Here is a 417,863-nt window from a genome sequence, read left to right as displayed (position 1 = left end):
ATGGCAAAGGAAAAGTTTGAGCGTAATAAGCCGCACGTTAACATCGGCACGATTGGCCACGTTGATCACGGCAAGACCACGCTGACCGCAGCAATCACCAAGTATTTCGGTGACTTCAAAGCGTATGACCAGATTGACGGCGCGCCTGAAGAAAAAGCACGTGGCATCACCATCTCGACCGCCCACGTGGAATACGAGACCGACAACCGCCACTACGCGCACGTCGACTGCCCCGGCCACGCCGACTACGTCAAGAACATGATCACCGGTGCCGCTCAGATGGACGGCGCGATCCTGGTTGTGAACGCAGCTGACGGCCCGATGCCGCAGACCCGCGAGCACATCCTGCTGGGCCGCCAGGTTGGCATCCCGAAGATGGTCGTGTTCATGAACAAAGTTGACCAGGTTGACGACGAAGAGCTGCTGGAACTGGTTGAGATGGAAGTTCGCGAACTGCTGTCCAGCTACGAATACCCCGGCGACGATATTCCGATCATCGCAGGTTCGGCTCTGGCCGCAATGGAAGGCAACAACCCTGAAATCGGCGAAGAGAAGATCAAAGAGCTGATGGCGGCTGTTGATGACTACATCGACACTCCTGAGCGTGAAGTTGACAAGCCGTTCCTGATGCCGGTCGAAGACGTGTTCTCGATCTCGGGTCGTGGTACAGTTGTTACAGGTCGTGTTGAGCGTGGCGTGATCAACGTTGGCGACGAGATTGAAATCGTCGGCATCCGTGACACTCAGAAAACCACCTGTACCGGTGTTGAAATGTTCCGCAAGCTGCTGGATCGCGGTGAAGCTGGCGACAACATCGGCGCCCTGCTGCGCGGCATCGACCGTGACGGCGTTGAGCGTGGCCAGGTTCTGTGTAAGCCAGGTTCGGTTACACCGCACACCAAGTTCGAAGCCGAAGCCTACATCCTGACCAAGGAAGAAGGCGGTCGTCACACTCCGTTCTTCGCGAACTACCGTCCGCAGTTCTACTTCCGTACAACTGACGTGACCGGCACCGTGACCCTGGCAGCTGGCACCGAGATGGTTATGCCTGGTGACAACGTTGGCTTCACCGTCGAGCTGATCGCCCCGATCGCGATGGAAGACGGTCTGCGTTTCGCGATCCGCGAAGGCGGCCGCACCGTGGGCGCCGGCGTCGTCTCGAAAATCATCGAGTAAGTCGCGCAAGCGAATATCCAAAGAAAGGGCGTCCCTCGGGACGCCCTTTTTCGTTTTTGCCTAAGCCAACAGTAATGCTAACTTCTTTCATATTGAGACATTGCTATTAGAAAGAGGTCAAAAGATGCACTTTTCAGCGCGTTCAGTTTGTCTTGTTGCAGCACTCACTTTCTCATCTACCTCAGCGTCCTCACAACAGATTGCGGATCGGATCTATTTGGGCGGGCCAATTGTAACGATGGACGAGACGGCTCCGTCAGCCGAAGCTGTTGCAGTCAAAGACGGGCGCATTCTTGCGGTTGGTCTGCTGTCTGACTTGTCGGCGCATCAGGGTGAAGAAACTGAAACCTATGATCTGGAAGGGCGCGCGATGCTTCCGGGGTTCGTTGATAGCCACGGGCATGTCGTCATGGGAGGTTTGCAGGCACTGTCAGCTAACCTTCTTGCGCCACCGGACGGAGATGTCATTGATATCGCCAGTCTGCAATCCACACTGACTGACTGGGCCGAAGAGAATGCGCAGGCCGTTGAACAGGTCCAAATGATCATCGGCTTCGGCTACGACAATGCTCAATTAAAGGAACTCCGTCACCCAACACGACAAGAGCTGGACATGGTGTCCGAGGACTTGCCCGTTGTCATTATTCATCAGTCCGGGCACCTAGGCGTGGCAAACTCGAAAGCGCTGGAGTTGGCAGGCATCACGGCTGCTTCGGAGGCCCCTCCGGGTGGGGTCATTCAACGCGATGAAGCCGGTGAACCAAATGGAGTTCTGGAAGAATACGCGTTCTTTTCGGTTCTCGTGCCGATGTTGGGGAATTTGGGTGAGGAAGGTCTCGCAGCATTTGCCCGAGCCGGGACCGAACTTTGGGCAAAGTTTGGATATACGACCGGACAAGAAGGCAGATCTTCAGGTGAAATCGTAGAAGTTCTTAAGAAAGTTGCCGCAGAAGAAGGGCTTCCTATCGACGTTGTAGCGTTTCCGGATGTTCTCGAGTCGAGGGAGTATATTGGAGCAAACACCTCGGCGGATTATGACAACCGGGTTCGGGTAGGGGGCTGCAAGCTGACAATTGATGGATCGCCGCAGGGCTTCACGGCTTTGCGGGATCGACCCTACTATGATCCGGTTGGAAACTATGCCGCGGGGTACGCAGGTTATGCCGCCATAACCATGGAACAACTCCAGGACGCCGTGAACTGGTGTTACGAGAATGATTTCCAGATCCTTGTGCATTCCAACGGCGAAGGAGCATCTGACATGCTGATTGCTGCGCTCGAAGAGGCGCAGATCAAGTATGGCGATCCTGGCAACCGCCCGGTTTTGGTTCACGGCCAGTTTCTGCGAGAGGATCAAGTTGCCAGTTTTAAGCGCCTTGGTGTGTTTCCGTCGCTATTCCCGATGCATACGTTCTATTGGGGCGATTGGCACCGAGATCATACTGTTGGGCCGGTCAATGCAGACAATATCTCACCCACAGGATGGTTGCGCGAACGTGACATGATGTTCGGCACGCATCACGATGCGCCGGTGGCCTTCCCAGATAGCATGCGTGTTCTTGCAGCTACGGTAACCCGCCGTACGCGCTCCGGTGATATCTTGGGACCGCATCAGCGGGTAGATGTCATGACCGCACTAAAGGCAATGACGATCTGGCCTGCATGGCAGCATTTTGAGGAAGATGAGAAGGGCTCGATTGAGGTCGGCAAAGTGGCGGATTTTGTGATCCTGTCGGATGATCCTACAGCAGTCGACCCAGAGACTTTGGCTGAACTTGAGGTGCTGGTGACCGTCAAGGGGGATGAAGTTATCTATGAAGCTGAGGAGGGCGTTAGAGAGGGCAGTTTGCAATTCTCCCCATTTTCAAATGACCCAGTGATTGCTCATCTTTTTCTGCACGCGATTTACCAAGGCATGAGGGTTGAAGACCCGTGGCTTGCTAGAAACTAGCCTATCGATTTTGGGAAACTGAGATAACACCGAGATGGTCATACCCGGCGACAACGTTGGCTTCACTGTTCAGCTGATCGCACCGATCGCGATGGAAGACGGCCTGCGTTTCGCCATCCGCGAAGGCGGCCGCACCGTCGTCGGCGTTGTGTCGAAGATCATCGAGTAAGTCGCGCGTGTCGCGACGGGTGGATGCCAGTTGCTCTGAAAGAGCAACGAGAGCACGCTCAGTTGAATTTATGAAGGCCGTCTCGCATGAGGCGGCCTTTGTGCTTTGAGGTAGACGAATCCCAGGCGGGCTTAAATGTGTTCGAACCGAGAAACCTCTTCGAAAGTTCGCCGTCGGTTAGGGGCAAAAAAAACTGGGTTGAGCTTTCTTAACCTAACGTCCACCTCACCCAAAGACAGGAAACCCACATGTGACCTGAAACAGAAAAGCGGGGCGTGCGTCGGGCGAACCGCTGACGTAAGCGGGAGGAAATCATGTTTGGTTTTGAATTCTTGAACTATGGAGCGCAAATCCTTCACAGCAAGGATCTGGATGACATGCGTGCCGCCATACTTAGTGACGACGACCAGGAAATCGACTGTGATATCAGTGATTTTTGCCGTGAGCGCAAGCGATTCAAAATCAGAGTTTCTGAGCAGCCCAACAGAACCTGAGGCGTTAACGCGCGCTCAAAACGACTGTCGTCAATCAGCGTAGTCTTCATCGCGTGGGGTGAAAACCTTCAAGCTCCATTTCGACTTTCTCTTACTGCGAAGTTGTGGCGCGCAGACTGTTTGCGATTTCCCGTTGTGCAGGTGGATCTCCAGACCGGTTTTTGGTAGCCGGATCGAGTGGGTCCTTAAGGCCGAGCAAAGCCAACAAACCCCTTGCCAAACCCCACCAACCCCACTAATACGCGCGAGTTCTCAGTAAGAACATCAAGGCGGGGTGATTCCCGCCTTTTGGGTTCGAAGAGGGTTGGCGATGCGCGTCTGTCCTCCTCTCAACCTCAACGCCTGATAAAAGGCTGTTAATATGCAAAGCCAAAACATCCGTATTCGGCTGAAGGCATTTGACTATCGCGTTCTGGATGCCAGCACGCAAGAGATCGTCAACACTGCCAAGCGGACCGGCGCGAACGTGCGCGGCCCGATCCCGCTGCCGAACAAGATTGAGAAGTTCACGGTTCTCCGTGGCCCTCACGTTGACAAGAAATCCCGCGACCAGTTCGAGATCCGTACGCACAAGCGTCTGCTCGACATCGTTGATCCGACCCCCCAGACCGTTGACGCGCTGATGAAGCTCGACCTCGCTGCTGGTGTGGACGTCGAGATCAAGCTGCAGTCGTAAGATCGGAGGGTATAGATTATGCGCTCTGGTATTATCGCAAAAAAAGTTGGCATGACCCGCCTGTTCATGGAAGACGGCAAGCAGATTCCTGTGACCGTTCTTCACCTGGATGGCCTGCAGGTCGTTGCGCAGCGTACCGCTGACAAAGACGGCTACACCGCCGTTCAGCTGGGCGCTGGTGCGGCCAAGGCAAAACGCACGTCGAAAGCCATGCGCGGTCACTATGCCGCTGCAAAGGTTGAGCCCAAGCGTAAGCTGGCCGAGTTCCGCGTCTCCGAAGATGGCCTGATCGATGTGGGCGCCGAGATTTCGGCAGAACACTTCCTGGAAGGTCAGAAAGTTGACGTTTCGGGTACCTCGATCGGTAAAGGCTTTGCCGGTGCAATGAAGCGCCACAACTTCGGTGGTCTTCGCGCCTCGCACGGTGTTTCGATCAGCCACCGTTCGCACGGTTCGACCGGTCAGTGTCAGGACCCGGGCAAGGTTTTCAAAGGCAAGAAGATGGCCGGTCACATGGGTGCTGCTCGTGTTACCACCCAGAACCTGGAAGTCGTCAAAACTGACGCCGACCGTGGTCTGGTCTTCATCAAAGGCGCCGTTCCCGGACCGAAGTCGGGCTGGGTCACCGTCAAGGACGCCGTCAAGAAGAAAGCACCGGAAGGCCTGCCTTTCCCGGCTGCTGTGAAATCGGCTGCAACCGAAGCACCTGCGGAAGAAGCTCCCGCGGAAGGTGGTGAAGCATGAAACTTGATGTAATCAAACTGGACGGCGGCAAAGCCGGCAACATCGAGCTGGATGCGGACCTGTTCGGCCTCGAGCCGCGCGCAGACATCCTGCACCGTGTGGTCCGTTGGCAGCGCAACAACGCGCAAGCCGGCACCCACAAGGTCAAAACCCGCTCGGAAACCAGCTATTCGACCAAGAAGATCTATCGCCAGAAGGGCACCGGTGGCGCACGCCATGGTGACCGTAACGCGCCGATCTTCCGTGGTGGTGGTATCTACAAAGGCCCCGTCGTGCGTTCGCACGGTCACGACCTGCCCAAAAAGTTCCGCAAGCTTGGCCTGCGCCACGCTCTGTCGGCAAAAGCCAAGGCAGGTGAACTGGTCGTAATCGAGAACGCCGAAGCCGAAGGCAAGACCGCCGCTCTGGCCAAACAGGTTGCAAACCTGGGCTGGAAACGCGCTCTGGTCATCGACGGCGCGACCGTGAACGAAGGGTTCCTGAAAGCGTCCAAGAACATCGAAGGTCTGGATATCCTGCCGTCGATGGGCGCAAACGTCTATGACATCCTCAAGCGTGACACTCTGGTGCTCACCAAAGCGGCTGTCGAAGCACTGGAGGCTCGTCTGAAATGAGCGCGAAGGCAGAACACTACGACGTGATCCGCAAGCCGATCATCACCGAAAAGTCGACCATGGCGTCCGAAAACGGCGCGGTTGTCTTTGAAGTGGCGATCGACAGCAACAAGCCGCAGATCAAAGAGGCCGTTGAGGCGCTGTTTGGTGTGAAGGTCAAAGCGGTGAACACCACTGTGACCAAGGGTAAAGTCAAGCGGTTCCGTGGCCAGCTGGGCCGCCGGAAAGACGTCAAAAAAGCATATGTAACCCTGGAAGAGGGTAACACCATCGACGTAAGCACCGGTCTCTGATCGAACCCGTCTTTGGAAAGAACAAAAGGCCTCCGCAATAGCGGGGGCCTTTTTTGTCGGGCGCGGCCTGTCCGGCCATGTCGAGCTTGGTCCGAACCTGTGCACAGTGACGTTCAGGCAGCGAGGCGGATGATATGCATGCTGAACGGCAGGTTCGCGACTTCGAGACAACCCGCGACGGTCAGGTTATCAAAAGCATCGACATCGGGTAGGGCGCGCTTTCTGCACGTATCCTGACCTATGGCGCGACGTAGCAGGACCTGCGTCTGCAGCCACGAACTGACGGTGCACGCTGATCGCTACACTCCTGTTGACGCGGACCTTATTCCAGCGGGCAAAACACTAGACGTCGCGGGCACGTCGCTGGATCTGTTGTCACCGAAACTCTTGGGCAACCGGGCTTATATCCAATTGCTGGCATTCCCAGCAGCGTATGCTCTGCCGCCCTGTGGCGGCGTTGAGCAGCTCGTCTTCGAGTCTTGCGATGAAGTTGGAAACGACCGAGCCAGATTTGCAGGTCTACTCAGGCGCGTCTTTGGATGAAGGTCCGCGAAGTGGTCTGGGCGGCCAGCCATACGGACCTTTTCCCGGCGTCGCGTTGGAACCACAAGTCTGGCCCGATTCAATCAATCAGCAAGGTTTCCCCAAGGCGGTATTGCGGAGTGGTGAAACCTATCGCCATTTTTCACGATATGTGTTCCAGAGCGAGGTTTGAGACCAAGCTGATCCGCTGCCAACTGGGTCACCTGGTAGACGTCAATAACGCAAATTTAACCAAGGTTGAGGGTTACACCATCAGCCAGAGCACCTATCTCTGATCGGGTCCGTAGATGGGTCATTATGAGGATCCCTGCAAAAGCTAAGGTTTTCCTGAGCAACGGCACTAAAGAAAATGAGCGTGAGGCCATCGCCTCTTCCAGAATTCGCTTGCTATGCCACGGCGGTAGGCTATGCGGTTTCTACAAACAAAAAGACATGGCAGGCGCATGACCACACCCAATCCTTTGACCCGGGGCAACCCAAATATGACCGCTGCGCGGGATTGGGTTACGACACTTGCCAAATACCGCGAGCCGAACGAGTGGCGCAGCTCCTTTGAGCTGGGCGTCAGCATTATCCCCTTCTTCATGCTATGGGCGCTGTCCTGGGTGTCGCTGTCGATCAGCTATTGGTTGGCTTTTGCAATTGCCGTTCTAAATGCGGCCTTCCTGCTGCGGCTGTTTGCGATCCAGCATGACTGCGGGCACGGGGCATTCTTCAAGAATCGGGCGGTCAGTGACTGGGTTGGTCGCGTGATCGGAGTGCTGACCCTGACGCCCTATGACGTCTGGCGCCGCACGCATTCCAACCATCACAACAGCTCGGGCAATTTGGATAAACGAGGGATGGGCGATATCCACACCCTGACAGTTGCCGAGTACCAATCCAAGACGCCCATGAACCGGTTCTGGTATCGCGTTTACCGCAACCCCATCACCTTGTTCGTCCTTGGCCCCGGTTATCTGTTCCTGTTCCAGAACCGCCTTCCGCTGGGTCTGACGGGCAGCGTCAGGTTCTGGGTTAGCGCGATGGGCACCAACGTCGCCATTTTGGCCGCACTTCTGGCGGTCTACTACTTTGGTGGGCTGATGCCGGTGCTGCTGATTTTCCTGCCCTCAACTCTGATTGCAGCAACCGCCGGAGTGTGGCTGTTCTATGTGCAGCATCAGTTCGAGGACACGCACTGGGATGCTGATGAGGACTGGCAGCTGCATGAGGCTGCCTTGTACGGAAGCTCGCATTATATCCTGCCGTCCGTGTTGCAGTGGTTTAGCGCCAATATTGGCATCCACCACGTACACCACCTGTACAGCCGCATTCCGTTCTATCGCCTGACCGAGGTGCTGCGCGATCATGATGAGCTGGCCAACAGTAACCAGATGACGATCCGAGAAAGCCTCGCCAACGCACGGCTACATCTGTGGGATGAGCAAAGCCGTCGTCTGTTGTCCTTCGCCGAGGCCCGCGCCCTTTACGAGTGAAGGTTCGGCTCTGCGGCCAGCTGGGCTGTTGGACAAACCACAAAAAGCATATGTGATTGTGGAAGAGGGGAACACCATCATCGTGTCCGTCGGTCTCTGATCCAGTCTGTCTTTGGTGAGCGACAAAGGCCGCCGCGATGGCGGTTTTTTGTGCCCCAATGTGCGGTGCTAGCCTTTGCAGGCTATCTGGAACCTTTCAGTCTGGACTAGCCTGATCCTGTTCCGCTTCGATGAATGCCTGCCATCCGTCGACCTTGCCAAAGGCGCGCAGTCTTTCGTGCAGCATAGGGCCATAGATGGACCACATGCGTTTTCGCAAGTCCCGGCCCTTTTCCGTAACTTTCAGAACTTTTCCACGTCTGTCACTATCAAATTCAACGAACTCCACCAGACCCTCTGCCGCGAGCCGCTTGCTCAAATGAGAGAGGTTCGACTGCTCGAATATGGTGTCCTGTGCCAGCTCATACGGACGCAACTGGCCGCCGTGCCGTTCGAGAGACCAAAGTAGATCGTACCATTTCAGCGGCGGAAGGCCTGCTTTTTTCAATGCCACGCCGATGTCAGACTGGATACGTCGGGTGGCCCGGTTCATTGCGACCCAGATTTCTGTCTCAAATTTTGTTGGCAGATCGTTCTTCACAACTTCGTGTTCCCCTTGTTTCTGATTGCGGTCTTGGTTCAATTTAATTAGATGAAAATTCATCTACATTCCAGCACCTTTCGGATAAAAGGAATATCACCATGACCTTAAAGTCTATGATTGCCGCCGCTGCTTTGACCGTTGCAGTGACACCTGCATTCGCGCAGACCTATAAGACCGATCAGGGACATACCGAAGTTCGGTTCGGTTGGAGCCACGCAGGTGTCTCGAACCAGCATGGCGAGTTTACTAAAGTAGACGGCACGTTGGATCTTAATGCCGACGATGTGGAAGCTTCGGCGTTGAGCGTGACGATTGACACCAACAGTTTGGCTTCGGGATTTGGCCCTCTGGATGACCACCTCAAATCCGCTGACTTCTTCGAGGTCGAAACCTATCCCGAGATCACCTTCGTCAGCACCGAAATCAAACGGACCGGCGATACGACGGCGGATGTGACCGGAGATCTGACCATCCATGGCGTGACCAAGCCCGTAACGCTGCAGGCCACGCTGACCCATCAGGGCGAGCATCCTTTGGGTGGCGCCATCGAGTATTATAAAGGCGATTGGGTTGCTTTCTCGGCGACCGGAGAGATTGATCACACAGAGTTTGGTGTCGGCCCGTTCTCGACCGGACCGATATCCATCATGATTGATACCGAGATGAAGGCGGACGGGTGAAATCTTAGCTGGGCCATTGGAAAGACGTCGATCCAGCATAGTTTACTGTGGAAGAGCGTAACTCAATCGACGTGAGGACAGGCCTTTGATCCGGCGCTTGCTGCAACTATTCACGGCCTCGGAGGTTCAACCCGCCGGGGCCGACTTCGTTTCTGACCCTGCAACTGCGCGTGTGCAGGTGCTGGAACAGATGCGGGCGTTCAGCGCCGAGCCGTATTTTCAGATCGCTGATGAACGGCTTGGACTGTTATCGGTGTTCGATGACCTGAAGTACGACCGGGCGGATGTGGACATGATCTCGCCGGCGATGCGCAAGCATGTGATCGGAAAGCTTGGGCCGCTTGGGTTTCGTCAGACCTCCGGCACAGTGTTGGAGCACGCAGAGGCCGATATGCGCGTGCACATCCCCAAATTCCACGCTCTCGGCGCGTCGCCCTTCGACATTGTGCGCTATACCGAGAAACGCCCGCAGGACTACTGTCTTCTGACGCCAACACAGGCGGCCTGTCAGTTCGTGGATCACTATGAGCTGGACGAGGCTGTGCAGCGGATCGAGGCGCTGATTGCGAAGCACCCGATCAATCTGCTCAAACTGGCGGATTATCTGGAAGGCAAACCCAAACATCGCGCTTTTCGCAAGGTGCTGGGCCATATCAAGCTCAAGCAGCGGATCGCGGTGGAGTCCGAGCCGCTCTGCCGTAGGAGGTCTTTGGGCTGAAGGTCCACCGTCGAAAAGACGTCAAAAAAGCAAATGTGAACCTGGAAGAAGGTAACTCGATCGACGTGAGCGCTCGCCTTTGGAAAGAGACAAAGGCCCCGCGAAAGCGGTTTTTTTGTTTGCCGCTATTCCGCGACCGCTGATCTAAACCTGTCTGCAAATTCCCCGAAATGAGCTTCTCGATGACAATTGGCGCAAAGAGCCATCGTGTTGCCGATAGTATCTTCCCCCCCTTCGGACAGAGGCGTCCGGTGATGCACTTCTAGGTATGGAGAACCGTCTTTTCGGTTGAACGGCGCAGGCTCATAACACTGATCACAAACCCCGTTTGCTTGGAATAAGCGTTCAGCAACTACATCAGCGTTGCGCTTATATATTGCAGTTCGAACCCAAACTTTCTGAGTTTTTCCACCTGCCTTCTTGAGCCTCTTTTGACGTTCCTCGGAGGAGTCTTGTTGCGCTTGAGAAATGCGCGCTTGGAAATTGGCTTGCAGTTTGTCAGTGGTGGGTGACAACTCACCGCTCTTATGTGCAGTCAGTTTGTCCGCATAGTCATCACATAGTCTTGTCAGGCTTGGCAACCTTCCACCCGTTGGGAGGGCCTTGTAGTACGAAATGTGAGCTCTTGTGGCAGCTAAAGCATTTCGCAGCCCGTTGGTGCCAAACTCATCCAAGATGCGATCAAAGTAGAGCTCGGTTACCAGCAAGCTCAGAGTTCGATGATATACTTTGCCCTTTAGCATTTGGCCAAAATTGCGCACCATATCACTCGCTGAAGCGTTGTTTACACCATATTCCGAAACGAGAATTCTCCGGGCTTCAGCTTCAGAGATTTCACCATTTTCTATTCGCATAGCCTGCAGATATGCGGCTTCGGCTTCCATTAGTCCGATTTGGTTGGACAATACTATTTCCTTTTCTTGCGGCTTAGCTGACGGGTTTTAGTACAAATTCCTTGGACGAGTAGTCTGTGAATACTAGCGAATTTGCTAGACCAGAATATTTGGGTGTAATGGAAGTTCTTTTAAGAGTATGATCCGTCCCCTATAGACACCCACCCCCAACACTGCTAAACGCACCCAATCTTACGGCCTCGGATTCGTTCCGGGGCCTCTGATATTTGTAACCGGGGACCTTCGGGGCCCTATACCCTTGGCACCTACGGGGGCCTATCACATAGCGGGGAAACTCCCTGTACTTGCTAAACGGAAGACAGAAAGCATGGCACTCAAGTCGTACAAGCCGACGACGCCGGGCCAGCGCGGGCTGGTGCTGATCGACCGTTCGGAGCTTTGGAAAGGACGTCCGGTCAAGTCTCTCACAGAGGGTTTGACCAAATCGGGCGGCCGGAACAACACCGGACGGATCACTTCACGCCGCCGCGGCGGTGGCGCAAAGCGTCTCTACCGGATCGTTGACTTCAAACGGAATAAATTTGATGTCGCGGCAACCGTCGAACGGATCGAATATGACCCGAACCGGACCGCATTCATCGCACTGGTAAAATACGAAGACGGCGAGCAGGCATATATCCTGGCTCCGCAGCGCCTGGCTGTTGGTGACAAAGTCATCGCGTCGGCAAAAGCTGACATCAAGCCGGGCAACGCAATGCCGTTCTCGGGCATGCCTATCGGTACCATCGTACACAACATCGAGATGAAGCCTGGTAAAGGCGGTCAGATCGCACGTGCGGCCGGCACTTACGCTCAGTTCGTTGGTCGTGATGGCGGCTACGCTCAGATCCGTCTGAGCTCGGGCGAGCTGCGCATGGTCCGTCAGGAATGCATGGCCACCGTTGGTGCCGTGTCCAACCCCGACAACTCGAACCAAAACCTCGGTAAAGCCGGTCGTATGCGCCACAAGGGCGTTCGTCCGTCGGTTCGTGGTGTTGCAATGAACCCGATCGATCACCCGCACGGTGGTGGTGAAGGTCGTACCTCGGGTGGCCGTACTCCGGTTACACCGTGGGGTAAGGACACCAAGGGTAAGCGTACCCGCAACAAGAACAAAGCGTCCCAGAAGCTGATCATCCGCTCGCGGCACGCCAAGAAGAAGGGACGTTAATCTATGTCTCGCTCTGTTTGGAAGGGTCCTTTCGTCGATGCTTACGTGCTGAAAAAAGCCGAAGCAGCGCGCGAGTCGGGCCGCAACGAAGTCATCAAAATCTGGTCGCGTCGTTCCACCATTCTGCCCCAGTTCGTGGGTCTGACCTTTGGTGTTTACAACGGCCAGAAGCACATTCCCGTCAACGTCTCGGAAGACATGATCGGTCAGAAGTTTGGTGAATACTCGCCAACTCGTACCTATTACGGTCACGCCGCTGACAAAAAAGCGAAGCGGAAGTAAGTCATGGGCAAGGAAAAGAACCCCCGCCGCGTGGCTGAAAACGAAGCAATGGCGAAAACGCGCATGCTCCGTACCAGCCCGCAGAAACTGAACCTGGTTGCGCAAATGATCCGCGGCAAGAAAGTTGAGAAGGCTCTGACCGACCTGACTTTCTCGAACAAGCGTGTCGCGCAGGACGTCAAGAAGTGCCTGCAGTCCGCAATCGCGAATGCCGAAAACAACCACAACCTGGACGTTGACGAGCTGATCGTCGCCGAAGCATGGGTTGGCAAGAACCTGGTCATGAAGCGCGGTCGCCCGCGTGCCCGTGGCCGTTTCGGCAAGATCATGAAGCCGTTCTCGGAGATCACCATCAAGGTGCGTCAAGTTGAGGAGCAAGCCTAATGGGTCATAAAGTAAATCCGATCGGCATGCGCCTGCAGGTCAACCGCACCTGGGACAGCCGCTGGTACGCCGACACCAAGGACTACGGTGATCTTCTGCTGGAAGACCTCAAAATCCGTGAGTTCATCAACAAAGAGTGCAAGCAGGCCGGTGTTGCCCGTGTGATCATCGAACGTCCGCACAAGAAGTGCCGCGTTACGATCCACACTGCACGTCCCGGTGTCATCATCGGCAAGAAAGGTGCAGACATCGAAGTTCTGCGCAAAAAGCTTGCTCGCATGACCGACAGCGAATTGCACCTGAACATCGTCGAAGTGCGCAAGCCCGAGCTTGACGCGCAGCTGGTTGCCGAGTCCATCGCTCAGCAGCTGGAACGTCGTGTTTCGTTCCGTCGCGCAATGAAGCGCTCGGTTCAGAACGCCATGCGTATGGGCGCCCTGGGTATCCGGGTGAACGTCGCTGGTCGTCTGGGCGGCGCAGAAATCGCACGGACCGAGTGGTACCGCGAAGGCCGCGTGCCTCTGCACACCCTGCGTGCCGACATCGATTACGCACATGCCGAAGCGATGACCCCCTACGGGATCATCGGGATCAAGGTCTGGATCTTCAAAGGTGAGATCATGGAGCACGATCCGCAGGCACGTGACCGTAAAGCACAGGAACTCCAGGACGGCCCTGCACCTCGTGGTGCTGGTGGCGGTCGTCGCTAAGGAGGGAAAGATATGCTTCAACCAAAGCGTACTAAATTCCGCAAGATGCACAAAGGCCGGATCAAGGGTCTCGCCAAAGGCGGCTCTGATCTGAACTTTGGCACCTACGGCCTGAAAGCTCTTGAGCCTGAGCGTGTAACTGCACGCCAGATCGAAGCTGCACGTCGTGCCATGACGCGTCACATGAAGCGTCAGGGTCGTGTCTGGATCCGCATCTTCCCCGACACTCCGGTCACTGCAAAGCCGATCGAAGTTCGTATGGGTAAAGGTAAGGGTTCGGTCGACCGCTGGGCATGCAAAGTTAAGCCTGGCCGCGTGATGTTCGAGATCGACGGCGTCAATGACGACATCGCCCGCGAGGCCCTGCGCCTTGCTGCGATGAAGCTGCCGATCAAGACTCGCGTCGTGGTTCGCGAAGACTGGTAAGCGATTGGGGGAAACCCCGTTCGTGACAAGAATGACCCCCGTCGGGAAACCGGCGGGGGTTTTCTTGTTGGCGATCATCAGGCTTCAGGCGCGCCACCGCGTGCTTCAGTCGAGACGCGACAAATTCGGGGTAAGCTCTCGTAGTAATTTCCGCTTCATTGCTTGGTCGTAGTCATCATAGCTATGCGTTACTTCCACAAAAGACAGAGGCCCACGGACAACTTCGGACAGGTAGTAAACCACCGGATCAGGGCGGGCCCCGGCGACGACCAAACCATTTATGGTGATCCCCCGCGTGGCAATCGTGTCCGAGATCGGTTTGGCCTCGGGCCCGGCGTTCGAGATCCCGTCGCCTGACACATCAATCACCTGACGGCGACAGGGATTTTCAAGCTGATGAAACATAAGATCGGCATGAAGTAGGGCCTCGGAAACAGATGTTTCAGCCATCCAGAAACCACGATTGATCGTGATCAAATCTTCGACAAATTCGATGACGCTTTCCCGGTTGGACAGTCGACGCCAGGCGATGGGCTGGCGCTGCTGACCAGAGCCACCCCACTGCGTTACGGTGACCTGCATGCCGCCGGGCATCCAGGAAATCAAGCGAATGATATCGTCATCCAGAAACGCATGGCCGATGCCATTTCGCATCAGAACATATTCGAACTTGTCGACCGAGCGCGATACGTCGAGCGCAACAACCAGCGCAACTTCACACGCACGGGACCCCAGCGGCACCAGCGTGGTAAAAAGTGATAGAACCAAAGCTTTCACAGGAAAAACGCTAGCAGTGGCCGCTGTGATCGGCAATTCAATTCATCGAGACCGGTTTCGGTCGCGCCGGTATGGCGAAGAGCAAACAGAAGCCATTCACCTCATATTTGGCCAGGTTGAAAGGGTCCCGATTTATTTGGACGGCCTCCTCGGGATCATGGCCCAGAAGGCCAAGTAGCACATCGGGTTCGTCACGTTCGCAATCCTGTGCCTGACGATCGCAAACCACTAGACTAGGCTGCACTTCTTCTGAATCACACCCGACCACGCGATTTTCTAAGTCGGCTAGTCTCGCCCTCCTGTCCCGGCTGAGCTATAGCCGGGGCATGGCACAGATTGAATCGCTCTTCGTTACCCGTCTTTATCGCGCAGCTTTGTCTGAGTTCGATCCCAAGATCGACCCGGAGGAATTGGAAAGCTCCTGTCTTGTCATCGCCGAGGATGATGAGGCCGGGCAGGAATGGTGCGAGGAAAACGGCTATCCCGGCTACACTAGCTATGCTTCACTGACCGATCTGCCATGGCGGTTCCCGATCTTCGCCGACCTTGTCACGGCGCTGGACCAGCACGTCGCGGCCTTTGCTAAAGATCTGGAGTTTGATCTGGGGGAGGGTGAGCTGAAGCTGGAGGACCTGTGGATCAACATCCTGCCCGAAGGCGGCATGCACTCCAGCCACTTGCACCCGCACAGCGTAATCTCGGGCACAACCTATGTGGCGATGCCCGAAGGGGCGAGCGCGCTGAAACTGGAAGACCCTCGCTCGGGCCGTATGATGGCTGCACCAACGCGTCTAAAGGGCGGGCGACGGGACTTGCAGCCGTTCATCTATATGAAGCCTCAGGTCGGCGATGTCCTGTTGTGGGAAAGCTGGCTGCGCCATGAGGTGCCGATGAACATGGCCGAGGACGAGCGGATTTCGGTGAGTTTTAATTACAAATGGGAGTGACGCGAAGGCGTCATATTTATCGGTCCGCAGCACGTCATTTTGCTTACTTTCTAAAGGCGACAACCGTAGTTTCCCGGCGAAACGAAATCGACGCATGGCCATATGCCCCATTGCGTAGTCTTTTTCGTGCTCCGACCGGTTCAAGGTGCCGATACCTCCCGTTCGAAAAGAATGGCAGATCTAGGGCTAGCCCTCTTTTTACAAGTTCAGCGCCTATGTCTTGTCCGTTTGGAAGATACCCAATACCAACAAGCCGATCATAGGAAGTCTCTCCGTTCAGCTTGATTGTAATCTCTTGGCCTTTGCAGATTTCAACCATCGCCCATTTAGCCTTTTGGCCCCAAGGCATGTTCAATTCGGGCGCGTCAATACCGGCAAGACGAATTTTTGACTTGCGGACAACAATTGTGTCGCCGTCGATCACGTAAGCGCGCCCTTTGAGGACGCGATTTGCGGGGACTGACGGTGGCGATTTCCGCCAATCGGCGCGAACATTTCTTGAGGGCGCCGAAATGCGTGCTTCACCTCTCCGACTGTGGGTACGTCGTGGTGTTCTCGAAACGCCAATCACTAGAAGTGCCGCGAAACCAACAAGGATAACTACTTCCATTGTTTTCACCCGTTTTAAATCTAACCGGAGCAAAATATTCAGAAATGGCGATCTGTCTTTTGAGTTTCGGTCAAATTCGTTCGGCGGTAAGACAATATGTTACTTGTTCAGGTTTGGCGCGGCTTGGTCTTGTCACTGATAAGCTGTGAAACTTCCTCTTGCCACCCACCCTCCAAACCCTTATACGGCGGCATCCTGCGATCTCCCGGCGTTGTCGGGCGATTCGTATGTCTATCATTCATCCACCAGGTCCAAGGTGACCCTGTCAGGGGGCCTTCTGGTGTTTTGAGCAAAGGAAAAAGGCGATGAACGCCCAAGAACTGCGTGACAAGACCCCGGACCAGCTCCGCGAGGAACTGGCTAACCTGAAGAAAGAAAGCTTTAACCTGCGCTTTCAACAGGCAACCGGTCAGCTGGAAAGCACCGCTGGCATCAAAGCGGCCCGCCGCAACGCTGCCCGCGTCAAAACCATTCTGAACGAAAAGGCCGCTGCTGCGGCATCCGAGGAGTAATCAGATGCCCAAGCGTATCCTGTCCGGAATCGTAACCAGCGACGCCAACGAGCAGACCGTGACCGTTTCGGTTGAACGCCGCTTCAAGCACCCGCTGCTGCACAAAACCGTTCGTAAGTCCAAGAAGTACCGGGCTCACGACGAAAAGAACGCCTTCAAGGTCGGTGACACCGTACGCATCATCGAATGCGCACCGAAATCGAAGACGAAACGTTGGGAAGTTCTGGAAGCGTAAGTTTCCGGGATTTTCCCATTTGTCGAAACCCTGGGGGATCTAACGAGACCAGCCCCCACAGGTCGGGAGAAACCACATGATCCAGATGCAGACCAATCTGGATGTCGCTGACAACTCCGGCGCTCGCCGAGTTCAGTGCATCAAGGTCCTGGGTGGTTCCAAGCGTAAATACGCCTCCGTCGGCGACATCATTGTCGTCTCGGTGAAGGAAGCCATCCCACGCGGCCGCGTAAAGAAAGGTGACGTCCGCAAGGCCGTCGTCGTGCGCACCGCCAAGGAAGTCCGTCGCGAAGACGGCACCGCGATCCGTTTCGATCGCAACGCCGCCGTCATCCTGAACAACAACAACGAGCCCGTAGGTACCCGTATCTTTGGCCCCGTTGTTCGTGAACTGCGCGGCAAGAACTTCATGAAAATCATCTCGCTGGCTCCGGAGGTGCTGTAATCATGGCTGCTAAACTCCGCAAAGGCGACAAGGTCGTCGTGCTGGCCGGCAAGGACAAGGGCAAAGAGGGTACTATCACCTCGGTTGACCCGAAAGCCGGTAAAGCTGTTGTCGATGGTATCAACATCGCCATCCGTCACACCCGCCAGACCCAGAACAGTCAGGGCGGCCGTTTGCCTCAGGCAAACCCGGTTGAACTGTCGAACCTGGCTCTGCTGGACAAAAACGGTAAAGCAACCCGCGTTGGCTTCCGCATGGAAGGTGACAAGAAAGTGCGCTTCGCCAAGACCACGGGGGACGTGATCGATGCTTGATAACGCAACCTACACCCCGCGTCTGAAAGCTCAGTACGCTGAAACCATCCGTGCCGCTCTGAAAGAAGAGTTCGGCTACAAGAACGACATGCAGCTGCCCAAGCTGGACAAAATCGTTCTGAACATCGGTTGTGGTGCCGAAGCGGTCAAAGATTCGAAGAAAGCAAAAGCTGCTGTCGAGGATCTGACTGCGATTGCCGGTCAAAAGGCCGTCGCAACAAAGGCGAAAAAGTCGATCGCGGGTTTCCGCGTCCGTGAAGACATGCCGCTGGGTGCGAAAGTAACCCTGCGCGGTGACCGGATGTACGAATTCCTGGATCGTCTGATCACCATCGCGATGCCGCGTGTTCGTGACTTCCGCGGTGTGAAGCCGTCTTTCGATGGTCAGGGCAACTTTGCCATGGGCATGAAAGAGCACATCGTGTTCCCGGAAATCGATTTCGACAAAGTCGACGAAGTCTGGGGTATGGACATCGTAATTGCCACCACAGCGAAAACCGACGCTGAAGCAAAGGCACTGTTGAAAGCTTTCAACATGCCGTTCAACGCGTAAGCGCCGGGAGGATTGAGACATGGCTAAAAAAGCAATGATCGAACGCGAGAAGAAGCGCGAACGCCTGGTGGCCAAATATGCCGCAAAGCGTGCCGAGCTGAAAGAAATCGCGAATGACGAGAGCAAGCCGATGGAAGAGCGTTTCAAAGCGCGTCTGAAACTGGCGAAACTGCCGCGCAACAGCTCGGCTACCCGTCTGCACAACCGCTGTCAGCTGACCGGTCGTCCCCACGCTTACTACCGTAAGCTGAAGGTCAGCCGTATCGCGCTGCGCGAGCTGGGTTCTGCTGGTCAGATCCCCGGCATGGTGAAATCGAGCTGGTAAGGGAGACATAGATATGAACGATCCTATCGGCGATATGCTCACCCGTATCCGCAACGCGCAAATGCGCGGCAAGTCCACCGTTTCCACCCCGGCTTCCAAGCTGCGCGGCTGGGTTCTGGACGTGCTGGCGGACGAAGGTTACATCCGTGGCTACGAAGCGACGACCGGTGAAAACGGTCATCCGGCCATCGAAATCAGCCTGAAATACTACGAAGGCACCCCTGTTATTCGCGAACTGAAGCGGGTCTCGAAGCCCGGCCGCCGCGTATACATGGGCGTCAATGACATCCCGCAGGTCCGTCAGGGTCTGGGTGTGTCGATTGTCAGCACTCCGAAAGGTGTGATGTCGGACGCAAACGCTCGCTCCAACAATGTTGGTGGCGAAGTGCTCTGCACCGTCTTCTAAGGAGGTCTGCAATGTCTCGTATTGGTAAAAAACCGGTCGAGCTGCCCAGCGGCGTTTCCGCCTCTGTGTCGGGTCAGACCATCGAAGTCAAAGGTCCGAAAGGCACCCGCAGCTTCACCGCGACTGATGACGTAACGCTGTCGGTCGAAGACAACGTTGTGCAGATCAACCCTCGTGGGATGTCCAAGCGCGCGCGCCAGCAGTGGGGCATGAGCCGCACTATGGTTGCCAATCTGGTTGAAGGCGTCACCAACGGCTTCAAAAAAGAGCTGGAGATCCAGGGTGTTGGTTACCGGGCTCAGATGCAGGGCAACACCCTGAAGCTGAACCTGGGCTACAGCCACGATGTTGATTTCACTGCTCCGGAAGGTGTCACCATCACCGCGCCGAAGCAAACCGAGATCGTTGTGGAAGGTATCGACCAGCAGCAGGTGGGCGAAGTCGCGGCCAAAATCCGCGAATGGCGCCGTCCCGAGCCGTACAAAGGCAAGGGCATCCGCTATAAGGGCGAGTTCATCTTCCGCAAGGAAGGCAAGAAGAAGTAAGGACGCAAACAATGGCAAACAGCAAAAGAACCCTGTTTCTGAAGCGCCGCCTGCGCGTTCGGAACAAACTTCGCAAAGTCAACGCGGGCCGTGTACGCCTGTCGGTTCACCGTTCGAACAAGAACATCAGCGTTCAGCTGATCGACGACGTTCGTGGCGTGACCCTGGCTGCAGCCTCGACCCTGGAAAAAGATCTGGGTGTTGTTGGCAAAAACAACGTCGAAGCGGCCACCAAAGTGGGCGCGGCCATCGCCGAGCGTGCCAAGAAGGCAGGCGTCGAAGAGGCCTATTTCGATCGTGGTGGCTTCCTGTTCCACGGCAAGGTGAAGGCAGTTGCCGACGCCGCGCGTGAAGGTGGTCTGAAGATCTAAGACTTGCGGGCGGGTTTCGATCCGCCCCGATGATCCGGGGGCCTCGGCACTAGTCGGGGCTCACTTGGATTGAACAAACGGCGCCGAGAGCGCCTCTAGAGAAAAGGGATGCCAAGATGGCAGAACGTGAAAACCGTCGGGGCCGTGGCCGCGACCGTGACGAAGCACCGGAATTTGCAGATCGCCTGGTTGCAATCAACCGTGTGTCGAAAACCGTAAAAGGTGGTAAGCGCTTTGGCTTCGCCGCTCTGGTGGTTGTCGGCGATCAGAAAGGCCGCGTCGGCTTTGGTAAAGGTAAAGCGAAAGAAGTACCTGAAGCCATCCGTAAGGCGACCGAACAAGCCAAGCGTCAGATGATCCGCGTGCAACTGCGCGAAGGTCGTACCCTGCACCACGATATCGAAGGCCGTCACGGCGCTGGTAAAGTGGTTATGCGTACCGCACCTGAAGGTACTGGTATCATCGCCGGTGGTCCGATGCGTGCCGTGTTCGAAATGCTGGGCGTAAAGGACGTTGTGTCCAAGTCGCTGGGCTCGCAGAACCCGTACAACATGATCCGTGCCACCATCAACGGCCTGCAGAAAGAGCAGAGCCCGCGTTCGGTTGCACAGCGTCGTGGCAAAAAGGTTGCCGACATCCTGCCCAAGCGGGAAGAAGCACCAGCTGCTGCTGAAGCAGAAGCATAAGGAGAGCGACCCATGGCAAAAACCATCGTCGTCAAGCAAATCGGTTCCCCGATCCGTCGCCCCGCTGAACAGCGCGCCACCTTGATCGGTCTGGGCCTGAACAAGATGCACAAAACCCGTGAACTGGAAGACACTCCTTCGGTCCGCGGCATGGTCAACAAGATCCCGCATCTGGTTGAGATCATCGAAGAACGCGGCTAATCGCGAAAGCTTCGAGAAAATTGGAAACGCCTCTGACCTCGGTCGGGGGCGTTTTTTCTTGTTTTTAGGTATTGCTAGGATACCGTTGAGGTCTGTTTTTTTAGAGTGAGTTAAAATGAAGCTATTCCTATCCGCGCTATGCGCGACATTAATCGGTGTAGGTGCACATGCCGCATGCCCGACCAAAGCCCCCAAAGCAAGCAAGTCCCAATTCTCGGCTGGAGATCAAAAGGTGAATGCGGCGTGGCTGCAAAAGAACCTTGCCGGTAGTAAAGTAGTATATCCCGGAAATGAGGTTGAAACCTATTCTTCAGACGGATCGTACTCTTACAAAGCCAACGGCCAGACCTGGACCGCTAACGATTACAGATTTTATGACAACGGAATGCGTTGCATCGGATACAGCAACCCAAGGTTCGACCTGTACGTGGTAAACAACGGACAATTGGTTCTGGTGAACACCCAAAAGCAGCGATACGTCGGCCAGATACGCAAATAGACATTTCGAAGTTGAGAGGCGCGGTGAAACAACGGGTCTCGCGCGTCAGAGTGTGCTCTCATGCAATTGAAGGGTGCAGCAGATCTTGTCGGGGATTTGCTGACTGCACGTATTAGTATTCTAGCGGCTTTGGGTCGTCCTAATCTGAACGCATACTGTTTATTACCAGGCGCATAGAATTGATGAATTGCGTGCGCTCAGATTCGTTCAGAACCTGCAGGGCCTCGGTATTCACTTTCTGGGCGGACTCATAAGCGCCTTCCCGAAGCGCCCTGGCCCTTTCAGTCAACCAAATCAACTGAGCTCTGGCATCTGCGGGGTTCTTTGTTCTTTTTATCAACCCGTCACGCTCCATACGGTTAAGCGTGTTAGCCAGTGTCGCTTGCTCGACGTCAATTTTGCCCAGCAGGTCTTTTTGCGTCACGCCGTCTTTAAGCCAAAGCTCCAGCAAAATCGGGAACTGGCCGACAACGATGCCCAAGGGTGCAATTTGGTGCTGCAACTCTCTCGCAAACAAACGCGCCATGTGATTGATCAGATATCCGGCCGAGTCATCTTTTTTGAAATCCATAACCCGGAATATCACTTGAATAGCATGCTATGCAATAATATATAGCAAGCTATTCAAAAGAATCGAAAGGAACCAAAATGGCTAGAATTGAAGAGTTGGACAAGGTCGTTACCTTGGCAGATCAAATGCAGGCCGATGAAGGCCCGGTGGTTTTGATCAACCTGTTTACGGTGGACGCGAACGACGAAGATGCGCTGCTGAAGGCCTGGTCGCACGATGCAGACTTTATGAAGTCTCAGAAGGGGTACATTTCGACCCAGCTCCATCAGGGCATCGCCGGAAGCTCAACTTTTGTCAATTACGCGATCTGGCAGGACGTCAAGAGCTTCCGCGCGGCATTCACCCATCCAGAGTTCCAGCGTCGGATTGCAGACTACCCGGCAAGCGCTGTGGCCCGCCCGCATCTTCTAAAAAAGCTGACAGTCGAAAACCACTGCGTCGCCTAATGCCAAAATCGGAGCAGCCACATGTTAAGAGCAATCCACCCTATTGCCGGAGTTGTCGGCTTTCTTACTATTCTCGTGTTCTGGACTTCCACGTTGTACAGCGAGTTGTTTGCGACCCATGCGACTGTTGCAGCCGTGAAGTCGACGATCGTTAGCGGGCTCTTTGTCCTTGTGCCTGCGATGGTGATTGTGGGTGCGTCTGGAATGGCTTTAGGGCGTCGCCGCAAGGATGCGCCGGCGCTGGCCAAGAAGAAACGGATGCCATTCATTGCAATAAATGGTCTGTTGATCCTAGTTCCCGCCGCCATCTACCTCAGCTCAAAAGCAAACTCAGGGGACTTTGATGCTAGTTTCTATGTTGTCCAGGTTTTCGAACTGCTCGCGGGTGCTACCAACCTGACACTGATGGGGCTGAGTATCCGCGACGGTCGGGCGATGACCGCCCGCAAGCGGAATGCGCGAAAGAAATAATAACAGCGATTGACGGCAACAATCGTATGACTCGAGGCGGTTCATTGCATTTCAAAGCATATGCTCTCAGCCATTCCCCGGTTGCATATCGGCTAGACCGAAACTTCGGTTGTTAGCGTTATCGCCTGCACCTATCTCAGCCCTGTCCAAACAAGGAACACAAACAGTTACAGGGGAATTCGCCCCGGTCAGAGAAAGGAAGTAAACCATGGCTCACACAGCAACATATTCCCGCGAAGGTTTTGGCCTGAGCGCCCGCATCGCAAACTTTTTCGAGCGCGTCAAAGAGGCCAACGCCTTGCGCGTGCAGTACAATCAGACTTACTCGGAACTGCAGGGTCTGTCAGATCGTGAATTAAATGATATCGGCGTACGCCGTTGCGATATCAAGGACATAGCTCGGGATCACGTTTACTGTTCGTGAACGTATCGATGACCTAAACAAGAGACGCCTTAGGGCGTCTCTTTTGATTCTGGCGTGCGCTTGGCACAGTGATCGGGAATTTTGACCCGAAACGTTGCAGCGAAACTGGAAATCGGCCAAACACGCGACAGGGCACCCATCGGTGCCACAACCAAGAACAAAACGAAGGGCCAGATCCGGTGAAAGAGTATCAGGTTGGCATGCTTTGGATTGAAGGCCCTCTCAGCTTTCTCGAGCAGTTGTGCATCAAGTCGTTTTTGGACGTCGGACAGCATGTGCGCCTCTATACTTACGGTCCGGTCACAAACATTCCGGAAGGTGTCGAAGTGTGCGACGCGCGCGAAGTACTGCCGGATGAAGAGGTGATCCTGCACAAACGCACAGGCAGTCCCGCGCTGCATTCTGACAAGTTTCGCGTGCAAATGCTGGCGAAAGTGCCGGACATCATTTGGGCCGATACCGACGCGTATTGTGTCAAGCCATTTACAACTGAAAATGGTCACTTGCATGGTTGGCTAGCTGCGCATGAAATCAACGGTGGCGTGTTGGCTTTGCCGCGTGACAGCGCGACGCTGTATGACTTGATCGACTACACCAATCACCCGTATCGCATTCCGCATTGGCTGTCGCCCAAACAACGCCGGCCGCTTATTGACATGGCATTGAACGGCGATGCGCCGCACGCAAGCGATATGCCGTGGGGCATTTGGGGACCGCGCGCCTTGACCTGGCTCTTGCGACAAAACAAAGAAGATCGGTTTTCCCGGCCGCAAGAGGTTTTATACCCTGTAACGTTCAGGGATCGGCGGGCAATGGTACGGTCCAACGGAAATGCCGAGAGGTTCCTGACCGAGAACACCATGTCGATCCACTTTTACGGCCGCCGTATGCGTTCATTCATCCACAATCGGTTCAATGGCATTCCGCATCCCGAAAGCATGGTTGGCCGGTTGGTCGAAAAGCATGGTATCGACCCACATGCAGCGCCCTTGCGGGTAAAAGCCACATCAGACGACCGCATCGATGCACCCGACGAATGACATGTAGGGGCTGCGGGCTTGCCAACTTGCCCCAACAGTCCTATACGCCTGCGGTGGCTTTGCGCCATACGAATCAAAACCAAGAAATGCCGTGTCTGACCCATCACGCTTCGGGGGTCATTTCCGGCTTAGGAGAAGCGAAATGAAACTGCACGAATTGCGCGACAATCCTGGCGCCACACCGAAACGCACTCGCGTTGGCCGTGGTCCCGGTTCCGGCAAAGGTAAAATGGGTGGCCGTGGTATCAAAGGCCAGAAATCCCGTTCTGGTGTGGCCATCAACGGCTACGAAGGCGGCCAGATGCCGCTGTACCAACGCTTGCCCAAGCGCGGCTTCAACAAGCCGAACCGCAAGGAATTTGCCGTTGTCAACCTGGGCCTGATCCAGAAATTCGTCGACGCCGGCAAACTGGATGCAAAGGCTGCGATCACCGAAGATGCACTGATTGCATCCGGTCTGGTCCGTCGCAAACTGGACGGTATCCGCGTTCTTGCCAAAGGCGAAATCAGCGCGAAAGTGAACCTGGAAGTAACCGGTGCTTCGAAATCTGCTGTTGAAGCAGTTGAGAAAGCGGGCGGCTCACTTAAGGTCACAAAAGCTGCTGCGGCAGAGTAAGCGCTTGTGAGCGGGCCAAGACCCGCTTACATAGACCTCAGAGTTTTCCAAGACGCCGCCCGAGCCGGAAAACGGTTCCGGGCGGTGTTTTCATAAGAGAGACCGATTTATGGTATCAGCAGCAGAACAAATGGCAGCCAACACAAGCTGGTCTGCCCTTGGTAAAGCCACCGATCTGCGCAACCGCATCCTGTTCACGCTTGCATTGCTGATCGTCTATCGTTTGGGCACCTTCATTCCGGTGCCGGGGATCGACGGACAAGCACTGCGCGAGTTCATGGAACAGGCGGGGCAGGGCATCGGCGGCATGGTTTCGATGTTCACTGGCGGGGCGCTGGGGCGGATGGGTATTTTTGCCCTCGGCATCATGCCTTACATTTCAGCCTCGATCATCGTGCAACTGCTGACATCCATGGTTCCCGCGCTCGAGCAACTCAAGAAAGAGGGCGAGCAGGGACGCAAGAAGATCAACCAGTATACCCGTTTCGGCACTGTGGCCCTGGCCACCGTTCAGGCCTATGGTCTGGCCGTTTCGCTGGAATCGGGCGATCTGGCAACTGATCCGGGCCTGTTCTTCCGCATGTCGACCATGATCACTCTGGTCGGTGGTACGATGTTCCTGATGTGGTTGGGTGAACAGATCACCGCGCGCGGCATTGGCAATGGTATCTCTCTGATCATCTTTGTCGGTATTATTGCCGAGGTTCCGGCCGCACTGGCGCAGTTCTTTGCCTCTGGCCGTTCGGGCGCAATTAGCCCTGCCGTGATCATCGGTGTGATCGTCATGGTCATCGCGGTCATCACTTTCGTGGTGTTTATGGAACGGGCTCTGCGCAAGATCCACATTCAGTACCCGCGTCGCCAGGCCGGTATGAAGGTGTATGAAGGCGGCTCCAGCCACCTGCCGGTCAAAGTTAACCCGGCGGGCGTTATCCCGGCGATCTTTGCCAGCTCGCTGCTGCTGCTGCCGGTCACGATCTCGACCTTCTCTTCGGGTGCCACCAACGGTCCGATCATGTCGTGGCTGTTGGCCAACTTTGGCCCCGGACAGCCGTTGTACCTGCTGTTCTTCGCGTCGATGATCGTGTTCTTTGCCTATTTCTATACGTTCAACGTGTCATTCAAACCGGATGATGTTGCGGACAACCTGAAAAAGCAGAACGGTTTTGTGCCCGGTATTCGCCCCGGCAAGAAAACCGCCGAGTATCTGGAATACGTGGTCAACCGCGTGCTGGTTCTGGGCTCGGCTTATCTGGCGGCTGTCTGCCTGCTGCCTGAAATTCTGCGGAACCAGTTCGCTATCCCGTTCTACTTTGGCGGCACGTCGGTTCTGATTATCGTCTCTGTGACTATGGACACCATCCAGCAAGTCCAGAGCCATCTGCTGGCGCATCAATACGAAGGGCTTATCGAAAAGTCCCAGCTGCGCGGTAAAAGCAAGAAACGCAGCAGGAAGGGACCCGCTCGTCGATGAACATCATTTTGTTGGGCCCGCCGGGTGCGGGCAAAGGGACGCAAGCGCGTCACCTGGTGGAAACGCGCGGCATGGTACAGCTGAGCACTGGGGACATGCTACGAGAAGCCAAGGACAGCGGCACCGAAATGGGCAACCGCGTGGCCGAGGTGATGGCCAAGGGTGAACTGGTCACCGATGAGATCGTCATCGGCCTGATCCGCGAAAAGCTGGAACAGGGTGCCAAAGGCGGGTTTATCTTTGACGGCTTCCCACGCACATTGGCACAGGCCGATGCCTTGGGGGACCTCCTGAACAGCACTGGCGAAACGCTGGACGCGGTTATCGCGATGGAAGTCAACGACGACGCGCTGGTTGAACGGATCACAGCCCGGTCGACCTGTGGCGGTTGCGGCGAGGTCTACAACGACATCACCAAACCGATCCCGGCAGATGGAAAGTGCACCAACTGCGGCAAGGAAAACGACTTCAAGCGCCGCGCAGATGATAATGAGGAAAGCCTCAAGACTCGTCTGATGGAATACTACAAAAAGACCTCGATGCTGATCGGCTATTACTATGCCAAGGGCAACCTGTCCTGGGTTGACGGTCTGGGTGAGATTGACGCTGTTCAGGCGGAAATTTCGCAAGTCCTGGACGGTGGTGTCGACGTCGGAAACGGCTGATCCAATTCTGCTCTTGACCTGAGCGGGAAAAGCCCATATCGACCCACATCCCTATGGGAATCACAATCGCGTGCGGGATTCGTCTGGCGCGCACTGACCACCTCGTACAAATGCTGGATCCTCTGGCGTCACTGCCAAGATCAAGTGTTGTGAAAAAAGGTTCCGGAGCTACGGAACCGCAACAAAAAAGGAAAGTGACACGTGGCACGTATTGCCGGCGTAAACATCCCGACTGCAAAGCGGGTACCAATCGCCCTTACATATATCACCGGTATCGGAAACACCTCGGCCAAAGCAATCTGCGAAGCCGTTGGCATCGAAGCGACCCGTCGCGTCAATGAACTGTCCGACGCCGAAGTTCTGGCTATCCGCGAACATATCGACGCAAACTTCACCGTCGAAGGTGACCTGCGCCGTGAAGTCCAGATGAACGTCAAACGCCTGATGGACCTGGGCTGCTACCGCGGTCTGCGTCACCGCCGCAACCTGCCGGTTCGCGGTCAGCGTACCCACACCAATGCTCGTACCCGCAAAGGCCCCGCAAAGGCCATTGCTGGTAAGAAGAAATAAGGGAGGGTCTGACTGATGGCACGTGATAAGACTCGCGTTAAGCGCAAAGAGCGTAAGAACATCGCATCGGGCGTTGCCCATGTGAACTCGACCTTCAACAACACCAAGATCCTGATCTCGGACGTACAGGGCAACGCCATTTCGTGGTCGTCTGCCGGTACCATGGGCTTCAAGGGATCGCGGAAATCGACCCCCTACGCCGCTCAGATGGCTGCAGAAGATGCAGGCAAAAAGGCGCAGGAGCATGGCGTCAAGACGCTGGAAGTCGAAGTTCAGGGCCCCGGTTCGGGTCGTGAATCGGCTCTGCGCGCGCTGGCTGCAGTGGGCTTCAACATCACGTCGATCCGTGACGTGACTCCGATTGCTCACAATGGCTGCCGCCCACCGAAGCGTCGCCGCGTCTAAGCGATTTTGAATTGAGCTGGGGCTGTGTTTTCGCACGGCCCCAGCACGTCATTTTGAACCTCGGGCGTCTGCACCTTGTTGGTCATGGGGCGCGGACAGGAATGGAGGGATTACATGATCCATAAGAATTGGGCTGAATTGATCAAGCCGACCCAGCTTGACGGCAAGCCGGGCAACGATCCCGCACGTCAGGCAACTCTGGTTGCCGAGCCGCTGGAGCGTGGCTTTGGTCTGACTCTGGGCAACGCGCTGCGTCGCGTTCTGATGAGCTCGCTGCAAGGCGCGGCCATCACCAGCGTCCAGATCGACAACGTATTGCACGAATTCTCGAGCGTCGCAGGCGTTCGTGAAGATGTGACCGACATCATCCTGAACCTCAAGCAAGTTGCCCTGCGCATGGAAGTCGAAGGGCCCAAGCGCCTGTCGATCAATGCGAAAGGCCCCGCAGTTGTCACCGCCGGTGACATCAGCGAAAGCGCGGGTATCGAGGTTCTGAACCGCGATCACGTCATCTGCCACCTGGACGATGGCGCCGACCTGTTCATGGAACTGACCGTCAACACCGGTAAAGGTTACGTCTCGGCTGAAAAGAACAAGCCAGAAGACGCGCCTATCGGCCTTATCCCGATCGACGCGATCTATTCGCCGGTCAAAAAGGTTGCCTATGACGTTCAGCCGACTCGTGAAGGTCAGGTTCTGGACTATGACAAGCTGACCCTGAAGATCGAAACTGATGGTTCGATCACTCCGGAAGACGCGCTGGCCTTTGCCGCACGTATCCTGCAGGATCAGCTGTCGATCTTCGTCAACTTCGACGAGCCCGAAGCGGCTGGTCGTCAGGACGAAGATGATGGTCTGGAGTTCAACCCGCTGCTGCTGAAGAAAGTGGACGAGCTGGAACTGTCGGTCCGTTCGGCAAACTGCCTGAAGAACGACAACATCGTTTACATCGGCGACCTGATCCAGAAGACCGAAGCCGAGATGCTGCGCACTCCGAACTTCGGCCGCAAGTCGCTGAACGAGATCAAGGAAGTGCTGTCCGGCATGGGGCTGCACCTCGGCATGGATGTCGAGGACTGGCCGCCCGACAACATCGAAGATCTGGCCAAGAAATTCGAAGACGCGTTCTAAACGCGTCTTTCCCAATGCCCGGGCTGCCGGGGACCATATGGGCACGTCGCCCCAAGGAGAGCCGGTGACACGCATCGCCGGCCAGACAAAGCAAAACGCGAAAGAAGGAACTAGAAAATGCGTCACGCACGTGGTTACCGCCGCCTGAACCGTACTCATGAGCACCGCAAGGCGCTCTTTGCGAACATGGCTGGCTCGCTCATCGAGCATGAGCAGATCAAAACAACTCTGCCCAAGGCAAAAGAACTGCGCCCGATCATCGAAAAGCTGGTCACTCTGGGCAAGCGCGGCGACCTGCACGCCCGCCGTCAGGCCGCGGCACAGCTGAAAGAAGACAAAGATGTCGCGAAGCTGTTCGAAGTTCTGGGCCCCCGCTACGCCGAGCGTCAGGGCGGTTATGTCCGCATCCTGAAAGCTGGCTTCCGCTATGGCGACATGGCTCCGATGGCGATCATCGAATTAGTTGACCGTGATCTGGACGCCAAAGGCGCGGCTGACAAAGCCCGCGTTGCCGCCGAAGAGGCAGCAGACGAAGAATAAGAAAGCCCGGCTTTCTGACCTGAACCCCTGCGTCCCGGACGCGGGGGTTTTTCTTTTTTGGCCCCTTGGTGTCGTATTCGATACATTTGGGGGGATATCCGTTGATGAAACCCTGAACCTCACAGATCATGCTGAGAGATGAGTGTGGAGGACGTATGATGGCAATTCCAAAGGAACTACCAGGCGAACTCACCGGCCCGTCTGTCTGGGCCGGTCAGGACATGCGCACGCGTCAGAGTGAATGGATCATTGATCTAACGGCGGACGACATTGAAGACCTTGAACAAGCCGCCAGTCATTATTTGAGCCTGGGAAGAGATATCGGTGAGATCACAAAATCCGCTTTTCCCCTAAAACGGTTTGACCGGCATCTTGCAAGCCTACGAGAGAAGCTGATCAACGGGATCGGTTTCGAAGTGATCCGTGGCCTTCCGGTGCAGACTTATACGCAACAGGTCGCGGCCACGATTTTCTGCGGTGTCGGTGCTCATCTGGGCTCGGCCCGGTCGCAGAACGCGCAGGGGCACATTCTGGGGCATGTGCGCGACATCGGTGCAGATGCGAACGATCCGAATACCCGGATCTATCAAACGCATGAGCGCCAGACATTTCACACCGACAGCGCCGATATCGTCGGCCTGCTGTGCCTGCGCGAGGCTAAAGAGGGCGGAGACTCGCTGCTGGTCAGTGCCGAGACGATCTATAATAGGATGCGGTCAGAATGCCCGGAATTGTTGGAACTGTTGTTTGACCCAATAGCAACCGACCGGCGCGGGGAAGTGCCGGACGGCATGGAACCTTTCATGTCGATCCCACCGTTTTCCTGGCACGATGGTAAGCTGACGGTGTTTTACCAAAGACAGTATATCGACAGTGCGCAACGATTTCCTGAAGCGATGCGGCTGACACCGGATCACATTGAGGCGCTGGACCGGTTTGATGCGCTGGCGAATGATCCCGACCTCTGTCTTTCCATGCGGCTGCAACCGGGCGACATGCAGTTCGTGTACAACCATTCGCAACTGCACGATCGGACCGGGTTCGTGGACTGGCCTGACCCGGCAGAGCGCCGCCATTTGCTGAGGCTTTGGCTATCGCCGGAAGGAGATCGCGAATTGCCCGAAGTTTTCAGGCAACGTTACGGCACCATCGAGGTGGGCCAGCGCGGCGGGATTATCACAGAAGGCACGCGGCTGCACGCTCCGTTGGATTGACGGCTCCGACGCGCTGAACCGATGCTTGCATTACGGCCCGTGTAGACGCATATCCGATAGGCGATTAACCAACGGATGGATCATGCGGAAAGTTCTCTGTTCTCTGATGCTGGCGACGCTTGCAATGTCAGCAAATGCTGAAACAAAGGTACCAACATCGCAGGCCGAAATCAGCCTCGGTTTCGCCCCGGTGGTGAAACAGGCCTCACCCGCAGTCGTCAATATTTATGCCAAGATCGTAAGACAGGGCGGGGCCAATCCGTTTTTCTCGGACCCGTTTTTTGAAGAGTTCTTTGGCGGGGGATTTGCCGAACCGCGCCCGCGAGTTCAGAACTCGCTGGGCTCGGGCGTCATTTTGTCTGCGGACGGCTATGTGGTGTCGAACTACCACGTTGTTGGAACTGCCACAGAAATCCGCGTCGTGACAACTGATCGGCGTGAGTATTCGGCACACGTGGTGCTGGGGGACCAGGAAAGCGATATTGCGATACTGCGGTTGGACGAGGCCAAAGACCTGCCGCATCTGAACTTTCGCGACTCCGACCACGTCGAGGTGGGAGAGCTGGCACTGGCGATTGGCAACCCGTTTGGTGTCGGCCAAACCGTGTCTTCTGGCATCATCTCAGGTCTGGCGCGGACTGGGACAGCGACGGGTAATGCACGTGGGTACTTCATTCAGACCGACGCCGCGATTAATCCGGGCAATTCCGGCGGGGCGCTGATCGACGTGAATGGTGATCTGATCGGGATCAACACCTCGATCCTGACGCGTTCTGGTGGTTCCAACGGCATTGGGTTTGCAATCCCGGCCAACTTGGTGGCCGAGTTTCTGCGCCAGGCCAAGGCAGGGAATGACAGCTTTGTCAGCCCGTGGGCGGGTGTGACTGGACAACACATGAGTGCGGATATTGCCGAATCTCTGGGGCTGGTTATTCCGATGGGTGTTGTCATCACCAATCTGCATGATCTGAGCCCGCTGGCTGACGCTGGCCTGCGCATCGGCGATGTGGTGACCCATGTTGATGGTGATGAGGTGAACTCACCCGCCGAGATGAAGTTTCGCATGTCCGTGGCAGGGGTCGGCGGCACATCGATCCTAACCCGGTTGCGAGGCGACGATCGCGCAGACGTTGAGGTTGCCCTGATCAAAGTCCCGGAAACCCCACCGGCTGACGAAACCGTTCTGAATGACGACACAGTGATGCCGGGTCTGAAGGTTTCGCGCGTCAACCCGGCCGTGATCATACGGATGGGATTGAAGCTGACGCAAACCGGCGTGGTCGTGGTGGATGCTGACCGGTTTGGCGGGCGTTCCGGTTTGCGCGCGGGTGACGTGCTTCAACATATTAACGGTGCTGATATCAAGCACCCGCAGGACGTTGTACGCGCCCTGACGGATCCTGGACGTCGCGTGAACCTGGATGTTCTGCGTGGCGGACAGCAAGTATCCCTGCGTTTCCGGTTGTGATCTGGTGAGTGATCTATTCGATACCGGGGCGACCGCGCCCGCGCCAAACCCGAACCGCCCGTTGGCGGATCGGTTACGCCCGCAGTCGTTGGCTGACGTCATCGGACAACAGCAGGTTCTTGGCCCGGACGCTCCACTGGGGGTTATGTTGGCCTCGGGTAGCCTGTCCAGTTTGGTTTTCTGGGGTCCGCCGGGCGTCGGGAAAACCACCATTGCACGCTTGCTGGCAAAGGAAACTGACCTGCAATTTGTTCAGATCAGTGCGATATTCACTGGCGTTCCAGATCTGAAGAAAGTGTTCGAAGCGGCCAAGTTCCGTCGGCAGAACGGGCAGGGCACGTTGCTGTTCGTTGACGAAATCCATCGCTTCAACAAAGCGCAGCAGGACGGGTTCCTGCCGCATATGGAGGATGGGACGATCCTGCTGGTCGGGGCCACGACCGAGAACCCGTCCTTTGAGCTTAACGCCGCTGTGCTTAGCCGAGCACAGGTACTTGTCCTTGAACGGCTCAGCCTCGCCGACCTTGAACGTCTGACACAGCGCGCAGAGAAAGAGCTGGACCGCGCCCTGCCGTTGACGGGCAATGCCCGCGAAGCTCTGCAAGAGATGGCGGATGGCGACGGGCGCGCGCTGTTGAATCTGATCGAACAAGTTGCGGCTTGGAAGGTGGATGCACCGCTGGACCCTGATGCGTTGTCCACACGGCTAATGCGCCGCGCGGCCAAATACGACAAATCCGGGGACGAGCACTACAATCTGATTTCGGCCCTGCATAAGTCCGTGCGCGGATCTGACCCGGATGCGGCGCTCTATTGGTTCGCGCGGATGCTGACGGGTGGAGAAGATCCGCGATATCTTGCACGGCGGATTACGCGGATGGCGGTCGAAGACATCGGTCTCGCCGATCCGCAGGCGCAGTCGATCTGCTTGCACGCGTGGGAAACTTACGAACGCCTGGGCAGCCCCGAGGGTGAACTGGCCATCGCGCAGGCGCTGGTCTATCTGGCTTTGGCTCCCAAATCGAACGGCGCTTATGTAGGCTACAAAGCCGCCATGAGGCTGGCCAAGCAATCGGGTAGCGAACCGCCGCCAAAGCATATCCTGAACGCACCGACGTCGATGATGAAAGATCAGGGCTATGGCGCGGGCTATGCTTATGATCATGATGCAGAGGATGGGTTTTCGGGTCAGAACTATTTTCCCGATGGAATGGACCGACCCGAGCTGTATCAGCCCGTGGAGCGTGGTTTTGAGCGGGAACTGAAAAAGCGGCTGGATTACTTTGCTAAGCTTCGGTCGCAGCGGAACAGGTCCTAGCGCTGGCTTGACTCTTGCCGTGCGGCACGCCACAGACGCGCATGTTTTCTAAGGCACCTGAGGGCACACAATCCGCGCGGAACCGCCGCGTGAAGGGGATATCGGTATGAGTGGCGTACAATTGATCACCGTGGCAGAGGGGGATGGCGATCAGCGGATTGACCGGTGGTTGCGCCGACTGTTCCCGCATGTCAGCCAGGGTCGAATCGAAAAGATGTGCCGCAAAGGCGAACTGCGCGTTGAAGGAGGGCGGGTCAAAGCCTCGACCCGGCTTGAAGTCGGGCAGGTTGTACGTGTGCCGCCGCTGCCGGATGCCGATCACAAACCGGCCGAGGTCAGACGACGTATATCGGACGCGGATGCCAAGATGATCCAGTCCTGCGTGATCTACCGTGACGATCATGTTCTGGCGCTGAACAAGCCCCAGGGTCTTCCGGTGCAGGGCGGCAGTGGCCAAACCCGCCATGTAGATGGTTTGTCCGAGGCTCTGCGCTTTGGCTATGATGAAAATCCCCGCCTTGTGCACCGCTTGGACAAGGACACGTCGGGTGTTCTGCTGTTGGCCCGCACCCGCGAGGCGGCCAAAGGGCTGACGGCTGCTTTTCGTCATCGCGACACCCGCAAGATTTACTGGGCGTTGGTGGCAGGCGTGCCGACGCCATATCTGGGTGAAATCAAGACCGGGTTGGTGAAGGCCCCCGGTCACGGCAAGCACGGCGAAGGCGAAAAGATGATACCCGTGCATCTGAATGAAATTGACGAAACCCCCGGTGCGAAACGAGCGCATACGCTCTATTCAACGCTTTATCGGGTCGCGGGCCGCGCCTCGTGGGTGGCGATGGAGCCGATTACCGGGCGCACACACCAGTTACGGGCGCATATGGCGGCAATTGGCCATCCAATTGTCGGGGATGGCAAATACGGTGGCTCGGGGCAAGAAAACCTGGGCGATGGCTGGGGCGCCCAATTGGGTGGGATTATTAGCAAAAAACTGCATTTGCACGCGCGGCAGGCTTCTTTCCAGCATCCGGTCACACGCAAGACCATTACCGTTAAGGCGCCCTTGCCTGAGCATATGAAACACAGTTGGGACACTTTCGGCTGGACCGAAGATCTGGCCGCGGATGATCCGTTCGAGGAACTGCAATGAGCGCACCCTTGCGTCTGGTGCTGTTCGATGTGGACGGAACGCTTGTTGACAGTCAAGGCAGCATTGTCGCAGCGATGACCGCCAGTTTCGACGCCCAGTCCCTGCCGGTCCCCGCCCGCAAGGCGATTTTGTCTATTGTCGGTCTGTCCTTGCCTAATGCCATGGCCCAGCTTGCGCCCGAGCAGGGCGAAACGGTTCAGCATAAATTGGTTGAGGGTTACAAACAGGCTTATCACGCACACCGTCTGGAACAGGGGGCCGCAAGCTCTCCGCTTTATCCCGGTGCGCGGGAGGTTATCCAAGCACTGCATTCCATCCCTGAGATGTTGTTGGGTGTGGCAACCGGTAAATCTCAACGCGGCCTGGACGCCTTGATCGAAGCGCATAATCTGGAGCGCTTTTTCGTGACCCGACAGGTTGCTGACCATCATCCTTCGAAACCTCATCCGTCGATGATCGATACAGCCCGTTCCGAAACCGGCGTTGATGCGGTGGATACGGTGATGATTGGCGACACCCGGTTCGATATGGATATGGCACAGGCCGCCGGGGTGGCGGGAATTGGCGTATCCTGGGGATATCATGACCGTTCCGCCCTAACCGGTGCGGCTCGCATTATTGAAACCTTTGATCAGCTGCCCCGTGCGCTGGATGACATCTGGACCTGAAGACATGAGCGACTGGAAGCCCAAGCGATTTTGGACCGCAAGTGCGGTTGTCCAAGCGGACGACGGATACACGGTTGAACTGGATGGCCGCCGGGTCAAAACACCGGCCAAGGCAGCGTTGATACTGCCGACCCAGGCGATGGCCGAAGCGGTTGCGGCTGAATGGGATGCTCAGGAAAAAGAGGTCGATCCGACCCTCATGCCGTTCACGCGTTCGGCAAACGCGGCCATCGACAAGGTACGTCATCAGCACGCCGAGGTTGCAGACATGCTGGCCGACTACGGCGATTCGGATCTGCTGTGTTACCGGGCGACCCACCCGCAAACGTTGCAACAACGGCAAGCCGATCAATGGGACCCGGCCCTGGATTGGGCGGCTGAAACTCTGGCCGCGCGATTGATTCCCGTGGCTGGTGTGCTGCATCAGCCACAGTCTGCGGAAGTGCTAAACGCACTTCGAGGTCGCGTTCACGATTTCAACGACTTCCAGCTTGCTGCTTTCCACGATCTGGTCAGCCTCTCCGGCTCGCTGGTCCTTGGATTTGCTGCCGCCATGGGTTGGCGCCCGGCCGGGGATATCTGGGAAATCTCAAGGCTCGACGAGGCCTGGCAAATCGAACAATGGGGCCACGACGACGAGGCGCACGCGGCGGCCGAGATCAAAAAGGCTGCGTTCCTACACGCAAAACGGTTCTTTGAAATCTCTATCTGAGCCTACCGGGCATTAAATTGTGATACAGATGCGGTCATCGCTGAGTTGACTCATCGTTTTCCCTGATCCGACCCTTGACGTTTGTTTATGAATGCGAGCAAACTCATGCCCACTAAAGGGGAGACACCTTTGGAGTAACCTTTCTGGTGCCAGAGGTGCCGGACAGAGCCGCCTCGGACAGGGGCGGATAATCAGGAAGAGGTAAAAATGAAAAAATCCGTAATTTTGGGCGTGGCCACAGTTGCCGGTCTGGCTGCTGCAGCAGCCACTGCGGGCACTGTTGACGACGTCAAGGCCCGTGGCAAATTGAACTGTGGCGTGACCACCGGTCTGGTTGGCTTTGCCGCACCGGATGCCAACGGCGAATGGAAAGGCTTTGACGTGGCAGTATGCCGTGCCGTTGCCGCCGCCGTACTGGGTGACGCAAGCGCAGTTGAATTCGTTCCGACCACCGGTAAGACACGCTTTACCGCGCTGGCTTCGGGTGAGATCGACATGCTGGCCCGTAACACCACCTGGACGTTCAGCCGCGATGTGGACCTGAAGTTCGAATTTGTGGGCGTCAACTACTATGACGGTCAGGGTTTCATGGTTCCAAAAGCGCTGGGTGTAACCTCGGCTAAGGAACTGGACGGCGCGACCGTCTGCATCCAGACCGGCACCACCACCGAGCTGAACCTGGCGGACTTCTTCCGCTCGAACAACATCAGCTACGAGCCGGTTCCGATCGAAACCAACGCCGAAGCGCAGCAGCAGTATCTGGCTGGTGCATGTGACGTTTACACCACCGACGCTTCGGGCCTGGCCGCTACCCGCGCCACGTTCGAAAACCCCGGTGATCACGTCCTGCTGCCCGAAATCATCTCGAAAGAGCCGCTGGGCCCGCTGGTCCGTCATGGCGACCACGAGTGGGGCGATGTTGTCCGCTGGACCCTGAACGCGCTTATTTCGGCTGAAGAGCTGGGTGTTACCTCGGCCAATATCGACGAACTGAGCTCGGGTGCTGGTGACAACCCCGAAGTAAACCGTCTGCTGGGTACCGAAGGAACTCTGGGCGAGATGCTGGGTCTGGACGCTGACTGGGCTGCACGCGCAATCAAGGCGGGTGGCAACTACGGTGAAGTGTTTGCCCAGAACATCGGCGAAGAAACTCCGATTGGTCTGGCACGCGGTCTGAACGCACAGTGGACCGATGGTGGTCTGCTGTACTCGCCGCCGTTCCGCTAAAATCCACGGGAAAGGGCGCAGGGCAACCTGCGCCCTTTTTCCATGAATAAGAAACACTCCCGAATAGATTGAGCGAAGACCAACTTCGCCGACAAAAATCGGGATGCACGGGGATAAACATAGGTCATGACGACTCTCACTGACCCGCCGAAGGAGCAGTTCCGGCTGTCCATGCTCCTTTATGATACGCGGTACCGATCAGCGACCATTCAGGTCATTGCATTGATCGGTTTCATGCTTCTGGCAGCCTGGATTATTTCTAACACTATTCAAAACCTCGAGGCTCTGGGCAAACCGGTCGAGTTTGGCTTTTTCGGGGAATCGGCAAGCTATGATATCAATCAGCGTTTGTTGGAATACAGCTCACAAGACAGCCACCTGAGAGCAGCCTTTATAGGTCTGCTAAACACGCTGGTCGTAGCTGTTTTGGGTTGTATCACAGCGACAATCGTCGGCGTTCTGGTTGGTGTCCTGCGCCTGTCCAACAACTGGTTGGTCGCGCGGATCATGACCGTCTATGTCGAGATGTTCCGCAATGTGCCTGTTTTGTTGTGGATCGTTCTGGCAATGGCCATTCTGATCGAGGGTCTACCAGCACCAAACGCATTCCGGGGCGATAACCCGACAGCTACGATGGATTTGTTCAATTCCGTCGCTGTCACTAATCGCGGCGTGTATATCCCCGAGTTCCTGTTTTCGCGCAGCTTGGGTGACATCCACCTGTTCGGAACATCAAGCATTCGGTTCGATGTTTCGTTGGACCTGATTGCTTTTCTGATCGTTCTGGGTGGTAGTATCTTTACCATGCGCAAGGTTTCGGCCTGGGCCGCAGCCAAACAAGAGGCGACCGGTGACCGCCCGAAAATCTGGCATATCCAGTTGGGCATCCTGTTCGTTCCGATGATCATCCTGCTTGCAGCACTGGGCTTCCACCTCGGCTACCCTGAACTAAAGGGTTTCAACTTCAAGGGCGGCACCCATATGCGCAACTCATTGATCGCGTTGTGGCTGGCCTTGTCGCTGTACACAGCAGCCTTCATCGCCGAGATCGTGCGCGCTGGTATCCTAGCCATCTCAAAGGGTCAGAGCGAGGCAGCCGCTGCTTTAGGACTGCGTCCGGGCCGGATCATGCGTTTGGTGATCCTGCCGCAGGCGCTGCGGGTGATTATTCCGCCGATGATCTCGAACTATCTGAACCTGACCAAGAACTCGTCACTGGCGATTGCGGTCGGATACATGGACATCACGGGTACATTGGGTGGCATCACCATGAACCAGACCGGCCGCGAACTGGAATGTGTTCTGCTGCTGATGCTGGTCTATCTGTGCATCTCGCTGAGCATTTCGGCGGTGATGAACTGGTACAATAACCGTGTCAAACTGGTGGAGCGGTAATATGAGTGATGTTTCATTTGTCCGCACAGAGATGTTGCCGGAACAAGCTCCGCCAGCGTCTGAAGTCGGTGCGATTGGCTGGATCAGGCACAACCTGTTTTCCGGCTGGTTCAACTCGATCCTGACGTTGATTTCGCTTTATGCGATCTACTACGTTCTATCGGGTGTTCTGCCGTGGGTCTTCCAGTCCGTCTGGAACGCGAACTCGCTGAACGAATGCCGCGAGATCATGATGGCAACTTGGGGTTCAACCCATGGCCATGCCTGTTGGGCGGTGATCAACGATCGCTGGCTGCAGTTGCTGTTTGGGTTCTACCCAAGCCATCTGTACTGGCGTCCGATCGTTGCACTGCTACTGTTGCTAGTGGCACTAGCTCCGGTTCTATATTCGGACCGTGTGCCAACCAAGATGCTGATCTTTTCGGCGATCTACCCCTTCCTGATGGTCTGGCTTATGTGGGGCGGTACGATTTGGGGCCCGATCTCGGCAGCGCTGGGTTTTGTTGTTGGTTGGGGTGTCTACACACTGGTCAGCAAGCAACTGAGCGGCCTGTTTGGCATAATTCTTGGGGTTTTGGCCTCCGTGGTTTGGTGGCTGGTCATCTCCAGCTATTTCGCCAGTGCAATGGCATCGATCATCCCAATCGGCATTGAAGCGGTCCAAAGTCGTCAGTTCGGTGGGTTCATGCTCGCGATCTTGCTGGGTGTTGTGGCCATCGGTGTTTCGTTGCCGATTGGAATCGTGTTGGCGCTGGGCCGTCAGTCCGACCTGTTGATCGTTAAGTACCTGTGCGTGGGCTTTATCGAGTTCATCCGCGGCGTGCCTCTAATCACCCTTTTGTTTGTGGCCTCGCTGCTGCTGAACCTGTTCCTGCCACCGGGCACCAACTTTGACATCATCCTGCGGGTGATGATCATGATGACCCTGTTCTCGGCTGCCTATATGGCCGAGGTGATCCGGGGTGGTCTGGCTGCTCTGCCACGGGGTCAGTATGAAGGTGCCGACAGTCTCGGCCTGAACTACTGGCAAGCACAGCGACTGATCATCATGCCGCAAGCCCTGAAAATCTCAATTCCGGGCATCGTGAGCACATTCATCGGGATCTTCAAGGATACGACACTGGTGTCGATCATCGGACTATTCGACGTGATCGGACTGGCATCCGCCATCCGTGCCGACACCGCCTGGAACGGCATCTACTGGGAACTGTTCGCGTTCATCGCGGCGCTGTTCTTCGTCGTCTGCTTCTCCATGTCCCGTTATTCCATGTATCTGGAGCGCAAGCTTCAGACTGGCCACCGTTAAGGAGTTCAACACATGTCTGAACTTGCAATTGAACGCGAAATCGACCGCTCGAAGATGCAGGTGAGCGACGAGGTCGCCATCGAAATCACCAACATGAACAAGTGGTACGGGTCCTTCCATGTGCTGCGCGACATCAATCTGACCGTCAATCAAGGCGAGCGGATCGTTATCGCGGGGCCGTCGGGGTCGGGTAAGTCCACGTTGATCCGCTGCCTGAACGCGCTGGAAGAACACCAGCAGGGCAAGATCGTCGTGGACGGAACCGAGTTGTCGAATGACCTCAAGAACATCGACAAGATCCGGTCTGAGGTTGGCATGGTGTTCCAGCACTTCAACCTGTTCCCGCATCTGAGCATTCTGGAAAACTGCACGTTGGCCCCGATCTGGGTGCGCAAGACGCCCAAGAAAGAGGCCGAAGAGCGTGCGATGCACTTCCTGGAAAAGGTGAAAATCCCCGAACAGGCGGATAAGTACCCCGGTCAGCTTTCGGGTGGTCAGCAGCAGCGTGTGGCGATTGCCCGCTCGCTCTGCATGATGCCTCGGATCATGTTGTTCGATGAACCGACATCGGCGTTGGACCCCGAGATGATCAAAGAGGTGCTCGACACCATGATCGAACTGGCCGAGGAAGGCATGACCATGCTGTGCGTGACGCACGAGATGGGTTTTGCCCGTCAGGTCGCAAACCGCGTGATCTTCATGGATGCCGGTCAGATCGTTGAGCAGAACGAACCGGAAGAGTTCTTCAACAACCCCAAAAGCGAGCGGACGAAACTGTTCCTCAGCCAGATTTTGGGGCACTGAACCCGATTGCCAAATCAGGAAAAGGCGGGGCTATGGCCTCGCCTTTTCCTATTCCAGCAACGCGCGTGGAATGACAAACCCCTGAACATTGCCGCTGTGCCACCGAACGTTTGACCAATTCCTGATGTCAAAGTGGATCACCGTTGTTGCGCATGTCGGATAGTCGAAGAACCGGGCGTGATCCGGCGGGGTCTTGACGATCTGGTTTGCAAAAGAGGCGATGCCGGGATTGTGGCCCAACATCAAAACAGTCTGACCTGTCGCGCCCGATAATTCGCGCAGCATATCTGCGGAGTCCGCATGATAAAGGGTTCGGTGAAAGCGAACTTTGTCCGCGTGCAAACCCATCTTCTCCCAGGTCTCGCGCGTTCTGACCGAGCTTGAGCTAAGAACTTCTTGCGGCAGCCAATCGTTACTACGCAGCCATGCACCAATTGCCGAAGCTGACCTGCGCCCGCGCTTATTCAGCGGGCGATCATGATCGGCAAGGGCGGGACTGTCCCAACTGGATTTCGCGTGGCGTGTCAGGATCAGAGTGCGGGTCATGACGGGTGAAACGCCTTCATGTGGTGTGCGGACTGTTCCGGATCGCGCTCGGCACCGGCGCTGAGAGGGCAAGACAGCCTTACAAGGCAGCCGCCTGTCATGCATGTTTGTCCTTCGGCGGTGGACAAGTGGGCATGGCAGGCTTTCACATCATAAAACTCGCGGCTGTTTAATGCGCCAACAGGGCATGTTTGGGTGCAGGGGGCCTCGCATGTGTCGCAGGGGGCCGCGCCGGGCGGTGCGGGTATGGGAAACTCACTGCTGAAGTGCAGGGCACCTCGGAATGAGATCATCATGCCGACCTGATCATGTACCAAAGCCCCTACCGGGCTGCTGAAGGTCCGCCCCGACTTTAATGCCCAGTCGATAAAGGGCGCATAGGGCGGGCCGCCAAACGGAAAATAGGCTTTGGCGGATAAGTCTTGCGCCATCTGCCCCACCACACGCGACGACCAGCGGTCAACCGGGTCTTTGCCGTGCCATTCCGGTGAGGATTTCAAGGCGGGCCAGAACGCTGCCCCCGCGCCCAACAGGATCAGCGTTCCGCCATCCAATTGCTTTGCATCCGTAAGACGGGGGTGTAGCGCTCCCATGACGATCAGGCCGACGTCCTGTGCCGCCTGTTCGATTTGAGCATAGGTAAACGCCGCTGCGGTCGAGGAGGGTGGATGGCCTTTGTTCATGTCTCCTCCGCCGATAATTCAGTCCGGCCGGATCAGCGACCCGGCACCGTGTTCCGTATAAAGTTCAAGCAGGACGGCATTGGGCGCACGCCCATCGAGGATAACTACGGCACGGACCCCGCTGTGCAACGCATCCAGCGCAGTTTCGGTCTTTGGGATCATCCCGCCGGCAATTGTTCCGTCCAGCGTCATCTCGCGGATCTGACCGGCCTTCAGCTCGGTCACGACATCCCCCGCTGCGTTTTTCACGCCAGAGACATCGGTCAATAACAGCAGGCGATCGGCCTTCAGCGCCGATGCAATGGCCCCGGCAGCGGTGTCGCCATTAACATTGAAGGTCTCACCATTTCGACCAGCACCCAGAGGGGCAATCACCGGTATTACGTCATGTGCAAACAGGTCATGCAGGATTTTCGGGTTCATTTCTGCCGGACTTCCGACAAAACCCAGGGACTCATCGGTCTGATCACAGGTCATCAACTGCGCATCCTTGCCCGACAGGCCCACAGCCGAGCCACCCTGACCGTTGATGGCCTGCACGATGCGCTTGTTCACCAGGCCGGACAGAACCATCTCGACCACTTCAACGGTGGCTTTATCGGTGACACGCTTGCCATTCACAAACTCGGATTGGATATCCAGCTTGTCCAGCATTGCGTTGATCATCGGACCGCCACCATGCACGACGACCGGGTTTACCCCAACCTGACGCATCAGAACGACGTCGCGGGCAAAGCTTTCCATCGCCTCGTCGCTGCCCATGGCGTGGCCGCCAAGTTTGATGACGACAATCGCGCCGTCATAGCGTTGCAGGTAAGGCAGTGCGCTGTTCAGCGTTGCGGCGGTTGCGATCCAGTCCCGGTTCATGTCTCTTGTCTTCATGGCTGCAGTCCCTCTGGGAACCCGTGTTAGGACCTTTGCGCAGCTCTGCCAAGACCGGATCGCTTATAGCGCCGCACCGGGTTGTCCGATGCGGCCTGATTGCATGTCAGCTCACCGCGCGTTTTATCGCCGGGACGTTGCTGATCAACAGCAAGTCAATGGCCAGCACGACCAGCAAAGTCAGGCCCACAAGCGGGAAAGCCATCGCGGTGAACAAGCCGATCAGGACGGCCCCTTTCCACAATGGCAGTTCCGCAGGCATCGGCGGTGCGGCTAGACGTCGGGCCCGCTGAGGGCGACGTTTTACCCACATCACAACGCCAGAGACGCAGACGAAGATGACAGACAGGCAGAACACAACATTCAAAACAAAATTCCACATACCCATCAGGCCCATGTGAAACGGGATGCCCAGCGCCATGGATTTCCCCATCACCGAGTAATCCTGATACCGGACATCCGCTAAAATTTTGCCGGTATACTGGTCCACATGAACGGTACGGTCATTCACTGGATCGGTCGAGTCGCTGCTCATGCTGTCGCGGTTCAGGGTCCAGACACCATCCTCGCCGTTGGGATAGGCCACGCGGAACCGCCCGGTCATATCCAATGCGGAGCCAAGAGCAACAAGCGCGTCGATATCTACCAACGCGCCGTCTGCTACTCCGTCGACCCCGGCATCGGACCCTGAGGCAGGCATCGGGGTTTGTTCCAACGCCCATGGAACGTCATTTCGGTGCCCGTGGTTCATGCTGGCGTGGATATCATCGGACAGGGGCACGTTGTCCCATTTTTCAGCTGGAAAGCTGCTCCAGGGTTGGACGATCATGCCGCCCCAGACGCCGGCCCAAGACAAGCCCGAGATCAGAAAAACGACCAGCAACCCGGACATCCAGAATCCGATCACGGCGTGCAGCGATTTCCAAAAGGCGCGACCGCGAGCGCGCAGATTGGGCACAAAAGCAGCCCAGGCATTTCCACGCGGCCACCACAAATAAAGACCGGTAAAGACCAAAAGCAGGCTCAGCCCCGCAGCGACTTCTAACATGCGGTCTCCGGTTGTGCCGATCAGCAGAGTCGAGTGGATGTTGTCAGCCAGATCATACCACCCGGCGCGGCGATCCCAGACCTGCAGGACTTTTCCAGCATAGGGATCGATGGCCACAAGTCGCTGACCTTCTTCGGTTTTGATGCGGAACACGGTCGCCAAATCATCAGCTTTGGGACCGATCCATTCGACGACTGTGCCAGGCACCTCTTCGAGCGCAATGACGGCCTGTTGGGATGCGGGTAGCGCTTGCCCCTGGACCTCTACGGCGATCTTTTCGCCATCGCGACCATCGAACTGGGTGATGAACATCATCATCAGGCCTGTGACAGCCAAAATTATCAGGAAAGGGATGACGAAGATCCCCGCATAGAAATGCCACCGCCAGGCGGCGAAATAGAATTTTTGCGCAGCAGTGCTCTGCGCCGGGGTGTCCCCCAGGTTTTGGCTGTTTAGTGCCATTTTTATTCTCCGGATTCGAGTATTGCCCCGCGCAGCGAGTGCACGGGTTCAAAAGTGTTGAAGTGAATCAGGAGAAGATGGGTGGCCCTCGCGCATCATAGCGGGCATAGAACCCGGCACTGCGATGGGTAAAATCACGATGGTTCCAGCGTGGCTGGATCGTAACCGCAAAAGGGACGGTCGCGCCGACTGACTGCAAGTGAATATCAGCCGTAAAGCCTGCGAATGGGCACATTGCGCGCAAGTCCGTGTCGTCGTGCACAGGACCGTCGGGGTCCAGATCGACCCATTGTTCCACAGTGCCCTCGCCGGTACAGATCACCAGCAGAACTTTCCCATCCCCGCCCATCGCGGGCATCCAACCCTGTGGGATCGCACTGGTCAGTATTAGCGCCAGCAGCGTCAGAAACGGGAAAATACGACCGATCAGGATCATTCCAGATGCGCGATAATCGAGCGCAGTGTGGGGATCCCGTCGCCTTTTTCCGATGAGGTCAGAACGATCTCGGGGAAGGCGGCCGGGTGTTTGGACAACGCGCCGCGCACCTGATCCAGCACCTTCTGTCTCTCGTTGGCTTTGACCTTGTCTGCCTTGGTCATCACGCATTGAAATGTGACAGCGCTGGTATCCAGCAGTTTCATGATCTCGGCATCGACCGGCTTCACCCCGTGGCGCGAGTCAATCAGGACAAAGGCCCGGCGGAGGGTCTGGCGACCGCTCAGGTATTGCTTCAGCAGCCGCTGCCATTTTTCAACGACCTTCACCGGGGCGTTGGCGTATCCGTACCCGGGCAGATCGACCAGATAGAGTTCAGGACCTTGGGTGAAAAAGTTGATCTCTTGCGTGCGGCCAGGCGTATTGGACGCGCGTGCCAATCCCTTGGTGCCGGTCAGCGCGTTGATCAGGCTGGACTTGCCTACGTTTGAGCGCCCGGCAAAGCAGACCTCAAGACGGTCCGGTGCAGGCAGGCCATCCATGGCGACCACGCCTTTGACAAACTCGGACTCGCCTGCAAACAGTTTGCGGCCGCGTTCCAGCGCGAACTCGTCCGGGTCTTCAGCCAGTGGGAAGGGAAGGGTGGTCATAACGGGTGAACCTTATCGCCAACTGAAATTGTGCCGCCCCGGACGACCTCGGTGTAAACGCCGAAATCCTGATGGCCCCAGCTTTTCAATGTGCCCAGCGTATCTGCGTCGCGTACGCCGGTTTCGGGATTTGCCGTTGTGGCCAAACAACGTTGAATGCGCTCTTTGACACTGAACACGGCCTCGCCAATCTGCACCTCGCGACCCAGCCAGTCGAACTCTTCCCACAGGGGCAGGCCGTCGAACCAGATGTTACCACGCCAGCGCTGGATCGACAGATTGCTGCCAAGCTTTTGCTCGACCGCGCGGTGCGATGCCACGTTGCACAGGCTGATCGAAGGATAGTCGCTGTCTGTCATACCTCGACCCGGCACACGGATGATCCGGGCCGACGCTGCCCGATCCGCAGGCATTAGCGGTTGGACCCAGTCCAGAAAAACCTGCTGCTGCTCGTCCGGATCAAAAGTCAGATCGGGACGATTTGGATGTGTCAACGTTACCGTGTCGCCGTTCAGCCGGGCCGAGATGGCCATAAGCTGCGGTGCCTTTGATCCACGGCTGAAATTGGCGCAGGGCACCCATTGCGAGCCATCGGCCTTTGACACTTCATGCGCGACCGCCCAAACGCGATCCCCGGGCATTGTCTGCCCGGGGGTCACTGTAACGGACTGAACGGCTTCACGACCATGACTTTTGATCGGATGCCGCCAGATATGAGTTACTTCAGCATTCATTTGTCGTCCGTTTTGGGCGTACGTTTGAAGCCGGATTTGATGTTGCCAAACACATCGGGCTTATAGCCCTGACTGCGCATGATCAGGTACTGCTGCGTGAAGGTGATCGTGTTGTTCGCGATCCAGTAAACGACCAGCCCGCTGGCAAAGCTGCCCAGCATGAACATGAATACCCAAGGCATCCAGGCAAAGATCATCGCCTGAGTTGGATCTGTTGGTGCCGGGTTCAGTTTTTGCTGCAACCACATCGAGATCCCCAACAGCAAAGGCAGGATACCAATGAAGATCAGCGCCATGAAAGTATCTGGCTGAGGACCTGCGAAGGGCAGCAAACCAAACAGGTTCATGATCGACGTCGGATCGGGCGCGCTCAGATCCCGGAACGGACCAAACCATGGGGCTTGACGCAGTTCGATGGTAACAAAGATCACCTTATACAGTGAGAAGAAGATCGGGATCTGCATCAGGATCGGCAAACAGCCCGCGGCCGGGTTCACCTTTTCCTTCTTGTACAGCTCCATCATGCCCTGCTGCATCTTCTGGCGGTCATCGCCGGCGGCTTCTTTCAAGGCCTCCATCTGCGGCTGAAGTTCTTTCATCTTCGCCATCGAGACGTAGGATTTGAACGCCAGCGGGAACAGGATCGCCTTGATGATCAGCGTCAGGCCGATGATCGACCAGCCCATGTTGCCGATCAGTGCGTTGATGTTGTGCAGCAGCCAGAAAATCGGCTTGGTCAGGAAGTAGAACCAGCCCCAGTCGATGCTGTCGACGAACTTCTGCACACCGGCAGCCTGATACTCGCGAATGGTCTCCCATTCTTTCGCACCTGCGAACAGCTGGGTGGTGACTTCTTCAGTTGCGCCGGGCGCAACAGTCAGCGTCGGCAGAACTGTTTCGGTCTGGTAGATCTTGCGGCGAGCGTCATACTTTGCCGCCGCTTTGAATGCCGACCCCTCAGCAGGGATCAGAGTCGTCATCCAATAGTGATCGGTAAAGCCGACCCAGCCGCCTTCCTTAATCTGGAAGACTTCGGCCTGCGCACGTTCGTTCGGGTCAATGTCAAAGTCGCGCACATCGCCATAGTCGATCTCGTCCAGAACGCCATCGGCCATGACCATCACGCCTTCATGCAAAATGAAGAAGTTCTTCAGGTCGGGCAGATCGCCGTCTTCACCCATGCCGTGACGGGCCAGGATGCCGTATGGGGCCATGCCGACCTCGGCCTGGGTGTTGTTTTCAACCGACTGGGTGACAGTGAACATATAATCCTGATCCACTGCAATGTTGCGACGGAAGGTCAAGCCATTGCCGTTGTCCCATTTCAGAGTGACCGGAGTATCGACGCCAAGGGTTTCGCCGTCTTCAACGGTCCACAGCGTGTTCGGGCCGGGGACGTCCGCACCTGCGACACCTGCGCCTGGTGCCCATCCGTACAAGGCATAATACGCCGAGTCCGACCCGACGGGCGACAGCAGCTCAACAATGGGTGCGCCTTCTTCTATCGAAACCTTGTAGTCTTTCAGGAACAACTCATCGATGCGACCGCCTGACAGAGACAGGCTGCCTTTCAGGCGGGGTGTTTCGATTTCGATCCGCGGTGCTTGGGCGTCGGGTTCAATCTCAGTTGCGTCTGCGGTTGCTTCACCAACTGTATTGGTGCCCGCGGCGCTTGGGGTCTGAACCTCGGTGCCATCAGTCGCGCTGATTTCGGTGGTTTCCGGTGCGGTTGTCTGTTCCGGAGGAGGAAACAGCACGAACCAAACCAGGATCACGAGAAAACTGAGCGCGGTTGCGAGGATGAGGTTCTTGTTCTGATCGTCCATCGGGGACAGCCACCTTGAGCAGTGAAAGACACCCGCTGGGTTCAACAGAGTGCGGGCCCAAAGGTCAAGCGGAATCGCCCTATAATTCATCACGGATTGAGGTTCTGTGGCGTTAATTCGCGCCTACGGACCTGCCTGGCGGCCGATTTTTGGCATTCCGTTGAGTTTGTTCTGATGCGCGGCCATCCATTCCAGCGTCTTTTCAAAAGGCATGGGCTTGCCAATTCCAAACCCCTGCACATGATCGCAACCCAGCTGCGCCATCAGGGCATGTTCACCGGGCGTCTCGACTCCTTCGGCCAAGGTTTCGACATTCAGCCGTTCTGCCATGGTTAAAATGGCACTGACCAACTGCTGTTGGTTTGCGTCCCGATCCGCTTTCGTCACGAAGGACCGGTCAATTTTAATGCGCGAAACGTCAAAGCGCTTGATCGACGCAATGGACGCGTGACCGGTGCCAAAATCATCAAGATCAATGCAGCAGCCAAGATTAGACATGCTTGTAACGTTGCGGGTGATCACGTCATCGGGACGTCGGGAAAACACGGTTTCAAGAATCTCGACGGACAACCTGTCGGGGGTCAGGTCATTTTGATCCAGCTCCCATTTAAGCCGGTCGATTAGTGCCGGATCACGCAGTTCTTCGGAGGAGAAGTTCACGCCAATCCGGGGTACAGCCATGCCAGCTCCGTCCCATTCGCGCATAGCGGTGAACGCGTGGTGTCGCATTACCTGTCCCAGGCGTTCCATCAAGTCAGCTTGTTCGGCAAAGGGCAGAAAAACCTGCGGTCCCAATACGCCTTTTTGTGGGTGTTCCCAACGGGCTAACGCTTCGAAACCGGTGACCTGCCCGGTGTCTGTGGAAATTTGCGGCTGAAACCAAGGCCGGATTTCGCTGCTATCCAAGGCTGCAATAAATTCATTTCGGAGGTTGGCGCGCACGCGAGCCCGCCGCTGCGTTTCCGACGAAAAGGCGCGGATCGTTGCTGGACCGTTTCTTTGCGCTTCCGCCAGTGCTGCACCGGCGGCATCAATCCATCCAGCAAACGCAACATCCGGCAACGCGGATTGCAGACAAAACCCGATTGAACATGACATATAAACGCTGGTGCCATTCAGCGTGATTGGCTCATCGACGGCGGCCTGAATGCGCCCCGACATCTGAATGCAGGCCTCCAGATCCAGATTCTGCGCGGCGTGCAGGCCGATTGCGATCTTGCCCTGGTCCAACCCAGTGGCAATGTCATGTGAGCGTATGACCGAAAGAACCCGGCTGCGGAACTGGTCAGCCATTACGTTCCCGGCCGAATTTCCATGCAGATCAAGACATTCAGAAAACCCGTCCAATTCAACAATCATACAGGAGGCTTCGTGACCAGTGCGCTGATTTTTCGCAAACAGCGTTTCCATCTGGGCCGCAAACCTGTCGAGAGACAGGAGGCCGTTGCTGTCTTTTTCCCGAATGCTGGCCTTGTGCGCGGTTGATACCGCGGCGAACACAAGCGGCAGTGCAAGCGCCGCGACAACCAAGACCCGCTCGCCGCCGATCCAATACGCGGCCAGACTGATCGCGGGCGCGAAGGCCAAGGCGGGCGGGCCGCTTAGCGCTGCGGCAAGAGATTCAAGAATTCTGCTGAATGAAATATGTTTCCACATCGAATCTTCGGGCCTCTACCTTGCGTTTGAAACGCTCAGGTCGACCCTAGGAAACCATTCTGAGTCACTCGTTAACGGAGCTGTGGAATTTCGTTGGAATTTTCGTCTTTTTCACTCGGGTTGAGTGCAAGATTTTGAAAATCAAACAATTTGGGGTCCAAAAGATGCGATGGGCGCGCGTTTGTCAGGGCTCGAAACATCACCTGACGGCGTCCGGGGCTGTTCTTTTCCCATTGATCCAGAATCTGTTTGACCTGTTGGCGCTGCAAACCATCCTGGCTACCGCACAGATCGCAAGGGATAATCGGATAGCTCATCGAGGTGGCGAATTTTTCGCAATCTGCTTCGGCAACATGGGCGAGGGGGCGGAAGACGAACAGGTCGCCTTCTTCATTTACCAGCTTTGGCGGCATGGTAGCCAAACGTCCGCCGTGGAACAGGTTCATGAAGAACGTCTCAAGGATATCGTCACGGTGATGACCCAATACGACGGCACTGCAGCCTTCTTCTCGGGCAATTCTGTACAGATTGCCGCGGCGCAGACGTGAACACAGAGCACAATAGGTACGGCCCTGTGGAACTTTGTCCATCACGATGGAATAGGTGTCCTGATATTCAATCCGATGCGGAACGCCCATTCGTTCCAGGAACTCGGGCAGGACAGTGGCCGGAAATCCGGGCTGGCCCTGGTCGAGGTTGCAGGCCAGTAAATCAACGGGCAGCAGGCCACGCCATTTCAGTTCGTACAGAACGGCCAGCAGGGTATAACTGTCCTTACCGCCGGACAGGCAAACCAGCCAGCGGGGCGGTTTCCCGTCCTTGTCATGCGCGGACGGGTCCACCATCCCATAGTGCTCGATGGCCTCACGGGTCTGGCGCACAATGCGTTTGCGCAGCTTTTTGAACTCGGTGGTCGAGGGCGCGCCTGCAAAGAGCGGGTGGATATCGTCAGCTTCGTCAAACATGCGCAGCCCCTACAGCAGTTGAGCCAACCGGGCAAGTGGCCGGGTCAGCCCAGTCGGGCAAGCAGGGCGCCCGTGTCCAGCCCGGACACCGATCCGTGAATGCGACCGCTGTTGCCCAAAAGCCTTGTGGCGATGAACCCGTCTGCAACGGCCGCGGGTGCGCGACGCAATAGCTGAGCTGCTGTCAGCAGCAATGCAGTACGTTCGGCAAACCAACGGGCTTCACTCTCGGGCGGCAGCCCGGGCCACCGATCACGATGCGCTTTGAGCGCGGCTTCATAGCCTTGGTCGACACCCGTTGCGGTATCCAGTTCGGCCTGCAGGACCTCAGCGGCCAGCGGGTCGCGAGACAGGCTGCGCAGAATGTCGAGACAGATCACATTGCCCGACCCCTCCCAAATACCGTTCAGCGGGGCTTCGCGATACAGCAGGGGCATGGGCGTGTCTTCGACATAGCCCATGCCACCCAGCACCTCCATCGCCTCAACCACTACGGCCGGGCACCGCTTGTTATTCAGGAACTTGGCCAGGGCGACACCGATACGGGCAAAGGCCTTGTCTTCGGGTGACTGGCCGTCGAAGGCCTGCGCGACGCGCATCCCCAGCGTCAATGCGCCCTCCCAGTCCAACACGAGATCCGCCAGAACAGCGCGCATCAGAGGTCGGTCGATCAACCGGCGCTGAAAAGCGCTGCGGTGGGTGACCCAATGATGCGCTTCGCTGAGGGCTGCGCGCATCACGCCCGCTGGGGCCACGGCTGTATCCAGCCGGGTGTGATGGACCATCTCGATAATTGTTCGAACGCCCGCGCCTTGCTCCCCCAATTGGTAAGCCAGTGCGTCGTGATATTCGACTTCGGACGAGGCGTTGGATTTGTTCCCCAGCTTGTCTTTAAGTCGCATCAGGTGGATGGCGTTGCGTTCACCGTCCAGCCACCGGGGGACGAGGAAACAGGTCAGCCCACCGGGCGCTTGTGCCAGCGTCAGAAAACCGTCCGACATGGGGGCCGAGCAGAACCACTTATGCCCGCGCAGGCGCCAATGCTCTCCGTCCTGGCTGGCAACTGTGGTATTGGCGCGCACGTCCGAGCCGCCCTGCTTTTCGGTCATTGCCATGCCCAAAGTGGCGCTGGCCTTTTGTTCGATCGGTTTCGTCGCCGGATCATAGCTGCGCGCCATGAGCTTGGGCCGCCACACGGAGGCGATCTGTTCATTGGCACCAAGGGCCGGGATCGCCGCATATGTCATGGTCAATGGGCAGCAATGGCCCGGCTCAACCTGGCTTGCCAGATACATCATCGCCGCGTGTGTCGTGTGACCACCGGGCTGCCCATCCCAAGCCAGAGCAGCATACCCGGCGGATTGGCTGATCTGCATCATTTGATGATAGGCGGGATGAAACCGGACCTCGTCCAAACGCCTGCCGCCCTGATCGAACAGTCGCAGCTCCGGGAGGTGCCGATTGGCCTCACGCCCCAGCTCGCGGGTCGCTGTCTGTCCCAAGGTTTCCCCATAAGCCGCCAACGGTGCAGCGCGGCCGCCTGAGAAATGCACTGCGTTTTGCAGCACAGGGTCCGAGGACCAGAGGTCAAAATCCCCACGCGCTGGGGGTTGGTTCAAAACGTCATGAGTGGGCAGGGTCTGGCGGGCGTCGGATGTCATCTGAACCTCGGGCTGAACGCACTCAAGTGTTCAGCGAGGGTTTGAACGGGTCAAGCCTGACGGAAGGTCACAAGGGTTAGCTGTCATCTTCCCTGGGATTGGGGACGGGATCGTATCCGTCACCACCCCAGGGATGGCATCGGCCAATTCGCCGCGCTGCAAGCCAGCTTCCCTTGATCGCACCATGCTTTTCCAATGCTTCCAGAGCATAGGCCGAGCAGGTGGGTTGATACCGGCAATTGAACCCGACCCAAGGACTGAAGACCAGTCGGTAAATCCTGACGGGCAGGGCTACGATATGAGACAACAGGGTCATTTTCCCCCGCCGTGCAGTTTGCGCAGCGCGTAGCGTAGATCGTCCAGAAGCGCCTCAAAGGGCCGCGCGGCTGTGGTTTCGGCTCGTCCAATCAGAACGTAGTCCCACCCGTATTGGCCGTTCACGGGCAGAACGGCCCGGGCGGCTTCGCGTAGCCTGCGTTTAGCCCGATTTCGGGCGACGGCGTTACCGACTTTTTTGGAGCAGGTAAAACCAACCCGGATTCCCGACGCCTCGTTAGGCGCGCGTTTGCGGGCCTGCACCATCATCGAAGAAGTGCCCTGCCTGCGCGCGCGGGCGGCTTGCAGGAAATCGGATCGTTTTCTGAGAACTGTCAGAGATTCGGGCGCGCAAACGGACGCCGCCGGGGGCATATCCCCGGGGTGGTTCTTACCATCCTCAGGGGCCTCCGGCGGCGTCATGTTCATAACCTGATCGGTGAGCGGTTTACGCGCTCAGCGACTTGCGGCCTTTTGCGCGGCGCGCGTTCAGGATCTTGCGACCGGCCTTGGTGGCCATGCGCGAGCGGAAACCGTGGCGGCGTTTGCGAACCAGGTTCGAAGGCTGATAGGTGCGTTTCATCGCTCCGTCTCCATTAAATGCGGTCGGGTGCGGCGCGGATTCGCCTGCCCGTAGTGTTCGAAGCCCGTCCTCTACTGGGTAGCGGAGGGTAAGTCAAACCCCTAGGTGGGGGTTTTCGCCCCTTTTGCAACAATTCTGTAATCGGGGCGGGCGAAAGGTTTCAAAATGGCAGGTTTATCGCCCCAAACCCTCACATTCCCTACCAAAAACATCAAGGCCGCGTGAGGCCCCTGTTGCCCGACGTTCAAGCAGCGCATGTTGGGTGCAGAATGAAACGCAACAAACCGGACAGCCTCATGAGCGATACGACTCAGGCGCCGCGCAGCGGTCTTGCGCGGCACATTCCATTGCTGGTGATTCTCACCGTAGCTGCGGTGGGGTTTTTCACGTTGGGTGATTATCTGACTTTTGAAACACTGCGGGACAATCGCGAAGCGCTGTTGGCTTGGCGTGATGCCAACTACTGGGCAATGGCCGGGGCATTTGTCGGCATATACATCGTCATCGTCGCGTTTTCGCTGCCAGGTGCGGCAGTGGCGTCTATGACCGGTGGGTTTCTCTTTGGCCTGTTCGCCGGAACCGTGTTCAACGTATTTGCGGCCACCATCGGTGCGTCGGCGATCTTCTTGGCGGCGCGCTGGGGGTTGGGTGAATCCCTGACCAGACGGCTTGAATCCTCGGAAGGGGCGATCAAGAAACTGAAAGACGGGCTGCGCGAGAATGAGATCTCGGTGCTGTTTCTGTTGCGCCTAGTCCCCGTTGTGCCGTTCTTTGTGGCCAATCTGGTTCCTGCACTGGTCGGTGTGAAGTTCCGCAACTTCCTGATCACCACTGCGCTGGGCATCATTCCTGGAGGTATAGTCTATACATGGATAGGCGTTGGGCTGGGTGGCGTGTTCGACCGGGGCGAAACACCGGATGTCTCGCTATTGTGGGAACCATTTGTGATTGGCCCGATCATAGGCTTGTGTGTGCTGGCCGCACTGCCAATTGTGATAAAATCCCTGCGTGGCCGAAAGGACGGCTGAAATCATGCAAGAAATGAAAACCGATATCCTGGTGATTGGAGCCGGGTCCGGGGGGCTGTCAGTCGCTGCTGGCGCTAGCCAGATGGGAGCCGATGTCATCCTTTTGGAAGGCCACAAGATGGGCGGCGATTGCCTCAATTTCGGCTGCGTCCCGTCGAAGGCCCTGATTGCCAGCGGCAAGGCGGCCTATGGTCAGGCACATTCTGCCGCGCTGGGCGTGGCTGATGTAGCGCCTCAGGTAGATTATGCCGCCGCCAAGGACCACGTACATGATGTGATCGCTCAGATCGAGCCGATGGACAGCCAGGAGCGGTTCGAAGGCTTTGGCGTCAAGGTAATCCGGGAATTCGGCAGCTTTGTTTCTCCGACACAGGTGCAAGCGGGCGAGCATTTGATCACCGCGCGGCGGGTGGTGATCGCAACGGGTTCGTCACCTTTGGTGCCTCCGATTCCGGGGCTGGAACAGGTGCCGTTCTACACCAACGAGACGATCTTTGATCTGCGAGACAAGCCGGAACATCTTTTGATAATTGGCGGCGGGCCGATCGGAATGGAGATGGCGCAAGCGCATATCCGATTGGGTTGCAAGGTCACGGTGATCGAAGGTCTGCAGGCGCTGGGCAAGGACGATCCCGAGGCGGCCGCGATCGTTCTGGACAGCTTGCGCGCCGAAGGCGTGGCGATTCACGAAAACGCGATGGTTGCCCAGATCCGCGGCAACAAAGAGGCCGTCGAGGTTGTGACCGAGACGGGTGAGATCTACTCGGGGTCTCATCTGTTGCTGGCAGCAGGGCGAAAAGCCAACACAGAGCGCCTGAACCTACAGGCCGCCGGGATTGAGCCGACCCGCACCGGGATCAAGGTCGACGACGCGCTGCGCACAACGAACCGTAAGGTTTACGCCATTGGCGACGTCGCAGGTGGCCTGCAATTCACTCATGTGGCCGGGTATCACGCGGGCATCATCATCCGTTCCGCTTTGTTTGGTTTGCCGTCAAAGGCAAAAACCGCACATATCCCCTGGGCAACCTATACCGATCCGGAATTGGCGCAGGTTGGTCTGACCGAAGACCAGGCGCGCGAACGGCATGGTGAAAATGTGGAAATCGCGCGCTTTGACTATCACCACAACGACCGCGCGATCTCTGAACGCAAGACAAAAGGGTTCATTAAGGTCATGGTTGTAAAAGGCCGGCCTGTGGGCGCTACAATCGTGGGTCATCAGGCCGGTGAGTTGATCAACTTGTGGTCGCTGGCCTTGGCCAATAACCTGAAGATGGGACAGATCGCCGCGATGGTTTCACCCTATCCGACGATCGGAGAGCTTAACAAACGGGTGGCGGGTGCCTATTTCTCGCCAAGGCTGTTTGAGAATCAAACGGTTAAACGTGTCGTCAGGTTCGTCCAGCGTTGGATGCCCTGACCAGGAAGGGAGAGCAGATTGAATTCGCTGTCGGGCCGATTTCTGATCCTGACGACGGTCTTCGTGATGTTGGCCGAGATTTTGATCTTTGTTCCTTCGATTGCGCGCTTTCGCGAAGATTTCCTGCTGAACAGGCTTGAACGGGCTCAGATCGCGTCTTTGGCTCTGCTGGCCGACGACATGCTGGCCGAAGACCTTGAGGCCGAACTACTGGCTAATGCGGGTGTCTATAACGTCGTGCTGCGCCGGGATGAGGTGCGTCAGCTGATGCTGTCTTCGCCGATTCCGGAACAGATTACCAAGACCTACGATCTGCGCGACGCAGGGCCTTGGGTATTGATCCGCGACGCGCTGGCGCGTCTGTTCACGACTGAGAATGAAGTCATCCGCGTGATCGGAGAGCCCGTCAAAGGGGCAGGCCTGTTGATTGAGGTTACCATAGACAGCATGCCCCTGCGCATGGCGATGACCGATTATGGCCTGCGAATTCTGGGGCTGTCTTTTGTCATCTCCATTATCACCGCGTTCTTTTTGTTTTTGGCTGTGCGCGTGGTTCTGGTCAAACCGATCAAAGGTGTCGTGGGGTACATGCAGCGCTATGCCGGAGCGCCGGAAGACGCGCGTGGGATCATTTCGCCTAACTCCAAAGTAAGCGAACTGCGCGAGGCTGAGGAGGCGTTGCAGCAATTGCAGACTGAGCTAACTCAGGCCCTGAAGCAACGTGAACGGCTGGCCCAACTTGGTGGCGCGGTAGCCAAGGTGAGCCACGATCTTCGGAACATACTGACCTCGGCACAGCTGTTCACCGACCGGATAGAGACCAGCGATGATCCATTGGTGCGGCGTATGGCGCCCAAGCTGGTAAACTCGATCACGCGGGCGGTGTCGCTGTGCGAAAGTACGCTGGCTTTCGGACGCGCGGAAGAGCCTGCACCGACGCTGACCATGGTGCCCTTGCACGATGTTGCCGCAGACGTGGTTGCCAGCGAACAACTGGCCGTTGCGGATGCCTGCATCGAGATTGTGAACGACGTGCCCAAGGACTTAGTGGCCCGTGCAGACCCGGAACAGATATTCCGTGTCATGATGAACCTTGTACGTAACGCGCGTCAGGCCTTGGTTGCGTCTGGGAAGCCGGGAAAAATCTCGATTGCCGGCTGTGTGCATGAAGATGACTGGTGCGTCGAGATCAGGGATAATGGCCCCGGATTGCCGCCCAAGGCGCGCGAAAACCTGTTCACTCCTTTTCAGGGCGGAGTGCGTAAAGGAGGCTCTGGCCTGGGGCTTGCCATCTCTCAGGAACTGGTGCGCGGGCATGGCGGTGACCTGATACTGGCGCATACCGGTCCCGAGGGCACGACCTTTGAAATCAGACTCCCGCGGGGCGACGGGACTTTTTGAAAATTTTTTGAAGAATCGACTTGCGTGTCCCAGAACCTGGGTCTACATAGCGCCTCACCAACGCGGACCGATAGCTCAGCTGGATAGAGTACTTGACTACGAATCAAGGGGTCGGGGGTTCGAATCCTCCTCGGTCCGCCAGAAATTCCAAAAGCCCGATGTGTCAAGCATCGGGTTTTTTCTTTTTTGTGCTTTAAAGTCAATGATTTAAGGGGTTTGGCGAATTTTGGGGCTTGTTTGCCCTTCGTAAATCCCGCAACATTTCCCGCAACAAAACCCGCAACAAATCCCGCAACATTCGGGCTGATTTAGGGGAATGGATTTTGAAAGTTCTGGTTGCTTGTGAATACTCTGGAATCGTTCGTGACGCCTTCTTGGACCGTGGGCACGACGCCTGGTCCTGCGATTTGCTACCCAGCGAAACGCCCTCTAACCGCCATATCCAGGGCGACGTCCGGGACGTGCTGAATGACGGTTGGGACTTGCTCATGGTCGCCCACCCGCCTTGCACCAGGCTTTGCAATAGCGGCGTTAGGTGGTTGCACAACCCGCCGAAAGGCAAAACCGTTTCCCAGATGTGGGGCGAGTTGCGCGAGGGTGCCGGGTTCTTTTCCGAAATGTGGAACGCAGATATTCCGAGGATTTGCGTTGAAAATCCCGTCATGCACAAACACGCTAAGGCGCTGATCACGAATTACCAAGAGTTCGCGCAATCCGTGCAACCTTGGCAGTTTGGACACGGTGAGGTAAAACGCACCTGCTTTTGGTTGAAAAACCTTCCTAAGCTGTTGCCGACTAATGTTGTAGACGGCCGCGTGGCGCGGGTTCACACCCAGCCCCCAGGCCCGAACCGATGGAAAGAGCGGTCCAGGTTCTTTACCGGAATCGCCGCCGCAATGGCGGATCAATGGGGCGCGTTGGATGAAATCAGGGAGGCCGCTTAATGGACGATAGAGACCTAAGACCACGCCACCACCGGAACCCAGGTCCAGGGGAGCGCGTCCTGGACGCCGCCTTGACCGGGTTTTGTTTGGTTGTCGGTGGGTTCCAGATTTTGGGAATGGGTAAAGCAATTCACGACCTGGCCGCCGCCTGGTTCTAATGGGGGCCACGGGTGGGCATTACGAAAGACCGGGGGCGGTATTATTGGGTTAAGCGTATCCCCAAGCGATACGCGGGGCATGTCCTGGGGGAGGACGGAAAGCCCGTTACCCAGGTGCGCCAGGCCCTCCACACCGATAGCGAGGCAGACGCAAAGGTGAAGGCCGCCCAGGTTGAGGCGGCCCGCCTTGCTGAATGGGAGGCGTTACTGGTTGGCGACGGCCAGAGCGCGCGCCAGTATTACGAGTCCGCGCGCAAGCTGGCCCAGGCCCGAGGCTATCAATATCGCCCATTCCCCGCCCTCCTGGAGGGTGACCCGCGCGAATTGATTGAACGCACAATTTCCGTCACTGGCGAAAACTTCACAAGCAAGGCGGCCGTCCAGGCCGTTCTCGGGACGGTTCCCGAGGTGTTGCCGTCTCTGATTGAGGTTCGGAACGAATATTACGAACTAACCAAAACCAGGCATGTGAAGAAAACCCCCCAGCAATTGACACGGTGGAAGAACGCCAAGAGCCGCGCCGTTGACAACTTCCTAAAGGTGGTTGCGGCCAAGGATGCGCGCGGCAAGCCCGTGCCTATGGCGGTCAACCTGATCACGCGGGACGACGCCTTGAAGTTCCGCGACTGGTGGGCCGAGCGTGTGGCGGATGGTATGGACCCGGCCACGGCAAACAAGGATTTCGGCCACCTATCGGAAATCTGGAAAACCTGGACCGAGTTAAAAAAGGTGGACCTGGAAAACCCGTTCTCGAAATTGCGGTTTGAGGTGAAGGGTAAAAACAAGACGAAAACGCCAGGATTTTCTCGGGACTGGATTGTCGAAAAGATACTGGCCGAGGGTGCGCTGGACGGCATGAACGAGGAGGCGCGCGATATATTCCTAATGACGATCAACACGGGACTGCGCCCCAGCGAAATCACGGACGCGCCCCTCGAGGATTTCGAGGTGAAACACAATGTCCCATTCTTGCGCGTCACCGAAAACGGCCGGGAAATCAAAATCGAGCATACGGAAAGGGATATTCCCCTCCTGGGCGTATCCCTCGAGGCCGCCCGCCGGATCGTCAAACGGGGCGGAATAACCCGTTACAAGTACAAGGCGAATTCCTGGTCTGCGGCGGTCAATAAGTTTCTGACCGAAAACGACTTGAAGGAAACACCCAAACACACCGCATATTCCATGCGTCATTGGGTGGAAAACGCCCTCCTGGCGGCCAAGGTGGACGACCGGGTTAGGGCTGACATTCTGGGGCATAAGTACAAGCGGCCGAGTTACGGCGACGGCGGGGCCTTGGTTGGGCGGCGCGAGGCTTTGGAGTTGATAGCCCTTTAAGCGGCCCGGCCGCCCTTCCTGGCGAGTGCCAGGGCGCGGTCAACGGCGGTGCGCTGACCCAGGGTCTTTTCCAGTTCCTCCTCGAGGCGCAAGAACAGGGGCAAGAATTCCTCACCGTAGAGTTCTACAAGCTGGGCGGCCCCTTCAAGCGCGCGTCTGCAAAGCTGTTCGTCACTCTGCATGGTAAGTCACCTTCAAGTCCAAGGACGTCAGTTTCCGGGTAAATGTTTGGTAGGTGATACCCGCCAGGCGCGCGGCTTCGGCCTTGTTGCCGTTCGCCTTGTTCAAGGCCCAGCAAAAATATTGTCTCTCAATGTCACGGACGACGTGGCTTAACGGCTTGCCCTCAAACTCTTGGTTTGTGCCTGTTACATCCATGCTGCGCTGCTCGCTCTTAGAGTTTTTTGACGATTCGCCGTTTACTCTTTAGGTTGTGTAATTACAAAATACAGTGATTTACACAAAACGCAATGATGTATCTCCCCTTTTTGGTAGCTTCTCAATGTTTTGGATTTCCGCTAAGGTTGTGCGGTATCAGTTCACACGATGTTAGACCGATGAAAGACCCAGAGCATAACAAGCCCGCAACCGAGAATGACGAGATTTGGCAGCGCCGCCGCCGCAATCTAAACCTTCTCATTCACTACAAGGGGACCAATGCGTCCGCGTTGTCCCGTCAGATTGCGGAGTCCAACAACATTAAGTTTGGGGTCAACACCGTCAACGCCGTGTTGAATGGGCCGTCCAAACCGAAATTTGAAACCCTGGAAATGATTTGCGAGGCTTTGGGCCTGCATAACGTGTCGATCCTGGACGCGGAAAACCCAATCTCAGAAATCCGAAACGACCTGTTCGGGATGGTCCAGGCTATCAGCGAGGACCAGGCAAAAGAGGCTTTGGAGTTTCTGTCCCAGCGGTTCCCGGATGTTCGGGCCGCGATTGCAGAAAAAGAAAAAGGCTGACGGCCTCTGCATCGCCAAGAATTGGCAATAGCGCCAGGAGTTCGGTTTTTGTCATTTGTTGTATTCCGTACAATCCGCCAGCGGCGGAACTAACTTCCCTCAATCGCCCGGAGGTTGCAAGATCACGCCGAAATGTGAAACCCCCCAAAAATAGTGAGTTTCACTGTTCTAAGTGATTGGTGCAGTCTGGTTGCCGATTACGAGGGGAAAATTATGCAGATTTTTGACGAACAAGAGTTCGCGCCGCTGATCGGTATTGCCGACCAGCTTTGCACCGTTGGTTTTGGCAACTTCGCAAAGGGTGAGGTGGGGTGTTTCTCCAACTATGCGCCAGAGTTCCAGGAGCTTTACCACAAAAACAACTGGGTTCGCCTGGACCCGGTGGTCCAGAACTGCGGGCCAAAGGCCATTGTGTTTGATTGGGGCGAACACGCGGACACGAAAAACCCGGTCATGGATGCGGCCCGCGAATTCGGGATGCGCCACGGCGTTTCCCTGTCCAGTCAGATTGCGGGTAGCGGGCTTATTGTCAGTTACACCGGGGCGAATGCTTTGAACGGTACGGCCCGCGAGGAGGCCGCCAGGCTCTTGCACAAAACCCACATGGAAAAGCTGGTCCAGAACACGGGCCTGTTAAGTGGTGAACAGTGTGAATTGGTGTCTTTGTTCGCCCACGGAATGCGCGCGGGCCGGGTGGCCGAGTATTTCGAGATTTCGGAGGACGCTATCAAGCTGCGCAAGCGGCGCATTGAAACGCTATTGGGTGTCAACAACTTCATTGCGGCGGTGCATATTTGTGCCGTTGCGGGCGTAACGGTGGCTTCGTAAATTATTCGCTAATCGCTTCCAGGTTGTGCTTAACAACTATGAATGGAGGCAAATATGGAAACTATCGTTTGTGATTGGGGGTCGATGCATCAGCACGGCCCCCTTTGGTATGATCACTTGCGGGTTAGAAAATCTGTCTTTGTTGATGATGCGGGATGGAACGTCCCCCACACCCAGGATGTGGAATGGGACCAGTACGACACCCCTTTGACAAAATACGTGATCACCCACGCCCTGGGGCGGGTTTTGGCCGCGTCCCGCCTCATGCCCTGCGACTATGACGGCCCCGCCTATAGCTACATGATACGGGACGCCACCCTGGGCCGCTTGCCCAGCATTCCCGCAACCATTGCCCAGGAACCTTGCACGGCCCCCGGTTCTTTTGAGGCTACCCGCTTCACCGTCGATCCTTCTTTGCCTCGCAAAGTCCGAAATGAGGCTTTGCGCCGTAACGCAATCGCATTGATGGAACATTGCGACCAGATCGGCGCGCAAAAGGTCTTTGCGCTCATGCCGCCGGGCTTTGTCGCTTGGTTGCGGCGCGCGGGCCTCGAGGCGCGACCAGGTGGCCCGGTTACCACCAATGACGCGGGCGAGGTCTTTTGCGTGATTGAGTGTCACCGGCCATTCTTCAAGGTGACCACGGCCAGGCGGCCCGCCTAACGATCCGAAATAGATTTCCCGAGGGGCCAGGTTCGATTCCTGGCCCCTTTTTCATGTGGTGAATTGTGAGAATAAATATCAGATTTGGTTATTTTTCTCAGGGCTGAATAAACCCGGTGACGGGATGATATATTTTTGAAAATAAAGAGAATTTTTCGCCTCTTTTGAGCATCACGGCCCCCGGACAATAAGTTGCATCAAGGGTTCACACCAAAACATGGAGTGACCCGAAAATGTTGTCCGAGATTGAGAAAACCCCATACCCCCACGGCGCGCATGTGCCGTTGCGGGACCCGGCAAAGGTTCGCGGGTATGCGCGCTACACCATTCGGACCGTCCACAAAACCAACCTGGTTTTGCAGCGCATGGTTGATCGTGAACGGCTGACCTTTTGGGGCGAGGCAATCCGCCTCCTGATGGATTACTTGGCCCACCACCGGGACGTCGCGGACCTGGAAAACCTCCTGAATGCGCCGCGTTCAATTTCGGCCGTGGATTTCCGGGTGGACACAACCCTCCTGGCGGCAAATGAGGTGGAATCCCGAGGCGTCAACGTCGAATTCACCGGCCCAGGCCGCGCCCTGGTCGAGGATACGGCGGTCGCATACGGCATCCCGTTTACTCGCATGGCGGCCTTGATCCTGCACCGCAACGCGGCGGCCGCATTCGCTGCGATCTATGCCGACGGCCGGGGGGTTGAGTGATGGCCGTTGACCTTTCGACCCTCAAGAATGACCGCCTTTTGGATTTCCTCCTGGCCGTTGCAATCACCCAGGAATTCCCAGGGACACCGTTGCACAAGGCCGCCGGGTACGACCTGCCGGAAACCAATATCGCCACCGCCACCGCCCGCCAGTTTGGCCTGGTCAACCAGTCACGAACCGGCCGCGTAACCCTGACCCAGGACGGTCTGGATTGGGCCATGTCGAAACTTACCAACCACCGCGTTGCCGCCCTGTTGGCGATCAATTCGCGCCGTTTGGCCGGATGAGTGGAGGACACCCCATGCAATGGAAAGTCTTTGAACCTGCTGTCACGCCCGAAATGGTCCGCCTGATCCGGCTTGCCGAGGAGGAAAACCGCCCCCACCCGGTCCTGGAAGCTGGCCGCAACGGAAACCCCAAAATCCGCGCCTACCTGGGCGAGGAGGCATTCCGCGCCGCGTCACAGTTTAGCGCCGATTGCTCAATCAACCCGGAACAGTCCGCCGTCCTGCATCGCGCGGCCGAGGTTTTGCCGTCGGGCCTATTCACCGCCCTGGTTGCAATCTGCGGGATGCGGATGGGCTTTGAAACCGCTGAGAAGGAATTGGGCTGGCCCACCAGGTCGGCAAAGCTGGTCCTGGCAATGGCCCTGGCCGAATTGAACCGGCGCGAGGTGGTCTAATCATGTCCGCGCTTGTCTCTCTGCATCCTGGCGATTGCCTAAAGGTCCTGGACACCTTCCCGGACGATCACTTTGACGGCGTGGTCACTGATCCGCCTTACCACCTTCAGTCTATCGTTGACCGCTTCGGGAACCCGGACGCCGCACCCGCGCGCGTCGGCCGAGACGGCGGCAACGCCCGCGCCTCGCAAAAATTCCAGGGCCAGACCTGGGACGGCGGCGACATTTCATTCCGGCCCGAAACCTGGGCCAAAGTGTTGCGTGTTTTGAAGCCTGGCGGATACCTGGCCGCCTTCAATCATTCGCGCAAATTCCACCGGATGGCCGTGGCCCTCGAGGACGCGGGCCTGGAATTCCGCGAAATGCTGGCCTGGGTCTATGGATCGGGCTTGCCGCAAAATCACCCCGTCTGGCGCTACCTGGAAAAGCTGGGTTGTTCCCAGGAGGAAATCCAGACCTGGGAAGGTTGGGGGACGGTGTTGCGCCCCTGTCTCGAGCCTATCGCCCTGGTGCGCAAACCGCTGTCGGAATCGTCCATTGCGCGGCAATGCCTGGCAACGGGGACCGGCGCAATCAACCTGGCGGCAACGGCAATCCCGAACCTGGACAAGCCGCGCAAGTCTGACCTGGACCCGATCCCGACCAGGTATCCCGGCAACCTCCTGCATGATGGTTCGCCCGAGGTCCTGGCCCGCTTCCCCGTCGCGGACAATGGCCTGTCTGCGTCCCGGTTCTTCTATTGCGCCAAGGCGTCCAAGGCGGACCGCCGTGGATCGGAACACCCGACGGTCAAACCCCAGGCCCTTATGGAGTGGCTTATCAAGCTGATTGTCCCGGCCGGGGCGCGCATCCTGGACCCGTTCGGCGGGTCAGGTTCGACCGGATGGGCGGCCGCAAACCTGGGTGTTCATTGCGATCTGATTGAGCAGAAACCCGAATACCAAGCCGACATTTTGCGCGGAATTTCTGACCTCCAAAACCAGGAGGACGTCCCGGACGTTTCCGACCCCGCGCCCCATGCCCTGCTGGGCCAAGCCTCCCTCTTTCCACCTGAAAACTAGGAGAATTCCATGCGTTATTGCGAAACTAAAGACGGTGATTTTTTGATCCGCCCCCACAACAACGGCGGTTTCACCCTGTCGTCCGTGTCCCACCGGGGCGATGAGCCGGTCCGCCTGGGGGCATTCACCGGCCACCGGGACCTCTTGGACCACCTCGAGGCCACCCTGGCCCCCGAGCCGACGGACCAGGCCGAGACGTCCCTGGACGACCTCAAGAAAGAGCGCGCGATTATCGAGGAGCAAATCGCCGCCAAACTCAACCAGGCGCGCAATGGATAGCGTTGCGCTTTGCTTTGCGGCCGCCCTGGCGGTGGCCGCAATGGCCGTCCCGTTCGTCCTCGAGGAACCGGAACCCGTTTCCCTGGACGTCTATATCGCCAAATCCGAGGAGCATTTTTCCCGATGAAAGCCGAACCCGCCCAGCCGCGCGGCCGCGTTTCGCCTGCCGCCCTCGAGTCCTACCTGGCGCACACCATTGACCAGGTGACAATGCGCGAACTGGCCCGCGAGGAGGAAATCCACCCGTCAACCATTCTGCGCCGCATTCGTCGGGTGGAGGACGCGCGGGACAATCGGGCCTTTGACGCCTTCCTGACTGGACTCGAGTCCAAGCGCCAGGCGGGCCTCGAGGCGGACCTGGACGCCCGGTTTATTCGCATTCCGCGCAACCGTCGCCCTGCGGTTCCGTTGCCCCCTTTGCCGTGCATGGTCGGCCGGTTTCAGGATTTTGTGTCCGGTCATGCTGTCGGGGGTGCGCGATGATCCAGCACACCCCGGCCAGGCAAATCTCCATAGATGGCGCGCGCCGTATCCTGCGCATGTTTGCCGAAACCGACCAGGGCGGCGGCGAATTGGACGCGGCGTTGGTGACCCGCCAGGAGGTCAATTGCCGGTTAGCTGCAATCCAGGCTTTCCACCGCGCACAACGGCCGGTCACGTCCGGTTTTGAGCGCGGCCGCATGATCCAGGAGGGCCTGGACTTTGTGGCGGTGGCTAACGATCTGGACCGCCTGGTGTCGCTGTTCTGATGGCTGGCCCCTGCAAAAACTGTGGCGCGCCTGTCGCCCCGTTTGGCTACCGCCGCAAGGGGCAAATGTCCCGACTGCCCGAGGACAAGCGGACAATGATTTTTGTCTGTGAAATCCCAGAGTGTCGCGCCAGGGCCGAGGAGTGGAAACGCAAGGCCGATGGCGAGGATCTTTTTTCCCGCCGGTCCGATCCTCCACCGGCCCCCGCACCCCCCAAGAAAAAACCCGATCCCGCCCAGGGGTCCCTGTTCTGAGATTGCGCGCCAGCGCCACCCAAAAATGGAGATTATCATGGACCCACGTTTCAATGGCATCGTTTGGACCGGAACCCACCTCCTGGACGTCCGCAAACCCGACCCCGCGTTGATCGTCACAAAAGACCTGGCGCGCGGCCTGTCCCGCAAATACCGTTTTGGCGGGCATACGCGCGACGATCTTCCCCCGTACCCCGTGACCTGGCATTCGCTGTTTTGCGAGGCTGTCGCGGACCAGATGGGTTTGCCGATCTGGGCGCGACTGCAGGCGCTTTTGCACGATGCGCCGGAATACGTCCTGGCCGACATGATCACGCCGGTTAAGGTTCTGCTGCGCGACTATGGCCCCCTTGAATTGGGCCTTTGGAATGCGGTTGCCCGGCGGTTCCAAATCCCGGCCGAATTCCACCCGGCAATCAAGCAAATCGACTATCTGGCGTTTGAGGTTGAACGCCTCCACCTGGTCACGCCCGACGCCTGGGAACCTGCGCCCCAGGTTCCGGCCGAGTGGGCCGACGTTGGGTCCGCCTGGATCGAATTTGCCCACCGCCACGCCGCCCAAAATGGCCCATTCTCCGCCGCCTTGTTCCATTCGCGGGTCCAGGCCCTCGAGGAGGCCCGCGCCCAGGAGGAATGCCGTTGAACAATCAACCGCAAACCGTCGTGGGGTGGGCCGCCCAAAAGGCCGACGAACGCGCCGCCCGTGAAAAGCTGATCCAGGATTGCGTGGGGGACGACCAGGAGGCGCGCCACTGTCTGCTGTGCGGTGAACACGTCACGGCCGACAACCTGGCGCGCGCTGATGAGGACGGCAACCTGTATTGCGACGCGCACCACGAACCGCGCCCCCAGACCTGGCGAGACGCTGACACCGCCTTTTGGCGGGAAGCGGCCCGCCGCCTGGACCAGGCGATCCTGGATCACCTCACCCGCGTAACCTTCAAGGGTAGAAAATGAACAAATCCGACCGCATCAAATCCGAGGTTTCGCTAAGGGAAGTTGCCGAGGCGGCCGGGGTTGCCTGGGACCTCAAAAAATCCAGTCCGAACAAGGGCGACTGGTGGGGGCCTTGCCCCCTGCACGGTGAAAACACGGCATCCTTTCACGTTGTCGAAAAGGGCGGGACCGGCGGTTTCTTCAAGTGCTTTGGCTGTCATGAAGGCGGGACCGTGATTGACTTCACAATGAAGTTGCACGGCCTGGATTTCGTGTCGGCCGTCCGCCGCCTGGCCGAGGAGGCCGGAATCGCGGGCGAGTTGTCCGAGGAGAAAAAGCGCGAGATTGAAACCAAGCGCGCCCAGGCGAAAGAGCGGTCCGAACGCGAGGCCGCCCGCCAGGCCGAAAACGGCCACCGAATGGCCCTGCGCCTTTGGCAGGGTTCGGACATTCCAAATCCTAACGCGATCAAGGCGCGCGGCCGTCACCTGGGCGGCGCGATCCTGCCCCAATACTTGACGGCGCGCGGTGTCCGTCTGTCTGTCATTGGTGGCGTTCCAGGAACCTTGCGCGTTGCCCCGTGCCTGGATCATTGGGACGGCGGTTATGACCGCAACAGACCGGCCGATTATTCCGGCGCGGCCATGATTGGGGCAATCGGCCGCGAGAAAATCCTGGGTGTGCATAGAACCTGGATCACACCCACCGCCCGCGCACGTCACCAGGACGGCCGCAAGGTCGAAAAACAGTGGATCGGCCGAACGGGTGAGCTGATGGGCCAACCCTGCGTCCTTTCCCCGCCTTCCCAGGCTGTTGTCCTGGGCGAGGGTATCGAAACGACCCTGGTTGCCTATTCGGACCTGGTTTCCCAGGGCGGCGTCCAGTGGTCGGCCGAGGCCGCCCTGTCGCGCGGCGCAATTACCGGACCCGCCCAGGATAAAACGCAACTCTGGACCCCGCGCCCCGGTGTCCAGGAGGTGCTTATCCTGGGGGAAGGTTCCAGCAAGAACCCGCGCGAGGCGCGCGAACTATACGAAGGCGCGGCCGCCCGTCTGCGGGGCCTGGGCCTGTCTGTTCTCCTAACCGTACCGCATGACCGCTGGGACCTGGACCAGGATTTCGCGGACGTGTCGGTGGTTGAAAGTTTGAAAGGCTAACGAATGGGTATGATTGACCAATTGCCAGGGCAAGAACAGGCCACCGCCCGCGCGGAACGGTTCAAAATGCCTGTAGAGGAGCGCGCGCAACTCGAATTGAACGATCGGGGCAACGCCCGCCGCCTCCTGGCCGCCTACGGCCAGGACCTCCTGTTCGTCCTGGGTAAAGGCTGGGGTGTTTGGGACGGAAACCGCTTTTCGTTTCAATCCGGTTCTTTGACGTCGGCCGAGATTGCCGCGCGCCTTCCTGATCTGATCGAGGAGGAAATCGAGGCGGTCAAAAAGCTGGAATTTGACGACCTCGAGGTGGAGCGTTTCCGCCGCCGCGAGTCGGAAAAGACCAAGAACCCCCGCAAGTTCTTGAACGCAGACGACGCAATTTTCGCCATGCGTGGGGACCGAATTGCATTGCTGCGCAAGCACCAAACGACGGTCGGCAACGTGGACAAGCAAAACAAAGCCTTGAAGGCTTGCGAGTGGCAAGTCCGCGCCGAAATCCAGGACCTGGACGCGGACCCCTGGGTGTTTGTTGTTCAAAACGGCGCGGTTGATCTGCGCCAGGTGAAGGATTGCCCACCGATGGACACGGACGGCGACGTGACGGCCTCAGACCTGGCCGCCTGGCGCAAGGATTGGCTGATCCCGATTGACCGCGCCCAGCGTCCGACCAAATGCGCGGGGACGCCGTTTATCCCTGGCGCAAGCTGTCCAGAATGGGAGGATTTTATGGAATTGATCCTGCCTGACCCTGCAATCCGTCGCTGCGCACAACGCGCGTTTGGGGCGCTGCTATTCGGCCAGAACGTCGCCCAGGTTGCCCTCCTGCTGCGTGGATCGGGCGGCAACGGCAAGTCCACCCTAACAGCCATGATTGGCGAGGTCCTGGGGACTTTCGGCGGCTACGCTTCACCGGCAAAGGTGGAAATGTTCCTGCAAACCCAGAACCAAAGCGCGGGCCAGGCCACGCCCGAGGAGGTCGATTTGCCAGGCGCGCGGATGATCCTGGCGTCCGAACCGGCCGTCACGGACGTTTTCAGCGCAAAGAAACTCAAATCCTTGACCGGCGGCGATCTGAGGCCCGCCCGCGCCCTGGGTATGCCTCAATTCGTCTACCGGCCGACCGGGGTTCCCGTGATTTCGTTCAACCGGACCCCAAAAATCAAAGATGAGGACGAAGGCACCCGGCGGCGTCTGGTGTTCATTCCCTTGGAGGTCAATTTGCGGGAATTGCCGCCCGAGTTGCGGCGAAACACCCTCGAGGTTGAGGCCGCAATGCGCGCCGAATTGCCGGGCATTCTTAACTGGATGCTGGACGGGTTCCGCGAGTTTTATATCCGCCTCGAGCGTGGCACCGGCACCCCGCCGGGCATTGATCCGCCCGAGTCTATGCTGGCCCTTAAAGAGCGGATCATGGAAGCGGCCGACCCGGTGGGTTCGTTCCTGCGCGATTGCGCGGACCTGGACCCGAATTCCAGGACCAGGACGTCGGAATTCTTCCGGGTGTTCAAAGCCTGGGCCAGGGACAACGGCGCGCGGATTTATTCAGACGCGGCGTTGCGCGACAACCTGTCAGAAAAGGGGTTCGAGAAAGGCAAATCTAACGGCCTGATGGTGTTTCGCGGCTTCAAGTTCAAGGACGACGCCCTGGTCCAGAAGTACCTCGAGGAACCGCCCCCGGCATATGACCACGGCGACCGATAACCCCCAAATCACAAAGGACAATCCTATGATTTCACACACCGCGTATATGGCGGCGCAAGCCGAGGCCGAGGCAACCGACAAGCTGTCCCTTTTGATCCGGGACGCAATCCACGAGGCGGGCAAGGCGTCTATCAAATACCCCCAGCCCAATTACCTGATTTCCAAAGTGGCCGAGGAGGCGGGCGAGGTGGTCAAAGCCGCGATCCATTGCGCCGAGGGCCGCGAGACAACCGCCCATGTCCGGGACGAAATCAAGCAAGCAATCGCCATGTTAATCCGCCTCTATCTTGAAGGTGATGAGGTCCACGGATTGCCGCCTATCGCCCTGACTGACTGACCCCGCGCCCCTTCACCGTCCCCGCGCCCCCACACATGGCGCAAGGCTCAACTGTCCCCGCAAAAGGAACCCAAAGCATGAAACCCAATCCCATTGCGTCAATCGGTGGCGTTCGTGTGTTCGTCTCGGATCAAGCCTATAGGATGGTCCCAATATTCCCGGACAAGCCACGCACAAAGCGACGGTTGCGCCGAACGCGCGGCAAGTATGGTCGCACGGATCGAATTGAACACCTGGCCTATATGATCCCTGGCGGCGTGATTGCGCACCCCAGCATTCACGCCAAGCTGACCCGCGCCGTTAAGCTGACCCGCACCGCCTGACCTTTCCACCCCGCGCCCCCTTATAACTCTTATTGCAATGTCAAATCCTCCCCCCGAGGTCGGGGAGTTAGGGAAGGGCGAGAGATTAAAAGGACAAGCCGCAAGCGGCTTGACGGTGAATTGTAGGGGGCGCGGGCATTTCCCAGGGACCGAAAGGGACGGGCAGGGGAGCGATTTTCCGGGGTTTGGGGAGCCGCGAATTTTGGAGAAATGCAGTAAAAACAGTGTGTTATATAGTATATATCCCTTAATATATATAATTGGGGAGTATAGGGAATGTATCTAACACACATAAGAAAACACAAATAACGACCAAAACTATAGGACCTATAAGGCGCGCGTCCCTGGTCCCCCTGGTCACCCTGGCACACCGAACGACAAAAGGAACCGACCGAATGAACGAACCCACCAACCCGGCCAGCATGGAAAACTTTGAGGCCGCCGCAATCCGTGACGGCAAGCGCCTGGACTTTGTGTTCCGTCGCCGTGGGCCGGTGATCCTGGACCGCCTGGAACCCGCATCCCGCCACGCCGTCGAAATCTACACCGCCACGGCCGAGGCCGTCCTGGCCGGTGGCGCGACAATGCCCCGTGATAGCCTGGCCGGGTCTGGTTGCCAGGGCGGCGCGCCGTCGAAAGAGGGCCGCCAGGCAACCGTGGTGGACCAGGTGGAATTCCTGCGGAAAATGGAGGCGGCCGTGGTTGCCCCGCCTATCGTGTTGAGCCATAAGCCCCTGGTTGCCGCCGATCCCACGCACCTATGGCGGCGCGTGTGCCTGGCGGATGTGTCTATGCAGGCTTACCTCAAGGGACACCTGGGCCTGGCCCGATCCGCAAAGCGAATGGAGGCTTTGCAATCGGCCTTTATCGCCGCCGCCAATCGCGTATCGGTTGCAATCGGTCAAACAAAATCGCCTTGGAGTTGAAAAAAGTTCTTGACTTTCAGAACGCCCTCCGTAGCGTTCAAGTCAAGGTGGCGGAATCGGTCCCATACTTCCCCCTAGTTGTCTGGTTGACCGTCCGCCGCCGCATCCCCCCACGTCCGATAGGTGCGAACCGCCATGCGAATGAGCCTCCAATCTAATTTGCGTGACGTTGAGCGCGACCTGTCGGACGTGGGCCGTCGGCAACTTCCTTTCGCGGCATCTGTCGCCCTCAACAACACGGCCGGGGATGTTCACAAGAACGAAACCCGCCGCCTGTCCAAGGTCTTTGACCGCCCCACACCATTCACCCGCAAGGCGTATGCGATCCGCCGGTCCACTAAACGACGCCTCGAGGCGCGCGTTTTCGTCAAACCGATCCAAGCCCGCTACCTCAAGAAACAGGAGGAGGGCGGCACACGCCAGGCACCCCGCCGGGCTATCGTTGTTCCCCAGAAAGTCCGCGTGAACAAATACGGCAACCTGCCGAAAGGTGCGGTTAAGCGCAACCTGGCGAACCCCAAGGTGTTCTCGGGTAAGCCCAACGGATCGGCGCGGGGCGCGGGCATCTACAAACGCCAGGGCAAAAAGCTGGTCAAGCTAATGTCCTACATTCCGCGCGCCCGATATGAGGCGCGCCTTTCGTTTAGACGGTCGGCCGCAAAGACTGCGGGCCACCGCTTCCCCGTCCACCTCGAGCGCGCCCTAATCAAAGCCTTTGCCACCCGTCGGCGTTAGGGCCTCGAGAAAATCTTGGGTCCTTCCCCGGCAACGTTACGTGGGTTTATTCGCGCCGCGTTGTTTTGGTCAATTTTGAAAATCTGACGGGTGGGCTTTTGGATTGGGGTTGTTGATATGCAGGACGAAACCGAAACGCCGCGCCAGGAATTGCCGCCGATGCTGGGGGCAGAACGGGACCTGGTTGCAAAGTATCCGTTGCCCGAGGGTGTCCCGGACGCCCTGGTGAACAAAAATCTTTTGGCCGCCGCCCTGGATGTGTCCACCACCACCATAGACAAGTGGTTGGTTCTGCCCGAGGACGACCGAATCCCATTTGTTGAGCGCGGCACCAACGGCCGGTCTTACGTGTTCCGTTTGTCGGTCGCGTTCGCCTGGCGACAAGCCCGCGAGGCGGCCGAGGCGGTCCAACGCCAGGCGTCCGAGGATGCAAGCGCACAACTCAGAATGGCTTTGACGGGCGGGTCCATCCAGGACCAGGCCCGCATGGCTCTGTCCCCCAAGGAACAGGCCGAGGCTTTGAAGGTTGAACAGGCGTGGATTTTGGCGGCACACGCCCGCCGCGAATTTATCCGCGCCGATGAGGCCGCCCAGCAATTCGAGGCGGTCCTGGCCGCGATCCGCGACACGATGGACGCCGCGCCCGACAAGTTGGCCCGCGAGTTGGGCCTGGGTGGGGCCGAGGTGGAGGCAATGCAAAAGATCATTGACGCCACAATGTTAGACGCGGTTGCCCGCGTTGAGGAGATAGTTTCCGGGGAGACTTAACCCGCCGCCAAGCGCGCGTCTCCTCACAATCCAAGAGGAGAAAGCAATGCACGATCCGTTTAAGAGCGGTCTAATTCCGGCGGGCGGCCCTATGTATGATCTGGTCCCGGTCACGCCCTCCGACGATAGCGATTTGGGTTTCGTCGGTGTTGGCCTTTACGTCCAGGGTGGCGGCGACGTGACGTTTAAGACGGCGGCCGGTGAAACCCGGACAATCCATTCCGCGACGGACAATCTTTATCTGCCGGTTGGCGTGACGCAGGTTCTTGAAACCGGGACACTGAGCCGCCCGGATCGAACCTGGATTTGGGTAGGCAAGCCCTACGGCGCGTAAGGTCAAGACATGCTGCAAAACGACGCCCCGGAATACCGCGAGGGCGCGCCCCTTCCCGGTTTCCGGCCGGTGTCGGACGCGATCCGCGCGGCCCTTCCTGCCCTTTCCCCGCCTGCCAGGATAACGGTTTCCGAGGCCGTCAAGCGTCGGAAAATCAATGCCGGTGGGTCCTGGGAATTCTGGGACAATGACGTGGCCCCCTACATGGTGGAGCCTATGAACGTCACGCAATCCCGCCGGTTTGAGTCGGCGGTGTTCGTGGGTCCTGCGCGATCCTCCAAAACCGAGGGAATGATTATCAATCCCTGGGCGCATTCGGTCATTGCCTCGCCTCGCATGGTGTCCATTTTCTATATGTCCCAGGCGGCGGCGCGCGAGTGGTCGGTCCAGGAATTGGGGCCGATCATCAAGAATTCGCCGGAACTAAAAGACGCCCTGCGGATCGACAACACCCACGAAAAGACGTTCAAGGGTGGTGGTCGATTGACGGTTGATTGGCCGGTGGACAACAAACTGTCGGGCCGGTCTATCCCCCTGGTTCTGATGGCCGACTATGACCAAAAGGCTTACCAGGATGTAGAAGGCCAGGGACCCGCATTTGCTCTGGGCCGGAAACGTCACACCCAGGCCGGAACCCGAGGAATGAACGTGGCGGAATCGTCGCCGCGATTTCCGATCCTGGATGAAAGCTGGCAACCCAAAACGCCACATGAGGCCCCGCCCTGCGAGGGAATTTTGGGCCTCTACAACACCGGCACCCGTGCCAGGCTTTATTGGACATGCCCCGAGTGTAAGGGCGAGTTTGAGCCGACATTTGACCGGATGAGTTACCCCGATGAGGGGACACCGGCCGAGCGCGGCGCGGCCGCTTATATGTCCTGCCTTCACTGTGGCGGGGTGATTGAGCCGCACCAAAAGGCCGAGTTAAACAGGACGGCCCGGTGGCTACATGAGGGCAAGGACGGCAACCTGGTTCCGCTGGGTCCTGACGTTCGCGCAACGTCCGTCGTCTCCTATTGGCTTCACGGCCCCGCCGCTGCCCTGGCAACCTGGGCGCAAATCGTCGCGCGCTACCTCGAGGGCGTGGAGGAATTCGAGCGAACGGGCGACGAAACACCCTTGAAGGCCGCAACAAACCTGGACCTTGGGTTGCCCTACCGACCCCAGGCAATGGGCGAGGGTTCGGCCGTTACGGAAAGCGGTTTGCGAAATTCGGCAACGGATCACGCCTGGCAAACGGCCCCGGCCGAAACCCGGTTCCTCCTGGCGGCGGTTGACGTCCAGAAAGGCCGGTTTGTTGTCCAGGTCATGGCCCACCTAGCCGACGGCGAACGGGTGGTCATTGATCGGTTTGACATTCACACACCGCCGCCTGGCGCGCCTCGAGCCGAGGACCGGCAATTGGACCCGGCAAAGTATGGCGAGGATTGGGACGTCCTCCTGGACCTGGCGGAATTGTCCTATCCGGTGGCGAATGCCGATCACCGCCTAAAGCTGCTGTCCATCGTCTGCGATGCGGGCGGCGAACCTGGCGTCACGCCAAACGCATATGCGTTCTGGCGCAAGGTCAAGAAATCTCACCCGCGCCGGTTCCACTTGATCCGGGGTAATTCTCGCAAAAGCGAGGACGTCAAGCGGGCCGAGGTCAAGGCCCCCGAGACGTCACGCCAGGGCCGCAAGAATGCGGCGCGGGATGTTCTCATAATTCGAGCCGGAACCGACCGACTGAAGGACGAAATTGCGGCCAGCCTGACCAGGACGGAAAGCGGGTCGCGGACTATTCACATTCCGCGCGGCGCGCCGCCTGACATTTTCGCTGAATTCGCGGCCGAACGGCGCGGGGCGAAAGGTTGGGAAAAGCGCCCAGGCGTCAAACGAAACGAGGCCCTGGACCTGGCGGTCTATGACCTCGCCCTGGTGATCGTCCTGGGGTGTGAAAAAATCAACTGGTCCAAGCCGCCCGCCTGGGCGGTGATCGGTCCCAACAACTCATTTGCGGTTGTGGACCTGGAAACGGACCAGGACCTCGAGGCCGAGGTTTCCGAACCCGCCAAGAAACCAAAGAAACGCCCCCGCCGCCGGGGGCGTCGTTCGTTCTCGGGCTGGGATTAACACCCAGCCCATTCCCCGCCAATTCAAACCAGGAGGCCGCGCCATGCAGTCGCCCCGCGAAATCGCGCTTGGAATTGTCCGCCGTGAAGGTGGATTCGTAAACGATCCTGACGACCCCGGCGGGGCCACGAAACACGGGGTCACAATCCACACAATGCGCCGCCTGGGCCTGGACCTGAACGGCGACGGCAAAGTGGATGTGGCCGACGTGAAAGCGGTCACCGTTGACGTGGCCGTGGACCTGTATTTGCGCCATTACTTCCGCCGCCCGAAAATCTCGAGTTTGCCGGAACCGATCCAGGCAACCGTGTTTGATATGTACGTGAACGCGGGTTCCCAGGCGGTCAAGCTGCTGCAACGGGTGGTCAATACCACGGGCCAGGGCGACGTCCTGTTGGCGGTGGACGGCCAGATCGGCCCGAACACACTTGCCGCTGTCACCCGCACCCACGACGCAATGGGCCGTTACCTGGTGGACGCCTACGGGGTGGCCCGCCGGAACTATTATTATAGCCTGGCGAACCGTCGTCCCGCATCCCGCAAATACGCGCGCCGCCGCGACGGTGGCAAGGGTGGCTGGATCACGCGGGCCGAGGAATTCCTGTCCCCGGAATTCCACCTCACCCGCGCGCAACACGACGCAAAGGTGGCGGCATGGCGCTAGGCGTTGACGATCCTTGCGACGATTGGACGGCCAACCTTGGCCGACTCCCCCGACCCAAACCCAAAGCATAGGAGGGCGCAATTTGCTGCGGCTCTTGAAACTGATTTTCGGCGGTGGAGGCGTTAGCCAAATCGCCCAGGGCGCGGCCGATGTGGGCCGCGTTTTTGTTGGCGACAAGGCCGCCCGCGAGGAGGCCGAGGCCGCCGCATACCAGGCCGCCCTGGCGCAATTCGGGGCCGAGTTTGGCCGCCCCGCGCGATCCTGGTTTGACGTGTTCGTGGACGGCCTAAACCGATTGCCGCGTCCGGTCCTGGCATTTTCGACGCTGGGCCTTTTCGTCTACGCGATGAATGACCCGGTTTCCTTCACCGTCCGAATGCAGGGCCTTGCCCATGTGCCGGAACCGCTTTGGTGGATCATGGCCGCCGTGGTGACGTTCTATTTCGGCGCGCGCGAAACCCACAAATTCCGCCAGTTTCGGGCGAGTAGCCGGGCCGAGGTCCAGGCCACTGTGGACACGATCCGCGCAATTGAAGCGATCCCCGATCCAGCCCCGCCCGACGATCCGGCCGAGGAGGACGAAAACCCGGCCATTGCCGCCTGGCGGGCCAGCCGCGCGCAATCCTGACGCGCCCCACCTTTCGGAGGTTCTGACATGACGGACAACGCATTCACGCCAGGCCAGGGCATTCCGGCCCGCCTGGTGGCGGGTGACCTGTGGACCTGGCGCGCGGATGGTTTCGCGGCGGCCTATCCTTCGGCCGCCTTTTCCCTTTCCTACACCCTGGCCCCCAAAGCTGGCGGCACCGCCACCCAGGCCCCCGCGACGTCGGACGCCGACGGGTGGGTGGTTTCGGTGGTTCCATCGGTCACCGCCCAGGTGACGGCCGGGACCCACGCCTGGACGCTGTTTGCGACCAGGACGTCCGACGGCGCGCGCCAGACGGTATGCGCCGGGGTCCTCGAGGTCGCGCCCGATCCGGCCCAGGCGGGTGATACGCGATCCACGGCGCAAAAGCTGTTGGACGCTATCAACGCGGTTCTGGAAAACCGGATCACTAAGGACGTGGAGTCCTACACAATCGAGGGCCGGTCACTGACCCGCGTTCCCCTCGAGGTCCTACGCAGCACCCGCGCGCGCCTTATGCGCGAGGTCCAAGAGGAACAGGCCGCCGCCCGAGGGCGTCACCCTGGAATGCGCGTCAAAAAAATGAGGTTCAACAATGGCTGACATAGAAAAGCGCCCCGGCCTCCTGGGTCGGTGGTTTGGCCGCGCGCCGGATGCTGACCCGGCCCGAGTTGAACCGAAAGTCCGCCACCAGGTCCGCCGCTTCAAGGCCGCCCGAGGTGGACGCCTGGTCGGTGGGTTCGGGAATATCCTGGGCGACTCGTCGCGTAGTCAAACGCGAATGGATTTGCGGGGCCTGGTCAACCACGCCCGCGTGGCCGCCCAGAACGTCGATTACCTGAAATCCTATGAAATGATGGTCCGCCGCCATGTGGTCGGTTGGAACGGGATTTCGCTGCAAATGAACGGGCTGAACCCCAACGGGGAACCCGACCGCCTGGCGAATACAGCGATTGAAAACGCTTGGAAAGATTGGGGCAAGCGGGGCAACTGCACCCCTTGCGGCCGTCTCTCCTGGTGGAAAGTTGAAAAGGTCGCCGCAACCATGCTGGCCCGCGAGGGCAATTTCCTGTTGCGGGAATTGCGCGGCCGCGCCTTTGGAAAATACGGCTACCAGGTGCAACCCATTTCAATTGATCTGCTGGACCTAAACCTGGTGCAAACCTTGTCCGACGGCCGGTATATTGACGGGGGTGTGGAGTTCAACAAATACGGCCGCCCCCTAGCGTTCCATATGTTCGACGGTCACCCAATGGAGGCCCACACCGGCCGCACCCGTCACCGTCTGCGCATTCCTGCGGATCAGGTAATTCATGTGATCCGGGAAACAGAAACGGGCCAAGCCCTGGGCGTCCCGGAGTCTCACACGGCTTTGCGCCGCTTCAACATGCTTGCCAAGTATGAGGAAAGCGCGCAGACCGCCGCACACTACGGCGCGTCCGCAATGGTGTTCCTGGAAAAGACCGACCCGGACGGCGCGCCCATGCCCGCGATGGGTGACGATGAGGAGGAAATCCCCGAGGAAATGGAGGCCGGTTCCATTGTGGACCTGCCGCCAGGATACACCGTCAAGGGCAATCCCTCGAATTACCCGGACGCCAATATGCCGGGTTTCATGAAATCCATGATACGCGGCGGCGCTGCTGGCCTGGGCGTGTCTTATGCCGGTTTGTCCTCCGATATGGAGGGGGCCAACTTTTCCAGCCTGAAAGACGGACGGGGCGAGGAGCGCGACGAATGGCGCGTGTTTCAGCGCGACCTTTCCGAGGGCCTACATGATCCGGTTTTCCAGTCGTTCTTGCCGATGGCTTTGTTAGCGGGTCGGGTTCGGTTGCCAAACGGCACACCGTTGCCCGTTTCCAGGTCGGACAAGTTCGAGGGGGCCGCCACCTGGCGGGGGCGCGGTTGGGCGTCCGTCAACCCCAAGGACGACGCGGTGGCAAATGACAAAGACCTGGCAAACGGGTTGCGCGCGCCGTCCGACATTGTGGCCGAACGTGGCGAGGATTTCGAGCAACTGGCCCAACGCCTCGCCCGTGATCTGCGCGTGATGGAGGACGCGGGGTTGCCCTTGCCCTCCTGGCATCCGGCCAACTCTGCCACTTCCCCGCCCATTTCCGAGGAGCCGGGGGACGGCAAAACCGATCCCGAAAACGGATAACCAAGAGGTTCCCACATGACCGAAAAAATCAAGGTCCCCGCGCGCCTGGTGCGCGCCGGGGTCCTCGAGGCGCGCGCGCCTACTGAGGGCGACGGCGAGGACCGCCGCGTGACCCTCACATTTTCGAGCGAGGCCCCCGTGGTCCGCCAATACATCCTCGAGTCCGGTGAAGAATTCGCCGGTCAAGAGGTTCTGGGACATGCCGAGGGGGAGGTGGACCTGTCGCGTTTGGCGTCAGGCCGCGCCGCCCTCGTGACGGATCATTCCCAGACAATCGACTCCCAGGTCGGGGTTGTCGAAAAAGCCTGGATTGAGGAGGGGCGCGGCCGCGCAATTTGCCGGATCGGCAAAGGGGCGCGCGCTTCTGAAATCCTTGAGCGCATCCGTGACGGCGAAATCACGGGTGTTTCCGTCGGTTATGAGGTGACTCGCCTTTCCCATGTCGGGAACGACGACGAATCCGGCCGCCGGATCATCCGGGCGCAATGGCGTCCCTATGAAATCACCCTTTGCCCCGTACCAGCCGACCCCACCGTGGGGATTGGCCGCGCGGCTGACGGTGAAACGCAAATCACAATTTCCCTGAAAGATGAAAAGGAAGGGTCAGACATGCCCAAAGACACCCAGACCCCGGCGGACAACCAGGAAACCCGCAACCAGCCTGCCGCCGTCGCGGCCGCGCCGAAATCGAACGGCGACGACCTGCGCGCCGAACGCGCCCGGACCAAAGAAATCCGCGCCCTGGGCCGCAAGTTCAACGTGGACGACGAAAAGGTGGACGCCGCGATTGACGGTGAAACCACGGTTGCCGCGTTCCAACGCTCTATCCTGGACGACATGGGGAGCGAGACGGCCGAGGTCACCCGTTCGCGGGACGCCCAGATCGGTCTGACGGACAAGGAAATCAAGCAATTCTCGCTGATGCGGGCCGTTCGCTTCTTGGCCGATCCGACCAACACCCGCGCCCGTGAGGCGGCCGCGTTTGAAATCGAGGTTTCGGACGCCGCGCAAACCCACCTGGGCCGCGATGCAAAGGGCCTCCTGGTTCCTGCTGATATTCTGTCCGCCCAGGACTTCACCCGCGCCCAGAACGTCGGCACCGCGACTGCAGGCGGTAACCTGGTTGCAACCGATCACCAGGACGGATCGTTCATTGGCCTGTTGCGCAAGCGCGCCGCTCTGACCCGCTTGGGTGTGCGGACCCTGACCGGCCTTAAAGGTAACGTGGCGATCCCGCGCCAGACCGGCGGCGGCACCGCCTACTGGATCGGTGAAGGTGGCAACCCGACGGAGTCGGAAAGCACGTTCAACACTCTGAACCTGCAACCGCACACCCTGGCGGCGGCCGTTCCGATCACCCGCCGCGCGATGCTGCAAACCTCGCCCGACATTGAGGCCCTGGTCCGTGACGACCTTATCCGTATCATGGCCCTGGAAATCGACCGCGTGGGTATCAACGGCGATGCGGATACGGACGCACCGGACGGCCTGCTGGATGCTGGCATTTCGGATGTTGATTTTGCAACCGCCGGTCAACCGACCTGGGCCGAGGTTGTGGCGCTGGAATCGAAAATCGGCGCGGACGACGCGGACGTGGAATCCATGCGCTACCTGTTCAACGCCATGATGCGGGGCCACCTGAAATCCACCCCGAAAGTTGCCGGGACCGCCGAATTCATGATGAACGGCCAGGAGGTCAACGGTTACGGTTCGGTTGTGTCCAACAACTCGCCCGCTAACGGGATGATCCTGGGCAACTGGATGGACTTCATTATCGCCATGTGGTCGGGCCTGGACCTGACCGTGGACACCGCCACCCTGGCGGCGTCGGGCGGTGTCCACCTCCGGGCATTCCAGGACGTGGATTTCGGCGTCCGCCACGTCAAGTCCTTCGCCTACGGCCGCGACTACCAGCCCTAAGCCCTGGCCCTCCTGAACACCGCGCGTCCCGATCCTGGGGCGCGCTTTTCATTTGAGCGCAAAGGACGCTGACATGAGCAAGAAAAACACCGCTGACACCCCCGAAAAGGACGTCAAAATCAAGCTGGCAACCGGCCTGACCTATAACGGCAAGAAACACGTTGCTGGTGAAGTCGTGGAGGTCGGGGAAACCTTGGCAAAACGCCTCGAGGATCGGGAACAGGCTGTCCCGCATTCCCGCGACGTCGCGCGCCAGAAAAAGAAACAGGCGGGTAAGGTGGAAACCGTTGAGCCGCAAAAGCCTGTTGAGCCGCAAAAGCCCGCTGAACCCACAAAGGCCGCTGAACCCACAAAGGCCGCACCGGACCCCAAGGAACCGGCCGCGTCCGGTGACAACGGTGGCGGGAACAAACCGGCCGAATAATGGACGATTGGGACGTCTTTTTCGACCCGGCCGACTTTGGACAATCCGCCGCCTGGGACACCCAGGCCGGTGATTTTGTGAACCTGGACGGAATTTTCGAGGAGGCGCGCGAGGTCGCGCTTTCCGGGGACACCGTTGGGGCGTCGGCCGTCCTTCCTGTCCTGACCGTGGCAACCTCGCAAGTCCCGGCGACGGCGGCCCAGGGCGATGATCTGGAAATCAACAGTGTGAATTACCGGGTCACAGACATTCAACCCGACGGGTCGGGACTGACCCGCGTAGTTCTCGAAAGGACTTGAGAATGGCAAAAATTCACGGCCACGGCGGCGTGATCAAGGTGGGGGGTGCATCGGGTCAATCCGTGGGCAACCTGCAATCCTGGAACCTGGACGAACAAGGGGCCGCAACCGAGGGTTACAGCATGGGCGAAAGCTGGGCTGATAACGAGGTCACGGTCAAAAAGTGGTCCGGTTCGGCCGAGGCGTATTTCGACCCGTCGGACGCTGGGCAAATCGGCCTGGATGTGGGCGACGTTGTGGACCTGCATTTCTACCCAGGCGGTGACGCATCGGGCGGCCATTTCCGTTCCGGCCAGGCTGTCGTCACCGGGACCCCGCTGTCCGCGAACAAGGACGGCTGGGTGGCGATCACGTTCAACTTTGCCGGTAAGGGTGCGCTGACCAAAGGCACGGTAGCCTAAACCCTTCCCCGCCAGGCCCTCGAGTGGGGCCTGGTTGCCTGTTTCATCCTCACAATTCGACGCTTTTTTGGAGGCTCAAATGTCCAATTCTGATGCAATCCTAACGGCCGCCCGCGCGCATTTCGACAAGATGCGGGGCCAGACAATCCAAATCCCCGAGTGGGGCGAGGAGGGCAAACCCCTGGTTGCCTATTATGACCCGCCCACGCTGCGAAAGCGCCAGGAAATCAACCAGCGTTGCGGAAAGTCCGAGTCGCTGCAAATGGCCCTGACCTGCATTCTTTGCCTGAACGACAAAGACGGCAAGCCGTTGCTTCCTGACGATGCGGAAACCCTGGCGGTTTTCCTGGGTGGGTCTGACCCGAAAGTGGTTTCCCGCGTGGCGCTGAAAATCCTGGGCCTGACGCCCGCCGCCAAGCTGGGAAACTGATCGAGGAGGACGCGGAAACCCGGAATATTTACCGGGTCGCCTTCCACCTCAAAAAGACGGTTGGGGAGGTCCTGGACCTTCCCGCCGAGGAATTACGGGGCTGGGTGGCCTTTCTCTCCTCCACACAATCAACCAACTAAGAAAGGGGCGGCCTAATGGGCGTTCGTGATCTGTTTTTTGCAATCAAGGCCCGCGACGAAACCGGGGCCGCCTTTGACGCAGTTCGCGCAAATCTGCGCGGCATTGATGGCCTGACGGCCACCACGTCGGACAGGCTTATGCGGATGGGTCGCGGCCTGGTCGGGTTTGGAGCGGCCGCCACGGCGGCAACTGCGCCGATCTTTTTAGCGTTCCGTGACTCGCTGTCCCTTTACGACCAACAAGAACAGGCCGAGGCCAAGGTGGCCCAGGCGATCAAGGCCACGGGCGGCGCGGCGCAACTCAGCACTGAGGCGCTATTGCGCCAGGCAACGGCGTTGCAGGGAATAACCCGGTTCGGGGACGAGGAAATCCTAAACGGGGTCACCGCGCAGCTTTTGACCTTCACGAACATTGCGGGTGATCAATTCTTGATGGCCCAGGAGCGCGCCCTGGACCTGGCAACCACCCTGGACGGTGACTTGCAATCGGCCTCTATCATGCTGGGCAAGGCGTTGAATGATCCGGTCAAGGGTCTGTCCGCCATGTCCCGCGCCGGGATTACGTTTTCCCAGGATCAAGCCAAGGTCATTAAGGCCCTGGCCGAAACGGGCGAAATCGCCGCCGCGCAAAACCTGATCCTCGAGGAGTTGGAAAAGCAATATGGGGGCCAGGCCCAGGCGGCGGCCGAGGCTGGCCTGGGCGCAATGGCGCAACTGTCCAACGCTTGGGGCGATCTGAAAGAGGAGGTGGGCGCGGTGGTCGCTGAATTGCTGCCACCGATCACCGGATTTTTCCGCGAAATGGTAAGCGGTTTTCAATCGCTGCCGGAACCGATGCAAAAAACGGTTGTCGTCATGGGCCTGGTGACCGCTGCGGCCGGTCCCCTGGCCTTGGCGCTGGGTGGTTTGTCGATTGCCTTAACAGCCCTGACCGGCCCCGTTGGCCTGGTGATTGCGGGGGTTGGCGCTGCAATCGGCGTCATGGCGGCCCTGTGGCCTGAGACGGACAACGCGGCCGCGTCCACGGACGTCCTGACCCAGGCGTTAGGCGATGAAATCACGCAATCCCAATTGTTGGCCCAGGCATTGGGAACAAACACCACAATGTCGGTTGACGCCGCCCGGAAAAAACTGGCCGAGGCCCGCGCCCGCCACGAAAACGTGGCCGCGATCATTGCGGAACACCGCGCCCTGGCGCTGGGTTCGGATGAATACGCGAACCTAACGGAACAGATTGAGCGCACCCAAGCGGGTCTGAATTCCTTGGGCTTCCCCGCCATTGACGTTGCGGTCCCGATAAATGCCGAGCGGTTCGAGGAGGAACAGCAAGCCCTGGCGGACCTCCTGGTGGAGCGGCAACGGTTGCTTGAAGCTGATGAGGATATGACGGAACAGCTAAAGCTGACCGAGGAGAATATCCGCACACTCGAGGAGGCCCTGGAATCGGCCGAGGGTGGAACGGTTTCATTTGGTGATGGCCTGCTAACGCCGATTGTCCCGGCCGAACGTCTCAAGGGTAGCCTGGGCGGCCTCAAAAAAGAGGTGTCCGAGGTTAAAGACGAATTCGAGGAGGACAGTAAGGCCATTACGCAAGCCCTGGTTGGCATGTTTGACGATGGCCGTTTGACCCTGGACGATTTCAGGGGGTTCATTCTTGATTGGGGTGATCGTGTCCTTGACGACGTTTTGACCCAGGTTTTTGACCCTATCGGGTCCGCCCTGGCGGATTTGGCTGGGAACCTCCTGGGCGGTTTCGGCGGCGGCGGTGGCGGCGGCTTCCTGTCCAGTATTGGCGGTTTCGCCAAGGGTCTTTTGGGCATGGATACCGGCGGCGAAATGGAGGTCACCGGACGATCCGGCATTGACCGCAACGTCGCCGCGTTTCGCGTATCTGCGGACGAAAATATCAAGGTTGTGAAGCGCGGAAACCCCGACGGCGGGCGGCCGGTAAATGTCTACATCCAGACACCCGACCCGGCGGCCTTCAAGGCATCCAAAGGCCAGATTGCGGCGCAAATGTCCCGCGCCGTCGGCCGAGGCGCGCGCAACACTTGATCCCAAACCCGGCGGGCCTGGTCCGCCGGTATTCCCCAACAATTGCGACGAATGGAGGCGGCCAGACATGGCTTTCCTGGATATGACATTTCCACGCAGCATTGCGGCCGGTGTCGTGGGCGGCCCCGAGCGCCGCGTGGACATTGTGGCCCTTTCAAGCGGCGACGAAGAACGCAACGCCAGGTGGAAACATTCGCGGCGATCCTATGACGCCGCCCTGGGCATTCGGTCGGTTGACGACCTGGCAAAGGTCATTGCCCTTTTTGAGGAGGCGGGCGGGCAATTGCATTCGTTCCGGTTCCGCGATTGGTCGGACTATTGGAGCGGTGAAACCGTCAACCTGGCACCCTCCGAAACCGACCAGGTTTTGGGGCTTGGCGATGGGACGGAAACCGATTTTCAATTGGTCAAAACCTACGGGACCCTTGCGCCCTATGCGCGGCCGATCACAAAGCCCATTGCCGGAACCGTAAAGGTTGCCCTGGACGATGTGGTCCAAGCGTCGGGGTGGAGCGTCAACAACCTAACTGGCGTCGTCTCATTCGTTTCCCCGCCTGGTCCATCTGTGAAGGTGACCGCCGGTTTCTTGTTTGACGTGCCGGTCCGGTTCGACACGCCCAGGATTGCAACGGACATGGCGTTTTTCTCCGAGGAGGAGGAACGCGGCGTCGGCACGATCCCCGAAATTCCACTTATCGAGGTGAGAGAATGAGCAACACAACCACGATTGTTCGAGGCTGGAAATTGACTCGAGTCGACGCCCAGGTCCTCGCCTTCACCGATTGCGACGTGGATTTGACGGTGGACGGGGTGACCTATCTTGCGTCGTCTGCCCTGACACCTTCCGAGGCGGTGTCCTCGCTGGGCCTGGCCGTGGATGAACAGGAGGTCCAGGGCGGCCTTAGTTCGGATGCGATCACCGAAAAGGACCTGGCGTCGGGCCTGTATGACGGGGCCGCCGTCCAGGTTATCGAAATCGACTGGAACACCGAAACGCTACACGCCGTAGTCGGCAACTACTACCTGGGCGAGGTGTCCAGGTCCGAGGTTGCGTTTTCGGCCGAATTGCGATCCCAGGCCGGTATCCTGGCCCAGAAACGCGGCCGGTATGTGACCCCGATTTGTGACGCCGATTTGGGGGACGCCCGTTGCAAGGTCAATGTGGCGGCCTTGAAGAAAACCGGCGCTGTCACCCACAAGAGCGGCGAGGCGGATTTCCAGGTTAGCGGTTTGAGCGTTGGCGTTGACGAAAGTTTCGCGGGCGGGACCCTGGTTTGGACCTCTGGCGCAAACCTGGGGCAAACCCAGGAGGTCCGCGCGCACCGTGGATCAACTGTCGGCCTATGGCGCGCGCCCCTGTTTGACGCCCAGGTGGGCGACACGTTTGACATTCTGCCGGGGTGTGACAAGTCATTCGGCACCTGTCGCGCCAGGTTCAACAACGGAAACAATTTCCGGGGCTTCCCGGCCGTGGTGGGTGAGGAGGCGTTTTCCTACGCAAACCAGGGCGAGGCCGGTTTGGACGGGGGGTCGCGCAATGTGTTCTGATCCTGCCGCCCTGGTTTATGCCCGCGCCTGGATCGGGACGCCCTATATCCTGGGCGCGGCGGTTCGCGGCGCTGGGTGCGATTGCGTCGGCCTGGTTCGTGGCGTCTGGTCCGATCTGACCGGCAAGCCTGCACCAACCCCGCCGCCCTGGCGCGCCGATTGGGCCAATTCATCGGCCCGCCTGTTGGTGGACGCGGCCCGCCGTTACCTCGAGCCTATCGACATTGACGCGGCCAAGCCTGGCGACGTCGTGGTCCTGCGGGTCCATGACACCCGCGAGGCGCATTGCGGCATCCTCGAGAATGACGGGCAATTCATACACGCAATGGAGGGCGTGGGCGTCGTCTGCGTCCCCTTCGACGCCTACCGGCCGGGGGTTTCCTACGCGGCCAGGTTCCCAGACGTGGCGGCCGGGTGAGCTGGCCCCGCGTTTCTCTTTTGGAGGTCTGAAACATGGCAACTCTGGTCCTGGCCGCCGCTGGCGCGGCCATTGGTGGCTCTATTGGTGGAACACTGTTCGGCGTATCCGCTGCGGTGATTGGCCGGGCGGCCGGTGGCTTGATCGGCAACTACATTGATCAATCCCTATTTGGTGGCGGCGGTTCTCAAACCATTAGCCGCACGGTGTCAGGTCCTCGCCTCGAGGGCTTGGACGTCCAGAAATCATCCGAGGGCGGCGGGTTGCCGGTTGTTGAGGGTCGCGGCCGGGTGGCCGGGCAAATCATCTGGGCAACGCGCCTCGAGGAGGAAACCATAACGACCACCACGACCAGCGAGTCAGGCGGCGGCGGTGGCAAGGGTGGCGGCGGTGGCGGTGGTAGTACCACGGTCAAAACGACCACAACGGAATATAGGTATTACGCCAACTTTGCGGTTGCCTTGACCGATTGCACCGTGGGCCGCATTCGCCATTTTGGCCGGGTCTGGGCCGACGGGAAACTGTTGGACACCTCGAAACATAAGATCCGCTATTACTACGGCACGGAAACCCAGAACCCGGACCCGCTGATCGTTGCCAAGGACGGCGCGGCCCCAGCATATCGCGGGGTTGCCTATGTTGTGTTTGAACGGATGCGGGTGGATGAATTCGGCCGCCGCATTCCAAACTTTGCCTTTGAGGTAATCGGGCAATCCGGGACAATGGAAACGCTGATTAAAGGCGTGGACATAATCCCAGGCGCAACCGAATTCGGATATTCGCCTGGTATCATCACAAAGAACGGCCCCGCCGGGTCCAAGGTCCCGGACAACGCGATCCGCAACCGCAAAACGTCGGACTGGAATCAGTCAACTAAGATGCTGGGTCATATCCTGCCCAATTGCGACACGGTGGCCCTGGTTGTGTCCTGGTTCGGTGATGATTTGCGGGTGGGGAATTGCGACATTGCCCCGCGTGTTGAGCGACGGCAAAAGAATTCGAGCCGCCCCTGGCGATCCGGTGGGCGTACCAGGTCAAGCGCGATCCTGGTTTCCCACATTGACGGCCGCCCCGCCTTCGGTTCCTCGCCCGATGATCAATCAATCATTGATGCAATCCGGGACCTGAAATCCAAGGGTAAGCGGGTTGTGCTATATCCGTTTATCATGCTGGACATTCCGGCCGGGAATACGAAAACGGACCGCGACGGAAACACCGGGCAATCGGTCTATCCCTGGCGCGGTCGGATCGGCCCGGCGGTGGGTGGCGGTTCAGTGGCGTCCCAGGTGTCAAGTTTCATGGGGAGCGCCCAACCTGGTCACTTCTCCGGTGGCTCTGGTGTGCCGAGTTATTCGGGGCCGAATGAATGGTCATACCGGCGGTTTATCCTTCATCTGGCCGCCCTGGCGCGTAACGCGGGCGGTGTGGACGCCTTCCTGATCGGTTCGGAAATGGTGGACCTGACCACCGCGACGGACCAGGCGGGCGTTTACCCGTTCGTCAATGCCCTGGTCACGCTTGCGGGACACGTCAACAGCATGTTGCCGAGTGCCAAAATATCTTATGCGGCCGACTGGTCGGAATATCACTCGCACCGCAACGGTGGCGAGGTCTATTTCCACCTTGATCCGCTTTGGTCCTCTAGCCATGTCGATTTCGTCGGAATTGACAATTACCTGCCGATTTCCGATTGGCGGGCCGGTACGGATCACGCGGACTATGACCCGGAAAACGGCGTTACGTCGGTTTATTCCCTAGACTACCTGAAAAGCCAAATCGAGGGCGGGGAATATTGGGACTACTACTATGCGAGTGAAGCCGACCGCGCGACCCAGACCAGGACGCCCATTTTTGACGGCGCGCATGGTGAGGACTGGATTTTCCGTCAAAAGGCGATCCGGGATTGGCAAAGCAACGCGCACCACAACCGCCCCGGCGGTGTGCGCAATGCGTCGTCAACCTCCTGGGTTCCAGGTTCCAAGCCTGTCTGGTTTACCGAATTCGGTTGCCCTGCAATCGACTTGGGAACCAACCAGCCAAACGTGTTCTATGACCCGAAATCGTCGGAATCGTTCCTGCCGCACTTCTCGAGCGGCAACCGGGACGATTTTATCCAGCGCCAATATATCCGCGCCACGATTGAGTGGTGGCGGGACAATGGCGGGTCCATCGTGTCGGACGACAATATGTTGGTTTGGGCCTGGGACTCGCGGCCCTGGCCCGAGTTCCCGCAAAGGTCGGACGCCTGGACAGACGGCCCCAATTGGCGGCGCGGTCACTGGTTGAACGGCCGGGCAGGTAGCGCCCCCGCCCAGGAGGTCCTGGCGCGGCGGTTAAAACACTACTACGGCATAGAGGGCGCGGACGTGGACCTGGTGACCTGTTACGGCCAGGCTGACGGTATGATGTTGTCCGGGCCGTTGTCGTTTCGGGAAATGCTGGCAACCTGGGAAACCGGGTTGCGCCTGGATGCGTCGGAACATGATGGGGTCCTAAAGATCGGGTCCAGATCGGCCGCGCGCCTGGTTGCAGACTACACCCCGGACGACCTGGTGGAGTCTGGTTCCGCCCTCTACAACATCACGCGGACGTCCCAGGAGGAAACACCCAGGGTTGCCGTTGTGAAGTTTGCGGACACGGACCGGGATTATCAACCAGGTGCGGCGCGCGCCTCAATCCGGGAACGTCCAGGCCAGGCCGAGGCATCGGCGGAATTGGCGATTGTGTCGGACCTGGACCGCATGTCGGGCGTTGCTGAAATGATCCTGCGATCCGCTGCGGACGACCGGGAAAGCGTGGAATTGGCTTTGCCCCCTTCTTCGCCCTTGAAGCCTGGCGAGGTGTTCACGTTGACGCCCAGGAGTGGCGCGACGGTCCGCTTTATCGCTAACCAGGTGACCAGGGGCGAGGACCGAAAGGTCAAGGCGTCCCTGTTCTCGGGAACCGTGTTCGGCGCGGCTGGTGGCCCTGGCCGCCCCGATCCTGGCACGGTCACGCCTGCGTCCGAAAGTGCGGCGGCGTATCTGATGGACTTGCCGGTCCTGCCTGGCGTCACGATGGCCGACCACCAGGGTTTGGCGTCGTTCGTTTCGACACCCTGGCCCGGTGGCGTTGACCTCTATAGGTCCTCGAGCCAAGAAACCGGGTACGCGCTCAATCTGCGAACCGGATTGCCTGGCACCGCTGGCGTAACCGTCGGGTTCCTTCCTCCTGGTCGGGCCAACACCTGGTCCGGTGAAACCCTCGAGGTGGAACTGTACGCGGGTTCGTTCATTTCGAGGCCCGCCCAGGACATTCTAAACGGCGCAAACGCCCTGGCGGTGGAGCATTCGCCCGGCAATTGGGAAGTGCTGCAATATCGGGACGCAAACCTGGTCGCGGAAAACACCTGGCACCTGACCGGCCTTTTGCGGGGCCAGATGGGAACCGAATGGGTCCGCGATCCTGGCGGCCTGGCAATCGGGGCGCGTATCGTTGCCCTGGACGCGGCGGTCCAGCCTGTGGCGATGCGGGCCGAGGAAATCGGCCGGCCTTTCTACTGGCGGGCCACCCCGTCCACCGTAGACCAGGCCGAGGCCGAGGAGGTTTCCCACACCTTCCGAGGTGTCGGCCGTCGGCCGCTTTCCCCTGTGCGCCTCAAGGCCACCGTTTCAGGTGGGCAACTGTCGTTGTCCTGGATACGGCGGACGCGCGTGGAGGGGGACGCCTGGCCCGACACTGGCGACGTTCCATTGGGTGAGGCTTTCGAGCGTTACCGCGTGGAGGTTGGCCCCGAGGGCGCGCCCCTGGTGTCCCTCGAGGTGTCAGACGCGACCACCGTTTCCGGTGTGGACGTCGCGGCCGTGTCCGGTGTCCAGGAGGTGCGCGTGTCGCAAATCTCGGAAACCTACGGACCAGGCGTTCCTGGTCGGCTGTCGGTGACCTTCTAACCAGGCGCGCGCGCTGCGCGCCTGGCATTCCCTGAAATTCAAGTTGTGGAGGCGTGTATGTCAACCGCCCGCTATGGCCTGCCTTATATCGAGGCGCAACAGGCCCAAAAGCATGTGACCCATAACGAGGCCCTGGACCTCCTGGACGGCCTTTTACCTGGTGTTGTGGCATCCGCCACCGTGGCCGCTGCGCCCGCTTCCCCGTCTGATGGCGAGGCGTATATCGTCCCGACTGGCGGGACCTTTGGCGAGGTAGCCGAGGGCCACCTGGCCGTCTATTCCGGCGGGTCCTGGGTGGACGTCACGGCCACATTCGGCCACCGCGTCCTGGTCCTGGATGAGGCCCGCCACCGGATCAACGCGGGGTCGCGCGGCTGGGTTCCCGGCCAGGTGATCGGCACCCAGGGCGGGACCCTGGGGCTTAGGGCAATTGACTTTGAGGCCGACCTTTCGAGCGGAACCCAGGTCACAATTGCAAACGCGATCCCGCAACGGGTTATCGTCCTGGGCGTCACAACCTGGGTTGCCTCGAATATCACCGGACCCGATCAAATCAAGGTCGGCATTTCCGGCGAACTGGAAAAATTCGGCGGGTTCATTTGGCGGGACGCCCCGTCCTCGAATATCGGCGTTCTGGGGCCATTCGCCACCTACGCGGACACGGATATTCTGATCACCGCGCAAGACGACACAACCGAATTCACGGGCGGAACCGTTCGCCTGTCGGTCCTGGTTATCGAGCCAGGCGCGGCCCCGACATAAGGACACCACCACATGAGCGAATCCGCCATTTTATCGGCCGCGCGCGCTGTCGCGGCCGCCACCTTTCCGACGGCCAAAGATTGGTCCGACGATCCCGCAAACATCAAACCGGAATCCATGCCCGCCTTTGTCGTCACCGTCACACGCGACGGGGCCACCCAGGAGGCTATGGGGTCCGACCTCGAGGAGGTCCAACTAACAATCGAGGTTGAGGTTTTCGACGCATACGAAACCAACCAGGACGGCCGCGAGGTGATCGGGGCAAAAGGCGAGGCGGTACGTGACGCCTTGAAGGCTGACGCCGCCCTGGACGCCCTCCTGGATCGTGTCACGGGGTCAACCTTTGAGGTTGATATTGCATCGGGCCGGAAACGCCTGGCGCGCGCCACCGTCGGCCTTTTGGCCGAGGCGACGTTTTGAGGGGCGGGGCATGAAACCAGAACACATAAACGAATTCTCGGGGTCGATTTTGGGCGTCATATCGTCCGCCGTTGTGGCCGCCGGTTATTGGGTGGTGCGTCGGGTCCTGACCGACACCAAACGCCTAAGCCTCCTGGAACAACGCCAGGACATGCAACACCAGGAAATCGTCAACGCAATCAAGGCCACCCGTGAACAGGTGGCCCAGATCGAAACGTCAAACAACCAGACCACCCAAACCCAGGCGCAAATTGCCGAGGTATTGGAGCGCCTGGAAAAGAGGGGCAGCGAATGACCGGAATAAATCACCGCCCGGCCGAAATCACACCGGCCGAGGCCCGCGCCGCCGTGGTTGCCCTCGAGGCCCACGGCGGAAATGTTTCTGCCACCGCCCGCGCCCTGGAAATCACCCGCGCCAAGCTGCAACGCCGATTGCGCAAGGCCGATATGTGGGGGATTTCAGCACATGGCGAGGTCCTGGCAACCCCAGCCCGCCGCCTCGAGGGTAAGGCGGGCCAGGTCCGCCGGTATCTGCTGACCTGTGCGCAAAGTAACACGGGCATTCACCCCGAGTTTTGGCGCAACCTGGCGGCCCTGTCGGATCACTACCGCGCCCAGATCATGGTGGCGCGGGTTCGCTACAATCACAGCGAGTCCCAGGTGGCCCAGGAAAAGACCAACCGCGCGGCGGACAATGACCTTTGGTATGCGCCCGAGGTGGAGCCATACCTGGCCGACGAACGGGTGGAGATTTGCCCCGGTCTGACCTGGGCGGGTGACATGAACATTATTCCGACGGCCGTTAATCCGCTGTCGGGCCTGGATAGCTTCACGGGCGCGGCCTCCTGCGTGTTTCCCCACCCGCAAATCGCAATGAAATCCGTTGCGACCGCGCCAGGCACGGACGCAAAGTTCAATTTCACCACCGGGGCCGTGACCCTTAAAAACTACATCAAGCGCAAGGCCGGACTGAAGGCGGAATTTCACCACGCATTCGGCGCGCTTTTGGTGGAGGTTGACCCGTCCGGGTTCTGGTTCGCGCGCCAGATCAACGCGACCGATGAGGGCGAAATTTACGACCTGGACGTCCGGGTGGATGGTGGCGAGGTCACCACCGGCAACCGGGTTGAGGTGTTCACGCCTGGCGACATTCACGGCACCAAGGCGGACCCCGAGGTCCTGGCCGCCGTCTGGGGCAAGGACGGCCTGGTCGATACCCTGCGCCCGCGCCACCAGGTCCTCCACGACGTCCTGAATTTCGGGTCCAGGTCGCACCATAATACATTCTTTGACCTGGTGGCCGCCCACTATGACCAGGCCGACACGGTGGAGGGTGAAGTCCGCGACACGGCCGCAATTCTAAATGGCCTGGTTCGTCCCTGGATGGAAACCGTAGTCGCCAAGGCCAACCATGACGAACACCTGGAAAAGTGGATCGAGACGGCCGATTTTCGCCGCGATCCTATCAACGCCGGTTTCTATCTGACCGCCGCCGCCGCCAAGGTGGCCGCGATCAAGGCCAAGGACGCGGCGTTCGACCTGGTGGCCTGGGTCCTGCGCAACGCTGGGCTTGATCCGTCAATCCGGTTCCTGTCCAGGTTTGAAAAGCTGAAAATCGCGGGTATCCGTCACGACCAACACGGGGACCTGGGGCCGAACGGTTCGCGGGGCAATGCGACCAACATTGCCAGGACTGGCGAAAAGGCCAACATCGGCCATTCACATTCCGCCGCGATCTTTCACGGCTGTTACCAGGCCGGGACGTTCTCGCTTTTGGAAATGGGCTATAATCGCGGCCCGTCCTCCTGGTCACATTCTGCAATCCTGACCTACGGCAACGGCAAACGCGCCATTGTCACCCTACGCGCCGGTAAATGGCGCGCCTGACCTCCTGACAAGGAAATCCCATGTATTACGAAAACAAGGTCCACCTGGTGGGCTGTCTCGGGCGTGATCCCGAGGTCCGAACCTTTGGCAATGGCGGCAAGGTCGCAAACCTGCGCCTGGCGACCACCCGTTCCTGGAAAGACCAGGGGACGGGCGAGTGGCGCGAGAAAACGGAATGGCATTCCGTCGCCGTCTCAAATCCCAACCTGGTCCGCCGTGTTGAGGAGAAAACCCGGAAAGGGTCTTACCTGCGGATTGTCGGCCGCCTCGAGACGCGCAAGTGGCAGGACCAAAGCGGCCAGGACCGTTATTCAACCGAGGTTGTGGTGGCTGGATACGACGGCGAATTGGGCGTCCTGGACCGCCCAGGAGGCCAGGAAGGCGGTTCCGGGTATCACGGCGACCAGGGCGGCGGTTACAGCCCCCAGGGCGGCGTGGGTGACGATCATATCCCCTATTGAGAGGTCAGGACATGAACCACGGAGTCCCCGAGGATTGCGGTTGCGCGCCCTGCGAACATGAACGCCTGGGCCACCACGGCCTCCTCGCCCGCTTCCCCGCCAATTCGTCCCGCCGGTTGCGGGTCCTGATCATTGGTCACGGCCGCCACGGTAAGGACACGGCGGCCGAATTTCTGGCCCAGGCCACCGGATACAAATTCGCCTCGAGTTCCGAGTTTGCCGCCCAAAAGGCGGTGTTTCCCCTGGTGTCTGATCTATACCCGGACTGGCGCGCCGCCTATGACGACCGGATCAACCACCGCGAATTGTGGTATCACGCAATTAGGGCCTACAACCTGCGCCCTGGTCCGATGCTGGCCGAGCAATTGCTGGTGGATCATGACGTCTATGTGGGGATGCGATCCCGCGCCGAATTCGAGCGGTCCCGCGATCTGTTTGACCTGGTGATCTGGGTTGACCGATCCGAGGTTTTGCCGCCCGAACCTGGCAACAGTATGGAGTTGACGGCCGAGGACGCGGACTGGTTCCTGGATAACAACCGGGACCTGGAACACCTCGAGGCCCAGGTCCTCGAGTATGTCCTGGGGTGATCCCCGACCACGTTTCCCCCAGGTTTCGGCCTGGGGGTTTATTCTCGTTTTTGGATGGCCGTTCGGTGGGGTGCGCAACACCCCAAGTTTTGCGCATAGGGTGTTGGAACAGGAATTGATTCGCCGGGCAAATCCCGCAACATTTCCCGCAACATTTTTGAAACGGTGGAAAAGAAAAAATGATCTAACTAACTGAAAAACAACGCAAAATAGGGACCTCAAAAATCCGGTTTTAATCCTCCTCGGTCCGCCACTGGTTTCCTGTTGAACGTCACACGAACCTGACCCAACCGTCATAGTTGGACCAGAAAAGCAGTGAATGTTCGACATCAGAAGGCGCCCCCAAAGTTGGACATCAGTTGAATTTGATCTGACTTCCCTTTCGGAAAATCAGAGCTGATTTGCAGATCAGACAGCGAAGCTGCCTGTTCCTGCTAATCTGCCACGTGGCGAACGCGGATGGGGGCGAGGCAACGCTTGTCGACAATAGTGGTGCGGCCCGCAGGCTCTGCCGAGGACACGGTTTTGTCTAATAGGGTTGCCCGAGGGGGAAAGCAGTGTCTTACCCCTGATGGCCAGAGGCGTTTGGCTTGTCCAAATCCCGCTGGCCCTAAAACAAGTGCGGCGGAGCAGGCCGCGCCGTTACTTTTTGCGCCAGAACACGTTGCTTTTCTAAAGAATGCAGTACTGTGCCAAAGGAACGGCGGCTACACACAATACGCGGACTTTATGATGTGCGGTATTGTGCCCAAAACCGACATCCAGCAGAACTCGCTAATGGTACGACCGCAGCACCTAATTTCCAGCATTCGGAACTATGCTCCAAAAGTTTCATATTTGATCTGATCGTTCGGGACGCCGGCGGCCTCCAAGCCGTTTTTCAAACCGGTCATGAAATCCAGAGGACCGCAAATCATATAGAGCGCGTCCGTTCCCGCCTTTAGCGCCAACAGGTCGGCAGCAGTGATCCGGCCTTCGACATCAAACGTTTGGCCCAGATGGTCGGTGCTGCCTGGTGCGCTTAAGAATATCTGTCGGGAGAAACTTGGATTTGCTGCAATCAGTTGACTAACCTCTCTGCCAAAAGCATGGGTGCGTCCATTTCGAGCCCCGTGGACATACCACAATGGCCGATCGTTTTCGCCCGCCAAGGCTTCGTGCAGCATGGCAAGCATCGGTGTCTGGCCGACACCAGCGCTGACGAGAACCAATGGTTTGTCATCGTCGGGGAGTACAAAGTCACCTGCGGGCAGTTTGGCCTCAATCACGTCACCCGCATGCACCTCGTTGTGCAGGAAATTTGATCCGACACCGCCTGCCTCACGTTTGACACTGATCCGGTAGTGAGGATTTGCGATCGAGCCAGACAACGAGTATGTCCGCCGCACCCTCGCGTTATGGCCCGGTATGTCGAGAGCAAGCGGCAAATGCTGCCCCGCAAGGAAAGGTGTCGCCGTCTCGCCGTTTGCGGGCGCGAGATGGAAAGAGGTAATGTCTTCAGCTTCTACAACCTTGTCGATTACAGTCAGTTTTGTCATCGCTGCTGGTTCTGCAGACCACCTCAGGGAAAGCGCGGCTGGCCTGTCGATGACCGTATCAACCTCGATTTCAATGACACGCAGGATGCTTGGGTCACACGCCTCCTCCGGGTCCCACTCGACCGTAGCCCGTCCCGTCATATGTAACATCCCGCCAGTTGTGAAATCGACAAAGAGCAACCCAACACGCGGGTCTTCGAGCAGGTTCCCAATCGTGTTGAAAAAGTTATTGCCTGTATAATCGGGGATGCGCAGGCGCTTCGGCCCAACTACACGGACGAATCCAGGCTCGCCACCACGATGGGAAGCGTCATAGCCGTTGGAAGGCGCTCCGTTAGCGTCCTGTCGCCCCGATCCGATGAACAGGGTGTCTGCGGCGCTTATGTGTTTGATTTGTTGGGAGCTAAGCTGAGCAGATACGACCGCTTCATTCGTCATCGTCGTATCAGTGCGCCACCATTCCCGCTCATTAATATACTTCGGACAGTTTCCAAAGGTCTGATGGATGTCGATTGCGATGCCATCTTTGGTTGGACGCGTCTTGCCGCTAAAGCGATTGCGGCGGCGCGTGGCCAGCTCAATGCCAACCACGCCAATATCTGTGCCCGCCAGAATAGCCTCGCTCAGCGGGTCTTTTGGGTCGATCATTGTTGCTAACGTCAGCGTTCGGGAGTCTGGTGAGTCAATAAATCCATCTGCGCCTTCGATGATAGTCGCCCAGACACGTCCGTGCTCGTCGCCAGAGGCCGCTACCAGAAACGGTTGAGCTTGAAAAAAAGTGCGGTGTTGGTCCGGCATGTGATCCCGGATGAAGGGTGCCACACGTTTGGCAAGCCCCCTGACACCTGCGCGTTCCTGTGCCGCCAGTTCACCTGAATGAAATGGTGTGTCTTCGTCCAACATCGTTCTTTCCTTTTTGCTCAACCCTATCGTCTCAGACCCAGAACATTCAGGCTCGGGTAATCGTCGGGAAGAAACCCCAGAGCCAATAGGATTTGCGACCTTTAGGTGGCTCGGAATGGTTGCGCCACTTACCAATCGGCTTAACGATGGCAGTGGATGCGGTGGGGCTTCGTTCACCATTGGGAATGTCCGTTGAATTACTCAGCTGCAAGACCAACGGCGGTAGCGGGCATTGCTTCAAATCCGGCCAACGCTTCGAACCGTGTAATCCAAGCGCGGACATTCGGGTATGGCTCGAGAGAAACATTTCCCTCTGGCGCATGGGCTGTGTAGGAATAAGCCGCAACATCAGCGATCGTCGGCCGATCACCAACAAGCCAGTCACGACCATCCAGTCCATGTTCCATTTTTTGCATTGCTTTTGCAGCAGTCGCTGCAGCAAAGTCCACGTCAAGAGGCGCGCCAAACACCGTAATCAGCCGTGCAGCACATGAACCAAAGGCTATCTCACCGGCAGCGAGCGTGAGCCACTGCTGAACGTTTGCTTCTCCCACTGCATCATTCGGCATCCATCCGGGTGCGTACTTGCGAGCGAGATACACCAAAATAGCGTTTGAATCAGAAACAACGGTTTCGCCATCTTCCAGCACGGGCACCTGCCCATTCGGGTTCATAGCAAGGAAATCAGGCGATTTGTGCTCACCAGCAGCAAGATCAACAAAGACAGCTTCATGGTCAATTTCTGCGAGCTTAGCAAAAACCAAAGCGCGATGCGCGTGGCCTGATTTGGGGAAGTGATGAATACGAACGAGGTTTGACATTTAAGAGCTCCTGCTTGGGCGTGTCATTTCCCGAAACAGATACGACTTGCGCATTCGTGCGATAATCGTCAATTTTGGGAAAAGTTTAAGCCCTGAAAGGGCGCAATGAGCCATGGATAAGATCGACCGCATGCGGGCCTTTGCGCTTGTCGCAAAGAACGCCTCCTTCACAGTTGCCGCACAGCGTGTGGGACGATCTGCGCGGCTGGTCAGCAAATACGTCGCGGATCTGGAAGAGGCGCTTGGCGTTCAGCTTTTGAACAGAACCACACGCAGTGTGTCTCTGACGGACGCCGGCGCAACGTATCTGGCGATGTGTGAACCGCTTCTCGACGGCTTCGACGAGTTGGAAGAAACCGTTAGAAACCAACAAGGGGCTTTGCGCGGTATCATCCATATCTCAGCTCCGACGGGATTTGGATCGGTGCGGCTCGCGCCCTCTCTTGCGGATTTCGCTGCAAAGCATCCGGAAGTAGAGATCGACCTTCGTCTTTCGGACAGAAGGGTGTCAATCATTGACGAAGGCCTGGATCTTGCGATCCGCATCGGACCGATGCGGGACAGCTCACTCAAAGTGCGTCAGCTTGGTCCGATGCCTTTGGTCGTCTGCGCATCTCCAGCATATTTGAAACGCACTGGAATGCCGGCGCATCCGCGTGCGTTGGAGGCCCATGAATGCATTCTGGACGGCAATATGTCGGAACCTACGATCTGGCGTTTCAATTTGGACGATCAGGAATTGGCGGTCCATGTCGACGGCCGGCTTCGCGCTAATGCACCGGCAGCATCAGCAAGGCTGGCCGCCACTGGCATTGGGATTGCCCGCTGTCCGGCCTACACTGTTTCAGAAGCTCTCAAGACGGGAGAATTGGTCGAGCTATTTCCTGAGAGACGCGTGAAACCCTATGTAGTCGCTGCGCTGTTTCCGCAGAACCGCCGATTGACGACCCGCGTGCGTGCGCTTATCGATCATCTTGCAAGCGACGCGTCGCTTTGCTCCGAATTAAAGGAGTGATCCAGCAAAAAAACAGTCATGAGAAGCCTTTAATGGTGTACGGCCTACTGTGAGTTCCTGTTTTGAGTGCCTCTTGAACGACCTCCGCTTTGGCCTGAACCTGCCGACTGCTTCCGTAGCATCTTGGGAAAGAGGCAAGGGCAGCGGGGGGGCTGCAAACCGTCTAATTCACATGCACCAGCCAAGTCATGCTGCAATGTCTGGTAAGGGCTCAAAGCAAGCATTCTCCGCAATTCTGCCCAAGGCCCACTTTCGCGAGGGCCACTGAAAGTGGAAGACCTATGAGTCGCAAAAGGTAAAGCTGGTGCGCTACTTGAATACCCGATGTCGCAAAATCAAAGGTTTGGAGAACTCGGAATGGCAACGTTATGTGTCGCTCCACATTCCTGTTGAACGTCACACGAACCTGACCCAACGGTCATAGTTGGACCAAAAAAGCAGTGAACGTTCGACATCAGAAGGCGCCCCCGACGTTGAACATAGGTTGAATTTGGTCATTGCGTCACAAACTAACACGCCACCTCCATTTCATACTCCCGCAGACAGTTTGGTTTGATCTGACTTCCCTTTCGGAAAATCAGAGCTGATTTGCAGGCCAGACAGCGAAGCTGCCTGTTCCTGCTAATCTGCCACGTAGCGAACGCGGGAGGGGGCGAGGCAACGCTTTTCGGCAGGGGTGGTGCGGCCCGCAGGCAAAGCCGAGGACACGGCCCTGTCTAATGGCGTTGCCCCAGGGGAAGGACCGCGCCCTCACCCTGACGGCCAGGGGCGTTTGGCTTATCCAAATCCCGCTGGCCCACAAAAGGAAAGTGATGAGGTAGCGGGCTTGCCGCCATTTGCGATTGAACCCTTCTGCCAAACTGACAAGATCACTGACCTGCACATCTGGAAGGTTGGCCCGAGGTATTATTCAGTCATCGTCTCGGTCGCTTCAACAGCTCCAAGATCACCAGACGAATACAAGAGCCTGATAGGTTGAATTGACCACGTGGCGAACACTACGGTAGAAGTGAACAAAATCATGGCAGCCGCACAAAGGCTGCACTCACCGGGCAGACAGATGTGATGAAACAGGCTTACGAGCACATTCAGAGAGTTGGCCTAGCTGCCCTCTGTCTATCGTTGGTGGTTTGGTCCGTAACGCCATCATTCTCGCACGCACCAGCGGTTTTTGAGACGATCCAAGATCATCTGGAAGTGGCCGACGATCATGGCCATTCGCACGGGTTCGAAGAAGACCTCTTTTGGGCGGTGCACGGCCACAGTCACGATGTAGCTGATCACGATCACAACCAAGCGTTTCTCTCCAGTGGTCCCGGTACCGCTCCTGAATTACACATAGGCGAGGCTTGGCGAGGGCTGGTCGCAACCCGCGGTCCCACTCGCCAGTTTAGGATAGATCGACCTCCGCGCGCTTGATCGGCACTGCGCGGCTCTCGCGCTCGACTGATCAATCCAACTATTAAGCGGAGTTAATCCATGAAAACCCTTAATGAGGGCGTCAGGCGCAGTTCTAAGCGTCTCGCGTTCTTCATCCTATCCATGTTGTTGCTATCTACACGCGCAGCATTGGCGCATGATGTTACGCCCGGCGATGCTGGCTACATCCAAGAAATCTGGGGTGTGCACATCATCCCCTTCATGTACCTCGGGGCCAAACACATGGTCACGGGCTACGACCACATCCTGTTCCTCCTCGGCGTCGTCTTCTTCCTCTATCGGTCTAAAGACGTTGCAGTCTACGTGAGCCTATTTGCATTGGGGCATTCCATCACGATGCTTGCGGGCGTCTGGTTTGGCTGGGGCATCAGTTCCTACATTGTGGATGCCATCATCGGTCTGTCCGTTGTCTACAAAGCGCTCGACAACCTTGGGGCCTATCAGCGGTGGTTCGGCTTCCAACCCAACACAAAGGCGGCGACTTTCATCTTCGGCCTGTTTCACGGCACTGGCTTGGCAACGAAGATACTGGATTACCAGATCGCACCAGACGGGCTGCTGCCCAACCTGCTGGCGTTCAATGTTGGCGTCGAGATCGGTCAACTTCTGGCACTCGCTGCCATCCTCATCGTCATGGGGTATTGGCGGAAGAGCGCCAAGTTTTTCGAACAAGCCTACACCGTCAATGTCGTCATGATGACCATCGGCTTTGTGCTGATGGGCTACCAATTCACCGGCTACATCGTGGCCGCATAAGGAACTGCACAGATGTTTAACGCAAAGAAACCGAGCCTCGAAGAATTGCCCAGCTCGGCCCAGCTTCTTCGATCCACCGTCATCGCGGCTGTCAGCGCCGTAGCGATACTGGTCGCTGTCGTGCTGCCTGCGGAGTACGGGATCGATCCAACGGGTGCAGGCCGCATGCTTGGCCTGACTGAGATGGGTGAAATCAAGCAGGAACTGGCGGATGAAGCCGAACAAGACCAACAGCTTCACGGGGCTGATCAGTCGTCCAGCCTATGGGATAACGTGTTCGGTCTGTTAGTTGGCACAGCACACGCTAAGGAGGCGTGGCAGGATACAATCACGTTCACGCTCGAACCGGGTGAGTTCACCGAGATCAAGGCAGCCATGGAAGAGGGAGCGACCCTATTCTACGCGTGGGTGGCCGAAGGTGGCCGGGTCAATTTCGACCTTCATGCACACGCGGGCGACCAAAACGTGACCTATGAGAAAGGGCGCGGACAGACCGAAGGCGAAGGTAGTTTTGAAACCCCTTTCGCAGGTGATCATGGTTGGTTCTGGCGCAACAGGGACGATGAGCCAGTCACTGTTACGCTCAACCTAAATGGCGCTTACTCGGGCATTGTTAGAAGCAAGTAAATGCGAAAGCCGCGCATCCGGGAACCGGGTGCGCGGCATCGAAGCGGCTGTTCGATATTGCGACTTCAATGGCGGCAAAGCCCGCCTTGTGGCGACTGATCGTCAAACCCTTGAACGTCCATCACTCAACCAGAGATCGCTTCACATAACACCCATTCGGCGACGTTGATGGCGAGTAGCGACGAATTGAAAAACCAAATAGTTTTGTTTCTCCGAGGCCATAACGAGATGCCCGCTCGGAACTCTTCAGTCGGATCGCAAAAGTCCGTACCTGAATGTCCATAACCTTCCATTTGCTCCGCCTCACTTCACGAGCCTGGATGCGCAATATTGTCAATTTTACCGCTATGCTTTTCCTTTGCAATTGCACCTGCCATGGTCCGTACAGTTGCTCCGCGGAGTGGACCTGATGCGCAAATTGACCAAAGCTCGCGATCCCTGCAAAAACGGTTCTGAGCCTTGATTGTACGTGAAGTCATCATCCCATCGATCCGACCTTGATAATACCCGAATGCGCGAAGTTCTTTCTGTAACACGCGAACCCACGCATTCTTGTTGATCCAAAAGGCCGTGCTTGCTGCCTTGGCGTAGTTTTCTGGTTGAGTGACTTCAAGGATATCTTCGACTTCCGACCAGAACTGAGTGGGATTTATTTCTGCGGCAAGCTTAATCAGCTCTGGCGACAACACCCGATCAGAAATGCCTGGAACTTCGGCGAGCATTGAACGTGTTTGAATAGCCTCTTCGCTTCTATCAGGCTGCGAAGACAGATAGACCAGTGCAACTGCGGCGTACCTCGCGTCACCCCCAAGGCCTGCACGCACAACTTGCTCTACGGCTGTATCCGGCGCCGGTCCTCTTAAACGTTTCCAATTTATGCGCACCACTAAATCGCGCGCCGCATTTTGATCACCGCTCTCCGCAATACGCTCCAAGATCGCTCGTCCCTGTTTGACGTCTGAAGCAGCGCCCAACTTTCGATCGATGTGTGCCGTTGCCAAAAGCCGTTCTGCGCCGGGTAGGTTGTCGCGGGCGCCAGCCCGGAGGAGCTCCAATGCAACGTCACCCCGTCCCATCTCCATTTCAACTCGTGCCAGAGATGCAGTGGACCAAGGGTGACCAGCATCGACGGCGCTCGCATACCATTGACGCGCTGCTTTTAGATCTTTTTGCGAGCCGATCCCATTTCGGAAATAGTATCCGACCCGATCTATTGCTGGAGCGTACCCACTTTTTGCCAATGACGTCATTGCGGCATGTGCCGCAACTGGATCGGCCTGCTCCTGCTTGATAAGAGCCTTGAATTGTAAGCGTTGTTCCTGTGCAGCGCCCACACTTGCCAAAGTCAAAGCTAAGCTAGCGGCCAAAGCTATTTGTCTCATTTTACGCTCCTCTACTGAGTCTCGTGTTTGGTGTCGGCCAATCTTCTGTGGCAGAGATTGAAATGTTGTCATCATGCAACGCGTATGGGCTTGTCGGGAACGATGTCGCGTCGGATCGCGAGCTCAAGGTTTTCGGCGCGGATATCGATCAAAATGCTGAGCATGGATTCGAGTGTGAAATAGGCCCGCAAGACCCGAAATATCAGGTATTCTGGTAGCGCAAGGATGCCGCGCGGCACACCGTTTAGCAGCGAAGCAACCACTGCCACGATCGCAGGCGCACCTGTGGTCACGGCCACGATGGATTGCCATACGATAGGGGTATTTTCGTTAAACGCGACGCCCCACTCTAAGGTCCCAAAAATTATCAGAGGGACAAGCATCGCGCGGCGTGCGGAGTTTACCAGCATGTAGGGCAGGATAACCTTCCCCCTTAACGTCACGTTTGGTCCATAGATCAGGTCCCGACAGCGTGACGAGATGTGATAGATTGAGCGGAACCATCGCATGCGTTGCTCACGCATATGGCTGTAGGATGACGGCACTTCAGAGATGTAGCGGATTTTGGGATCAACAACCGAGTGGAAGCCCAACTCACCAATACGGAGCGAGATGTCGGTGTCTTCACCATTCATCCCTTCAACAAAACCGCCCAGTTGGCGTGGGTGTTGCGTGCGGTAGACAACGAACATGCCCGGGATACCCACAACTCCGTTCACTGCTCCCATGGCAACTGAGTAAAAGCCGTGCTTCACAAGAACTTCCAACAGGCGAGCCCGGTCAAAAAGGGCTCCACCTGGTGGTACAGGCACGCCGCCTACAACACCTACGGAGGGATCTGTGAAGTATGGCATAGCTCGGGAAAAGTTATCTTCGCCCACAAGAGTGTCGGCATCGACACGCACAAGAAACTCGGTCTCGCAAGCATCAAGACCTGCGTTGAGAGCGTTAGATTTGCCGGGCTTCGGAACATTGATCACGCGCCCCTTTGCGGCCTTGCATGACAAGAGTGTTTCGCGCGCGATTTCTTCTGTGTCGTCGGTCGAATTGTTGTTCATGATTAGAACGTTAACTTCGCCACCATAGTGTTGTGCGGCGCGATCCATCGCGTTGATTGTGTCTTTTATGATGTAAGACTCATTATGCGCGGGCACGATGACCGAGACGGGTGGATTAAAATTGGGTTTCTTGGCGGTCGCCACATCGTAGATAGCAAGCACATAAAGCTGCCCAAAAAGCACGGGCAGGAACAGAAATACGCCCGGCCCAATGCCTCCCAACAGCGTCAGACTGCGCATCACTTCGACCACATGCAGACCCAAACCGCCAACCCACATCGCGACTCCTGCCGCGATGGCAATTGTGACACCAAGGCGCAACAAGGCACGCATTTGACTAACCGGAATATGTTGGACACGTATGCGGGCCGGCATGAAACCACGCTCCAACAGTTTGAACGAATATACCGCAAAGCCGAACAAACCAGACGCAATGGCACTGAAATGCAGGGAGAAGGATGATCCGAGGATGTCTTCTGCCATGACATTTGCCAGATCGAATACTGCGCAGCCTGCCAGGAAGGTCAGGACCAGATCCAGGCCAAACATCGAACGCCCACGGAAATCGCCGGAGCCGAATGCAGCAAAAGCGACAAAGAACGAGATCAGGAAGATCCGGATCGCAATGGCGTGCCGCCCCGAATGGGCCGAAAACACATAGTCACGGTTTGGAAATACCTGTGCGACAAAGTCAGTGTTCACGATCCAAAGTTGTGTTGTGGCAAGCAGCGCAAACACCGCCAGCATCTTGGGTGCCTGCCATTCTGAAACCGATCCGGCAAAACGTTTGGGTGCGCTGTCGACCGAGACAAAGTTGATCTGTTCGCGCTTGTCATCAAGGTCACTCATCCTTTTGCCTCCGGTAATACCGGGGCGGCGGGCGTCACCAGTAGTGCAAGGCCGACATGCGACATTGGTTCGTTCGGCAATAGTTTTTTAATGGACAAGCCTTGGGTGGCACTGACTTGCGTGACTAACCAGGTGGCGCCAGCATGAGGTAATAGCGGGGCAGGGTGACCTGGGCCCAGGACATGGATGTGAACCTTTCTTCCAGCCGGTTTGAGTTCAACGCCAGCCGGTATCACTAGGTCCAACATGCGGCTTGCCGCGGCAGCGTCCAGCGGGGTTAGTTCTGAAGTCATGGCAATGTTGACCGGCCCAACATTATCCAAGGCGGTGTGTAGTTCGGACATTGCGTTGGCAAAGGGCATGTCACTAATGATCAAACGGGAATGAGGTAGTAACTCCGCCACCAGTTCAGGGCCCTGATCACACACGCCGTCTTTCGGAGCGGTCGTTGTCGCCACTACTTCGAGCGTATTTTTGGCGACCTGAATATCAACCGGGAGGTCAACTAACGTTTGGTACTCGGTTTTAGACCCCTTGGTATGCTCTTGAAAAACAAGTCGGTTGTTCAGCGTTACGGTGAGCGACCAATTCTGACCATGCATGAGGTGCCCAAGCTGCATGCGCAGGTCCAACTGGCTGGGTATGTACTGGCCGCTGCGCCCTCCCAAATCGAAACGCTCACGCCATACAGCTTGTCTGTAAAAACGGCGCAAACCGCCATTCGTTCCTTTTTGCGCCAACGCGCCCACCGTTCGCCCATGTACATCGGTTTCAGGAGAGGCTGGAAGTGCCGCGCGTAGCTCGAGTGTATTTAAGGCTGGTTCTTGTGAGGCCGGAGCAAAGACGGTTGCAAGGCCCCGTCGCTGGAAGTGGGTTGCCAACACCAAGCGGCGAAGCTGTTCGTCCTTTTTCAGCCAATCGGGCCAAGCAACACGCACGACATGACCCCAGGCACGCACCTGATCGCGTACACTGTGCAGTGGCCGATCCAGCGTCAAAAAAACGGCACTGGTCGTTTCAATCTCAACAACGGCTTCGAAACCGTCCTGCGAACCACACTGGATTTGAGGGCCAGTGCCCTGCAGCGAGAAAGAAACGACCAGTTGGTTCCCTGCAAAGTCCAGCTGTGAAAGAGGAATTTGCAGGGAACGTCCCACCTCGCCTGAACGCAGCAGCATCTCGCCTCGGCGGGTATTATTGATTGAGATGCGCAGCACCCCTTCAACCCCATCCAGAACCTGAGACGTTGCATCGATTTGGAGGTATCCAGACGTCGGGCGTGCATCCACTGGCATCATGAATGTGACGCTCTGGTAGGCGGGAAAACCGGATAAAATGACCGGATGGTCCGGATCGGCGCGCATAACCACGGCTTCGTACACATCCTGCGCTTGGGCGGGTGTGCGGTGCTCAAACACCAGTTGCGGGCCGGACGTTACTTCATGGAGGTAGCGTTTTCCTTGTTCCAGAATGTTCATTGTCGATAGCAGGAGGGCTACGCCTGCCAAAAGAAATCCCATGAGCCCAATGCCAATCATGCGCATGTTTTTCACTGTAATTTTATGGTTTTAAGTAACCGTTCGCGTTGGCCCCACCTCCAAGCGGGACCAACACGGGCGGTGCAGAGGGGTCAGGCCACCTTGTGTGGCTTTGGAAAGACAACGCCGGGCCGTTGTTTGTGGGTCCAGGTTGAAACACATGGGATCATCTTGTGAATGCACCGGCCGGCGTATTTTGCAGCTATCTTTTGTGTTTCGTCGATCAACCCTTCGGCCAGTGTGATCGGCTTCAGCCCTAATGAGAGAAAGGTTTTGTTCGAAACTCGCAGATCATTTTCAGCGGCTTCGTTGCGTGGGTTGTCCACGTTGGCGATCCGCGCGTCAGAAATATCTGCAACCAGTTTGGCTAGTTCGCGCACGGTATGCGTTTCAGTCATCTGGTTGAGGATTGCAACTTTGCCGTCCTTTTCAGGCGGATTTTCAACGGCCAGGGCAAGGCACTTCACGGTGTCCTGAATGTGGATGAACGCCCGTGTCTGGCCACCTGTTCCGTGCACTGTCAGCGGGTGACCAACGACGGCCTGCATCAAAAATCGGTTCAATACGGTTCCGTAATCTCCGTCATAGTCGAAGCGATTTATCAGGCGCTCGTCCAGTTTAGTCTCGTCCGTTTGAGTTCCCCAAACGATGCCTTGGTGCAGGTCAGTAATGCGCAACCGGTCGTTTTTTGCGTAGAATTGGAACAGAAGTTGATCCATGGATTTGGTCAGATGGTACACGCTGCCGGGGTTGGTCGGGTACAAGATATCACGCTTCGTGATCTGCTTATCGTCACCAGGGACATAGACCGGCAAGTAGCCTTCAGGAATTTCCAACCCGTCATCATCGTATCCATAGACGCCCATAGTCCCGAGGTGGACAAAGTGTGGGTCTAAACCCAGAGCGACCGATGCCGCCAGTAAGTTGTGAGTGCCCGAAATGTTGTTGTCGACGGTGTAGCGTTTCTCACCGACACCCTTCATCGAATATGGTGCGGCGCGTTGCTCGCCAAAGTGCACAATGGTGTCTGGTTTGATCGTGTCCAGCAAAGTGGTGACGGCGTCAAAATCCTGTGCAATGTCGATGTTTTCAAATGCAATGGTATTGCCTGAATGCTCTTTCCATGCGGCAAGTCGATCATCCATGGAGGCAATTGGCGTCAGGCTGTCAGAGCCCAACGCCGCATCAATTTCACGGCGCGACAAGTTGTCGACGATAGTAATGCTATGACCCAGCTTTGATAAGTGGAGCGCCGTTGGCCAGCCACAGAATCCGTCGCCACCGACCACTATGATTTTTTTTGAATCTTTCATTTTGATGTTCCTCTGCACGGGCCCCTCCAGGCGACCCTTTTCAAGATGAACTCAGGTGTAGAGACCCGGAGCGAAACGTGCCGGGGTGCGAGAGTATAGATTGGGGGGATTAAGGCTGGGGCAGCTATCCCGACGGGTAGGGTGGATAGGCCTATGGGGTGTTGGTTTGGCGGTTGATGGCCCCATCAAGTACCGATTTGGACTTTGCTGCCTCGGCTTCCAGTGATTCGGCCCAGATCTGCGTTGCCGTAAGATTTCCATCGCGCGCGTCAAGTTCCAGCTTTTCCAAAGCATCGTGTAGTTCAATCTGCCCCAATAGAGACGCCGCGCCCTTGACCCTATGGGCTGCTTCCGCAAAAGCCAGCGTATCGAGAGGGTCGCTCGCTACGCGAAGGTCCGCCGTAAATTCAGCTATCTCGGACAGAAATTTCTCCGCGATATTTGCGACCTTAGCGCTGCCTAACAAGTCGATCATCTCGGAAAGCGCTTCGGGAAAGTGTGCCGTATCCGGTTTGGACAAATGCTTGGAGGTCACTTCCGCAACAATATTTTGCAGAGCCTCTAGCCTGATGGGCTTGGTATGAAAGCGATCCATGCCTGCAGCTACAGATCTTTCACGGTATTCTTCGCGCCCATGGGCTGTTAATCCGACAATATGTGTCCCGGCGTTTATCCCGTTACTGCGGCGTAAGCGTTCGGTCGCTTCAATCCCGTCCATGACTGGCATGCTGATGTCCATCAAGATGATATCGAACACCTCGTCCTTGGCCTTTTGTAGGCAGTCTTCGCCGTTAACAGCTTCGCGTACAGTGTGTCCCATCGTCGTTAGCATGTCGCAAAGGACACTGCGGTTGATGCTGTTATCTTCGACGATAAGGATATTGCAGGAGGGCGCTTGCTTGGCGTTTTGGGCCAGATTGTCACTGTCGTCTCGCGTCTCAGGTTCTGTGCGTCTTAAAGGCAAAGTTAAGATGAACACCGATCCCGCACCTTCGACACTTTTTAGGGACACATCCCCGCCCATCGCCCGCGCGATGCGACGAGAGATGGACAAACCCAAACCATCTCCACGAGCCTGGCGACCTTCGCTATTCGCGAGGGCAATAAAATCCTCAAACACCTGTTCGTGCTGTTCGGCGGGAATTCCGATGCCAGTATCGATCACTTCAAAACGAAGTGAAGAGGTTTCGGGGCCATGAATGCCGCTGACGCGTAAAGTGACTTCTCCATCTTCAGTGAACTTAATTGCATTTCCGATCAAATTGGTAAGTACCTGGCGAATTCTCCCGGAATCACCGTGATATGGCCCTTGCATTGTGGGGTTTATGTCGAGTTTCACAGTCAAATTTTTCTCATTGGCGAGCGGTTCAAACAATTCGACCAACGCTTGCATTAGCTCTGTTAGATCAAAGGCTTCGGAGTTCAGTTGAAGATTACCCGTTTCAATTCGAGTGATATCGAGTGCTTCGTTCACATGTTCCAGCAAAACCTCGCTGGAAGATGTTGCAATGCGGGTATAGCGAGCCTGTTGATCGTTTAGGGGGGTAGTCTTAAGCAGATCAAGCACACCCAGAATACCGTTCAGGGGGGTGCGCATTTCGTGGCTCATCACTGTCATGAATTGTGATTTGGCCTTGTCCGTCCTCTCGGCTCGGTCGCGGGCATCAATCAGCTTCTGCTCGTTGATCTTACGCTCGCTGATGTCACGAATGTAGGCAATGAACTTGGTGTCATCACCATCATGAGTGGTTGTAACGTTTAGTTCGACTGGGAACTCTTCGCCACTTTTGCGCAAAGCGGCAAGCTCGATACGGCCGGCATCAACGACACGAGGCGCGCCCGTTTCTAGGTAACGCTTCATGCCATTGTGGTGCGCATCGCGCATACGCTGTGGGATGAAGGTGTCCTCCATCGTCAACCCAACAATTTCGTCTCGGGTCCAACCAAAAACACGCTCGGCCGAAGCGTTGAATTCGATAATGCGTCCGGAGCTATCTGAAGTTACAATCGCATCTAGTGATGCAGCGACGGTCGATGCAAGTTGCTTTGACGATGCAGATAGAGCCGCGTCCCTGCGAACGGAGCGCTGCAAAAGTCGATCCATGAAGAGTAACAGGAGTGCCATAAGGATCAGTAAACCGACTGCAATTCCCCCGGTTCGAGACAACTGACCGGCCAATTCAGCACGCCGGTCTTCGGAGCGCTCGGCGACTATCCGGACGCCCAGCAATGCAAGCTCTCGAACAACAGGGCGAACGTCACGCACCAAGCGTTTCAGCTCAAGTAGATCAGTTTCGTCCAGTGGCTCGGACGAATCCAAAATTGCAACGGCATCGTCTCCAAAGACCTCGATTTGCTCAATCAATTCAGCCGCTTCGCTACTGTCACCATAAATTTCGCGGGCCCGTCCAGAATTGACAACGTTCAAACGACTTAAGGCAATGTCTGCACGCAACTGTAATTGGTCAGAGAAGCCTGTCTGTGCAGCAATTTGCTCGGTTAGAACGGCGTCGAGGTTCGCAAACTCGATGTCAAGCTGCGAAATGCTCCACTGAATGTTGTCTTCATCAGCGCTCGACAAGTCGCGTACCTGTGTTAACAAGTTCGAGACCATTGTTGCGAACAAGATGATCAACAGGCAGATGCCTGCCAATACCAAGAGACGGTATCGGTTCAACTCTGGCTTCAATTGCAACCTCCTGCTTGAGGTCACCGTAAGCACACTCAGCGTGTTAATCTACGACTTTCAAATGCTTAAGCTGCCATATGCTGAACGTGTAGATCGTTTCAGCCCGGTATTTGGGATCCTGATCGTATGGGAAAACAACCCAATACGGCCCCTTGTCCCTAACAGACATCGTCTCGCCATCCATGCGAGTGGCGATGATCGGAGCGTCGTTTTCAAGTTCCGCAAGTGGCATCGTGACCTTGTAATCATTTAAGGCCACCATCTCGATACTGGTGCCGTCTGTGTTCAATTCGGTAAGCAGGGCTTTTAGCGGCACCCCCGAGAAAGTAACTTTATCATCTGTCCAGATCGTTGAGGTGCTGAATGTCACCTGGTCCATTGCGTCAAGATCTTGAAGGCTGAATTCGACGGTTTCGGAGTTAGAGCCTGATGTTGTTACTTCCAACGTCATCTCTGCCCGAGCTGTGGCCTGAGTGACTAAACTCAGCAATAGCATGAACAGCACGACGTAAATCCGCGAGTAGTGTTTTTGTGCCATTGAATAGACTCCGGGTCAGGTAAACTGGGTTATAACTATTGATCCCCCACGGTCATCAGATCATTGGCATAGGCAACTATACCAAAGTATAGTTCTGTCATGTTTTGGCCTGATTTTTGGTTGTGAATGCGTTCAGCGTAAGGACACTGTGGACATGCCTAATATCCTCTTAGCTGACGACCATGATCTGGTCCGCGACACAATCGCGGCCTATCTGGAAACCGTAGACGACTTCAAAGTCCAAACCGCTGCCAATTTGGAAGAAGCGTTGGAATTGATGCGCGGTCTGGATTCCATCGATCTGCTGATCCTCGACTATCACATGCCGGGAATGGACGGCCTGAATGGCCTCAGTCGCGCCCGTCAAGCCTTTCCTGCGACTAAGGTTGCACTGATGTCAGGTGTCGCTAACCGGGAGGTTGCCAACAAGGCAATGGAGAACGGTGCAAACGGGTTTATTCCCAAGTCTTTGAAAGCCGTGTCGCTGGTCAACGCCATCAAGTTTGTACTGTCAGGCGAACGGTATTTTCCCTTTGATTTCGGACAGGCAGATGAGCCAGTGGAGTCATCTGGCTTTTTTGCCACCCTGTCCAGCCGGGAGATGCAGACGCTGGAACAGCTCTGCATCGGCCTTTCCAACAAGGAAATTGCCCGAAATCTGGGAATTCAAGAGGTTACGGTAAAGCTGCATGTAAAAAACGTGCTGGCAAAACTGGGCGTTTCCAATCGAACGCAAGCCGCGCTACTGGCGAAAGAAAAGCAGTTGTTCTAAACGGCGGAACAAATGTCACAACAGGTTTTATCGTTTCTGTTTCAAGCCTTCGTTTAGACGCGTGGCAAAATCCTCATCCTGCCAGAATAGTCCTGTGTCGTGCGCTAAGTCTAAATAACTTTCGAGCTTTGACTCGACGATCACTGAAGCGGTCAGCAGCGTCAGTTAAGAGGGACGCTCGGATTGAATGGCAGACCTTTGAGTAGCAAATGGTAAAGTTTGTGCGAAAGAGAAAACCAGATTCGGCGCAATCAATGATTTAGCTGCCGCCAAATGGAAAAGTTATGTGTCGCCCGACATTTCCTGTAAGGCGACACATAGTTCTGCCACCAGCGACAGAACCTTGCCATTTTCGCCTCATTTCCTTCATCCAGTACCTAGACCGATTTCATTGATTCTGACTTCCTTTTGGGAAAATCAGGGCTGATTTGCAGATCAGACGCCGAAGGCGCCTTTTCCTGCTGATCGCGTCACATAACACCCGTTCAACGAAGTTCGCGGTTTGTTTTGGCGCTGCAATTCGTGTGTTGGTTGCGAAATTCGGTCAAACTGGGAACTCTGCTGGTTTCAGCGCCAAGCTTTGTCGCGACTATATTCATTGAGATGTCTGGCGCTCTTTTTCCGGCCAGAATTCATCCACCACGACATATGCGATGATTACAAAGAAGGCGGCGCTGGCAACTTGCAAAACTCGAGTGATGCTTTTGACGTCAGCCTCGTCTGAAAACGGTGCAACCGATCCGCCGTATACAATCAGTGCCGTTGTAATAGCGGAGCCGGCGGCGGCGGCGAGCGGAACTTGAGATTTCCCAAGTGCTCCGAGTGTTAGGCAAAAGAAAAAACACAGCAGAATGGGAGTGAGAATAACCGGAGCTATTACGTTTATCTCATAACAAATGATGGATACTGCCGCCCCGAGAAGGTTTGCCGTCAGCATTGCTTTTGCCACAGCTTTGCCCGCGGCAGGCATCGCCGCGAGTTGCTGGCTCAGCAGGGCGACAAAAAACAGAACCAATAATGCGGATGCGCCGGAAATAAAGAACGCCATGGCAAACGGAACTGTGACAAGCGACATCCTGACTATGCGGCGATGTGGGTCGAAGTCTGGCGACGTTGCTGCTTTCTGCTGAGCGGCCGTCTGAGGTTCAGCGGGTATCAACACGAACATCAGCGTCGATACGAAGCCTGCAAACAGCAGGTTCAACGGTATCCAGTACACAAGCACCAAGGCCAGATCCTGTGATTGCAGAACCAAGTTAGGGATCATCAGTGCACCCATCAGGGCAATGACACCGGGTAAAACCCCGGCGCCTGAAACCGACCACATGAATGACAGGATTATTCCAATGGCCACCAGAATAAGGAAAACAAGAGGATATGGTGAGAAGATTGACGACACCAGGAACGAAATGAACATCAATCCAATCGAGAAAACAAACAGCTTAGCAAATGCTGCCAGAGGCAACGCGGCGGGCGCCTGCAAAAACAGTGCGGTGAACACCGCCCCAACAACGGCGAGTGGCCAGCCAAGAAACAAGCCCAAGGAAAAGACGCCGGTAACACCCACTGCAAGCCGGGCGACAGAGCGTTGGTCCTCAGTACGCATAGGACAGTATTGAAACCACGCGGATGTAGGTGCGGCCTACCAGGTTCAGCAACGAGTTATCACTTAGATACATGATCACATCGGCCTGCCCGTTCAACTGAAAGCGAAGATCATCTTCGGCACTTCCAGCTTCATAGCCTGGTAGTACGATCCTGACTGGGAACCTTTCCGGCTCTCGCAAGAAACCTTTGGTACTGGGCGGACTCGCCAGTTGCCCGGGCTCGTCACCGCCACTTAGGGAAACGGCCGCGCTAAAGCTCTCAATGACGCCAGGAACAATCTGACCGGGATGCATATCCAACACCACATCAACCGGAGACCCTACCGAAGCTCTTCCTAGGTTGTTCTCTGTAAAATACGCCTCGATCCATACGTCAGTTGCATCCAGAAACGTCAAAAGATCCTGGCCGGATCGCGCATACGTTCCGGGGGCAATCAGCAGATTAGAGATCACACCTGTCGCCGGAGCACGTAGTTCAGTCCATTCAAGGTTCAGTTCCGCATCTGCCAAAGCTGCCAACGCGCGTTGGATTTTCGGGTTTTCAATCCCATCTTCGCCAAGCCTCTGCTTTGCTTTTTCCAGATCCGCTTTTGCATTCTCATAGTTTGCCTCGGACTCTGCCAATTGCCCTCGTGCGTCATCAGCCTTTGAGACGGCAATCAGCCCTTTCTTTTCGAGCGCAAATACCCGTTCCGTCTGAATGCGCATCGTATCCAGATCGCTTTGCGCCCTTGCGAGTTTGGCTTGTGCCGCTCTCACCTCTGCTGAAGATGCACCCACTTCTTGAGTGGCTGCTTCGAGATCAGCTTCCGCCTTGTCGCGCTGAATCTCGTAGGGTCGGGCGTCGATCCGGACAAGGACATCTCCTGCCGAGACAACCTCACCGTTTTCGACCAAAACTTCAGTCACAGTGCCAGTCACCTGCGGGACGATCTGGGTCGCCACGGCTTTTACTCTGGCGTTCCCGGTAAATGGCGTTTTCCGATCAGCGACCAGGTACCAGACAAGGAAAATCAGAATGACAGCCAAGGTTGTCCATATTGTCTTCCTCATTTCGCCGCACCTTCAGCAGTGCCCTCGGCTTCGGGCGAGCTATCAATCCAAACTTTGAATAGCTCATAGAAAACAGCGAAGAGAACCGGCCCCATAAAGACGCCGATCAAACCGTATGCCATCATACCTCCGAGAACACCGATGAGGATGACCAACATGGGAGTCTCAAGGCCTTTTGAAATGAACACGGGTCTTAGGAAACTGTCCATTATCATGACGGGAACGGCCAATATGGTGAAGATCAAAGCAGTTCCACCGGACATGGAACTCCAAGCGTAGATAATTACCGGAATTAGAACCAATCCGGGCCCGATTTGGATAATTGAGAGTATCAGGCAGATAAATGCCAGAGTGGCGGCCGAAGAAATCCCAAACAAAGCCAACAGTATCCAAACGAAGACCGCCTGAATGGCTGCTACGCCGATCACGCCTTTTGTCACGTTCCGGATCGTTGCGCCTGCCAGTGTTACGAATTCACCGCCGCGTGGTGCGAAGACACGGTTAGCAAAGCGCTGAAGACCCTGAACCAAACTTGGCCCGGGGCTGAACAAAGCCCCCATAATCAGTACGGACAGAGCTAAGCCAAGCAACCCTATTCCGATGCCCAGCACCTTTCCGAAGAGCGATTTGGTGATCTCAAGGATTTGCGTGCCGTATTTTGCAAGCGCGCCGTCAAGATTGCGCTCGAACATTCCCCAGACATCGGCAATTTTGTCTCCCACCAAGGGCAATTCCTTGAGGCCCTCGGGCGCAGGTGGGACTTTCAACTCACCCTTGTCCGCTTGTTCCGCGAATTCAGACCCAAGTTCTGCGGCACCAGATACCGCGGTAGCGACTGGCCCGAGGGTCAGAACAAGGCCCAGCAAAACCAAGATCGTCGTGGCGAGTTTTTTCCGCCCTCCCAGCTTGGACTGAAGCCAATCAAATGCCGGGTAAAGCGCCACACAGAGGATCGTTGCCCAGATAACCACGCTCGCAAGCGGGGCCACCATGACTAGGGCGCTGTAGAGGAATAGTCCGAGAAAGAGCAATCGTATTGCCAGATCGACAATCTTCGCGTCTTGTGTCTTTTCCATTCCATCCCTCCGTGTTTTTTTGAATGTTACACTCAAAAAACCTAATATGTATATTTTTTTAAATTTAGTGGTCATCTATCAGCTTGAAGACACAAATGAATCCGGGCCATGGCTTGAGATGCCCAGTCAAATCAATGCCTGGGCATGAATTCGGTTTGGCCAAATTGGGATAATCTATTTGTCGGTTTTTTTGTCGTCTTGGGACAAGATTGTATCTGCAACTGTGGTCGCCGCGGTCACAAAGACACCGAGACCTACAATGATGTATACCATTGTGAAAATCTTTCCTGCTGCGGTTTCAGGTGAGAAGTCACCAAACCCCACGGTCGAAATTGTCACGACAGAAAAGTAGATTGAGTCGAGCCAACTCCAACCTTCGACAAAGTGGTAAAAGACCGAGGCCCATAAAATCATTCCAACTGTGAAGGCAAGAATGCCTTTCACTCTACCGTCCTTGAAAGCGACGCCAATCCCACGTGTTATTCTGGTTAGTGAATTCATCATGCCCTCATCGTTTGATGAATTCACACATAGCAGTAATTAAATAAATATGGAAAATCGGAGGAACTTGGCAGCCTGTCAATTGAAGCTCACGTCGTGCCGCCATGTTCAAAGCTCATGCAGCGTATCCATTTTGGCTAGTAAAACTCTCTTCGCGCCAACTGTTAGAAATCAGGGCGTGCAACACTAGCCGAACGTTTGTCATTTACCCGCTTCTTAGCGGTTCGACTAAACAGGCGAGAATATCAGCTATATGGTCAAGATCATTCAGACTTCAGATCATTTGCCGACCATATATTCCATTAACTTAATGATTAAATGGTCTAGGCTGCCCATTGGATGAATCGGAATTTTAGGAGAAGACGGTGCGATACGTTGCAAAAGGTATTTTGATTTGTTGCGCTGTCGCGTTTGTCGCTGTGTTTGCAGCTTGGCTTTTCCTGTCTTCTGCGTTGTTTTCCTCGGTCAGGACTGCTTTCGTCGAAAACCTGATCTCCAAGAAACTTGGCCAGGAGGTTAGAATTGAAGATGAAGTGCGTCTGGGTATTGGCCGGCAATTGCAGGTGTCAGCGGCAGGGCTGGAATTACCCGGTTCTCCGAATGCTGATGTGAAACTTGCAGTAATCGATGAGATCGAGTTTGAAGTTTCCGCGCGCGACCTTTGGAACAGTAAACTGTCACTGAGTGGTCTTTCACTCTCAGGTGTTCATCTGAACCTAATCACAGACAAAGACGGCTTCGGTAACTGGCAGTCCATTGCCCAAACGGAAGCCGAAGCCGGGAAACCTGCAAATTCCCCGACGTCGCTGTTAGCCGGAATTCTAACGGACCGCAAAATTGATCTGACTGATATCGCCATTCTTTATCAGAACGATTTAAACGGGCTTGAGTTGGACCTTCAGCTTCCTGAACTGCTCTTAAAGCGTGATACGGAAACCGATGTTGCGACGGCAGTCGGGGCCGGTTCGCTGAACGGAGAGAGGTTTGATCTGAACGCGACATTCCCCACCGAGGACCCGTTTCGGTTGGCGGTGAACTTCGAACAGATTTCGATTATCGCCGAGGAAGTCCCTCAAGAGAACGGTCTGCAAGTGGCAACGACCGTAGAGATTGCCGAACTTGGCCAGCTTCTCGATATCCTGAAGCTGCGCCGCGTTTTGGAAGGTACAGGGATTATTGGCGCAACATTCACATCAGTCGACGGCGTAGCACGGATTGATGACCTATCTGTATTGGCGAAATTAGATGGCGGGCAAAGCCTTTCGTTGACGGGGCAGATCGGGGAACTGGGAAATCCGGAAGACGTATCGTTGACAACCCGCATTCAGTTGTACCCTGAAGATGCTGAACCAGCCCCTGCTGCATCGCGTTATGATCTTAAACTTATCGCGGTCGACATGGTTATCGACAGCGTGCCTGGGCAGGTGCCGCAGCGACAAATGGTCATAAAGACCAACGGTTTCACGTTGGACACGTCCGGCGAAGGCCCGCCCCCGATTAAGTTCTCCGAGCTTTCCAGAACGCCAGAAGGCGCCTTAAAAGTCGGAAACATCAACCTTAGAATTGGGAACCCAGCCGATCCGTTTATCATTTTGAACGGTTCGGTCGATGACGCGCTTCAGTTGCAAGGCATATCAGCAGAAGGCCTAATGGATATACCGGCAAGCAGTTTGATCTCGCCAGAATTGTTGGGACCAGACGACCAGCTTGGCAGGTTTTCCGGTGACTTCCATTTGAACGGCGACATCAATCAGCTTTCGCTGACAAATTTGGATGGAAAGACAAGCGATACGGAGGTCTGGAACCTTGAGGTGCATGGCACTGTTGAGAATGTACTCAAATTCGAGGACCTGGATTTGGCAATTGATGTCGCAGTCCCATCCGGGGCGGACCTTTTGGAGGCACTATCGCTTGAACGTGTGGAAACCGGGCAGGCTCGTCTTGAAATCAACCTTGTTAGCGAAGGCACTGATTGGAACGCGAGTGCCAATGTTGAGGTCGCTGACTCTATCTTGCAGATTATGGCCGATCTTGATGATGCAACAAGCGACCCGGTGCTGAAGGGTTCCATTGAGAGTGACCTGATTAAGATAGATCAGATCCGAACTATCGTTCAGGCTGCCGCACAATTGCGGAAAATAGGCGGCCTAGAGCCGGAAGAGAAAGAAACTAAACAAGAAGACGAGAGCGGCCAAGGTGCATTAAGAGATGTAACGCTCAAACCTATCGGGCGCTCAATTCTCTTGTCCGGTATGGATATGGATGTCGACGTTGACCTTCGGCACATCGAAGGAGCCCAGGGCATCAGCAGTTTGCAGAGCGAACTGACGCTCAACGAAAATGAGCTTAAGGCCGGGCCTTTGAAGTTTGAATATGGAGGTGCTCATTTCGACGTCAGCGGGCAGTTGGATCTTTCGAACGACGCGCATCTACTCACGTTGACCGGCAACGCGGGCGGTTGGCAGCTGGATGATATTCTTCACAACCTGAACTTCAAAAAGGGTGCGAGCGGTACGATCTATGCAGATTTTTCGGTGACCGGCGGAACCGATTCACCGAAGCATTTTGCAAACAGCATGAACGGCAATGCTACTGTTTCAATGCGTGATGGCTCGATCGAGACGCAGCTTTTGGATCTGGCAGGGCTAGGGGTGCTACCTTGGGTGTTTACCAAAGAGAAGCAAAAGGTTGCTCCAATCGTATGTTTGCGTGCGCCGATTAGTATCTCAAATGGAAGTATTTCGACGAAACAAACCACATTGGAGACAGACCATGTCCAAGTTGTCGTCTTTGGCGGTGTTGATGTGGCGGGCAAGGTTTTGGACCTAAATCTGCAGCCCCGTAAGATTGGCGAACCTCTCTCGAAGAGCCCCTGGCCCGTGACCTTGAAGGGCCCACTAGCAAAGCCGAAGATCAAGGTTAAAGACGGTCCAAAACGACTGAAACGATCGGATGGTGCGGACAAAATGCCAGCAAAAAGAAAACTTTGCGTTCCGGACATTTTACAACTGCAATAGTGGCAGAGGCAGTCGAAAAAAGAACAGTATTAATGTTCAAAAAGAATGACATCGTTTTGTGGAAGCGATTTTTGCCTTGGATTTTCTCTCGATACATTCCGCACTTTAGACGAATGGAAACTCTCGTGGAGTTCAGCCGACACGATGGAAAACCTTTGCGACTCAAATGGAAAAACGTGTGCACTATTGAAATGGCAGTCAAAGCGAAATCAATGGCTTAGTTGTGCGTGAGAGGCAAAATCATTTAACGCCCAACATTCCTGTTGAACGTCACACGAACCTGACCCAACCGTCATAGTTGGACCATATAGCGAAGCCGCCTGTTCCTGGGGATTTGCCACATGGCGAATGCGGGAGAGGGGCAAGGCAATGGTATTCGACAGGGGGGGCGCCCAGGCACAGCCGAGGACACGGCCCTGTCCAATAAGGTTGTCCGGGGGGGAAGGCAGCGCCTTCGCCCTGACGGCCAGTGGTGATTGGCTTTTCCAACTGCCGCTGGCTCACAACTGGGTCGATGGCCGATAGCCTCACCACATCCAGTAAGTACAGCCCAAAACCGCCATGCTGTCACGCCGCCGCTTACAGCCGCATCGAGATCTTAGTGACGAATGCTGCAAGTTTTACAAACGGCAGGTTCAATTTGACATGCAACATTATTGTTGCATAAAGAGACATGAGCGTTCAATTCGACCCCCAACTAAGTATTCTCTTCAGCGCCCTTGGTGACACAACGCGGTTGTTAATTCTTGATGAGCTGAGAAAGCGTGACGACCAGACGCTTTTCGAGCTCTGCGCAAGGTTATTCGAAGAGCATTCAATCACACTATCCCGACAAGGCATCACTAGGCACCTGATTACGCTAGAGCAGGCCGGTTTAATCACCACTGCTTGGCGCGGCCGCACCAAGATCCACTCGCTGGCAGCAGCGCCAATTGTGAATGCGATCAATCCCTGGGTGGAACTATTTTCTCAAGGAGATATGAAATGAAAATGTACATGAAGAGCATAGCAGTTGACGATCAGTCTAAGGCTCTCGATTTCTATACCAGTAAACTCGGGTTCGTTGTGAAGCACGATATCCCTTTGGGCGAACATCGTTGGCTGACCTTGGTTTCGAAGGAGGAAACCGAAGGCGTGGAATTGGGGTTAGAGCCTAACGCACATCCAGCAACGCGCGCCTATCAGGAAGCGCTCATGGCCGACGGTATTCCTGTTTCGGCATTCAGAGTCGATGATATTGAGGCTGAGTTTACCAAACTTGAAGCAGTAGGCGTTGAATTCACACAACCTCCTGTTAAAGCCGGGGGCGCGACGATGGCTGTTTTTGACGACACCTGTGGAAATCTCATTCAGCTGGTCCAGTTGCATGTTTGATCGCCGAAACAGAAATTTTGCCAAATTCATGAGGTCTGGATTCATCGAGACGAATAATTGGCTGCTAACTTCGCAAGACCGCAATTGCAAAGTCTAGGTTTGAATGGCTGGTTCGGGCTGCGGCCCGCTGCTGACGCGATTTGTAATGAATGTCGCCACCGAACCCCAATTCAGACACGCAAACTCGAGCCAACTTTCGGGCAAATAGCGAAGCATGGGACACTAAGGATTCGTTGAGAGTTGACCGGATTATCTGTGTGCGCCTGCGCTTCTAAGTCTCAAGCAAGCCGCGGACAACATTGGCGATTTCTTTGGCTATAGGCTTTAGCGCCTCGGGGTCGAAATGTATGCCATCAATCGCTCCTGGACCGACTACCTGATTGATGTCAAAGCACTCCGCACCGAACGCGTTAGCAACTGTCGGATAGGTCTCGCGAATTCGTTTAAGGGCAGCTCGGCTGTGAACCGGGTCAAACATAGGTTCCAACCACGTGCCACCAACCTCGCCCATTTCTGGCGGTATGAGGACAAGAGTAGATGGGGCTTTGCCATTGGGGCCAAAACTCGATTTAGAAACAACTTCCAAAAGGCGGCTCAGACCGCGCGCGATCTCGTCGCCATTAACGTTAAAGCGGGTCTTCGCGTCATTCGATCCCAGGAGGATTATGACAAGATCAAGCGCCATGTTTGATTTGAGCGCTACAGGCAGTTGAGCCAGGCCACTCATGTCGCCTAAAACAGGGTCGTCGAATACTGTTGTTCGCCCATTCAATCCGTTTTCGACAACATGGTACGATGAACCAAGCTCAGCTTGCATTTGCCGGGTCCATCGCTCTGCGAAGCCGTAACGGATCAGGTTTGCACCGCCACGCGGATCGAACCCCCAGGTCAATGAGTCTCCGAAACACAAAACCGTCTTCGGGTCGGTTGTAGGCTGACCCTGCGTCTCCTTTAATACCATCATTCGCCCCAGATTGGATTGAACAACTATAGCCGATAGGACGATGAGGCCTCAATCATTGCAAAAAGCGTAGGTGGGCACGGAGCACTTTCGCTTCGGGGCACTTTTCGGCCCCACCCTTCAAAATCACACATTACTTTGTGCCCTCTACTCTGGATATTTGAAATCTGTGTGTGAACGTCCAATTCGGGCAATGCCGCCAGCATTGCCAGTTAGGGTACGGCAGAAGCTTGAACGCAAAACAACCTATTTGCAGGCTGACGAACTTTTAGCACGTTCGTTAGCTAGGAACGTCCGCTGGTGCCAAGATTGTAATTCCTACTCGACCCGCCACTGCCATGATCGCCGGAATGTCTGGTGGTCCATCTGGCGCCGAAATATCGGCCGTGCCGTCAGGCATCGCTTGAGGGTGGACACGTAAAAACGCGTGGCGCGAGAAGAGTGGCGGCTTTATCCTTAAACTGCTGGCAAAAATGCTCCAGCTTAACGTCCGCTTGGGGCTGCGATCAGCTGCTTGTGTAAGACGCAACCAGCAGGGTCACGGCGTGCAAAACTACATTCTACCACTGAGTAAATCCGACACCGACTGACTGTCATTGGTCATCCATAAATCTGCCAACCATCCTGTTGCTCTTTTCGTTGTGCATTTCCCAATAACTCTTTGTGATCTGGCCGGGCGCTCCGGAACTAATTTTTTGGCCATCGATGACTTGGCCACTTCGTCTCCGGGATTAACTCGCTTTCGAAACCTCTAAACCTCCCCCTCTCACAAGCAGATCCACAATTGCGTCGACCCCGCTTCTGTGACGAAGTGACGAGAACAAGAAGGGTCGTCCTTTGCGCATTTTTTTCGCATCACGTTCCATAACCTCCAACGAAGCGCCAACATGCGGCGCAAGGTCGGTCTTGTTGATTACAAGGATGTCCGATTTCGTAATCGCGGGTCCGCCTTTCCTGGGGATTTCCTCGCCTGCGGCGACATCGATCACGTAGATGGTCATATCCGCCAATTCCGGGCTGAATGTGGCCGATAGATTGTCGCCACCGCTTTCAATCAACACCACGTCGAGGTCGGGATGACGTGTCTGCATTTCGGCGACAGCCGCCAAATTGATTGAGGCGTCTTCGCGAATTGCTGTATGCGGGCAGCCACCGGTTTCGACGCCGATGATCCTATCCTGCGGCAGTATCTGCATGCGCATCAGCGCTTCGGCATCCTCCTGTGTATAAATGTCATTGGTAATAACACCCACTGAGCAGACATCGCGCAGCGCTTCGGACAAAGCGGCTGTCAAAGTGGTTTTTCCGGCTCCTACAGGACCTCCGATACCCACGCGAAGCGGTCCGTTCATATTCGTCATGTGCGGAAGATCCTTGAATATTGTGTTTCGTGCTTCATCGATGCGATGTCCGACAGAAACGCGGTTAAACTCAGCTGATCCAAATCAGCCTCTTGGGCGCTCAGGGCAATCCGCTCGCACAATGGCGTTAGGTTACGGATTAGCCTTTGCGCATCAGTCTGGCCCAAGGGTACAAGGCGCGTTGCGCAGGCAACAAGATTACTGGCGAACGCCTGAAGAAACATCTTAGTCGTCAACAAAATGGGAAGGTTCTGCAAGCTGGCTGCTTGGCCTATGCTGACAGGGTAGGAGAATTGGCTCAGATCCAATTCCCAGACATCTCCCGTGACGGTTCCAAAGGCCTGACCCAGCAACTTGGTTTCCATGAGCCTTTCGGATGACGCACAAAAAGCCCGAGCGATAACATCGACGTTGGTCAGTTCATCTTTACCCTGCGCACTGTATGCCGCCACAACGAACACAGCATCATTCCATCCGGATCCGTGTTCCAGCACGTCCGAAATCCATGCTTCGGTGTCTTGTGAACTTGTGACAGCTCCCTCGTCAATTGCAGCCTCCAACCCGTGAGAATAGGCGAACCCCCCTACAGGATATGCAGGGGACAACCATTGGGTCAGCGTCAGGATATCGGCGTCAGTGGGTATGGCCATGGGTCCTGCCGTGGCCATAGGCTCCGCCTTCTGGGGTGAACGGTTCGCGCACCTCTCGCACCGTGGCGCCAATCTTGAGCAGCATGTCTCGGATAACGTGATCGACTTGGATCAACAGGCGATCCTTTTCGATCTGACAAGGCGTATGGCGATTGCCGATATGCCATGCAATGCGCGTCAGGTCTGGGGCGGTGACCTCCAGCAACGCCTCGGGTGCAGCTTGTATTTCCACTTCGCGACCATCGTCCAAAACCAAGGCGCCGCCGTGGTTCAACGAAGTCGTTTGCGCCAGATCGATGAGAATCTGTTCGCCACTTTCGCAGGTCAGAACCTTGCGACGCAAAAAACGGTCATCATAGGTTAGCGACAGGCAGTCTGCCGGATCGCTGTGTGTGTGATCCGAGTACTTACGTGCAGTACAGAGCAGGGCGGTCATACCGTCACCTCCTCTGCAGCGGGAATGGTCAGAGCCAGATTGAGTCCGAAAATACCCGATGCACGATCCGTTCGCGTGTCAGGCCGCGCTTTTTCAACTCTTCGTCGCTGAGCGATTGCAGGAATTCGACTTGCCGGACGCGTGATTGAGCTTCGGCCACGCTGATCAGGGCCGAGTAAACTGATGACCCGATTGATGCGATCAAACCGGACAACGAAAAGCGTGCGTGTGTTTGTGCTGTTGAGTGTGCCATTTGGACCCTCGTAAATGTTGGTCCTCCCATTGGATTTAATATTTGTCATAGTGGCCTCACTTAGAAGAGCGTGTTTGGTCATTCCTGCCTTGCACGAGTCGCAACGCAGCACATTTTTTGATCAGAACAAAAAGTATCGTTGCGCCATTGGCAGCGTTTCGGCAGGTTGGCAGCTTAGCAGTTCGCCATCTGCCCGAACCTCGTAGGTTTCCGGGTCAACCTCGACTTGCGGCGTCGCGTTGTTCAGCAGAAGATCCTGCTTGCCGATCTCTCGCGTGTTCTGGACGGCGACGGTCTGTTTTGCCAATCCCAGTGTATCACCGATCCCATCCGCATAGGCGGCCTGCGAGACAAATGTGATCGCCGAGTTTTCCACCGACCGTCCGTAAGCGCCAAACATGGGGCGACTATAAACGGGCTGCGGTGTAGGGATCGAAGCGTTGGGGTCGCCCATCTGTGCACAAGCAATCGTACCGCCCAGCAACACCATCTCGGGCTTCACTCCGAAAAAGGCTGGGTTCCACAAGACTAAGTCGGCGCGCTTACCTTCTTCGATGCTACCGATTTCATGGCTGAGGCCGTGGGCAATGGCTGGGTTAATGGTGTATTTCGCGATGTAGCGGCGGACGCGGAAGTTGTCGTTCTCACCGGTTTCCTCGGGCAGGCGACCGCGTTGTGTTTTCATTTTGTCAGCGGTTTGCCAGGCGCGGATCAGAACTTCTCCTACGCGCCCCATGGCCTGGCTGTCAGACGCGATGATGCTGAAGGCGCCCATGTCATGCAAGATGTCCTCGGCTGCGATGGTCTCGCGCCGGATGCGGCTTTCGGCAAAGGCCACATCCTCGGGGATGGACTTGTCGAGGTGATGACAGACCATCAGCATGTCCAGATGCTCTTCGACCGTGTTCACAGTGAAAGGCCGCGTCGGGTTGGTCGAGGACGGCAATACATGGTTCTCGCCGCAGATCTTGATGATATCTGGGGCGTGGCCACCACCTGCACCCTCGGTGTGGAAGGCGTGGATTGTACGGCCTTTCATGGCCGCCACAGTGTTTTCGACAAAGCCGGATTCGTTCAGCGTGTCCGTGTGAATCATCACCTGCACATCCATCGCGTCGGCCACCGACAGGCAGCAATCGATGGCGGCAGGAGTTGTGCCCCAATCCTCGTGCAGCTTCAGCGCGCAGGCACCGGCTTTGACCTGCTCTTCGAGCGCGGCAGGCAGCGAAGCGTTGCCCTTACCCGCAAAGGCCAGATTCATCGGGAAAGCATCCGCCGCCTGCAACATCCGCCCGATATGCCACGGACCGGGGGTGCAAGTGGTCGCCAGAGTGCCATGTGCCGGCCCGGTGCCACCGCCAAGCATGGTCGTAAGGCCAGAATGCAGCGCATCTTCAATCTGTTGCGGGCAGATGAAATGAATATGACTGTCGAACCCACCTGCCGTCAGGATACGACCCTCGCCAGCAATGGCCTCGGTTCCGGGTCCGATGATGATGTCGACACCGGGTTGTGTATCGGGGTTTCCCGCCTTGCCGATCTTTGCGATCCGCCCGTCTTTCAGGCCAACGTCAGCCTTGTAGATGCCCGAGTGATCAACGATCAGAGCATTGGTGATGACTGTATCCACAGCGCCTTCGGCACGCGTGGTCTGAGATTGCCCCATCCCGTCGCGGATTACCTTTCCACCACCAAACTTGACCTCTTCGCCATAACTGGTCAGATCACGTTCGACCTCGATCACAAGATCGGTATCGGCCAACCGCAGCTTATCCCCGGTGGTAGGGCCGAACATCGCCGCATAGTCTGAGCGCTTGATTGTTGCTGGCATCAGAGTGACCCCATGACCTTTTGATTGAAGCCGTAGACCCTGCGCGCACCGCTGATCGGGATCAGCGAAACTTCGCGGGCCTGCCCTGGTTCGAACCGCACAGCGGTGCCTGGCGCAATGTCCAGACGCAGGCCATGCGCAGCAGCGCGGTCGAAGTCGAGCGCGGGGTTGGTTTCGGCGAAATGGTAGTGTGAGCCGACCTGAACCGGGCGGTCGCCGGTATTGGCGACCATCAAAGTGATCGCATCAGTGTCGGCGTTCAGGGTGATTTCACCATCAGCTGGGAACAGCTCCCCGGGGATCATTTGTTCAGCTTTGTGATCAGCGCGAGAGCAGCCAGCGCAACAACCGCCAGCCCAACGCCCATCGCGGCGTAATCTGTGCCGTGCGCGTGGATATGCGTTCCGTTGTGGGCTGCTGCGGGGCCAGCGAAGATCAGGGCGGGGAAAAGCATGCGGGTCATTTTGGTTTCCTTTTCAGCGAATGGGATTGTGGACGGTCACCAGCTTGGTGCCATCTGGAAAGGTGGCTTCGACCTGAACCTCGTGGATCATTTCAGGCACACCCTCCATACATTGGTCGCGGGTGATCACTTCAGCCCCGGCCTGCATCATGTCAGCAACTGAACGTCCATCGCGCGCACCCTCGACCACGGCGTCGGTGATCAGGGCGATCGCCTCTGGGTGGTTCAGCTTGACTCCGCGTGATAGCCGCTTTCGGGCGACCTCGGCGGCCATGGCGACCAGAAGTTTGTCTTTTTCACGAGGTGTCAGATTCATGTCAGAGCATCCAGCATCGGGGTAATGTGTCTTTGTTCAACCGGCGCAAAATCGGCATCAATGTGCGGCGAAGAGCCAAGCTGTTGTCGGCCAGAATACGGATAGCCAGAAGGCCGTCTTGGATTAGTGTCGCCCCTGCGTCCTCGGGCAGCATTTTGCGAATGGAATCCAGATGACCTTCGGCCGACTCCGAAGCAAAGACGATCAGCGCCATCGCTCCTGCGCCGTTTGCAATATGCGGCTTGGACAGATGCTTGTGCCAATCACCAGAAAACCGGATCGCGTCAAGGAACACCGTCTTTCCTTGGCGTTGTATCTCGATCCGATCGTTTAGGCGGATATCAGTAAGCGTCTCGCCCATAGCGATGCGCCCGAATATGAGAGGCTCTACCATCAGCATCTCGGCATCCTGCGCGATCTCGATTTTCAGGCGTCGGTTCAGCGCACTGCCATTGAACAGAATGGTCTCTTGCGGCAACCAGTTCAGCCGGGCTTCAGTCTCAACAGTCAGATGATTGGTAACCTGGCCACATTCTTGCGGCTTGGCCTTGTAGGCACGCTCGCAGGCTTGTGTTGTCAAAGTCAGCGCGGTTCCTTTCGCCGCCTTGCCGGAAAATCGAAATGAATCGCCCCCGGTTATGCCGCCGGCCGTGTTTAGGAGAACCGCGTCAAGATCAGGTGTATTGGTTCTGGGGAACAGGCACTTAAAAGACCCGGACTGGCGAAACTTGTTCAGCACCGTCCTGGAGCCCAATTGCTTGGTGCTCAAGCTGACGGCGCCTGCAGCACGCGGTGGAACAGCACTGTGCGTGGGCAATATGGCTGTAACTTGGGTAATAGGGCACCTTTAGAGCTTGGTTCGGTGGCACCTGTTTCTCTGTTGAAGGGGCGGAACACTAATCTACAGTGTCGAAATCTGCTTATTTCGACATCGCGCGTCTAAATTTTAGACAGCGACCCCGGTCTTGGATGAAAAAATAGGCGCATCTCGCCGATTTCCCAAATTGGGTTAATGGTAAGTTGCCAAGCTTGCTGCGATGCAGAAACCGTATGGGTGCCACCGCGGAAACGACCCGGGGGTGTGTGACGGCTGCGCGAATTGGACCTCGAACACAACCGCCACACGGAACGCAACAACAGTTGCGGGGATCAGGTAGAAGAAGAGTGTGCCTTTGCGCAAGCCCTCTCTCCCGGCCCCGCCAGGAGGATTACATGAAATCGCTCAAATCCACGCTCGCCGGATCACTTGTATTTGCTGCCGTGGCCACCGCCGCACTGTCGGCTGAAGACACGATCAAGGTTGGCGTGCTGCATTCGCTGTCCGGCACGATGGCGATCTCGGAAACCACGCTGAAAGACACGATGCTGATGCTGATCGATCAGCAAAACGCGAAGGGCGGCCTGCTGGGTAAGCAGCTTGAGGCGGTTGTGGTCGACCCCGCATCCGACTGGCCGCTATTTGCTGAAAAAGCGCGCGAGTTGCTGACCGTGCATGAGGTGGACGTGATCTTTGGCAACTGGACCTCGGTTAGCCGGAAATCGGTGCTGCCGGTCATCGAAGAGCTGAACGGCCTGCTGTTCTACCCGGTTCAGTATGAGGGCGAGGAGTCCTCGAAAAACGTATTCTACACCGGCGCCGCGCCGAACCAACAGGCAATCCCTGCGACAGACTATTTTCTGGAGGAACTGGGGGTCGAGAAATTTGCTCTGCTCGGCACGGACTATGTCTACCCCAGAACCACCAACAACATTCTGGAAAGCTATCTGGAGCAGAACGGCATCGCGGATGACGATATCTTCGTCAATTACACGCCTTTCGGCCATTCCGACTGGTCCAAGATCGTGGCTGACGTAGTCGCGCTGGGCGCGGATGGCAAGAAAGTCGGTGTGATCTCGACCATTAACGGTGACGCCAATATCGGTTTCTACAAGGAACTGGCCGCCGCTGGCGTTTCGGCGGACGATATTCCGGTCGTAGCCTTCTCGGTCGGCGAGGAAGAACTGTCCGGTTTGGACACCACCAACCTCGTCGGTCACCTTGCCGCTTGGAACTACTTCCAGTCGGCGGATACCGAAGCCAACGCGGAATTCGTGGACACCTGGAAAGCCACCATGGGCGACGAGCGCGTGACAAATGACCCGATGGAGGCGCATTACATCGGCTTCAATATGTGGGTGAACGCCGCGACTGAGGCCGGTTCGACCGAGGTCGACGATGTGCGCGCTGCGATGTACGGGCAGGAATTCCCGAACCTGACCGGTGGGACTGCGGTCATGCTGCCGAACCACCATCTGGCCAAGCCGGTTCTGATCGGTGAGATTCAGGAAGACGGTCAGTTCGATATCATCAGCGAAACTGATGTTGTGCCGGGCGATGCCTGGACTGACTTCCTGCCGGAATCGGCGGTTCTGAAATCGGATTGGAAAGATCTGGGTTGCGGTATGTACAACACCGAGACCGAGACCTGTGTTCAGACCCTGTCGAACTACTAAAATCCTTTGGCACGGCGGGAACACTGCCCGCCTTGCCCCAAGACACTCGGGTTTCGCCAAATGTTACGACTACTCCTCGCGGGTCTCGCAATCCTGTGCGCCTGCCTGACTGCCAACGCGCAAGAGACTGGCCTGCAGCCGATCCTGCAAGAGCATCAGGAGATCATCGCCAAAAGCTCGCGCAAGACAATCGGGCCTGCGATTGATGCGATCGCAAGCAGCGGGTTGCCACAGGCACAGGTGATGCTTGAGACATGGGCCGCCAAGAATGTGTGGATGCGCAAATCCGATGGCCTGTTCTTTGCGGGTCAGAAGGCCGAGGGGCGGTCATACGAGCTGACCGATTTCGATACTGGCGAGGTCGTCGGCACGTTTGAAAAATCCGACCTGAAACAGTTGAAACCCAATAGCGGTGTACGCGCGATGATCGGCACCGCTCTGGTACAGTTCCAACTGACCGACCCCAGCCGCGCGAAACGGCTGGCGGCGCTGCGGTCAATTCAGCGCGACCCCGAGGGCGCTTTGCTGGACCCGTTGCGCGCCTCGATCCCGGATGAACCCGATGCTGATCTGAAGGCACAGAAACAGCGGTTGGAGAGGCTGCTGACCATCGGCCATGACGCCGACACGGCGGCCCGTGTGGCTGCGATTGAAGAAATGTCCGGTGATCTGGGTGTGGACATGCGTGCAGCCCTGAACCCGCTGGTCGTGACGAAACGGCAGGCGGCTGAGGTGCTGCCTGACGATGCGAACGTGGCTGTGGTTCTGGAACCCGGATCGGACGCGCTGCCAAAGGATGTAGCCTATGACCTGCTGGTGGCGCGTGACTTTGCTGCGCCCCAAGTGTCGCCCGAGGATATCCGCGCTGCACTGGCCGAGAATATCGAAGGAGGCCGCGTCGGCGGCATCCCCGTTGCGCAACTGAACACCGACACCGCCCGCGCGCAGGCTTATGCCGCGCTGGCGGCCGCCGGTACTGTTCCGGCGCTGGTGACGCAGGCGGATGTCGACGCCGCGCTGGATGCGCATGTGTTCTTTGAAACCTATGCTGAGCCTTCCCCCGAAGTCACCGCCGCCGCTGCAAAGGCTCTGGAGGCCATCGAACTGAAGGTGGGATTGAACCAGACGCTTGACCTGACGCTGGACGCGATCTCTCTGGCGTCGATCTATTTCCTGGCGGCTATTGGCCTCGCCATCACCTTCGGCGTCATGGGGGTGATCAACATGGCACATGGCGAGTTCATCATGATGGGCGCCTATACCGGCTACGTGGTGCAGCAGTTCATCCCCGACCATACGCTGTCGATCATCGTCGCCATCCCGATGGCTTTTGCGGTCACCTTCGCCATGGGCGTCGCGATGGAGCGGCTAGTAATCCGCTGGCTCTATGCCCGGCCGCTTGAAACGCTGCTTGCGACGTTTGGTATCTCAATTGCCCTGCAGCAACTGGCCAAAAACGTCTTTGGTACGCAGGCTCGTCCGCTGACCGCGCCCGGCTGGCTGGACGGGGCTTGGGTGCTGAACGATGTGGTCTCGATCAGTTATATCCGCATCGCGATCTTTGTGCTGGCGATGATCTTTCTGGGGCTGTTCCTTTACATTATGAAACGCACACGGCTGGGGCTTGAAATGCGCGCGGTCACGCAGAACCCGCGCATGGCCGGGTCGATGGGGATCAATCCGGGGCGGGTGAACATGCTGACCTTCGGGCTGGGCTCGGGCATCGCCGGGATTGCGGGTGTCGCCATCGGCCTCTTTGCCAAGGTCACATCAGATTTGGGCAACGATTATATCGTACAAAGCTTCATGACCGTCGTTGTCGGCGGTGTTGGCAACATCTGGGGCGCGCTGGCAGGTGCCGGAATGATCGGCTTCCTGCAGAAAGGGATCGAGTGGATGAACCCATCGAACACCCTCGCGGCGCAAACCTACATGATCATCTTCATCATCATTTTCATCCAGTTCCGGCCAAGGGGCATCATCGCCCTCAAGGGCCGCGCGGCAGGGGATTGAGCCATGGAACGCAGCTTTATCTCCAAGAACCCATCCGTGCTGGTCTTTCTTGCCATCCTGTCCCTTTTCACCCTGAGCGTGACGATCCTGTCCGAGGGATTCGGGGTCGGTGTGATCTCGACCAGCTTCGTCAAAACGCTAGGCAAAACCCTGTGCCTGTGCCTGATCGCAGTGGCGATGGATCTGGTCTGGGGCTTCACTGGCATCCTGTCGTTGGGTCACTTCGCCTTCTTCGGGCTGGGGGGCTACATGATCGGCATGTGGCTGATGTACGAACGCACCCGTCTGATCGTGGTCGACTCGCTGGCACAGGCCGAAATTCCACCGACTTCAGCCGAGGTAGTGGACGCCATCGCAACACAAGTCTTTGGCGTTGTCGGATCGTCGGAATTTCCGTTGATCTGGGCGTTTTCCCACAGCCTGACCCTGCAGCTTGTTCTGGTTGTGTTGGTCCCCGGTTTGCTGGCGCTGATCTTTGGATGGTTGGCTTTCCGGAGCCGTGTAACCGGTGTGTATCTGTCGATCCTGACGCAGGCCATGACTCTGGCGCTGGCCCTGTACCTGTTCCAGAACGACAGTGGCTTGCGTGGCAATAACGGGCTGTCCGGCTTGCAGAACCTGCCAGGTGTCACCACCTCACAGGACGTCGTGTCGATCTGGTTCCTATGGGCTTCGGCACTGGCGCTGGGTCTGGGCTATATGCTGGCCGCATGGATTGTTTCAGGCAAGTTCGGCTCGGTCATCCGCGGCATTCGCGATAACGAGGCACGAGTGCGCTTCCTTGGCTACTCGGTCGAGGTCTACAAGCTTGCCGTCTTCACCCTGACTGCTTGCATCGCGGCCATTGCCGGCGCGCTTTACTATCCGCAAGCCGGCATCATCAACCCCGAGGAGATGGCTCCAATCGCTTCGATTTATTTGGCCGTCTGGGTCGCAATCGGTGGACGAGGTCGCTTGTACGGCGCGGTAATTGGTGCAGCTTTTGTCAGCCTTCTGAGCACGTGGTTCACGGGCGGGCAGGCCCCGGATATTTCGCTTGGGTTTTACACGATCAAATGGGTCGACTGGTGGCAGGTGCTACTGGGCGTAACTTTCGTGTTGGTTACGCTGTTCGCCCCGCAGGGCATCGGAGGATTGTTCGACTTGTGGACCGACCGCCGCCACCCGGACAGGCATGGGGCAAATCTGGGACCAGATGACGGCGCCCTGCGAGAGAAGGAGGCCATGGAATGAACACGTTGCTTGAGGTTAGCGGTGTTTCGGTCACTTTCGACGGTTTCCGAGCTATCAACAACTTATCGTTCCAGATCGGCGAGGTCGAACTTCGTGCAGTGATCGGCCCGAACGGGGCAGGGAAAACCACGTTCATGGACATCATCACAGGTAAAACCCGGCCCGATGAAGGGCGTGTCATCTGGGGAGAGAAATCCCTATCTTTGTTGGGACTTTCCGAAGCAAAAATTGCGCAGGCTGGGATCGGGCGGAAGTTTCAGAAACCAACGGTTTTCGAAGACCAGACCGTGCACGAAAATCTGCTGATGGCACTTCAGAACAAACGTGGCTGGCTTCACGTGCTTTTCTATCGAACCTCCACTGACGATTTGCAGAAAGTTGAAGAACTGGCCGTCGAAATCGGTCTGCATCAAGACCTAAGCCGCAAGGCTGGTGAACTGAGCCACGGTCAAAAACAATGGCTGGAAATTGGCATGCTGCTGGCCCAGGAACCACGACTCTTGCTGGTGGACGAACCTGCCGCCGGCATGACACCGCAGGAGCGCGAACACACCACCGACTTGCTGTTACAAGCCGCCAGAACCCGCGCCGTTGTCGTGGTGGAACACGATATGGAATTTGTTCGGCGCCTGAATTGCAAAGTCACGGTTTTACACGAAGGGTCCGTCTTGGCTGAAGGGAGCCTTGATCACGTGACATCTAACCAGGACGTCATCGACGTATACTTAGGGCGCTAAACAATGCTGAAGCTGACTGATCTGACTCTACATTATGGGCATTCGCAAATCCTCAACGGGATTTCCATGGAAGCCAGACAAGGCGAAGTGACTTGCGTCATGGGGACCAATGGTGTCGGGAAAACCAGCCTGATGAAGGCAATATCAGGTACGCATCCGCGTTCGGCTGGCAATCTGGAACTGGACGGGGAATCTTTGGGTGTCTTGCCTGCTCATCAAATGGCGTGGAAAGGCGTGGCTTATGTTCCACAAGGTCGTGAAATATTTCCTTTGCTCACAGTTCGCGAAAACCTTGAAACGGGGTACGCCTGTCTGCCAGCCAGCGAGCATTTCATTCCAAATGAAATTTTTGACATGTTCCCGGTTCTCAAGCAGATGCAAAACCGTCGCGGAGGTGACCTTTCTGGAGGTCAGCAGCAACAGCTGGCGATCGCGCGGGCACTGATAACGCGGCCACGCCTTCTTCTGTTGGACGAGCCGACCGAGGGTATTCAGCCCAACATCATCCAACAGATAGGCGAAGTCATCCGGCACCTTAGAGCCACGAGCGGAATGGCAATCATCTTAGTGGAGCAATACTTTGACTTTGCCTATGATCTTGCCGACAGATTTATCGCGTTGCGACGTGGCGAAGTCTTAATCAACAGCACCAGGGAAGACGTGACACGCGATAAGTTATTACAGGCCGTAACAGTCTAGCGCTGATACTTGAAATTGGTTTCGGGATTGAAGAATGAGGCGCAAAATTTGGCTTAATTTAAGCTAGGGGCATGGTTTGAACCTCTGAACACGTTCAATTGAAACCGTAATTTTTTTTGAAATCTCATCGTTCGGCGTTTCCTGCCTTGAAGGGCAAGTACTTTTGATCAGGTGAAGGACTTCATTTCGCGCTGAAGTTCGACATGGAAGCCGTCCCAACTTGCACCGCAATTCGAGTAATATCGGCTTTCTAGACGTATGCATGTTGTGGAAGGCTTTTGAGGCACAAATGGCAAAACCTGTGCACCGAAGACTTTCCGCATGATTGAAAATCAATGCTTTAAGTGTCTTTAAATGGTAACTCTATGTAACGCCTGACATTCCTTGAAGGACGACACACAGTTCCGCACCCAGCGACAGAACCTTACCATTTTCGCCTCACTTCCTTCGTCCAGCACCTAGACTGACCTCATTGCCCCCGATGTCATATTGGCAAAATCAGGGCTGATTTGCAGACCAGACGGAGAAGCTGTCTGTTCCTGCGGAACTGTCACGTAGTGAGCGCGGATGGGGTCGAGGCAACGCTATTCGACAGGGGTGGCGCGGCCTGCAGGCGCAGCCGAGGACACGGTATCGTCTAATCGACTCGCCCGAGGGTGAGCGCAGCGTCTTACCCCTGAAGGCCAGGTGCGATTGGCTTGCCCAAATCCCGCTGTCCCCAAAACAAGCGCGGCGGTGCAGGCTACGCGATTACTCTTTGCACCAGAACACGTTGTTTTCCTAGAAAAAGGGCTGAGAGCGGACGTTCGCGGCTGTTTCTAGCGAATATCAGATTCGAAGCTACGGCAGAAGACAATCATACCGCTGCGAAGTCATTGAATGTAGAATGAAAATTTGCGCTGCCTGGAGAAGGTTAAATTTTCGATGCGCCGAAGATGGCAATTGTTGTTCAAGTGTATAAGGCGGTAGAGTTCTGCCCATACCGCCTAATGCCCGTCAATGACCTCAGTCCACCGCAAGTTCCGTTATTTCCCGGCGGAAGGGTAAATCGTCACCGATATCCTTGCCATCAAGTTCACGCGCATAACGGTGGCCGGCATAAGTGGCCCAGGCAATCGGGCCGGGCGCGTTGGCGTCGCCGATCAGTTTAACCGACTTGATGCCAGCATCCGCCCATTCGGCTTCGCGCGCTTTCAGGTCGTTGAATACGGCGTTGTTTTCCAGGCGTGACGCTACCATCACAACCGCGTCCGCGTCGATCTTCCAGGTCCGGTCCGTGTAGACGCAGTTCGAAACCACATGATCCGGATGGATTTCGGCAATGCCTTGGTTCAGGACGATCTCGACACCAGCCTCGACCAAACGTGGGTGGATAGCGATCTGTTCAAGCGTGTTATTCGTCCAGTCGCTGACATAAGCCGATGGTGTGACCAGCGTCACCTGCGCATCGTTCCTGCTTAACAATTCGGCCAGCACACCCCCCATATAGTAGTGGTCGTCGTCATAGACCACGACGCGTCCCGAGGGGATGGTTCCATTCATCAGATCGTCGGGGGTATAGACCCTGGCCCCCTCTGCGATCGGCATCGGCACGACGTGCTGACGGGAAACGCCGTCGCGACGCCAGGTTGCACCGGTGGCGATACAGACGTTTTCGAACCCGAATTCCAGAATGCTCTCGGCATCCAGCTCGCTTTCACGGTATATTTCTACGTTCGGACGCTGGCTTAGTTGATAGTCACGGTAATCAACCACGCGACCCCAGGCCGACAGGCCAGGCAGCAAGCGTTCACGGGCCACGCGACCGCCGATCACGTCGCGGGCCTCGGCTACAGCTACGTCATAGCCCCGGCGGCACAATGCCCATGCAGCCTCAAGTCCCGCCGGGCCCGAGCCGACGATTAACACGTTGTCGCTGTCGCCTTTGTCGTTCATCTTTTCGGGATGCCAGCCCTTGCGCCATTCCTCCATGAATGTTGGGTTCTGAGTGCAGCGGCTGATCGACATGGTCATGTCGCCAGTGATGCAGATATTGCAGCCGATACATTCGCGGATGTCCTCGATCCGGCCTTCCTCGATTTTTTTTGGCAGGAAAGGGTCGGCAATCGATGGGCGGGCGCAGCCTATGAAATCCAGCGTGCCGGACTTGACCATTTTGGCCATCACATCCGGTGACGTGAATCGTCCGACGCCGACGATGGGTCTATCGGTTAATTCATGAATGCCACGCACCAGCTCTTCCTGCGCGGCCTCTTCTTTGAACCGTGAGGGGCCGGAGCAATCTTCCCATGTCCCCTGCGCTAGATCCCACAGGTCGGGCAGGTCTTTGTTCATCTCGATATAGTCACGCACCTCGGCGTTCGAGAAACCGAGTTCTCCAATGGTTTCATCCAGGGAGACCCGCAGCGTAATCGCCATCGTGTCGCCCACCGCGTCGCGCATTTCGGCGATGACCTCCTGGCTGAATCGGGCGCGATTTTCCAAGGATCCACCGTATTCGTCGCTGCGCTGGTTAGTAGCGCGGCTGAGGAAGTGCTGGAAGATGCCAAACCCATGCGCGCCATACAAGCAGATCAGGTCAAAACCTGCATTTTTCGAACGTTTTGCGGCGTTCACGAACCATCTGCGTAGGTCTTTGATGTCCTGCTTGTCCAGCGCGCGTGCCTGTACCGGGTCATTGGTAAAGGTGCGGATGGGCAGAGCCGAGGGGGCCAGTGGCACCTCCTTGGTATACAAATTCGGCCCGTTGATCCCGGAATAGGCCAGCTGGATACCCGCCAGTGCACCATGCGTCTTCATCCGCTCGGACATCTTGCGCAGTTGCGGGATATCCTTGTCCTCCCACAGGCGCAGTTCGATGAAGGGGGTGATTTCCGAGGTGTGGTGCATCTCGCACTGTTCAGTGAAAATCACACCCCAGCCGCCTTCAGCCTTGATCCCACGCATCGCTGCAGCAGCAGAAGGATCGCGGTATCCGCCGCCGTTACAATGGGGCACCTGATAGAAGCGGTTCTTTGCGGTCAAAGGGCCGATCTGCATCGGTTCAAACAGAATGTCATAGCGTGGGTCGCGCATAGCTGGCTCCTTCAGGCTGGCTGATATGTTTGGGTCCCTCGGACCCCGGGTAGTGCGGTGTTTACAAACCGGCGGCGACTTCGGTGATGGCGTCGCGCAGGATATCTTCGATGCGGTCGATCATGGGCTCGTCCATAATCAGGGTTGGGGACAGGATCAGCACATTGCCCAGGGGCCGCGCGATCAGGCCGCGTTTTTGACAGGCGCGGGCCACCGTTAACCCAACTTGGGCATCTTCCGGATAGCTTTCTTTGGTGTCGCGGTCTTTGACAAACTCGATCCCGATCATGAAATGGCTGCCGCGCACCTCGCCGACAAGCTCGATGTCGGTCAGGCCGCGCAGGTTGTTTTCGAACCGCTTGCCGGTTGTGCGAACCCTCTCGGGAATGCCCTCACGCTCCATGATGGCAATGTTGGTCAGGCCCGCAGCCGCGGCGGCAGGGTGGCCCGAATAGGTCATGCCATGTAAGAACATGCTGTCCGGCCCCGAGATCACGTCGTGAATATCGTCCGAGACAATGGTCGCCGACAGCGGCTGATAGCCAGATGTCAGACCCTTGGCGGTTGTGATGATGTCGGGCACCATGCCAAATACGTCTTCCGAGGCAAAGAAATGTCCAAGTCGGCCAAAGGCGGTGACGACTTCATCGGCGACGTATTTGATATCGTTTGCTTTGCAGACCTCCCAGGCGCGTTTGTGGTATCCTTCGGGCGCCGTGACCACGCCGCCTGCGCCCTGAATGGGCTCGGCGATAAAGGCACAGATGTTTTCCGCGCCGATCCGTTCGATGCTTTCGATCAAATCGTCGATCAGGGCGTCCAGGAACTCGGCCTCAGTCATCTCGCCACCTTCGCGCCAATAGTGCGGCGAGCGCAGGTGTCGCACCAGATCGTTGGCTGCGTGCCAACCTTCGGAATAGCCGGGTGTCGTCATCGCCATGGCAAGGTGGGTCGAGCCGTGATAGGCCCCGTGCCGCGACAAAACCATTTTCTTTTCAGATTTGCCTTTGCGGATATTGTAGTGGTGTAGCATTCGAATGGCACTGTCATTGGCGACTGAGCCGGAATTGGCAAAATACACGGCGTTCAGATGCCCCGGTGCCAGCTGCGCGACCTTCTCAGCCAGGGCTGCTGCGGAGGGATGGGTAAAGTTGTAAAAGGTCGAGTAGTAGTCCAGCGTTTTCAGCTGATCGGTGATCGCGTTTATCATCTCGGCATTGCCGTGGCCGATATTGACGCACCACAGACCCCCGATCCCGTCGATCAATTCGGCTCCGTCACTGTCATAGACATAAGCACCCTTCGCGCGTGAAATCACGGTGCGCGCGCCTTGCTGCTTCAACGCGTTCAGATCGGCGAACGACTGAATCAAGTGATCGTCCTGCGCAAGAATGTCGAGCGTATCTTTGGCCATGCTCAATCCCTCTGGTTTTCGATGTAAACTCGCGATTTCGGCATGGCTCGACGGGGGTGAAATCGCAAAGGCATACCACTTAATTTCAACAAAAATACTACTTTGCTCACTTTAGGGGGTATATACCCCCAAAGGGGTACCTGAAGATGTCACCAATTCCAGCACCAGACTTGTTGTCGGATGCCATTCTGGCCACCGGATCGGAACGTTTCAGCGATGCGCTGCACCAATGGCTGAATGCGACATGTTCTTTCGACAATTTCGCGATCATCGCCTTTTTTCAGAATGGCAACCCGCAGGTTCTGGCGACTCGTGCCCGAGACAGTCGCGTTTTCGAACGTATAGATAGCCACTATGTCAAAGGGGCTTATCTGCTGGACCCTTTTTTTAGTCTGCATCAAAAAGGCGCGGCGGATGGACTGTATCGTTTGACCGACGTGGCCCCTGACCAGTTCCAGCGCAACGAATACTTCAAATCCTATTACGCCAATACAACCCTGACGGATGAGCTTGCTTTCTTTTCAGGCCTCGCGCAGGGCGCTTCGATCACGGTCTGTATCGGCAGGGATGCCACCACCGCTTCGCGATTCTCGATTAGGGATCACAACGTGGCCACACAGGTTGCCCCGGTGGTCAATGCGCTGGTCAGGCAGAACTGGTCCGGCATCAGACCGCCACACGAGGATGAGCCGGGCGATGTCGTCGATCAATTGCGCCATCGCGTGTCCGCCGAACAAGACATCAACCTTAGCCCAAGACAGGCCGAGGTGGCTTTGTTGATCCTGCAGGGGCATTCGTCGATTTCCATCGGCCTTACGCTTGGCATCAGCTCCCAGACCGTCAAGGTCCTACGCAAGCAGCTCTACCGAAAATGCGGGATCTCATCCCAAGGCGAATTGTACTACCTGCTTGCGCCATACCTGTCGGAAAGCAGGCAAATGGCCGGAAAAACAAGATAATTTCCGTCAGGTTAGCCAAAGCCTAATTAAGAGATAGCCAGACAATAATTTCGCCCCTGTCGAACTTGTGAAACCTTGTCGATGAAACGCGCAAAAATTGCTTGAACAGTGCAGAACGTCAGGTCGTTCGGGTGGCTCTGGTCCTCTCAGATGTCCGCATCTGGAACGGAAAAGACAGTCGGTAACTGCGGCACTGGAGCCAGCAGGGTATGCGCGATTGCAACGACCCGCTCTGGTCAATGAAAGATGCAAAAATAGGGAACCGACACATGTCCATCGAGAAAACGGATACACTGGTTGTTGGCGGCGGACAGGCAGGCATCGCGCTGAGCGAGCACCTGGGCAACAACGATGTCCCGCACATAATCCTGGAAAAGAACCGTACCGCCGAGGCCTGGCGCACCGGCCGTTGGGATGCTTTGGTCGCCAATGGCCCGGCTTGGCATGACCGGTTTCCCAGCCTGCTGTTCAAGGGCGACGATCCTGACGCGTTCGTGCCCAAGGATCGGGTTGCCGATTATCTGGTTGAATACGCCGAAATGGTCAAAGCCCCGATCCGCGAAGGGGTTGAGGCACTCAAGGCTGAGCGTCTGCCGGGTGAAGGTGGTTTCAAGGTCGAAACCTCAGCCGGTGAGATTCATGCCAAACGTATCGTGGCCGCGACAGGCGCATTCCAGCATCCGGTGATTCCGCCGATCGTGCCGGAAACGGTCGACGTCAAGCAGCTGCATTCCTTCTATTACAAGAACCCCGAACAACTGCCCGAAGGGGCCGTTATGGTTGTGGGCGCGGGCTCGTCCGGCGCGCAGATCGCAGATGAGCTGAACCGGGCGGGCCGCAAGGTCTTTCTGTCGGTTGGCCCGCATGACCGACCTCCGCGCCGCTATCGCAGCCGTGACAATGTCTGGTGGCTGGGCGTGTTGGGTCTGTGGGACATGGCCGCGCAGAAACCTGGCACCGAACATGTCACCATCTCGGTCAGCGGGGCTCACGGCGGCCATACGATGGATTTCCGGCGCCTGGGGAATGAGGGAGTGACGCTCACCGGTATGACCAAAAGCTTCGAAAACGGCGTGCTGAGTTTCGCCAATGATTTGCAAGCAAACGTAGCCGCGGGCGACGCCAATTACCTTGAGATGCTAGACATGGCCGACGCATACGTGGAACGCACGGGCATCGACTTGCCGGAAGAGCCCGAGGCGCGCAAAACCTTTGCCGACCCTGACAGCCTGACCAATCCGCTCACATTGGTGGATTTCGCCAAGGAAGGCATCAACACGATCATCTGGGCGACGGGTTTCCGGCAGGATTTCAGCTGGATCAAGGCCGACGCTTTTGACGCCAAAGGCGCGCCGATCCATCAGCGTGGCGTATCCATCGCGCCTGATATCTATTTCCTTGGTCTGCCCTGGCAATCGCGCCGCGGATCGACCTTTATCTGGGGCGTCTGGCATGACGCGAAATACATCGCCGATCAGATCGCGATCCAACGCGCCTATGCCAACTATGAAGGCGAGGCGGCCATCATCGCCCCCGCAGCTGCGGAATAAAACAACAGGACAACGAAATGGCGCATACTCGCATTCGCAAATTCAACACCAAAGAAACCTATCCCGAACAGAACCTCGACAACGATCTGTGTCAGGCCGTAGTCACGCAGGGCGGTAAGACCGTCTACCTGCGCGGCCAGTGCCCGCAAAATCTGGACGATGCGGCCAATATCGACAGTCACGATCCGGTCGAGCAGACCCACAAGGTGATGCAGAACATCAAACAGTTGATCGAAGAGGCAGGCGGTTCGATGGAGCATCTGGTCAAGGTAGTCGTCTATATCACCGATGTGCGTCACCGCGAGGCCGTGTATCGGACCATGGGTTCGTATATCAAAGGTGTTCATCCCGTTTCGACAGGCCTGGTCGTTCAGGCGCTGGCGCGCCCGGAATGGCTGGTCGAAATCGACGGCACAGCTGTCATTCCCGATTGATCAATCGACAGAGCCGGATCGCGCTTCCTTTTCTTCCCCCTCAAGGCGCGATCCGGCTCTTGATTTACAGGAGATCCGAATGACTTTTTCACTGGTTGCCCGCTGCGCTGAAACCGGAATGTTCGGCTTGGCGATTTCGTCGTCCTCACCTGCTGTGGCCGCCCGCTGTTCATTTGCTCGCGCGGGGGTTGGGGCCGTTGCCTCTCAAAACGTGACAGACCCCAATCTTGGCCCGCTGACACTGGATCTGATGGAACAGGGAAAAACCGCGCCCGAGGCCATTGCTGAAATGACTGCCCGCGCGAAATTTATCGAATACCGGCAGGTTCTGGCCGTGGACAGCGCCGGACGCACTGCGATCCATTCCGGCCCCAACAGTCTTGGTATCTGGACGCAGGCGCAGGCCGAAAACGTTGCCTCGGGTGGCAACCTTCTGGCCAATGACCGAATCCCGCAGGCTATTGTTGATGGCTTCCTGTCAACCAAAGGCCACATCGGAGACCGCCTGATCGCCGCCATGCGTGCCGGATTAGCCGCGGGGGGTGAGGCCGGCCCTGTGCGTTCCGCGGGCATTAAGATCGTCGACACCGTCAGCTGGCCTGTGGCTGATCTGCGATGCGACTGGACCGAGGATTGCCCGATCGAAGCGATCGCAACTGCCTGGGGCGTCTATAAACCGCAGCTCGACGCCTATATCCAGCGCGCGCTCGATCCGCGCGAGGCACCGTCCTACGGCGTGCCTGGCGACGAATAATCACGGAGATACAGGATGTTGGACTATACACACGACGACTGGAAAAGCCGCGCCGCCGGTCTGTCCTTTCGCGGACAGGCGTTCATTGATGGCAAATTTGTTGATGCCGCCTCGGGCAAGACTTTTGACAGCATCAACCCTGCCTCCGGAGCAGTGCTGGCCCCGGTTGCCGAATGCGACGAAGTGGATGTGAACCGCGCTGTTACCGCCGCCCGCGCCGCGTTCGAGGATGGTCGCTGGTCACGCATGGCACCGGGCGACCGCAAGGCGGTGATGTTGAAACTGGCCGATCTGATCCGCAACAATCTCGAAGAAATGGCGCTGCTGGACAGTCTGGATATGGGCAAGCTAGTGACAGACGCCGCCACCATAGACGCGCCAGGGTCAGCGCATTTCTTCCAGTGGTACGCTGAGGCGATCGACAAAATTTATGACGAGGTCGCCCCAACCGGTCCCGGCGATCTGGCGTTGGTGAGCCGTGTGCCACTGGGCGTAGTTGGTGCGGTGACGCCGTGGAACTTCCCACTGGACATGGCCACCTGGAAAGCCGCGGCTGCGCTGGCGGCGGGCAACTCGGTGGTGCTGAAACCGGCTGAACAATCGCCCCTGTCGGCGCTGCGCCTGGCCGAATTAGCGGCCGAGGCCGGTGTTCCCGATGGTGTCTTCAACGTGGTTCCAGGTTTTGGCGCAACTGCGGGTCAGGCGCTGGGCAAGCATATGGATGTGGATTGTCTGGCCTTCACCGGCTCAACTGCCACAGGCAAGATGTTCATGCAGTATTCGGGCCAGTCGAATTTGAAACAGGTCTGGCCGGAAACCGGGGGCAAAAGCCCCAATCTTATCTTTGCCGATTGCGAGGATCTGGACACCGCAGCCGACATGGCGGCCTTTGGTATCTTCTTCAATCAGGGCGAGGTCTGCTCGGCCAATTCGCGGCTTTATGTTGAGCGTTCGATCAAGGACGTTTTTGTCGAAAAACTGATTGTCCGCGCGCAAGCGATGCAACCCGGCGATCCGCTTGACCCGGCCTCAAAAATGGGCGCCATCGTCGACGAAAAGCAGACGCAGGGCATCATGCGTTTCGTCGAAGATGGTAAAAAGACTGCCAATCTAGTGACGGGCGGCGATCGAGTGACCGTCGACGGCAAGGGTTGTTTTGTCCAGCCGACCATCTTTGATGACGTGGCCCACGACAATCCGCTGGCGCGGGACGAGATTTTCGGCCCTGTTCTGTCGGTTATTCCGTTTGATACCGAGGATCAGGCTGTGACTATGGCCAATGACTCCGTCTATGGGCTGGCGGCGTCGGTCTGGACCGACAACCTTTCCCGCGCCTGCCGGGTGTCTGACAAGCTGATGGCAGGGACCGTTTCGGTGAATACAGTGGATGCGCTGTCGGCAATGACACCATTTGGCGGAATGAAACAGTCAGGCTTTGGGCGCGATTTGTCATTGCACTCGCTTGAAAAATATACTGCCTTGAAAACAACGTGGATCAAGTACAAGGCTTGATCTGCGATACCGCGGGGATGCGCCTTTGCCTTTCAGATACACGCTGCGACAGCTTGAATATTTTGTAGCCGTCGGGAAGGCAGGCAGCATCGCCGCCGCCAGCGACAAACTAAACGTCTCGTCGCCGTCGATCTCGGCGGCGATTACCCAGCTTGAGGTCGAATTCGGCGTCACCCTCTTCGTGCGCGAACATGCGCGCGGCCTGTCGCTGACCAAGGCCGGACACAAATTCATGGAGCGTACCGAATTTGTTCTGCGCGAGGCTGAATTGCTGGCCACATTGGCCGGAGAGATCACCGGCAAGGTACAGGGTATTCTGTCGGTCGGTTGTCTGGTGACATTCGCGCAGATCATCCTGCCGGGATTGCGGCGGGAATTTGAGACCACGTATCCGGACGTCCGGATTGAGCAACGTGAATTGAACCAGGCCGATATCTTCAGCCAGTTACGCCGCGCCGAGCTGGACATCGCTCTGACCTATGATCTGGACATTCCCGCTGATCTTGAATTCCAGCCCCTGCACGATCTGCCACCCTATGTCGTATTGGGCGAAGGGCACCCTTTGGCCAATCGCGCCGAGCTGACGATCAAAGACCTGCAGGACAGCCCCATGGTTCTTCTGGATTTGCCATTCAGCGGCGAATATTTCCTGTCCTTCTTCCGGGACGCCAATATCAAACCCAATATCGCGGAACGCACCGCCGATATGTCGGTCATGCGGTCCCTGGTCGCCAATGGGTTCGGTTTCTCGATTGCCAATATCCGACCGATGAATGCTCTGTCACCGGACGGCAAGACCCTGATCTTTGTCCCATTGGCCGGAGAGCTGCGCCCTATGCGACTGGGGTTGCTGCGTGCGCGTGCCGAGAATGAGACGAACACGTCAAAAGCGTTTATCGAACACTGCGCTCAGGCCGTCCGGTCCGGTACGCTGCCGGGGCTCTGCGTGCGCGGGCAAGAATGACCTCGGGTCTTAGAAATCTCCTAACCCCTGCTTCGCCATTCCCGGATTTATGTTTCTTGCGGTTGGTATAGGTTTGAATTGAACGCCCCCTAGCAGCCAGAACTGCGCTGGCCGTCAAAGCGAAAGCAGACCAAAACCGATGATCTCGACACTGGATATTCTCGACCGGCTTGTTGGCTTTGATACGGTCAGCAAGAACTCGAACCTCGATCTAGCCGCCTATGTCGAAGAATTCCTTGAAGCGCGCGGATTTGCCGTGCATCGCATCACTGATCCCGGCGGCGACAAGACCGGGCTGTACGCCGAGAAAGGCCCGGAAGGCGACGGCGTGTTGTTGTCGGCGCACACGGATGTCGTGCCAGTCGAAGGTCAAAGCTGGACAAAAGACCCGTTTCGCCTGACCCGGGAAGGCAATCGTGTCTATGGGCGTGGCACTACGGATATGAAGGGTTATGTGGCCTCGGTCATGGCGCTGGCGGATCGTACGGCCGGGACAGACCTGCGTGAGCCGCTCAAGATCGCGCTGTCTTATGATGAGGAGGTGGGCTGTGTCGGTATCCAGCACATGTTGGACCGTCTCGCCCCGATGCTGGGCCAGCCCCGAGCCTGTTTCGTGGGCGAACCGACGGAAATGCAGGTGGCCGTGGGGCACAAGGGCAAGGCAGCGCTACGTGCAGTGTGCCACGGTCAAAGCGGCCATTCGGCGTTGGCACCGAAGTTTGTCAACGCGCTGCACCTGGCCACGGATTTTATCGGAGAGTTGCGCGCCCTACAGGAAAACTATGCTAAAAGCGGCCATAGCGACCCGGCCTATTCGGTGCCCTATACCACCTTTCACGTGGGCATGATGTCCGGTGGCAGGGCGCTGAATATCGTGCCGGATCGCGCGGAACTAACCTTTGAATATCGCCATCTGGCCGCAGATTTGGGCAAGGATATCCTAGCCCAGATTCAGGACGCCGCCCTCAGGGTTGGCGCGCGATACCAGTCCCTTTGCCCCGAGGCACGGATCGAGGTTGAACAGTATAACGCCTATCCTGGATTAGACGTCGCCGAGACCGAAGGTATTATCGCCTACGCCCAGAAACTGGCGCAAAGCAATGCCACAACCAAGGTCGCCTTTGGCACCGAGGCCGGGTTTTTCAGCGAGCTGGGTATTCCTACCGTCGTTTGCGGCCCCGGATCGATGGAACGTCAGGGGCACAAACCGGATGAGTATCTAGAGATCGACCAGTTAAGCGCCTGCGACGCGATGATGGATCGCATTCTGGAAGATATCAGCCGGTAACTTATCCAGCCTTTACCATAGGCAAAAAGCCCCCGGACGGAACCGGGGGCTTTCGTGTCGAATAATTGATCCGATTTACTTCTTCAAATTGGTCCAGATTTGGTCATAGACCGCCTGAGTTTCCTCGTCACAGACCTCGATAAATACGCCCGGTCCAGCGTTGGCATGGGGGTTCTTTTCGGGTTGTTCCGCAAGGGCCGGATCGAGGAAGTCTCCCACACCGTTCACGCCGGAATTGTACTGGGCAAAGTTGGAAACGGCTGCGATGTTTTCAGGCTCCAACAGGAAGTCCATGAATTTTAACGCGTTTTCGCGGTTGGGGGCATCTTTCAGCAGAACGACGTTGTCCATCCAAGCGATATACCCTTGCGTCGGGAAGGCATATTCCACATTGGCGCCTTCCTCGCGCGCCTTGGCCGAGAACCCGTCATAGATCTGACCCACGGCGGCGTCGCCCGAAACCAGAACCTCCTTCGCGGTGTCCGAGTTGAACGACGCCCAGTGCGCCTTAGCCTCTTGCAGCATGGCGTTTAGCGCCTTCAGCTGCTCGCGGTCGGTTGAACATTGCGGGATACCCATATGCAGTGCTGCCATGGCCATCACTTCGCCCTGACTGTCCAGCATGTTGATGCGGCCCTGCAACTCGGCGGGCGGGTTGAACAGGATATCAGTGGTCTGAATATCGCCGTCATAGGCATCGCGGCTGACCGCAAAACTGGTCGAACCCCACTGATACGGGATCGAGGATTGGCGACCGGGATCAAAGCCGGGATCGGCCCATTCCGGGGCGATGTTGCCTTTGTTCTTCAACTCACCATCGGCGATGGTGTCCAGCATGCCTTCACTTGCCATGATGGACACCATGTAGTCACCAGGCACCGACACGTCGTAAGTGCCAATTCCACCGGCCTTGAGCGAGGCCAGCATCGACTCGTTGCTGTCGTAAGTGTCCATGGTAACGGTGATGTCGGTTTCTTCGGTGAATTTGTCCAGAAGCTCCTGCGGGATGTATTCGAACCAGTGGTACAGAACCAACTCGCCCTCGGCCGCAGCTGCATTTGCACCCAAAGTCAAAGCAAGGGCTGCGACGCCGCTTTTCATCATATGTTTCATGTGTCTCTCCATCTGTTGGTTATTTTGTGTTGTCAGACTTGCTGACGAAATAACTGATCGTGACCATGATGATGGACACACTCAGCAACATGGTCGAAATCGCCATGATATTCGGTTTGATCCCTTGCTTGACCGAGCCGAAGATTGCCGTTGGCAGGGTTTCGACACCCGCACCTTTGACAAAGTTGGTGATGATGAAGTCATCCAGGCTGACGATAAAAGCCAAAAGAAAGCCCGAGATGATGCCCGGCATCATCAGCGGAAGCAGGATCTTGGTAAAGGCCTGTCGCTTGGTGGCATAGAGGTCCAGCGCAGCCTGTTCATAGCTGTCTTCGATCCCCTGCATCCGGGCGGAGATCGGCAGATAGGCAAAGGGAATACAGAATGCGATATGGGCAAGCAGGATGGTGAGCAGCCCGCGCTCAAACCCGATCGAATTGAAGAAGATCAGCGTCGCAACGGCCAGAACAATTTCGGGCACCATCAGCGGTAGGCTGATCAGTCCAAACGACACGGTCCGAAAGCGAAACTTGCCGCCACGCACCATGCCCGTTGCCGCCAGCGTCGCAATGGTTGTCGCTGTGGTCGCGGCGATGATTGCAATGATAAAGCTGTTTTTTGCTGCCGTCTTGAACTTGGCACTTTCCGGCCCTGTGAACACATCCACGTACCAGCGCAGCGAGATGCCTTCCCAGTTGGTCAGCGATTGTGAGGCGTTGAAGCTGTAGATCGTAACCACGACCAGTGGGGCATAGAGGATGACCAGACACAGCAGTGTGATCCCCTTAAAGCCGGTATAGGACTTGATGTCGAATTGCTTGCTTGCCATCGGTCAGCCCCCCACCTTGTCCGCTTTGGCCTGTTGCCGGGCCGAGAACATCAGGATGATCAGAACCATGGTCAGCAGGATCATCGAAGCCGCCGCACCAAACGGCCAGTTGCCGGCATTGCCCTTGAACTGTTCTTCAATCAGCGAACCGATCATGAAATTCTTGGCGCCGCCCAACAGGTCGGGCGCAAGGAACGAGCCCATCGATGGCACAAAGACCAGAATACAACCCGCAAAAACGCCCGGTTTCACTGCCGGAAGCAGAACCCGCCGCAGCGTGGTCCATTTCGACGCATAAAGGTCCGCTGCCGCCTCGGAGAGGGCGAAGTTATAACGCTCCACCGCCGCATAGATCGGCAGGACCATGAAGGGCAGGTAGGAATAGAAGAGTCCCAACTGCACCGCAAAGTTTGTGTTAACGATATGCAGAGGGCTGTCGATCAGGCCGATACTCATCAGAAAATCGTTCAGCGGCCCCTGATCGCGCAGCAGGAACTTCATCGACACGGTCCGGATCAGCAAGTTCACCCAATAAGGGATGGTGATCAGGAACACCCAAACCGGGCGCATATTCTCGGACCGGGTTGCGATGAAATAGGCGGTTGGGAACCCGATCACCAGGCTCAGCAGCGTCGCTGCTCCCGCCTGCCAGATCGAACGCCAGAAGATCGTGATATAGGTCCATTCGATCTTCGGAGGGTCATCCCCGAACAACCCACGATCAAAGAAGAACTGGTCGTAGGCGGCCAGAGAGAACTCCCAGATCACGCCGCCGCGGAACTCTTTCGTCAGGAAAGAGTAGATCAGCATCATGATTACCGGGGCCAGCACCAGGATTGCCAGCGTCACCCATGCGGGTAGCAACAGCCATGTACGGGCCTCTTTATAGGTGTCTGTGGTTGCGCTGCCGCCGCTTGCTGCACCCGCCGCCATCAGTCCACCAGGAGGCGCCCGGCCCCCAACTCCATGTTGACATACATCTCGCTGCCCGGCTCGAATATGCGCTTGTTTCCGCGATCCGAGTTCGACGTGCGCACGATGAAATCAGGGCCATCCTGCAAATCGACGATGGTGGTGATGTCGGTGCCGACAAAGATGTTTTCCTTGATCCGCCCCTTCAGGCTTTCGGATTCCGCGGGCGTTTCGGACATATAAAGCCGCTCCGGTCGGATCGACATGTGAACCCGAGAGCCGACATCAATCCCGTCAACCGAGTTGCAGGTCAACTCATGCCCGCCGCCGAGATGGCAGGTTGCGCGGCCATTTGCGACGTCGTCGACAGAAACCTCTAAAAGGTTGGTCTCTCCGATAAAATCCGCCACGAACATGTTGTGCGGACGCTCATAGATATCCGTCGGTGCACCCAATTGCTGCAGTTCACCCGCCGACATGACCGCGATGCGGTCGGACATAGTCAGTGCTTCTTCCTGATCGTGGGTCACGAAGATGAAGGTGATCCCAGTTTCACGCTGCAGATGCTTCAGTTCTAACTGCATCGCCTTGCGTAGCTTCAGGTCCAACGCTGAAAGAGGTTCGTCCAACAACAGAACCTTGGGCTGCGGAGCTAACGCGCGGGCCAGCGCAACACGCTGTTGCTGACCGCCAGACAACTGGCTGGGTTTGCGCGCCGAGAACTGGCTAAGCTGCACCAGTTCAAGCATCTCACCCGCTTTCTTGCGGGCCTCGGATTTCGAGGCGCCGCGCATTTCCAGCCCGAAGGCCACATTGTCAAGAATGGTCAAATGCGGAAACAGCGCATAATTCTGGAAAACCGTGTTTACCGGGCGTTTGTTGGGCGGCAGGTCCTCGATCTCATCGCCGTAAAGGTAAATGGCACCTTCGGTCACGGCCTCGAACCCGGCTATCATCCGAAGCAGAGTGGTTTTGCCACAGCCTGACGGGCCGAGAAGAGTGAAAAACTCGTTGTCCATGATCGACAGCGAGATCTTTTTGAGCGCGGTAAAATCGCCATAGCGCTTCACCGCGTCCCGCACGTCAATCGCGATTTTTTCTGTGTCAGACAATTGCGCCTCCCTGAGCATCGCGAGTTTGCACTCGGGTATATACGGGGTGCGCGATCCGCCTAAGAACTGACTTCCTCACTAAACATTAGGATTAGCCTAATCATTTCGATTTTTAATTAAATATCAGTATATTATCAAGACTCTGAAGGTTTTTCGTAAAATAGAAAAGCCCAGAGTGCACACTGGAAGTGCAACCTTCTCTCGTGTGGTGGGTGCAATGGAGCAGGGATCATTCAAGGCTTACGGCAAGGGTTTCAGTTGGAGTGTGCAAACCCTGAGCTTTTGTTCTCGGCCGCCTGACCTGCATAAGGGGATCGCGAGAAGCTCATCAGGGTGGTTTGACGGTGAGGTCGGACGAAGAGCGGGCACTTTAGTGCGGTTCATCCTCGCTGTCCGTGCCTCGAACGGGCGCAAACCCGCATCCATATTCCATTGCCCAGCAGGGCATTACACCAGCGATGGCACGAGGTTAGCCGACCGCACTCACCGCAGTGTAAAGCCGGCGAAACAGCGCCAATCTGCCGTGCAGCGCGTTGGGATCGACGGGTTCGAACCTATCGGTTGTTTCGGGCTGAATCGCCAGATCGGCAACATCAAAATCACCTACGCCGCAGGCCGCCAGCCGGGCCGCGCCATATGCTGGGCCAGAATCCGATCCTTCTGAGCGTACTACTGGTTTCCCTGTAACCGACGCTATCAGGCCCAATAAGAGGTCTGATTGGCTGCCACCTCCAATGGCCGCCAGTTCCGGCAAATCGTCGATCGTGTCTCCGAAACTCTGCGTAGCATCGGCAAAGCAAAAAGCGATTGCCTCCACCACGGAGCGGCAGATGTCCGCGCGTGTTGTTGAATCCTCAAGACCAAAGAAACAGGCCCGAATATGTGGATCGCCGAGGGGGCTGCGCTCGCCGGTCAAATACGGCAGGAAAACCGGCACGCGATCACCGTTAACCGTTTCCGCAAGCGCAACAACTTCAGCAGCGGATAACCCCAGTTGACCACCTATCCATGAAATCGGCCTTGCACCGTTCAGCATCGCCGCCATTTGATACCATCGGTCGGGAAGAGTGTGGGCGAAAGCATGCACATAGCGTTCCGGATTGGGCTTGTACCTGCGATCTGCCACAAACAGCTGACCGGATGTGCCCAGGGAAATGAAACCGCGCCCCGGTTCTGTTGCACCCAATGACACCGCCCCAGTTGCCGCATCTCCTCCGCCCGCCACGACAGGAACACCTTGTTTCAACCCGGTTGCTTCAGCAGCCTGCGTTGTCACCGTCCCAACAACACTTTGGCCATCAAAAATCTGTGGCAACCAGCCAGGCGACACTTCAGTGGCTTTGGCAATACCGTTATGCCAGCTGCGTGAAGCCTGATCGAGCCACATCGTACCTGCGGCATCTGATGTGTCGGTTGCCAACTCTCCATGCAGACATAGGCCGATGTAGTCTTTGGGCAGCAGGATGTGGGCCAGCCGGGTACAAATTGCCGGTTCATGTTTCTTGAGCCATGAAATCTTGGGCGCTGTAAAACCCGGTAACGGTAGGACGCCCGCGATCTGTCCGATCTGAGGCTGGGCGATGTGCAATTCGTCACACTCTTGTACCGACCTGCTGTCGTTCCATAGGATTGCCGGGCGGATCGGGTGCAGATCGTGATCCAGCAACACGGCCCCATGCATTTGGCCCGACAACCCAACGGCCTTGACTTCCGACAGCGTGATTTGCCGAGCAAGCTGGTTCAGTGCATCGCGCGTTGCCTGCCACCACAAATCCGGGTGCTGCTCTGACCAACCGGGCTGTGGAGAAGACGTCTTGATCCCTACCGAAGAAGTCGCGAAAATTCGATCGGCATCCGCACAAACAAGTTTGACGGCGGACGTTCCGATATCGATCCCGAGATACATTCAAACCCCTTGCTTGCAAAAACGTCCGGAACTTGTCTGGCTATTGATTTTTTAGCGCGCGCAAAGAATATGTAAAAGTAAGATAAGATCAAGGCGGCTAAGTTCCGCAGGCAGACTGGCATGACCAAAATAAAGAATATGGAAGAGTTCGCAGCCCTCAGCGGGATCTCGCGGCCCACGGTGTCAAAGTACTTTCACGACCCGGACAGTGTTCGCCCGACGACAAGGGCTCGCATCGAAGAGGCGCTAGAACGATTTGACTACCGCCCGAACATCTATGCTGTGAATCAGAACCGAAAGTTGACCAAGAATATCGGTATTGTCGTACCCTATTTGGCTGACCCATTCTTTGCCGAGATCGCACGGTATCTCGAGCAAAGCTGTATAGCAGCCGGTTATCGGCCTTCGTTGTTCAGTTCGCATGGCGAGCAAAAGCTGGAAAACGAAATTCTGGACGGGCTGCAATCCATGAAGCCGGCCGGAGTTTTGTTGGCTCCGTTGGGGCGTGTTTCAGATCGGTCAGCGATTGAAAAATTTTGCGCAACTGTACCGACGGTTTTATTCGACAGTAACCTTGACGGTCTGGGCGCCGCGTTTATCGGATCAGACAATTTCAGCTTCGTGTCACAAACCGTGGAATATATGATCCGGACGGGCGAACCCCCATCTTTTTTCGAAATGCGTACGCCTGCGAACCCGAACGCGAACAAACGCCGAAAAGCCTATGTTGAAGTCATGGAGCGTCTCGGGTTCGAGCCTCATATCATCAAAGTTGACGGCAAGGGTTGGGCGTTTGAAGAGATCGGTCACAAGGGTGCTCTGAAAGTTCTGGCGGAAAACGGACTGCGAACAGACTCGGTCCTGTGCAGTAATGACCGGCTTGCAATCGGATTTCTTGCAGCCTGCTACGAGCAGGGGATTCGGGTTGGTCGCCGGGATGATTGCGCGCTGCGCCTGGCCTCAAATGACGATCATCCTTTCGCAAAGTTCACGTGCCCCTCTTTGACTACAGCCGCCCATGATTATGACAATGTGGCTGCACGCAGTGTGGAGACGCTGTTTGAACTTATTGAAAATGGGGGGAAATTTGATACCCGGACCGAAACGCTTTTCCCTGCTCGGCTTATTTTAAGAGACTCCGCATAGCTAATAAATTTTAACGCGCGTAAAGTTTTTATTGACGCCGCGACAATTTAGAAACTACTCTCCTTGCATGGCATCCAAGCTCAGGGAGGACAGGGATGTATTTAAAGAACGCACTTCGTGCGGCGACTGCATTGACTTTCGTCGCTACGGCAGCAGCCCATGCGCAATCCATCACCATCGCAACCGTGAACAACGGCGATATGATCCGGATGCAGGGCTATACCGACAAATTCACCGAGGCGACCGGTATTGACGTTGAGTGGGTGACGCTGGAGGAAAACGTGCTGCGCCAGCGCGTAACCACCGACATTACCACCAAGGGCGGTACGTTCGACATCATGACCATCGGCATGTACGAAACGCCGATCTGGGGCGCGAATGGCTGGCTGGTGCCACTGGATGGTCTGTCCGAAGAATACGACGTTGGCGACATTCTGCCTGCGATGGCAGGTGGCTTGAGCCATGACGGAACGCTATTCGCAGCGCCGTTCTATGGTGAAAGCTCGATGATCATGTACCGCACCGACCTTATGGAAAAGGCGGGCATGGAAATGCCTGAGGCCCCGTCTTGGCAATTCATTAAAGAGGCCGCCGCTGCGATGACTGACCGCGACGCCGACATCAACGGCATTTGCCTTCGCGGCAAAGCTGGTTGGGGTGAAGGTGGGGCGTTCATAACGGCGATGTCGAATTCATTCGGCGCCCGCTGGTTCGACGAAGAATGGAAGCCCCAGTTCGATCAGCCCGAATGGGCAGATACGCTGAATTTCTATGTTGAAATGATGACCGAATCTGGTCCTGCCGGCTACGCCACCAATGGGTTCAACGAAAACCTGTCGCTGTTCCAGCAAGGCAAGTGTGGAATGTGGATCGACGCTACTGTTGCAGCTTCGTTCGTTACTAACCCAGACGACTCCACGGTCGCAGATCACGTAGGGTTTGCGCTTGCACCTGACACTGGACTGGGCAAAAGGTCCAACTGGCTTTGGGCGTGGGCACTGGCTATTCCTGCCGGTACACAGCAAGAAGACGCAGCCAAGCAATTCATCGAATGGGCGACTTCAAAGGACTACATTGAGCTGGTCGCAGAAAGCGAAGGATGGGCAAACGTACCTCCGGGCGCACGTACGTCTCTGTACGAGAATCCAGAGTACCAAAAGGTTCCGTTCGCCAAGATGACGCTGGATTCGATCCTGTCAGCTGATCCTAACAACCCGACGGTGAAACCGGTCCCTTATGTTGGCATCCAGTTTGCAGCAATTCCGGAATTTGCAGGCATTGCCACGCAGGTAAGCCAGGAATTCTCGGCGGTCTACGCCGGACAACAAACGGTTGAGGAAGCGTTAGAGAAAGCGCAGGCCCTAACAGCCGAAGAAATGGAAGCCGCAGGGTACTGACGCCTTCCTACTACGGGCGGGCATTGATCTGCCCCCCCGTTCACCCTTCCACAATTCGCGTTTTTCTCGCAGGCTGGCTTGTGCCTGAACAGAGAGGGTTTGCGTCATGGCAACTCAACATTCCCGATCCGTCGCGCGCCTGATGATGGCACCCGCAGTGGTCCTGCTACTTGGCTGGATGCTCGTGCCGCTGACGATGACGCTGTATTTTTCCTTCAAAAAATATCTTCCGCTACGCGGCGGTGATCTGGGCTGGGTCGGGTTCGACAACTATGTCCGATTTGTCTCATCAAGTTCGTTCTGGCCAGCTGTTCAGGCAACCCTGATGATCGTGGGTGGCGTGTTGGTCATCACGGTAGTGTTGGGAATTCTGTTGGCGATGCTGCTGGACCAACCGATGTGGGGGCAAGGCGTTGTTCGTATCCTTGTGATCGCGCCGTTCTTTGTCATGCCTACCGTGTCAGCGCTGGTCTGGAAGAACATGTTCATGGACCCGGTCAATGGCTTGCTTGCCCATCTGTGGCGCTTTTTCGGGGCCGAGCCGATCTCGTGGCTGTCAGAGGCGTCCATGACATCGATTATCATGATCGTCTCTTGGCAGTGGCTTCCGTTCGCGACGCTGATCCTGCTAACCGCAATCCAGTCTCTGGACAGTGAACAGTTGGAGGCTGCTGAAATGGACGGCGCGCCGGTGCTGAAACGTTTCTATCACATCGTCCTGCCGCATCTGAGCCGCGCGATCACCATTGTGATCCTCATCCAGACGATCTTTCTGCTGTCGATCTTCGCCGAAATCTTCGTGACCACCGGCGGCGCATTCGGCACCCGTACACTCACCTACCTGATCTTCCAGCGTGTGTTGGAAAGCCAGAACGTTGGCCTCGGATCAGCCGGAGGTGTCTACGCCATCATCCTTGCCAATATCGTTGCGATCTTCCTGATGCGCATCGTTGGCAAAAATCTGGACGCGTGAGGAGGTAAGAATATGGCCCGCACCGTCACAACCCGCCGAAAATCACTCAATACTGTCCTGGCATGGGCCGTTGGTTTGTTGATCTTCTTCCCGATCCTCTGGACGATCCTGACCAGTTTCAAGACTGAAGCGCAGGCAATCGCCAGCCCACCTTTGTTTCTGAACTTCAATTGGACGCTTGAGAATTATGCCATCGTGCAGGAACGCTCGGACTACATGCGGTTCTTGTGGAACTCGGTCATCATCGCGGGCGGCTCGACCATACTGGGTGTGATCATCGCAGTGCCCGCCGCTTGGGCGATGGCGTTTGTGCCATCCAAACGCACCAAGGACATCCTGCTTTGGATGCTGTCCACTAAGATGCTGCCAGCGGTTGGTGTTCTCTATCCGATCTACCTGCTGTTCATCCGTCTGGGTCTGCTGGATACGCGTGGAGGGCTGGTCGTCGTGCTAATGCTGATCAACCTGCCGATCATCGTCTGGATGCTTTACACCTATTTCCGCGAAATCCCCGGGGAAATCCTGGAAGCCGCACGTATGGATGGCGCGACGCTGAAAGAGGAAATCCTATATGTCCTGACGCCCATGGCCATCCCTGGGATTGCTTCGACTGTGCTGCTGAACTTCATCCTGGCGTGGAACGAGGCGTTCTGGACCCTCAACCTAACCGCCGTCGACGCCGCTCCTCTCACGGCCTTCATCGCCAGCTACTCCAGCCCCGAGGGCCTGTTCTTTGCCAAGCTCAGCGCAGCCTCGACCATGGCAATCGCACCAATCCTGATCCTTGGCTGGTTCAGCCAGAAACAACTTGTCCGCGGCCTGACCTTCGGCGCTGTGAAATAAGGAACACGACACATGGGACGTATACAACTCAAGTCCGTGACCAAAAGCTTCGGCGACGTTGAGGTCATTCCCCCGCTGGACCTGACCATCGAGGATGGTGAGTTCACCGTTTTCGTCGGCCCCTCGGGTTGCGGTAAATCCACCCTTCTGCGTCTGATCGCGGGGTTGGAAGACATCACCTCGGGCCACATTGAAATTGACGGAACGGACGCGACCGACGTGCCACCCGCCAAACGTGGGTTGGCGATGGTTTTCCAGTCATACGCGCTTTACCCGCACATGACCGTACGCAAGAACATCGCTTTTCCCCTGCGTATGGCGAAACTGGATCAGGCCGAGATCGACAAGCGTGTCGAAGGGGCGGCAAGTGTGCTAAACCTGACCGACTACCTGGATCGACGTCCGGGTCAGCTGTCCGGCGGGCAGCGTCAGCGAGTTGCCATTGGCCGGGCGATCGTCCGCGAACCCGCTGCATTCCTTTTCGATGAACCTCTTTCGAATCTGGATGCAGCGTTGCGCGTTGGCATGCGGCTGGAAATCAGCGAATTGCACGAACGTTTGGCGACCACGATGATTTATGTCACCCACGATCAGGTCGAAGCCATGACCATGGCAGACAAGATCGTGGTGCTTCAGGCAGGCGTAATCGAGCAGGTCGGCAGTCCGCTGGAGCTGTACCGAACGCCCCGCAACTTGTTTGTCGCGGGGTTCATCGGCTCACCCAAGATGAACTTCATCGAAGGACCCGAGGCCGCGAAACACGGTGCCCAAACCATCGGAATCCGACCTGAACACATTGCGGTTTCGGAAACCGAAGGTGAGTGGTCCGGGGTTGTCAGTGTCTCGGAACACCTCGGCTCGGACACCTTTTTCCATGTTCATGAAACGGGTCTGGCTGAGACAATCACCGTTCGTGCAGACGGCGAGGTTGGCTTCCGCCACGGTGACCGAATCCATCTGACACCACGCCAGGATGTCATCCACCGGTTTGACGCGAAAGGCTTGAGGATCGAATGACACGCCTGGCAGGCAAAACCGCCCTGATCACCGGGGCCGCGAGAGGCATCGGACTGGCTTTTGCGAAAGCTTACGTGGCAGAGGGTGCGCGTGTCGCCATCGCCGACATCGACATCCAACGCGCTCAGGATGCAGCGGCCGAGATTGGCGAGGCAGCACTCGCCGTCAAGATGGATGTCACCAACCAGCAGAGTATAGATGATGCCGTCGCGAAAACAGCTGCGCGTCTCGGCCCCATCGACATTCTGATCAACAACGCTGCCATCTTCACTGCAGCACCAATTGTTGAGATCGAGCGCGCGGACTTCAACCGAGTATTTGACATCAACGTTGCCGGCGCACTGTTCACGATGCAAGCCGTAGCGCGCCACATGATTGAAAACGGAATCAAGGGCCGGATCATAAACATGGCGTCGCAGGCCGGGCGCAGGGGCGAACCTCTGGTCGCCGTGTACTGTGCCAGCAAGGCCGCAATCATATCCCTGACGCAATCGGCGGGGCTGAATTTGATCTCATACGGGATCAACGTGAACGCAATTGCTCCGGGCGTTGTTGACGGCGAGCACTGGGATGGGGTTGATGCGTTTTTCGCAAAGCATGAAGGCAAACCGCTGGGCCAGAAGAAACGCGAAGTGGCTGCAGCCGTGCCCTATGGCCGGATGGGCAGCGCCGAAGATTTGACCGGAATGGCAGTATTCCTCGCTTCTGACGAAGCCAAATACATCGTCGCACAAACCTACAATGTCGACGGCGGAAACTGGATGAGCTGATGGACCCTGTGGCGAATGCAAAACTTCCGATGCGGTTGACCCAAGATAGCCTTTCAGAGCTGCCAGAGACCGTGAAAATCCCGGTGTATGATCGATCGAAACTAACGCCGGGCATAATCCACATTGGTTTGGGCAATTTTCATCGCGCGCATCAGGCCTGGTATCTTCATCAACTGATGCAGCGGGGTCAGGCCAATGACTGGGCGATCATCGGGGCCGGTGTGCGAAGCTATGACGCTGACATGCGAGAACGTTTGCTGGCGCAGGATTGCCTTACAACGCTGATTGAGCTGGACCCAAAAGGAATGTCCGCCAAGGTGATTGGTCCGATGATTGACTATCTGCCGATCGAGGAAGACAACGCCGCGCTTATCGAGGCTATGGCCGATCCTGCTATTCGCATTGTGTCTCTGACTGTAACTGAAGGTGGATACTATCTTGATGCCAACACTGGCGCATTTAACGCGGATCACGCGGATATTCGGCACGATGCCGAAAACCCGAACTGGCCGCGCACAGCTTTCGGTGCATTGGTGGCAGCATTAAAACAACGGCGCCAGAATGGTTTGAAACCCTTTACCGCGCTCAGCTGCGATAATCTTCAGGGTAACGGTGCAATTCTGAAAACCTGCATTGTTGGACTGGCGCACTTGTCCGATCCGGAGCTGGCGGACTGGATTGATCAAAACGGCGCATTCCCGAACTCGATGGTGGATTGCATTGTGCCCGCAACGACCGAGCAGGTCATATCGCAATGCCGAGAACTTGGTATCGATGATCGCGCGCCGGTCTCGCACGAAAATTTCCGCCAATGGGTGATCGAGGATGACTTCTGCGCAGGCCGGCCGCCACTCGAACAGGTCGGGGCTACGCTGACGCACGATGTTCACAGTTATGAAGCGATGAAACTGCGCATTTTGAATGGAGGCCACCAACTTCTGGCAAATGTCGGGGAAATTCTGAACGTGCCAACAATCGCAGACTGCATGCAAGACCCAGAAATCGTGGCGTTCTTCAGAAAAGTTCAGACAGAAGAAATTCTGCCTCATGTCGAGGCTGTCCCCGGCACCACGGCATCTGAATATCTTGAAATGGTTGAGAGGCGCTTTGCGAACACCGCTATCCGCGACACAACACGACGCGTAGCCTTTGACGGATCTTCACGACACCCGGGTTTCTTGCTGCCGTCACTGCGCGATGCGCTTGCATCGGGATCTTCGCTGACTGGGTTGGCTCTGGCCGAGGCGTTCTGGTGCCGGATGTGCGCAGGCGTTCGTGAAGACGGCTCAGAAATTGCTCCAAACGACCCCCATTGGGCGAACTTGCAAAAAACCGCTCTGGCTTCCAGGGGCGAACCAAGGTTGTGGATCGAACAAAGCCAGTTTTTTGGTGACTCAGGCCGCGATCCGCGGTTCGTAAACGTGTTTACTGCCTGGTTGAGCGCGATTTGGCAACGTGGGTGCCGGGTGGCGATGGCTGACTATCTCGCCCTGGAGGCAAAACCATTCTAGTGTCGCTGAGCCATGCGCAATAGAATCCAGAAAAAACTTAGGTTTTGCCAACAGCAAATTTAGCGAAGCCCACCAAAAGTCTTGAAATTCGCAAGCAATGCAATTTGTGCAAATGCGCCTTTCCACGTCCTATGAATTCGTGGTTCCAGATTTGTAAAATAGTGCGTGGGCGGCTGGCATTTGCGCCGTGCGGTAGCGCCGAGATTAATACGGGACCGACGGATTTTCGTGCGCACCTGCGCGCACCGAAAAGCTCCGGGTCTCCCTGAACTCACATTGAAGGGCTCTTGCGGGTTGCATCTGTTTGGGCGGTGACTGGCGTCGGACCTCAGAGGTCCGCTTAGGTTTTCGTAAGCCGGTTCAGATACTGAAAAAACGCTGCAAACTACTTCGTTGCGCCAAGCAACTCACTTGCTTTTTCGCCTATCATGATCGCCGGGGCATTGGTGTTGCCGCTGACGATTTCCGGCATGATTGAACAATCGGCGACACGAAGACCCTCGATACCCCGGACCTTTAAGTTTGGATCGACAACAGAGCTTTCCGAGGTGCCCATCGCGCAGGTTCCTGTCGGGTGATAGATTGAGACGGAATTTGAGCGCGCCCAGTCCAGAGTGCCATTGTAGTCATCGCGAGATAGATCGGCGGTTGGCCGGAACTCTTCCGAGATCTTTGACGCCAAAGGATTATGCCGGGCAATGTCGCGTGCGATGTTCACGCCGTCTACAATCGTTCGGCAATCTGTTTCAGTGGACAGGTAGTTGGGAATGATTTTGACGTAACTGGCGGGATCAGGGCCGTCCAGTTGCAGCTCTCCGCGGCTTTCCGGCCGCAGCTGACAGACTGACATTGTGAAGGCAGAAAACGGGTGTACGCCCTCACCGGGACTGTCGGCAGACCAAGGCTGAACGTGAAATTGAATGTCAGGTGTTTGAACCTCAGGGCGGGTTTTCAGAAACCCGGTGGCCAGGCTGGCCGCCATGGTCATCGGCCCTGCACGAAACAGTGCATATTTCAGCGCGATGCGCGCCTGATTGAACAGGCTGCGCACTTCGTCATTCAGCGTCGGTTCGTTGCACTTGAAGACAAGGCGTGCCTGCAAGTGATCTTGAAGCCCTTTGCCGACGCCGGGCAGCGAATGAACGGGTTCAACCCCGTTGGCCTTCAGATGATCCGGGTCCCCGATCCCTGACAACATCATTATCTGAGGTGAGTTGATGGCGCCTCCGGACAAGATGATTTCGCGCCGCACCTTTATGGACTTAACCTCACCGGAGCGGTCGCGATAAAGAAGTCCGGTTGCCTTTTTGCCGTCAAGTTCGACCTTGGTCACCAACGCATGGGTGATGATGTTCAGGTTCGGCCTTTTTTTGACTGGCTTTAGGTAGGCAACGGCGGCACTGCAGCGACGCCCGTTCCGAGTGGTCAACTGGAAATAGCCAACGCCTTCCTGATCGGCCCCGTTGTAATCCGGATTAAACGGGTAACCCGCTTCTTGGGCGGCAGCGACCCATGCATCGCAGATTGGTCGTTGAATACGCATGTTGGATACTGACAGCGGGCCGCCTGTACCGTGAAACGCGTCCTCGCCGCGCTCCTGATCCTCGCTGCGCTTAAAAAGGGGTAAGACGTCGTCCCATCCCCAACCAACGTTGCCCATCTGACGCCAGCGGTCGTAGTCCTCTTTCTGACCGCGAACATACAGAAGCCCGTTCAACGAGGATGATCCCCCAAGAACCTTTCCGCGCGGCCAGTCAATCGAGCGCCCGTTCAAACCTGGATCTGGTTCCGTGCGGTAACACCAGTCCAACGACGGGTTGTGCATAGTTTTGAAGTATCCAACCGGTATGTGAATCCACGGGTTGGTATCGGGTCCGCCGGCTTCCAACAATGCAACGGTCGTGCCTGGGTCAGCGCTCAGGCGGTTGGCAATGACACAGCCCGAAGATCCTGCCCCGACAACTGCATAATCCACCTCCATGACGGTCTCCTCCCAAGGTCACTGAAAAAAAGTCTATGCAAATTGCCGGAACTATACTAGCATTTTTTGATACAAAACGTCTCAATAATTGCGATCAGGGAGGTAAGCAATGGAGATCGGTAAGAAACTAAGTGGCATTTCACGGCGGGATTTTTTCCGCGTAGCCGGGCGTTATGGCATGAGTTCAACGCTGCTGGCGGCAGGTGGATTTGGCGGTGCGATGAGTTTAGCCAATTTGGCGCAAGCGGCTGAATCAACTTATGAAAAACGGTTTTCGAAAGAACCCAAACATACGCTGAAATTCGGTGCTTCGGGTTTCAACACGCGCAACCTGCTGATCGAACGGGCAGGGGCCATCGAGTTCGCGAGGGATCTGGAAGAACGTACAGATGGTGAGATTCGGATCGAGTTCATCGGCGATAACCAGATCTGCGGACAGTTAAGTTGCGTTGAGAAGACTCAGCAGGGGATTGTCGACATCTATGCGGCGTCGACACAGAACTCTGCGGGCGGCGCGCCTTATCTGAATGTGCTGGATTATGCCTATATGTTCCCCAGCCGGGCTGCGCAGTATCATTTCTTTTATAGCCCCGACAGCCAGCGCATCTTGCGTGAACCGCTTGAAAAACGTCACGGGTTGAAGTTCCTGTTCACACACTGCGAACTACGCGGCTTGCAGATGGGTTCGACCTTCGCTGACAAGCCGACAGTCACCAAGCTGGAAGAACTGTTCGGGACAAAGAACCGTGTGACGGGGACGCAGCTTGGCCGGATCGCCATGCAGCTGCTGAACCTGAATCCCGTGCCGGTGGCATGGGAAGAAACACTGGACGCACTGAAGACCGGCCTGATCGACGGAGCGGAAACCTGGGCATCAGCCGTTGCCTACGCAAACATGGCTCCGGTCGTCTCGCAATCCGTCAATCTCAAATTCTTCTGCGGCACAGAGCATACGTCAATGTCGGCCAAAGTGTTTGACGGTCTTGGCGGTGAACTTCAGGACGCAGTAATGGAATCGTCCTATTTCACGCAGGCCCTTATTCAGGGTGCAAACGAAGCTGCATTGCTGAACACGGTTGGTTTCTCGGAACCACAGCTGCCCAACACCATCTTTGCGGAAAACGGTGTACGTGCAGCATTCTTGCCGGACGATCAAATCAAACTGGCCGAGGAAATGTGTGCGCCGAACTTTAATCCTGAACCCTGGGCGCAGTGGCGCGAGCGGCTGAACAAATGGGCTGGTGGCATCGACACCTATCAGGAAATCTACGACATCGCGCGGCAGATCCCGGCAGACACACTGCCCGAAAACGTTGAGCCCCGCCGTTGGTGGAAAGGCGCGGCCTGATCTAACATTTCGAACCGGCCCCTCGCGGGCCGGTTTCTCTAAGCACCGACTGGGAGGACGGGGTTCATGTCACTATGGGCAGATATCGGGGCGATATTCAGCGCCTTGCTCACTCGCGATTCATTCGAAATCCAATCCGCATTGGAATCTGACGCCGCCTGGGTTGTGGGCACTGTTGCCGCCGCGCTCGGCGGTTTTCTTGTAATGCTGATCTATCGCAAAGTGCCCTTTGTTGAACGCCACTTCGAACGGTCGATCATGGTCTATTCCTACCTTGCCATTGCGCTGATCATCTTTTGGGGTGTGATTGACCGCTTTGTCTTTAACGACCAGGAACCCTGGTCCACCACCATTCCTCCGCTTCTGTTCATGATAATGGCCTGGTTTGGTGCGTCCTATAATGTCCGCCTGCGCACGCATCTAAGTTTCAGCGAGTTTCGCACCGCGATGCCACGCGGCGGTCAACTGGCCTGTCTGTTTCTGGATGCCATTTTGTGGTTCGTCTTTGCAGTAATCGTCATTGTGACCACAACACGCCTCGTTGCGCTGTCAGCCTCGAACTTTCAGATCGTCCTTGGGACAGACAACATCATGCAATGGTGGTTTCTGTTGGCCGCGCCAGTGTCTTTCTTTCTGATGGTTGGCCGTGTGTTTCAAAACCTTGCTGACGACTTGCACAACTGGAAAACCGGAGAGCCGCTGATCAAGCAGGCCGTGATAGGGGCAGACTGATGACAGACGGAACTTTAGTTACACTTATTTCGCTGGGCGTGACGTTTCTGTTCATGTTGGGCGTGCCGGTGCTGTTGGTCATCGGATACTGGGTCATCGGATGCTCATTCGTTTTGGGCTTGACGCTCGACAACATGGGCGCGGAATTGCTGAACGTCTTCAACAAGGGTTTTGCCCTGCTGGCGATGCCGCTGTTCATCCTGACAGGTGACCTGATCAACAAGTCGGGCATCGCACGAAGACTGAGCGATTTCGCATATTCCTGTCTGGGCTGGATACGTGGCGGTCTGGCGATGGCATCGCTTGGCGCGTGCGGTCTGTTTGCTGCAATTTCAGGATCAAACTCGGCCACGACCGCAACGATCGGTTCGATGCTGCATCCAGAAATGGTCAAAGGCGGCTATGACGAACGCTTCAGCGCGGCCACCGCGGCGGCGGGTGGTACGGTCGGGATCATCATCCCCCCATCAATCATCTTCATCGTCTACGGGTTCCTGATGAACCTTCCCATCTCCGAGCTGTTTGTCGCCGGTATCCTGCCAGGCGCGCTGATGGTCTTTGGCATGCAGTTTGCATGCTGGATCATTTGCCGGATCAACGGCTGGGGCCACCTGATACCGCTGCAACTGAACCGGATCCTAAAAACTGCCTTCGGCGCCTGGCTTGGGTTTTTTGCCATCGGGCTTGTGCTTTGGGGCATTTATACTGGCAAATTCTCCCCCACCGAGGCTGCGGGCGTCACAGTTGGCTTCTGTGTGATCGCCGGATTGGTCAGTTATCCGATCAACAGAATAATGGGTGCGCGCGACGATGTTTCACCCACCGAAAAGAGCTTTGCTGAAATGTTCGTCGTAGAAGGATTTACGATCCCTGAGATACCTTCGATCGTGATCCGTTCGGCCCAGATCACCGGCATTCTGGCCCCTCTGATTGCGATCTCGGTTGTTATGCAACAGATCTTGTCTTTGCTTGGCGCACAACAAACGATCGGAGATTTCGTGACCTCGATGGGTGGGTATTACGCGGTACTGTTCACATCGATGGTCATTGTCTTTTTCTCAGGCATGGTTCTGGAAAGCTTACCGGTGACGATCATCCTTGCGCCGATCCTCGCACCGATTGCTGCGTCCGTAGGGGTCGACCCGATCCATTTTTCGGTGATTTTCCTTGTGGGTGCCTCGATTGGGTTCATCACGCCGCCATATGGTCTGAACCTCTATGTTGCGTCAGGTGTGACAGGTGTGCCGTACTTCCGGCTGCTGCGCTACACCGTTCCGTACCTTGTGGCTCTGCTCTCTGTATGGATTTTGGTTTCTCTGGTGCCTGATCTGGCCTTGATACTTCTGCCAAACAACTAGAGTTTAGCGGAATGGCAAACGCAGATACACGAGAGAAAGAAACCCAAATCCCGACGAACCTGCGTTTGCTATTTCTCCTTGAAGAGGTTGCAAGGCGCGGTGTCGCAGTCAAACCGTCAGACCTGATAGAATCATTGGGTCTGGCAAAACCAACGGTCCATCGGTTGCTTCAAACGGCTGAGGCCGAAGGGTTCCTTCAACGAGACCTCGATGGCCGGTCGTATGGACCCGGACCACGGTTGCGAGAGCTTTCAGTAAACACGGTGTCATCAGAGCACCTTCGAACGGCTCGTCTCGCAATCCTCCGGGGCGTCGCCGACGAAATTGGCGAAACCTGCAACCTCGCCATCCCGGACCGGGAAGGAATGATCTATCTGGACCGGGTAGAAACGGAATGGCCCCTGAGGATTCAATTGCCGATTGGCACTCAGGTTCCGTTTCATTGCACTGCCAGCGGAAAGATGTACCTATCCACGCTTCGTCAAAACACGCTGGATGGGTTTCTTTCCGCCCGTAAGCTTAACCCGAACACCCAAAAAACAATAACTGACCCAGAAGCATTGCGCGCCGAGATCTTGGGTATCGCCCAAAAAGGATACTCAACGGACGACGAGGAATTCATGCCCGGGATGACCGCGATAGCTGTCCCCGTCCTGGATATGAACAATCGTCTTGTGGCAACACTGTCTGTTCACGCGCCAACCCAGCGCCACGAAATGCGGAGTTTGGAGCAATTCCTAGCGCTATTGCAGTTTGGAGCAACCAAACTATCGGGATTGCTTTCGTCATAGAAAAGCGTCGGGATGTTGTCTGTCTGTCGATCCCAAGCCAAACTGAATGTTTGCAGTCTCATAGCCCAGCATCAAGACAATCCCTGAAACCGTCTCTATCGAAAGCGGTTCTTTGGTCCAGCCAATCCGTACATAGCTGACAATCTGGCGAAACTGCAAACCCTCACCCTCAAGTTTGCGTCGAAGCGCACGGATCGCAATATCCAACGAGCGGGCTATCGCATCAATGGAAGCGTCGTTTCGATGGAATTGATGTCTGACAAGTGCGGAAACCTGCCGCCAATGGTTCGGGTCGGGTTTATTTGTCTCTCGGGCACGGATGTGTTCGGATAGTTCGGCACTCTGATTTTTGTGAATGAAACTTCTTAAACACTGCATTTGAGGACAAGAAAGTCCGGCAGTTGTTCTTCAATGCGGCGAAAGGGCGGTTCCTCTTGATGGATCGAACCGCTACGATTGCCAGCGAGGCAACAAGCAGGATATCGCAATGCGCAGCGCAAAAGTACTACCCCTGGCGGCACTCTTAATGGCCGCGATTGTAAACACGGAATCTGCAGCCGCTGCCTCGCTTGGACAGTATGAAGTTTTTGGCGTTGAAGATGGTGACATGCTGAAAATGCGTGCCGGGCCGGGAACAGGTTTTAACGTGATTGTTGGTCTTCCAAATGGAACCGCCTTACGCGTTCACACTTGCGAGCAGACCGGTGGAACCCGTTGGTGTCGCGTTTCCTTGAAACGTGCGCGAGGGCTAAAGGGATACGTCTCTTGGGCATATTTGCGAAAGAAATGATACAACGGTGGTTGGCGTCGTCGCTATTTCAACGCTTGTTAAATGCAGATGGGAAACGCTACTTCGTTTGTGTTTCCGCCATTTTGGCGAAGTTTTCGCATTCTGGCGAGCGAGGAAGAGCGTTGACCGAAGGGCAGGTGGCTCCCGCCTGACTGCGTAACAGTGTACGAAACTGCCCGTGGCAATTCAGTTATTTCCGGACCGTTCTGTCGGCAGGAAACCGAGGGTTCTGGCCATTTTGTGTGCGTGTTATGTCCACATCTTCATGCGGATTGTCGGCTTCGATTTGGGTTGCCAATACCCCGGCAGTTTACAAGTCAAATTGACGAGATGGCTATCTGTGTCACTTTTTGAAAGCCGGTGCCTGAAGGCCACCGACAGTTACAAACCGACTGTAGTGGTCGGCTATACGGACGCTGTTGGATCCTCGGGCTATAATCAGGATCTGGGGCAAAGGCGTGCGAGTACGGTCGCACGAGCCCTTGTCGAAGTCGGAGTTTCCGTCGATCAGATTGGAGATATCTCGAGCCGCGGCAAGACTGACCTTCTGATAGCCGTCACGACAGCAGAGCGTCGCAATCGCCGCGTTACAGTCGGTCTGGCAGACATACTGGCGGCCTGTCGCAGTTATCGGGACTTTGCGCTGTCAGAAAGCGCCGTTGGGGACGAACTGCAGACTGATCTGACGGCTCGTTTGCAAGTCGCCGTTGCTCAATATGACCAACTGACAAATTCCGGTCGAAACGGTCCCGCATTTCAGATGGCGGGTGCCGCGCGCGAAGATTGCGGCAAAGCCATTGGTCTTGATGCAGGATCTATCCGAAAGATCGAGTATGCCAAACGGTGTTTCTGTAGTTCGGCGCGGTTGGACGCAGCTCTGGCGCAGTAGTTTGGTTTTTCAAAGAAGAACTGCGCACCCGCGTGCACCAGACGTTTGCAGGAACGGGATTTGCTCTGGTTCACCGAAAGATGTCTTCCAGCCAAGCTTCAAAACGCTGTTTGGCCGCCGCATCTGCTTTTGAGTTTTGCCCCGCAACCAAATAGTGGCTTTGTTCTATTGGGACAGCTTCACCAACAATGGCGACCTTTCTTCCGGTCTCAATGGCGGTCTTGGCAAACTTCTCGATAACGATCGCATTGCCGCCACCTGCGGCAACGATGTCCACAGCGGCAATCGTCGTGTCGACCACAAAAGTTGATGCGTATTGGGTTTGCTGAACCCCGACTGCGGAAAAATAACGTTCCCACATTTGCTGGAATCCCAGAATGTGAATTAGTGGCCGCTGCTGCAGAGTTTCGGTGGAAGGGCGTTTATCCCCAGATACCTTTGGGGCTATCGGGACGATACTTTCATCGGATAACTTCCGAACAGGGAAGTCATTCCATTCGCCGCTGCCTACCCGCAATTCGACATCGACATTTTCGCGACCTGCGGATTCAGCCCAAATGTTCGAGACCAGCTTTATGGTAATATCGGGATGCACACGTAAGAACTCGGGCAGCCTGTGAGCAAGAAACAAGGTTGCCGTAGATATTGGCGCGCGCACGACCAGCTCGTTCGTCTGGTTTGATCCGAATAGACTGATCGTTGACAGATCGATATCTCTCAGGGCTTGCCGCACAGAAAAAGCATAAGCCTGCCCAACTTCGGTCAGGCTCAGGTTGCGTGCGGCGCGATAGAACAAGGGGCAGCCAAGTTGCGCCTCCAATGAGCGGACATGAAGGCTGAGCGCCGATTGAGTGATACCCAACTCGGCCGCGGCCGTCGTAAAGCTGAGATGCCGCGCGGCGCATTCAAATGATCGAAGCCAAATAGGGTTAGGAGATTGCGGCATTCTTAGCACCGAAAATTTTCGCCGATACGTGTCACTTTTATTCGTTTTACACAATGCCATCAACGTCTGTAGCTTTTTCAATGAAACTTCATTGCCGATCATCAGGCGGGAAATGAAACAGGGAGATGTGCGCATGAAAGTTGGCTTCATTGGTCTTGGAAACGTTGGTGGGAAACTCAGCGGCAGTTTGCTGCGTAACGGCATTGATCTGACGGTTCATGACCTCAACGCTGAGCTTGTGGATGATTTCGTCTCGCGCGGGGCAACCCGTGGGGAAAGCCCGGCGCAGCTGATGCGCGATTGCGATGCCGTTATTACCTGTCTGCCATCGCCTGTCGCCTCGGACGCTGTCATGCAGCAGATGCTGCCCGAGGTGAAAGAGGGCAAGATCTGGATGGAGATGTCCACCACCGATGAGGCCGAGGTCAAACGCCTGGGTGCAATGGTGATGGACGCAGGCGGTGCAGCCGTGGATTGCCCGGTTTCGGGCGGATGCCACCGTGCGGCGACGGGCAATATCTCGATCTTTGCGGGGTGCGACCGTGCCACGTTTGACCGCATAGCGCCGTTTCTGAAAACCATGGGTCGGCGCATTCTGCACACGGGCGATCTGGGATCGGCTTCAGTTCTCAAGGTTGTGACGAACTATCTGGCGACCGCCAATCTTGTCACCTGCTGCGAAGCGCTGGTCACCGCCAAAGCAGCCGGTATGGACCTGAACACGACCTATGAAGCGATGAAAATCAGCTCTGGCACGTCATTCGTACATGAAACCGAAAGCCAAGTGATCCTGAACGGCAGCCGGGACATTTCCTTTACCATGGACTTAGTCAAAAAGGATGCCGGTCTGTTCCAGCAGGTGGCCGACCGCCACAACGTGCCACTGGAAATCTCGCCTATGCTGGTGCAGATTTTCGAGGACGGCATCGAGCGCTATGGCGAGCGCTGCTTTTCGCCCAACATCATCAAACGCTTGGAAGAGGCGACCGGCCTGGAAATTCTCGCTCCGGGTTTTCCGCCGGAAATGATGGATGATGAGCCGGAAGAACCTGGTTACGAGGTGATCCCGCAGGGGGCAGAACTCTAGGCGGCTGAATAAAACGGCGAGGCTGTTTTGAAACGGATCTACACATTTGTGGGCACCCGGCGACGCGCAACTTGACTGTGGCGGATATAAAGGCGGGCAAAAGCAAGCGTAAATTAGCGCAAACAACTGCCGTGAACCGCACCGAAACTGCCGCGGCTCAGGCCGCACGGCGGACGAAGCACTGCAATTGGCCGAGGATTTGCGTCGGCCTTAAGACGCTGGTGCTTGTGCGGTCGAATTGGAATGCGTTGCCGCCCATCTCGTAAATACCCGTACGAGCCGCCTCCGGCCTCATCCTGATCAAAAAAGGTACATTTCTTCAGGAATGGCAACCTCGTGGCGACCGCTGATACGACCGCAAAAAAAGTCGCCCATGCTGCCGAGGAACCCAGCCCCATGAGCAGCGAATGGCATTGGCACCCGGGACTTCCGGCAAAGCATGCACCCTATTGGCACTGGCCCCAAAACCTGGCGTGATAGGCAAATGGATCTGGCAGAACTAGCTGCAATTCTCGGACCGTTCGATCTTTCTTGCGCTGGCATTTCTGGTGGCATTCTGGATGCAGCCTGTCGGGGCTGATCAGGCGACATTCTCGCTTGGCTGGATGTCATCCGTGTTCATTCGCATCTGGGTTTTGTTGCTGATCGCCGCTGGCGGGCTGCATACGTGGTTCTACGGCATAGACGGGCAAGGCAAACTGCTGAAATACGATCCCCGACCTTATATGAAGCGCAAGAATGCGCTGTATAAGTACGGCTATCAGGCCTGGGACAACATGTAATACGCGATGGTCTTTGGTGCGCCGATCCTGTCGTTGTTCGAGTGTTTCCTGCGCTGGATGTACGCGAACGACTATATCGGCACGCTCAGCTTTGCTGTGCAACCTGTGTGGTTCATTTTGCTGTTCCCGATACTGGCGCTTTGGCAGAGCTTTCACTTTTACGTCGTTCACCTGTTTCTGCATCAGCCATTCATTTACCGGCACGTCCACGCCGTGCATCACCGCAACGTCAACACCGGGCCCTGGTCGGGCATGTCGATGCATCCGGTCGAATCCTTTGGATATCTCAGCGCTATTCTGGTCGTGCTGATCTTACCCAGCCACCCCGTTCACATGATTTTCCTCGGCTACTGGTTGATGCTGGGCGCGGCTTCTTAGCATTCGGGATATGAGGTGATTTGGGCGCGTGATCGTCAGGCCTTGCTGATCGGCGCATTTTTTCACCAGCTTCATCATCGATTTTACGAGTGCAATTACGGCAACGCGGAAATGCCCTGGAACAAGTGGTCCGGAACCGTAAGCGTGAAATGCACGCTTGCGGCAGATAACCAAAGCTCCAAATACTGAAGTTCGTTTGCAATGCGTTGATCGGATTGGGCTCACTTTCGGGAATTTCCGTCGAGAAGATATCGCTGAAATAAGGCTGAAGAACTTGCTTCTATTCAAAGCGATAGAACCGTTTTGCGGTGCCGTGGAACACTTCGCTCTGGTTTGAGGTCGGGATCAGTTCTTGGTGCCGGCGAACGACCTCTTGGTAGGTTGAACTTAGGCTATCGACCGGAAAATTCGATCCGAACATGCAGCGTTCTGCGCCAAACTGTGACAGGCAGGTTGAGACGATTGGTGAGACGCTTTCAGCGCTCCAGTTGTGTTCAAACATTCCGAGGCCGGACAGTTTGCAATAGGCTTGGGGCTGATTTGATAACGCCTTTAACGCATCTGCCCATTTCTGCAAACCTAGTAATGTTCGATCGTGGGGGGACCCTGCGTGGCAAAGAGCGATCGGGGTTTCCGGAGCTTGAGACAGTACATCTGCGGTCATATCCATCAACTCGGGCAGTAGTTGAAGGTCGAAAGACAGGCCGCGTGTGCCCAGTTGTTTCAGTCCGGCCAAAAACTTTGGGTTATGAAGCAACGCGTTCGTGCCGGTGATCGAGTCTTCACCCGGTGCACGACCGATGATCTGACGCACGCCGCGTACAGACTGTAGCGTTTGCAGGCGGTCTAGTTGCGCGTCCAGATCGTCTGCTGTCAGATCGCAGAAGGCGACTTGCACCAAGGGCCAGTCCGGGAACTGGTCGGCCACTGATTGAACCCATTGCGCCTCGGCCCACGGGTCGGCTGCGCCAACCTGAATGTGCACCGACGCCTTGAAACCCTGAGCTTCGGCATCTGCGCGAAATTCCGGCAGTAAATAGTTCCGTTGAATCGGGGTGGGATCACCGAAAAAGCGCGGGACGCCTTTTTCCATGAGCCATGGATAGGTCACGGCGGACAGGTCCCACAGATGGTGATGCGCATCTATCCTCATGGCGTTTCGACCTGTGTGGTTCGGGCCAGAATGTCGACACCTTGCCCATTCCAGAAGTGCAGCAAGTCGATGAAGATCCAGTTTTCCGCCAGTTTGTCACCCGCGCGGCGATAAATATCGATCACTCTGAATTCTCCGGATTTCCCGGTGGCAGGCATTCCCATGAACCCGCCAGAAGGAGTGGCCACAAAGTTGGGCCAGCCAAAGAAGCCGCCATAGTTCCCCTCGGCCAAGCGACAGACATGACTGGTTGTTGATCGGTCTGTAAACGCGGCGCGGAACGGGCCGGAGTGCTGCTTGGCATAGCGTTCAATGGTGTAGGTTGCGCCGATTCCTTCCGGTCCCCACCAGATCATGTCCTGATGCCACGTGCGGGCCAACTCATCTTCCAGCGACAACCCGCTATCCCATTGGCCAAGATCCGAGATCATCGCGTTGATAAGCGCCAGCGTCTTTTGACCCTCTTCAGCAGGTTGCTCGTTTAGTAACAGGCCATCATGGGGCTTTGGTCCGGGTTGAACCAAATGCGCTGCTGTTTGCGGAGGGAATGGGTTCTGTCCTGCCTGCACCATCAGGTGTGGTATGTCGAAGTACATCGCCGTTTCGATAATCCTGCCACCAGCGACTCTGTGGAATGCGCAGTAGCGCAAGAATGCCAGTTTGCCAGTTGGGCGAATCCCCAGCCACGGCTTGTCGAGCAACCCCATCAAATGCCCCATGGTAACGACCCAGACGTCCACCTCACCACTTAGCGAGTTTTGCCCTGCAAACAGGATATCTACACGGTTCTGCATGCATGTCAGGCTGCTCTTTAGGGGCTGCCAAAACTGCCGGGCAACCTGCTCGGCACCATTGATTTCGTTGAATGGGTGAAAGCCGCGCCACTTCAGTTCGGGGTCGCAATAGTGGCTTATTACTGCCGGTGTTTCTTGTACTGTCGCGGAGTCCAATGCGGAATGAAACGCAGAGACAAGTTCTTTTTCTGTCTGAAAGGTCACGATATTTGCCATTGTGATCAAGGTTTTACGAGAGGCGCTGGGCCAGTTTGAGTCGGGTATTTGCAATAGTTTTGCATACGTATGCAAAAAAGTCTTGCCTGATTTAGTATATGCGAATTACAGTTTTGCAAGCGTATGCAAAATGATTCCTTGCAGGGGGCACCATGGCAGAAATTCAATTGCGGAATGTCGGCAAGCGATGGGGCTCATTCGTTGGGGTCCACAATTTCGACCTTACGATCGCGGATCGCGAGTTTCTGGTGCTGCTCGGCCCTTCAGGCTGCGGCAAGACCACCACAATGCGTATGATCGCTGGTCTTGAGGATGTGACCGAGGGTGAAATCCTGGTCGATGGCAATGTGGTCAACGATCTGGAGCCTAAGGACCGCGACGTGGCGATGGTGTTCCAGAGCTACGCGCTTTATCCCAACATGAATGTCTACGAAAACATCCGCTTTCCGTTGAAAGTACGTGGGATCGACCCGTCGACCCATGACGAGAAAGTGCGCCGCGCCAGCGCGATGGTCGAGCTGGACGACTTCCTGCATCGTAAGCCCGCAGAATTGTCGGGCGGTCAGAGACAGCGTGTGGCGCTGGCCCGTGCAATTGTTCGCGAACCCAACGTGTTCCTGATGGACGAGCCTCTGTCGAACCTGGATGCCAAGCTGCGGGTTTCTACCCGGGCGCAGATTAAGAACCTGAGCCATGAGCTGGCCGTCACCACCATCTACGTGACCCATGACCAGATTGAGGCCATGACCTTGGCCGACCGCGTTGTGGTGATGAAACAGGGCGTGGTCCAGCAGGTCGGTAGTCCGACCGAGATCTATGACCGCCCTGCGAATACTTTCGTGGCCAGTTTCATCGGCTCGCCTGCAATGAATTTGATGGAAGGCGACGTTTCGGGCGGTGTCTTCCGCGCGGAATATGTCGAAATACCAGTGGATGCTCCGGACGGCCCAATGACACTGGGCTTCCGCGCAGAAGATGCCAGCCTTGCCGAAGGGCAGGGCCAGATCACCGCACCGATTTATACGCTGGAATTGCTGGGCGACGCGACCATGATCTCGGTTCGGGTCGGCGGTGCACTGGTATCGGTCAAAGCCGATAAAGCCTTCCGCGCCGAGATTGGCGAGACGGTCTCGTTCTCGGTGCCAAAAGAAATCTGTCACCTCTTTGAAGCTGAAAGCGGTGCGCGGATTGGGGAACAACCCCACGAACAGCCCAAACGGGCTTAACACCGGTCCGGACGTCGACGACGGACCGATCCTGACAGGGAGAAACGCATGAAACTCAAGACGATCCTTATGGCAGGTGCCATGTCCATCGCCGCCACCGGTGCATGGGCGGAATGCGCCTTCGAAAACGACGTGCCACTGAAGTCGCTGTCCGCCGGGTTTGAAGCCTGGAAAGCGGTCACCGATGCGATGGCGGAATGCGGCAACTTCAGCGCTTCGCTGGACCAGGAATTCCGCGAAAAGCAACCTGAGGCATTTGCCGCTGATCCGGCGCTCTATCAGATCGGCGGTGTTTCGAACGCAACTCTGGTGCCTTTGCTCAACGCCGGTACGATCCGTCCGCTGGACGATCTGGTTGAGAAGTACGGTCAGGATTTGCTGCCCAATCAGTTGATCAAAGTCGATGGCAAGACCATGGCGATTGCGATGATGGTGAATGCGCAGCACCTGATGTATCGCGACGATGTTCTGGCCGAACTGGGCATTGAAGAACCCAAAACATATGGCGATGTTCTTTCCGCGGCTGCCAAGATCAAAGAAGCCGGCGTCATGGAATATCCCATTGGTGGCACGTTCAAGACCGGTTGGAATCTCGGCCAGGAATTCGTCAACATGTATCTTGGCGAAGGCGGCTCGTTCTTTGGTGACGGCAACATGCCTGCCATCAATAACGAGCAAGGCGTAGCGGCGCTGGAAACCCTGAAAGCCATGACCGAGTATATGGACCCAGAATATCTGGTTTCCGACTCGACATATGTTCAGCAGCAGTTCCAGCAGGGCAAGATCGCGATGGCGAACCTTTGGGCCAGCCGTGCCGCTGCGATGAACGATGAGGCCGAAAGCCAGGTCGTTGGCAAAGTGACCATGGCCGCGGCTCCAATGGGATCGGCGGTTCCGGCGACCACAATCTGGTGGGACGGTATCGTTCTGGCTTCGAACATGAGCGACGAAGAAGCGGATGCTGCCTTCCGCGTCGCACTTGAGGGCATGGACACCGATACGGTCACTGCGAACAACGATGTCGCCGTATGGCTTAGCACGGCCTATTCGGCAGGTCCTTTGGCTGCAGGTGCTGCAGCGTCCGCTGAAGGCGGTGCCAAGGCTTACCCGGCTTCCGGTCCTATGGGCATCATGCACACCTCTTTGGGTAACGGACTGGCCGACTACCTGACCGGTGCCAAAGACGCGCAGACGACTCTGGCCGATATCGAGGCAGACTACGTCACTGCCGCGAAAGAAGCGGGTCTGATCAGCAACTGATCCTCCCTTGGGAGGGCTATGGCCCTCCCATCCCTTTATCTCGAGAACCATTAGAAAGGCAGAGCCATGAATTTCCGGACATTTGCCGCTTTTGTCGGTCCCTCTGTCTTTATGATGCTTCTCTTCATCGCGTTCCCGCTGGTCAGCGTGTTCAAGCAGAGCTTCTATGTCACCCAGCCGATCTATGAGACGGTTGAAAAAGAAACCTGTACCCCAGGTTTCCTGACCCAGACCTGTGTGACCGAAAACGTGTCGCAACCAAAGATGGATGAGCATGGTGAGATCATTACGCAAACCCAGTACGTAGGGTTGCAAAGCTATCGCAATGTTCTGGAACCTGACCGCGCATGGCGCGCTATAAGTGACGGCAGCTGGCATGTGCTGTCGACGATCAATTTCTGGAAGGCCCTGCGGTTCACGCTGACGTTTACTTTGATCACGCTACCGCTGGTGGTCGGTTGCGGGCTTGGGATTGCCATTCTGATAAACAATGCCGCGCGTTCTATCCGCGGCCCGGTGATATTCGTCTCTCTGCTGCCTTTTATCATCACTCCGGTGATCGGAGTTCTGTCAATCAATTGGCTGTTCCGTGGAGACGGTATCCTGACCGCGATGATGGAGTGGTGGCTAAACCGCGATATCGCTCTGTTTGCCCAGGCCTGGACTATCGAAATTCTGATGATGATCTACCGTGTCTGGCATGTGGCTCCGTTCGCGGCCATAATCTTTTACGCCGGTCTGCAAACGGTTAATCAAGACAGTTTGGAAAGCGCGGTTATTGACGGCGCGACCCGCTGGCAGCGGCTGAAATACATCGTCATTCCGCATTTGATGCCGCTTATCATATTTGTATCGATGATCCACCTGATGGACAGCTACCGCGTGTTCGAAGAAATCGTTGGCTTCTCAAGCCAAGGCTATGTGATCTCGCTACAGTGGTTGACGTTTGACTACCTGACGCCGGATCAGGCGGGTAACCGGTCGATCAGCCGTGCCTCCGCCAACTCGATGCTGACCATGATTGGCGTTGTCATCCTTCTTATCCTTCCGCTGCGCCGCACATGGCGCGACCATAAAGGAGGTCACTGATATGTCCTCGCGTGCGCTTCGCCAGCCTTTTGGCCTGCGGCTGACTTCAAACATCTTCCTTGCGCTGTGGTGCCTGATCGCGGCCTTCCCGATCTTCTGGATCGTGGTGATGAGCTTCAAGTCGCCAGTAGATGCCTTCGATAGCAACGCGTTGAACGTGATCTTCGGTCCGGCCACTCTTGGCGTTGGCAAGGGTCTGTCGCTGCTGGACATCATTCTGGGCATCGCGGTGATTTGGGCGACGATTGTGATTTCCACAAAAACACTCCCATCGATGGTGAAGTCTTACACGAAGCCCGAGCAAGAATGGTTTGGCTGGGTGATCGGTGTCCTGGTTGTTCTTGTTGGCTTTCTGCTTGCGTTTTTTGTCGTCCTGCCTGCCGTTCTAAACGTGCTGAATCCGTGGTTCGGGCCCTTGGGTCGGGACGTACTTGGTCTGACCACCGAACACTACAAGACCGTCTGGATTGACCGGGGCTTTTCAAACAACTTCAAGAACTCCCTGATCGTGACAACAGGTGTGGTAACCGTGTCGCTGACCGTCGGCACGTTGGCGGGATATGGTCTGGCTCGGTCTGGATCGACTTTAGCTTTCTGGATCCTGATCGTCGCTTTGGTGTTTCGGGCCCTGCCGCATTCGGTGCTGGTGGCTGGTTATCTGCCGGTGTTCATCAACTCGGCCGAATGGCTGGCCCCGATCCTGGGTGAAAATGCACCGACACTTTACGGCAAGCCATTTGCGGTGATTGCTGTTCTGGTTGCGATCAATCAGCCATTCACGATCTGGATGCTGCGTTCGTTCTTTCAGAATATCCCGGCAGAGCTGGATGAGGCCGCCCGCGTTGATGGTTGCAGCCATTTTCAGGCCTTCCGCCGTGTGATCATGCCGGTAATGTGGCCTGGGGTGATCACCACAGGTCTGTTCAGTTTCCTGCTGGCTTATAACGACTTTCTAGTCACTGCACTGCTGCTGGATGCGCAGAACCAGACCATGGTTCCCGCCATTGTCGGCATGTTCAATCGTGAAACGACTACAACCGACCAAGTGGTCGCAGTTGCCGCCGCCGTGTCGATCACTGCACCGCTGATCTTCCTTGTTCTGATCTTCCAGCGCCAGATCGTCAGCGGTCTGACAGCCGGAGCAGTCAAAGGCTGATGAGCAGCAACTCGCGCCATAACGCCATGTCGCGCCATCCGGCGCTGAACAGGATGCCAAGGGACTTTCTGAGCATTGGGGCTGCACCCACCAAGCTCTCCCTCTGGCAACCTGAAAGGATAAAGACATGAAAGGCTCCCGTCCCGAACAAGCGGTTCTGACCCGCGATACGGACCTTAGCAAAACTGATGACACGCGCCGCGTGATCGAAACCATGGTGGATGGTCTGAACGACCACCGCATTGATGATATCGGAGAGTTCTTCACTGAAGGCTTCCGCTGGATGGGCAATCAAGGCTGCGGAACCAAGACTGGCCTGAAAGAGTTTCAGGACAATTGGCAGCGCCCGTTTCAAGCGGCGTTTTCGGATAAGACCTGCATCGATGAGGCCCGCCTTTACATGGGCGAGTGGGCGGCAGCCTTTGGCCGTCAGGAAGCCACGCATTCCGGTGAGTTTCTGGGCATCGCCCCCACCGGCAAGCGCGTCGAAATCCGCTACATGGACTTCTGGAAAGTGGTCGACGGTAAGATTGTCGATAACTGGGTGAATGTCGATTTTGCCCACGTTGCGGCCCAACTGGGCGTGGACCTGTTCAACGGCGAAGGCTGGGAAGCATTTGACCGGGGTGACAAACTTCCGCCCCGACCCGAAAATTGAGGATTGGAAACATGGCAATCGAGTATCTTAAACGCGGCAAATCCGATGCGGACCGGGCAGAAGATGATGCCAAGACCCGCGCCGTTGTTGAGGCGACGCTGAAAGACATCGAAACCCGTGGTGATGCCGCTGTTCGTGAGTTGAGCGAGAAGTTCGACAACTACTCTCCAGCCTCGTTCCGCCTAAGCCAACAGGAAATCGATGAATTGATCGGGCAATTGTCTGATCGCGAATTGGCCGACATAAAATTCGCACAGGAACAGGTGCGCAATTTTGCTCAAGCTCAGCGGGATTCAATGCTGGACATTGAGGTCGAAACGCTGCCGGGCGTTATCCTTGGCCATAAGAATATTCCTGTGCAATCGGTCGGATGCTACGTCCCCGGTGGCAAGTTCCCAATGGTGGCTTCGGCCCACATGTCCGTGGCCACGGCTTCGGTCGCGGGTGTACCTCGGATCATTGCCTGCACGCCTCCGTTCAAAGGCAAGCCGAACCCAGCAGTGATTGCGGCCATGCATTTGGGTGGCGCGCATGAGATCTACGTTATGGGCGGCATACAGGCCATTGGTGCGATGGCTTTGGGGACCGAGACGATTGATCCCGTCCACATGCTGGTTGGCCCCGGCAACGCCTTTGTTGCCGAAGCCAAGCGCCAATTGTTCGGGCGCGTCGGCATTGATCTGTTTGCAGGTCCCACCGAAACCATGGTGATCGCGGACGAGACCGCGGCAGATGCCGAGCTATGCGCAACCGATCTGCTGGGACAAGCCGAACACGGATATAACAGCCCCTGCGTGTTGCTGACGAACTCTGAAAAGCTTGCCAATGAGACGCTGTCCGAGGTGGACCGCCTGTTGGGCATCCTGCCGACCGCCGACACTGCGAAAGTGTCCTGGGAGGAATATGGCGAGGTGATTGTTTGCGACACGTATGACGAGATGCTGCAGGTTGCCGATGATATCGCCTCGGAACATGTGCAGGTGATGACGGATCGTGACGACTGGTTCCTTGAGAATATGACCTGCTATGGCGCGTTGTTCCTTGGTCCGCGCACCAACGTGTCAAACGGGGACAAGGTGATTGGTACGAACCACACGCTGCCAACGAAGAAGGCGGGGCGCTATACCGGTGGGCTTTGGGTTGGGAAATACCTGAAAACGCACAGTTATCAGAAAGTTCTGACCAACGAGGCGGCGACACTAATTGGCGAATACGGCTCGCGTCTGTGCATGTTGGAAGGTTTTGTAGGCCACGCAGAACAGTGCAACGTCCGCGTGCGTCGCTATGGCGGCATCAATGTGCCCTATGGCGAACCCGCGCCTTATCGGGATGCCGCTGAATGAGTGATAGACATACTCAGCATAAGGCCCTGATCGCTCCGCTCAGGGACGCGATGTATGATTTTTCCGAGGACAGTGTTCGCACGGCACTGGCAGATGTAACGGCCACGGACGCCGTTTTCCACCTGTGTCATCCGCTTGGTGATAGCATCGGTAGCAACGCCTTCTATGACTGTGCCTACAAGGATCTGTTGGCGGCTTGGCCCGATCTGGAACGCCGCGACTACATTGTCATGGCCGGCCCGGATGAACATGGTTCGGACTGGGTTGGATGCGGCGGCTATTACACGGGCACATTCGCTGGCCCATGGCTGGACATCCCACCGACTGGTCATCAGGTTACTATGCGGTTCCACGAATTTTACCGTTTCGAAAACGGCAAAATCGCGGAAATACAGGCCCTTTGGGATATCCCCGAGGTGATGATGCACGCAAATGCCTGGCCGATGGCACCCAGCCTTGGACGCGAATGGCATGTGCCGGGCCCGGCCACGCAGGACGGGTTCGTTCCCGGTCCGTATGATGAGGCAAAGGGCAAAAAGACCTGTCAGCACATCATCGATATGTTGGAGCATCTTAAAAAACACCCCAAACAGGGTGGCCCTGAGGTGATGGAGATGGAACGGTTCTGGCATCCGCGCATGAACTGGTACGGGCCGTCGGGCATTGGCACAGGGCGTGGCTATGCGGGCTTTCGCAATTGGCACCAAATTCCGTTCCTGAGCGGAATGCCGGATCGTGGGCAGTTCGTGGACGACATCACCTACCACTTCTTCGGCGATGGCGAATACGCGGCCGTGACTGGCTGGCCCAATATGATCCAGACTGTCACCCATGATGGATGGTTAGGCATCGCGCCCTCGGGCAAGAAGATCACCATGCGCAGCCTGGATTTCTGGCGGCTTGAGAACGGGCGTATTCGTGAAAACTGGGTGTTGGTCGATCTTCTGGATGCGTATCGCCAACTAGGCGTTGACGTCTTCGCCCGTCTACGGGAATTCAACAAAGCCCGAAACATGGGGCGCATTGAAATACCGGATGGAATGAGCTGATGACTGAACTGCCACGCACCCCTTCGTTTTCCCTGAGCGGAAAAACCGCTCTTGTGACCGGAGCTTCTTCGGGCATCGGGCAGGGTTGTGCCGTGGCTTTGGCCGAAGCAGGCGCGCACGTCGTCTGCGCCGCCAGAGGCGAGGACCGGTTGAATGATACGGTGGCTGCTCTGCAAGGGCAGGGCTGGTCAGCTGAAGCGCTTGTGCTGGACCAGGGCGATCTGGGAAAGCTGAAACAGCTTTTCGAAACGCGAAACTTCGAGGCCGTGGTGAATTCGGCCGGGATCGCACGTCATAGCCCCGCAATTGAAACGACACCCGAAGACTTCGATGTCGTTACCGGCATCAACTTGCGTTCCGCCTACTTCCTTTCCGCCTACGCTGCGCGTGCCTTGATGGATGCTGGCAAGTCAGGGTCCATAATTCATATCTCCAGTCAAATGGGCCATGTGGGCGGCGTCGACAGGGCGCTTTACTGTGCAACCAAGCATGGGCTCGAAGGTATGGTCAAATCCATGGCCATCGAATGGGGTAAACAGGGCATTCGGATCAACACGGTCTGCCCGACCTTCATTCGAACGCCGTTGACCCAGTCCACATTCGACAACCCCGAACGCTCTGCGTGGATCATGGAGAAGATCAAGTTGGATCGCGTAGGTGAGGTCGAGGACATCATGGGTGCGGTACGCTATCTCGCTTCGGACGCCGCTGCTCTGGTCACGGGCACCTCAATGCTGATTGATGGAGGTTGGACGGCGGACTGATGGCCGAGAAAGTAACATCACTCCAGGTCGCGCAACTTGCCGGTGTCAGCCAATCCGCGGTCAGTCGCGTCTTCACGCCCGGTGCATCGGTCAGCAAGAAAACGGAAGAGAAAGTACGCAAGGCCGCAACCGAGCTTGGCTATCGCCCCAATGTGTTGGCGCGCGCGATGGTATCGGGCAAAAGCCGTATCATCGGTTTGGTGGTCGGCTATCTAGACAACTATTTCTATCCCGAAGCGCTGGAAAAACTGTCTAACGCGCTGCAGGAACAAGGCTATCACGTGCTGATCTTCATGGCGTCCCGTTCGGCAGGGAACATTGACGATGTGATGGATGAAATTCTTGATTATCAAGTGGATGGGGTCATCCTGGCCTCTGTCCCGATGTCATCGGATATCGCGATGCGCTGTCAACAGGCCGGTGTGCCGGTGGTACTATTTAACCGCAGTCAGGATATCGAAGGCATTACGACGGTCACATCTGACAACTATGTAGGCGGTCGCAAGGTCGCTGAGTTTTTGGTCGCTGGCGGGCATGAGCGGATTGCGTATATTGCAGGCTGGCAAGGCGCATCGACCCAACGCGACCGAGAGGCTGGATTCAGGGCTTCACTAGGCGAATCCGGGCAAACTTTGTTTGGCTACGAAGTCGGGCAATTTCACACCGAAGATGCACGAGCCGCCGCGCGCCGGATGTTTGACGTCGCACCAGAAGACCGACCCGATGCGGTCTTTGTTGCCAATGATCACATGGCGTTCGCTGTTATGGATGTGGTCCGCTTTGAACTTGGTCTGCGCATACCCGAAGATATCTCGGTCGTTGGGTACGACGACGTACCGCCCGCAGGATGGCCCGCCTATAATCTGACGACGATCCGGCAACGGGCCAACCTTATGGTGGCCGAAACAGTTGCCGCACTATTTGAACATATCGACACCCCAAACTCCGCTGCGCCTCGTAAGGTAGCGATTGATGGCCCACTTATAGTGCGTACATCTGCAAGGTTACCCAAAGGGTGGAAGCCGCAAAGGACAAATACATGAAAGGTTTTGATCCCAAATTCAGGGATTTCCCCGACTATATCATCGGTATCACCAAAGAGATTTGGGAAGACCGGGGCATCGCGACGCTGCACGACTATTACAGCGAAGACATCGTCGTTCGCTCACCCGGTTCGGTGGTTCTGGGAAATCAGAATGTGATCGGTGCGACTATGGCGACACTGGCCGAGTTTCCGGATCGGCAATTGCTGGGCGAGGATGTGATCTGGTCTGGTACACCGGAAGAGGGCATGCTCAGCTCTCACCGCATCCTGTCTACTGCCACGCATCTGGCCGAAGGCGTTTACGGCAAGCCGACCGGCAAAAAACTGTGCTATCGGATTTTGGCCGACTGTCACGCCATTGATAATCAAATCAACGACGAATGGCTCATTCGAGATCAAGGTGCCATCGTGCGACAGATGGGGTGGGATCCAAAGGAATATGCTGCCGATCTGATTGCGCGGGAAGGTGGAAAGGAAAATTGCGTCAAACCTCTGACCCCCGAGATTGATCAGCCCGGCCCCTACAAGGGTCGTGGCAACGACAATGAATGGGGACAGCGATACGCTGACATCCTTACCCGGATTATGAACGCCGATATGGGCGCAATCGAGGCGGAGTATGACCGTGCGGTGCAGTCGGAATACGTGGGCGGCGTGACCGGCCATGGTTGGGACCCGGTTGATCGCTTCTGGATGGGGTTACGCGCAAGTTTTCCGAATGCTGAATTCAAGGTTGAGCACCAGATCGGGCGCGACGACCCGGCGATGCCTCCGCGCGCAGCAATTCGCTGGAGCCTTTGGGGCAAACATGACGGTTGGGGTGCGTTCGGGGCACCAACTGGCGCGCAGGTCTATGTCCTTGGGATCAGCCACGCGGAGTTTGGCGCATTGGTCACAGGCCAACCGCAATTGCGCCGCGAATATACTCTGTTTGACGAAACCTCGGTATGGAAACAAATCTTGTTGCGGGGTGGACAGGTATAGTGGCACGTCCGGTCGCATATCGCATCCTTTCGGGTGGTCTGCATGAGACCGGAGCCAGTCGGCGTTTTCACATGTTCCGGCAAAGCCTGCGTGCGCAGCGTTTGAACCTGCGCCCGCCTGGGAAATGACTGCGTGTGCCGTCCTGGCATACGAACTTTCATTTCTGAAAACACAAAAACGGAACATATGTCATGACCAAATCAGCCATCACTGCCCGCATTGTCCGCTACGGTGAGCTTCAACCCTGCAAAACCGCCTTTATCGACGCTCACACACCGGGCAGCGATCAGAAAGAAAACTTCACAATCATCGGCGGCGGCGTCTCGGAATCCCCGGACCAGCACGTGCACATCACGGATAAGATCGGCTTCAACATCGGTGCTGCCGGTCAGCCGCCGAAATGTCGGAACTCATTGCACAGCCACACAACGGCAGAGGTCTTCTTCGTTGCCAAAGGTCGCTGGCGCTTTTTCTGGGGGCGTTACGGCACGGCGGGTGAGTTCATTGCCGAGGAGGGTGATATCTTCAACATCCCGACCGGTATCTTCCGCGGTTTCGAAAATGTCGGTCAGGACTACGGCATGATCATGTCGATCCTGGGCGGTGACGATGCAGGCGGTGGCGTGACCTGGGCTCCGCAAGTGATCGAAGACGCGCAGGCGCATGGTCTGATGTTGGGCGACAATGGCGTTCTTTATGACAGCAAGAAGGGCCAGGAACTGCCCCACAATGTCCACCCGATGCCCTTGCTGACTGAAGAGCAGTTGAAGGATTATCCGGAAGTTCCGGTTGAAGATGTGGTCGGAAAATACGTCGCGCGCTATTGGGATCTGATGGCTTTATCGGCCAACAAACCTGCAGTGGTGATAGGTGAGAATGGCTTGATTAAGGATAGACCCGGCTTCGAGGTCGATTTTCTTGGACGAGGGTCCGCTGTGACCGAGCCAGTCGTGGCAGAAAAACCTGTAGTTCTGATGCCGGCCAGTGGTCATTGGCATATTTTGATCGACGATCATGCAGCCACTTTGTCCAACGGCGACACGGCTCTGGTGCTGCCCGGCGATTCCTATAGCGTCGTGCCATCTATGACCGGACAGGCAGGCCTGTACCGGATCACTGCAACTGATGACCCGGCAGGAGCGACCTGGACAGGATGAACGTAGACCCAAACGACACTCAAGCCGTTTATGAGCGGCAGGCGACGGAGTACGATAAGCGCCGCTCAAAGGCTCTGTTCGAAGCGCGCTGGTTGGCGCGCTTCACGGCCAGCCTAAAGCCGGGTGATCATGTGCTGGATCTGGGATGTGGCACAGGCGATCCCATCGCGCGCTGGTTCATGGCCGAAGGGTTTGATGTCACCGGTGTTGATTTTTCCGAGGCCATGCTGGCCATCGCCTTGGAACGCTGGCCCGAAGGGGATTGGCGGCACGCCGATATGCGAGATTTTGAGCTGGATCGGACATTTAATGGTATCATTGCCTGGAACAGCTTTTTCCACCTGACGGCGGATGAGCAAAAGGCCTGTATCACCCGCATGGCACGCCATTTAAACACCGGCGGAATGCTGATGTTGACCGTAGGTCCCGGCGCCGGTGAGGTCAGCGGAACCGTGGGATCAGAGCTTGTCTATCACGCCTCATTGTCCCCGGCCGACTATGCCGTTTGCCTTGAAGAAAACGGGCTGCAACTGACTGGGTTTCTGGCCGAAGACCCCGAAACGCAAAGCCATACAGTGCTGATGGCACGAAAACTGTAAGGAGGCGCTTATGACCGTCAAAACCTCACATGTTGGGTCTCTGCCCCGAACACAGGACGTTGTGGATTTCATATTCGCCCGAGAAAACGGTGAGCCTTACGAAGCGGACGCGTTTGATGCCTGCATGGCTGATGCGGTGTCTGAAACTGTACGCAAGCAGGTCGAAGCCGGGGTTGATATTGTCAGCGATGGCGAGACGTCCAAGATCTCTTACGCTACATACGTCAAGGATCGATACACCGGTTTTTCCGGCGACAGTCCGCGCAATGCACCTGCAGATCTGAAGATGTTTCCAAGTTTTCTGCAACGCCTGGCAAATGATGGTGGCACGCCCCAATACGCACGACCGATGTGTACCGGCGAAGTGCGCTCAAAAGGGCAGGGGGAATTGGAAAAGGATATCGCCAACCTCAAGGCGGCTATGGCGCTGCATGGTGCCGAACGCGGTTTTATGAATGCTGCCTCGCCGGGTGTGATTTCTCTGTTCTTACAAAACGATTACTATCCCACGCGCGAGGCATATCTGGCGGCGCTGGCCGACGCCATGAAAGAGGAATACGAAACCATCGTGGCCGCTGGCTTGGATCTGCAACTGGATTGCCCCGATCTGGCCTTATCGCGCCATATGCTGTTTACCGACCTCTCGGATGACGAGTTCGTCAAGATTGCCAACATGCATGTCGAAGCCCTGAACCATGCACTTCAAAATGTTCCACAGGATCGCGTGCGGGTGCACATCTGCTGGGGCAACTACGAAGGTCCGCATTGTTGCGATATCGCTATGGACAAGGTGTTCAGCACCCTGATGGCAACCAAGTCGCGCTATGTCTTGTTCGAGACGTCTAACCCGCGCCATGCCCATGAATGGACCGTGTTCCGCGACCGCAAATCTGAGATCCCCGATGACAAGGTATTGGTCCCCGGCGTAGTCGATACAACCACCAATTTCGTCGAGCATCCCGAACTCGTGGCCCAAAGGATCGAGCGTTTTACGGGGATCGTCGGCGCGGACCGGGTGATCGCGGGCAGCGATTGCGGCTTTGGAACCTTTGCGGGCTTTGGGGCGGTTGATCCTCAGATTGCCTATGCCAAGTTGGCGGCGCTGTCCGAAGGGGCAAAGCTGGCCTCGGAATGACACCCTTGATCTTGTTACCGGGCATGATGTGCGATGCCCGCCTCTTTGGCCCGCAGATTAACGCTCTGTCAGGTCGGTTACCTGTGATGACTTTCCCGTTGTCCCGACATGACAGCGTGCAAGCCATGGCGGATGACATCCTGCAAAATGCGCCGCCTGAATTTGCCCTGGCCGGGTTGTCGATGGGGGGTATCGTGGCAATGGACGTATTGCGGCGGGCCCCTGAACGCGTCTCGCGTCTGGCTTTGATCGACACAAACCCACTGGCTGAAAAGTCAGAGGTTAAAGCCCGTCGTATACCCCAGATGGCTGCCGTTCGCGACGGCAGGTTGAGGTCGGTGATGCGGGACGAGATGAAGCCCAGTTATCTGGCAGACGGGCCTAATCAAGGGGCTATCCTGGATCTGTGCATGGCAATGGCCACCGATTTGGGCCCAGATGTTTTCTTGCGCCAATCGCAGGCGCTGATGGACCGTCCAGACCAGACCATGACCCTGAAAGCATATACCGGAAAGGCTCTGGTTCTGTGTGGGCAAGAAGACAGGCTGTGCCCCGTGGAACGTCACCAGATGATGCATGAACTACTGTCGTACAGCGCGCTTGAGATCGTAGAGGGCGCTGGGCATCTGCCCACATTGGAACAACCCCGGAAAACCACAGCGGCGTTGACCCGCTGGTTGGAGGACACATGACGCCATCCCTTTTAGCCTTGCTTCGCAAGGTCGACACACCAACCGTCTGCAATGCCATCGAAGTGGCGCAGGGCAAGCGCGGGTTTGACGAATTTACGCGCGGCACCATGCTGTGTTCCGCGCCGGAAGAACCCGCTATCGTCGGTTACGCCCGCACGGCAAAGATCGCGGCAGTCAACCCACCGACCGAACCGCCCGATGTCATCAAATCCCGGCGTATGGCCTATTACAAATATATGGCCGAAGCGCCCAATCCTTGCGTCGCAGTGATCGAGGATGTGGACTATCCTGATTGCATCGGAGCCTATTGGGGAGAGATCAATACCTCGGTCCACAAGGGGTTCGGCATTTCCGGCGTAGTAACCAATGGTGTGATGCGCGACCTCGGGGACTTACCCGAAGGGTTCCCCGTTGTTGCGGGATCCGTCGGGCCAAGCCACGGTTTTGTCCATGTCCGCGAGATTGATACACCGGTTTCAGTTTTTGGCCTGACGGTCAATCCAGGCGAATTGGTTCACGCCGACCGCCATGGTGCGCTGGTCGTGCCGGGGGATGTCGTCAGCCAGTTGGAATCCGCGATCCAAAAGCTTTTGGTGACAGAGCGCATCGTCCTGGATGCCGCCCGCCAGCCAGAATTTGATTTTGAAGCTTTCGAAACCGCTTGGGCGGCGTTTGAAAAAGCCAGGGTCTGACAATAGGGGGCAGACGTTCCGCATACCGGTTGGGCAGGCAAAAAACTCTTAAACCATTGCTGGTTTCTGCTGAGAAGTAGTCCGGTTTTCTTGCCGAGCTCTAATTCACCCGGTTGCCAACTCATCCCGGAAGAAGGCGGGCGTCAGCATGGCGACACCCTGACCGGTTATCGCGGCGTTGGCTTCCAGAACCTGAGGGCCGAAATGCTGCCGGGTTTCACCGGTCTGGTCGACCAATTGTGTTTGTTCAACCGTGTCCAGACCGATGCGTTCAAAGTGCTGGTTTGACTGCGCCTCAGGCCGACTGCTCGACAAGAGAGAACAGCTCAATTGGATGGGCAATGCCACGAACTTCGTAGTTCCCGCAAGGAGAGAACAGATCAGCTGAAGCGCCAGCAACGGCCGACGTCGCCAGCACCCTGCGGCCAATCGATTTGGTCAGACCCTCAATGCGGCTAGCGACGTTCACCGCGCCACCGAGAACAGTGAAATCCAGCCTGCCGGGGCTGCCGATGTTGCCATAGCTTACTTGCCCCACGTTAATTCCGATGCCAACATCCAGAGCTGGCTTCTGGGCGTCTTCGCGACGTTGGTTTAGTGCCGACAGACCGGTCATAACACTTTGCGCGGCATACGCAGCTTTCCGACACCGATCGTCGCGATCCGCCTGAGTGGGGATGGTGAAGATCGATAGAATACCGTCTCCCATGAATTTTAGAACATCACCTCCGTTTTCTTCCACTGACTGAACAACGAGATCGAAATATCCACTCAGCGCGTCAAAAACGTCCTCTTCCAGTGCGCTGTCTGACAACGCCGTAAAACCACGCAAATCTGAGAACATAACCACGGCCTCAAGGGTGGTGCGTTCCCCTCGTTTGATACGCCCATTCCAAACAGCGTCCGAGGGTCCATCGCCAAGGTAAGTCCGCAGAAGGCCTTTCGACGATTTGCGCATCGTGACAGGTTCCAAAGCCGAAGACAGAGCGGGCAGTGCACGTTCAATCAGTTCCAGATGCTTGGGCGAGAACCCTTCTGGCGTTTGCGTAACAAAGGTGCAACCGTGCAGTGAACCGTCACCGTAGTAAAGCAGAGTGGCATAATAGTCGGTACCGCCCAATTCGGCGAACTCCAGGTATGAAGAATGTTCCGTCTTTGGGTTTAGTTGCTGAAGACTTTTGTGAAGCGGCCTTCTGTGTTCCAGAATATATTCAAATGAGCTTCCAACGTAGCCGTCGGTCAACATCGTCTCATGTGTGACATCGTAGCTTTCGGTTCCGTCTGGTGTCCAAACCACACCCCAGGCGATGAGTAGTGGATTGGCAAAACGCTGACCGATATTGACCCTCCATAGCGGGACGCCGGCTTCGATCAAAGACGAGCAGAAATGTGACACCACTTTCACTGGATCACCTGATCGGCGGCCTTCGGAAATCAACCAGTTTGTCAGTTCGGCTATGGAATCCATTGCTTTAAACTAGTCGCTTAGACGCGTAGGGCAAATGGCATTCCGCCTGGGTTGAGCCAAGTTGAATCGATCGCCCGCCTGCTCGAATTTAGCGAGAGTTGTATCTGCACAAGAAGTCCCGCATCCAAGCGGGCGAAGACGATTAAATGCCTGCAATACTTGCATTCGCACTGCCCGGAGAATCCGGGCCGTTGTAGCGGAGCTGCCACCTTGATGGCTCTGCCGTTGGGGTTTGCTGTACCGTTCCGAAGGAATTGGCTGACGGAACATGGAACATGCTAGCGTCGGCTGTCCGTCCTGATCATCAGCGCAAACGGGGGGGACTGAATTGGTGCTGGCCGCCGTGCAGTACCCTGAAGGCAAAGATCAGCGGATACTGACCGTTGATTTATCTGATACGGATGGCTTTGTGCTGACGCGGAAGTTTTACGTCCAAAACGGTTATGACGAAGAGGGGCAGATCCCCGGCTTCTGGGCCGCTCGGGATGCCAATGTGATCTTCCGCAAGGCTCTGTAGCGGACACAGGCTCTTCATCATATGCGTGGCGAGTGGGCCTTTGACGATATTCATTCAAAACAAAACAAACAAAAAGATCGCTTCCAAGTGCGAATGATCAAACTCCTAAATGACCGCGTAGCACTTTTTGCCCGCTTTCTTGGGACTGTAAGGCGGCCTTCAAAACCGGGTTTGCAGCCACTCACAAAAGGCGGTTGAGACATAGGACCCTGCCGGTCCCGTTTTGTGTTGCACGACATAGTGGGCTTGGCCTGTATCGACCGGGGTGCCAACAATTCTAATCTGGCGGCCGGTCTCAATGGCCTGCTGGGCGAAACGGTTGATCATGATCGCGCAGCCGCTTTCTGCAGCCACCAATTCGCAAGCGGCAACCGAGGTGTCGACGACAAGGTGTGGGGATATGTCGCCGTAGGGCAGATCATGGGCTGACAGATATCTTGCCCAATGGTCGTCGAACCCAAGGACGTGGATGGCCGCGCGGGTTGTCAGATCAGCAGGTGTATTGACCTCAGACGCGGTGCGCGCACCACAAACCGGAACGATGAATTCGTCGGCAAGCTTGACCATGCGCGCGTCGGATTGGGCTTGCGGCGCCAGCAGGATGTCAACATCTACAGGATGCCCCTCCCGACCGCTTTGCCACAGCGAGGTGACAAGTTTGATCCCGATACCGGTATGGGCCTTTTGAAAGGACGCCAGTTGCGGTGCCAACCATATAATCATAGCCGCCGATGCCCGCACAACGATCGTCGAATCTAATGCGGGTCCAAATAGCCCGTTGGTGGAGAAAGCGATGTGTTCCAATGAATCCCGAACCGAAATCAAATAGGCTCGACCGATTTCCGTCAGTTGCAGGCTCTTGGCCCGGCGAATGAACAGTTTCTGCCCCAGCTGACCTTCCAGCGCCTTCATGTGCTGGCTGACAGCTGTTTGCGTCAGCCCCAGCTCTCGGCTGGCGGCAGTAAAGCTTAAATGGCGTGCGGCAGCCTCGAAGGAGCGAAGCCAGTTCAGGTTGAGATTGCTCTTCATTGCCTATCCATAAATTTTTTATGTGCATGAAAGCAAATTCTTTTATTTTTCTTCGTTTCAGAGGGCCGCTAGACAGATTCAGGTCACGATAAAAACGACCAGAAAAAAAGGAGCGCCCATGCCCGAGATCAATCGAGATGCAGCCACCGATATGGTTTTGAGCCTTGTGGATCTGGAGCGCTTTCCGATCGCAGATCTGGAAGCTGCCGAAGGTGCTGCCTTTCTAAAGGACTGCCAGGACCAGATGGGGGAACACGGCTGGTGCAATCTGGATGGGTTTATCCGCCCCGAAGGGCTGGCGGCTCTGGCCGATGAATCCAACGCCTTGTTGCCTACCGCAGACGTGCTGACCATCAAACGCAACATCTATCAGGGCGCAATTGACCCTTCGCTGCCTGAAGATGATCCGCGTCGCAAGGAATACACGCATGTGGCAACGCAATTGGCCGACGACCAATTGCCGAATGAAATGCTGCTTCAACGGCTATATCAATCTCCGCTGCTGACGGATTTTGTGCGCCGCGTTCAAAAGAAAGACGTGCTGTACCGGTGCGCCGATGAGTTTCAGGCGCTGAACGTCGTTGCCCTGCATCCTGGCAGTTGGCACGCCTGGCACTATGACACGACCGAATGCACGGTAACACTGTTGTTACAAGCCGCTGAATCCGGTGGTGATTTTGCCTTCCTGCCGAACTCGCGCACCGACGAGGCCGAAGATCGCGAGGCGGTGGATCGTTTGCTTTCCGGCGATCTGTCCCACGCCCGGACGTTCGACCGCGGCGCCGGTACGTTTACGCTATTTCGGGGCGGCTATTCTTTGCACGGGGTGACAGAGGTCGAAGGCTCGATCCCCCGTGTCACTGCAATCATGACCTATGACGAACAGGAAGGCCGTGTGATCAGCGACGACATCAACATTCGGATATACGGTGATCGCGTCAAAAAAATCCTCGCGGACCGCGCAGCCTCCAGTATCAACGCATAAAGGAACAAGCCATGAAAACTGCTCTACTCGTCATTGATGTGCAAATGGCGTTGGCCCATGAGGATGCCGCCGGCGCCGCGCGGTCGTGCCCTGAGGCTGGCGACAATATCCGCAGGCTGCTCAGCCAGTTCCGCGAGCGCGGTTACAAGATCGTCCATGTGCATCACCACGGGCTTGACCCGGATGATCCGTTCCACGTGGATGCGCCCGGTGCTGCCGTTCAACCCTTTGCAGCACCGCAAGGGGACGAACCGGTGATCATCAAAAACGTCTCCAGCGCCTTTGCCGGAACCTCGCTTGAGGCTGATCTGCGTGCAGAAAACATTGAACGCGTGGTCATCTGCGGGGCCACAGCCAATCACTGCGCCGAGTCCGCCGCGCGCTCGGCAAGCAGCCTGGGGTTTGATATGGTCTATGCCTCAGATGCCGTCTGGGCCTATGACGCAACCGGGCCGGACGGCGTGACCCACAGCGCCGAGCAGATACATTCGGTCACGCTCGCCAACCTGCAGGGCGAGTTCGGTGAGGTGCGTACGACTGACGCCATCCTGAACGCGTAAGCGTGACAACTAACCCTGAAGGCGGCGAACATGCGAATTGGCTTTATCGGACTTGGCACCATGGACGGACCGGCGGCCTTGAACCGGATAAAAGGTGGGCACGATCTTTCTGTCTGCGATCTTGATAAGACGCGGGCAGAGGAGCATCTGGCGCTGGGCGTGACTTGGGCAGAGACCCCTGCGGCAGCCGCACAAGCGGCGGATATCGTGTTCACGATGGTATTTTGACCAAAGCAAATTGAGCAAATGGTAGGGGTGCCGATGGACTGCGGTCAGTCCTGACCACCGGGCAGGTTTGGGTGGAAGTAACGACCAACAAACCTGCCTATGTGCGAGAGCTTGCTGCCATTTTCGCTGAGATTGGAGTGTAGTTAATTGATGCGCCAGTCACGGGTGCCGTCGATGGTGCACGTACCTGCAATATGCCTCAATTCGCAGGCGGGGATGGGGCAACGGTCGCGCGATTTCGCCCCGCGATGGAACTGATGGGGTCGTTTCAGGGCAATTCGCGCGTGAACAGTACAAACCATGGTGCAGTTAGCGCGACGAACAACTTTGTTGGGCGTCTCATTTGTCGATCCAGGGCCCAAAGCCCTACACAGGAACGCCCAAGCCGACTTTCTTTCTGCCCATTACAACAGATGTACGAAAGTGCCGGACATTTGAGTTGTCAAAGAACAGTCGTTTCGTGAGTTCCTGAAAATCGTCCATGTCTTTTGCCGTGCAAACGAGGCAGAAATCCGCGTCCCCAGTGATGTAATAGCACTGCTGCACCATGGGCTCAGATTGCGCCTGACGTGAGAATGCATCGATCTGATCCTGTCGCTCGCGCTCCAATTCGACCATCACAATGAAGCTCATCGCAACACCCAGCTTTTTCGGATCGACGATGGCGACTTCCGAAACGATGGCGCCCGAGGTTCTGAGCGCCTTCAACCGGCGCTGAACTGATGCCACGGACAAGCCCGTCTCGGATGCGAGAGCTTCGAGGCCCATCTTCGCATCAGCTTGCATCAAGTGAAGAAGATTTCGGTCGAACTGATCGAGTTTCATGTGAATTCCATCTTTAGTGAGAAATATTCCCAATATTAGGAAGAAATTGATGATAATACCTCACTGATCGCGTGTACAACTTTTGTATGAAAAATCCAACCATACTCGATGTTGCAAAGCCACTGTCACTGCTGGCGGCCTGCCCAACCTATAAGCCAAGTCCATTGGAAACGTGTAGTTTTCAGGGCCGGTCCATACTGATCAAAGACGAAACAAACAGGATGGGCCTGGGTGCGTTCAAGGCGCTCGGGGGTGTTTACGCCGTTGCCAAGTTGATTGAGGAGCGCGTTGGTTATCCGCTGGAAGCAAGCACTTTTCTGGAAGATTCCGTGAAGGCAATTGCGCGCAAGATGACTTTTGTTTGTGCCAGCGCAGGCAACCATGGCATGGCCGTGGCCGCTGGTGCGCGGCTCTTTGGTGCCAAGGCCCGCATTCACCTTGCCGAAACGGTGCCCGAGGACTTTGCAATTCGCCTGCAGGACAAAGGCGCAGAGGTTGTTCGGTCCGGTGACGATTACGAGGCGAGTGTCGCGGCAGCCATAGCCGATGCAGAGGCAACCGGCGCAATTCACCTCGCCGACGGATCCTGGCCCGGATACACCGAACCACCGCGGTTGGTGATGGAGGGCTACACTGTCATTGCCGAAGAAATGCGCATGGAACTAGAGCGTTCCGGGAACTGGCCCAGCCACGTTTACTTGCAGGCTGGCGTTGGTGGACTGGCTGCGGGGATCGCTTACATGATCCGATCCAATTGGGCGGTTCAACCAAAGATAATCGTGGTCGAACCGGATGCGGCGCCTTGCCTTGCCGAAAGCGCCCGCGCGGGCCAGATCCTGACTGTCGAAGGGCCTGTTTCCAACATGGGGCGTCTGGACTGTAAAACGCCTTCTATGTTGGCTTTGGGCATTCTGGAACGATGCGCCGACGATTGGGTTTTGATTAGTGACCCGCAGGCTTTAGGAGCTGTAGAGCATGCGCGCGATATGGGCTTCTCTACTACGCCCTCTGGTGCCGCCGGGCTTGCCGCCTCGTTGCTGGACAAAGCCGAATTGCCGTTAGTCGTGCTGTCCGAGGGGAGCGTTCCCGATGCTTGATCTCGTTGCATTTCGTCACGATTTGCATGCGCACCCCGAAACCGGCTTTGATCTTGGCCGGACCTCGGAACTAATCGCGGCTGAGTTGGAGCGAGCGGGGCTTGAAGTCACCCGTGGAGTGGGACGCACAGGCATTGTGGCCACCTTGCGCCGTGGCCCAGACGAAACCGCAATCGGCTTTCGCGCCGATATGGATGCGTTGCCAATACATGAGACCACCAACTTGCCGTATCGCTCGCAAACGGAAGGCAAGTTTCATGGGTGTGGGCATGACGGCCACAGCGCCATGCTGCTGGGGGCCGCGCTCGAGCTTGCGGCGGATCCGTCTTTAAACCGCACCATCCACTTTATCTTTCAGCCGGACGAAGAAAACGGAAACGGGGCAGCCGCGATGATCGCGGATGGACTGTTTGAACGCTTTCCAATGGCTGCAATCTTTGGCCTTCACAATATGCCGGGCATGGAACTTGGCCACTTTGCCACGCAAGTGGGGTCATTCTGCGCATTTGAGGATAATTTCGAGATACGTGTTCGCGGCCAGGGCGGGCACGCGTCCATGCCGGAAAAAGGCATTGATCCGATTGTGACCGGGGCGGCAATAGTGCAGCAGTTACAGACGATTGTCTCTCGCTCGCTTTCACCAAGCAAACACGGGGTCGTTTCCATCACTGAATTCGTAACGGATGGTGCGCGAAACATCTTGCCCAGCAATGTAACCCTGCGCGGGGATTGCCGGGGTTTTTCCGGGGATGTGTCCGAAAGTATCGAGCAAAGAATGCGCGCCATTGTCGCGGGCGTTTGTGCGGCGCAAGGAGCTGAGGCGGAGGTAGATTACTCGACTTCATTCCGGCCTTTGGTGAACGATGTCAGAGCTACTAACATGATTGCCGGCGCTGCCCGCGATGTCGGCAGCCTAGATACGGATTGCGGGCGCGTGGGTTTTTCGGAAGACTTTGCTGAGTTTCTTGCGCATCGTCCCGGGGCCTTTATCCTGATGGGCAACGGGGTCGAGGGGAACCACGCCATGCCGCTTCATAACCCGTCATATGATTTCAACGACGAAGCGATCAGGCATGGTATTGCCTTCTGGACCAGCCTTGCACGGCAAGAGTTTTGAGGGCTGACGAGCGCTGGATTAAACTTCATTAGCGGGCAGCATTATTAGCTACGCTGTCCTATTCTGTTCTTCGGCCAACCCGCTGCGGCGACTGCCTCCCGCGCTGAATCGCGTCATCTGGTGACGCCGCAGAAGAGATCATCAGCAACGCCGCAACGAAACTCCAATGCATCGCGTGGAAGGCGTCATTTTCGCCAGTCTGTGGCCGTTGCCTAACGTTATTAGATAGTTGATATATCTCGGTACTTGATTGGGCGGCGATCTTCTTGTTTTACTAAAAGTCAAATCAACCCATGCCCCAGCGCGGTGTGAATAAACAGTGAAAAACAGTGCCAAAATTCTGAATCCACAGAACTTTATGACTAAGGGGCAATGGAGTAGCAAGATGGATCAAGACGACGGATCATCACGCAATGAGTTTGGGAACCCCGGCTCGATCGACGACATGGTAGCAATGTATCTGGAGGCGCTGGAAGGAGTTCTCGGCTCGTTACGCGAGCACGGAGAAAAGGGTGCACGGTTTGAACCGGACGTGATGTTTTTGCTTGCACAGGCACAGGCCCGGTGGCTCAGCTCAGCTTTACGGTACTGGCGGCAGATTGCGACCATCGTCTCAACACAAGGAACGGACGCGATCGAGGCAAGCATGCCTAGCGCGGATGGACCTTCACTAGAAGCCAGACAGCTGATCGTGCTGGACAAGGCGCGGGCTGTGCTGCGCGAGATATCGGATCTGTCACTGAGTGAGGCAAAACTGTTGCAACGTGATCTCATGGAAATCGAGGCAGAGCTTCGCAAATCGGTCGGCCCTGTGGATGACGACCTGGAAGGTCCTCATCGCTATGCAAAATCCAAACCATGAATAACGATGGTGCCCGCGCCGACTGGGTAATACCGGAACTGGGATTTGAATCTGAGACGGAACGGCTTCGCACAGCCATCGGCACGTGGGTTGAATCCACGCCAGAAGAGATGCGGCCGCAACTGGAAGAACAGTTCCTGGCCGGTTCAAAGTATTTTCGTCCCTTGACCATTTTTGCCTGCCAGACAGCTGTCGGCAGCGAAGAAATCACGGATGAGACCATTCAGGCGGCCGTAACGCTTGAGCTGTTTCACAATATGACGCTGGTGGTAGACGACATTCTGGATCAGTCGGACGAACGGCGCGGCAAACCGACCATGCATACAGCCTTTGGGCAACTTGCGGCGTTGATGACGTCCGGATTTATGGTTGCGGAAGGTTATCGGATTATGGCGAACGAACCGCAGGTGGTCGGGCTATTGTCCGAGCTGATGTCGCGGCTGGGCGCAGCCGAGATCGCACAGTGGAACAGTCGCACAATGCCGCGCGGGGTCGAAGATTGGCGCAAGCTGGCGCAGGAAGACACCGGTTCAATGTTCGAGGTTGCTGCTTGTCTCGGAGACCGCAGCGAGGGGCTGCGCCATTTCGGCGGCTTGCTGGGTACCCTGTATCACGCCTGCGATGACGTATCGGACGTGCGCGGGACCGAAGCTTTGGGCGGAGGTGGTGAAGAGGATATTCGTGACGGCATCCTGACCCTGCCTGCCGCAATTGCAGTGCGCGAACCCGCGGTTGCCGCGATGTTCCGCGATCCGAACCCGGACAATTACGACGCGCTGGCCGAGGCCTTTCGCGCCGCTTTGCCCGAAGCCGAAGCCGAGTTGGACCGGATCGCTGCCAGCGCTATAGCTGAGGCCAATCGATTTGCCCGGAACCCGAAGAAGTTGATCACGCTTGTGGATCGCACTCGGGCTTTAGGCGAAGCGCGCTGATCACAAATAGGCGCGCGCAGCCTTCAGATACTGGCTGTCGAACCCTTCCTCGAACTGAGCCATCAGCGGTTCGATAAGCGCGCGTTGTGCGTCTTTGGTGGGCAGCAAAGACGCCAACCCAAGCGCGGCGCGCAGTTGCCATGCTAAAGCTGACCGGTTTCCGGCAGCGTCGTAAGCAGCGCGATAGTGCTGCTCGGCGCTGCTGGTATCGCCACGCTTCTGTGCCAATTCCCCTTTGACTAGGCTCAGGTCCAGTACGTGGTTCAATTCGCCCCCAACCTGCAGTGGTTGGTCAAGATCGTCTAGAACCTGGGCGGCATCCTCGATCCGGTCCTGTGCCAACAGCAGGCGTGCGTGGTTGGCTTCAAAACAGACGCGGTGGTAATGAACGCCGGCATTCTTGCAGGCGGCAACGGCCGTGGCCGTGATCTTTTCGGCCTCATCCAGTTGACCGAGTTGCGCCATTGCCCGGGCGCGCCAGAAGGAAGCCCAGACACCCAAGAACCTGTACCCGTACTCTCCGGCAACCGCGCTGCATTCTTCGGTCAGGTCCATGACCTGTTCCCAGTCACCGTTCCAGTCATGGATGCGGATCACCCCGTTCGACAGAGCATAGACTAGCGAATAGGGGTCAGGCAGCGACCGGGTGTAATTCAGGATGTCGTTCCCGACCTTCACCGCCTGATCCGGTCGACCCAGGGACCAGAGGGCTGCCGCCCGGAAGCACTCTGAAATTACCTTGGGTTCTGCGGCTGACAGGCGGGGCCCCGGCTGGTCCCAGATGCCGTCATCATAGAGCTGTAGAACACGTTCGCCAAAGCGCACCGACTCGGCGTAGTCGCCGCGGTTGAAATGCGACCACGTCTGCATCGAGGCGGAATAGACTTCATAGCGGGTATTGCCGCTGCGCGTTGCCTCGTCAGCAAGCGCCGCAAATGTATCATGCCCTGAGCTTACGTCGCCACGCATGGTTTCAAACGCCCCGATCCCGTATAGAACCGCGACGCGCAGGTCTGGATCGTCAACATCCACAAACAGCTCGCGTGCGCGTTCAAAAGCTGTTTGCGCCTGTGGCGAGGCGTAGCTGGTCGCCGCAAAATGCACCACGCCAATGGTCGACTGCAGTTGCAGCTCCAGCTTTGCGCGATCCGTCAGATCATCGACCTCTCCAACGTATTCCAAACCATTGCTGAGTTGAGCGAGCGCTTCTTTCATCGAAGCCCGGCCCCAAGCGGATTTACCTGCCGTCAGCCAGTAGGGGACCGACCGGTCACCAAGCCCGGCGGCAACAAAGTGGTTGGCCACCTGTTCCGGACCGGACTTGCAACGTTCAGGGAATTTTTCTTCCAGCGTTTCGGCAATCTTTCCATGTAATTGCTGTCGCCGCCGTCGCAATATGGACCGGTATGCCGCTTCCTGAATCAACGCGTGGCGGAACATTAGGCTGTGACCGGTTTGGTCAGGGTATGCCAAGTCGGCGTCACCCAGTTGCGACAGCGAGTCTGAAAGCTCTGGCAACGGAGTTCCCGTCACCTGAGACAGAAGGTCGACATCGAATTCCCGGCCGATCACGGCCCCGATCTGAGCGTATTCGCGGACCGCCCCCAACTTGTCGAGGCGCGCCATCAAACTGTCTTGCAGGGTCTCCGGCACCAAATCTGCGCTGTTTCTGGATTCTATGGCAGAGCGGGTCAGTTCTTCGGCGAAAAGCGGTACGCCATCCGATCGTTCCAGCAATTGCTGGCGCTGTTCGGCCGAAAAAGCATCCGAGCCTGTCATACTGTCCAACAGCTCTTCGACTTCTGCTGGCTTGAGGCGCGCCAGTTCGCAGGTTTCCAGGTGATCCACCTGCCAGTCATGCGTAAATTCCGGCCTGCAGGTCACAAGCAGCAGGATCTGGCAATCAGCGAGTTTGGCGGCAAATTTGGTCAACAAATCCAGTGATGTAGGGTCGATCCAGTGCAAGTCTTCAAAATGCACCAACAATGGTGCCCGCTTGGACAGAACGATGACCTGTTCGATCAGCATGTCGATCGTGCGCGTCTTTTGAAGCTCGGGCGAAAGGTTCAGCGGCGGATACCTGTCACAGGGCAGCGAAAACAAAGATGCCATCAGCGCGCGGGCTTCGTTCAGATCGTCTTCGGCGACGACAAGTTTTTCCAGCTTGTCCAGCCGGGCTTCGCTGTCATCGTCTTCCTTGAACCCGAGCACGGTTTCGATCTGACGGCGGATAGGGTACAGGGCCGTGTTCTCAAAATAAGGTGCGGATTGCAGGTGAAGAACGGTGGCACCTTCGCCTTTGGCCTGATCCACCACCTCATATGTGAGGCGGCTTTTGCCGATGCCAGCCTCACCTGAGACAAGGCAAACATTCCCCTTCTTGGATTTGGCATCTTCCCAGGCCGACATCAGGCGCGTCCGTTCCGGCGTACGACCGACCAGAGGCGTAAGTTGCCGCCGTGCCGAGGTGACGGCGAACCGGTCCTGGCGCTGTGCCGTGGATATGACACGCCAGGCCACCTGGCCGGGCTCAAACCCCTTCAGATGGATGTTCTCCAGCTCCTCATAGACGAACATATCCCCCAACAGAGACTGAGTTCTCTTGCCAATGACAATTTGTCCCGGCTTTGCCAGCCCCTGCAATCTGGCCGCAAGGTTGGGCGTATCGCCAGCCACTGCTGAGGTCGAGTTTACGCCGTTCTGGTCAAGGTCACCGGCCACAACCAACCCCGTTGCAATGCCAATGCGCACCTGCAGGCGTTCACCGGCTGCAGTATCCAACGCGGCGACGGCCTCGACAATTTCCAAAGCAGCGCGGCACGCGCGTTCTGCCGCGTCCTCCTGCGCAACCGGGTAGCCAAAATAAACCACAACGCCATCGCCAAGGTATTGAGCCACGTGCCCTCTGGCCTCTTTGACCAATAGCGAGACGGTATCCTGATACAACGCCATAAGGTCGCGATAGTCTTCGGGATCAAGCCGCGCCGACAGGGCGGTCGAGCCGACCAGATCGCAAAACATGATGGTGAGGTGTCGCCGTTCCGCGCTTTCCTCGCCCGTCATGGCACCGCTGGGTCTGGGCTGTGCCGCATCCGGTTTCAGCGCGGTGATTGCCTTACTGATCTTGAGCCGATGACCCAGCACCGTGACACCCATTTCTCTGAGATGGTCGCCGGTCACATCTTCAAGAATGTCCAGGTCGATGCCGTTCTCATCAAACAGTTCGGTGTATTGTGGCAGGCCAATTTCATTCAGCCATGCCGCAATCGATTTAGTAGTCATCAGTCGTCTCTTGTTCGTACGAGGTATTTCTTAGTTACTTTTTACGGGGCTTGCCGTCTTCTGTATAGTTCCAGAACATTGGGCCCAGGCCCATAGTCTGTTCATTCCACTTACTTGCAGGCAGCCAGTCCGTAAACAGGGAGCCAAGGTTCTCTGGGCTTGGCGTGAATTTCGACTCTGGGAACTTGAAGTCTTTTGGTGGCCATAGCTTGTTGATCCCCAGGGCTTTGTCCGCAAGCGTCCATGCTTTTGCACTGGCGGCATAAGGCGCCCAGGCAATCTTAAGCGCTTGAAACATCTGGCTGGGATAGAATTCGGGTGTGATCACCTCTACCGGTTTACCTGCGTCGCCTTTGTCCGGTTCTCTCTGCGCGGCCTGACGTACGCCTTCAGCTGCGATCAGCCCAGTTGCACAAGCGCCTTCGACAGTCGAGACATCCGCGAAATTCCTGACATAAGTCCCGGCAAGAAACAGGTTCTCGAACTTGGTGTTGACCTCGGGGCGATGTTCCCAGCTGCCGGTGAGATTGGCGAAAAGCTCTTCGCCAGTATTTGTATCGACCGAAGTCTGGAACAGATCGATATCCGCCTCGGTTATCTCTAACTTGGCAGTGATTTCTCGCAGAATGTAGTCGATCGCGGTTTTGGGGTTTTTGAGATCCAGAATGAGGTTCTGGTTTTCGTCCCGGCGTTCGGGTTTTACAGATAGCAGTGATTTGAAATCCGATACCGTCACATAAAGGAAGGTATTTTTGAGGCCCCACGTCGCCGAGTAGTTGAGGAACGTCATCTCATAAGGTGTATCCATGAACACCACCACATCTGACGGGATGCCGGGCAGTTTCCGCTTGAGATAAAGCTCGACCGAAGCCATCGGCTCGGCCTCCAGGTATCTCAGCTGCCCAAGATCCGGATCGGCGTTGTAGAGATCATCAGTCACCATTGAGGCCATCGCACCGGGGGTGATGCTGATGATCACGTTCTCATCGCTGACATCCACTTCGATGTCTTTCTTTGCGATCCCCCATTTGGGGTTAACTGATGGCGATTTGGTTACCTTGTCGAACACGAGCCGTTCGATCCGAGTGCCGTCTGCGTTGGGATGCACTTCGCGAATTCGGTGGCGGTACTTGAGCTCAAACTGGTCTCCGAACTGATCAAGCTTTTTGTGGAAGGGATCAATCAGAGTTTCTTTCTTGGACCCATCAAAAAGCCAAAGCTGCGGAACCGGAACGCGGTTGCCGTACTTCAGGAAGGTCTTGTAGCTGCGCGCCGAAGCTTGCCAGCTGTCAATCGCCCACACGGTTTGCCAGATCTTCTCATGAAGCTTCGCCACAACATCGGTGCAATAGGGCCGCCCGCGCAACCAGCCGTTGAACGACATCCGGTCAAGCTTGTCATCTTCACTGTCCGGGATCGAAAGCAGATCGACCATCGAATACATGAACAGGAATAGTTCAGCAGGCGGCGCTGCGCCACCGGTGAGGTTGCGGTAAAAATCCTGAATGCCGCCCGGGTTCACCATTTCGGGCATGTTGTCGAGATCGCCGTCATAGAGAAACTTGAAGGCTTCGCGTGGTGTGAAGTTATCTTCGATCCCAAGGTCTTTGGCGACCGACCAGAAGTTGTAATACCAATTGCACAGCATGTGATAACTGTGCTCGCGTGGGTAATCACCGTGGTCGTGCTCCTTATGGGACCGCAACATTCCACCAATGAAGTTGTCCTGCTCATACAGCGTTACGTGGTATCCACGTTCCAACAGACGAAGAGCCGCGGTTAGCCCGGCTATCCCGGCCCCGACGATGGTTACCTTATGCATGCTCACTCCCTCGGATTTCGGCGTCACAAGCCCGCAAATGCGGTCCGGCGCCGACAAAACTCAGCTAAGGTTACGCTGCTTGGGGCATCAAAGGAAACTATTTCAGAGTGTTGCGGGAAAATGATCAGCGCCTTGGTTGGTGCAAGGGGACGTTTCACTGCGGTGAAGCAAAGGTTTTTTGAGACTAAGATGGGGTCCTGCAACGTTCCCTATTGTTGGGCTGCTCTGGTGAAATCGAAACAGCGGTTGCCAGTCGAGCAATCCGGTCGACGTCCACAATGGTGGCGATCAAAAAGATGGCTGATTTCGCAGCCTTGATTTGTCCGTCAGTTTGGTCATCTTGCATACTTTCTCACTGGTGAATCCCACAAAAGGGGATACTGGCAGAGCCCAAGTTTCCTTGGGTGTTAGAAAGACTGGCACGTCAAAGGCCTAATTTACAAAGCCCTGTGACTGGGAGTGAATTCGAACTGAGGAGGAATATGGTGGAGCCTAGGGGAGTCGAACCCCTGACCTCTTGCATGCCATGCAAGCGCTCTCCCAACTGAGCTAAGGCCCCATCATGGTACCGCGTCTGCGGTGGACGGACGTTTATGAGACGGCGACTGCGAGTGCAAGTCCAAAAATGGATTTTGCGGAAAAGTTTCTGCCTCGCGTTCGAGGGTAGCCTGAGGCGGCGCAAGGGCCGCCCCGAGCCGGGTTTAGCTGTCGTCTTCCGACGGCATGTCGGTGATCTCTTCCAGCGAAACGTCGTCGTTGCTGTCGTCATCATCGTCCAACAGATCATCGTCCAGTTCGACGTCGACGTTTTCGTCATCGTCCAGAACCAGATCTTCATCCGACGCATTTTCGCGTGCTTTTGCCGATGCGGCATCTTCCGCATCTGCGGCGATCATCCGGCTCTTGCCGGTTTCAAGCTCCACGATCTCGCCAGTGTAGGGGCTGATGATCGGGTCCTTGTTCAGGTCGTAAAAGCGCTTTCCGGTGGTCGGGCAAACACGCTTTACGCCCCATTCTTCCTTGGGCATGTCAAATCCCCTTGATATCAGGTGAGTCGTAATAATGATTCAGGTCACGTGCCACATGCAGCGGGCACTGTCAAAGCCTTTGAGCAGGAGAAACAGGTACATGGGGGACCACGCATTGCCCGGACAACCGCCGGTGCCGCTGACATTACGCAAATCGGCCAGAGCGCGTCGTATCAGTTTGCGGATTTCTCAACTGGATGGGAGGGTTACACTGACCTATCCCAAAGGCGTAGCAGAGTCCGAAGCACTGAATTTCGCGAGGGTCAAGGAAGACTGGATTCGTCAACATCTTGAGGACCGGCCCAGCCCTTCAGCAGTAGAATTCGGTCAGGCCATCCCTGTGGAAGGTAAAGACAGGCGAATCGTGCCAGCAGAAGGTCGACGCGTTCTGTTGCGAGACGCAGAGGTTGCAGTCCCTGAAGGCGCCGAAGCCCGGAGATTGGCGCGGTTCCTCAAGGAACTGGCAAGGGATCGCCTCACTGAGGCCTGCGATGATTATGCTGCAATGCTGGGCCGAACTTATTCCAGCCTGACCTTGCGTGATACGCGATCCCGCTGGGGGTCGTGCAGTTCGACCGGTGGCCTGATGTTTTCGTGGCGTCTGATCCTCGCCCCATCGGAAATCCTGCATTACGTCGCCGCCCATGAGGTCGCACACCTGGTCGAGATGAACCACTCAAGTGCGTTCTGGGCGCAAGTCGAACGGCTGTTTGGTGACTACAAAGCCCAAAGGTGCTGGCTGCGCGACAACGGGGCGCAGCTTCATCAGTACAGATTTGATGCCACGACGAGTTGACCACACGGCGATTTGTGATCACATGGGTTTATGTTAAGCGCGCGCCCAACCGACACCCAACCTGCAGCTCATGATCTTGTTTATCGGGCCTTGCGCTCGCGCATCATGCACGGAGACATAGCGCCCGGGCAGGCGTTGACCCTTCGCGGGATCGGTAAGGAGTTCGATGTCTCGATGACACCTGCGCGTGAAGCGGTCCGGCGATTGGTGGCCGAAGGGGCGTTGTTTTTGTCTTCGTCGGGCCGTGTGTCCACGCCCGAGCTAACCAATGATCGTATCGAAGAACTGGCAGCGCTGCGTGCATTGCTGGAGGTCGAATTGGCCAGCCGTGCATTGCCCCGCGCGCATATGGCGCTGATTGATCGGTTGCAGAGCATCAACATGACTGTCGCGGAAATGGTCACCAAACGGGATGCTGTCGGTTACATCAGGTCGAACCTCGAATTTCATCGAACGCTCTATCTACGTGCACAGGCTCCGGCGATGCTGGCCATTGTGGAAACGGTATGGCTACAACTTGGGCCGACGATGCGCGCACTTTATGGGCGATTGCGGCGGACAGAGCCGCCGCATTACCACAAGCTGATCATCGCCGCGTTGAAGGCGGGGGATGAGCCCGGATTACGGCTGGCAGTGCGTTCAGATGTGACGCAGGGATTGCGCATGCTGGTCAGTTGAGCGGCTTGTCGCCGAAGTGATCGTGTTGCCTTTTCCAGACGCCGCGGAACTAGCTTGCGCACTTGGTCTGCGGTACTCTTACCCAAATCACAACAAGAGCAGATTTCAGACATGATCAATCGACGCCTTTTCTCAATTGGACTTGGGTCAACCTTTCTGGCCGCCTGTTCGGGTGGGACGCCAAGCAGCGCTCCTGCCACACGGATGCGGGCCGTTCCCAACGCAGGGTGGGACGCCTGGGTTGCCGGGTTCAAGTCGCGCGCGGCCTCGCAAGGCATTTCTCAGACCACCATCAACCGTGCCTTTCAGGGGGCCGGCTACCTGCCAGACGTGATCGAGCGGGACCGCAATCAGGTCGAATTCAAGCGCTCACTAGAAGACTACCTGGCGATTGCTGCGTCGGATGAACGGATCGCAACCGGCAAACAGATGCTGGTACGCCATGCTGGAACCCTGTCAGCGATCGAGGCAAAGTACGGTGTCGACAAAGAGGTTGTCGTGGCCGTCTGGGGCTTGGAAAGCCGGTATGGGGCCCGCCGAGGGGATGTGCCAGTAGTATCAGCGGTGTCAACCTTGGCTTATGACGGGCGTCGCGGTGCGTTTTTTGAAAAGCAATTGATAGCTGCCCTGAAGATCATTCAAGAAGGCGATACGACGCCTGCAAACATGACCGGCAGTTGGGCCGGGGCGATGGGGCACACGCAATTCATCCCGACCTCTTATTTGGCCTACGCGGTGGATTTTACCGGTGATGGTCGTCGGGATATCTGGTCCGAGGACCCAACAGATTCCTTGGCGTCGACCGCCGCCTATCTGGCGCGCGCTGGCTGGGTGCGAGGACAGCCTTGGGGTGGCGAAGCAGGTACGGTATCCGGGTCGCCTGTCGCGGTGTTACAGCCGCAAAAGCCCGGGCCGCGCATTGCTGTGTTCCGTAATTTCCAGGTGATCAAGCGCTACAACAATTCGGACAGTTACGCGATCGGCGTCGGGCATTTGTCGGACCGGATTGCCGGTGGCGCGCCTTTTCAGGCTTCATTCGGTCCAGATGCGACCGGGTTGACGCTTGAGGATCGTAAAGAGTTGCAGCGCCGACTGACATCCGCGGGGTACGACACGCAAGGCGCAGATGGGGTCATCGGCAACAACACGAAATCCGCCATCAGCGCATATCAACGCGCCAGTGGTTTGGCCGTAACCGGCGAACCTTCTGCGGCATTGTTGCGCCAGTTGGGCGGCTGACGGTTTAAGCCGCCAGCCCTTTTGAGCCGATATCCAGGAATTTTTGGCGGCGGTCCTTGATCAGGGCTGCCGCATCCTTGCCATCCAGCTCTTTCAGCATGGCGGCAATGGCGTTCCGCACTGAATCGACAGCTGCGGCACGGTCACGATGCGCGCCGCCTTTGGGTTCGGTGATGATGTGATCACACACGCCCAGCTTTTTCAGGTCTTGAGCTGTTAGCCGCAGTGCTTCGGCGGCCTCTCGCATCTTTTCTGAATCCTTCCACAAGATCGACGCACAGCCCTCCGGCGAGATCACCGAATAGACCGAATGTTCCAGCATCGCGACACGGTTTGCTGTGGCAAACGCCACCGCACCGCCTGAACCACCTTCGCCAATGATCACGGACACCAGCGGAACGCCGATCTTCAAGCACATTTCGGTCGAACGCGCGATAGCCTCGGACTGGCCGCGTTCCTCGGCACCTTTGCCCGGATATGCGCCAGCCGTGTCGATCAGGGTGATGACGGGCAGACCGAAACGTCCGGCCATTTCCATCAGGCGCACAGCCTTGCGATACCCCTCGGGGCGGGCCATGCCGAAATTCCGTTCAATCCGCGATTTGGTATCGGAGCCCTTTTCGTGCCCGATCACCATGACAGGCTGATCATCGAAACGCGCCAGACCGCCGATCACAGCCAGATCGTCGGCAAAGTTGCGATCACCTGCCAGCGGCGTGAACTCGGTAAACAGCTCGGCCACATAATCCTGGCAATGGGGGCGTTCGGGGTGACGCGCAACCTGACATTTCCGCCATGGGGTCAGATCGCCATAAAGCTCATCCAACAGCTTGGCGGCCTTGGCATCCAGCGCGGCGGCTTCTTCGGCCACGTCCATCTCTTCGTTGGCGCGGGCCAGCGCACGCAATTCCTCGGCCTTGCCTTCAATCTCGGCCAGGGGTTTTTCGAAATCCAGATACTGGGTCATGACGCCTCTCAACGCGGAAGTTCATTGCTATATGAACTTGCTGCCAGAGGAATGCAACACAAGGTAAAGCGGGGCGCAATTCTGGGCCGCGCCGGTTTAGGTCACTGGACGGGTACATAGCTGGACGGCAGGCCGTCATCGTCTGTGTTCACCATGTAGTACTGATTTTCACCGCCGTCCCAGACCAGAAAAGCGTCCGCGCCTTCCGGTTTAGTCTGTTCACCCCATGGCGCTTGGATGGTCAGGGCTTCACCGGTTGCATACCCCAGATCAGACAGGCGCAGCATTTCCACGGGGGTCGTCTTGAGCGCGCCGACTATGCCCGGAGTTCGGTCTTCGAACATCGCTTTGACTTCGGGGGCCATATCCAGCCGCTCGATCAGGCGTGTGTTTTTGGCTGAGACATCGTCCAACGAAACAAGCTCGTAGGCGGCGTCAAAAGTGCTCTTGCCAATGATGTAGAAGTCCGGGCCATCATTGCGAAACTGTAGTGCAATGATCGAACCGGTATTCTCAGTCAGATAGGCCTGATCGTAACTGGTGCCATCGACGGAACCCAGGTTTTTGCGGATTGCTTCGGGAATGGCACCGAAGTCATCGCTGGTCAGTTGCCAACCAAGGATTGGTCGATCTTTAATATAGGACTCGCTTGCCGGGTTATGTTGGCTGATACGTTCGGCGATCATGGTTTGTGTCTGAATGTCATCGGCTTGCGCAACAACCGGCATTGCGGTGACAAGGGCGGCCAGCATGATGTTGCGAAAAGGGCGGGCTGGATTGATCATTTCGGTTCTCCATTTGGGAGTTGAATAATCTAAGTCCATGTGGGTTACGCGCTTAGTGTAACATTTTTCGGTCTGTCTTCCGATGTGAATTCAGCAAGATTTGTGGATGCGGGATGTGCATCCTTTGGCGGGCAAAGAGAAGGAAGGACGTCGATGGCAGCCAGTTATGAAGACCGCGTTCTGCGTGTACTGGCCTACATCCATGACTACCCGGATGGTGACCTGTCGCTGGATGCTCTGTCCGAAGTCGCGGCCATGTCGCGGTTTCATTGGCACCGCGTTTTTCGTGCTATCACCGGGGAAACCTGCGCGCAGGCTGTGCGCCGTATTCGGCTGCATCGGGCCGCAAGCTGGCTTGTGATGACAGAAAAATCAGTGGCGCAAATCGCAACTGACGTTGGCTACCCTAACCTGAAATCCTTTGTGCGGGCCTTTTCAAAGGCCTACGGCAACAGCCCCGCCACTTTTCGAAAAACGGGGCAATTTCTGCCGGCCAACCCACGTTTCAGAACCGGAGATTATCCCATGCACCCCGTTGTTACACGTACCGAACCCGCCCGCCGCGTGATTGCCCTGCCGCATAAGGGGGACTATGCCCAGATCGGCAAGAGTTTCGAGACGTTCGGCGCCCTTTGTGAGTCCCGGCAGTTGTGGCCGCAGATCGGTCCGGTACTGGGCGTTTATCTGGACAGCCCGGAAGACACGCCTGAGGATCAGTTGCGCGGCTATGCCGGAGCCGTGTTTTGCGGTGACACAACGCCCGAGGGAATGCAGAGCCTTGAGCTCACTGGGGGTAAAACCGCGGTATTGACCTACAGGGGCCCGTATTCAGGTATTCGTGCCGCCTATCACAGCCTGTTTGGCAACTGGCTGCCCGCATCAGGCGAGGAACCTGCGGATCAGCCCTGTTATGAGGTTTACCTCAACAATCCACGCGACACGGCGCCCGAAGACTTGCTGACAGAAATCTGTCTGCCACTGAAATAACTTAGTTCGGGTACAGGACCGGGTAGAGTGAGCCCACGAGCAACGCGGCCATTACCCAGTTGAACATCGTCAATCGGCGCGGATTCGTCAGGATGCGCGCCATTTGCTGCCCCAAAACGGTCCACGTACTGACCGAGGGCAGGTTGACCGCTCCGAACACAAGGGCCACGACAATGATGGCTTGCAGCGTCTGATCCGGCGTGTAGGCGGTGGTAGCGGTCAGAGCCATGGCCCAGGCTTTGGGGTTGACCCACTGAAACGCGGCTGCTTGCAGAAACGTCATTGGGGTGCCTGTGTGGTCATGCCCTTTTGCCGGGGCGGCGTGGGCGATTTTCCATGCGAGGAACAGCAGATATGCGACCGAGGCGCCTTTTAATACGGTATAGCTGACTGGGTATTTGTCGAACAATTGTACCAGTCCGGCGCCGACCAAAAGGACCATGAAGGTGAACCCAAGCCCAATCCCCAACATGTGGGGGATGCTTTTGCGAAATCCAAAATTCGCCCCCGACGCCATCAACATCAGGTTGTTTGGTCCGGGTGTGATGGACGAGGCAAAAGCAAAGGCGATCAGGGCCAGAAGGATATCATAGGTCATGGCGTGGATAATTGCTGCAAACACTGCAAATGAAATTGCGTTTTAATGCTTTGTTGGGCTAACGTCGCAATCAATGGCGAAAATTGACCACATAAACCAGCAAATATTGCGAGAGCTGTTGCAGGACGGTCGTATCAGCAATCTGGATCTGGCAGACCGGGTTGGGCTGTCACCTTCTGCCTGCCTGCGTCGCGTTCAAGAATTGGAGCGTTCGGGCGTCATCGCGGGTTACCGCGCAGTTTTGAACCCATCGGCGCTAGGCGTTGGATTTGTTGCCTATATCGGTGTCGGGCTGGGTGAGCATACCAAAGCCGCACAGGAAGGGTTTGAACGCGCCCTGCAGCGCTCGCCCGAAGTGGTGGAATGCCACAATATCACTGGGACCATCGAATACCTGCTGCGCGTGGAATGCGCGGACTTGCCTTCGTACAAGACATTCCACACCGAAGTATTGGGAACGCTGCCGCATGTGACATCGATTACGTCCTATGTGGTGATGGATTCCCCCAAGGATATGCGCGCCTGACGTTGGAATTGTGAACTTGAACCGGCTTGCCGGGCGAATTTTCACAGCCTAGTGTCTTCTCAAAGGCCTGATTAAAGGGAAGCAATCCCAACAGGCCACACACAGGGAGAAGAAAATGAAACTCGTTCGTATTGGAGCGCTGATAACAGCTGCGGCGTTTGTCGCCGGTTCGGCCGTTGCCGCGCCGCTCAAATTGCAACCCGCCAATCCGCAGCCAAGCCCAAAGGCGGGATTGAATGTAAGCTATGTCGGAACCGGCACTCAACGCAAAATACGGGATCTTAATCAGGCTAAAAATCTGTTGTCCAAGGCTAAGCCGGGACAGCCGCTGCGCGGCTTGGACTATGCCGATACAAACGAGCGTGAAAACGTTCTGACCTTTGATCACCACTACAATGTGGCCGCTGAAATTACCGGCTACATGCGCTTTGACTCGGCAGGGGTTTACGAGTTGGAGACATGGTCGAACGATGGGATCGATGCCTGGGTTGGTGGCCAGCAGATCGGCAAAGTCAACGGTATTCAGGGGTGTGAGGCCAACCAGCGAACGGAAGTCGAAGTGCCAAAGGCCGGATGGTATCCGTTGAAGATAATTTATTTCCAAAAGCTTGGCACATCTTGCTTGATGATGAAGTCAGGAAAAAAAGGCGAGAAGTTTACTTGGACGCCCAATAATGCCTTTGGCCGGTAAGTTACAAAAAAGGCGCCCATAAGGGCGCCTTTTTCGATTTGATCAGTTTGCAGCGATCAGTTCGGCCTGGGCCACGATCACCTCGGCTTGCTTGATCGAGGCGATGTCGACCAGACGGCCTTTGTAAACGGTTGCGCCTTCGCCATTGGCTTTGGCTTGTTCCATCGCGGCCAGAATCTCGCGCGCTTCGGTTACGGCTTCGTCTGATGGGGTAAAGACTTGATTCGCCAGTGCGATCTGTTTCGGGTGGATGGCCCATTTCCCTACCATGCCCAGTGTAGCCGAGCGCTTGGCTTGCGCGATATAGCCTTCGTCATCTGAGAAATCACCAAACGGACCGTCCACAGGCAGAACGCCGTGCGTCCGGCAAGCGGCCACGATGGCGGCCTGTGCCCAGTGCCACGGATCGGACCAGTGCTTTTCGCCTTCGCGCAGCATGTAGTAGTTTTCTTGGGTGCCGCCAATGCCCGTAGTTTGCATACCCATCGAGGCCGCAAAATCTGCCGCCCCCAAGCTCATCGCCTGCATACGTGGGGACGAGGCAGCGATCTCTTCGACATGGGCGATACCGGCGGCGGATTCGATGATGACCTCGAAACTGACGGGTTTAGTGCGTCCCTTAGCGCGCTCGATGGCCGTGACCAGCGCGTCCACGGCGTAGACATCTTCGGCACAACCAACCTTGGGGATCATGATCTGATCAAGGCGGTCGCCAGCCTGTTCCATCAGGTCGACCACATCGCGGTACCAATAGGGTGTGTCCAGCCCATTGATACGCACGGACATATATTTGTTGCCCCAATCAACGGTGTTCAGCGCTTCGATTACATTTGCGCGCGCGACATCCTTGTCCGACGGCGCAACCGAATCCTCAAGGTCGAGGTTGATCACATCTGCGGCCGACGCGGCCATTTTAGGGAACAACTTCGTGTTTGATCCCGGCCCGAACAATTGACAACGGTTGGGGCGCGCGGGGGCGGCGGGTTGGATGCGAAAGCTCATCTGGACCTCGTGCGAGAAAGGAAATTACGATTTTCTTGCTTTATGAGGTATTAAATTGCGCAAGCCATAGCAAGCGTCTTTGTGCAACTGCGGCAATGCAATCGCAGCAATCTCCGCAATGCAGGGCTAAATCAGCGATTAAAGTTTAATCGCTTTGAAAACTTGAAATAATAACGCGCATTTTTCGAAAAGTGCGCAAAAATTTCCCGCGCGACGGGGTGTTGCCAGACGAAAACGCGAAACACTCGTTGAAATCGTCCCCTAGGCTGCGCCGGAATCAAAGGAGTGAACCGCATGATCGAGACACCGTACCTGCTGTTTTTGGGCGATGCGCCCGACCAATTGGCGGCCAAAGTGGCAGTTGGCATCAAGGACTGGCGTCCTGAAAATGCCGTCGGCCAGTATCGTATGGACGGATGCAAGGCCGATCTGGGCTTGACCGACATGTCCCTGACCGAAGCGAAAGAGGCCGGTGCCAAGACGCTGGTCATCGGCGTTGCCAACCGTGGCGGCGTTATCAGCCAGGAATGGAAAAAGGTTCTGGTCATGGCGCTGGAGGAAGGATTTGACCTCGCTTCGGGCCTGCACAACCTGTTGTGTGACGAACCCGATCTGGTTGCAGTCGCGGAAGCCACCGGCCGCAAGTTGCACGATGTTCGTGTGCCATCGGTCGAATATCCGATTGCAAATGGTATCAAGCGCAAAGGCAAGCGCTGCCTGGCCGTTGGCACCGATTGCTCGGTCGGCAAGATGTATACGGCGATGGCGATGGATGCCGAAATGCGCGAGCGCGGCATGAAGTCGACCTTCCGCGCAACCGGTCAGACCGGTATACTGATCACCGGGGACGGTGTGCCGCTGGACGCGGTCATTGCCGATTTCATGGCCGGTTCGGTCGAGTGGCTGACGCCTGACAATGATGAAGATCACTGGGATCTGATCGAAGGGCAGGGGTCGTTGTTTCACGTGTCTTACTCTGGTGTGACCATGGCGCTGATTCACGGTGGCCAACCCGATGCGCTGATCCTGAGCCACGAGCCGACCCGTGAGCATATGCGTGGGCTGCCGACCTATCAGTTGCCGACACTGGAAGCGTTGCGCGACACGGCGCTGGCATTGGCAAAGGTCGCGAATCCGGCGTGTGAGGTTGTTGGGGTTTCGGTTAACACCCAGCATATGTCCGAAGAGGACGCCACCGCATATCTGGCCAAGGTTGAGGCCGATATGGGCCTGCCCGCGACTGACCCGTTCCGCTTTGGCTCGGGCAAGCTGGTAGATGCGCTGGCCGCAATGTGATCTAAGCGGCGCGTCGGAGGCGGGGTTGTCCGCCTTCGGCGAGAGTATTTTGAAAAAGATGAAGGAGCGGGCGCGTGCAGGTAGATGTCTCTCGTGACGTGTTTCGGCTGGCGCAGGTCTTTACGATCTCGCGCGGGTCTCGGACCGAGGCCAAGGTGCTTACGGTTCGGGTTTCCGACGGAACCCATCAAGGATGGGGCGAATGCGTACCCTATGCGCGATACGATGAAACGCTGGATTCGGTCGAGGCCGAGATCGCAGCTTTGCCTGCTGAATTTACCCGCGACAGCCTGATGGACCTTTTGCCTGCAGGCGCGGCGCGGAATGCGGTGGACTGCGCCCTTTGGGATCTGGAGGCCAAGCGCGCCGGAAAGCGCGCCTGGGAATTGGCGGGGCTGCCGGTTCCGGGACCAGAGATCACCGCATATACACTGTCGCTTGATACGCCGGAAAAGATGCAGGCACAGGCTGCCGCCAACGCGCATCGGCCCTTGCTGAAGATCAAGCTGGGAACGCCGGATGACATGCCCCGACTGGAAGCTGTGCGCGCAGGTGCGCCAGATGCCAAGATCATAGTGGATGCAAACGAAGGCTGGTCAGCTGCGGTTTACGCGGAGCTGGCGCCGCATCTGGTACGTCTGGGTGTTGCCTTGGTCGAGCAGCCGTTGCCCGCCGGTGAGGATGACGCCCTGATCGGAATGGAGCGTCCAGTGCCGGTATGTGCCGACGAGTCCTGCCATGACCGCTTCAGCCTGCCTGCTCTTAAGGGTAAGTATGACGTCGTCAACATCAAGCTGGACAAAACGGGCGGCCTGACCGAGGCGCTGGCGTTGCGCGAGGCGGCGCTGGCCGAAGGCTATCGCGTTATGGTCGGATGTATGGTGGGCAGCTCGCTTGCTATGGCACCTGCGACACTGTTGGCGCAGGGTGCGATGGTAACGGACCTTGACGGCCCGCTTCTGCTGGCCGAAGACCGCGATAACCCGCTGATTTTTGATGATGCCGGAGTGCACCCGCCCAAAGCGGACCTCTGGGGCTGAGGAGACAAGACATGACCCGCACCGTTTACGTAAATGGCGAATACTTGCCCGAGTCCGAGGCCAAAGTGTCCATCTTTGACCGCGGATTTCTGTTCGCAGACGCCGTTTACGAAGTCACCAGCGTTCTGGATGGTAAGTTGATCGATTTTGAAGGCCACGCCGTGCGCCTGAAACGGTCGCTGGACGAGCTTGAGATGGCCGAGCCCTGCACCAAGGACGAGCTGCTGGAGATTCATCGCAAACTGGTAGAGCTGAACGGCATCGAGGAAGGCCTGATCTATCTGCAGGTCAGCCGTGGCTCGGATGGCGACCGGGATTTTGTATTCCCGTCTGCTGACACCAAACCCAGCCTCGTATTGTTCACTCAGAACAAACCGGGTCTGGCTGACAGCCCCGCAGCAAAGAAGGGTGCCAAGATCATCTCGATCGAGGATATCCGTTGGGGTCGCCGGGATATTAAAACCGTTCAGCTGCTGTATCCGTCGATGGGCAAGATGATGGCCAAGAAGGCTGGTTGCGATGATGCGTGGCTGGTCGAAGACGGTTACGTGACCGAGGGCACCAGCAACAACGCCTATTACGTCAAGGATGGCAAGATTGTTACGCGCCCGCTGTCGAACGACATTCTGCACGGCATCACCCGCAAAGCCGTCCTGCGCATGGCCGCTGAGGCGCAGATGGAAGTGGAAGAACGTCTGTTCACGATCGACGAAGCCAAAGAAGCCGACGAAGCTTTCACCACCTCGGCCAGTGCTTTTGTGATGCCGGTAGTTGAGATCGACGGCGTGACATTGGGTGACGGAACACCCGGCCCAATCGCCAAGCGCCTCCGCGAGATTTATCTAGACGAAAGCCGCAAGGCCGCGATTTAAAGAAAAGGCCCGCCAATTTGGCGGGCCTAATTCGTTTCGGGCATCAGCCCTTTTTCGTTACATTCTCTTCGAACGCGACCTTGAACGCGGCCTGCTTTTCTGGGCTGGCGTCAGTCTGATAGTTGGCTTTCCACTCGTCCATGGTCATGCCGTAGAAAACCTCGCGGGCCTCTTCCTTGCCCATTTCGATGCCCTTTTCATTGGCGGCTTCCTGATACCAGCGCGACAGGCAGTTGCGGCAGAACCCGGCCAGATTCATCATGTCGATGTTCTGAACGTCGGTGCGATCTTCCATCAGGTGTTTTTGCAATCGGCGGAATGCGGCGGCCTGAAGTTCGATTTCGGTTTGCTTGTCCATGGTCTGGCTCCGGATGACAGAAATACGTGCTGTAAATGACCTAGCGGCCTAAGGGCGATGTTTCAACGATCAGCGTATCAGGCCAGTTTCATTGCCAGCCAAGGCGTGATGCAGAAGATCAGCGTCAAAATCTTGTAGTTGGCCAGATACCGGAAATATGCCCGTTTCACTGCCGGGCGCTCCATCTGGAACATCTTGCCATGAATGCCTGCGATCCAGTCCTGCAGCAACAAGATCATTACTGTGGTGAACAGCAGAACCGCGATGTTAAGCACGGCCATCCACCCAAAGACGGAAGTCAAAAACTCCTGAGTCATGTTGGCCTCCTTTCCCCTATAATATGGGGTCCGGCGACGATGCTCACAATGACGTGAGGGCTTTTGTCACAAGTCACTTTCGTCCAGCGCGTCCGTAAGTACGGGGGCTAGCCGTTCGGCCCACTCCCGCTGTCCGGCGTTGTCGGCGATCAGGTCATTGCGCAGTTCGATCAGCACATTGGGACGGCCAAAGCTGGTGCAGTGTTTGTCGATCGCATCACCGGGCAGCACGCCAGTATAAGGCTGATTGACGCCCACACAAAGGTCGCCTTCGGCTTCAAGCCGGTTGATCAGAGGGCGCGAAAAACGTTCGTCCGGAGTATGTAGAACCCCGATGTGCCAGGGGCGCGGATCGCGGCCCCGTAATTGGCGGGTGAACGAATGCATCGAAATAATCACAGCATGCGGCAACGCGGCCATCTGCGCCAGCGCGTTGTGATAGGGGCGATAGCACATGTTCAATCGCCGCTCACGTTCTGCCGCGTCTGCGTGGCGATTGCCGGGGATGATCGAGCCGTCGTAGAGCTTCATCAACAAAGTCGGGTCATCTTCGCCGCGGTTCGGGTCTATAACCAAGCGGGAAAAATTGGCCGCGATTACGGGTGCATTCAAGAGCTCGCCCAGATGTTTGGACACCTCATAGGCTCCCACGTCATACGCAATATGGCGCTCCATATCCTCGCGCGGCAGGCCCAGATCGCCCCCATTGATTTCTGGAGGCACCGTGTTGGTTGCGTGGTCGCATGTAATCAGCCAGCGCGAGGGCCGATCCGCGCCGTGGATAAAAAACGGGGAATACGTCATAAGCCTGTCATCTAGTTTGTCGCAGGTGTAGGGCAGTTGCTTTGAAAAGGGAATTGCGCAATAAGCTGACAAAGTAATGTTTGCGGTAACATTGATGCGGACTCAAGAGAAGACGTTAGGAGAGCAAGACCAATGCGACGCCTGAGAAATGTAAAAATCGTGGCGACGCTGGGACCGGCGTCGAATGACTATGACATGATCCGCGCCCTGCATGAGGCTGGTGCAGATGTTTTCCGCCTGAACATGAGCCACGGCAGCCACGATGAGATCCGCGAACGCCACCGGATCATACGGCAGGTCGAAAAGGATCTAGATAGTCCGATTGCCATTCTGGCCGATCTTCAGGGACCCAAGCTTCGTGTCGGGGTGTTCGCCAACGATGCCGAGGAACTTGAAGAAGGTGCCGCGTTCCGTTTGGATCTGGACCCTGCGCCGGGTGACATAAATCGCGTTTGCCTGCCGCATCCCGAGATTTTTGCAGCATTAGAGCAGGGTGCACGACTGCTGGTTAACGATGGCAAAATCCGTCTCACCGTGCAGGAGTGCGGTCAGGATTTTGCCAATTGCACTGTTGAGGTCGGCGGTACGATCTCGAATCGGAAAGGCGTGAATGTTCCTGACGTGGTGCTGCCATTGGCAGCCCTGTCGGCCAAGGATCGCGACGACCTGGAATTCGTTTGCCAGCTGGGTGTGGATTGGCTGGCGCTGAGCTTTGTGCAGCGCGCCAAGGATGTGTTTGAAGCGCGCGCGCTGGCTGATGGTCGCGCCTCGATCCTGTCCAAGATCGAAAAGCCTGCAGCGGTCGAGGCATTTGATGATATTCTCGATGCCTCTGATGGGATTATGGTCGCGCGCGGCGATCTGGGGGTCGAGCTTCCGGTCTCGGCTGTGCCGCCTATTCAAAAGCGCCTTGTTCGCAAGTGCCGTGGGGCAGCCAAGCCGGTCATCGTGGCCACCCAGATGCTGGAAAGCATGATCGAAAGCCCGATGCCCACGCGGGCCGAAGTTTCGGACGTGGCAACGGCAATTTACGAAGGCACGGATGCAATCATGCTCAGCGCAGAATCGGCGGCCGGTTCCTATCCGATCGAGGCTGTGCAAACCATGAACAAGGTTGCCATCGAGGTCGAGGCTGACCCGACTTACACACAGATCATAGCGGCATCCCGGACTGCGAAGGGAACGACGATTGCGGACGGTATTGTGGCCGCCGCGCGCGAGATTGCAGAAAAAACTGATATCAAGGCAATCTGCTGTTTTACCCAAAGTGGCACCACCGCTCTGCTGACGGCGCGGGAACGTCCCGGTGTTCCGATCATTGCGATGACACCCGCCACAGGAACCGCGCGACGCCTGTGCCTGAGCTGGGGATGTCATTGCGTGATGACGCCCGAGTTGGAGCGGTTCAAAGGCGCTGTCGTCAACGCAGCCCGTGCGGCCCGTGCAGGAGGGTTCGCATCCGAAGCTGATCAGATCGTAGTGACTGCCGGTGTGCCTTTCAACGTCCCAGGAACGACCAATATTTTGCGTATCGCGCCTTGCGATGAACGGCTGATCTACAACACTGATCCCGGGTAACAGTTGCGATGCCGGGCCTTGAAAAGCTGGTATCAAACCGATACGCCTAAATTTTAGGCAAAAAAAGTATATTAATTTCAATATCATACCGAAATAACGGTTGTATTCGGAAGATAACTCTCTGTTTTTGAGGGTTTTTCCGGGATACTCGGGCCCATGGGCGGTCCACTAAATAAGTTCCAGGTTCCGGCTGCCCTGCCGGGGGCACGGGTCCCGGCATAACCAAAATTATTGGAGGAACGTTATGACAACGAAAATTGTCATTGGGCTGGACGGGACAGAAACTGGAGAACGGGCCATTGCCTTCGCCAAAGATTTGGCGAGCCGAATTGGCACGTGTGAACTTCTGGTTGTTTATGTCATCGAATGGTCCCCATTCACTTTTCAAACCCCTGAGGAGAACGCGTTGCGGCACAAGCGGCGTGAAGAAGAAGTCGAGCTTGCAACCAACCGGATTGTTACCCCGGCCGTCGAGGCACTGACCGCAGATGGCTACACGGTGCACGGAATCGTGCGTCATGGCGACGTGGCCGAAACCTTGAACGCGATTACAGTCGAAAATGGCGGCACGCAGATCATCGTCGGGCGCGCCTCGGCCGATGGATTCAAGAAACGCTTGTTTGGTAGCTCGACCCAGAATCTGGTCATGCACGCCGATGTGCCAGTCACTGTTGTGAACTGAGGGGAGGGATGAGAATGACTATGTTTAAACATCTCTGGCTGGCAACAATAGCCGCCTTGGTCGCCGCACCAGCAATGGCGCAAGAGGCGCCCGGGCTGGACGACAAGATCAATCAGGCATTCGCCGATTTCACAGGGCCATTTGTCAGCTTTATCTTTGCGCCATTCCCGGGAACCGGGTTCCCGTGGATCGTGGGCTGGTTGGTCGTCGCGGCGACCGTTTTCACGCTGTATTTTGCCTTTGTGCAGCTTCGGTTCTTTGGCCACGCAATCAGCCTTGTAAAGGGTGATTATTCGGATCCTAACGATGCCGGTGAGGTCAGCCACTTTCAGGCGCTGGCCACGGCTTTGTCGGGAACGGTCGGTCTTGGCAACATCGCCGGCGTGGCGGTGGCTGTCGGTATCGGCGGACCGGGCGCAACGTTCTGGATGATCGTCGCGGGCCTGTTGGGCATGGCGTCGAAATTCACCGAATGTACGCTGGGCGTGAAATACCGCAACGAATACGACGATGGCACCGTTTCTGGTGGCCCGATGTACTATATGTCCAAGGGCTTTGACGAGCTTGGACTGCCAGGCGGCAAGATCCTTGCGGTCCTGTTTTCGATTTTCTGTATTCTCGGCGCGCTGGGCGGGGGCAATATGTTCCAAGCCAATCAAGCGCATCAGCAGATCGCGGGTATCACCGGAGATTATCCCGGCTGGATCACCGGGCTGGTGTTTGCAGGCATCGTGTTCGCAGTGATCGTGGGCGGTTTGAAGTCCATCGCGCGGGTGACAGAAAAAGTCGTTCCGTTCATGGGTGTCATGTATGTCGCTGCGGCGCTGGTGATAATCATCATGAACGCAGATCAAATCGGCTGGGCCTTCGGTCAAATCTTCGCAGGTGCCTTCACTGGCCTTGGTGTCGCGGGCGGTATGGTCGGTGCGTTGATCCAGGGCTTCCGTCGTGCTGCATTCTCGAATGAAGCAGGCGTTGGTTCTGCGGCGATTGCGCACTCGGCAGTTCGGACCAAAGAGCCGATCACCGAAGGGTTCGTCTCGCTGCTCGAGCCGTTCATCGACACGGTCGTGATCTGTACGATGACAGCGCTTGTGATCATCATCACCCAGCAGCTGATCGTTGACCCGGAAACTGGTAATTACATGCTGAACGAAGCAGGTAACGCCATTGCAACCGTCGACGGTAACTCGGGCGTCAGCCTGACCTCGGCGGCCTTTGGTAGTGCCTTCAGCTGGTTCCCATATGTGCTGGCGATTGCTGTGGTCTTGTTTGCCTTCTCAACCATGATCAGCTGGTCCTACTACGGCCTCAAGGCCTGGACCTATCTGTTCGGTGAAGGCCACACCAAGGAACTGGTGTTCAAGGTCATCTTCTGCATCTTCGTTGTCATCGGGGCTGCGGCCAATCTTGGTCCGGTCATCGACTTTTCTGATGCGGCGATCTTTGCGATGGCTGTCGTGAACGTCTTTGCGCTGTACTTCCTGATGAAGGTGGTGCGCGAAGAACTGGCGTCCTACGCATCACGACTGAAGAGCGGCGAAATCCGCAAATTCGAACACTAAACCAATGCACCGGGGCGGCGACGTCGCCCCGGTGCGCGATCAGCCTGCAAAAAGCGCAGATTCTACTCCAAACCCCCTTGCCAGTATGACCGAACTTGCGTAAACGGCGCTTCTGATCGCGTGACCGGCCGAGATGGCATGCCGAGTCGCGTCTGAAACCGAACCCCGAAAGGAGACGGAAATGCCTAAGATGAAGACAAAGTCGAGCGCCAAAAAGCGCTTTAAGGTGACTGCAACCGGTAAGGTCCTTGCTGGCCAGGCCGGCAAACGGCACGGCATGATCAAGCGGACCAAGAAGTTCATCCGCGACGCCCGTGGCAACACCACCCTGTCCGCCCCCGACGCCAAGATCGTCAAGGGCTACATGCCCTACGACCGCTAAGAGGAGATTAAGAGATGTCCCGCGTTAAAGGTGGAACCGTAACTCACGCCCGTCACAAGAAGGTTATCAAGGCTGCCAAAGGTTACTATGGCCGCCGCAAGAGCACCTTCAAGGTTGCCCGTCAGGCCGTCGACAAGGCCAACCAGTATGCAACCCGCGACCGTAAGAACCGCAAGCGCAACTTCCGCGCGCTGTGGATCCAGCGTATCAACGCTGCTGTGCGTTCACATGACGAAGCACTGACATATTCCCGCTTCATCAACGGCCTGAACCTGGCCGGTATCGAAGTGGACCGCAAAGTTCTGGCCGACCTGGCCGTGCACGAACCGGAAGCGTTCGGCACGATCGTGGCCAAAGCTCAGGCCGCTCTGGCTGCCTGATCCTCTTTTTGAGAGACAGTGAATTAAAGGCCGTCCCTTATGGGGCGGCCTTTTTCGTCGGTGACCCGAATATTGCCTTGGCAAGTGGGGGCGTGCGCCGTGATCTTCGGCAGAGTCACTCAGCCGATGGCGGCACGGCTCTCTGATAAAGATGCCATGTGGTGTGACCAAGGATCGGCAGAGTAAAGATCAGGCCCAGAAATGCCGGGACCAACGACAACAGCATGGTGACTGAGATGATCGCGGCCCAAGTGAGCATGACCCCGGGGCTTTCCGCGACCACACGAAGGGAAGTTAGCATGGCGGAAACGAAATTGGTTTCGCGGTCCAGCAACATGGGCATGGCAACAACAGTCACCGAGAACAGTACCGCGGATAGAAATGCGCCCACGCCGGTACCAATCGCCAGGAATGCCCAACCTTGCGGCGTGAAGAATACGGTGTTCAGGAACCCGTCAAAATCCGAGAAGGATGCATTCTGTAGCGTAATCGCCAGCCAAAGCCGAACTTGGTAAATCCAAACCCAGAATATGAACAGAGTGACAAAGGCCATCCAGCCCATCTCGCGCTTGCGCTGGTTGGCCATGACAGTGAGGATTTCAGACCACCCGAAACTCTCTCCATTTTGCAGCCGTCGGGACATTTCGTACAGTCCTGCGGCGGCGAATGGCGCGACCAGTGGAAAGCCTACAATGGCGGGAATGATCATCCAGATCTTGCCGAGCCAGACCAGGCTCCAAACCATTAGGATTCCGAAGACTGCATAGAACAAGCCAAAAAAGCCGCTCATTAAGGGCCGCGCCAGAAAATCGGAAAACCCGGCCTTCAGCGACGCGGTGATATCACCTCTGGTTACCGTATTGACTTGGGGCATGGCCGATTGCTGCGGCGTTAGATTGTCCGGTGGCGTTGACCCTGTGGTCTTGGAGGCCATGACACACTCCTCTCAAAGAATGGTGTCGCGCTGGGTAGTCTGCCAACTGCCCAAGCAGTGAAGCAGACATCCTTCCCGCTCAAAGTTTGCATCAGCGGAGTCATTAGAGCAAGAGGCAGTATGGCAACGGAATTTAGGACGCCGGTCATTCCTTACTGGAACGGAAACACAAACCTATTTGCTTGTGTCTTTCTTTACCAACTGCGCCGCAAATGCCACGCCTGTGCCCGGACCGGCATAGGTGACCATGATTACGTCATCCAGATATACACCGTTGAAAATTCCGGACGACACATCGTCACCGGAAATCCCAGCCTCGGCCAGAACAAAGCGGGTGGGATCGTCCAGGCTGAAAGTGCCCATTGCCTCTTCGACGATCCAATCTTTGTCACCTATGCGCCTCCAGCGATTGGTTGCGGTGATCAGGTTGCCGTCCAGTTTGGTGATCTCCAACTCCATCTCAGTCTTCAACAGGCCTTTGTCGTGGTTGGGGTTCGATTTGGCAAAGGCTACCAGATAGGTGCCATGCCAGGTGCCAACGATCTGAGGAAAGCCGCTGCCGTCGTCTGCGCTGGATGGCGTGGCGACTGCAATAAGGGCAAAGGCGGCGAGGCTTCTGATTAGATTGAGTACCATTGGACACGTCTCCTGTAAGGGGTGTGGTAACCACAGGGTACTCGAGTTGGCGATTTTCACAAACCCGTGTCAGAAAACAAAAAAACCGGCGCGCTGGGCGCGCCGGTTTGATTTCATCTGCCAGAATTGCGTGAGTGGCGGCAGATGTTTTCAGTTACGTTCAGCCGAAAACACGACCCAGTGCGCCGTCGACCGCGTCAGTGATCTGGTCGATGTCGTCTGCGGTTGCAATCAGCGCGGGCGAGAAGCACAGCGTGTTGTTGCGGCTTGGGATCGAGCGGTTGGTGGCCCCGATGATGACGCCCTGCGCCATACAGTCGGCAACGACCGCCTGAACCCTTTTCTCATCCATTGGCTCTTTAGTGGCCCGGTCGGAAACCAGTTCGGCACCCAGGAACAGGCCCTTGCCGCGTACGTCGCCGATGACTTCATGCTTTTCCATCAGCGCCTGCAGGTTGCCCAGCATCCGGTTGCCCATGTCAGTGCAATTCTGCAGCAGGTTCTCGTCTTCGATGATGCGCATGTTCTCGATCGCAGCGGCCGGACCGGCGGTGCAGCCACCAAAGGTTGAGATGTCGCGGAAATAGCTCAGCGGGTCCGACATGTCGTCTTTGAACATGTCAAAGACTTCTTCGGTGGTGACCATTACGGCAATCGCCGCATAGCCCGAGGCAACGCCCTTAGCCATCGTCACGAAGTCCGGCTTGATGCCGTACTGCTGGTACCCGAACCAAGTGCCGGTACGACCAACGCCGCAGACAACTTCGTCGATGTGTAGCAGGATGTCGTACTTCTTGCAGATTTCCTGCACACGTTCCCAGTAACCTTCGGGCGCTTCGATGACGCCACCACCGGCGGTCACAGGCTCAAGGCACAGGGCGCCAACGGTTTCGGGGCCTTCGCGCAGGATCACTTCTTCGATGGCGTCTGCCGCGGCTTTACCAAATGCTTCGCCGGACAGCTCTTCCAAGCCCAGCTCGTGCTTGCGGTATTCCATGCAATGCGGAACGCGGACAAAGTCGGGTGCGAACGGACCGTACTGCGCCGTACGCTCGTCCTGACCGCCAGCCGACATGGTTGCCAGGGTCGAGCCGTGGTAGTCGCGGTCACGGTACAGGATCTTGGTTTTCTTGCCGCCATAGCGCTTGTGCGCGATCTGGCGAACCATCTTGAACGCCTTCTCGTTCGCTTCGGAACCGGAGTTGGTGTAATAAACGCGGCTCATGCCCGGCATTTTGCTGATCAGCTTTTCAGCAAAGATCGAACCGGGGATAGACCCTGCGGTATTGGCGAAATAACACAGCTTCATCAGCTGGTCGTGAACCGCCTTACAGATCGATTCGCGGCCATAGCCGACGTTAACGGTCCAGACGCCACCGGACACGGCATCCAGATGCTCTTTGCCGTTCTGGTCCCAGACACGCATGCCTTTGCCTTCGACAATGATCTTCGGATCGTTGCTTTCCAATGGCTTATGCTGCAGCAGGTGGTGCCAGATGTGGGCGCGGTCGGCTTCGACCACGTGCGAGAGATCGTTTTCGTTGAACGTGCCGTCCATGACATGTCCTTTCAGAATGGCTGGGGCGCGGGCGGCGAAAAGGGCCGTCCCGGCTTTGTGTTTTCGATGGCTCAGATCACCGCGAAAGCTCTGTCGGAGATAGGGCCAGATTGCACCATCCCGTAATTCCAGTCCATGGCCACGCCGTATTTTTACGGGTTTGTCAGAGGATCGACTTTGTGCTCAATTCGCCGGAACCGCAGAGGGAGGGTCAGCAAATGACACAAGCCAGCATCTATGAGCGTCATTTGGACAAATGCCGGGCAAATTACACGCCGTTGTCGCCGCTGAGTTTTATCGAGCGGACAGCGCACATTTACCCGGATTATCCTTCCGTGGTTTACGGCGCGCGTCGCTATACATGGGCTGAAACATATGCCCGCTGCCGCCGGCTGGCAGGCGCATTGTCCGCACGTGGAATCAGCGCGGGCGACACGGTTTCAATCATCGCGGCCAACATTCCGGAAATGTATGAGGCGCATTTTGGAGTGCCGATGGCAGGTGCTGTTCTGAATGCGATCAACACCCGATTGGACGCACCGATCATTGCCTTCATTCTGAATCACGCGGAATCCAAAGTCCTTCTGGTCGATCCCGAGTTCTCAGGCGTGGTCAAAGAGGCGCTGGAACAGGTGGATCACGATGTACTGATCGTCGATATCGAGGACCCGAGCTTTAACGGTGGTGAGAAACTGGGCGGCGTGACCTATGACGCCTTGCTGGCCGAGGGCGACCCTGAATTCAATTGGTCACTTCCCAAGGATGAGTGGGACGCGATTACACTCAACTACACGTCTGGCACGACCGGCAATCCGAAGGGCGTAGTGTACCACCACAGAGGCGCCGCGCTGAATGCCCAATCAGACCTGCTGGACTGGAATATGCCAAAGCACTCGGTCTATCTGTGGACCCTGCCAATGTTTCACTGCAACGGCTGGTGTTTTCCTTGGGCGATGGCCGCGAATGCCGGCGTTTCGGTCTGTCTGCGGGCAGTGCGGGACGAGCCGATTTATGCGGCGTTTCGGGATGAGAAGGTGACCCACTTCTGTGGCGCGCCGATCGTGCTGAATATGCTGGCCAATGCGCCCGATCACCTCAAGGACTTCGACCACGAGATCAAGGTGATGACCGCTGGCGCACCACCGCCTGCCGCAGTTATCGAAAGTATGGAAAACATGGGTGTCGAGGTCACTCACGTATATGGTTTGACCGAGACTTATGGTCCCTCCGTTGTCTGCGCTTGGAAGGATGAATGGAACGGTAGAGAGGCCAAGGAACGCGCCGCTCTTAAGGTCCGTCAGGGCGTCCGCTACTCCGCCCTGTCGGGGCTTATGGTTGCCGACCCGGACACGCTGGAACCTGTGCCCGCAGATGGCGAGACGATGGGCGAGATTTTCATGCAAGGCAACGTCGTTATGAAAGGCTATCTGAAGAACGCCGACGCCACGTACAAAGCGTTCCGAGGCGGATGGTTTGCCTCGGGCGATCTTGGGGTGATGCATCCGGATGGCTACATCGCGCTTAAGGACCGGTCCAAAGACATCATAATTTCAGGTGGCGAGAATATCTCGTCGGTCGAGGTTGAGGATATCCTTTACAAACACCCGGCCGTTATGGAGGCCGCCGTGGTCGCGCGCCCGGACGACAAGTGGGGTGAAACACCCTGTGCTTTCGTTGAACTAAAGCCTAACGCACAGGCGAGCGACGCGGATATCATCGGCTTCTGTCGGGAAAACATGGCCCATTTCAAGGCCCCCAAAACGGTGGTGTTTGGGCCTTTGCCCAAGACCTCGACTGGCAAGATCCAAAAGTTTAAATTGCGGGATCAGGCAAAGGCGCTGACTTAAACGCTCACCTTATCAAAGATCGACAGATCAAGATCCAGCATTTCACCCATCCAGATGGCCCGGTCCCGATGATCCGCGAGATGATCGCCGGTTTCAGGGTGGGTGAAAATGGTCAGGCCCTGTCGGTTCAGCATCAGCCAGGGGATTACTTGATCAAAAGCGTCGGGGCCAAAGCCCAGCTGGCAACTCCACCGTGGATGCGGACCGACATTTTTGGTGTGCATGCGCCCCATTTTTACGGGAAACAGGCGGGAGGCCTGCTCGCAAACCTGTAGGGCAATGCCTTGTGTGTCGGCCTCGAAATAGACATGGGCATGATACCCGGTGATCTCTGGCATGAAAGCCTCCTGCAACCGTTTCACAGAAAGTAGGAGTAATCGTGGGGGTTGGCCATTTGCAGACGCACACAGTTACTGTGCACGGGGTCATGTCTGTGCACTAGCGTCCGGGTGCGCCGCGGCAAAGGCGGGGTGATTGATACATTCGGCCTCGACGCGTAGAACGCGAGGCAATTCGGATAAATCCACGCCCCAGCGGCGCGCGTTGTACAACTGGGGCACCAGACAAACATCGGCCAACCCAGGCTTGGTCCCTGTGCAGAAGGGCGCTTGTTCAAAACCCTTCAGGAGGGCCTCAAAAGCCAGCAGGCCGGGGCGGATGAAATGGCGCATCCAGTCGCCGGGCATGCCCTCGGCATCATCACTGAGTGTGGTGGCATATTGCGCAACGGACAAGTTGCAGACCGGATGCACATCTACGGCGATGGACTGCGCCAGTGCCAGCGCGTGCGCCCGCACCGCCGGTTCCGCAGGCAGCAACCCAAGGCCTCGCGTTTGGTCAAGGTAGTCGATTATAGACAGTGATTGTGTCAGTCGTAGCCCGTCAATGTCGAGCACTGGCACCAGTCCCTGCGGGTTACGGGCCAAATGACTGTCCGACCTTTGTTCGCCCATACTCAGATCAATTGGCACGGCGCGATAGTTGATCCCGGCCAGATTCAGCGCGATCCGCACCCGGTAGCTGGCCGAAGACCGCGAGTAATCGTACAATACCACGCCGCTCATCTCCGCCTCCTCCGTTCGTCAGGTGTCTTTGAGCGTGGCGGCTTTCAAGGCGCTAGACAACACTTTTGCATTTCCGATGTGATTGGCCAGAACCAGAACCAGACGTGCGTTCAGGGCGTCGCTGTCGGCTTTATCCAGCCCGTCATGGGCGGCCACCAGATCGGCATAAAAACCGTCTGCATTGTCCAGATTTGGGGTGAGGATCAGGTCGGTCATGTCGCTTATTCCTTGCCGGTTGCCCGGCGGATCGCCTGCCGGAATGCGTTTTCTTCGAACGTGTCGCGGCGCGCGGCGACGTGCTGGTCAGGTCGGATCAGATAAACCGCACCCGGGGCATCGCCCAGATACCTGCGTTTCAGCTCCAAAGTCAGGTCATCCTTGACAGAGAGGGCCAGTCGCGTGGCCGTAACGCCGCCTTCTTCGAGGCTTTCAGGGGCGTCCGCATCTATCGTCAATAAAGTGAATTTCCCGGCCAACTTGGGCAGCAAAAACTCATCACCCAAAGGCGCGTCCGGGCAGGCGGAACCGGGGCGTGTAATCTCTGGCCCGGTCAGAGCATCCGCAGAACTCAGCGATGATCCGGAATATGCGCATGGTGTGCTCAACCGGCCGGAATTGACCAGCGGGCGCGCAAACGCGTAGTGCTCGCTGAGGTCCAAAACCGCATCCCGCAAAAGGCGCGACATTTCGGATTTGGGCGTGATAAATTCCGTCGATAGGGTGGACATGCGGATGTTCTCATCCGCTGCTTCGACCCGTTCGCGGTTGTAGCTGTCCAGCAAAAGCTCGGGCGCTTCGCCGTCTATAACCATCTTTAGTTTCCAGCACAGGTTGTCTGTGTCCTGCAGACCAGAGTTGGCCCCGCGCGCGCCAAAGGGGCTGACCTGATGGGCGCTGTCGCCTGCAAACAAAACGCGACCATGGCGGAACCGCTCCATTCGACGGCATTGGAACGTGTAGATAGAGACCCATTCAAGTTCGAAATTGATCTCTTCGCCCAGCATCTCCTTCAGGCGAGGGATCACGTTTTCAGGTTGTTTTTCCTGCTCGGGGTCGATGTCCCTGCCCAGTTGCAGGTCGATCCGCCACACGTTGTCTGGTTGCTTGTGTAGCAGGGCAGACTGTCCGCGATTGAACGGCGGATCGAACCAGAACCAGCGTTCGGTCGGGAAGTCCGCCTGCATCACTACGTCAGCGATCAGAAAGTTGTCTTCGAATACGCGGCCTTCGAAATCCAGACCGAGCATGCGGCGGGTAGGCGAGTTTGCACCGTCACAGGCAATCAGCCAATCCGCCTCAACGTTATAGGGGCCTTCGGGAGTTTCGACTTCAAGCTTGACGTGATCGTTGTGGGTACCGACGGCTTCGACCTTGTTCTGGCCGCGAATTTCAATCGGCGCGCCCTCGGCCTGCAATTCCCGTACCCGTTCAACTAGCGCTTTTTCAAAATAGTATTGTTGCAGGTTGATGAAGGCCGGGTGCGCATAGCCCGCGTCGGGTTGCAGGTGAAACTCATAGACCTGGCGGTTGTCAAAAAAGACTTTGCCGGCATCCCACAGCACGCCTTTATCGACCAACTTACCCCCGGCGCCCAGACGGTCGGCGATTTCCAGAGACCGCTGTGAAAAGCAGATCGCGCGGCTACCAAAACTAACCTTGTCATTGTCGTCCAGCACGACGACAGGGACCCCTTTCTGGGCCAGATCAATGGCTGCGGCCAACCCAACCGGGCCGGCGCCAATCACGATAACCTTGTGTCGTACCGAGCTTGCCGTGTCCTGATCCGGGCTGCGTTGGTAGGCATAGAGTGGAACTTCGAAAATCTTGTTCATGGGCTCTCCCCCCAATACTCAGGCGCCGTGGGCGCACTAAATCCCGCCCTCTGGCACATGTGCGCCAGAAGGTCTTGCCCTATAATTCCACCTATTTCCCCTGTGCAAAACGATCTGGATCAAGTTTGCCCGTCTTCTTCAGCCCTGCAGGGCCTCCCACGTCTCCAAGTCGCGCTGGGCGGTCCAGATCCGGGGCGTGTCGATACCGCGGGCTTCGTCATAGGCGCGGGCAACGTTGAAGGGCAGGCAGTGTTCATAGATCGCATAATCTGCGAATTTCGGATCGCATTCGGCGCGTACCGCGTCCCATGCCTCTTTCAGAGACCCGCCACGGGCTGCAACCTTTGCGGCGGGCCGATAGGTGCTTTCGACGAAGTCGCGTGTGTTTTCGATGGCGGCGTTCACCATGTCTCTGCCGACCAAAGCGTCACCACGCCCGGGCGCGATGGCGTCGACGTCGAACCACTGGATCTCGTCCAGCGTATCGCCCCAATCGCTGAAATGCCCGTCGCCGCAATAACAGGCCGAGTGGTATTCGACGATGTCACCGGTGAACATGACATTCTGGTCGGGCACGTGAATGACGATATCGCCTGCGGTGTGGGCGCGGCCCAAATGCATAAGATCGACCCGACGATTACCCAGATAAACCGTCATTGTGTCACTGAATGTGGTGGTGGGCCAGGTCAGGCCGGGGATACTTTCATGGCCTTCAAACAGGCGCGGGAAACGCTGAAACTCGCTGTCCCAGTCCTCTTGCCCGCGTTCAACGACCATGGCGCGCGCCATGTCCGACATCAGGATCTGTTGCGCACCAAACGCACTGGCACCCAGTACGCGAACCGCGTGATAGTGGGTCAGCGCAACGTGGGTGATCGGTTTGTCGGTGACGGACCGCACACATTCGATCACCTTGTTGGCCAGGCGCGGGGTCGCCTGCGCTTCGACGATCATCACGCTGTCATCGCCGACGATGACGCCGGAATTCGGGTCACCCTCGGCGGTGAAGGCATAAAGGCCCTCGCCGACCTCGGTGAAAGAGATCTTCTTTTCCGACATATCCGCCTGGGACGCGAATGCCTTGGCCATGGTAAGCTCCTTATCGGGTGTACGGGTTTTTTAGGGCGGGCAGCACGGTCCCGACGCAGTCGCCAAATCCAATGGTGTAACCGTCGCCCTTAGCGGCACCTTTCAGGGTCAGCGTGTCGCCATCCTCGATAAATGTACGGGTTTCGCCGGTATCCAGGGTTAGCGGCTCTTTCCCACCCCAGCTGAGTTCCAGAAGCGAGCCCCGCTCTGGCTTGGTGGGTCCGGAAATCGTGCCAGACCCCAACAGATCGCCGGTGTTCATCGGGCAGCCCGAAGTTGAATGGTGCGCCAATTGCTGTGCTGCCGAATAATACATTTCCTTGTAATTCGTCCGCGCAATCGTTGAAGCGTCCTTGCCGTCAGGTGCCATCGTGACTTCAAGACCAATGTCATACAGCATCGGGCCACAATCTTTCAGGTGGTCCAGAAGCTCGAATTCGCGCGCAGGCGTGTCGCATCGAAAGGGCTCCAATGCAGCTTTGGTCACGATCCACGGGCTAATCGACGTGGCAGTGGCTTTGGCCTGAAACGGCCCCAGCGGTTGATACTCCCATGCCTGGATATCGCGTGCGGACCAGTCGTTCAGCAAAACGTAACCAAAGATGTTGTCGTCAGCCTCCTGAACGGAAATGGGGCCGTCCGAGGGCGTCCCGACAATCGCACCCATCTCAAGCTCGATGTCAAAGCGGCGGCTGGGCAAAAAAGTGGGGCGATCATGATCGGGTGATTTCAGCTGACCCCATGGTCGGCGAATACTCGTGTCCGACACAACAACCGAAGATGCTCGGCCGTTATAGCCGATAGGAATGTGCAACCAGTTCGGGGGCAGGGCGTTTTCCGGCCCGCGGAACATGGTGCCCACGTTTTGCGCATGGTAGCGCCCGGCATAGAAGTCTGTGTATTCGCTGACGGCAAATGGCAGATGCATTTCTGCTTCGCTTTGGGCGACAAGCAGCGGCTCAACCTGCTCCTGTTCTTCGGCCCTGTCAGCCAACAACGTGGTCAAACGGTTGCGCAATGCGGCCCAAACCGCGGGACCTTCCTCCATCAAAGGGTTCCAGAAGGGCAGGTCAAAGAGCGGCTCGTCGGCCAGTTCTATTAGACCATTGGTCTCAGCGGCGGTGACATCCAAGATCATGTCACCAATCGCGACGCCACAGCGCGGATCGCCGCCTTCGGTCGAGAAAACACCGTAAGGCAGGTTGTTCAGGGGAAACGGGTGATCGGCGTCGTTGGCCGAAGCTACCCAGGATTTCATCAATGGCATTTATTCAGACCTCTTTTGGGTGTCACTTCTTGCCCGGTGTGCCGTCGAACTTTTTTTCAAGCGACGTCCAGCAGTCGATGTAGTCATCCTGCAACGGGGCTTCGTTGGCTGCAAATGGTGTCAGGTGCTGCGGGAAGCGGGTTTCGAACATAAAGGACATCGTGTTGTCCAATTTATCCGGCCCCAAGTTGGAGTTTGAGGCTTTCTCAAATGCTTCCCGATCCGGCCCGTGCGGCAGCATCATGTTGTGAAGGCTCATCCCGCCGGGAACAAAGCCCTGCGGTTTGGCGTCGTACTGGCCGTAAATGTTGCCCATCAACTCGGACATGATGTTCTTGTGATACCAGGGCGGGCGGAAAGTATCCTCGGCTACCATCCAGCGTTCGCGGAACAGGACAAAGTCGATATTGGCTGTCCCCGGCTGGCCTGAAGGAGCGGTGAGCACGGTAAAAATAGATGGATCGGGGTGGTCGAACAAGATCGCGCCGACTGGGCAATAGGTGCGCAGATCATATTTGTAGGGCGCGTAATTGCCGTGCCACGCCACCACGTCCAGCGGGCTTTGACCGATCTTCGTGGTATGGAACTGCCCGCACCATTTGACAGTAACAGTCGATGGTGCCTCACGATCTTCAAACGCAGCGACCGGAGCCTTGAAATCGCGTGGATTGGCCATGCAGTTCGCCCCGATCGGGCCGCGTCCCGGCAATTCAAACTTTTGCCCGTAGTTCTCGCAGACAAACCCGCGTGCAGGGCCTTCCAGCACTTCGACCCGATAGACCAGACCGCGGGGAAGAATGGCGATTTCCTTAGGCTCAAGATCAATGATGCCCAGTTCTGTCGAAAACCGCAGACGGCCTTCCTGCGGCACCACCAACATCTCGGAATCGGCCGAAAAGAAGTAGTCATCCACCATCGATTCGGTGACCAGATAGATGTGGCTGGCCATACCAACCTGGGTGTTCACATCGCCTGCGGTGGTCATCGTGCGCATACCGGTCAGCCATGTCAGCCCCTCATCGGAATGAGGCACCGCGTCCCAACGGTACTGCCCAAGGCTGATCACATCGGGGTCGACACAAGGCGCTGATCTCCAGTGCGGCAGGTCGATTTTTTCGTAACGGTGCGAATGCTTTACCGATGGGCGGATGCGATAGCACCACGTACGCTCAGGTGGGTTGGCTGTAAATGCGGTGCCGCTAAGCTGTTCACCGTAAAGACCATAGTTGCAGCGCTGCGGGCTGTTCATCCCCTGCGGCAGCGCGCCGGGCAGGGCTTCGGTCTCAAAATCATTTCCAAAGCCGGGCATATAGCCCGCTTGCGTGCCAACGGGCGTGCTGGCTTGGGTCATTTCATGCGGATCCGTCGGATGGTTCATTCCGTGTTCCTCCGTTTGCTGCTTGTCGGATAATAGTTGATTTTGTAACTAACAAGCATGACAAAGAGTAATACAGCCAAAAATGATGACTTTGATCCGCAGGATTTCTTGCCTTACCTGCTGAATCGAGCTGCCGAGGAGAGTTCGCTGGAGTTTCAGCAACTCTATAAGGACCGCTATGGAATGTTGCGAACAGAATGGCGGGTACTGTTTCATCTTGGAAACTACGGTGAGATGACGGCCAAAGAGATCGGTTTGCGCGCCAGAATCCACAAAACCAAGGTCAGCCGCGCCGTATCGAAACTGGAGCAGCGTCGATACTTGACCCGCATGCGCGACACATCCGACCGCCGGGTCGAACGGTTGACGCTGACACCCACGGGGCGGACCGCTTATACGGACCTGCGCCAGGCGGCCGAGGCATATAATGCAAAGCTTGCTGGCCTGTTTTCTCGTGATGAGGCGGCTTTGTTGCGCAAAATGCTTCGGCGCCTGGCTCATATGGATTGAGCACTGGTAATTCACCGTCGTCGTTCCCAGATGGGACCCAGAACAAAAATGGGACAAAACATGACGACCTCAGATGCCGATGTGGCAAAATCAAGCGATCTTATCAACTGGCTGGTGACGCGCGGGCTTGAGGGTGTCGAGAAAGAAGAATTGCTGGAAGAGTACTGTAATCGTCTGGTCGACCTGGGCGTTCCTCTGATGCGATTTCATGCGGCCCAGTCGACCCTTCATCCGGTTTATGGCGGCACCGGCTATAGCTGGTATCACGGCAAAGGCGGCGAGTATCAGAAGTTTGAATACTCGGAACAGCCCAGCGAGCAATGGCGAGCCAGCCCTCTCTTTGCTGTTCTGAATGAAGGCCTGAGCGTCGTTCACGAACGGTTGGTAGATCAGAACCAACCCAGCCGTTTTCCTTTGCTGAATGAACTGCGCGAACATGGTGCCACCGAGTACTACGCGACGGGCGTGTCGTTTAACGTTCCGACGCACAATCAGCCGAAAGACGCCGAAGAGGCAGTAAGCGGTGTATTGCTGTCGTGGACGTCTAATGCGCCCGAGGGGTTCAAGGACAGCGATTTGGCCCTGATCAATACGGCCCTGCCGCACCTTGGACTGGCTTTGAAATCGGCCAACAACGAGCGTATTTCGAAGGACCTGATGCGCGTCTATTTGGGCCGTGATGCCGGCCGTCGTGTTTTGTCCGGCGAAATCAGGCGTGGTTCGCTTCAGCAGATCGACGCAGTAATCTGGAATTTTGACCTTGAGGGGTTCACTAGCCTGTCCGAAAATCTGCCGGGTAATGCGCTGATCGAGATGCTGAACGAGTATCTGGCGGCTGTGATTGACGTGGTCCATCAATGCGGTGGAAGTATTCTCAAGTTCATGGGGGACGGGCTGATGGCCATGTTCGATGTGGGCGAGATCGATGCGGACGCGCGGGCGGCAATGATGGCCGTCGCTGAATTACAGAAAAGAATGGCGGACCTGAACGCGCAACGCACTGATGATGGTCTGCCTGTGTCGAACTATACACTGGCGTTGCACGCAGGCGAGATTCTGTATGGCAATATCGGATCCGAGAACCGGTTGGACTTCACAGTCATCGGACCGACCGTCAACCAAACCGCGCGGATTGCCGGCATGCATCGGTCGCTGGGGCAACGTATTTTGATTTCGGACGACGTGGCCCGCGCGGCGCAACCCTGCGCCTCAGAGCTTGTCTCAGTCGGTCGCTATATGTTGCGCGGCGTAGCTGAACCGAAGGAACTTTTTACCGTTTACAGGTCAGAGGAACAATGCGGATTCAAAGATCCGAACTGAGCCTGCTTGCAGTTTGGATGGGCTGCTCTGATTGCCCGGCTTCTGTGTGCCCTCAAAGTTGACATGAAGGCTTCGCGCCTCTTTCTTGGGGTGGCATTCAGAACAAGAGGCGTTGAAATCGTGGATAGAGTCGAGTTTCCACCCATCCCGATCCGGAATGATGAGCTCGATACGCGGGGCTATCATGGCATCGAATTTGATCACACAGATCCCCGCGGATCAGAACCGCTTGTTGATGTTGGGTCGCATGGAATAGCGGTTGTGCCTTATTATCATCTCTCGGATGGGTCAAACCCACCCTATGGCAGGCAAATCAAGGGCAGCTTGGCCAGAACATGGTGTAGGGCTGGTATTGTACCGATGTTGCAAGCCGCGAATGCCGCCTTGGCGGAAAATGGGTGCGAGCTTGTCGTTTACGATGCTTATCGTTCTATTTCCACGCAGCGGGATTTGTGGTCATGGGCAGTAGGGAAAGCGGCCCAGGATTATCCGGAGCTTTCTCAGCCCGAGTTGGAAGCCCGCACACGGCAATATTGCTCAGATCCTCGTCATTTCGATCCGGAGAACGAAACGACTTGGCCAACCCATTCAACAGGGGCTTCAGTCGATGTTGTTTTGCGGAGCCTTCAAACTGGCGAAGGGCTGGATATGGGCGCGGCCTTCGACGACCTGAGTGCAATTTCCCATACTGACTATCTTGAACGCGAACAGCGTGCCGGGCGGATCGAGCCTGACAACACCGCGCTATTGAATCGTCGTTTGTTGTATTGGGTGATGCGGAAGGTCGGTTTCACCAACTACGCATCGGAGTACTGGCACTTTGACTACGGAAATCAGATGTACATGTTCAACAAGCAGTTAGAATCCGGAACACAATGCTTCGCTTGGTACGGCTATCACGCCGTTCCGCAGTGACCTTTGAAGGTTGCCGGAAAGACGGTTCAAGCTTGACTTGAGGCGTTAATGAACCGGTTGACGCACTTACAGATCAGTCGAACGCCGGTTCGTCAGAAGTCGATCTCAACGCCCGGAAGGTTCAACTCTTTCATCATGTCGCGCAGCTCTTGCCGCGCGGCGATGTTCGAAATGTTCAGTTGTTTGACCCCGATATCCTTGAGATCCAGCAGGGTAAGGCCGCGCGGGAACAGTTCGCGGAAGATAACCCGTTCGGAAAAGCCCGAGGCGACGCGGAATCCGATGCGCTGGGACAGCATCTCAATTGCGCGTTGCATCTTTTCCTTGTTGACCATGCGTTGGGTACCGACCCGGTTGCGGACGACCACCCAGTCGATGGGCTTTAGTCCTGCTTGCGCGCGCAGTTGGCGGGCGTTCCAGACCATTTCCGAATAGACCGACGGGCCAAGAATTTTCTCACCCTTGGAGTCAATACGCGCCAGAAGGTCAAAGTCGATGAAGCTGTCGTTGAGTGGCGTGATCAGAGTGTCGGCCAAGGAATGCGCCACTTGGCTAAGGCGGGTATGTGATCCGGGGCAGTCGATCAGGATGAAATCGCTATCGCTTTCCAGCTCGGCCACTGCGGCAGACAGGCGGTGGTCATAGATATTCTCGCCAGGCTTCAGCTTGGACGCGTCGATCTCGGGCAGATCGTGGTGCCGCGGGCTGGGCAGGGTCAGGTCCGAATTTTTTAGAAAATTCTCGCGGTTCTCGAAGTACCGGCCAAGGCTGCGCTGCCGAAGATCAAGGTCCAGTGTGCTGACCTTGTGACCCAAACGCGCCAGCGCGGTGGCCACGTGCATCGACACGGTCGATTTGCCTGCGCCACCCTTCTCGTTCCCCACTACGATGATATGTGCCATGCTTGTATTCCCACGTCCCGCCGTGCTTAACCACACGTTGTTGTCGACCACTATATGTTGTGGAGGCCGGGAATGGAAGAACCCCAAGCGCCCTAGCGGGGCAATATCAGGCTCTAATTTGGAAAACTCAATCGGGTGTGTCGGTTAGGACGCGCGCTTGCCAAAGCGGATCGGCTGTTTCACTGTTCAAATCAGGGTTTTGCAGCAGGAGAACTGGTTGGACCATCTGTTTTTGAACGTCCTGAACGTGGTTCTGCCGGTATTGATCTGCGCCGGAATCGGGTACGCCCTTGCTGTGCTCAAAGCACCGTTCGACAACAAGGTTATTGGCGGGATCGTCTCGCGCGTTGGATACCCGACCCTGATCATTTCGCACCTGTCCGCCACCAAAATAACGGTCGGCACATTTCTGGACGTAATGACAGCCGCAGCGCTCGCGATTGCGGCTTTTGGGGTTTTGGGGTTTCTTGCGCTCAAGGTCATGCGCCTTCCCATACGAGCATTTTTAACACCGCTGATGCACGGGAATGTTGGCAATATCGGGCTGCCGATTACGCTGCTCGCGCTGGGCGATGCGGGAATGGCCTACACGATGGGCTTTGTGGTGGTTGTGCTGATCAGCATTTTTACCGTCGGCATGTGGATACCGGCGGGTGAGTTTTCGCCGAGGAGAATTGCCACGTCCCCAATAATCTATGCGGTGATCTTGTCGCTGACCCTTATGGCGACCGGATCAAGTCTGCCCCAGCCGATCGAAAAGTCCTTTGATATTCTCGGAGGGTTGTCGATCCCGCTGATGCTACTGACGCTGGGCCATACGCTGGCGACGTTGCAGATCAAAAGCCTGGGCCGGGCAGTATTGCTGACGGTTCTGCATTTGGTCATGGCGATCGCAATCGCCAGCTCTCTGGTCTGGGTTTTCGGTTTCACCGGGGCCGAGCGCGGGGCGGTGATCCTGTGTTGCCTGATGCCGTCCTCGGTGGCGACTTACCTGTTCATCGACCAACACGTACCGGAATACGGGCCGGATGTTGCGGGTTTTATCCTTGTGTCGACGCTGGCCACGATTGTTGTCCTGCCGCTCGCGCTGTCTTACTGGATCTAAAGCCGCCCCTATGCGTGTTGGAAAAATTTGCTAAACTGCTGATTAATTGCATTTAAGAACAATGAGTTTGGGGTGGATATATGACTGACGAGACACTTTCTGACCCAACCCACGAGGGGGGCTCCCGCGTTGTTCTGGCAATGACGGCCATTTGCATGATGGTTGTCGGTTTCAATACAACGGCGGTGGCGACCATTCTGCCCAACCTCAAGGCCGAGTTCGATTTGACTCCATCGGGCCTGCAATGGGTGATGGCGACCTATACGGTGGCCAGCGCCACTCTGGTCACGATTGTCAGCCGGTTGGGGGATATTACCGGCAAGATGGGCGTGTTTTTCTTTGGCATGATTGTTTTTGCTATCGGCTCTGCTTCGGTTTTGTTTGCGCAGGACGGAGCAATGCTGTTGTTCGGGCGCGGTGCGCAAGGCGCGGGTGCCGCCGCATTGTTCGGAACGTCGCTTTCTCTGTTGACTGCCGCGACCCCCGAAGAGAAGCGTGCAGGTGCCACTGGCGCATGGGGGGCAATCGTCGGTCTGGCCATCGGCGTCGGGCCGATCGTTGGCGGTGCCTTTGCCCACTACATCAGCTGGCGGGCTGTGTTCGCGACCGATCTGGTGTTGCTTGTATTAGCCTTCCTGATTGGGTTGCATGTCAGCCGACGAGGGTACGTTCCGGACACGCGTCAGGCCGGGGCCAGATTTGATTATCCGGGCGCCTTTGCGTTGTTGTTGTTTCTTGGGCCGCTTTCTTTCGCGCTCAGCAACGGCGAAAGCAGTGGGTGGGCAACGCCGATGACGTTGGTTCCACTGGGTGTCGCGGCGGTAGCGACAATCATCCTTGTCATCGTGTCCCGCCGCAGCGACGACCCATTGATCGAGCTAAGATACTTCAAGCATCCGCGCTACTTCATGGCCGCGGTGGGCATGTTCTTCACCGGCTTCACACTGTTTTGTTTCTTTGTCTATTTCAACACGTTCGTACAATCCCCGGACGCCTTCGGGTATTCGCCCATCGGGGCTGGATTGGCGATCATGCCGCTCAGCCTCAGCATGTTTGTGATCTCGGTCACTGCACCCCGTTTCCTTGCGCCCTACAGCTTTCAGTGGCCTATCGCGATTGGATTGGGGGCGATGGCCTGCGGATTTCTGTTGTTGATGAGCACCACAAATACCACGCAATACGCCGAGATCTGGTGGAAGCTGATGATCGTCGGAATCGGGTTGGGCATCTGTTTTTCACTCTTACCCCGGCTTGGTCTGCGTGTACTACCGGAAGAGCACGTGGGGCAGGGGTCCGGGGTGATCAATGCCTGCCTTTATTTCGGAGCGACCCTTGGCGCTGTAGTTGGTGGTCTGGCCGAGGCGATAACGAAGCGTAGAGGTCTATCTGAGGTCATAAATGCCTTGCCTACCGGGTCCGCCCAGAGAGAGGATCTGGCCCATGCCATTACCCATGGTACGCCCAGCCAGATCCAGCAATTGATTGCGAAAATGGACCCGGAAACTAGCAATGCCCTGGCCAAAGCGCTGCGGGATTTGCAGGATAACGCCTTTGGTAGCGCGATGCTGGTCGCTGCTGCTGCGGCTTCGGGCGGGATGGCTTTGGCGCTGATGCTACTGCGAGGGCCGGTACCACCTGTTCATAGCGCGGCCGAGTTGACGCGCGAGAAGGACTGAGTACTGACGGAGCCTGTTCCGGCAGTCCGAAACTCTCCCACTGGGCATCCCGCTGTGATAGGGGGTTTCCATGGTTGAATTTATACTACTTTCCCAAAAAACCCTGCGCCCGTTAGCGGCTCTGACCGTACGTGATGATCAGGCAGGATTTGTCGCGACAAATCTGATGACAATGGCGCAGTCGATTTTTGAGTCCGGATCGGACATTTACGGCATTTGGAACGGTGATGAACCGGTCGGGCTGCTTGCCACTATCGACATGGCGCATCCCGACGCGGACTTGGATGACGGAGATGACCCGGACGGGGTCTACATCTGGCGGCTGATGGTCGATAAATCCCAACAAGGGCGCGGTTATGGGAAGGCAGCGCTGGAATTCGCAAAATCGGTTGCTTTGAAGAAGGGGCGCGCCAACCTTGTGATCAGCGTTGTCGACGAACCCGGCAGCGCGCTGCCACTTTATCAAGCGTTTGGCTTTGTCCCGACCGGCAGACTTGTCGACGGCGAAGTCGAGTTGATCATGCGGCTTTACTAGCAGCGAAGAATTCACGTCTACGATGCAAAAAAGGCCGCCCCGGATGGAGCGGCCTTTCGCATCTCAAAAGGTTCCGGCTTAGAAGCCCAGACCTTCGTATTTTTTCTTGAACTTCGACACACGGCCGCCGGCGTCCAACAGGCGCGACGAACCACCGGTCCATGCAGGATGCACAGAGGGGTCGATTTCCAGAGCCAGCTGATCGCCTTCGGCGCCCCAGGTGGATTTCATCTGAACCACGGTGCCATCGGTCATTTTGACGTCGATGACGTGATAATCGGGATGGATGTCTTTTTTCATCTTTCCGTTCCTTACGCTTCGGCGCCAGCTTTGGGCTTGTAGTTGGTGACTTCTGCGATACGCGCGGATTTACCACGGCGGGTGCGCAGGTAGTACAGTTTGGCGCGACGGACGCGGCCACGGCGTACAACGGTGATGCTATCGATGTTGGTCGAATACAGCGGGAACACACGTTCTACGCCTTCGCCAAACGAAATCTTACGAACGGTGAACGCACCGGCGATGGTGTTGCCGCCTTTGCGGGCGATGCAGACGCCTTCGTAGTTCTGCACACGGGTGCGCGACCCTTCGGTCACTTTAAAGCCGACACGGATGGTGTCACCGGCTTTGAAATCGGGGATGTCTTTCCCCAGGGCGGCAATCTGTTCCGCCTCAAGCTGTGCGATCAGGTCCATCGCATTTCTCCTATCTGCTCGTGGTTGGTCCACGAAGTTAAGCACGGCCTGAGAGCTCTTGGTCTTCACCGGGTCCTGCGAACAGCCCGCCAGAGGTCAGATCGAATGTTCCTTATGCCTGGTCTGCCCTGCCGCGCCGTGGCCGAAGAAAGCCGGGCGTCACGCCATGATTCAAACCAAAACACCGGAGTCGCATGACGCGGCACCGGATTGCGCTGCTTTAAGGCCTTTGCGCGCAGGGATCAAGCCTGAATCACTATAAAGATCGGGGCTGAATGGTAGGTTTTCGCCGTTCGTCAACAACACCGTTGCCTTGTCAGGCAGATCGGGCATTCTAGAGGGAATTATAAGAGCAGAAATTTGGAACAGGAACATACCATGCGTACAGCATTGATGCTGGCTGTTATGGCCTTCGCGACCCTGTCCTGCGGTCGCAGCAGCCCGCCACCCCAACAGGTCGAACCAAAGGCATTTTTGAGCACCACGTCGCCGTCGGTCATTTTCCCAAGCTTTGGGGATGCCAAGCCGCATGAATGGGAGGGACGGCATCCGGGTCATTATCCGGTTCATGGGCTCGATGTTTCGCGATGGCAGGGCCCGATTGACTGGCGAAAGGCCAAGTCATCTGGCGTCAGTTTCGTGTTCATCAAAGCCACCGAAGGGGGCGACGTCGCCGACCCCTTGTTTGAAGATCACCGTCGCGGTGCGCAAGCAGCAGGCGTGCCGTGGGGCGCGTATCACTACTATTACTTCTGTCGACCTGCCCATGAGCAGGCGAAGTGGTTCATCGAGAATGTGCCTAAAGGTGCAGACCTGCCGCATGTGCTGGACATGGAATGGACGCCACATTCCAAGACCTGCACCATACGACCTGATGGCGCGACAGTTCGGTCCGAGGCGAAGCGGTTCCTTGATATCCTGGAACGCCACTATGGCCGCCGTCCGATCGTCTATACGACCGTGGATTTCTATGGTGACACCGATATCGCCCGCCTGCCCAAGACGGAATTCTGGCTGCGGTCGGTCGCCGGGCACCCGCGCAACGTTTACCCCAAGGCCGCGTGGCGGTTTTGGCAGTATACGGGCACGGGTTTGGTTCCTGGCGTTCAGGGGAAAGTGGACATCAACACATTCAACGGCCCGCCTGAGATATGGGCCAGATGGAAGGCGGGGGGCGCTTAGCCGCTTGGTGCCCCATAAGTTTCAATGGTTCCTCCGGCCACAAGGTGATCCAGACGGCGTACACGTTCTTCGCCAGATGTGTGATGCAGCCAGAACCGCTCTCCATCAGTCAGTTCGCGTCGCTCGAAACCAAGTTCGGTCATGCAGCGGTGCACCTGGTCAATTTCACCCTGTGAGCGAAGCTTATCGTCGAAGGGCGCCGTGACGATGGGGCCCAGGATCACGCCCCACAGCAGGATATTCGTGGCGTATCCACCAATCACCGCGCTGTTGCCCCCAATATCTTCCTCGGCGGCGCATGATTGCACGGCGACCTTTGCGGAGTGTAGGTTATGGCCCGCCTGAGTGGGCACTGCCATCTCAAGAGGCTTGGTTGTGCAAGCTGAAAGGGCAAGCACAGCTAAGCATATGATTTTTTTTTCATTTAGCAGCCTGTTATGCGTTGAATTGAAATCGCATTTTGCAATATCTTAAAGGTGAGTATTTTTTCATAACATCAGCTTCAAGTGGTGTTCGCTAAATACAGGAACGTGCTGCATACAAGCCACACTCGGGGTATCAGTCCTGTGTCTCGTCCCCGGAATCCACATAGCGTTCCCACAGATCAGGGCGTCGCTTGCGGGTGATCTCTTCGGACATCTGGTGACGCCATTCGGCGATGCGCCCATGATGGCCAGACATCAGGACGTCAGGGATTGAGCGGTCTTTCCAATCTGCGGGTCGGGTATATTGCGGATGTTCCAAAAGACCCGAGGAAAAACTTTCCTCTTCGGCCGAGGCCTGATTGCCCAAGACGCCTGGAGTCAAACGTACCGTTGCATCGATCAGCGCCTGGGCTGCGATCTCGCCGCCGGTCATCACGAAATCCCCAAGGCTGACTTCCTGAATGCCGTAATGTTCCAGCACCCGTTCATCGACGCCTTCGAACCGGCCGCAGAGCAGGGTCATGCCATCACAACGTGCAAGATTCTGCATCATGCGCTGGTCCATCCGGCGACCGCGCGGGCTGAGGTAGATCAACGGCCAGTTGCCTTGCACACCTGACATTGTGTGCTCAATCGCTTCGCCCAGAACGTCTGCACGCAACACCATACCCGCGCCGCCGCCAGCGGGTGTGTCGTCGACATTGCGATGTTTGCCAATTCCGAACTGGCGCAGATCCACTGTCTCTAACTGCCACAGCCCTTCTTGCAGGGCTTTTCCCGTCAGGCTTTCGCCGAGAACGCCGGGAAAGGCCGACGGGAAAAGGGTGATGATTTTCGCCTTCCATACCCCGTGCAGATCAGGTGTTGGGGTCATCAACTCACGCGGCTTCAGCGCGGGTCGGATCGCTTTGCGCCCGTGGGATTTACTTGGCTTTTCTGTCATATCGTGCTGACCATCGCGTTTTTCGCCCGCTCTACGACCAGCGCCTTTTGGCGGGTCAGTTCTGCTTCGCCCAAATGGGATCGGTTAAGCGTAAGCAACTCGGCCAACACGTTTTCCGGCAGCCTGCTATTGGATTTTGTGGGCGGCACCAATAGCCGCGCTTTTTCCCGCGGTAAGTCCAGGAATTCGGCAAATGGCGTACCGGGACCAAAGCGTCGCAATTGCATCTCTTCTAACCACTCTTCCACCACTGTGACCGAAGGCAGTTTCTTGCGGATATCCGAGACCGTTTCTTCGAGCGGGGGCAGGTGATCCATATTCGCGCGGAAGGTTTCGAAATCCTGAACCTCGCGGGTTCTCTGAAGATCATGGGCCCAAAGACTGCGCAACCACGATCCACGCTGGCGCAGGGACAGGTAGATCGTGATCTCGACCTCCTGATCCGCGAACCGGTCGTTGACTGCGTCCACTAGACCCGCAGCCAGATCCGGCGCGGCGGCATATCCCTGTTCGATATTGCGACTGGGCCGCAGACCACTGAAATTCTCTTCGCTAACGATCAGGCTGCGTTTGGTGCCGAAATTCCGCGTGGCTAAGTATTCTCGGGTCAGCGTGCTGAACTCGGACAGTGTGCCAACGGTCCCATAGATGGAATGCCGGGTTGCTGCACCTGACAGTCCAAATTTGCGCGTCTTGTAAGGCAGCAGCAGCGCAAAATGTGGCCAGATCAACTCGCGGTTTTCATACAAAAACGACTGTGCCGCAGTGGTTCCGGTCTTATGCAGCCCCAGATGCAGCAGAACACGCCGCATCAGATCAACCCTTCGGGTGGATCTACGATGATGCGGCCTTTGTCCAGATCCACGGTCGGAACAACCTCAAGCGTGAAGGGCAGCAAAACAGTGCTTTTTAGCCCCGGTCCATGCAATTCCAACAGATCGGCAGCGCCGTGGTTTTGTACCGACTTAACACGACCCAGCAACGTCCCGCCGGTATCATAGACCTCAAGGCCAATTAGGTCAGTGTGATAGAATTCATCATCAGGCAATGACGGTAGTTGATCGCGCCGTGCAAACAGGCGCAAGCCGTTGATGGCGTCAGCCTGTTCCTTGGTCTCAATCCCCCCCAGGCGGGCGGCAAAACCGTTCTTGATCGGACGGGTCAGGACCAGCGGATACCGTTCCTTGCCGTCTTCGTCGGTCAGGGGGGAATAGGCCTCGATATCCTCGGGGATTGCGCAAAAACTTTTCAGCCGCACTTCGCCGCGCACGCCGTAAGACCCCGCAATGCTGCCTACGCAGATCAGATCACTCATTTGGCCCTTCCGTCGTTACACATAGCCCGTCCTGCCAGTCGCCCAGCGGGGCACATGCCTCGCGTTGATTGTTGCGCTCAAAGAACACACCCACAATAAAGGCGATCAGCAGCAGGATGGGAAGTCGTATCAGTCCGAACATCTGGCTTTACCGGGTTTCGATATGCAACCGGGCGCTGCGCTGTTCCCAGCCGGCGCGCTCAAGTTCGGGTCTTTCTGACATTTCTTCGGGCCATCCCACGCAGTAGTAGCCCACCAATGACCAATCGTCCGGCACACTCAGATCGCGTTTCATCCGTTCGGGATCAAGGATTGAAACCCAGCCCAGCCCCAGCCCCTCGGCCCGCAAAGCAAGCCAGAACAGGGTGATCGCGGCAACGACGGAATAGCGGCGCATCTCGGGCATCGTGCCCGCGCCCAGCCCAAGTCCTTTGTTGGTCGTCTCGTCTGAGAAAACGGCCAGCTGAACAGGCGCTTCCTGCATGCCGGACAGCTTGAGGCGGCTATATTTCAGCGCCTTGTCACCCGAGTATCCCGCAAGGGCCGTTTCGTTGGCGTTTTGGAAATTCTCCAGCGCTGCGGCACGCGCCGCTTCGCTTTCGACGCGAATGACGCGCCAGGGTTCGCTCAGCCCCACTGAAGGGGCCAGTCGAAATGTGTCGAGGCAGCGCGTCAGCACCGCCTCGTCCACGGGATCGGTGCGGAACCGGCGCACATCGCGCCGGAGCCGCATCAACAGTTCGAACTGCGTGCGAAAATCGTCGGTGAAGTCCTGATCCTGCACGCGCCGACCTGCTTACTCTTCTGCTGCTGCTTCTTCAGCCGGCGCAGCAGCCGCTTCGGCAGCTTCAGCAGCCTTTGCAGCTTTTTCTTCTGCGCGTTCCTGAGCTTTCTTGCCCGGGGTGCCCTTGTTGGGGTTGTTGCGCTCGGCCTTGTCGCGGGTGCCGGCAGCTTCCAGCATACGTGCGATACGGTCGGTGGGCTGTGCGCCCTGGTCCAGCCAGTACTGAACGCGCTCCATGTTCATTTTCACGCGCTCTTCGCTGTCTTTGGGCAGCAGCGGGTTATAGGTGCCCAGCTTTTCGATGAAGCGACCATCGCGGGGCATACGGCTGTCAGCCGCTACGATGCGATAGAAAGGACGCTTTTTCGAGCCGCCGCGGGCGAGACGAATTTTCATTGCCATGGTGGTATCTCCTTTGAATGGCGTATCCGGTGGTTCACCGGTTTAGTTCTGGTGTTTCTTGTGGTGTCGGATGACTTCCTGAATGATGAAATTCAGAAAAGCCTTGGCGAAATCGGGGTCCAGATCGGCCTCTTTCGCCAGTTCTTCTAACCGTGCGATCTGCGCGGCTTCGCGCGAAGGATCGGACGGGGGAAGTTCGTGTTCGGCCTTGAGCTTGCCAACGGCCTGGGTGTGCTTGAACCGCTCGCCCAACGTGTAGACAAGGATCGCGTCCAGCCGATCAATGCTTTCGCGATGCTCTTTCAGCAACGTCGCAGCCCGTGTCACAGGGTTGTTCATTGGCCGGTCCTCTCAGCGGTCAAAGCGGTGTCAGTAGTATCGAGTTTCGGGTGCCGCCAAACCTGACAGCGTTCGCCCACAACCTCGCCTTCGCGCTCATAAGTGGCACCAAGACGTTCGGCCAAAGCACGCGAGCGGTCATTCGCGTGGGCGATGTATGAGATCGGGCCGTTCACCCCCTGGTGTTGGGCAGCATAGTCGCGGGCAGCCATCGCAGCTTCGTACGCAATGCCCTTGCCTTCGAAGCCGTCGAAAACGACCCAACCCAATTCCGGCTCATCCCAGCCCGGGGCGTTGATGATCCCGGTCCAGCCTGCAAACGCGCCGCTTGCCTTTTCAACGATGTGCCAACCGCCGTAACCCATGATGGCCCAGTGCCCGAACCGGCCCAAAAGCGACCGCCATGCCTCCAGCGGAGTTTTTGGTCCACCGACCATACGGCTGCGTTCCGACGCGAAGAAAGCCGTCATTGCGGGCAGATCACCTTCTTGTGGTGCCCGCAGGATCAGGTTTTCTGTTTCAACGGTGGGGATGGTGTACGACGTCATGAGTAGGCCTCGATCCCGCCATTCACCAGATCGGCCGGGGCAGGGTGCCGCCAGACCTGCATTGTACCGAAACCCGGGTGTTCGTAGGTATAATCAAACTGCGCGCCCAGCCTTTCGGCCACGGCCTTGCTGCCCAGATTGTCCGGGTCGATCAGAGAAATTGCCGTTTCCCACCCCAGCACATCATAGGCATGCGCTCGCGCGGCGAGAGCGGCCTCGGTCGCGTAACCTTTGCCGGTGGCGTTATTCATCAACGTCCAGCCGATTTCGGGCTCGGGCCAACTATGTGGGAACCACAGGCCCACATGGCCGACATAGGTGCCGGTGGTTTTTTCCTCGACGCCCCAGAATCCATAGCCGCGCATGGCCCAATGGCCCAGCAGCATCGCCATTGCGCGCCATGTTTCGTCCGGGCGTTTTGGGCCGCCGACGAATTTTGAGGCGTCGCTGACAAAGAACTCGGCCTCGGCTGCGAAGTCAGTCTCGCGGGGCGCACGCATGATCAGGCGTTCGGTTTCCAGCGTCGGGATCGCCATGGAAAGTGTCATGCCGGCACCTCGCCATAGCGCCAGACATGCTGGTCTGCGTCAAAGGCGCTCTCGGCCGTGGCGTCACGGGACGCACCAAGGCGTTGAGCCAGCGCATTCGAGCGGGCGTTGGATGCCGACACATAGCTTACGAACTGGCCGGACCCGAGCAGGTCAAAACCGAAGTCGCGAACGGCAGTACAGGCCTCAGTAGCGTAGCCTTGCTTGCGGTATTCGGCGCTGAAAACATAGCCAAGCTCGGGTTCTTGATCGTCCCATTCCAAGCCCAGAATGACAAAGCCAATGACCTGACCGACGTCTTTTAAAGTGACTGAGAACAGTCCATGACCATGCAGAAGCCAGCCGGAGGTATAGTAGGAAAACTCGGTCCAGGCTTCTTGCTTAGTGTCGCCAAAGCTTTCTGCACAGACTGACGTCCACACCGGCAGGTCGTCCAAAGTGGGCGCGCGCAAGACCAGCCGCCGGGTCTGAATGACCGGCAGGGCCGCGCGATATTGCGCTGCTGCCATCGCCGCCTTTCCGGACGGGGGCAGGGTGCAGCGTGCTGGCGTCACTTTTTCTTTCCAAATCCGCTCAGACCCGGAGGCAGAGCCATGCCGCCGCCCATGCCAGGCATACCGGGCATCTTGCCACCCATTGCCTTGGCCGCCTGTTCCAACGCTTTGGGATCCATACCCGCGGCCATTTCCTCGGGCGAGGGGCCGCCTTTGCCGAACATGCCTTTCATGGCCTGTTTCAGCATCTTGCCTTTGCCCATCTTGCCCATCTTCTTCATCATGTCCGACATCTGCCGGTGCATCTTGAGCAGCTTGTTGAGGTCGCTTACCTCCATACCCGAACCGGCGGCGATGCGTTTCTTGCGGCTCGCCTGAAGCAGTTGCGGGTTGGCGCGTTCGCGTTTGGTCATTGACTGGATCATGGCGATCTGGCGCTTGAGCACCTTGTCATCCATGCCCGCTTCTTCGACCTGTTTGGCCATCTTTCCCATGCCCGGCATCATGCCCATCATGCCTTGCATGCCGCCCATCTGGATCATCTGTTCCAGCTGCATTTTCAGGTCGTTCATGTTGAACTGACCTTTGACCATGCGCTTCATCATGCGCTCGGTCTGTTCCATCTCCATCGTTTCCTGGGCTTTTTCGACCAGGGCAACGATGTCGCCCATGCCCAGAATACGACCGGCGATCCGGTCTGGCTCGAAGGTTTCGAGCGCGTCCATCTTCTCGCCCAAGCCCACAAAGCGGATCGGCTTGCCGGTGACCGCTCGCATCGACAGTGCCGCACCGCCGCGCCCGTCGCCGTCCATCCGGGTCAAGACCACGCCCGAGATGCCGACCTTGGCGTCAAACTCTTCAGCGACCTCAACGGCGACCTGTCCGGTCAGGCCGTCGACGACCAACAGGGTCTCGCGTGGATCGACCGCGTTTCGGACCTGCTCGACCTCGTCCATCAGAACTTCGTCGATATGCAGACGGCCCGCGGTGTCGAGCATATAGACGTCATAGCCGCCCAGCGTCGCCTGCTGCTTGGCACGCTTGGCGATATCGACAGGTTTCTGACCGGGCACGATCGGCAGAGTGTCCACGCCAACCTGCGTGCCCAGAACGGCCAGCTGATCCATCGCCGCCGGGCGATAGACGTCCAGCGAGGCCATCAGGACCTTTTTGCCCTCTTTCTCTTTCAGGCGTTTGGCCAGTTTACCAGTAGTGGTCGTCTTACCTGAACCTTGCAGACCGACCATCAGGATCGGGGCAGGCGGGTTGTCGACTTTCAGTGCGCCGGGGTCTTCCTCGCCGCGCAGGGTATCGACCAGCGCGTCATGCACAATCTTGACGACTTGCTGGCCCGGAGTGATCGACTTGGTGACCGCCTGACCGGTGGCCTGTTCCTGAACTTTCTTAACGAATTCGCGCGCAACCGGCAGAGAGACGTCAGCCTCAAGCAGGGCAACCCGAACCTCGCGCAGGGCGGTCTTGACGTCTTCCTCGGACAGGGCACCCTGTTTGGTCAGCCGGTCAAAGACGCCAGAAAGGCGTTCGGATAGATTTTCAAACATGCCTTCGGCCTCCTTAGCCGGTTATCTGATGGCTCTTCCTAGGTAGGAAGCGCCGGTTAAATGCACAATTGCCCCCACGGGCGTGACACGCTGGTGGGGGGCGATCCCTGAACGACTCAAGGGACCGGAAGATCAGACGCTTCCGGATGTTGGACGGCGATTTAGGCCGATTGGCTGTCCGAGTCAACCTCTCGCGCGGGTAGCCAGCTGTTGACCGCATCAACCATCCGCTGTGCACCGCGCCCGCTGACATAGGCTTCGACGATCGGGTGACGACCAGCACTCATGCCTTTTTCAAGGATCAGAACGGGGCGATGCATTTTGGACGTGGTTGTGTCGCGGGTCGAGGTGGTCGTTTCCACCTCAGCATGGGACAGGTTCGACAACTCATGTTTTACTGCGTCATATCCAAAGATCGATTGGCGACGGATCAAGATACTATTGCTGTTGCGGTCCAATATGACCTGTACGCGGCGCACAAAGACGCAGAATGCGCCAAAGCCCAACCCGCCACCGAACAGCGCAAAGAAGATGCCGAACAATATGCCCTCGCCTCCGTCGCTGACCATGAATAAACCAGCCCCAACAAAACAGAGGACAAAGAGCACCAGCGTGATGCCGATGAACCATGGCGTGTTGGTCAGGATCAGTTGGTTCGGGGTGTTGCGCGTCACTTTCATGGCGGCACGCTAACACTGAATTTTGGCACTGTCGTGGCTTGAATTCATCCTCGTGTTGCGCGATGAGCGCATCCAACAGGAGGTTCCCATGGACGCATCATCCGCTTTTCAGGACACTTTGCCGCTCAGTTCTGACGCGCTGTTGGGGCAGTTGGATGACTGGGGCTTTAGCTATCGTCTGCATTCGCATATCCCGCTGCGCACGGTTGAAGATGCGAAAGGGGTCGAAAAGGAGTTTTTGGTTCCGGGTGAAAACACTCTCCGGATCAAAAACCTGTACCTTCGCGACAAGAAAAAGCGGAATTATCTTGTGACGCTGGAGCAAAGTCGCGAGATCGATCTGAAGGCACTTGGAGCAAAACTTGGGATCGGCAACCTGTCCTTCGGATCGGCGGACCGGCTGTTTCAGAACCTTGGCATCCGCCCTGGAGCAGTGAGCCCATTGGCTATGATAAACGGTGTAGAACACAATGTTCGTTTCTTTATGGACAACGCCGCGAACCAGGCAGATGTGATCAATATGCACCCGCTCGTCAATGATCGGACCGTGGCGATGTCCCGTATTGATTTGATGGCGTTCTTTGACCGCATCGGGTGCGACGTAATCTGGTTGCCCTGATCAGTCGCCCAATGCCTCAGTCAATGCGGCGGTAACATGGGCTGCGGATGGGTTGATGAAAAGGTGCCCGTCCGCCTCAAACATCGGATCGTCCAGATGATCCGGGAAAGCCAGAGGCAGCTCGGTACAGGCCAGCAGGATCGCCGTTCCGGGTTTCGCGTGCCTGTCACAGAAAGCCAGGAGTCTTCCTCGCGCTGTGTCCGACGCTCCACCGTAAAAGTCGCTGTCGATCATGGCCTGCATCTCGGCGATTTCTGTTTCGGGCAGACGATCATTTGCAATAATCCCCTCGGCCGCCAATCGGTCTGAATAATTGGTGGCTTGCATCGTTACCGTCGTTCCCAGAACCAGGGCTGTGGATGCCCCGGTTGAGGCCGCGGCGTCAGCGGTCGCATCGAAAATGCTGAGAATGGGCATGGTGATGCCCTGCCGGATAGCATGTAGCCGGGCGTGCGGAGTATTCGAGGCAATGATGGCAAAGTCGCAGCGCGCGTTTTCGAGCGTAAGCAGGGCCTCGTGAAACACCGCATCGAATTCAGCCCAGCTGGCTTCGTCACCGGCGGTGCCGCGCAAGGCTCGGGTTTTGGCCTGCGTAACGGATTCGATTGTCATCGGTGGGATTGGCAGGGGCGAGCCGTGTCCACGTTCCGCGAAGTGGCGGCTGGCCCCCTCTGCAATGGCTCGGTAGTAGTCTACGGTAGAGGCCCAGCCCACGCCGCCCAGAATGCCGATTTTCTTCATATTGAATGCCCAGTCTGCAAATCTTGATCCGATGCAGACTGGACGCTCCACAAGATAAAGGCCAGAGTTTGATCAGGCCGCCAGCTGAGTTACCGCTTTTTGGGCATTCGCTAGCGTAGTTTCTGCATCCAGCGCCATCTTGTCTGCGGCGATGACTTCGACTTCATGGATGCCGATGAATCCAAGAACGTGTTTGGCATAGTTGGTGGCAAAGTCGATCTCGGACCCAACTTCGGTGCCGCCAGAGGCGATAGCCAGAACCGCGCGCTTGCCGTCCAGCAAGCCTTTGGGACCGCTTTCTGTATAGGCAAAGGTCAGACCCACACGGGCGACCAGGTCGATCCAGGCTTTGAAGGCCGCAGGCACCGAAAAGTTGTAGATCGGTAGCCCGATCACGATGGTGTCGGCGTTTTGCAACTCATTGACCAATTCGTCCGACAGGGCCAGCAGGTCGCGCTGAAGCTCATCGCGTTGATCTGCAGGGGTGAAGTTGGCGTTGATCCAGTCTTCTGTCAGTAACGGCAGCGGGCTTGCCAGATCGCGGCGGATAATGCGATCAGCCCCAAGGTGCCGGATAATCTGGCTGGAAAGGTCACGGGTGGCGGACCCGGTGCGGCGGGCTGAGGCGTCGATATGCAGGATGGTCTTGGTCATGTCAGGGTTTCCTTTTTGGCGGGGAATCTGCTTCCGGTCCCAATATGAGTGTTGCGTCAGCGAACGAAACGCAGATATACCAACATGCATTGTTGGAATTTGCACAATGGGCCTAGTCGATGGATAATTGGGACGAAGTCAAAACCGCCTATCAGGTTGCCCGGATGGGCACCGTCAGCGGCGCGGCCGAGATATTGGGCGTGCACCACGCCACCGTGATCCGTCATATTGACGCGATCGAGGCGCGATTGGGCGTCAAACTGTTCCAGCGCCACGCACGGGGTTACACGCCCACCGACGCTGGCGAGGACCTTTTGCGTGTGGCGCAGGCCACCGAGGATCAGTTCAACCAGTTGGTGGGCCGAATGAAAGGGCGCGGCGATGACGTCTCGGGCGAATTGGTAGTTACTTCTCTGGCCTCATTAGCGCCATTAGTCGTTCCGGCCCTGTCCAAGTTTCAATCAATGCATCCGGGTCTGATCGTGCGATACCTGACCGGTGACCGCCTGTTCCGTTTGGAATACGGCGAGGCGCATGTAGCCATCCGGGCGGGTGCTGCCCCGGACCAACCCGACAACGTCGTGCAGCCCTTTATTGAACAGGAAGTGGGGCTTTTCGCCAGCAAGTCTTACATCGAACGCCGGGGAAAACCAGCGAACCTTGATGAATTCGCAGACCACCTGTTTGTCGGTACGGATGATGAAAACAGCCGAGCACCGTTTTCCAAATGGTTGCGCGCGACAGTCCCTGCCGAAGCCATTGCGTTCCGCTGCACCAACAATTTCTGCATGCGTGAGGCCGTTCTGGCCGGGGCTGGGATTGGTTTCATGGCCCGGTGGGAGGCGTCGCGCGATCCGGATCTTGTCGAAGTTATTGAGCCATTGCCCGAATGGTTCGGTAAATTGTGGCTGGTGACCCATGTCGATCTGCACCGAACAACCAAAGTGCAGGCATTTCTGTCATTCCTTAAGGAAGAATCCAAAGGCTGGCTTTCGTGACACCGCAGCGGCGTGGTCATTTGGCAATGATCACATTCACCCTTCTGGTGGCGGGCAGTTTCTCGCTGGGGTCAATTGTTGCCAATGAAATCGCGCCGTTGGCGATTACTGCCGGGCGGTTTTTGATCGCAGCCGTCATAATTGGCATCGCGGCGTTGGCGACCACCGGATTGCCCCGCAGCGCGGCGCAGGCACCGTGGCGCTATGCGATTTTGGGCGGGCTGTTCGCCACTTACTTTGTTTTAATGTTCTACGGCCTGAAAACCGCCGACCCGGTCAGCACTTCCGCGGTGTTTACCCTGACGCCGGTTATGTCTGCCATTGCGGGATGGGTCCTGCTGCGCCAGATCACCACGCCGCGCATGGCTCTTGCCCTGACTGTTGGGGCCACCGGAGCCTTGTGGGTGATCTTTCGCGCGGATTGGCAAGCTTTTCGCGCGTTTGAAATCGGTGGCGGAGAGATCATCTTTTTCTGGGGCTGCATGGCGCATGCGATTTACACGCCGATGGTGCGCAAACTGAACCGTGGTGAGCCCGCCGTGGTTTTTACCTTTGGAACACTGGTCGCTGGCTGCGTAATCCTAACGGTGGTCGGCTGGCCGGACATCAGGGCAACGGATTGGGCAAACCTGCCGCTTATCGTCTGGGTCAGCCTCCTGTATCTTTCAGTCTTCGCTACGGCGGCCAGCTTTGTGCTGGTCCAGTTCGCGGCCCTGCGCCTGCCTTCGGCCAAAGTCATGGCCTACACTTATCTGATCCCCAGTTGGGTGATCCTGTGGGAAATCGCGCTTGGTCGGCCCGCGCCACCGATCATGGTTCTGATTGGTGTTTTCTTGACCGCGCTCGCCCTGATTTTGCTGCTAAAAAGCGAGGAGCAACCTGCGAACGGGCCGGTGCCACTGTCTGATTGACCCTTGCCCTTTGATCGCAATACGAACAACTTTCGTGGTTGAAGAGCCATCCTGGAGGGAATGATGAAGCGAGTTGTTCTTTTTGTCGCCGTCGCGACCTTATCTGCCTGTACCCAAGGGGGAGGGCAGGGACCGTCCGAGACCGCCCTGAATGCCAGTTGTGAGGCACTTGTGTCGGCTGAAACGGGTGTTCGGGCAGACGATGTAAACGCGACCTCAACCGAATCCGGGCCGACCGGAACCACTACGACTGTCGAAGTCGCGGGCGCGCAGGCGCCGTGGTTGTGTTTTGCGGATGTAACAGGTGTGGTGATTGGTGTGGAATACAGCCAAGAAGGATAACTGCATCGCGTCGGGCATTTCAATGCGTCAGATCAAGGCGTCTCTTCACCAGGCCAGTTAGAATTGGCAACTGGAGAAGGAGGAAGCCATGTTCAGTCACATCATGATCCCGGTTGATATTCACCTGCCGCCGGAAATTCGCAAAGCCTTGGATGTCGCAGCACAGATGGCGAATTGGCAAAATGCACGGATCACAATCGTCAGCGTGACCGGCACCCAACCGGGTGACGTTACGCAATCGGATGCCGCGATCAGTGCCGAACTAAAGGCAATCGTGGATCAGCTTACCGAACAAAGTGGTTCCGAAGTCGCAGCCCGCAATATTCACTCGGTTGATGTAGCGGCAGAGGTCGACGGTGACCTCACGCGCGCTGCGGAAGAGATTGGTGCTGACCTGATTGTCGTCGGGACCCACGCACCGCGAATAACGGACCATATCTTTTCCAGCCACGCCGGATATTTGGCCAAGCACGCCAAGGTATCGGTGTTTGTTGTCAGATAGATTTTAGGTTTCGTCTGTTGCGGGTAATTCGACTTCCAGAAATCTTTCGAAGGCGTCCAGATTGACCGGCTCGAACTGACCAAAGCCCTGCATCCAGACGGATGCCGCCCGCAGCGCGTCGGGCTCCAGCTTGCACCACTTCACGCGGCCGCGTTTTTCCTGAGAGATCAGCCCGGCCCGTGTGAGAATGACCAGATGTTTCGAGATCGCGGCCAGCGACATCTCGAACGGTTCGGCGACGTCGGTGACGGCCATATCATCCTCAAGCAGCATCGCAAGGATGGTGCGGCGGGTCGGATCGGCGAGGGCCGCGAATACGGTGTCGAGGTCGTTTGACATGGCTTCAATCCGAAATCACTTTGCAGCGTAACAGGTCCCAGTGCTTTGCCACTTTTGCTGCCTTCAGGGCAAGGGCGAGACGATCACTTATGATTGGGGCTTCTAAAACCGCTGGATCAAACCAAATATCTGGCGTTGTCAGCACTTCTCTAGAAAAAACCAGATCTCCATCGCTTACATGGTCCTTGTTGTTGATCATGAAGAGATCATTGTTTTCTCCAAGTGGTATCAAACCTTCAGACTGATCCCACTGGAAGCAAGGCTTGCCATCACCTAAAACCAGATAAAACCAATCTCCCTCTAATTTGGTTTTCTGGTCTGGATGCAATAGATCAACCGGCACCAGTCTTGATGCGCCCATATCATGGTCACGTAATATGTCGGCAGATGTTGACGAGACGACCAAAGCGCCACCAGCACTCAGAATATGGCGTTTGGGTCGTTTGTGGTCGGCCCATCGTTCCACAGCATAAAGCTGCTTTGGAAACTCGTGGTCATCAATGTGCAGATGTTTTTTTTGCCGCTTTGTCACAGAACGAAATGCCACGCCAACTTCATTATCGAGAGGCGGGTCTACTACGTCGGGGTATCCAACTGGCCTGTACCCGCGTTCCGCGGAAGAGCTACGGTAGACGTTGCTCAACCAAACCACATCACTCATTTTCTGCCCTCTCTTTCTCAAGCGCATCTTGTTCCAAAGGTGGCCTCTCTGAGAGTGCAGAGGCAATTCCAGTTCTTCATTTGGTCGGCCCTAGGCCGCCTTGGGCGGTCAATTTGGATTTGGCTGAAACCTCTGCGCAAGCTACTGATGGGCAGGCAAAGATCAACCAAAAGGTTGAATATGCGGATTCAGGTGATTTCCCCGACGCGGAGCGTTCCGGGTTCCATAGGCCGAGTTGGAAAATCAGAATTAGCAACATATTTACAATAACTTAACCTGCGTCAATTCGGGCGCGCAAGCCCGTTGACTCTGCGCCCCATGCCCCTTAGCACCCTACCCAAGACTGTGCGAGGGAAATGCCCGTGACCGATGATGACCAAAAGCAGCGTATGGCGCAGCTGGAGGCCAAGATCGACGCGGCGAAAAAGGCCAAAGCGCCGAAACCTCGTGCGGACGCTGACGTGTCCGGGGGCGAGCTTGCCTGGAGGATGGTCATCGAAATGGTATCCGGTCTGGGGATCGGATTTGGCATCGGATACGGGCTGGACAGCCTGCTCGGGACAATCCCGATCTTTCTGGTGCTGTTCACATTGCTGGGCCTTGTCGCGGGCGTGAAGGTTATGCTCCGCAGCGCGAAAGAGGTTCAAGAGAAACAAGCGGCGGCGACGGCTGCCGAGAAGGACGAGAGGGACTGAACGTGGCAACTGAGACCACCGCAGCAGAAGGCAGCAGCCTGGTTTTCCACCCGATGGACCAGTTCATCGTTAAGCCGTTGTTCGGCGACGGTGCGGTTGGCATGTTCACGATCACCAACGTGACGCTGTGGCTGTTCCTTGCAATCGTGGCGATTGTCCTGTTGCTGATCGTTCCGACCTCGAAGCGCGCGATTGTTCCGACCCGGATGCAGTCGGTTGCCGAACTGGCCTATGGCTTCATCTATAAGATGCTGGAAGACATCTGCGGCAAGGAAGGGGTCAAGTACTTCCCCTATGTCATGACCCTGTTCATGTTCATCGTCTGCGCGAACTTCCTGGGCATGATCCCCATGTCCTTCACCACCACATCGCATTTCGCAGTGACCATCCCGCTGGCTCTGGCCGTGTTCCTGACCGTGACCGTTCTGGGTTTCGTCAAGAACGGCGCAAGCTTCCTGGGCCTGTTCTGGGTTTCCAGCGCACCGCTGGCACTGCGTCCTGTTCTGGCGATCATTGAGCTGATCTCGTACTTCGTGCGCCCCGTCAGCCACTCCATTCGTCTTGCCGGTAACGTCATGGCTGGCCACGCGGTGATCAAGGTTTTCGCAGGCTTTGCCGCGATTGCTGTGATCTCACCCGTGTCCGTTCTGGCAATCACCGCAATGTACGGCCTTGAGGTCCTCGTGTCCTTTATCCAGGCGTACGTATTCACCATTCTGACCTGTGTTTACCTGAAAGATGCGCTGCATCCTTCGCACTGAGGTCTGATACCCCAACATCGAAACTTCCAATTCGTAAGGAGATACATCATGGAAGGCGATCTCGCACACATCGGCGCAGGCCTGGCAGCAATCGGTTCCGGCGCAGCCGCAATCGGGGTGGGCAACGTTGCAGGCAACTTCCTGGCCGGCGCCCTGCGCAACCCTTCGGCGGCTGCTTCGCAGACCGCAACCCTGTTCATCGGTATCGCGTTCGCAGAAGCCCTGGGGATCTTTGCATTCCTGGTCTCGCTGCTGCTGATGTTCGCCGTATAATCTGCGGAACCTGATCCTTACGCGCAGGTGGGTCCAAGCCATAGCGACCCACCTGTTGTAAAGACAAGTTTCCGACGGAGGATATCATGGCGACTGAACCCCTTACAGAAGAGGTAGCTGGCTCGTGCGTCGACTCCTATGGCTCTGCCATCGGGATGCCACAGCTCTGCTTCGATTGGTTCCCCAACCAGATTTTCTGGCTGGTCATCACGCTGGTCGTCATCTTTCTGGTCCTGTCTCGCGTGGCTCTGCCCCGCATCGCGGCAATCCTGGCTGAACGTCAGGGGACCATTACAAATGACCTGGCTGCGGCCGAAGATCTGAAGGCCAAGGCGGTCGAGGCCGAAGAGGCCTATAACAAGGCGCTGGCTGATGCCCGTGCCGAAGCGCAGCGTATTGCTGCCGAAGCACGTGCCGAAATCCAGTCTGGACTGGATGACGCGATCGCAACGGCAGACTTGGAAATCGCTGCAAAGGCGGCTGAATCGGAAAAGGCAATTGCCGAGATCCGTGCCGGTGCGCTGGAAAGCATTCAAGTGGTTGCCAAGGACACGGCAGCTGAACTGGTCACAGCACTGGGTGGCGAGGCGGATGCCAAAGCCATCGACAATGCAATTGACGCGCAGATGAAAGGATAAGTGACATGCGGAACACTCTTGCCCTTATCCTGACTGTTGGCGCTGCCAGCCCTGCGCTGGCCGCAAGCGGCCCGTTCTTCTCGCTTGGCAACACAGACTTTGTCGTCCTTTTGGGCTTCATCGTTTTCATCGCGGTCCTGTTCTATTTCAAGGTTCCGGGCATGATCGGTGGCGCGCTGGACAACCGTGCCGAAGGCATCAAGTCCGAACTGGACGAAGCCCGCGCTCTGCACGAAGAAGCGCGCAGCCTGCTGGCCTCGTACGAGCGCAAGCAGCGTGAAGTGCAGACTCAGGCAGATGCCATCGTGGCTGCCGCCAAAGAAGATGCCGTGCTGGCAGCTGAGCAGGCAAAGTCCGATCTGGAAAAATCCATCGCCCGCCGCCTGGCTGCCGCTCAGGATCAGATCGCTTCGGCCGAAGCTTCGGCTGTTAAGGAAGTCCGTGATCAGGCCATCACCGTTGCAGTTTCGGCTGCTAATGCGGTTCTGGCCAAACAGATGACGGCGGCACAGGCGAACAAACTGATCGACGCTGCAATTGCGGATGTTGGTGACAAACTGCACTGAATCTGACGTGCAGAAAACAAGTTACAGACGTGACCCGGAAGCCGTACGCTTTCGGGTCATTTGTTTTTAACAGAGGCGAAGCGCGATCTTCGTCTAATTCCTTGTGCAGCGGATCCAAATTGTGATTTGACGGACGCGAAGGTGTTGTTTGAGCGTTTACGAAAGTGCCATCGCGCGTCTGCCTTCCTTTCCGGAGGCTCAAGGATTACGCAGAACAACGTCGGATAAGGTAGAAAGCTGAAATCCGGAATCAGGAAAAGAGTGACCGTGCCCGCCACAGACAACGAAATTTCCATGAACATTGTCGGCGCGGTACGCAACGGTGGTTCGGCTTTGAAAGAAACGATCCATCGGATCGAAGACCTGTCGAAACGGTTGGGGCAACACTCGGTCATCATTGCAACCAACGACAATACCGATGACACCGATCAGATACTGTCCGAGTACAAGGAACGATGTGCTGAAGTTCAGGTCATTCGGCTGGATGGTATGATCTCGGGTATTTCTGAACGTGTCGAACGAATTACCGCTGCACGAAATTCAATACTGGAATCCCTCGAGAAGAGTAGTTTTGACAACACCCTGACTTTGATGCTGGATTTGGACGGGCCAAACGTCAGGCTGAATCCTGAAGCTGTTTTGGCAGCGGCCAAGCGTTCGGAATTTTCGTGGGACGCGGTATTTGCGAACTCAACGCCTGCCTACTATGACTTGTATGCCTTACGTTGCCAGGGGTGGTGCGAAGAGGATGTCTGGCAACAGATACACAACGCGCGTAAACCTCTGTTCGGAAAACGAAAATGGCGCCGAAGTCTTCTGAAGACAATGATCCATGACCGACAGTTTCATATTCCAGCAGATTGCGGGCTAATACCTGTCGACAGCGCTTTTGCAGGCGCAGGCCTTTACAAAACTCAGGCGTTGCATGGCCTAAGATATAAATGCCGAGATGAAGAGAACCGGCTGGTATGTGAACATGTCCTGTTTCATCAGGAAATGCGTTCACGAGGTGCCAGGCTCTATATCGATCCGGCACTAACAACTACCGCGCCGCAAGAGCATCTTGGTGAAGGCAGCGGGGCGCCCTTTCCATCTAACATACAAACCCTTTCAAGCGGAGCGACGTGATCAATGCCCATTTCTCCAATCTCCGGGCAACCTGGTATGCTGCTCTTTGAAAGCGAAGTGATCGGACGTCACCCGGCAAAATACTTTTTGGATGAAAGCTGTGGATATATCTGGGTGGATAACCCGACATGGCTGGAAGAAGCGTACAGCGACGCTATCGCCTTGACGGATACAGGGATCGTCGCCCGAAACCTGTCGAATTTGCGTCGTGTTTCAACAGCCATGCGGGCAAATGGTCTTGCAGGAGCCCGTGGGATCGACATTGGTGGTGGCTATGGGTTGTTTGTTCGAGGCCTTAGGGACATTGGACTGAATTTTCACTGGTCAGACCCCTATGCAGATAACCTTTTGGCGCGCGGGTTCGAGGCGGATGATGGAACTTATGCAGTCGCGACAGCCTTTGAAGTTCTTGAACATTTGCCCGACCCGCTGTCGCACATTAAGGAGGCGCGCGCAAAATTTGGATTCGAGACGCTCTTCTTCTCGGCAACTTGCTTCGACCCAAAAAATCTGCCGCCGCGCGACTGGTGGTACTGGGCATTTGAGACGGGCCAGCATATCAGTTTTTTCTCGGAGCAATGCCTGGATTATATGGCAGAGCAGCTAGGGATGCGGAAAGTTCACTTACGCGGCGACCTTTATGCCTTCACAGCGCTGGACAGCCTTACGTGGCCCAGCAAGTGGCAACAATGGAGAATCCGGAAAACGTTCCGCCGTGCCAGCCTAACGCAACAGGATTACGAAGACATGAAGCAACGCGTTAAGGCGACCCAGTTCAAGCCTTGACGATCACAGTGCGTCGGTCTCGTGTTTAAGGCGTTGTCGCGCGATTTCTTCGTTTCTTTCCGCTTTCTGCTGATCGGCCATGCAGCGTTCAACAAAGCTTAGATGGTCCTGAACCGCTTGCCGGGCCGCGACTGGGTCGCGCGCCTGAAGCGCGGTGTTGATGGCGCGGTGCTGGTCCAGAATGGCCTCCCGCGTTGTGCGCTGCTGGAACATCATCTTGCGGTTATAGAAAACGCCCTGCCGCAACAGATCGAACATTGACCGCATCATGTGCAGCATTACCACGTTGTGGCTGGCCTCGATGATTGCCATGTGAAATTGCGCGTCCAGTTGCGCCTCGTCTTCGGTCGCGTTGCGCGCATGTGCGGCCTCCATCTTGTCAAAGATTGTCTGAACCACCTTCAGATCACTGTCCGAGCCCAGCCGCGCAGCGCGCTCTGCCGCCAATCCTTCCATGTCCCGCCGGAATGAAAGGTAATCGAACACCGCCTCGTCATGGCTACCGAACAGCCGCGTTAGGGCGGGGGAAAAGGCAGAGCCCAGAACCTCGGCCACATAGATGCCGGACCCGGCCTTGGCTGTCAGCAACCCCTGACTCTGAAGGTCTGCGATTGCGTCGCGCAAGGATGGGCGGGATACGCCCAGTCGCTCGGCCAATTCGCGCTCGGCGGGAAGGCGTTCACCGGGCCGCAATATGCCGCGCAGGATCAGAAGTTCGATCTGGCGTACCACCGCGATCGAAAGCTTTTCGGTTTGAACTTTTTGAAAAGGCATGCGGGCATCGTTTTGGAAATTGGTCAAATCATATGACCACGTATAGCAGGCAGGTTCAAGAAAGCGGTTCATTGGGGGTGATTATTAGGTCAGTATTGTTGACTTTATGATCCTCCTCTCTACGCTGACCCTGACTGAGAGCGGAGGAGACTCATGTCTACGCACGAATTGTTCGCCACGCGGGCATCCCGAATGAAGGCGTCCGAGATACGCGAATTGCTCAAGCTGTTGGATCAGCCCGGAATCATCTCGTTTGCCGGCGGCATCCCCGATCCTGTTCTTTTTCCAGCTGAAGGGTTTTCGGACGCCTTTCAGGCTGCTTTGGGGCCGGAACAACAGGCTCAGGCGCTGCAATATTCCGTCAGTGAAGGTTACGTCCCGCTACGCGAATGGCTTGTCGATCACATGCGTTCAATCGGAGTGGAGTGTGGGCTGGGGAATATTCTGATTACATCAGGGTCGCAGCAAGCGCTGGACTATTTGGGTAAACTCTATCTGTCCCCGGGTGATACCGCGTTGGTTGGCTGGCCGACTTATTTGGGGGCGTTGGCCGCGTTCAATGCTTACGAACCGCGATTTGACCGACTCACCATCAATAGCAACCGGGGCGCCGAGGGATACGCGGCAGCGGCGGGTGAAGGCGCGGTCAAATTCGCCTATCTCTCGCCCGATTTTGCCAACCCGACGGGTGAAACCGTGGACTTGCAAGGGCGGGAGGCTCTGCTGGATCTGGCAGATGAGTTGAACTGTGCGATCATCGAAGACGGAGCCTATCAGGCACTGCGATACAACGGTGACGCCATCCCTCCGGTTCTGGCTCTGGAACAGGCGCGCAAAGGGTCGATCGAGGATTGCCGCACGATCTATTGCGGCAGTTTTTCGAAAACCTTGTCTCCGGGATTGAGGGTTGGATGGGTTGTTGCGGCAACTCCGGTGATTTCGCAGTTGGTCCTTTTGAAGCAGGCCGCTGATCTGCATTCAGCGACCATCAACCAGATGGCCATTAATCAAGTGGCGCGAGCCTGTTTTGGCACACATATCCCGATGCTGCGCAGGGTGTATGGTGCCCGACGGGATGCCATGTTGCAGGCGTTGCAGGACTATATGCCGACCGGGGTTCAATGGACCAAGCCCGAAGGTGGCATGTTCATCTGGCTGACTTTGCCGGTTGGTACAAACGGGGCCGATCTGCTGGCCCGGGCGCTTGAGACGGTCAAAGTTGCTTTTGTCCCAGGTGGGGCCTTCTTTCCGGACGGCAGCGGGACAAACACCATCCGGCTGAGTTTCTCGAACTCGGATGAGGAAACGATCCGCGAAGGTATTCGTCGATTGGGCGAGGTTCTGCGCGCCTAAGCATTGGAAAGGTTTTGTTAACCTTGATGGTACAATGCTGAGGGCATGATCCGGTATCTGTCTCTCCTAGTGCTGGCCGCTTGTTCGGCCGGCACGCCCCACTTTCGCGATGTGCCTGCGACCCGCGTAGCGGTGAATGGCAGCGTTTTTGACGTTCGGGTCCGCGGTCAATTGGCCGAGGCTGTACGCATCAATGCCCAATATGCTCCGCGCCTTGGTCCAATTCGCGACCGGGCCGCACTGGCGATGGCACAGGTGTCGGATTGTCCGCTGTTGGATGTTCTGGGCGATGCCGCGGTCACCGTAGGCGTTCTGGGGTGTGACCAGGAATTGGGGGAAAAGTTGATTTTCGGCAGCCTTCTCGGTCGCCCCTACGAATGCACCGACTATGGCTTCTACGAAGACTATGGCTATCAGGTTTTTGAGTGCACCCCTTACTGAGATACGCGCTTTTTTGCGTATTTCGGCAAGATATTGTGGATAACTTGGTGTGAAATCCCATATCCTGCGTTACTCCGTTGACTCACCCCCAATCGGTTGCGCAGACTTCCAGATATAGGAATCATGGGACAAGCGGCCTTTGCGCTTCAGCAAACTCAAACTCACCGGCTTCAAAAGCTTTGTTGATCCGACCGATCTGATCATCGCGGATGGGTTGACCGGTGTGGTGGGTCCAAATGGCTGCGGTAAGTCCAACCTTCTGGAAGCTTTGCGCTGGGTAATGGGTGAAAACCGCCCCAAATCCATGCGTGGCGGTGCGATGGAGGATGTGATCTTTGCCGGGGCCGCAACGCGACCGGCGCGAAACTTTGCCGAAGTCGTCCTGACCATGGATAACTCGGAACGTTTGGCACCTTCAGGGTTCAATGAGAGCGATCAGCTGGAAATCGTACGCCGTATCACACGCGATGTCGGCAGCGCTTATAAGACAAATGGTAAGGATGTTCGGGCGCGCGACGTGCAGATGCTGTTTGCCGATGCCTCGACCGGCGCGCATTCGCCGGCTCTTGTAGGGCAGAACCGCATTGCCGAACTGATCAACGCCAAGCCCCGTGCACGCCGCCGTATCTTGGAAGAGGCAGCTGGCATCTCGGGTCTTTATCAGCGACGCCACGAGGCAGAGCTGAAGCTGAAGGGCACTGAATCCAATCTGACCCGTGTTGATGACGTATTGGAACAGCTGGGTACACAGCTGGCCCAGCTTGCGCGTCAGGCGCGTCAGGCCGCACGGTACCGCGAAATTGGCGAGCAACTGCGTCAGGCCGAAGGAATGCTGCTCTATCGACGCTGGAAAGAGGCTGACATGGCCCGCCAGCAGGCCGAGGATGTGTTGCGTGAGCGGATCACCGAAGCTTCGCGCGCCGAAGCGGAAGCGCGCGCCGCCAGTGCAAAGCGGTCGGAAATTGAGGAAACTCTACCTCCTCTGCGTGAAGAAGAGGCTATTGCCGCCGCAGTTCTGCAACGGCAGCAGGTGCAACGCGACCAACTGGTTGATCAGGAAACCCGCGCGCGTCAGACGATCGAGACGCTGACCAACCGCATTCAGCAGTTGGCCAACGATATCGAGCGCGAAACCGGGTTGAACCGGGACGCGGGTCAGATGATTGAGCGTCTGGAATGGGAAGCGCGCGAACTGGCAAAAGCCGCCGAGGGGCATGACGACAAAGTGGCCGAGGCCGCTGAGATCGCGCGCGAAGCTGCGTCTGTGCTGCAGGATCGCGAAGACCACCTGTCTCAGGAGACCGAAGACATGGCGCGTCTTGTGGCGCGTCACCAGTCAGCTCAGCGTTTGGTCGAAGACAGCCGGAAAACGCTAGCCCGGTCCGAGGGTGAGGAAGAGAAAGCCCGCGCGGCGGTAGACGAGGCTCGTGATGCTTTGACCCGTGCCAGCGAAGCGTACGAACAAGCGCAGGAAGGCGAGGAGGAAGCGCGCGAGGCTGCAGAGGCCGCCGAAGAAGCGCTGGCTGCGGCAGATGAATTGCGCAACGAAACGCAGGCGCGCGAGGCCGAGGCGCGCGCTCAGCGGTCCGAGGCCGAGGGTGAACTGGGCGCAATCCGCGCTGAGACATCGGCCCTCGCCAAACTGGTTGAACGGGATACGGCCGAAGGCGGGCAGGTTCTGGATCTGCTCCGAGTCGAGCCCGGCTATGAAAAGGCTCTGGGGGCGGCGCTGGCGGACGATCTGCGCGCACCATTGGTCGAAGGCGACGGCCCGTCCGGGTGGGTGCAGGTCTCGGGCTATGACGCAGATCAGCCTCTGCCCGATGGCGTCGAACCGTTGGCGCTGCATGTTTCTGGTCCGGATCGCCTGAGCCGTCGGATCGCTCAGATTGGATTGGTTGATGCGGATCAGGGGGCCCGACTGCAGGATTCCCTGAAGCCAGGGCAGCGTTTGGTGTCGCGTTCGGGCGATCTATGGCGCTGGGATGGATTCCGCGCCTGGGCCGAAGATGCACCAAGTGCGGCTGCGTTGCGGTTGGAGCAGCTTAACAAACTTGAGGCCCTAAAACAGGAGCTCGCCCGGACCGAGGCGCAGGCGGATGGTGCCCGGGCCGCGCATGAGGCGCTGTCGCAACAACTGGCAGACGTCACCGAAGCAGACCGCCGCGCGCGTGAAGCCCGCCGCGCCGCTGATCAGCGGATGGCGGAATCCGCGCGCCAGCTGAGCCGAGCCGAAGCCGACCGCAATCTGGCACAGGGCAAGTTGGAAACGCTTACCCTTGCCGTTGACCGGCACAAGGAAGATGCCATGTCCGCCCGCGCGCAACTGCGCGAGGCCGAAGGGGCGCTGGCCGGTCTGGGTGATGTAAATAGCGCACGCGCACAGGTCGAGGATATCAAGCAAACGGTCGAGGCTGCGCGGATCACGATGCTGACCCATCGCTCGTCGCATGATGAGCTGCGCCGCGAAGCCGAGGCCCGGACCCGGCGTACTCAGGAAGTGACCAAAGACCTCAGTGGATGGCGGCACCGGTTGGATTCGGCTGAAAAGCGCATCTCGGAATTGGTCGAGCGGAAGGAAAGCTCGGAGGAAGAACTGTCCGAGGCGATGGCCGCCCCAGGAGAGATCGCGGAAGCCCGCGAGGAACTGAATGAGCTGATCGAAGCCGCCGAGGCTCGTCGGGCCGAGGCTGCCGACAAACTGGCTGAGGCCGAGACTCAGCAGCGCGAGGTCGTGCTGGCCGAGCGCGAGGCAGAACGTTTGGCATCCGAAGCCCGCGAAACCCGCGCGGCCGCCGAAGCGCGCTGTGACGCGGCCAAGGAAAGTGTTGTGGCGGCGGCTGAGCGTATTGCCGAAGATCAACAGCTGACCCCGAACCAGTTGCTGAATCAGCTGGATACGAACCCGGATCAAATGCCGGCCGCGGACGCGCTCGAGGCGGAGGTGAACCGGCACAAGCGACAGCGTGACGCCATGGGTGCAGTAAACCTGCGCGCCGAGGAAGACGCCAAGGAAGTTCAAGAAGAGTTCGACACGCTGAATAGCGAAAAGGCTGATTTGGAGGAGGCAATCAAGGCCCTGCGCAGTGGGATTGCCAGCCTCAACCGGGAAGGCCGCGAGCGTCTTTTGACCGCGTTTGAGCAGGTGAATTCGAACTTTGCCATGCTGTTCAAGCACCTGTTCGGTGGTGGTGAGGCCAATCTGGTCATGGTCGAAAGCGACGATCCGCTGGATGCCGGGCTGGAAATCATGTGCCAGCCACCGGGCAAGAAGCTGTCCACCCTCAGCCTGCTTTCGGGCGGCGAGCAGACCTTGACGGCGACCGCGCTGATCTTTGGCGTCTTCCTTGCAAACCCCGCACCGATCTGCGTCTTGGACGAGGTCGACGCGCCGCTGGACGATGCCAACGTCACCCGTTTCTGCGACCTGCTGGACGAAATGTGCCGCCAGACCGACACGCGCTTCCTGATCATCACCCACCATGCGGTGACTATGGCGCGGATGGACCGGCTGTTTGGCGTGACCATGCAAGAACAGGGCGTCAGCCAGTTGGTTTCGGTCGATCTGAAAAAGGCCGAGCAGATGGTCGCCTGATCGTTCACTGCAACGTTATGTCTCAATCGATGGGTGGCGGGTTAAAGTGGCCGCATGATGAGATACCTGATCCTTGCCCTATTTGCTGCCAGCCCGGTTGTGGCTGCGGAATGGCCCACGAAGCCCGGAGATATTCCACTTTCATCCGAAGAGTTGGATGCCTTGGCGGGGCGGACGCTGACCTTTTATGACAACGGACAGTCTAAGTTTTCGGCTGGTGGGGCTTATTCCTTTACCTACGCCAGCGGCGAATCCGCATTCGGGACATATTCTATTGCTGACGACGGCAGCGTCTGCATCGCCTATCGAAACGGGTTCAGTCGCTGTGACCTTTATGTACGCAGCGGTGAGCGCTTGATCCTGATCGACGAAAAAGGGGATCGATATCCGGTTCGTGGCGAGTAATTGATCGTGTGTTCCCATGTTTTTAGTTCATTTGATAGAACTAAGCTTGTAATCGCGCGGATATAGGTGAGAAAGCTTGATGGCCAAGGTGGTATTGTCCTGGAAAATCATCTTTGATGTACGGGGATTGGAAAATGTGCCGGTTTTTGGCTTGGGTTGGTCAGCAACGATATTTGGACGAACTGGTCCTTGAACAGGAACAATCGCTTGTTATTCAAAGCCGAAATGCATTGATCGGGAAGACACCAATAAACGCCGATGGGTTCGGTCTGGCGTGGTACTCTGATCGCGAAACGCCATGCTTTTACAAAGACACACACCCGGCCTGGTCAGATGCCAATCTGAAGCAATTGGCGCATCACACTAAATCGAGGCTGTTTCTGGCCCATGTTCGGGCTTCGACAGGTACTGCGACTTCACGAAATAACTGTCATCCCTTTGGCGTCGGCAGATGGAGTTTTATGCATAACGGTCAGGCCGGTGGTCACGACAGAATCCGGCAAGAGCTGGATGCAATGATCCCGGCGCATCTGTATCAGCACCGTATGGGCGCAACAGAGAGTGAGGCGATCTTTCTCATCGCCCATGGAGAGGGGCTGGACGCCGACCCAGTCGGTGCGATGGCTCGTGCGGTGGGACGGGTAGAAACCCTGTCCCGGCATAGCGGGTCATTGCCCTACCTTAGGTTTGCTGCTTGCTGGTCAGACGGCAAACGTGTCTATGCGGCCCGTTATGCCTCTGATCATTTTGCGCCCAGCCTGCATTACAGAGCCTGCAAAGACGGTATCATCATTTCGTCCGAGCCATTGGATGCCGACAATGAGGGTTGGACCGAGATACAGCCCAACACTGTGATCGAAACCGAAGGCTCCGTGGTGACGACCCATTCCTTTGCGTCTTATGTCCCGCAGGAAAAGGAACGGGTCGCCTAAGCGCGACCTTTCCTACAATTGGTTTAACAGTTCTGCGGTCGGCCACGCGTCGGCAGGCAGGCCAAGCCGTTCTTGTTCAGTTTGGACAGCTGCCCTAGTGCCAGCGCCCAGGATCCCGTCGATTTTACCCACGTCATGTCCACGCGCCTGCAGTTTGGTCTGCAATTGCTTCATCTGCGCGCCTGACAAGCCTTGCGGCGGATTCCCTGCGTAATAGATTTGGCCGCCTTCTAGGCGTGTGCCAAAATATGCGGCGGTCAGGACGTAGACAAAGCTCTGGTTCCATTCAAAATAGACGTCAAAATTTGGATAGGCGAGGAATGCCGGGCCTTTGTGACCCTGTGGCAGGATCAGCGATGCGGGCAGGTTGGCCAGTGATCCGCTGCGCGCCTGAACACCCATCGCCTGCCATTCAGACACGGGTCGCGATTTGCCGGGGCCAGACAGGGACCAATCCATTTCGGCGGGAACATTCACCTCTTGCAGCCAAGGTTCACCCGGACGCCAGCCCAGATGCGACAGCATCTTGCCGCCCGACATCAGCGCATCCGGGGCTGAGGTTTTTAGTGAGACTTTGCCGTCGCCGTCCCCGTCTACGCCGTTCTCCAGAATGTCCCGGGGCAGCATCTGCACCATGCCGATCTCACCGGCCCAGGCACCAGTTGTACGGTTAGGGTCGAAATCCCCTTGGCTATAGAGTTCGATTGCAGCGAAAACCTGTGGGCGGAAAAGTTCAGGCCGACGACAGTCATGCGCCAGCGTGACCAGCGCGTTGCGGGTGTTGAAATCTCCCTGCACTGCGCCGTAGTCGGTCTCGAACGCCCAAAAAGCCAGCAAGACACCGCGCGAGACGCCGTATTCCTGCTCGATCCGGTCAAACACTGCGTCGTATTTGCGTGACATGGACGTACCGCGATCAATACGGTTCTGCGAGATCAGGCGGCGCGAGAAGTCGATGAAGGGTTTCTGGAATACACCTTGTGCCCGGTCCGCCCGCAGAACGGCGCTGTCCTGCTGAACGCCATTGAAAAAGCCGTTCACGGTGGATTCGTCGAACCCTTGTTGAATGGCCTCGGCCTTCAGACCCTTCACGAAGGAATTGAACCCGCCGCCGCATTGGGCCAGTGCAGGTGCGGCAAACAGGGTGGCGGCAAGGATGCCCGAGAGTAAACGCATTTTAGGGTCCGTCAGAAAATGAAGCTGACCCCAACCCACACCGACACGAGGCCCAGCGCAAGCCCCCAAACCCGCCAAAGCATGTCGCATGCGCGGAAAATCTCCGGCGCGCCGATGTTGCGCGACGCATCACCGTTGACCCAGGCCAGATCGCGGACCTGTCCGTCATAGCTGCGCGGCCCGGCAAGGGCGACGTTTAAGGCGCGCGCCATCGCGGCCTCGGGCCAACCGGCATTGGGGGAAATATGGCGGCGTGCATCCGTGACCATTTCCGGCCAGCGCATCCATTGGCCAGAAAGCGCCACGATCAAAATGCAGGTCAGACGGGCAGGGATAAGGTTCAACACATCGTCCAGACGCGCGGCGGCCCAACCAAAGTCGCGGTACTTTTCAGAGCGGTAGCCGATCATGCTGTCGGCTGTGTTGACTGCCTTATAGATCAATAGCCCGGGGAGGCCCGCAACCAGAAACCAGAAGGCTGGCGCAATCACCCCGTCGCTGAGGTTTTCGGCGGCGCTTTCAATAGCAGACCTTGCGACCTGAGCCTCGGTCATGTCCCGCGTATCGCGTGAAACGATCATAGCAACCTTGGCCCGGCCTTCAGCCAATGATGTGCGCAGCCCATCACCTACGTCGCGAACATGGGTCACCAGCGATTTTTGTGCCAGCAGTATCGCACCCAGAATGACTTCCGCGACTGGCCCCAAAAGCGCCAGCGCGCGACCCAGAAACACTGCACCAAAGACCAAAAGCAGCACGACAGCCACGCCCTTCAGCCGTCTCTGCGTTCCCTGGTTCAGGCGTTGATCCAGCCGGCCAATGACATTGCCGACCATCACCGCCGGATGCCGGATGCGCGACCAGAGCCAGTTTGGCTCACCCAGAGCTGCGTCGAGACACATAGCGCAGACCAGCAGGAAAGCGGTGCTCACAACGCTGTCTCCAGCCGGCTCCACCCATCTTCGGGCGGCAGGCCCAGACGCAGATAAGTGCGAGAATAGGGAAAAACGCGGCTCCAAATTTGGGAGCTGGCGAGCTTGGCCTGCCAAGCGATAGCGTCGTCTACATCGTAAAGGCGAAACAAGGTGGTTCCACCGACCAGTTTTGCACCTTTGCCAGTTACGATCCGGTCCAGCCGTTCTGCTGCATCTGCCAATTGTTGTCGGGTTGCGTCGGCCCAATCGACGTCCCTCAGTGCCTGTTCCCCGATCCGAAGGGCAGGGCCGGAAACGGCCCACGGCCCGGTCAGATCGTTCAGTTTTGTGATCAGTTCAGGTTGGCCAATCGCAAAGCCCAGCCTTAGCCCGGCAAGCCCCCAGAACTTGCCGAAACTCTTCAGCACGATCACACCGGGTTGCTCGGTCAGATGAATCAGAGATGTATCTGGGCGGATATCGCAAAAGCTCTCATCAATCACGGTCAATGGGGCATTGACATCGTCCGCGCTCCAGATGCGCCCGTCCGGGTTGTTGGGGTTCACGATGACGCGCGCCTCGGCTGGACCATTTGGTTGAACCGTCCAGCCTTGCGCGGCAAAGGCCGCCGCGTGTTCATTGTAGGTAGGTGCCGTGATTTGAACTCGGCCCGTCGTCGCAAGGGCAGGAATGCGCGCAATGACTGCTGATGCGCCGGGCGCAGGCAGGATCGCAGCACTATCGGGAACGGACCAGAACTGACGCGCCGCTGCAGACAGCCGCTCAAACGCGCCGTGATCAGGCAACGCAGTCCAATCCGACGAGATCAGCCCTGACACCGGGTACGGGCTTGGATTGATGCCGGTCGACAGATCCATCCAGCTTTCGCGCGCCCCGCCGAACCTGGCAATGGCACTGTCCAGCCCTCCGCCGTGGTCGCGCGCGGCGCGCGGGTTCAAGTCTGTATTGGGGCTTGCCATTGGGATTCTCGTCGGATTTACGTGTTTGGGGCTGCTTCAAGCGGATTTTTGCCGCTTTTTCAAGCAAATCCGCGTGATCGGGCCGGTTGGTCGGCATCGTTAACACTTTGTTAAGGAATAAGCGTGATCACAAACAACGGGGGTCGGCACCGCACACTCTACCAAGTGCCGAGGTTGTTGCAAATGAAAGTATTGATTGTTGAGAGTAACCCCGATCTTGGTCGGGTCTGGAAAAGGCATCTGGAGCGGCAAGGAGCCGAGGTAACGCTTGTTGCCGGGCAAGAGGCTGCGATCCTTGCGCTGTATGGCACGGATTTCGATATCATCGTGTTGGATCTGGTGTTGGAAAACGGCAGCGCCTTAGCGGTTGCCGATTTCGCAAGCTATCGCCGCCCCGAAGCACGGGTGATCTTTGTTACCAACACGACCTTCTTTTCGGACGGATCGATCTTTGCCCACAGCCCGAATGCTTGCGCCTATGTGCAAAGCGGCACGCCGCCAGAGGATCTGGCGGCGATGGTCGAACATTATGCGGCGGGACGCTGACCGCGCCCATGCGGCTCTTGGTAGTCCAACACCGGGTTCGTAGGGATGATCCGATGCGGATTAATGCTTTCGTGACTAAAGTGATAATGGCGCACGATGTGGGGCATGTTCACTGTCGATGCAACTCCCGGCCATTGGTATAACTCTCGGGTATAAGCCCACAGATTTGGGTAATCGATCAGCCGCCGCCGGTTGCATTTGAAATGCAAATGATAAACCGGGTCGAACCGGATCAGCGTCGTGAACAGCCTCCAATCGGCCTCGGTCAGGCGATCCCCCATCAGGTAGCGGTTAGAAGCCAAACGATCTTCCAGCCAGTCCAGTGTTTCAAACAGCGGATCCACGGCGGCGTCATAGGCTTGTTGACTGGTGGCAAAACCGGATTTGTAGACGCCGTTGTTGACGTTGGAATAGATGCGCGCATTCACCTCTTCGATTTCTTCGCGCATCGCTTCCGGCCAATAATCGTTGGTGTTGCCAGTGATCCCGTCAAAGGCCGAATTGAACATCCGGATGATTTCCGAGCTTTCGTTCGATACGATCGTCTGCTGTTTCTTGTCCCACAGGATTGGCACCGTGACCCGGCCCGAATAAGAAGTGTCGGCCTTGGTGTAAATCTGGTGGGCAAAGTCCAGACTGTACAGGGTGTCCCCGGTTGCCCCATTGCCATCAGTCTCAAAGGTCCAGCCCTTATCCAGCATGTCGGGATGTACAACAGAAACAGAGATGTGACTGGTCAAACCCTTCAGTTCGCGGAAGATCAGAGTTCGGTGCGCCCAGGGGCAGGCATGGCTTACGTAAAGATGATACCGCCCGGTTTCAGCGTTGAACCCGCCCTTACCCGAAGGCCCGGCGCTGCCATCGGCCGTTAGCCAGTTGCGAAACTGTGCGGCGCTGCGTTTGAACGCGCCGCCAGTGGATTTGGTGTCATACCAGGTGTCATGCCATTTACCGTCGACCAACAGGCCCATCTCATGCCCTCCGAAAAGCGATTAGGCCAAACATAGGCTGTCGCGTAGGGCGTTCCTATGCGAGGGCGCGCGCATCCTGCCTGCGCATGCGCACAGGTTGGACTGGGATTTCTGTGCAACAGATTGAATTCTCCGCTCGTATTGAAGTTACGTTCACTGGATTTTCATAATTTGCGCCTCACAATAGAGTACTCTGCCGGGGGAACTTTTTATGAGTACTTATATTTCAAAGGAAATAACTGCTGAATTGGATGCGGCACGAATCGCGGGGCTGAAGAAAACCAGCCGACTGCGTGTTGAGATTGGCGACAATACTTACAAAATTCTTCGATTGTGGAGGGATGGGTTTACAGTTGAGGCTGAAACAACGCCACAACTGCGCGGACTTGTGGATATCTATGATGGCGCCAACCATCTGTACCAATGCCTTATCATCGCAGATGAGGATGAAGCGGGCGAGATGCGTTACGAGTTCAAGCGTAGCACTGCTGCAGCCGACAAGGCTCCGCTAGATTTCTACCGCGCGCCGGATGCCCCGATTGCGTTGTTGGGCCACGAGGATTGAGGGGAGAGCCAACGACATCGCCGTTGGCCACCTCGTTCACTGCAAATCAGCAAAAGCGCGCTTTAGTCGGTCGCATGCGTCTTCAACCCGGGCACTTTGAGTGGCAAGGTTAAACCGTTCAAAGGTCTCACCACCTGCGCCAAAGCCGGGTCCGGAGGAGGTTGCAATCTTAGCGTCTTCGCGCAAACGGCGGACGAACTCATCGTGGTTCATGCCGGTGCCTGAAAAATCGATCCACGCAAGATAGGTGGCCTGCAGGGGCATGGACCACAGACCGGGAATTTCGGCGATGGCGGCATCGAAGACCTCGCGATTGCCCGCAAGATGCGCGACTTGTTCGTCGACCCATGCGGCCCCTTCCGGCGTGTAGGCTGCGGTGATCATTGCCACGCCCAGCGCGCTGGGGTCGTAATCAAGCGTCTGAATACGATGGCGCATGGCGGCACGCAGTTTGGGGTCGGGGATGATCATATTGCCAGTACGCTGTCCCGCGATATTGAAAGTTTTAGACGCCGCTGTCAGGGTCACGGTCCAAGGTCGCGCATCGGGTGCCGCCACATCCATCGGCACGAACGTGTTTCCGGGATAGACCAGATCGTGATGGATCTCGTCAGAAACCAATATCAGTCCATTGCGCTCGGCAAACGCAGCCACAGCGTGCAGTTCATCCCGTGTCCAAACCCGACCCGAAGGGTTCTGGGGCGAACACCACAGCAGCATCTTCTCGGACCCGTCCAGCCGTGATTGGGCGTCGTCCAGATCAAGACCATAGGTGTCACCCTGCCGCACCAACGGGCATTCCACCACGCGGCGACCGGATTTGTTCACCTTGTGGGCGAACTCATGGTAGACCGGCGTAAAGATCACTACTCCGTCGCCAGGTTCGGTCCAGACGTCCAGGCAAAGGGCGATCGCATTGCCCAACCCCTGTGAAGTCAGCACCCAATCTGTGTCGATTGCCCAGTTGTGGCGGTTTTCCATCCACCATTGGACCGATGCTAGATAATTCGGGTGTATCCAGGAATACCCAAAGACGCCGTGATCGGCGGCCTTGCGAACCGCGTCAATTACGCAAGGGGCCGTGGGATAGTCAGAATCTGCGGTCCACATGGCCAGCCCGTTTTCGGGCGAAACGCCATACAGCTGCTCCATCTTGTCCCATTTTGAACTGTTGGTTCCCCGGCGGTCGATCAGGTCGTTGAAAGTCATGTCTTCTCCATCTGTCCGGTTGGAAGCTAGCCACAAATACGACAGGCGCAAGGGGGGCGTTGCGGCGGGGAGCGGGATGGCCTAAATCAACCCCATGAAACGCAATATCCTGATCCATCCCGATCCCCGCCTGAAAAAGGTCTGTGCGCCCGTAGCCGACATCAGTGACGAACTGCGCACGCTGGCCGATGACATGCTGGAAACGATGTATGATGCGCCCGGCATCGGCCTCGCAGCACCTCAGATCGGCGTGCTTGATAGGTTGATCGTGTTGGACTGCATAAAGGAAGAGGGCGAAGCGCCACGCCCGCTAATCATGTTCAATCCCGAAATCATCGCCTCGTCTGAGGAGACCAATGTCTACGAGGAAGGCTGCCTGTCGATCCCTGAGCAATTCGCCGAAGTGACCCGCCCCAAGGTGGTCGACGTCACGTGGATGGACCGGGATGGCAACCAGCAGCAAGAGTCATTCGATGGCCTTTGGGCGACTTGTGTTCAGCATGAAATCGACCATTTGAACGGCAAGCTGTTCATCGACTATCTCAAGCCGCTGAAACGCCAGATGATCACGCGAAAGATGCAGAAACTGAAACGCGAGCAAGCCCGCGCATGACCGTTCGTACCTGCCTGCCCTGGCCCGACAAACGCCTGCGCACCAAGGCCGAGGACGTCACTGAGATCACTGACGAAATTCGCACGATCTGGGCCGACATGATCGACACTATGGAAGCTATGCCCGGTGTTGGTCTGGCCGCGCCACAGATTGGCGTCATGTTGCGTTTGGCAGTTGTTGATGGCTCGGCCGAGAGGGGCAAGGCTGTGCGTCTGGCTAACCCTGAAATCCTGCACAGCTCGATCGAACTGCGAGAACATGACGAGGCTAGCCCGAACTTGCCCGGTGTCTCGGCCAAGGTAAAACGCCCGCGCGCGGTGACGGTCAAGTTTCTGAATGAACAGGGTATGGTGGATCGCCGCGACTTTGTCGGGATCGAGGCCACCAGCGTGCAGCACCAGATCGACCATCTGAACGGCCAGATGTATTTCGATCGGCTCAGCAAGGTCAAACGGGACATGCTGCTGCGCAAAGCGAAAAAAAAGGGGTAGAGATGCGCGTTGTATTCATGGGCACGCCCGACTTCTCGGTTCCTGTGTTGGATGCGCTGGCCGAGGCGGGGCATGAGATCGTTGCTGTCTATTGCCAGCCGCCGCGCCCAGCGGGTCGGGGCAAGAAGGACCGCCCGACACCTGTTCATGCCCGGGCCGAAAAACTGGGGCTGACCGTACACCATCCGGTGTCTTTGAAATCTACTGAAGAGCAGAGCGCTTTTGCGGCACTGAACGCAGATGTGGCTGTCGTGGTGGCGTATGGCCTGATCCTGCCGCAACCAATTCTGGACGCGCCAAAGCAAGGTTGCTTGAACATACACGCCAGCCTACTGCCGCGCTGGCGCGGGGCGGCCCCGATTCACCGGGCGATCATGTCGGGGGATGCGCAAACCGGGATATGTATCATGCAGATGGAGGCCGGGTTGGACACAGGTCCCGTTCTTATGCGCGAGGCAACAGATATCGGGATCGAGGAAACCACCGATCAACTGCATGACCGCCTCTCAGTGATGGGCGCACAACTGATCATCGAAGCACTGCGTGACCTGCCGGATATGACACCCGAGCCGCAGCCCGAGGTTGGCGTGACCTATGCCGCCAAGATCGACAAGTCTGAGGCGCGGATTGACTGGTCCCGTCCTGCAGCCGAGGTCGATCGGCAGATCCGAGGGTTGTCGCCATTTCCCGGGGCCTGGACTGAGATTGATGGCAACCGGGTGAAAATGCTGGCGTCGCGTCTGGCCGAGGGGCAAGGCGTACCTGGCGAAGTCCTGGACGATGCTCTGACTGTTGCATGTGGCGACGGTGCCGTTGATGTGTTGCGCTTGCAACGGGCGGGCAAAGGCGCGCAGGATAAGAAAACCTTTCTGCGGGGCTGGCCTGTGGCCAAGGGAAGCCGGATTTAGAAGGAATAACAGACTTGTACATGACTTTGATGGGGACGGTGTTGATCGCAGCCGTCGTTGGAAGCCTCGCGGAAAAAACCGGCTTTACCCGAAACGGCTATCTGCAATCTATCATCATTTGTATCGGCGGTGCCTTTCTATTTTTCTTTGCTCAAATCATGTTTGGCAGGATGTTCGGGTTTAACCTTGCTTTTGGGTCCCCGGGTTTGAACGCTATCGTGTCATCCGTCGGCGCGCTGATCATCGTGCCGACTCATTGGAGGAAGTGACATGCCTGTCATTGCCCTGATCGTCATCGGAGCCGCTGCTGGGTTCCTTGCCACCCGCCTGATGCGGATTGAGGCCAACATTCCCACGACCATGCTGATCGGGATCGTTGGCGCGCTTGTCGGCGGCTTCCTGTTGCGGGCCTTGATCACAGTGGCGGGTTGGTTGTCTGGCTTTGTCGGTGCAGTTCTGGGCGCGCTGCTGGTGATTTGGATCTGGCAGACCTACCTGCGGCGTTGAACGGCGCTACCGCTCGTCGCAAATCACTGTCGAACCCAATGAACTCGACCTGCCCGTGGCCATTTTGAAGCGATTTGCTTCCTCCGCCGACATCCAGTGCATTTCGTCCTCGGGCGCAGCATCAAGCGTGAACCAGTAAAAGGCCGGGTCGACGCCAATGTCATCGAAATAGTCGAGATACCGATCATGCTCGGGGTGGTCTTCCGGCAGGTTCGCGGCAACATATCCGCCGCCGCCCCAGCTATGGACCCCGACACATGCGCCAGGTTCAAGGGTACGTTGGTTGCCCGCCAGGAACAGGTCGGTGCCGCCAGATGCGACCAAGCCATCAGAAGGTACCACTGTATCGAACCCTTCTTCCCTGACAACGCGGCTGAAAACTACATTGGCATCATCATCGACCGAGCCTTCGATGTTCTGCAGGACAAGTGTTTTAATCCCGGGGTTCGAGGCAGTGATTTCTTCGAAAGCATCGAGCGTCGTGTTATCAATGGACCCCGAAGCAACGATTTCATCCCCCTGCACAACGAAGCTGACAGGGTCATATTGCGCTGCACAAGCACCAAGAAAGGCCAGTGAGGTAACAAACAAGGGGAGAGTGATGTTCATCTCAGTCCTCACATCTGTGGCGCCGGAAATGCTGTCCGTGTAAATAGTACCCGTTTATTGCCGAGGCGGTCGTGACTTGTAAACCGGAAGTCGCCAGCCAAACACCAATGATCCCGCTCTCAGTGCCCAACAGATTAGCGCGCAGGCGGCCAGTGCGGGCAGTTCGTCAAAGCCAAGCCGGTCCGCGATCACAGCGGCCAAGGCCCCGGCAAACGCGCAAGAGACATAGAGTTCGCCTTGTTTCAGGACCAGAGGCACTTCGTTGCAGACCACGTCGCGCATCAACCCGCCTAGACAACCGGTGGTGACGCCCATCAGCACTACGATAACACCGGTTTGATCCATGGATAAAGCCGCGCCCGAGCCCGCCGCGGCGGCGATGGCAAGGGCAAAGCTGTCCAGCCAGATCAACCAGTTGTACCGGCTTTCGACCAAGTGGGCCGTGAAGAAGACCAACACAGCGGCACCTACGGCGATCAGGATGTAATCCGGCTGGCCGACCCAGAATACTGGGTGGCGATCAAGCAGAAGGTCGCGGACGGTGCCTCCTCCCACGGCCGTCAGGCAGGCGATAAAGGCGAAGCCGACCAAATCAAGCTGAGCCCGACTGGCCACCAAAGCGCCAGTTAACGCAAAAACCAGTACCGAGGCATAATCGAGCAGTGCAAGGCCGCTCACGCCTGCGCCTTTTTGGGTTTGAACGGGGCCATGCCTGCGCGCGCCAGTTCATCGGCTTTTTCGTTTTCGGGATGGCCCGCATGGCCTTTGACCCATTCCCAGGTCACTTCATGGCGCGCCTGCGCCTCGTCCAGCCGCTGCCATAGATCGACATTCTTGACTGGCTTCTTGTTCGAGGTCTTCCAGCCGTTACGCTTCCACCCGAATATCCAGCCGGTCACGCCGTTTTTTACGTAGGCGCTGTCGGTCACCACGGTGATCTTCGAAGGCCGCTCCAGCGTTTCCAGTGCGCTGATCGCGGCCAGTAATTCCATGCGGTTGTTGGTGGTTTCCGCCTCGCCGCCGTTCAATTCGCGCTCTTTCAGGACTTTTTCACCGTCCATCGCGCGCATCAGTACGCCCCAGCCGCCAGGGCCGGGATTCCCCGAACAGGCTCCATCGGTGTAAGCAAACAGTTCAGGCATGCGCGATCACCAGAATAAAGCCATCATAAGAGCCGGCCAGACCTTTACCTACGCCGGTTGTGACCCGGTCGATTGTGAAGCCGGTCTCGGCCAGCGCCTCTTCGATCTCGGTCTGTGAGAAATAAGTGTAAAACCGGTCGATATCGTCGCGGTGTTCGCCCGTACCCAGTTTCAGGCCAAGAAAAAAAGTACCCTCAGGTTTCAGCGCCCGGTGAATGGTGGCCAAGTGGCGCGGGAAATCTTCGCGCGGTGCATGCAGTAGCGAAAAGCTGGCGTAAATACCGTCATATGCGGCCGTTTCGGTCACATCATCAAACGTGCCCACATGTGCGTCCACGCCGTTTTCCCGGGCATGATCCACAAAAGCCGGCGTCGCATCCAATGCCCGAACCTGTAACCCTTCACGCAGGAAGAACATGCTGTCCGCACCGGGGCCCGAGCCGAGGTCCAGCACATATCCGCCCGGCGTAACCGCTTCGGCAAAGGCCATACGCGCCTCGATCTGTTCGGGCGGCAAGGGGACGCTCAGGTATTCGGCGACGCGTGTTGTGTAGGCGTCAATTGTCTTGCGGTCGGTCACAGGTACACTCCTACAGCAAGGCATATCAGGACGATCACGGTCAGCAAAATGCGCAGCCTAAGCCACCATGTTGGGGTCAATCGCCAATATGCAAACACAGCGTCCAATATCAGCAAGCCGGCGAAACCGTACATCAAGTTGATGCCCGCCTCGACGGGCCCGCCGCCAGTCATGAAGAAAGCCCAAAGCGCCGGAAGGACCGACAGTGCATAGCAAGTTGCTGCCTTGCTGCCAGACGTCTTGGTGGCGAACCCCCACAGAACACCGGACATAAAGCTAAGAATGACCGAGCCGTAGAACAGTTGAATATAAGGCCCGACAAACCGCGACCCCAGCGCCTGTCGCCCCCAGTCCTGCAAATCGCCGTTCAGATAGGTCAATACGCCCCAAATGAATGGGATCAGCCCTGCCAGCGCCAGAACCAGCGGCGCTCTTGGAACACCTCTCATGCGGTTTGCCTCAGGACGCGTGGCACTTTGAATTCAACGTTTTCGACAGCGGTTTCGACCAGTTCGACCGTCACGCAATAGTGGTCGTTGAATGCGTCAATCACCTCATTCACCAGCACTTCTGGCGCGGACGCGCCTGCCGTGATGGCGATGGTCGAGATCCCTTCCAGTGCCCGCCAGTCGATATCGCCTGCGCGCTGTACCAACTGCGCATAGTTGCATCCGGCGCGCGCGGCAACCTCGACCAGTCGGCGCGAGTTTGAAGAGTTCGGAGCCCCGACAACAAGCAGAGCATCTGATTTGGGTGCTACGGCCTTGACTGCCTCTTGCCGGTTGGTGGTGGCGTAGCAGATGTCTTCCTTATGCGGCCCAACGATGGCCGGAAAACGTGCCTGCAGGGCAGCGATGATATCCTTGGTGTCATCGACTGAAAGTGTCGTTTGAGTGACAAATGCCAACTTTTCCGGATTGCGCACATGAACCGCGGCCACGTCGTCGACGGTTTCCACCAGCAGCACTTCGCCGTCAGGTAACTGGCCCATGGTGCCGACGGTTTCCGGATGGCCCTTGTGGCCAATCATGATCATCTGCAATCCGGCTTCGGCATGGCGCTGTGCCTCAACATGGACCTTGGAAACCAGCGGGCAGGTGGCATCGACATAGATCATTTCACGCTGAGCCGCCGACGCAGGAACGGATTTCGGTACGCCATGCGCTGAAAAAATAACTGGTCGGTCGTCAGGACACTCATCCAGTTCTTCGACAAAGACTGCACCCTTGGCGCGCAGGCCGTCTACGACAAATTTGTTGTGGACGATTTCGTGCCGCACATAGACCGGGGCTCCCCATTTTTGCAGCGCCATTTCGACGATCTTGATCGCCCGGTCGACACCGGCGCAGAACCCGCGCGGGGCTGCGAGGTAAAGGGTGAGGGGCGGCTTGGTCATGTCGTGGTCTCCATAGGCCACAGGTAAGTCTTTTCCTAGCCGTGGTCCAGACAGGACGTTGTCATTGATCTGACATGAAACGCTGTTAGCCAGTAAGTGTTTCAGCACCTGTGTTTAGTTAAAGAAGCGCGGCCAGGTTCAAAAAAACCTGACCGCGCTAATTTCTTCCCCCAAGGCTAGTGAGTGGCCTTGTATTACTGTCCACCCGCAGCAACGCTGCGCGGCTCCATCGGCATCTCGCGCGGAGGTCGCCCGATCACATCGCGCAGGTCTTCAAGTTCGATGAAGTTGTCCGCCTGGCGGCGCAGCTCGTCCGAGATCATCGGCGGTTGGCTGCGGATGGTCGAAACCACCGAAACGCGCACGCCCTGACGCTGCAGGCTGGCAATCAGCGGGCGAAAATCCCCATCACCCGAAAACAGCACAATATGATCGACGCGCGGCGCCAGCTCCATGGCGTCCACGGTCAGTTCGATGTCCATGTTTCCTTTGACTTTCCGACGCCCCATACTGTCGGTGTATTCCTTCGCCGGTTTTGTCACCATGGTGAAGCCGTTGTAGTGCAGCCAGTCAACCAAGGGACGGATCGGAGAATACTCGTCATTTTCCAATAGCGCTGTATAGTAAAAAGCCCTAAGCATCTTGCCGCGGCGCATGAATTCCTGGCGCAGCAATTTGTAGTCGATGTCAAACCCCAGTGCTTTTGCGGCCGCATAAAGATTCGAGCCGTCGATGAACAGCGCTAGCCGTTCGTCTTTATAGAACATAAATAGGTCCTTCCGGTATAATACAGAGCGCCGGAGTGTTACGTGAGTGGGTATTGGAAATAAGCGGCGCGCTGGTATCCCTATAATTAGGCCATTTCGGACTTATCGCAAGCATGCAATTCGCCGAATATAGTGAATGGAACGCACAAAACTATGTCAAAAGCGGTTATCGCACTGGGTGCAAATCTCAATTTGAGAGGACAGGGGCCCAAGGTGACACTTGGCGATGCTCTTGACGCGTTATTGCGTCAGGGGTTGGTGATTCGTGCCGTAAGTCGTTTTTTTGAGACCCCGTGCTTTCCCGCAGGTGCCGGACCGGACTATATCAACGCGGCTGCATTGATCGAAACGGACAGGAATCCTGCCGATTTGTTGCATTTGCTTCACCAGATTGAGCATCAGTACGGCCGCGAAAGAGTCCAGCGGTGGGGTATGCGAACTCTGGACCTGGATTTAGTGTGTTACGATGATCTGGTTCTGCCTGATCATGCCCAATATGACAAATGGTTGACCCTGTCGGCTGAGGAGCAGACCCAAAAAGCGCCAGATCAGCTGATCATACCCCATCCGCGCCTGCAGGATCGCGCTTTTGTGTTGGTTCCGATGGCGGACGTGGCCCCGGATTGGCGGCATCCGGTCCTGGGGCGGACGGTGACCGAAATGCTTGCAGACCTGCCCGCAGCGGATATTGAAGCAGTCACGGCAGCGTGAAGGGTGCATTTGCAGCATTTCTTGCTTGTCAAGGCAGGGATTCGCCCTTAGATAAACCTCTTCCTGACATGGATTCAGTAACGGAGAGCGCTCAATGGCCCGCGTAACGGTTGAAGATTGCGTAGACAAGGTTCCGAACCGGTTTGAACTGGTGATGCTTGCCGCCCATCGTGCGCGCGAGATTTCCGCCGGTGCGGGGATCACCGTGGACCGTGACAACGATAAAAACCCCGTTGTGTCGCTGCGCGAGATTGCCGACGAAACCCAAAGCGCCGACGATCTGCGCGAGCGTTTGATCGAGGCCAACCAGACCCAGATCGAGGTCGATGAGCCGGAAGAAGATCAGATGGCTCTGCTGATGGGTGCGGAATCGGACAAACCTGCCGATGACGACATGTCCGAAGAGAAGCTGTTGCGCGCTCTGATGGAGGCTCAAGGCCAGGGGTAAGCCCCAAAGATGAAGGTGCGGACCGGATGATTTCTGCAGACGACCTGATTGCGCTGGTCCGCAACTACAACCCCAAGACAAATGCTGATCGCATCGCCCGGGCCTATGAGTTCGGTAAGCAGATGCATGATGGTCAGTTCCGCCATTCTGGCGAACCCTACTTTACCCACCCAGTAGCCGTAGCCGCCATCCTGACTGAACAGCGTCTGGATGATGCGACGATCATCACGGCGCTGCTGCATGACACGATTGAAGACACCAAAGCCAATTATGGCAAGGTGTCCGAGCTGTTCGGCGAAGAGGTAGCCAAGCTGGTCGACGGCGTCACCAAACTGACCAACCTGCAACTGTCCAGCCGCGAAACCAAACAGGCCGAGAACTTCCGTAAGCTGTTCATGGCCATGTCCAAGGATCTGCGAGTTATTCTGGTCAAGCTCGCTGACCGTCTGCACAACATGCGCACGATCAAGGCGATGCGGCCTGAAAAACAGGTTCAAAAGGCGCGCGAGACTATGGATATCTACGCGCCGCTCGCAGGTCGGATGGGTATGCAATGGATGCGCGAAGAGCTTGAAGACCTTGCTTTCCGCGTTCTGAATTCCGAAGGCCGTCAGTCTATCATTCGACGCTTCATCACGCTGCAGCGCGAAACCGGCGACGTGATCCACCGGATCACTGGCGACATGCGGCACGAGTTGGAGAAGGCGGGCATCGAGGCCGAAGTGTTCGGTCGTGCCAAAAAACCCTATTCGATCTGGCGCAAGATGCAGGAAAAGGATCAGGGCTTTTCGCGCCTGTCCGATATTTACGGCTTTCGCATCATCACCCGGTCCGAAGAAGATTGCTATCGCACGCTTGGTGCCATTCACCAGCGTTGGCGCGCTGTGCCGGGGCGGTTCAAGGATTACATCAGTCAGCCGAAATCAAACGGGTATCGATCGATCCACACAACGGTTTCGGGGCGCGACGGGAAACGGGTCGAGGTGCAGATCCGTACGCGCCAAATGCATGACGTAGCCGAAACCGGCGTTGCGGCGCATTGGTCATACCGCGATGGCGTCCGTTCGGAAAACCCTTTTGCCGTCGATCCGGCGAAGTGGATTGCAAACCTGACCGAACAGTTCGACAGCGAGGAAGATCACGAGGATTTCCTCGAAGCAGTCAAACTGGAAATGTACTCGGATCAGGTGTTTTGCTTCACGCCTAAAGGTGATGTGGTCAAGCTACCGCGCGGGGCCACGCCGATTGATTTCGCCTATGCGATCCACACCCGTATTGGACATGCCTGCGTTGGTGCCAAGGTGGACGGCATTCGTGTGCCACTGTGGACGCGCATCAAGAACGGTCAGTCTGTAGATGTGATCACCGCGGATGGTCAGACACCCCAAGTTACCTGGCTTGAGATTGCGGTGACCGGCAAGGCGCGAACCGCAATTCGGCGCGCGCTGCGCGAAGTCGATCGGGAACGGTTTATCAAGCTGGGCAAGGAACTGGCGCGCTCTGGATTTGAACATGTTGGCCGCAAGGCCACCGAAAAAGCGCTGGACACGGCGGCGAAGCACTTGCGCCTGAAAGACCGGCACGAATTGCTTGCACGCCTCGGCAGCGCCGAGCTGACGGCGCATGATGTAGTCAGTGCTGTTTACCCTGAACTGACCCAGGATGAGGGGGACGCCATTTCCCCGCGCCGCGCGGTGATCGGCCTTGAGCCCGGCCAAAAATTCGACCGCGCCCCTTGTTGCCAGCCTTTGCCGGGCGAACGCATTGTCGGCATAACCTATCGCGGCAAAGGAGTTGTCGTGCATGCGATCGACTGCGACCGCCTCTCCGAATTCGAAAGCGAACCTGATCGCTGGGTCGATTTGCACTGGCATTCGGGAACGCACCCGGCTGTCTATGGTGCGACGCTGGATATGACCATCGGTAACGATGCCGGTGTGCTGGGACGCATTTGCACGTTGATCGGCGAGAAAAAGGCCAATATCTCGAACCTCGAATTCGTCGACCGCAAACCGGATTTTTACCGCTTGCTGATCAATGTCGAACTGCGTGACCTGGAGCAGTTGCATTCGCTCATGCTGATGCTCGAGGCCGAAAGCGACGTGGCGGCTGTGGAGCGGTATCGGGACAGGGCAAAAACCGCAGTTGCGGCTGGCTGAGAAGGGGTGATCAGGAGTGGTTTTCAAGCGCCGAGACCGACGCTCACCTGTCCAGATCGCGTCTGAATTCGTCTATCCCCGAGGGGGGTGGACGCGGGCCTTTCACTACGTCAAACACCGTGTTCGCAGGTTGCCGGATTCCCCCGAACGCATCGCGCGCGGGATCGGCGCGGGTGTTTTCACGGCCTTTACCCCTTTCTACGGATTGCATTTTCTAGTCGCCGCCGTAATCGCCCGTCTGATCAACGGCAATATTCTGGCCGCGCTCAGCGGGACGTTTTTTGGCAATCCTCTGACCTATGTGCCCATTGGGGTCGTGTGTCTGCAGACGGGTCATTTCCTGCTGGGTGATGATTTTAGAAAAGAAGAAACCAAGGGCCTGATGAAAAACTTCGGCGACGCGCTGGGGGATCTCAAGAACAACTTTGTCGCTTTGTTTACCGACCGTGTTGCTGATTGGCGGGGCTTGAGCGTTTTTTATGATGAGGTGTTTTTTCCATATTTTATTGGCGGGATACTGCCCGGTTTGCTGGCCGGAGCGATCTGCTATTACCTCAGCCTGCCATTAATTCGGACGTACCAGCAACGTCGTCGTGACAAGATCAAGGCAAAGTTTGACGAAATCAAACGCTTGGCCGAAACAAAGCCTGCCGTTCCACATACGAATGCCCTAGGTTCGGACCAAGGGCTGAAGAAGGATTCGAGCGATGTCTGACAACCAACTGCGTCTTGGCGTGAATATCGACCACGTGGCCACAGTGCGTAACGCGCGGGGCGGGGCCTATCCTGACCCTTTGCGCGCTGCAAAGCTAGCCGAAGAGGCCGGGGCTGACGGCATCACCGCGCATCTGCGCGAAGATCGCCGCCATATCTCGGATGCAGATATCGACGGGTTGATGGAGGTTCTGTCAGTACCGTTGAACTTTGAGATGGCCGCGACGCCAGAGATGCAGAAAATTGCGCTGCGCCACAAACCTCATGCCGTTTGCATCGTTCCCGAAAAGCGCGAGGAACGCACCACTGAAGGCGGGCTGGAAGTCGCGCGCGAGGAAAACAAGCTGGCCCATTTCATTGCACCGCTGCGCGAAGCCGGGTGCCGTGTGTCGATCTTTATCGCCGCGGACAAGCGCCAGATCGAAGCCGCACACCGGATTGGCGCCGAAGTGATCGAGCTGCACACCGGTGCATATTGCGACGCGATGGCCGAGGGTCACATGGACGCGGCCAACCGCGAACTAGAAGCCCTGCGCGAGATGTCATCATTTGCCCATTCGCTGGGCCTTGAGGTCCACGCGGGGCACGGCCTGACCTATGACACCGTGCAACCGATCGCGGCGTTCCCCGAAGTGCGCGAGTTGAATATTGGCCACTTCCTGATCGGCGAGGCCATCTTCCGCGGTCTCACACCAGCGATTGCCGAAATGCGCCGCCTGATGGACGAGGCGCGGGCATGATCACGCCCGGATTTGTCGCCATCTGGTTTGCCTGGCTGATGGCCGGTGGCTCTCCGGGACCGGCGACTATGGGGATCGCCGGAACGGCTATGAACGAAGGCCGTCGCGCGGGGTTGGTGTTTGCCTTGGGTATCTGCGCGGGATCTGCTGCGTGGGGCATTGCCGCTGCGCTGGGGCTGTCAGCGATCATGCTGGCCAATATCTGGGTGTTCGAGGTAATCCGCTATGCGGGCGTGGCCTATTTGGGCTGGCTGGCGGTCAAGGCATTGCGCCGGGCAATGACGTCAGATGAAGTCGCTATGGGCAACCCCGTCACCGGCTCTTTGCGCGCAATATTTGCCAAGGGCGCGGCCATCCACCTGACAAACCCAAAGGCGATCCTGAGTTGGGGTTCGATCTATGCCATCGTGGCCCCGAATGATGCGAGCCTGTCGATGCTGCTGGGTTACTTCGCCATGCTCTATGCAGGATCTTTGCTTGTCTTCATCGGCTACGCCTTTCTCTTCTCCTCGGAACGTATGGTGCGAGCCTACCGCCGCGCCCGCCGCTGGTTCGATTTTGCATTTGCCGGGTTTTTTGGACTGGCAAGTTACAAGATTCTGACGGTGCGGTTGGGTTGATAAGGGCAAGGGAATGAACTTCAGTCTGCTCAGATACCTAGCGGTGTTTTCTGCGGCATATCTTGCCGTTAACGTGTTAGGCATTGTCGAACTGGTCTGGCTGGCTTTGTCGCTGGAATTTGAATTCAACAGATACTTGGGATCACGGTTTTTGTTCCTCTACCCGGGGATCTTTTTTGGCCAGTACATCGTGGATCAGTTTTTTGCCATGTTGATAGTCATTTGCCTTGTTGTGTTCGCCATATCCGCCCTTGTGGAAGGGTATTACTATTACAATCGTAATTCCGCTGTACCATCCAATGCGAGCATGTTGTCTGGATCAGTTGCGATGGCGGTGAGTGGAATTGGGGTGATCTACTTGGCTATTCTATTGATTTACTTCATTGCTCTCGAAGACCTGTCCCTTCTCGAATTCGGGTTCGACTTTTGGGAGTACTATTGGATTGCAGCCCTAGTAGTTACTGCGTCGATCGTGTGCCGGGTTGCGTTTGGCGTCGGTCTCAGACAGGCGCAACCCGTTACAAAAGGTATTGCCAAATGATCCTCGGTATCGGCACGGATCTCGCGAATATAGACCGCATTCAGGGTACGCTCGATCGGTTCGGAGACCGGTTTCGCAACCGTGTATTCACTGAGATTGAACAGAGCAAAGCCGAACGACGCGCTGATGTCGCCGGAACCTATGCCAAACGCTGGGCTGCAAAAGAGGCATGTTCTAAGGCGTTAGGCACGGGTCTGGCGATGGGCATCGCCTGGAAGGATATGTCGGTGACCAATCTGCGCACGGGTCAGCCAGTGATGCATGTCACGGGGTGGGCGGCGGATCGACTGAAAGAGATGACGCCCGAAGGGTATGAGGCCATCATCCACGTCACCCTTACCGACGATCACCCCTGGGCACAGGCATTCGTGGTGATCGAGGCGCGCCCGCTTCAAGATAGCACCACGCAGCCTTGACTTGCCCCCACCCGACCCGCATGTAGCACCCCAACAACCTAACGACCGGAGAGCAGTATGGCCGAGGAAGCCAAAACAGGTAACGCCGTGTGGGAGACGATCAAGACCATCGTATATGCCCTGCTGATCGCGGGCGTGTTCCGCACGATCCTGTTCCAGCCATTCTGGATTCCGTCGGGCTCGATGAAGCCCACCTTGCTGATCGGCGATTTCCTGTTCGTCAACAAAATGTCCTATGGCTATTCTTACGCCTCATGCCCCAGCCTGATCATCCCGAGCGTCGGCCTGAATGTTGACGCCGAAGATATCTGCGGCTGGATGCAAAGCGGCGAAAACACTCGCATCTGGGGTGGTGACCCCGAACGTGGTGACGTCATCGTTTTCCGCCACCCGGTCAGCGGCCGCGACTACATCAAGCGTCTGATCGGCCTGCCCGGGGACCGCGTTCAGGTGCGGGACGGTCAGATCATCCTGAACGGCACACCAGTACAACAACAGCCAGATGGCGTGTTCACTGAAATTGCCGAACCACAAGGTTCGCAAGGTCTGCGCCCGCGCTGCGAAAATGGCCCTGTCGGCTTCGGCGGAGTCTGTGAAAAATCGCGGATGATCGAAACTTTGCCAAACGGTGTGTCATACGAAGTGCTGAACATCGGCAATCAGGCGGCGGACAATACCGGTATCTATACGGTTCCCGAAGGCCATTACTTCTTCATGGGTGACAACCGCGACAACTCCAGTGACAGTCGCGTGCCACAATCCGCAGGCGGCGTCGGCTATGTGCCCTACGAAGACCTGATCGGTCGGGCGGACCGTATCCTGTTCTCGTCTGCTGGCCGGTCGATGCTGTTCTTCTGGACGTGGCGCGGGGATCGCTTCTTCAAGGCGGTCAATTGAGGCTTTCTGCCGAGATAAAGGCGTTCCAGCAGCGTCTGGGGTATGAATTCGCCAACCCTGAACTACTGGTGCGGGCGCTGACGCATGGTTCGGTGTCGTCCTCGACACGGCCCGACAATCAGCGGTTGGAGTTTCTGGGCGATCGGGTTCTGGGCCTTGTCATGGCGACCGCCTTGCTGGAGGCCGACAAGAAAGCTTCGGAAGGGCAATTAGCCCCGCGGTTCAATGCGTTGGTCCGTAAAGAGGCCTGCGCCGATGTGGCCCGACAGATCGACCTTGGCGCGGTGCTGAAACTGGGCCGGTCCGAGATGCTGTCAGGTGGGCGCCGCAAACAGGCCTTGCTGGGTGACGCGATGGAGGCGGTGATCGCCGCTATCTATCGCGATGCCGGATTTGAGGCAGCCCGGGACGTCATCCTGCGACTTTGGGGAGATCGTGTCCACAACGTTGAAGCGGATGCCCGGGACGCCAAAACATCGCTTCAGGAATGGGCGCAGGCGCGCGGGCAAAAACCGCCCGCTTACGTCGAGGTCAAACGCAGCGGCCCCGATCACGCCCCGGTGTTTACCATTGCGGCTCGGTTGCAGGACGGAACTGAAGCGCAGGCAACGGCAGGGTCGAAACGTCAGGCGGAACAAGCCGCCGCAAAGGCGCTGCTGGATCAGTTGAAATAGCAACCCTCGACAGCCCGAACATGTCACAATTCTCAATCTAACTTGAGGCCTATGGCGGACCTCGGGTCGCGGGCGTATCTGAACATCATCCGCTTTGGCGCATTTCTAAGAACAAGCGAGCAAAGCGAAATGGATACAATGAGTTGAGGCATTTCCATGCAAAACGCAAAACTGACTACCGTGAATATCGGCTTTTTGTTCATCGCCGGTTTTATCGCCACGATCGCCTTCGATTTCTGGGGGCAGGCTGTCAGCCCCGGCATCGGCTGGGCCAATCTTTCACCGGAAGGGCTGGCTCAGAGCCTGTTGTCCAGTCTCGGCCTGCCCAGCAATGCGTTTTTGGGCTTTTTCGTGCACTTCTATCTTGTGGGCCTGATTGCCTATCCGCTGGGGTGGTTTCTTATCTTCAAACCGGTCTGGGTTAAGGTACTTGGCTCCGTTCATATGTTTGTGGCCTCGGCTATTTACGGATTTGGTCTCTGGGTTTTTGCTTTGGGCGGTATCACGACCTTGTCCGGTCTGCCGACCTTCCTGAACTTCTCGGCGATCACTTGGGTCGCACTGATCGGGCATGTTCTTTACGGGATCGTTATGGTTGCCGTCCTGCGGCTGATTGAGCGCCAGAACGGCTGAGCCAAAGAGGGGGGGCGCCTTGTGCGCCCCTCATACCACCCGGATAAATCCTGTCAGCCCTGTCTTCTGGTGCTCGATGACATGACAGTGAAACGCCCAGTCGCCCGGGTTATCGGCGACAAGCGCGATCTCGGCCACCTCGTCCTTCAGCAGCAGCATGGTGTCGGTCAGCAGGGGCGGCAGTTGTCGCAGGTTCGACCGTAACGGGACAAAGGCCAGCCCGTGCAGGTGGATCGGGTGCAGGTTGGGGGATTCATTTCGCAGTCGCAGCACATAGGTTTTGCCCATTTCCAGTGTTGCGAGCGGACCGACACCCTGTGCCGCGTCACCGGGCCATGGCTTGCGGTTGATCGACCAGAAGTTATACCCCAGCGAGCCGCAGAATCCATTGTTGGGCTGACCTCCTTCGGGGGTCCAACCAAAAACAAACTCGTGCAGTTCGGCGTTGGTAAGATCGGGTTTGGAGACCGGGTTTAAAGGCAGGGGGCGCAATTCTTGCAGGCCTCGTGCCGCCGATGATCCTATCGCGCGCAGCTGCGCCATGGGTCTGTGTGGCTGACCCGGCAGTTTTGCCATAAGGGCGACGCTGCGCCCTTCGTCGCCCGGCATTGCAACTGCAAAATCCACGCGCTGACCTGGTCCCAACAGAAGTGGCTCATCTGCGCTGGGCATTGGAATGCTGATCTCAAGCGGATGGCCATCCCACGCGATGATCCGCGCATCGCCACCCTCAAGATGTAATTTGTAGATGCGCGTTGTGTCCGTATTCACCACTCGCAATCGCACAAGGCTGCCCGCAGTGTGATCGTAGACAGGACCTTGTATCCAATTGGCGGTGTGGACGTTGCCGAACGTTCCGGCCCGTGCTGCGCCTCGTTGAGTAAAAGCCGGCAGAAACACACCATCATCGTCCAGCCGGAAATCACGCAGGTTGATCACTTGTTCGCTGTCAAAACCGGGGTTTTCGGGTTCGGCAATCACCATAACGCCCGTCAGGCCGTGGGCCATCTGCTCCATCGTCATACAATGCGGATGATACCAATAGGTGCCTGCATCCGGAGGCGTGAACTCGTAGTTGAAGATCTCACCTTCGCCCATTGGCATCTGGGTCAGGTACGGGACCCCGTCCATATTGTTGGCGATCCGCATCCCATGCCAGTGCATTGCGGTATACTCAGAGAGCGTATTGCGCACTGGCAGTTGCATCAATTCGCCCTGTTTGCCGTACAAGACCGGTGGCGGCGCGTTCGGGGACAGGCTAACCATCCCGGTCGTCACCGTATCTCGCAGGGCAAAGCTTGCCGGTTGAATGGTTAACTCCGGCGTCCCCTGCGCCAACCCGAAACCGCCCAGACCCAGCGCGCCGGCAGTGGCCCCGCTGCCCAAAAGAAACTCGCGACGTTTCATGTCTTGCCTCATTTTCCGATGGTTGCCTGGCTGGATTTGGCGCGGCTTGGATGAGGCGTGCCACCGATTTTGCATGGCCGCAATGCGACAAATCCCTCTGGCCCGCCGGGGCTTTCTGCTATAGGGGTGCGCACTTGCAAACAGGATCGCCAGACACATGACCACACGCGCCGGATTTATCGCCCTGATCGGAGAGCCCAATGCAGGCAAATCCACCCTTCTGAACCGCATGGTCGGGGCCAAGGTCTCGATCGTGACGCATAAGGTGCAAACCACCCGCGCCCGTATTCGCGGCGTGGCGATGGAAGGCGATGCACAACTGGTCTTTGTGGACACTCCGGGTCTGTTCAAACCTCGCCGCCGTCTGGACCGCGCCATGGTTGCAGCGGCCTGGGGCGGGGCAGCAGATGCGGATGTTGTTGTGCTGATGGTCGAGGCGCATCGTGGCATCACCGAAGGGGTGGAGCGCATCCTTGAGGGTCTGGAAGAGATTGGGCAGGGAAGAAAGATTGCGCTGGCGATCAACAAGATCGACAAGGTCCAATCTGAGGTGCTGCTGGCCCTGACAAGTGACCTGAACGCACGCTATCCGTTTTCCGAAACCTTCATGATTTCCGCTGAAAAGGGCTATGGCGTTGACGATCTGCGCAAATGGCTGGCGTCAGAATTGCCCGAAGGCCCGTGGTTGTATCCCGAAGATCAGATTGCAGATTTGCCCCTGCGCATGATCGCCGCTGAAATGACGCGCGAGAAACTGACCCTGCGCCTGCACCAGGAACTGCCCTATCAGCTGACGGTCGAGACCGAAAACTGGGAAGAGCGCAAAGACGGTTCCGCCAAGATTGATCAGGTCATCTATGTCATGCGCGACGGTCACAAGGGCATCGTGCTGGGCAAACGTGGCGAGACGATCAAAGCTGTCAGTCAGGCGGCCCGGGCCGAACTGGAAGAATTCCTGGATCGCAAAATCCACCTGTTCCTGCAGGTCAAGGTCCGCCCGAACTGGCTGGAAGAGTCCGAGCGTTACTCGGAAATGGGGCTGGACTTCAAAGACGGCAACGCATGACTCGCCTGACGGCCGACTTCTGGGTGCACGCCTATCTGGCGCGACTTCGTTTCCAGGAAATCCCGGCTTTTGTCGTGTCGCATGGTGATGACACGGCGGGCGCTGTTTTGGTCAAACTAAACACGCTGGACGGGCAAGCTGTTGCATTTCAGCGTAGCTTTGATCTGATGAGCGGTGAGCGCAAATGGGTCGAACTCTCATCCGGTGCAGAGGCAGATGTAGACGATGCCATCACCCGGCAACGCAGTTTTGACCCCGACCTTTGGGTGATCGAAGTTGAAGATCGGCAAAGGCGCCATTTATTGGGGGAAGAGGGGTTGGAATAGCTCTCACAGCCATCGGTTTTGACTGTCGCGTCAAGCGCGCCGGTGTTGGGTGAGACCTAGTCAAATTCATAGGTTTTGGCGGAAAACAATATACGGCTTGTTTGAGATTGTACGATTGTCGGCGCTTCGGAGTTCAGCAAACTGCCGACGCAGAGACTCTGGCTTCGATTTCATTGTCACACGCTGCAATTCCATTCACTGCATCCGTTTGATCCAGTCCAACAAAATGCTATCTGAGAATGCGTACATGGCCCTATCGAGTTGAAAAACGATGAAAACCTTTGCTCTGACCTGCTGTTCAATGTGCCTTGTTTTGGGCGTGACAGCGTCGCCCGCTTTTGCGCAACAAAGGTTAGGGTGGGTATATCAAATAGACGGGTTGGCAGCCTACCAAAGTGATGCGGACCTAAGTGACGGCGGAGAGTTCTCGGCCAGCCGGGCGTTTTTGCGAACTACCGCTATGTATAATCTGGATGGTGGAACCTCGGTTGGGCTTTCGGCAAGCATCGGCCGTTTCGACTACAACTTCAGCCAGGCGAACAACCAGCCGTGGGAGGATATCCGCGATATCAGAATCTCGGCCCCGGTACGATTTCGTGTCGGCAACACGGCCAGCGTGTTTTTATCACCGCAGATCCGATGGGATTATCAAAGCGGCGCTGATGCATCGGACGGCAGGACCTATGGCGTTTTCGCCGGTATCGCTTGGAAGTTAAGCGAGAACCTGACCATCGGCCCCGCCTTCGGGGCGTTTTCTCAGCTTGAAGATGATGATGTCGATTTCTTTCCGGCGCTTCTGGTGGATTGGGATATCAATGATCGATGGAATCTGAATACGGGTTCGGGGATTGGTGCAACGCAGGGGCCGGGGCTGACACTTAACTATGCGCTGAACGACACAATGACCCTCGGCCTGTCTGCCAGGTCCGAGCGTGTTCGGTTCCGGCTTGATGGGGATGGGTTGGCCCCGAGCGGAATAGGCGAGGACAAAAGCATTCCAGTTGTGGTTTCCTTTGGCTACAACCCCAACCCCGGCGTTTCGCTGAACGTATTCGCGGGTGCCGAATTAGATGGCCGTCTTACGCTGGATGATGCGAACGGTACGGAACTTAGCCGTCAGAGCTATGAAACAGCGCCGCTGGTTGGGGTGGCCTTTCGGGCTCGTTTCTAGGTCCAAAGGTTCTTGCGGATGCGCACGCCTTGCGATTTGTTGCATTGAAAGGGCGAGCTGTGGATGAGAGGAGCCTGATTTGGACTGGCGCGATCACGGCATCCTTCTGACCACCAGACGCCACGGCGAAACCGCGGCGATTATCGAGGTGTTCACCGAAGACCACGGTCGGCATGCCGGCGTCGTGCGCGGAGGGACCAGTCGGAAGATCGCCCCGATCCTGCAACCCGGCGCACAACTGGATGTTCTTTGGCGCGCCCGGTTGCAAGAGCATATTGGCACATTCCAGGTTGAACCCCTTCGTTCACGCGCTGCAGCGGCGTTTTCCGGGCGGATGGCGCTGGCCGGCCTGAACGCCGTGGTTGCGCTCATGTCGTTTTGTCTGCCTGAACGTGAGCCACACCCGAGCATCTATAAACAGACGGAACAGCTTATGGATCTGCTGGGGCAGGACGATATCTGGCCGCTGGCATACTTGCGCTGGGAATTGGCGTTACTTGAAGAATTGGGTTTTGGTCTGGACCTGTCGACCTGTGTGGTTACAGGGGCTAGCGAAGGGTTGATTTATGTCTCACCAAAGACCGGTCGAGCCGTCAGCGCCGCTGGAGCCGGGGAATGGGCGGATAAGCTGTTGCCTCTGCCGCCGTGTTTGCGCGGTGAAGGCTTGGCACCGGACGGCGAGATTGCCGCAGGGTTAAAAACCACCGGTTACTTTTTGGAACACCACCTTGCCCCATCCTTGGGCCACAACCCCTTGCCCGAGGCGCGGGCAAGGTTTGTGGATCAGTTCACTCGGCGGCTTTGAAGACCATCTCGTGCCCGTCGTCATTGCGTAGGATCAGCACGTCGCCGGAGACTTCGGACTGTGTCATCGCAATCAACGCGGCGAAATAGAATCCTTCGGCCTCAAGTCCGGCGCAGGCTGAGCGTGTTGCGGTCAGATCCATAATCTCAAACCATGGGTAGGGTGCATTCAGGATGCCGCTATAGCTATTGCATGGGGCGTTGCCGGCGATCTTGCCCTCTTCAGGGAACCGCAGCATGGCACTGGACTCGAAAGGCTGTCCGTCAATTTCCTGCAGCACCCAAGTCTTGTCCGCGGCGCCATAGGCGGCAATAGATTCGTCCCTGTCGCATTGAAACAGGCCAATCAAGGGCAGTGTTAGGATCAGGCGCATCATACGGGTGTCTTACTGTCTTGTTGGCGCTGAGGGAACCGGAGAGGCCAGATTAGTAGGGGATCTCACCACTGATCAGTTCGTCGCGAACTTCCAGGCGTGGCCTCCAGTTGTATCTGGTATCCTCAGATACCTGATCCCAAAACAGAGCACCGCTGTTGCGCCATGGATCAAGGATGATGCCATCTTTCATCGTGTCTCCTTTGGCGCTGATAGCGGCAGAATGGTGGATGATCCGAAAAGCGGTTGGGGGCGACGTAGCCCAGTGCACGTCCAGAGTGCGGAAGTTTTCCTGTTGCAAGCGGCGGGTCATGGCCTGCGCCCAGTCGTTGCACAAACCCTTTTCCCGAAATCCGTTGATGACCTTGGTGTTATGGATGATCGCCGGGTCGGTGACGTTCCAATCCCGCTTCAGTTGCTGTGAGTAGGAGTAAGCGATGCTGGCGGCCTTTTGCGCTTCGGCCGGATCGACTTGCGGTCCAAGATCTTCGATCGCCAGCGCAAGTTCGTCTGTCTCGCTCTGGCCCGCCACAGGGTGGGTTGCGGCGCAACCGCCTAGTATCAGGGCTGCGATCATCGCCCAAAGCGCAAAAAATAGTCGGGTCATTCTATCTTCACCATCCTTCGGCCCGGTCTGGGTCGCAGCGTGCCCTAAAGGGGTTTCCGCCAAAAGCAAAGGGGGAAGTTTTTTGTACAGGACACAGAAAGGGTCTCTTTCTGGTCACAGATCGAACGTCATGTATTTGAAGCCAGGGCGTTGAGCAAAGAAAATGACCCGGCACAAGGCCGGGTCTAGTTGGGGAAACGGGATACCTAATTCCGGTCAGCCCAGCAGACGCCGAGCAATGACCTGTGCCTGAATTTCGGCAGCCCCCTCAAAAATGTTTAGAATGCGCGCGTCACACAGAACGCGGCTGATCTTGTATTCCAGCGCGAAACCGTTGCCGCCGTGAATTTGCAGACCATTATCCGCCGCAGCCCAGGCGACACGAGCGCCCAGCAGCTTGGCCATACCGGCCTCAAGGTCGCAGCGGTGACCGTGATCTTTTTCCCATGCCGAGAAATAGGTCAGCTGACGGGCGATCATGATCTCGACCGCCATCATGGCCAGCTTGCCGGACACGCGCGGGAAGTTGATCAGTGACTTGCCAAATTGCTTACGGTCCTGCGCGTATTGCATCGCGATATCCAGCGCGCTTTGGGCGACCCCAATGGCGCGGGCAGCGGTTTGGATGCGTGCGCTTTCGAAGGTTTCCATCAGCTGTTTAAAGCCTTTGCCTTCTTCGCCGCCCAACAGGTTCTCGCCTTTGACTTTGAACCCGTCAAAACCAAGTTCGTATTCTTTCATACCGCGATAGCCAAGGACTTCGATCTCGCCGCCGGTCATGCCGGGGGTAGGGAACGGGGTCTCGTCTGTACCGGGCGTCTTTTCCGCAAGGAACATGGACAAGCCGCGGTGATCGGTGGTGTCCGGGTTGGTCCGAGCCAGCAGGGTCATCACATGGGTCCGCGCCGCGTGGGTGATCCATGTCTTATTGCCGGTGATCTCATAATCACCTTCCGCGTTTTTGACCGCGCGCGTACGCAGGCTGCCAAGGTCCGAACCGGTATTGGGTTCGGTGAAGACCGCGGTTGGCAGAATCTCGGCGCTGGCAAGCTTTGGCAGCCAGTTGGCCTTTTGTTCATCGGTGCCGCCCGCGATGATCAGCTCGGCCGCGATCTCGGACCGAGTGCCCAGTGAGCCTACGCCAATGTAACCACGCGACAATTCTTCTGAGACCACGCACATCGAGGCTTTGGACAAGCCGAACCCACCGAACTCTTCGGGGATGGTCAGGCCAAAGACACCCATTTCGGCCAGTTCCTCGATGACTTCCATCGGGATCAGCTCGTCTTTGAGGTGCCATTCATGGGCATAGGGTTCGACCTTTTCGACCGCATAGCGGCGGAACTGGTCGCGGATCATCTCGAGTTCTTCATCCAGGCCTGAGGCGCCGAACATAGTGGCGCCGGCCTGATCTTCCATCAGAGCCACCAGCCGTGTGCGGGCTGCCTGAGAATTGGCCTGCGCCATCAGCGTTTGAATTTCGGGGATTTGAAAGCCGGATAGGGCGTCCCAACCCAATCCCATGTCCTGAAGACGCACGAGTTCGCTCTGGTTCATCGGAATGCCGCCTGCGACCTGATGCAGGTATTCGCCAAATGCGATCTGGTGCAGCAATTGTTCGATCTCACCGAACTTGCCATCGGCCTCCAGCGCTTCGGCCCAGCGTTGCATCTGTTTCAGCGACTGTGAATATGTCGCCAGCCACGACAGGCCGTGAGCGGCTGTTTGATTGGCTTCGATCAAAGCACCAGATACCCGGCCATCAGCGGAAACCATGCCGCGAACCGACTCGCGGGCAAGCTCGAAAACTGTCTCAACGGCGGGTGCAGCCGCACGGGTCAGCGTCAGAAGATCGGGCAAAATCGCAGGTGTCGTCATCTGGGTCATATCCTGTCCGTCATGGGCCATGAATCGTGTCCTTTTTCCGTGTCGTCTGGTCATACCATGCTGCACGTGCAGCGCAACAAAAATACGTATTACGTTACGAAAAAGTTCTAATATTACTTGCGCATTTTTGCAGTGCAGCGCTCGTCAGGGATGATATCACGGGGCCATGACATTGTTTTCCTTACTGTCCCCGCAGGATCTTCTGCTGGCTCTGAGCGTTGCGTTTTTGGCAGGGTGGGTCAAAGGTATTGTCGGATTTGCCATGCCGATGGTTATGGTTTCCGGGTTGAGTGTCTTTTTGCCGCCCGAGCTGGCCATTGCAGGCCTCATCCTTCCGACGCTTGTTACCAATGTATTTCAGGCGTTGGGCCAGGGCGTTTCCGCGGCGGTGACTTCGATTAAACAATTCCGCATTTTTCTGATTGTGGGCCTGGTGTTCCTTTTGGCCGGTGCCAAGCTTGTAACATTGGTGCCGACCACGACCTTCTTGTTGATGATTGGCGTTCCGGTCACGTTCTTTGCTCTGATCCAGGTTCTGGGTGTGAAATTGGTTCTGAAAGAGCCATCGGCCCGAATTGAGGCTCTGATAGGGGCTGTCGCGGGATTTGTCGGCGGAATGTCTGGTATCTGGGGCCCGCCGACGGTGGCGTACCTGACGGCTTTAAACACACCCAAGGCGGCGCAAATGCGTGTGCAGGGGGTCATCTATGGGCTGGGCGCGATTGCCCTCGTGGTTGCCCATCTGGGGTCGGGTATCTTGCGGGCCGATACTGCGCCGTTTTCGGCTGCGCTGATTCCTCCGGCGGTGGCCGGGATGTGGGTGGGACTGCAGTTGCAGTCGAGGATCGATCAGGCGCTGTTCCGTAAAGTGACGTTGATTGTTCTGCTGGCCGCCGGATTGAATCTGCTGCGCCGCGGTCTGATGGGCTAAACCCTGCGATCCATAAATCGAAACGCGAAGTAGAGCCCCAACATCAGGAAAAACAGACCCGAGATATCGCCGATCAGATAGGCAACATACTCTATTCCTGAACTGCCAAAGCTCATATTTGTCATGGCCGATGCCAAAACCGACGTAATCACGCCTACACCCATGACGCATAACCAACAGGGTTTGCGATCAGATCTTGGAAACAAGTCCCAGCCGGCCCACTTTATTATGTAGAACACTGCCGGGACAGTTGTGACCGCTATGATGATCGCCAACAATCTGCTGGGCAAAAAGACATCCATTCCCCCTAGAAACGCGAATACGGCAAAGACACCTGGCAACAGCGCGAAGATTGCACGCCATCCCAGCAGCCACGCCGCCAGAACCCTAACCCCATGGGGCAGGAATAACAGGCTTGCCCGGCTTGGATATTCCGGAAAGAACACGTTTTGCAGCGGCATCAAAACCTCGAACGTGAGGAAAGATGCAACTACGTAAGCCAATGAGGCGATGAAGGTATCAGAGGCCCATCTGCGCACGCGGTTTAGCCATCGACGCGCAGGTTGGGGGCATCACCTGGGCGCATGTACGATATACCGCCCCCGGTTGGCGTTGCCGCTTTGGGACAGATAACCTTTTTGGACCAGCGATTTCAGCGCACGGAAAAATGTCGGGCGCGAGACGCTTTGAACAAGGGTATGCTCGATCAAACCGAACGTACGGACTTCCTGATCGGCTTTAGACAATTCTTCAGCCGCGTAGTAAATGTCACGCTCAACCGGAGAGAGTTGTTCCAGCCCAAGCGTCCGTTCCATACTTTGCATCAATTTGCGAAGTTCGGTCAGTTTCGAGATTTCCGTCATTTGTTTACCTGTCGTTTTCCCTGTCGCCTTTCGCGCTAAAGCGAAAGTTAGAAACTCGCTGAAACTGAATTTTTTCAGCACGTCTCATGTTGACACCCATCCCCGATGGATTACACTAGATATCTGATTAGGTTGCTCAAATCGCGAATGTGAGTGCGCGCTCATTGAGTGTCCCCAAGGTCTTTTTACTTCCTGCCCGGTGCGAAAGCGCCGGGCTTTTACGTCATAATGACACAGTGGAGTACTGCAATCTGCTGCAGCGGGCAATGAATTTGTATATGCAAGGTGCATTATACAACCACAAGAAGATTACCGCGCAGTTACTCGTCTGTGGGAGGAGGAAGGGGGCGAAAACCGCCCCCTTTTGATATCAACCGATTGCGACGGCTTTGATGTCATCGTCAATAAAGGGCAAATACTGCTCGAAATTCTCGGCAAACATCTGCACCAGTTTTTCAGCCTGCTTGTCAAATGCCGCCTGATCATCCCAAGTGCGGCGCGGGTCCAGCAGAACTTCGGCAACGCCGGGAACGGAGACCGGGACGTCAAAGCCGAAATTCGCATCCTTGCGGAACTCGGCGTCGCGCAACGAACCTTCCAGCGCCGCGGTCAGCAGTGCGCGGGTTGCGCGGATCGGCATCCGGCTGCCAACGCCATAAGCGCCGCCGGTCCAGCCGGTGTTCACCAGCCAACAAGTTGCACCGTGTTGAGCGATCTTGTCGCGCAGCAGATTGCCGTACTCTTCTGGGCGACGCGGCATGAACGGCGCGCCAAAGCAGGTCGAGAACGTGGGCTGAGGCTCGGTTACGCCACGCTCGGTTCCTGCGACTTTCGACGTGAAGCCAGACAGGAAGTGATACATCGCTTGTGCCGGTGTCAGTCGCGCGATCGGAGGCAGAACACCAAATGCGTCACAAGTCAGCATGATGATGTTCTTGGGATGCCCACCCAGCGCGCTGCTCGAGGCGTTCGATATATACTCCAGCGGATAAGCGCAGCGCATGTTCGCGGTCAGCGAGTCATCCTCGAAATCCAGTTCCTTGGTTTCGGGGTCGAAGACCATGTTCTCGATCACGGTGCCGAATTTGCTGGTTGTCGCATAGATTTCCGGCTCGGCTTCCGCGTTGAGGTTGATGGTCTTGGCATAGCAACCGCCTTCGAAGTTGAAAGTGCCGCGATCCGACCAACCGTGTTCGTCATCCCCGATCAGCGTACGCGACGGGTCCGCCGACAAGGTGGTCTTGCCGGTGCCGGACAAGCCGAAGAACACCGCAGTATCCACCGGGTTGCCAACAGCGTGGTTGGCCGAGCAGTGCATCGGCATCACGCCTTTTTCCGGCAGCATGTAGTTCAGAAGGGTGAAGACGGACTTCTTGTTCTCACCTGCGTATTCCGTGCCACCGATCAGGATCAGCTTGCGGTCGAAGTTCAGCGCAATCACCGTCTCGCTGCGACAACCATGCTTGGCCGGGTCGGCCTGGAAGCTGGGGCAGTTGATGACGGTAAAGTCCGCAACGAACTCTTCCAGATCTTCGCGATCGGGACGACGCAGCAGGTGCCGGATGAACAGATTGTGCCAGGCCAGTTCGGTGACCATGCGCACGTTGATCGAATAGGCCGGATCGGCACCACCAACGAGATCTTGGACGAAATAATCGCGGCCCTTCATGTGCTCGAGCATGTCAACGTAGAGCGCGTCAAACCCCTCGGGGGTCATCACGGCGTTGTTTTCCCACCAGATGGTGTCAACGACGCTGTCGGTTTTGACGACGTGCTTGTCCTTGGGCGAACGGCCGGTGAATTTGCCGGTGGTGACCAGAAAAGCTCCGCCATTGCCAAGGGTGCCCTCGCCGCGCTTCAGCGCTTCTTCGATCAGCGCCGGTTCCATGAAGTTGTAATAGACATTTCCCAGACCCTCGATGCCCTGATCTTCGAGGCGGAATTGCGGGTTAACCCGTCCAGATGTCATGCGTTTCTTCTCCTGTGGCGGCGCGTCGGCGAATGGGCCGGGATGCGCTCTTGGGGCAGTATACCGGGAAAACCCGGCGGATAGGCGGGTCTTAACATGGTCGTTTGGGGCATGAACAGGACGGTTTGGCGCAGTTAGCGCAACCAAGTCAAAGTTTAGCGCCACCACTAATTTCCTGTAGGAAAACAAGGCACTTTTCTGCGCGCATTAACGGCTTTTTTGCCGCATCTGTGTGACAACAATCGCACGATTCGCAGATACGGATTGATTCGGGGCCATAAAAACGACAAAGATGCCTTACTAATAAGAGAAATATTGCGTGAGTGAGCAGGAATAGGGGTTAACCCGATGTCGAAGATTGCATTGGTGGACGACGACAGGAATATTCTGACGTCCGTTTCCATGACACTTGAAGCCGAAGGGTTCGAGGTCGAGACTTATAATGATGGACAGGCAGCGCTGGACGCTTTCAACAAAAAGCTGCCCGATATGGCTGTTCTGGATATCAAGATGCCGCGGATGGACGGGATGGACCTGTTGCAACGCTTGCGGCAAAAAACCCAAATGCCAGTGATTTTCCTTACATCCAAGGATGACGAGATTGATGAGGTCCTCGGCCTGCGCATGGGCGCGGACGACTACGTCAAAAAGCCTTTCTCTCAGCGTCTTCTGGTCGAACGCATCCGCGCGCTGCTGCGCCGGCAAGAGGCGACAACTGGCGATGTGACAACCGCCAACACGGGTGACGCCAAAGTAATGGAGCGCGGTGATCTGCGGATGGATCCCCTGCGCCATGCGGTCAGTTGGAAGGGCTCGGACGTTTCTTTGACCGTAACCGAGTTTCTGTTGTTGCAAGCGTTGGCTCAGCGACCGGGCTTTGTCAAAAGTCGCGATCAGCTGATGGATGTGGCCTATGATGATCAGGTCTATGTGGATGATCGAACGATCGACAGCCATATCAAGCGACTGCGCAAGAAAATGCGCGCTGCCGATCCTGAGTTTTCGGCTATCGAAACACTGTATGGAATTGGCTACAGGTACAACGAAGAATAGGCGTGGCCAAATACTAGGGGTAACCGGGTCTCGTGCGCGATACGGAACAAGCCAGCGAATTGCGGGACGGTGATGTCGTTCTGGGGGATGATTGGGTCATCCCGCAGGATCCCGAGTCGGCCGAGTTTCGGGGTGCGCGCCGCCGCCGCGGCCTCTTTGCAATGCGCGGCTCGCCGCTGGCGCGCAAGATCATCACCCTCAACCTGATCGCTTTGGTGACCTTGGTCGCTGGATTGCTGTATCTCGACGATTCCCGTGATGAACAGGTTCAACAGACGGCGCGCAACCTGATCGGGGACGCGCAGCTGGTCAGTAATGTGTTCGAAGCACAACTGCGCCAGACGGCATCTGGCTTGACGCAGGATGCCACTGTGCTGGATGTGAAAGACACGCTGGAGGGTCTCACTCTGCCCGAAGGCGGCGAGGTCTTTGTCTACGACGCGCGGGGCACTCTGATTGGATGGGCGCGCGGCGCGGCATCCGAGCAGGCGGCCCTGTTGGCTTCCGAATCCGAGATTCAAACTGGCAGTACCCTGATCAGTGACGCCTTGAACGCTGTTTGGACAGGCCTGTCACGCGTGTTTACCGGATCTGAATCTTCTGAAGCACCTACGCTGGCGCAGCGGGTTCAGGCAATTGTTCCCGGCGCGTTGCAGGGACAGATGCAGGTGGAAGCCGTTAAGGATGACTTTGGCGAGACGGTAATCGTAGCAGCCGCCCCGATCCTGCAGGATGGTGTCGCCGTAGGGGCCGTCGCCATGGCCGGCCCCTCCGGTGAGATTGACGCCCTCGCCCGACGGGCGCAGGAACGCATCCTGCAGATGTTTATCGTCGCGCTTCTTGTGTCGATCGGACTTAGCCTTGTTCTTGCCTCAACAATCGCAAATCCGCTGGCCGATCTTGCTGCGGCCGCCGAACTGGGCAAGGACCGGGGTGCCGGGGTGAACCCTGGCCGCATCCGTATTCCCGACCTGACCGCGCGTCCCGACGAAATCGGTCTGCTCAGTCGTGCGTTGCGGGGCATGGTAACGGCGCTCTACAACCGAATTGACGCGAACGAACAATTCGCCGCTGACGTCGCGCACGAGATAAAGAACCCTCTGGCAAGCCTTCAGTCTGCCGTGGGAACGTTGCGAATGGTCAAGCGGGAGGACCAGCGCGAGAAACTGATGGGTGTAATCGAACATGACGTTCGCCGTCTGGACCGTTTGGTCAGTGATATTTCGAACGCGTCCCGTCTGGATGCTGAACTGGTCAAGGAAGAAGAACAGCCATTCGATCTGTTGAAGTTGGTCGGCAATATCAGCCAGTACCTGGGTGAAGATGCGCGGGCCAAGGGGATCGACTATGTAACCGACCTGCCGTCCAACCCAATCGTAATAAACGGGCTGGAGGCGCGACTGGCGCAGGTCTTTGTCAATCTGATCACCAACGCCATTTCGTTCTGCGAAGACGGCGACGCGATCCGCGTTTGGGTGCGGCGGCGCGAAAACCGGGTGCTGGTTGTGGTCGAAGACACAGGCCCAGGTATTCCGGAACAGGCGCTGACCAAAGTCTTCAAAAGGTTTTATTCGCAGCGCCCTGCTGAACACTTTGGAAACAACTCCGGCCTAGGGTTGGCAATCTCAAAACAGATTGTCGAAGCGCACGGCGGTGTGATCTGGGCCGAAAACATCCGGCCGACCGACGCTGATGTTACTTCGGACCCACTGGGCGCGCGCTTTGTTGTCGGGTTGCCCGTGTAAATTATGAGCGCCCCGACAATCTATGATCTGGAAAAACAGGAAAATGCCATAATTCATGCCAGCTGCGTTGCTGTTGTTGGGCGGGGTTTGCTGATTGTCGGCGCATCAGGGGCGGGTAAGTCCGCGTTGGGCTTGCAGATGATCGCTTTGGGCGCTGAACTTGTTGGCGATGACCGCGTGGCTTTGCGAAGCAATGGCGGCGAGGTGACAGCCGATGCAGCCCCGAACATCCGCGGCGTAATTGAGGCCCGCGGTATCGGACTGTTACGCGCATCACCGGTGGGACCCGTGGGTTTGCGCTATGTGGTGGACCTTGACCTTCAGGAAAAAGCGCGATTGCCTGATCCGACCTCGATCCGAACCCTGGGGCAAACTGTTCCCTTGCTTCGCGGGCATGGCGTACCCAATTTGGCATCAGCATTGATGCAATTGATGAAAATGGGACGTGTGAACCCGGAATGGCCCAGCAAATGAAACAACAACGGCGTATCGTTCTGGTCACAGGCCCTTCGGGTGCTGGGCGTACAACGGCGATCCGTGTGCTTGAGGATTTGGGCTTCGAGGCAATCGATAACTTGCCGATGGGTTTGATGATGCGCTTGCTGGACGGTTCAGAAAACGATCGGCCGATGGCCCTAGGCATTGATGCACGAAATCGCGATTTCTCGACAATTGGGTTCATTGATCTTGTGATGCGGCTGCGGCGGACAGAGCGGGTGGAGCTCACGATTCTCTATCTTGATTGCCGAAACGAAGTGCTGCTGCGCCGGTTTTCGGAAACCCGACGGCGCCATCCCGTTGCGGCCAATGCCGGTCCAGAATCCGGTGTGCTGCAGGAAAAAGAGCTGTTGGCCCCGATCCGTGAAATCGCCGACATTCTGATCGATACCAGCCAGCTAAACGTTCACCAGCTGCGCAAGGAGGTCGAACACTGGTTCGCTCCGGAAGGCGGCCGGCATTTAGCGGTGTCGATCGAGTCCTTTTCATACAAGCGGGGTTTGCCACACGGGTTGGATATGGTTTTTGACTGCAGGTTTCTTGCCAACCCGTATTGGCGGGCGGAATTGCGCGCGGAAGACGGTCGAAACCCGGATGTCGCGCGCTACGTTCAGTCAGACGAAAACTATGCACCGTTCTTCGACCGCGTTGTCGATCTGTTGCAAACACTGCTGCCGGCATATCGCGCCGAAGGTAAAGCGCACCTATCCGTGGCCTTCGGGTGTACCGGAGGGCAACACAGATCGGTCGCAACTGCAGAAGCGGTCGCAAAGGCCCTTGCACAGGAGGGGCAGCAAGTGGCAATTAGGCACCGCGAAATGGAACGTCGATCGTTGAATGAGAGGCCGGATTGATCGGGATCGTACTCGTAGCACATGGCGGGCTGGCTCAGGAGTATCTGGCCGCAATGCAACATGTGGTCGGAAAGCAACCAGGCCTGGCGGCGATCTCGATTGAGGCTGACCATGACCGGGAAGCCAAGCAGTCGGAAATCTGCACCGCCGCAGACGGTGTCGATGTCGGGGACGGAGTGGTCGTCGTCACGGATCTCTTTGGCGGTAGCCCTTCGAATCTGAGTCTCAAGGCCTGCACACCGCAGGATCGCCGTATTCTTTACGGGGCAAATCTGCCTATGCTGATCAAACTGGCTAAAAGTCGCCACCTGCCGATCGGGGATGCGGTCCGGCGGGCGATGGAGGCTGGACGTAAGTACATTAATGCCCAGAATGTGACGTTGGATTAAGACCGGATTGATTAAGAATGACCAACCGAAGCTTGAAAATAATCAATGAAAAAGGTCTGCACGCCCGCGCCTCTGCCAAGTTGGTCGAGGTCGTGGAAGGGTTTGACGCGCAGGCAGAGGTGTCCAAAGATGGGCTTTCTGCATCAGGCGACAGCATCATGGGTCTTTTGATGTTGGCAGCCTCTCGCGGAACGACTATTGACGTCGAGACGTCCGGACCGGATGCTGAGGCGTTGGCGGATGCATTGGAAACCCTTGTGAACGGCAAGTTCGGCGAAGGGTTCTGATCCTGTCGGTCGCGACATGAAGAACGGGAAGACCAGGAATTGGCTGAAACGACGCACGAGACCAAGACAGGCCCGGTGGTGGACGGGACGGAAGATCAGGGCGAAATCTACGACCGTAGAACCCTGACCTACGCGAACTCCTTCGACGATGCCTGGACGTCTACAGCCATCCGCGCCATTGAATGGTGTACGGGTAAGCTGACTATCCTGCGAATGGTCAACAAGTTCGAGAAGAAGAACGAATACTATCGCGGTCAGCGGTTCTGGGGCGGCGCGCTTGAGGTTATGGGCATCAACCTCACCACTCCGAAGGAACAGTTTGCAAATATTCCGAAAACCGGACCCGTAGTTGTCGTGGCCAACCACCCGCATGGCATGGTCGATGGTATGATTCTGGCCGAACTGATCGGACAAGTTCGCAATGACTATCGTATCCTGACCCGTTCTGTCCTGACCGGGTTGGACGAGGCAGCGACCTCTTTCATGATTCCTGTTCCCTTCCCGCACGACCCCGAAGCTCAAACCAAAATGCTAGAAATGCGCGGCAAAGCGATGGAACACCTGAAGGAAGGTGGCGTGGTTGCGCTATTCCCGTCAGGCGTGGTGATGTCCTCGGATGACTGGTTCGGGCCTGCGCAAGAACAGGAATGGAATGTATTTACCGCCAAGATGATTCGCCGGTCTGGCGCGCAGGTGGTTCCGATTTTCTTCCCCGGCAGCAATTCGCGTGCCTATCAGATTGCCAACAAGCTATCGCCGATCCTACGCCAAGGGCTGTTGCTGCACGAAATTGTCCGCTCTTGCAACAAGCCGCAATCCCCAGTGATCGGAGAGCCGATCTCGGATCAGGATATGAAGCTGTTGGAAAGTGACCCGCGCGGTTTCATGGCATGGCTCAGAAAGCGTACAATGGCGCTGGGCAAATCACTCAATCCGTGAGCCGTGTTTCATCTGGCTGATAACATGCCGAGTGAGGGGGCAGGCCCCCTCTAGCGCGTTGGAACCGGCGTTTCACCTCTGTAGTCATAAAACCCGCGCTCGGTTTTGCGCCCCAGCCAGCCGGCTTCGACATATTTCGTCAACAGTGGACAGGGCCGGTACTTGGTGTCTGCCAGCCCGTCGTGCAACACGTTCATGATCGCCAGACACGTGTCCAGCCCGATGAAATCCGCCAGTTCCAATGGACCCATCGGGTGGTTTGCGCCCAGCCGCATCGACTGATCAATCGACTGCACGCTGCCGACCCCTTCGTACAGGGTGTATACGGCCTCATTGATCATCGGCATCAGGATGCGGTTCACGATGAAGGCCGGGAAATCTTCCGCGCTTGCCGCCGTTTTGCCCAATCGGTCCACAACCGCCTTGCAAGAGCGGAACGTTTCTTCATCCGTGGCAATACCACGGATTAGCTCAACCAACTGCATTACGGGCACCGGATTCATGAAGTGGAACCCCATGAACCGCTCCGGCCGATCTGTTCGGCTCGCCAGCCGTGTAATCGAGATAGACGACGTGTTGGATGTCAGAATCGTATGGGGCAGAAGATGCGGCTGCAGGTCTTCGAAAATCGCCTGCTTAATCGCTTCCCGTTCGGTTGCGGCCTCGATCACCAAATCGGTCTGGCCTAATTGAGGCAGTTCCAATGTCGTGTTGATCCGACCCAATGCGGCTTGCATCGTGTCGTCCGAGATTTTTCCACGCGATGCCTGACGCGCAAGGTTGCCCTCAATCGTCGCGATGGCGCTATCCAGCGCGTCCTGCGACACATCGTTGAGCAGAACGTCATACTCTGCCAACGCAAGAACATGAGCAATGCCATTGCCCATCTGACCTGCGCCAATCACTCCGACCGATTTTACATCCATGTTCAGGTGCCTTTGTGTCTCGGGATACGGCGACAGTATCGACAGAACGGGGCGGGCGGCAAGGGGATCAGGCCGTTCGAATTTGCTTCAAATGCGCACATTAGGATTTTCTCAAGACGTGGGGCTGCAAGATGGCAACCGGGTGAATAATGGGTGAGTCATATGAGCTATCATCAAACAAGCTCGGGGGGACCCGGGCATGAGGTATGTCAGTACGAAGGTTCGCGGATGTGGTTTCGCGGCACGCGGCGTGTTCTGGATCAACCTTATGCCGCCTGCGTTGGTGGGGATGAGACATTCGGGCGTTTCGTCGACAGGCCATTCCCAGCGATTCTCGAAGTCGGGCTTGAAATGCGGGTCCTGAATTTTGGATGCCTGTTCAGCGGTGTCGAAGCGCTGTACCAGGATAAAGCGCTGCGTGAATTGCTAAGGGGTGCAGATCTGTGTGTCCTGCAGGCGCCAGGACTTCTGGGGCAGTCCAACCATTTCTACCGCGTTCATCGCAGGCGCAATGACCGGGTTCTGGCACCGACCGAGGATCTGATTGGGCTCTACCCTGAAATCGACTTCACCGAGGTGCATTTCGTGCGCCACCTGATGACCTGCCTGAATAAGATTCGCGACGCGCGCTTTGAAGTCGTTCTGGATGAATTGCGCAGGAACTGGATCCGGAAGATCGGTGAATTCCTGCAAGGTCTGGAAACCCCTGTGATCCTCTTGCGTCTTCAAGTGCTTCAAGGGGAATTGGGCGAGCATCCCTCTGATTTGGCCTACGTTGGTGTCACGGATCAGATGATTGCGGCTGTCAGTACGCTCTGCGCCGACACCGTCGACGTCAAAACACAAGTGTGCGGACGGTCTGATGAGATTGAGGATATGCTGTTTGGTACTCTACAACAGCCAATGGCAGAGCATATGATTGGACCAGCGGCGCATCGGGCGATTGCGGCTAAATTGATGGGGCCAATACGCAATCTGCATTGAAAAAGGCCCGCCAAATAGCGGGCCTTTTCAAAATTCAGATGAAAAAGCTAGGCGAGTGCTCAGCCGAGTTTTTCGGTCAGTTCCGGCACGGCCTGGAACAGGTCTGCAACCAGTCCGAAGTCTGCGACCTGGAAGATTGGCGCTTCTTCGTCTTTGTTGATTGCAACGATAACTTTCGAGTCCTTCATGCCAGCTAGGTGCTGGATCGCGCCCGAGATACCGACAGCGACATAGAGGTCGGGTGCAACGACTTTACCGGTCTGACCCACCTGCCAGTCGTTCGGGGCATAGCCCGAGTCAACGGCCGCGCGTGATGCGCCAACAGCGGCACCCAGCTTGTCAGCCAGGGTTTCGATCAGTTTGAAGTCCTCTTCCGAGCCGACACCACGGCCGCCCGAGACAACAACACCAGCCGAGGTCAGTTCCGGACGGTCGCTTTCGGCAACCTTGTCCTCGACCCACTCGGACAGGCCCGGGTTGTCGCCAACCGAGATGGTTTCGACCGCAGCCGAGCCGCCTTCGCCGGCCGCGTCAAAGGACGCGGTACGGAAGGTGACGACTTTCTTGGCGTCGTTCGATTTTACTGTCTGGATCGCGTTGCCTGCGTAGATCGGACGCTCGAATGTCGAACCGTCAACCACGCCGGATGCATCCGAGATCACCATCGCGTCCAGCAGGGCGGCAACGCGGGGCATCACGTTCTTAGCGTCGGTTGTTGCCGGTGCCACGATGTGCTCATAGCCATCGGCCAGACCCACGATCAGGGCTGCGGTCGATTCCGCCAGGCGGTGACCCAGCGATGCGTCTTCGGCAACCAGAACCTTGGACACGCCGTCGATCTTGGCGGCGGCCTCACCGGCAGCAGCGGCAGACCCGCCCGCGGCCAGAACGGTCACGTCACCCAGCGCCTTGGCGGCGGTGACAGCCTTGGCGGTGGCGTCCATCGCCAGTTCGCCATTGTTGACTTCTGCGAGAAGAAGAACAGCCATTACACAGCCCCCGCTTCTTTGAGTTTCTCGACCAGCTCATCAACCGAGCCCACGACGATACCGGCGGCACGTGCCGGCGGCTCTTCGGTCTTGACGATTTCCAGACGCGGCGTGACGTCGACGCCGTAATCGGCGGCGGTTTTCTCGTCCAGCGGCTTTTTCTTCGCCTTCATGATATTCGGCAGGGACGCATAACGCGGCTCGTTCAGGCGCAAGTCAACAGTCACGATGGTTGGCATCTTGACGCTGATGGTCTGCAGGCCGCCGTCAACCTCGCGGGTGATCTTGGCGCTATCGCCTTCGATGTCCAGCTCGGACGCGAAGGTACCTTGGCTCCAGCCCAACAGGGCAGACAGCATCTGGCCTGTCGCGTTCATGTCGTTGTCAATCGACTGCTTGCCCGCCAGAACGATTCCGGGCTGCTCTTCCTCGACCACTTTGGCCAGGATCTTGGCAACGGCCAGCGGCTCGATATCGGTGTGAACGTCATCGGCGGCTACAACCAGAATGGCGCGGTCAGCGCCCATGGCCAATGCGGTGCGCAGGGTTTCCTGCGCCTGCTTCACGCCGATCGAAACAGCAACGACTTCATCAGCCTTTCCTGCTTCTTTCAGGCGAATCGCCTCTTCTACTGCAATCTCGTCGAATGGGTTCATCGACATTTTGACATTGGCGAGATCGACACCGCTACCGTCCGCTTTGACGCGGACCTTCACATTATAGTCAATCACGCGTTTGACAGGCACGAGTACCTTCATTTTGCGCTTGCTCCTCACAAAAAACGGTAAGCCGCGTCGCGACTCCACCAATGCTCTCGGACGACTGAATAGCGTCTCAATTCATGCTGCAACAGGGCAAAATCGTCACGTCATGAACTTGAGACGTCGCGTTTTGTGTATTTTGACGCAGCGGCGTGAAATTTTATTGCTTTGAAAGTGCTCAGCGGTTGGCGCCGGGAACCCACAAAACGTCCGCGGTACCGTTTTCGTTGGCGCAGCGGGCGGCGACAAAAAACCAGTCACTCAGGCGGTTGAGGTATTTTACCGCGACCGCGTTTACGGGTTCCATATTGGTCAGTTCGACCGCCAGTCGTTCGGCGCGGCGGGATACGGTTCGACAAACATGCAGATGCGCCGCCAAACGTGAGCCACCGGGCAGGATAAAGCTTCGCAGCGGCTCCAGCGTTTCATTCATCACGTCAATCTCGGCTTCCAGCCGATCAATCTGAGATGCAACGATGCGAAGGGGCGGGTAATCAGCCTCGGCGTCTTTTTCCATGTCGGGGCGACAGAAATCCGCGCCCAGATCGAAAAGGTCATTTTGAATACGCGCCAACGCTGCATCGACATCGCCAACCGCCTCGGTCCGCGCAACGCCGACAAAGGCGTTCAGTTCGTCAACCGTGCCATAGGCTGCCACTCGACCCGAGTATTTGGCGACACGTTCACCGTTGCCCAGCGCTGTTTTACCGTCATCACCGGTGCGCGTGTAGATCTTGTTCAGTACGACCATTTATTGAACTCCTTGTCCGCGCAGGTAGACGTAGAGCACGATCAGCAGCACGGCAATGAACTGAAACAGGATGCGCAGGCGCATCATCTTGTTGCTTTTCATCGCCGCAGCTTTGCCGCTTTTGCCGAAATTGGAGATGCCGATCGCCAGCACGACGACAACCGCCGCCATGGCCAACAGCAAAATGACCATCAAAAGGTCCATAAGCACACCGTCCGCGTTTCTTGTTTCGTTGGGCTATCATCTAGCCTCATGTACATGAAAAGCGAACGGGTTATTTCGCCTCAGACGTCCGACAGAATACGGTCGATGGTGCGGGTCGGCAAAAGGCGGCGCAGGTAGCCGGCGATATAGGTCGGTGTCGTGACATAGTATCGCGCGCGCGGCTTTTTTGATTCGACCGCGTGGGCCAGCTTTTCTGTCACCGCAGATGCAGGCAGTTCGAACCGGTCCGGCCCCGACGATTCATACAATCTTTTCAACAGCGAAGACTCGTACCTTTCCCGCAGGGCTGAGTTTTCCCAATTGATGAAACGTTCAAAGAAAGGGATAGAATTCTCGCGGATTTTCGATGTGATCGGGCCGGGTTCGATCAGGATCGCTTTGATCTCGGTGTCGGCCAGCTCAAGGCGCATCGTGTCGGTCAAACCCTCAATGGCATACTTCGTGGCGACATAAGCACCGCGCCATGGGATGGCCAGCAGACCCAGTACGGACGAGTTCTGCACGATTCGCCCATGCCCCTGCGCCCGCATGACCGGAATCACCAAACGGGTCAGTTCATGCCACCCAAAGAAGTTGGCCTCGAAAATCGCGCGCAGCCCTTCGGTCGGTAAATCCTCAACCGCACCGGGAAGGCCGTGGGCACCGTTATTGAACAACGCATCCAGAGTGCCCCCGGTGGCCTCAAGTACTTCGGTCAGGCCCGAGGCGATGCTGGCGGCGTCGGTATAGTCGATGCGCGGGCTTTCAAAGCCTTGCGCCCGCAGCCGGTCGCAGTCGCGCTGTTGGCGACAGGACGCAAAGACTCGCCAGCCGCGCGCACGCATACCGTGTGCCGCGTCCAGGCCAATGCCGGACGAGCAGCCGGTGATAAGAATGGTTTTTTGCATGATCTTCCTGACCCTCAATTCAGGTCAAAGCTATTGCGAGGTTGGGGTCAGGACAATGACGATGCAGCGTCAGTTTTGCACTTTTCGGACCAGTGAGGCCGAAATCCAACCGACCTGTTGCTCGGGTAACACGCGTAGGCGCAGCCAACCGGTCCCGGAATCGCTCAGCACCTCGACCTTCTGTCCGATCGCCGCTTTACCGATGATTGGATAGATGGTGCCGGGCCCATCGCGCATATTGACCCGCGTTCCCGAGATCTCGCGGATGTCCTTTTCAGGTTCCGGAATCACAGTGGCATCTGAAGTGTCCGGAAGGGGCGTTTCATCGGTCTGACGCAACCCCGTGATGCCATCTTCCAGCGAGGCGAGCGTAATGCTTGTGCTCTGATCGTCGAACACTGAGATGCCCGATAACACCTGCAGGCTGGCAGGTTCGGCCACGATCTGCACAATTTCTTCTGTTTCGGGTTGCGGCTGTGCACGCACAGATGGGGTGCGTGCCGCGACATTGGTAACAAGTTCCTCAACCTTAGCGGGTGCGACCGCCACTGGTTGTGATGCAGAGGCAACGCGCGCAGGCTGATCGCTCCGCACACCGCGCGGTTCGAAATTGGATCCTCCGCTCATTACGTAAAAGCACCAACCCAGTGCAGCGAAAGTCAAAACAATAAGGCGCGTCATGGCGCATCCCCCGGCAATCGTTAGGTACAAGAAATAGGCAGCAGTCTAATGAAGACAGCTTAGCATATTTCCGGCCCTGTGTCGAAAAACCGGGGAAATCCGGGGCTTATCTCCCCCTGTTGCAAAAAGCGCGACTTGTCCCCAGCAAAATGCGCTCAGCTTGCTTTACCAGCGCGCGCTTGCGGCGTATCACATCATATATGAACGATACGATCGACGACCCCAATATGGAGGCCCCCGAAGGCGGGGGCGAGATAGCTGAACCACTGCGCCGCGCAATTGGCGAACGCTATCTGACCTATGCTCTGTCCACCATAATGCACCGGGCCTTGCCCGATGCGCGCGACGGGCTGAAGCCGGTTCACCGGCGAATCCTGTATGCCATGCGCGAGCTTCGACTCAGTGCATCGGGCGGGTTTCGTAAATCTGCCAAGATCTCCGGCGACGTGATGGGCAACTATCACCCGCACGGCGACGCCGCGATTTACGATGCGATGGCGCGTCTGGCGCAGGACTTCAACGTCCGTTACCCGCTGGTCGACGGGCAGGGGAACTTCGGCAATATTGACGGCGATAACCCGGCGGCCTCGCGATACACCGAGGCACGGATGACCATCGTCGCCGAGGCGCTGCTTGAGGGTCTGAACGAGGACGCCGTCGATTTCCGCGATAACTATGACGGCACGCTGACCGAGCCGGTCGTGTTGCCCGCGCAGTTTCCGAACCTACTGGCCAATGGTGCAAGTGGCATCGCTGTGGGCATGGCGACGAATATTCCGCCGCATAACATTTCGGAACTCTGCGACGCCTGTCTGCATCTGATCAAGACACCGGATGCCCGCGACGACACACTGTTGAACTATGTTCCAGGTCCGGACTTTCCGACCGGCGGCGTGATCGTTGAGCCGCCCGAGAACATCGCCCAGGCGTACCGCACCGGGCGCGGCTCGTTCCGCCTGCGGTGCAAGTTTGAGGTCGAGGATCTTGGGCGCGGCCAGTGGCAGATCGTTGTCACCGAAATTCCCTATCAGGTTCAGAAATCGAAACTGATCGAAAAGATCGCTGAGCTGATCCAATCTAAGAAAATCCCGATCCTTGCCGATGTGCGCGACGAATCTGCCGATGACATCCGTCTGATCCTCGAGCCACGGTCGAAGAACGTGGACCCCGAGGTGTTGATGGGGATGCTCTACCGCAGTTCGGATCTTGAGGTACGGTTCAGCCTGAACATGAATGTGCTGATCGACGGAGTGACACCCAAGGTTTGCTCGATGAAGGAGGTGCTGCGCGCCTTCCTCGATCACCGGCAAGAGGTGCTGATCCGCCGTTCGCGTCACCGCATGGCGAAGATCGACCACCGGTTGGAGGTGCTGGAGGGCTTTATCGTCGCCTTCCTGAACCTCGACCGTGTGATCGACATCATTCGCTACGACGACGACCCCAAAGCCGCGCTGATGCGCGAGGATTGGGGAATCGACCATATCCGTGCCACCAGCGAAGCCGACTATGTTTCGCCCAAGCCGGGTGAGGGCGAGCTGTCCGAGGTTCAGGTCGACGCGATCCTCAACATGCGCCTGCGCAGTTTGCGCCGTCTGGAAGAGATGGAACTGGTTCGCGAACGCGATGAGCTGATGTTGGAACGTGCCAATCTCGAAGACCTGCTGGCTGATCCGGTCCTGCAATGGGCAAAGATCTCAGAGCAGTTGAAAGAGACCAAGAAAACCTTTGGCAAGGACTATGAGGGCGGTGCCCGTCGCACGCAATTTGCGGAAGCCGGACAGGTCGAGGAAGTCCCGCTTGAGGCGATGATTGACCGAGAACCGATCACGGTCGTCTGCTCTCAGATGGGGTGGATTCGCGCGATGACCGGTCACATCGACCTGAAACGCGAATTGAAGTTCAAAGATGGCGACGGCCCGCGCTTCATCTTCCACGCCGAAACGACTGATCGACTACTGGTCTTCGCTTCGAACGGTCGCTTCTACACGCTCAGCGCCGCCAACCTGCCCGGTGGGCGAGGTATGGGAGAACCGCTGCGCCTGATGGTCGATTTGCCGAATGAGGCGCAGATCATCGACATCCTGATCCACAAGCCGGGGCGCAAGCTTCTGGTCGCCTCGGATGCAGGCAACGGTTTCATGGTGCCCGAGGATGACGTGCTGGCTCAGACCCGAAACGGCAAGCAGGTGCTCAACGTCAAGGGCGACGAGACGGCTATGATCTGTAAACCGGTTTCAGGCGATCACGTCGCGGTGGTGTCCCAGAACGGCAAATTCCTTGTGTTCCCGGTAGACGAGCTGCCGGAAATGGGACGCGGCAAGGGCGTACGCCTGCAAAAATATAATATGGCGCGCGGACGGCAAGGAACGCTGGAACTGGATGGCGGTCTGTCTGACGTCACCACCTTTAATTGGGAAGAGGGCCTGAAATGGTCCATGGGTGGAGACAAGACCCGGCACGAGGCGGACATGTCACAGTGGTTGGCCAAAAGGGCCAGTGTTGGCAAAAAGGCACCCTACGGCTTCCCTCGCGACTATAAATTCTCGTGATCAAGCTGCACTTGCAGGTGGATTTCTGCCGATACGGCTTGGCACAGGCCGTATCGGTGCGCTAGATCAAATAAAAACAGGCATATCGAGACGAGACCATGTTGCGGATACTGACCCTTATCGCCGGATTGGCCCTGATTGGCGCGTGCACGCAGACGCAGGTTTATGAAGAGCCCGAGTCGCTGGGCGAATTCAAACTGCGCGTCAATTACGCATTCGCAGAAAAAGCCCGGCAGGGGCCGGTATCGCGGGATGCGACGCCCAAAGAGTGGGAAGACGCCATTCAGAACGCCGTGAATATTCGGCTTGGGCGATATGAGGGCGCTCAGGAATACGACATTGGGATCAGCCTGGAAGGATACATGTTGGCACCTCCGGGTGTGCCCGTGATCTACAACCCCAAAAGCACGGCAATTGTTTTGGTGAATGTTTATGACGTGCGAGAAAAAGAGTTCCTGGCCAAAGGAAAACAGTTTCAGGTGCTGGAAGACACGACCGGTGAAAGCGCACTCACGGGGTCTGGTCACTCGCGCACCAGAGAAGAGCAAATGGATGGCCTGGCCCTCAAGGTCGCAGACCGCGTAGAAGAGTGGCTGGCTGAGGAACACAAGGACAATGGCTGGTTTGACCGGCGCCCGGACCTGATCCAACCACTGGATTCCGTCGAGGTCACGCAAAATCCGGCGTCCTAAAGACCTTTTAACGCAGGATGTGCTTGATTTTCCCCTTTGAACCAAATATCTCGCGCGCGCAGATGTAACCACGGGACCAAGGGTCCCCCAAATCGCAAAAGGGCGCCTGAGGAATGGCAAAGGAAAAGTTTGAGCGTAATAAGCCGCACGTTAACATCGGCACGATTGGCCACGTTGACCACGGCAAGACCACGCTGACCGCAGCAATCACCAAGTATTTCGGTGACTTCAAAGCGTATGACCAGATTGACGGCGCGCCTGAAGAAAAAGCACGTGGCATCACCATCTCGACCGCCCACGTGGAATACGAGACCGACAACCGCCACTACGCGCACGTCGACTGCCCCGGCCACGCCGACTACGTCAAGAACATGATCACCGGTGCCGCTCAGATGGACGGCGCGATCCTGGTTGTGAACGCAGCTGACGGCCCGATGCCGCAGACCCGCGAGCACATCCTGCTGGGCCGCCAGGTTGGCATCCCGAAGATGGTCGTGTTCATGAACAAAGTTGACCAGGTTGACGACGAAGAGCTGCTGGAACTGGTTGAGATGGAAGTTCGCGAACTGCTGTCCAGCTACGAATACCCCGGCGACGATATTCCGATCATCGCAGGTTCGGCTCTGGCCGCAATGGAAGGCAACAACCCTGAAATCGGCGAAGAGAAGATCAAAGAGCTGATGGCGGCTGTTGATGACTACATCGACACTCCTGAGCGTGAAGTTGACAAGCCGTTCCTGATGCCGGTCGAAGACGTGTTCTCGATCTCGGGTCGTGGTACAGTTGTTACAGGTCGTGTTGAGCGTGGCGTGATCAACGTTGGCGACGAGATTGAAATCGTCGGCATCCGTGACACTCAGAAAACCACCTGTACCGGTGTTGAAATGTTCCGCAAGCTGCTGGATCGCGGTGAAGCTGGCGACAACATCGGCGCCCTGCTGCGCGGCATCGACCGTGACGGCGTTGAGCGTGGCCAGGTTCTGTGTAAGCCAGGTTCGGTTACACCGCACACCAAGTTCGAAGCCGAAGCCTACATCCTGACCAAGGAAGAAGGCGGTCGTCACACTCCGTTCTTCGCGAACTACCGTCCGCAGTTCTACTTCCGTACAACTGACGTGACCGGCACCGTGACCCTGGCAGCTGGCACCGAGATGGTTATGCCTGGTGACAACGTTGGCTTCACCGTCGAGCTGATCGCCCCGATCGCGATGGAAGACGGTCTGCGTTTCGCGATCCGCGAAGGCGGCCGCACCGTGGGCGCCGGCGTCGTCTCGAAAATCATCGAGTAAGTCGCGCAAGCGAATATCCAAAGAAAGGGCGTCCCTCGGGACGCCCTTTTTCGTTTTTGCCTAAGCCAAAGGCTGAAAGTGCCGTTTTAGTCGTAGGCGGCGTCCACGATGAACTCCACTTTCAACTCAGGACGCGCCAGTTTGGCTTCACCGCAAGCGCGGGCGGGGGCATGGCCCTTGGGTACCCAGGCATTCCAAACCTCGTTTAATCCGGCGAAATCCTTCATATCGGCCAGCCAGATCGTCACCCGCAACATCTTTTCGCGGGATGAACCGGCTTGTTCGAGCAGGGCGTCAATTTTCTCGAGGCAAATCCGGACCTGTTCCTGAATTGTCTCGCCTTCTGCGACTTGCCCGGTCAAGTAGGCCACGCCGTTGTATTTCACGATTTTTGAGGAGCGTTCGCCGGTGTCGATGCGTTCAATCATGGGGCATTCTCATTTATTAGCGTTTGATACGGGTGTTCATGGTCACACTCTGACCAGCAAGGCAAACGAAAACAGATTGTGCTCAACTCATACGGGTTGTCATAAATATCCTTAAACAAATTCAAAAATTGCATTTCATACTATCTAAAAAGCCACCCAGTGTGCAGAATGCAATCACCCAATGCGTTATTAGGGAATTCCGCCATGAAAGCAGCCGCAATTCTACTTGGCCTTTTTGTGATAAGCACAACTCCGGCCCTGGCCAGCGAAGAAAGCAAGACATGGGATGCTTCGGACGAGGCGAAGCAGTTCGTTCAAGATACAATCGTCCTGGGAATGCTTGCCAGTCCTTACGGTACGGGATGGACGGAATATGAACAGTTGCACACCTATTTTGACCGCGCACGAGGCAACGGGATTACCGGGCACGAAATGACTCTTGCCGCTGCAGACATGTCCTTTGAAACGCTGTTAGAGCAACACTATCATTTTCGTGCAGCCATGGCTGAGCAACCAGAAAACTATCTGATCATAAACGAAACACGGGATATCGAGGCTGCCCATCTACAGGGCAAAACCGCGGTGATCTGGAACAGTCAGACCGCGACCGTTTTGAATGGTGATCTCAAGAAGATGGCCCTGCTTAAGGACATGGGCATCAAAAGCATGATCCTGGCCTATAACGATGTCTTCCGGACCGGGTCGGGACAGTTGGCCGCGTATAACGGTAATGACATCGGGCTGACCCCTTGGGGCAAATCGGTCATAGACGAAATGGTTCGGTTCGGAATCCTTCTGGATCTTAGCCACACGGGCTCTCGCACTGCCAATGACGCTATGGATTATATGGAAAGCAATTATCCTGGTGTTCCTTTTGTCTACACGCATTCCGTGCCAGCGGGTTTGTATAAGAGCGAGCCGAACGCAACACCCCGCGGTTGCTACCGAGCAATTCCAGACGATGAAGCTGTCCGGGCAGCGAAATCGGGTGGCTACGTCTCACCGACGTTCACTGAGTGGATGATGGACGGCGTCTGGCCAGACGACATTTCGCCAAAACAGGCAGCTGACATGATCGACTATTATGTGCAGCTGGTTGGTGTGGATCACGTTGGGATCGCGACCGATGACATGTTTTCGACCGCACTTGTTGTTGAGTTCGCGACCGCAAATGCCAGCATGTATGATGACGGCGGTTACATGATTGACGCGTTCAACAAAGGCGCGACTGGCAATGGAGAGCTGGCCAAGATCCTGGCCGCGATCACAGATGACCTTTGGGCGCGTGGATACACGGATGAGGACCTTGCCAAGATCTACGGTGGCAACAAGATGCGCGTTTACGCTCAGGTCTGGGAAGGAAAGCCGCCGAAGCAGTTTCTGGAAGAGTATCCGGAACGTTTGCGCATGCGCCAAGAATTCATGCAGCGCTTTCCGACCCGTTGAGGCATGAGGTAATTTTTTTTGGGTTAGCGAAACGAACTTAAGGCGCGGTGGTTGAAACTTCGGCAACTGCGGGCTGTGGATTGAATACTCTGTTGCTCTCGTTATCAATTGCAGCTTAGCCGGGTCCGTCCGGCGTTTTCTCAGCTATTCGCTGACCCGTTCGGTTCAGTTGGCCCGATCCTCACAATCAAGATGGATCAGCATCTCGAAAAGGACGGTACAGGCCCGACCAAGGTCCGCAAGCTTGCGGATTTTGTGGCCCCGTTTGACGACCGCATTAAGTGTAGACCTTGAGGGACTCGGCTAATTCAGATGAACAGGTCTAGTGCACGTCTTTTTCACGCAATCTATCAGGGAATGCAGGTTGAAGAACCGTGGCTGACGGTCAATCAGAAGTCTTTGCAATAGCGCCGCCCCTCCAGTGGCACACTGGCGAAATATTTGGCCGCGTCGCTCGGGGCGGCCTTTTTCTTTTCACAATTGTCAGTATTCTGGCGGCAGGTATTCAGATTTTTGGTAGCATGATCAAATCTTTAACTAAGTTCACCGGGGTTTCCCTGATAGCAGCGGCTGGGATGATCGGCGTCGCGCAAGCTAAGCCGCTGCTGACGGACTCTAAGGAAACATATGTTTCCGCCTGTCTGGATCAAAGTGACACACCAGAGCGCATCATCGAAATTTGTCAGCGTGGGCTGGGCGGCGCAGGCGCGTCAGATCGGCAGCGCATTGAGATGTTGGATAAGCTGGGATGGGCTTACTATGATCTAGATGATATGGATCAGGCTGACGACGCTTTCGTCGAAATTCTGGCTTTGAACCCCACGGCCGAGCTTGGGCTGCAGGGGCGTGCATGGGTCAAATACAATCGTGATGATTATGCGGCTGCAGTTGCGCTATTTCGGCAGGCTGTGTCACGCAAACCCAATGCAAGCAATATGGCTGGTCTGGCCGCCAGTGCGCGCCGGTCCGGAGAAATGGATTTTGCTGAGTTCGAAGAGGTGATGCAAACCGCGCTTGCCCTAAACCCCGAATACACGTGGGCGATGCGGGAACTGGCGTGGACACTGGTTGATCATTACCGGCAGGACGAAGCGCTAACTTTGTTCAGGACCGCAAGCGACCTAGACCCGTACGACCCATACGCCGAGTACGGCGTCGCCTTTCTGTTATCGGAACGAAACGATTGGGAGGCCGCGTTCGCCCACGTAAGCCGGGCGTTGGACCTTAAACCGGATTTCGTGACCGCTTTATCACGTCGGTCCCTGATCCTACTGATGCTGGATCGGCCCAAACAGGCGCTGAAAGACGCAGAAGCAGTGATCGCCGCCAAACCTGACGATGTGGATGGTTATGTGCGAAAGGCACGGGCGCTGTCGGATTTAGGTCAAAGATCGCAGGCGCACGAGGTGCTGGAGTTGGCCGAAAGCCGGGTAGGGTCGGGCAGCAGTTATCTGCTTTATTGGCGGGCCAGCCTGTTGGCGGACGACCTCGACTACGAAGCGGCACTTTTCCACATTCGACGCAGTGTTGCGCTTAAAGGTGCCGACCAGTTTGATCACCGTCTGCATGCGGAAATAGCGTTATGGATGGGGCACACGGATGAGGCCCGTGATGCCGTCGATCAGGCGCTTGGGTTCAATCCCGATGGCGAGTTTGAACAATATACAAATGCTCTGGTGATGCTGGATGAACACCGGTTCGATGCCGCCGAAAGCGCATTCGATGCGGCTATCGCTTCAGGTCTACACAAGGACTACCTTGGTGATTTTCTGTCCGCTTTGGTGGCAGAAGGGCGGTTCATTCAAGCGATCAAGATGCGCGCTCAGTATGGCAACCGCCCATCGGCAACAACCAGTGACGCGCAACGTTCCAACTAACGCGTCACTTGGTCTGAGGTAACGATTACGCAGTCGCCGCTTCCGCCGCTTCGCGTACCGCTTTGATGTTGGCACCGTAGACATCCGGGTTTTCGACCGATCCGCCCTTGAATACGGCTGAACCTGCAACCAGCACGTCCGCACCAGCTGCAGCCACCAATGGGGCGGTCTTCGGGTCAACGCCACCGTCAATCTCGATATGGATCGGGCGATCGCCGATCATCGACCGCAGCTTGCGAACCTTGCTGGTCATATCGATGAACTTTTGGCCACCAAAGCCGGGGTTCACTGTCATGACGCAAACCAGATCGGTCAGGTCCAGCAGGTGGTCAATTGCTTCGGCCGGTGTGCCGGGATTCAAAGCAACGCCCGCCTTCATACCAGCGGCGCGGATCGCTTGCAGAGTTCGGTGGGTGTGCGGCCCTGCCTCGATATGTGTGGTCAGGATGTCGGCGCCTGCATCCGCGTAGGCCTGAATGTAGGGATCAACAGGGGTGATCATCAGGTGCACATCCATCACCGTTTTGACATGCGGACGGAATGCTTTGACGGCGGGTGGGCCAAAGGTCAGGTTTGGTACGAAATGGCCGTCCATCACATCGACATGGACCCAATCCGCCCCCTGGGCTTCGATGGCCCGAATCTCGGCGCCGAAATTGGCGAAGTCGGCGGACAGGATCGACGGAGCGATCTTGATGCTGCGGTCAAAGCTCATGGTTGGCCTCATGTGAGTAACGTGTTGGCACCGCATATAGCTGCGATACGTGGCGATGGGTAGGCCTGTCGATGCAAGGCTATTTACAAAACTTTCATGCCGCCGACACAAAGCCGTTGAATCCGGTCTGTAGCTGACCGCCAACACGAATTGGGGGTGGCACGTGCTGCGGATAGAAAAACTGACCAAGCGCTTCGGCGAAAACGTAGCCGTAGATGCAGCCACGCTGGATGTAGACAAGCCTTGCATGATTGGCATCATCGGGCGGTCCGGCGCGGGCAAGTCGACCCTGTTGCGGATGATCAATCGCCTGACCGATGCAAGCGACGGTGAAATCCTGTTCGAAGGCCGCGATGTCACCAAGCTGAAGGGCCGTGACAAACGCGCATGGCAAGCCGATTGCGCGATGATCTTTCAGCAATTCAACCTCGTGCCGCGCATGGATGTGGTATCGAATGTACTGCACGGAACGCTGAACCGCCACTCGACGTTGGCGACCATGTTCAACCTGTTCCCGATGGAAGACATCCATCGCGCCATCGATATTCTGGATCGCCTTGGCATCGCCGAGCATGCGCCCAAACGCGCCGAGGCACTATCGGGCGGCCAGCAACAACGCGTCGCCATTGCGCGAGCGCTGATGCAGAACCCCAGCATCATTCTGGCGGACGAGCCCATCGCCTCGCTGGATCCAATGAACGCACAAGTCGTTATGCAGGCACTGCGTAGTATCCATGAAGAAGACGGCCGTACCGTCATCGCCAACCTGCACACACTGGACACAGCGCGCCGCTATTGCGACCGCGTCGTTGGTATGCGCGACGGCCGAATTGTCTTTGATGGCCTGCCCGAGCAACTGACAACTGGCGTGGCCCGCGAAATCTATGGTGCCGATGCCAGCTTCTCGGAAGAGGCGACCTCGACCGAGATCGAAACGCTCGACGCGACCCAAAAGGCCCTGATGGAAGCCGAAGCCACCATCTAAGCCCCACCACCCTTTTCATCGACCGGCCGATGAAAGGCCGGCACATCAAACCGGAGAGAGACAGATGAAAAAACTTATTGCTGCCCTGGTGGCCACTACTGCAATGGCCGCGCCTGCAATGGCTCAGGAAATCAGCGAGTTCCGCATCGGCATTCTGGGTGGCGAGAACGCCCAGGACCGTCTGAGCAAGCAGGAATGCCTGCGTCAGCAGACTGAAGACCTGCTGGGTGTCGAGACCAAGCTGTTCGCGCCCGCGGATTACAACGGCGTAATTCAGGGGCTGCTGGGTGGCACCATCGACATGGCCTGGCTGGGTGCATCCGGTTACGCCAAAACCTACCTGAGCGATCCTGAAGCGGTTGAGCCTGTTCTGGTCAAGGTCAACACCGATGGCAGCTACGGTTATTATTCGATCGGGTTTGCCCGCAAGGACAGTGGTATTGCCTCGTTGGAAGACATGAAGGACAAGACCTTCGGCTTCGGCGATCCTAACTCGACCTCGGGCTTCCTGATCCCGTCGATCGAAATTCCACAGGCCACCGGCGCAACCATGACTTCGGGTGACTATTTTGGCGAAGTAAAATTCACCGGCGGCCATGAGCAGACCATCGTGGCAGTAAACAACGGTGACGTTGATGGTGGTGTGACATGGGCCGACGGTCTGGGAGACTGGGAAGACGGTTATCAGTCCGGCGCGCTGCGCCGTGCCGTGGATGCCGGTCTGGTCGACATGAACGATCTGGTCGAGATCTGGAAATCCGCTCCGATCCCTGAAGGCCCGTTCGTGCTGCGCACTGAACTGCCGGAAGATGTCAAAATCAAGATGACCGGTATGCTGGCCTCGATGAATTCGATTGATCCCGACTGCATGTACAACGTTCTGGGCGGTGAATCCAAAGGGCTAATGCCGATCACCCACGACGCTTACGAAATCATCATCGAAGCACGCAAGTTGAAGTCCAACTAAGCCTGCATCTCCAATGATCGGGGTCCGGTGGTAAACCGGGCCCCTTTTACCCACTCAGGAGCATTCCATGACAGACCTGACCGCGGGGTCCCCCAGCGTCGACCGGATCCGGGCCGACTATTCCGAGATGACACGGCGCAAGCGGGTCTATGGTGGTATCCTTCTGATCGTTTTTGTGGCCCTGATGGCCGCTGGTTTCCGAACAGCCGATGCCCGCAATGCCGGCAATTTTGTTGACGGCTGGCACCGCATCTTCGACTACCCGGCCGAGGTTTTATCGGAGGCGTGGGAAAAGATCGGCGCGATGCCGGAAAACCTTGTGAAGTTCTTCCCAGCTTTGGTTGAAACGCTCAACATCGCCGCAGCCTCAACGCTGATCGGCGCAATCGGCGGAACGTTTCTGGCGTTAATGTCCACGCGCGGCATGGCCTTGTGGCCTTCGTTAATCCCACTGTTCCGTCGCATAGCCGATATCTGCCGTGCTGTACCTGAGATCGTAATCGCGCTGGTCCTGATCTTCGTGCTGGGTGGTGGCCCGGTTCCGGCGATGATCGCGATTGCCATTCACACAGCCGGGGCACTTGGAAAACTGTTTTCTGAAGTGAACGAAAACGCTTCGCTGAAACCGGTCGAAGGCCTGTATTCGGTTGGCGCGAGCTGGTCCCAGCGGATGTACCTGGGCGTGATCCCACAGGTCGGCCCGAACTATGTCAGCTATGCGCTGCTGCGGTTCGAGATAAACATTCGCGCTTCGGCCATTCTGGGTTTTGTTGGCGCTGGCGGACTTGGATACGAATTGCGCAATTCGATGTCCTGGGGGCAGGGGCGCTATGACGAAGCTGCCGCGATCTTTCTGCTACTGTTTGTCACCATTGTCGTGGTCGATCAGATCTCGGGTATCCTGCGTGACCGTCTGACTCACGGATCTGAAAAAGGAGCGCGGGCATGAGCACCTTCGCCACCAATCTGACAATTTATGAGCTCAAGACCGAGGCCGACCGTTTGTTCATCCGTAAACGGCTGACGAACTTTGGACTGCCCGCGTTGGTGCTTGCCTACCTTGCCTATGTCTTCTTTGCCTTCGACGTTCCGGGATTGGCCGAACGGGCAAACTGGGAAAACGGCAAGACGCTGGTGGCCGACAGCTATAGCTATAAAACCCATGTCACGCGTGACAACCGCACTGGCGAAGTCTCGGCTGCCATCGAGGGTGAGCGCAAAGGCGCATACCCCGAAGGTGAGGCCCCGGAGTGGGTCTCGCTGGGCGATACCACGGTGATCGATCTGGAAAACGGCCACATTGTGCGCTTTGGCCCCGAGACTGTTGAATACGATATCCCCTGCTATGGCACCGTCCGCGCCACCCCAACCCGGTCGGCCGGAGTTCAGGCCGAATTGCCCGCAGGCGAGGTGCCGGACTGGATCAACGTCTCCAAGAACAGGATGGCGATCACCACGGATGCCGGGCGCTTGACCGTGACGCGGAACCGGTCAGAGGTGTTCCGTTACTTCAACGGGTGGGAGCTGTTCTGGTTCACGCTCGACAGCCCTTATTACGGCAAATCCCTCTGGGAACTGGCGGGCCTCGCCGCAAAGGGCGAAGGCGGGGCAATCCTGAATGATTTCTGGACCAACAAGATGTGGCGGCATCAGGACGTGGCCTGGGCCATCTTCGAGACAATCCTGATGGCCCTCCTGGGCACATTCGGCGCCGGCATGGTCGCACTGCCGCTGGCCTTTCTGGCAACGCGCAATTTCAACCCACTTAAGTCCCTCCGGTTCCTGACGCGCCGTGTGTTTGACTTTGTTCGCGGTGTGGACGCGCTGATCTGGACGGTTGTGTTGGCGCGTGCATTTGGACCTGGTCCACTCACCGGCGCGCTGGCCATTCTGGTGACCGATACCGGAACCTTCGGCAAAATCTTCTCGGAAGCGCTGGAAAATGTGGACCAAAAACAGATTGAGGGCGTTCAGTCCACAGGGGCCAATGCGCCGCAGCGGTATCGTTTTGGCGTTATCCCGCAGGTGACGCCGGTGCTTCTGAGCCAGTTGTTGTATTTCCTCGAATCCAACACCCGCAGTGCTACCGTGATCGGCGCGATCACGGGCGGCGGCATTGGGCTTTTGCTGACTCAGGCAATCATCACCCAGAAGGACTGGGAAGAGGTTGCTTACTACATCGTCCTAATCATTCTGATGGTGATGCTCATGGACTGGTTCTCGGGTTGGCTGCGCCGGCGGCTTATCCAGGGTGAGACTGGCAAGAAACGCAGAGCCAAGAACGCCAAGGCAAAGCCATTCCTGCTGCCGTGACCCAAACGAAGGACACCAAAACCATGCCACGACTGAGTTCCGACCAGCCGTTTATCCACCCTGATTGCAATATCACTGCAAGCTCTTTTGGCGAGTTTGTCGAGATCGGCGCTGGGACGCGTGTGGCGAATTCGGTTTTTGGTGATTACTCCTATTGCGACCGGACCTGTGACATCGCGAATGCCGAAATCGGAAAATTCGCAAACATCGCAAGCTTCACGCGGATCGGCGCGACGGATCATCCGATGGAGAAGGCGTCATTGCATCACTTTCTGTACCGCTCGGCGGACTATTGGGATGATGCGGAAGATGACGCGGAGTGGTTTGGACATCGCGCCAGCCGCATCACCCGGATCGGCCATGATACCTGGATTGGCCATGCTGCGATCATCAAACCCGAAGTGACCGTCGGCCATGGGGCCATTATCGCTTCAGGTGCGGTGGTCACCAAGGATGTTGCGCCCTATACGATCGTTGGTGGTGTCACGGCTGAGCTGATCCGGGGCCGGTATTCGCAAGGCGTTGCAAATCGCATGATGGAATTGGCCTGGTGGGATTGGGATAACTCCCGGCTGCGCGCGGCCCTGCCGGATTTCCGCGTCCTGAGTGCCGAAGCATTTCTGGAGAAATACGAAACTGCCTGAGCAAATCGACGATAATTCTCCCGTACACGCGTCCGGATCAGCTACGCCCAACGGGATGAAACCTCCGTCTTGAATACAGGCGTGAGGGCATCTGCCGTCTAGTCCTCGTTCAGGGTCAGAGTCACCCGGTCGCCGGCAAAGACTGTGCGGCCAAATTCAACGGGCAGACCATTCGGATCTGCGTTGACGCCAACGGAAAACAGAACCGGCGCACCCTCGGTCACTCGAAGGTGCAGGGCTTGCGTTGCCGTCGCCGCGCGCGCCGTCAAGCGCGTCGAGATTCGGGTGTAGTCCTCGATCCCGCATTGCTTCAAAGCCTTTGTCACAGATTCCGTTTCCGAAAGAGCTTCAAGAATGCCAGGCAGGCGATCAGCGGGAAAAACGCTTTGAAATAGTCCGATTGGTTGCCCGTCGGCCAGTGACAGCCCGTCATATACGTGTACCTGATCGCCTACCGCTATTTCCAATGCCTCCGCTTCAGTTTCATCTGCGGCACGCGTCGTCAGTGTCAGGATCTTTTTTCCGGGGATCTTGCCACTGGCCGAGATGCTTTTGTGGTATCGGACGCGTTTGCCGATGGCATAATCGGTCGGGCGGGCAGCCACGAAAACGCCGGCGCCGCGGCGGGCATGCACCAGACCTTGGTCCGCCAAATCTGACAGCGCGCGTCTCACCGTATGGCGGTTGACCCCGTGTTTTGCTGCCAACTGCGCTTCGGTCGGCAGGCGGTCGCCGGTGTTGTATCGACCTTCCGCAATGTCCGATGTCAGGTGCAGCGCGATACCTTTCCAGACGGGTGTTTTTCTCATGTCATCAAAACTTCACAAGGTTGCGGATTGCCAGCTGCAGCGGTGAGCTGTAATATTTGTCTAGTTGTATAGTTTAGATAGACAACCCGGCCAAGAGGCTTTGATGGCAGATCAGACAAAAATATTGAACGCGGAACGGCAGGACTGGATGGGTCTGTTGGCGCGTGCGCCAGAAAGTGCGTTGATGACACTCTGGGACAGGTACGAAACCCACCCGAGCTTTGAGTGGCTGCGAAGCCCCGAAATCGGCGGGGTCATGGTGCGCGGGCGCGCTGGAGGCACGGGCGATCGGTTCAATCTTGGTGAAATGACCGTCACACGCTGTTCACTGATGTTGCAGGATGGAACAGTTGGACATGGGTACGTGCAGGGCCGGTCTAAACCGAAGGCCGAAGTGGCCGCCTTGATAGATGCTCTGATGCAGACCCCCGCAGCGGGTACGGTTCATGATCAGGTGATCGCGCCGCTCAAAGAGCAGATGGAGGCTGACAAAACGGGTCGGGCTTCCAAGGCTGCGGCGACAAAAGTTGAGTTTTTCACCATGGTGAGGGGAGAAGATTGATGACGGCGCAACCCCACTATTCTGGCGGTTTTCAGAACGCACCGGTCCAGGCCGCGCATGCATTCCGCGCCGCCATGACCGTAATGGCCCGGCCCGGCGAAATCCGTGAACTAAACGGCAGTCGCCCTCCAAACCCCTTGTCTACTGCAGCGGGAACGCTGTTGCTGACTCTGTGTGATCCCGAGACAAAGGTGCACTTGGCTGGCGCGATCAATACCGATGCAGTGCGCGAGTGGCTGACCTTTCACACCGGCGCGCCCCTTGCGCAGGCGGCCGATGCAGATTTCGCCGTCGGGCGCTGGGCCGAGCTGGGGTCATTGGGCACTTACCGTATCGGCACCGCTGAATACCCGGATCGGTCGGCCACATTGATTGTAGAATGTGACGAGTTGCAACAGGCCGGTGCCGAGCTAAGCGGTCCGGGGATCAAGGGAACGGCTCAGCTTTTCTTGCCGGATATTCCGGCGTTGCAGGCCAATGCGGCTTTGTACCCGCTTGGGTGCGACTTCTTTTTCACCTGCGGGAACCGGGTTGCAGCCCTTCCGCGCAGTACCCGGATCAGCATGGAGACCTAAGCAATGTATGTCGCAGTCAAGGGTGGCGAGAAGGCCATCGAAAACGCGCATGCCTGGTTGGCGGAAGAACGTCGCGGCGCACCCGACATTGCCGAGTTGAGCATCGCGCAAATCCGCGAGCAGCTGAGTCTGGCAGTCAACCGGGTGATGGCCGAGGGGTCTTTGTACGACCCCGATCTGGCGGCTTTGGCCATTAAACAAGCGCGTGGCGATCTGATCGAAGCGATCTTTCTGATACGGGCATACCGAACGACGTTGCCGCGACTTGGTTATTCGAACCCCGTCAAGACGGATGAAATGGCGTGTGATCGACGGATCTCGGCCACGTTCAAGGATGCGCCGGGTGGGCAGGTGCTGGGGCCAACCTTTGATTACACGCACCGCTTGCTGGACTTCAAATTGGCCGCAGAAGGTGAGGTTCCGGTCGCACCCACATTGCAACCCCGAACCGAGGCGACGCCACATATCACGGAGTTCCTGAAGGGTGAGGACATTATTCAGGATGAACCCGCCAGTGACGCCACCCCTGGTGATCTGACGCGCGAACCGATGGAGTTTCCGTCGAACCGCCCCCTGCGTCTGCAATCCCTAACCCGCGGGGATGAGGGGTTTGTGCTGGGCATGGCCTATTCCACCCAACGCGGCTACGCCCGCAATCACGCTTTCGTCGGTGAGTTGCGGATCGGAAAGCTCGCAGTTGAGATGGACATCCCGGAACTGGGTTTCGCCATCGACATCGGCGAAATCGAATTGACCGAATGCGAGACGGTGAACCAGTTCAAAGGTTCCAAGACGGAACCCCCGCAATTCACCCGTGGCTATGGTTTGGTGTTTGGTCAGTCTGAACGGAAATCCATCGCGATGGCTTTGGTGGATCGCGCCCTGCGTTGGGAAGAGTTGGGCGAAGACAATCTGGGCGCACCCGCGCAGGACGAGGAATTCGTGCTCAGCCACGCGGACAACATTCAGGCGACGGGTTTCCTCGAGCATATCAAGCTGCCGCACTACGTGGATTTCCAGTCCGAGCTGGAACTGGTTCGCAAACTACGACGCGAAGCCGAAGAACGGATAAAGCCGAAAGAGGCTGCGGAATGAAAGTCGAGCCAAGGGAAAGGGGGCATCTATGAACTGGATAGCGCCCGCATATACGGGGCGGCCAGCTAAGCTGGGGAATTTACCATCCCGCCTTATTGGCGTCGCAGGTTTCTACCGGGCGGCGAGTCCCTTCGCGCGCCAACAGATTCCCACTCGCCCTTCGGGTCCCGCTTTTGCGCACGGCGACGACGCTTCGCATGACGCGAGTGAAAGAAAAGATACAGCAACAGCGCTAACAACAGCGCGCCCAACAAAAATACGTCCACAAAAACACCAAAAACAAAGTGATACATCAAAATGAATGAGTATAACTTCGCATATTTGGACGAACAAACCAAGCGAATGATCCGCCGCGCCATATTAAAAGGACTGGCAGTGCCCGGATATCAGGTCCCTTTTGCCAGTCGTGAAATGCCGATGCCCTATGGTTGGGGCACCGGTGGAGTGCAGGTTTCAGCCGCGACATTGATGCCAGAGGACACGTTAAAAGTGATCGACCAAGGTGCAGATGACACCACCAACGCCGTGTCGATCCGCAAGTTCTTTGAGAACACAGCAGGCGTGGAAACGACTGAGGAAACCGAGAAGGCCACCATTATCCAGACCCGCCATCGTATCCCCGAAGCGAAGCTACGCGAGGATCAGATTATCGTGTATCAGGTGCCAATTCCGGAACCTTTGCGCTTTTTGGAACCGCGCGAAACGGAAACGCGCAAGATGCACAGTCTTGAAGAATACGGGCTGATGCATGTGAAACTGTATGAAGACATCAGCCAACACGGGGCGATCTCGACCGCATATGCCTATCCGGTGAAAGTGTCTGACCGCTATGTGATGGACCCGTCGCCGATCCCGAAATTCGACAATCCAAAGCTTGAGATGGACGCGATCCAACTATTTGGCGCAGGTCGCGAACAACGAATTTACGCAGTTCCCCCGCACACCAAGGTCGTCAGCCTGGATTTCGAGGACTATCCTTTCGAGGCAACCAAGGCCGCTCATCCATGCGACTTGTGCGGCAGCGATGACAGCTATCTGGACGAAGTGATCATGGATGATGCTGGCAACCGCATGTTTGTCTGTTCCGACACTGATTTTTGCCGGTCACGCCGAAAAGCGGGCCACAAAGGCCGACTGGCCGAGGAGAATGCGGCATGACCCCCCTGTTGCAGGTCAAAGGCATCGAAAAGCACTATGGTGCGCGGATCGGTTGCTCGGACGTGAGTTTTGATCTCTACCCCGGTGAGGTGATGGGGATCGTGGGCGAAAGCGGTTCTGGCAAGTCGACGTTGTTGAATTGCTTGGCCGGTCATTTGGAACCTGACGCTGGGCAGGTGATTTTTGACACCCGCGCCGACGGCCCGGCGGATACGGTCACCATGTCCGAACCGGAACGCCGGATGTTAAGTCGAACGGACTGGGCTTTTGTGCACCAGCATGCGCGCGATGGCTTGCGCATGTCGGTCAGCGCTGGCGGAAATATCGGTGAGCGCTTGATGGCAGTGGGTGATCGTCACTATGGCACCATCCGCGATCGAGCGATCGATTGGTTGGGACGGGTCGAGATTGACGAGACTCGTGTTGATGACCGGCCTTCGGTCTTTTCTGGCGGGATGCAGCAGCGATTGCAGATCGCCCGCAATCTGGTCACCGGGCCACGCCTTGTGTTTATGGATGAACCAACGGGCGGACTGGATGTGTCGGTTCAGGCGCGTCTGCTGGATTTGCTGCGCGGGCTGGTACGTGAGATGGGGCTGAGCGCTGTTATTGTAACCCATGATCTGGCGGTTGTTCGCCTGTTGGCAGACCGTTTGATGGTGATGAAGGACGGACGCGTTGTTGAGGCAGGGTTGACAGATCAGGTACTGGACGACCCGCAGCATGCTTACACGCAACTGCTGGTGTCCAGCGTTCTGCAGGTGTGAGGGCGAGGAAGATGATTGAACTCAAGGACGTGAGCAAAAGCTTCACCCTGCATAATCAGGGCAGTGCGGTAATTCCGGTGATGGAGGGTGCCTCGCTCAAAGTCGCCCCCGGTGAGTGCGTTGCTCTGACCGGGGCGTCGGGCGCCGGCAAATCGACGCTGATGCGGGTGATCTATGGAAATTATCTGGCCGCATCAGGCCAGGTTCTTGTCGGTGGTCTGGATGTTGCAAGGGCCGAACCACGTGAAATTCTGGCTCTGCGGCGTGAGACGCTTGGCTATGTCAGTCAGTTCCTGCGTGTTGTTCCCAGAGTGCCGACACTGGAGGTGGTGGCTGAGCCGCTGTTGGCTGTCGGATGTGCCAGGCAGGCGGCGCTGGACAAGGCGGCGGATTTGCTGGCGCGCTTGAACATTCCCGAAAGACTATGGAGCCTGAGCCCAACCACCTTTTCGGGTGGCGAGCAGCAGCGGGTGAACATTGCGCGTGGATTTGCGCATGACTACCCGGCAATGCTGCTGGATGAACCGACCGCCTCTCTGGATGCGCAAAATCGTGAAACGGTCCTGTCTTTGATCGAAGAGGCCAAAGCACGCGGTGCTGCGATTGTTGGCATCTTTCACGATATCGAAGCGCGCAACCGAGTCTGTGATTGCGAGATCGATGTATCCGAGTTCACGCCAGGAATGGTCGCATGACCCTTGCACCTGTCATAGCCGTTGTAGGCCCGTCAGGAGTGGGCAAAGATAGCGTGATGGACGCGCTGGTCGCGCGGAAGCCGGGTATCCAGCGGGTTCGCCGGGTGATTACCCGCCCCAAGGGCGAAGAAGGCGAAGATTTCGACCGGGTGTCGGTCGAAATCTTCGAAAAGATGGTGCAGGACGGGACCTTTGCATTGCACTGGAAGGCGCATGGGCTGCACTACGGAATCCCGATTGAAATCGCAAAGCAACGACAATCGGCCGATGCGCTTTTGGTCAATCTGTCCCGTTCAGTTCTATTGAGCGCACAAGACGTTTTTGGCGACCTGATCGTGGTCTCGCTGACGGCGGATCCCAAGGTGCTTGCACAGCGTCTTTCCGTGCGCGGGCGGGAAAGCGCCAGTGATCAGGCCCGTCGCCTAGAGAGGGCTGGTATTGCCTTGCCGGACGGGCTGAACCGTGTGATCGAAGTTGACAATTCCGGACCGCTAGAGGTCGCGATCACCAAGATCCTTGTCGGGCTTCAACCAGAAAGGGCGTAGCGATGGATCAGATGAAACTTACCATCCTCGGCCTCGCGCATAAGCGCCAAATCCCGGATATCAAACGGAGTGGGCAACAGGGGGACCAAATGGTCCTCCAACGCCGCCTGAACCGCTTTCAGCGTTGGTTTATCCAGTTTTCCGCTGAGGGTGATGTGAAAGCGGAAGGTGTCCATCACGTAAGGATAGCCCCAACGCAGCAAGTTGGCGTCCTGTTCCGGGGTCAATCCCGAGGCGCGTCTGCGGTTCAGTTCCGCTGCGGATGCGGGGGCGCGAAAACTATCCAGTTCGCGGACGCAAGCCGCAGCCAGAGCGTTCAGAGCAGTGGTTTCGCCCAAGGGCCGCAGGGCAAGAAACCGTCCAAGCCTGGCGATTTCAAACCCGTCCAGCCTGACGGGCGGTCGCGTTTCGGCCAACTGTTCGCAGGCTTCCTGCAAATCGACCTGAGACTGCCCCTTGTTCAGGCGAAATGGCGGCTTCATGGTTGCGTGAAGGCCATATTTTCGCGGGACTTCGGTTGCAGCTGCAACATCCACACCCGCAACTACGGGGTGGGCGATCTTGGAGCCAGTTTCCATGTCCCAGCCCAGCCATCGGGTTGCAAACCTCGTCCATTCGGCCTGAGCCGGTGGCGCAAAATAGATCGCGTATCGCGTGAATGTCACATTGGCCTCCTATGCGTGGCCTTCCCAATATCCCAAACCTTGTGAAGTTCAGATGACAGAAGAAATGATACTTGCCAATGCCACGCTTGTTCTTCCCGATGAGACGGTTACAGGCAGCATTCGGATCGTAGAGGACACAATTGCTGAGGTCGCGACCGGCGCAACTGTTCCCGTTGGTGCCACGGATTGCCAAGGCGACTACGTCTGTCCGGGCCTGGTCGAACTTCACACCGACAACCTTGAGCGCCACATCCAGCCGCGCCCAAAGGTTGACTGGCCCCATGCCGCCGCCATTCTGGCCCATGATGCCGAGCTTGCCAGTACCGGGATCACCACCGTGTTCGATGCAATGCGCATCGGTTCGATTCTGTCTGGGCAGCGCTATGCCAAATACGCGCGCGGTCTGTCGCGTGAGCTGTGGCAACTGCGGGAACAGGACGCGCTGAAGATCAGCCACTTTCTGCATCTACGCGCCGAAATCTGTTCGGAAACCCTGACCGAGGAATTGGCCGAATTCGGGCCTGAGGACCGCGTAGGTTTGGTCTCACTCATGGATCACACGCCGGGACAGCGCCAGTTCCGCGATATGTCTAAGTTGCAAGCGTATCTGAAAGGTAAGTTGGGCCTGGAGGGCGATGGTTTCATGCAACATGTGGCCGACCTTAAGGCGATGCGCGACCGCTATGGCGATCAGCATGAGGTAGAGACGGTAAAAGCCGCCAAACGCTTTGGTGCGATGCTGGCCAGCCATGATGACACAACAGACGAACAAGTGCGCATATCGGCCGGTCACGGGATTACGCTTGCCGAATTTCCGACTACGGTCGAGGCCGCGCAGTCCTGTCAGGACCACGGCATCAAGGTAATGATGGGGGCGCCGAACGTGATACGCGGCGGGTCACATTCCGGCAATGTCGCAGCGCACGAACTGGCTGCGCTCGGCTATCTGGACATCCTGTCCTCGGACTATGTGCCCTCCGCATTGTTGCTGTCCGCTGCGCGACTGGGTGAAGTGTGGGGCGATTTTGCCCGCGGTTTGAGAACCGTCACAAAAACACCGGCGGATGTCGTTGGACTTGATGATCGTGGTGCGCTGCGGGCAGGCGCGCGCGCGGACATCATCCGGTTCCGAATGCGCGAAGGCATCCCAGCTTTGGATGGCGTTTGGTCGCGCGGGCGCCGCGTCGCCTGATCAGGCCCTGTAGAACAAGTAGCGGTCCGGTGCGATGGTGTCTGGCCCGCTGATCTGTTCAAGGCCAACAAGCGGCTGGCCCGAGATCAACAGACCTCCGGGCAGCATCACCTGTGCGATCAAAGGGCTCAGGCGCGCAGCTTCGGCGACGTCCTCTTCCTTGACGCCGCGCCCGAAGTCATAGTGGGCCAGCGCAATTTTTGGTCCACCTTGCGCGAGATTCTTCAACATCGGCTCGGCTTCACCCTGCAGAAAATCCTCTGCCGGAGGGGTGCTGGAAGGATGACATTGCAGCACGCGGTCCATAACCCAAATCCTACGATCCGGAAGAATTTCCCGCAGGTGGTCATATGTGCGCCCGTTTCCCAAGCCCATGTCCAGCACGTCGCCTGCCATATCCGAGATCTGATCGACCGCCCAATTCAAACCATCACGCTGTGCGGTCAGGCGGCGCAGCATGGAATCCAGTCGGCTCATTCAGATCTCCTTATTCAGTCGGTATTGGCGGCAGACCAGACAAAACCCGGCCCATCCAACAGCCGGTTCAGTAGGTCATGGGTAAAGGCCCAGATGTCCTCATCATGAACCAGATGGTGGGTCAAGACACCAAAGGGCTCGGCGTTGTCTGCGCCGCCCTCACGGCGGTCTTGCAGCAGCTGCGTCGTTTTGGTGATCAATGTCTCGACGTCAGCCAGTCCGCGTGATCCGCGCCAGTCGATTGGGTCCAGATGCGTGTTAACCTGGATCATCCCGGGGGCCGCCTGCGTGTTCGACCGCGGCGTAGCGGTCGACAAGATGCGGTATCCTGCTGCAGGCAACTCCTGCACGACCTCTGGTGCGATGCGGTTCCAGGGCGGCACGAACATAGGGCAAAGCCGATCCCCGAACAGCGCCCGCATGCGCGCCATTCCGGAACGGATATCTTGAGTGATTTCGGCCATGTCCCGATGCAGGCGAAACTCGGATTTCTTTTCATCCGGCGGTGCGTGGTTCAAATGAGCCCATCCGTGCACGACCGGGATAATGTTTGAATGGGCATCTACATATTCGACCAAGACGTCTTTGACGTCGCGTGGGATAATGGCCAGATGAACGGGCACCCCAAGTTGGTCAGACATCGTAGACAACCGATCAAGCTGGGGCGTTGTAGAAATGGCATCATCGTCACGCCACCAAAGAGGCAGGGTCAGCCCCTTCTGCTGCCAGATTTCCAACTCAACCGTCAGATTACGCCAATCAAGACTCATCCACGACGCTCCAACAGTGTTTTGGTAATCTGCACAGATTGTGCGGCCCCATTGAACCCCTGATCTGAGACCGCGCGAGGGTTCGACGAAATCACACGATTGACGGTCTCTGCCAACAGATCACCGTTTAAATCTTTGCTTGCGATGACATCTATCGCGGGCAGATCCGCAAGGGTGCGCGCGCGCAGACGTTGTTCAACCTCATTGCCATCATCGAAAGGGATGAAAACGGCTGGGGTTCCTGATTGGAGAATATCCAACGCTGTATTGTAACCGCACATGCTGACTGACGCCGCCGCCTGGGGCAACATTTGGCGAAAGTCGGGGCGCACCGGTTCCAGAAGGACAGGGGCATCCCTTACGGTTTTTTCCATCTCTTCAATGCGTGCCTTCGCGTCCTGCCCGCCGACCAACAAGCGCCAGCGCCTGTTGGGCATCTTTCGGGCCGCCTCGATGGCCGCATGAAAGATGGGCTGTCCCACCGAACCGCCACCGGCGCTGACCAGAACTTCGTCCTTACCGATGGCCTCTTGGTGGGGCAGCGGCGCTGATGGAGCCACGAAACCGGTATAGAACAGGCGACGTTCCAGGTTCTCGGATACGGGCCAGCTAGCGTTCAGTGGCACAACGCTCTGGTCCGAATGAACAAGGATTCCGTCGTAGTATTCCGCGATGATCTCTTCGGCTCGCTCGGCCTTCGCAGGTTTGGAGGGTGGCGCAAGAATGTCCCGGATCGAACCAAGAATTACAGGACGCGGGCGCATGTCGCGGGCTGTCTCCAGCGCGGCCGAAAACTCACTTGTCAGAGAACGGCGGCCAAACGGATAAAGCTCAGTGATCAAAACGTCCGGCGCAAAGCTGCGAATGGCCTCGACCAGAGCAGTCTTGCGTGCCTCAAAATACTCCTCATCCGCAACCAGGCCAGCCTGTGTCAAAAGGCGGGTGAAATCAGTGCCGTCCGAACGTAAGGGCGGCAGACCCAGCAGGGTCATCCCGGTGGTGTCCAGCTGCGGAGCGGGCATTCCACCAGAGACCACAAAAGTCTCGTGACCATCCGCGACAAAGGCCCGCCCCAGTGTCAAAGCGCGGCTCAGATGTCCGGTGCCCAGCAGGTGTGTGACAACGATCATGACCTTCATGAATGGGCATCCTGTCGGAGCAGGCGAACGGGTTCAGACTGCGGCTGAAAACTATCCATATCAATGACATAAAGGCGGTTTCGCTTGATCTTGAATGGGGCGTCGCCGTCAAAGTTCCACCCCCAGGCCTGGGCTAGAATGACACGCATAATCCCGATGTGGCACACGGCGAGAGTGTCACCCTTCAGCCCGTCCAGCCAAGGTTGCAACCGCGCCCGGACATCTGCCGGGCTTTCGCCGTTCGGTGGGCGAAAGTCCCAGCCCCAGTCCTCGATATGGCGATATCCGCTTTCGGGGTCCGCGATCAGATCAACGCCGCGCTGGCCTTCCCAATCGCCCCAGTTCATCTCGGTCAGAGCTTCTGAGACCTGCGGATCTCGCCCCGCGACCAACGCGGCGGTTTCGCTGGCGCGATGCAGCGGGCTGGACCAGAGCGCGGCCGTGTTCCACGGCTCGGGTAGTTCGTAGCCGGCCAGTTCAGCGCGCGCGTCATCATCAAGGGGAATGTCACTGCGACCCTGAATACGTCCAGCGCGGTTCCAATGAGTGTGGCCGTGGCGCAGTAGGGAAAGTCGGCTCATGCATTGCCTCCGATCAAAGCCCGGGCAGCCTGCCAGAACCGTTCGGTTGCTGCGGGCATAAGGTGGCGGTTGGAAATATACTCTTGGGCACTTGCGCCAAGTGAACGGCGCAGGGCAAGGTCGGCAAGCAGCGTCTGTAGTCTGGCGGCAAGCCCGTCGGATCCGGCATCAACCGCGGGATAGTCAGCCGGTGCCAGAACATCGCGAACGCCGGGCCTGTTCTGCGCAACAACGGGAACTCCACTTGCCTGCGCCTCAAGGTAGATCATGCCATATGCTTCATTGACGCCGGGCCAAACCAAGACCGATGCGGTCGCATAAGACTCTTGAAGAGCGTCGCGATCCAACTGCCCCAGAAACCGGACCTTCGATCCAAATGGTGCCATAAGATCTTCGATCTCTGCGCGCGCGGGTCCGTCTCCTGCAATGTCCAAAACCCAATCCCCGGTCAGATGCGACAGTGCCTGCGCCAGCAGTTGATACGAAGCCATCTTGTCGCCATGCCGCATCATTCCTACCGTCAACATTGACCCGTCACACGAGGACGCAGACGGCAGCGATGTGACCGGCAAAAAGGGCGGTAACTCGATCAGGCGTTGATCGCCGCATTTTTCACGCTCCAGCGTGATCAGGTCGTTGGCCGTGTGGTAAAAAATGACGTCCGCCGCGTCGCAGGCGTCATGTGCAGCCTTCGCAAAATCGGACCACGGGCCGTTTAGACGGCTTGTCGCACGGGTACTTTCCAATTGCACATAAGGTATGTCCCGGGCGGCACACACTTTGGGTCCCAACAGATCAGGGGCTTTGTAATAATTGTGATAGGTCACCCACAGACTCGTGTCTGCGGGCATGTCAGCGATCAGTCGCCGAGCCTCAACATCGGCTTGGAAACGCAGTCGCTGCTGAACTTCTGCGTCGCCGGTTTTGTCATAAATACGCAAGTCCGAGACCAGATCGACCTTGTCGCCCTGCGCCCCGATCGCTCCGATAAGGTTACGCGCCATTTCTCTGTCTCCTGACGGCACCGGGCTATTCGGCGATTTCATCGGTGAGAAAAAGGCGACGCGGGCCATCAGTCTTTGTCCGCGCCCAACGCGCTGAGCCGTTGGGACAATAGGGCAATGCCGGGATCCATGCGGAATTCATCAATCAGACGGGAATAGGCAGCCGCAGCCATTGACGCTGTGCGTTCCGGTTGCGCGGCCAACTCGGTGATTGCACCAGCAAGTGCCGTTGGGTTGTCGTCTGACAAAACACCATGTGTTCCGGTTTCTATGAATTCCGGAATTGCAGAGACCGGCGTCGACAGAATCGGCAATAGCTGAGATGCAGCCTCCATCAGGACATTTGGCAGTCCGTCGCGGTCACCGTCCTCAGCAATCCGGCTGGGCAGAACAAACAGATCAGATGCGCGCATGGCCTCGATCACTTCGGGCTGATCACAGGCCCCTTTCCAGGTGATCCGGTCTGCGATACCAGCGGTCTCAGCCCTTTTGCGCAGGTCGTCCCCCAGTGCACCGCCGCCTATGTGGGTCCAGTGCCAGTCCAGCGAATTGGGCAGAAGAGAAAAGGCATCAATCAGGCGGTCAAAGCCCTTCTTCTCAACCAGACGACCGACCGACAGCATTTGGAACGGCCCATCCGGTGCCCGAGCCGTACGGGCTGGTGGGCTGGGGAAACGGTTCAAGTCCAGGCCGTGATATATCAGGTCGATCCGTGCGGGGTCATCGGCAAGACTGCGCAAATGGGCGGCCCCAATCGCTGTGCAGGTTGCGCCGAAGGCCGCTCCATGAGTGCTGGCCTGTAATTTCTCGGCCTTTTCCCAGTCCGGCGAGGTCCAGATGTCTTTGGCGTGTGCCGAAAAACTCCAAGGCAGGCCGCGCATGATTGCAGCGTAGCGCGCGACCGATGACGGAGTGTGCATGAAATGCGCGTACATCACCTGCGTGTCATCGGGCAATTCGGCGGCCAGAACGCAGGCCTGCCCAAAACGCCGGATGCGGTTATGCGTCGGGTCGCGACGTAGGTCAGAACGCCATACCCTGTATGCCTCGTCATAGCCGGGCAAAGTTTGCGCAGCATGGCGAGCGGCCCAGACGCGATCTGGTTCTTCGTAAAGATATTCCGGTAGGTAGTGGACCTGCCCTTTGAACCGGTCATGCAACGGGTGGCGTTTGATGTCGGTGGGGTGGCGCAGGGACCAGATGTCAAAACGGTGGCCAGCATCCTGAAGCGCGACAAGTTCCTGCGCGATGAACGTCTCGGAAAGGCGCGGCCATCCTTTGACCAGCACCGCAAGCTTGGGTTTTTCTGAAGTCATCCGGTGGCTCGTTCCCGTTCCCCACCAAGCAGCGCATCTACGCGGCTTGTGACATAGTCCAGACCGTCCAGCAGACCTTCGCGGATTGCCTGAGAAGGCAATGGTTGATGCGGCAGATTGCGAATAGCCTCAATCATCGCGTCCGCCGTCAACCCATCGCGGTTTTCGTCCAGCATTCTGACAAGCCCCAGGCCTTCGGCACGAGAGGCGCGGATCCATTGCTCCAACCGCGGCGTGGTGCGGGGAACGATGACCGCACGTTTGTCGAACGACAGAACCTCGCAGAACGTGTTGTATCCACCCATGCAAACGACACCTGCAGCCCCCGCAAACAGCGTTTCGATCTGCGATTCAAAGCCAACGGCCGTGACCCGGCCGTTCAGCGCGGCAACACGAGTCTCGAACTCTTCGCGCAATTCTCCCGACAGGAAGGGGCCATAGACAAGTACAGCGCGCGGCGACAGGCTGGGGTCTTTTTCATAGGCCGACAAAACCTGGTTCACCATGGCTTTGCCGTCGCCACCGCCACCCGGCGTAATCAGGATGTATGGCTGTTCGGGCGGATCACCAATCGGGCCAAGGTCGCGGCGCAGATAGCCGGTCCAGTGGATGCGCGACTGCGCAGCCGGGCTAAGCGGCAAGCCTTCGGTCGGATCATAGATCGAGCGCAACCCGTACACCCAGATTTCGTCGTAAAACTTCTCGGTCGCCGCAATGGCCTCTTTCCGTTCCCACTCGGCGGCCAGCACTTCGGGTTCGTCCAGAACATCGCGAAGGCCAAGGACCAATTTGGTGCGGCGGGTCCGCTGCAGGTTTTCAAGAGTGGGCAACAGCTCGCTGCGGAAACCGGTTGGTTCCTTGTCGACGATCAGAACGTCGGGATCGAACTGCTGCACCGCTGTCTGGATCAGCCCCGCACGCAACTCGGTCACTTCCTCGATACCCATGCCGATCGTTTGGGACGCATAAGAACCATCAGCGCGCTTCGTCACACCAGGTAACCGCACGTGATCAACACGGCGCGGAAAGGTGAAACGTCCTGCTACCGGGGATCCGGTCAGTATCAGGGCTGATGCAAATGGGTCTGCCTGAGTGATAGCGCTTGCCAATGCACGGGACCGGCGCAGGTGACCCAACCCGAACGTATCGTGGCTGTAAAACAGGATGCGCGGCGTACGGCCGGTTGTTTCGTTTTTTCTTACTAGGCTCATGCCTTTGCCCAATTTAGTGTTCTGGTGCAACTCCGCGCGCTTGCACCCGTATCGTATATATTTTTTTCAGCCGCATGCAAAATCACTGATCGCACCAGTTGTTCCCGGCCTGTGTCGATTTTAGCCGTCAGTTTCGCACCCGCGCCTTGTTCTGCATCATTTTCCCGCTCATCCGTCATGATGACAGCACCTGGTCGGTCATATTCAGTTTTTTCCAGGTTGCAAACACTTCTGTTCATAGCATGGTTCCGGGAACACGACTTGACACGATCTTGAGAACCCGGGGGTTGACTATTTGAACCCGCCACTGGGCTTCGATAACCTGTGTTGCGACAGATAAATTGGAAATACACCCGATGACACGCACATTGCTGACCGGATTAACGCTTTTAATTTGGTCCCTTACTTTGACACTGGTCACCGGAGCGGACGCGCAAACCTCGCTCATACCGGGGTATCCCTCGGCTGGGGGCAGCAGTTCGGAAACAACCGACGACAGTGACCTGGCTACGGCGATACGATCCGCGACCGAAGCCGGGGCCAGTGTGATTGTCATCGACAGCGCCGGTCAGATCGTGTCCTCCGGCGCACAAAACGATGTCTCTTCTGAGGCTGCCGCGGCGGACCCGATGGCTGACGGTTCGCAGCTTATGAAAGCGCAGGAGCGGTTTTCGAAGTTTCGCGAATCTATGAACTCAAGGCTTCAGGCGCTGCCCTATTCGATTTTCGAGGTGCAATACATCCTGCGTCAGACCAGCCCGGATGGTCGCATACAGACCTATGTCGAGGTCCTGTTCTGGAACGTTCTTTTCCTTTTGATCGGGCGATGGTTGTCGATTGAAATATACGGCAAGCGTATCGCAAAACGAATTGTAGTCGCGCGATCAAAAGAAGATCCGCAAGGCTATCGAGAGAAAATGCCGTTTTTGGTGTTCCGTTTCCTGATGGGGATAGGAGCCACGATTTTTGCCATGCTGATGGCGCTGATTGTCGGATTCGTGTTTTTTGGCGAGGCCGAAGATATTTCGATCCAGTTCACGGTAACAGCTATTTTCACCGCCTTCTTCCTGTCGCGCACGGTGTCTGACCTGTGGCGTATGGTTCTTTCCCCGTATCTGAGCCAATATCGTCTGCCGCCTTTCTCGGATCGTGATGCCAAACGTTTGTACATCTGGGCTTCGGCACTGGCGACATACGACATTACGGTGGTACTTTTTGCGACGTGGGTGGCGGATTTCGGACTGAACTACAACGTCTACGCCATGGTCTATGGCAGCCTGACGATGCTTGGCGCGATCGGCAATGTCCTGATGATCCTGTTCAACGCGCGTGCCATTTCAAACGCAATTCGTGGTGGACGGACCCCGGATCAGGTGTCGTGGATTCTGCGCTTGATCTCGTTCGCGTGGGCGCCGGTTCTGATCCTCTACATGGTGTTCAGCTGGATCAAACTGGCTGTCGACCTCGTGCTTGAAATCCAAAACTCAATCCCGATCGTGGCCAGCAGCTATGCGATCTTCATGTCGGTTGTGGTTGCTTATGGGGCCATGAACTACCTTCTAGAGCGGTATTTCAATCGGAACCGCCAACTGGAAGAATTGAACGTGGATGCCGACGAGGCGGATCCTGAGGTTGAAGTAATCGAGACGCCGCAGGCGGAAATGCGCAAGCACTCGATTCTGACCTACGAAGATCTGGCGCGACGGGTCGCAGGTATTCTCGCCTTTGTTGTTGGTCTGTATGCACTGGTGGTCATCTGGAATCCGGATGCCAGCTGGAGCGAGGACCTACCGATCGAACGGGCATTGGACGTGATGGTGATCCTCTTCATGGGGTACATCCTGTTCCATTTCTTCCGCATCTGGATCGATTCGAAAATCGCGCAGGAAATTGACGATGGCGGCGGTGAAGCCGAGCTGGGCGATGAAGGCGGAGAAGGTGGGCAGAGCCGACTTGCAACGCTGTTGCCCTTGTTTCGCGGCGCCATATTGGCCGTAGTTGTCGTGACCATCGCCCTGATTGCCCTGATGGAATTGGGTATCAATGTCAGTCCGTTGTTCGCGGGTGCCGGTGTTGTCGGTCTGGCGGTAGGCTTTGGGTCACAGACACTGGTCCGCGATATCTTTTCGGGGGCGTTCTTCCTGATGGATGACGCGTTCCGCAAGGGGGAATACATCGACATCGGCGACGTTAAGGGAACGGTAGAAAAGATCTCGGTCCGGTCGTTCCAACTGCGTCACCATCTGGGCGCGCTGAACACCATTCCCTTTGGCGAGATCAAGGTCCTGACAAACTACTCCCGCGATTGGGTTATCATGAAGCTGCCGCTGCGGGTGACCTATGACACGGACGTTGAGAAGGTGCGTAAGCTGATCAAGAAACTGGGCCAGCAGTTGCTGAGCGATCCGGTGATCGGCGACAACTTTATCCAACCACTGAAGTCGCAAGGCGTGATTGAAATGCAGGACTCTGCGATGATCATTCGGGTCAAGTTCATGACCAAACCGGGCGATCAATGGCTGGTACGCAAGAAGGTCTATCAGGACATCCGGGAATTGTTTGCCCGCGAAGGCATCAAGTTTGCGCACCGTGAAGTCACGGTACGGTTGGCAGAGGGCAAGGAGCCGGAAGATCTGACGCCGAAACAGAGAGAAGCAGTTACTGGTGCGGTGCAGGCTGCGATTGACGAGGACTATTTGGACGATATCGGCCCGGGTGGAGATGATCGCTGAGTGCCTCTCCCGCCCCTTTGGGTGACGCCTCTGACGAGACGTGACCCAAAGCGTTGGGCCAAGCCGCGCGTTCCGCGCGGCGGTTGGTTCAGGTGACGGGCGAAGCCCAAACCGGTGCCGAAGTACCAAGTTTCGGCGCGGGGCCATCCCAAAACATCTTGGCCATGCCAACAGTCAGAGCGGGTTTCAGACGGTGGCCGGGACCCCAGCCTGAGTTTTCGAGCGTATCGCTGTAGTCTGATGGGTTGGCACCGTTGATGACCTCTTTCGTGTCCGACTTGCCGAGTATGGCCAGCAGTTCTGCCGTACGCGCCAGAGAAAGCTGACCCAGCATGATTGAGTTACCCGAGGCCGCTTCGGCAAGGGCCGACAGCACGGCGGACGCCATCAGATAGCCGGTAGCATGATCCAGTGCCTGAACCGGCAACGGAGTTGGTTTGTCTGCGATTGCCCAGTCACGACCCGCATCCGCGATGCCAGCGCTCATCTGGACAAGGCTGTCGAACCCGCGCCGCGCAGCCCAAGGACCTTGCCAGCCATAAGCGTCGAGAGTGACTTCGACCCGGTTAGGGGCCAGTTCATCGCGCTTGGCCCTGGTCAGACCGAGCGCATCCAATGCGCCAGGGCGGTACCCATGGACAAACACGTCGGCCTCAGACAGCAACTTTTGCAGCTTGTCCAAACCAGGTGGTGATTTCAGATCAAGGTATGCGCAAGATTTGCCCAACGAGATATCGGGTATGACACCGGGCTCATCCCAGCCGGGTGGGTCGATGCGCAGAACCTCGGCACCGAAACCGGCGAGAGTTCGCGTTGAAACAGGACCAGCCAAAACGCGTGTGAGATCGAGAACACGCAGGCCCGCAAGCGGGCGTTCTGCCGTGGCCTTTGATCGGTCTCGCAAGTGGATCTGGCGGGGGCTGTGCCACCCTATAAGGGGATCGCGAGACACGGCCCGGCCCTGCGGATGCTCCAACCATTCCGCGCGGCTGCGCATGGCTGCGGAAACGCCGCCCTGCGCCACGATTTCGGATTCGAGTTGACTGGCGGACCATCTTCGCACGGCGTCAGAAACCGCGCCCCGTTCTGCCTTGACCTCAAGAACCTTGAGTGCTGCCTCCCGGTGGCGCGGCAGGTTGGTGTGCAGCCTGATCCAGCCATCCGCTGTCTGATAATCGCCTGCGACCGCATCCCATAGGCTGGGCATCTCCCAACTATTGGGTTTGAAAGAGTACTGATACCAAAGCGACGCCAAGCGATGATCCACAGACACCTCTGGCACGCTAGGCGACAGATTCAAGGCTGTCGTCAGGCGTGCCAGTTCCTGACCTACGGCGCCAAAAGTCGCCGTTGCCAGTTCTGAGACCGCATACACGCTGGACCAAGCCCCGGTTCCCGTTGTCCGGTATCCGTCAGTCGCGGGCAGGGCAGAGATCAAGGTCATTGCTGGTATGGGTCCAGACTGTCGCGCAGCCCGTCACCAAGGAAATTGAACGCCAGTACGACAACGATGATCGGCAGCATCGGGATTGCCGTCCAAGGGTAGATCTCGATCGAGGCCAGATTCTGCGCGTCGTTTAGCATCACTCCCCAGCTGACGGCCGGGGCCCTCAGCCCCAGACCCAGAAAGCTAAGTGCCGTTTCCCCAAGTATCATAGCCGGGATCGATAGCGTGGCTGAGGCGATCAGATGCGACATGAAGTTGGGCAGCAGGTGTTTACGGATGACCCGGCCCGAGCTTGCGCCCATCATCTCGGCGGCGCGGACGTATTCCTCTTCCCGAAGGGACAGGAATTTGGCGCGTACCGAACGGGCGAGGCCGGGCCAATCGAGTATCCCCAGAATAATCGAGATGATGAAGAACACCGCAACCGGGCTCCAGTTCGAAGGCACCGCAGCCGATAGCGCAAGCCAGAGCGGTAGTTCAGGCAGCGAACGCAAGACCTCGATAACCCGGTTGATGACCCAGTCGATCTTGCCGCCAAAATACCCGGCCATCGATCCAAACAGGATGCCAAGGAAGAACGACACCGAAATGCCGATCAGACCGACCGTCAGCGACAGCTGTGCGCCGTACAGGATGCGGCTGAACACATCGCGACCCAGACGATCCGACCCCCAAAGGAATAGTGTTGCGCCCTCGGGCGCGCAGAACAAGTGGGTGTCGGATTTGATAAACCCGGCAAGCTTGTACTCAGCCCCTTCGCAGAAAAAGCGAATGGGGCGTGGATCTTCGGTGTCAGGCACGAATTTCCATTGAAAGGTCTCAAGATCAGCCTCGGCCACGATGGGATAGACATGCGGGCCGATGAAGCTGCCATCATGGAACCAGTTGATGCTTTGTGGCGGGGCATAAAGATGTTCGCCGTTCCGCTCGTTCGGACCATAAGGCGCAATGAACCCTGCGAAGGGCAGCATCAAGTAACAGAACAGCAGGAAGATGCCAGAAATCAGGCCCAGCTTGTGAGTCCTGAACTTGCGCCAGACCAGAACCCAGTTCGGCGCGTCCAGATCGGCGCGCTCCAACTGTTGCAGGGAGGCTTCCGGGTCGAAAGGTGCGTCGTCGACAAAGCGACCGTCGGTGTGTTTGGTCACGCTTCACGCCCCTCGTACCGAATGCGCGGGTCCAACATGACCAGCAAGATGTCAGAGATCATGGTGCCAATCAGGGTCAGCAAAGCCACGAACATTAGAATAAAGGCAGACAGGAACTGGTCCTGAGTTTTCAGCGCTGTCAGCAGTGTTGGGCCGATGGTCTGCAAACCAAGCACGACCGATACCAGAACTGAGCCGGATACCATCGATGGCAGCAGGTTTCCGATATCAGCGACAAAGGGGTTGAAGGCCACGCGCAGCGGGTATTTTGTCAGCATCCGTGACGGGGCCATGCCTTTGGCGATGGCCGTCTCAACATATGGCTTGCCGAGCTCATCCAGCATGTTCGCGCGCAGGCGTTGCATCATGGCTGAAGCACCGGATGTGCCAATTACGAAGGTCGGCACGATCAGATGGACAAGAATGGATTTCAACTTTTCCCAGCTCATTGGTTGGCCTTCAAAGGACGGATCCATCAGGCCGCCGATGGGCAAGTTGAAATAGCGATGACCGTAATAGAAAAGGATCAGCGCCAGCAGGAAGTTCGGTGTGGCCAAGCCAAGATAACCGACAAAGGCGGACGTATAGTCGATCCAGGTCCGCGATTTTGCTGCAGCGAGAACGCCCAGCGGCAGGGCAACGGCGTAAACAAACAGGATAGCGGCCAGATTGACCACAACTGTCAGCCACAAAGTATCGCCAACAATTTCGGCCACGGGGCGGTCGAATTCAAAGGACCAGCCATAGTTGCCTTGCAGCAGGCCCTCAAATCCGTGCGGACCGGGCCAAAACCCCATCCAAATCAGGTATTGCTCCCATACGGGACGATCCAGAGCATATTCGGCGCGAAGGAACTCGGCCTTGGCCACCCCGGCGGACTGACCCGATGCCTGCAATTCAGCAATCTGGTTGCTCAGATAATCACCGGGTGGAAGGTTGATGATCACGAAGATCAGAACCGACACCACCAGCAAAGTCAGCAGCATCGTGAAAAAGCGATACACCGCATAGCGCAGCATGACCATTTAGCTGCTCCTGATTAGTCGGCGAAAAAGAATTCGTCTGGGCGGTGAATGCCGAAATGTGCGCCGGGCTCCCATGCCCACATGCCTTGCTCGGGCACGTTGCGCAGACGGTTGGACACTACGATCGGCTGTGGTGCGCCGTTCAGAATTCCGATGGCGAAAAGCTGATCGGCGTGGATGTTCAGCATTTCTGACCAAACGACCGAACGCTCTTCATCGGTGGTGGCGGCCTCCCAATCATGGGCCAATTCCATCAGACGCTTGGCCTCGGGCATGTCAGGGGCTTCACCAACGTCCCCGCCGGTCTGGTAAAACTGTCCCCATTTGGGCCAGGCCAAAAACACCTGATCCGTGGGAGCCAGGTACGCGGGCGAGGTGTGGGCTTGCGGGATACCGTCATCCCAGCCGAACCACACTGAGGCCATAGTATTGCCTGCAAACACGCGATTACGCAGAATGTCCCGGTCCAGAGGGCGCATTACAAGGTCTACGCCGATCTCGCGCCACGTATCCGTGACGATCTGAAGTGCGTTTTCAACCTCTTGCCGCTCGCCGGCGGTTTCGATGATCAACTCCATCGGGCGGCCATCGGGTAGCAGGCGAATGCCGTTTTTGTCGCGTTCGGTCAGGCCCGCTTCGTCCAGAAGGGCGTTGGCCATCTCAACGTCGTACTGGGCCCAAGCCTGCGCATTTTTCTCGTCATAGAAAGGAGATGCCGGCAGCACAGACATCGCACCGGGATGGGCCAGTTTGAAATAGAGCGCCTGATTGATGGTTTTGCGGTCGATGGCCAGCGAAAGCGCCCGGCGGACGCGCACATCGCGCAGAACGTCGCGCCAGACCTCATCCGAGTAGTTCAGGTTCGGATAGATCGCGATTTGCGATGCGACACCTGTCTTCCACAGTAGTGTTTTGTAGTCTCCGCCTGCTTCGCCCTTTTTTAGGATAGATGCATCGCGAAACGCCAAACCGCGCCCTTGCAGGTCGGTCTCACCCGCATTGGCCTTGGCTGCGACCAAACCGGGGGCGACAATCTCCATCTCGACGATGTCGATATAGGGCAACTGAACACCGTTGGAATCGATACGGTGGTAATACGGGTTACGCACAAAGTTGTGGCGGATCTTCTTGCCCGAGCTTGCGTTCAGCCAAGGCTGCAGTGTCGGCAGTTCGTGGTTGTCGAATTTATAGAGGTTGTCCAGCTTGTTGTGCAACGCTGCCCAGCTTTTGACCCTTGCGTCTTCGACCTGAAATGCCAGCTCTTCAGCGTCTGCGAATTTCTCATGGTACTGCTTCAGGAACTCGGAAGGCCGGTAAATGAAAGGCGGGCGTGCTTGTGCCAGCGACTGCAGAAAATCAGGATTTGGGTCTTCCCACTCAAAGACAATAGTGGTCTCGTCCGGGAAGGTCACAGTTGGTGTTTTACCCTCAACAATCAGGAAATCGGGCGGGCCAGAGGGGCTGAGCAGTTCGTTATTGGCGACGTCTTCCCACCAATACCGGAAGTCTTCCGAGGTGAAGGGCGACCCATCTGACCACTTGTGCCCGTCTCGCAGATTCAGGGTGAATTTTCGGTTGCTATCATTTTCATAGGATTCCAACAGATCTGGGACGATCTCGTAGTTTTCGTCAAACCCAACCAGTCGCGCATAGCCGTAGACGACCATCTGACGGATATCTTTCGAGCGGGTAACCATTGTGCGCAGGGTGCCGCCAGGGGTTCCAAAGTCTCGGCCTTTGGCAGACAGATCTACGATCAGCGGCTCGCCCGGCAGGCGCTCGGCTACAGGTGGCAGGTTCCCGGAACTGACTTCGGCCTTCCAGAATTCGCTTTCCTGAGGGGTTGGCGTCCCTGCCGTGGCGGGCAGGATCCAGACGGCAGCCAATGTGGCAGCCAGAATGAGCGGGCGAGTGGTCTTAAACATGGCATCGTACCTTATGGCCGGGCTCCATCTCTACCAGTGAAGGTATCACGGAGTCCGTAAATCGGAAGGTGTCATCCCAACTGTCTGGTGAACCTGCGCCCAAAGCAACCAGTTTAAGGTCGATGGGCCGGTTGATGTCGGGTTCTGGTTGGGCGGCAATCAGCGCCTTGGTGTAAGGATGTCGGGGGTTGTAAAACAACGTCTCGGGCGGGGCCTGTTCGACGACAAGCCCGCGGCGCATCACAGCGACTTCGTCCGCAATGCGCGCCACGACGGCAAGGTCGTGAGAGATGAACAGGTAGGACAGGTTCAACCTGTCCTGCAGGTTTTCGAGCAAGGTCAGGATTTGTTCCTGAACTGATACATCCAGTGCCGAGGTAGGCTCATCACAGACGATCAGCTGCGGGTCCAACATCATCGCGCGCGCAATCGAGAGGCGTTGCCGCTGACCGCCAGAGAAGGCATGCGGATAGCGTTTCAGCATGTCCCCGTTAAGCCCGACACGCTGCAGCATCTCGACCGCTTTGTCCCGCTGTTCCGCAGTTGAACCGATGGAGTGAATTTCCAATGGTTCGGTCAGCGCGTCCTGAATGCGCATCCGAGGACTAAGCGAGCTGTACGGGTCCTGAAACACCATTTGTGCCTTGCGCTGAAACGCTGTGCGTTGCGCGCGGGTCATATGATGTACCGTTATTGGATCTTCATTTGGTGCTGTTCGAAACAGGACCTCTCCGCCTGGATCGGGCAATTCCGCGCCAAGGGCGATCCGCGCAGCCGTCGTTTTACCCGATCCACTTTCGCCGACGATTGCCAGCGTCTTGCCGCGGGCAAGGTTCAGGTCCACACCGCGGCAGGCGTGGATCAGCTTGTCATCCTTCCACCCCTTGCTGGACCGCATTGTGTAGGTTTTGGATACCCCCTTCATCTGTAGAATGAGGTCCTCGTCCGGCATCGGCAGCCCGACCGAGTCCTCGTCGGGGATCGCAGGTGCCGCGTTGAACAGTTGTTGCGTATAGGGATGTGCCGGGGCGCTCAGGATCGGCGCGGCGGCACCAGCTTCCATCACCCGGCCCTTGTGCATGACGACAACCTGTTCTGCCATGTTGGCAACAACACCAAGGTCGTGTGTCACAAGGATCAGGGCCATGCCCGTCTCGCGCTGCAGTTCCTTGATCAGCCCAAGTACCTGAGCTTGTGTCGTTACGTCCAATGCAGTTGTCGGCTCATCCGCGATCAGCAAATCCGGCTTGGACACCATGGCCATCGCAATCATGGCGCGCTGGCGCATGCCGCCCGACAACTCAAACGGGTAAGAATCATAAGCGCGTTGTGGATCAGGAAAGCCCACACGCTCGAACTGTGTAAGAACCTCTTTGCGAGCCTCCGCCTCGGACGCGCCTCTATGCAGCCATAAAACCTCGCTGACCTGATTGCCGATCTTGTGCAATGGGGATAGCGAACGCATTGGTTCTTGAAAAATCATCGAAATCCGATTGCCGCGAATATCGCGCATCTGGCGTTCGCTGATTTTGGTCAGCTCTTCGAAACCCTTTGAATCATTCAGGGTAATCGTACCGCTGCGAATCTGCGCGGAACGCGGCAATATTCGTAACGCCGCCCGACACGAGATGGTTTTCCCCGACCCGGACTCACCGACCAAAGCAAGCGTCTGCCCGGCTTCGACATCAAAGTTGACTCCTTTGACAACTGGGTCGCCCGCACCAAAACCGATGCTGAGGTCTCTGACGGACAACAACGCGGTCATGCGGGTTTTCCACCCGTTCGTCCGTGGTTCGACATCGGCGTTTTCAACTCCCTGTGTTTTTTGACGCAGTCTCGCGCGGTTGGACCCGTGTAGTCAAACCCGTTCTTGGGCTGAATTGTCGCGAAAATGTGAAACCTAGGCCAATTTACCTACACAAATCCTTGAGGATTTGTCATCACATGCGGTGTCGGCCCCAAATCATGAGCTGACTAATATCAAGGAGAGATTTCCCCGTGCCCGACAACCAAAGCCGCCTGGATCTGTTTATCGACCGTATGGTGTCCCAACGGGCCTGCCTGGATTTTGCCATCGCTCAGACCAATGGTATGCCGGGACCGGTGTTCGAACTTGGGTTGGGCAACGGGCGCACCTATCATCACATGGCGCAATATATCTCTGATCGTCCTGTTTACGTGTTTGAACGCGCCGTGGCGTCGCATCCGGACTCCACTCCGCCCGAAGAAAGAGTGATTTTGGGGGACGTTCGGGAAACACTACCGGCTTCGCTGGATCGGTTCGGGGCCACTGCCAGCCTGATCCACGCGGACCTCGGCGGCCACAACCGCAAAAAGAACGACGACTTTGCCAGATTTGTCTCACCCCTGATCGAGCCGCTGTTGGCGGAAGGCGGTCTGATGGTCTCAAGCGACCGCATGTATTTCGACACCCTGACTGAGGTTTCCCTTCCCGAAGGAGCCGTTGAAGGGCGTTGCTTCATTTATCGTCGCTGACCGGGTGGGAGAATCTGATGCTTTTTTATGATTGTTCCACGGCCCCCAACCCGCGGCGCGCGCGTATGTTCATTGCTGAAAAGGGTTTGGATATCGAAACCCGAGAAATCTCGATCGGCAAAGGTGAACAGCTCAGTGACGACTTTCGCGCCGTGAACCCCAACGCAACAGTCCCTGTGCTGGTGACGGATGAGGGCAGCACGCTAACCGAGAATCTCGGGATCGCCGCCTATCTTGAGGCGCGCTTTCCTGAGCCACCTTTGATGGGCCGCACTCCGGATGAAAAGGGGCAGGTTCTGATGTGGAACAGCATCGTTGAGCAACAGGGCGGCGCGCCAGTAGCCGAGGCGTTGCGCAATACCCATCCGGCCTTTGCCGACAGGGCGATTCCGGGCCCGGTGAATCACCCGCAAATCCCAGAGCTGGCGCAGCGCGGGTCAACGCGCGTTGATCATTTCTTTTCGCTTCTGGAACAGCGATTGAGCGAAAGCGCGTTTATCGCAGGTTCGGATTTCACTCTGGCTGACATTTCCACCTTTGTCTTCGTTGACTTTGCCCGCGTGATCAAAAAGCGGATTCCGCAAGAAAACACAGTCACTTTGGCGTGGTTTGATAAGATCGCTTCCCGTCCCAGCGCACAACTTTGAAAACTGCCGGCCCAAGACGGTTTCTTGGTACGGGCAGAACTGTACAGAAATGTCTAGACAGATGTGAACAGTGCCTCTAGCGTCCCTCGTGAGACATGCAGGGGAGCGCAGGATGAATTCTCAGTATCGCGTTGTGGTCATCGGGGGCGGCGTCGTGGGCGCCTCGGTTCTGTATCATCTGGCCAAGTTTGGCTGGTCAGATGTGGTCATGCTGGAACGGCGTCGGTTGGCCTCGGGGTCATCCTGGCACGCAGCGGGCGGCATTCACGCGCTAAACGCCGATCCGAACATGGCGTCGCTACAGGCCTATACAATCGATCTGCTCAGCGAGATCGAAAAGGAGTCTGGTCAGAATATCGGGTTGCACATGACCGGTGGTCTGACATTGGCCGGTACGCCGGAGCGATGGGAGTGGCTGCAGGCGAACTATCGCATTTTCCAATCCATCGGCATTGACGACTGCGAATTGCTGTCTCCGGAAGAGGCGCAAAGGCGTTGCCCTATCATGTCCACCGACGGCGTATTGGGCGCGATGTGGGCCGACCGCGAGGGCTATATCGATACAACCGGCACGGTGCAGGCTTACGCAACGGCTGCCAAAAAACGCGGTGCTGAGTATTATGAGGAAACCAAGGTCGAGGAGCTGATCCAGACCGATGATGGCTGGCAGGTCATTACCGACAAGGGCACGATCACTTGTGAACACGTGGTTAACGCCGCTGGCCTTTGGGCCAAGCAAGTAGGGCGTATGGCGGGGGTGGAGTTGCCGGTGTCTCCTCTGAAACACCACTACCTGATCACCGACACAGTCCCCGAGGTCGCTGAAGCCGAATTCGAAATGCCGATGACCGTCGACCTCGAAGGGTTCACCTATATGCGGCAAGATCAGAAAGGCGTTCTGGTCGGAATTTATGAAGTCGATCACGAACACTGGGCCATGGACGGTGCACCATGGAATTATGGTGAGGAGCTGTTTCAGGAACAGCTCGACCGGATCGAGAATGAGCTGACGCTTGGCTTTGAGCGCTATCCGTCGATCCAGAACGTAGGCATCAAGACATGGGTAAACGGTGCTTTCACCTTTGCGCCCGACGGAAACCCGTTGGTCGGCCCGGTTCCCGGCAAGCGTGGCTATTGGTCGGCCTGCGCGGTTATGGCAGGTTTCCTGCAGGGCGGCGGTGTCGGCAAGACGCTGGCTGAATGGATGATCCATGGCGAGCCCGAGGCGGATGCCTGGCCGATGGACGTGGCGCGCTTTGGCGATTTTGCGCAGAACAAGCGGTATATCCGTGAAACCACGGGCCAGTTTTATTCCCGCCGCTTTGTAATGACCTACCCGAACGAGCAACTGCCCGCGGGGCGGCCGCTAAAGATGGCCCCAGCGCATGACGCGATGACGGATGCGGGTTGCAAATGGGGCGTCAGCTGGGATCTTGAAGTGCCGCTGTATTTTGCACCGAAAGGGTTCGAGGAAACACCGACGCTCAAGCGGTCGAATGCGCACGATATCGTAGCTGACGAATGCAAGGTAATCCGCGAAGGCGTCGGCTTGATGGATATCTCGGGATTCTCCCGGTTTGAGGTCAGTGGCCCGAATGCTGAGGTTTGGCTGGACAAAATCATGGCCTCAAAACTGCCCGCACCAGGTCGGGCGAAGCTAGCGCCGATGCTGGGTGAGAACGGGCGGCTCAAAGGGGACCTCACGGTGCTCAACTGGGGCGACGGAACCTGGTGGATCATGGGCAGCTACTACTTGCGGGCGTGGCACATGCGCTGGTTTGACGATCACATGATCGACGGCGTTAATGTCCAGGATCTGGGCGAGGAATATTGCGGGTTCGCGGTGGTTGGTCCCAAGTCGCAAGCCGTGGTCGAAAAGTTGGCTGAACAGGACATCTCGGGTCTGAAATTCATGGGCTGTGGAGATTTTGACATCGGGTTGGTCCGCGCGCGCGTCGCCCGTATGTCGGTGACCGGCGAGAAAGGTTATGAGATCAACTGCCGCTACGGTGATCACATCAAGCTGCGCCGCATGTTGCTGGAGGCCGGTGCCGAAGAGGGCATACGCGAGTGCGGTTTCAACGCGATGCTGTCAACGCGGCTTGAAAAAAGCTTTGGCATCTGGTCGGCAGAGTTCACGCAGCTTTACACGCCGGGAATGACCGGCATGGATCGCTGGATCGATTGGGAGAAGAACTTTGTCGGCAAAGAGGCCGCTGTGGCTCAGCGCGACGGAAACGGTCCGGCGCAGATACAGGTGACACTGGAAGTGGACGCCGATGATGCGGATGCAAGTGGGTATGAACCCGTTTGGGCGGGCGGTGAGCGTGTCGGCTTTGTGACATCCGGCGGATACGGTCACTACACCGGCAAGTCTTTGGCAATGGCTCTGGTCAATCGCGACAAGGCCGCGCCCGGAACAGAGCTTTCGGTCCATGTGGTTGGTGTGGAAAGGCCCGCGCGGGTTGTCGCGCCGTCACCTTACGACCCGCAAGGCAAAGCGATGAGGGGCTAAGCATGATCGGACAAACATCCGAACGCGGGCGACGACGGCGCGGGCGAAGCGCCGAGGTCGCCCCTGCGCCCAGTCGGGACGTGAATTATCGCCAGTTGAAGAATCCCTTCCCGTTGATGGAGGTGTTCCCGGCTGACCAGATTGCGGATATGCACGAAACGGCCTTGCGAACACTTCAGGAGTTGGGCGTCAAATGCCTGCTTCCGGAAGGCCGGCGTCTCTTTGCGAAAGCGGGCGCGCGGGTGGATGAAGACACCGAGATGGTCTTCATCGGCCGCGACATTGTTGAAGCCGCCGTCGCTTCAGCACCAAAGTCGATTGCGTGCCATGCAGGCGCGCGACACAGAGACTTCACCCTTGAGCTAGGTAGTTTGGTGTTTCAACCGGGGGCAGGGGCACCGAACGCGACAGATCTTGAACGCGGCCGCCGTCCCGCCACAGGGCAGGATTATCTGGAGTTCCTCAAGCTTACACATCATTTCGATGTGTTCCAGATGATCTCTCCTCAGGTCGAGCCTCAGGACGTGCCGACGCATCTGCGCCACTATTTCACGACGAAGGCGCAGATGGAGCTGACGGACAAGTTCCCGTTTTTCTTCTCGCGCGGAACGCCGCAGGTGATGGATTGCTTTGAAATGCTATCCATCGCACGGGGCCTGTCAGATGATGCATTTCAGGCGGGCGCACATTGCTACACGATCATCAACACGAACAGTCCGCGCACGTTGGATATTCCAATGGCGCAGGGGCTAATTGATTTCGCCCGCAACGGCCAGATGTCGATCATCACGCCGTTTACGCTGATGGGCGCAATGGCTCCGATCACCGTGGCCGGCGCGATCACACTTTCACATGCCGAGGCGTTGGCGGCGCTGACACTGACCCAGTTGGCCAGGCCAGGAGCGCCGGTTTGCTATGGAACGTTCACCAGCAACGTAGACATGAAATCGGGCGCACCTGCATTTGGTACACCGTCACATTTTCAAGCCTCGCTTGCAGCGGGCCAATTGGCACGGCATCTGGGGCTGCCATGGCGATCGGCTGCCGGATCGGCATCGAATATCAACGATGTTCAGGCGGCCAACGAAAACCAGTTCGGGCTTTGGGGTTGCCTGATGGCCGGAGCGACGGTGATCATCCACTCGGCTGGTTGGCTCGAAGGCGGCCTGACCGTGTCCTTCGAGAAGATGATCTGTGATGCCGAGGTTCTGAACATGGTGGCCGAGCTTTGTGCCGGGGCCCAAGCAGGCACCGCCGAGATCGGGTTCGACACAGCGCTAAGCGAGGTTGAACCCAGCGGGCATTTCTTTGCGTCCAGCCAGACAATGGAGCGGTACAACACCGAGTTCTACCAACCCCATGTACATGACTATGCCAATTTCGGAACCTGGACTGAACGCGGGTCGGTTGATGCCAATCACCGTGCAACAGGTGTCTGGAAAGGCATTCTGAGCGAGTTCAAAGCGCCGCCAAGTGACAGCGACCGTATCGGAGCCTTGCAGGACTTTATCGCACGTCGCACCGCTGAAGGCGGCGCACCGCCGGAGAGTTGAATGAACACGAAACCTATCCTGCACCGGGATGACCCCGAAGCCGAGCCGTTGGTCGGCAACATCAAGGTCACGCGTGATGACTGGCTGAACGTGGCGATGGACGTTCTGATCTCGGATGGGGTCGATCAGATCAAGGTGCTGAATCTGGCGGAACGGATGGCCGTATCGCGGTCGTCTTTCTATTGGTACTTCAAGTCCCGGCAAGAACTTCTGGATGCGTTGCTTGCGCGCTGGCAGGCCACGAATACCGCCGCATTGGTCGCGCAGGCTGAGGCCCCGGCAGCGACGATAACGGCGGCGGTCTGCAATGTACATCGCTGCGTGGTGAACACCACATTGTTCGATACGGCGCTTGATTTTGCCGTCCGCGACTGGGCGCGTAAATCTGGCAAGGTGCGGCGGGCGCTGGATCAATCTGATGCGCGCAGGCTCAAGGCGCTGCATGCCATGTTTGCGCGATATGGCTATTCCGAATACGAGGCCGAAACCCGCGCGCGGGTGCTGTACTACATGCAGATCGGCTACGATCTGGCGCAGTTGAACGAACCGATGGAGATGCGGATCGCCATGGTTCCGCACTACCTATACGTTTTCACCGGAGTTGAACCGAAACCCGAAGAAGTCGAAGAATTCAGCGCTTATTCAATGCGCTATTGGAAAGGAGATCCCTCATGAGCCAACCTGACGCAATCATCATCGGAACCGGTGTGATCGGCGCAGCCATCGCCTTTGAAATGGCAAAAGCGGGCTGGAAAACCCTGTCGCTGGATCGCAACAGCCAGGTTGGCCACGGCTCAACCGCGGGGTCTTGCGCGATCATTCGGATGCACTACTCGACCTTCGACGGAACCGCCTTTGCGTGGGAAGGCTATCACTATTGGCGCGATTGGGCTGAATACCTTGGCCTGCCGGAAGACGCCAACCTGGGGCAGTTCCGCGAGACCGGCTGTCTGGTGATGAAAACAGACGCGAACGGGATGCTGGAAAAGCATATGAAAAACAGCGCGGATCTGGACTGCCCATTCGAAGAGTGGTCTGTGGACAAGGTCAGTGAGCGTCTGCCGATCTATTCCAAAGACAGTTTCGCGCCTGCACGTCGTATGGACGACCCGGAGTTTGGCCAACCCAACGGCCGCAAAATGCACGGCGGTGTGTTCTGGCCGCAGGCGGGCTATGTCACCGATCCGGCGCTGTCCGCCCAAAACCTGATGGATGCAGCCAAACAGCACGGCGCGGAAGTGCGCACGGGGGCTGAGGTGGTTGAAATCCTGACCGACGGGGGCCGGGTCTCGGGCGTTAAACTGGCGTCGGGTGAAGAGATCCATGCGAAAGTTGTCGTGAATGTCGCCGGGCCCGGCTCGGCAATCATCAACAAAATGGCCGACGTTCTGGACGATATGACGATCGAGACGCGTCCACTGCGGCAGGAAGTTGTCCACGTTCCCGCACCCGAAGGATTTGATTTCGAAAACGACGGCACGATTGTTTCTGACAGCGATATTGCGTGCTATTGCCGCCCCGAACACGGCAACCACATTCTGGTCGGTTCGGAAGACCCGGAATGCGACCCGCATCAGTGGTGCGAGGATGACGTGCACTATAATCACGACTTCACTGACCAGTGGACAACGCAGGCCATGCGATATGCGCAGCGTGTGCCCAGCCTTGGAATTCCATCTAAGACACGCGGCGTTGTGGATCTGTACGACGCATCGACCGACTGGATCCCGATCTATGACAAATCCAGCCTGCCAGGTTTCTACATGGCCTGCGGGACCAGCGGGAACCAGTACAAGAATGCTCCGATCGCGGGTAAAATGATGACGGCCCTGATCGAGTACTGCGAAGGCGGCGCGGATCACGATGCGCAACCGTTGCAGTACGAACTGCCTTATATCGGGCGGTCGATTGATGTTGGTTTTTATTCTCGTAAGCGCCCCATCAACGAAGAAAGCAGTTTTTCCGTTCTGGGCTAGTCTGTATCCGAAATCGCTCTAACATCCTGGGGACTGTAAATAGGCAGGACCTAGGATGACCGAGCCGAAAAATCGAGTTTTGATACTTGGAAGTGCGCCGTCCGCTTTGGCCGCGCGTGACTGGGCGCGAGAACCCTTCACCCATGTAGTTGCCATCAACAATGCTTGGCGTATTCGGCAAGATTGGGATGTTCTTATCCACCCCGAAGATTTTCCTGCCCATAACCAGCCATCCGAAACCCGTTCTGGTCAGAGAATTGTCGAAGCCGCCGAATACGTTCCTTTGCAAAACCAATTCGGTGGATTTGTGTACGCTGGCGGCACCATGGCTTTTACGGCAGGGTATTGGGCTTTGTCCGCGCTTCAGCCCGCCGTGCTGGCCTTTTTCGGCTGTGACATGATCTATCCAAGGTCCGGCCAAACTCATTTCTATGGCAAAGGTTCAGCCGATCCTTTGCGGGACGACATCACCTTGCGCTCGCTTGAGGCGAAGTCTGCCCGGTTGGCGTTGTTCGGCGCTACGCAGAACTGCCGCGTGGTGCGGCTGTCGCAGGGCGAAAGCCGGCTGGTTTTTCCGTCTGTGACGGCTGATAGCTTAAGGTCTGCCGGGCTGCCCTCTACAAAGGGTATGCAAACGGCATTACAGCTCGAGGAAAGGCTGAGCTATTTTGTTCCATCTGGTCGCTACTGGAAGGAAGAAAACCGTTTCGACGCCGCCAAAATCGACTATTTGGATCGTATGTGGCTAGACGCGTATAGTTCGCAATCTCTGGAAAACGTCGCCTGAGTCACGAACTGATCAGGTAGCGAATTCAACCCAGGCCCATACCATGGCGATATAGGTCAGGTTGTGCAGGCACTGGTCCAGACCAGCAGCTCGCCAAAATGCGGCCTGAGTCGGCATCAGTTGCTTTTTGTCCGAATAGCTGGCCTTGGCAAAATCAATATTGAAATGAACAATCCACTCCAGTGCGGCAATGATCAAAATGAACGACCACGGCGCGCCAAACAGCGCAAAGACAATCACTGACCCGATGACATGCACACCCGCATGCTGCGCGCGGCCCACGTGAAAATACTCACCGCGCCCTGCCAACATTTTCGGAGTCTGTAGAAAAAAGTCCGCAAACATATGTTTGATCTGCAATAAGCAGAGCATCAACAGCACTGCGCCTAAACTGGCAGTCAAATGACTCCTCCCGATATCGTCCCAAAGCAGACTCTAGGCACTAATTTGTGGTTGCGCAAATGAACTTGTTCACACTCGGCAGTTAACTGATCAAATTGGAAACTATTTGCCTCTTTTGGCTGGACTAAGGTAAATTCAGAGTGTTGGATTTGCGGCACTTTCGTCAAGATCGTTTCAGTGATCCGTAGTAGGGGCAGGTTCCATAGAACGTTCAATTTTCCAGTTTATTTGGAAGTACTCGAAACGCGACCAGTTGATTCTGCTGGCCGTGACGTCCACGTTGTTTCCATTACTCTATCTGACGCTTGAACTGCCCAAACGCATCATCAACGATGCAATTGGTGCTGCCAGTCCGATTGTAGACGTTTGGGGCTATAGCCTTCCGCAGACCACATTTCTGATTGTTCTGTGTATCGCGTTCCTGATTGCAGTGCTGGCGCATGGCCTGATGAAAATGCGCATCAACACGATGAAGGGCGTGCTAAGCGAGCGTATGTTGCGCCGGTTCCGGTATGTGTTGATCAGCCGCGCGTTGCGTTTCCCTCAACCCTACTTTGAGCGGGTCAGCCAGGGGGAACTGGTTTCGATGGTCACCGCCGAAAGCGAGCCGATGGGCGGGCTAATGGGGGATGCGATCAGCCAGCCGGTACTGCAGGCTGGTCAGATGATCACGATCTTGTCCTTCTTGTTTCTGCAAAGTTTCTGGTTTGGACTGGCCGCAGTTGCACTGATCCCTCTGCAAGCCTGGCTGATCCCGAAACTGCAACGTCAGATCAACCTTCTGAACAAAAAACGCATTCAAGAGGTCCGGGTGCTGGCCGCCCAGATCGGCGAGAACGCAGCAGGCGCGTCCACGTTGCGTACCAATGGTGGATGGCGATACCGCCGAGCGATGGTTTCAGATCAGCTGGGCCGTCTGTTCGGTATCCGGTTCGAAATTTACCAGAAAAAGTTCTTTATGAAGTTCATCAACAACTTCATCTCGCAGCTGACGCCGTTCCTGTTCTACCTTGTTGGCGGTCTTCTTGTTCTGCAGGGTTCGGTTTCTTTGGGTGCTCTGGTCGCAGCTTTGGCCGCGTATAAAGACCTCAGCTCGCCATGGAAGGAACTGTTGACCTACTACAATCAGACACAGGATATGTCGCTGCGTTGGGAAGTGGTAACGGAACGGTTTGCGCCCGCCGGAATACACAATGAGAAACTGTTCGAGGGCGAACCTGAGGCCAGCCCAAGGCTGAACGGTGACATTGCGCTGGATCATGCCTCGGTCCGCGATATGGACGGCAATCAGGTTCTGGATGATTTAAACCTGACCTTTCCCAGTGGGAAGACCATCGGTATTGCCGCCCCCAGTGAAGAAGATCGACGCGCCGTAGCTGAATTGCTAACACGGGAAATCCTGCCCAGCTCGGGCCAGGTGCGGATCGGCGACGTCAATTTGTCAGAGTTGCATCAAAGCGTTGTGGCTGCACGCATTGGGTACGCTTCATCGCGGCCCGTCATGTTCCAGGGCACGTTGGGCGACAATGTCATGATGCCAATGCGGTTCAAGCCGCAGACAACTGAAACTAACGACCCCGGATATGATGAAACCCTGCGGGCTGGTAATAGCCCGGACCCCTTCAAGGCAAACTGGCTGGACCCGACCACTGCGGGATTGGACAGTGCTGAAGAGGTGCGCGACTGGTGGTTGAAGCTGATTGACGGGATGGGGTCGGGCGCGGCGCTGTTCCTGCGCGGGGCTGAGCAGGTGTTTGATGCGGCCGAACACCCAGAGTTGGCTGAAAAACTGGTCGAGTTGCGGCCCTTAGTTCAGGAAGCAGTGAAAAGCTCGGGTCTGGACCAGCAGGCGCTGATCTTTGATCGCGACAGCTATAACTCCGCTTTGCCTGTTGCCGAGAACCTGTTGTTCGCGACGCCCAAGGTGCCCGTCACGCAAGAGCTTTTGGCTCAGCAGACGGTGTTTCTGGGTCAGCTACGTGAATTTGGTCTGGACGAAACTCTGGTCAGCCTGACACGCGATGTGATTGAGATGTTGCGCCAGATTTTCGGGTTGGACGGTACCGATCATCCCTTGTTCCGCAAACTAGGACTTGAGGCGCAGACATATGAGGCCGCGGTCGAACTGGTCGAGAAAACCCGGAATGAAGGCGTATCGGGATTGGACGACGAACAACTGGCAAACTTGCTGGCGGTTCCGTTTGTGATTTCGGCAGAACAGATTGGCCCGGCGTTTACAGATGATCTAAAGGACCGAATTCTTGAGCTGCGGCACAGCCATTCCGAAACACTGCTGGATCGGTTGCTGGACGTGTTTGTGCCATTGGACAAAACGAAGTTCGCGCCCGGTTTGACAGTTCTGGAAAACGCTTTGTTTGGAAAGGTCAGTCAGATCGGCGGTGCCCGTTCGGATGAGGCGCGCAAAGTGATCGTGGATGTTCTGAACGAAAACGGTGCGCGCCCGCTGGTGGTCGAGCTGATCTATGACGTTCCGGTTGCGCTTGGCGGCCAAAACCTGCCTGCGGTCTTTGCTGAACCTCTTTCCTTTACACGCGCGACGATCAAAAAGCCTGATATCCTGATCCTTGAGGACGCGTTGGCCAGCTATGATATGGCCTCGAAGGTGGCCGTTTACAAAAACCTTCGCGCGTTGCTGCCGGATACCACAGTGATCTACCTGAACGACCAGTTCGAAAACCCAGGCGTATTCGACATGTATGTGGAAATCAGGCAAGGTCGGGTGGTTTCCGACGAAGGACCTGCGGACGTGGAAGAAGACAGTGCCGCCTCAGCTGACCTGACGCGCAAACTGCGCGCTCTCGAACAGACGCCGCTGTTTTCGGGGTTGGACCGTCGACAGTTGCGCCTGCTGGCTTTTGGTGCGCGCTGGTTCGATGCCAAACCACAAGAGATCGTGTTTCTTAAAGACGATCAACCAACCGATGGCGCGTATGTTGTGCTGGAAGGGGAAGCCGGGCTCTACCTTCCGCAACCCGACGGAGAAGATCAGTTGATTGCCAAAGTTGGCCCTGGTGCGCTGGTCGGAGAATTGGGACTGATCCGCAAAGAGCCTCGGGCACTGAGCATGATCGCCGAAACGGAACTGTCTTGCCTGCGGATCGGTGAAGAAGAATTCCTGGCCGTAGTCGAAAATGATGCCGCAACCGCGTTCAAGCTGATGCAGGTGATCGCGGGCTATGTTTCGAACTAGTGGCTAATCATCGTCGGGGCTGCAGAACATATCGTAGAGCACCGCGATCACCTGTGCCGCACCGTCATTATTCAACGAATAATATATGGATTTGCCGTCCCTGCGCGTTGCAACAAAGTTCTCCGCGCGCAGGCGGGCCAGCATCTGACTGACTGCTGCCTGACGGATATGCAACAAGGCCTCCAATTCACCCACGGATTTCTCACCCTCCGCCAAATGGCACAGGATCATCAATCGGCCCTCATGGGCGAGCGTTTTCAGAAACGCAGAGGCCCGCACCGCACTTTCTTTCATTCCAGATAGCGCGGCTTCGGCTTGTCGGTTTTGGTCGTCTTTAAGTGTCACGCGTGGCCAATCCAACACCCATTGGTTGGGTCAATGTGCCCCAAGATCTATGGGATTGTCACCCCTCGGTTGCAGGGGCACCACCTTGAAAGGCGTTTCCGTTCACGTAGTCACAAGGCTCTTCCTGCATTTGCAGATGCAGGCCGTCATCATTGTAGGGGTGGGCCCGGGCAAGGTCTTCGTTCACCTCGATGCCCAGTCCCGGTGCGGTCGGAGCAGGAACAAATCCGGCGTCAACCCGCAATGAACTATTGATGAGTTGATCGTGGAACGGAGTTTCAATGGTCTCAAGCAGCAGCAGGTTTGGGATGGATGCGGCCAATTGGATATTGGCGGCCCATTCAATCGGACCGGCGTACAGGTGCGGGGCCATTTGGGCGTTGAATACCTCGGCGATGGCTGCCACCTTCTTCATCTCCCAAATGCCGCCGGCACGGCCCAGCGCGGGTTGCAGGATCTCCGCCGCCCCAGCCCGCAAAACGGCAGAAAACTCTGCCTTGGTCGTCATCCGCTCACCGGTTGCGACCGGGATCCGAACGTTTCGCGCGACACGAGCCATGTCTTCGATCATGTCCGGGGGTGTCGGCTCCTCGTACCAAAGCGGTGAATAGGGCTCAAGCGCCTGACCCAGACGAATTGCGCCCGCGGTGTTGAATTGCCCGTGGGTGCCAAACAGCAAGTCGGCCTTGTCGCCCACGGCCTCTCGGATCGCTTTGCAGAACGCCACAGACATCGAGATATCAGACATCGCAGGCATGTGCCCGCCCCGAACAGTATAAGGCCCGGCGGGGTCAAACTTGACGGCTGTGAACCCGCGCTGAACCATTTCGGCGGCGCATTCCCCGGCCTGTTCCGGCGAGGTCCAGAAGTCGTTCAGGTTATGTTGGGGCAGGGGGTAGAGATAGGTGTAGGCCCGAATCCTCTCGTTCACCAACCCACCCAGCAATGCATAGACCGGGCGATCGCGATCTTTGCCCAAGATGTCCCAGCACGCGATTTCTAAGCCGGAAAACGCGCCCATAACCGTCAGATCAGGGCGCTGCGTAAAGCCGCTGGAATAGGCGCGGCGGAACATGAGTTCGATGTTTTCAGGGTTCTCGCCTTGCATGTGCCGTTCGAACACGTCCTGAATGACATGGCGCATTGCCTCGGGACCAACTGAGGATGCATAGCATTCGCCCCAGCCAGTGATCCCGGTATCGGTCGTGACTTTGACGATTATCCAGTACCGCCCACCCCATCCAGGCGCAGGAGGGGCTGTGACGATGATATCGAGGTCTTGCAGCTTCATCGGGTGTTCTCCTGCCCTGCTGGATTAAGCCCTGTCGAAAACGATCACGTTTCGCTTGGCAGATCCGGTTTTGGTGTCCTCGATCGCTTCGTTGATCTGCGATAGCGACCATCGGCCCGAAATCAGCTCATCCAGTTTCAGGCGCCCTTGATCGTAAAGGTCGATCATCCATGGAATATCGCGCTGAATGACAACATCGCCCATTTTCGACCCGATCAACCCCTGACCCAATGCGGCCAGAACAACCGGTTCGTAACTTGCCATATCCCCTGAGTGTGGCATTCCGATCATAATCGCCTTGCCACCGGGACCCAAGTAACGAGGGGCCTGATCATAGGCAGGAATCGCGCCGACAGTAATCAACACAGCGTCTGCGCCACGGCCGCCGAGTGCTTTGTAAGCGGCCTTCCAGGGGGCTTGCTGATCGGCCAATACGCCATGGGTTGCACCAAATTCCTTGGCAATAGCCAGCTTCTCTTCGGTCATGTCTACGGCCACGATGCGTCGCGCGCCTGCGATCCGCGCACCCTGGATCGCATTCAGCCCAACGCCACCCGCGCCGATCACGACCACGTCCTGCCCGGGACGCAGCCCGGCGGCATTGACGGCGGCACCGACACCCGTGATCACTCCGCAGGACAGCAAGCTGGCGACGTCTTTGGGCATTGACGGCGGAATTTTGACGATCTGTCGGTGGCTGACCACAACCTTTTCGGCAAAAGCACCACAGGCCATTGCTTGTTCAAGGGGTCCACCGTCTGCTGTGCGCAAAGGTCCTTTGACCGTGTCATAAGGCGTTTCGCAGACAGTTGGTTTACCCCCGGCGCATGAGGCGCACGAGCCGCATGCCCGGATCAGGGTGACGACAACCGGGTCCTCAACCTCGAATCCACCAGCCGAGTCGCCAACCGCAGTAATGATTCCTGCAGCCTCGTGCCCATAGACAGCAGGCAGGTGCCCACCCCATGCGCCGCTGGCATATGATATGTCCGAATGGCAGATTGCCACCGCATCCAGCGTCACCTCGACCTCGTCGGATTTGGGCGGTGCGATTTGGACGTCTTCGATGACCAGAGGTTCGCCGAACGCCCGACAAACGGCGGCTTTTATGGTTTGCATGCTGTACCTCGTTCCCTTTGCGCCACGGTGGCGCGCTTATGGGGGCGCTGCAAGACGGAATCCGTCAAAGGGATGTCGTAGTTAAGCCATGACCTTGCGTGAACGAGAAAACACGACCAGACCGATCACCATCAATACCAGTGCCAGGAGAAACGGCGCGCCCGGCAGGTAGATAGCCGCGTCGGGTTTTATGAACTGGGCGAAAACGCTGGTCATGAGCAACGGCGCAATAACCATCGACAATGCGTGCAATGATGTCAGCACACCCTGCAATTCGCCTTGTTGCGTATCGGGCGTCGCACGCGACATCAGGGCCTGCAGAGCAGGGGTCACAACTGCGCCAATTGCGGTAACGGGAATCAGCATCAGGGCTATGATCCCATTAGTCAGAAAGGCCAGAAGCAAAAAGCTGAACAGCTCGAAGCCCATGCCGTAGATGATGGTGACGCGTTCCCCCAAATACTTGGTTGCGGGGCGGATCAGGCCGCCCTGAACGGCAGCCATGCCAATCCCGTAGACGCCCAGTGACAAGCCGATCATTTGTGGCGACCAGCCGAAACGTTCGGTTGTGAAATACGCCCAAATTGCCGGGTAGACATAGATCGAGACGGAGTACAGGAAATAGACCCAAAGCATCGGCCGAATGCCGGGCAAAGCTGCTATCGCGCGCAACGAATTCACAGGGTTGGCACGCCGAAGGCTGAAGGCCCGGCGGGTCTTGTCGGTGACTGTCTCGGGCATGACGAATACACCGATAACAAAGGCCAGAGCAGACAAACCAGCCGCCGCCCAAAACGGCGCTCGCGTGCCATATTCGCTCAGCAGCCCACCAAGCACCGGACCGAACACAAAACCCACTCCAAACGCCGCACCCAGCAAACCGAAATTCGCCGCTTTTTCATGAGGTTTGGACACATCCGCCATGAAGGCTGCTGCTGTTGCGTGTGTGGCGGCTGTAATGCCTCCTACGATGCGGCCGGCCAACAACAGCCAGATACTGCCAGCAAGGGCCATGACAACATAGTCCAGCGACATGACGAACAGCGAGACCAGCAAGACCGTCCTTCGCCCATAAGCGTCTGAAAGGTTGCCCAAAACCGGGCCGAACACGAACTGCATTGCGGCAAACGCCGTGCTTAAAATGCCACCCCAAATCGCAGCTGTCGCCAGCGTGCCGCCCTGAACTTCGACAATCAGTTCCGGCATGATGGGCAGGACAAGGCCGATGCCCATGGCATCGATCATGACCGTAAGAAGAACGAAGAAAAAGGGCAGGCGCATTTGAACCGCGAGGTTGGAAATTCGAGCGGACCTTAACCGCAGATGATGCTGGTTAAAAGAGTCGCGCTCAGACTTGTGGTCCGGGCAAGTCCGTTGCGATTTTGTCTAACAATTCAGCCAGCCTTTTCGGTTGCGCAAAAAATGGGGAGTGCGACGTGTCAATCGTATGGCGCATGGCCTCTGGGGCGGTGTGGCTCATCTGTTCCTGGTATTCGGTAGGGATCGTCCGGTCTTCCGTTGTACGGATGTAAGCCTTGGGCACCCGGTCGAATTTGCCCGTCAGCAGCAAAGCGGTGTCCTGGGGTGCAATGGCTTGCGGGCACAGACGCGCAAACGCGAAGGGCACGGTTTCGGGTGGGCAATCATGGTAGAACAAATCTTGCACCTTGTTCGGTCTAAACGTGTACGAGAGACCGTCAGTCGATTTTTCTAGCGCATCATGGATAGTCTGGCGGGGTGAGCGTTTGCGCATTTCCACCATAGAAAGACCATCCTGTGGGACGTAGGCGGCCAGGTAGACAAGAGCCCGCATAGCCTCCGGCGCGGCCTCTGCTGCGGAACTGATGGGGTACCCTCCCCAGGAATGGCCGACAATTATCGTATTGGGTGAGGTTGCCTGCAAGACCGCGTCGCGGCAGCTGTCCAGTGTAACATCCGCAATGAGTGTCGGATCCGAACCGTGGCTGGGCAGATCAATGGCACGCACCTCGTGTCCCAGCGCTTCCAAAGCCGGGATAAGGTCCCGCCAACACCAGGCACCGTGACAGGATCCGTGGACTAACAGAAGATCGGCCAAACCAATTCTCCTTCACACATGTCCGATTTCAGTCAGAAAGCTGTGGAGTAGTGCCGCGTATTCTGCCGGTTGTTCCACACAAGGCAAGTGCCCAACGCGCCGCATCAGTTCGAATCGGGAACCGGGGATCAGGTCAACGGTTTCCCGCACCAAATCCGGTGGGGTCGATCCGTCCTCGCTGCCGGCGATGCCGAGTGTCGGTAGACGCAGGCCGCTGGTGGGGGTGTAGAAGTCCGTACCTGAGATTGCCGCGCAGCAGCCCAGATAGCCATCCACCGGCTGTCGCACCATCATGTTTCGCCACAGTAGATGTTCGGGCAGCGCGCGGAACGCCTTTGAGAACCAGCGTTCCATGGTCGCATCGGCCAGGGCCTCGATCCCACCTTTTCGTACAGCGTCCATGCGGTCCTGCCAGATCGAAGGGATGCCGATTTTGGCCGCTGTATTGGACAGCACCAACGCGCGCACCTGATCCAGCCGTTTGACGGCCAGCCCTTGTCCGATTAGCCCGCCGATGGACAGGCCGACAAACACGCAATCGCGCACCTTCAGAAAATCAAGCAGACCTTCCGTATCGCGCACGAGAGCACCCATCGAATAAGGTGCCGGGGGTTGAGAGGACAGGCCGTGTCCGCGCTTGTCAAATCGGATGATACGCAGCCCGGCAGGCAGGTGCGGCAGCAAATCGTCCCACAACCGCAGGTCGGTTCCCAATGAATTGGCAAACACAATAGGCGCGCCGTCTGGATCACCATCGATCCGATAGTGGATTTGCACGTCTCCAATGTCTGCTATTTGCACAACTCAATCCCCTGGCGTCATACGCACATTAGTAAGGTTGCCTCAGCCCAAACGGCTTGTCAGGTCAGGTATTCCAGTGCTTGCCCAAAGACTTCGGGGTCGGCGTTGCCGCCCGATGCTACTACGATCACAGTGTCGCCCTCGATTTCCTCGGCGCGGAAAAGGGCTGATGCCAGCGATACTGCCCCGCCCGGTTCAAGCACGATCTTGAGGCGCAAAAACGCCTGCGCCATGGCGCGGAGCGCGTCTTCCTCGGACACCGACAGGCCCGGACCGCACAGCCGGTTCAGGATCGGAAAGGTAATCTGGCCCGGTTGCGGCGTCAGGATTGCATCGCAGATATTGCCCGATGCGGCGTTGTTGCTTTGAATGTGCCCCGTTGCCAAAGACCGTTTGACATCGTCGAACCCCTGAGGCTCGCACGGGCGGGCGCGCAGCCCCGGCGCGTGGCCTTCCAGCGCCAGCGCAATGCCTGAGGTCAACCCACCGCCGCCGCAGCACACCAGAACATCTGCCTTTTCGATACCCAAATCGGCCGTCTGCCGGGCCAGCTCCAACCCGACTGTGCCTTGTCCTGCGATGACCTGAGGTTCGTCGTAAGGCCGGATCAGGGTCAGGCTGCGTTGGGACGCCAGTGCCTCGCCGATTTCTTCGCGGCTTTCGTTCGCGCGGTCATACAGAACGACCTCGCCCCCCAGCGCCCGGGTGTTATTGATTTTTAGCAACGGCGCGTCAGAGGGCATGACGATGACCGACGAAATCCCATGTTGAGCTGCAGCAAAGGCCACGCCCTGCGCGTGATTGCCCGAAGAATAGGCAATCACGCCGCGTTGTCGTCGCGCGTCGCTGAGCGCCGAAATGGCCGACCAGGCGCCGCGAAACTTGAAGCTGCCGGTATGTTGCAGGCACTCGGGTTTCACCAGCACGCGGCGACCCGCGATTTCGTCCAGAAACGGCGAGGTTAGAATCGGTGTCTCGCGAACATGCCCTCTGAGGCGCTCGGCGGCGGCCTCGATCATTTCAAGTGTGCTCATGCGGTGACCAGTACCTTGCGAATGAGTTCTACCGACTGTGGTTCATCCAGAAACGGGGGATGACCACGGTCGGGTATTTCTGCCGATATAAGAGCAGGGTGGCGGTTGTGCATTTCAGTCAGCGTGTCTTTGCCCAAAATGTCCGAATTTGCGCCGCGAATGACGCCGGTTGGAAGGCCCTGCAATGCTTCAAAAAGGGGCCACAGGTCTGGGGCGGGCCCTGCAGCAGCCTGTTCCAGAAGCGCTGTACGAAGCGCAGGATCATAGCTGAGGGTCAGGCCATCAGGCGTTTCGTCGAATTGGACTTCGGCCTGCTGCCGCCAACGCGTTAGTGACACGCCGGGAAATTGGGGGCCCATGACGTGCTGAAGCGCCCGTGCCGCCAAATCATATGTTTTGGAAACGGGCTGCTTGCCGACATATTCCATGATCTTGGCGATGCCCGATGGTTCCAGCACCGGACCGACGTCATTCAGAACAACGCTCAACAACCGTTCGGGATGGCTGGCGGCTAGCGCCATGGCAATCAGCCCTCCACGCGAGGTGCCGATGACATTCACACGGTCCAAACTAAGATGGTCCAGCAGCTCGATCGCGTCTTGAGATTCGCGAAGGACGTTGTAGTTCATGAAGTCCGGGTCATGGTCCGATCGTCCGCGACCGCGGTAATCCATCGCAATTACCCGCATGTCTCCCAGATGCGGCTTGAGGAACGAAAAATCCTTGCTGTTGCGGGTTAACCCGGCAAGGCAAAGCACAGGCGCACCAGAGCCGGTGTCCTCGAAAAAAAGACGCCTGTCATCAGACGAAATGAAAAATGCCATTAAAGTCCAGCCAGTTGCGGAATCGTCGTCAGGTCGGACAGTACATGCGCAGGTTTCCATGGCAAGCGGTCCATCGGCTCCCCGGCGCGATTCACCCAGGCGGTTACAAAGCCATACCCGCTGGCACCGGCCGCGTCCCAGCCGTTTGAACTGACGAACAGCACCTCGTCACGGGCGCAGTGGAAACGTTCTTGTACAAGGTCATAGACACGCGAGTCCGGTTTGAACACGCCGACGCTTTCCACCGACAACACATCGTCCAAAACATCTCCGATACCCGCAGACTGGACCGCGCCGTCCAGCATCGGTGGTGAGCCGTTCGACAAAATCGCTGTTTGCAATCCACCCGATTTCAATGCGCGCAGCATTTCCGGAACTTCCGGATAAGCCTGCAATTCCCAGTAGAGATCCAGCAACCGTTGCCGCAGGGTCGCGTCGCCGTGTAACTCAGTCGCCTCGAGCGCCCAGTCGAGACCATCTTGGGTGACATCCCAAAAATCCGAATGGGCGTCTGTAACCGCGCGCAGCCAGGTGTACTGCAGCTGTTTCAGGCGCCAATGATTGGCCAGTTCGGGCCATTTCTGTCGCAGTTTCTCAAAGCCCGGTTCATCGGCCGCCTGTCGCGCGGCGGCGGCCACGTCGAACAATGTTCCATAGGCATCAAAAACGCAGGTTGTGATTGGCATCCGGTCCCCTCCTGGTCGTTCGGGGCAGGTTTGCATAACAACAGTGAGCATTAAAGAGGCTGGGGTTTACAATGTCGTGTGACCTCCTAGGCTTGGCCGCTTAAACCCTACATAGGCCGGAGGCCAATATGACCGAAATCAAACAAGGCGACACGGTTCGCATCCACTATAAAGGAACGCTGTTAGACGGAAACGTCTTCGACAGTTCCGAAGGACGCGACCCGCTGGAATTCGTTGTCGGCTCGGGGCAGATTATCCCCGGTTTGGATTCGGCGATGCCGGGTTTGAACGTTGGCGACAAAAAACGGGTCGAGATTGCATGTGTCGATGCCTATGGTCCGATCAACCCCGCAGCGCGCCAGCAAATTCCACGCGAAGGAATCCCTGACGACATTCCGCTGGATCCCGGTACCCAGTTGCAGATGCAAACACCGGATGGGCAGGCAGTGCCAGTAACAGTAGTCGACGCCGACGAGGCAACCGTCACGCTGGATGCCAACCACCCATTGGCCGGTCAGGATCTGATTTTCGATATTGAGGTCGTTTCGATCAACTGACCGGAGAAATACGCTGGATCAGCCCGTTACAAGGCTGATCCAGGCTTCAATAGTTTCTCGCATCTGTGGCTGCGTGACGAACACAAACAACAAAAGGGCGATCAGGGCCAATAGTACGACGATACCGCGCGTGCCAAGGAATCCGCCCTTGCGGCGTGATCGGATGTTGCGGGTGTTGCTGGTCAGGATATGTTCGGCTTTGCTCATGCCGATATCCCTGCCGAGGAAAGATGGTCAAATCTTGGCGCCGACAGGGAAAGTTCGGGTCACATGTGATCGGGCTGCGGCATACCCAGAACGTGGAAGCCACCATCGACGCGGATGATCTCGCCCGACGTGCAAGCACCTGCGTCCGATGTGAGGTAAACTGCAGTGCCGCCAACGGCCTCGAGCGTCGCATTCGAGCGCATGGGAGCGTTCTGATCACAGAACTTGTAGGTCTTGCGGGCACCGCCGATGGCTGCGCCGGCCAGCGTCTTCATCGGGCCGGGCGAGATCGCGTTGACGCGAATACCTTCAGGACCCAGATCGTTGGCCAGATAACGGGTCGCAGATTCCAGCGCAGCCTTGGCCACACCCATCACGTTGTAGTTCGGCACCACCTTGTTCGACCCCTGATATGTCAGCGTCAGCAGCGTGCCGCCATTCTCTTGCATCAGAGGGTAAGCGCGGCGCGCGACCTCAATGAAGGAATAGGCCGAGACATCCAGCGAATGCTTGAAATTCGCCCGGGTGGTGTTCAGGAAACGGCCCGTCAGCTCGGATTTGTCCGAGTAGGCAATGGCGTGGACTACGAAGTCGATGGTGGGCCAGCGCGCTCCAAGCTCTTGAAACGCACGGTCCAGCGAGGCGTCATCCGTGACGTCCGCGTCCACCATGAAATCGCTACCCAGGCTTTCAGCCAGCGGTTCAAGGCGTTTGCCGAATGCTTCGCCCTGATAAGTGAATGCCAGTTCGGCACCGGCTTCATGCATGGCCTTGGCAATGCCCCACGCTATCGAGCGGTCATTGGCCACGCCCATGATCAGGCCGCGTTTACCTTTTAGAAGATCCGACATTACGTTCACCCGTTATACTTCGACAGAATCATGGAACCGTTGGTGCCGCCAAAGCCGAAGCTGTTGGTCATCACACTATCCAATCCTGCGTTTTCAACTACTTGAGTTGCAATTTCACCGGGCAGAATGCCTTCGGCAAGCGTGTCGACATTGATCGACGGCGTAATAAAATCATTGTCCAGCATGAGCAGGCAGAAGATTGCCTCAAGCGCACCTGCCGCACCCTGTGCGTGTCCGGTCATCGACTTGGTGGATGAAATCGGGGGCACGTTGCCTTCACCAAAGATGCGGCGCACGGCTTCAACCTCACCCACGTCTCCGACCGGGGTCGATGTACCATGGGCATTGATGTAACCAACCTTGCGGTCTTCTGGCAGCGTCGACAGGGCCAGACGCATCGCGCGTTCGCCACCTTCACCGGACGGGGCCACCATGTCGTGGCCATCCGACGTGGCCGCATAACCGGTCACTTCGGCATAAATCTTTGCGCCACGGGCCAGAGCGTGCTCCAGATCCTCAAGAACGACGATCCCGCCGCCGCCCGAGATGACGAACCCATCGCGGTCCTGATCGAATGCACGGGAAGCTTTTTCCGGGGTGTCGTTGTACTTGGAGGACATGGCACCCATCGCGTCAAACAGACAAGACAGTGTCCAGTCCAGTTCTTCTCCGCCCCCTGCGAACATCACGTCCTGTTTGCCCAGCATGATCTGTTCCGCTGCGTTGCCGATGCAATGCAGCGAAGTGGAACAGGCCGAGGTGATCGAATAGTTGATACCTTTGATCTTGTACGCGGTCGCCAGGTTGGCCGAGATCGTCGAACACATGCATTTCGGCACTGCGAAGGGGCCGATGCGCTTAGTTGCGCCCGTTTTCAGAACAGTTTGATGCGCGGTCAGCATTGCGCTGGTCGACGGGCCGCCGGAACCGGCCACCAAACCGGTACGGGGGTTCACGACCTGATCCTCGGTCAGACCGGCATCGGCAATCGCCTGGTTCATGGCGATATGAGCATAGGCGGCGCCGGGACCCATAAAGCGCAGTGTCCGCTTGTCCACATGCTCGGCCGGATCGATCTTGAGCGTTCCGGCGATCCGGCTGCGAAAGCCGTGTTCGACCATCTGCTCGTTGGCTTCGATGCCGGACTTGCCAGCCTTGAGAGAGGCCAATACTTCCTGGGCATTGTTCCCGATGGAGGACACGACCCCCAGACCGGTGACAACTACTCGACGCATTTGCGTGCTCCTTATTTCGGGCCGGTCAGGCTCAGGCTTCGGACAGAACGACTTTCATGTCTTTGACATCGTAAATCATTTCACCATCCGCTTCGACGATACCATCCGCCACACCCATAGTCAGACGGCGCGTCTGGATCGCTTTTTTGAAGTCAATCTTGTAGGTCAGCATTTTGCGGTCGGGGCGGACCATGCCGGTCAGCTTGACCTCGCCGACACCCACGGCCATGCCGCGTCCCTGCCAGCCACGCCAACCCAGGTTGAACCCGGTCAACTGCCACAGGCCGTCCAGCCCGAGGCAGCCGGGCATGATCGGGTTGCCGGGGAAATGGCAATCAAAGAACCACAGGTCAGGGGTGATATCGAATTCGGCCAGTATATGGCCCTTGCCATGTGCGCCACCGTCAGCCGAGATGTCTGTGATCCGGTCCATCATCAGCATCGGCGGAGCTGGCAACTGCGCATTGCCGGGGCCGAATAATTCGCCACGGGCGCATTTCAGCAGATCGTCCTTGTCAAAGCTGCTCGGGAATTGGGCCATTCTGCCGCCTCTCCTGCCAGGGGTCCGTTCGTTATATCTGGCCTCGTCTAGCACCCGTATGCAAGGTCCTGCAAGAGCACCACGGCACATCCTGTTGTGCAGACGACATTCTTTGCGAATGAATTTCAATTGAAATTGCCCGAACACAGCACTTATATATGGTTCAGCAACAATTGGGTTTCGGATTGATGACACCTCAGAGCCAGAACAGAGCTACGGATTGGTTGGTCGGCGCCGGGCTGCGCCCAACGCGCCAGCGTGTCGCTTTGGCCGAACTTCTGGTCGGCGATGGTCGCCATCGGCATGTCACGGCCGAAAGTTTGTTCGAGGCGGCCAAAAAAAAAGGGGACGCCGTATCTCTGGCAACTGTCTACAACACGCTGCGTGCGTTTTGTGAGGCTGGAGTTCTGCAAGAAATCACGGTTGACGGTTCGAAAAGCTATTTCGACACCAATACACATGATCATCCGCACTTTTTCTGGGAAGACGAAAGCCGCCTGAGCGATGCACCATCGGACCAATTGGTGATTCAGCGCCTGCCCGAAGCGCCCGAGGGTGTCGAGATCGCGTCCGTCGACGTGGTGATCCGTCTGCGAAAAAAGTGACTTAAACTAAAGTTTCCATCAAAATCTGTTCCGCCTGTGCCGTGTTCGGGTCAGCGGGTCCGGTCCCATGGCGCGCCAGAACTACAGGTTCAGCAGCGATGTCGTCCAAAATATTGCGGGTGATCAGGGGCATTCCGTCGTAACTGAAATCCGAAGGCGGGTTGGCGTAGCTTATCGCGACACCTTCGTGGTTAGCGGCAAGGCTGCGCTGAATTTCCAATGTTGCCGCCCGGTGTGCGACCACAGGCTGCAACCGATTCTGCCTGAACAGGCCAAGCACGTGCTGCGCCGAAAGGCCTTCGTTCGACAGGATCAGCGGATATGCCCCAAGATCGCTCAGCGAAACGGATTGCTTGTATGCCAGAGGATGATCGGGGGCCATGATTGCATTCGGCCGGATGGGGAACAGGGTCTGCTGTTGAAACCCGGCATCCATGCTCAGGCCGTATGTCAACGCCAGATCAATTCGTCCATCGATCAGGTCAGAAATCAGGCCTTCGAAACCGTCCACCTTGTACGACACAGTCAAGTCCGGCATGGCCGAACGCAAAGGTTGCAGTGCCTTGGCAAGCAAAAACGGGGCCAAATCCACGAAACATCCCAACCGTATTTGAGTCCTTTTTGAACCGACCTGATCCGCATTCTCAAGCCGGGCTGCATTGGCCAGCAGGGATTCTGCGTCTTCAATAAAGCTGCGTCCTTGCGGGGTCAGCGCCAATGCGGCCCCGCGCTTGCGCGAAAAAAGTGGATGGCCAAGAAGCGATTCGACGCGTGTCAGGGCAGTGGACAACGCCGGTTGTGACACGTTCAGGTGCTGCGCTGCTGCAGACAAGCTACCGAAGCGGCCGATGGCGCAGACGTATTCGTATTGGCGAATTGAGATATATAACATGAGTTTAAGTCTAACTTAGAAAGATATTATTTGAACAGAGGGGTAATCCATGCGCAGATCCATAAACCACCGGCACGGAGACAGACATGACGCACCCTCTGGTTACGCAAGAGATGATCGACACTTTTCAACGGGACGGCGTGGTCCTGATAAAAGGATTGTTTGCTGATCACGTTGAAACTCTGCGCGAAGGGGTTGCAGCGAACATGGCGGAGCCGGGCCCTTATGCCTCTGAGAACAAGAAAGAAGGCGAGACGGGCCGTTTTTTCGACGATTATTGCAACTGGTCTCGAATTGAGCAATTTCAGTCGGTTGTTCATGAATCTCCAGCGGCAGAGGTTGCCGCGGACCTGATGCAATCGGATACTGTGCAGATGTTCCATGACCACGTTTTGGTCAAAGAGCCTGGAACCTCGATGGCCACGCCGTGGCATCAGGATGGTCCGTACTACTTTGTCGAAGGCCGTCAGACGATCAGCTTTTGGTCGCCGCTTGATCCGGTCACACAAGCCACGCTGCGCTGTGTGGCAGGCTCACACCGGTGGGAGAAAGAGGTCTTGCCGACCCGTTGGGTGTCGGAAGACGGTTTCTTTCCGGACGAAGGCCAGTACATCCCCGTCCCGGACCCGGACGCCGATGGAATGAAGGTTGTCGAATTCGAGATGGAGCCCGGCGACGCGGTTGCTTTCAACTACCGAACGCTTCATGGCGCGCGGGGAAATCAATCCGACAGCCGCCGTCGCGCGTTTTCACTGAGGTTGGTTGGTGACGATGCGCGTTATGTAGAACGGCCGGGACGAACATCTCCGCCGTTTCCCGGGCATGACATGGTGCCCGGCCAGCGCCTGCGTGAAGACTGGTTTCCAATGTTGTTGAAACGGTGATCAGACACCGAAAAGGTCAAAGAGGCGGGTCAGAACCACTGGCCCGTTTCCATCAGCCCGATCTCAAGCAACTGGTTTGACGACCATTCGAACGGGATAGAATTGCGCCAGCGGAACGTTGGAATATCGAATGTCGATCCAGCGTTGGTTTTTAAAGCCTTTGCAGCCCGGAACGAGCACACCGCGGCTGTCAAGTTGTGGTGCCATGGGCAGGAATATGTGTTGTATTCCTCGTCGTTGAACGTGTGATCCGGTCGCAACTCCAATCCATTTTTGGATTTGAACAGGGCGATCCGGTCTATTCGGCGGCTTCGCGCGGGAACGTGTTCTTCAAATCGCCATCGCAGCCCGCCGGACATGTCCAGCTGGCGTTCCTTCGGGTGCTTCTTCGAATCCAACCGCGCTTGGGCGAAATACCCCGTACGGTCCATCATCGCGTTTTGAGGTGCGACGCCATTCGGGAACTCGTTCAGATCTTCGGCATAAAGATCGACAACATGGCTCAGCATCGCGTCGCGACGTTCTTCCGTATGAAAGGCCAGCATTTCTCCGATCGTGCGCGTCTCGCAAAATGGGAAAAAGAGGTATTCGGCGTTGTAGCAGTAGTACATCCACAATCCCGGCGCCGCCTGAATGATTCGATTGATCGTCTCGAACACGACTGTGCGCGGAACGCAGTTGAGGGAGACGCGATGAATTTGCCCCTCAAGTTCGGGGTCCAGCGCAAACTCCTGTGGCATGAATACAATCAGGGATTTGAAGCCCAGGTTCAGATGGTGGCGGATCGAGCCGTCTACTTCGACATCATCTTCGACAAAAACCAATGCGACAGGTCCCTTTGCCAAAGCGGCCTTGCCCGTTTGCAGGAAAGAGTCGAGAGATTCGTATTGCATTGCCTGTCCACTGTCGCCTTGCTGGAGTTTCGGGCCAAAATCAGATAATCGCGTCGCCATTGCAAGCGGCGTTCGTTGGGTATAGACGACGCCGATCCCGCGAATGCAAAGGCCGTTTTCATGTCAGAACCCAAAAAGCTGTACATCAAGACCTATGGTTGCCAGATGAACGTTTACGACAGCGAGCGTATGGCGGAGACGCTGGGCGGCCAGGGTTACGTGGAAACGAAAACTCCCGATGATGCGGATATGATCCTGCTGAACACCTGCCACATTCGGGAAAAAGCCGCGGAGAAAATCTATTCCGAGCTTGGTCGGTTCAAGGGATTGAAGACTGAAAAACCGGACCTGAAGATAGGCGTCGCGGGATGTGTTGCGCAGGCCGAGGGTGAAGAGATCATGCGTCGCCAACCGATGGTCGACCTTGTCGTTGGCCCGCAAAGCTATCACCGCCTGCCCGAGATGGAAGCGAAAACGCGAGCCGGCGAAAAGGCTCTGGACACTGATTTTCCCGAAGAGGACAAATTCGAGAAACTCAAAGGTCGTCCCAAGGCCAAGCGCGGACCAACCGCATTTTTGACGGTGCAGGAAGGCTGCGACAAGTTCTGCGCTTTCTGCGTGGTGCCGTACACTCGTGGGGCCGAAGTCAGTCGTCCGGCTGATCGCATCCTGCGTGAAGCAAACGATCTCGTCGAGCGCGGGGTACGCGAAATTACCCTGCTGGGGCAAAACGTCAACGCCTATCACGGTGCCGGTCCGAACGGAGACATGACGCTGGCCGGCCTGATCTGGGAGCTGAACAAGGTCGATGGGCTTGAGCGGATCAGGTTCACCACCTCGCACCCCAACGACATGGCTGATGACCTGATCGAGGCACATGGAACCTGTGAAAAGCTGATGCCCTATCTGCACCTGCCAGTTCAGTCGGGTTCGGATCGTATCCTCAAGCGGATGAACCGCAGCCACACAGCGGAAAGTTATCTTCGCCTGATCGAACGTATCCGGACCGCGCGTCCGGATATCGTGATGTCTGGCGACTTCATCGTCGGGTTCCCCGAAGAGACGGAAGAGGATTTCCAGGCCACTATGGATTTGGTGGAAGAGGTCAAATACGGATACGCCTATTCGTTCAAATACTCGACGCGTCCTGGAACACCTGCCGCAGAGAGGTCTCAGGTTGATCCTGAAGCGGCGGACGATCGCCTGCAGCGCTTGCAAGCGCTAATTACAACTCACCAGCGCGAGATCCAGGACGCGATGGTTGGTCGAAACGTCAAAGTTCTGTTCGAAAAGTCGGGTCGTCTGCCCGGACAGATGGTCGGAAAATCTGAGTATCTTCATTCGGTTCATGTGTCTGACGCCGATGTCGCAGTGGGCGAATTGCGGGATGTTCGCATTACGTCATCGGGTTCCAATTCTTTGGCGGGTGCGTTGCACTAACGCATCCGTTATTTGAAATTTGGAAACCATACGGGTTTGTTAATTCCAAATTTACCCTTGATTTATTACTCAAAATTATGCTCCCAGAAAAATCAGGTTTTTTGGGGCTGGTGTTTTGGGCCATTGAGAAATCTCATCTCTTGCCGACGGGATGAGCAGGTCGGTGAATGGAAAGGGTACGAGTGGAGACTTTGAAACGTTTTTCCGGGCGGTTGTTGAAATCCGCCGTTACAACCGCGACCGTTCTGTCGGTGTTTCCCAGTGCGACTGTTGCAGGCAATTTGGATCAAGGTCTATCCGATCCTCCAGTCGTGAACCCAAAACGGTTCGGCAGTGACGTCAGCGCGTTTTACTTGGGTGCTACCGGCGCCTACGCGTTTGGGGGCGACGATCGATTTGGACTGACCAGCTCCGGCGGAACCTCGGAAGTGGGCGATCTGGACCTGAGTGGTTCGTTGGGGGGCGTACGGGCAGGGTGGCGCGGTGTTTTACCGGCGCACGGCGGGCGCAACTATGTTTACGGGTTTGAGCTGGGCTACGAGTTCGGTTCGCTTAGCGATGACGCCACCAATCAGATCAACGGCCAGACAGTCACGGGTGGGTCCGAAATATCGGACGTGTTTTCGATTCGCCTCCGCAATGGTCTGACCAACAAAAGTGGCACGGTCTTGTACTTTGTGTCGGCCGGGTATGTGAATGGCGACATTAACACAACAAGCAGACAGGCAGTTCAGGGCGGTTCTCAGTTTTTCCAAAGCGGCGACCGACGTGGCGGGTTTACCGCCAGCATTGGGGCCGAACATAACCTGACCGAACACTGGTCGATCACGGGTGAGTTCGAATACGTTCAGTTCAGCGCGAAAAACGTGGATTTCGGCAATGGAACCTCGACCAGATCTACGCCGAAATACCGCGGTCTGAAGCTGGGTTTGAACTATCGATTCTGACAGGCCGGCTGAAACAGTGGCGCCTGTTGGCACCGCACGTGGATCGGGCACATCGGCGGTTTTGTCATCCGAGTGGGAAAAAATGAACCTGTGGCTTGCGCCCACCAAGTGTTCCTGTCTACGCTCGGGGTGAAACGCCAAGACAGGAGAGCGGATTGGCCATTGGTGCCCTAACCCCACCGCAAGATGAAATGCCTCAGCGCGAAGCGTTTGTTGAGTTTCCAGACAACCGATTGTTAATTGACCTGTGCGGGGAATATGACCGCAATCTGACAGATATCGAGCAAAAGCTGTCTGTCCAGATTGTGCGCCGCGGGAATCAGCTGGCTGTGATGGGCGACGAAGACGGCCAGAAGCAGGCCATCGAAGTTCTGCAGGCCTTGTATACCCGTTTAGAAGGCGGGCGCGACGTTGAAGCCGCCGATGTGGACCGCGAGCTGCGAATGGGCGGCTCGGAAACAGGTACTGGCAGTCGCGACGGTGACCAGCTTGAGATGTTCAAGGGCGGTACGGTCGAAATAAAGACGCGCAAGAAACTGGTCGAACCGCGCACGGACGCGCAAAAAGCATACGTTCAGTCCCTTTTTCAGAACGAGTTGGCATTTGGGATTGGCCCCGCTGGTACAGGCAAGACCTATCTTGCTGTCGCCGCTGGCGTGTCAATGTTTATCGGTGGCCATGTAGATCGGATAATTCTCAGCCGGCCTGCGGTCGAAGCAGGTGAAAAACTGGGCTACCTGCCTGGCGACATGAAAGACAAGGTCGATCCGTATATGCAGCCGTTGTACGACGCCTTGAACGATTTTCTGCCCGGCAAGCAACTGGCCAAACTAATCGAAGAAAAGCGAATCGAAATCGCGCCGCTGGCTTTCATGCGAGGGCGGACGCTGGCGAACGCGTTTGTTGTTCTGGATGAGGCGCAAAACGCAACGACGATGCAGATGAAGATGTTCCTGACGCGTCTGGGTGAAGGAAGCCGAATGGTGATCACCGGCGACCGGTCACAGGTCGACCTGCCGCGTGGTGTTCAATCGGGTCTGGCTGATGCCGAGCGTTTGCTGAGCACGATCCCGAATATCAGCTTCAACTATTTCACGTCCAAGGATGTTGTGCGCCATCCGCTTGTCGCCGCCATAATCGAAGCGTATGAGGCCGACTCGGGCCGTGAGACGGGATAACCGTCCACGGCCGCAGGCTTTTGGCGTGGTGACATGAACCTTGAACTGACAATTGAGGATGCGCGCTGGCAGGACCTGGAGTCGCTGGCGATGCGTGCTATTCAGGCGGTGTTGGACTATTGCGATTTGGACGCAGACTTGTGCGAAGTAAGCTTGCTGGCCTGTGATGATGCGCGAATTGCTGTCCTAAACTCTGAGTTTAGGCAAAAGCCCACCCCGACCAATGTGCTGAGCTGGCCAGCCGAAGACCTGGCTGTTGGCGAAGCGGGGTTGAGGCCGACACCTCCGACGCCAGATTTCACGGGTGAGATCGCGCTGGGCGATATTGCGATTTCTTTCGATACCTGCGCCCGCGAGGCATCAGAAGCGGGAAAAACCATGGATGATCACGTCACGCATCTGATCATTCACGGAGTGTTGCACTTGCTGGGTTATGATCACATTCGTGACCGCGACGCCACTTTGATGGAAGGGGTCGAAGTCGAGATACTTGGCAAAATGGGTATAGATGACCCATATAGTGTGTAATAGGGGCCGCATTGGCCGATCATTTGGAACAGGATTATGGGCGAAACAGACGGCAGTTCTATGGCGGCGCAGAGCGCGCAACCGAAGGACAGCGGTGAAAATTCCAGCGAAAAAGCTGGTTTCTTTTCTCGAATAGTGGACGCGTTCTCGCCGCAGAGCGACGAAGAGGTCAACGCGGCCAATGGGCGTGAGGTCGACATGGTTCAGCCCCGTGGTATGATCAATTTGCGGCGCATGCGGGTCGAGGATGTGGCTATACCCACGGCGGAAATCGTATCCGTGCCATCAACGATCAGCAAAGATGAACTGGCCCAGGTTTTCCGCGACAGCGGCCTGTCCCGTATCCCAGTCTACGAAGGAACTCTCGACACGCCTTTGGGGTTTGTGCACCTCAAAGATTTTGCACTGACTCATGGTTTTAATGGCACCGGGTCCGAATTTGATCTGGTCTCGATGCTGCGGACGCTATTGTTCGTGCCGCCGTCGATGCCGATTGGCGTTTTGTTGACCAAGATGCAGACCGAACGCCGCCACATGGCTTTGGTGATCGACGAATATGGCGGCGTTGACGGTCTTGTTTCAATCGAGGATCTGATCGAACAAGTGGTCGGTGAGATTGCCGATGAGCACGATGCCGACGAAGGTCAGCTTTGGATTCAGGAAAAGCCCGGTTGCTATGTCGTGCAGGCGCGCGTCCCGCTGGAAGATTTCGAAGCCGAGATCGGACGCTCTCTGACCAGCCACGAGGATGTGGACGAAGAAGAAATCGACACGTTGGGCGGGTTGGTTTTCATGCTTTCGGGTCGCGTTCCTGCACGGGGCGAAGTCGTGCTGCATCCCGAAGGTCCAGAGTTTGAGGTGATGGACGCTGATCCTCGTCGGATCAAGCGTTTGCGTGTCATGTTGCCGGATCGCGTTGAATGAATCCTGCGCAGGGCTGGCCGTTTTGGTTGCGATTGGTATTCGTGGCTCTGTTGGGTGCGCTTGCCGCGTTCGGGCTTGCTCCGTTTGGCATTTGGCTGGCAACAGTGATCGCGTTGATCCTGCTGTCGCCTTTGTTTCTAACGACTGAGACGGGGGCGAGGGCCGCGTGGTTGGGCTGGGCTTTTGCGACCGGGTATTTCGCCCATGCACTCAGTTGGATTGTCGAGCCGTTTTTGGTTGATGCCCAGCGTCACGCATGGATGGCGCCCTTTGCGCTGACGTTCATGGCGGGTGGCCTCGCGCTGTTTTGGGCGCTTGCTTTTTGGATGGCGCGGCGCCCTGACGGTCAACCTGTATCACAGGCCGTGTTTTTGGCGATCACAATATCACTTATGGAGTTTGCCCGTGGGTATGTCCTAACGGGTTTCCCCTGGGCAGGGCTGGCGCAGGTGTGGGTGGATACATCGGTGGCGCAGCTTTTGTCTTTGTTTGGACCATTTGGTCTGGGTGCCGTGACATTGCTGGCGACTTTGCCACTTGGGGCTGCGCTGTCGCAGCGGCAAGGCTATATCATTCCGTTAAGTTTGACGGTCGGAGTCTCGTGTCTGGCATTGATTTACGCTGCGTCACGCCCGGCTGTCACGGATACGGACCATGTCGTACGCATCATTCAGCCAAACGCGCCTCAACACCAGAAATGGGATCCGGACTATGCTCCGCTGTTCTTTGCGCGTCAGGTCGAGTTTACGGCGGCGGCCCCGCGACCGGATTTGATCGTTTGGCCGGAAACCTCGGTGCCTGCTTGGCTGGGCAGCGCGCAGCCTTATCTGACCGCAATTGCCGATGCCGCGCAGGGAACGCCTGTGTTTCTGGGAATTCAGCGCGCCGATGGTCCACGCATCTATAACTCGATGATTTATCTGGATGAGGACGGTCGTCAGCAAGGGCTCTATGACAAGCATCATCTGGCACCCTTTGGGGAGTATGTTCCGTTTGGCGAGGCGTTGGCCCGGTTCGGGATTTTTGGTATGGCCGCCACCACCGGCAGCGGCTTTAGCGCGGGACCGGGCGCTGCACTAATGGACGCTGGCAAGCTAGGCAAGGCGCTGCCTCTTATATGCTACGAGGCTGTCTTTACTCAGGACGTATTGTCTGCGCCGGGTCGCGCTGATTTTCTGCTGCAGATCACCAATGACGCGTGGTTCGGCACACGTTCCGGGCCGTATCAGCATCTGGCTCAGGCCCAAATGCGCGCTATTGAGCAGGGGCTGCCGATGATGCGGTCGGCCAATACCGGTGTTTCCGCAATGATTGACCCGCTGGGTCGGGTGACCGATGCGCTGCCATTGGGGCAGGCTGGTTTTGTCGATGCGGCATTACCACAGGCGCTAGCTCCAACGATATACTCACGAATGGGAGACACCCCCGTCTTTATTGCCGTGTTAGCGCTTTTTGCGCTGCTTTGGCGCAACGCCAAAACGCAACAAGGATAATTTCGGATTGACGCTGTGTTTCATGGTGCGTATCCCGTTGCATGCTCATCACAACGGCTTCCTGGCGTGATGGGAAAACCTTAATGGAGCACATTCATGTCCCGACAGAACTACACATTTACTTCGGAATCCGTTTCCGAAGGGCACCCGGATAAGGTTTGTGACCGGATTTCCGATGCCGTGCTTGACGCCTTTCTGAATGAAGAACCCGAAGCGCGCGTGGCGTGCGAAACCTTTGCTACGACCGACCGGGTCGTCATCGGTGGCGAAGTAGGCCTGTCTGATCAGGAAAAGCTGCACGATTACATGGGTCGTATCGACGAGATTGCCCGCGCCTGTATCAAGGATATCGGCTATGAGCAGGACAAATTCCACCACGAAACCGTCGAGGTGACAAACCTTCTGCACGAACAATCCGCGCATATTGCGCAAGGTGTCGATGCAGCAGCAGACAAAGACGAGGGTGCCGGTGATCAGGGCATCATGTTCGGCTATGCGACCACGGAAACGCCCGCGCTGATGCCAGCCCCGATCCAGTACTCGCACGCGATCCTGCGACGCCTTGCCGAAGTGCGCAAGAATGGTACCGAGCCTGTGCTGGGACCTGACGCAAAATCGCAGTTGTCGGTGGTTTACCGCGATGGAAAACCTGTGGGCGTCAGCTCGGTCGTGCTTTCGACACAGCACCTGGACGAAGCCCTCAGTTCGGCCGATATCCGCGCGATCGTTGAGCCCTATATCCGTGAAACGCTGCCCGAAGGATGGTTGAGCAACGAAACCGAATGGCATGTGAATCCCACAGGCAAATTCGTGATCGGCGGGCCCGATGGTGACGCAGGTCTGACCGGGCGTAAGATCATCGTTGACACCTATGGCGGTGCCGCACCGCACGGCGGCGGTGCGTTCTCAGGCAAAGATCCGACTAAGGTTGACCGCTCGGCGGCCTATGCCGCGCGTTATCTGGCCAAGAATGTCGTTGCCGCTGGTATGGCAGAACGCTGTACTATTCAGCTGAGCTATGCGATTGGCGTATCCAAGCCGTTGTCGATCTATGCCGATACACACGGCACCGGAGAAATCCCGGACGCTGAAATTGAAAAGGCTGTTGGGCAGGTCATGGATCTGACCCCGCGTGGCATCCGTCAGCACCTTCAGATGAACAAGCCTATCTACCAGCGCACTGCTGCCTATGGTCACTTTGGGCGTGAACCCGAAGCCGACGGCGGATTCAGCTGGGAGCGCACCGATCTGGTCGACGCGTTGAAATCAGCGGTTTAAGATACGACTGTCATCCCTAAGGCAGTTGGAAACACCGATGGGCTTTAAACGCCTCGTTAAAAATTGGAAAAACAAACAAGTGGAAGCCATCCTCGCTGAGGACGGCTTTCGCAGATTTAGTGCTGAGGCTGTTCAGCCGGCTGATGTCGCCTTCGTCGGATGGCCCAAATCTGGCAACAGCTGGTGCCAGTTTATAATCGCAAACCTTTACTACGGTGTCGACACCTCGATCGCGTCGGACAAAATTGTACAAGATCTGGTTCCGGATGTTCACAGGTCGCGATTCGTCCGGCGTTATTCCGAACAGATGATTGTGAAGTCCCACAATCTGCCTCAGCCAAATTTCAGAAAGGTCATTCATCTTGTTCGCGACGGGCGCGACGCGATGGTGTCATATTATCATTTCAGAAACGCACTGGGGTTCAAAGGTACGCTGAGCGAATTAATGGATGAAGACAGCGACGTTTACTCTACCTGGTGGGGCCACGCAGCCGCTTGGAACGACAATGAGTTCAACGCCGAAAAAATGCTGCTAAGGTATGAAGATCTGCTTGACGATACCGAAAATCAAATCTCGCGCATAGCCGACTTCATCGGTGCTGACGCAACCGCCAAGCGCGCTTCGGAAATTGCCGCTCAGACGTCTTTTTCAATTCTCAAAAACAAAGAAAAAAAACATGGCTTGGAGAACAAGGCATGGCCAAAAGACAAGCAGTTTTTCCGCCGCGGGAAAGCAGGTTCGTTTCAGGACGAAATGAGCGTTGATGATGTAAAACGTTTTGAAGATCGAGCAGGCGATCAACTGATTGGCTTTGGATACGCGTTGTCGTAAGGGGTGTGCGCTCTGCCAAGTTTGGAAAACAGCCTATGATACCCGATCGCCCACGCAGAAACTTCTATGGTCGCTTCAAAGGGAAAACCCTGAAGCCCAGCCAAAAGACGTATCTGGACGAAGACCTAGATTCTTTGTCACCCGGTGCGGTGGACTGGGAAACCAATCCTGAACGCCATCCGTTGGATTTGGATGCTCTGTTCGGTGGAAAGGAAGTCTGGCTTGAGGTTGGCTTTGGTGGCGGAGAGCATCTGGTGCATCAGGCTGCCAGCAACCCGGATATTGGGATCATCGGGGCCGAGCCATATATCAATGGCGTTGCGATGCTCTTGGGTAAAATTCGAAAGGCCGGCGTCGAAAATCTGGCTGTGCATCCCGGTGATGCGCGCGATTTGTTCGATGTTTTGCCGGAAGCCAGCATCTCACGCGCCTTTCTGTTGTACCCGGACCCCTGGCCCAAGACGCGGCATCACCGTCGCCGCTTTGTGACGCAGGAACATTTGGAGCCTTTGGCACGCGCCCTGAAACCGGGATCGATTTTCCGTGTGGCCACCGACATCCCCGACTACGTGCGTCAAACACTGGAAGAGGTGCCTCGCGCCGGGTTCGAATGGCTGGCTGAGCGTCCCCAAGACTGGCGCGAGCCGTGGGATGACTGGATTTCCACCCGCTACGAACAGAAGGCGCTGCGCGAAGGCCGCACACCTCATTACCTGACCTTCCGGCGTAAAGGCTGATTGCGGCTGGACCAACCGGCGCCAATTCGCTAATCGGCTTGGGCACTGATAGCGAAAACAGGAGCCCCCATGTCCGGACACGGAACGCCCATCCCGATGACCTCGCATCCCTGCGGCCCGCTGACCGGCACGGCAGAGGTGCCCGGCGACAAGTCGATCTCGCACCGGTCGTTGATCCTGGGGGCGATGGCCGTGGGTGAGACTAAAATCTCGGGCCTGTTGGAAGGCGAGGACGTTCTGGACACCGCCAAGGCCATGCGCGCCTTTGGGGCCGAGGTCACCGATCACGGTGGCGGCGAATGGACCGTGCACGGCGTGGGCGTCGGTGGCTTTGCCGAACCCGATCAGGTGATCGATTGCGGCAATTCGGGCACCGGCGTTCGTTTGATCATGGGCGCGATGGCGACCTCTCCGATTTCGGCGACATTTACTGGCGACGCCAGTCTGAACAAACGCCCGATGGCGCGGGTTACAGATCCTTTGGCGCTGTTTGGAACGCAATCGGTGGGGCGCTCGGGCGGACGCTTGCCAATGACCATTGTCGGCGCGGCTGATCCTACTCCGGTCCGCTACGAGGTCCCGGTGCCTTCGGCTCAGGTGAAATCCGCTGTGTTGCTGGCTGGTCTGAACGCCCCCGGCAAAACCGTTGTGATCGAGAAAGAAGCCACACGCGACCATTCCGAACGGATGCTGGCTGGTTTTGGTGCCGAAATCACTGTTGAGGACACTGATGAGGGACGGATTATCACTCTGACCGGCCGCCCCGAGTTGAAGCCGCAGGTCATTGCCGTTCCACGCGATCCGTCCAGCGCGGCCTTCCCGGTCTGCGCGGCGCTTCTTACGCCAGGTTCGGACGTGTTGGTGCCGGGCATTGGTCTGAACCCCACCCGCGCAGGCTTGTTCACCACGCTGCGCGAGATGGGCGCGGATCTGACTTACGAGAATGAGCGCGAAGAAGGAGGTGAGCCCGTTGCTGACCTTCGGGCGAAATACTCACCCAACATGAATGGGATCAACGTACCGCCGGAACGCGCGGCATCAATGATCGACGAATACCCGGTGTTGTCTGTGATCGCTGCCAACGCCACCGGCACGACCATGATGGGCGGTGTGAAGGAGCTGCGGGTCAAGGAAAGTGACCGGATCGATGCGATGGCCAAGGGGCTTCGTGCGAATGGCGTCACTGTGGACGAGGGCGAAGAATGGTGGTCGGTTGAAGGGCTGGGCATCGGAAACGTCCCCGGCGGTGGCACGTGCGAGAGCTTTCTGGACCATCGTATTGCCATGTCGTTCATGATTTTGGGGATGGGTGCCAAAAAGGGCGTCACCGTAGACGATGCGGGCCCGATCGCTACCTCCTTCCCGATTTTTGAGCCTTTGATGGCTACGTTGGGTGCGAAATTGCAGCGGAACAATCGGTAGGTTTGATGTCAGACACGCAGTTCACAATCGCCATTGACGGACCTGCGGCGGCGGGCAAAGGCACGATCTCGAAAGCGGTCGCGGCGCGGTTTGGGTTCGCGCATCTGGACACCGGGCTATTGTATCGCGCGGTCGGGCGGCGGACGTTGCAAGGCATGGAGCCGATTGCGGCGGCACAAGCCCTGTCCGCTGAGGATCTGGAGCAAGGCGATCTGCGTACGGCCGAGATTGCTCAGGCGGCCTCAAAAGTAGCCGTGATCCCAGAGGTTCGCTCCGCATTGGTTGATTTTCAGCGCGCTTTTGCGCGCCGCGGCGGGGGCGCAGTGTTGGATGGGCGTGATATCGGCACCGTCATTTGTCCTGAGGCCGAAGTGAAATTGTTTGTCACCGCCAGCGCCGAAGTTCGGGCCGAGCGCCGTTTTCTCGAGCTCAGCGCTAAAGGCAGTGATGTCACGCGTGACCAGGTGCTGTCGGATGTAAGAGAACGCGACGCGCGGGATGCCGAACGCAGCACCGCGCCCATGAAGCCGGCGGAAGACGCGGTCTTGCTGGACACGTCTGATCTGAGCATCGAAGCCGCACTGGCCAAAGCCATTGAGGTTATCGAAAAATTAAGGCCCGCAAAATCGTAACTTCGCGGGCCTTTGGGGTAAGCTTACAGCTCTCCGACCGCGATGCTTTTGATGTTTGACCATTGATCGTCAGCGGTTTTGGATGTGGCCGAAACATCCTCAAGGAAAGCCGCGCGGGTTTCTGCGTTCAGGAACAGATACAGCTTGCCGTCTGCGACCAGGTATTGATCCGGGTCACCATCGAATTTTTTGCCGACAGATACGCCGAACGAACAGAACCCGCCATGTTGGGGCAGATAAGCCGCCGGATTGGCCTCGAATGTCTCGCGGTTGGCTGCGCTGGTGAAGTAGTAAGATGCGCCGTCATAGGTGGCCGAGTGGGTGGCAAAGCCATCGACCGGATTGCCGTCGTTGACGAGGGCCACCAGATCGACGCCATGCGCTGCAAGCGGCGCGCCGGCTGCAGAAATACCGTTTGATACGTTGATTTCATCAGCCGCAAAGGCAGGGGCTGCGATCAAGGGCAGAGTGGCAATCAAGGTGGTGATAACGAGGGATTTCATTTGAGTTTCCTTTTCAGTTCAGTATCCGGCCAGCAGGTTTGCCAGCCGCTGAACCAAAGCTAGGTGCAAGCTTCTGAACGGGCTATCGCAGGAAGCCCCAAGTATATTGCAGATCGTTCAAAGCTGCGGGTGGCTGATCAACACTCCTCACTAAGCTTTGTTTGGTCAGGTCTGTGCCCGCCCCCTATTGTCGGTCTATAGCCTGCAGGAGCGTTGCCATGATCCGACTAGCCCTATTGATGATTTTCCTCGCTGGAAGGGGGATCGCGCAAGAGGCGGCAGAGCCAGAACCCCCAATGACGTATGAGCGGTTGGGAAAGATAATTTTCGCGCTTGACCCTGAGGCGCAACCGTTCGGCCCTGGGTTTGAGCTGAAGGTCGGGGAAGTAACAGTGCTGGTCGTCACGGATACCAATGCAGACCGGATGCGGGCCATGGTCGCGATTGGGGATGCCACAGATCTGTCGCCCGCCGATCTGCAACGCATGATGCAGGCGAATTTCGACAGCACACTTGATGCGCGCTACGCGATTGCGAATGGCACCTTGTGGGCGGCATACATCCATCCGTTGTCCCGGTTGGATAAAAACCAATTGATTTCGGGGCTGGCCCAGACCGTGAATGCAGCCAGGACATATGGCACGTTGTACTCTGGTGGCGCGGCGGAATTTGGCGGGGGAGACAGCCAGGACCTGCAACGCGAGCTGATTGAAGATCTTTTGAAGAAAGGCGAGGAAATCTAAGCCTTGCGCGGAATTCCCGCCAATCCTGCCGAAACGAAGACCGTTGCGTCATTGGGCCTAGCTGGATGAAGGAAAGCTGCTATAGTCTCTCACTAGCTGAAAGGGAAAGCTGCGTTACAAGCCCCGAACAAAAAAAGGGGCAGCTGCTGGAAAACCCCTCACGCCAACAGGGACAAAAAAACATGAATAATCGTTTGAGAAAAATCACCATCGTTGGTGGTGGAACAGCCGGTTGGATGACTGCGCTGATCCTGGACATGGTGTTTTCACGCACTTCAGCACCGAAGGATCGACCGCGCATCTGCCTGATCGAAAGCCCCAATATCTCGACCGTTGGTGTCGGCGAGGCCACCGTGCCGCGCATGCCCGTCACTTTGCGTCAGGCGGGCATTTCCGAGCGGGATTTTTTCCGCGAGACCAATGCGTCCTTCAAACTGGGCGTGAAGTTTTGCAATTGGAACAAGGACGCAAAAGGCAATCGCATTGACTACGTGAACCCCTTTGCCCATGGCCAGTTGTTGGAGGGACTAGAAGCTGCCGAATATTTCCTGCGATTTGGCAACGGGGACCGGGACTTTACGCAATCCATTTCGCCCCACGATGATCTGGCCCGCCTGTGCAAAGGCGCGCGCGCGTTGGGCCAGCCCGAGTTCGAACAGCGTTTTGGCTATGCGTATCATCTGGACGCTGTGAAGTTCGCGGGCATGCTGACCAAAGTCTGCACAAAGCGCGGCATTGAGCATATTCAGGATGAGGTGCAAGCCGTTGAACTGGATGAACAAGGCAACGTCAGCCACCTGATGTTGGAGCGTAAGGGCCGCCACGACATCGAGATGGTTATCGACTGCACCGGTTTCCGCGGTTTGATTATCAACAAGGCACTGGGTGAACCGTTTATGGATTACTCGGAATACCTGCCCAATGACCGCGCAATGGCGTTGCAGATCGAACATCCTGATCCCGATAAAATCGAAAGCGTCACACGCTCTACCGCACTGGGTGCGGGATGGACGTGGCGGGTGCCACTCTACAATCGTGTGGGCACGGGTTATGTTTTCTCATCCGCGCATCGCACGGATGATCAGGCGGCGGATGAATATCTGGAATGGCTGGGCGACAGCGGCAAAGGTTTGACGCCACGCGTGATCCCGATGCGCATCGGGCGCGTGCGCAATGCCTGGGTCAAGAACTGCCTGGCGATCGGTCTGTCCGGTGGATTCATTGAACCGTTGGAAAGCACCGCGATCCATATGATTGATCATGCGATTCGCTGGTTCGCCGAGCATTTGCCCACGCGCGACATGGAGCCATCTCTGCGGAACAGATATAACCGGCAGATGAACAAGCTCTATGATGAGGTTCTGGATTTCATCTGCCTGCACTACCGGTTGGGTAACCGTACGGATGACCAATACTGGATAGACGCGCGCACCGAAATGAAGATACCGGATCGGTTGGCTGAGAATCTGGAGTTGTGGCAACACCGCTTGCCCATGGAACACGATATTGAGTTCGCAACGCTGTTTAACTTCCGAGTTTATCAGACGGTTCTATTAGGCAAGCAGGTCTACGACACCGGCTACGGAACCGGCATTCGTGATCGATTGCGGCCGTTGAAAAAGCCGATTTGGTTCCAGTGGTGGAAAGGCGCAAAAGTGGATCTTGCGCAGATCCTCAAATCGATGCCGGATCACAAAACGCTGCTGCGTGACATCCGCGGAGAGCTGGAGCAACGGCCGACCTTTGGAATGGCGGCAGCGATGCAACCGACAGTTTCGATGCCGGGTGAACAACTTGCCCCTGTGGCGATCCAGAACATGCCGAATCTCGCAGAAATCCAAAGTGGCAGGAAAGACCTGCAACTGTTCTAGACATCCCGAGTACTCCGCGCAGCATTAGTCTTCGCTGCGCGGACTGAGGTCCCATTCTAGAAATTGTCCATTAAGTTAGAGCGCGGAGCCTTCCCGCAGCTTTTTCTGCTCGGTCGGAGTGGGAGTGTGGTTGAACACGAATGCCGTGCGGCAGGCCTCTTCTCCGCCAAGGTCTTCGATCTTCTTGCGTTGGTCGGCAAAGGCGCGGGCGTTGACCTCTTCGGGGTCACAAATTTCGCGAAGCCGCCGTTCCCCTTCGATCAATGCCGCCTGAACCTGAGGGTCATTTACCCGATCCAGCGCACGGTTGATTTGTTCTTGCGGATCGATTGATAGGTCGAACAATTGCGGGGACTGGCCGACATAGTATACATACTTCCACTTGCCCCACCGCACCATGAAACTGCCGGTTTTCGACCCGCCATCATGGTATTCGCTGAACCCGGTCCGATCGGGATCGTCCGGGGCATTGGCCAAACCCACCAAAGAGATACCGGGTTGACCTGCGTTGCCAGCGTCGTCTTCGACCCCGCAAACGTCACGGGCAGTCGCTGCGATGTCCGTCAGATTGGTGCATGTGGTGACACGTCGTCCCGCCGGAATGCCAGGGCCTGCGGCAATCATCGGAATTGCTGCACTGGCCTCATACATCACCTGTTTGGTCCAGAACCCCTGATCCCCCATCATGTCACCGTGGTCCGAAACATAGATCACGACGGTATTCTCTGCCTGACCGCTGTCGGACAAAACCCTCAGGATGCGCCCAACGCAATCGTCCATCATTGAGGTCAGGCCATAGTAGGCCGCCTTGGCTTCGCGCATTTTCTGCTCGTCGAAATAGTCGTCGTAGTTAAAGAACGCGGCGATATTGCGCAGTTCTTCATGGTCCGGCAGGCCTTTGCCATAGCCGACCGGCAGATCCATCTGGGCCGGATCGTAAAGGTCGTACCATTCCTTGGGGCAGGTCAGGGGGTAATGCGGGCTGACCAGCGACATGAATGCCGCCCAGGGTTGGTCTGAACGGGCGGGATCGGCCAACCAAGCCTCGGCTGCCGCGGTAATGTCCAGATCGTAATCGGTATAGGTGCTGGGTCCGACCCCGACATCGTCCGCCAGTTCGGATGTCGAATCGTAGACCGGTGGATTTTCGCGCAAAAGACCAACGGCCCAGCCAACGCCCCCGACCACGTGCATCGGCAAGATTTCCTGCGAGAAGCCATTGTCGTCTTCGTTGGACCTGAAGTGCAGCTTACCAATGGAAACCACCTCGCGCCCCGCGTCGCGCAACTGTCGCATCCAACTGCGCGGATGTCCGTCATAGGGTGTTGCGCTGTCCCAGTTTCCAGTCGTGTGAACCCAGTCTCCGGTCGCAAGCGCCGCCCGTGTGGGTACGCACATGGGTGAGGGTGTGTAGGCGGATTGAAACATCGTGCCGCGCGCGGCCAGTGCGTCCAGATTGGGTGTTTTGACAATCGGATGGCCAGCGCACCCCATCGCATCCTTGCGGTGTTCATCCGAAATGATGACGAGAAAGTTCAGGTGTTGGCGCATGGGGTCCTCCGACTTTTTCAAAGTCTCGCAACTGGTGCGGGCTTTGCCGTTCGATACGCGACATTCGTCGCAGAAATAGGTGCGTCTCCCAGTGAAGCGGGTTGCGGGCGCAGCATTAAAATGTAATAACATAGCAAAACCTTTGAGTGAGCATGACAAAACCCACCAACACCCAACAAACCTGGCTAGCGCGCACTGATGACCGGATCGCGCAATGACTGGTCGTGGAAAAAGCCGAAACCTTCGCAGTCGGATCAAACGCCGCCGGCGGGCAGGATCGCCAATGCAAGCCTATGACGCTTTGCCCGCGGATTTGCGGCGGTGGCTGGCCTCAGCGTGCTTGCCTTGGAGCCCGGCATCGGCGTTACGCATTTGGGATAAAGTGGGAGGTGAGCAGAATCCCGGCCAAGCTTATTCCCGTTTGAATGCGATCGAGCAGTCGATGCTGCAACAAGATGCGACGGTCTGGGACATAGCGCGGCAGTCGTGATGGCGGCCGAGGCCCTGTATTTCAAGGCTTTCCTCTTGCGCCTGTCGGTGATTCCGCATATACGCGCGCTGTCAACACAAGGGCGGTCAACGTCCGGATGACGTTTCTGAGCAGGGCCGGGTTACCTCGGCCCTTTGTGTTTGTTTGCTCAGGGGCGCACCGGGTCACGTCCGATGGCACCATGAATCAAGACCGGCGGAGACAACCGCTCGGCCAGCAAAAACGTTATGTAGAGGAAAACAACGCCACATGGCTGATACATCTATGGAGGAATTCGAAGCCCTCCTGAACGAAAGCTTCGAAATGGACACGCCCGAAGAGGGTTCTGTTGTCAAAGGTAAGGTTCTGGCGATCGAAGCCGGCCAAGCCATCATCGACGTAGGCTACAAAATGGAAGGCCGCGTTGATCTGAAAGAATTCGCAAATCCCGGCGAAGCCCCTGAAATCGCTGTTGGTGACGAGGTAGAAGTTTACCTGCGCGCTGCAGAAAACGCCCGTGGCGAAGCCGTCATCTCACGCGAGATGGCCCGCCGTGAAGAGGCATGGGACCGTCTGGAAAAAGCATACGCCGACGACCAGCGCGTCGAAGGTGCAATCTTTGGCCGCGTCAAAGGTGGTTTCACTGTCGATCTGGGTGGCGCAGTTGCGTTCCTGCCCGGCTCGCAGGTTGATGTTCGCCCAGTGCGCGACGCTGGCCCGCTGATGGGTCTGAAGCAGCCGTTCCAGATTCTGAAAATGGACCGCCGCCGTGGCAACATCGTTGTCTCGCGCCGCGCAATCCTGGAAGAATCGCGTGCCGAACAGCGTGCCGAAGTCATCGGTAACCTGTCCGAAGGTCAGACCGTTGAGGGTGTTGTTAAGAACATCACCGAATACGGCGCATTCGTTGACCTGGGCGGCGTTGACGGCCTGCTGCACGTCACCGACATGGCATGGCGCCGTGTGAACCACCCGTCCGAGATCCTGACGATCGGCGAAACCATCAAGGTTCAGGTCATCAAGATCAACAAAGAGACCCACCGCATCAGCCTGGGCATGAAGCAGCTGCAGGAAGATCCTTGGGACCTGGTTGCTGCCAAGTACCCGCTGGGCTCGGTCCATCAGGGTCGCGTCACCAACATCACCGACTACGGCGCGTTCGTCGAGCTGGAAGCCGGTGTTGAAGGTCTGGTGCACGTGTCCGAGATGTCCTGGACCAAGAAAAACGTCCACCCCGGCAAGATCGTTTCGACCAGCCAGGAAGTCGACGTCATGGTTCTGGAAATCGACGGAGCCAAGCGTCGCGTGTCTCTGGGCCTGAAGCAGACTCAGCGCAACCCATGGGAAGTGTTTGCAGAAACACACCCCGAGGGCACCGAGGTCGAAGGCGAAGTCAAGAACATCACCGAATTCGGTCTGTTCATTGGCCTCGAAGGCGACATCGACGGCATGGTTCACCTGTCGGACCTGTCTTGGGACGAGCGTGGCGAGGATGCGATCCAGAACTACCGCAAAGGCGACATGGTTTCGGCCGTTGTCTCGGAAGTTGACGTGGAAAAAGAGCGTATCTCGCTGTCGATCAAAGCCCTGGGCGGTGACAAGTTCGCCGAAGCCGTGGGCGGTGTGAAGCGTGGCTCGATCATCACCGTCGAAGTCACCGCGATCGAAGATGGCGGCATCGAAGTCGAATACGAAGGCATGAAGTCGTTCATCCGTCGTTCCGACCTGTCGCGTGATCGCGCTGAGCAGCGCCCCGAGCGTTTCTCGGTCAGCGACAAGATCGACGTCCGCGTCACCAACGTCGACAGCAAAACCCGTCGTCTGGGCCTGTCGATCAAGGCGCGCGAAATCGCCGAAGAGAAAGAGGCCGTGGAACAGTACGGTTCTTCCGACTCGGGCGCATCGCTGGGCGATATCCTGGGTGCAGCGTTGAAATCCGGCGACTAAGCCAGGGACGCATCCCAAACAAGAATTTCGGCCTCGCACGCAAGTGCGGGGCCGTTTTTGTTGCGAATCAATATGTTCCGATTTTTGAGTTTAATTTGGCAGTCGCTCATGCATTTGATGCGAATTCTGCATGATCAAGCAAAAAATCGCCTGAGTTCGCGGCAAAATGAAGGCTTTGGACACAGAGTATAAGTTCCCCCGATCACGGTTTTTTCCTATACTGTCCAGAACAATAGACATGGTTAACCGGTCGCCTGGGAGGGTAACACTCATGATCCGTTCAGAACTGATTCAGAAAATCGCCGACGAAAACCCGCATCTCTATCAGCGTGACGTCGAGCGGATTGTGAATACGGTGTTCGAAGAAGTGACAGATGCCATGGCGCGCGGCGACCGTGTTGAACTGCGCGGCTTTGGTGCGTTCTCGGTCAAACAAAGGGACGCGCGCGTTGGCCGTAACCCCCGTACGGGTGAGACTGTGCAGGTCGAAGAAAAATGTGTTCCATTCTTCAAAACTGGCAAGTTGCTAAGGGATCGATTGAACGGTAAAGCCTGACACCATGATGCGTTACCTTCGATATGCTTTTCTGGCGATTCTCGGGATCGTTCTTGTGTCGATCTCGTTGGCAAATCGCGAACTCGTCGAGCTGAAACTGATGCCGGACGCCCTGGCTGAACTACTGGGGACCAATTTCTCGACCTCCCTGCCATTGTTTGTTGTGGTTCTGGGTGGTGTTGTCGCCGGGTTGATCATCGGCTTTTTGTGGGAATGGCTGCGCGAGCATAAACACCGCCGCGATGCCTCAACCAAAACTGGCGAGGTGCGCAAACTTGAGCGCGAGGTCAAAAAGCTCAAGAAAAAGCAGAATGAGGGCAAGGACGACGTTCTGGCTCTGCTGGACGAAGCCAGCTAAGGCACCTTTATATGACCGATGTAGCTGTAAAAATCTGCGGGCTAACCGCACCGGATCACGTGCGCGCTGCGGCTGATGCCGGTGCACGTTATGTCGGCTTTGTATTTTTCTCAAAATCGCCACGGCATCTGGACCTTGGTGCAGCGGCAGGGCTGGCGCAGCTTGTTCCTGCAGGCGTGGCCAAGGTCGCGCTGACCGTGAATGCGACGGACGAAGAACTGGACCATATCGTCGAAAGCGTGCCCTTGGACATGTTGCAATTGCATGGCAAGGAAACACCGCAGCGGGTTTCAGAAGTACGCGACAGATTTGGCCTGCCGGTGATGAAAGCAATCGGCATCGCCGAGGCTGAGGATCTGAGTTCGATTGATTTGTATTCGGAAGTGGCTGATCAATTGCTGATCGACGCGAAGCCGCCGCGCACCTCCGAACTGCCAGGCGGCAACGGGCTTGCCTTTGACTGGAGATTGCTCGCAGGCCGGAAATACTGGCGAAAGCCGTGGATGCTGGCCGGGGGACTTACCCCGGACAACGTCGCCGAAGCGATCCGTATGACCGGCGCGAAACAGGTTGATGTGTCTTCCGGCGTCGAAAGTTCGCCCGGAATTAAAGACTCCATTAAGATTTCCGAATTCGTGTCCGCCGCCCATTGATCTGCTTGCTGACCTTCCCCGTATATAACGTCGGGGAGGAACAATGATGCTTGCAGCGATTGGCGGGGTTACCCTGAACCATTGGTACAACGCGCCAGAGTTCTTTTGGCGCGCAGGACAGGCATTGAATCAGGCGCGCGGTGACCCATTGTGCGTGCATGCGCAGATGTTCCCGCACGGTGGGCTCTACTTTTCGCTCAGCGTTTGGCAGGATGCCGAGGCAATGCTGACATTTGCCCATTCGGGATCTCACAGGCGCGTTCTTGAGGCTTCGGATCGGTTGTCTATCACGCATGAGTTCCACCATTTCTCATGCATTGCAGTTCCAACCGAAGAGCAGGCCCTGCGGATCTGGAAGCATCGATACAGGCCCGCGAAATGATACGTTTTGCCATGGCAAAACCTGTCAGCACCTCCTATGAACAACGGGTACGACGAGGGAGACACCCATGGCCAACGATCTATTCAATTCCTTCATGTCCGGTCCCGACGAACAGGGCCGCTTTGGCATCTTCGGAGGACGGTTTGTCAGCGAAACGCTGATGCCGCTGATCCTGTCGCTGGAAGAGGAATATGAAAAAGCCAAGGATGATCCGACTTTCTGGGCCGAAATGGACGATCTGTGGGCGAACTACGTGGGTCGCCCCTCGCCGTTGTACTACGCAGAACGCCTGACTGAGCACCTGGGCGGGGCGAAGATCTATCTCAAGCGCGATGAGTTGAACCACACCGGGGCACACAAGATTAACAATGTTCTGGGCCAGATCATTCTGGCGCGGCGCATGGGCAAGACCCGAATTATTGCGGAAACCGGGGCAGGGCAACATGGCGTGGCGACCGCCACCGTCTGCGCCAAATTTGGCCTTAAGTGCGTGGTCTACATGGGCGCGCATGACGTACAGCGTCAGGCACCGAACGTATTCCGTATGCGCCTGTTGGGCGCCGAAGTTATTCCGGTCACCTCAGGTCGCGGAACTCTTAAAGACGCCATGAACGACGCGCTGCGCGATTGGGTAACCAACGTCCGTGACACGTTCTATTGCATTGGCACCGTGGCTGGTCCGCACCCATACCCAGCGATGGTGCGCGACTTTCAGTCGATCATCGGCAAGGAAGCTAAGGAGCAGATGCACAAGGCCGAAGGCCGTCTGCCCGACACGATCATCGCTGCCATTGGCGGTGGCTCGAATGCCATGGGCCTGTTCTACCCATTCCTCGACGACAAATCGGTCAACATCATCGGCGTAGAGGCGGGCGGTAAAGGCGTGAACGAAAAGATGGAGCATTGCGCTTCGCTGACCGGCGGTCGCCCGGGTGTGCTGCATGGCAATCGCACGTACCTGCTGCAGGACGATGACGGTCAGATCCTTGAAGGCTATTCGATCTCGGCCGGTCTGGATTACCCCGGCATCGGGCCTGAGCATTCCTGGCTGAATGACATCGGTCGCGCGAACTATGTCTCGATCACAGACAAAGAGGCGCTGGAAGCGTTTCAGCTGTGCTGTGCAACCGAAGGCATTATCCCCGCGTTGGAACCCAGCCACGCCTTGGCACATGTCATGAAGATCGCACCCGAATTGCCAAAGGATCACCTGATCTGCATGAACATGTGCGGACGCGGCGATAAGGACGTTCAGACTGTGGCCAAATACCTGAACTTCGACATGTCCGATACCGAGGGCCGTACGGCTGGCTAACGGCTACCCGGGGCTTTGCGTCCCGGGTGTTTCATGCCACCCTGGGCGGCATGCAGGACGCGTCCAGTTCAGATAGACTCGATCAAAAATACGATGCCGCGGCCCCCGGCTGGGCCGATAAGATGCGTCTGTTGGGTTATTTCGACGCCTATCTGGGGTTTCTGTCGACTGGTTTGGCAGGCGCGCTTGGCCGAAATGCCCTGGATGTGGGGTGCGGGACGGGCGCATTTGCCGAGGCACGCGCAGTCATTCAACCCGAGGGTCGGATCACTCTGCTGGAGCCGTCCGGGAAGATGCTGCAACAGGCCAGGCATGCCTTGGCCAAACGAGGTGTCACTTCACAAACAGTGCAATCTCGGTTGGAGGACTTTCAACCAACGGAGCGGTTTGATTGCATTCTGGCCGCCCATGTCCTTGAGCACTGCAATGATCCCATCGACGCCTTGCGCCAGATGCGCAAGCAGGCCGCGTCGGCGGCAAAGCTGTGGCTCGTCGTCAGCAAACCGCATTGGTGTAATGCAATTATCTGGTTTCAATGGCGCCACCGGTCGTACAGACCGCGGCAGGTGGCCAAGATGTTAACGGAAGCGGGCTGGCAGTTGGAGGCGGAGCACAGTTTCCCAACCGGCCCGCCTTCGCGCACATCGCGCGGCTATTCGGCGCGCGCTGTGTGAAGATCAATCCAGCATTGACGATTTGGCTGGATCAGCTCTGGTGCAGAACGGTTTCGAACCCTTCGAATTTGGGCGGCCCCATCAGTGCCGACTGCGTCTTGCCGTTACCTGCATTCTTGTGCGCATCGCGGAATTGTTCGGACTTGGTCCAAGCCTCGAAATCGCTGCGATTGTCCCAAATCACGTGGCTGGAATACAGCCGATACCCGTCGCCTTCGGGGCCTTTCAAAAGGCGAAACTCCTGAAACCCTTGCAGTTCTTTCAAACGGCTTTCGCGGTCTTTCCAAACGGATTCGAAATCGGCTTCGCTGCCCAGACGGACTTTGAAGCGGTTCATGGCGATAAAGCTCATAGCCTACCTCGTTTTTTGACGGTTGCGCGCTTGCTAAACAAAGTGTTGGCTGGCGGTTTTATTGATGTCTTTTTGTTCCCAAGGTCAATCAGTTTCCTCGGCATTTGCACGCAGGATCCCGATGGGAACGATTTCCAGCGCGCGCTGGTGGGTGGCCTCAAGATCGACCTTGGGCGCGCAGCCTTCGTCATGGGCCTGCAAGAAACGCCCTGCGCACAGGCACCACTTGTCACCGGGTCTAAGGCCGGCGAAATCGAATTCGGGTCGCGGTGTGCTCAGGTCATTGCCAACATATTTGGAATAAGCCAGAAACTCGGCGGTCATAATGGCACAGACCGTGTGGCTGCCCTGATCCTCGGCGCAGGTGTTACAGGCCCCATCCCGAAAGAACCCGGTCATCGGGTCGCGTGAACAGGGGGCAAGGACGCCCCCCAAGACGTTTATGCTGTCCAGTTTTTGCATGAGCCCACCTTACAGGCTTTGAGCGATCGTGCGGAACATTTCTATGTTCGCCTCGTTGACACCATCGTCACGGAAATTGCGATCAGCCCCCGTAGAGACAATCAAAACGCCACGCGGTTGGTCGAAATAGATGTACTGGCCATATACGCCACGGGCCAGAAATTCGCCTTCATGTGCGCCGACAGGTATCCACCACTGATAGCCATAGCCTATTTCTCCGGCTTCGGTCGGGGCGCTGGGAAAGACGGATTCCGCGATCCATTCAGAAGGCACGATTTGCTGGCCATTGTGGACGCCGTTTTGTAGGACCATCTGTCCAAAACGGGCAAAGTCTCGGGTGGTGAAATTCAACCCGCCCAATACGAAAGCTACGCCGGCACCATCGGTGACATAGTAACCGTCGTGTTCAAGCCCCAGTGGTTTAATGATTTTTTCTGTCAGCAAGTCAGCCACGGACCGGTCCGTCGCGCCGCGAATAACCATGCCGATAACGTGTGTATCGATCGAGACATATTGCCATGTCGCGCCGGGCTCGACGAACGTCTCGTTCAGCGAAGCGGCAAAATCATCCAGCTCTCCGCCCAGGGCGACGACGCGGCCCATTCGGTTTATGTCGGAATTGTAATCCAGATAGTCCTCGTCGAAGGTCACACCGCTGGCCATGTTCAGAACATTGCGGATCGTTGCGCCGTCATAGGCGGTGCCCTTCAGTTTTGGGGCATACTTGACGACCGGATCATCCAGCGAGCTGATGGCGCCTTCGGCCATCAGGATGCCGAACAGGGCTGACAGGTAGCTTTTGGCGACAGACCAAGAGATCCGGCGATCCTCGGGGGCGGTCCCCAAATAGTATTCCTCGAACCTGATCTGCCCGTCCTGCATAACCAATAGAGAGGTTACAGCGCGATCTTCGATCCACGTGTCCGTGCCCTCGGGCAGGTCAAAACCGGCGCCGTAGGGCAACTCGAATGTCGCGCCTTCCCCCCTTGGCAGGTCGACGGTCAGAAAAGCGTCATTCATATGAGAGAAGTTGTGAACGATCTTTTCTTCGGAAAACAAGGAGTTCACAGCCATCAGGCGCTTAATTTCTTCGCGCTTCCAAAAGCCAACGACCACCGCTGCCAGCACCAACATCAAAACGATGTGCAGTACCCACTTGATCAGGGTTCGCATATGTCTCCTCCCTCTTTCGTACCGCATTGGAACGCGGACGGGCGCAGTTCGCAATTGGGACGTAGCGGCAACGTCGCTGGTCCTATTTGAACTTATCCATCAGTTTTTGCATGGCTGACCGGTTGTCGGGCTCGGGTTCAGGTGCGGGTTTGGGGGTGGTTTTTACTTCGCTCGCAGTGGTTTTCGATGAACGCGGTGGTGCGGTCCGCAATGCGACCGCGTTCATGAATTTGCCCCCGTCACCATTGGCCAGATGGTCGGCACCGTCCGATACGCCTTGCAGCACGTCTTCCAGCCAATCCGCATCTACTTTGGCAAAGTCGCTCAGGACGTAGGGCGAGACCATTTCCTTGCGTCCTGGGTGTCCGATGCCCAGACGAACCCGATCATAGGCGGGGCTGATATGTTCGTGGATCGACCGCAACCCGTTGTGCCCGGCGTGACCTCCACCCGCTTTGACGCGCACCTTGCCCGGGGCAAGATCCAGCTCATCGTGAAATACGGTTACATCGGTCGAGTCCAGTTTGTAAAACCGCATGGCCTCGCCTACGGATTGTCCGGAACGGTTCATGAAGGTTTGCGGTTTAACCAAGAGCACTTTTTCTGAACCTAGCCGCCCTTCAGCAATTTCCGCCTGAAACTTGGATTTCCACGGACCGAATCCATGATCGTCGGCAATTCTGTCCAGTGCCATGAACCCGATATTGTGCCGGTTCCGGGCGTATTTCTGCCCCGGATTTCCCAGTCCGACAAAAAGTTTCATGACTCTGCTCTGCGCCTCCTAGTAGGACTTGCCCCTCTTGCCTCGAAATGGATCGAAAATCCAGTGATGGCAAGGTGCAAAAGACGAGCTTCAGCCTTTGGGCGTGTACCAGATTGGAGAGGTATAGGCGCGTTCGGTTGTGGTCATCGGCACGTCGGTATCCATCTGGACGTTGAACCGTTTGGCTTCATAGGCTGTCCAGCGCGGCGTCGGGATTTCGATGACGCGGACATAGTAGAAGGCCCGCTGCGACGGGTCGAAATCCGGGTCCTGCCAATAGGTGATCAATTCCGGTGCACCTATTGTGTTGGTCCAAGTCGCGTTTCCCACATCGACTGTGTTCCCGACCAATGGCAGTTTGCCGTCTGCGTCGGGCACACGATCTCCGCCCCATGCCACGTCATAGACCTTTTCTCCGCGCGTCCCGTCTGCGTTCAGCCAACCTTTGATAACCTGCACACGGTCGAGATTGCCGCTATAGGGGTCTTTCAGTGCTGCGATCAGGAAATTCGGTGCACCGTCGCCGGTTCTGGCGGGTAGATCCGAACCCATCGGTACGCCCTTGGCGTAGCCAAGATCGGCAGGCAGGCGAGACAGAGCATCTTCTTCCGCAAAATCCCAGCCGCCGAAGAACCGCACCAGCATACGTGAACCGGTAGTGCCGTAGACTTCGCGCCGCTCGAGCGCGTCAAAGATCGCCTCGCGGGTATTCTCCATGGCCCAAACAGCAGCATATCCTCCCGAGGCCTGTTTCCAGCCATAGATTGAGAACTCTGGGTCGGGGGCTTCGATAACCAAATGTTCCCAACGGTTTGGCTCCGGCTCCACGCCGGAATGCTTGCCAAAGAAATTTTCCTCTTCCACGGCTGCCATGCCAGTATGCGCGTCAGTCGAACCAATCTGACCGACCTTGTAAGGGTTGATGCCCAATTGTTCTTCCAGCATCAGACCGGTTTTGTAAGCCTCGCGGGAATACTCGTATTGCAACATGTCCTGAGTTTTGGCTTCGGTCCCGTTCAGGTTTGACGCGTCCCACGTGTCAAAATCCGCAAATTCGTCATCGGGGCTGAGAAACGGATGCGCTTCACTGTCGCCTTTGATCTGAGTAGTTTCGATGACCGGTTCGAACCGTGCACGCAGGCGCGCGTTTTCTTCCGATAAGGGCGTTCCGTCAAAGTTCGAAACTGAAAACAAGCGGCCATTGGACAGGTTGCCATTATGGGGAATTGCCAGCACGTCACCGCCTGTCCGATCCTCATAGTCGGCCAGGTGCGCCCAAAGGTCTTCAGGGTTCTTACTGTCGAATTGTGAGAACGGAAGTACCTGATTGGCGTTGGCCGCAGCATCCCGGAAGATCACGTTGCGGTGGATGTTGTCTCCGCCCTCAGACGTCCACTCGTAACCGATCAGAGCAGTAAAGACGCCGGGCTCGTTGTACTGATCCGCTAGGGCCGTATAGTTCTGCCAAGCGTCCTTGATGGCTTTGGGATTGTCGATCGGGGGTTCATTCCCGGACAACGACGCCACGATTTCCATAGCGGTGGCAAAGACAACATCGTTGTCGTTGCTGGTAAGCGCGTCGTACCAGGCTTTGCCTTGCGGGGTCGACAGAACATTCTGATCCCCGCCAAGTAACTGGGGCATTAGCCCGTACATTTCGGCATGGTCCGAAATTACAAGCCAATCCAGTGGCCGCGAAAGCTTTGCCTGCAATCCATGCGTCGTAGTGACTTCGTGGCCGCGTGCGAACCGAAACGCGTCCTCTTGACTGAGACGGGTCATGGTTCCGGCATCAACGGACACCTGGGTATGAAGATGTGTGTCACCCCAAAGCGGTCGGGTCGGAAAGTTTCTACCGGCATATGGCGAGAAATGATCTGACGTGAAACGTTCAGCAACGTCATCCTTACTGGGCAGAGTGTCCTGCACTTGCGCAGTGACCGAAGATCCGAAACCGACGCTGACGGCCATTGAAATTAGGGCTGGTAGAAAATTTGATTGGGGTCTCATGATCGCGGGCTCCACTGAACTATTCGATGGGCTTGTGGCATTCCAATTGGGCCACTGGCAGCGAACTTAGCACAGTCTGCGATCAAATGCGAAAATGTGCATTTGAAACAAAAACGGGGCTCCGATGGAACCCCGTTTCAAATTCAGTACAGTTAAGCCTGAACTTATTCTTCAGCTTCCTGGCCGACGACTTCAACTTCGTCTGCGGCCACTTCTGCTTCTTCACCTTCTTCATCGTCGCTGGTCGCCAGACCGGTCGGTGCCGAGACGTTCGCGATCACGAAGTCACGATCGATGGTCGGCTTGGTGCCCGCGGGCAGATCGACCGACGAAATGGTGACAACGTCGTTGATGTTCATTCCGGTCACGTCAACAACGATTTTCTCAGGAATATCACCTGCGGTGCACATCAATTCGACTTCCGGACGGACAACGGTCAGAACGCCGCCCTTCTTGATGCCGGGTGCTTCTTCCTCGTTGATGAACTCAACCGGGATGAACAGCGCGATCTTGGTGGTCCGACGCAGACGCATCAGGTCCAGGTGGGTCGGCAGGTCTTTGACAACGTCACGCTGAACGTCGCGGCAGATGACACGAACGTCTTCGTGGCCGTCAACCTTCAGGTTCCACAGAGTCGACTTGAACCGGCCTGCTTTCAGGCGCTTGAACAGGACGTTGAACGGGATCTGAATCGGCAGCGGCTCTTTATCGCCACCAAAAACAATGCCCGGAACCATGCCGTCGCGGCGTGCTTGACGAGCGGCGCCCTTGCCTGTCCCCGTCCGTTCCAGAGCTACGAGATCAGGAATCTCTCCAGCCATGATAATTCTCCAATGTTAGGGCGGGCATCCTCCAAGGCTGTATGCCCGCGTGAAGCCGCGTCCTTAGCTTGATTCATCAGGTTTGGAAAGGGGTTTTTGGCGGTCTTGATACTTTGCGTGGGTCCGCTTCTCGCTCCGGGATATTTGATGCCAGATGAAGGTTGGATCCCCTGCTTCATTTGGCGCTAAACATCCCGGGGGAAACGCAACTTGCCGCGGCAGTGGGCAGACCCCCTTTCACATGGTCTGCGAATAGGTATTGTGAAATCAGGTTTGCCACCTGCCGCCGAAATCCTCGGGGATTAGCAGGTTGTGGTGACCCAGACTGCCCACATTCCGTTCGCCACACAGAGCCATCGTTGTGTCCAGTTCTTTTTGGATGACATCCAACGCCGTTGTGACGCCTTTCTGGCCCATCGCCCCCAACCCGTAGACGAATGCGCGGCCGATGTACGTGCCCTTGGCCCCCAATGCCAGTGCTTTCAATACGTCCTGCCCGGAACGGATGCCGCTGTCCAAATGGACCTCGACGTCGTCACCAACAGCGTCCATGATTTCGGGCAAAACACGGATCGAACTGAGCGCGCCATCGAGTTGACGTCCGCCGTGGTTTGAAACAACGATGGCATCCGCACCCAGCTTTGCTGCCATCTTGGCGTCCTCGGCATCCAGTATGCCTTTCAGGATCACCTTGCCGCCCCATTGTTCCATGAGCTTTTCGACCTTGTTCCAGTCGAGGCTGGGGTCGAATTGCTCGGCCGTCCATGCACCCAGCGATGAGGCGTCCGAAACACCCTCGGCATGACCAACGATGTTGCCAAATTCACGCCGGTGCGCGCCCAGCATTTCGATCCCCCAGGCCCATTTTGTCATCAGGTTGGCGATCGTCTTGGCGGTTAGTTTCGGCGGCGCGGACAGGCCGTTCTTTAAATCTTTGTGGCGCTGCCCCAGGATTTGCAGGTCAAGAGTGATCACCAACGCCGAACACTTGGCATCCTTGGCGCGCTGGATCAGGCGACCGACATAGTCCTGATCTTTCATGGCATAGAGTTGAAACCAAAAGGGTTTGCTGGTGTGCCCCGCGACATCCTCGATTGAGTTGATCGACATGGTCGACAGGGTGAAGGGGACACCGAATTCTTCGGCTGCTTTGGCGGCCTTCATCTCACCGTCCGCGTGCTGCATACCCGTCAGGCCAACAGGGGCCAGAGCCACCGGCATTACAACATCTTGCCCGATCATCTGCGACGCGGTCGAGCGTCCTTGCATGTCCACGGCAACCCGCTGGCGCAGCCTGATATCTTCGAAATCCGAGCTGTTCTCGCGGAAGGTCTGCTCGGTCCAGCTGCCGCTTTCTGCATAGTCGAAAAACATGCGTGGCACGCGCCGTTCATAGATGCGTTTCAGGTCGTCGATGTTCGTGATCACGGGCATTTGGTTCGGCCTTCGCAGTATTGGTGATATTTGTTACCAACCATTTGGCGCCCTCGCAACGCCGCTAGGTATCGAGACAACGCCGCGTAATATCAGCCAACAAAAAACGCAGCCAGCATGCGCCGACTGCGTCAAAAATTGATCACGTATCAATCAGGCCGAATGCGCGCCGTCAGCCAGAGATTTCACGAAATCCAATACTTCGCCAGTGGGCTTGCCCGCAGCGATCTGGCTGACAATGGCAGAGCCGACAACTGCGCCATCGGCAACAGTTGCGATTGCGTGTGATTTTTCAGGTGTATTGATCCCGAACCCAACGATCACGGGCAAATCGGTCGCGGATTTGATACGGGCGACCTCCGGGCCGACGTTCGTGGCCTGAGCTTCGGCCGCACCCGTAATGCCGGTGATTGACACGTAATACACAAAACCTGACGTGTTCTGCAGAACGCGGGGCAGGCGTTTGTCATCGGTTGTTGGCGTGGCCAGACGAATAAAGTTCAGACCCGCAGCTTGCGCGGGCAGGCACAGCTCGTCGTCTTCCTCTGGCGGCAGGTCGACGACGATCAAACCGTCAATGCCGACCTCTTTAGCATCTGCAAGAAACTTATCGACGCCCCGGCTGTAGATTGGGTTGTAATATCCCATAAGCACGATCGGTGTGGTATCGTCGGTTTCGCGGAACGCGCGGGCCAGATCCAAAGTCCGCTGCAGGGTCATGCCGCTGTCCAGCGCACGTTGACCGGCGGCCTGGATCGTTGGGCCGTCTGCCATTGGATCGGTGAAAGGCAGACCCAGTTCAATGACATCGACACCTGCGCCAGGCAAACCCTTTACGATTTCAAGCGACGTTTCGAAATCCGGGTCTCCGGCCATAATATAAGCAACAAAGGCCTTTTTGCCCTGTTCTTTGAGAGCGGCGAACTTGGCGTCGATACGGGTCATAAGCTGTCCTTGCAATCAGGTTCAGGCCTGATGTGCAGAAACTTTGGCAGGAAATCAATCCCGCCGGGGCAGATTGCTTCAGAACGCGTAATGGTACCGCAGCAAAACGGAGTTGACGCCCGGGTTATCGTCCTGGGTGCTTGCGTTCGATTTGTGAGTAATTGCCAGGGACACGCTGTTGCCGTTGTTCAATGTGTAACCGAGGCCCAGCAAGCTACGAATCTGGAATTCACCACCCAGATCGTTGAGTTCGTCACCTTCTGAAAAATACCCAGGCATAACGCTTCCTTCGACGAACCAGCGGTCGGCAAAGGTGTAGGTCCCGATCAGGCCAATCCCGATATGAACGTCGGCGGCGGCATCTATGGTCAGGGCACCACCCCATGTGGCGGAAAAGCGCGCGGCCTCGTGAAAGGGACGGTGATGGTATTCGAGAGAGATTACGGCTTGATCGTCAGAAAGGCTGTCAGAAAAATCCGAGAACCCGGCGCCAAAGACAATGGATTGGGCTTGCGCCGCTTGGGCAGCTAAAAATAGCGCAACTGTAGCAGTTAAATACTTCATATCTCATATTCACTATTTGTTTGTTCACAAAGTCTTACATGGTGAGCTTAGTGTGTTGGTTTCAATCCGGGCAAGATCACGAATGCGCAACTGGTTTGTGATGTTGTAATTCGGATCAGCGACGCCTTTTGCAGTCCGGCTTGCGCATTGCCTCGGACCTGCATAGAAGCAGCGCTCGAATGGTATGCAGGAGGCCGTCATGGGCTTTAAAATGGGAATCGTGGGTCTGCCGAATGTGGGTAAGTCGACCCTCTTCAACGCGCTGACCAAGACCGCAGCTGCTCAGGCGGCGAATTTCCCGTTCTGCACGATCGAACCCAATGTGGGTGATGTTGCCGTGCCCGATGATCGGCTCGACAAGTTGGCGGCGATCGCAAGTTCGAAACAGATCATTCCCACGCGGATGACTTTTGTGGATATCGCTGGTCTGGTGAAGGGGGCCTCGAAGGGCGAGGGGCTGGGCAACCAGTTTCTGGCTAACATCCGCGAGACTGATGCGATTGCCCATGTGCTGCGCTGTTTCGAAGATGGCGACGTGACCCACGTGGATGGCCGGGTCGATCCGGTGGCTGATGCCGACACCATCGAGACCGAGCTGATGCTGGCCGATCTGGAGAGCATCGAAAAGCGCCGCGCCAATCTGGTGCGCAAGCTCAAAGGTAATGACAAAGAGGCACAACAGCAGGAACGCTTGCTGGCCGAAGCGCAAGCGATGCTGGAAAACGGCAAACCCGCGCGCTTGGTCGAAGTGTCTGACGAGGACGCCAAGGCGTGGAAGATGCTGCAATTGCTGACCACCAAACCGGTGCTTTATGTTTGCAACGTGTCCGAGGAAGAAGCGGCCGACGGCAATGAATACTCCGCCAAAGTGGCCGAAATGGCCGCAGCGCAGGGCAATTCCCACGTCATCATCAGCGCCAAGATCGAAGAAGAGATCAGCTTGCTGGAAGAGGACGAAGCGCAGATGTTCCTTGAGGAAATGGGTTTGGAAGAACCTGGCCTCGACCGTCTGATCCGCGCCGGTTACGACCTGCTGAAGCTGGAGACTTATTTCACTGTCGGCCCGAAAGAGGCCCGGGCCTGGACCATCCGCACAGGCACTGCAGCACCGCAGGCCGCAGGTGTGATCCACGGTGATTTCGAAAAAGGTTTCATCCGCGCCGAGACCATCGCCTATGACGACTACATCGCCGCCAATGGCGAGCAGGGTGCGAAAGAGGCGGGAAAGATGCGCGCCGAGGGTAAGGGTTATGTCGTCAAGGACGGCGATGTGATGCACTTCTTGTTCAATACCTGAGGCGGCATCGATCGGACAGTGAAGCTGGTGTGAGTCTCTTTGATTCCATTACTAGGTTTAGGTCTACTTCGAGCCCTGAGTGGAACTCCCCTGGTCTAAGGCGAAACAAACGGTTTTGGCCAAAAATCGTGTCGCGATGCGCAGAACCGGGGGCAGATTCTTGAAACCGCGACATCCGCAAACGCGTTGCCTTTGAGTGCCCAAAACAAAGTTGCCACCCGGCTCGTTTGTGAGCTGGATGGCAACCTATCAGAAACTGTGCGAGTTCTGTGTGGGGGTGGTCAGTCAAGCGGCGTCTAGATGCTAACTGCGCATGCCCAATGGCTCTTTTGCTGACCGGTGAAGTTTGTTCGGCTGTGTTTGTTCCTTCTTCTGTTTTGCTTGCGGTCGAGTTTTAGTCGTTCCAGTCTTTGTGTTCTTCTTTGAAATCATCGCGACGCTCTTGTGCGTCGTCCTGCGCATCTTCGAAGTTGTCCTTCTGGATTGCGCCGCCCACGGCGCCAACTGCGGCACCCGCAGCAGCGCCACCGACGATGCTTTCGCCAGCAATACCAGCGACAGTGGCACCAACAACTGCGCCTTTGATCGCTTTGTCAGTGACGTAGTCGGCATGAGCCGTAGCTGCCATGGTGATCAGAAGGGCGCCGGAGATAGGAGCGATAAAGAGTTTCTTCGAGGTCTTCATAGGGTTCATCCTTGTTCTGGGTCAGCAACCACCGCGGCTGCTGCGTGCCATTGAACTAGGTGATCCGATGGCCTGCTTTCTTTTGGAGACGGGACAAGGTTTTGTGGATCTTGGACATCTTCCGGCCCTGTTCGCCGCGGGAGGAAGAACTCTTAGCGACCAGCTTTACGGAACCTGGCGGGTGTTTCACCTGTCCAACGCTTGAACGCCACTGAAAAGGCGGCCTGGTCTGCAAATCCAAGCATGAAGGCGACGCGGGCAACACCCTCACCACTACGAAGCATGCGCTTGGACAGCTCGCACAACACCCCTTCCAAAAGAACTTTAAAGCTTGTTCCTTCAGCCGATAGGTGCCGTGTCATTGTGCGCCGCGTCAGTCCAAGTTCTCCAGCAATATCGTCGCCGTTTGGTATTGGTCCGGGAAGGCGATCCCCAAGCATGTCCACGATGCGGTCGGACAGGCTTCGAACCGCGTCAGGCTGTGCCTTCAATTGCTCTTCGCCGTGCCTACGTAAGTGTCCCAATAAAGTGGGGTCTGCCGTTGGTATCCGAAAATTCATCCCCTTTGGGGGTAGTTTCAAGGCATAACCGGATTTGAAACCTTCGACTTCACATCCCGCCAATTCGGCCAGCAACTGGCAGTGATCGGCGTCGTCCGTTTCCAACTCAATTGAGATCGGGGCAAGCCCGCCCGAAGTGATTTGTTGAACGCGCTTATAAAGCCCAAATATTAGCATTTCACGGTGACGAGGGTATTGATGCGCGGGGATCACACTGCTTTCCAGCGTGATTTTTGGCTCATCGGGCCCACCGACGACATCCAGACGCAGGTCAGGGTCTTGCATTGCATAAAAGCGCTGCGTCAATGCCAGCGCGTCTTCGACCGTTTCAGCCGCCCGCACGATGTAAGCCAAGAGCGTTCCCGGACCTTGCGCTGAGAGCCCGACTCGCGCGGCAAAGGTTTTGTCTTCCAGAACGCGGCACGCCGTTTCAACTACACCCGCTTCATGTAGCAGCTCTACTGAGGCGTCCGGGCCCTCGACGACATCCGAAGGTGCACCTGCCATTTCCAGAACTTCAGAAAAGGGGATGCTAACGTTGGGATGTTGCGAATAGCGCAGCCCGACGTTTTGCAATCTGTACGCGCTGATGCGTGGCACTTTTACGTCCTCCCCTGACTGACACACCCCCCTGCCGTTCCTGCGATTGTCCAGAAGACAATAACAAATGTCCAGAACCCTCAGGATCGCAGGCGCCATGACGGTTAGGTCCGGGTCATCAGAAAGGAAACGACGATGATCTACTTCGCAAGGTACTACCGCGTACTGAAGGCAATCCAAAACTCCGCCAAACAAGAGTGGTCCGGGGGGAACATCCACGGTCTGCAAACTTCGGCGCTTGGCGAAAAAACAGCAAACGGACGTCGCTGGGATCCCCCCTATGTCCCGCAGGAACAGCCCTCGGAACCAGCCCAAAATCCGACCGAGAACTGAATTTCCACAGACACTTAAAATCTTCACACGCAGCACGGCTGCGAAACAAAAGGACCTGAAACATGAAACCACCCGCGTTCCTGATGGTGCCTATACTTGGCGTCATCTCAACTCCTGCCTTCGCCGCTGGCGGCGATCCGAGATGGTGGGTCGCGCCCAATCAGACCGACACCTATGCCTGGGTTGGTCTGGTTGTTCTCTTCCTGGCGATCCTACTTGTCGTGCACCTCTATGCGCGCTTTGAACGCTATACCGAGCGCAAATCAGTCGGCACTCCGCTGCGCACAACTATTCCGGTGATGCTTACCATAGCCTTGGCGTACGAATTGATGCCCGCGCTCAGCCACTTCAGCATTCTGCTGCCAGGCGCGTTGATCCTGACTGCAATCGCCCGCGACTTCATGTTGTGGTGGCGGCCTTCGAAAGAGGAGTTGGTATAATGATTGAACTTCTCGTCACTTCTTTTCCGTTTGTCTTGCGGGTGATCTACCTAAAATGGCGCGGGATTCCAGTCACCCTCTACAACGTTCACCGGGCGCTGTTCATGTGGTTCATCCTGGCCCTGATCGTGTTCTTCGCTGTATTCTACTATTATCCCAAGTCCTACACAGGCCTTGTGCCCTTCAGAACCGTTCCTGTCGTCGCCGAGAACGGCGGAACAGTGACCGATATCTATGTAAAAGGTGGAGATCGTGTCGAACCCGGCGACCCGCTTTTTGCGGTAGAGAACTCTTCTGAAGAGGCTGCCGTAAAATTCGCGATGCGAAAAGTTGAGGAAATTGAAAGCGCGAAACTGGCAGCTGAACTGCAAGTCGAAACCGCCCAGGCCGTTCTTGACGCTGCGATTACTTCAAGGGAGCAAGCTGAACTGTCCCTGATGGATCATCGCGCACTTCAAGCCAAAAACTCTGCTGCTTTCCAAGTGAGCCAACTGGAACGCGCACAAGCCACCCTGGATACCCGATCAGCAGAAGTTGAAGCCGCGGAAACTCAATTGGGTGTGGCCCAAGTTCAAGCGACTGCCGTATTGCCCGCGCAGCTTGCATCGGCGCGAGCGTCGCTGGAACAAGCCCAGGTGGAGTTGTCCAAGACTCTGACGCTCAGCTCCGTGGACGGTGTAGTTGAACAAGTCACTTTGAATGTCGGATCGCGTGCCGCACAAGCTGCAATGAGCCCGGCAATGCTGATCGTTCCTGACCGCAAAGATGTTGAACGCGGACGTATCGTGGCCGGGTTCTCGCAAGTCTCACGCACGGAACTGTATGAAGGTATGGCGGCAGAAGTAGCATGCGAAAGCAACTTCAACATCTCGATGCGCAATACCGTTCTTCCGGCAAGGATCGTACGTATTCAAGAGTCGATTTCCTCTGGTCAGCTTGCCCCCAGCGGTCGCCTGATCGAACCCAGTGAAAAGGCGAAACGGGGTCAGATCGTAGTTCATCTTGACCTCGTACACCCAGAGCATCGCGATCTTCTGGTACCGGGTAGTGGTTGCATCGTCCAATCCTACACCACCAGTTTTGAAGGTGAGATGGAAGGAACAATTGTCGCCCACGGGATACAGGCAATGGGTATCATCAAGGCGGTCGGTCTGCGGGTCAAAGCCTGGTTCGGTCTGACTTCGGGTATCGGCTTGATCGGCGGAGGACACGCCTGATTTCCCAAAGACTCTCCTATTCAAAAAACACGGCCCCTGACAAACGTTGGGGGCCGTTTTGAAATTTGCGGACAGATCTCATTTCAATAAAACTGCCGACTCTGTCACGGCTGTCTGCTACACGACGAACGGTTGATAGGCCCTTTTCAGGCAACCTTTTGCCGGATTTTGGCGATCGCATTCATTAACACGAGATGTCAGTTTCTTGCTCTTTGGGTTACTCGTAAACGAAGGCTGGCAAAGAGCTCGAAATGGTCGTGAAAATAAACTTGGACTGACCATCTGTAGCGAAGGACCGGGATGTTACCAAAGTAACGATGATGGGTTCTAATTTTTGACGCTGAGGTCTTTCGTGAGAATACTATGTGACTTCAAAGGACAATGTGCGGTGCTCGGGACAACAATCGAGAAATCGTAAATAGGGCGTCGAAATATGAGAAGTACACGATCCCAATCACTATCAACTTCTGAACGGCTCTACCGGAGCCGTGAATACATTGCGAAGTCGCCCGGCCTTGCAAACGGCGGAATTGCATTGACTGTGATTGAGCCGGAACTGGTAGGTTGGGATCACATTGAAGAATTGCTGAGTGAATACGGTTTTATTGGCTTTGGTGCGGCCAACAAAGTTCAAATCATCAATACGCTAAGGCGCCGATTTGGAGACGATATCGAACTGCCTGTCTGGGATGCATTCATCGGAGACCAGTCGGATGTATACCCGGTTTGCAATAGCATCATTGCGCATCCGCGAAAGGTGCAATGGCGTTTATTCAGCACGCTAAATCCTAATGCACGGATCATCGAGAAAGTAAGCGCAGTAAATGAAAGAGTTGGTGTCGCGCCCTTGCCAGATTGGTACATGAGAGGCGACGGGCCGCCTTCACTCACTTCTTGGGTAGAGGATGAAGCCGGTGAAATAGTGGCATGAGCGAATGGCAGTATGCGCTATCACGAGGAGAGCCGCTTGGCTGGCGTGTATTACGTAGGCTCGGTTTCTGTCGGCACTGGCGATCGCGGAAAAGGCCTTGGAACCTTGGTCACGGCACTGTCAATTCGCGACGGAATTGATGTGTTCGCGTGCAAGAGAGTTATCGGTATTGCTCAACCTAGCAACGCACCTTCGAGGGCAATGCTCGAGAAATGTGGTCTGTTTGTCGATCCTGATCGCGCGACCATCATCCTCAGTACATCAGGAGCATTTCAAACCCGCTGAGCAGTCGGACTTGAAATATTTAATATAGAAAACCTTGGCCCATAATTGAACGTCAGCTTCGTGCCGCAAAGCTGAATTAGGGGATACTATTCCAATCTTGAACTTCAAAATTTCGGGTCGCGGGATCAGTAAGGCCTATCCAAGGGCTTCGTTTAACTCCTTCTTTCCTCATCCGAAGGAATTCCGTTAGTGTCACACCAACCTGTTTTGAGTGATGCCACCACATGATCGAAATTCGCGACCTTCAACTGCTCAACGCCTTGGCGCGCCATCGCCATTTCGCCAAAGCGGCTGAGGAATGCGGGATTTCTCAACCAGCGTTTTCGATGCGTATCCGAAATCTCGAAGACCGGTTGGGCGTGTCTATCGTCCGCCGCGCTAATCGGTTTCAAGGCCTGACCGATGAGGGCGAAATGATTGTTCAGCGGGCGCGGCGTATCCTCGACGATGCAAAAGCGCTGGAACAACAGGTGTTGGCTGCCAAAGGTGAGATTACTGGGACACTGATATTGGGTGTAATCCCCACGGCTATTGCGTTTACCGGGCGGCTCACCAAGCGATTGCGGCAGGCGCACCCGCGTATTGTGACGCGTATCGAGACGATGTCAGCCTCCGCCATCCAGCACCGGCTGGACGAGGGTAGTCTGGATGCAGGCGTGACCTATGGCGATAGTATAGGGACTGACTTGCGTCAGGTGCAGCCGCTCTACGAAGAGACGTACGTTTTGCTCGTGCCGACCCATATGACAGATGAAACCGGGCCGGTTCCCTGGGCGCGAGTGGCCGAGTTTCCGTTGAGCCTGCTGGAGCCTCAGATGCAGAACCGGCGCATTCTCGATCGAATCTTTGCTGATCAGGGCCTGCATCCCGATGTTGTTGCCGAAACCAGCGGATTTACAGCGTCTATGGTCATGGCGCGCGAAGGGTTGGCGGCAACTGTTGTGCCCCGTGTACTGGTTCGTGCGCTGGGCGATCTGAAGGGGACGAAAGTGCTGCCTCTGGTCGATCCTGTTGTAAGTAAACCAATTTGTCTGGCCACGCTGACGCGGGATCCGGAATTGCCAACTGTCGAGGCTTTGCGCGCTGTGGTGACGTCTTTACGGTGATAACCTGTCGTTATCGTGCGATTGAGATTTGCGATTTGACGATATGCTACTCTGATGAGAGACGGATGTCTCATACGGAGGAAAGCATGGCACCACTGGATACCAAGCCATCCGACGCAAAGGGCGTTTGGAAGTCAGGTAAAGGCAAAGGGCGGCATACGCCCAAAGGCCGACAGTTTACGGATGAAGCACAGGCCGAAATTGCGCGCCTGCTGGGTGATCGCCCGCGTCGCCGCGACCTGCTGATTGAGTTCCTGCATTTGATTCAGGATGAACATGGCCATATCAGCGCCGATCACATCGCCGCACTGGCCGTTGAGATGCGGATCGGGCAGGCCGAGATTTACGAAACTGCGACCTTCTATGCCCATTTCGATGTGGTCAAAGAGGATGAAACGCCCCCTCCGGCGTTGACGATCCGCGTATGTGACTCTTTGTCGTGTGAAATGGCTGGTGCCCAGCAGTTGCAAAAGGCGCTGGAGGATGGGCTTGATCCTTCCGAAGTTCGTGTGCTGCGTGCACCCTGTATGGGCCGTTGTGACGCCGCTCCAGTGCTCGAGATCGGTCACAACCACATCGACCATGCGACGCCGGAAAAAGTGCAGGCTGCCATTGCTGCCGATGATACCCATGCTCACCTGCCCGATTACGAAACCTTCGCGGTCTACGAGGCCGAAGGCGGCTATGCCAAGCTGAAAGAACTGCGCGACGGCGGCGACTGGGAGAGGGTGCAGGAAGATGTACTGTCCTCGGGCCTGCGCGGCCTCGGCGGTGCCGGTTTCCCGTCGGGCAAGAAATGGGGCTTTGTTCGCATGAACGAAGGTCCGCGCTATCTGGCCGTGAACGGCGATGAGGGCGAGCCCGGCACGTTCAAGGACCGCTACTATCTGGAGCGTACCCCGCATGTCTTCCTTGAAGGCATGCTGATTGCTGCCTGGGCGGTCGAGGCCGAGACCTGCTTCATCTACATGCGCGACGAATACCCGGCCGTTTTGGAAATCCTGGCCCGCGAGATTGCGGCACTGGAAGAGGCCGGGATCGTCGAAAAAGGTTACATCGACCTGCGCCGCGGTGCTGGCGCCTACATCTGCGGTGAAGAATCCGCGATGATCGAGTCGATCGAAGGCAAGAAGGGCCTGCCGCGTCACCGCCCTCCGTTTGTGGCGCAGGTTGGGGTCTTTAACCGTCCGACCTTGGTGCACAATGTCGAGACGCTCTATTGGGTCACCAAAGTTTGCCGCGAGGGGCCTGAGTGCCTCAACAGCACCGAAAAGAATGGTCGTAAAGGACTGCGCAGCTATTCGGTCTCGGGCCGGGTGGCGAAACCGGGTGTCTTCCTGCTGCCCGCGGGTTCGACCATTCTGGACGTGATCGAAGCCGCTGGTGGTATGGCCGAGGGCCAGACTTTCAAAGCGTATCAGCCAGGTGGGCCGTCGTCGGGCCTGCTGCCAGCCTCGATGGATGACATCCCGCTGGATTTCGACACACTGCAACCGCATGGCACCTTCATCGGTTCTGCTGCTGTGGTGGTTCTGTCCGATCAGGACACCGCCCGCGACGCGGCGCTGAACATGCTGCGGTTCTTCGAGGATGAAAGCTGCGGCCAGTGCACGCCCTGCCGGGCGGGCTGCGAAAAGGCGGTGAAGCTGATGCAAGCCGACAAGTGGGATCAGGACCTGCTGGAGGACCTGTGTCAGGTCATGGGCGATGCCTCGATCTGCGGTCTAGG

At 56.9% G+C, this 417,863-nt stretch carries 460 protein-coding genes, 2 tRNA genes, 1 pseudogene and 1 riboswitch (1 of these 464 running past the window's edge); of the genes and pseudogenes, 289 read left to right on the top strand and 174 right to left on the bottom strand.

Annotation, left to right across the window (positions count from 1 at the left end; translation table 11 throughout):
• The 10 genes and pseudogenes from tuf (GOW92_RS15615) to GOW92_RS15565 all read left to right on the top strand — a co-directional run.
• Window positions 1-1,176 (top strand): elongation factor Tu (gene tuf, locus GOW92_RS15615; protein WP_010441214.1); only part of this gene is annotated, 1,176 nt, incomplete at its 5' end.
• Between the two features lie 124 nt (window positions 1,177-1,300).
• A complete protein-coding gene (locus GOW92_RS15610) occupies window positions 1,301-3,127 on the top strand; it encodes an amidohydrolase (RefSeq protein WP_170561486.1) in 1,827 nt (608 codons plus the stop codon).
• Window positions 3,128-3,149: 22 nt separating this feature from the next.
• Window positions 3,150-3,296, top strand: a pseudogene (tuf, locus tag GOW92_RS15605) (elongation factor Tu); the annotation flags it as partial.
• A gap of 314 nt (window positions 3,297-3,610) precedes the next feature.
• On the top strand, window positions 3,611-3,790 hold the full coding sequence (locus GOW92_RS15600) for a hypothetical protein (protein ID WP_170561484.1): 180 nt from the start codon (window positions 3,611-3,613) through the stop codon (window positions 3,788-3,790).
• 361 nt (window positions 3,791-4,151) lie between these two features.
• Window positions 4,152-4,466, top strand: a complete 315-nt coding sequence (gene rpsJ, locus GOW92_RS15595) for a 30S ribosomal protein S10 (RefSeq protein ID WP_008756422.1) — start codon at window positions 4,152-4,154, stop codon at window positions 4,464-4,466.
• Window positions 4,467-4,484: 18 nt separating this feature from the next.
• Window positions 4,485-5,210 carry a 50S ribosomal protein L3 gene (gene rplC / locus GOW92_RS15590; protein WP_170561482.1) on the top strand — a complete coding sequence of 242 codons (726 nt, stop codon included), beginning with the start codon at window positions 4,485-4,487 and terminating at the stop codon, window positions 5,208-5,210.
• On the top strand, window positions 5,207-5,824 hold the full coding sequence (gene rplD / locus GOW92_RS15585; RefSeq protein WP_010437039.1) for a 50S ribosomal protein L4: 618 nt from the start codon (window positions 5,207-5,209) through the stop codon (window positions 5,822-5,824). The genes rplC and rplD overlap by 4 nt, the downstream gene beginning before the upstream one ends.
• A complete protein-coding gene (locus GOW92_RS15580; protein ID WP_008757532.1) occupies window positions 5,821-6,117 on the top strand; it encodes a 50S ribosomal protein L23 in 297 nt (98 codons plus the stop codon). The genes rplD and GOW92_RS15580 overlap by 4 nt, the downstream gene beginning before the upstream one ends.
• 367 nt (window positions 6,118-6,484) lie before the next feature.
• Entirely contained in the window at window positions 6,485-6,832 is a 348-nt protein-coding gene (locus tag GOW92_RS15570) for a hypothetical protein (RefSeq protein WP_368040297.1), read from the top strand.
• A gap of 271 nt (window positions 6,833-7,103) precedes the next feature.
• A complete protein-coding gene (locus tag GOW92_RS15565; protein WP_254453033.1) occupies window positions 7,104-8,138 on the top strand; it encodes a fatty acid desaturase in 1,035 nt (344 codons plus the stop codon).
• Window positions 8,139-8,334: 196 nt separating this feature from the next.
• Here the strand turns inward: GOW92_RS15565 and GOW92_RS15560 are convergent, their stop codons facing one another.
• Window positions 8,335-8,730 (bottom strand): MarR family winged helix-turn-helix transcriptional regulator, encoded by a 396-nt coding sequence (locus GOW92_RS15560; protein WP_254453032.1) that lies wholly within the window; start codon window positions 8,728-8,730, stop codon window positions 8,335-8,337.
• Between the two features lie 149 nt (window positions 8,731-8,879).
• Here GOW92_RS15560 and GOW92_RS15555 point away from each other — a divergent pair, with 149 nt between their 5' ends.
• Entirely contained in the window at window positions 8,880-9,461 is a 582-nt protein-coding gene (locus GOW92_RS15555) for a YceI family protein (RefSeq protein ID WP_170561476.1), read from the top strand.
• 85 nt (window positions 9,462-9,546) lie between these two features.
• Window positions 9,547-10,179 carry a hypothetical protein gene (locus GOW92_RS15550; RefSeq protein ID WP_170561475.1) on the top strand — a complete coding sequence of 211 codons (633 nt, stop codon included), beginning with the start codon at window positions 9,547-9,549 and terminating at the stop codon, window positions 10,177-10,179.
• A 125-nt stretch (window positions 10,180-10,304) separates the two neighbouring features.
• On the opposite strand, the gene GOW92_RS15545 is transcribed toward GOW92_RS15550, so the two are convergent.
• Window positions 10,305-11,063: an HNH endonuclease gene (locus GOW92_RS15545; RefSeq protein ID WP_217356551.1), complete on the bottom strand. Its 759-nt coding sequence runs from the start codon at window positions 11,061-11,063 to the stop codon at window positions 10,305-10,307.
• 337 nt (window positions 11,064-11,400) lie between these two features.
• Here GOW92_RS15545 and rplB point away from each other — a divergent pair, with 337 nt between their 5' ends.
• The 5 genes from rplB to rplP are packed head-to-tail and all read left to right on the top strand — an operon-like array spanning window position 11,401 to window position 14,045.
• Window positions 11,401-12,243 (top strand): 50S ribosomal protein L2, encoded by an 843-nt coding sequence (rplB, locus tag GOW92_RS15540; RefSeq protein ID WP_170356688.1) that lies wholly within the window; start codon window positions 11,401-11,403, stop codon window positions 12,241-12,243.
• 3 nt (window positions 12,244-12,246) lie between these two features.
• Window positions 12,247-12,525, top strand: a complete 279-nt coding sequence (gene rpsS, locus GOW92_RS15535) for a 30S ribosomal protein S19 (protein ID WP_005980699.1) — start codon at window positions 12,247-12,249, stop codon at window positions 12,523-12,525.
• Between the two features lie 3 nt (window positions 12,526-12,528).
• The gene (rplV, locus tag GOW92_RS15530; RefSeq protein ID WP_039538267.1) at window positions 12,529-12,909 is read left to right on the top strand and encodes a 50S ribosomal protein L22; all 381 of its coding nucleotides are present in this window, start codon (window positions 12,529-12,531) and stop codon (window positions 12,907-12,909) included.
• Window positions 12,909-13,619, top strand: coding sequence for a 30S ribosomal protein S3 (gene rpsC, locus GOW92_RS15525; protein WP_008758042.1), 711 nt, complete (start codon window positions 12,909-12,911; stop codon window positions 13,617-13,619). The genes rplV and rpsC overlap by 1 nt, the downstream gene beginning before the upstream one ends.
• A 12-nt stretch (window positions 13,620-13,631) precedes the next feature.
• On the top strand, window positions 13,632-14,045 hold the full coding sequence (gene rplP, locus GOW92_RS15520) for a 50S ribosomal protein L16 (RefSeq protein ID WP_058283513.1): 414 nt from the start codon (window positions 13,632-13,634) through the stop codon (window positions 14,043-14,045).
• 105 nt (window positions 14,046-14,150) lie between these two features.
• Here rplP and GOW92_RS15515 read toward each other — a convergent pair whose 3' ends face one another.
• Entirely contained in the window at window positions 14,151-14,822 is a 672-nt protein-coding gene (locus tag GOW92_RS15515) for a DUF1194 domain-containing protein (protein ID WP_170561474.1), read from the bottom strand.
• A 326-nt stretch (window positions 14,823-15,148) separates the two neighbouring features.
• Here GOW92_RS15515 and GOW92_RS15510 point away from each other — a divergent pair, with 326 nt between their 5' ends.
• Window positions 15,149-15,769 carry a 2OG-Fe(II) oxygenase family protein gene (locus GOW92_RS15510; RefSeq protein WP_170478256.1) on the top strand — a complete coding sequence of 207 codons (621 nt, stop codon included), beginning with the start codon at window positions 15,149-15,151 and terminating at the stop codon, window positions 15,767-15,769.
• A gap of 43 nt (window positions 15,770-15,812) precedes the next feature.
• Here the strand turns inward: GOW92_RS15510 and GOW92_RS25185 are convergent, their stop codons facing one another.
• Window positions 15,813-16,193 (bottom strand): thermonuclease family protein, encoded by a 381-nt coding sequence (locus tag GOW92_RS25185; RefSeq protein WP_170561473.1) that lies wholly within the window; start codon window positions 16,191-16,193, stop codon window positions 15,813-15,815.
• A 491-nt stretch (window positions 16,194-16,684) separates the two neighbouring features.
• Between GOW92_RS25185 and rpmC the strand changes: the two genes are divergently transcribed.
• The 12 genes from rpmC to GOW92_RS15445 all read left to right on the top strand — a co-directional run bounded on the left by rpmC (window position 16,685) and on the right by GOW92_RS15445 (window position 21,471).
• Entirely contained in the window at window positions 16,685-16,891 is a 207-nt protein-coding gene (gene rpmC, locus GOW92_RS15500) for a 50S ribosomal protein L29 (RefSeq protein ID WP_037311745.1), read from the top strand.
• 4 nt (window positions 16,892-16,895) lie between these two features.
• A complete protein-coding gene (gene rpsQ / locus GOW92_RS15495; protein ID WP_039538279.1) occupies window positions 16,896-17,126 on the top strand; it encodes a 30S ribosomal protein S17 in 231 nt (76 codons plus the stop codon).
• 76 nt (window positions 17,127-17,202) lie between these two features.
• Window positions 17,203-17,571, top strand: coding sequence for a 50S ribosomal protein L14 (rplN, locus tag GOW92_RS15490; RefSeq protein ID WP_008757934.1), 369 nt, complete (start codon window positions 17,203-17,205; stop codon window positions 17,569-17,571).
• 2 nt (window positions 17,572-17,573) lie between these two features.
• Complete coding sequence (gene rplX / locus GOW92_RS15485) at window positions 17,574-17,885, top strand: 50S ribosomal protein L24 (RefSeq protein ID WP_170419374.1); 312 nt, start codon at window positions 17,574-17,576, stop codon at window positions 17,883-17,885.
• A complete protein-coding gene (gene rplE / locus GOW92_RS15480) occupies window positions 17,878-18,438 on the top strand; it encodes a 50S ribosomal protein L5 (RefSeq protein WP_170561472.1) in 561 nt (186 codons plus the stop codon). The genes rplX and rplE overlap by 8 nt, the downstream gene beginning before the upstream one ends.
• Window positions 18,439-18,457: 19 nt before the next feature.
• A complete protein-coding gene (gene rpsN / locus GOW92_RS15475) occupies window positions 18,458-18,763 on the top strand; it encodes a 30S ribosomal protein S14 (protein ID WP_010437098.1) in 306 nt (101 codons plus the stop codon).
• Between the two features lie 13 nt (window positions 18,764-18,776).
• Window positions 18,777-19,169 (top strand): 30S ribosomal protein S8, encoded by a 393-nt coding sequence (rpsH, locus tag GOW92_RS15470; protein WP_010437099.1) that lies wholly within the window; start codon window positions 18,777-18,779, stop codon window positions 19,167-19,169.
• Between the two features lie 11 nt (window positions 19,170-19,180).
• Window positions 19,181-19,714: a 50S ribosomal protein L6 gene (gene rplF / locus GOW92_RS15465; protein ID WP_010437101.1), complete on the top strand. Its 534-nt coding sequence runs from the start codon at window positions 19,181-19,183 to the stop codon at window positions 19,712-19,714.
• An 11-nt stretch (window positions 19,715-19,725) separates the two neighbouring features.
• Window positions 19,726-20,085: a 50S ribosomal protein L18 gene (rplR, locus tag GOW92_RS15460; protein WP_170356678.1), complete on the top strand. Its 360-nt coding sequence runs from the start codon at window positions 19,726-19,728 to the stop codon at window positions 20,083-20,085.
• Between the two features lie 116 nt (window positions 20,086-20,201).
• Window positions 20,202-20,771, top strand: a complete 570-nt coding sequence (gene rpsE, locus GOW92_RS15455) for a 30S ribosomal protein S5 (RefSeq protein WP_170498070.1) — start codon at window positions 20,202-20,204, stop codon at window positions 20,769-20,771.
• 12 nt (window positions 20,772-20,783) lie between these two features.
• Complete coding sequence (rpmD, locus tag GOW92_RS15450; RefSeq protein WP_008757946.1) at window positions 20,784-20,972, top strand: 50S ribosomal protein L30; 189 nt, start codon at window positions 20,784-20,786, stop codon at window positions 20,970-20,972.
• Window positions 20,973-21,087: 115 nt separating this feature from the next.
• Window positions 21,088-21,471: a hypothetical protein gene (locus tag GOW92_RS15445; RefSeq protein WP_170561471.1), complete on the top strand. Its 384-nt coding sequence runs from the start codon at window positions 21,088-21,090 to the stop codon at window positions 21,469-21,471.
• Between the two features lie 139 nt (window positions 21,472-21,610).
• Here GOW92_RS15445 and GOW92_RS15440 read toward each other — a convergent pair whose 3' ends face one another.
• Window positions 21,611-21,952: a MarR family winged helix-turn-helix transcriptional regulator gene (locus GOW92_RS15440; RefSeq protein ID WP_368040291.1), complete on the bottom strand. Its 342-nt coding sequence runs from the start codon at window positions 21,950-21,952 to the stop codon at window positions 21,611-21,613.
• Between the two features lie 167 nt (window positions 21,953-22,119).
• Between GOW92_RS15440 and GOW92_RS15435 the strand changes: the two genes are divergently transcribed.
• The 21 genes from GOW92_RS15435 (at window position 22,120) to GOW92_RS15335 (ending at window position 41,086) form a co-directional block, all read left to right on the top strand.
• Entirely contained in the window at window positions 22,120-22,488 is a 369-nt protein-coding gene (locus GOW92_RS15435; protein WP_170561469.1) for an antibiotic biosynthesis monooxygenase family protein, read from the top strand.
• A 21-nt stretch (window positions 22,489-22,509) separates the two neighbouring features.
• Window positions 22,510-22,959, top strand: coding sequence for a hypothetical protein (locus tag GOW92_RS15430; RefSeq protein ID WP_170561468.1), 450 nt, complete (start codon window positions 22,510-22,512; stop codon window positions 22,957-22,959).
• Between the two features lie 208 nt (window positions 22,960-23,167).
• Window positions 23,168-23,383, top strand: a complete 216-nt coding sequence (locus GOW92_RS15425; protein ID WP_170561467.1) for a DUF1127 domain-containing protein — start codon at window positions 23,168-23,170, stop codon at window positions 23,381-23,383.
• Window positions 23,384-23,562: 179 nt separating this feature from the next.
• Window positions 23,563-24,423 (top strand): hypothetical protein, encoded by an 861-nt coding sequence (locus tag GOW92_RS15420; protein ID WP_368040290.1) that lies wholly within the window; start codon window positions 23,563-23,565, stop codon window positions 24,421-24,423.
• Window positions 24,424-24,565: 142 nt separating this feature from the next.
• Entirely contained in the window at window positions 24,566-25,039 is a 474-nt protein-coding gene (rplO, locus tag GOW92_RS15415) for a 50S ribosomal protein L15 (protein WP_170561466.1), read from the top strand.
• 109 nt (window positions 25,040-25,148) lie between these two features.
• The gene (secY, locus tag GOW92_RS15410) at window positions 25,149-26,513 is read left to right on the top strand and encodes a preprotein translocase subunit SecY (RefSeq protein WP_170561465.1); all 1,365 of its coding nucleotides are present in this window, start codon (window positions 25,149-25,151) and stop codon (window positions 26,511-26,513) included.
• Window positions 26,510-27,178, top strand: coding sequence for an adenylate kinase (locus GOW92_RS15405; protein ID WP_170561464.1), 669 nt, complete (start codon window positions 26,510-26,512; stop codon window positions 27,176-27,178). Before secY ends, GOW92_RS15405 begins: the two co-directional genes overlap by 4 nt.
• A gap of 201 nt (window positions 27,179-27,379) precedes the next feature.
• Window positions 27,380-27,748, top strand: coding sequence for a 30S ribosomal protein S13 (rpsM, locus tag GOW92_RS15400; RefSeq protein ID WP_170419393.1), 369 nt, complete (start codon window positions 27,380-27,382; stop codon window positions 27,746-27,748).
• A gap of 15 nt (window positions 27,749-27,763) precedes the next feature.
• Window positions 27,764-28,153: a 30S ribosomal protein S11 gene (gene rpsK / locus GOW92_RS15395; protein ID WP_008757289.1), complete on the top strand. Its 390-nt coding sequence runs from the start codon at window positions 27,764-27,766 to the stop codon at window positions 28,151-28,153.
• 114 nt (window positions 28,154-28,267) lie between these two features.
• Window positions 28,268-29,284 carry a DNA-directed RNA polymerase subunit alpha gene (locus GOW92_RS15390; protein ID WP_058272456.1) on the top strand — a complete coding sequence of 339 codons (1,017 nt, stop codon included), beginning with the start codon at window positions 28,268-28,270 and terminating at the stop codon, window positions 29,282-29,284.
• A 117-nt stretch (window positions 29,285-29,401) separates the two neighbouring features.
• A complete protein-coding gene (gene rplQ / locus GOW92_RS15385; protein ID WP_170561463.1) occupies window positions 29,402-29,824 on the top strand; it encodes a 50S ribosomal protein L17 in 423 nt (140 codons plus the stop codon).
• Between the two features lie 158 nt (window positions 29,825-29,982).
• Window positions 29,983-31,038 (top strand): TauD/TfdA family dioxygenase, encoded by a 1,056-nt coding sequence (locus tag GOW92_RS15380; RefSeq protein ID WP_170561462.1) that lies wholly within the window; start codon window positions 29,983-29,985, stop codon window positions 31,036-31,038.
• A gap of 79 nt (window positions 31,039-31,117) precedes the next feature.
• Window positions 31,118-32,506, top strand: a complete 1,389-nt coding sequence (locus GOW92_RS15375; protein WP_438826357.1) for a trypsin-like peptidase domain-containing protein — start codon at window positions 31,118-31,120, stop codon at window positions 32,504-32,506.
• Window positions 32,507-32,510: 4 nt separating this feature from the next.
• A complete protein-coding gene (locus GOW92_RS15370) occupies window positions 32,511-33,824 on the top strand; it encodes a replication-associated recombination protein A (protein ID WP_170561460.1) in 1,314 nt (437 codons plus the stop codon).
• A 106-nt stretch (window positions 33,825-33,930) separates the two neighbouring features.
• Window positions 33,931-34,974 carry an RluA family pseudouridine synthase gene (locus GOW92_RS15365; protein WP_170561459.1) on the top strand — a complete coding sequence of 348 codons (1,044 nt, stop codon included), beginning with the start codon at window positions 33,931-33,933 and terminating at the stop codon, window positions 34,972-34,974.
• Window positions 34,971-35,642, top strand: a complete 672-nt coding sequence (locus GOW92_RS15360) for an HAD-IA family hydrolase (protein ID WP_170561458.1) — start codon at window positions 34,971-34,973, stop codon at window positions 35,640-35,642. Before GOW92_RS15365 ends, GOW92_RS15360 begins: the two co-directional genes overlap by 4 nt.
• 4 nt (window positions 35,643-35,646) lie before the next feature.
• Window positions 35,647-36,354 carry an ATP12 family chaperone protein gene (locus GOW92_RS15355; protein ID WP_170561457.1) on the top strand — a complete coding sequence of 236 codons (708 nt, stop codon included), beginning with the start codon at window positions 35,647-35,649 and terminating at the stop codon, window positions 36,352-36,354.
• Between the two features lie 207 nt (window positions 36,355-36,561).
• Window positions 36,562-37,581, top strand: a complete 1,020-nt coding sequence (locus GOW92_RS15350; protein WP_170561456.1) for an amino acid ABC transporter substrate-binding protein — start codon at window positions 36,562-36,564, stop codon at window positions 37,579-37,581.
• A 126-nt stretch (window positions 37,582-37,707) separates the two neighbouring features.
• A complete protein-coding gene (locus GOW92_RS15345; protein ID WP_170561455.1) occupies window positions 37,708-38,976 on the top strand; it encodes an amino acid ABC transporter permease in 1,269 nt (422 codons plus the stop codon).
• A gap of 1 nt (window position 38,977) precedes the next feature.
• Window positions 38,978-40,282, top strand: coding sequence for an amino acid ABC transporter permease (locus GOW92_RS15340; protein WP_170561454.1), 1,305 nt, complete (start codon window positions 38,978-38,980; stop codon window positions 40,280-40,282).
• Between the two features lie 12 nt (window positions 40,283-40,294).
• Complete coding sequence (locus GOW92_RS15335) at window positions 40,295-41,086, top strand: amino acid ABC transporter ATP-binding protein (protein WP_302477300.1); 792 nt, start codon at window positions 40,295-40,297, stop codon at window positions 41,084-41,086.
• A 48-nt stretch (window positions 41,087-41,134) separates the two neighbouring features.
• Here the strand turns inward: GOW92_RS15335 and GOW92_RS15330 are convergent, their stop codons facing one another.
• The 14 genes from GOW92_RS15330 to rpmH form a co-directional block, all read right to left on the bottom strand.
• A complete protein-coding gene (locus tag GOW92_RS15330; protein ID WP_170561453.1) occupies window positions 41,135-41,632 on the bottom strand; it encodes a SixA phosphatase family protein in 498 nt (165 codons plus the stop codon).
• Window positions 41,629-42,315: a ferredoxin gene (locus GOW92_RS15325; RefSeq protein ID WP_170561452.1), complete on the bottom strand. Its 687-nt coding sequence runs from the start codon at window positions 42,313-42,315 to the stop codon at window positions 41,629-41,631. Before GOW92_RS15325 ends, GOW92_RS15330 begins: the two co-directional genes overlap by 4 nt.
• A gap of 18 nt (window positions 42,316-42,333) precedes the next feature.
• A complete protein-coding gene (argB, locus tag GOW92_RS15320) occupies window positions 42,334-43,197 on the bottom strand; it encodes an acetylglutamate kinase (RefSeq protein WP_058272395.1) in 864 nt (287 codons plus the stop codon).
• 106 nt (window positions 43,198-43,303) lie between these two features.
• Complete coding sequence (locus GOW92_RS15315; protein ID WP_170561451.1) at window positions 43,304-44,707, bottom strand: PepSY-associated TM helix domain-containing protein; 1,404 nt, start codon at window positions 44,705-44,707, stop codon at window positions 43,304-43,306.
• A gap of 67 nt (window positions 44,708-44,774) precedes the next feature.
• The gene (locus GOW92_RS15310; protein ID WP_170561450.1) at window positions 44,775-45,143 is read right to left on the bottom strand and encodes a DUF2946 domain-containing protein; all 369 of its coding nucleotides are present in this window, start codon (window positions 45,141-45,143) and stop codon (window positions 44,775-44,777) included.
• Window positions 45,140-45,793, bottom strand: a complete 654-nt coding sequence (gene yihA, locus GOW92_RS15305; RefSeq protein WP_170561449.1) for a ribosome biogenesis GTP-binding protein YihA/YsxC — start codon at window positions 45,791-45,793, stop codon at window positions 45,140-45,142. Before yihA ends, GOW92_RS15310 begins: the two co-directional genes overlap by 4 nt.
• Window positions 45,790-46,527: an MOSC domain-containing protein gene (locus tag GOW92_RS15300; RefSeq protein ID WP_170561448.1), complete on the bottom strand. Its 738-nt coding sequence runs from the start codon at window positions 46,525-46,527 to the stop codon at window positions 45,790-45,792. The genes yihA and GOW92_RS15300 overlap by 4 nt, the downstream gene beginning before the upstream one ends.
• A complete protein-coding gene (gene yidC / locus GOW92_RS15295; protein ID WP_170561447.1) occupies window positions 46,524-48,353 on the bottom strand; it encodes a membrane protein insertase YidC in 1,830 nt (609 codons plus the stop codon). Before yidC ends, GOW92_RS15300 begins: the two co-directional genes overlap by 4 nt.
• Window positions 48,354-48,476: 123 nt before the next feature.
• Window positions 48,477-50,009 (bottom strand): putative bifunctional diguanylate cyclase/phosphodiesterase, encoded by a 1,533-nt coding sequence (locus tag GOW92_RS15290; RefSeq protein WP_170561446.1) that lies wholly within the window; start codon window positions 50,007-50,009, stop codon window positions 48,477-48,479.
• Window positions 50,010-50,080: 71 nt separating this feature from the next.
• Window positions 50,081-50,974, bottom strand: a complete 894-nt coding sequence (gene ttcA, locus GOW92_RS15285) for a tRNA 2-thiocytidine(32) synthetase TtcA (protein WP_170561445.1) — start codon at window positions 50,972-50,974, stop codon at window positions 50,081-50,083.
• Between the two features lie 44 nt (window positions 50,975-51,018).
• A complete protein-coding gene (locus GOW92_RS15280; RefSeq protein ID WP_170561444.1) occupies window positions 51,019-52,635 on the bottom strand; it encodes an acyl-CoA dehydrogenase family protein in 1,617 nt (538 codons plus the stop codon).
• A gap of 76 nt (window positions 52,636-52,711) precedes the next feature.
• On the bottom strand, window positions 52,712-52,951 hold the full coding sequence (yidD, locus tag GOW92_RS15275; protein WP_170561443.1) for a membrane protein insertion efficiency factor YidD: 240 nt from the start codon (window positions 52,949-52,951) through the stop codon (window positions 52,712-52,714).
• The gene (rnpA, locus tag GOW92_RS15270; protein WP_170561442.1) at window positions 52,948-53,373 is read right to left on the bottom strand and encodes a ribonuclease P protein component; all 426 of its coding nucleotides are present in this window, start codon (window positions 53,371-53,373) and stop codon (window positions 52,948-52,950) included. Before rnpA ends, yidD begins: the two co-directional genes overlap by 4 nt.
• A gap of 25 nt (window positions 53,374-53,398) precedes the next feature.
• Window positions 53,399-53,533 carry a 50S ribosomal protein L34 gene (gene rpmH / locus GOW92_RS15265; RefSeq protein WP_170419442.1) on the bottom strand — a complete coding sequence of 45 codons (135 nt, stop codon included), beginning with the start codon at window positions 53,531-53,533 and terminating at the stop codon, window positions 53,399-53,401.
• A 296-nt stretch (window positions 53,534-53,829) separates the two neighbouring features.
• Here rpmH and GOW92_RS15260 point away from each other — a divergent pair, with 296 nt between their 5' ends.
• From GOW92_RS15260 to GOW92_RS25355, 7 genes are all read left to right on the top strand, one after another.
• On the top strand, window positions 53,830-54,561 hold the full coding sequence (locus GOW92_RS15260) for a TVP38/TMEM64 family protein (protein WP_170561441.1): 732 nt from the start codon (window positions 53,830-53,832) through the stop codon (window positions 54,559-54,561).
• A gap of 4 nt (window positions 54,562-54,565) precedes the next feature.
• Window positions 54,566-55,984: a dihydrolipoyl dehydrogenase family protein gene (locus GOW92_RS15255; protein ID WP_170561440.1), complete on the top strand. Its 1,419-nt coding sequence runs from the start codon at window positions 54,566-54,568 to the stop codon at window positions 55,982-55,984.
• An 18-nt stretch (window positions 55,985-56,002) separates the two neighbouring features.
• The gene (locus GOW92_RS15250; protein WP_254453031.1) at window positions 56,003-57,385 is read left to right on the top strand and encodes an ATP-binding protein; all 1,383 of its coding nucleotides are present in this window, start codon (window positions 56,003-56,005) and stop codon (window positions 57,383-57,385) included.
• 64 nt (window positions 57,386-57,449) lie between these two features.
• A tRNA-Arg gene (locus GOW92_RS15245) sits at window positions 57,450-57,526 on the top strand.
• A gap of 182 nt (window positions 57,527-57,708) precedes the next feature.
• A complete protein-coding gene (locus GOW92_RS15240) occupies window positions 57,709-58,329 on the top strand; it encodes a hypothetical protein (protein ID WP_170561439.1) in 621 nt (206 codons plus the stop codon).
• Complete coding sequence (locus GOW92_RS15235) at window positions 58,329-58,487, top strand: hypothetical protein (protein ID WP_170561438.1); 159 nt, start codon at window positions 58,329-58,331, stop codon at window positions 58,485-58,487. The genes GOW92_RS15240 and GOW92_RS15235 overlap by 1 nt, the downstream gene beginning before the upstream one ends.
• Before the next feature lie 12 nt (window positions 58,488-58,499).
• A complete protein-coding gene (locus GOW92_RS25355; RefSeq protein ID WP_170561437.1) occupies window positions 58,500-59,822 on the top strand; it encodes a tyrosine-type recombinase/integrase in 1,323 nt (440 codons plus the stop codon).
• Here the strand turns inward: GOW92_RS25355 and GOW92_RS15225 are convergent.
• Window positions 59,819-60,004, bottom strand: a complete 186-nt coding sequence (locus GOW92_RS15225; RefSeq protein ID WP_170561436.1) for a hypothetical protein — start codon at window positions 60,002-60,004, stop codon at window positions 59,819-59,821. The genes GOW92_RS25355 and GOW92_RS15225 overlap by 4 nt on opposite strands.
• Window positions 59,994-60,200 (bottom strand): helix-turn-helix domain-containing protein, encoded by a 207-nt coding sequence (locus tag GOW92_RS25350; protein WP_170561435.1) that lies wholly within the window; start codon window positions 60,198-60,200, stop codon window positions 59,994-59,996. The genes GOW92_RS15225 and GOW92_RS25350 overlap by 11 nt, the downstream gene beginning before the upstream one ends.
• 179 nt (window positions 60,201-60,379) lie before the next feature.
• Between GOW92_RS25350 and GOW92_RS15215 the strand changes: the two genes are divergently transcribed.
• The 42 genes from GOW92_RS15215 (at window position 60,380) to GOW92_RS15015 (ending at window position 94,470) form a co-directional block, all read left to right on the top strand.
• Window positions 60,380-60,784: a helix-turn-helix domain-containing protein gene (locus GOW92_RS15215; protein WP_170561434.1), complete on the top strand. Its 405-nt coding sequence runs from the start codon at window positions 60,380-60,382 to the stop codon at window positions 60,782-60,784.
• 213 nt (window positions 60,785-60,997) lie between these two features.
• Window positions 60,998-61,612, top strand: a complete 615-nt coding sequence (locus GOW92_RS15210; RefSeq protein WP_170561433.1) for a helix-turn-helix transcriptional regulator — start codon at window positions 60,998-61,000, stop codon at window positions 61,610-61,612.
• A gap of 54 nt (window positions 61,613-61,666) precedes the next feature.
• Window positions 61,667-62,275: an acyl-homoserine-lactone synthase gene (locus tag GOW92_RS15205; protein ID WP_170561432.1), complete on the top strand. Its 609-nt coding sequence runs from the start codon at window positions 61,667-61,669 to the stop codon at window positions 62,273-62,275.
• A 233-nt stretch (window positions 62,276-62,508) separates the two neighbouring features.
• A complete protein-coding gene (locus tag GOW92_RS15200; protein WP_170561431.1) occupies window positions 62,509-62,979 on the top strand; it encodes a hypothetical protein in 471 nt (156 codons plus the stop codon).
• Window positions 62,979-63,266, top strand: a complete 288-nt coding sequence (locus GOW92_RS15195) for a hypothetical protein (RefSeq protein WP_170561430.1) — start codon at window positions 62,979-62,981, stop codon at window positions 63,264-63,266. The genes GOW92_RS15200 and GOW92_RS15195 overlap by 1 nt, the downstream gene beginning before the upstream one ends.
• Before the next feature lie 14 nt (window positions 63,267-63,280).
• Window positions 63,281-63,661, top strand: coding sequence for a DUF6456 domain-containing protein (locus GOW92_RS15190; RefSeq protein WP_170561429.1), 381 nt, complete (start codon window positions 63,281-63,283; stop codon window positions 63,659-63,661).
• 2 nt (window positions 63,662-63,663) lie between these two features.
• Window positions 63,664-64,722 carry a DNA-methyltransferase gene (locus tag GOW92_RS15185; protein WP_170561428.1) on the top strand — a complete coding sequence of 353 codons (1,059 nt, stop codon included), beginning with the start codon at window positions 63,664-63,666 and terminating at the stop codon, window positions 64,720-64,722.
• 9 nt (window positions 64,723-64,731) lie between these two features.
• Complete coding sequence (locus tag GOW92_RS15180) at window positions 64,732-65,001, top strand: hypothetical protein (RefSeq protein ID WP_170561427.1); 270 nt, start codon at window positions 64,732-64,734, stop codon at window positions 64,999-65,001.
• The gene (locus GOW92_RS25180) at window positions 64,994-65,128 is read left to right on the top strand and encodes a hypothetical protein (protein WP_302477299.1); all 135 of its coding nucleotides are present in this window, start codon (window positions 64,994-64,996) and stop codon (window positions 65,126-65,128) included. Before GOW92_RS15180 ends, GOW92_RS25180 begins: the two co-directional genes overlap by 8 nt.
• The gene (locus tag GOW92_RS15175; protein WP_170561426.1) at window positions 65,125-65,484 is read left to right on the top strand and encodes a hypothetical protein; all 360 of its coding nucleotides are present in this window, start codon (window positions 65,125-65,127) and stop codon (window positions 65,482-65,484) included. Before GOW92_RS25180 ends, GOW92_RS15175 begins: the two co-directional genes overlap by 4 nt.
• Window positions 65,481-65,750 (top strand): hypothetical protein, encoded by a 270-nt coding sequence (locus tag GOW92_RS15170; RefSeq protein ID WP_170561425.1) that lies wholly within the window; start codon window positions 65,481-65,483, stop codon window positions 65,748-65,750. The genes GOW92_RS15175 and GOW92_RS15170 overlap by 4 nt, the downstream gene beginning before the upstream one ends.
• A gap of 291 nt (window positions 65,751-66,041) precedes the next feature.
• Window positions 66,042-66,647 carry a hypothetical protein gene (locus tag GOW92_RS15165; protein ID WP_170561424.1) on the top strand — a complete coding sequence of 202 codons (606 nt, stop codon included), beginning with the start codon at window positions 66,042-66,044 and terminating at the stop codon, window positions 66,645-66,647.
• Window positions 66,644-66,961, top strand: coding sequence for a hypothetical protein (locus tag GOW92_RS15160; protein ID WP_170561423.1), 318 nt, complete (start codon window positions 66,644-66,646; stop codon window positions 66,959-66,961). Before GOW92_RS15165 ends, GOW92_RS15160 begins: the two co-directional genes overlap by 4 nt.
• Window positions 66,958-68,097 carry a CHC2 zinc finger domain-containing protein gene (locus GOW92_RS15155; RefSeq protein WP_170561422.1) on the top strand — a complete coding sequence of 380 codons (1,140 nt, stop codon included), beginning with the start codon at window positions 66,958-66,960 and terminating at the stop codon, window positions 68,095-68,097. Before GOW92_RS15160 ends, GOW92_RS15155 begins: the two co-directional genes overlap by 4 nt.
• A gap of 3 nt (window positions 68,098-68,100) precedes the next feature.
• Window positions 68,101-69,798: a DNA primase family protein gene (locus tag GOW92_RS15150; protein WP_170561421.1), complete on the top strand. Its 1,698-nt coding sequence runs from the start codon at window positions 68,101-68,103 to the stop codon at window positions 69,796-69,798.
• 25 nt (window positions 69,799-69,823) lie between these two features.
• Window positions 69,824-70,135: a hypothetical protein gene (locus GOW92_RS15145; protein ID WP_170561420.1), complete on the top strand. Its 312-nt coding sequence runs from the start codon at window positions 69,824-69,826 to the stop codon at window positions 70,133-70,135.
• 77 nt (window positions 70,136-70,212) lie between these two features.
• Window positions 70,213-70,458, top strand: a complete 246-nt coding sequence (locus tag GOW92_RS15140; RefSeq protein WP_170561419.1) for a hypothetical protein — start codon at window positions 70,213-70,215, stop codon at window positions 70,456-70,458.
• Window positions 70,459-70,853: 395 nt separating this feature from the next.
• The gene (locus GOW92_RS15135) at window positions 70,854-71,384 is read left to right on the top strand and encodes a hypothetical protein (protein ID WP_170561418.1); all 531 of its coding nucleotides are present in this window, start codon (window positions 70,854-70,856) and stop codon (window positions 71,382-71,384) included.
• 141 nt (window positions 71,385-71,525) lie between these two features.
• On the top strand, window positions 71,526-72,119 hold the full coding sequence (locus GOW92_RS15130; protein ID WP_170561417.1) for a hypothetical protein: 594 nt from the start codon (window positions 71,526-71,528) through the stop codon (window positions 72,117-72,119).
• 90 nt (window positions 72,120-72,209) lie between these two features.
• Entirely contained in the window at window positions 72,210-72,887 is a 678-nt protein-coding gene (locus tag GOW92_RS15125) for a hypothetical protein (RefSeq protein ID WP_170561416.1), read from the top strand.
• Between the two features lie 46 nt (window positions 72,888-72,933).
• Window positions 72,934-73,221, top strand: a complete 288-nt coding sequence (locus GOW92_RS15120) for a spike base protein, RCAP_Rcc01079 family (RefSeq protein ID WP_170561415.1) — start codon at window positions 72,934-72,936, stop codon at window positions 73,219-73,221.
• A gap of 9 nt (window positions 73,222-73,230) precedes the next feature.
• The gene (locus GOW92_RS15115) at window positions 73,231-75,333 is read left to right on the top strand and encodes a terminase gpA endonuclease subunit (RefSeq protein WP_170561414.1); all 2,103 of its coding nucleotides are present in this window, start codon (window positions 73,231-73,233) and stop codon (window positions 75,331-75,333) included.
• A gap of 43 nt (window positions 75,334-75,376) precedes the next feature.
• On the top strand, window positions 75,377-75,997 hold the full coding sequence (locus tag GOW92_RS15110) for a holin-associated N-acetylmuramidase (RefSeq protein WP_170561413.1): 621 nt from the start codon (window positions 75,377-75,379) through the stop codon (window positions 75,995-75,997).
• 82 nt (window positions 75,998-76,079) lie between these two features.
• Window positions 76,080-76,625 (top strand): holin family protein, encoded by a 546-nt coding sequence (locus GOW92_RS15105; protein WP_254453030.1) that lies wholly within the window; start codon window positions 76,080-76,082, stop codon window positions 76,623-76,625.
• 27 nt (window positions 76,626-76,652) lie between these two features.
• A complete protein-coding gene (locus GOW92_RS15100; protein WP_170561412.1) occupies window positions 76,653-77,228 on the top strand; it encodes a hypothetical protein in 576 nt (191 codons plus the stop codon).
• Window positions 77,221-78,786, top strand: a complete 1,566-nt coding sequence (locus GOW92_RS15095) for a phage portal protein (RefSeq protein WP_170561411.1) — start codon at window positions 77,221-77,223, stop codon at window positions 78,784-78,786. The genes GOW92_RS15100 and GOW92_RS15095 overlap by 8 nt, the downstream gene beginning before the upstream one ends.
• A gap of 15 nt (window positions 78,787-78,801) precedes the next feature.
• Window positions 78,802-80,706, top strand: a complete 1,905-nt coding sequence (locus GOW92_RS15090; protein WP_170561410.1) for a phage major capsid protein — start codon at window positions 78,802-78,804, stop codon at window positions 80,704-80,706.
• Window positions 80,707-80,779: 73 nt separating this feature from the next.
• The gene (locus tag GOW92_RS15085; RefSeq protein WP_170561409.1) at window positions 80,780-81,130 is read left to right on the top strand and encodes a hypothetical protein; all 351 of its coding nucleotides are present in this window, start codon (window positions 80,780-80,782) and stop codon (window positions 81,128-81,130) included.
• Complete coding sequence (locus tag GOW92_RS15080) at window positions 81,130-81,429, top strand: head-tail joining protein (RefSeq protein WP_170561408.1); 300 nt, start codon at window positions 81,130-81,132, stop codon at window positions 81,427-81,429. The genes GOW92_RS15085 and GOW92_RS15080 overlap by 1 nt, the downstream gene beginning before the upstream one ends.
• A 2-nt stretch (window positions 81,430-81,431) precedes the next feature.
• Window positions 81,432-81,830, top strand: coding sequence for a hypothetical protein (locus GOW92_RS15075; protein WP_170561407.1), 399 nt, complete (start codon window positions 81,432-81,434; stop codon window positions 81,828-81,830).
• Window positions 81,831-81,909: 79 nt separating this feature from the next.
• Window positions 81,910-82,260, top strand: coding sequence for a hypothetical protein (locus GOW92_RS15070; protein ID WP_170561406.1), 351 nt, complete (start codon window positions 81,910-81,912; stop codon window positions 82,258-82,260).
• Window positions 82,261-82,415: 155 nt separating this feature from the next.
• Window positions 82,416-84,455 carry a hypothetical protein gene (locus tag GOW92_RS15065; RefSeq protein ID WP_170561405.1) on the top strand — a complete coding sequence of 680 codons (2,040 nt, stop codon included), beginning with the start codon at window positions 82,416-82,418 and terminating at the stop codon, window positions 84,453-84,455.
• Between the two features lie 67 nt (window positions 84,456-84,522).
• On the top strand, window positions 84,523-85,167 hold the full coding sequence (locus GOW92_RS15060; protein ID WP_170561404.1) for a DUF2460 domain-containing protein: 645 nt from the start codon (window positions 84,523-84,525) through the stop codon (window positions 85,165-85,167).
• The gene (locus GOW92_RS15055) at window positions 85,164-86,003 is read left to right on the top strand and encodes a DUF2163 domain-containing protein (RefSeq protein WP_170561403.1); all 840 of its coding nucleotides are present in this window, start codon (window positions 85,164-85,166) and stop codon (window positions 86,001-86,003) included. Before GOW92_RS15060 ends, GOW92_RS15055 begins: the two co-directional genes overlap by 4 nt.
• Window positions 85,993-86,421: an NlpC/P60 family protein gene (locus tag GOW92_RS15050; protein ID WP_170561402.1), complete on the top strand. Its 429-nt coding sequence runs from the start codon at window positions 85,993-85,995 to the stop codon at window positions 86,419-86,421. The genes GOW92_RS15055 and GOW92_RS15050 overlap by 11 nt, the downstream gene beginning before the upstream one ends.
• 35 nt (window positions 86,422-86,456) lie before the next feature.
• A complete protein-coding gene (locus tag GOW92_RS15045; RefSeq protein ID WP_170561401.1) occupies window positions 86,457-90,350 on the top strand; it encodes a baseplate multidomain protein megatron in 3,894 nt (1,297 codons plus the stop codon).
• Between the two features lie 57 nt (window positions 90,351-90,407).
• Complete coding sequence (locus GOW92_RS15040) at window positions 90,408-91,112, top strand: DUF2793 domain-containing protein (RefSeq protein ID WP_170561400.1); 705 nt, start codon at window positions 90,408-90,410, stop codon at window positions 91,110-91,112.
• A 12-nt stretch (window positions 91,113-91,124) separates the two neighbouring features.
• Window positions 91,125-91,532 (top strand): hypothetical protein, encoded by a 408-nt coding sequence (locus GOW92_RS15035; protein ID WP_170561399.1) that lies wholly within the window; start codon window positions 91,125-91,127, stop codon window positions 91,530-91,532.
• A 10-nt stretch (window positions 91,533-91,542) separates the two neighbouring features.
• On the top strand, window positions 91,543-91,827 hold the full coding sequence (locus tag GOW92_RS15030; RefSeq protein WP_170561398.1) for a hypothetical protein: 285 nt from the start codon (window positions 91,543-91,545) through the stop codon (window positions 91,825-91,827).
• A complete protein-coding gene (locus tag GOW92_RS15025; RefSeq protein ID WP_170561397.1) occupies window positions 91,824-93,419 on the top strand; it encodes a helix-turn-helix domain-containing protein in 1,596 nt (531 codons plus the stop codon). The genes GOW92_RS15030 and GOW92_RS15025 overlap by 4 nt, the downstream gene beginning before the upstream one ends.
• 20 nt (window positions 93,420-93,439) lie before the next feature.
• The gene (gene ssb, locus GOW92_RS15020) at window positions 93,440-93,880 is read left to right on the top strand and encodes a single-stranded DNA-binding protein (protein ID WP_170561396.1); all 441 of its coding nucleotides are present in this window, start codon (window positions 93,440-93,442) and stop codon (window positions 93,878-93,880) included.
• A gap of 11 nt (window positions 93,881-93,891) precedes the next feature.
• On the top strand, window positions 93,892-94,470 hold the full coding sequence (locus tag GOW92_RS15015) for a hypothetical protein (protein ID WP_170561395.1): 579 nt from the start codon (window positions 93,892-93,894) through the stop codon (window positions 94,468-94,470).
• An 815-nt stretch (window positions 94,471-95,285) separates the two neighbouring features.
• Here GOW92_RS15015 and GOW92_RS15010 read toward each other — a convergent pair.
• Both GOW92_RS15010 and GOW92_RS15005 read right to left on the bottom strand, forming a co-directional pair.
• Entirely contained in the window at window positions 95,286-96,911 is a 1,626-nt protein-coding gene (locus tag GOW92_RS15010) for an FAD-binding oxidoreductase (RefSeq protein WP_170561394.1), read from the bottom strand.
• 197 nt (window positions 96,912-97,108) lie between these two features.
• Window positions 97,109-97,732: a glutathione S-transferase family protein gene (locus tag GOW92_RS15005; RefSeq protein WP_170561393.1), complete on the bottom strand. Its 624-nt coding sequence runs from the start codon at window positions 97,730-97,732 to the stop codon at window positions 97,109-97,111.
• 112 nt (window positions 97,733-97,844) lie between these two features.
• On the opposite strand from GOW92_RS15005, the gene GOW92_RS15000 reads away from it, so the two are divergent.
• Window positions 97,845-98,747 (top strand): LysR family transcriptional regulator, encoded by a 903-nt coding sequence (locus GOW92_RS15000; protein ID WP_170561392.1) that lies wholly within the window; start codon window positions 97,845-97,847, stop codon window positions 98,745-98,747.
• 1,146 nt (window positions 98,748-99,893) lie between these two features.
• On the opposite strand, the gene GOW92_RS14995 is transcribed toward GOW92_RS15000, so the two are convergent.
• Window positions 99,894-100,043, bottom strand: a complete 150-nt coding sequence (locus tag GOW92_RS14995) for a hypothetical protein (protein ID WP_170561391.1) — start codon at window positions 100,041-100,043, stop codon at window positions 99,894-99,896.
• Window positions 100,044-100,226: 183 nt separating this feature from the next.
• Between GOW92_RS14995 and GOW92_RS14990 the strand changes: the two genes are divergently transcribed.
• Together GOW92_RS14990 and GOW92_RS14985 are read left to right on the top strand one after the other, a co-directional pair.
• Complete coding sequence (locus tag GOW92_RS14990; RefSeq protein WP_170561390.1) at window positions 100,227-100,943, top strand: HupE/UreJ family protein; 717 nt, start codon at window positions 100,227-100,229, stop codon at window positions 100,941-100,943.
• 12 nt (window positions 100,944-100,955) lie between these two features.
• Entirely contained in the window at window positions 100,956-101,570 is a 615-nt protein-coding gene (locus tag GOW92_RS14985) for a transmembrane anchor protein (protein ID WP_170561389.1), read from the top strand.
• Window positions 101,571-101,878: 308 nt separating this feature from the next.
• Here the strand turns inward: GOW92_RS14985 and GOW92_RS14980 are convergent, their stop codons facing one another.
• The 6 genes from GOW92_RS14980 to GOW92_RS14955 form a co-directional block, all read right to left on the bottom strand.
• Window positions 101,879-102,952: a hypothetical protein gene (locus GOW92_RS14980; protein WP_170561388.1), complete on the bottom strand. Its 1,074-nt coding sequence runs from the start codon at window positions 102,950-102,952 to the stop codon at window positions 101,879-101,881.
• Window positions 102,953-103,023: 71 nt separating this feature from the next.
• Window positions 103,024-104,859 carry a glycosyltransferase gene (locus GOW92_RS14975; protein WP_170561387.1) on the bottom strand — a complete coding sequence of 612 codons (1,836 nt, stop codon included), beginning with the start codon at window positions 104,857-104,859 and terminating at the stop codon, window positions 103,024-103,026.
• On the bottom strand, window positions 104,856-106,403 hold the full coding sequence (locus GOW92_RS14970) for a hypothetical protein (protein WP_170561386.1): 1,548 nt from the start codon (window positions 106,401-106,403) through the stop codon (window positions 104,856-104,858). Before GOW92_RS14970 ends, GOW92_RS14975 begins: the two co-directional genes overlap by 4 nt.
• 86 nt (window positions 106,404-106,489) lie before the next feature.
• Window positions 106,490-107,710 (bottom strand): NAD-dependent epimerase/dehydratase family protein, encoded by a 1,221-nt coding sequence (locus GOW92_RS14965; RefSeq protein WP_170561385.1) that lies wholly within the window; start codon window positions 107,708-107,710, stop codon window positions 106,490-106,492.
• Window positions 107,711-107,861: 151 nt separating this feature from the next.
• On the bottom strand, window positions 107,862-110,399 hold the full coding sequence (locus tag GOW92_RS14960; protein ID WP_170561384.1) for a hybrid sensor histidine kinase/response regulator: 2,538 nt from the start codon (window positions 110,397-110,399) through the stop codon (window positions 107,862-107,864).
• A 43-nt stretch (window positions 110,400-110,442) separates the two neighbouring features.
• On the bottom strand, window positions 110,443-110,937 hold the full coding sequence (locus GOW92_RS14955; RefSeq protein WP_170561383.1) for a molybdopterin-dependent oxidoreductase: 495 nt from the start codon (window positions 110,935-110,937) through the stop codon (window positions 110,443-110,445).
• Window positions 110,938-111,091: 154 nt separating this feature from the next.
• Between GOW92_RS14955 and GOW92_RS14950 the strand changes: the two genes are divergently transcribed.
• On the top strand, window positions 111,092-111,709 hold the full coding sequence (locus GOW92_RS14950; protein ID WP_170561382.1) for a response regulator: 618 nt from the start codon (window positions 111,092-111,094) through the stop codon (window positions 111,707-111,709).
• A 595-nt stretch (window positions 111,710-112,304) separates the two neighbouring features.
• On the opposite strand, the gene GOW92_RS14945 is transcribed toward GOW92_RS14950, so the two are convergent.
• From GOW92_RS14945 to GOW92_RS14930, 4 genes are all read right to left on the bottom strand, one after another.
• A complete protein-coding gene (locus GOW92_RS14945) occupies window positions 112,305-113,315 on the bottom strand; it encodes a DUF2955 domain-containing protein (RefSeq protein ID WP_170561381.1) in 1,011 nt (336 codons plus the stop codon).
• Window positions 113,305-114,369: an HlyD family secretion protein gene (locus GOW92_RS14940; protein ID WP_170561380.1), complete on the bottom strand. Its 1,065-nt coding sequence runs from the start codon at window positions 114,367-114,369 to the stop codon at window positions 113,305-113,307. Before GOW92_RS14940 ends, GOW92_RS14945 begins: the two co-directional genes overlap by 11 nt.
• Window positions 114,366-115,445: an AI-2E family transporter gene (locus GOW92_RS14935; RefSeq protein ID WP_170561379.1), complete on the bottom strand. Its 1,080-nt coding sequence runs from the start codon at window positions 115,443-115,445 to the stop codon at window positions 114,366-114,368. Before GOW92_RS14935 ends, GOW92_RS14940 begins: the two co-directional genes overlap by 4 nt.
• A gap of 174 nt (window positions 115,446-115,619) precedes the next feature.
• Window positions 115,620-115,889: a potassium channel family protein gene (locus GOW92_RS14930; RefSeq protein ID WP_368040289.1), complete on the bottom strand. Its 270-nt coding sequence runs from the start codon at window positions 115,887-115,889 to the stop codon at window positions 115,620-115,622.
• 1,088 nt (window positions 115,890-116,977) lie between these two features.
• Between GOW92_RS14930 and GOW92_RS14925 the strand changes: the two genes are divergently transcribed.
• The 3 genes from GOW92_RS14925 (at window position 116,978) to GOW92_RS14915 (ending at window position 120,337) form a co-directional block, all read left to right on the top strand.
• The gene (locus tag GOW92_RS14925) at window positions 116,978-118,963 is read left to right on the top strand and encodes an AsmA family protein (RefSeq protein ID WP_368040295.1); all 1,986 of its coding nucleotides are present in this window, start codon (window positions 116,978-116,980) and stop codon (window positions 118,961-118,963) included.
• A 673-nt stretch (window positions 118,964-119,636) separates the two neighbouring features.
• On the top strand, window positions 119,637-119,951 hold the full coding sequence (locus GOW92_RS14920) for an ArsR/SmtB family transcription factor (RefSeq protein WP_170561376.1): 315 nt from the start codon (window positions 119,637-119,639) through the stop codon (window positions 119,949-119,951).
• The gene (locus GOW92_RS14915) at window positions 119,948-120,337 is read left to right on the top strand and encodes a VOC family protein (RefSeq protein WP_170561375.1); all 390 of its coding nucleotides are present in this window, start codon (window positions 119,948-119,950) and stop codon (window positions 120,335-120,337) included. Before GOW92_RS14920 ends, GOW92_RS14915 begins: the two co-directional genes overlap by 4 nt.
• Before the next feature lie 271 nt (window positions 120,338-120,608).
• Here the strand turns inward: GOW92_RS14915 and GOW92_RS14910 are convergent, their stop codons facing one another.
• The 10 genes from GOW92_RS14910 to GOW92_RS14865 all read right to left on the bottom strand — a co-directional run bounded on the left by GOW92_RS14910 (window position 120,609) and on the right by GOW92_RS14865 (window position 127,347).
• Window positions 120,609-121,301, bottom strand: a complete 693-nt coding sequence (locus GOW92_RS14910; protein WP_170561374.1) for a GDSL-type esterase/lipase family protein — start codon at window positions 121,299-121,301, stop codon at window positions 120,609-120,611.
• 728 nt (window positions 121,302-122,029) lie between these two features.
• On the bottom strand, window positions 122,030-122,659 hold the full coding sequence (gene ureG / locus GOW92_RS14905; protein WP_170561373.1) for an urease accessory protein UreG: 630 nt from the start codon (window positions 122,657-122,659) through the stop codon (window positions 122,030-122,032).
• The gene (locus GOW92_RS14900) at window positions 122,656-123,309 is read right to left on the bottom strand and encodes an urease accessory protein UreF (protein WP_170561372.1); all 654 of its coding nucleotides are present in this window, start codon (window positions 123,307-123,309) and stop codon (window positions 122,656-122,658) included. Before GOW92_RS14900 ends, ureG begins: the two co-directional genes overlap by 4 nt.
• Window positions 123,293-123,745 carry an urease accessory protein UreE gene (gene ureE, locus GOW92_RS14895; RefSeq protein ID WP_170561371.1) on the bottom strand — a complete coding sequence of 151 codons (453 nt, stop codon included), beginning with the start codon at window positions 123,743-123,745 and terminating at the stop codon, window positions 123,293-123,295. The genes GOW92_RS14900 and ureE overlap by 17 nt, the downstream gene beginning before the upstream one ends.
• Window positions 123,746-123,773: 28 nt before the next feature.
• Complete coding sequence (locus GOW92_RS14890) at window positions 123,774-123,998, bottom strand: DUF1127 domain-containing protein (protein WP_170561370.1); 225 nt, start codon at window positions 123,996-123,998, stop codon at window positions 123,774-123,776.
• 121 nt (window positions 123,999-124,119) lie between these two features.
• Window positions 124,120-125,829, bottom strand: coding sequence for an urease subunit alpha (gene ureC, locus GOW92_RS14885; RefSeq protein ID WP_170561369.1), 1,710 nt, complete (start codon window positions 125,827-125,829; stop codon window positions 124,120-124,122).
• Window positions 125,829-126,134, bottom strand: a complete 306-nt coding sequence (locus GOW92_RS14880) for an urease subunit beta (RefSeq protein ID WP_170561368.1) — start codon at window positions 126,132-126,134, stop codon at window positions 125,829-125,831. Before GOW92_RS14880 ends, ureC begins: the two co-directional genes overlap by 1 nt.
• The gene (locus GOW92_RS14875) at window positions 126,131-126,292 is read right to left on the bottom strand and encodes a peptidase M23 (RefSeq protein WP_170561367.1); all 162 of its coding nucleotides are present in this window, start codon (window positions 126,290-126,292) and stop codon (window positions 126,131-126,133) included. Before GOW92_RS14875 ends, GOW92_RS14880 begins: the two co-directional genes overlap by 4 nt.
• 13 nt (window positions 126,293-126,305) lie before the next feature.
• The gene (locus tag GOW92_RS14870) at window positions 126,306-126,608 is read right to left on the bottom strand and encodes an urease subunit gamma (RefSeq protein WP_170561366.1); all 303 of its coding nucleotides are present in this window, start codon (window positions 126,606-126,608) and stop codon (window positions 126,306-126,308) included.
• Window position 126,609: 1 nt separating this feature from the next.
• On the bottom strand, window positions 126,610-127,347 hold the full coding sequence (locus tag GOW92_RS14865; RefSeq protein WP_368040294.1) for an urease accessory protein UreD: 738 nt from the start codon (window positions 127,345-127,347) through the stop codon (window positions 126,610-126,612).
• Window positions 127,348-127,820: 473 nt separating this feature from the next.
• Here GOW92_RS14865 and urtA point away from each other — a divergent pair, with 473 nt between their 5' ends.
• The 5 genes from urtA to urtE are packed head-to-tail and all read left to right on the top strand — an operon-like array spanning window position 127,821 to window position 133,783.
• A complete protein-coding gene (gene urtA / locus GOW92_RS14860) occupies window positions 127,821-129,101 on the top strand; it encodes an urea ABC transporter substrate-binding protein (RefSeq protein ID WP_170561364.1) in 1,281 nt (426 codons plus the stop codon).
• Between the two features lie 60 nt (window positions 129,102-129,161).
• A complete protein-coding gene (gene urtB / locus GOW92_RS14855) occupies window positions 129,162-131,114 on the top strand; it encodes an urea ABC transporter permease subunit UrtB (RefSeq protein ID WP_170561363.1) in 1,953 nt (650 codons plus the stop codon).
• Window positions 131,115-131,117: 3 nt separating this feature from the next.
• A complete protein-coding gene (gene urtC / locus GOW92_RS14850; RefSeq protein WP_170561362.1) occupies window positions 131,118-132,347 on the top strand; it encodes an urea ABC transporter permease subunit UrtC in 1,230 nt (409 codons plus the stop codon).
• Entirely contained in the window at window positions 132,344-133,084 is a 741-nt protein-coding gene (urtD, locus tag GOW92_RS14845) for an urea ABC transporter ATP-binding protein UrtD (RefSeq protein WP_170561361.1), read from the top strand. The genes urtC and urtD overlap by 4 nt, the downstream gene beginning before the upstream one ends.
• Window positions 133,085-133,087: 3 nt before the next feature.
• Window positions 133,088-133,783, top strand: a complete 696-nt coding sequence (urtE, locus tag GOW92_RS14840) for an urea ABC transporter ATP-binding subunit UrtE (RefSeq protein ID WP_170561360.1) — start codon at window positions 133,088-133,090, stop codon at window positions 133,781-133,783.
• Between the two features lie 1,005 nt (window positions 133,784-134,788).
• Here the strand turns inward: urtE and GOW92_RS14835 are convergent.
• Window positions 134,789-136,858, bottom strand: coding sequence for an FAD-dependent oxidoreductase (locus GOW92_RS14835; protein ID WP_170561359.1), 2,070 nt, complete (start codon window positions 136,856-136,858; stop codon window positions 134,789-134,791).
• A gap of 61 nt (window positions 136,859-136,919) precedes the next feature.
• Window positions 136,920-138,272: an aminotransferase class III-fold pyridoxal phosphate-dependent enzyme gene (locus tag GOW92_RS14830; protein ID WP_170561358.1), complete on the bottom strand. Its 1,353-nt coding sequence runs from the start codon at window positions 138,270-138,272 to the stop codon at window positions 136,920-136,922.
• A gap of 146 nt (window positions 138,273-138,418) precedes the next feature.
• On the opposite strand from GOW92_RS14830, the gene GOW92_RS14825 reads away from it, so the two are divergent.
• The 7 genes from GOW92_RS14825 to argE all read left to right on the top strand — a co-directional run bounded on the left by GOW92_RS14825 (window position 138,419) and on the right by argE (window position 145,733).
• The gene (locus GOW92_RS14825) at window positions 138,419-139,231 is read left to right on the top strand and encodes a helix-turn-helix transcriptional regulator (RefSeq protein WP_170561357.1); all 813 of its coding nucleotides are present in this window, start codon (window positions 138,419-138,421) and stop codon (window positions 139,229-139,231) included.
• 269 nt (window positions 139,232-139,500) lie between these two features.
• Complete coding sequence (locus GOW92_RS14820) at window positions 139,501-140,781, top strand: flavin-containing monooxygenase (protein WP_170561356.1); 1,281 nt, start codon at window positions 139,501-139,503, stop codon at window positions 140,779-140,781.
• Window positions 140,782-140,798: 17 nt separating this feature from the next.
• Window positions 140,799-141,215, top strand: coding sequence for a RidA family protein (locus tag GOW92_RS14815; RefSeq protein WP_170561355.1), 417 nt, complete (start codon window positions 140,799-140,801; stop codon window positions 141,213-141,215).
• Between the two features lie 79 nt (window positions 141,216-141,294).
• The gene (locus tag GOW92_RS14810; protein WP_170561354.1) at window positions 141,295-141,969 is read left to right on the top strand and encodes a DUF1028 domain-containing protein; all 675 of its coding nucleotides are present in this window, start codon (window positions 141,295-141,297) and stop codon (window positions 141,967-141,969) included.
• Window positions 141,970-141,984: 15 nt separating this feature from the next.
• A complete protein-coding gene (locus tag GOW92_RS14805; RefSeq protein ID WP_170561353.1) occupies window positions 141,985-143,481 on the top strand; it encodes an aldehyde dehydrogenase in 1,497 nt (498 codons plus the stop codon).
• A gap of 25 nt (window positions 143,482-143,506) precedes the next feature.
• The gene (locus tag GOW92_RS14800) at window positions 143,507-144,445 is read left to right on the top strand and encodes a LysR substrate-binding domain-containing protein (RefSeq protein WP_170561352.1); all 939 of its coding nucleotides are present in this window, start codon (window positions 143,507-143,509) and stop codon (window positions 144,443-144,445) included.
• 139 nt (window positions 144,446-144,584) lie between these two features.
• Entirely contained in the window at window positions 144,585-145,733 is a 1,149-nt protein-coding gene (argE, locus tag GOW92_RS14795; protein WP_170561351.1) for an acetylornithine deacetylase, read from the top strand.
• 75 nt (window positions 145,734-145,808) lie between these two features.
• Here the strand turns inward: argE and GOW92_RS14790 are convergent, their stop codons facing one another.
• The 5 genes from GOW92_RS14790 to xylB form a co-directional block, all read right to left on the bottom strand.
• Entirely contained in the window at window positions 145,809-146,846 is a 1,038-nt protein-coding gene (locus GOW92_RS14790; protein ID WP_170561350.1) for an extracellular solute-binding protein, read from the bottom strand.
• Between the two features lie 19 nt (window positions 146,847-146,865).
• Window positions 146,866-147,675 carry an ABC transporter permease gene (locus GOW92_RS14785; protein WP_170561349.1) on the bottom strand — a complete coding sequence of 270 codons (810 nt, stop codon included), beginning with the start codon at window positions 147,673-147,675 and terminating at the stop codon, window positions 146,866-146,868.
• 3 nt (window positions 147,676-147,678) lie between these two features.
• Window positions 147,679-148,608 carry an ABC transporter permease gene (locus GOW92_RS14780; protein WP_170561348.1) on the bottom strand — a complete coding sequence of 310 codons (930 nt, stop codon included), beginning with the start codon at window positions 148,606-148,608 and terminating at the stop codon, window positions 147,679-147,681.
• Window positions 148,608-149,717 carry an ABC transporter ATP-binding protein gene (locus GOW92_RS14775; protein ID WP_170561347.1) on the bottom strand — a complete coding sequence of 370 codons (1,110 nt, stop codon included), beginning with the start codon at window positions 149,715-149,717 and terminating at the stop codon, window positions 148,608-148,610. Before GOW92_RS14775 ends, GOW92_RS14780 begins: the two co-directional genes overlap by 1 nt.
• Window positions 149,718-150,168: 451 nt before the next feature.
• On the bottom strand, window positions 150,169-151,605 hold the full coding sequence (xylB, locus tag GOW92_RS14770; RefSeq protein ID WP_170561346.1) for a xylulokinase: 1,437 nt from the start codon (window positions 151,603-151,605) through the stop codon (window positions 150,169-150,171).
• A gap of 120 nt (window positions 151,606-151,725) precedes the next feature.
• Between xylB and GOW92_RS14765 the strand changes: the two genes are divergently transcribed.
• The 7 genes from GOW92_RS14765 (at window position 151,726) to GOW92_RS14735 (ending at window position 159,262) form a co-directional block, all read left to right on the top strand.
• Window positions 151,726-152,751 (top strand): LacI family DNA-binding transcriptional regulator, encoded by a 1,026-nt coding sequence (locus GOW92_RS14765; RefSeq protein ID WP_170561345.1) that lies wholly within the window; start codon window positions 151,726-151,728, stop codon window positions 152,749-152,751.
• Window positions 152,752-152,846: 95 nt separating this feature from the next.
• The gene (locus tag GOW92_RS14760) at window positions 152,847-154,148 is read left to right on the top strand and encodes an ABC transporter substrate-binding protein (protein ID WP_170561344.1); all 1,302 of its coding nucleotides are present in this window, start codon (window positions 152,847-152,849) and stop codon (window positions 154,146-154,148) included.
• 106 nt (window positions 154,149-154,254) lie between these two features.
• Window positions 154,255-155,121: a carbohydrate ABC transporter permease gene (locus GOW92_RS14755; RefSeq protein WP_170435930.1), complete on the top strand. Its 867-nt coding sequence runs from the start codon at window positions 154,255-154,257 to the stop codon at window positions 155,119-155,121.
• Window positions 155,122-155,133: 12 nt separating this feature from the next.
• Window positions 155,134-155,964 carry a carbohydrate ABC transporter permease gene (locus GOW92_RS14750; RefSeq protein WP_170561343.1) on the top strand — a complete coding sequence of 277 codons (831 nt, stop codon included), beginning with the start codon at window positions 155,134-155,136 and terminating at the stop codon, window positions 155,962-155,964.
• Between the two features lie 12 nt (window positions 155,965-155,976).
• Window positions 155,977-156,981, top strand: coding sequence for an ABC transporter ATP-binding protein (locus GOW92_RS14745; protein ID WP_170561342.1), 1,005 nt, complete (start codon window positions 155,977-155,979; stop codon window positions 156,979-156,981).
• Window positions 156,978-157,751, top strand: a complete 774-nt coding sequence (locus GOW92_RS14740; protein WP_170561341.1) for an L-iditol 2-dehydrogenase — start codon at window positions 156,978-156,980, stop codon at window positions 157,749-157,751. Before GOW92_RS14745 ends, GOW92_RS14740 begins: the two co-directional genes overlap by 4 nt.
• Window positions 157,751-159,262: a mannitol dehydrogenase family protein gene (locus tag GOW92_RS14735; RefSeq protein ID WP_170561340.1), complete on the top strand. Its 1,512-nt coding sequence runs from the start codon at window positions 157,751-157,753 to the stop codon at window positions 159,260-159,262. Before GOW92_RS14740 ends, GOW92_RS14735 begins: the two co-directional genes overlap by 1 nt.
• Window positions 159,263-159,647: 385 nt before the next feature.
• Here the strand turns inward: GOW92_RS14735 and GOW92_RS14730 are convergent, their stop codons facing one another.
• A complete protein-coding gene (locus GOW92_RS14730; protein ID WP_170561339.1) occupies window positions 159,648-161,243 on the bottom strand; it encodes a GMC family oxidoreductase in 1,596 nt (531 codons plus the stop codon).
• Between the two features lie 109 nt (window positions 161,244-161,352).
• Here GOW92_RS14730 and GOW92_RS14725 point away from each other — a divergent pair, with 109 nt between their 5' ends.
• The 4 genes from GOW92_RS14725 (at window position 161,353) to GOW92_RS14710 (ending at window position 165,472) form a co-directional block, all read left to right on the top strand.
• Window positions 161,353-162,591 (top strand): TRAP transporter substrate-binding protein, encoded by a 1,239-nt coding sequence (locus tag GOW92_RS14725; RefSeq protein ID WP_170561338.1) that lies wholly within the window; start codon window positions 161,353-161,355, stop codon window positions 162,589-162,591.
• A gap of 66 nt (window positions 162,592-162,657) precedes the next feature.
• Window positions 162,658-163,323 carry a TRAP transporter small permease gene (locus tag GOW92_RS14720; RefSeq protein ID WP_170561337.1) on the top strand — a complete coding sequence of 222 codons (666 nt, stop codon included), beginning with the start codon at window positions 162,658-162,660 and terminating at the stop codon, window positions 163,321-163,323.
• Window positions 163,323-164,681, top strand: coding sequence for a TRAP transporter large permease (locus tag GOW92_RS14715; RefSeq protein ID WP_170561336.1), 1,359 nt, complete (start codon window positions 163,323-163,325; stop codon window positions 164,679-164,681). Before GOW92_RS14720 ends, GOW92_RS14715 begins: the two co-directional genes overlap by 1 nt.
• 11 nt (window positions 164,682-164,692) lie before the next feature.
• Window positions 164,693-165,472 carry an IclR family transcriptional regulator gene (locus tag GOW92_RS14710; protein WP_170561335.1) on the top strand — a complete coding sequence of 260 codons (780 nt, stop codon included), beginning with the start codon at window positions 164,693-164,695 and terminating at the stop codon, window positions 165,470-165,472.
• Here GOW92_RS14710 and GOW92_RS14705 read toward each other — a convergent pair.
• A complete protein-coding gene (locus GOW92_RS14705; protein WP_170561334.1) occupies window positions 165,467-165,679 on the bottom strand; it encodes a hypothetical protein in 213 nt (70 codons plus the stop codon). The genes GOW92_RS14710 and GOW92_RS14705 overlap by 6 nt on opposite strands.
• A gap of 319 nt (window positions 165,680-165,998) precedes the next feature.
• Here GOW92_RS14705 and GOW92_RS14700 point away from each other — a divergent pair, with 319 nt between their 5' ends.
• Both GOW92_RS14700 and GOW92_RS14695 read left to right on the top strand, forming a co-directional pair.
• Complete coding sequence (locus GOW92_RS14700) at window positions 165,999-166,262, top strand: SH3 domain-containing protein (protein ID WP_438826356.1); 264 nt, start codon at window positions 165,999-166,001, stop codon at window positions 166,260-166,262.
• A gap of 340 nt (window positions 166,263-166,602) precedes the next feature.
• Window positions 166,603-167,151, top strand: coding sequence for an OmpA family protein (locus GOW92_RS14695; RefSeq protein ID WP_368040288.1), 549 nt, complete (start codon window positions 166,603-166,605; stop codon window positions 167,149-167,151).
• A gap of 70 nt (window positions 167,152-167,221) precedes the next feature.
• Here the strand turns inward: GOW92_RS14695 and GOW92_RS14690 are convergent, their stop codons facing one another.
• Window positions 167,222-168,097: a LysR family transcriptional regulator gene (locus GOW92_RS14690; protein ID WP_170561331.1), complete on the bottom strand. Its 876-nt coding sequence runs from the start codon at window positions 168,095-168,097 to the stop codon at window positions 167,222-167,224.
• A 133-nt stretch (window positions 168,098-168,230) separates the two neighbouring features.
• Between GOW92_RS14690 and GOW92_RS14685 the strand changes: the two genes are divergently transcribed.
• The 3 genes from GOW92_RS14685 (at window position 168,231) to GOW92_RS14675 (ending at window position 170,344) form a co-directional block, all read left to right on the top strand.
• Window positions 168,231-169,184 (top strand): NAD(P)-dependent oxidoreductase, encoded by a 954-nt coding sequence (locus tag GOW92_RS14685; RefSeq protein ID WP_170561330.1) that lies wholly within the window; start codon window positions 168,231-168,233, stop codon window positions 169,182-169,184.
• Window positions 169,185-169,732: 548 nt separating this feature from the next.
• Entirely contained in the window at window positions 169,733-169,966 is a 234-nt protein-coding gene (locus tag GOW92_RS14680; protein ID WP_170561329.1) for a hypothetical protein, read from the top strand.
• A 6-nt stretch (window positions 169,967-169,972) separates the two neighbouring features.
• Window positions 169,973-170,344 carry a sterol desaturase family protein gene (locus tag GOW92_RS14675; RefSeq protein WP_170561328.1) on the top strand — a complete coding sequence of 124 codons (372 nt, stop codon included), beginning with the start codon at window positions 169,973-169,975 and terminating at the stop codon, window positions 170,342-170,344.
• A gap of 280 nt (window positions 170,345-170,624) precedes the next feature.
• Here the strand turns inward: GOW92_RS14675 and GOW92_RS14670 are convergent, their stop codons facing one another.
• Window positions 170,625-171,497, bottom strand: coding sequence for an amidohydrolase family protein (locus GOW92_RS14670; RefSeq protein WP_170561327.1), 873 nt, complete (start codon window positions 171,495-171,497; stop codon window positions 170,625-170,627).
• On the bottom strand, window positions 171,494-172,498 hold the full coding sequence (locus tag GOW92_RS14665) for an ester cyclase (protein ID WP_438826355.1): 1,005 nt from the start codon (window positions 172,496-172,498) through the stop codon (window positions 171,494-171,496). Before GOW92_RS14665 ends, GOW92_RS14670 begins: the two co-directional genes overlap by 4 nt.
• Window positions 172,499-172,659: 161 nt before the next feature.
• On the opposite strand from GOW92_RS14665, the gene GOW92_RS14660 reads away from it, so the two are divergent.
• From GOW92_RS14660 to GOW92_RS14590, 15 genes are all read left to right on the top strand, one after another.
• Window positions 172,660-173,733 (top strand): ABC transporter ATP-binding protein, encoded by a 1,074-nt coding sequence (locus GOW92_RS14660; protein WP_170561325.1) that lies wholly within the window; start codon window positions 172,660-172,662, stop codon window positions 173,731-173,733.
• 48 nt (window positions 173,734-173,781) lie between these two features.
• Window positions 173,782-174,993, top strand: coding sequence for an ABC transporter substrate-binding protein (locus GOW92_RS14655; protein ID WP_170561324.1), 1,212 nt, complete (start codon window positions 173,782-173,784; stop codon window positions 174,991-174,993).
• 66 nt (window positions 174,994-175,059) lie between these two features.
• Window positions 175,060-176,082 carry a carbohydrate ABC transporter permease gene (locus GOW92_RS14650; protein ID WP_170561323.1) on the top strand — a complete coding sequence of 341 codons (1,023 nt, stop codon included), beginning with the start codon at window positions 175,060-175,062 and terminating at the stop codon, window positions 176,080-176,082.
• A 1-nt stretch (window position 176,083) separates the two neighbouring features.
• The gene (locus tag GOW92_RS14645) at window positions 176,084-177,238 is read left to right on the top strand and encodes a carbohydrate ABC transporter permease (protein ID WP_170561322.1); all 1,155 of its coding nucleotides are present in this window, start codon (window positions 176,084-176,086) and stop codon (window positions 177,236-177,238) included.
• 127 nt (window positions 177,239-177,365) lie between these two features.
• The gene (locus GOW92_RS14640; RefSeq protein ID WP_170561321.1) at window positions 177,366-177,896 is read left to right on the top strand and encodes an ester cyclase; all 531 of its coding nucleotides are present in this window, start codon (window positions 177,366-177,368) and stop codon (window positions 177,894-177,896) included.
• A gap of 11 nt (window positions 177,897-177,907) precedes the next feature.
• A complete protein-coding gene (gene hisD, locus GOW92_RS14635; protein ID WP_170561320.1) occupies window positions 177,908-179,239 on the top strand; it encodes a histidinol dehydrogenase in 1,332 nt (443 codons plus the stop codon).
• Window positions 179,236-180,288, top strand: a complete 1,053-nt coding sequence (locus GOW92_RS14630; protein ID WP_170561319.1) for an ester cyclase — start codon at window positions 179,236-179,238, stop codon at window positions 180,286-180,288. Before hisD ends, GOW92_RS14630 begins: the two co-directional genes overlap by 4 nt.
• Window positions 180,288-181,052, top strand: a complete 765-nt coding sequence (locus GOW92_RS14625) for an SDR family NAD(P)-dependent oxidoreductase (RefSeq protein WP_170561318.1) — start codon at window positions 180,288-180,290, stop codon at window positions 181,050-181,052. The genes GOW92_RS14630 and GOW92_RS14625 overlap by 1 nt, the downstream gene beginning before the upstream one ends.
• Window positions 181,052-182,095 carry a LacI family DNA-binding transcriptional regulator gene (locus GOW92_RS14620; protein ID WP_170561317.1) on the top strand — a complete coding sequence of 348 codons (1,044 nt, stop codon included), beginning with the start codon at window positions 181,052-181,054 and terminating at the stop codon, window positions 182,093-182,095. Before GOW92_RS14625 ends, GOW92_RS14620 begins: the two co-directional genes overlap by 1 nt.
• Entirely contained in the window at window positions 182,092-183,081 is a 990-nt protein-coding gene (locus tag GOW92_RS14615; protein ID WP_170561316.1) for an ester cyclase, read from the top strand. The genes GOW92_RS14620 and GOW92_RS14615 overlap by 4 nt, the downstream gene beginning before the upstream one ends.
• Before the next feature lie 191 nt (window positions 183,082-183,272).
• Window positions 183,273-184,238: a cupin gene (locus GOW92_RS14610; RefSeq protein ID WP_170561315.1), complete on the top strand. Its 966-nt coding sequence runs from the start codon at window positions 183,273-183,275 to the stop codon at window positions 184,236-184,238.
• A complete protein-coding gene (locus tag GOW92_RS14605) occupies window positions 184,235-184,837 on the top strand; it encodes a class I SAM-dependent DNA methyltransferase (RefSeq protein ID WP_170561314.1) in 603 nt (200 codons plus the stop codon). Before GOW92_RS14610 ends, GOW92_RS14605 begins: the two co-directional genes overlap by 4 nt.
• Before the next feature lie 10 nt (window positions 184,838-184,847).
• A complete protein-coding gene (locus tag GOW92_RS14600) occupies window positions 184,848-185,972 on the top strand; it encodes a cobalamin-independent methionine synthase II family protein (RefSeq protein ID WP_170561313.1) in 1,125 nt (374 codons plus the stop codon).
• The gene (locus GOW92_RS14595; protein WP_170561312.1) at window positions 185,969-186,664 is read left to right on the top strand and encodes an alpha/beta fold hydrolase; all 696 of its coding nucleotides are present in this window, start codon (window positions 185,969-185,971) and stop codon (window positions 186,662-186,664) included. The genes GOW92_RS14600 and GOW92_RS14595 overlap by 4 nt, the downstream gene beginning before the upstream one ends.
• Window positions 186,661-187,356, top strand: coding sequence for an RraA family protein (locus GOW92_RS14590; protein WP_170561311.1), 696 nt, complete (start codon window positions 186,661-186,663; stop codon window positions 187,354-187,356). The genes GOW92_RS14595 and GOW92_RS14590 overlap by 4 nt, the downstream gene beginning before the upstream one ends.
• A 105-nt stretch (window positions 187,357-187,461) precedes the next feature.
• Here GOW92_RS14590 and GOW92_RS14585 read toward each other — a convergent pair whose 3' ends face one another.
• Together GOW92_RS14585 and GOW92_RS14580 are read right to left on the bottom strand one after the other, a co-directional pair.
• Complete coding sequence (locus GOW92_RS14585) at window positions 187,462-187,671, bottom strand: hypothetical protein (protein ID WP_170560791.1); 210 nt, start codon at window positions 187,669-187,671, stop codon at window positions 187,462-187,464.
• Entirely contained in the window at window positions 187,652-188,824 is a 1,173-nt protein-coding gene (locus GOW92_RS14580; RefSeq protein ID WP_170561310.1) for an adenylate/guanylate cyclase domain-containing protein, read from the bottom strand. The genes GOW92_RS14585 and GOW92_RS14580 overlap by 20 nt, the downstream gene beginning before the upstream one ends.
• A 328-nt stretch (window positions 188,825-189,152) precedes the next feature.
• Here GOW92_RS14580 and GOW92_RS14575 point away from each other — a divergent pair, with 328 nt between their 5' ends.
• Window positions 189,153-189,341, top strand: a complete 189-nt coding sequence (locus tag GOW92_RS14575) for a hypothetical protein (protein WP_170561309.1) — start codon at window positions 189,153-189,155, stop codon at window positions 189,339-189,341.
• Window positions 189,342-189,500: 159 nt separating this feature from the next.
• On the opposite strand, the gene GOW92_RS14570 is transcribed toward GOW92_RS14575, so the two are convergent.
• A complete protein-coding gene (locus GOW92_RS14570) occupies window positions 189,501-190,370 on the bottom strand; it encodes a LysR family transcriptional regulator (protein ID WP_170561308.1) in 870 nt (289 codons plus the stop codon).
• Window positions 190,371-190,488: 118 nt separating this feature from the next.
• Here GOW92_RS14570 and GOW92_RS14565 point away from each other — a divergent pair, with 118 nt between their 5' ends.
• From GOW92_RS14565 to GOW92_RS25345, 4 genes are all read left to right on the top strand, one after another.
• Window positions 190,489-191,355, top strand: coding sequence for a HalD/BesD family halogenase (locus GOW92_RS14565; RefSeq protein WP_170561307.1), 867 nt, complete (start codon window positions 190,489-190,491; stop codon window positions 191,353-191,355).
• 11 nt (window positions 191,356-191,366) lie between these two features.
• Window positions 191,367-191,915, top strand: coding sequence for an isochorismatase family protein (locus tag GOW92_RS14560; RefSeq protein ID WP_170561306.1), 549 nt, complete (start codon window positions 191,367-191,369; stop codon window positions 191,913-191,915).
• A gap of 30 nt (window positions 191,916-191,945) precedes the next feature.
• The gene (locus tag GOW92_RS14555; RefSeq protein ID WP_170561305.1) at window positions 191,946-192,143 is read left to right on the top strand and encodes an NAD(P)-binding domain-containing protein; all 198 of its coding nucleotides are present in this window, start codon (window positions 191,946-191,948) and stop codon (window positions 192,141-192,143) included.
• 146 nt (window positions 192,144-192,289) lie between these two features.
• A complete protein-coding gene (locus tag GOW92_RS25345; RefSeq protein ID WP_170561553.1) occupies window positions 192,290-192,607 on the top strand; it encodes an NAD(P)-binding domain-containing protein in 318 nt (105 codons plus the stop codon).
• Here the strand turns inward: GOW92_RS25345 and GOW92_RS14545 are convergent.
• A complete protein-coding gene (locus GOW92_RS14545) occupies window positions 192,510-192,968 on the bottom strand; it encodes an Lrp/AsnC family transcriptional regulator (RefSeq protein WP_170561304.1) in 459 nt (152 codons plus the stop codon). The genes GOW92_RS25345 and GOW92_RS14545 overlap by 98 nt on opposite strands.
• Before the next feature lie 86 nt (window positions 192,969-193,054).
• Between GOW92_RS14545 and GOW92_RS14540 the strand changes: the two genes are divergently transcribed.
• From GOW92_RS14540 to GOW92_RS14525, 4 genes are all read left to right on the top strand, one after another.
• Entirely contained in the window at window positions 193,055-194,065 is a 1,011-nt protein-coding gene (locus GOW92_RS14540; RefSeq protein ID WP_170561303.1) for a pyridoxal-phosphate dependent enzyme, read from the top strand.
• Window positions 194,058-195,182 (top strand): amidohydrolase, encoded by a 1,125-nt coding sequence (locus GOW92_RS14535; protein ID WP_170561302.1) that lies wholly within the window; start codon window positions 194,058-194,060, stop codon window positions 195,180-195,182. Before GOW92_RS14540 ends, GOW92_RS14535 begins: the two co-directional genes overlap by 8 nt.
• Window positions 195,183-195,567: 385 nt before the next feature.
• Window positions 195,568-196,044 (top strand): hypothetical protein, encoded by a 477-nt coding sequence (locus GOW92_RS14530; protein ID WP_170561301.1) that lies wholly within the window; start codon window positions 195,568-195,570, stop codon window positions 196,042-196,044.
• The gene (locus GOW92_RS14525) at window positions 196,041-196,976 is read left to right on the top strand and encodes a polyprenyl synthetase family protein (protein ID WP_170561300.1); all 936 of its coding nucleotides are present in this window, start codon (window positions 196,041-196,043) and stop codon (window positions 196,974-196,976) included. The genes GOW92_RS14530 and GOW92_RS14525 overlap by 4 nt, the downstream gene beginning before the upstream one ends.
• Here the strand turns inward: GOW92_RS14525 and GOW92_RS14520 are convergent, their stop codons facing one another.
• The 4 genes from GOW92_RS14520 to GOW92_RS14505 all read right to left on the bottom strand — a co-directional run bounded on the left by GOW92_RS14520 (window position 196,977) and on the right by GOW92_RS14505 (window position 203,108).
• Window positions 196,977-200,258 carry an adenylate/guanylate cyclase domain-containing protein gene (locus tag GOW92_RS14520; RefSeq protein WP_170561299.1) on the bottom strand — a complete coding sequence of 1,094 codons (3,282 nt, stop codon included), beginning with the start codon at window positions 200,256-200,258 and terminating at the stop codon, window positions 196,977-196,979.
• Between the two features lie 34 nt (window positions 200,259-200,292).
• Entirely contained in the window at window positions 200,293-202,080 is a 1,788-nt protein-coding gene (locus tag GOW92_RS14515) for an FAD-dependent oxidoreductase (RefSeq protein WP_170561298.1), read from the bottom strand.
• Between the two features lie 483 nt (window positions 202,081-202,563).
• Window positions 202,564-202,639 (bottom strand) — tRNA-Ala (locus GOW92_RS14510).
• A 142-nt stretch (window positions 202,640-202,781) separates the two neighbouring features.
• Window positions 202,782-203,108, bottom strand: a complete 327-nt coding sequence (locus GOW92_RS14505) for a TIGR02300 family protein (protein ID WP_170561297.1) — start codon at window positions 203,106-203,108, stop codon at window positions 202,782-202,784.
• A gap of 100 nt (window positions 203,109-203,208) precedes the next feature.
• Here GOW92_RS14505 and GOW92_RS14500 point away from each other — a divergent pair, with 100 nt between their 5' ends.
• The 3 genes from GOW92_RS14500 to GOW92_RS14490 all read left to right on the top strand — a co-directional run bounded on the left by GOW92_RS14500 (window position 203,209) and on the right by GOW92_RS14490 (window position 205,821).
• A complete protein-coding gene (locus tag GOW92_RS14500; protein ID WP_254453029.1) occupies window positions 203,209-203,904 on the top strand; it encodes a M48 family metallopeptidase in 696 nt (231 codons plus the stop codon).
• A gap of 30 nt (window positions 203,905-203,934) precedes the next feature.
• Complete coding sequence (locus GOW92_RS14495) at window positions 203,935-204,582, top strand: GntR family transcriptional regulator (RefSeq protein WP_058279022.1); 648 nt, start codon at window positions 203,935-203,937, stop codon at window positions 204,580-204,582.
• 111 nt (window positions 204,583-204,693) lie between these two features.
• Window positions 204,694-205,821 (top strand): lytic murein transglycosylase, encoded by a 1,128-nt coding sequence (locus GOW92_RS14490; protein WP_170561295.1) that lies wholly within the window; start codon window positions 204,694-204,696, stop codon window positions 205,819-205,821.
• A gap of 4 nt (window positions 205,822-205,825) precedes the next feature.
• Here the strand turns inward: GOW92_RS14490 and GOW92_RS14485 are convergent, their stop codons facing one another.
• Entirely contained in the window at window positions 205,826-206,788 is a 963-nt protein-coding gene (locus tag GOW92_RS14485; RefSeq protein WP_170561294.1) for an acetyl-CoA carboxylase carboxyltransferase subunit alpha, read from the bottom strand.
• Between the two features lie 101 nt (window positions 206,789-206,889).
• Window positions 206,890-207,573 (bottom strand): hypothetical protein, encoded by a 684-nt coding sequence (locus GOW92_RS14480; protein WP_170561293.1) that lies wholly within the window; start codon window positions 207,571-207,573, stop codon window positions 206,890-206,892.
• A 153-nt stretch (window positions 207,574-207,726) separates the two neighbouring features.
• On the opposite strand from GOW92_RS14480, the gene GOW92_RS14475 reads away from it, so the two are divergent.
• Window positions 207,727-208,560 (top strand): AraC family transcriptional regulator, encoded by an 834-nt coding sequence (locus GOW92_RS14475; protein WP_170561292.1) that lies wholly within the window; start codon window positions 207,727-207,729, stop codon window positions 208,558-208,560.
• A 1-nt stretch (window position 208,561) separates the two neighbouring features.
• Here the strand turns inward: GOW92_RS14475 and GOW92_RS14470 are convergent, their stop codons facing one another.
• Window positions 208,562-209,158, bottom strand: a complete 597-nt coding sequence (locus GOW92_RS14470; protein ID WP_170561551.1) for a LysE family translocator — start codon at window positions 209,156-209,158, stop codon at window positions 208,562-208,564.
• Between the two features lie 73 nt (window positions 209,159-209,231).
• Between GOW92_RS14470 and GOW92_RS14465 the strand changes: the two genes are divergently transcribed.
• Both GOW92_RS14465 and GOW92_RS14460 read left to right on the top strand, forming a co-directional pair.
• Entirely contained in the window at window positions 209,232-209,684 is a 453-nt protein-coding gene (locus GOW92_RS14465; protein WP_170561291.1) for an Lrp/AsnC family transcriptional regulator, read from the top strand.
• 115 nt (window positions 209,685-209,799) lie between these two features.
• Entirely contained in the window at window positions 209,800-210,375 is a 576-nt protein-coding gene (locus GOW92_RS14460) for a PA14 domain-containing protein (protein ID WP_170561290.1), read from the top strand.
• 42 nt (window positions 210,376-210,417) lie between these two features.
• Here the strand turns inward: GOW92_RS14460 and GOW92_RS14455 are convergent, their stop codons facing one another.
• The gene (locus GOW92_RS14455) at window positions 210,418-211,377 is read right to left on the bottom strand and encodes an L-malyl-CoA/beta-methylmalyl-CoA lyase (RefSeq protein WP_170561289.1); all 960 of its coding nucleotides are present in this window, start codon (window positions 211,375-211,377) and stop codon (window positions 210,418-210,420) included.
• 294 nt (window positions 211,378-211,671) lie between these two features.
• Between GOW92_RS14455 and dgcN the strand changes: the two genes are divergently transcribed.
• From dgcN to GOW92_RS14440, 3 genes are all read left to right on the top strand, one after another.
• Entirely contained in the window at window positions 211,672-212,673 is a 1,002-nt protein-coding gene (gene dgcN / locus GOW92_RS14450; protein WP_170561288.1) for an N-acetyltransferase DgcN, read from the top strand.
• Window positions 212,674-212,747: 74 nt separating this feature from the next.
• Window positions 212,748-213,713 carry an N-acetyl-D-Glu racemase DgcA gene (gene dgcA, locus GOW92_RS14445; protein ID WP_170561287.1) on the top strand — a complete coding sequence of 322 codons (966 nt, stop codon included), beginning with the start codon at window positions 212,748-212,750 and terminating at the stop codon, window positions 213,711-213,713.
• A gap of 11 nt (window positions 213,714-213,724) precedes the next feature.
• Window positions 213,725-214,585: a D-amino-acid transaminase gene (locus tag GOW92_RS14440; protein ID WP_170561286.1), complete on the top strand. Its 861-nt coding sequence runs from the start codon at window positions 213,725-213,727 to the stop codon at window positions 214,583-214,585.
• A gap of 43 nt (window positions 214,586-214,628) precedes the next feature.
• Here GOW92_RS14440 and GOW92_RS14435 read toward each other — a convergent pair whose 3' ends face one another.
• The 3 genes from GOW92_RS14435 to GOW92_RS14425 form a co-directional block, all read right to left on the bottom strand.
• Entirely contained in the window at window positions 214,629-214,943 is a 315-nt protein-coding gene (locus GOW92_RS14435; RefSeq protein WP_170561285.1) for a DUF1244 domain-containing protein, read from the bottom strand.
• A 77-nt stretch (window positions 214,944-215,020) separates the two neighbouring features.
• Window positions 215,021-215,260: a DUF6868 family protein gene (locus GOW92_RS14430; protein ID WP_170561284.1), complete on the bottom strand. Its 240-nt coding sequence runs from the start codon at window positions 215,258-215,260 to the stop codon at window positions 215,021-215,023.
• 66 nt (window positions 215,261-215,326) lie between these two features.
• A complete protein-coding gene (locus tag GOW92_RS14425; RefSeq protein WP_170561283.1) occupies window positions 215,327-216,064 on the bottom strand; it encodes an N-formylglutamate amidohydrolase in 738 nt (245 codons plus the stop codon).
• 132 nt (window positions 216,065-216,196) lie between these two features.
• On the opposite strand from GOW92_RS14425, the gene pyk reads away from it, so the two are divergent.
• From pyk to rplT, 5 genes are all read left to right on the top strand, one after another.
• A complete protein-coding gene (gene pyk / locus GOW92_RS14420) occupies window positions 216,197-217,642 on the top strand; it encodes a pyruvate kinase (RefSeq protein ID WP_170561282.1) in 1,446 nt (481 codons plus the stop codon).
• A gap of 244 nt (window positions 217,643-217,886) precedes the next feature.
• On the top strand, window positions 217,887-218,324 hold the full coding sequence (locus tag GOW92_RS14415; RefSeq protein WP_170419137.1) for a universal stress protein: 438 nt from the start codon (window positions 217,887-217,889) through the stop codon (window positions 218,322-218,324).
• A 14-nt stretch (window positions 218,325-218,338) separates the two neighbouring features.
• Window positions 218,339-219,889: an alanine/glycine:cation symporter family protein gene (locus GOW92_RS14410; protein ID WP_170561281.1), complete on the top strand. Its 1,551-nt coding sequence runs from the start codon at window positions 218,339-218,341 to the stop codon at window positions 219,887-219,889.
• 181 nt (window positions 219,890-220,070) lie between these two features.
• Window positions 220,071-220,271 carry a 50S ribosomal protein L35 gene (gene rpmI / locus GOW92_RS14405; protein WP_010443552.1) on the top strand — a complete coding sequence of 67 codons (201 nt, stop codon included), beginning with the start codon at window positions 220,071-220,073 and terminating at the stop codon, window positions 220,269-220,271.
• Between the two features lie 14 nt (window positions 220,272-220,285).
• Window positions 220,286-220,651: a 50S ribosomal protein L20 gene (gene rplT / locus GOW92_RS14400; protein ID WP_170561280.1), complete on the top strand. Its 366-nt coding sequence runs from the start codon at window positions 220,286-220,288 to the stop codon at window positions 220,649-220,651.
• A gap of 115 nt (window positions 220,652-220,766) precedes the next feature.
• Here rplT and GOW92_RS14395 read toward each other — a convergent pair whose 3' ends face one another.
• The 3 genes from GOW92_RS14395 to GOW92_RS14385 all read right to left on the bottom strand — a co-directional run bounded on the left by GOW92_RS14395 (window position 220,767) and on the right by GOW92_RS14385 (window position 223,779).
• Window positions 220,767-221,585 (bottom strand): DUF2189 domain-containing protein, encoded by an 819-nt coding sequence (locus GOW92_RS14395; RefSeq protein ID WP_170561279.1) that lies wholly within the window; start codon window positions 221,583-221,585, stop codon window positions 220,767-220,769.
• 174 nt (window positions 221,586-221,759) lie between these two features.
• Window positions 221,760-222,221, bottom strand: a complete 462-nt coding sequence (locus GOW92_RS14390) for a hypothetical protein (RefSeq protein ID WP_170561278.1) — start codon at window positions 222,219-222,221, stop codon at window positions 221,760-221,762.
• Window positions 222,222-222,381: 160 nt separating this feature from the next.
• Window positions 222,382-223,779 carry an aminotransferase family protein gene (locus tag GOW92_RS14385; protein ID WP_170561277.1) on the bottom strand — a complete coding sequence of 466 codons (1,398 nt, stop codon included), beginning with the start codon at window positions 223,777-223,779 and terminating at the stop codon, window positions 222,382-222,384.
• A 3-nt stretch (window positions 223,780-223,782) separates the two neighbouring features.
• Between GOW92_RS14385 and GOW92_RS25175 the strand changes: the two genes are divergently transcribed.
• Both GOW92_RS25175 and GOW92_RS14380 read left to right on the top strand, forming a co-directional pair.
• Window positions 223,783-223,905: a hypothetical protein gene (locus GOW92_RS25175; RefSeq protein WP_267885466.1), complete on the top strand. Its 123-nt coding sequence runs from the start codon at window positions 223,783-223,785 to the stop codon at window positions 223,903-223,905.
• Between the two features lie 92 nt (window positions 223,906-223,997).
• On the top strand, window positions 223,998-225,626 hold the full coding sequence (locus GOW92_RS14380) for an acyl-CoA synthetase (protein WP_170561276.1): 1,629 nt from the start codon (window positions 223,998-224,000) through the stop codon (window positions 225,624-225,626).
• Here GOW92_RS14380 and GOW92_RS14375 read toward each other — a convergent pair.
• The 7 genes from GOW92_RS14375 to hmgA form a co-directional block, all read right to left on the bottom strand.
• Window positions 225,623-225,964, bottom strand: a complete 342-nt coding sequence (locus GOW92_RS14375) for a DOPA 4,5-dioxygenase family protein (RefSeq protein WP_170561275.1) — start codon at window positions 225,962-225,964, stop codon at window positions 225,623-225,625. The genes GOW92_RS14380 and GOW92_RS14375 overlap by 4 nt on opposite strands.
• A gap of 87 nt (window positions 225,965-226,051) precedes the next feature.
• Window positions 226,052-226,690 (bottom strand): maleylacetoacetate isomerase, encoded by a 639-nt coding sequence (gene maiA, locus GOW92_RS14370; protein WP_170561274.1) that lies wholly within the window; start codon window positions 226,688-226,690, stop codon window positions 226,052-226,054.
• 18 nt (window positions 226,691-226,708) lie between these two features.
• The gene (locus GOW92_RS14365; RefSeq protein ID WP_170561273.1) at window positions 226,709-226,906 is read right to left on the bottom strand and encodes a DUF2783 domain-containing protein; all 198 of its coding nucleotides are present in this window, start codon (window positions 226,904-226,906) and stop codon (window positions 226,709-226,711) included.
• Between the two features lie 5 nt (window positions 226,907-226,911).
• Complete coding sequence (locus GOW92_RS14360) at window positions 226,912-228,522, bottom strand: FAD-dependent oxidoreductase (protein ID WP_170561272.1); 1,611 nt, start codon at window positions 228,520-228,522, stop codon at window positions 226,912-226,914.
• Between the two features lie 138 nt (window positions 228,523-228,660).
• A complete protein-coding gene (locus GOW92_RS14355; protein ID WP_170561271.1) occupies window positions 228,661-229,611 on the bottom strand; it encodes an MBL fold metallo-hydrolase in 951 nt (316 codons plus the stop codon).
• A gap of 10 nt (window positions 229,612-229,621) precedes the next feature.
• Window positions 229,622-230,878, bottom strand: a complete 1,257-nt coding sequence (gene fahA / locus GOW92_RS14350; protein ID WP_170561270.1) for a fumarylacetoacetase — start codon at window positions 230,876-230,878, stop codon at window positions 229,622-229,624.
• Window positions 230,879-230,900: 22 nt separating this feature from the next.
• The gene (hmgA, locus tag GOW92_RS14345; RefSeq protein ID WP_170561269.1) at window positions 230,901-232,256 is read right to left on the bottom strand and encodes a homogentisate 1,2-dioxygenase; all 1,356 of its coding nucleotides are present in this window, start codon (window positions 232,254-232,256) and stop codon (window positions 230,901-230,903) included.
• Between the two features lie 57 nt (window positions 232,257-232,313).
• On the opposite strand from hmgA, the gene GOW92_RS14340 reads away from it, so the two are divergent.
• The 3 genes from GOW92_RS14340 (at window position 232,314) to GOW92_RS14330 (ending at window position 235,001) form a co-directional block, all read left to right on the top strand.
• Window positions 232,314-232,766, top strand: coding sequence for a MarR family winged helix-turn-helix transcriptional regulator (locus GOW92_RS14340; protein WP_170561268.1), 453 nt, complete (start codon window positions 232,314-232,316; stop codon window positions 232,764-232,766).
• A gap of 60 nt (window positions 232,767-232,826) precedes the next feature.
• The gene (locus GOW92_RS14335; RefSeq protein WP_170561267.1) at window positions 232,827-234,086 is read left to right on the top strand and encodes an adenylate/guanylate cyclase domain-containing protein; all 1,260 of its coding nucleotides are present in this window, start codon (window positions 232,827-232,829) and stop codon (window positions 234,084-234,086) included.
• A 63-nt stretch (window positions 234,087-234,149) separates the two neighbouring features.
• Complete coding sequence (locus GOW92_RS14330; RefSeq protein WP_368040286.1) at window positions 234,150-235,001, top strand: M15 family metallopeptidase; 852 nt, start codon at window positions 234,150-234,152, stop codon at window positions 234,999-235,001.
• A 92-nt stretch (window positions 235,002-235,093) separates the two neighbouring features.
• Here the strand turns inward: GOW92_RS14330 and GOW92_RS14325 are convergent, their stop codons facing one another.
• A complete protein-coding gene (locus GOW92_RS14325; RefSeq protein ID WP_170561265.1) occupies window positions 235,094-235,903 on the bottom strand; it encodes a division plane positioning ATPase MipZ in 810 nt (269 codons plus the stop codon).
• A 217-nt stretch (window positions 235,904-236,120) separates the two neighbouring features.
• On the opposite strand from GOW92_RS14325, the gene GOW92_RS14320 reads away from it, so the two are divergent.
• The 3 genes from GOW92_RS14320 (at window position 236,121) to GOW92_RS14310 (ending at window position 239,219) form a co-directional block, all read left to right on the top strand.
• A complete protein-coding gene (locus GOW92_RS14320; protein WP_170561264.1) occupies window positions 236,121-237,008 on the top strand; it encodes an AEC family transporter in 888 nt (295 codons plus the stop codon).
• An 80-nt stretch (window positions 237,009-237,088) separates the two neighbouring features.
• Window positions 237,089-238,684, top strand: coding sequence for an MFS transporter (locus GOW92_RS14315; RefSeq protein ID WP_170561263.1), 1,596 nt, complete (start codon window positions 237,089-237,091; stop codon window positions 238,682-238,684).
• A 70-nt stretch (window positions 238,685-238,754) separates the two neighbouring features.
• On the top strand, window positions 238,755-239,219 hold the full coding sequence (locus tag GOW92_RS14310) for a GNAT family N-acetyltransferase (protein WP_170561262.1): 465 nt from the start codon (window positions 238,755-238,757) through the stop codon (window positions 239,217-239,219).
• A gap of 78 nt (window positions 239,220-239,297) precedes the next feature.
• Here the strand turns inward: GOW92_RS14310 and rpmE are convergent, their stop codons facing one another.
• On the bottom strand, window positions 239,298-239,519 hold the full coding sequence (rpmE, locus tag GOW92_RS14305; protein WP_010437577.1) for a 50S ribosomal protein L31: 222 nt from the start codon (window positions 239,517-239,519) through the stop codon (window positions 239,298-239,300).
• An 11-nt stretch (window positions 239,520-239,530) separates the two neighbouring features.
• A complete protein-coding gene (gene rplS / locus GOW92_RS14300; protein ID WP_142639138.1) occupies window positions 239,531-239,914 on the bottom strand; it encodes a 50S ribosomal protein L19 in 384 nt (127 codons plus the stop codon).
• Between the two features lie 378 nt (window positions 239,915-240,292).
• Between rplS and GOW92_RS14295 the strand changes: the two genes are divergently transcribed.
• Window positions 240,293-241,096, top strand: a complete 804-nt coding sequence (locus tag GOW92_RS14295; RefSeq protein ID WP_170561261.1) for a glycoside hydrolase family 25 protein — start codon at window positions 240,293-240,295, stop codon at window positions 241,094-241,096.
• Here GOW92_RS14295 and GOW92_RS14290 read toward each other — a convergent pair.
• The 13 genes from GOW92_RS14290 to GOW92_RS14230 all read right to left on the bottom strand — a co-directional run bounded on the left by GOW92_RS14290 (window position 241,093) and on the right by GOW92_RS14230 (window position 249,136).
• Window positions 241,093-241,455 (bottom strand): hypothetical protein, encoded by a 363-nt coding sequence (locus GOW92_RS14290; RefSeq protein ID WP_170561260.1) that lies wholly within the window; start codon window positions 241,453-241,455, stop codon window positions 241,093-241,095. The genes GOW92_RS14295 and GOW92_RS14290 overlap by 4 nt on opposite strands.
• A gap of 199 nt (window positions 241,456-241,654) precedes the next feature.
• On the bottom strand, window positions 241,655-242,464 hold the full coding sequence (gene trmD, locus GOW92_RS14285; protein ID WP_170561259.1) for a tRNA (guanosine(37)-N1)-methyltransferase TrmD: 810 nt from the start codon (window positions 242,462-242,464) through the stop codon (window positions 241,655-241,657).
• Window positions 242,461-243,276, bottom strand: coding sequence for a hypothetical protein (locus tag GOW92_RS14280; protein WP_170561258.1), 816 nt, complete (start codon window positions 243,274-243,276; stop codon window positions 242,461-242,463). Before GOW92_RS14280 ends, trmD begins: the two co-directional genes overlap by 4 nt.
• Window positions 243,276-243,779: a ribosome maturation factor RimM gene (gene rimM / locus GOW92_RS14275; protein WP_170561257.1), complete on the bottom strand. Its 504-nt coding sequence runs from the start codon at window positions 243,777-243,779 to the stop codon at window positions 243,276-243,278. The genes GOW92_RS14280 and rimM overlap by 1 nt, the downstream gene beginning before the upstream one ends.
• Window positions 243,772-243,921 carry a hypothetical protein gene (locus GOW92_RS14270; RefSeq protein ID WP_170561256.1) on the bottom strand — a complete coding sequence of 50 codons (150 nt, stop codon included), beginning with the start codon at window positions 243,919-243,921 and terminating at the stop codon, window positions 243,772-243,774. The genes rimM and GOW92_RS14270 overlap by 8 nt, the downstream gene beginning before the upstream one ends.
• A 6-nt stretch (window positions 243,922-243,927) precedes the next feature.
• On the bottom strand, window positions 243,928-244,563 hold the full coding sequence (bluB, locus tag GOW92_RS14265) for a 5,6-dimethylbenzimidazole synthase (RefSeq protein ID WP_170561255.1): 636 nt from the start codon (window positions 244,561-244,563) through the stop codon (window positions 243,928-243,930).
• 12 nt (window positions 244,564-244,575) lie between these two features.
• Complete coding sequence (rpsP, locus tag GOW92_RS14260; protein WP_170561254.1) at window positions 244,576-244,965, bottom strand: 30S ribosomal protein S16; 390 nt, start codon at window positions 244,963-244,965, stop codon at window positions 244,576-244,578.
• Window positions 244,966-245,007: 42 nt separating this feature from the next.
• Complete coding sequence (locus GOW92_RS14255) at window positions 245,008-245,304, bottom strand: chorismate mutase (RefSeq protein WP_170561253.1); 297 nt, start codon at window positions 245,302-245,304, stop codon at window positions 245,008-245,010.
• Entirely contained in the window at window positions 245,301-245,852 is a 552-nt protein-coding gene (locus tag GOW92_RS14250) for a GNAT family N-acetyltransferase (RefSeq protein WP_170561252.1), read from the bottom strand. Before GOW92_RS14250 ends, GOW92_RS14255 begins: the two co-directional genes overlap by 4 nt.
• On the bottom strand, window positions 245,849-246,400 hold the full coding sequence (locus tag GOW92_RS14245; RefSeq protein WP_170561251.1) for a GNAT family N-acetyltransferase: 552 nt from the start codon (window positions 246,398-246,400) through the stop codon (window positions 245,849-245,851). The genes GOW92_RS14250 and GOW92_RS14245 overlap by 4 nt, the downstream gene beginning before the upstream one ends.
• Window positions 246,397-246,954, bottom strand: coding sequence for a GNAT family N-acetyltransferase (locus tag GOW92_RS14240; protein ID WP_170561250.1), 558 nt, complete (start codon window positions 246,952-246,954; stop codon window positions 246,397-246,399). Before GOW92_RS14240 ends, GOW92_RS14245 begins: the two co-directional genes overlap by 4 nt.
• Window positions 246,951-248,456 (bottom strand): signal recognition particle protein, encoded by a 1,506-nt coding sequence (gene ffh / locus GOW92_RS14235; RefSeq protein WP_170561249.1) that lies wholly within the window; start codon window positions 248,454-248,456, stop codon window positions 246,951-246,953. Before ffh ends, GOW92_RS14240 begins: the two co-directional genes overlap by 4 nt.
• A gap of 161 nt (window positions 248,457-248,617) precedes the next feature.
• Window positions 248,618-249,136, bottom strand: coding sequence for a hypothetical protein (locus GOW92_RS14230; RefSeq protein ID WP_170561248.1), 519 nt, complete (start codon window positions 249,134-249,136; stop codon window positions 248,618-248,620).
• 88 nt (window positions 249,137-249,224) lie between these two features.
• Here GOW92_RS14230 and GOW92_RS14225 point away from each other — a divergent pair, with 88 nt between their 5' ends.
• On the top strand, window positions 249,225-249,755 hold the full coding sequence (locus GOW92_RS14225; RefSeq protein ID WP_170561247.1) for a prolyl-tRNA synthetase associated domain-containing protein: 531 nt from the start codon (window positions 249,225-249,227) through the stop codon (window positions 249,753-249,755).
• Here GOW92_RS14225 and GOW92_RS14220 read toward each other — a convergent pair whose 3' ends face one another.
• Complete coding sequence (locus GOW92_RS14220) at window positions 249,756-250,496, bottom strand: aspartate/glutamate racemase family protein (RefSeq protein WP_170561246.1); 741 nt, start codon at window positions 250,494-250,496, stop codon at window positions 249,756-249,758. It lies immediately after the preceding gene.
• A 72-nt stretch (window positions 250,497-250,568) separates the two neighbouring features.
• Window positions 250,569-251,150 carry an FMN-dependent NADH-azoreductase gene (locus GOW92_RS14215; RefSeq protein WP_170561245.1) on the bottom strand — a complete coding sequence of 194 codons (582 nt, stop codon included), beginning with the start codon at window positions 251,148-251,150 and terminating at the stop codon, window positions 250,569-250,571.
• A gap of 119 nt (window positions 251,151-251,269) precedes the next feature.
• Here GOW92_RS14215 and GOW92_RS14210 point away from each other — a divergent pair, with 119 nt between their 5' ends.
• The 4 genes from GOW92_RS14210 (at window position 251,270) to GOW92_RS14195 (ending at window position 253,903) form a co-directional block, all read left to right on the top strand.
• Complete coding sequence (locus GOW92_RS14210; RefSeq protein WP_170561244.1) at window positions 251,270-252,148, top strand: LysR family transcriptional regulator; 879 nt, start codon at window positions 251,270-251,272, stop codon at window positions 252,146-252,148.
• Window positions 252,145-253,059, top strand: coding sequence for a DMT family transporter (locus tag GOW92_RS14205; RefSeq protein WP_170561243.1), 915 nt, complete (start codon window positions 252,145-252,147; stop codon window positions 253,057-253,059). The genes GOW92_RS14210 and GOW92_RS14205 overlap by 4 nt, the downstream gene beginning before the upstream one ends.
• 63 nt (window positions 253,060-253,122) lie before the next feature.
• The gene (locus GOW92_RS14200) at window positions 253,123-253,401 is read left to right on the top strand and encodes a hypothetical protein (protein ID WP_170561242.1); all 279 of its coding nucleotides are present in this window, start codon (window positions 253,123-253,125) and stop codon (window positions 253,399-253,401) included.
• Between the two features lie 88 nt (window positions 253,402-253,489).
• Window positions 253,490-253,903, top strand: a complete 414-nt coding sequence (locus GOW92_RS14195) for a universal stress protein (protein WP_170561241.1) — start codon at window positions 253,490-253,492, stop codon at window positions 253,901-253,903.
• Window positions 253,904-253,906: 3 nt separating this feature from the next.
• Here GOW92_RS14195 and GOW92_RS14190 read toward each other — a convergent pair whose 3' ends face one another.
• Together GOW92_RS14190 and GOW92_RS14185 are read right to left on the bottom strand one after the other, a co-directional pair.
• A complete protein-coding gene (locus tag GOW92_RS14190; protein WP_170561240.1) occupies window positions 253,907-254,242 on the bottom strand; it encodes an ArsR/SmtB family transcription factor in 336 nt (111 codons plus the stop codon).
• A gap of 4 nt (window positions 254,243-254,246) precedes the next feature.
• Window positions 254,247-254,903 carry an imm11 family protein gene (locus GOW92_RS14185; RefSeq protein ID WP_170561239.1) on the bottom strand — a complete coding sequence of 219 codons (657 nt, stop codon included), beginning with the start codon at window positions 254,901-254,903 and terminating at the stop codon, window positions 254,247-254,249.
• A 362-nt stretch (window positions 254,904-255,265) separates the two neighbouring features.
• Between GOW92_RS14185 and GOW92_RS14180 the strand changes: the two genes are divergently transcribed.
• The 7 genes from GOW92_RS14180 (at window position 255,266) to GOW92_RS14150 (ending at window position 259,750) form a co-directional block, all read left to right on the top strand.
• Window positions 255,266-255,598 (top strand): AtpZ/AtpI family protein, encoded by a 333-nt coding sequence (locus GOW92_RS14180; RefSeq protein WP_170561238.1) that lies wholly within the window; start codon window positions 255,266-255,268, stop codon window positions 255,596-255,598.
• 2 nt (window positions 255,599-255,600) lie between these two features.
• Complete coding sequence (locus GOW92_RS14175) at window positions 255,601-256,359, top strand: F0F1 ATP synthase subunit A (protein ID WP_170561237.1); 759 nt, start codon at window positions 255,601-255,603, stop codon at window positions 256,357-256,359.
• Between the two features lie 48 nt (window positions 256,360-256,407).
• Entirely contained in the window at window positions 256,408-256,632 is a 225-nt protein-coding gene (locus GOW92_RS14170; RefSeq protein ID WP_005981269.1) for a F0F1 ATP synthase subunit C, read from the top strand.
• An 86-nt stretch (window positions 256,633-256,718) separates the two neighbouring features.
• A complete protein-coding gene (locus GOW92_RS14165; RefSeq protein ID WP_170561236.1) occupies window positions 256,719-257,270 on the top strand; it encodes a F0F1 ATP synthase subunit B' in 552 nt (183 codons plus the stop codon).
• 5 nt (window positions 257,271-257,275) lie between these two features.
• The gene (locus GOW92_RS14160) at window positions 257,276-257,836 is read left to right on the top strand and encodes a F0F1 ATP synthase subunit B (RefSeq protein ID WP_170561235.1); all 561 of its coding nucleotides are present in this window, start codon (window positions 257,276-257,278) and stop codon (window positions 257,834-257,836) included.
• Window positions 257,837-258,097: 261 nt separating this feature from the next.
• On the top strand, window positions 258,098-258,964 hold the full coding sequence (locus GOW92_RS14155; protein ID WP_170561234.1) for a hypothetical protein: 867 nt from the start codon (window positions 258,098-258,100) through the stop codon (window positions 258,962-258,964).
• A gap of 3 nt (window positions 258,965-258,967) precedes the next feature.
• Window positions 258,968-259,750 (top strand): class I SAM-dependent methyltransferase, encoded by a 783-nt coding sequence (locus GOW92_RS14150; RefSeq protein WP_170561233.1) that lies wholly within the window; start codon window positions 258,968-258,970, stop codon window positions 259,748-259,750.
• 3 nt (window positions 259,751-259,753) lie between these two features.
• On the opposite strand, the gene GOW92_RS14145 is transcribed toward GOW92_RS14150, so the two are convergent.
• On the bottom strand, window positions 259,754-260,524 hold the full coding sequence (locus tag GOW92_RS14145; protein WP_170561549.1) for an FCD domain-containing protein: 771 nt from the start codon (window positions 260,522-260,524) through the stop codon (window positions 259,754-259,756).
• 153 nt (window positions 260,525-260,677) lie between these two features.
• Here GOW92_RS14145 and GOW92_RS14140 point away from each other — a divergent pair, with 153 nt between their 5' ends.
• From GOW92_RS14140 to GOW92_RS14120, 5 genes are all read left to right on the top strand, one after another.
• Window positions 260,678-261,877 carry a PLP-dependent aminotransferase family protein gene (locus tag GOW92_RS14140; RefSeq protein WP_170561232.1) on the top strand — a complete coding sequence of 400 codons (1,200 nt, stop codon included), beginning with the start codon at window positions 260,678-260,680 and terminating at the stop codon, window positions 261,875-261,877.
• Window positions 261,878-261,922: 45 nt separating this feature from the next.
• Window positions 261,923-262,318 (top strand): hypothetical protein, encoded by a 396-nt coding sequence (locus GOW92_RS14135; protein WP_170561231.1) that lies wholly within the window; start codon window positions 261,923-261,925, stop codon window positions 262,316-262,318.
• Between the two features lie 139 nt (window positions 262,319-262,457).
• Window positions 262,458-265,913: a chromosome segregation SMC family protein gene (locus GOW92_RS14130; protein WP_170561230.1), complete on the top strand. Its 3,456-nt coding sequence runs from the start codon at window positions 262,458-262,460 to the stop codon at window positions 265,911-265,913.
• Window positions 265,914-265,970: 57 nt separating this feature from the next.
• Window positions 265,971-266,318, top strand: a complete 348-nt coding sequence (locus tag GOW92_RS14125) for a hypothetical protein (RefSeq protein ID WP_438826353.1) — start codon at window positions 265,971-265,973, stop codon at window positions 266,316-266,318.
• A 134-nt stretch (window positions 266,319-266,452) separates the two neighbouring features.
• A complete protein-coding gene (locus GOW92_RS14120) occupies window positions 266,453-267,250 on the top strand; it encodes a class II glutamine amidotransferase (RefSeq protein WP_170561228.1) in 798 nt (265 codons plus the stop codon).
• A gap of 12 nt (window positions 267,251-267,262) precedes the next feature.
• Here GOW92_RS14120 and GOW92_RS14115 read toward each other — a convergent pair whose 3' ends face one another.
• The 3 genes from GOW92_RS14115 to GOW92_RS14105 are packed head-to-tail and all read right to left on the bottom strand — an operon-like array spanning window position 267,263 to window position 270,320.
• On the bottom strand, window positions 267,263-268,426 hold the full coding sequence (locus GOW92_RS14115; RefSeq protein ID WP_170561227.1) for a lytic murein transglycosylase: 1,164 nt from the start codon (window positions 268,424-268,426) through the stop codon (window positions 267,263-267,265).
• Window positions 268,427-268,437: 11 nt separating this feature from the next.
• The gene (gene cbiB, locus GOW92_RS14110) at window positions 268,438-269,358 is read right to left on the bottom strand and encodes an adenosylcobinamide-phosphate synthase CbiB (RefSeq protein ID WP_170561226.1); all 921 of its coding nucleotides are present in this window, start codon (window positions 269,356-269,358) and stop codon (window positions 268,438-268,440) included.
• Window positions 269,355-270,320, bottom strand: coding sequence for a threonine-phosphate decarboxylase (locus GOW92_RS14105; protein ID WP_170561225.1), 966 nt, complete (start codon window positions 270,318-270,320; stop codon window positions 269,355-269,357). Before GOW92_RS14105 ends, cbiB begins: the two co-directional genes overlap by 4 nt.
• Window positions 270,321-270,503: 183 nt before the next feature.
• On the opposite strand from GOW92_RS14105, the gene GOW92_RS14100 reads away from it, so the two are divergent.
• On the top strand, window positions 270,504-270,866 hold the full coding sequence (locus tag GOW92_RS14100; RefSeq protein ID WP_170561224.1) for a response regulator transcription factor: 363 nt from the start codon (window positions 270,504-270,506) through the stop codon (window positions 270,864-270,866).
• On the opposite strand, the gene GOW92_RS14095 is transcribed toward GOW92_RS14100, so the two are convergent.
• Window positions 270,848-271,837 (bottom strand): glutathione S-transferase family protein, encoded by a 990-nt coding sequence (locus GOW92_RS14095; RefSeq protein ID WP_170561223.1) that lies wholly within the window; start codon window positions 271,835-271,837, stop codon window positions 270,848-270,850. The genes GOW92_RS14100 and GOW92_RS14095 overlap by 19 nt on opposite strands.
• Window positions 271,838-272,048: 211 nt before the next feature.
• Between GOW92_RS14095 and GOW92_RS14090 the strand changes: the two genes are divergently transcribed.
• Window positions 272,049-272,402 (top strand): hypothetical protein, encoded by a 354-nt coding sequence (locus GOW92_RS14090; protein ID WP_170561222.1) that lies wholly within the window; start codon window positions 272,049-272,051, stop codon window positions 272,400-272,402.
• Window positions 272,403-272,438: 36 nt separating this feature from the next.
• Here the strand turns inward: GOW92_RS14090 and GOW92_RS14085 are convergent, their stop codons facing one another.
• Window positions 272,439-273,611: a MalY/PatB family protein gene (locus tag GOW92_RS14085; RefSeq protein WP_170561221.1), complete on the bottom strand. Its 1,173-nt coding sequence runs from the start codon at window positions 273,609-273,611 to the stop codon at window positions 272,439-272,441.
• A gap of 94 nt (window positions 273,612-273,705) precedes the next feature.
• Here GOW92_RS14085 and def (GOW92_RS14080) point away from each other — a divergent pair, with 94 nt between their 5' ends.
• Genes def (GOW92_RS14080) through GOW92_RS14060 form a run of 5 tightly spaced genes read left to right on the top strand, consistent with a single transcriptional unit; the run spans window position 273,706 to window position 276,130 of the window.
• Entirely contained in the window at window positions 273,706-274,224 is a 519-nt protein-coding gene (gene def / locus GOW92_RS14080; RefSeq protein WP_170561220.1) for a peptide deformylase, read from the top strand.
• Window positions 274,221-274,715 (top strand): peptide deformylase, encoded by a 495-nt coding sequence (def, locus tag GOW92_RS14075; protein ID WP_170561219.1) that lies wholly within the window; start codon window positions 274,221-274,223, stop codon window positions 274,713-274,715. The genes def (GOW92_RS14080) and def (GOW92_RS14075) overlap by 4 nt, the downstream gene beginning before the upstream one ends.
• Before the next feature lie 2 nt (window positions 274,716-274,717).
• Window positions 274,718-275,623, top strand: coding sequence for a methionyl-tRNA formyltransferase (fmt, locus tag GOW92_RS14070; protein ID WP_170561218.1), 906 nt, complete (start codon window positions 274,718-274,720; stop codon window positions 275,621-275,623).
• 14 nt (window positions 275,624-275,637) lie between these two features.
• Window positions 275,638-275,892, top strand: coding sequence for a hypothetical protein (locus GOW92_RS14065; protein WP_058278955.1), 255 nt, complete (start codon window positions 275,638-275,640; stop codon window positions 275,890-275,892).
• 1 nt (window position 275,893) lies between these two features.
• On the top strand, window positions 275,894-276,130 hold the full coding sequence (locus GOW92_RS14060) for a GlsB/YeaQ/YmgE family stress response membrane protein (RefSeq protein WP_058273291.1): 237 nt from the start codon (window positions 275,894-275,896) through the stop codon (window positions 276,128-276,130).
• Between the two features lie 6 nt (window positions 276,131-276,136).
• Here the strand turns inward: GOW92_RS14060 and GOW92_RS14055 are convergent, their stop codons facing one another.
• The 7 genes from GOW92_RS14055 to GOW92_RS14025 all read right to left on the bottom strand — a co-directional run bounded on the left by GOW92_RS14055 (window position 276,137) and on the right by GOW92_RS14025 (window position 280,624).
• Window positions 276,137-276,739 (bottom strand): alpha/beta hydrolase, encoded by a 603-nt coding sequence (locus GOW92_RS14055; RefSeq protein WP_170561217.1) that lies wholly within the window; start codon window positions 276,737-276,739, stop codon window positions 276,137-276,139.
• Window positions 276,740-276,793: 54 nt separating this feature from the next.
• Window positions 276,794-277,417 carry a trimeric intracellular cation channel family protein gene (locus GOW92_RS14050; protein ID WP_170561216.1) on the bottom strand — a complete coding sequence of 208 codons (624 nt, stop codon included), beginning with the start codon at window positions 277,415-277,417 and terminating at the stop codon, window positions 276,794-276,796.
• Window positions 277,414-277,881 (bottom strand): ribonuclease HI, encoded by a 468-nt coding sequence (rnhA, locus tag GOW92_RS14045; RefSeq protein ID WP_170561215.1) that lies wholly within the window; start codon window positions 277,879-277,881, stop codon window positions 277,414-277,416. The genes GOW92_RS14050 and rnhA overlap by 4 nt, the downstream gene beginning before the upstream one ends.
• Window positions 277,874-278,461, bottom strand: coding sequence for a class I SAM-dependent methyltransferase (locus GOW92_RS14040; protein WP_368040285.1), 588 nt, complete (start codon window positions 278,459-278,461; stop codon window positions 277,874-277,876). The genes rnhA and GOW92_RS14040 overlap by 8 nt, the downstream gene beginning before the upstream one ends.
• Window positions 278,458-278,910 (bottom strand): DUF3429 domain-containing protein, encoded by a 453-nt coding sequence (locus GOW92_RS14035; RefSeq protein ID WP_170561213.1) that lies wholly within the window; start codon window positions 278,908-278,910, stop codon window positions 278,458-278,460. The genes GOW92_RS14040 and GOW92_RS14035 overlap by 4 nt, the downstream gene beginning before the upstream one ends.
• Window positions 278,907-279,857 (bottom strand): 4-hydroxy-3-methylbut-2-enyl diphosphate reductase, encoded by a 951-nt coding sequence (ispH, locus tag GOW92_RS14030; RefSeq protein WP_170561212.1) that lies wholly within the window; start codon window positions 279,855-279,857, stop codon window positions 278,907-278,909. The genes GOW92_RS14035 and ispH overlap by 4 nt, the downstream gene beginning before the upstream one ends.
• Before the next feature lie 194 nt (window positions 279,858-280,051).
• Window positions 280,052-280,624, bottom strand: coding sequence for a LabA-like NYN domain-containing protein (locus GOW92_RS14025; protein ID WP_058278950.1), 573 nt, complete (start codon window positions 280,622-280,624; stop codon window positions 280,052-280,054).
• A gap of 153 nt (window positions 280,625-280,777) precedes the next feature.
• Between GOW92_RS14025 and folK the strand changes: the two genes are divergently transcribed.
• From folK to GOW92_RS13970, 11 genes are all read left to right on the top strand, one after another.
• A complete protein-coding gene (gene folK / locus GOW92_RS14020) occupies window positions 280,778-281,335 on the top strand; it encodes a 2-amino-4-hydroxy-6-hydroxymethyldihydropteridine diphosphokinase (RefSeq protein WP_170561211.1) in 558 nt (185 codons plus the stop codon).
• A gap of 94 nt (window positions 281,336-281,429) precedes the next feature.
• Window positions 281,430-281,783, top strand: coding sequence for a DNA-directed RNA polymerase subunit omega (rpoZ, locus tag GOW92_RS14015; protein WP_170561210.1), 354 nt, complete (start codon window positions 281,430-281,432; stop codon window positions 281,781-281,783).
• 26 nt (window positions 281,784-281,809) lie between these two features.
• Window positions 281,810-283,942, top strand: a complete 2,133-nt coding sequence (locus GOW92_RS14010) for a RelA/SpoT family protein (protein WP_170561209.1) — start codon at window positions 281,810-281,812, stop codon at window positions 283,940-283,942.
• 16 nt (window positions 283,943-283,958) lie between these two features.
• Window positions 283,959-284,657, top strand: coding sequence for a DUF2062 domain-containing protein (locus GOW92_RS14005; protein ID WP_170561208.1), 699 nt, complete (start codon window positions 283,959-283,961; stop codon window positions 284,655-284,657).
• Window positions 284,650-285,396 carry a pyridoxine 5'-phosphate synthase gene (locus GOW92_RS14000; RefSeq protein WP_170561207.1) on the top strand — a complete coding sequence of 249 codons (747 nt, stop codon included), beginning with the start codon at window positions 284,650-284,652 and terminating at the stop codon, window positions 285,394-285,396. The genes GOW92_RS14005 and GOW92_RS14000 overlap by 8 nt, the downstream gene beginning before the upstream one ends.
• The gene (locus tag GOW92_RS13995) at window positions 285,393-286,016 is read left to right on the top strand and encodes a LysE family translocator (RefSeq protein WP_170561206.1); all 624 of its coding nucleotides are present in this window, start codon (window positions 285,393-285,395) and stop codon (window positions 286,014-286,016) included. Before GOW92_RS14000 ends, GOW92_RS13995 begins: the two co-directional genes overlap by 4 nt.
• A gap of 13 nt (window positions 286,017-286,029) precedes the next feature.
• Window positions 286,030-286,557: a hypothetical protein gene (locus tag GOW92_RS13990; RefSeq protein WP_170561205.1), complete on the top strand. Its 528-nt coding sequence runs from the start codon at window positions 286,030-286,032 to the stop codon at window positions 286,555-286,557.
• Window positions 286,554-286,973 (top strand): holo-ACP synthase, encoded by a 420-nt coding sequence (gene acpS / locus GOW92_RS13985; RefSeq protein WP_170561204.1) that lies wholly within the window; start codon window positions 286,554-286,556, stop codon window positions 286,971-286,973. The genes GOW92_RS13990 and acpS overlap by 4 nt, the downstream gene beginning before the upstream one ends.
• 57 nt (window positions 286,974-287,030) lie before the next feature.
• Window positions 287,031-287,870 (top strand): signal peptidase I, encoded by an 840-nt coding sequence (gene lepB, locus GOW92_RS13980; protein ID WP_170561203.1) that lies wholly within the window; start codon window positions 287,031-287,033, stop codon window positions 287,868-287,870.
• Complete coding sequence (rnc, locus tag GOW92_RS13975; protein ID WP_170561202.1) at window positions 287,867-288,544, top strand: ribonuclease III; 678 nt, start codon at window positions 287,867-287,869, stop codon at window positions 288,542-288,544. Before lepB ends, rnc begins: the two co-directional genes overlap by 4 nt.
• A gap of 156 nt (window positions 288,545-288,700) precedes the next feature.
• Window positions 288,701-289,177 carry a hypothetical protein gene (locus GOW92_RS13970; RefSeq protein ID WP_170561201.1) on the top strand — a complete coding sequence of 159 codons (477 nt, stop codon included), beginning with the start codon at window positions 288,701-288,703 and terminating at the stop codon, window positions 289,175-289,177.
• Between the two features lie 30 nt (window positions 289,178-289,207).
• Here GOW92_RS13970 and GOW92_RS13965 read toward each other — a convergent pair whose 3' ends face one another.
• The gene (locus GOW92_RS13965; RefSeq protein ID WP_170561200.1) at window positions 289,208-290,584 is read right to left on the bottom strand and encodes a multicopper oxidase family protein; all 1,377 of its coding nucleotides are present in this window, start codon (window positions 290,582-290,584) and stop codon (window positions 289,208-289,210) included.
• A gap of 157 nt (window positions 290,585-290,741) precedes the next feature.
• Here GOW92_RS13965 and era point away from each other — a divergent pair, with 157 nt between their 5' ends.
• From era to recO, 4 genes are all read left to right on the top strand, one after another.
• Window positions 290,742-291,650 (top strand): GTPase Era, encoded by a 909-nt coding sequence (gene era / locus GOW92_RS13960; protein WP_170418990.1) that lies wholly within the window; start codon window positions 290,742-290,744, stop codon window positions 291,648-291,650.
• Complete coding sequence (locus GOW92_RS13955) at window positions 291,647-291,976, top strand: DUF1491 family protein (protein WP_170561199.1); 330 nt, start codon at window positions 291,647-291,649, stop codon at window positions 291,974-291,976. The genes era and GOW92_RS13955 overlap by 4 nt, the downstream gene beginning before the upstream one ends.
• 271 nt (window positions 291,977-292,247) lie before the next feature.
• On the top strand, window positions 292,248-293,147 hold the full coding sequence (locus tag GOW92_RS13950) for a hypothetical protein (RefSeq protein WP_170561198.1): 900 nt from the start codon (window positions 292,248-292,250) through the stop codon (window positions 293,145-293,147).
• A 79-nt stretch (window positions 293,148-293,226) separates the two neighbouring features.
• A complete protein-coding gene (gene recO, locus GOW92_RS13945) occupies window positions 293,227-293,952 on the top strand; it encodes a DNA repair protein RecO (RefSeq protein ID WP_170561197.1) in 726 nt (241 codons plus the stop codon).
• On the opposite strand, the gene GOW92_RS13940 is transcribed toward recO, so the two are convergent.
• The 3 genes from GOW92_RS13940 to GOW92_RS13930 form a co-directional block, all read right to left on the bottom strand.
• Window positions 293,936-294,328, bottom strand: coding sequence for an META domain-containing protein (locus tag GOW92_RS13940; protein WP_170561196.1), 393 nt, complete (start codon window positions 294,326-294,328; stop codon window positions 293,936-293,938). The genes recO and GOW92_RS13940 overlap by 17 nt on opposite strands.
• Window positions 294,329-294,377: 49 nt before the next feature.
• Window positions 294,378-294,932 carry a hypothetical protein gene (locus GOW92_RS13935; RefSeq protein ID WP_170561195.1) on the bottom strand — a complete coding sequence of 185 codons (555 nt, stop codon included), beginning with the start codon at window positions 294,930-294,932 and terminating at the stop codon, window positions 294,378-294,380.
• A 216-nt stretch (window positions 294,933-295,148) separates the two neighbouring features.
• Entirely contained in the window at window positions 295,149-296,840 is a 1,692-nt protein-coding gene (locus tag GOW92_RS13930; protein WP_170561194.1) for an acyl-CoA dehydrogenase family protein, read from the bottom strand.
• Between the two features lie 145 nt (window positions 296,841-296,985).
• Between GOW92_RS13930 and GOW92_RS13925 the strand changes: the two genes are divergently transcribed.
• On the top strand, window positions 296,986-297,750 hold the full coding sequence (locus tag GOW92_RS13925) for a sulfite exporter TauE/SafE family protein (protein WP_170561193.1): 765 nt from the start codon (window positions 296,986-296,988) through the stop codon (window positions 297,748-297,750).
• Here GOW92_RS13925 and GOW92_RS13920 read toward each other — a convergent pair.
• The 3 genes from GOW92_RS13920 to GOW92_RS13910 form a co-directional block, all read right to left on the bottom strand.
• A complete protein-coding gene (locus tag GOW92_RS13920) occupies window positions 297,747-298,289 on the bottom strand; it encodes a hypothetical protein (RefSeq protein WP_368040284.1) in 543 nt (180 codons plus the stop codon). The two genes, GOW92_RS13925 and GOW92_RS13920, sit on opposite strands and share 4 nt — an antisense overlap.
• Before the next feature lie 33 nt (window positions 298,290-298,322).
• Window positions 298,323-298,613, bottom strand: coding sequence for a hypothetical protein (locus tag GOW92_RS13915; protein ID WP_058273655.1), 291 nt, complete (start codon window positions 298,611-298,613; stop codon window positions 298,323-298,325).
• 370 nt (window positions 298,614-298,983) lie between these two features.
• A complete protein-coding gene (locus tag GOW92_RS13910) occupies window positions 298,984-300,582 on the bottom strand; it encodes a phosphoenolpyruvate carboxykinase (protein WP_170561192.1) in 1,599 nt (532 codons plus the stop codon).
• Window positions 300,583-300,930: 348 nt separating this feature from the next.
• Between GOW92_RS13910 and GOW92_RS13905 the strand changes: the two genes are divergently transcribed.
• From GOW92_RS13905 to GOW92_RS13875, 7 genes are read left to right on the top strand one after another with little or no spacing between them, the layout of a single operon-like run.
• Window positions 300,931-301,635, top strand: coding sequence for a response regulator transcription factor (locus GOW92_RS13905; protein ID WP_170561191.1), 705 nt, complete (start codon window positions 300,931-300,933; stop codon window positions 301,633-301,635).
• Window positions 301,636-301,667: 32 nt separating this feature from the next.
• Window positions 301,668-303,380 (top strand): sensor histidine kinase, encoded by a 1,713-nt coding sequence (locus GOW92_RS13900; protein WP_170561190.1) that lies wholly within the window; start codon window positions 301,668-301,670, stop codon window positions 303,378-303,380.
• Between the two features lie 3 nt (window positions 303,381-303,383).
• Entirely contained in the window at window positions 303,384-303,854 is a 471-nt protein-coding gene (locus GOW92_RS13895) for an HPr kinase/phosphorylase (protein ID WP_170561189.1), read from the top strand.
• Complete coding sequence (gene rapZ / locus GOW92_RS13890) at window positions 303,851-304,732, top strand: RNase adapter RapZ (RefSeq protein ID WP_170561188.1); 882 nt, start codon at window positions 303,851-303,853, stop codon at window positions 304,730-304,732. Before GOW92_RS13895 ends, rapZ begins: the two co-directional genes overlap by 4 nt.
• Complete coding sequence (locus GOW92_RS13885; RefSeq protein ID WP_170561187.1) at window positions 304,729-305,121, top strand: PTS sugar transporter subunit IIA; 393 nt, start codon at window positions 304,729-304,731, stop codon at window positions 305,119-305,121. The genes rapZ and GOW92_RS13885 overlap by 4 nt, the downstream gene beginning before the upstream one ends.
• A 17-nt stretch (window positions 305,122-305,138) precedes the next feature.
• Window positions 305,139-305,408: an HPr family phosphocarrier protein gene (locus GOW92_RS13880; RefSeq protein ID WP_058273259.1), complete on the top strand. Its 270-nt coding sequence runs from the start codon at window positions 305,139-305,141 to the stop codon at window positions 305,406-305,408.
• A 39-nt stretch (window positions 305,409-305,447) separates the two neighbouring features.
• Entirely contained in the window at window positions 305,448-306,347 is a 900-nt protein-coding gene (locus GOW92_RS13875) for a lysophospholipid acyltransferase family protein (RefSeq protein WP_170561186.1), read from the top strand.
• A gap of 50 nt (window positions 306,348-306,397) precedes the next feature.
• Here GOW92_RS13875 and GOW92_RS13870 read toward each other — a convergent pair whose 3' ends face one another.
• Window positions 306,398-307,273 (bottom strand): 3-hydroxybutyryl-CoA dehydrogenase, encoded by an 876-nt coding sequence (locus GOW92_RS13870; RefSeq protein ID WP_170561185.1) that lies wholly within the window; start codon window positions 307,271-307,273, stop codon window positions 306,398-306,400.
• 162 nt (window positions 307,274-307,435) lie between these two features.
• Here GOW92_RS13870 and GOW92_RS13865 point away from each other — a divergent pair, with 162 nt between their 5' ends.
• On the top strand, window positions 307,436-308,257 hold the full coding sequence (locus GOW92_RS13865) for a DUF6473 family protein (RefSeq protein ID WP_254453028.1): 822 nt from the start codon (window positions 307,436-307,438) through the stop codon (window positions 308,255-308,257).
• A 59-nt stretch (window positions 308,258-308,316) separates the two neighbouring features.
• Here the strand turns inward: GOW92_RS13865 and GOW92_RS13860 are convergent, their stop codons facing one another.
• The 6 genes from GOW92_RS13860 to GOW92_RS13835 form a co-directional block, all read right to left on the bottom strand.
• Window positions 308,317-309,246, bottom strand: a complete 930-nt coding sequence (locus GOW92_RS13860) for an electron transfer flavoprotein subunit alpha/FixB family protein (RefSeq protein ID WP_170561183.1) — start codon at window positions 309,244-309,246, stop codon at window positions 308,317-308,319.
• Window positions 309,246-310,004: an electron transfer flavoprotein subunit beta/FixA family protein gene (locus GOW92_RS13855; RefSeq protein ID WP_170561182.1), complete on the bottom strand. Its 759-nt coding sequence runs from the start codon at window positions 310,002-310,004 to the stop codon at window positions 309,246-309,248. Before GOW92_RS13855 ends, GOW92_RS13860 begins: the two co-directional genes overlap by 1 nt.
• A 181-nt stretch (window positions 310,005-310,185) precedes the next feature.
• Window positions 310,186-310,758: a cob(I)yrinic acid a,c-diamide adenosyltransferase gene (locus GOW92_RS13850; RefSeq protein ID WP_170561181.1), complete on the bottom strand. Its 573-nt coding sequence runs from the start codon at window positions 310,756-310,758 to the stop codon at window positions 310,186-310,188.
• Window positions 310,759-310,962, bottom strand: coding sequence for a twin transmembrane helix small protein (locus GOW92_RS13845; RefSeq protein ID WP_170561180.1), 204 nt, complete (start codon window positions 310,960-310,962; stop codon window positions 310,759-310,761).
• 80 nt (window positions 310,963-311,042) lie between these two features.
• On the bottom strand, window positions 311,043-311,870 hold the full coding sequence (locus tag GOW92_RS13840) for an SDR family NAD(P)-dependent oxidoreductase (protein WP_170561179.1): 828 nt from the start codon (window positions 311,868-311,870) through the stop codon (window positions 311,043-311,045).
• Window positions 311,871-311,939: 69 nt separating this feature from the next.
• The gene (locus GOW92_RS13835; protein WP_254453027.1) at window positions 311,940-312,551 is read right to left on the bottom strand and encodes an SH3 domain-containing protein; all 612 of its coding nucleotides are present in this window, start codon (window positions 312,549-312,551) and stop codon (window positions 311,940-311,942) included.
• A 200-nt stretch (window positions 312,552-312,751) separates the two neighbouring features.
• On the opposite strand from GOW92_RS13835, the gene GOW92_RS13830 reads away from it, so the two are divergent.
• The 3 genes from GOW92_RS13830 (at window position 312,752) to tuf (GOW92_RS13820) (ending at window position 317,081) form a co-directional block, all read left to right on the top strand.
• Window positions 312,752-315,100: a DNA topoisomerase IV subunit A gene (locus tag GOW92_RS13830; protein WP_170561178.1), complete on the top strand. Its 2,349-nt coding sequence runs from the start codon at window positions 312,752-312,754 to the stop codon at window positions 315,098-315,100.
• 98 nt (window positions 315,101-315,198) lie between these two features.
• Window positions 315,199-315,792, top strand: coding sequence for a hypothetical protein (locus GOW92_RS13825; protein WP_170561177.1), 594 nt, complete (start codon window positions 315,199-315,201; stop codon window positions 315,790-315,792).
• 113 nt (window positions 315,793-315,905) lie between these two features.
• Window positions 315,906-317,081, top strand: a complete 1,176-nt coding sequence (tuf, locus tag GOW92_RS13820) for an elongation factor Tu (protein WP_010441214.1) — start codon at window positions 315,906-315,908, stop codon at window positions 317,079-317,081.
• A gap of 86 nt (window positions 317,082-317,167) precedes the next feature.
• Here the strand turns inward: tuf (GOW92_RS13820) and GOW92_RS13815 are convergent, their stop codons facing one another.
• Window positions 317,168-317,509, bottom strand: coding sequence for a RidA family protein (locus GOW92_RS13815; RefSeq protein ID WP_170561176.1), 342 nt, complete (start codon window positions 317,507-317,509; stop codon window positions 317,168-317,170).
• A 204-nt stretch (window positions 317,510-317,713) separates the two neighbouring features.
• Here GOW92_RS13815 and GOW92_RS13810 point away from each other — a divergent pair, with 204 nt between their 5' ends.
• Together GOW92_RS13810 and GOW92_RS13805 are read left to right on the top strand one after the other, a co-directional pair.
• Window positions 317,714-318,955 (top strand): dipeptidase, encoded by a 1,242-nt coding sequence (locus GOW92_RS13810; RefSeq protein WP_170561175.1) that lies wholly within the window; start codon window positions 317,714-317,716, stop codon window positions 318,953-318,955.
• 521 nt (window positions 318,956-319,476) lie between these two features.
• Window positions 319,477-320,832, top strand: a complete 1,356-nt coding sequence (locus GOW92_RS13805; RefSeq protein ID WP_170561174.1) for a tetratricopeptide repeat protein — start codon at window positions 319,477-319,479, stop codon at window positions 320,830-320,832.
• Window positions 320,833-320,857: 25 nt separating this feature from the next.
• Here the strand turns inward: GOW92_RS13805 and rpe are convergent, their stop codons facing one another.
• Window positions 320,858-321,547, bottom strand: coding sequence for a ribulose-phosphate 3-epimerase (gene rpe, locus GOW92_RS13800; protein WP_170561173.1), 690 nt, complete (start codon window positions 321,545-321,547; stop codon window positions 320,858-320,860).
• Window positions 321,548-321,710: 163 nt separating this feature from the next.
• Between rpe and phnC the strand changes: the two genes are divergently transcribed.
• The 5 genes from phnC to GOW92_RS13775 all read left to right on the top strand — a co-directional run bounded on the left by phnC (window position 321,711) and on the right by GOW92_RS13775 (window position 326,456).
• On the top strand, window positions 321,711-322,532 hold the full coding sequence (gene phnC / locus GOW92_RS13795; protein ID WP_170561172.1) for a phosphonate ABC transporter ATP-binding protein: 822 nt from the start codon (window positions 321,711-321,713) through the stop codon (window positions 322,530-322,532).
• 64 nt (window positions 322,533-322,596) lie between these two features.
• Entirely contained in the window at window positions 322,597-323,499 is a 903-nt protein-coding gene (gene phnD, locus GOW92_RS13790; protein WP_170561171.1) for a phosphonate ABC transporter substrate-binding protein, read from the top strand.
• 67 nt (window positions 323,500-323,566) lie between these two features.
• The gene (gene phnE / locus GOW92_RS13785) at window positions 323,567-324,448 is read left to right on the top strand and encodes a phosphonate ABC transporter, permease protein PhnE (RefSeq protein ID WP_170561170.1); all 882 of its coding nucleotides are present in this window, start codon (window positions 323,567-323,569) and stop codon (window positions 324,446-324,448) included.
• A complete protein-coding gene (gene phnE, locus GOW92_RS13780; RefSeq protein ID WP_170561169.1) occupies window positions 324,445-325,812 on the top strand; it encodes a phosphonate ABC transporter, permease protein PhnE in 1,368 nt (455 codons plus the stop codon). The genes phnE (GOW92_RS13785) and phnE (GOW92_RS13780) overlap by 4 nt, the downstream gene beginning before the upstream one ends.
• Before the next feature lie 23 nt (window positions 325,813-325,835).
• Window positions 325,836-326,456 carry a chloramphenicol acetyltransferase gene (locus GOW92_RS13775; protein WP_170561168.1) on the top strand — a complete coding sequence of 207 codons (621 nt, stop codon included), beginning with the start codon at window positions 325,836-325,838 and terminating at the stop codon, window positions 326,454-326,456.
• A gap of 98 nt (window positions 326,457-326,554) precedes the next feature.
• Here GOW92_RS13775 and phnF read toward each other — a convergent pair whose 3' ends face one another.
• On the bottom strand, window positions 326,555-327,265 hold the full coding sequence (gene phnF / locus GOW92_RS13770; protein ID WP_170561167.1) for a phosphonate metabolism transcriptional regulator PhnF: 711 nt from the start codon (window positions 327,263-327,265) through the stop codon (window positions 326,555-326,557).
• Between the two features lie 103 nt (window positions 327,266-327,368).
• Here phnF and phnG point away from each other — a divergent pair, with 103 nt between their 5' ends.
• The 7 genes from phnG (at window position 327,369) to phnN (ending at window position 332,662) form a co-directional block, all read left to right on the top strand.
• Window positions 327,369-327,827 (top strand): phosphonate C-P lyase system protein PhnG, encoded by a 459-nt coding sequence (gene phnG, locus GOW92_RS13765; protein WP_170561166.1) that lies wholly within the window; start codon window positions 327,369-327,371, stop codon window positions 327,825-327,827.
• Window positions 327,827-328,402, top strand: a complete 576-nt coding sequence (gene phnH, locus GOW92_RS13760; protein ID WP_170561165.1) for a phosphonate C-P lyase system protein PhnH — start codon at window positions 327,827-327,829, stop codon at window positions 328,400-328,402. The genes phnG and phnH overlap by 1 nt, the downstream gene beginning before the upstream one ends.
• A gap of 3 nt (window positions 328,403-328,405) precedes the next feature.
• Window positions 328,406-329,497 (top strand): carbon-phosphorus lyase complex subunit PhnI, encoded by a 1,092-nt coding sequence (locus GOW92_RS13755; protein WP_170561164.1) that lies wholly within the window; start codon window positions 328,406-328,408, stop codon window positions 329,495-329,497.
• 297 nt (window positions 329,498-329,794) lie between these two features.
• On the top strand, window positions 329,795-330,655 hold the full coding sequence (locus tag GOW92_RS13750) for an alpha-D-ribose 1-methylphosphonate 5-phosphate C-P-lyase PhnJ (RefSeq protein ID WP_170561163.1): 861 nt from the start codon (window positions 329,795-329,797) through the stop codon (window positions 330,653-330,655).
• Entirely contained in the window at window positions 330,652-331,422 is a 771-nt protein-coding gene (gene phnK, locus GOW92_RS13745; protein WP_170561162.1) for a phosphonate C-P lyase system protein PhnK, read from the top strand. The genes GOW92_RS13750 and phnK overlap by 4 nt, the downstream gene beginning before the upstream one ends.
• A gap of 11 nt (window positions 331,423-331,433) precedes the next feature.
• A complete protein-coding gene (phnL, locus tag GOW92_RS13740) occupies window positions 331,434-332,117 on the top strand; it encodes a phosphonate C-P lyase system protein PhnL (protein WP_170561161.1) in 684 nt (227 codons plus the stop codon).
• A complete protein-coding gene (gene phnN, locus GOW92_RS13735) occupies window positions 332,114-332,662 on the top strand; it encodes a phosphonate metabolism protein/1,5-bisphosphokinase (PRPP-forming) PhnN (RefSeq protein WP_170561160.1) in 549 nt (182 codons plus the stop codon). Before phnL ends, phnN begins: the two co-directional genes overlap by 4 nt.
• On the opposite strand, the gene GOW92_RS13730 is transcribed toward phnN, so the two are convergent.
• On the bottom strand, window positions 332,644-333,327 hold the full coding sequence (locus GOW92_RS13730; protein ID WP_170561159.1) for a DUF1045 domain-containing protein: 684 nt from the start codon (window positions 333,325-333,327) through the stop codon (window positions 332,644-332,646). The two genes, phnN and GOW92_RS13730, sit on opposite strands and share 19 nt — an antisense overlap.
• Before the next feature lie 52 nt (window positions 333,328-333,379).
• On the opposite strand from GOW92_RS13730, the gene GOW92_RS13725 reads away from it, so the two are divergent.
• Window positions 333,380-334,519 (top strand): alpha-D-ribose 1-methylphosphonate 5-triphosphate diphosphatase, encoded by a 1,140-nt coding sequence (locus GOW92_RS13725; RefSeq protein ID WP_170561158.1) that lies wholly within the window; start codon window positions 333,380-333,382, stop codon window positions 334,517-334,519.
• Here the strand turns inward: GOW92_RS13725 and GOW92_RS13720 are convergent, their stop codons facing one another.
• Genes GOW92_RS13720 through GOW92_RS13685 form a run of 8 tightly spaced genes read right to left on the bottom strand, consistent with a single transcriptional unit; the run spans window position 334,520 to window position 341,256 of the window.
• Window positions 334,520-334,996: a class I SAM-dependent methyltransferase gene (locus GOW92_RS13720; protein WP_170561157.1), complete on the bottom strand. Its 477-nt coding sequence runs from the start codon at window positions 334,994-334,996 to the stop codon at window positions 334,520-334,522.
• A 14-nt stretch (window positions 334,997-335,010) separates the two neighbouring features.
• Window positions 335,011-335,766, bottom strand: a complete 756-nt coding sequence (locus GOW92_RS13715; protein WP_170561156.1) for a polysaccharide deacetylase family protein — start codon at window positions 335,764-335,766, stop codon at window positions 335,011-335,013.
• Window positions 335,763-336,905, bottom strand: a complete 1,143-nt coding sequence (locus GOW92_RS13710; RefSeq protein ID WP_170561155.1) for a glycosyltransferase family protein — start codon at window positions 336,903-336,905, stop codon at window positions 335,763-335,765. The genes GOW92_RS13715 and GOW92_RS13710 overlap by 4 nt, the downstream gene beginning before the upstream one ends.
• A complete protein-coding gene (locus GOW92_RS13705) occupies window positions 336,902-337,486 on the bottom strand; it encodes a histidine phosphatase family protein (protein ID WP_170561154.1) in 585 nt (194 codons plus the stop codon). The genes GOW92_RS13710 and GOW92_RS13705 overlap by 4 nt, the downstream gene beginning before the upstream one ends.
• Window positions 337,483-338,559 (bottom strand): glycosyltransferase family 4 protein, encoded by a 1,077-nt coding sequence (locus GOW92_RS13700; protein WP_170561153.1) that lies wholly within the window; start codon window positions 338,557-338,559, stop codon window positions 337,483-337,485. Before GOW92_RS13700 ends, GOW92_RS13705 begins: the two co-directional genes overlap by 4 nt.
• Window positions 338,559-339,806 carry a glycosyltransferase family 4 protein gene (locus GOW92_RS13695; protein ID WP_170561152.1) on the bottom strand — a complete coding sequence of 416 codons (1,248 nt, stop codon included), beginning with the start codon at window positions 339,804-339,806 and terminating at the stop codon, window positions 338,559-338,561. The genes GOW92_RS13700 and GOW92_RS13695 overlap by 1 nt, the downstream gene beginning before the upstream one ends.
• Window positions 339,803-341,017, bottom strand: a complete 1,215-nt coding sequence (locus GOW92_RS13690) for a glycosyltransferase family protein (RefSeq protein WP_170561151.1) — start codon at window positions 341,015-341,017, stop codon at window positions 339,803-339,805. The genes GOW92_RS13695 and GOW92_RS13690 overlap by 4 nt, the downstream gene beginning before the upstream one ends.
• Window positions 341,014-341,256: a hypothetical protein gene (locus GOW92_RS13685; protein WP_170561150.1), complete on the bottom strand. Its 243-nt coding sequence runs from the start codon at window positions 341,254-341,256 to the stop codon at window positions 341,014-341,016. The genes GOW92_RS13690 and GOW92_RS13685 overlap by 4 nt, the downstream gene beginning before the upstream one ends.
• Before the next feature lie 117 nt (window positions 341,257-341,373).
• Between GOW92_RS13685 and GOW92_RS13680 the strand changes: the two genes are divergently transcribed.
• Entirely contained in the window at window positions 341,374-343,749 is a 2,376-nt protein-coding gene (locus GOW92_RS13680; protein WP_170561149.1) for a mechanosensitive ion channel domain-containing protein, read from the top strand.
• A gap of 88 nt (window positions 343,750-343,837) precedes the next feature.
• Here the strand turns inward: GOW92_RS13680 and GOW92_RS13675 are convergent, their stop codons facing one another.
• Genes GOW92_RS13675 through GOW92_RS13655 form a run of 5 tightly spaced genes read right to left on the bottom strand, consistent with a single transcriptional unit; the run spans window position 343,838 to window position 351,059 of the window.
• Window positions 343,838-345,193 (bottom strand): CoA transferase, encoded by a 1,356-nt coding sequence (locus tag GOW92_RS13675; protein WP_170561148.1) that lies wholly within the window; start codon window positions 345,191-345,193, stop codon window positions 343,838-343,840.
• On the bottom strand, window positions 345,190-346,344 hold the full coding sequence (locus GOW92_RS13670) for an ABC transporter permease (RefSeq protein ID WP_170561147.1): 1,155 nt from the start codon (window positions 346,342-346,344) through the stop codon (window positions 345,190-345,192). Before GOW92_RS13670 ends, GOW92_RS13675 begins: the two co-directional genes overlap by 4 nt.
• Complete coding sequence (locus GOW92_RS13665; protein WP_170561146.1) at window positions 346,341-347,369, bottom strand: ABC transporter permease; 1,029 nt, start codon at window positions 347,367-347,369, stop codon at window positions 346,341-346,343. Before GOW92_RS13665 ends, GOW92_RS13670 begins: the two co-directional genes overlap by 4 nt.
• 14 nt (window positions 347,370-347,383) lie before the next feature.
• A complete protein-coding gene (locus GOW92_RS13660; protein ID WP_170561145.1) occupies window positions 347,384-349,294 on the bottom strand; it encodes an ABC transporter substrate-binding protein in 1,911 nt (636 codons plus the stop codon).
• Window positions 349,287-351,059, bottom strand: coding sequence for an ABC transporter ATP-binding protein (locus GOW92_RS13655; RefSeq protein WP_170561144.1), 1,773 nt, complete (start codon window positions 351,057-351,059; stop codon window positions 349,287-349,289). Before GOW92_RS13655 ends, GOW92_RS13660 begins: the two co-directional genes overlap by 8 nt.
• 233 nt (window positions 351,060-351,292) lie before the next feature.
• Between GOW92_RS13655 and GOW92_RS13650 the strand changes: the two genes are divergently transcribed.
• The 7 genes from GOW92_RS13650 to GOW92_RS13620 all read left to right on the top strand — a co-directional run bounded on the left by GOW92_RS13650 (window position 351,293) and on the right by GOW92_RS13620 (window position 359,268).
• Window positions 351,293-351,790: a class I SAM-dependent methyltransferase gene (locus GOW92_RS13650; protein ID WP_170561143.1), complete on the top strand. Its 498-nt coding sequence runs from the start codon at window positions 351,293-351,295 to the stop codon at window positions 351,788-351,790.
• Between the two features lie 17 nt (window positions 351,791-351,807).
• Entirely contained in the window at window positions 351,808-352,437 is a 630-nt protein-coding gene (locus GOW92_RS13645) for a glutathione S-transferase family protein (RefSeq protein ID WP_170561142.1), read from the top strand.
• A gap of 112 nt (window positions 352,438-352,549) precedes the next feature.
• Window positions 352,550-354,952, top strand: a complete 2,403-nt coding sequence (locus GOW92_RS13640; protein ID WP_170561141.1) for a GcvT family protein — start codon at window positions 352,550-352,552, stop codon at window positions 354,950-354,952.
• 2 nt (window positions 354,953-354,954) lie between these two features.
• Entirely contained in the window at window positions 354,955-356,505 is a 1,551-nt protein-coding gene (locus tag GOW92_RS13635; protein ID WP_170561140.1) for a trimethylamine methyltransferase family protein, read from the top strand.
• Window positions 356,506-357,180, top strand: coding sequence for a TetR/AcrR family transcriptional regulator (locus GOW92_RS13630; protein WP_170561139.1), 675 nt, complete (start codon window positions 356,506-356,508; stop codon window positions 357,178-357,180). It abuts the gene before it with no gap.
• Window positions 357,177-358,481 carry an NAD(P)/FAD-dependent oxidoreductase gene (locus GOW92_RS13625; RefSeq protein WP_170561138.1) on the top strand — a complete coding sequence of 435 codons (1,305 nt, stop codon included), beginning with the start codon at window positions 357,177-357,179 and terminating at the stop codon, window positions 358,479-358,481. Before GOW92_RS13630 ends, GOW92_RS13625 begins: the two co-directional genes overlap by 4 nt.
• A gap of 55 nt (window positions 358,482-358,536) precedes the next feature.
• A complete protein-coding gene (locus GOW92_RS13620) occupies window positions 358,537-359,268 on the top strand; it encodes a hypothetical protein (RefSeq protein WP_170561137.1) in 732 nt (243 codons plus the stop codon).
• Between the two features lie 12 nt (window positions 359,269-359,280).
• On the opposite strand, the gene GOW92_RS13615 is transcribed toward GOW92_RS13620, so the two are convergent.
• Complete coding sequence (locus GOW92_RS13615; protein ID WP_438826354.1) at window positions 359,281-359,640, bottom strand: DUF3307 domain-containing protein; 360 nt, start codon at window positions 359,638-359,640, stop codon at window positions 359,281-359,283.
• Between the two features lie 244 nt (window positions 359,641-359,884).
• Between GOW92_RS13615 and GOW92_RS13610 the strand changes: the two genes are divergently transcribed.
• Window positions 359,885-362,881, top strand: coding sequence for a cyclic nucleotide-binding domain-containing protein (locus GOW92_RS13610; RefSeq protein WP_170561543.1), 2,997 nt, complete (start codon window positions 359,885-359,887; stop codon window positions 362,879-362,881).
• 3 nt (window positions 362,882-362,884) lie between these two features.
• On the opposite strand, the gene GOW92_RS13605 is transcribed toward GOW92_RS13610, so the two are convergent.
• The 9 genes from GOW92_RS13605 to GOW92_RS13565 all read right to left on the bottom strand — a co-directional run bounded on the left by GOW92_RS13605 (window position 362,885) and on the right by GOW92_RS13565 (window position 371,058).
• Window positions 362,885-363,175, bottom strand: a complete 291-nt coding sequence (locus GOW92_RS13605) for an ArsR/SmtB family transcription factor (protein WP_170561135.1) — start codon at window positions 363,173-363,175, stop codon at window positions 362,885-362,887.
• Window positions 363,176-363,284: 109 nt separating this feature from the next.
• Complete coding sequence (locus tag GOW92_RS13600) at window positions 363,285-364,517, bottom strand: mandelate racemase/muconate lactonizing enzyme family protein (RefSeq protein ID WP_170561134.1); 1,233 nt, start codon at window positions 364,515-364,517, stop codon at window positions 363,285-363,287.
• Between the two features lie 24 nt (window positions 364,518-364,541).
• On the bottom strand, window positions 364,542-365,636 hold the full coding sequence (locus GOW92_RS13595) for a Zn-dependent alcohol dehydrogenase (RefSeq protein ID WP_170561133.1): 1,095 nt from the start codon (window positions 365,634-365,636) through the stop codon (window positions 364,542-364,544).
• An 81-nt stretch (window positions 365,637-365,717) separates the two neighbouring features.
• Window positions 365,718-366,917 carry a TCR/Tet family MFS transporter gene (locus GOW92_RS13590; RefSeq protein WP_170561132.1) on the bottom strand — a complete coding sequence of 400 codons (1,200 nt, stop codon included), beginning with the start codon at window positions 366,915-366,917 and terminating at the stop codon, window positions 365,718-365,720.
• A 67-nt stretch (window positions 366,918-366,984) separates the two neighbouring features.
• Window positions 366,985-367,713, bottom strand: a complete 729-nt coding sequence (locus GOW92_RS13585; protein ID WP_170561131.1) for an alpha/beta fold hydrolase — start codon at window positions 367,711-367,713, stop codon at window positions 366,985-366,987.
• A 12-nt stretch (window positions 367,714-367,725) separates the two neighbouring features.
• Window positions 367,726-368,514 (bottom strand): 3-oxoadipate enol-lactonase, encoded by a 789-nt coding sequence (gene pcaD, locus GOW92_RS13580; RefSeq protein ID WP_170561130.1) that lies wholly within the window; start codon window positions 368,512-368,514, stop codon window positions 367,726-367,728.
• Between the two features lie 59 nt (window positions 368,515-368,573).
• Window positions 368,574-369,548: a threonine ammonia-lyase gene (locus tag GOW92_RS13575; protein ID WP_170561129.1), complete on the bottom strand. Its 975-nt coding sequence runs from the start codon at window positions 369,546-369,548 to the stop codon at window positions 368,574-368,576.
• Window positions 369,545-370,372 carry an alpha/beta fold hydrolase gene (locus GOW92_RS13570; protein WP_170561128.1) on the bottom strand — a complete coding sequence of 276 codons (828 nt, stop codon included), beginning with the start codon at window positions 370,370-370,372 and terminating at the stop codon, window positions 369,545-369,547. Before GOW92_RS13570 ends, GOW92_RS13575 begins: the two co-directional genes overlap by 4 nt.
• Window positions 370,372-371,058: a haloacid dehalogenase type II gene (locus GOW92_RS13565; RefSeq protein ID WP_170561127.1), complete on the bottom strand. Its 687-nt coding sequence runs from the start codon at window positions 371,056-371,058 to the stop codon at window positions 370,372-370,374. The genes GOW92_RS13570 and GOW92_RS13565 overlap by 1 nt, the downstream gene beginning before the upstream one ends.
• Window positions 371,059-371,186: 128 nt before the next feature.
• On the opposite strand from GOW92_RS13565, the gene GOW92_RS13560 reads away from it, so the two are divergent.
• Window positions 371,187-371,615, top strand: a complete 429-nt coding sequence (locus GOW92_RS13560) for an FKBP-type peptidyl-prolyl cis-trans isomerase (RefSeq protein ID WP_170561126.1) — start codon at window positions 371,187-371,189, stop codon at window positions 371,613-371,615.
• 18 nt (window positions 371,616-371,633) lie between these two features.
• On the opposite strand, the gene GOW92_RS13555 is transcribed toward GOW92_RS13560, so the two are convergent.
• From GOW92_RS13555 to fabA, 4 genes are read right to left on the bottom strand one after another with little or no spacing between them, the layout of a single operon-like run.
• Window positions 371,634-371,822, bottom strand: coding sequence for a hypothetical protein (locus GOW92_RS13555; RefSeq protein WP_170561125.1), 189 nt, complete (start codon window positions 371,820-371,822; stop codon window positions 371,634-371,636).
• Between the two features lie 59 nt (window positions 371,823-371,881).
• Complete coding sequence (locus GOW92_RS13550) at window positions 371,882-372,673, bottom strand: enoyl-ACP reductase FabI (protein WP_170561124.1); 792 nt, start codon at window positions 372,671-372,673, stop codon at window positions 371,882-371,884.
• Window positions 372,674-372,678: 5 nt separating this feature from the next.
• A complete protein-coding gene (fabB, locus tag GOW92_RS13545; RefSeq protein ID WP_170561123.1) occupies window positions 372,679-373,908 on the bottom strand; it encodes a beta-ketoacyl-ACP synthase I in 1,230 nt (409 codons plus the stop codon).
• 31 nt (window positions 373,909-373,939) lie between these two features.
• Window positions 373,940-374,449 (bottom strand): bifunctional 3-hydroxydecanoyl-ACP dehydratase/trans-2-decenoyl-ACP isomerase, encoded by a 510-nt coding sequence (gene fabA / locus GOW92_RS13540; protein WP_058279458.1) that lies wholly within the window; start codon window positions 374,447-374,449, stop codon window positions 373,940-373,942.
• A 188-nt stretch (window positions 374,450-374,637) separates the two neighbouring features.
• On the opposite strand from fabA, the gene irrA reads away from it, so the two are divergent.
• On the top strand, window positions 374,638-375,054 hold the full coding sequence (gene irrA / locus GOW92_RS13535; protein WP_170561541.1) for an iron response transcriptional regulator IrrA: 417 nt from the start codon (window positions 374,638-374,640) through the stop codon (window positions 375,052-375,054).
• Window position 375,055: 1 nt separating this feature from the next.
• Here irrA and GOW92_RS13530 read toward each other — a convergent pair whose 3' ends face one another.
• Window positions 375,056-375,946: a LysR family transcriptional regulator gene (locus tag GOW92_RS13530; RefSeq protein ID WP_170561122.1), complete on the bottom strand. Its 891-nt coding sequence runs from the start codon at window positions 375,944-375,946 to the stop codon at window positions 375,056-375,058.
• Window positions 375,947-376,032: 86 nt separating this feature from the next.
• On the opposite strand from GOW92_RS13530, the gene GOW92_RS13525 reads away from it, so the two are divergent.
• Window positions 376,033-376,830, top strand: a complete 798-nt coding sequence (locus GOW92_RS13525; RefSeq protein ID WP_170561121.1) for a phytanoyl-CoA dioxygenase family protein — start codon at window positions 376,033-376,035, stop codon at window positions 376,828-376,830.
• Between the two features lie 29 nt (window positions 376,831-376,859).
• Here the strand turns inward: GOW92_RS13525 and GOW92_RS13520 are convergent, their stop codons facing one another.
• Entirely contained in the window at window positions 376,860-377,723 is an 864-nt protein-coding gene (locus GOW92_RS13520) for a hypothetical protein (protein WP_170561120.1), read from the bottom strand.
• A 120-nt stretch (window positions 377,724-377,843) separates the two neighbouring features.
• Between GOW92_RS13520 and miaB the strand changes: the two genes are divergently transcribed.
• The 11 genes from miaB to cmk all read left to right on the top strand — a co-directional run bounded on the left by miaB (window position 377,844) and on the right by cmk (window position 389,134).
• Entirely contained in the window at window positions 377,844-379,163 is a 1,320-nt protein-coding gene (gene miaB, locus GOW92_RS13515; RefSeq protein ID WP_170561119.1) for a tRNA (N6-isopentenyl adenosine(37)-C2)-methylthiotransferase MiaB, read from the top strand.
• A gap of 167 nt (window positions 379,164-379,330) precedes the next feature.
• Window positions 379,331-380,110, top strand: a complete 780-nt coding sequence (locus tag GOW92_RS13510) for an outer membrane protein (RefSeq protein WP_170561118.1) — start codon at window positions 379,331-379,333, stop codon at window positions 380,108-380,110.
• 155 nt (window positions 380,111-380,265) lie between these two features.
• A complete protein-coding gene (locus tag GOW92_RS13505) occupies window positions 380,266-381,288 on the top strand; it encodes a PhoH family protein (RefSeq protein WP_170561117.1) in 1,023 nt (340 codons plus the stop codon).
• 33 nt (window positions 381,289-381,321) lie between these two features.
• Entirely contained in the window at window positions 381,322-381,816 is a 495-nt protein-coding gene (gene ybeY, locus GOW92_RS13500) for an rRNA maturation RNase YbeY (RefSeq protein WP_170561116.1), read from the top strand.
• A 36-nt stretch (window positions 381,817-381,852) separates the two neighbouring features.
• Window positions 381,853-382,740, top strand: coding sequence for a hemolysin family protein (locus GOW92_RS13495; RefSeq protein ID WP_170561115.1), 888 nt, complete (start codon window positions 381,853-381,855; stop codon window positions 382,738-382,740).
• A complete protein-coding gene (lnt, locus tag GOW92_RS13490) occupies window positions 382,737-384,233 on the top strand; it encodes an apolipoprotein N-acyltransferase (protein WP_170561114.1) in 1,497 nt (498 codons plus the stop codon). Before GOW92_RS13495 ends, lnt begins: the two co-directional genes overlap by 4 nt.
• A 42-nt stretch (window positions 384,234-384,275) precedes the next feature.
• Window positions 384,276-384,324: riboswitch (SAM-SAH riboswitch) on the top strand.
• 5 nt (window positions 384,325-384,329) lie between these two features.
• Window positions 384,330-385,511 (top strand): methionine adenosyltransferase, encoded by a 1,182-nt coding sequence (gene metK, locus GOW92_RS13485; RefSeq protein ID WP_170561113.1) that lies wholly within the window; start codon window positions 384,330-384,332, stop codon window positions 385,509-385,511.
• Window positions 385,512-385,548: 37 nt separating this feature from the next.
• Window positions 385,549-386,343 carry a sulfotransferase domain-containing protein gene (locus GOW92_RS13480; RefSeq protein ID WP_170561112.1) on the top strand — a complete coding sequence of 265 codons (795 nt, stop codon included), beginning with the start codon at window positions 385,549-385,551 and terminating at the stop codon, window positions 386,341-386,343.
• A 35-nt stretch (window positions 386,344-386,378) separates the two neighbouring features.
• Window positions 386,379-387,080 (top strand): tRNA (guanine(46)-N(7))-methyltransferase TrmB, encoded by a 702-nt coding sequence (trmB, locus tag GOW92_RS13475; protein ID WP_170561111.1) that lies wholly within the window; start codon window positions 386,379-386,381, stop codon window positions 387,078-387,080.
• Window positions 387,081-387,149: 69 nt separating this feature from the next.
• The gene (aroA, locus tag GOW92_RS13470; protein WP_170561110.1) at window positions 387,150-388,502 is read left to right on the top strand and encodes a 3-phosphoshikimate 1-carboxyvinyltransferase; all 1,353 of its coding nucleotides are present in this window, start codon (window positions 387,150-387,152) and stop codon (window positions 388,500-388,502) included.
• Between the two features lie 5 nt (window positions 388,503-388,507).
• Complete coding sequence (gene cmk / locus GOW92_RS13465) at window positions 388,508-389,134, top strand: (d)CMP kinase (RefSeq protein ID WP_170561109.1); 627 nt, start codon at window positions 388,508-388,510, stop codon at window positions 389,132-389,134.
• Between the two features lie 23 nt (window positions 389,135-389,157).
• On the opposite strand, the gene GOW92_RS13460 is transcribed toward cmk, so the two are convergent.
• Complete coding sequence (locus GOW92_RS13460) at window positions 389,158-389,637, bottom strand: YHS domain-containing (seleno)protein (RefSeq protein ID WP_170561108.1); 480 nt, start codon at window positions 389,635-389,637, stop codon at window positions 389,158-389,160.
• A gap of 218 nt (window positions 389,638-389,855) precedes the next feature.
• Between GOW92_RS13460 and GOW92_RS13455 the strand changes: the two genes are divergently transcribed.
• Window positions 389,856-390,380 carry a hypothetical protein gene (locus GOW92_RS13455; RefSeq protein WP_170561107.1) on the top strand — a complete coding sequence of 175 codons (525 nt, stop codon included), beginning with the start codon at window positions 389,856-389,858 and terminating at the stop codon, window positions 390,378-390,380.
• Window positions 390,381-390,562: 182 nt separating this feature from the next.
• Complete coding sequence (locus GOW92_RS13450) at window positions 390,563-392,251, top strand: tryptophan halogenase family protein (protein ID WP_170561106.1); 1,689 nt, start codon at window positions 390,563-390,565, stop codon at window positions 392,249-392,251.
• A gap of 75 nt (window positions 392,252-392,326) precedes the next feature.
• Here GOW92_RS13450 and GOW92_RS13445 read toward each other — a convergent pair whose 3' ends face one another.
• Window positions 392,327-393,802 carry a sulfatase-like hydrolase/transferase gene (locus tag GOW92_RS13445; RefSeq protein ID WP_170561105.1) on the bottom strand — a complete coding sequence of 492 codons (1,476 nt, stop codon included), beginning with the start codon at window positions 393,800-393,802 and terminating at the stop codon, window positions 392,327-392,329.
• A 214-nt stretch (window positions 393,803-394,016) separates the two neighbouring features.
• Between GOW92_RS13445 and GOW92_RS13440 the strand changes: the two genes are divergently transcribed.
• The 8 genes from GOW92_RS13440 to GOW92_RS13405 all read left to right on the top strand — a co-directional run bounded on the left by GOW92_RS13440 (window position 394,017) and on the right by GOW92_RS13405 (window position 400,156).
• Entirely contained in the window at window positions 394,017-394,292 is a 276-nt protein-coding gene (locus GOW92_RS13440; RefSeq protein WP_302477298.1) for a DUF6525 family protein, read from the top strand.
• Window positions 394,293-394,541: 249 nt separating this feature from the next.
• On the top strand, window positions 394,542-396,218 hold the full coding sequence (gene rpsA / locus GOW92_RS13435) for a 30S ribosomal protein S1 (protein WP_170561103.1): 1,677 nt from the start codon (window positions 394,542-394,544) through the stop codon (window positions 396,216-396,218).
• Between the two features lie 271 nt (window positions 396,219-396,489).
• The gene (gene ihfB / locus GOW92_RS13430; RefSeq protein ID WP_037310872.1) at window positions 396,490-396,774 is read left to right on the top strand and encodes an integration host factor subunit beta; all 285 of its coding nucleotides are present in this window, start codon (window positions 396,490-396,492) and stop codon (window positions 396,772-396,774) included.
• 7 nt (window positions 396,775-396,781) lie between these two features.
• Entirely contained in the window at window positions 396,782-397,132 is a 351-nt protein-coding gene (locus tag GOW92_RS13425; RefSeq protein WP_170561539.1) for a lipopolysaccharide assembly protein LapA domain-containing protein, read from the top strand.
• 11 nt (window positions 397,133-397,143) lie between these two features.
• Window positions 397,144-397,785, top strand: a complete 642-nt coding sequence (locus GOW92_RS13420) for a phosphoribosylanthranilate isomerase (protein WP_170561102.1) — start codon at window positions 397,144-397,146, stop codon at window positions 397,783-397,785.
• 43 nt (window positions 397,786-397,828) lie between these two features.
• Window positions 397,829-398,167, top strand: a complete 339-nt coding sequence (locus GOW92_RS13415; RefSeq protein ID WP_170561101.1) for a DUF3291 domain-containing protein — start codon at window positions 397,829-397,831, stop codon at window positions 398,165-398,167.
• Window positions 398,168-398,234: 67 nt separating this feature from the next.
• Window positions 398,235-399,482 carry a tryptophan synthase subunit beta gene (gene trpB, locus GOW92_RS13410; protein WP_170561100.1) on the top strand — a complete coding sequence of 416 codons (1,248 nt, stop codon included), beginning with the start codon at window positions 398,235-398,237 and terminating at the stop codon, window positions 399,480-399,482.
• A gap of 26 nt (window positions 399,483-399,508) precedes the next feature.
• Complete coding sequence (locus tag GOW92_RS13405; protein ID WP_368040283.1) at window positions 399,509-400,156, top strand: class I SAM-dependent methyltransferase; 648 nt, start codon at window positions 399,509-399,511, stop codon at window positions 400,154-400,156.
• Window positions 400,157-400,187: 31 nt separating this feature from the next.
• On the opposite strand, the gene GOW92_RS13400 is transcribed toward GOW92_RS13405, so the two are convergent.
• From GOW92_RS13400 to GOW92_RS13360, 9 genes are all read right to left on the bottom strand, one after another.
• The gene (locus tag GOW92_RS13400) at window positions 400,188-400,508 is read right to left on the bottom strand and encodes an antibiotic biosynthesis monooxygenase family protein (RefSeq protein ID WP_170561099.1); all 321 of its coding nucleotides are present in this window, start codon (window positions 400,506-400,508) and stop codon (window positions 400,188-400,190) included.
• Between the two features lie 84 nt (window positions 400,509-400,592).
• Window positions 400,593-400,970 carry a DUF2237 family protein gene (locus GOW92_RS13395; protein ID WP_170561098.1) on the bottom strand — a complete coding sequence of 126 codons (378 nt, stop codon included), beginning with the start codon at window positions 400,968-400,970 and terminating at the stop codon, window positions 400,593-400,595.
• A gap of 9 nt (window positions 400,971-400,979) precedes the next feature.
• On the bottom strand, window positions 400,980-402,143 hold the full coding sequence (locus GOW92_RS13390) for a serine hydrolase domain-containing protein (protein WP_170561097.1): 1,164 nt from the start codon (window positions 402,141-402,143) through the stop codon (window positions 400,980-400,982).
• Between the two features lie 82 nt (window positions 402,144-402,225).
• Window positions 402,226-402,906: an aminoacyl-tRNA hydrolase gene (gene pth / locus GOW92_RS13385; RefSeq protein ID WP_170561096.1), complete on the bottom strand. Its 681-nt coding sequence runs from the start codon at window positions 402,904-402,906 to the stop codon at window positions 402,226-402,228.
• 90 nt (window positions 402,907-402,996) lie between these two features.
• Window positions 402,997-404,916: a DUF3604 domain-containing protein gene (locus tag GOW92_RS13380; protein WP_254453026.1), complete on the bottom strand. Its 1,920-nt coding sequence runs from the start codon at window positions 404,914-404,916 to the stop codon at window positions 402,997-402,999.
• 164 nt (window positions 404,917-405,080) lie between these two features.
• Window positions 405,081-405,737 carry a 50S ribosomal protein L25/general stress protein Ctc gene (locus GOW92_RS13375; RefSeq protein WP_170561095.1) on the bottom strand — a complete coding sequence of 219 codons (657 nt, stop codon included), beginning with the start codon at window positions 405,735-405,737 and terminating at the stop codon, window positions 405,081-405,083.
• Between the two features lie 267 nt (window positions 405,738-406,004).
• Window positions 406,005-407,171: an alpha-hydroxy acid oxidase gene (locus tag GOW92_RS13370; protein WP_170561094.1), complete on the bottom strand. Its 1,167-nt coding sequence runs from the start codon at window positions 407,169-407,171 to the stop codon at window positions 406,005-406,007.
• Window positions 407,172-407,324: 153 nt separating this feature from the next.
• Window positions 407,325-408,116: a tryptophan synthase subunit alpha gene (trpA, locus tag GOW92_RS13365; RefSeq protein WP_170561093.1), complete on the bottom strand. Its 792-nt coding sequence runs from the start codon at window positions 408,114-408,116 to the stop codon at window positions 407,325-407,327.
• 78 nt (window positions 408,117-408,194) lie between these two features.
• Window positions 408,195-408,680 carry an acyloxyacyl hydrolase gene (locus GOW92_RS13360; protein ID WP_170561092.1) on the bottom strand — a complete coding sequence of 162 codons (486 nt, stop codon included), beginning with the start codon at window positions 408,678-408,680 and terminating at the stop codon, window positions 408,195-408,197.
• 199 nt (window positions 408,681-408,879) lie between these two features.
• On the opposite strand from GOW92_RS13360, the gene ychF reads away from it, so the two are divergent.
• Window positions 408,880-409,977 (top strand): redox-regulated ATPase YchF, encoded by a 1,098-nt coding sequence (gene ychF, locus GOW92_RS13355; protein ID WP_170561091.1) that lies wholly within the window; start codon window positions 408,880-408,882, stop codon window positions 409,975-409,977.
• A 394-nt stretch (window positions 409,978-410,371) separates the two neighbouring features.
• On the opposite strand, the gene GOW92_RS13350 is transcribed toward ychF, so the two are convergent.
• Together GOW92_RS13350 and GOW92_RS13345 are read right to left on the bottom strand one after the other, a co-directional pair.
• A complete protein-coding gene (locus tag GOW92_RS13350; RefSeq protein WP_170561090.1) occupies window positions 410,372-410,662 on the bottom strand; it encodes a glycine zipper domain-containing protein in 291 nt (96 codons plus the stop codon).
• 152 nt (window positions 410,663-410,814) lie between these two features.
• On the bottom strand, window positions 410,815-411,822 hold the full coding sequence (locus tag GOW92_RS13345) for a helix-turn-helix domain-containing protein (protein ID WP_170561089.1): 1,008 nt from the start codon (window positions 411,820-411,822) through the stop codon (window positions 410,815-410,817).
• A 135-nt stretch (window positions 411,823-411,957) separates the two neighbouring features.
• Between GOW92_RS13345 and GOW92_RS13340 the strand changes: the two genes are divergently transcribed.
• The 7 genes from GOW92_RS13340 to GOW92_RS13310 all read left to right on the top strand — a co-directional run.
• Window positions 411,958-412,155 (top strand): hypothetical protein, encoded by a 198-nt coding sequence (locus tag GOW92_RS13340; protein ID WP_170561088.1) that lies wholly within the window; start codon window positions 411,958-411,960, stop codon window positions 412,153-412,155.
• A 62-nt stretch (window positions 412,156-412,217) separates the two neighbouring features.
• The gene (locus tag GOW92_RS13335) at window positions 412,218-412,595 is read left to right on the top strand and encodes a hypothetical protein (protein WP_170560790.1); all 378 of its coding nucleotides are present in this window, start codon (window positions 412,218-412,220) and stop codon (window positions 412,593-412,595) included.
• The gene (locus tag GOW92_RS13330; RefSeq protein ID WP_170561087.1) at window positions 412,595-413,812 is read left to right on the top strand and encodes an HlyD family secretion protein; all 1,218 of its coding nucleotides are present in this window, start codon (window positions 412,595-412,597) and stop codon (window positions 413,810-413,812) included. The genes GOW92_RS13335 and GOW92_RS13330 overlap by 1 nt, the downstream gene beginning before the upstream one ends.
• A 433-nt stretch (window positions 413,813-414,245) precedes the next feature.
• Window positions 414,246-414,743, top strand: a complete 498-nt coding sequence (locus GOW92_RS13325; RefSeq protein ID WP_170561086.1) for a hypothetical protein — start codon at window positions 414,246-414,248, stop codon at window positions 414,741-414,743.
• A 12-nt stretch (window positions 414,744-414,755) separates the two neighbouring features.
• On the top strand, window positions 414,756-415,028 hold the full coding sequence (locus tag GOW92_RS13320) for a GNAT family N-acetyltransferase (protein ID WP_170561085.1): 273 nt from the start codon (window positions 414,756-414,758) through the stop codon (window positions 415,026-415,028).
• 224 nt (window positions 415,029-415,252) lie between these two features.
• Window positions 415,253-416,134 carry a LysR family transcriptional regulator gene (locus tag GOW92_RS13315; RefSeq protein ID WP_170561084.1) on the top strand — a complete coding sequence of 294 codons (882 nt, stop codon included), beginning with the start codon at window positions 415,253-415,255 and terminating at the stop codon, window positions 416,132-416,134.
• A gap of 86 nt (window positions 416,135-416,220) precedes the next feature.
• On the top strand, window positions 416,221-417,863 hold the 5' portion of the coding sequence (locus GOW92_RS13310) for an NAD(P)H-dependent oxidoreductase subunit E (RefSeq protein WP_170561083.1). It continues 58 nt past the right edge of the window; only the first 1,643 of its 1,701 coding nucleotides appear in the window; it begins with the start codon at window positions 416,221-416,223; its stop codon lies off the right edge, out of view.

The organism is Ruegeria atlantica (assembly GCF_013032505.1).
GTDB classification, from domain to species: Bacteria; Pseudomonadota; Alphaproteobacteria; order Rhodobacterales; family Rhodobacteraceae; genus Ruegeria; species Ruegeria atlantica_F.
The sequence above is the reverse complement of the archived record's forward strand: the minus strand, read 5'-3'. Positions and strand labels throughout refer to the sequence as shown.

What these genes read in the sequence shown, in the direction of transcription:
- GOW92_RS15610 (WP_170561486.1), top strand. Translation starts at nt 1,301, where the DNA reads ATGCACTTTTCAGCGCGTTCAGTTTGTCTTGTTGCAGCACTCACTTTC.
- GOW92_RS15600 (WP_170561484.1), top strand. Translation starts at nt 3,611, where the DNA reads ATGTTTGGTTTTGAATTCTTGAACTATGGAGCGCAAATCCTTCACAGC.
- rpsJ (WP_008756422.1), top strand. Translation starts at nt 4,152, where the DNA reads ATGCAAAGCCAAAACATCCGTATTCGGCTGAAGGCATTTGACTATCGC.
- rplC (WP_170561482.1), top strand. Translation starts at nt 4,485, where the DNA reads ATGCGCTCTGGTATTATCGCAAAAAAAGTTGGCATGACCCGCCTGTTC.
- rplD (WP_010437039.1), top strand. Translation starts at nt 5,207, where the DNA reads ATGAAACTTGATGTAATCAAACTGGACGGCGGCAAAGCCGGCAACATC.
- GOW92_RS15580 (WP_008757532.1), top strand. Translation starts at nt 5,821, where the DNA reads ATGAGCGCGAAGGCAGAACACTACGACGTGATCCGCAAGCCGATCATC.
- GOW92_RS15565 (WP_254453033.1), top strand. Translation starts at nt 7,104, where the DNA reads ATGACCACACCCAATCCTTTGACCCGGGGCAACCCAAATATGACCGCT.
- GOW92_RS15560 (WP_254453032.1), bottom strand. Translation starts at nt 8,730, where the DNA reads ATGAACCGGGCCACCCGACGTATCCAGTCTGACATCGGCGTGGCATTG.
- GOW92_RS15555 (WP_170561476.1), top strand. Translation starts at nt 8,880, where the DNA reads ATGACCTTAAAGTCTATGATTGCCGCCGCTGCTTTGACCGTTGCAGTG.
- GOW92_RS15545 (WP_217356551.1), bottom strand. Translation starts at nt 11,063, where the DNA reads ATGGAAGCCGAAGCCGCATATCTGCAGGCTATGCGAATAGAAAATGGT.
- rplB (WP_170356688.1), top strand. Translation starts at nt 11,401, where the DNA reads ATGGCACTCAAGTCGTACAAGCCGACGACGCCGGGCCAGCGCGGGCTG.
- rpsS (WP_005980699.1), top strand. Translation starts at nt 12,247, where the DNA reads ATGTCTCGCTCTGTTTGGAAGGGTCCTTTCGTCGATGCTTACGTGCTG.
- rplV (WP_039538267.1), top strand. Translation starts at nt 12,529, where the DNA reads ATGGGCAAGGAAAAGAACCCCCGCCGCGTGGCTGAAAACGAAGCAATG.
- rpsC (WP_008758042.1), top strand. Translation starts at nt 12,909, where the DNA reads ATGGGTCATAAAGTAAATCCGATCGGCATGCGCCTGCAGGTCAACCGC.
- rplP (WP_058283513.1), top strand. Translation starts at nt 13,632, where the DNA reads ATGCTTCAACCAAAGCGTACTAAATTCCGCAAGATGCACAAAGGCCGG.
- GOW92_RS15510 (WP_170478256.1), top strand. Translation starts at nt 15,149, where the DNA reads ATGGCACAGATTGAATCGCTCTTCGTTACCCGTCTTTATCGCGCAGCT.
- rpmC (WP_037311745.1), top strand. Translation starts at nt 16,685, where the DNA reads ATGAACGCCCAAGAACTGCGTGACAAGACCCCGGACCAGCTCCGCGAG.
- rpsQ (WP_039538279.1), top strand. Translation starts at nt 16,896, where the DNA reads ATGCCCAAGCGTATCCTGTCCGGAATCGTAACCAGCGACGCCAACGAG.
- rplN (WP_008757934.1), top strand. Translation starts at nt 17,203, where the DNA reads ATGATCCAGATGCAGACCAATCTGGATGTCGCTGACAACTCCGGCGCT.
- rplX (WP_170419374.1), top strand. Translation starts at nt 17,574, where the DNA reads ATGGCTGCTAAACTCCGCAAAGGCGACAAGGTCGTCGTGCTGGCCGGC.
- rplE (WP_170561472.1), top strand. Translation starts at nt 17,878, where the DNA reads ATGCTTGATAACGCAACCTACACCCCGCGTCTGAAAGCTCAGTACGCT.
- rpsN (WP_010437098.1), top strand. Translation starts at nt 18,458, where the DNA reads ATGGCTAAAAAAGCAATGATCGAACGCGAGAAGAAGCGCGAACGCCTG.
- rpsH (WP_010437099.1), top strand. Translation starts at nt 18,777, where the DNA reads ATGAACGATCCTATCGGCGATATGCTCACCCGTATCCGCAACGCGCAA.
- rplF (WP_010437101.1), top strand. Translation starts at nt 19,181, where the DNA reads ATGTCTCGTATTGGTAAAAAACCGGTCGAGCTGCCCAGCGGCGTTTCC.
- rplR (WP_170356678.1), top strand. Translation starts at nt 19,726, where the DNA reads ATGGCAAACAGCAAAAGAACCCTGTTTCTGAAGCGCCGCCTGCGCGTT.
- rpsE (WP_170498070.1), top strand. Translation starts at nt 20,202, where the DNA reads ATGGCAGAACGTGAAAACCGTCGGGGCCGTGGCCGCGACCGTGACGAA.
- rpmD (WP_008757946.1), top strand. Translation starts at nt 20,784, where the DNA reads ATGGCAAAAACCATCGTCGTCAAGCAAATCGGTTCCCCGATCCGTCGC.
- GOW92_RS15445 (WP_170561471.1), top strand. Translation starts at nt 21,088, where the DNA reads ATGAAGCTATTCCTATCCGCGCTATGCGCGACATTAATCGGTGTAGGT.
- GOW92_RS15435 (WP_170561469.1), top strand. Translation starts at nt 22,120, where the DNA reads ATGGCTAGAATTGAAGAGTTGGACAAGGTCGTTACCTTGGCAGATCAA.
- GOW92_RS15430 (WP_170561468.1), top strand. Translation starts at nt 22,510, where the DNA reads ATGTTAAGAGCAATCCACCCTATTGCCGGAGTTGTCGGCTTTCTTACT.
- GOW92_RS15425 (WP_170561467.1), top strand. Translation starts at nt 23,168, where the DNA reads ATGGCTCACACAGCAACATATTCCCGCGAAGGTTTTGGCCTGAGCGCC.
- rplO (WP_170561466.1), top strand. Translation starts at nt 24,566, where the DNA reads ATGAAACTGCACGAATTGCGCGACAATCCTGGCGCCACACCGAAACGC.
- secY (WP_170561465.1), top strand. Translation starts at nt 25,149, where the DNA reads ATGGTATCAGCAGCAGAACAAATGGCAGCCAACACAAGCTGGTCTGCC.
- GOW92_RS15405 (WP_170561464.1), top strand. Translation starts at nt 26,510, where the DNA reads ATGAACATCATTTTGTTGGGCCCGCCGGGTGCGGGCAAAGGGACGCAA.
- rpsK (WP_008757289.1), top strand. Translation starts at nt 27,764, where the DNA reads ATGGCACGTGATAAGACTCGCGTTAAGCGCAAAGAGCGTAAGAACATC.
- GOW92_RS15390 (WP_058272456.1), top strand. Translation starts at nt 28,268, where the DNA reads ATGATCCATAAGAATTGGGCTGAATTGATCAAGCCGACCCAGCTTGAC.
- rplQ (WP_170561463.1), top strand. Translation starts at nt 29,402, where the DNA reads ATGCGTCACGCACGTGGTTACCGCCGCCTGAACCGTACTCATGAGCAC.
- GOW92_RS15380 (WP_170561462.1), top strand. Translation starts at nt 29,983, where the DNA reads ATGGCAATTCCAAAGGAACTACCAGGCGAACTCACCGGCCCGTCTGTC.
- GOW92_RS15365 (WP_170561459.1), top strand. Translation starts at nt 33,931, where the DNA reads ATGAGTGGCGTACAATTGATCACCGTGGCAGAGGGGGATGGCGATCAG.
- GOW92_RS15360 (WP_170561458.1), top strand. Translation starts at nt 34,971, where the DNA reads ATGAGCGCACCCTTGCGTCTGGTGCTGTTCGATGTGGACGGAACGCTT.
- GOW92_RS15355 (WP_170561457.1), top strand. Translation starts at nt 35,647, where the DNA reads ATGAGCGACTGGAAGCCCAAGCGATTTTGGACCGCAAGTGCGGTTGTC.
- GOW92_RS15350 (WP_170561456.1), top strand. Translation starts at nt 36,562, where the DNA reads ATGAAAAAATCCGTAATTTTGGGCGTGGCCACAGTTGCCGGTCTGGCT.
- GOW92_RS15345 (WP_170561455.1), top strand. Translation starts at nt 37,708, where the DNA reads ATGACGACTCTCACTGACCCGCCGAAGGAGCAGTTCCGGCTGTCCATG.
- GOW92_RS15340 (WP_170561454.1), top strand. Translation starts at nt 38,978, where the DNA reads ATGAGTGATGTTTCATTTGTCCGCACAGAGATGTTGCCGGAACAAGCT.
- GOW92_RS15335 (WP_302477300.1), top strand. Translation starts at nt 40,295, where the DNA reads ATGTCTGAACTTGCAATTGAACGCGAAATCGACCGCTCGAAGATGCAG.
- GOW92_RS15330 (WP_170561453.1), bottom strand. Translation starts at nt 41,632, where the DNA reads ATGACCCGCACTCTGATCCTGACACGCCACGCGAAATCCAGTTGGGAC.
- GOW92_RS15325 (WP_170561452.1), bottom strand. Translation starts at nt 42,315, where the DNA reads ATGAACAAAGGCCATCCACCCTCCTCGACCGCAGCGGCGTTTACCTAT.
- argB (WP_058272395.1), bottom strand. Translation starts at nt 43,197, where the DNA reads ATGAAGACAAGAGACATGAACCGGGACTGGATCGCAACCGCCGCAACG.
- GOW92_RS15315 (WP_170561451.1), bottom strand. Translation starts at nt 44,707, where the DNA reads ATGGCACTAAACAGCCAAAACCTGGGGGACACCCCGGCGCAGAGCACT.
- GOW92_RS15310 (WP_170561450.1), bottom strand. Translation starts at nt 45,143, where the DNA reads ATGATCCTGATCGGTCGTATTTTCCCGTTTCTGACGCTGCTGGCGCTA.
- yihA (WP_170561449.1), bottom strand. Translation starts at nt 45,793, where the DNA reads ATGACCACCCTTCCCTTCCCACTGGCTGAAGACCCGGACGAGTTCGCG.
- GOW92_RS15300 (WP_170561448.1), bottom strand. Translation starts at nt 46,527, where the DNA reads ATGAATGCTGAAGTAACTCATATCTGGCGGCATCCGATCAAAAGTCAT.
- yidC (WP_170561447.1), bottom strand. Translation starts at nt 48,353, where the DNA reads ATGGACGATCAGAACAAGAACCTCATCCTCGCAACCGCGCTCAGTTTT.
- GOW92_RS15290 (WP_170561446.1), bottom strand. Translation starts at nt 50,009, where the DNA reads ATGTGGAAACATATTTCATTCAGCAGAATTCTTGAATCTCTTGCCGCA.
- ttcA (WP_170561445.1), bottom strand. Translation starts at nt 50,974, where the DNA reads ATGTTTGACGAAGCTGACGATATCCACCCGCTCTTTGCAGGCGCGCCC.
- GOW92_RS15280 (WP_170561444.1), bottom strand. Translation starts at nt 52,635, where the DNA reads ATGACATCCGACGCCCGCCAGACCCTGCCCACTCATGACGTTTTGAAC.
- yidD (WP_170561443.1), bottom strand. Translation starts at nt 52,951, where the DNA reads ATGACCCTGTTGTCTCATATCGTAGCCCTGCCCGTCAGGATTTACCGA.
- rnpA (WP_170561442.1), bottom strand. Translation starts at nt 53,373, where the DNA reads ATGACGCCGCCGGAGGCCCCTGAGGATGGTAAGAACCACCCCGGGGAT.
- rpmH (WP_170419442.1), bottom strand. Translation starts at nt 53,533, where the DNA reads ATGAAACGCACCTATCAGCCTTCGAACCTGGTTCGCAAACGCCGCCAC.
- GOW92_RS15260 (WP_170561441.1), top strand. Translation starts at nt 53,830, where the DNA reads ATGAGCGATACGACTCAGGCGCCGCGCAGCGGTCTTGCGCGGCACATT.
- GOW92_RS15255 (WP_170561440.1), top strand. Translation starts at nt 54,566, where the DNA reads ATGCAAGAAATGAAAACCGATATCCTGGTGATTGGAGCCGGGTCCGGG.
- GOW92_RS15235 (WP_170561438.1), top strand. Translation starts at nt 58,329, where the DNA reads ATGGACGATAGAGACCTAAGACCACGCCACCACCGGAACCCAGGTCCA.
- GOW92_RS15225 (WP_170561436.1), bottom strand. Translation starts at nt 60,004, where the DNA reads ATGCAGAGTGACGAACAGCTTTGCAGACGCGCGCTTGAAGGGGCCGCC.
- GOW92_RS25350 (WP_170561435.1), bottom strand. Translation starts at nt 60,200, where the DNA reads ATGGATGTAACAGGCACAAACCAAGAGTTTGAGGGCAAGCCGTTAAGC.
- GOW92_RS15215 (WP_170561434.1), top strand. Translation starts at nt 60,380, where the DNA reads ATGAAAGACCCAGAGCATAACAAGCCCGCAACCGAGAATGACGAGATT.
- GOW92_RS15210 (WP_170561433.1), top strand. Translation starts at nt 60,998, where the DNA reads ATGCAGATTTTTGACGAACAAGAGTTCGCGCCGCTGATCGGTATTGCC.
- GOW92_RS15205 (WP_170561432.1), top strand. Translation starts at nt 61,667, where the DNA reads ATGGAAACTATCGTTTGTGATTGGGGGTCGATGCATCAGCACGGCCCC.
- GOW92_RS15200 (WP_170561431.1), top strand. Translation starts at nt 62,509, where the DNA reads ATGTTGTCCGAGATTGAGAAAACCCCATACCCCCACGGCGCGCATGTG.
- GOW92_RS15195 (WP_170561430.1), top strand. Translation starts at nt 62,979, where the DNA reads ATGGCCGTTGACCTTTCGACCCTCAAGAATGACCGCCTTTTGGATTTC.
- GOW92_RS15190 (WP_170561429.1), top strand. Translation starts at nt 63,281, where the DNA reads ATGCAATGGAAAGTCTTTGAACCTGCTGTCACGCCCGAAATGGTCCGC.
- GOW92_RS15185 (WP_170561428.1), top strand. Translation starts at nt 63,664, where the DNA reads ATGTCCGCGCTTGTCTCTCTGCATCCTGGCGATTGCCTAAAGGTCCTG.
- GOW92_RS15180 (WP_170561427.1), top strand. Translation starts at nt 64,732, where the DNA reads ATGCGTTATTGCGAAACTAAAGACGGTGATTTTTTGATCCGCCCCCAC.
- GOW92_RS25180 (WP_302477299.1), top strand. Translation starts at nt 64,994, where the DNA reads ATGGATAGCGTTGCGCTTTGCTTTGCGGCCGCCCTGGCGGTGGCCGCA.
- GOW92_RS15175 (WP_170561426.1), top strand. Translation starts at nt 65,125, where the DNA reads ATGAAAGCCGAACCCGCCCAGCCGCGCGGCCGCGTTTCGCCTGCCGCC.
- GOW92_RS15170 (WP_170561425.1), top strand. Translation starts at nt 65,481, where the DNA reads ATGATCCAGCACACCCCGGCCAGGCAAATCTCCATAGATGGCGCGCGC.
- GOW92_RS15165 (WP_170561424.1), top strand. Translation starts at nt 66,042, where the DNA reads ATGGACCCACGTTTCAATGGCATCGTTTGGACCGGAACCCACCTCCTG.
- GOW92_RS15155 (WP_170561422.1), top strand. Translation starts at nt 66,958, where the DNA reads ATGAACAAATCCGACCGCATCAAATCCGAGGTTTCGCTAAGGGAAGTT.
- GOW92_RS15150 (WP_170561421.1), top strand. Translation starts at nt 68,101, where the DNA reads ATGGGTATGATTGACCAATTGCCAGGGCAAGAACAGGCCACCGCCCGC.
- GOW92_RS15145 (WP_170561420.1), top strand. Translation starts at nt 69,824, where the DNA reads ATGATTTCACACACCGCGTATATGGCGGCGCAAGCCGAGGCCGAGGCA.
- GOW92_RS15140 (WP_170561419.1), top strand. Translation starts at nt 70,213, where the DNA reads ATGAAACCCAATCCCATTGCGTCAATCGGTGGCGTTCGTGTGTTCGTC.
- GOW92_RS15135 (WP_170561418.1), top strand. Translation starts at nt 70,854, where the DNA reads ATGAACGAACCCACCAACCCGGCCAGCATGGAAAACTTTGAGGCCGCC.
- GOW92_RS15130 (WP_170561417.1), top strand. Translation starts at nt 71,526, where the DNA reads ATGAGCCTCCAATCTAATTTGCGTGACGTTGAGCGCGACCTGTCGGAC.
- GOW92_RS15120 (WP_170561415.1), top strand. Translation starts at nt 72,934, where the DNA reads ATGCACGATCCGTTTAAGAGCGGTCTAATTCCGGCGGGCGGCCCTATG.
- GOW92_RS15115 (WP_170561414.1), top strand. Translation starts at nt 73,231, where the DNA reads ATGCTGCAAAACGACGCCCCGGAATACCGCGAGGGCGCGCCCCTTCCC.
- GOW92_RS15110 (WP_170561413.1), top strand. Translation starts at nt 75,377, where the DNA reads ATGCAGTCGCCCCGCGAAATCGCGCTTGGAATTGTCCGCCGTGAAGGT.
- GOW92_RS15100 (WP_170561412.1), top strand. Translation starts at nt 76,653, where the DNA reads ATGACGGACAACGCATTCACGCCAGGCCAGGGCATTCCGGCCCGCCTG.
- GOW92_RS15095 (WP_170561411.1), top strand. Translation starts at nt 77,221, where the DNA reads ATGGCTGACATAGAAAAGCGCCCCGGCCTCCTGGGTCGGTGGTTTGGC.
- GOW92_RS15090 (WP_170561410.1), top strand. Translation starts at nt 78,802, where the DNA reads ATGACCGAAAAAATCAAGGTCCCCGCGCGCCTGGTGCGCGCCGGGGTC.
- GOW92_RS15085 (WP_170561409.1), top strand. Translation starts at nt 80,780, where the DNA reads ATGAGCAAGAAAAACACCGCTGACACCCCCGAAAAGGACGTCAAAATC.
- GOW92_RS15080 (WP_170561408.1), top strand. Translation starts at nt 81,130, where the DNA reads ATGGACGATTGGGACGTCTTTTTCGACCCGGCCGACTTTGGACAATCC.
- GOW92_RS15075 (WP_170561407.1), top strand. Translation starts at nt 81,432, where the DNA reads ATGGCAAAAATTCACGGCCACGGCGGCGTGATCAAGGTGGGGGGTGCA.
- GOW92_RS15070 (WP_170561406.1), top strand. Translation starts at nt 81,910, where the DNA reads ATGTCCAATTCTGATGCAATCCTAACGGCCGCCCGCGCGCATTTCGAC.
- GOW92_RS15065 (WP_170561405.1), top strand. Translation starts at nt 82,416, where the DNA reads ATGGGCGTTCGTGATCTGTTTTTTGCAATCAAGGCCCGCGACGAAACC.
- GOW92_RS15060 (WP_170561404.1), top strand. Translation starts at nt 84,523, where the DNA reads ATGGCTTTCCTGGATATGACATTTCCACGCAGCATTGCGGCCGGTGTC.
- GOW92_RS15055 (WP_170561403.1), top strand. Translation starts at nt 85,164, where the DNA reads ATGAGCAACACAACCACGATTGTTCGAGGCTGGAAATTGACTCGAGTC.
- GOW92_RS15050 (WP_170561402.1), top strand. Translation starts at nt 85,993, where the DNA reads ATGTGTTCTGATCCTGCCGCCCTGGTTTATGCCCGCGCCTGGATCGGG.
- GOW92_RS15045 (WP_170561401.1), top strand. Translation starts at nt 86,457, where the DNA reads ATGGCAACTCTGGTCCTGGCCGCCGCTGGCGCGGCCATTGGTGGCTCT.
- GOW92_RS15040 (WP_170561400.1), top strand. Translation starts at nt 90,408, where the DNA reads ATGTCAACCGCCCGCTATGGCCTGCCTTATATCGAGGCGCAACAGGCC.
- GOW92_RS15035 (WP_170561399.1), top strand. Translation starts at nt 91,125, where the DNA reads ATGAGCGAATCCGCCATTTTATCGGCCGCGCGCGCTGTCGCGGCCGCC.
- GOW92_RS15030 (WP_170561398.1), top strand. Translation starts at nt 91,543, where the DNA reads ATGAAACCAGAACACATAAACGAATTCTCGGGGTCGATTTTGGGCGTC.
- GOW92_RS15025 (WP_170561397.1), top strand. Translation starts at nt 91,824, where the DNA reads ATGACCGGAATAAATCACCGCCCGGCCGAAATCACACCGGCCGAGGCC.
- ssb (WP_170561396.1), top strand. Translation starts at nt 93,440, where the DNA reads ATGTATTACGAAAACAAGGTCCACCTGGTGGGCTGTCTCGGGCGTGAT.
- GOW92_RS15015 (WP_170561395.1), top strand. Translation starts at nt 93,892, where the DNA reads ATGAACCACGGAGTCCCCGAGGATTGCGGTTGCGCGCCCTGCGAACAT.
- GOW92_RS15010 (WP_170561394.1), bottom strand. Translation starts at nt 96,911, where the DNA reads ATGTTGGACGAAGACACACCATTTCATTCAGGTGAACTGGCGGCACAG.
- GOW92_RS15005 (WP_170561393.1), bottom strand. Translation starts at nt 97,732, where the DNA reads ATGTCAAACCTCGTTCGTATTCATCACTTCCCCAAATCAGGCCACGCG.
- GOW92_RS15000 (WP_170561392.1), top strand. Translation starts at nt 97,845, where the DNA reads ATGGATAAGATCGACCGCATGCGGGCCTTTGCGCTTGTCGCAAAGAAC.
- GOW92_RS14990 (WP_170561390.1), top strand. Translation starts at nt 100,227, where the DNA reads ATGAAAACCCTTAATGAGGGCGTCAGGCGCAGTTCTAAGCGTCTCGCG.
- GOW92_RS14985 (WP_170561389.1), top strand. Translation starts at nt 100,956, where the DNA reads ATGTTTAACGCAAAGAAACCGAGCCTCGAAGAATTGCCCAGCTCGGCC.
- GOW92_RS14980 (WP_170561388.1), bottom strand. Translation starts at nt 102,952, where the DNA reads ATGAGACAAATAGCTTTGGCCGCTAGCTTAGCTTTGACTTTGGCAAGT.
- GOW92_RS14975 (WP_170561387.1), bottom strand. Translation starts at nt 104,859, where the DNA reads ATGAGTGACCTTGATGACAAGCGCGAACAGATCAACTTTGTCTCGGTC.
- GOW92_RS14970 (WP_170561386.1), bottom strand. Translation starts at nt 106,403, where the DNA reads ATGCGCATGATTGGCATTGGGCTCATGGGATTTCTTTTGGCAGGCGTA.
- GOW92_RS14965 (WP_170561385.1), bottom strand. Translation starts at nt 107,710, where the DNA reads ATGAAAGATTCAAAAAAAATCATAGTGGTCGGTGGCGACGGATTCTGT.
- GOW92_RS14955 (WP_170561383.1), bottom strand. Translation starts at nt 110,937, where the DNA reads ATGGCACAAAAACACTACTCGCGGATTTACGTCGTGCTGTTCATGCTA.
- GOW92_RS14950 (WP_170561382.1), top strand. Translation starts at nt 111,092, where the DNA reads ATGCCTAATATCCTCTTAGCTGACGACCATGATCTGGTCCGCGACACA.
- GOW92_RS14945 (WP_170561381.1), bottom strand. Translation starts at nt 113,315, where the DNA reads ATGCGTACTGAGGACCAACGCTCTGTCGCCCGGCTTGCAGTGGGTGTT.
- GOW92_RS14940 (WP_170561380.1), bottom strand. Translation starts at nt 114,369, where the DNA reads ATGAGGAAGACAATATGGACAACCTTGGCTGTCATTCTGATTTTCCTT.
- GOW92_RS14935 (WP_170561379.1), bottom strand. Translation starts at nt 115,445, where the DNA reads ATGGAAAAGACACAAGACGCGAAGATTGTCGATCTGGCAATACGATTG.
- GOW92_RS14920 (WP_170561376.1), top strand. Translation starts at nt 119,637, where the DNA reads ATGAGCGTTCAATTCGACCCCCAACTAAGTATTCTCTTCAGCGCCCTT.
- GOW92_RS14915 (WP_170561375.1), top strand. Translation starts at nt 119,948, where the DNA reads ATGAAAATGTACATGAAGAGCATAGCAGTTGACGATCAGTCTAAGGCT.
- GOW92_RS14910 (WP_170561374.1), bottom strand. Translation starts at nt 121,301, where the DNA reads ATGATGGTATTAAAGGAGACGCAGGGTCAGCCTACAACCGACCCGAAG.
- ureG (WP_170561373.1), bottom strand. Translation starts at nt 122,659, where the DNA reads ATGACGAATATGAACGGACCGCTTCGCGTGGGTATCGGAGGTCCTGTA.
- GOW92_RS14900 (WP_170561372.1), bottom strand. Translation starts at nt 123,309, where the DNA reads ATGGCCATACCCACTGACGCCGATATCCTGACGCTGACCCAATGGTTG.
- ureE (WP_170561371.1), bottom strand. Translation starts at nt 123,745, where the DNA reads ATGACCGCCCTGCTCTGTACTGCACGTAAGTACTCGGATCACACACAC.
- GOW92_RS14890 (WP_170561370.1), bottom strand. Translation starts at nt 123,998, where the DNA reads ATGGCACACTCAACAGCACAAACACACGCACGCTTTTCGTTGTCCGGT.
- ureC (WP_170561369.1), bottom strand. Translation starts at nt 125,829, where the DNA reads ATGCCAGCAACAATCAAGCGCTCAGACTATGCGGCGATGTTCGGCCCT.
- GOW92_RS14880 (WP_170561368.1), bottom strand. Translation starts at nt 126,134, where the DNA reads ATGATCCCCGGGGAGCTGTTCCCAGCTGATGGTGAAATCACCCTGAAC.
- GOW92_RS14875 (WP_170561367.1), bottom strand. Translation starts at nt 126,292, where the DNA reads ATGACCCGCATGCTTTTCCCCGCCCTGATCTTCGCTGGCCCCGCAGCA.
- GOW92_RS14870 (WP_170561366.1), bottom strand. Translation starts at nt 126,608, where the DNA reads ATGAATCTGACACCTCGTGAAAAAGACAAACTTCTGGTCGCCATGGCC.
- urtA (WP_170561364.1), top strand. Translation starts at nt 127,821, where the DNA reads ATGAAATCGCTCAAATCCACGCTCGCCGGATCACTTGTATTTGCTGCC.
- urtB (WP_170561363.1), top strand. Translation starts at nt 129,162, where the DNA reads ATGTTACGACTACTCCTCGCGGGTCTCGCAATCCTGTGCGCCTGCCTG.
- urtC (WP_170561362.1), top strand. Translation starts at nt 131,118, where the DNA reads ATGGAACGCAGCTTTATCTCCAAGAACCCATCCGTGCTGGTCTTTCTT.
- urtD (WP_170561361.1), top strand. Translation starts at nt 132,344, where the DNA reads ATGAACACGTTGCTTGAGGTTAGCGGTGTTTCGGTCACTTTCGACGGT.
- urtE (WP_170561360.1), top strand. Translation starts at nt 133,088, where the DNA reads ATGCTGAAGCTGACTGATCTGACTCTACATTATGGGCATTCGCAAATC.
- GOW92_RS14835 (WP_170561359.1), bottom strand. Translation starts at nt 136,858, where the DNA reads ATGCGCGACCCACGCTATGACATTCTGTTTGAACCGATGCAGATCGGC.
- GOW92_RS14830 (WP_170561358.1), bottom strand. Translation starts at nt 138,272, where the DNA reads ATGGCCAAAGATACGCTCGACATTCTTGCGCAGGACGATCACTTGATT.
- GOW92_RS14825 (WP_170561357.1), top strand. Translation starts at nt 138,419, where the DNA reads ATGTCACCAATTCCAGCACCAGACTTGTTGTCGGATGCCATTCTGGCC.
- GOW92_RS14820 (WP_170561356.1), top strand. Translation starts at nt 139,501, where the DNA reads ATGTCCATCGAGAAAACGGATACACTGGTTGTTGGCGGCGGACAGGCA.
- GOW92_RS14815 (WP_170561355.1), top strand. Translation starts at nt 140,799, where the DNA reads ATGGCGCATACTCGCATTCGCAAATTCAACACCAAAGAAACCTATCCC.
- GOW92_RS14810 (WP_170561354.1), top strand. Translation starts at nt 141,295, where the DNA reads ATGACTTTTTCACTGGTTGCCCGCTGCGCTGAAACCGGAATGTTCGGC.
- GOW92_RS14805 (WP_170561353.1), top strand. Translation starts at nt 141,985, where the DNA reads ATGTTGGACTATACACACGACGACTGGAAAAGCCGCGCCGCCGGTCTG.
- argE (WP_170561351.1), top strand. Translation starts at nt 144,585, where the DNA reads ATGATCTCGACACTGGATATTCTCGACCGGCTTGTTGGCTTTGATACG.
- GOW92_RS14790 (WP_170561350.1), bottom strand. Translation starts at nt 146,846, where the DNA reads ATGAAACATATGATGAAAAGCGGCGTCGCAGCCCTTGCTTTGACTTTG.
- GOW92_RS14785 (WP_170561349.1), bottom strand. Translation starts at nt 147,675, where the DNA reads ATGGCAAGCAAGCAATTCGACATCAAGTCCTATACCGGCTTTAAGGGG.
- GOW92_RS14780 (WP_170561348.1), bottom strand. Translation starts at nt 148,608, where the DNA reads ATGGCGGCGGGTGCAGCAAGCGGCGGCAGCGCAACCACAGACACCTAT.
- GOW92_RS14775 (WP_170561347.1), bottom strand. Translation starts at nt 149,717, where the DNA reads ATGCTCAGGGAGGCGCAATTGTCTGACACAGAAAAAATCGCGATTGAC.
- xylB (WP_170561346.1), bottom strand. Translation starts at nt 151,605, where the DNA reads ATGTATCTCGGGATCGATATCGGAACGTCCGCCGTCAAACTTGTTTGT.
- GOW92_RS14765 (WP_170561345.1), top strand. Translation starts at nt 151,726, where the DNA reads ATGACCAAAATAAAGAATATGGAAGAGTTCGCAGCCCTCAGCGGGATC.
- GOW92_RS14760 (WP_170561344.1), top strand. Translation starts at nt 152,847, where the DNA reads ATGTATTTAAAGAACGCACTTCGTGCGGCGACTGCATTGACTTTCGTC.
- GOW92_RS14755 (WP_170435930.1), top strand. Translation starts at nt 154,255, where the DNA reads ATGGCAACTCAACATTCCCGATCCGTCGCGCGCCTGATGATGGCACCC.
- GOW92_RS14750 (WP_170561343.1), top strand. Translation starts at nt 155,134, where the DNA reads ATGGCCCGCACCGTCACAACCCGCCGAAAATCACTCAATACTGTCCTG.
- GOW92_RS14745 (WP_170561342.1), top strand. Translation starts at nt 155,977, where the DNA reads ATGGGACGTATACAACTCAAGTCCGTGACCAAAAGCTTCGGCGACGTT.
- GOW92_RS14740 (WP_170561341.1), top strand. Translation starts at nt 156,978, where the DNA reads ATGACACGCCTGGCAGGCAAAACCGCCCTGATCACCGGGGCCGCGAGA.
- GOW92_RS14735 (WP_170561340.1), top strand. Translation starts at nt 157,751, where the DNA reads ATGGACCCTGTGGCGAATGCAAAACTTCCGATGCGGTTGACCCAAGAT.
- GOW92_RS14730 (WP_170561339.1), bottom strand. Translation starts at nt 161,243, where the DNA reads ATGGAGGTGGATTATGCAGTTGTCGGGGCAGGATCTTCGGGCTGTGTC.
- GOW92_RS14725 (WP_170561338.1), top strand. Translation starts at nt 161,353, where the DNA reads ATGGAGATCGGTAAGAAACTAAGTGGCATTTCACGGCGGGATTTTTTC.
- GOW92_RS14720 (WP_170561337.1), top strand. Translation starts at nt 162,658, where the DNA reads ATGTCACTATGGGCAGATATCGGGGCGATATTCAGCGCCTTGCTCACT.
- GOW92_RS14715 (WP_170561336.1), top strand. Translation starts at nt 163,323, where the DNA reads ATGACAGACGGAACTTTAGTTACACTTATTTCGCTGGGCGTGACGTTT.
- GOW92_RS14710 (WP_170561335.1), top strand. Translation starts at nt 164,693, where the DNA reads ATGGCAAACGCAGATACACGAGAGAAAGAAACCCAAATCCCGACGAAC.
- GOW92_RS14700 (WP_438826356.1), top strand. Translation starts at nt 165,999, where the DNA reads ATGGCCGCGATTGTAAACACGGAATCTGCAGCCGCTGCCTCGCTTGGA.
- GOW92_RS14690 (WP_170561331.1), bottom strand. Translation starts at nt 168,097, where the DNA reads ATGCCGCAATCTCCTAACCCTATTTGGCTTCGATCATTTGAATGCGCC.
- GOW92_RS14685 (WP_170561330.1), top strand. Translation starts at nt 168,231, where the DNA reads ATGAAAGTTGGCTTCATTGGTCTTGGAAACGTTGGTGGGAAACTCAGC.
- GOW92_RS14675 (WP_170561328.1), top strand. Translation starts at nt 169,973, where the DNA reads ATGGTCTTTGGTGCGCCGATCCTGTCGTTGTTCGAGTGTTTCCTGCGC.
- GOW92_RS14670 (WP_170561327.1), bottom strand. Translation starts at nt 171,497, where the DNA reads ATGAGGATAGATGCGCATCACCATCTGTGGGACCTGTCCGCCGTGACC.
- GOW92_RS14660 (WP_170561325.1), top strand. Translation starts at nt 172,660, where the DNA reads ATGGCAGAAATTCAATTGCGGAATGTCGGCAAGCGATGGGGCTCATTC.
- GOW92_RS14655 (WP_170561324.1), top strand. Translation starts at nt 173,782, where the DNA reads ATGAAACTCAAGACGATCCTTATGGCAGGTGCCATGTCCATCGCCGCC.
- GOW92_RS14650 (WP_170561323.1), top strand. Translation starts at nt 175,060, where the DNA reads ATGAATTTCCGGACATTTGCCGCTTTTGTCGGTCCCTCTGTCTTTATG.
- GOW92_RS14645 (WP_170561322.1), top strand. Translation starts at nt 176,084, where the DNA reads ATGTCCTCGCGTGCGCTTCGCCAGCCTTTTGGCCTGCGGCTGACTTCA.
- GOW92_RS14640 (WP_170561321.1), top strand. Translation starts at nt 177,366, where the DNA reads ATGAAAGGCTCCCGTCCCGAACAAGCGGTTCTGACCCGCGATACGGAC.
- hisD (WP_170561320.1), top strand. Translation starts at nt 177,908, where the DNA reads ATGGCAATCGAGTATCTTAAACGCGGCAAATCCGATGCGGACCGGGCA.
- GOW92_RS14630 (WP_170561319.1), top strand. Translation starts at nt 179,236, where the DNA reads ATGAGTGATAGACATACTCAGCATAAGGCCCTGATCGCTCCGCTCAGG.
- GOW92_RS14625 (WP_170561318.1), top strand. Translation starts at nt 180,288, where the DNA reads ATGACTGAACTGCCACGCACCCCTTCGTTTTCCCTGAGCGGAAAAACC.
- GOW92_RS14620 (WP_170561317.1), top strand. Translation starts at nt 181,052, where the DNA reads ATGGCCGAGAAAGTAACATCACTCCAGGTCGCGCAACTTGCCGGTGTC.
- GOW92_RS14615 (WP_170561316.1), top strand. Translation starts at nt 182,092, where the DNA reads ATGAAAGGTTTTGATCCCAAATTCAGGGATTTCCCCGACTATATCATC.
- GOW92_RS14610 (WP_170561315.1), top strand. Translation starts at nt 183,273, where the DNA reads ATGACCAAATCAGCCATCACTGCCCGCATTGTCCGCTACGGTGAGCTT.
- GOW92_RS14605 (WP_170561314.1), top strand. Translation starts at nt 184,235, where the DNA reads ATGAACGTAGACCCAAACGACACTCAAGCCGTTTATGAGCGGCAGGCG.
- GOW92_RS14600 (WP_170561313.1), top strand. Translation starts at nt 184,848, where the DNA reads ATGACCGTCAAAACCTCACATGTTGGGTCTCTGCCCCGAACACAGGAC.
- GOW92_RS14595 (WP_170561312.1), top strand. Translation starts at nt 185,969, where the DNA reads ATGACACCCTTGATCTTGTTACCGGGCATGATGTGCGATGCCCGCCTC.
- GOW92_RS14590 (WP_170561311.1), top strand. Translation starts at nt 186,661, where the DNA reads ATGACGCCATCCCTTTTAGCCTTGCTTCGCAAGGTCGACACACCAACC.
- GOW92_RS14580 (WP_170561310.1), bottom strand. Translation starts at nt 188,824, where the DNA reads ATGGATTCCATAGCCGAACTGACAAACTGGTTGATTTCCGAAGGCCGC.
- GOW92_RS14570 (WP_170561308.1), bottom strand. Translation starts at nt 190,370, where the DNA reads ATGAAGAGCAATCTCAACCTGAACTGGCTTCGCTCCTTCGAGGCTGCC.
- GOW92_RS14565 (WP_170561307.1), top strand. Translation starts at nt 190,489, where the DNA reads ATGCCCGAGATCAATCGAGATGCAGCCACCGATATGGTTTTGAGCCTT.
- GOW92_RS14560 (WP_170561306.1), top strand. Translation starts at nt 191,367, where the DNA reads ATGAAAACTGCTCTACTCGTCATTGATGTGCAAATGGCGTTGGCCCAT.
- GOW92_RS14555 (WP_170561305.1), top strand. Translation starts at nt 191,946, where the DNA reads ATGCGAATTGGCTTTATCGGACTTGGCACCATGGACGGACCGGCGGCC.
- GOW92_RS14545 (WP_170561304.1), bottom strand. Translation starts at nt 192,968, where the DNA reads ATGAAACTCGATCAGTTCGACCGAAATCTTCTTCACTTGATGCAAGCT.
- GOW92_RS14540 (WP_170561303.1), top strand. Translation starts at nt 193,055, where the DNA reads ATGAAAAATCCAACCATACTCGATGTTGCAAAGCCACTGTCACTGCTG.
- GOW92_RS14535 (WP_170561302.1), top strand. Translation starts at nt 194,058, where the DNA reads ATGCTTGATCTCGTTGCATTTCGTCACGATTTGCATGCGCACCCCGAA.
- GOW92_RS14530 (WP_170561301.1), top strand. Translation starts at nt 195,568, where the DNA reads ATGGATCAAGACGACGGATCATCACGCAATGAGTTTGGGAACCCCGGC.
- GOW92_RS14525 (WP_170561300.1), top strand. Translation starts at nt 196,041, where the DNA reads ATGAATAACGATGGTGCCCGCGCCGACTGGGTAATACCGGAACTGGGA.
- GOW92_RS14520 (WP_170561299.1), bottom strand. Translation starts at nt 200,258, where the DNA reads ATGACTACTAAATCGATTGCGGCATGGCTGAATGAAATTGGCCTGCCA.
- GOW92_RS14515 (WP_170561298.1), bottom strand. Translation starts at nt 202,080, where the DNA reads ATGCATAAGGTAACCATCGTCGGGGCCGGGATAGCCGGGCTAACCGCG.
- GOW92_RS14505 (WP_170561297.1), bottom strand. Translation starts at nt 203,108, where the DNA reads ATGCCCAAGGAAGAATGGGGCGTAAAGCGTGTTTGCCCGACCACCGGA.
- GOW92_RS14500 (WP_254453029.1), top strand. Translation starts at nt 203,209, where the DNA reads ATGGGGGACCACGCATTGCCCGGACAACCGCCGGTGCCGCTGACATTA.
- GOW92_RS14495 (WP_058279022.1), top strand. Translation starts at nt 203,935, where the DNA reads ATGTTAAGCGCGCGCCCAACCGACACCCAACCTGCAGCTCATGATCTT.
- GOW92_RS14490 (WP_170561295.1), top strand. Translation starts at nt 204,694, where the DNA reads ATGATCAATCGACGCCTTTTCTCAATTGGACTTGGGTCAACCTTTCTG.
- GOW92_RS14485 (WP_170561294.1), bottom strand. Translation starts at nt 206,788, where the DNA reads ATGACCCAGTATCTGGATTTCGAAAAACCCCTGGCCGAGATTGAAGGC.
- GOW92_RS14480 (WP_170561293.1), bottom strand. Translation starts at nt 207,573, where the DNA reads ATGATCAATCCAGCCCGCCCTTTTCGCAACATCATGCTGGCCGCCCTT.
- GOW92_RS14475 (WP_170561292.1), top strand. Translation starts at nt 207,727, where the DNA reads ATGGCAGCCAGTTATGAAGACCGCGTTCTGCGTGTACTGGCCTACATC.
- GOW92_RS14470 (WP_170561551.1), bottom strand. Translation starts at nt 209,158, where the DNA reads ATGACCTATGATATCCTTCTGGCCCTGATCGCCTTTGCTTTTGCCTCG.
- GOW92_RS14465 (WP_170561291.1), top strand. Translation starts at nt 209,232, where the DNA reads ATGGCGAAAATTGACCACATAAACCAGCAAATATTGCGAGAGCTGTTG.
- GOW92_RS14460 (WP_170561290.1), top strand. Translation starts at nt 209,800, where the DNA reads ATGAAACTCGTTCGTATTGGAGCGCTGATAACAGCTGCGGCGTTTGTC.
- GOW92_RS14455 (WP_170561289.1), bottom strand. Translation starts at nt 211,377, where the DNA reads ATGAGCTTTCGCATCCAACCCGCCGCCCCCGCGCGCCCCAACCGTTGT.
- dgcN (WP_170561288.1), top strand. Translation starts at nt 211,672, where the DNA reads ATGATCGAGACACCGTACCTGCTGTTTTTGGGCGATGCGCCCGACCAA.
- GOW92_RS14440 (WP_170561286.1), top strand. Translation starts at nt 213,725, where the DNA reads ATGACCCGCACCGTTTACGTAAATGGCGAATACTTGCCCGAGTCCGAG.
- GOW92_RS14435 (WP_170561285.1), bottom strand. Translation starts at nt 214,943, where the DNA reads ATGGACAAGCAAACCGAAATCGAACTTCAGGCCGCCGCATTCCGCCGA.
- GOW92_RS14430 (WP_170561284.1), bottom strand. Translation starts at nt 215,260, where the DNA reads ATGACTCAGGAGTTTTTGACTTCCGTCTTTGGGTGGATGGCCGTGCTT.
- GOW92_RS14425 (WP_170561283.1), bottom strand. Translation starts at nt 216,064, where the DNA reads ATGACGTATTCCCCGTTTTTTATCCACGGCGCGGATCGGCCCTCGCGC.
- pyk (WP_170561282.1), top strand. Translation starts at nt 216,197, where the DNA reads ATGCGACGCCTGAGAAATGTAAAAATCGTGGCGACGCTGGGACCGGCG.
- GOW92_RS14415 (WP_170419137.1), top strand. Translation starts at nt 217,887, where the DNA reads ATGACAACGAAAATTGTCATTGGGCTGGACGGGACAGAAACTGGAGAA.
- GOW92_RS14410 (WP_170561281.1), top strand. Translation starts at nt 218,339, where the DNA reads ATGACTATGTTTAAACATCTCTGGCTGGCAACAATAGCCGCCTTGGTC.
- rpmI (WP_010443552.1), top strand. Translation starts at nt 220,071, where the DNA reads ATGCCTAAGATGAAGACAAAGTCGAGCGCCAAAAAGCGCTTTAAGGTG.
- rplT (WP_170561280.1), top strand. Translation starts at nt 220,286, where the DNA reads ATGTCCCGCGTTAAAGGTGGAACCGTAACTCACGCCCGTCACAAGAAG.
- GOW92_RS14395 (WP_170561279.1), bottom strand. Translation starts at nt 221,585, where the DNA reads ATGGCCTCCAAGACCACAGGGTCAACGCCACCGGACAATCTAACGCCG.
- GOW92_RS14390 (WP_170561278.1), bottom strand. Translation starts at nt 222,221, where the DNA reads ATGGTACTCAATCTAATCAGAAGCCTCGCCGCCTTTGCCCTTATTGCA.
- GOW92_RS14385 (WP_170561277.1), bottom strand. Translation starts at nt 223,779, where the DNA reads ATGGACGGCACGTTCAACGAAAACGATCTCTCGCACGTGGTCGAAGCC.
- GOW92_RS25175 (WP_267885466.1), top strand. Translation starts at nt 223,783, where the DNA reads ATGTCCTTTCAGAATGGCTGGGGCGCGGGCGGCGAAAAGGGCCGTCCC.
- GOW92_RS14380 (WP_170561276.1), top strand. Translation starts at nt 223,998, where the DNA reads ATGACACAAGCCAGCATCTATGAGCGTCATTTGGACAAATGCCGGGCA.
- GOW92_RS14375 (WP_170561275.1), bottom strand. Translation starts at nt 225,964, where the DNA reads ATGCCAGAGATCACCGGGTATCATGCCCATGTCTATTTCGAGGCCGAC.
- maiA (WP_170561274.1), bottom strand. Translation starts at nt 226,690, where the DNA reads ATGAGCGGCGTGGTATTGTACGATTACTCGCGGTCTTCGGCCAGCTAC.
- GOW92_RS14365 (WP_170561273.1), bottom strand. Translation starts at nt 226,906, where the DNA reads ATGACCGACCTGATCCTCACCCCAAATCTGGACAATGCAGACGGTTTT.
- GOW92_RS14360 (WP_170561272.1), bottom strand. Translation starts at nt 228,522, where the DNA reads ATGAACAAGATTTTCGAAGTTCCACTCTATGCCTACCAACGCAGCCCG.
- GOW92_RS14355 (WP_170561271.1), bottom strand. Translation starts at nt 229,611, where the DNA reads ATGGCCAAGGCATTCGCGTCCCAGGCGGATATGTCGGAAAAGAAGATC.
- fahA (WP_170561270.1), bottom strand. Translation starts at nt 230,878, where the DNA reads ATGCCATTGATGAAATCCTGGGTAGCTTCGGCCAACGACGCCGATCAC.
- hmgA (WP_170561269.1), bottom strand. Translation starts at nt 232,256, where the DNA reads ATGAACCATCCGACGGATCCGCATGAAATGACCCAAGCCAGCACGCCC.
- GOW92_RS14340 (WP_170561268.1), top strand. Translation starts at nt 232,314, where the DNA reads ATGACAAAGAGTAATACAGCCAAAAATGATGACTTTGATCCGCAGGAT.
- GOW92_RS14335 (WP_170561267.1), top strand. Translation starts at nt 232,827, where the DNA reads ATGACGACCTCAGATGCCGATGTGGCAAAATCAAGCGATCTTATCAAC.
- GOW92_RS14330 (WP_368040286.1), top strand. Translation starts at nt 234,150, where the DNA reads ATGAAGGCTTCGCGCCTCTTTCTTGGGGTGGCATTCAGAACAAGAGGC.
- GOW92_RS14325 (WP_170561265.1), bottom strand. Translation starts at nt 235,903, where the DNA reads ATGGCACATATCATCGTAGTGGGGAACGAGAAGGGTGGCGCAGGCAAA.
- GOW92_RS14315 (WP_170561263.1), top strand. Translation starts at nt 237,089, where the DNA reads ATGACTGACGAGACACTTTCTGACCCAACCCACGAGGGGGGCTCCCGC.
- GOW92_RS14310 (WP_170561262.1), top strand. Translation starts at nt 238,755, where the DNA reads ATGGTTGAATTTATACTACTTTCCCAAAAAACCCTGCGCCCGTTAGCG.
- rpmE (WP_010437577.1), bottom strand. Translation starts at nt 239,519, where the DNA reads ATGAAAAAAGACATCCATCCCGATTATCACGTCATCGACGTCAAAATG.
- rplS (WP_142639138.1), bottom strand. Translation starts at nt 239,914, where the DNA reads ATGGACCTGATCGCACAGCTTGAGGCGGAACAGATTGCCGCCCTGGGG.
- GOW92_RS14295 (WP_170561261.1), top strand. Translation starts at nt 240,293, where the DNA reads ATGCGTACAGCATTGATGCTGGCTGTTATGGCCTTCGCGACCCTGTCC.
- GOW92_RS14290 (WP_170561260.1), bottom strand. Translation starts at nt 241,455, where the DNA reads ATGGCAGTGCCCACTCAGGCGGGCCATAACCTACACTCCGCAAAGGTC.
- trmD (WP_170561259.1), bottom strand. Translation starts at nt 242,464, where the DNA reads ATGACAGAAAAGCCAAGTAAATCCCACGGGCGCAAAGCGATCCGACCC.
- GOW92_RS14280 (WP_170561258.1), bottom strand. Translation starts at nt 243,276, where the DNA reads ATGCGGCGTGTTCTGCTGCATCTGGGGCTGCATAAGACCGGAACCACT.
- rimM (WP_170561257.1), bottom strand. Translation starts at nt 243,779, where the DNA reads ATGAGTGATCTGATCTGCGTAGGCAGCATTGCGGGGTCTTACGGCGTG.
- GOW92_RS14270 (WP_170561256.1), bottom strand. Translation starts at nt 243,921, where the DNA reads ATGTTCGGACTGATACGACTTCCCATCCTGCTGCTGATCGCCTTTATT.
- rpsP (WP_170561254.1), bottom strand. Translation starts at nt 244,965, where the DNA reads ATGGCAATGAAAATTCGTCTCGCCCGCGGCGGCTCGAAAAAGCGTCCT.
- GOW92_RS14255 (WP_170561253.1), bottom strand. Translation starts at nt 245,304, where the DNA reads ATGAACAACCCTGTGACACGGGCTGCGACGTTGCTGAAAGAGCATCGC.
- GOW92_RS14250 (WP_170561252.1), bottom strand. Translation starts at nt 245,852, where the DNA reads ATGACGTCGTACACCATCCCCACCGTTGAAACAGAAAACCTGATCCTG.
- GOW92_RS14245 (WP_170561251.1), bottom strand. Translation starts at nt 246,400, where the DNA reads ATGACACTTTCCATGGCGATCCCGACGCTGGAAACCGAACGCCTGATC.
- ffh (WP_170561249.1), bottom strand. Translation starts at nt 248,456, where the DNA reads ATGTTTGAAAATCTATCCGAACGCCTTTCTGGCGTCTTTGACCGGCTG.
- GOW92_RS14230 (WP_170561248.1), bottom strand. Translation starts at nt 249,136, where the DNA reads ATGAAAGTGACGCGCAACACCCCGAACCAACTGATCCTGACCAACACG.
- GOW92_RS14225 (WP_170561247.1), top strand. Translation starts at nt 249,225, where the DNA reads ATGGACGCATCATCCGCTTTTCAGGACACTTTGCCGCTCAGTTCTGAC.
- GOW92_RS14220 (WP_170561246.1), bottom strand. Translation starts at nt 250,496, where the DNA reads ATGAAGAAAATCGGCATTCTGGGCGGCGTGGGCTGGGCCTCTACCGTA.
- GOW92_RS14215 (WP_170561245.1), bottom strand. Translation starts at nt 251,150, where the DNA reads ATGACCAAGACCATCCTGCATATCGACGCCTCAGCCCGCCGCACCGGG.
- GOW92_RS14210 (WP_170561244.1), top strand. Translation starts at nt 251,270, where the DNA reads ATGGATAATTGGGACGAAGTCAAAACCGCCTATCAGGTTGCCCGGATG.
- GOW92_RS14200 (WP_170561242.1), top strand. Translation starts at nt 253,123, where the DNA reads ATGAAGCGAGTTGTTCTTTTTGTCGCCGTCGCGACCTTATCTGCCTGT.
- GOW92_RS14195 (WP_170561241.1), top strand. Translation starts at nt 253,490, where the DNA reads ATGTTCAGTCACATCATGATCCCGGTTGATATTCACCTGCCGCCGGAA.
- GOW92_RS14190 (WP_170561240.1), bottom strand. Translation starts at nt 254,242, where the DNA reads ATGTCAAACGACCTCGACACCGTATTCGCGGCCCTCGCCGATCCGACC.
- GOW92_RS14185 (WP_170561239.1), bottom strand. Translation starts at nt 254,903, where the DNA reads ATGAGTGATGTGGTTTGGTTGAGCAACGTCTACCGTAGCTCTTCCGCG.
- GOW92_RS14170 (WP_005981269.1), top strand. Translation starts at nt 256,408, where the DNA reads ATGGAAGGCGATCTCGCACACATCGGCGCAGGCCTGGCAGCAATCGGT.
- GOW92_RS14165 (WP_170561236.1), top strand. Translation starts at nt 256,719, where the DNA reads ATGGCGACTGAACCCCTTACAGAAGAGGTAGCTGGCTCGTGCGTCGAC.
- GOW92_RS14160 (WP_170561235.1), top strand. Translation starts at nt 257,276, where the DNA reads ATGCGGAACACTCTTGCCCTTATCCTGACTGTTGGCGCTGCCAGCCCT.
- GOW92_RS14150 (WP_170561233.1), top strand. Translation starts at nt 258,968, where the DNA reads ATGCCCATTTCTCCAATCTCCGGGCAACCTGGTATGCTGCTCTTTGAA.
- GOW92_RS14145 (WP_170561549.1), bottom strand. Translation starts at nt 260,524, where the DNA reads ATGCCTTTTCAAAAAGTTCAAACCGAAAAGCTTTCGATCGCGGTGGTA.
- GOW92_RS14140 (WP_170561232.1), top strand. Translation starts at nt 260,678, where the DNA reads ATGTCTACGCACGAATTGTTCGCCACGCGGGCATCCCGAATGAAGGCG.
- GOW92_RS14135 (WP_170561231.1), top strand. Translation starts at nt 261,923, where the DNA reads ATGATCCGGTATCTGTCTCTCCTAGTGCTGGCCGCTTGTTCGGCCGGC.
- GOW92_RS14125 (WP_438826353.1), top strand. Translation starts at nt 265,971, where the DNA reads ATGAGATACCTGATCCTTGCCCTATTTGCTGCCAGCCCGGTTGTGGCT.
- GOW92_RS14120 (WP_170561228.1), top strand. Translation starts at nt 266,453, where the DNA reads ATGTGCCGGTTTTTGGCTTGGGTTGGTCAGCAACGATATTTGGACGAA.
- GOW92_RS14115 (WP_170561227.1), bottom strand. Translation starts at nt 268,426, where the DNA reads ATGCGTTTACTCTCGGGCATCCTTGCCGCCACCCTGTTTGCCGCACCT.
- GOW92_RS14105 (WP_170561225.1), bottom strand. Translation starts at nt 270,320, where the DNA reads ATGGCAAGCCCCAATACAGACTTGAACCCGCGCGCCGCGCGCGACCAC.
- GOW92_RS14100 (WP_170561224.1), top strand. Translation starts at nt 270,504, where the DNA reads ATGAAAGTATTGATTGTTGAGAGTAACCCCGATCTTGGTCGGGTCTGG.
- GOW92_RS14095 (WP_170561223.1), bottom strand. Translation starts at nt 271,837, where the DNA reads ATGGGCCTGTTGGTCGACGGTAAATGGCATGACACCTGGTATGACACC.
- GOW92_RS14090 (WP_170561222.1), top strand. Translation starts at nt 272,049, where the DNA reads ATGAGTACTTATATTTCAAAGGAAATAACTGCTGAATTGGATGCGGCA.
- GOW92_RS14085 (WP_170561221.1), bottom strand. Translation starts at nt 273,611, where the DNA reads ATGACTTTCAACGACCTGATCGACCGCCGGGGAACCAACAGTTCAAAA.
- def (WP_170561220.1), top strand. Translation starts at nt 273,706, where the DNA reads ATGAAACGCAATATCCTGATCCATCCCGATCCCCGCCTGAAAAAGGTC.
- def (WP_170561219.1), top strand. Translation starts at nt 274,221, where the DNA reads ATGACCGTTCGTACCTGCCTGCCCTGGCCCGACAAACGCCTGCGCACC.
- fmt (WP_170561218.1), top strand. Translation starts at nt 274,718, where the DNA reads ATGCGCGTTGTATTCATGGGCACGCCCGACTTCTCGGTTCCTGTGTTG.
- GOW92_RS14060 (WP_058273291.1), top strand. Translation starts at nt 275,894, where the DNA reads ATGCCTGTCATTGCCCTGATCGTCATCGGAGCCGCTGCTGGGTTCCTT.
- GOW92_RS14055 (WP_170561217.1), bottom strand. Translation starts at nt 276,739, where the DNA reads ATGAACATCACTCTCCCCTTGTTTGTTACCTCACTGGCCTTTCTTGGT.
- rnhA (WP_170561215.1), bottom strand. Translation starts at nt 277,881, where the DNA reads ATGCCTGAACTGTTTGCTTACACCGATGGAGCCTGTTCGGGGAATCCC.
- GOW92_RS14035 (WP_170561213.1), bottom strand. Translation starts at nt 278,910, where the DNA reads ATGAGAGGTGTTCCAAGAGCGCCGCTGGTTCTGGCGCTGGCAGGGCTG.
- ispH (WP_170561212.1), bottom strand. Translation starts at nt 279,857, where the DNA reads ATGACCAAGCCGCCCCTCACCCTTTACCTCGCAGCCCCGCGCGGGTTC.
- GOW92_RS14025 (WP_058278950.1), bottom strand. Translation starts at nt 280,624, where the DNA reads ATGTTCTATAAAGACGAACGGCTAGCGCTGTTCATCGACGGCTCGAAT.
- folK (WP_170561211.1), top strand. Translation starts at nt 280,778, where the DNA reads ATGTCAAAAGCGGTTATCGCACTGGGTGCAAATCTCAATTTGAGAGGA.
- rpoZ (WP_170561210.1), top strand. Translation starts at nt 281,430, where the DNA reads ATGGCCCGCGTAACGGTTGAAGATTGCGTAGACAAGGTTCCGAACCGG.
- GOW92_RS14010 (WP_170561209.1), top strand. Translation starts at nt 281,810, where the DNA reads ATGATTTCTGCAGACGACCTGATTGCGCTGGTCCGCAACTACAACCCC.
- GOW92_RS14000 (WP_170561207.1), top strand. Translation starts at nt 284,650, where the DNA reads ATGTCTGACAACCAACTGCGTCTTGGCGTGAATATCGACCACGTGGCC.
- GOW92_RS13995 (WP_170561206.1), top strand. Translation starts at nt 285,393, where the DNA reads ATGATCACGCCCGGATTTGTCGCCATCTGGTTTGCCTGGCTGATGGCC.
- GOW92_RS13990 (WP_170561205.1), top strand. Translation starts at nt 286,030, where the DNA reads ATGAACTTCAGTCTGCTCAGATACCTAGCGGTGTTTTCTGCGGCATAT.
- acpS (WP_170561204.1), top strand. Translation starts at nt 286,554, where the DNA reads ATGATCCTCGGTATCGGCACGGATCTCGCGAATATAGACCGCATTCAG.
- lepB (WP_170561203.1), top strand. Translation starts at nt 287,031, where the DNA reads ATGGCCGAGGAAGCCAAAACAGGTAACGCCGTGTGGGAGACGATCAAG.
- GOW92_RS13970 (WP_170561201.1), top strand. Translation starts at nt 288,701, where the DNA reads ATGCAAAACGCAAAACTGACTACCGTGAATATCGGCTTTTTGTTCATC.
- GOW92_RS13965 (WP_170561200.1), bottom strand. Translation starts at nt 290,584, where the DNA reads ATGAAACGTCGCGAGTTTCTTTTGGGCAGCGGGGCCACTGCCGGCGCG.
- era (WP_170418990.1), top strand. Translation starts at nt 290,742, where the DNA reads ATGACCACACGCGCCGGATTTATCGCCCTGATCGGAGAGCCCAATGCA.
- GOW92_RS13955 (WP_170561199.1), top strand. Translation starts at nt 291,647, where the DNA reads ATGACTCGCCTGACGGCCGACTTCTGGGTGCACGCCTATCTGGCGCGA.
- GOW92_RS13950 (WP_170561198.1), top strand. Translation starts at nt 292,248, where the DNA reads ATGAAAACCTTTGCTCTGACCTGCTGTTCAATGTGCCTTGTTTTGGGC.
- GOW92_RS13940 (WP_170561196.1), bottom strand. Translation starts at nt 294,328, where the DNA reads ATGATGCGCCTGATCCTAACACTGCCCTTGATTGGCCTGTTTCAATGC.
- GOW92_RS13935 (WP_170561195.1), bottom strand. Translation starts at nt 294,932, where the DNA reads ATGACCCGACTATTTTTTGCGCTTTGGGCGATGATCGCAGCCCTGATA.
- GOW92_RS13930 (WP_170561194.1), bottom strand. Translation starts at nt 296,840, where the DNA reads ATGGCCCATGACGGACAGGATATGACCCAGATGACGACACCTGCGATT.
- GOW92_RS13925 (WP_170561193.1), top strand. Translation starts at nt 296,986, where the DNA reads ATGACATTGTTTTCCTTACTGTCCCCGCAGGATCTTCTGCTGGCTCTG.
- GOW92_RS13915 (WP_058273655.1), bottom strand. Translation starts at nt 298,613, where the DNA reads ATGACGGAAATCTCGAAACTGACCGAACTTCGCAAATTGATGCAAAGT.
- GOW92_RS13910 (WP_170561192.1), bottom strand. Translation starts at nt 300,582, where the DNA reads ATGACATCTGGACGGGTTAACCCGCAATTCCGCCTCGAAGATCAGGGC.
- GOW92_RS13905 (WP_170561191.1), top strand. Translation starts at nt 300,931, where the DNA reads ATGTCGAAGATTGCATTGGTGGACGACGACAGGAATATTCTGACGTCC.
- GOW92_RS13895 (WP_170561189.1), top strand. Translation starts at nt 303,384, where the DNA reads ATGAGCGCCCCGACAATCTATGATCTGGAAAAACAGGAAAATGCCATA.
- rapZ (WP_170561188.1), top strand. Translation starts at nt 303,851, where the DNA reads ATGAAACAACAACGGCGTATCGTTCTGGTCACAGGCCCTTCGGGTGCT.
- GOW92_RS13880 (WP_058273259.1), top strand. Translation starts at nt 305,139, where the DNA reads ATGACCAACCGAAGCTTGAAAATAATCAATGAAAAAGGTCTGCACGCC.
- GOW92_RS13870 (WP_170561185.1), bottom strand. Translation starts at nt 307,273, where the DNA reads ATGGATGTAAAATCGGTCGGAGTGATTGGCGCAGGTCAGATGGGCAAT.
- GOW92_RS13865 (WP_254453028.1), top strand. Translation starts at nt 307,436, where the DNA reads ATGAGCTATCATCAAACAAGCTCGGGGGGACCCGGGCATGAGGTATGT.
- GOW92_RS13860 (WP_170561183.1), bottom strand. Translation starts at nt 309,246, where the DNA reads ATGGCTGTTCTTCTTCTCGCAGAAGTCAACAATGGCGAACTGGCGATG.
- GOW92_RS13855 (WP_170561182.1), bottom strand. Translation starts at nt 310,004, where the DNA reads ATGAAGGTACTCGTGCCTGTCAAACGCGTGATTGACTATAATGTGAAG.
- GOW92_RS13850 (WP_170561181.1), bottom strand. Translation starts at nt 310,758, where the DNA reads ATGGTCGTACTGAACAAGATCTACACGCGCACCGGTGATGACGGTAAA.
- GOW92_RS13845 (WP_170561180.1), bottom strand. Translation starts at nt 310,962, where the DNA reads ATGGACCTTTTGATGGTCATTTTGCTGTTGGCCATGGCGGCGGTTGTC.
- GOW92_RS13840 (WP_170561179.1), bottom strand. Translation starts at nt 311,870, where the DNA reads ATGCAAAAAACCATTCTTATCACCGGCTGCTCGTCCGGCATTGGCCTG.
- GOW92_RS13835 (WP_254453027.1), bottom strand. Translation starts at nt 312,551, where the DNA reads ATGACGCGCCTTATTGTTTTGACTTTCGCTGCACTGGGTTGGTGCTTT.
- GOW92_RS13830 (WP_170561178.1), top strand. Translation starts at nt 312,752, where the DNA reads ATGAACGATACGATCGACGACCCCAATATGGAGGCCCCCGAAGGCGGG.
- GOW92_RS13825 (WP_170561177.1), top strand. Translation starts at nt 315,199, where the DNA reads ATGTTGCGGATACTGACCCTTATCGCCGGATTGGCCCTGATTGGCGCG.
- tuf (WP_010441214.1), top strand. Translation starts at nt 315,906, where the DNA reads ATGGCAAAGGAAAAGTTTGAGCGTAATAAGCCGCACGTTAACATCGGC.
- GOW92_RS13815 (WP_170561176.1), bottom strand. Translation starts at nt 317,509, where the DNA reads ATGATTGAACGCATCGACACCGGCGAACGCTCCTCAAAAATCGTGAAA.
- GOW92_RS13810 (WP_170561175.1), top strand. Translation starts at nt 317,714, where the DNA reads ATGAAAGCAGCCGCAATTCTACTTGGCCTTTTTGTGATAAGCACAACT.
- GOW92_RS13805 (WP_170561174.1), top strand. Translation starts at nt 319,477, where the DNA reads ATGATCAAATCTTTAACTAAGTTCACCGGGGTTTCCCTGATAGCAGCG.
- rpe (WP_170561173.1), bottom strand. Translation starts at nt 321,547, where the DNA reads ATGAGCTTTGACCGCAGCATCAAGATCGCTCCGTCGATCCTGTCCGCC.
- phnD (WP_170561171.1), top strand. Translation starts at nt 322,597, where the DNA reads ATGAAAAAACTTATTGCTGCCCTGGTGGCCACTACTGCAATGGCCGCG.
- phnE (WP_170561170.1), top strand. Translation starts at nt 323,567, where the DNA reads ATGACAGACCTGACCGCGGGGTCCCCCAGCGTCGACCGGATCCGGGCC.
- phnE (WP_170561169.1), top strand. Translation starts at nt 324,445, where the DNA reads ATGAGCACCTTCGCCACCAATCTGACAATTTATGAGCTCAAGACCGAG.
- GOW92_RS13775 (WP_170561168.1), top strand. Translation starts at nt 325,836, where the DNA reads ATGCCACGACTGAGTTCCGACCAGCCGTTTATCCACCCTGATTGCAAT.
- phnF (WP_170561167.1), bottom strand. Translation starts at nt 327,265, where the DNA reads ATGAGAAAAACACCCGTCTGGAAAGGTATCGCGCTGCACCTGACATCG.
- phnG (WP_170561166.1), top strand. Translation starts at nt 327,369, where the DNA reads ATGGCAGATCAGACAAAAATATTGAACGCGGAACGGCAGGACTGGATG.
- phnH (WP_170561165.1), top strand. Translation starts at nt 327,827, where the DNA reads ATGACGGCGCAACCCCACTATTCTGGCGGTTTTCAGAACGCACCGGTC.
- GOW92_RS13755 (WP_170561164.1), top strand. Translation starts at nt 328,406, where the DNA reads ATGTATGTCGCAGTCAAGGGTGGCGAGAAGGCCATCGAAAACGCGCAT.
- GOW92_RS13750 (WP_170561163.1), top strand. Translation starts at nt 329,795, where the DNA reads ATGAATGAGTATAACTTCGCATATTTGGACGAACAAACCAAGCGAATG.
- phnK (WP_170561162.1), top strand. Translation starts at nt 330,652, where the DNA reads ATGACCCCCCTGTTGCAGGTCAAAGGCATCGAAAAGCACTATGGTGCG.
- phnL (WP_170561161.1), top strand. Translation starts at nt 331,434, where the DNA reads ATGATTGAACTCAAGGACGTGAGCAAAAGCTTCACCCTGCATAATCAG.
- phnN (WP_170561160.1), top strand. Translation starts at nt 332,114, where the DNA reads ATGACCCTTGCACCTGTCATAGCCGTTGTAGGCCCGTCAGGAGTGGGC.
- GOW92_RS13725 (WP_170561158.1), top strand. Translation starts at nt 333,380, where the DNA reads ATGACAGAAGAAATGATACTTGCCAATGCCACGCTTGTTCTTCCCGAT.
- GOW92_RS13720 (WP_170561157.1), bottom strand. Translation starts at nt 334,996, where the DNA reads ATGAGCCGACTGGATTCCATGCTGCGCCGCCTGACCGCACAGCGTGAT.
- GOW92_RS13715 (WP_170561156.1), bottom strand. Translation starts at nt 335,766, where the DNA reads ATGAGTCTTGATTGGCGTAATCTGACGGTTGAGTTGGAAATCTGGCAG.
- GOW92_RS13710 (WP_170561155.1), bottom strand. Translation starts at nt 336,905, where the DNA reads ATGAAGGTCATGATCGTTGTCACACACCTGCTGGGCACCGGACATCTG.
- GOW92_RS13705 (WP_170561154.1), bottom strand. Translation starts at nt 337,486, where the DNA reads ATGAGCCGACTTTCCCTACTGCGCCACGGCCACACTCATTGGAACCGC.
- GOW92_RS13700 (WP_170561153.1), bottom strand. Translation starts at nt 338,559, where the DNA reads ATGGCCCGCGTCGCCTTTTTCTCACCGATGAAATCGCCGAATAGCCCG.
- GOW92_RS13695 (WP_170561152.1), bottom strand. Translation starts at nt 339,806, where the DNA reads ATGACTTCAGAAAAACCCAAGCTTGCGGTGCTGGTCAAAGGATGGCCG.
- GOW92_RS13690 (WP_170561151.1), bottom strand. Translation starts at nt 341,017, where the DNA reads ATGAGCCTAGTAAGAAAAAACGAAACAACCGGCCGTACGCCGCGCATC.
- GOW92_RS13685 (WP_170561150.1), bottom strand. Translation starts at nt 341,256, where the DNA reads ATGAACAGAAGTGTTTGCAACCTGGAAAAAACTGAATATGACCGACCA.
- GOW92_RS13680 (WP_170561149.1), top strand. Translation starts at nt 341,374, where the DNA reads ATGACACGCACATTGCTGACCGGATTAACGCTTTTAATTTGGTCCCTT.
- GOW92_RS13675 (WP_170561148.1), bottom strand. Translation starts at nt 345,193, where the DNA reads ATGACCTTGATCTCTGCCCTGCCCGCGACTGACGGATACCGGACAACG.
- GOW92_RS13665 (WP_170561146.1), bottom strand. Translation starts at nt 347,369, where the DNA reads ATGGTCATGCTGCGCTATGCGGTGTATCGCTTTTTCACGATGCTGCTG.
- GOW92_RS13660 (WP_170561145.1), bottom strand. Translation starts at nt 349,294, where the DNA reads ATGTTTAAGACCACTCGCCCGCTCATTCTGGCTGCCACATTGGCTGCC.
- GOW92_RS13655 (WP_170561144.1), bottom strand. Translation starts at nt 351,059, where the DNA reads ATGACCGCGTTGTTGTCCGTCAGAGACCTCAGCATCGGTTTTGGTGCG.
- GOW92_RS13645 (WP_170561142.1), top strand. Translation starts at nt 351,808, where the DNA reads ATGCTTTTTTATGATTGTTCCACGGCCCCCAACCCGCGGCGCGCGCGT.
- GOW92_RS13640 (WP_170561141.1), top strand. Translation starts at nt 352,550, where the DNA reads ATGAATTCTCAGTATCGCGTTGTGGTCATCGGGGGCGGCGTCGTGGGC.
- GOW92_RS13635 (WP_170561140.1), top strand. Translation starts at nt 354,955, where the DNA reads ATGATCGGACAAACATCCGAACGCGGGCGACGACGGCGCGGGCGAAGC.
- GOW92_RS13630 (WP_170561139.1), top strand. Translation starts at nt 356,506, where the DNA reads ATGAACACGAAACCTATCCTGCACCGGGATGACCCCGAAGCCGAGCCG.
- GOW92_RS13625 (WP_170561138.1), top strand. Translation starts at nt 357,177, where the DNA reads ATGAGCCAACCTGACGCAATCATCATCGGAACCGGTGTGATCGGCGCA.
- GOW92_RS13620 (WP_170561137.1), top strand. Translation starts at nt 358,537, where the DNA reads ATGACCGAGCCGAAAAATCGAGTTTTGATACTTGGAAGTGCGCCGTCC.
- GOW92_RS13615 (WP_438826354.1), bottom strand. Translation starts at nt 359,640, where the DNA reads ATGCTCTGCTTATTGCAGATCAAACATATGTTTGCGGACTTTTTTCTA.
- GOW92_RS13605 (WP_170561135.1), bottom strand. Translation starts at nt 363,175, where the DNA reads ATGAAAGAAAGTGCGGTGCGGGCCTCTGCGTTTCTGAAAACGCTCGCC.
- GOW92_RS13600 (WP_170561134.1), bottom strand. Translation starts at nt 364,517, where the DNA reads ATGAAGCTGCAAGACCTCGATATCATCGTCACAGCCCCTCCTGCGCCT.
- GOW92_RS13595 (WP_170561133.1), bottom strand. Translation starts at nt 365,636, where the DNA reads ATGCAAACCATAAAAGCCGCCGTTTGTCGGGCGTTCGGCGAACCTCTG.
- GOW92_RS13590 (WP_170561132.1), bottom strand. Translation starts at nt 366,917, where the DNA reads ATGCGCCTGCCCTTTTTCTTCGTTCTTCTTACGGTCATGATCGATGCC.
- GOW92_RS13575 (WP_170561129.1), bottom strand. Translation starts at nt 369,548, where the DNA reads ATGAGCACACTTGAAATGATCGAGGCCGCCGCCGAGCGCCTCAGAGGG.
- GOW92_RS13570 (WP_170561128.1), bottom strand. Translation starts at nt 370,372, where the DNA reads ATGGCATTTTTCATTTCGTCTGATGACAGGCGTCTTTTTTTCGAGGAC.
- GOW92_RS13565 (WP_170561127.1), bottom strand. Translation starts at nt 371,058, where the DNA reads ATGCCAATCACAACCTGCGTTTTTGATGCCTATGGAACATTGTTCGAC.
- GOW92_RS13560 (WP_170561126.1), top strand. Translation starts at nt 371,187, where the DNA reads ATGACCGAAATCAAACAAGGCGACACGGTTCGCATCCACTATAAAGGA.
- GOW92_RS13555 (WP_170561125.1), bottom strand. Translation starts at nt 371,822, where the DNA reads ATGAGCAAAGCCGAACATATCCTGACCAGCAACACCCGCAACATCCGA.
- GOW92_RS13550 (WP_170561124.1), bottom strand. Translation starts at nt 372,673, where the DNA reads ATGTCGGATCTTCTAAAAGGTAAACGCGGCCTGATCATGGGCGTGGCC.
- fabB (WP_170561123.1), bottom strand. Translation starts at nt 373,908, where the DNA reads ATGCGTCGAGTAGTTGTCACCGGTCTGGGGGTCGTGTCCTCCATCGGG.
- fabA (WP_058279458.1), bottom strand. Translation starts at nt 374,449, where the DNA reads ATGGCCCAATTCCCGAGCAGCTTTGACAAGGACGATCTGCTGAAATGC.
- irrA (WP_170561541.1), top strand. Translation starts at nt 374,638, where the DNA reads ATGACACCTCAGAGCCAGAACAGAGCTACGGATTGGTTGGTCGGCGCC.
- GOW92_RS13530 (WP_170561122.1), bottom strand. Translation starts at nt 375,946, where the DNA reads ATGTTATATATCTCAATTCGCCAATACGAATACGTCTGCGCCATCGGC.
- GOW92_RS13525 (WP_170561121.1), top strand. Translation starts at nt 376,033, where the DNA reads ATGACGCACCCTCTGGTTACGCAAGAGATGATCGACACTTTTCAACGG.
- GOW92_RS13520 (WP_170561120.1), bottom strand. Translation starts at nt 377,723, where the DNA reads ATGCAATACGAATCTCTCGACTCTTTCCTGCAAACGGGCAAGGCCGCT.
- miaB (WP_170561119.1), top strand. Translation starts at nt 377,844, where the DNA reads ATGTCAGAACCCAAAAAGCTGTACATCAAGACCTATGGTTGCCAGATG.
- GOW92_RS13510 (WP_170561118.1), top strand. Translation starts at nt 379,331, where the DNA reads ATGGAAAGGGTACGAGTGGAGACTTTGAAACGTTTTTCCGGGCGGTTG.
- ybeY (WP_170561116.1), top strand. Translation starts at nt 381,322, where the DNA reads ATGAACCTTGAACTGACAATTGAGGATGCGCGCTGGCAGGACCTGGAG.
- GOW92_RS13495 (WP_170561115.1), top strand. Translation starts at nt 381,853, where the DNA reads ATGGGCGAAACAGACGGCAGTTCTATGGCGGCGCAGAGCGCGCAACCG.
- lnt (WP_170561114.1), top strand. Translation starts at nt 382,737, where the DNA reads ATGAATCCTGCGCAGGGCTGGCCGTTTTGGTTGCGATTGGTATTCGTG.
- metK (WP_170561113.1), top strand. Translation starts at nt 384,330, where the DNA reads ATGTCCCGACAGAACTACACATTTACTTCGGAATCCGTTTCCGAAGGG.
- GOW92_RS13480 (WP_170561112.1), top strand. Translation starts at nt 385,549, where the DNA reads ATGGGCTTTAAACGCCTCGTTAAAAATTGGAAAAACAAACAAGTGGAA.
- trmB (WP_170561111.1), top strand. Translation starts at nt 386,379, where the DNA reads ATGATACCCGATCGCCCACGCAGAAACTTCTATGGTCGCTTCAAAGGG.
- aroA (WP_170561110.1), top strand. Translation starts at nt 387,150, where the DNA reads ATGTCCGGACACGGAACGCCCATCCCGATGACCTCGCATCCCTGCGGC.
- cmk (WP_170561109.1), top strand. Translation starts at nt 388,508, where the DNA reads ATGTCAGACACGCAGTTCACAATCGCCATTGACGGACCTGCGGCGGCG.
- GOW92_RS13460 (WP_170561108.1), bottom strand. Translation starts at nt 389,637, where the DNA reads ATGAAATCCCTCGTTATCACCACCTTGATTGCCACTCTGCCCTTGATC.
- GOW92_RS13455 (WP_170561107.1), top strand. Translation starts at nt 389,856, where the DNA reads ATGATCCGACTAGCCCTATTGATGATTTTCCTCGCTGGAAGGGGGATC.
- GOW92_RS13450 (WP_170561106.1), top strand. Translation starts at nt 390,563, where the DNA reads ATGAATAATCGTTTGAGAAAAATCACCATCGTTGGTGGTGGAACAGCC.
- GOW92_RS13445 (WP_170561105.1), bottom strand. Translation starts at nt 393,802, where the DNA reads ATGCGCCAACACCTGAACTTTCTCGTCATCATTTCGGATGAACACCGC.
- GOW92_RS13440 (WP_302477298.1), top strand. Translation starts at nt 394,017, where the DNA reads ATGACTGGTCGTGGAAAAAGCCGAAACCTTCGCAGTCGGATCAAACGC.
- rpsA (WP_170561103.1), top strand. Translation starts at nt 394,542, where the DNA reads ATGGCTGATACATCTATGGAGGAATTCGAAGCCCTCCTGAACGAAAGC.
- ihfB (WP_037310872.1), top strand. Translation starts at nt 396,490, where the DNA reads ATGATCCGTTCAGAACTGATTCAGAAAATCGCCGACGAAAACCCGCAT.
- GOW92_RS13425 (WP_170561539.1), top strand. Translation starts at nt 396,782, where the DNA reads ATGCGTTACCTTCGATATGCTTTTCTGGCGATTCTCGGGATCGTTCTT.
- GOW92_RS13420 (WP_170561102.1), top strand. Translation starts at nt 397,144, where the DNA reads ATGACCGATGTAGCTGTAAAAATCTGCGGGCTAACCGCACCGGATCAC.
- GOW92_RS13415 (WP_170561101.1), top strand. Translation starts at nt 397,829, where the DNA reads ATGATGCTTGCAGCGATTGGCGGGGTTACCCTGAACCATTGGTACAAC.
- trpB (WP_170561100.1), top strand. Translation starts at nt 398,235, where the DNA reads ATGGCCAACGATCTATTCAATTCCTTCATGTCCGGTCCCGACGAACAG.
- GOW92_RS13400 (WP_170561099.1), bottom strand. Translation starts at nt 400,508, where the DNA reads ATGAGCTTTATCGCCATGAACCGCTTCAAAGTCCGTCTGGGCAGCGAA.
- GOW92_RS13395 (WP_170561098.1), bottom strand. Translation starts at nt 400,970, where the DNA reads ATGCAAAAACTGGACAGCATAAACGTCTTGGGGGGCGTCCTTGCCCCC.
- GOW92_RS13390 (WP_170561097.1), bottom strand. Translation starts at nt 402,143, where the DNA reads ATGCGAACCCTGATCAAGTGGGTACTGCACATCGTTTTGATGTTGGTG.
- pth (WP_170561096.1), bottom strand. Translation starts at nt 402,906, where the DNA reads ATGAAACTTTTTGTCGGACTGGGAAATCCGGGGCAGAAATACGCCCGG.
- GOW92_RS13380 (WP_254453026.1), bottom strand. Translation starts at nt 404,916, where the DNA reads ATGAGACCCCAATCAAATTTTCTACCAGCCCTAATTTCAATGGCCGTC.
- GOW92_RS13375 (WP_170561095.1), bottom strand. Translation starts at nt 405,737, where the DNA reads ATGGCTGGAGAGATTCCTGATCTCGTAGCTCTGGAACGGACGGGGACA.
- GOW92_RS13370 (WP_170561094.1), bottom strand. Translation starts at nt 407,171, where the DNA reads ATGCCCGTGATCACGAACATCGACGACCTGAAACGCATCTATGAACGG.
- trpA (WP_170561093.1), bottom strand. Translation starts at nt 408,116, where the DNA reads ATGACCCGTATCGACGCCAAGTTCGCCGCTCTCAAAGAACAGGGCAAA.
- GOW92_RS13360 (WP_170561092.1), bottom strand. Translation starts at nt 408,680, where the DNA reads ATGAAGTATTTAACTGCTACAGTTGCGCTATTTTTAGCTGCCCAAGCG.
- ychF (WP_170561091.1), top strand. Translation starts at nt 408,880, where the DNA reads ATGGGCTTTAAAATGGGAATCGTGGGTCTGCCGAATGTGGGTAAGTCG.
- GOW92_RS13350 (WP_170561090.1), bottom strand. Translation starts at nt 410,662, where the DNA reads ATGAAGACCTCGAAGAAACTCTTTATCGCTCCTATCTCCGGCGCCCTT.
- GOW92_RS13340 (WP_170561088.1), top strand. Translation starts at nt 411,958, where the DNA reads ATGATCTACTTCGCAAGGTACTACCGCGTACTGAAGGCAATCCAAAAC.
- GOW92_RS13335 (WP_170560790.1), top strand. Translation starts at nt 412,218, where the DNA reads ATGAAACCACCCGCGTTCCTGATGGTGCCTATACTTGGCGTCATCTCA.
- GOW92_RS13330 (WP_170561087.1), top strand. Translation starts at nt 412,595, where the DNA reads ATGATTGAACTTCTCGTCACTTCTTTTCCGTTTGTCTTGCGGGTGATC.
- GOW92_RS13325 (WP_170561086.1), top strand. Translation starts at nt 414,246, where the DNA reads ATGAGAAGTACACGATCCCAATCACTATCAACTTCTGAACGGCTCTAC.
- GOW92_RS13320 (WP_170561085.1), top strand. Translation starts at nt 414,756, where the DNA reads ATGCGCTATCACGAGGAGAGCCGCTTGGCTGGCGTGTATTACGTAGGC.
- GOW92_RS13315 (WP_170561084.1), top strand. Translation starts at nt 415,253, where the DNA reads ATGATCGAAATTCGCGACCTTCAACTGCTCAACGCCTTGGCGCGCCAT.